We start from the raw sequence: 400,625 nt of genomic DNA, 5'->3' as shown, positions 1-400,625 counted from the left end.
GCGAGGAAGCGTTCCTCGGTCAGGTCCGGACGCTTGAGGTAACCGCGAGCGACGCCGACACCGCCGATGTACAGCTCACCGATGCTGCCGATGGGCAGCGGTTGCATGTTCTCGTCGAGGATGTACAGGCGCAGGTTGGCGATGGGTTTGCCGATGGGCACGATTACGTCGTCCACCGAGCAGCGCCAGACCGACACGTCGATGGCCGCTTCGGTCGGGCCGTACAGGTTGACCAGTGCCGCCGGGTGTTGGCCCATGAAACGCCGCACCAGATCCACCGGCAGCGCTTCGCCGCTGGCAAACACCTGGCGCAGGCTGCGGCAGTCGACCAGGCTCGGCTCCTCGACAAAGGCGCGGAGCATCGACGGTACGAAGTGCAACGTCGTGACCTGTTCCTGCTGGATCAGTTGGCTGAGGTATGCCGGATCGCGATGACCATCCGGACGGGCCACCACCAGGGTGGCGCCGGTGATCAGCGGCCAGAAGAACTCCCACACCGAGACGTCGAAGCTGTACGGGGTTTTCTGCAGCACGCGGTCGTTCGGACCAATCGGGAACGCGTCCTGCATCCAGTACAGGCGGTTCATCAAGGCGCCGTGTTCGTTCATCACGCCTTTCGGTTGGCCGGTGGAGCCGGAGGTGTAGAGCACGTAGGCCAGGTCGCTGGCAGCGACGCTGATCGGGTCGAAGGCCGGGGCCTGGGGCAGGCTGTCGAGAGTCCAGGCCTGATGGCCGGCAGGCAGGCGCGACAGCCACCGGGCTTGGGTCAGGCTGACCTTGGCGTCGGCGTCTTCGATCAGGAAGGCCATGCGCCCGGCGGGCAGCTCCGGATCCAGCGGCAGCCAGGCGGCGCCGGCATGGACGATACCGAGCAGGGCGACGACCATGTCTACCGAGCGTTCCATGCACACCGGCACGATGTCATCGGTGCCGATGCCGACCGCACGCAAGGCACGGGCGACGGCTTGAGCCCTGTTATCCAGCTCGGCGTAGCTCAGGCGCTGGCCTTCGAACACCAGCGCCGGGGCGTTGGGGCTGAGGGCGGCTTGTTGGCTCAGGGCGGTGTGCAGATCGGTGGGGCCACTGTAGTGACGCTCGGTGGCGTTCCACTCGACCAGTTGGCGCCGACGCTCTGTCACCGCTAATGGCGACCAGTCCGCGAGGCGGGTCTGTGGTGCATCGAGCATGGCTTCAAGCAATTGCTGCCATTGCTCCAGCCAGCGTCGGGCGGTGGTTTCGCTGAACAGCGCGGCGCGGTATTCCAGCAACACCGACAGCACCTCGCCGTCATACACTTCCCAGTTCAAGTCGTACTTGGTGGCCTGGGCGCTCACGGCACGTTCGCTGACCTGCAACGATGGCCATTGCGGGCAGGACGAGTCCGCGTTCTGCATGGCGAACAGCACTTGGAACAACGGCGTCTGGCCGAGACTGCGGGCCGGCTTGAGGTGCTCGACAACCTGGTCGAACGGCACGTCCTGATGCTGCTGGGCGTCCAGTACGCGGTTGCGAACCTGATTCAGCAGACCTTCGAAATTCAGGCTCGGATCGAGATCGGCGCGCATGACCACGGTATTGACGAAGCAACCGATCAGCGGCTGCAGCTCGGCGAACGGACGTTGGGCCACCGGGCTGCCGACCCGCACGTCGCGCTGGTTGGCGTAGCGACCCAGCAGCAATTGCGCGGCGCTGAGCATCAGCATATACAGGGTGGCGCCGCGTTGCTGGGCGAACTGTCGCAGGCGTCCCACCAGCGCAGGCGGCAGCTGCAATTGCACCGCACCGGCTGCCGGGGCGAGTAGGTTGGGGCGGCCCTGTTCGGTGGGCAGGTCCAGCAGGTAGTCGCCGTCCTCCAGTTGCCCACGCCAGTATTCCAACTGGCTGCTGAACGCGGTCTGTTGCCCCGGCTCGCGCTGCCAGAGGGCGTAGTCGGGGTATTGCAGCACCAGTTCCGGCAGCGCGGCTGCCGTGCCCTGGCAATGGGCGCTGTAGCAGCGGCCCAGTTCATCCAGCAGGTTCTGACTGGAGGCATCGTCGGTGGCGCAGTGGTGCACGGTGAGCAGCAGCAAGGTCTGGGCGTGGCCGCAGCGTTGCAGCAGGGTGGCGCGGATCGGCACTTGGCTGGCGAGGTCGAAACGGCGTCCGGTTTCTGCGTGGATGGCGTCGTCGGTCAATTGCTGCCAGTGCGCGTCGCTGGTCGCTTCCAAGGCTGTCGACTGCAAGGCGATGTCGACCTGCGGTTCGATGATCAGCGCCAACTCGCCGTCGCTCTCGCGCACGATGCGGCTGCGCAGGATTTCGTGACGTTGGACCACGTTGTTCAGGGCCGCTTGCAGGGCCCTGGTGTCGAGCTCACCGTCCAATTGCACGGCGCTGACCACGTTGTATTCGCCACCTCCGGCGCTCAGTTGTTCCAGGAACCACAGGCGTTGTTGTTCAAACGACAACGGCAAGCGCGCCGGGCGTGGCGCCGGAACGAATGTCGCTGCGGGCGCTTGCAGCGGGGCGCCCAGCAGCGCGGCCAGGGCCTCCAGGGTCGGGTGTTCGAACACGGCCCGCAGCGGCGGCACTGTGGCGAACTGTTGGCGCAGACGGGCAAACAACACCGCAGCCAACAGCGAATGACCGCCGAGGTGGAAGAAATGGCTGTCGCGACCGATCTGCGTCGACGGCACTTTCAGCAACTCCGACCACAACATGGCGACTTGTCGTTCGGTGCTGCTGCGTGGCGGATCCAGGGTGTCCGGCGCAGCCTGTTGTTCAAACAGTTGGGCGAAGGTCAGGTGCGTGGCTACCGCCATCTCGGTGCGGTTCCTCTCCATCGCCGTACGCTGCCACTCCGCGTCCATCAACAGCGGCAGGGCGGCCACTGGGCGTTGCGGATCGGCGAGCATTTGCTCGAGCAAGTGCTCCAGGCTGGCCAGGGTCTGGCGGGCGCTGTCGGCGACGAACAGGTCCAGGGCAAACATCAGCTCCAGTTGGATCGGTGCATGGGCCGGGCACAACACGTGCAGATCCAGGTCGCATTCTGAATGCCGCAGCGGGGTGTCCAGCGCTTCGATTTCCAGCCCGGGGAAGCGCAAGCGCGACTCCATGGCCAATTGCTGAGCCACCATCACTTGGTACAGCGGTGCGTGGCTGAGGCTGCGGGGCAGTTGCAGGCTGTCCACCAGTTGCTCGAAGGGCAGGTCCTGATGCTGCAAGCCGCTGCGCAGGCGTTCGGCGACCTGTTGCACCAGGGCGGTGAAATCCGCTTGTGGCACAAAGTCGGTGCGGATCGCCAGGTTGTTCAGCAGGATGCCGAGCAGGCCTTCGGTGCCCGGTTGTTCGCGATGGGTCACCGGGGTGCCGACCAGCACGGTGGTATCGCCGCTCAAGCGGTGCATCAACACGGCGAAACCGGCGAACAGCACCGTGAACGGCGTGGTGCCGAGGCGGCTGGCGAAGGCTTGTACCCGGCCACTGAGGTCGGCACTGAGTTCGCGCTGGACGATCCCGGCGCGGTAGCTCTGCATTGACGGCCGTGGATGGTCGGTGGGCAGCGCCAGCAACGGGCTGCCGTCGCTGTCGCGGCGGTCCAGGGTGCTGGTCCAGTAATCGAGCTGGCGCTTGAGTTCGGCGCCTTGCAGGTGTTCGCGCTGCCAGAGGGCGAAGTCGGCGTATTGCACCGGCAGGGCCGGCAGCTCGGCGGCGGCGCCGTTGCAGCGGGCTTCATAACCCAGGGCCAGTTCCCGCAGGGCGATGGTGGCCGACCAGGCGTCCGATACCAGGTGATGCAGGGCGATGCCGAGCACGTGCTCTCCCGGCGCGAGGCGCAACAGACGGACACGTAGCAGTGGTGGGCAGGTCAGGTCGAACGGCTGCTCGAACGTGTCTTGCAGGGCAATGAATTGCGCACCTTCGCGAGCGGTGGCGGTCAGGCCGGACAGGTCTTCGAAAGGCAGCACGATGTCCAGTGATTCGCTGATGCGTTGGCAGGGCAGGCCATCGGTGCTGTGGATGCCGGTACGCAGGATTTCGTGGCGCGCCAGCAGATCGTTCAGGCTGGCGTGCAACGCCTCGACATTGAGTTCGCCCTTGAGGTGCAGGGCGAACGGGATGTTGAACAGCGTCGTGCCCGGCGTCAGTTGCTCGATGAACCACAGGCGTTGTTGCGAGAACGACAGCGGCAACAGGGCCGGGCGCGGCTGGGCTTTCGGTGCCTTGAGGGCGACGGCTTGTGGCGCGGCGGCGTCGGCCTGGCGAGCGGCGATGTTCACGGCCAGCAAGGCCACGGTGGGCTGTTCGAACAGCGTGCGCAGCGGCAGGTCGAGTTTGAAATGGTTGCGCAGTCGCGCAACGATCTGGGTCGCCAGCAACGAGTGGCCACCGAGGGTGAAGAAGTTGTCTTCCACGCCAATGGTGTCGCGCCCCAGGACCTCGGCCCAGATGGCCGCCACGGCGGTTTCCAGTGGATTGCGCGGGGCAATGCTTCGCCGGGTATCGGCCTGCCAGTCCAGTACCCGGGCGGCCAGGGCCTTGCGATCGACCTTGCCGTTGTTGTTCAGCGGCAGTTTGTCCAGGCAGACGAAGGCGGCCGGCACCATGTACGGCGGCAGTTGTGCCCGCAGGTGCTCGCCCAGGCCGTCGCTGCCCAGGGTGTCGTCATGGGCCGACCAGTACGCCACCAGCCAGGCTTCACCGACGCTGTTTTCCCGCAGCAGCACGGCGGCTTCGCGCACGTTCGGGTGCTGCGCGAGGCGGTGTTCGATTTCGGTCAGTTCTATCCGGTGGCCGCGCAGTTTCACCTGCTGGTCGCGGCGGCCGAGGTATTCGATCACCCCGTCTGCGCGCCAGCGTCCCAGGTCACCGGTGCGATACACGCGACCTTCAAGTTGCGGATGTTCGATGAACGCTTCGGCGGTGCGTTGCGGATCGTGCAGGTAGCCACGGCCGACGCCGACGCCACCGACACAGATTTCCCCGGCGACACCCACAGGCAGCGGACGCAGGGCTTCGTCCAGCACATACAGGCGGTTGTTGGCGGTCGGCTGGCCGATGGGCATGTGGCTGATGTGAGCGGCCGGGGCTGCGAAGATCGGCTGGAACGCTACGTCGTCGGCGCATTCGGCCGGCCCGTAGGCATTCATCAAGGCAATGTCGGGGAAGCGCGCGAACCAGTCCCGGGCCACGGTCGGCGGCAGGGCTTCGCCGGTGGGCAGCACCCAGCGCAGGTCCGGCAGTTGCAGGTCACACGGGCACAGGGCGAGCAGGGTGCGCATCAGGCTCGGGACGATTTCCAGCACGCTCAGGCGTTCGCTGGCGAGTACCTGCAGCAGGCGCTGCGGGTCGTGGGCGACTTCGTCCGGGAGGATGTGCACGGTGGCGCCGAGCACTGGCGCGGCGAGGAACTGCCACACGGAAATGTCGAATGCCACCGAAGCGGTCTGCGGGATCCGGTCCTCGGTGCCGAGCCCCAGGGCCGGGACCTTGCCGAAGATGTTGTTGAGCATGCCCCGTTGTTCGATCATCACGCCCTTCGGCGTACCGGTCGAACCCGAGGTGAAAAGGACGTAGGCGAGGCTGTCCGGGCGGCCGAGAGCAGGCAGCGGCGCGTCGTTGCCAGTCTTCCAGCAGGCTTCGGCGAACAGCGCCACGGGGGCCTGATCGAGACCGCTGAGCAACGGGTCGAGCAGCGCGCTGCAATCTTCGCTGGCGACCAACAACGGCGCGCGGGACAGGCTGAGGATCTCCCGCAGGCGCTCGGGCGGATGATTGACTTCCAGGGGCAGCATGGCCGCGCCGGTCTTGAACACGGCAATCATCATGGTCAACAGCGCCAGGCCGCGAGGGGCGGCCAGGGCGATCAGTTGATCCTCGTCGGCACCGGCCTTGCGCAAGGCATGGGCCAGTCGTGTGGAGCGCTGGTCCAGCTCGGTGTAGGTCAGGGACTCGCCGTCACAGAGGGCGGCGACCTGTCCGCCGCGTTGGGCGACCTGGTGGGCAAACAACTGCGCGTAGCTCTGATCCAGCGGGAAATCATGAGGATTGACCGCCCAATTGCCCAACAGTTGTTGGCGTTCTTCGGCGGCCAGCAATTCGAAACTGCCCAGCGGCGCATCTGGTGCCGCCAGCATGCCCGCCACGAGGCTGGCGATATGGCCCAGCAGGCGCTCGACGGTGGCGGCTTCGAAGCGTTCGCGGTCATAGGACACGCGGATGCCCAGTTGCTCACCGGGCAGGATCACCACGGTCAAGCCGTAGTGGGTGTGCACGCTGTGGTCCATGCCTTCGAGGCTGAACTGGAAACCGCCTTCGAGGATCTGTTCGTCGATGGGCGCGTTCTCGAACACCAGGATGCTGTCAAACAGGGTTTCGCCCCGGGGGAAGTCGCTCCAGCCCTGGATGTCCGTCAGGGGCGTGTGCTCAAAGTCGCGCATGTCGACGTTGAGCCCTTGCAGGTCATTCAGCCAATTGCCGAGGGGCGCATCCGGGTCCACCGACACCCGCAGCGGCAAGGTATTGATGAACAGCCCGATCATTTCCGCGACGCCGGTCAGGTCCGCCGGACGACCGGCCACCGTGACGCCGAAGACCACGTCCCTTTGGCCGCTGTAGCGCGACAGCAACAATGACCAGACGCCCTGGAAGAAGGTGTTCGGGGTGATCCGACGGCTACGGCAGAACGCCGCCAGCGCCTGGGTTTGCTGTTCGCTCAGGTGAATCAGCTGATCGTCCACCAGCACCGCGTCGGTGTAGCGATCATGGGCCACGCCGTTGTCCACGGTCAGCGGCGTCGGCGCATTGAGGCCTTGCAGTTGGCCGCGCCAGAATTGCTCGGCCTTGCCCGCATCCTGGCGTTGCAGCCATTGGATGTAGTCGCGAAACGGCCGTGGGCTTTTCAGCTCCGGGGTCCGGTCGTTGCACAGTGCCTCGTAGACCTTGAGGAAGTCCACCGTCACCAGGGAGATGCACCAGGCATCCATCAGGATGTGATGGAAGCTGCGAATGAATTCGTAGGATTCATCGGCCAGGCGCACCAGCCGGAAGCGGATCAGCGGTGGCTTCGACAGGTTGAAGCCGACTTTCTGTTCGTCTTCCAGCAGGCTGCGGATGCGCGCCTCCTGCTCGTGGGCGGCAAGTCCGCGCAGGTCGAGGGTGTCCAGCGGTACCTTGACCTCGCGGTGGATCACCTGCACCGGTTGCTTCTGGCTTTTCCATTGGAAACTGGCGCGCAGGGAAGGGTGCAGCGCCACCACCTGGCGCCATGACTCCAGGAAGGCCACTTCATCGATGGCCCCGCCGATGCGGTAGCGGTCCTGCATCAGATAGACACCGGAGTCTTCGTGGAGCAGGGAGTGGAAGAGCATCCCTTGCTGCAACGGCGACAGCGGATAAACGTCTTCGATTGGATTGCCGGTGGTTTTTTCGGTGGTCATTGAAAGCGTCCTGCGTAAAAGGGGGCAACGGTGATGGCCTGGCGACGGGAGGAGCGACTCACAGGTCGGCCTCGTCCAGTTCGGCCATCAGCGCTTGCATTTCGTCGTCGGACAGGCCCGAGGCGCTGAACTCGGCACTGTCTGCCAGCGGGTCGGCGGCGGATTCGGCCAGTGGTTGCGCGACCTCGGCCATGGCGGCGATGGTCTGGCGTTCGAAGACTTGTTTGGCCGAGAGCGCGATCCCTTGCTCATGGGCCTGGGCCACCACTTGCAGGCTCAGGATCGAGTCACCGCCGATGGCGAAGAAGTTGTCGGTGACGCTCACGTTCGCCAGCTTCAGGACCTTGGCGACGATGGCTTGCAAAGTGGTTTCCATGGCGTTGCGCGGCGCGACGTGGGTGCTTTCGTCGAACTGGTCCGGGTCGGGCAACTGACGGGTGTCGAGTTTGCCGTTGGGGGTGCGTGGGAACGTCGCCAGGGTCAGCACCTGGGCCGGGACCATGTACGACGGCAGGCGCTCACCGAGGAAACGCTTGATCGCCTCCGAGTCCGGTGCATAGCCATGTGCGGCCAGGACGTAGGCGAGCAGACGCTTGCCGGCCGCGTGCTCCTGCACGATCACCGCGGCTTCGCGCACGTCGCTGTGGCTGCACAGTTGCCGTTCGATTTCCCCGAGTTCGATGCGATAGCCGCGCACTTTGACCTGGTGGTCCTTGCGTCCGAGGAACGCCAGGCGTCCGTCGGCCAGCCAGCAGGCCAGGTCTCCGGTACGGTAGGCACGAGTGCCGTCGGCCAGGGTGACAAAGGCCTTGGCGGTTTCTTCCGGTTTGTTGCGGTAGCCCCGCGCCAGGGTCGGGCCGGCGAGGACGATCTCACCCGGTTCACCGATGCCGCAGGCCTGGTCGAACTCGTTCAGCAGGCGCAGGTCCATGCCGGCAATCGGACGGCCGATGCTGACGCTGCGGCTCGGCTCCAGTACCTCATGACTGGCCCAGACCGTGGCCTCGGTAGGGCCGTATTCGTTCACCAGGCGGGCGTGTGGCAGGGTCTTGCCGTGTTGGGCGACCAGGGCCGGTGGGCAAGCTTCACCGGCGACGATCCAGCATTCGAGGCTGTCGGCGCTGGCGGTGCGCTGCAATTGGTCGAGCAGGGCCTGATACAGCGACGGCAACGACAGGCCGTGACTGACCTTGTGCTGGGCAACCAGCTGCGCCAGGCGCGCCATCTCCAGCTCTTCCCCAGGCGCCGGCAGTACCAGCCGGCCACCTTGGGCCAGGGTCCAGAAGATCCCGGCGACCGAGCTGTCGAAGGCAAACGACGACAACAGCAGGTAGGCGCGCACGGGCGTTTCATAGGCAGCCATGCGCACCTGGGTCGAGAAGCTCAGGGCGCCATGGCTGATTTCCACGGCTTTCGGTGCGCCGGTGGAGCCCGAGGTGTAGATCAGGTAGGCGAGGGCGTTCGCGTCAGGCAGGGGCAGCGGCGGCAGGTCGCTCGTGTCGTGTCCGCTCAAGTCATTCAGCACGAAACGTTGCAGGGTCGCCGGCAGGCTGTCGGCCAATTCGGCACTGACCACAATGTGGCCGATGCCGCTGTCGGCCAGCATGTAGGCGCGACGATCGGCCGGGTAGGTCGGGTCGATCGGCACATAGGCGCCACCGGCTTTCAACACCGCGAGCATGGCGACGATGGCGGCGTTGCTGCGCGGGAACAGAATGCCGACGGGCACGTCGCGGCCGATGCCGGCGGCTACCAGTTGATGGGCCAGACGGGTGGCGCAGGCGTCGAGGCGGGCGTAGCTCAGGTCGCCGCCGGTGTCGCTGAGGGCGATGGCGTCCGGTTGCTGACGAACCTGACGGGCAATCAGGTCCACCAGGGTCAGCGGCTCGATGGATGGAGAACTCGGCGTGTTAGCGATAATCGCTGATTGCAACGGTCCGCCGAGGGGCAGGTGGGACCAGGCCTGTTGCGGTTCGGCCAGGGCGCCTTGCAGCAATTGCAGCCATTGTTCGCCAAGGCTGCGTGCGGCTTCGGCGCTCAGGGTGTGGCGATCGTAAATCACGCTGGCGTGCAGGCTGTCCGGCAATTGGCGGACATTCAGGCAGGCTTTCACCGGGCCCATCAGCGCCTCGGCATAGCGTTCCCGGGCATCACCCGAACGCCAGGCGAAGGCGTAGCCCGTGGTGAGGTCCCGGGTGTAATAGTCTTGCCAGCCGGTGCTGCGTTCTACCGAGGCAGCCAGTTGTTTGCTCTGCTGGAGCAGGGTGGCCTGGGCATCCAGCTCGATGTTCAGGGGCAGGCACTGTTCGAACACGCCGAGGACGTTGTCCAGTTCGGCGCCACGGCTTTCGTGGATCAGAGTCAGCGGGACCTGCTGCTGACCGGCCAACCGGCCGAGTACCGCCGCCCAGGCGGCGAGCATCAACGCCGAGGTCAGGGCCGGGTGACGGGCGAATTCAGCGGGGAGGGCCAGTGCCTGTCGGGCAGGGGCGAAGCCGGCACCGCTGGGCGCTTCGAGGGACAGTTGCAAGGTGGGCTGCTCGGCCTCGTCCATGACTTTCCAGAAGCTCACGCCTGGATGGCCGGGTTCGTCTTCCACCAGGTTCCAACGCCATTCGGCGTAGTCGGCGTATTGCAGGGCCTCGGACAGGTCCGGCAGGGCATCTTGCAGCAGGGCGTCGGCCAACAGTCTGAGGCTGACGAGGTCGAAATGGCTGCACGCGCCGGCCAGGTCCAGCACCGCTGTTTGATCCGACAGCCGCACCAGGGTCACGGCCAGCGGCGCGGTCCAGTCCCGTGGTTGCGAAACCAGGCGCGCCAGTTCGGCATCCTGATCGGCGCTGTTGTGCTGGCGCAGATCCAGCTGGGCCACCGTCAGTGTGCCGGCCGCGTCGATGACCTGCACCGGATGACGCAGGCCGGGTACCGGTACCAGGCGAGTCCGCAGGATTTCACTGGCGGCCAGTAACGCTTGCAGGCGGCTGTTCAGCGCGTCGACGTCGGTCGGGCCGGACAGCGACCATTGCAAGTGACAACCGAACGGGTGCTCGGCAGCGCCCTTGATGTGGGGATACAGCGCTGCCTGTTGCGGCGAAATACGAAAACCTTGAAGTCCGCTCATGTTCAACTCGACTGGAAAATGGGGTTTGATCTGGGGGAAGCGCCGGCGCCGGGGCTTACGAACTGACCGTCACGCAAGCCGCTGGCGAACGACGGGTGCCGCCGTTGAAAGTCAAAGGGTCACGTCGCTCGACAGCAGGGCTTCGGCCATGCCGGTCATGATTGCGCGCTTGCCGGTAAAGGGTTCGCGACCGTGGACCGCGAGCATGTTGTCGATGAACAACACATCGCCCTGTTGCCAACTGAAGCGCACCAGCGAGTCGAGGTAGGCCGCTCGCAGCGACTCCAGGACCTGCGGTTCGATGGGTTCGCCGTCGCCATAAAAGGTGTTGGTGGGCAGGTCGAGGTCGGTGAAGTTGCTCTGCAGCGAATCGCGGATGTGCGGCGGCAGGGTGCTGATGTGGAAGAAGGTGGCATGGTTGAACCAGACCTCTTCACCCGTGCGCGGATGGCGCACCACGGCGGGTCCACGTTGGCGGGTGCGCAGACGATTGTTGTCTTTCCATTCCACTTCGATGCCAACGCTGGCGCAGTAGCTTTCGACTTCGCTACGGTCTTCGGACTGGAACACGCTCTGCCACGGCAGGCCGAAACCGTCGCCATAGTTGCGCACGTACATCACGCCTTTTTCCCGGAAGCGTGCTTCGATCTCCGGGCTGATGGCGGCCTTGACCCCACGGGTCGAGCCAATCGGGGTTTCGCCACCGGTCTCGGAGGGAAGCTGGCAATAGAAGAACAGTCGCAGGGGGAAGCGCGGCGAATAGGAGTGTTCGTTGTGGGGGAAAATCATCTGGTCGGCCGGGTAGTCGGTCGAGGTGTAGATGTTGCCGCCGACCCGGGTCCGGGGCGAAGCACGGAACATGTATTCCAGGGCGCCCGGGGAGAGGGTGGCGATCACTTGGTCGAACTGTTCGACGGACGTCACGTTGAACCCGCGAAACAGCAGGGCACCGTATTGCAGCAGTTTTTTCTCCAGGGACTCGCGTTCGCCAGCGGCCCAGGCCACCAGATCGACGCCACTCACCGCAGGCTCGATCACCAGCGGCAGGGCGTGGTCGGGGCTGAGCAGGCGTTCGGTGACCAGTTGCTGTTCCGAGACGTTCATGGCTTTGCGGCGCACGGCGCCAAGGGCGCGGGGCGATGGGGGCAGGGTAGACATAACGGCATCCGACTCGGTTAAAGGGACATTGAGCGACGTTTGGCTTGCAGCATCTGGCTGCGACCTGCCAGCGTCCGGGCCTGTTGCCGCTCGCGCTGGAGGGCCTGGTCCCAGGTCGCGATGCGCTCGGCCAGGGCCGGCAGCGACTCGTCCAGCAGGTGGCGCATTTCTTCCAGCAGGTGTGTCCACAGGTGTTGCAGGCGCAAGGCGCGGTCCTGGTCGAAATATTCGCCGCGATACTTGAGGGTCGCGTCGAGCCCTTCGGTGCCATGCACCAGGTCGAGCACCAGGTGGAAATCTCCCGGAGCCTGTGCCACCTCCAGGGTCTGCAGGTGCGCGCCGGCGATGGCGGTCGGTGTGACGCGGGAAGGTTGATAGTTGAGCTTCACCTGGAACAGCGGCGAGTGGCCGGGCAGGCGCTGCGGCGCCAGGGCCGACACCACCAGGTCGAAAGGCAGGCCTTGATGGGCATAGGCCAGGCGCGCCTCATCGCGAACACGCTCCAGGAAACCGGCCAGGGTCGATTCACCCTGCAGGTTGCAGCGCAGCGTCAGCTGGTTGACGAAGAAACCGATGACATCATTGTGTTCCGCCAGTGGACGGCCGCTGACGTCAGTTCCCAACAGGAATCGTTGTTGGCCGCCCAGTTGCTTGAGCACCAGCTGATAGCTGGCCAGCAACAACATGAACAAGGTCATGCCGCGCTCGCGGGCCAACGTTGAAAGCGGCTCGCAGGTGGCCTGGGGCACCTTGAAGTCCAGGTTGTGCTCGCCCGGGGTCTGGCCACTGCCGCCCAGTTCGAGGGTCTGTGGCAGGCCGGCCAGATGCTCACGCCAGAAGTCCTGCTCGGTGGCGATTCGCTGTTCGCTCCAGTGCGCCGCTTCCCACTGGGCGAAATCGAGGTACTGCACCGGCCATTCAGCGCCTGCCGAGCCGGCCAGTTCCGCCAGCAGCACTTGCGCCGAGCGACCGTCAAAGGCGATGTGGTGCACGGTCAGCAGTAGATCGTGTTGCTGCTCATCTCGACTCAGCAACTGCGCCCGCAGCAGGGGACCGTTGACCAGATCCACCGGCGTGGTGTGTTCGCTCGCCAGGCAGTCGTGCAGCGCTTGCTGTTCGGTCTGTCCGTGCCAGTTCAACGGCACAGGCGTGGCGGGCAGAACCTGTTGCTGCGGGCCGTCGACACCGTCGCGATAGACCGTGCGCAGCACGCTGTGGCGATTGACGAGGCTGTTCAAGCGCTCGGCCAACCCCTCGACGTCCAATGGACCTTGCAGGCGCAGGTGCAGCACCAGATTGTGGCGGGTGTCGTCCGGGTTCATCTGGCGCAGGAACCACAGCCGGCGTTGGGCGAAGGACTGGCGAGTTTCGCTGACGTCCGTACGTTCGGCCGACGGAGTGAGCGCCGCTGATGGTGTTCTGAGGAATGCCAGCAGATCCTGTGCCCATTGCGCCAGGGTCTGCTCACCGAACAGGCGCTGGGTGTCGAGGCTCCAGCCCAGGTCCCGGTGCAGGCGAGCGGCGAAATCGGCGACGCCGATGGAGTCCAGGCCTTGGCCGATCAGACTCCGTTCGAAGTCTGGAAGCAGATACGGGTTCACCCCGTGCAGGGTCTGTTCGAGCCACTGCCGGCAAGCGGCCTGGGCGTCTTGCGCCGAAGCCTGGACAAGATTCTTGAGTGGGTCGAGGCCAAGGGTTTCGCCGCTGGAAGCGAGCTGCCCGCCGCTCTGGGCGATGATGCTCAGCGTCCCCGCCGCCAGTTGCTTGCGCGCACCTTGGCGGGCGATCTTGCCGCTGGTGGTCATCGGGATGGTGCCGGCTTCCACCAGCACAATCTGGTCGATGCCGCAGTCGGCGGCTTCGCGCACGGCGTTCTGCATCGAGGCAAACAGCGCCGGGTGCCGCGCCGGGTCGACGAACTTGCGCTGGGGCTCGGCGACGATCACCAGCTTCTCCCGACCCAGGGCCGGGTCCATTTCCGAGAACGCGGCGATGCGCCCGGTGCGGATGCCCGGCTCGGCATCGGTGATGGCGAATTCGATGTCGTGGGGGTACAGGTTGCGTCCGTTGAGGATCAACAAGTCTTTGAGTCGCCCGCAGATCACCACCTGGCCTTCGTGCATGAAGCCCAGGTCGCCGGAGCGCAGGTAATGCTCGGTCGAGCCGACAATGCGCGCTTCAAAGGCTTCGCGGGTGGCCTCGGGGTTTTTCCAATAGGACTCGGCGTTGCTCGGCCCCTTCAGCCACACCTCACCGATGCGGTCGGCAGCGCAGCGTTCGTGGGTTTGCGGGTCGACGATGGCAATGCTGTGCAAAGCCTGGGGGAAGCCACAGGCAACGAATTCGACGGCGGCGACATCGGCGGCCGCCAGGGCCACGCGACCGGTTTCCAGCACTGCTTTGTCCAGGCGCAGCGTCACCGGCAATGCATCTTCCGGCGTAGCGCTGACACACAGAGTCGCTTCGGCCTGGCCGTAACCGGGGCTGATTGCCAATGGGTTGAGGCCACAGGCGGCAAAGCGCTGGGCGAAGGTTTCCAGGGTGCCGGGGTGGATCGGCTCGGCGCCGTTGATGGCGTGTTTCCAGGCGCTCAGGTCCAGCTGGGCGATCAGGTTGTCGCTGACTACCCGGTTGCACAGGGCGTAGGCGAAATTTGGCGCGAAGCTGACGGTGCCACGGTAGCGGCTCAGCGCCTGCAGCCAGGTCGACGGCGCGTTGACGAAGGTTTGCGAAGTCATCAGGTAGCAGGGCATGCCGCTGTAGATCGGCGCCAGCAGGCCACCGATCAGGCCCATGTCGTGGTACAGCGGCAGCCAGTTGACCATGGCGCCGTGCTCATCGAAACCATAGGCCTGGCGCATCAGCTCGACGTTGGCGATCAGGTTGCGCTGACGCACCTCGACGCCTTTGGGCGAACCGGTGGAGCCGGAGGTGTATTGCAGGAAGGCCACGGTCGAGCCGTCGATGGTCGGGCGCTGCCATTGACTGGCCGGTGGCGTGCCCAGGTGCTGGACGGTGAGCACGTCGACACGGCCCTCCACCAGCTCCAGCAAACCTTCGCAATGATCCGCCGGAGCGAGAATCAGTGCCGGCTCGGCGTCCACCACCACATTGCGCACGCGTTCGAGGTGCCGCGGTTTGCGCGACGGCGGCGGAAACAATGGCACGGCGATCATGCCGGCATACAGGCAGGCGCAGAAAGCACGGGCGTAGTCGAGGCTGCTGGGCAGCATCAGCAACACGCGATCACCCGGCGCATAGCGCGATTGCAATGCGGCCGCCAGGGACCGGGACTGCTCGTGCAACTGGGCGAAGGTCAGGGTTTCGCCGATCGTGACACCGTCCGGCAAAAAGTGCAGGGCGGCACGTTCCGGAAAGCGCCGGGCATTGGTTTCCAGCACTTCGATCCATTGTTTGAATGAAGACATTTTGCAATTCACGCCATGGCCACGATGACCTTGCGGTCACCGGTGTAAGGATTGCGACCGTGTGCGACCAGTCGGTTGTCGAGCATCAGCACGTCGCCGGGCTGCCAGGGGAAGCTGACGGCGGTCTGGCGGTAGACTTCGCGCACGCGGTCGAGCATCTCGTCGGGGATGGCCGAGCCGTCGCCGAAATACACATGGCGCGGCAGGTTCTCTTCACCCACGGCGGCCAGGAGGCTGGCGCGTACGTTCGGTTCGATGGCCGACACATGGAACAGATGGGCCTGGTTGAACCAGACCCACTCGCCAGTCTCGGGATGCTGCTGCACCGCCGCGCAACGTTGACGGGTGCACAGGTCGCCGTCGGCTTTCCATTCCCACTCGATGTCGTTGTCCTGGCAGTAGCGTTCGACCTGGGCCCGATCCTCGGTGTTGAAGACTTTCTGCCAGGGCAGGTCCAGGGCGCCGCTGTAGTTGCGCACGTAAAGCAGCTCGCGGCTGGCGAACAGCTCGCGGATCTCGGTGGGCATGCGCTGGTAGATCAGGCGACTGTCGGCAATCGGCGTCTCGCCGCCGGATTCACTGGCCTTGATGCAGTGGAACCAGATGCGCGAAGGCCAGGGCCGGGTATAGGCCTGCTCGTTATGCAGGGGAATGAACTGATGGGCCGGGTATTCCGTGGAGCTGTACACCCCGGCGAAGACTTTGCTGCGTGGCGTGGAGCCGAATTCATAGCTGGCCAGCGGAGCGCCGAAGCTGGCGGCGAAGCGCTTGAAATCGATAGGGGTCGCTACGTTGAAACCGCGAAACAAGACCCCGCCCACGGTGCTGAGCAGGTGGGGAAGACTGTCGCGCAGCGATGCGTCCAGATCGTGAATCGACTGCCCAGGCGCCGCCTGCACCAACACGGGCAATGAGTGCTCACCGCCGTCCGTGGAAGTCATTGAAAAAGGCTCGGAACGCCTGTCCAGGTGTTCGATTGAGGTCATCCTTGCACATCCTCTTCTATCTTTTTCGACCCGTTACAAGGCCTGGAGATGGCGCACCAGGCGTATCTGTAGGACTCGTCTGTAGTGTTTTGGATCTAATACAAGACGACATACTAGGTACAAATGAGAGAGATTATCAATACTATTTATTTAATTTTTTTTTTGGATTAGACTCCGGTCCGCTGGCGCCAAACAGCGTTCGGCCAGCTCAAAAAAACCAAAATATCTGTCGCAGGGGTGCGGGGCTTGAATTTCAAAAAGAATACAATTGCGTTGGCTGTGGGGTCGGCAATCGGCCTCGGCAACTGTGCATGGGCAGCGGAAGAATCCACTGCCGTGGAGATCGCTCCGATCACTGTGACGGGTGAGAAAATCAACCGTACGCTGGAGCAGACCCAGTCCAGTGTGGTGGTCGTTACTGAAGAGAAGCTGCGCGAGCATAATGACAAGAATCTGGTGGATCTGTTCGCTCGTACACCAGGTGTCTATGGCCAGGCCGATAATGAAACCTGGGGGATTCGTGGCGTGCCGGTGTCCGGTTTCGATGACCAGGGGCCGGCAGCCCTCAACGGTGCGGTCTCTGTGTATGTCGACGGTGCCGTGCAGCCGAACCGTGCGTTGACCTTGAGTCCGGTTCCGCTCTGGGACGCCGAGCAGGTCGAAGTCTTCCTCGGCCCGCAATCCACTACCCAGGGCCGTAACTCCCTGGCCGGTGCAGTGGTGATCGAGACCAAGAAACCGACGTTCCAGCCCAGCTTCTCGGCACAGACCAGTATGGGGAACTATGGTGAGCATGGGGCGGCCGTCGCCGGTGGTGGCGCCATCGTCGATGAGAAGATCGCCGGCCGGATTGCCGTGGACTATACCGACGGTGACGGCTACATCCGCAACACCGCGCTCGATAAGGACGCCAATCCGCATCGCACCAGCAACACCCGCGGCAAATTGCTGATCCTGCCCAATGACGACACTGACGTTCTGTTGACCTACGTTCATAGCGAACACCGCCAGGGTGACCGCTCGACGATGCGAGGCGCCGATGGCAAGCCCAGCTATTACGACATCTCGTCCAATACCGAGGCCTTCGACAACCTCAAACAGGACACCCTCAGCGCTAAGGTGGATCACCGCCTGAACGATGCCTGGTCGCTGACCAGCATGACCGCCAATACCAGCTCGGACTACAGCAATCGTCTGGACTTTGACCAGACTGCCGTGGACAACGAGGTCGTCCTGCGTAAGCAAGACGGCAATCTGTTCAGTCAGGAGTTGCGCCTGAACTACGACTCGGACACGGTGAAGAGCTTCGTCGGTGCCTACTACGGCCACAACACCAACAAATTCCATGATCGCTTGTTGTTCGATAATGTCCTGGTTCGCACCGTCAAGGGTGATACCAAGATTGATAACAAGGCGGTGTTCGGTGAAGTCAACTGGACATTCGCGCCACGCTGGACATTGATCACCGGTCTGCGTTACGACCACGAAACAAACGACACCGATATCGACCAGGATGGTTCCTTCGCTCCGGCGACCGTCAAGAAATCGTTCGACGCCGTGCTGCCGAAGCTCGGTATCGACTACGAACTGGCAACGGATCAGTACCTCGGTTTCATGGTGCAAAAGGGCTATCGCGGTGGTGGCGTCAACCTGCGCTCCGGTAGCGGACACCAGGCCTACGATCCGGAATACACCACCAACTACGAGTTGTCCTATCGTGGTTCGTTCTTCGAAAAAACTTTGCGCGCTCGCGCCAACCTCTACTACACCGACTGGAAAGACCAGCAAGTCAGTGTGCGGCAGAGCGGAAGCACCGTCATCGATGTCTTCAACGCCGGTCGCAGCGACATCAAGGGCCTGGAGGTCTTTGTCGAAAAAGATGTCAATGAACAATTGACGCTGACAGCGGGTGGCGCTGTGACCGATGGCAAGTACAAGGACTTTGTCACCGGCTCCGGCCAGGACATGAGCGGCGAATCGTTCCTTTCATCGCCCAAGTACAAGATGTCGGTGGGCGCTATCTATCACTATGACGACCGCCTGATGTTCGGCACGGACGTGACCTATCAAAGCACTGCGCCTTCGGAATACGAATTCGATTCCAACGGCAAGGTCACCGGTGAACGTCGGAGCGACAACTACGTATTGGTCAACTTCAACACCGAGTACAAGCTCACCAAGAACGTCGCCGTGTCCGCCTACGTCAAGAACGCGTTCGACAAGGAATATGTCACCAACAACCGCAGCGACGACATTATCGACGTCGGCGCACCACGCACGTTGGGCATGATCCTGCGCTACGACATGTAAGCCCAGGGGCGCGGGAAGGCAATCTTTCCGCGCCCGGTTTGCCGTGTCACGGATGTTTGTTTTCAGGCTGTTGTTCCCTTCCAAACCCAGCCTCCATGGAGGAAATCATGAACGCTTTTTCAAATGCCACGACAGGTGGCGCGCCACAGCTACGCCTGTTGCACACCGGTCTGTCGAACCCTTACTGCCTGGACCCAACGCCGCTGCTGGAGCGCCAGCAACAGCAGGAATCCAATGCCCGCAGCTATCCAAGGCGCATTCCCCTGGTGCTCGAGCGGGCCCATGGCATTTACGTGCAGGACAGCCGGGGGCAAGTCTTCGTCGATTGCCTGGCGGGCGCCGGCACCCTGGCCCTGGGTCATAACCACCCGGTGATCATCGAAGCCATCACCCAGGTCATGGCGGCTGGCGTACCCATGCACACCCTCGACCTCATGACCCCGGTCAAGGACGCCTTCGTCCAGGAAATTTTCGCGTGCCTGCCCAGCGAGTTCGCGCGCAATGCCCGCATCCAGTTCTGCGGCCCAAGCGGAGCCGATGCGGTCGAAGCCGCGCTCAAGCTCACCCGCACCGCCACCGGCCGCCACTCGGTGCTGGCCTTCGAAGGTGCTTATCACGGCATGACCCTGGGCACGCTGGCGATCAGCGGCAACCTGTCGCCGAAAAATGCCCTCGGCGCACTGACGCCGGGAGTGCAGCGCTTGCCGTATCCGCACGATTTCCGTTGTCCGTTCGGCGTGGCCGGGGAGCAGGGCGTGACCTTGAACGTGCGTTATCTGGAGCACCTGCTCAATGACCCGGAAAGCGGCGTGACTGCCCCGGCGGCCATGATCCTGGAGCCGATCCAGGGCGAGGGCGGGGTGATTGCCGCGCCGGACCGCTGGCTCCAGGAACTGCGCCGCCTGACCCAGGCCCATGGCATCCCGCTGATCGTCGACGAGATCCAGTGCGGCATCGCTCGCAGTGGTCGGATGTTCGGCTTCGAGCAGTCGGGCATCACCCCGGATGTCATCACCTTGTCCAAGGCCATCGGCGGTGGCCTGCCGCTGGCGGTGATGGTCTACAACGATTCGCTGGACACCTGGCAACCGGGCGCCCACGCCGGCACGTTCCGCGGCAATCAACTGGCCATGGCGGCCGGCACCGCGACCTTGCGCTTCATTCGCGATGAAGGCCTGGTCAAGCATGCCGAAACCGTGGGCGCTCACCTGCGCAAACAGCTACAGGCGCTGCAAAGCGAGTTCGCCTGGATTGGCGACGTGCGCGGGCGCGGGCTGATGTTGGGCATGGAAATCGTTGACCCACAGGGCACCCCCGACGTGCAGGGCCATGCACCGACGGATACCACCCGGGCCAAGGCTTTCCAGCAGGCCTGCCTGAAGCATGGCTTGATCGTCGAACTGGGCGGGCGCCATGGCGCGACGGTGCGCTTCTTGCCACCGCTGATCATCACCGACCAGGAAATCGATTTCGTCGCGCAAATCCTGTTCCAAGCGGCCAGCACGATCAACGAGCGTCCCGTTCGCTAAAGGACTCCCAAGGGGCTTGCCGACAGGGACGGCAAGCCTGTTGGTTGGGGAGAGGTCACCAGACTTTTGATACCCGTACATTTTGAAAAGGACTATTCGCATGTACAGACATTCCGTATCCGCGTCTCCCGCTACACATATACAAGGCGAGACAGCGGCCACTCGACAACCCCCCGAAGACGACCGCCACAGCATCCGTGAGTTGCTGCGACATTACGGACTGCGCACCAGCCTGATCCGCCTCAAGGTCATCGATGCCTTGCTCGTTGCCGCCAGGGATGGGCGTTCCATCAACGTACGCGGAGTGCACCACTACCTGGGGCTGTTTGCTGCCGAGTTGTCGCTCATCAGTGTCCGTGAAGTACTCAGGCGGCTGTGTGACGAGGGTCTCATCCTTTATCAGCCTGATAAAAGCTACCGCTTTACCTGCGAGGCCAGCGCAATAATGGAACAGTGCTCGAGCCGCTGACTGGACTGGATCGTTAGGGTCCTTGCGATTCTTTATTGACGTCAAGACATAATTTTGTTACGCGGTATCAAGCCCCCGATTTCTGAGTCGATAGCCCTACGAGGTCCGACAGATTTGTAGTTTCGTCGAGGGGTACGTCATGTTTAATACAACGCTAAAAAATGAACTGATGGCCAGGACAGCCGAGTTGGCAACATACAAGGGATTGGTCGGTGCCTTGGAACGGTCGATGGCCGTTGTCGAGTTCAGTCCCGATGGCAAGGTGCTTCGGGCCAATGAAAATTTTCTCAAGACGATGGGCTACCGTGCAGACCAGTTGGCCGGTCTGTCCCATCGTGATTTCTGTACCCCCGCGCTGGCGGGCAGCGCCGAGTACCGCGAATTCTGGAACCAGCTGCGTGCCGGTCAATTCGTTTCCGGCACCTTTCAACGTGTCAGCGGACAAGGCCAGCACATCTGGCTGGAAGCCAGTTATAACCCTGTGCTGGATGAAAATGGCCGCGTAGCGAAGGTGGTCAAGTACGCGCTGGACGTGACTGCCAAAGTCGCGAGCGAGGCCGAAACCCGCGGCAGGCTGGCGGCACTTGACCGGGCCATGGCGGTGATCGAGTTCGACCTGGGTGGCAACATCCTGACGGCAAACGATAACTTCCTCCAGGTCATGAATTACTCGCTGGCCGAACTCAAGGGCAAGCACCACCGGATGTTTTGTGAACCGGAACTGGTCAGCCGTTCCGAGTACAGCGATTTCTGGCGCCGTCTCAATGCCGGTGAGTTTTTCAGCGGCCAGTTCAAGCGTATCGGCAAGCACGGCAAGGTGGTCTGGCTGGAGGCGAGCTACAACCCGGTCTACGACGCTGAAGGCAAGTTGAGCAAGATCGTCAAGTTCGCCACCGACATCACCGAACGGGTGGAGAAGTTCGAGGAAGATTCACGGGGCGCTTCCCGCGCCTACCACATCTCCGCCGAGACCGAGAGGGTCGCCGAGCAGGGCGCCCAGGTGATCCATCAGACGGCCAAGGAAATGCGCGAGATCGCTGACAACATCGGTGCCTCCGCGCGCCTGGTCGGGCAACTGGGGGCTCGTTCGGAAGAGATCACGGCAATCGTCAATACCATTCGCGGCATTGCCGAGCAGACCAACCTGCTGGCCCTGAACGCCGCCATCGAGGCGGCGCGCGCCGGTGATCAGGGACGGGGGTTCGCGGTGGTGGCCGACGAAGTCAGGCAACTGGCCGGGCGCACCAGTCGCTCGACGTCGGAGATCGCGGAAATGATCAACATGATCCTGTCCGAAACCCGCGAAGCGGTCGCCAGCATGAGCGTGACCCATGAGGGCGCGTTGCGCGGGGTGACACTGGCGGACCAGGCCGGATCGGTCATCGTGCAGATCAGGGCCGGCACCACGGACGCACTCGAAGCGGTGAGCATGTTTGCATCCAAGCTCGATGAGTCCGATGTCATTCCCAAGACGGCAGTCGGCTGGGTGGGTTGAGACGAGCCGGATCTCCAGGGCGAACGCGGCCGCGGTCCTCAGTAGCGAATCATCACTGATTTGAGTTCGGTGTAGTCATCGATGAAGGCACCACCGAACTCCCGGCCGATCCCCGAGGCTTTGCTGCCACCGAACGGCACGGCCGGGTCGAGCAGGGTGTGCATGTTCACCCAGACGGTGCCGGCTTCGATGGCCGGTACCATGCGCAGGGCCTTGCTCAAGTCCTGTGTCCAGAGGCTGGCGCTCAGGCCGTAAGGGCTGTCGTTCATCAGGTCCAGCAGTTCTTCTTCGCTGTCGTAGGGGAAGAACGTCGCGATGGGGCCGAACGTTTCTTCGTGGAGCAACGTGTCGTCACGATGGTTGGCGAGGATGATGGTCGGCTCGACATAGCAGCCTGGCCCCTCGATCAGTCTGCCGCCATGGACGATGGTGTTGTTCTGCGCCCGGGCCTTGGCGAAGCATTCGCCGAGTTTGCGTTGGTGCGGGCGGTTGCTGACCGGGCCGAACTGGGTGCCTTCATCCAGGGGGGAGCCGATGGTGAGCTGGCCCAGGCGCCGGGCCAGTTTGTCCATGATCGGCTCGATCTGCGAGCGGTGGACGAAGAAACGTTCCGCTGCGGCGCAGATTTGCCCTGAGTGCAGGAAACCGGCCTCGATAATCCCGTTGACCGCCACGTCCGGATCCACATCCGGCAGGAACCCTGCCGCGTTCTTGCCGCCCAGCTCCAGGGTGGCACGGGTCAGTCCCGCACCCATCGCTGTCTGGCCCACCGCGATGCCGGTCGGCACGGAGCCGGTGAACGAAACCTTGTTGGTGCCCGGGTGCTCGATCAAGCCTTTACCCACCTGACCCCCACCGGTGACCACGTTCAGGGCGCCCGCCGGCAGGCCGGCCTGCATGGCCAGTTCGGCGATGCGCAGGATGGTCAGCGGCGTGAATTCGCTGGGCTTGATGATGACGCTGCAGCCGGTCACCAGCGCCGAGGCTAGTTTCCAGATGGCGATCATGGTGGAGAAATTCCACGGCACGATGCCCACCACCACGCCGACGGGTTCGCGCAGGGTGAACGCGGTGTAGCGCTCACCGGCGAAGGAGGGCAGCGACGGAGTGATGGTCTGGCCGCCGATCTTGGTGGCCCAGCCGGCGTAGTAGCGCAGGAAGTGAGCGGCCTGGTCGACTTCGAAGGCGCGGGAAATGTGAATGATCTTGCCCGACTGACAGGTTTCGATCTGCGCCAGTTCTTCGCGGTTCTGCTCCAGCAGGTCAGCCAGTTTTAGCAACACATGACCCCGGACCGCGGGTGCCGCCTGGGACCACTCCTTGAAGCCCCGCCGGGACGATTCCACCGCCGCGTCGATATCGGCGCCAATGGCGTCACTGACCTGGGCAATGACTTGGCCGGTGGCGGGGTTGATGACGTCCAGGGTCTGGCCGCCTTGGCTTTCGACGTAGCGGCCGTCGATGAACAGGGCGTGACGCCGACCGAGAAAGGCGTCGACCTGAGGCAGCAGGGCAATATCGCTCATGGGAGTTTCCTGATCGCGAACAAGAGAAAACCCGAGGTTAATCGCTGGCGGACGGCCCGGCTTGACTGTGCCTGCCGTGACGTATGTCTGTGCCTGCCAGGGAGGCGTTGGCAGCCACGAGCAAAACCCCTTGCAGCCAGGAACAAGCCAGCGTCGCCGGTTTGCGGTCAGATCAACGTTTCGACTTGATGGGTAAAGGGGCGGGCAATGTTTCTCCAGACCAACAGACAGAAGCTGGCGTTGAGTACCCAGGTGCAACGGGCGCTGGCCGGTGAAACCGACGACACACCCGTGCTCGACGCGTATCCGCAGCTGCGGGCCTGCCTGGCCCGGTACGCTCGACAGATGACGGATGCCACCGAGCGCTGTCGTCAGGTCGAAGAACAGTTGGACGAACAAGCCGCGCGGGGACAGCGAGGCGAACGCGAACAGGAGACGGTGCGCCAGCAACTGGCCCAAGCGGAGTTGCGCGAACGCGAACTGCAGATGCAGTTGGATGAATACCGCCAGCAGTTGCAGCAGCAACGCCAGGAAGCGCAGATCTGGGAGTTGCTGCAATCGACCCTGACCGAAGGCTGCTGGGACATCACGGTGGTCAATGGCGATCTTCAGCACTCGGCCAGCGGCATGCGATTCTCCAGTCAGTTTCGCTTGCTGCTGGGCTATGGGCCAGACGAGCTACCCGATGGTTGGGATACCCAGGTGGGTATTACCCACCCGGACGACCTGCCGAAGATCATGGCGATTTTCGACCGGGAGATCCTGGGTTCCCAGGGCAGTGGCGAATACGTCTTCGAGTATCGCATGCGCCACAAGAGCCGGGATTACATCTGGTGCCGTGAACGCGGGCGTGCGGTACGGGATGCCCAGGGGCGACTGGTGCGGGTCATTGGCGCGGTGCGTGATATCAGCGATGAGCGTTCGGCCCAATCCACCCACCAGCGCATGCTGGAGCAGAACCAGGTCACCTACGCCCAGATCGCCACGGTGGTGGGGGTGATCAAGGGGATTGCCGACCAGACCAACCTGTTGGCCTTGAACGCGGCGATCGAGGCCGCCAGGGCGGGGGAGGTCGGACGGGGCTTCTCCGTGGTAGCCGATGAGGTGCGCAAGCTGGCGGAGAGTACCCGCCAGGCGACGCATCAGATCCAGACGATGCTGCATCAGCATAAACAGTAAGCGGATCGGGAGCCGCCGTCCTGGCCGCTCCCGATGCGTTCAGAACGGCACTGCCACCACCAGTTGGCTGTAGACGTTGGTGCCGTTGCCGCCCACCTGATTGCCACCGTTGCTCTCGTCCTTTTCCGGCTTGTACAGGCCCACCAGCGGCGTGACGATCAGGTGCTCGTTCAGCGCCCATTCCACATACAGGTCCAGCTCTCGGCCGTCGAGGTTCAATGCCTGGCGGGTGTGCAGGGTCTTGTAGTCGAAGAGCAGCGCGCCGAGGGTCACGGTTTCCGTCGGCTTGAGCTTGAGACCAACGTGCTGGATGGCGGTATTGCTGTTGAACGGGCCGGAATAGTTGCCGGCCACTTCGCCCTGGAACCAGGTCCCGTAGCCACGGCTCAGGCCGTTGAACATCGAGTCCCAGTTCTGCGAGTAGCGGCTGTAGCGATAGGTCAGGTCCGGCGTCCAGGGCAGGTCGGTGAAGGTATAGCCGGCCTCGGTGTACCAGGCTTTTTCCGGGCCGGCGTCCTTGTCCTGCCAAGCGTATTCGAAGGCGAAGTGAGCGTTTTCGATGCCGGCGTTGCCGCTGCCGCGCAGGCTGTAGATGTCCATGCCTTCGCGCTGCTTCTGGAAGTCGCTGGCGTAGTGATCATCGACGTCGATGCCATGGATGTAGGTCAAGCCCAGGGTGCCGGGCGCGCGGGTGTATTCCAGGGTACCGGCGGCCATTTCGGTGTTGGCCTGGGCGCGGTTATCGGACTTGATCCACATCAGGCTGCCATGCACGCCTTCCTTGCCGCCCAGGCGCAGCACGGCGGTCTTGTCGAAGGCGTGACGGGCCGCCAGGTAATAAGCGCCGCCCCGATTGAACTCGCCATCCGCTGGGCCTTTGCCCAGGTTCAAGCCGTCGTCGTTGATGATGAAACCATCGCCCAGGGTGATCACCTGCCGACCATAGGACAGGTCGACGCCATCCTTGCCCAGCACCGGAAACAGATCCCCCGAGCGCCAGCCGGCGAAGGCTTCATCGAACTGGGTGGTGCGTTCGGAACCGTCGCTCAGGCCGGCCGGATCGCCGTCGCCCCAGGTGCCGGAGCTGACCAGATTGGTCGTGCCGTAGACACTGCCCATGCCTGCGAGTGTCTGCTCGATACTCAGGCCATACTTGATGAAACCTTCCCGCCAGCTCGAACCGCCGGCGGTGCCGTCGTAGTTCTTGCGGCTGTTGAACATCCCGTAGACCGCCAGGAAGTTACCGGTGACGGTGGTGTCTTCGTCGGCGTATAGCTCATAGGCCTGGGCCGACGGCCCGGCGACCAGCAAGGCGATGCCCAGGCCTATGGCGCGGCGCAGCGGTGGTGTGTGGCGTGTGTGCTCCATGGTGTATCCCCAGTGTGGTTGGATGGCAGAGCACGCATTAAGGAGAACGGGGGGCAGGGAAGTCTTTCACCTGGCTGCCATGGAATTGACCCAGACCGCCAGGTGGCGGACGCTGGCAGGCAGCAACAAAACCGGCGGCAGACATGGGCAAGACGCCCGGGACGGCGTGGCGCAAAGTGAGGCTGCACGCAACGCCGTTTCGATCAGGGACTGGCTGGGGGGCTCGAATGCCGGCTCCTGGACGGCGGTGGCATCCATACTAAAAATCCGCTTCTCGAGGATCTGCATCATGTCGATCAATGACCGGCTTACCGCGCACTTGAACCGGGGTACGGTGGGCTTTCCCACCGCCCTGGCCAGCACCATTGGCCTGATCATGGCCAGCCCGGTGATTCTCACCGCGACCATGGGCTTCGGTATCGGCGGCAGTGCGTTTGCCGTGGCCATGCTGATCGCCGTAGTGATGATGCTGGCCCAGGCGACCACGTTTGCCGAGGCTGCATCGATCCTGCCCACCACCGGATCGGTCTATGACTACATCAACTGTGGCATGGGGCGCTTCTTTGCGATCACCGGCACGCTGTCGGCCTATCTGATCGTGCACGTGTTTGCCGGCACCGCCGAGACCATTCTTTCCGGGGTCATGGCGCTGGTGAACTTCGAACACCTGAACACCCTGGCCGAATCCGCCGGTGGCTCCTGGCTGCTTGGGGTCGGGTTTGTCATCGTCTTCGGGATCCTCAATGCCTTCGGTGTCAGCGCGTTCGGCAGGGCCGAGATCATCCTGACCTTCGGCATGTGGACCACGTTGATGGTGTTCGGCGTGCTGGGCCTGATCGCCGCGCCAGCGGTGCAACTGGAGGGCTGGTTCGGCGTCTCGCTGGTGGGCACTGACCTGATCACTATATTGTCGCTGGTGGGCATGGCAATGTTCATGTTTGTCGGTTGCGAGTTCGTGACGCCATTGGCGCCGGACCTGCGCAACTCGGCCAAGGTCATGCCCAAGGCGATGGTCCTGGGCTTGTTGAGTGTCGCCTCATGCATGTTCATCTACGGCGCAGCCATGAAGCGTCAGGTGGAAAACGTGCTGCTGGATGCCGCCAGTGGTGTGCATCTGCTGGACACGCCCATGGCGATTCCGCGCTTCGCCGAACAGGTCATGGGCGACATCGGCCCGATATGGCTGGGGATCGGCTTTCTGTTTGCCGGTGCGGCGACCATCAACACCCTGATGGCCGGCGTGCCGAGGATTCTTTATGGGATGGCGGTGGACGGTGCTCTGCCGAAGGTCTTTACCTACCTGCACCCGCGCTTCAAGACGCCGCTGTTGTGCATCCTGGTGGCGGTGCTGATTCCTTGCCTGCACGCGCTGTGGCTTGGCGGCAACACCGACAACATCATGCACCTGGTATTGGCGGCGGTGTGTGCCTGGAGTTTCGCCTATTTGCTGGTGACCGTGTCGGTGGTCAGCCTGCGGATCCGTCGTCCCGACCTGCCACGGGCCTATCGCTCGCCGTTTTTCCCGTTGCCACAGATCCTGTCCAGCGCCGGCATCGTGTTGGGCATGTGGTTTATCACGCCTCCCGGCATGAACCCGGCGGACATCTACATCCCGTTCGCGGTGATGCTCGGTGGCACCGCGGCCTATGCGTTGTTCTGGACCCTGGTGGTGCAGAAGGTCAATCCATTCACGCCGGCGTCGGTGGAAGACGTGCTGGCCAAGGAGTTTTCCCATGAGCCAGGGCAACCTGTCGACGCGTTTGACGAGCGTGCTGCAAAAACTGTCTGAGCTGTTCAGCGCCAGGCGGGCCCCGGCCGGTTATCGGCCTGGGGTAACCCTGGAGCATGTGCGGCGCAACCTCGGGTTGGCGCGATTCGAGTTATCGGGACCGACGTCGGCGACGCTGGTCATCGACGACGGCAGGCTTCATCTGGAGGTCGTCGAACGCACCGAGTCGCAGCTCCTGATGCACCTGGTGATGACTGAGTTCGTGCTGCGCGTGCCGGCATCGATAGAGGGCATGGCACGTCTGGAACTGCACCATGGAGGGGCCATTCGCCGCAATGGCATTCGCTGCCGGCAGCGGGACGGGGACACGGCGTTGGTGGCCCGGTTGCAGGCGGCAGTGGAGCAAGACCCGGTGTTGTATCAGGCGCTCATGCCACTGGACTTCAAGCGCTTGCGCATCGAGCTGCACGGGCGCGAATGGCGTGTGTGCCTGGAACACATGGGCGGCAGCGAAGTGGTCAACCGCATGCCGGCCTTTCGTCGTTACATTCCTATCGGACCCGAGCAGCGCATGGCGTTGCTGGCGGTCTTGAGCGGCTTGCAACGGGTCTTGAGCAACCTTTGATTCTGTTGTGATGCCCTGGCATCAATCCTGCTACTGCTCTGGCGATCAGGTACTTGTTGCGTGCATATAGATAACATGTTAACTATTGCCCTACAAAAACAATAAGCCACTGCGGAGAGCGCCATGAGCATGCAACAGGTTGGGCAAGACGGGCTGGAGTCCTGGAACCGGGATCTGCGTGCCACTTGCGGTCACTTCGAGACGGAGTTGGCGTTTAATCGTGCTTTGTTTATCGGTCAGGTATCGAATTTCTGCCGTGGCGGCCTATCCCTTTCCAACCTGCGCACCAACGCCGGCTCCATCAAGCGCCATTCGCCCAATCCGGATCACGACGATGATCAGGATTGCTTGCTGGTCAGCCAGCGCAGTGGCTATTGCCGTATCACCCAGAATGGCCTGAGCATCCAGTTGGCCCCGGGTGAGCTGCTGTTGATGGATTCGGCCGGCTCGCTTGAGATCAGCCCGTTCGGCTTGATCGAGCACGCCGTGCTGTCCTTGTCTCGCCAGGATGTGTCGAGACAACTGGGCGCAGAGACAAAGACCTTCGGCAAGATCTCTTCGAGCAAGGCCTGCGGGCGGATGCTGCATGTGCTGATGGACCAGTTGTGCAAGGACACCCCGGACGGCGAGGGCGTGGCGGGTGAGGGGGAAGCCTTGCAGAATGCGTTTGTCTCGCTGCTGGGATCAGCGCTGGAACACACCACCGATGCCCGCGATGACGCGGCGTCCCTCCAGGGCAGCCATCTGCGCAGCTATGTGCAGAAGGTCATCGACGAATCCTTGACCCAGCCCGGTCTGAGCCCGGTCGGGTTGGCCAATCGCCTGAACATCTCGGTGCGGCACCTGTACCGTTTGTTCGAAGAGCAGGATGACAGCGTCTGCCGCTACATCCAGCGGGCACGGCTCAAGCGCAGTGCCGATGACCTGAGCAACCCGTTCCTGCGGGACGAATCCATTACCTCGATCGCCTACAAATGGGGCTTTACCGACTCGGCCCACTTCAGCCGTTCGTTCAAGAAGCAGTTCGAACAGTCACCCAAGGATTTTCGCTCCAGCCACCTGCAGCAGGCCTTGGGGATGGTTTGAGGCGGGATGGTTGTTGGCCGAACTACCGCCATCGCGAGCAGGCTCGCTCCCACAGGGGAGTTGTGGTGTGTGCGGTATTGGGGACACTGCTGAACCTGTGGGAGCCGGGCTTGCCCGCGATGACGGCGTTCCATTCAACATCTCTGTGGCAGATACACCGCTTTCGCGAGCAGGCTCCCACAGGGGAGTTGTGGTGTGTGCGGTATTGGGGACACTGCTGAACCTGTGGGAGCCGGGCTTGCCCGCGATGACGGCGGCATATTCAACATCTCTGTGACAGATACACCGCTTTCGCGAGCAAGCCCGCTCCCACAGGGGAGTTGTGGTGTGTGCGGCATTGGGGACACTGCTGAACCTGTGGGAGCCGGGCTTGCCCGCGATGACGGCGTTCCATTCAACATCTCTGTGGCAGATACACTGCTTTCGTGAGCAGGCTCCCACAGGGGAGTTGTGGTGTGTGCGAAATAGGAGGGGACACTGCTGAACCTGTGGGAGCCGGGCTTGTCCGCGATGACGGCGTTCCATTCAACATCTCTGTGGCAGATACACCGCTTTCGCGAGCAAGCCCGCTCCCACAAAGGGATTGTGGTGCTGTGCGATTGCGGTGTTACCGGGAATACATGTGGGAGCGAGCCTGCTCGCGATGGCGGTGGATTTGTCGCCACCATCGCGAGCCGAACCCGCTTCAAACCTCCGGCAAGGTCGAGCCGCCGTCGACCACCAGAGTCTGGCCAGTCACGTAGCTGGCCAGGTCCGAGGCCAGGAACAGCATGGCGCCGGCGATGTCGGCCGGTTTGCCCAAGCGCCCCAGAGGGACCCGCCGGGCGATGTCCTGGTTGAGGTCATCGTCACCGAGGTTGGCCATCGCCGGTGTCGCAATCATGCCGGGTTCGACGCCGTTGACCCTGACATTCTCAGTCGCCAGCTCCAGTGCCGCGTTGCGAATGAAACCATTGACCCCGGCCTTGGACGCGGCGTAATGGCTGAGCCCCGGATACGCCACCCGTGGGCCGGTGACCGATGAAGTCACTAGCACACAGCCTTGGCCCTGCCGCCGGAACATCGGCAGCGCCGCCTGCGTCAGCCAGAACAGCGCCGACAGGTTCACCGCCAGCGTCCGTTCCAGTACCGCTGGCGTAATCTGCTCGAAAGCCGTCAGTGGAAAGTACCCGGCGTTGTGCACCAGTACATCCAGCCGCCCCAGGCGCTGCTCCAGCCCGGCCATCATGGCACCAATCGCCGTGGCGTCAGCCAGATCAACGCCCACGGCTTCCACCTGGCAGCCTTCGGCAGTCAATTCACCGGCGAGCGCTTCGGCCCGCGCCAGGCCCAGGTCGGCGATCACCACGCGGGCTCCGCGCCAGGCGAAGCCTTCGACAATGGCCCGGCCAATGCCTTGGGCGCCGCCAGTCACCAACACTGCTTTGCCACTGAAATCCAGATCATTCGGCATGGGGTGTCTCCATCTGACTAAAGGCCAGTGTCGGCACGTCGACGATGCTGGAACCGCCATCGGCCACCAGCGCCGCGCCGGTGATGATCGACGCGTCTCTGGAGGCCAGGAAGCGACAGACATGGGCGATTTCCTCGGCGCTGGCTGGCCGCCGCAACGGCACGTCCGCGCAGACCCGGTCGTAGGCCTGTTGCAGCGTTTCGCCATGGAACTGCATCAGCACCTGCATTTCCTCATCGGCCATCGGCGTGCGCACCCAGCCTGGGCAGACGGCGTTGACCCGCACGCCTTTGGGGCCGTAATCCCGCGCCAGGGAGCGGTTCAGACCCAATAGCGCATGCTTGGCGGTGGTGTAGCCGCAAACCTGCGGCCCTGCCGCCAATGACGCAATGGAGGCCACCAGCACAATGTTGCCGGCGCTTTCCTGTAGCAGTGGCAAGCAAGCCCGTGCGCTGTAGAACGCGCTGTCGAGATTGCTGCGCATGGCCGCGTCCCAGGCCTGTGGGCTGGTCTCGGTGGCGCTGCCCTGGCCCATTCCACCGGCGCAGGCCAGCAACACATGAAGTCGGCCGAAGCGCTGGCGAATCTGCGCGACGAAACCGTCCCAGGTTGCCGGGCAAGCCGCATCGCCCACCAGCACCATGCCGCCAATTTCAGCTGCCAGTTGCTCCAGGGGCTCGCGGCGTCGGCCAATCAACACCAGGTTGGCGCCTTCGGCCGCGTGCAAACGGGCACAAGCGGCGCCGATCCCGGTGCCGGCGCCGGTAATCACCACGGTGCGAGATTCAGGCATCGGGATACTCCGTGTGGTTGAGGACCTGGCAGTAGGAACTGACCGGGAAGTTGGAGAACTCATCGAACGACGCCCCGGCGTAACCGAAGATCTTGCCGTCGCTGCGATGTTGTTGCAGGTCGATCAGCACCAGGCCGAGGGTCGGGATGATCTTTTCCCGCCAGACAAACAGGTACAACTCGTCGCTGATCTTGTAGGTGTCGCAACGATCGGTGTCGCACAGGCCTTGCTCCACGCCCTTGAGGCACTGCCAGGAATAGAACCGGTCGTTGAGGTAGATGTGTTCGTAGACTTCACTCGGGCTGTAGCGATACAGGTTGCGCAAACCCACCAGTTCAGTGCTCGGGGCATGCGGGCAGAGGCCTGGCTGCCAAGGGCGATCAAGGCTGCCATGGAGAAATTCGACACCGACAGCCGTCAGTGGCTGGCCCGCCAATGCACGCCCGTACAGACCTTCGCGGGTTTGTGCCTGTTCGGGCATGCGGCCGATCACCGCAGTGAACGCCGCGTTGGCGGTATCGAGCACCAGGCTGACCGACAGAGTTTGCGCGCCTTCGCCCTTGAGAAAGTCCACCAGGTACAACCCCGGGCGCACCGACGTGGCCCGATACGGTGCCGTGCCGCTGGAGTGCCCATCGGCCGCGTGCCACGACAACATTTCCTGCTCGAATCGATGCTCGATCTGCCAGCCATTGGCGAAATTCAGGGTGAAGGTCTTGCCGCTCAGGTCCGCCAGGTTTGGCAGGATGAAGGCTTCTGGGGCAAAGCCATCGGCCAGGGCGCCGACGGTGATCCAGTCTGTAGATGTGCTCATTGCAAGGCTCCGGTTGGATGAAGTGTCCACCCGGATCATGTAGGCCTGAGCGCCCGCGGACTATCAACCGAATGGTTGAACCGCGTCAGAGAAACAGTGTGCTGACCAACTCGGTGCGGCTGCTTACACCGACCTTGCGAAACAGGTTGATCAGATGAGTCTTGATGGTTGGCAAGCCCACATCCAGCTCCCGGGCCAGGTACTTGTTGCTGACGCCTTGGCGCAGCAGCAAGGCGATCTGGCGCTCCTTGGGCGTCAAGTTGCCCAGGGTATCTCCATGGGCGGGGAGGTGGGCGACGGCCAGTTGCAGAAGGGCCTGCAAGGCGTTGAGTTGGGTTAACTGCTGGCTGGTGAATACACCTTGTTCGGCGGTGCGCAGCAACGAGATGGCGGCGTGCGGCTGACCATCCCGACGGGCGAAGACTTCCACCACATCCACAATACCGTGGCGCTGCAAGAAGCTGCGGTAACGTTGGTTGTTTCGTACCGGCTGGCGGGTCATCGCCAGGCCCAGCGGCACCACCGCCTGCTCGCTGGACACGCAGTTGCGCGGTTGCAGCGGATCGAACTGGTGGTAATTGTCCAAGTAATCGCGGTGCATCTCGCCGCTCATGCCGTGCAGGCTGAAATCATGGGCCTGCAAGTGCCGGTCGACGCAGTAGAAGGCCGCCCGGCTGGCGGGAATCAACTGGGTGAACGCTTGCAGGCAGTGGCCGGCGATGTCCTGGGTGGGGATGACGTTCATGGGCGCAACCTTCGTCATACGGGCCGCCGGTGATTCCGGCGGCCCTGTCCGGTCAGGCTACCGCGAAGTAGTGCTTGACGAAACTCTCACTGACCACTTCCCACAGCACCGGCGTGCCCTTGGTCACGAACCAGCTGTCGCCGGCCTTGTAGCGGGTGCTCTGGCCGGTGGCTTCATCGGTGAGCACCACTTCGCCGGTGACCACGGTGGCTTGTTCGGCGAATGGGTACACCATCCGGAACTTGCCCTGGGTGGTGCCGAAGTAGGCACTGCTGATGGCGTCGGTCGGGGCGCCGAAAGTCATCTTGCCGAAGGCTTTGACTTCGCCTTCGAGGATTTGCGAACCCAGGTCGGCAACGGTGCCCCAGGCGTCCAGTTCGGACAGCTGGATGTCTTTCTTGAGAGTGGTGAGGGACATGGCAGTGACTCCTGATGATTGAGACGGATGTGGTTTTGTGGCGAGGGGATTTATCCCCGTTGGGCTGCGCAGCAGCCCCATGGGCACTCAGATATGGATTCAGGCCCACTACACGTCAGCGACGGCCATTCCAGTAACCCGACAACTGGTGCCAGGACTTGCCGGCGGTCAGCAGCAGCGGGCGGATGGCGTCTTTGCCGATGATGGTCGGGCGCTTGATGGAGCTGACCAGGTCGTAGCGCGCCGAGCCTTCGCTCATGCCTTCGGCCAGCACCTTGCAGATGATGTGGCTCGGCGTGACACCAAAGCCGGAATAACCCTGGACAAAAAAAGCGTTGCGGCGGCCGGGCAGGGTGCCGATCTGCGGGAACAGGTTCGGGCTGCAGGCCATCGGACCGCCCCAGGCCAGGTCGATTTTCACGTCCTTGAGGTACGGGAAAATTTTCAGCATCAGATGCCGGTTCCAGGCCTTGAGGTCCTGGGGAATATGTTCCACCAGCGGCGTGGCGGCACCGAACAGCAAACGGTTTTCATTGGTGACGCGGTAGTAGTCGATCACCGGGCGAATGTCGCTGTAGGCTCCGCGGATCGGGCTGATGCGCTGGATCAACTCGTCCGACAACGGCTCGGTCATCATCTGAAAGGCGTAGGTGTTGATGGTCGAACGATGCAGCTCCGGCTCCAGCTTGTTGAGGAAGCTGTCGCAGGCCCACAGCAGCTTGCTGGCCTTGACCGAGCCACGTCCGGTGCGCACGGTGATGCGCTCGCCGTAGCTGACTTCCAGGGCCGGGCTGTTCTCGAAGATTCGTACGCCGTGGCCGGCCAGGGCCTTGGCTTCACCCAGCAGCAGATTCAGCGAATGCACATGCCCACCGCCCATGTGCAGCAAGGCGCTGCCGTAGGCCTTGGAGCCGATGATCTGCTGGACGTCGGAGCCGCCAAGAAAGCGGATCTCATGCTTGCTGTTGATCGACTTGAAGTCTTTTTCCCAGGCCCGCAGGGTTTTCTCCTGGCGGGCGTTGAAACCCATATAGCCATAGCCGTGGCAGAAGTCGGCATCGATGGCGTATTTGGCGATGCGGTCCTTGATGATGTCCGCACCCAGGTCGCTGATCTCGAAGACCTGGCGCAGGCCGTCTTCGCCCACGTCTTTCTTGATCTTTTCCAGGTCATGCCCGATCCCGGCCATGATCTGCCCGCCGTTGCGCCCGGTGCCGCCGAAGCCCAGGTAACGCGCCTCGAGCACCACGATATTGGTGATGCCTTTTTCAGCGAGCTCCAGCGCGGTGTTGATGCCGGAGAAGCCGCCGCCAATCACTACGACATCGGCTTCCACGTCTTGCTCCAGGGTGGGGAAGCTGAGGTTGTACTTCTTGGTGGCGGTGTAATAGGTGGGCGTTTCGATATTGATCATGACGCAACCTGACAAAGTGAAAGGAAACTCCGTGCAGAGCCCTGCACGCGATGTCTCTATTAAGGGCCCGGAGCGGGGCGCTTGTCTTGATCATCCGTGCCGCGGGACTTGATCGAGCGCGCCATCGCTCGGTTCTTTCGCCATGAAAAGTACAATCTTGGATCTGGAAGGTGCATTTTTCGGCTGCCCTTGAATGCCCATACTGGACCGGCCTTAATCATTTGATCCCGCCGTTTTCTGCACCACGAGCCTGCCGTGAGGTGCAAGGCCAGGCGGGATCGGCAAACGCCAATAATAAAAGAGCCTGTCCATGAAAAAGCCAAATCCGCTTCTCGAAGACCTCAAACCCGTTCTGCCGGTCATTGCCGCCAATGCCTTCCAGGCGGAACAGGACCGTAGCGTTCCGGCCGAGAATATCGCCTTGCTCAAGGGCATCGGCATGCACCGGGCCTTCCTGCCGAAGAAATACGGCGGCATGGAGATTTCCCTGCCGCAGTTTGCCGATTGCATCGCGTTGCTGGCCGGTGCCTGTGCCAGCACGGCCTGGGCCATGAGCCTGTTATGTACCCACAGCCATCAGTTGGCGATGTTCCCAGCCAAGACCCAGGAAGAAATCTGGGGCGACGATCCTGATGCCACCGCCAGCAGCAGCATCGCACCGTTTGGCCGCACCGAGGAAGTCGAGGGCGGCGTGATGTTCAGCGGTGAAATGGGCTGGAGCAGCGGTTGCGACCACGCCGAGTGGGCGATCGTCGGGTTTCGCCGCAAGAACGCCGAAGGTACCCAGGACTATTGCTTCGCGGTACTGCCTCGAAGCGATTATGAAATTCGTGATGACTGGTTCGCGGTTGGCATGCGCGGCAGCGGCAGCAAGACGTTGATCATCGACAATACGTTCGTGCCGGAACACCGGATCCAGAAAGCCAAGGACATGATGGAGGGCAAGTCCGGTGGCTTCGGTCTGTACCCCGACAGCAAGATCTTTTACTCGCCGTATCGGCCGTACTTTGCCAGTGGCTTTTCCACCGTCAGCCTGGGCGTGGCCGAACGCATGCTCGAGGTGTTCCGCGAGAAAACCCGCAACCGCGTGCGCGCCTACACCGGTGCGGCAGTGGGGGCGGCTACCCCGGCGCTGATGCGCCTGGCCGAGTCCACCCACCAGGTGGCAGCGGCCCGGGCCTTCCTCGAAAAAACCTGGCAGGAGCACGCCGAGCACAGCGAGCGTCACGAATACCCGAGCCGGGAAACCCTGGCGTTCTGGCGGACCAACCAGGGCTATGCGACCAAGATGTGCATCCAGGCGGTGGATCGGCTGATGGAAGCGGCCGGCGGTGGTGCCTGGTTCGAAACCAACGAACTGCAACGGCTGTTCCGCGATGCGCACCTCACGGGCGCCCATGCCTACACCGACTACGACGTCTGCGCACAGATTCTCGGACGCGAGCTGATGGGCCTGGAGCCCGACCCCACCATGGTGTGACCACCGGCTCGTCGAGCCCGCTCATAAAACAATAAATCGAGGCCGTCACCTGAGGCGGCCGGGAGTCTTGCATGTCCAGTATTTCCGATAGCGCTTTCGATACCCGTGCGTTCCGCCGGGCCCTGGGTAACTTTGCCACCGGTGTGACCGTGGTCACCGCCGCGGCTGAAGATGGCCGCAAGGTCGGCGTGACGGCCAACAGTTTCAACTCTGTGTCCCTGGACCCGCCGCTGATTCTCTGGAGCATCGACAAACGCTCCAGCAGCCACGGCGTGTTCGAAGCCGCCAGCCACTTTGCCGTGAACGTGTTGGCCGCCGATCAGATCGACCTGTCGAACAACTTCGCCCGGCCCAAGGAAGATCGCTTCGCTGACATCGAGTTCGACAGCGGCGTCGGTGGGGCCCCGGTGTTTGCCGATTGCGCCGCGCGTTTTCACTGTGAAAAATTCCAACAGGTCGACGGCGGCGATCACTGGATCATGATCGGCAAGGTCGTGGCCTTCGACGATTTCGGACGTTCGCCGTTGCTCTATCACCAGGGCTCCTACTCGATGGTCCTGCCCCACACGCGCATGACCCGACGCGAAGAAGGGCAGCCACCCAGCAGTCACTTCCAGGGTCGCTTGAGCCACAATCTTTACTACCTGATGACCCAGGCACTGCGGGCATACCAGGCCAGTTACCAGCCACGGCAATTGTCCACCGGGTTGCGCACCAGCGAGGCGCGGATGTTGATGGTGCTGGAAAATGACGCCGGGCTGAACCTGGCTGACCTGCAACGGGAAGTGGCGATGCCGGTGCGCGAGATCGAAGAGGCCGTGGCCAACCTCAAGCGCAAGGGCCTGGTGAGCGATGACGGCGACCGGGTGCGCCTGACCGTCAAGGGCATCGATGAGACCGAAGGGCTCTGGGCCATTGCCAGGGAACAGCAGGACAAGGTGTTCGGCCAGTTTGGCGACGCCCAGGTGGAGCATTTCAAGACGGTGCTCAAAGGGGTGATCAAGGGCGCATAGAGCAGATCTGTGGGAGCAAGCTTTGCTCCCACAGGCTGGCCCCACAGTCCATCTGCACTCCGATGATGCTAAGATTTAGTTAACTCATTAACTAAGTCCTCTGGCGAACATTCTCCATGCCCAAACCGCGCCAATCCTTGACCCTGACCCTGCTACAGGCCCGTGAAGCGGCCATGGGGTTTTTCCGTCCTTCCCTCAATCAACATGGCCTGACCGAGCAGCAATGGCGGGTCATTCGTATCCTCAGCCAACACGACGAACTGGAAATCAATCGCCTGGCCGAGCTGGCCTGCATCCTCAAGCCCAGCATGACCGGCGTGCTGGTGCGCATGGAAGCAGCGGGCATGGTGGTGCGGCGCAAGGCCGAGCAGGATCAGCGACGGGTGCTGGTGCGCCTGGCACCCCAGGGGCAGGCGTGCTTCGACTCGATGAGCCAGAGCATGGAGGCCAATTACCAGCGATTGCAGGAGAAGTTGGGGGAGGAGAAGTTGCAGACGTTGTTGGGGTTGCTGAATGAACTGAAGGCGGTCAGGCGCTGAGCTTCCTGTTGCGACTTCTAAGGAGAGAAAGAATAGCTGTGGGAGCAAGGCTTGCCCGCGATGAAGCCATCTCGGTCTCATGGTGAACCGCATCAGCTTTATCGCGGGCAAGCCTTGCTCTCACAGGGGCGTCTGACTTGGGTCAGTAAACGCCACCCGTCGCAGGCTTCGGCGCATCCTTGAACGTCGCCGCCAGAGTCTGAAGGCCGCGCATCAACACCGTCGTATCCACCCCCACCGCAACGAACGCCGCGCCCAGCTCGATGTAGCGCCGGGCCAGTTTCTCATCGGCACTGAGGATCCCGGCTGCCTTGCCGGCCTGGCGAATGCGGGCGATGGCGTCCTCGATGGCGGCTTGCACGTCCGGATGGCCCGGATTGCCGCGAAAACCCATGGAGGCGCTCAGGTCCGCCGGCCCGATGAACACACCGTCGACACCTTCCACGGCGGCAATGGCGTCGAGGTTGGCCAGGCCCTCGCGGCTCTCGATCTGCACCAGCAGGCACATCTGTTCATCGGCCTTGTCGAGGTAACCGGGGATGCTGTTCCAGCGCGACGCCCGGGCCAGCGCGCTGCCGACGCCTCGGATGCCGCTGGGCGGGTAGTGCATGGCGCGTACCAGCTCGCGAGCCTGCCCGGCGCTTTCCACCATGGGCACCAGCAGGGTTTGTGCGCCGAGGTCGAGCACTTGCTTGATCAGCGCGGTGTCACCGATTACCGGGCGGATCACCGGCTGGCCGGGGTAGGGCGCCACGGCCTGAAGCTGGCCGAGCAGGGTGCGCACGTCGTTGGGGGCGTGTTCACCGTCGATCAGCAGCCAGTCGAAACCGGCATTGGCCGCCAGTTCGGCGCAGTAGGCGTCGGCCAGTCCGAGCCACAGTCCAATTTGCGCCTGGCCGCTTTTCAGTCGTTGTTTGAATGTGTTGATCGGCATGTCCATGAAGCGGTCCTCGGGAGTCAGACGAAACGGCAGGCGATGGAACCGAGCATGTCGTAGTCGACATGGAAGGTATCGCCCGGGTTGGCCGCCACCGGGCGGGTGAAGGAACCGCCGAGAATGACCTGACCCGGTTGCAGGGTGACGTCATAGGCCGCCAGCTTGTTCGCCAACCAGGCCACGCCTTTGGCCGGGTGATTGAGCACCGCCGCCGAGACGCCGGACTCTTCGATCACGCCGTTGCGGTAGAGCACCGCCGGCACTTTGCGCAGGTCGATCTCGGTGGGACGCACCGCACGACCGCCCATGACCACGCCAGCGTTGGCCGCGTTGTCGGAGATGGTGTCGAAGACCTTGCGGGTTGCCTTGGTCTGCGGGTCGACCTGCTGGATGCGCGCATCGATGATTTCCAGCGCCGGGATCACCCATTCGGTTGCATCCAGCACGTCGAACACCGTCACGTTCGGGCCTTTCAACGGCTTGCCGAGGATGAACGCCAGCTCCACTTCCACCCGTGGGACGATGAAGCGTTCGAAGGGAATGTCGGTGCCTTCATCGAAGAACATGTCGTCCAGCAGCGCGCCGTAGTCCGGTTCGGTGATGTTCGAAGAGACTTGCATGGCCCGGGAGGTCAGGCCGATCTTGTGGCCGACCAGCTTGCGGCCATCCTTGATTTTCTGTGCTACCCAGGCGCGCTGGATGGCATAGGCGTCATCGAGGGTGATCTGCGGGTGATCGAGGGAAAACTGCCGCACCTGTTCCCGTGAGCGCTCGGCATGGTCGAGGCGGGCGGCGGCTTGTTGGATGAGGCTTTGATCGAGCATGACAAGGTCCCTACTGAGGATTGACGACGGCGGCCCGGGTGCGCAGCACCAGCAGGCCGCCCAGGGTGATGAACAACGCCAGGACGTAAAGAGCCAGGCTGGCGCTCTGGGTGGTGTCCCGCATCCAGCCGATCAGGTAGGGCGCGAAGAATGAGGCGATGCTGCCGAAGGAGCTGATCAGGGCAATTCCGGCGGCCTGGGTACCGTTGGAGAGGAAGGCGGGCGGCAATTGCCAGAACATCGGCAACGCCGCGCTGGCACCCATGCCGGCGACAATCAGGCCTCCGAGCACCAGCGTTGGGTTGCCGGGAGAGAGCCCGGCGATGGCAATGCCGGCTGCCGCCATCAGCAGCGGTACGCAAAGGTGCCAACGGCGTTCGCGATTGCGATCGGAAGACCGGCCACAGCCGATCATGAAAAAACAGCCCGCCAGGTATGGCACTGCACTGAGCAAGCCGACCTTGCCATCGCTGCCGATGCCGGCGCCGTGGATCAGGGTGGGCATCCAGAAAGCCAGGGTGTTCACCGCCAGCATCACGGCGAAGTACACTGCCACCAGCAACCAGACCTGCGGGTTGTTGAGGATCGCCGAGAACGAAGTGATGGATTTTCGCTGCTCCTCGACACTCATTTGTTCACGCAGTTGCTGCTTGGCGTGAGGCGTGAGCCAGCCGACCGTCTCGAAACTGTCCGGCAGACACTTGAGCACCACCAGGCCCAGCAGGATCACCGGAAGCCCCTCGAGGACGAACATCCACTGCCAACCGCGCAGGCCGCCGACATCATGGAAGTGTTCGAGGATCCCACCGGACAACGGCCCGCCGATGACTCCCGCCATCGGCACGGCGATGGCGAACAGCGCGGTCACCTGGGCCCGACGTCGCGCCGGGTACCAGCGGTTGAGAAGTACCAGGATGCCCGGGAAGAAACCGGCTTCGGCCACTCCCAACAGAAAGCGCAACAGGTAAAAACCGGTGGCACTTTCAATGAGGAACATGCTGGTGGACAAGGCCCCCCAGACCACCATCAGCGTGGCGATCCAGCGGCGCGGGCCGACCCGGTCCAGGGCCATGTTGCTCGGTACGCCAAACAACGCGTAGGCGATGAAAAACAGGCCGGCGCCGAAGCCGTAGACCGTGTCGCTGAACTGCAGGTCGGCACTCATCTGCATCTTGGCGAAGCCGATGTTGATGCGGTCCAGATGGGCAAACAGGTAGCAGACCAGCAGCAACGGCATCAGCCGCCAGGTGATCGTGGCATGGGTGCGGTCGTGCGCGACGGAGCTGGCAGTGCCAGCGGGGTTGGCTGTGCTCATGATCTTGTACTTTTTGTCAGAGGGGCCGATGGGCAACTGTCAGGTGCGCTTAGCTCGTCTGGGCCTTGAGAAAGGCGTGGACGTTGTTGGCCTTGAAGTTGAGTTGCTCGTGCAATTCGATCATCTCGAACGACAGGGCCAGCAGACGCTGGGCCTGGAGTTCGGCGAAGTGCGCGGTGATCACCTCGAAGAGTTTCTCCGCGACTTTCTGGCGGGCGGCGAGATCGCGGCCATGGCCAACTTTCAGTGTCATGTGCACGAAGGCATAGTCGTGCTTGCCGTCGGCCATTCGCCAAGTGTCCAGGCGCATCCCACGACTGCGGATGCCGCCGAGGGGAAACACGCCGCTGTCGCCCAGCAAGGCATGGACTTTTTCAAACAGGCCGGGCAAGTCGGCCTGTTGTTCGATGTTGTCGGTGTACTCTGCGATGAAATGCGGCATCGTCGGATCTCCTGTGCAGGCTGGTCAAACCGGAAAAATGGCATTGATCTGGCCGGTGCCGGAGCTGCCGAAGGGTTCGGTGATGATTTCGGCGGGTTTGTCGTAGTCCGGTCCGCCCAGCAACCCCAGGAGCATCGCCGTGTCATGCATCTTGCCTTCGCCGAAGCAGTGCTCGGCATAGTCCGGGAGCATGGCGCAGAATTCCTTCCAGCGACCCTCGCGCCACATCTGGACGACATGCAGGTCGACCTGCTTGTCGAATTCCCGGGTCCAGTTATGGATGTTGGCTTCGGCGTTGCGATCATCGGAGAACCGGTGGGACAGCGAACCGGACGCCAGCACCAGCACCTTGCGGTCGCTTTTTTCGATGGCCCGGCGCACGGCGGCGCCGAAAGTGAAGCTGTCTTGCAGACGATGCCAGGCACACCAGGCGGCAATCGAGACGACATTGAGTTTCTGTTCCGGCGGGACATCCATGTGCATGTAGCGCATGGGCACCAGCGTGCCGTATTCCAGTTCAAGGCTGGGGATGTTGTGGGCCAGGGTGCGGACATCGGCGGCATTGGCTTCTGCGGCAATCAACTCGCCCAGTTCCGGGGCGCCCGAGTACTCGTACTCCATGTTCTTGATGAAGTGTGGCAGCTCGTTGCTGGTGTAGATGCCCTTGAAATGTTCGCCACTGTTGACGTGATAGGCGCTGTTGACCAGCCAGTGCACATCGAATACCACAGCGGTGTCGGCACCCAGCTCACGGGCGCGGCGGCCGATTTCCTTGTGCCCGGCGATCGCCGCTGCGCGGCAGCCATGGTGCTTGCCGGGCAGCTCGGACAGGTACATCGAGGGAACGTGGCAGATCTTCGCAGCCAGGACGACTTCGCCCATGATGATTCTCCTGAAAAATTGTTCTTGTTGGGTCTTGGGTAATCGGTGAATCACAACCTGTTTCAAGTGGACCGCAGCGCCTGTGGCGAGGGGATAAATCCCCTCGCCACAGGAGTTCATCGCCGTTTTAGATACCCCACCTTGGAATGTGATGCCCACCCATCGAAATGCAAACGTTCTTGATCTCGGCAAACACCTCGAAGCTGTACTGTCCACCTTCACGCCCGGTTCCGGAACCCTTTACCCCACCGAAAGGCTGGCGCAGGTCGCGTACGTTCTGGCTGTTGATGAACACCATGCCGGCCTCGATGCCATGGGCCAGGCGATGGGCCTTGCCGATGTCCTGGGTCCAGATGTACGACGCCAGGCCATATTCGGTGTCGTTGGCCAGTTGCAAGGCTTCGGCTTCATCCTTGAACGGGATCAGGCAGACCACCGGGCCGAAGATTTCCTCCTGGGCGATGCGCATCTTGTTGTTCACGTCGGCGAACACCGTCGGCTGGATGAACTGACCGCGACTCAGGTGCGCCGGCAGATTGGCCGGACGTTCCAGGCCACCGGCCAGCAGGGTGGCGCCTTCTTCGAGGCCGATCCTGATGTAGCCGGTGACTTTGTCGTAGTGGGCCTGGGTGATCATCGAGCCGACCTGGGTCTTGGGATCCTGTGGATCGCCCACGATCAGGCGCTTGGCACGGGCGGCGAATTCGGCGACGAACTGTGGGTAGACACTTTCCTGGATGAAAATCCGGCTGCCGGCGGTGCAACGTTCGCCGTTGAGCGAGAAGATCGTGAACAGCGCCGCGTCGAGAGCTCGTTCCAGGTCCGCGTCTTCGAAAATCAACACCGGCGACTTGCCGCCGAGCTCCATGGAATACTTCTTCAACCCGGCGGTCTGCATGATTTTCTTGCCGGTGGCAGTGCCTCCGGTAAAGGAAATCGCTCGCACATCGGGGTGCCGCACCAGCGCGTCGCCAGCGGTCGCGCCATAACCCTGGATGACGTTCAACACGCCGTTGGGAATTCCCGCTTCCACGGCCAGGCGCCCCAGTTCGTTGGCGGTGAGGGGCGACAGCTCCGACATCTTCAGCACGGCGGTGTTGCCCAGGGCCAGACACGGCGCGGTCTTCCAGGTCGCGGTCATGAACGGCACGTTCCACGGCGACACCAGGCCGCAGACGCCCACCGGCTGGTACAGGGTGTAGTTGAGCATCTGGTCGTCGACCGGGTAGGTGTGACCGTCCATGCGGGTGCAGACTTCGGCAAAGAAGTCGAAGTTGTGAGAGGCCCGGGGAATCAGCACATTGCGGGTCTGGTGGATGGGCAGGCCGGTGTCGAGGGTTTCCAGCTCGGCCAGTTTCGGCACGTCGCGGTCGATCAACTCACCCAGCTTGCGCATCAGCCGGGCGCGTTCCTTGGCGGGGGTGTTGGCCCACTTCGGAAAGGCCTCCTTGGCCGCGGCCACGGCCTGGGCGACTTCCTCGGCACCGCCGCTGGCGACTTCGCCAATGGCTTCGCCGGTGGCCGGGTTGTAGTTGATGAAGACGTCTTTGCTTTCGACCTCACGGCCGTTGATCCAGTGTTTGATCATGTTGCTCAAGCCTCTTTACGGGATGCGAAGAACGCCGCTTCGCTGACAATTCGATTGACCAGGCGACCGACGCCTTCCACTTCCACCACCACTTCATCACCGGGCACCACGTCCGCCAGGCCTTCCGGCGTGCCGGTGGCGATCATGTCGCCGGGTTGCAGGGTCATGAAGCTGGACAGGTACTCGATCAGGTAGGGGATGTCGAAAATCATGTCCTTGGTGCTGCCTTCCTGGCGCAGTTCACCGTTGATCCAGGTACGCAGCTTCAGGTTGGCCGGATCCGGCACATCGGCGACATCGACGATCCACGGGCCGACGGGGGTCGTGGCGTCGCGGTTCTTCACCCGCAGGTTGGGGCGGTAGTAGTTTTCCAGGTAATCGCGGATCGCATAGTCGTTGCACACCGTGTAACCGGCCAGATAGTCCAGGGCGTCCTCGCGCTTGACGTTGCGCGCGGTCTTGCCGATGACCGCCACCAGTTCGCACTCGTAGTGCATGTAGGCGACGTTGTCGGGACGCCAGGTCTGCTGGTTATGGCCGGTATAGGTGCCGGGGGACTTTATGAATGCCAGAGGCTCGGTGGGCGGTTTGAAGGCCAGTTCGGCGGCGTGGTCGGCGTAGTTCAGGCCCAGGGCGAACATGCTGCCGGTGGCCGGTGGCAGCCACTCGACCTGGTCTTCGGCCAGCAGGCGACCGTCGGCCAGGCGCACGGCGTTGCCAGCTTCAACGGTGACGTGATGGATCTGTTCCTCAAAACGAATGCGCGCGTGTTTCATGAACGTGCTCCCGGTTGCTCGGCCACGACGGTATTGATGAGACGGCCCAGGCCGCCGATGTCCACTTCGACGCGATCACCGGGGACCACATCGACCCGGCCCTCAGGCGTGCCGGTGATCAGCACGTCGCCGGCGTGCAAAGTCATGAATTCGCTGATCTCGGCAATCAGTTGGGGAATGTTGCGAACGAGGTTGGCCGTGCTGTTCTGCTGGCGCACCTCGCCGTTGACGTACAGCGTGATTGTCAGGCTATGGGGATCGGCCACGTTGGCGCTTGGCACCAGTTCCGGCCCGATGGCACAGAAGCCGTCCCGGCACTTGGCCTTGACGGCAGGGCGGTAGTAGCTGTCTTCCGGCAGGCTGAATTCGTTGACGACGGTATAGCCGGCCACGTAGCCCAGGGCCTCGGCGGCGCTGACGCGGCTGGCCGACTTGCCCATCACCACACCCAGGGCCGGGCCCGGTTGCAGGCGTTCGCCGTGGCCGGGATGAACCACATCGGCGTCGTGCCGGTTGCGGGTGTTGGGGGTCTTGATGAACAGCACCGGCTTGACCGGCGGCTTCTGGTAGGGCGGTTGCTCGAACTCGGCGAGGCGCTGCTTCAGCAGCCCCTGGTAGTTCAGCGCGACCCCGAACAGGGTGCCGGTTGCGACGTCATGCAGGGCACGGCTCATGCTTGTCTCCTGGCAGTGCAGAGGGATGAGGGCTCTGCGATATTGTTAATGTATTAACAGTTATAATTAAGATGTTAACTATCGTCAAGCGTGAGAGAATGAGCGGCACTGGTTGCCTTCCCGGATTCGGTGCAGGATGAGCCTCGGGCGTTGCCTGAATCAGAATAAAAACGAGTACTGCGTGATGACCGATCGTCAGCCGATCCCGAACATCAACATTGGTCAGGTGTACGACCAGCGCTACAGCGACGCCGAGGTGCATTACGACCGGCTCGCCAACCTGGCGGGCTTTTTTGGCCGGAACATGCCGGTGCACCGCCACGACCGGTTCTTCCAGGTGCACTACGTCAAGAGCGGCACCGTGCGGGTGTATCTGGACGATCAGCAGTACGTCGAATCCGGGCCGATGTTCTTCCTCACGCCGCCGACCATCCCCCATTCCTTCGTGACCGAGGCCGACAGTGACGGGCATGTGCTGACGGTGCGCCAGCAGTTGGTCTGGCAATTGATCGACGCCGATCCCGGGCTCGCGCCGGCCGGTGTGCAGTTGCCGGCTGCCTGTGTGGCGCTGACGCAACTGGGGCCGGAGCAGGCCGGGGAAGTGCGCCGGCTGGAATACTTGTTCGAGGAACTGAGCGAGGAGGTGGCGGCCGCTCGGCCGGGGCGCAGCGTGGCGCTGGACGGCTTGACGCGGCTGATCATGATCAGCCTGTTGCGACTCTGCTCCAACTCCCTGGAAGCGAGGCCGGCGCGGCATGAGGACTTGAAGATCTTTCACCGCTTCAACGAGCTGATCGAAGCGCACTACCTGCAACACTGGCCGCTGTCGCGCTATGCCGAGGGCGTCGGGGTGACCGAGGCGCGTCTCAACGACGTGTGCCGGCGCATTGCCGACCTGCCTTCCAAACGACTGATCATGGAGCGGTTGATGCAAGAGGCCAAGCGCCTGCTGCTGTTCACCGGCAGCTCGGCCAACGAAATCTGCTACCAGCTCGGGTTCAAGGACCCGGCCTATTTCAGTCGGTTTTTCCAGCGCTATGCTCAACTCACCCCAGGGGAATATCGCCAGCGGCAGTCGGGATTGCGCTGAAATTTATCCTCGATGGAGCACTAGCTTTTGTGGCGAGGGGATTCAGCGAACCGTCGCACCGCCCCGCTGGGCTGCGAAGCAGACCTCAAACCAAACACCTCGGTGTGTCTGTTTGACCGAGCGAGCTGATTTGGGGCCGCTCCGCAGCCCAGCGGGGATGAATCCCCTCGCCACAAACCCGTGGCAAATTTGAGCAAGCGGCTTGCTCTTGCAGCTAATTATTTGCGCCACTAAGCTGCCCACTCGTCCATCCAGGCAGTCCGAACATGGCCACCCCCAGACCTTCACTGACGCTGACCCTGCTGCAGGCCCGCGAAGCGGCCATGGCGTTTTTCCGCCCGGCGTTGAACCAGCACGACCTCACCGAGCAGCAATGGCGGGTGATCCGCATCCTGCATCAGCAAGGTGAACTGGAAAGCCACCAGCTCGCCCATCAGGCCTGCATCCTCAAACCCAGCATGACCGGCGTGCTCAGCCGCCTGGAGCGCGATGGCCTGGTGCGCCGGCAGAAATCCAGTCAGGACCAGCGTCGGGTGTTCGTTGGCCTGACCGAACGCGGCCAGCAGTGCTTCGTGTCCATGAGCGAGGGGATGGAAGGCAACTATCGACGGATCGAAGAGCAGTTCGGCGAGGAAAAGATGCAGCAGCTGCTGGCGTTGCTCAACGAGTTGAAGAACATCAAGCCTTGATGCCACGAAGCACCTTTGTCTGCCTCGGTACTGCATCCCGCACTCCTGACGCCAACGAATCACCTTTGTGGCAGCTGCCCTCAACACTGTGAACCTTCCGCCAATACAGCGCTCACTTGTTAGGCAAGTGCTCGTGCTGTTCCATTGCCGATAAGGATTTCGCATGTTTCAAACCTCGTCATCGATGCCCCTCCATGCCCCGGTCGAACGGGAACTCAGTGTGCGCGCGGTCAGTACCGGCATCGTGATCGGTATCCTCTTGACGCCTTCCAATGTCTACGCCGGATTGAAGATCGGCTGGTCCTTCAACATGTCGATCATTGCCTTGCTGATCGGCTATGGCATCTGGCAAGGCCTGGCCAGGCGTTCAGCCGCGCGATTGCCCTGGACGTTGCACGAAAGCAACATCAACCAGACGGTCGCGTCTGCGGCGGCCTCGATCATTTCCGGCGGGCTGGTAGCGCCGATTCCGGCCTACACCTTGTTGACCGGTCAGCAGCTGGATGCCATTCCCATGGTCGCCTGGGTATTTTCGGTGAGCTTCCTGGGGGTGTGGATCGCTTGGTATTTACGCCCGTCGCTGCTCAACGACAAGGCGTTGAAATTCCCCGAGGGCATGGCGACCCTGGAAACCCTGCTGCATATCTATAACCAAGGCCATGAAGCGGCGACGCGCTTGAAGGTATTGCTCAGTGCCGCGTTGCTGTCCGGATTGGTCAAGTGGGTGGACACCTTCATGTGGGCTTTCCCGCGCTGGTCGCCGACAGCCCAGCTGGAACGCCTGACATTCACCGCCGATCCTTCGCTGCTGTTGGTCGGTTTTGGCGGGATCATCGGTATTCGCGTTGGCTTGACCCTGTTGCTCGGTGCTTTGCTGGCCTGGGGCGGGCTGGCGCCTTGGCTGTTGGAACACGGCCTGGTGCAGTTGCCACAGGGCAGCAGTGGCCCGCAGTTCGCTGCGCTGGTGGAATGGTTGCTGTGGCCAGGTGTGAGCCTGATGGTCTGTTCAACGTTGGCGTCCCTGGCGACTCGCTTATGGGCTTTGCACAACACCACCCGGGCTGGCGGTGGGGCGATCTGGGTAGTGCCCAAGGCTGGACCCGCCGCCGGGTTCGGGATGGCCATTGTCTTGGTGGTGAGCTTGCAGGCCTTGCTGTTCGGCATCAATCCATGGATGGCGCTGTTGACCATTCCTCTGGCGATCTGCCTGGCCGCGGTGGCCGCCCGGGTGGTCGGCGCCACGGGGATTCCGCCTATCGGCGCTATCGGCCAGTTGTCCCAGCTGAGCTTCGGCATCGTTGCGCCAGGACAGGTGCCGATCAATCTGATGAGCGCCAATACCGCCGGTGGTTCGGCGGGGCAGTGCACGGATCTGATGAACGATTTCAAGGTGGGCCGGGCCATTGGTGCGACACCGCGCAAGCAGTTGGTCGCCCAGACCCTGGGCATTTTCGTGGGTAGCATCGTTGGCGTATTGGCCTATCTGGCACTGATCCCGGATCCTCAAGCCATGCTGCTTACCGAAGAATGGCCGGCCCCGGCAGTTGCCACCTGGAAAGCCGTGGCGCAGACCCTGACCCAGGGCTTGGAGTCGTTATCGACGAGCATCCGCTGGGCGATCTTCCTCGGAGGCCTGGCCGGCTTGCTGCTGGGAGTACTCGACAGCCTGTTACCCGAACATCGCGCCCGGTACCTGCCGAGCACCGCGGCACTGGGCCTGGCCTTCGTGCTGCCGGCCTCGGTGTCGCTGATGATGGCCCTCGGTGCGGTACTTACCTGGGTAGTGAGCAGGCGCTGGCCGAGCCTCACGGAGCGCTTCGCAATCACCGCTGCGGCGGGGTTGATTGCCGGGGAGAGCATGACCGGGGTGGGCGCGTCGTTGTGGCAGATGCTCGGGAATGGGTGATTCACCGAGCATTGCATACGCGGAGAATCAGCGCACCCGCTCGCGACTTTCCACCGCCAGATCCAATGCCTTCTGCATGTCCAACCGCGCCGAACTCCCCACGTCCTTGTCATTGAGCCGGTAGTGGCGCTCCGACGGCAGGATGGGCGCGGTGAGGTCTTCCGCGTCCATCCGTTCGAAGTCGTGGTTGTCGCCGATGGTCAGGGCGCTGCGGCGCAGCAGCGTGCGCAATTGCTCGGGTAGCAGTTGCGGGTTGATGGACAGCATTGTCGCCAACAGGCCTGCGACCATGGGCGTGGCGTAGGAGGTGCCGCAATGCACCGCACCGTCCTGGCCTGCGCCGGGCGTCGAGGCGTGGGCACAAGCGGCAGCGGCGATGTCGACGCGCATGTCGATGTTCGAGGAACTGCGCTTGACCGCATAGGCTGGATCGTCGACGGCGACCCCGGCACGCTCGCTGCGCTGGTGACCGCCGACCACCAGCAATTGCTCGGTGATGAAGGAGGAGGGCAAGCGGTATTCATCGCTGCCCGAGAACGAGGAGCCGTTGCCGGCAGCGTTCACCACGATCACGTCGGGGTGCTCCTTGCGCAGCCAGAGAAAAAATTCTTCCAGCAGTTCCTCGTAGCCGCTCATGGCGATGCCCGAGCGCAGCAGGGAGTCCACATTGTCCCCCTTGATGTCTTTGGCACCTACCCGGTGGATGCCCCAGATCCAGTTGAGCACGCGTACGCCATCTTCCACGAGGTTGACCGAGGCGGCGATATTGGCGGTAATCCCGGCGTCGGAATTACGTTCGACGATGACCTCGAAGCCACCACTGGCCTTATCCAGGCCGCTTAGAAAACCGGTGTTGCCGCCGTCGTTCCAGCGCGCGGCGAGAAGGCCTGCGACGGTGGTGCCGTGGCCGTCCGGGGCGACGGCATCGCGGGCGTAGACACAGATGCGTGGAGCCGAACAGGCACCGAGGTAGTCGGCAAAATCCGCCGTGTCGAAATCCACGTCGCGCTCGATCAGGCCGATGCGCACGGGCTGCGGCTGGATGGGTGCCTGCCGCCCGGGGATGCGCCGCTGGTAGTAGTGCACCGCGTCGAGAAAGCGGTTCGCGGCCCATTCGTCGGAGTCCTGCGCCGGTTTCTTCGGCTCGTCAGGCCGAGCCGTGGACTGTTCGGTTTCTTGCGCCGCGGCCTCCTCGATCACCACCGCGTCACACTGGTTTCACTGCCCTGGCGCAGCAGCAGTGCGTCACGCTGTACCAGATGCGGCACGCCATCGTCCAACCCGCGCACCGTCAGGCACCAGTCCTGGCGCTGGTTTTCCAAAAGGTCACCGCAAGTTTCAGATTTTCCAGGCGTAGCGGTTCCTGGGCATCGGCTGCTGTGCCAGTCGCCAGGGTGAACAGCGCAGCGAGGACGGCTGATCGTAAGGGCATGGGACGATTTCTTTGCCAAGGGCCTGATTGCTCCGACTGTCTTTGCCATCGTTACGTTCCAAGGATGACCGGCCCTGGCCGGACCGAAACTCCTCGGCGTGTTCAGGTGTCCATTGATCACCCCACAGCCCGCGGGCAATATCTCAAGACCTGGCATCCTGGTCGCATGTCCCTGGGGTGCATTCATCGAGAGGTTGGGTTGGAGATGATGGACGCCGCTGGCAAAACCAAAGTCGCACAGATATTCGATCAGCTCCTGGCTCTGCGCGAAAGCGTGAATGCGCTTCAGGAAAAGGAGCTGCGCAGGGTGATAGCGCTTCGCGGACAGCAGACCGTAGACGTCGACGAAGCAGTCCATCAATCTTTTGTAGACCTTCAGAATCACATTGCCGGAATGGAGGAGGTTTTGGCGACGATTGCCGAGGCCACCGGGATTATCCCAAAGCTCTGATGCTCTCCGGAACACTTGTGGAGTCTGCTCGCGATAGCGGAGTGTCTGTTACGCAAATGTTGAACGTGCCGACGCTATCGCGGGCAAGCCCGGCTCCCACAGGGGCTGGTGATGTATGCAAAAACTGCGTACATCATCGAATCCAGTGTGCGAGCCTGCTCGCGATAGCGGTGGCGCTGCTTGCATCCCTGTCGAATATGCCGTCATATCGCCAACGCCCCAGCACATTTCTGTTACTCGAAAGGAGATCTCCAAATGGAATTACGCTGTACATCGATCGAAGAAGTCCGCCAGCACATAGACCAGATCGACCGTGAGGTCGTTGCGCTCCTGGCCCGGCGCGGCAACTTCGTCACGCAGGCCGCAGCCTTCAAAAAAACCACCGATGATGTGCGCGCGCCGGCGCGGGTCGAGCAGGTCATCACCAAAGTGCGCGGACTTGCGAATGAGGCCGGCGCCTCGCCTGATGTCGTGGAGCGTGTCTACCGGGCCATGATCGCTGCGTTCATCGACGAGGAATTGAAAACCCACTCCGCCCTGACAGCCCAGTCCTAACGCCTTCCGCCTTCATCGTGAGCTGGTTCTGCGAGGCTGGAATCCCGGCTTCGCGATGCCAAGACCTGCGTGCCTGACTCACCTGTACGGCACGCAACTATTGTTAGAAGTAATAGTGACCATCATTAAACGCATGTTCTGCTTTGCCGCCAGTCGTTGGACAATTGCACCCATCGAACAGGTGGCTCAAGACATGACGCAACAGCGATCCATCGTCCTTCTAGCCTGACCCTCTTTATTTTCGGGATGAAACTGATGCGCTTTTTATTCGTGCCTGTCATGGCGCTCGCCTCTTTGCTGCTCGCCGGTTGTGCTTCCGCGCCAAATGATCCGACGCTGACCCTGCAGACCCAAAAGACCCCGGCCGAGTATGCCGAGTGCGTCATACCGAAACTGCAGGACAGTCAGTTGAACCCGCTGGTCTCACAGACCCAGCGCAGCTACCGGATCGTCGTGCCGAGCAAAATCTCCGCGGACAACGTGCTGGAGGCCTATAAGGCCGGGAATGGCGGCAAGGTGTTCATCTATGAGCGGCACCTGCTGGCCTCGAACCTGCTGCCTTCGAGTTTTGAGCGTGCCGCAGAGGATTGCATCTGATCCCGGCGGGTAGACGCTTTTCACAGAGCTCCTTTGGTTGGCCGCAACCAACCAAATCCTTGCCCCGTGACCCATCTGGTTACGGGGTTTTTTTATGTCCGCGATAACTGCGGACTGTCAGATCTGTTCCAGCAACCAGCCACGAAACGCCCGCAAAGACGGCAGCATTTCGTTGCGCGGCGGGTAGGTGAGGTAGTAACTGCGCCGGCTGGCGAACGGCAGGTCAAGGCCGATCAGCTCGCCATTGGCCAACTCGTCGGCTACCAGGATGCGGGGCACCAGGCCAATGCCGATATCCGCACGCACCGCCTGGATCAAGTGCGAGGTAAGTTCGAAGCTGGGCCCCAGGCGCATCCTGGCGTGGGGCAGGGTGTAGTGACTGAACCAGTCGCCCCAGACGTTGGGATTGTTCGCCACATTGAGCAGCATCTGTTCGCTGATCCGTTCCGGCGTCCACGTCTCATGGGCCTTGGCCGCTTGAGCCGAGATGATCACGATCAGTTCTTCAGCGTGCAGGCGGTGGCTGATCAGGCCCGGCAGGCCGGAAGTACCGACGACGATGGCGGCATCGATGTCGCTGGTGTCGAAGTCAAAGGCGTCGATCCGGGAGCTGATGTGCACCAGGATACCGGGGTGGGTCTTGTAGAACTCATGCAGGCGCGGCAGCAGCCATTTCGAACCGAAGGTCGGTAACGTCGCCAGGCGCAGGGTACCGCTGCCGGATTGATACGCCATGGCCTGCAGGGTCGCGCTACGGATGCGTCCGAGCGCCTCGCTCATCTCCCGTTGGTAGAGGCGACCGACATCGGTCAGCCGGACCTGCCGGCCTTCGCGACGAAACAGCGTCAGCCCCAGTTGCTCTTCCAACGCCTGGACTTGTCGGCTGACGGCACTTTGCGTCAGTGAGAGTTCGACCGCGGCCCGGGTGTAGCTTTGATGTCGAGCGGCGGCTTCAAATGCCAGCAGCAGTGACATGGATGGCGTGAGGTGACGGTAATTCATTCACAAAAGTCATCGATAGCGGCAGGATTATCTGGTTGTCTGCGCCGGGAACCTGAAGGAACATTGGCGCAGGTCGTTCCGAGCCTGACCTATTCATGCGCCGACGACAAGTATTTACGTGATTAGCCCCCTAAGAGGCCGTTAATGATTGCCCAACTGCCCGTGGTTGCCCCCGCGGCCCACTACCCGGAATTTATCGAGGCCCTGCGCGCCAGCGGCTTTCGTGGTCACCTGAGCGCTGACTACGGCACCCGTACCGTGTTGGCGACCGACAACTCGATTTACCAGCGTCTGCCGCAGGCAGCGGTCTTTCCCCGGGACGCCGAGGACGTTGCGCGCATTGCCACGCTGATGGCCGAACCACGGTTTCGCCAGATCAAGCTGACGCCACGGGGCGGGGGCACCGGGACCAACGGTCAATCGCTGACCGACGGCATCGTGGTCGATCTGTCGCGGCACATGAACACTATCCTCGAAATCAACGTGGCCGAGCGTTGGGTCCGGGTGCAGGCCGGTGTGGTCAAGGACCAGCTCAATGCCGCGCTCAAGCCCCACGGGTTGTTCTTCGCGCCAGAGCTGTCGACCTCCAACCGCGCCACCGTGGGCGGCATGATCAACACCGATGCCAGCGGCCAGGGCAGTTGCACCTACGGCAAGACCCGCGACCATGTGCTGGAGCTGCACAGCGTGCTGCTCGGCGGTGAGCACTTGCACACCCAGCCACTGTCCGACGCCGAGTTGGAAACAGCGTGCGCCGATACCGGCCGTATCGGCGAGGTATACCGCACCGCCCGGCAGATCCAGGAAACCCAGGCCGAGCTGATCGAGTCGGTGTTCCCCAAGCTCAACCGTTGCCTGACCGGTTACGACCTGGCGCACCTGCGCGATGACCACGGTCGCTTCAACCTCAACAGCGTGCTGTGTGGCGCCGAGGGTTCGCTGGGGTTCGTGGTCGAGGCCAAGCTCAACGTGTTGCCGATTCCCAAGTATTCGGTGTTGGTGAACGTGCGCTATGGCAGCTTCATGGATGCCTTGCGCGATGCGAACGCATTGCTGGCCCATAAACCGCTGTCCATCGAAACGGTGGACTCCAGGGTATTGATGCTGGCGATGAAAGACATCGTCTGGCACAGCGTCGCCGAGTATTTCCCGGCTGACGCCGAGCGCCCGACCCTGGGCATCAATCTGGTGGAGTTCAGCGGCGACGACGTTGCGCAAGTGAACGCCAATGTAGCGGCCTTCGTGGTGCATCTGCAGCGCGATACCACCATCGAGCGCCTGGGCCATACGCTGGCGGAAGGGGCCGAGGCGGTGAACCGCGTCTATACCATGCGCAAGCGCTCGGTCGGGTTGTTGGGCAACGTCGAAGGCGAGGTCCGTCCGCAGCCGTTCGTGGAGGACACCGCGGTGCCACCGGAGCGGCTGGCCGACTACATCGCCGAGTTTCGCGCTCTGCTGGACGGCCACGGCTTGAGCTACGGCATGTTCGGTCATGTCGACGCCGGTGTGTTGCACGTGCGTCCGGCACTGGACATGAAAGACCCGGCCCAGGCCGCGCTGGTCAAGCCGATTTCCGATGCCGTGGCCGAACTCACCCAGCGTTACGGCGGCTTGCTCTGGGGGGAACACGGCAAGGGTCTGCGTTCGGAGTACGTGCCGGCGTTCTTTGGCGACTTGTACCCGGCGCTGCAATCGCTCAAGGGCGCGTTCGATCCCCATAACCAGCTCAACCCTGGCAAGATCTGCACACCGCCGGACGCCGCCGAAGGCCTGCTCAAGGTCAACGAGGTGACACTGCGGGGTGACCTGGATCGGCAGATCGACGAGCGTGTCTGGCAAAGTTACGGCACTGCCGTGCACTGCAACGGCAATGGCGCCTGCTACAACTTTGACCCCGACGACGCCATGTGCCCGTCCTGGAAAGCCACCCGCGAACGCCAGCATTCCCCCAAGGGGCGGGCATCGCTGATGCGTGAATGGTTGCGTCTGCAGGGCGCGGCCAATGTCGATGTGCTGGAAGCGGCGCGGGGCGGTGCGTCGTGGTTGAAGGCGTTGCCGGCGCGGCTGCGCAACAGTCTGGCGCGCTCACGGGGCGAGGCGGATTTCTCCCACGAAGTCTATGACGCCATGGCCGGCTGCCTGGCCTGCAAATCCTGCGCGGGACAATGCCCGATCAAGGTCAATGTGCCGGAGTTCCGCTCGCGTTTCCTGCAGCTCTACCATGGCCGCTATCAACGGCCGCTGCGTGACTACCTGATCGGCTCGCTGGAATTCACCATTCCCTACATGGCCTACGCGCCGGGCCTCTACAACGCGGTGATGGGCTCGACATGGTTGAGCCGACTGTTGGCGAACCAGGTAGGCATGGTCGACAGCCCGCTGATCAGTCGCTACAACTTCCAGGCCACCTTGAGCCGCTGCAAGGTCGCGGTCGCCAGCGTACCGGCCCTGCGTGAGCTCACGCCGGCGCAACGGGAGCGCAGTGTGGTACTGGTGCAGGACGCCTTCACCCGCTACTTCGAAACGCCGTTGCTGGCCTCTTTTATCGAGCTGGCGCATCAGTTGGGCTACCGGGTCTTCCTGGCGCCGTACAGCGCCAATGGCAAGCCATTGCATGTGCAGGGCTTCCTCGGTGCCTTCAACAAGGCGGCGATCCGCAATGCTACCCAGCTCCAGGCACTCGCCGACTGCTCGGTGCCCCTGGTGGGCCTCGACCCGGCCATGACTCTGGTCTACCGCCAGGAATATCAGAAAGTGCCAGGGCTCAAGGCTTGCCCGAAAGTCCTGTTGCCTCAGGAATGGCTGATCGATGCGGTTCCGCAGCAGCCAACTCCTGTTGCCCGGACGTTCCGCCTGCTGGCGCACTGCACCGAAAAGACCAACGTGCCCGCCAGCACCTCCCAGTGGCAAACCGTGTTCACCAAGTTGGGGCTCAAGCTGGCGATCGAGGCGACGGGCTGCTGCGGCATGTCCGGCACCTATGGCCATGAACTGCGCAACCAGGACACCTCGCGAACCATTTTCGAACAGTCCTGGGCCGGCAAGCTGGACAAGGAAGGGGAGGCATTGGCGACGGGGTACTCGTGCCGCAGCCAGGTGAAACGGTTGGCGGACAAGCAACTGCGGCATCCGCTGGAGGTGGTGTTGGAGCAGGTGTTGGTTGGGCGGCGCGGCTGACGAAAAGAAAGGGACCGACTGATGCCGGTCCCTGAAGTTCTCGAGTCGTCCACGCCAGTCAAGCCCACCCCCAGGTCCTCTGTGGGAGCGGGCTTGCTCGCGAAAGCGGTGGGTCAGCATGCATCCATGTTGAATGTGCCACCGTCATCGCGAGCAGGCTCGCTCCCACATGGGTTGTCCGAATTGCCCACAGAACTCATGCCCACCCCAAATCCCCTGTGGGAGCGAGCCTGCTCGCGATAGCGGTGGGTCAGCTTGCAGTGATGTTGAATGTGCCGTCGCCATCGCGAGCAGGCTCGCTCCCACATGGGTTGTCCGAGTTGCCCACAGAAATCATGCCCACCCCAAATCCCCTGTGGGAGCGAGCCTGCTCGCGATAGCGGTGGGTCAGCTTGCAGTGATGTTGAATGTGCCACCCTTCGCGAGCAAGCCCGCTCCCACAGTTCCGTGGCTTAGCTCCAATGTATCTCTGTGTATCCCACCCCCCTGTCGATACGGACTGTTTCTTTACGAGCCGTTGCTGACACATCCGCGATACCTGTCCGTCCTTAAATGACCCACGTCGAGACAGCACACGAAACCGCGCACGTCATACCTAGGTATCGACCGACACCATGGTGCAATCCTCCATGGGGCATCGCGATGGTTTGATCGAGCTGCTTGAGCCGATTAGTCAAAAGGAGAACCACCATGCAAGCAGCTTCTTCCGCTTTTACCTGGCAACGCTGTCTGGCGTCATCCGCCCTCGTCAGCGTGGTCGGTCTTGCCCTGTTTGCCGGCAGTGGCGTCACACTGGCTGCTGACAACCCCACCGCCAGTGCCGCACCGGCCGGGTCGGAGGCTATTCGCCCGTACCGCATTCACGTCGATGAAGCGCAGTTGACCGAATTGCGCAAACGCATCGCGGCCACCCGCTGGCCCGACAAGGAAACCGTCAACGACGTCTCCCAGGGCGTGCAACTGGCCCAGGTCCAGGCGCTGGTGAACTACTGGGGCGATGGTTATGACTGGCGCAAGGCCGAGGCCAAGCTCAATGCCTTGCCGGAGTTCATCACCACCATCGATGGCGTCGACATTCAGTTCATCCACGTGCGTTCGCGCCACCCCAACGCCATGCCGCTGATCCTCACTCACGGTTGGCCGGGTTCCCAGTTCGAATTCCTCAAGACCATCGGCCCGCTCACCGACCCAACCGCTTACGGTGGCCGTGCGGAAGATGCTTTCGATGTGATCATCCCGTCGATTCCCGGCCATGGCTTTTCCGGCAAGCCGACCGAATTGGGTTGGGGCCCCGACCGGGTGGCGAAGGCCTGGGACGTGCTGATGAAGCGCCTGGGCTACAGCCATTACGTGTCCCAGGGCGGCGATCATGGCTCGGTGATTTCCGATGCGCTGGGCCGTCTGGCGCCGCCCGGGTTGCTGGGCATCCACCTGAACATGCCGGCCACCGTGCCGCCGGAGCTGGTGAAGCCGATCAACAGCGGTGATCCGGCACCCGCCGGGCTGACCGATCCGGAACGCCGGGCCTACACCTCCCTGAGTACGTTCTTCGGTCGTCACGCGGCCTACGGCGCGATGATGGTGACCCGGCCGCAGACCCTCGGCTACCTGCTGGCCGACTCGCCCACCGGCACGGCGGCGTGGATGTACGAGAAATTCGCGGCCTGGACCGACAGTGACGGCAAGCCTGAACGCGTGCTCAGCCGCGATGAAATGCTCGATGACATCAGTCTCTATTGGCTGACCGACACCGGCGCGTCGTCCTCCCGTTTCTATTGGGAGAACAACAACAATAACTTCAGCGCGGCCGCGCAGAAGACCACGGATATCAAGGTGCCGGTGGCGATCACCGTGTTCCCGCACGAAATCTATCAGGCGCCCAAGACCTGGGCACAGCGCGCCTATCCGTCGCTGTCCTACTTCAACGAAGTCAGCAAGGGCGGCCACTTCGCCGCCTGGGAGCAGCCTCAGCTATTCAGCGAAGAACTGCGTGAAGCATTCCGGCCACTGCGTGCAGTGGCGAAATAATCCGGCACCGCCGTACGTCCGGCAGACACTTTCGATTTCACAACTCGCAACCGCCGAGCGGCGGTTCGCAAGGGAGACTCACCATGACTACGACCCTGTTGAACCACACCTCCAAACCACGGCGCCGGCGTCTGCTCGCGCCGGCTCTCCTGGCGGTCGCCATGATGCAATTGGGCGCCCTGGCCGTGACCTCGTCACAGGCCAGCGCTGCCGAGGTGCCGGCCGGTACTATCGGTGCCATTACGCCGGGAACCAACACTTCGTTCGGCCCGTTGAAGCACGTCAAGGCAGGTTTGCTGGACGTTTCCTACGCTGAAGTCGGCCCCGCCGATGGGCCGGTGGTCATCCTGCTGCACGGTTGGCCCTACGACATCCATAGCTACACCGATGTGGCGCCAGCGCTGGCCCAGAAGGGCTATCGCGTGCTGATTCCCTATGCACGGGGTTATGGCGATACCCGTTTCCTGTCGGCCAAGACCGTGCGTAACGGCCAGCCTGCGGCGCTGGCCAGCGACTTGATCGACTTCATGGACGCGCTGCACATCAAGCAGGCCGTTCTCGGCGGCTATGACTGGGGCGCTCGCACTGCCGACATCGTCGCGGCGTTGTGGCCGGAGCGGGTGAAGGCATTGGTGGCGGTGAGTGGCTACCTGATCGGCAGCCAGGAGGCCGGCAAGACACCGTTGCCGCCGGCCGCCGAGTTGCAGTGGTGGTACCAGTTCTACTTTGCGACCGAGCGTGGTCGCCTGGGCTATGAAAAGAACACCCATGACTTCGCCAAGCTGATCTGGAAACTCGCCTCGCCGAAGTGGGACTTCGACGACGCGACCTATGACCGCAGCGCAGCCGCCTTGCAGAACCCCGATCACGTCCCGGTATCGATCTTCAACTACCGCTGGCGCCTGGGCCTGATCAAGGGCGAGGCCAAGTACGACGCGCTGGAGAAGAAACTGGCGGCGTTCCCGTCCATTGGCGTGCCGACGATCACCCTTGAAGGCGATGCCAATGGTGCGCCGCACCCACCTGCCGAGGCCTATGCCAAGCGTTTCACCGGCAAGTACGAGTATCGGCTGATCAGTGGCGGTGTCGGTCACAACTTGCCACAGGAGGCCCCGCAAGCCTTCGCCCAAGCCGTGATCGATGCCGATCATCTCTGACTCGGCACGAGGGAAAACAACAATGAAACTCAAACATCTGGCGGCATCCGCCGCTGTTGCGTCGGCGGCGTTGATCACCACCGGTCTCGCCTTGGGTGATACCGGCAGCGGTGAGGTTTCACCGATCTATGGGGTGAAGCTTCCCGATGGCTATCGCCAGTGGGCGCTGATCGCGCCGGCGCAAGAAGCCGAGCCACTGAACGAGCTTCGAGCGGTGCTGGGCAATGACCGGGCCATCAAGGCTTACCAGGATTCGACCCTGCCGTTCCCCGAGGGGACGGTCCTGGTGAAGATGGCCTGGAAGCACGTGCAGTCACCGGAGTTCGAGCCGGCCTCGATTCCTGGAGCGGCCACCACCGTCCAGGTGATGGTCAAGGACTCGAAGAAATATGCGTCAACCGGCGGCTGGGGGTTCGGTCGCTTTATCAACGGCAAGCCCGCCGACGAGGCCCAGCACCAGACCTGCTTCGCCTGCCACCAGGCGCGGGTGCAGAACCACGATTTTGTCTTTACGCGTCTCGCTCCATAAACCAGGTATCCAAGGAGTTCTCCATGAAAAAAGTCATTGCTGCACTGGCCTGCACGGCGGCCCTGCTCATCGGTGCCAGCGCCTCGGCGCAGACTGTAAAACCTACCGTCGTTCTCGTGCACGGCGCGTTTGCCGACGCGTCGAGCTGGAATGGTGTGGTAAAGATCCTCGAGAAGGATGGCTACACGGTGGTGTCCGCTGCCAACCCTTTGCGCAGTGTGAAGGGTGATGGCGCTGCGGTTTCGGCGCTGTTGGGCAGTATTCAGACGCCGGTGGTGCTGGTCGGCCACTCCTATGGCGGCAACGTCATCAGTGAAGCGGCCAACGACCACGCCAACGTAAAGGCACTGGTCTACGTCAGCGCCTTCGCGCCCGAGGCGGGCGAAACCGTCGCCGGGCTGGCCGGGAAGTTCCCCGGCAGCACCCTCGGCCCGACCCTGGCGGTGCCTGTCCCATTGGCCGATGGCGGCAAGGACCTGTACATCCAGCAGGGCAAGTTCCATGACCAGTTCGCCGCCGACGTTCCTGCCGCACAGGCCGCGTTGATGGCGGCAAACCAGCGTCCGGTGACCGAGGCGGCATTGAATGAGCAGGCGGGCACACCGGCCTGGAAACACATTCCGTCCTGGTACATCTACGGCGACAAGGACAAGAACATTCCACCGCAAGCCATGGCGTTCATGGCCAAGCGCGCCGATGCGAGGGATGTGAAGGTGGTCAAGGGGGCTTCCCATGTGGTGATGGTGTCCCACCCGGAACCGGTGGCCCGGTTGATCGAGGAAGCGGCTACGGCGAAGTGATTCCTGTGTCTTGAGGGGCGCCGCTCACGCATCGAATCCCGATGCGTGGGGGGCTTTCGATCAAGCCATCCATTGCCCATAGGGCCGATGGCGTATGCAAATGCCGCGTACCCCCTAATCCAATGTGGGATCGAGCTTGCTCGCGATGGCGGTAGGTCAGCTTGCATTGATGTTGATTGTGCCTCCGTCATCGCGAGCAGGCTCGCTCCCACAGGGACTGGGGGCATTTCCCCGATGTTGTGAGCAGACCGAGATCAGAGTGGGAGCGGGCCTTGCTCGCGAAAGCGGTGGGGCAACTTGCATTGATGTTGACTGTACTGCCGTCTTCGCGGGCAAGCCCGGCTCCCACAGGGTTGGGCGGCGTATGCAGATGCTGCGTACCCCGAAACCAGGGTGGGAGCGAGCCTGCTCGCGATAGCGGTGGGTCAGCTTGCGGGGATGTCGGCTGTGCCGCCGTCATCGCGAGCAGGCTCGCACACAACTCTTCCGCGTCACCTCGTAGATCCTGCTACCACAATGTTCCCGAGTCGTTAAAGCTGTACCCGCCGAAGCCTGCCGCTGAGCGGGACGACATGGCCGTCGGGCGTGGGCAGTCGACGTCCGGTCAGGCCCATGCCTTCGCTCACCAGAACGGCATCTTCCACTACACACAGGTTGGACGGGGTATCCAGGCCTTGGGCGAGCACGGTGACCTGGGCGGTCTGCAGGTTGCAGCTCAACAGTCGACCGGTGAACCGGGTGAAGCCGCCATGCAGCGGTTCGCCGTTCCAGTCCGGCAGCAGGGGCTGTTGCAGGCGGTCGCAGAGCTCCAGCACCAGCACGTTTCCAGCCGGGCACAGCGCCAGGCCTGTCGGCAGTTGCAGCCCATCGATCAGTCGCTCGATCTGCCTGCTACCGGGATGGACCCGGATCACCTGACCTGCCTTGTCGACGAAGTCGATGCCTTTGCGCGCGGGGTCGCCTTGCCGTTCGCCGGAGAACAGGCTGATCAGCACAGCGTCTGTCGCCGGTTCATACACCAACGTCACGGGCACGGCTTCCTGGCCCTGGTCCAGCTCAGGCAACTGGACCAATACCCGCTCGTCCTGGCCGTCGACGAACTCCACCAACTGATTGGTATCAGGTTTGACCGCCAGCCAACTGCGGCGAGAGGGGTGGTAACACAGGGCATTGAGATTGCCACGGCTGCGAAACACCGGTTCGGGCGGTGTGAATTGCAGGTCCAGCAGCTTGGAGCCTTCGACGTAATCGGTCTGACTCACCAGATAACGGCCATCTCCGCAGGCCACGTCCGACAGCCCCATGATTTCATCACGCAGCATACGTACCTGCATGTTCATGGCGCGAAACCCATCCGCCAGGGTTTCACGGGGCAGGTAGGCGCCGGGCCGGTGGGGATCGGGTCGCAGGCGACTGATGCGACCGCTGAAGGTCTGTTCCGGCAGGCCGGAGCCGGCCTCCACCAGCAGCAGGCTGCCATCGGCCCGCACGCAGACGCCGCGAGGGTTCAACAGGTCTTCGGCAATGATCGTACTCGGGCGCAGGCTTTCGCTCGGTCGCGCAGGAATATGAATAGGCATGAAGCTTCTCTCCGTCATGAAGGATGGGGACGATCACTGCGGCGGTTGCCACGGCTCACCGGTGAGGTAGGCCCGCAGCAGCGCCCGCTGGCAGGGCGACATCGAGCGCACCACGGGCATGAACAAGGTGGTGCCTTTGTAGGCATCCGACGTCCGCGCCAGGATGGGATTCTTGGCGCCCATGATCGCGTCGGGCTGGTTCAGCGGGATGTAGCGCGACATGGCGGGGAAGGCCAGGTAGTGAAAGCGCAGGACGTTGGGGTACATCAGCGGCCAGGTGATGGTGGTGCCCTGGGGGATGCCGAAATCGGTCTGGGCGTATTTGCGGAAGTTGCTGAAGTAGGCGCTGCTGTCCACGCCATTGACGGTGCAGGTCAGCGTGACGAAACCCGCCTGGGCGGCACTGGCCTGCTTGACGGTGACGGGGAAGCTGACGGCAAGCTGGCCGGCGTTGACAGTCAGCGAGTCGGGGAAATCAAGGAAATCCCAGTATTTTGGCAGAACATAGGCCGCGGTCGCCGACGCCTTCACGCCGATTTCCGTGGCGCTGGGCACCGGCCCGCCCAGGTACCGGATCTGCAGGGTAATCGACAGGCCATTGGGGTAGTCCTCCAGGTAGACGTTGCGCTGGTCGGCATACAGACGATAGGTCGATTCAGTGGCCTGCAAGGTGGTGTCGGCGACTGTGCCGGGGGCGTTGATCGCCAGGGCGCTGGTCTGCACCGCTTGTATCTGGCTGGCGGTCATGGGCAGGTCGACGATGCCGCCGTATACGTAGTAGTTCACTAACGGACTGCTGGTCGGGTCCAGGGTGGCCAGGGTGGTGGTGCCGGCACTGATGGTGACGGGGCCGTAATTGGCGTTGGGCCCGATGGGGCTGGTGATGTCGTCCCTGACGGCGCGGAAGGTTTCCTTCGGAATGACATTCACCATGTCGATGCTCAGGTAACCGTTGCCATTGCCCAGGTCGGCATAGCCGGCATTCCCCGTGTCCTGGTTGACCAGTTGCCGGCCCGGCTGGCAGCTCAGTGGCTCGTCGGCGAAGGCTGGGGCCAGCGTGCCAATGACCCGGCCGATGCTCGGGTTGGGGGTGTATCGGCCGGCTGCGTAGTCGGCGTCCAGTTGCTCGGTGGTCATCGTCGGGCACATTTCGAACATGACGAAACGCAGGACGATCCCCGTTGCCCCCGGCGCCTGGATGATCGCGCGCAGGCCGGCGCTGTTCGTGTTCCAGCTGACGATGCTGCTCAGGGGAAAGGTCAATTGGAACGTGCCGCTGGCGTGAAAGGAGCCTGGTGAATCCATCTTTTTCGGCAGTAACACACGCCCGGCCACGTCAAAGCTGCTGCACACGGTATTGCTGTGAATCAACAGCTGGATGTCGCTGTTGCCGCCGATTTGCAGACCACCGACGAAGATCTGTGTGGTCGTGGTGCCGGTGGGGTCCAGGTCCACCATCATCGGGCCGGAGACGGGCGCCTGGCCCGTTACCGGATCCACCGAGCCAAGCAGGTAGACCGGCTGGCCCACCAGGTCGCCGGTGGTGCTGATGCCGCCCGGTATCCCTTGGGAGCTGATCAAGGCGTTCTGCATGTCGACGACGTGCTGCCCGTAGTGATTCCAGCCGCCGGCGGTGTAGTAGTCACCGTTGGGGGCGTTGATCATGTCGTTCAACTGGTCATCGGTGTAGGACTGCGCACCCGGTGCCAGGGTTGAAGTGGTCAGGTCGAAGAGCGGCCAGTTGTCGTTGCCATCGTAAGGGATGGTGGGGGAGTTGTTCGGCAGGCTGACGTCGGTGCGGATGCCGCCCCAGAAATTCAGTCGAGGTCCGTTCAGGATACTCATGATTTATTCCTCGTCCTTGATGGATTTGATGACCGGCGAATTGGCGAATTTGAACAGGTAGGAAAAATCGGACTTGTAGGGGCTCTTGACCGGCGTCGCCATGGAGTGGCAGTTCATGCAACTGCTGTTGGGCTGGATGTAGCTTTCCATGGTCACGTTGGCCGAGAGCGACGGGGTTGGCTGGCCCAGGGGGTTACTGGGGTTGTCCGGCATCAGCGGGCGTTGGGTGGTGATGAGTTGGTAGTACTTCAACACGCTTTTCTGCAGGTCGGGGTTGCTGCGGTAATCAGCGTTTACCTTGTCGGTGACCTCGGCAATCGGCGTGACCCGGTTCAATGGGTTGGGGGTCTGGAACGTGGTCCCGGACTTGGGCACGCAGACCAGGTGTGCGCCTTGGGTCTGCCAATCACAGGGCGACTGGTTGAGGTTGGCGGCGGGTGCGTTGGCGTTGAAGTAGGAATAGGCCATGCCCGATGCCGGTTGGTCGACCCACTGACCGTGCACCAGCGCCTTGGGCGGCACGTTGTCGATCTGCTCGAAGGTCGACCATATCCACTGCGGATAGCCGTTCACCTTGGTGATGATGTGCAGGCCCACCAGGCCCAGGTAGGCCTCGGTGATGCCGGTGCGTTGGCCTTGGTCATCGAACGTGGCGACACGGGCGAGCTGGGTCAGGTAGCGGCTGGCATTGTCGCTGGTGGTCAGGATGCGCCAGCTCGACTTGATCTCGATGACGCCGTTGGGAAAGCTGATGTTGTTGGCTTTGGAGACGACATCGGCGTTGTAGTACTGGTTGTTGACGATGTAGTCGTAAGAGTTTTCGTTGGCCGAAATATCGTAGTAGGTCGGGTTGCCAGCCTGGTCGATCAGCCAACCGCCGACGGCCTGGTCGACGGCGTTCACCTGGCTGCTGTTCTTCAATGCCGCAATGTTGATGATGCCCAGGCTCTTGGCTTTCTGCGGGGTATTCCAGGGGCCCGGATTCGCCCCCTGCGGCAGGAAGATTTCCTCCACGGTCTTGTAGGTTTGCCAGACGGTGTAGCCGGCGTCGCCTGGCTGTTTGCTGCAGTCGGGATCACCGCGCTGCCCGTGCTGGGCGGGCCAGTTCATGGCGATGAACATCTGCCAGCTGTACTGATCGAACAGGTCCTGGCTGGCGTTGGCGGCGGGCGCCGTGGTGGGGGGCTGACAATTCAGGGTGCTGGCCTGTGTCGGTGTGCTCTGGTCGCGGGTCTGGTTCAAAGCCAGGGCCGGCAGACTGGCGATCCCCAGCAATATCAGGATGAACGTTTTCATGGCAATCCTTCGTCTTGAGTCGATTCACTGGCGGCGAGGAAGTTTGTTGTGGCAAGGGAGCAAGCGCCCTCGCCACAGTCTCCTTGCCGCATACCCCTTGCATATCCTTGTGAGTTTTCAGGGCCTGCGCTGCATCAGCCTGTTCCACTGCGCCTTCTGGCCGTTGCTCTGCGAAGCCGGGGGCTCGAACAACTGGCAGGGCGGCGGATTCGATGGGCACATGGCAGCCACCTGTGCCCAGGTCTGGGCCGGGTCGGGCTTGGCGATGCGGAAGTTGGTGTAGTTCTGGCTGACGATGGGCGCATTGGCGACGCTGGCGTCACCGGAAAAATAGAACGACTGCGGATGCCGGTAGGGCGGTTGTCCCGACATCTGCTTGTAAAAGGCGTAGCCGAACAGGATCGGCCCCTGCGGTGAGTCGAGGTCCAGGGCATAGGCCTGCACGCTGCCATTGAGGTTCTGGCTGCGCGCGGCGCTGTAGGGCAGGTGCTGGATGAAATCCTGCCGCGGCGGATGGTTCATCGGCGAGAACATGCAGCAGGCTGGCATGTCCTTGGGGCGATCCTGCGGATAGGTCAGGAAGTACGCCTTGTTGCCCAGGGACACGAAGGAGCAGGTGTAGTTGTTGTTCTTGATCGGGAAGATCGGCAGGCAGTATTTCTCGTAGTGCTCCATCATCGCGCCGAAGCCGTCACCATCCGGCGGGATGTAAGTAGTGTCGTAGTAGCTGGTGCCCCGGGAGACGGTGTAGTCCGCCGGAACGAGGGTGGTGGGTGGGTTGCTATAGGGCGGCGGGTTCTTCTCGTAGTTGTGCATCACTCGGTACATGGTCCAGTCGCTGATCCAGAACGCCGGGAAAAACGGATCGGAAGGGTCGCCCGGTGCGCGTTTGGCGATGCAGTTGCCGTTCTGTTCGTTACAGCCTTCGGTGTTATGCACCCCCATGGTGAAGTAAACCGCACCGCTGTCCTGGGCAAAAAGCCCCGGACTGAACAACAGGATCAGTAGCAACAGTCGGCTCAAAATGCTGGCTTTCATATCGACACTCCTGTGAAGTGCCGGGTGGCGGGCTTGCCACCCGGTGATCCTGGGTGAAATTGTCAAAGGCCGTTGTAGTCACTCATGCTGAGAGTCTTGGGCGGAAAGTTGAGCTTCACCAGGCGTTTGGCCCACAGCTCCAGTACGGCGCGGCGGCTTTGTGACAGGTCGCGGGTGATGGGCATCGCCAGGGTGCTCTCATCCTGGTTCTCCTTGCTGATCAATATGATCAACTGATCGACGGCGCCCTCTACGCGCGTGCGGGAATCGAGCGGCATGTACTTGTTCATGATGGGGTACAGGTAATAGAAGGTTTGCAGGACCTTTGGAAAGATGAACGTGTTCCATATCTTTTCCGGGGCGTCCGTGGAGGTACACATGCCATTCCAGGCGCTGATGAAGTCCTCTTGCAACTTCATGTCCACGGGCAGGACCCGTATCGGCGCAAGGAAGTCGACGAAGGTCTGGGTGATCGGGAAGCTGAAGGGAATGACCGGATTTTTGCCGTTCTCCTGCACGAAGAAGCGCAGGGTGGGGAAGCCCGGCGCCACTGCCCGGTAGCCTATCTGGGCGATGCCTTGGGCGTTGGTGGTGATGACGGCGTAGGAGTAACTGATGCTGCTGGCCTTTTTGTCCTGCAGTGTACCGGTGCCAGTGCGACCCTTATCGAGAACCAGGCAGGGGCGCAGGTCGACGGCGACCGGTGTGCCGGAATGTTTGAGGAAGTCTTGATACAAGACCGGGCAGCCCACGGGGTCGGACACGTCTTGCAGATCGGTCAGCCGACGACCGCTGCCGGTGCTGCGATAGAGGTCGACCGTAGCCGCATCGGTGAACTGCGGCAGATTGGCCGTGTTCTTGCTGCGGTCCGTCGGGTTGTCGTAGAACAGGGTGAAGTCGGCTGCGTTGCTGAATGCCAGGTAATAGTTGCTGCTGGTGACCATGAAGGGATTGCCATACTCCGCTACATACAACGTGGTGTTGGCGGCTGGCTGACCATTTTTCTGCACCATGATGCTCATTATCTTGCGCTCACCGACGTCGATGAAGCTGCCGCTCTCGATCACTTCGGCGGTCCACTGTTGCTGATGGGCGGCCATTATCGAAGGGGTTGGGGCCGCGTTGCGCTGTTGCAGGAGTAGGGGGCCGGATTGCAGTACTCCCTTGGCATTGGAGCTGAGGACGAGGTCGAGGATGCCCGAACGTTTTTCGAAGGCCGATTGCTGGTATTGCTCGAAACCGAAGCCGGCCGCTGCGGTGAATCGCCCTTGCTGGCGGACGCCCAGCAGGTAGCTGCCGGAGTTGAATTTCTCTGGAACGAGGATGTCGGCGTCGGGGTTCACCGGATAGCATGGAAACGTGTTGCTCAGGTCCAGTGACAGGACGTTGCCGGTGAACTGCGCCGAGATCACCCCCAAACTCGCACTTTGATCATCCTGCCCCGGTTGAGTCATCGTCACTGGCTGGTTGGGCACCAGGCGCAGCCCGGCGGGGGCGGTGGGGTATTCGTTGGCGAACCACAGGCCCAGCACCGCCGAGGTGCGGCTGTAGGCGGGGTTGAAGAAAATCTGGTTGACGTTGTCCAAGCCCTTCTTGTACAGCTCGCGCACATGCGCCATGACTTCCGGGTTGTTGGAACGGGTGTTGAGGCGCTGCGGGTAATCGTTGAATATCCCGTTCTTGTCGTAGCAGGTCAGGTAGGCGGAAAACCGGAACATCAGGCCCTGCGCCCCTTGCTGCTTCATCTGCTGCTGGAGGTTGTTCAGCAGGGATGAGTTGCCGATCAGCCATTCCAGATTCTCCTTGGGGAAGCAGGTCTGCCAGGTGGTGCTGACATTCACCAGCCCACCCAGGGCGCCCCAACTGAAGTTCAGGAAGCGGTCCATCATCCGGTACTTGCGGTTCAGCGTCAGGCCGCAGGACCCGTCCCCCAGCACCAGTTTGTCGAAATACAACGCCGTGAACGTGTTCTGCCATGGACTGATGTCCACGAAGCGCGCCGGAGTCGGGGCAGAGCTGCCCAGGGGGCTGCCGAGCAGTTGGTATGGCTTGCCGACCAGCGAATCATGGTCGATGTAGGTATTGGCCTGCAATTCGCCGCCGATGACGGTCGAGGTGGTTTTCCCGTAGTTCACCAGGCCGCAACCGTTGTCGCCGAACAGATCCCATTCGGCGGGCATGTAGGGGTCATGCTTTGGATTGATATTGCCGGGCACCTGCTGCACATAGGTCGGCATGTTAGCCATGTGCTGCGTCGAGAGGGTCCATGGCATCAGTGTGTCGGGGGCGTTGTTGTTGTCGATGCCGAAGTGCTGCATGAACGGCCAGTTGATGTCCATGTTTACTGCGTCATACAGCGGGAACATATCGTTGTTGTTGGCCGTCGGCGGATTCCAGAACATCTCGCCGTTGAGGTAGATGCGGGGGAAATTCAATACGCTCATGTCGTGCTCTCCTTAGCGTTTCCACTGGGCGCGTTTCAGCGACCAGACAAAATCCAGCTTGTTGTAGCCGTTGAAGGCTTTGTCCGGCAGCGGTGCAGTGGGGTAGGTGAGGCCCCCTGAGCTCGGGATGGCGAAATTGAAGTAGCCGTCGTTCTTCGAGTAGGCGGCGGTGCTGTGGCAGGCCAGGCAGGACGATGAGTCCTGGAATGCCGATTCCAGCTGCGAGTTCGCCAGGACCTGGGTAATCGGTTGGAATTCCACGCCGATCAGCTCGTACTTCGACAGCGCCGGGTTACTGGCCTGGAACCGGGCATTGACCGGTATGGCATCCGGTGTCGGCCCGGTGAGGTTTGTCATCGGCTTGGGTGGCTTGCCCTTGGTCACGGTGTACTTGTGGTTATTGATGTTTTCGAAGGTGGTCCAGACCCAGTTGGCGTCCAGCTTGTTGACGACATGCAAACCACTCAACGCCGCATAACCGACCTGATAACTGGAGCCCACGGCGTAGTAGGCCTGGGCCACGTAGTAGCCATCTTTTTCCAGCTGCGTCTTGTAGTTCGCGTCCGTGCCGATCCACAGCCAGGAGGCTTTCAACTCCCAGGCCGTGGCCGGAAAGTTCAGGTTGCTCGTCAGGGCCGCTTGACCATCCACGTTGTAGACGTTGTTTTTGACGATGTAGTCGTAGGTGTCCTGGCCCATCAGCAGTTGAAAGCGCACGACGTGACCTTTTTGTGCCTCAGGCACGGCTTTGCCACCCATTTCCAGGCTCAGGCCGTCGACCTGCTGCACGGCGTTGAGGTTATGCAGCAGACGATTCGAGTTCAGCCCCAGGGCTCGGGCTTGCCTGATCACCTCATCCGGTAGTTTCATGCGGCTGTAATACGAGCCGGGGTTGGCGCCATTGGCCAGATAGACCTGATCGGAAGGTTTGAACAACTCCCACTGACGGTTGTAGCCGTTGGCGTCGGACTGGTTCAAACAGACGAACCAGTTCCAGGCCATGTTTTCGGGACTGGTGTTGAACGCGGATCGGGTCTGGTCGACGTTCGTTCCGAACTGCAGGAATTTGTCGCAGTTGAAGGGGCCGGTGTTCTCGGCCTGGGCCAAACCGGCCAGGGCACTCAGAACTGTGATGGAAATGGCTCGCCGCATGGAAGCTCCTTGGCATTGGCCGTGTCGGTGTGAGGGCGCCCCAGGAAGTGTTCCAGGAGCAGTTGTTTCACCGCCGTGGCCGCAAGCTGCTGGGGCAATGGCAGATCACAATTGGTGATGAGCAGCGGGCCGTTGAGCTCGCTGTCGGGCAGGCGTCCATGGCTGCCGCGAACCAGTCCGGTGTCCAGTGGAATCAGGTCCATGTAGTAGCGAAAACCGAGCTTCTTCTGCAGCAGGCGCCGCGCCACTTTCAGTTTTGGGAAACGAATGGCCGGGTCGATGAACAGCTCCAGCGGGTCGTAGCCCGGCTTGCGGTGGATGTCCACGGTGCGGGCAAAGTCAGGCGCCTTGCGGTCGTCGAACCAGTAGTAATAATCGAACCAATGCCCCGGCTCGGCCACGACCACCAGCTCACCGCTGCGCGGATGGTCCAGATGCCAGGCCCGTTGTTCGGCTTTATCCAGCACCTGCTCGATGCCGGGTTGGCGCAGCAGCAGCGCCTTGACCCGAGGAATGTCCTGCGCCTGTTTCACATAGACATGGGCGATCTGATGATCGGCGACGGCGAACGCGGCACTGGCGCCGGGGTCGAGCAGTTCCCAGCTCAGGGATTGCCGGACCTGCAATAACCCTTCCGAGCGCAACAAGCGGTTGATGGACACCGATTGGCGGACAGCCTCGATGCCGTATTCGGAGAGCAACATCACCGCTGCGCCTTGCGCCTGGGCAAAGTCCAGCAGACGACCCACCTCACTGTCGATGGCACGCACTTCCCCGGCAATCGACGGATGATCAGGGCCCAGGCGTTGCAGGCTGTAGTCCAGGTGAGGCAGGTAGATCAACTGCAGGTCGGGACGGTTGATGGCGAATTCGGCGATGGCACAGTCGACGATCCAGCGGCTCGACGCGATGCCGGCGGCCGGTCCCCAGAAGGCTGGGAAGGGGAACTCGCCGATCTGCTGTTCGATACGTTCATGCAACGTGGGCGGTGCCGAATACAGGCCGAACATCTTGCGACCATCGGCGGGATAGTGCGGGCGCGGGGTGATGGCGGCGTCCACGTCCGCGTACATGTTGTACCACCAGAACAACTGGCTGCAGCGAAACCCCGGCAGCCGGCGCTTGAGCGCGTGCCAGACCTTTTCACCCTGGATCAGGGCGTTGGGCTGCAGCCAGAAACGTACTTCGGCCTGGTCGCGAAAATACCAGCCGTTGCCGACAATGCCGTGTTCAGAGGGTGCAAGCCCGGTGAGGATCGAGGCTTGCACCGACGAGGTGACGGCCGGGAACACCGGTTGCAGGGTCGCCATCTTGGCCGTCTTCAGCAGGGCATTGATGTGTGGCGTCGACGCGCCCAGCAGCGCCGGGGTCAGCCCTACCACGTTGATCAGCAGCAGCGGTTGGCGCGGGCGCTCAGCGGGCATTGGCATACGCCTCCGGCGCTTGGGGTTGCAGCAGTTGCCGTTGGCGCAGTTGCTCTTCGACCCAGCGCAGTTCCCTGGCGATACCCTGGAGCTGGGCATGGGCGGTGGTGGGTCGCATCTGCTCGGGCAGGACGCCCCAGCTGTAGGTTTCCACTTCCAGTACCGGACGGAAATCCTCGTGGCCGGCGAGAAAATCGAAGGTCTGTGCCAGGGCGATCTGGCTGCCGCTGAGTTCAGGCAGCAGCAAGTGCTCGCTGAACAGCGGAACGTGGAAATGGATCCGCAACTCGGGGTGTTGCCCGGGGTTCCTCGCGCATTCGTCGAGGGCGGCGGGGAGGTCTGCCCAGGCCGATAGACGATCCTGCCCGTCGCGGGCTTTCACCTGATGCAGGTAGGTGGCTTCGGCAAAATCGCCCAGGGTCTTGAGGACCTGTTCGCGGCGCTCGACATCCTGGGGCAGTTGGCAGATCAAGGCGTTGGACAGCTGGATCTTGCCCACGGGCACCCGCGCCTGGCGCAGCTTATCCAGTGACTGATAACAGTCCTCGAAGACCACGGCCTGGTGGCACACGTCAAAACACAGCGCCAGATGATCATGGTGCGGATCGCTGGCCTGCAGGCGGTGGAAGAAGGCGATGGCCTGGTCGGTGTGTTCCAGCACACAGTCCGGTTCCATCTCCAGGCAGAACACGATCTTCTTGCCGGTCTCCTGATGCAGCCTGTGCAGCGAGGCCGTGAGTTGGCGCAACTGATGCTCGGCGCGCCGGTGCAAGATTGCGTTCCAGTGGGCGGTGTACCCCAGTGGCACGGTGGAAATTACCCCCTGGCAGCAGTCCGCCGGCAAGGCTTCGGCAAGGATCCTCGCCAGGTTCAGGCTGTACACCAGCCGCTTCGGGTCGGCCCAATTGGGCAGGTAGACCTCGGCCTTCACCGCGGCGTGATGAAACTGGCCATAGGGAAAACCGTTGAGCGAGGTCAGGCGCAGCCCGCTGCATCGCAGCAGGTTCAGAAAGTCCATGCGCGCCGACGCTTGTTGCAGTTCGGCGGCGGCGAGAGCGCTGATCCACAGGCCGCTGTCCTGTTCGTCGAGCCTGCGCAACGTGCGCACACCCTTGAAATGCTGCTCGATGGAAGACCGCAGCCCGGCCAGGTCCCGGGTCGGGTGCACGTTGCTGCAATAGCCGACCTGCGCGGGCTGCCAACCGGTGTCGGCGTTCATTTGATCACCGGTTCCTGGCCGCGCAGAGCGGAGTTTTCCTGCCACTGCCGACGCTGGTCGATGGGCAACGGGGTGCTGACCAGGGCCTTGTCCAATTGGCCGCTCTGGGCAAAGAAGTCCACCGGGTTGTGGAACAGCACCTGCTCGACTTGCGTTTCACTGAAGCCGGCCGCCAACATGGCCTGGCCGGTTTTCGGCACCTTCAGCGGGTCGCTGATGCCCCAGTCGGCGGCGCTGTTGACCACCATTTTCTCGGTGCCGTACTGCTGCAGCAGGGCGACCATGCGTTGTTCCGACATCTTGGTATTGGGGTAGATGGAATGGCCGCGCCAGCAGTCGGTATCCAGCACCAGGGGCAGGGTCAACTCGTTGAGGTGGTCGATGATCACCAGGTGCTCGGCAATCCCGACTTCACGAATGACAGCCAGGGTTCGCTTGGTACCACCGATCTTGTCGCGATGCGGGGTGTGCACCAGTACCGGCAGATTGAGCTGGCGGGCCAGTTCCAGTTGTGCGGCGAGGAAGCGATCCTCTTCCGGCGTGATGTCGTCATAGCCGATTTCACCGACCGCGACCACGCCGTCTTTCATCAGGTAGCGCGGCAGGATCTCCAGCACTTCGTTGGCGATCGACAGGTCATTGGCTTCCTTGGGATTGAGGCCGATGGTGCAGAAGTGGTGGATGCCGAACATGCTGGCGCGAAAGCGTTCCCAGCCCAGCAGGGTGTCGAAGTAGTCGATGAAACTGCCGACACTGGTCCTGGCCTGGCCCTGCCAGAAGGCCGGCTCGATGACCCCGGTGATGCCGGCGGCCGCCATGTTCTGGTAGTCATCGGTGGTGCGGCTGACCATATGAATGTGCGGATCGAAGTACTTGGGCATGGTGAGTCCTCGTCAAGAATGCAGGGAACCGTTGAGCATCAGTTCAGTGAGATGTGGGCCAGGTCGTCGTGCCACTCCGGTGGCAGGCGTTGCTGCTGGCCCAGGCCGACCAGGCGCTGGCGTTGCGCCGGGCTGAGCAGGTCGAAGTCGATGATGCGGGGCATCCCGGCGGACACCGTCCGCTCGGCGGCAAGCTGTTCGGCCAGCAGGTCGAGGGCCAATTGGTTGAGACTGACGTTGCGCCGTTGTGTCAGGCCGAGCAGGCGCCGCACATCGAGTCCCATGCCCAGCGCCTTCAACACCAGTTGATGGAAGGCTCGGTCGTCGTAGTGACGTGACGGATAGAAGGTGTCCAGGGCGAGAGCGGCAAACACCTGGCTGTTACTGGTGCGCCCGGCTTGCAAGGCAAGTTCTACGCATGCCCCCTGGCTGTCGAGCCAATCGAGGGCTTTCAAGAGCGCGATCTTTTCCTGGTCGTCGCCCCACAGGAACAACTGGCGGAGCAAGGGCGACTGCTCGGCGGCGCACTGTTGCTCCAGCACCTGGGCCAGCAGCAAAGCCCGGGTGAGCTGCACGGTGCTCCAGTCGGCCTTGCCGGGCAGTGCATGTTCCTTGAGATGACGCTTGCACTGGCTGCTCAACAGCGCCGTGGTCGTCGCGTCCGGGCGTTGGGCAAGCTGCTCCTGCGCCTGATTCCACCATTGTCGTGCGGCATCGTCGAGTTGCTGAGTGAGCAACTGGCGATGTTCAGCGAGGCAATCTTGACGCATTTCAAGGGCCGTCGATGCCGGCGCGGTAACGTCCGTGTTCATGTCGGTTTGATCCAGCGTTGGAAGTGTGGGAGCAGGAAAAACACCAGGACACAGGCCAGGCTGCCCAATGGCTGGTCAGCCACGGCCAGCACCAGGGCATCGAACAATGGAAGGGCCGCCAGACCGGCGCCGATAAACGCACGTACCTGCCGTTGCCGTGGGTTCGCCAGATGACGCCAGTAATTGCGGCCCAGCCATCCCAGCCAGAGCAGCATGACCGGCCAGAACCAGAGGCTATTGGAGTAGAACGCCAGCACCAACGGGCTTAGCATCAGCAGCAAGGGCAAGCGGCTGAGCAATTGATTACGGTGTTCCTGGCGGGCCAGATAGGTCAGGCCGCTGATGTAGACGCCGAGCAGAATCGCGCACAGCCAGATCGGCCCCGGCGGAATCGCCAGGCTGGCCGCCGCCGTGAGGTAGAGCGCCGAGCGGCAGGCGCCCATCAGCCAGACGCTGTGGGCGTACTTCTTGTGCAGTACGTTGTAGCCCAGGATGCAGCCCACCAGCAGGATGGCGCTGCCCAGCATCCAGTGCGGTTGATCAATCAACCGACTCAGCCCCAGCAGTGCCGCGGCAGCCAGCATCAGCAGCAATGCAGTAGCCCACCGCACCTGCTGGCGGCTGACCAGACCCAGGGTGATGGGGCGGGGGTTATGGTGTTGTTGGTCCCAGTCGGCGTCCAGCAGGTCATTCAACAACATGCCGGCCAGGTACAGCAGCGACAGGGCGGCCAGCAGCAGGAGCCACACCAGGGACGACGGCGGCGCCAGGGCTCCGGCGCTGCTGGCGAGCAGGGCGGCGGCCAGGGTGTTGGTCCACACCGTGGGCAGGTTGGAGACCCGGCCCAGGGTCATCCAGGTCTTGATATTCAGCGGTGCCTGGCTCATTGCGCGCAGCCTTCGCTAAGGGTAAGCGCCGGATCATCAAGGGCAGACAACCGCTGCAATGCCTGCTCCATTCGAGCGGCATCGATCTCGTGCAGGTCCAGGGATTCGCCGATCCGATTGAGCATGGGGATAGAGAGTTGCCCGCCCAAGTGCTGGCGGAACTCTTCCAGGCCGAGCAACACTCGCGAACGACCCTGTGCATCCTTGAGGTTCAATTCCGCGGGGTTGAGGCTGAAGCCGAGCTTGAGCAGCAGGCGCAGAATGCGCTCGCTGTCGGCATCGCTCAACAGTCCCAAGGTGTTGGCATACAGGCTGTCCAAGGCGATGCCTACCGCCACCGCTTCACCATGGCGCAGCCGGTGTTGGCTGAGATTTTCCAGCTTGTGCGCCGCCCAGTGGCCGTAGTCCAACGGGCGACCGTTGCCGCGCTCGAACGGGTCGCCGGCCCCGGTAATGTGCGCCAGGTGCAGCTCGGCGCAGCGGCGGATGGCATAGCGGCTGGCGGCATGATCGAAGCGGGCGAGGGCGTCGGCCTGTTGCTCCATCCATTGGAAAAAGGCCTGGTCCTTGATCAGCGCTACTTTCACCGCTTCGGCCAGTCCGGCGATCTGGTCGCGTCGGCTGAGGCTGATCAGCAGCTGGAAATCGTTGATCACCGCCGTGGCAGGGTAGAACGCGCCAAGGAGGTTCTTCTGGCCGAAGGCGTTGATGCCGTTCTTCACGCCGATGCCCGCGTCGTTCTGGGCCAGCACCGTGCTCGGAATGCGGATCAGGCGCATGCCGCGGTGGAAGGTGGCGCAGGCATAACCCACCGCATCCAGCACCGCACCACCGCCCAGGGCCAGCACATAGCAATGGCGGTCCAGGCCATGCAGCAGCATGTCGCTGTAGAGCTGCTGCAACACCTGGGAGTCCTTGCTCAGTTCGCCAGCCGGTACCGCAATCGGTGGCGCCTGCAGATGCAGGTCGACAGGGTAGGCGGCGAAATAGGCATCGATCTGTTCCCGCAACGATGGGACGCTATGCAGCAGTTGTTCATCGGCGAACACCAGGACCGTCACCGGACCTCGTTGTCGGGTGGTGAGTTGGCGGTGAAGGCAGGGATTGAGCGGGTCGAACAGATGATCGGTGAATATCACCGGGTAGTCGTAACTGACCTCGAAACGTCCGCGCAGGGGGTGTTCGGTGTCGCGATCGCGCAGGGTCTTGAACAGGCTGTAGCCGGCAATGAACAACCCGGGCAAGACCATGCTGGCGAGTAGGGTCACCAGCAATGCATTCTGCTCGACGAGAAAGCTGCCAATGGCGCTATAGGCCAGCGCCAGGCCGGCATTGGCCAGGACAATCACCGGCACGAACGCACGCAGGGGATAGCGTTGCATCCCGGCGGCCACCACCGAGGTTTCTGCCAACACCGGTACGCCCCGCAGGCAGATCAACGACAGCGTGCCCAACCGATACGCCAGTTGTCCCGGCTGCCGCTGATGCAGACCCAAGCGGCCGGACAGCAAGCGGAAATATCCGGCTCCCAAGGCATAGCCCAACCCGGCCCCCAGGCACAGCCCGAGGAAAATGACCAGGTAGCCACCGATGGAGCCAAGCATCGCCACGGCCAGCAGCGCGACCATGCTCGACGGCACCGGCAACACCACATCCAGTGCCAGCAGGGTGATCAGCAGCAGCGCCAGGTTGAGTTTCTGGGACGGCGTCGTAGGCAGGTACAGATTGAGATGGGTCAGGAAGTCCTGGATCTGCTGTTCGAACAGCAGGAAGCTGGCGATCACCAGGCCTGAGAAGCAGATCAGTGACAGCCAGAAAGGCGTGGCTGGACCTTTTTGTGAGAGTGCACGAAACCACCGGCTACGCTTCATCAAAGCATCCCTCTTTTATATTTTTGACTCGTTCCGTGTCAGTAATCTAAAAGCAGCGTCTGGCGGTTTTCAGGTCGATAGAGGCTCTCGTTTGAGGGGCTGGCCCAAGTGCGTTGGGTTGCGCTTGTGAAGACAGTTTTGAATCTAGACGGGCATTGTCTTTTTGCAAGGCGATTTGATGGCAAAGTGATTTTCCACCGACATGTGCCGCCGCCATCGCGGGCAAGCCTGGCTCCCACAGGGACCGGTGGCGTACGCAAATACCGCGCACACCCAAGTCCCAGGTGGGAGCGAGCCTGCTCGCGATAGCGATGGCTCATCCGACGGCGATGTCAGCAGTGTCGCTCCACTCAACCGTTCAGCAACGTCATCGTCCGGGCATCGTATCGCTCGCCCGCCACCGCCTGGTTGGCGCCGAAAATCTCATCCAGCTGGGCGAGTTCATCGGCACTCAAGACCACCTCGGCAGCCGCCACATTGCTCTCCAGGTATTTGCGCTGTTTGGTCCCTGGGATCGGGATGATGTGGTCGCCTTGAGCCAACACCCACGCCAGGGCCAGTTGTGAAGCACTGATGTGTTTGTCCACGGCCAGTGCCTTGACCTTGTCCACCAGCATCAGGTTTCGGTTGAAATTGTCTGCCTGGAAGCGCGGGCTGAAGCGGCGATAATCATCGGGGGCGAAGTCCTCCGGTGTTTTCAGTTCGCCGGTCAGAAAACCCCGACCCAACGGGCTGTAGGCAACAAACGCGATGCCCAGGCGACGGCAAGTCTCGAGCACCTCATTGTGTTCGGGCTCGCGTGACCACAACGAGTATTCGCTTTGCACCGCTGCCAGTGGATGCACTGCGTGCGCCCTTCGGATGGTGTCGGCGCTGGCCTCGGAAATACCGATCTGTCGGACCTTGCCGGCCTTGACCAGCTCGGCCATGGTCCCGATGGTGTCTTCAATCGGCACCTGAGGGTCGATGCGGTGTTGGTAATAGAGATCGATGTAATCGGTGTCCAGACGCTTGAGGCTGCCATCGACGGATTGCCTGACGTATTCGGGACGGCCATTGACACCTCGGGCATGGGGGTCGCTGCTGCGCACCAGGCCGAACTTGGTGGCCAGGTAGAGGCTGTCGCGCTTGCCTTTCAAGGCCCGACCGAGGAGTTCCTCATTGGTGTGGGGGCCATACATATCGGCAGTGTCGAACATCGTCACCCCCAGCTCCAGCGCTCGATGCAGCGTGGCAATCGACTCCCGTTCGTCGACGCCGGTGGTATAGAAATCCGACATGCCCATGCAGCCCAGACCGATGGCCGAAACGTGGGGACCTTGGTGGCCCAGTTGGCGGGTTTTCATGGTTTTGCTCCTGCAGATGAATGACACGCTCAGTTTCCGGTAAACGAATACATGGATAAATCTGCAAATGTTGGTTTAACTATTCGTAATTTCTGAATAATGAGGCGATCCAATGGACCGTTTACAGGCCATGAAGGTATTCAGGCGCATTGTCGAACTGGGCGGATTCGGCAAGGCCGCCGATGACCTTGAACTGCCCCGAGCCACCGTCAGCCTGCTGATTCAGCAGCTCGAAGCACACCTGGGCGTGCAACTGCTGCAGCGCACCACGCGACAGGTGCGCGCCACGCTCGATGGCGAAGCCTATTACCAGCGTTGCGGCCAACTGCTGGACGATCTCGATGACCTTGAGGGGTCACTGTCGGCCCAACGGAGCCAGCCGCGCGGCACCTTGCGGGTGGACATGCCCATCGCCTTCGGTTGCCACTGGATCCTGCCGCGTCTGGCGGATTTTTATCGGCGCTATCCGGCGCTGCAACTGGACATCGGCTTTCACGACCGGCAAGTGCATCTGCAGCGCGAAGGCGTGGATTGCGCAATCCGCGCCGGCAACATCACCGACCAAGCATTGGTGGCACGGCCCATCGTGCGGCTGCATCAGCTGACCTGCGCCAGCCCCGACTACCTGGCCCGCTGGGGCACGCCTCGACAATTGGAGGATCTGGCGACGCACCGCGCCATCAGCTTCGCGTCCGGCAATGGTCGATATTTCCCTTTCGAATTCGAGGTGGCAGGGCAGGTGCGCGAGTGGCAAATGCCGGGCGAGTTGACCGTCAACAATGCCGATGCCTACGTCAGCGCTTGCGGGGCGGGATTCGGCTTGATCCAGGTACCGCGTTACCACGTTCAGCGGCAGTTGGCCGAGGGACGCCTGGTTCAGGTCCTGAGCGAATACGTGGTGCCGCTTTGGCCGATTTCAGCGGTGTATCCACCCCATCGACAGCTGTCGCCACGGGTGCGGGTGTTCATCGACTGGGTGATTGAGGTGTTACACGGGGAGGCAGACAGGCGGGGAGAGTTGATGGTCAGAATCTAGTGCGGGCATGACGAGTCCGACGCTGACAGCTCCTGGCGCCACTACCGGAGTAGTTGCGCCAGGGCATGGCGGACTCGCTATTTCGCCGTCGGCATCACGAATTCGGCACCCTTGTCGATGCTTTCGGGCCAGCGCTGCATGATCGACTTCTGCTTGGTGTAGAAACGCACGCCTTCTTCGCCATACGCATGCATGTCGCCGAACAGGCTGCGCTTCCAGCCGCCGAAACCGTGCCACGCCATGGGCACCGGGATCGGGACGTTGATACCCACCATCCCGACCTGGATGCGCCGGCTGAACTCCCGTGCCACGTTGCCGTCGCGGGTGAAGCAGGCCACGCCGTTGCCGAATTCGTGGGCGTTGATCAGGTCGACGGCTTCCTTCAGATCGTTGACCCGCAGGCAACCCAATACGGGACCGAAGATCTCGTCCTTGTAGATGCTCATGTGCGGCGTGACGTGGTCGAAGAGCGTGCCGCCCAGCCAGAAACCCTCCTCGCACCCTTCGCCGGCTTCGGCGCCGCGGAAATCGCGACCGTCGACCAACATCTCGGCGCCTTCGGCAATGCCCTGTTCGATGTAGCCGGTGATGCGTTGGTGCGCCGCTTTCGACACGATCGGGCCCAGTTCGGCCGTCAGGTCCATGCCGTTGAGGATTTTCAGCGCCCGGGTGCGCTCCACCAGTTTCGGCATGACTTTGTCGGCGACATCACCGACAAACACTGCCACCGAGATCGCCATGCAACGTTCGCCGGCAGAGCCGAAAGCCGCGCCGATCAGCGCGTCGACCACCTGGTCGATGTCGGCGTCTGGCATCACCACCATGTGGTTTTTCGCGCCGCCCAGGGCTTGCACGCGCTTGCCCTGGCGCGCGCCGGTTTCGTAGATGTAGTTGGCGATCGGTGTCGAGCCGACAAAGCTCACGGCCTTGACTTCAGGGTGATCGAGCAGTGCATCGACCGCTTCCTTGTCGCCTTGCACGACGTTGAACACGCCGTCCGGCAATCCGGCTTCCTTGAACAGATCGGCGATGAACAACGACGGTGACGGATCGGTCGGGCTTGGCTTGAGCACGAAGGTATTGCCCGCCGCGATAGCCACCGGGAACATCCACATGGGCACCATCACCGGGAAGTTGAACGGCGTGATACCGGCCACGACGCCCAGCGGTTGGCGCAGGGTCCAGTTGTCCATTCCGGTGGACACTTGCTCGGTGAAATCGCCTTTCAACAGCTGCGGCATGCCACAGGCAAATTCGACGATATCGATACCCCGGGAGACTTCGCCCTGGGCATCGGTGAACACTTTGCCGTGCTCCGCCGTGATCAGCCGGGCGAGTTCGTCGCGGTGTTGGTTCAGCAACTCGAGAAACTTGAACATGACGCGGGCCCGCCGTATTGGCGGCGTGTCGGCCCACTTGGGAAATGCCTCGGCGGCCGACTGCACGGCAGCATTGACCTGATCGACACCGGCCAGGCCCGCACGGCCGGTGACCCTGCCAGTGGCTGGGTTGAACACGTCCTGCGAACGCCCGGAGGTATTCGGGACGTGGCGACCATGGATGTAGTGATCGATTGGGGAAACAGGGCCAGTCATGCAATCTCTCCGATGAGGGGGTAGGGGACCGTCGAGAGTGTAGGAAGGGTGCGCTGGCGCGCCTAGCCGTCTAAGATTGAACTCATTGTTCACATCGGCAAACAATCACCCTATGAAAAAGTCACCTCTCGACATTCCCTGGAACCAACTCCATTGGCTCACCGTGTTGTCGGAGCAGGGGAGTTTTACCGCGGCGGCACGCCGTCTGGGGGTCAGCAAGGCAGCGATGAGTCAGCACATCGCCGAGCTGGAACGGCAAGCCGGGATTGCCCTGGTGCAGCGGACCACGCGCAGCGTGCGCCTCACCGATGCCGGCCGTGGCCTGGTAGAGGAAACCCGCACGGCCTTCGGTGCAATCGCCCATAGTTTTGCCAGTGTCCAGGACCTTGCACAAACGCCTCGGGGATTGCTTCGGATCACGGCCCCTGTCGCATTGGCCCGGCAGCAATTGATGCCGAGGCTGGCGACCTTCTTTCAGGCCTATCCGGAGGTTCGCGTCGAGCTGTCCATGTTGAACAACATCAGCGCTCTGGCCACGGAAGGATTCGACCTCGCCATCCGCCATACACAGACTCCACCTGATACCCATGTTGCCTTGCCGCTTTGCCGAACACGCACGCTGCTGGTTGCCAGTCGCGAGTATCTGGAGCGTCGAGGAACACCTACGGAGCCCCACATGCTGGTGGATCAGGATTGTCTTTACTATCTGCGCCAGGGTCAGCCGGTCTGGCATTTCGTGCCAAGGAACGCGGCGCCCGATCACCCTCGTACGACGGTGCCGGTCGTCGGCGTTTTTTCCGCCAACAACAGCGAAGCGTTGCGCGAGGCGGCACTCTGCGGATTAGGCATCACCTTGCTGCCGGACTTCAGCGCACAAGCCGCTTTGCGTGACGGCACGCTCGTCGAGGTGATGCCCGACTGGGAGTCGACCGGGGCTTTTGCTTCCCACTTGTACGCTATTCGTCCTTACTCTGCCCATGTGCCACGGGCGGTGAGTGTGTTTACAGCCTGGCTGCGGGAGACGTTTGCAGAGGGTTTTGTGGCGGACTGATTATGTGTCGATGCAAAACACTTGTGGGAGCCGAGCTTGCTCGCGATAGCGGCGGATCAGTTGAAGGTTGTCAACTGACACACCGCTATCGCGAGCAAGCTCGGCTCCCACAGGTTGGGTCGGGTGCGTCAGAACAATTTGGTCAACAGCCAGTAGAGGCTACCCGACAGCAGAATCGCCGCCGGCAACGTCAATACCCAAGCCATCAGCAGGTTACGGATCGTGCGCATCTGCAAGCCCGAACCATTGGCGACCATGGTCCCGGCCACCCCCGAAGACAACACATGGGTGGTGGACACCGGCAAGCCGAACATGTCGGCAGCGCCGATGGTCAGCATCGCGACGGTTTCCGCCGAGGCGCCCTGGGCGTAGGTCAGGTGGCTCTTGCCAATCTTTTCGCCCACCGTCACCACGATCCGTTTCCAGCCCACCATGGTGCCCAAGCCCAAGGCGATGGCCACGGCGATCTTCACCCACAGCGGAATGAACCGTGTGGAATTGTCGATCTGCTGCTTGAACAATTGCAGCTTGCCGCTGGTGTCCGCATCGAATTTGGCGACTTTGTTCTTGTCCATCAGGCGGATGGTTTCGCTGGTCAGGTACATGTCGTTACGCACGTTACCCACGGCTTCGGCGGGCACCCTGGCCAACGAGCCGTAACCCTTGACCTGCGCCCCGATGGCGCCGGTGAGGGCGGCGAGGGCCGGCACCAATTGCGGCGAGGCTTCCTTGCTGCGCACGAAATCGGAGAGGACCGCCCGGGGATCTGCCGGTGCCGGTTGCGGTGCGCTTTTTACCAGGGCCTGCTGGGTGACTTCGGCCACGGCAGCGAACTGCAAGGCTTGATCGGCTGGCATGGTGCGGTTCAACGCATACGCCATCGGCAGAGTGCCCACCAGAATCAACATGATCAGCCCCATGCCTTTCTGGCCGTCGTTGGAGCCATGGGCAAACGACACGCCGGTGCAGGTGGCGATCAGCATGCCGCGAATCCACCACGGTGGCGGCTCATGGCCTTGCGGTGCCTTGTACAGAGCGCGGTTCTTGACGAAAGCTCGCAACGCCAGCAACAGCAACGCGGCACAGCCGAAACCCACCAGGGGCGAGAGCAACAGGGCGTAACCGACCTTGGCCGCCTGGGTCCAGTCCACCCCGCTGGTGCCGTCACGGCCGTGCATCAGGGCATTGGCCACGCCGACGCCGATGATCGAGCCGATCAAGGTGTGCGAGGAGGACGCCGGCAGGCCCAGCCACCAGGTGCCGAGGTTCCACAGGATCGCGGCGATCAGCAGGGCGAAGATCATCGCGAAACCAGCCGATGAACCGACTTGCAGAATCAACTCTACCGGCAACAGGGCGATGATGCCGAAGGCCACCGCGCCGCTGGACAACAGCACTCCGAGAAAATTGAAGAACCCCGACCAGGCCACCGCGAAATTCGGCGCCATGGAGTTCGTATAGATCACCGTCGCCACAGCGTTGGCGGTGTCGTGGAAACCGTTGACGAACTCGAAGCCCAGGGCAATCAGCAGCGCCACGCCCAGCAGCAGGAACGGCGTCCAGGTGGTCACCACGGTGCCGAATTCGCCCATGTCACGCACCAGGCTGTAGGCCGTGAACAGCAGCCCGCTGGCCAACACTGCGAAAAATACGATCAGGGTCAGCATGCTCGGCTTGCGGTTGAGCTGCGGTCTTGAGATGGGGCTTATGGAATCTGAGACGAAGGTCGGGGTGGTCATGATGACATCCGGTTCATGGAGGAAACGCCAGTTCCGGCGCTCTTTGCCGCTGCAACCAAGCGGCTTGTGGTGTGCGAGTACCAATGAAAATGCTATCCACAATTTGTTACGGGATAGAGACCAGCGTTAGCGAGTCGGCTGATTCAGGTATTCACAAAGCTCGCGTGCATCGCAACCTCCTGTGGGAGCGAGCCTGCTCGCGATAGCGGTGGGTCAGCTTGCATCGATGCTGGATGGACCTCCCTCATCGCGAGCAGGCTCGCTCCCACAGGTCTCGATGTGTTCGCCTGAGTTCCCCCGTGGGAGTGGGCTTGCTCGCGAAGGCGGTCTTCCTCTCAACCTTTGGTTTTCCGACGAAACCTCTCCCTTCTGGTAATTCAAAAGTTGACGTCAAAATGATGGCTCTTTACCATCGCGCCACTATTTTGATGGCACTTCTGCGCCCCCCGCAACGAGACCTGATCATGGACGACCGCCAATACGCCTTGCTGGCCCGCCAACCTTCTGCTGCCCTGCAAAACCGCGAACGGTTCTGCGGCATGCCCAAGCGCGGCCTGGCATTCCTGCTGGCCAACGTCATGTTCTGGCAGCCGATGTGGGCCCAGGCGGGCGGCATTGTCGTCAGTGGGTCGGGCACCAGCCTCGGCCAGGCGGGCAACGGCGTGCCCATCGTCAACATCGCCAAGCCCAACGGCAGCGGCCTGTCCCATAACCAGTTCAAGGACTACAACGTCGGCAGCAACGGCGTGATCCTCAACAACGCCACGTCGCGGACCCAGTCCACTCAACTGGGCGGGATCGTCCTCGGCAACCCGAACCTCAACGGCGCGGCCGCCACCACCATCCTCAACGAAGTCAACGGCGGCAGCCCGAGCCAGTTGCGCGGCTACACCGAAGTGGCGGGGCAGTCGGCCCACGTCATCGTCGCCAACCCCTACGGGATTACCTGCAACGGCTGCGGTTTCATCAACACCCCCCAGGCAACTTTGACCACCGGCAAACCGGTGGTGGAAAACGGCCAGTTGACGCGCTACCAGGTCGACCAGGGCAGCGTCACCGTCGAAGGTGCGGGCCTCAACGCGACCAACGTCGACCGCTTCGAAATCATCACCCGCAGCGCCAAGATCAACGCCGAGATCCAGGCCAGGAACCTGACCATCGTCGCCGGCCGCAACGATGTCGATGCCACCAGCCTCGATGCCACCGCCCGCGCTGACGACGGCAGCACCAAACCGCAACTCGCCATCGACTCCTCGGCCCTGGGAGGCATGTATGCCGGGGCGATCAAGTTGGTGGGCACCGAGGCCGGTGTCGGCGTGAAGCTGGACGGCAAGATGATCGCCAGCGGTGGAGACATCCAGCTCGACGCCAACGGTCATCTGAGCCTGGCCGACACCTCGGCCACCGGCGCGGTCAACGTCAAGGCCGCCAGCGCCGACGTGCAAGGCGCGGTCTACGCTGCCAGCGTCAACGTGCAAACCAGCGGCGCGCTGGACGTGCAGCAGAGCATTGCCGCCCGCGACCAGATCAGCTTGAGCAGCGGCGGGCAGTTGACCAACAACGGCGTCATCGAAGCCGGGGTCAATGCCGACATCACCCGTAACGTCACAGGCGATGTCAGCCTCACCGCGCAGAATCTCAACAACAGCGGCAAGAGCGTGATCGCCAGCCGCAACCTGACGACCCACGTCACGCAGACCCTGAACAACCAGGGCGGGACCTTGAGCGCCGGACAGGCCAGCACGGTCAAAGCCGGAACCCTGGACAACCAGAACACGGGCCGGGTACTGAGCAGCAAAACGCTGACCGTCACCGCCGACACCCTGCTCAACACCCAGGGCGTCGTCAGCAGCGATGGTCACCTCACGGTCAATGTCGGGCAGTTGAACAACCACGCCGGCCAGATCCAGTCCGCCCAAGACATGCAACTGACTGTCGAGGCCCTGGACAATAGCCAACAAGGCCTGCTGAGCAGTCAGGCCGGGCTGCGGGTGGATGGCGCGCAACTGAATAACGCGGCTGGCCTGCTCACTGCGGTGGGCCCGGTGCACCTGGAAACCAGCGAAGTCGATAACACTGGCGGGCGCATCTCCAGCAAGAGCGACCTCAGCGCAAACGTCGCCGAACTGACCAACCAGGGCGGCGAGCTGGTTGCCCAGGGCCCGTTGACCGTCAACGGCCAGGGCCTGGATAACCGCAACGGCGGCCTGGTCGGCGCGACAGGCGCGCTGACCCTCAACGTCGACGCCGTGGACAACCGTGGCGGGGAGATTTCCAGTTCGCTGGGGATCGACATCGACGGTCTGCGCCTGAACAACAGCGACAACGGCAAGGTCCTGGCCGGCACTGACCTGGGTCTGAAAGTCGCGGAAATCATCAACCAGACCAAGGGCCTTCTGTTCAGCACCGGCACCAGCACCGTCACCGGACAAAGCCTGGACAACAGCGGCGGCAGCCTCGTCGCCCGCCAAGGCCTGGATATTCGCCTCGACAACGCCCTGAGCAACGTCGCTGGCCTGATCAGCAGCGAAGGTACCCTGATCGCGAATGCCGGCAGCCTCACCAACACCCTGGGCAGCGTCTCCAGTGCCGGCGCCCTGGGACTCAAGCTCGACAATGCCTTGCTCAACCAGGGCGGCGAGCTCGTCACCGACGCCGGCCTCACCGTCAAAAGCGCCAGCCTCGACAACCGCAACAACGGCACCATCAGCGGCAAGCAAGCGGTGCTGGTCGAGACCGGTGCGTTCGACAACAGCCAGTCCGGCCGCCTGAGCAGCGCTACCAGCCTCGACCTGAGCACGCAGAAACTGACCAACCAGGACGGTGGCCGCATCGCCAGCAACGGCGCACTCACCGCCAGCGTCACCGGTCTTGACCAGCAGGGCGGCCAACTCTTCAGCAACACCGCCCTGACCCTGGACCTCAACCAGGGCCAGCTCAACAACCAGGGCGGCCTGATCAACGCACCGCTGCTGATGCTCAAGCACCTTAAGAGCGTCAACAACGACGGCGGCGAAATCTCCAGCGCCCAGGCGTTCACCCTGGCTGCGCAAAGCCTGAACAACGACAACGGCAAACTGCTGAGCAACCAGGCCCTGACCCTGCGCGTCGATAACGCCCTGACCAACCTCAAGGGCCTGATCGCCGCCGCGGCACTGGACGTCGAAGCCGCAAGCCTGAACAACAACGGCGGCACCCTGACCAGCCGCGCCAACCTCGACCTGGCCCTCAGCGGCCAGCTGGACAACCAGGGCAACGGGCTGATCAGCGCCGCCGATGCCTTGACCGTCACCACCAGCGGCCTGAACAACCAGCAAGGCTCGTTGCTCGGCAGTGCCATCGCCGTCGACTTCGGCGCCACCACCGGCGACCTCAACAACAGCGCGGGCCTCATCACCACCGCCGGTGTTCTCAGCCTCAAGCACCTGCGGGACCTGAACAACCAGAACGGCGAAATCTCCAGCAGCCAGAGCCTGGACCTGAACACCCGCGACCTGGACAACAGCGCCGGCCAACTCATCAGCAACGGCGTACTGACCCTGGGCGCCCGCGACGTCATCAACCAAGGTGGTTTGCTGTCCGGCTTCAAGGGCCTGGGCCTGACCGCTGCAAGCCTGGACAACCGCAACAGCGGCACCCTGTCGAGCCGCGACGAAGACCTCAGCGCCACCCTCAGCGGGGCGCTGCTCAACGGCAATGCCGGCGCACTGGTCGGCAAAAAACAACTGACCGTCAGCGCCGCCAGCCTGGACAACGGCGGTGGCATCCTCTCCAGCGGTGGCGACCAGACCCTGACCGTCAACGGCGGTCTGCTGAGCAACGCCCAGGGCGGCTTGATCGACAGCGGCAATGCCCTGGTCATCAACGCCATGACCCTCGGCAACGCCGGCGGCACCGTCAACGCCCAGAATGCCCTGAGCTTCACCGGCACCGCCCTGGACAACACCGGCGGCCAGATGATCGGCAACGCCGCCGTGACCCTCGACCTGCTCGGCGCCCTGACCAACACCAACGGCAAACTCGCCAGCGTCGGCCCGCTGCGGCTCGACCGCGCCACGCAGATCACCAACCAGGGCGGCCAGATCGCCAGCCAGGGCCTGCTGACCCTGCTCACCGCCGGCCTGGACAACCGCAACCGCGGCACCGTCGCCGCCAATGACCAACTCATCCTGACCAGCACCGGCACCGTGCAGAACGACGCCGATGGCCTGATCTACAGCCAGAACGGCGCCGTGCAGATCGACGCCGCCAGCCTCACCAATGGCAAGGGCACCGTGCAGAGCCAGGGCGCCATGACCCTGACCGTCACCAACGACCTCGACAACCAGAGCGGTCACCTCCAGGCCAAGACCGGCGACCTGATGGTCGTTGCCCGCAACCTGGACAACCGCGGCGGCGTGCTCGCTAGCCTGCAAGGGCTACTCACCACCCAACTGAGCGGCGTGCTGAAAAACGGCTACGACCTGAACAATAACCGCCAGGGCGGCATCACCCAAGCCCAGCGCCTGAACCTGATCGCCCTGGGCGGCCTCGACAACTACGGCGGACGCCTCTCGGCGCAGACCGGCGATGCCAGCGTCACCACCCGCAACTTCGACAACCGCAATGGCGGCCTGTATGCCAAGGGCAAGGTCAGCGTTATCGCCAACGATTTCGACAACAGCGGCGACAACGACGGGCAGATTGCCGGTAGCCAGATCGATCTGGATCTGACCGGGGCGTTGAACAACCGGTTGGGCATTATCGAGAGTGACAGCACCCTGGCGATCAAGGCGGCGAGCCTGGATAACCAGACGGGGCAGTTGCGGGCGTTGGGGGTCGGGGGCAAGACCAACTTCCAGATCGGCGGGCTGTTCGACAACCGCAACGGCATCTTGGAAACCGCCAACGCTGATCTGAGCCTGGGTGTTGGCAGTCTGCTCAATACGGGCGGCAGCGTCCTGCATATCGGCAGCGGCAATTTCGGCATTGCTACCAACAACGTCATCAATGCGGGCGGCAGCTTTGTCACCCGTGGTGCGATGACGCTCAACGCAGACAGCTGGACCAACAGCAGCGTACTGCAAGCCGGTACGTTGAATATCAACGTCAATGACTTTACCCAGACCGCGAGTGGGCAATTGCTGGCTTCCAGCAGCCTGATCGGCACGGGCGGCAATTGGACCAATGACGGTGTGATCGCCAGCGATGGTGGCCAGGACTTGCAACTCACGGGTAGATACAGCGGCAATGGCCGGATCACCAGCCTGGGTGACATGACGGTGGATGCCGCTGCGATCGACTTGAGCAATGCGGCAAGTATTACCGGTGGTGGAGCCACGACGATTGGTGGGCGCGGTGGCCTGGGTAGCCTGAACAATAACGGGCGGCTTACATCGGCCGGCGCGTTGAACATCGATGCTGGCACCGTCAATAACTACGGAACCATCGCCGGCGCGGATGGATTGAAACTGACGGCTTCTACATTGCTGAACGATCAAGGTGGTTTTTTGTTCAGCGGTGCGGATATGAAATTGCGGGTGGGGAGTTTGACCAACCGCAAGTCCGATGTTTATGCACTGGGTGATATTGATATCGCGCTGAATGACCAAGGTGGGCGCTCGGCGTTGATGGAAAATGATTCAGGCACGATGGAGAGTGGTCGGGATTTTTCTATTAATGCGGATTCGATTATTAATAAGAGAGGGGATTTTAAAGCTGAGGTGGAGATCTCCTCGTCTGCCCTGGGAGTTCGTTGTTATAGCTGCGATTCCATTCCAAGTAGCTGGAGCGTACGGCAGCCATCTTTGTATTTGGTCTACCAACAGCAGTATCGGACATTCATTTCTGGAGATGCTACAGCTAAAGCGGCCTCATTGAGTGCGGGAGAGAACCTAGCCATAAAAGGTAGCTCTTTCTTGAATTCGAATTCGTCTATTACGGCCAGTGGTAACATCGCAGTGGTAGTGAGCGATTTTGAGAATTCAGGCGTCGCATTGGGAGATTATACTAGTTATCAATATTTTGCCGATAATAATATTGCTCTGAGCGAAATGAGAGAAATCGTAAGGTTTAATACTTACAATGACTCGGATTATGATAAAAACTTGCGCTTTTGGAATGGTGCGGGAGTTGAGTCTAAAGTATATTCTGATGTCCTGCTCGCTGGTTCGAAAAATCCAGACAAGGAAACTTATCAAGTTATAGGTCCGTTGGTATACTTGCTCGCATCAGCTTGGAATGCCTCCTCGGCAATTGTATTTGAATCATCAAAGTATTCGACAGGGGTTCGCGCTGAGCTGCCAGCCTTTATAAAAAACCTCAGCCCATTCAAACAGGACGTATTTTCTTCAACCTCATCAGACAATTTTGTTCCCGCCATCATCCAAGCCGGTGGCAACGTCTCCATCACCGCAACAAACAAAATCTCCAACGGTGTCGAGCGACCATTCTCTGCCGGCATCTCGGCTTCACCCCGTACCGCCACCACCACCGCGTCAGGATCAGGCAAAACCACCGTCATCACCCTCAACAGCCAACTCCCACCGGACCTGGCCCAGCAACAAATAAACCCCCTGACACTCCCGGGTTTCACTCTTCCGACCGGCCAAAATGGCCTGTTCCGGTTGAGCGAGCAGGGAGCTGGCGACACGTCATCCCAGGCTCCGAACGCGGCCCAGAACTGGACCATCGGCAGCGCCAGCATCACCCCGGTCCAGAGTCAGCATGCACTGCCCACCGGCCAGGCAAGCACCTTCGACACCAGTACTTCTGACGCCACAGGTGCGGGTACCTTGCCCGCCCGTACCACCGATTTCACGCTCAACCGCGTCCAAGGTCTGCCCACCCGCACCGTGGCGGCCAACCCACACAAATACCTCATCGAAACCAACCCGGCGCTCACCGAGCTCAAGTCATTCATGAGTTCGGATTACCTGCTGCAGAACCTCGGCTACGACCCGGACCAAAGCGCCAAGCGCCTGGGCGACGGGCTGTTCGAGCAGCGTTTGATCCAGCAAGCGGTCGCCGCCCGTACCGGCCAGCGCTTCATCGACGGCCAGACCTCCGACGACGCGATGTTCAAGTACCTGATGAACAACGCGATCGCCAGCAAGGACGCCCTCAACCTGTCAATGGGCGTGACCCTCACCGCACAGCAAGTCGCTGCGCTGACCCATGACATCGTCTGGCTCGAAGAGCACGAAGTGAACGGGGAGAAAGTCCTGGTACCGGTGCTGTACCTCGCCCAGGCCAACAACCGCCTGGCACCTGATGGCGCGTTGATTGCCGGTCAGAACGTTACCTTGATTGCCGGCAAAGACCTGGAGAACGCCGGCACGCTACGGGCCACTCAAAACCTGTCCGCGACCGCTGGCCAGAACATCGCCAACCGCGGGCTGATCGAAGCAGGCAATCGTCTCGACATGCTGGCGGGCAATGACATCGTCAATAAATCCGGCGGAATCATCGCCGGCCGCGACATCAGCATGAATGCGGTCACAGGGGATGTGACCAACGAGCGCACCATGACCACCGCAACGGTCAGCAACAGAGGTTACAACCAGCGACAGGACTACGCAGACAATGCCGCACGTATAGAGGCTGCCAACGACCTGACCATGGGGATCGGCCAGGACCTCAACAACATTGGCGGCGTCATGGTCAGCGGTCGTGACACCCGGATCGATGCTGGTCGGGACGCCAATATTGTCTCGGCGCAACAGCAGAGCTCCTATTCCGGTGGCAGGCGCAGAAGCTCTATCACCCAGCTTGGGTCTGATGTGGACGCCGGGCGCGATGTCATCGTGAACGCCGGGCAGGATTTCAACGCTGTCGCCAGCAAGATCAACGCTGATCGTAATGTTGCGCTGGATGCGGTGGGGAACATGACTGTCTCCTCCGGGGCCAACGAAAGCCACTCCTATTACAAGTCGAAGAAGGTTACGGCTCAGGAAGACCACGTCAAACAGGTCGGTAGCACGATCAGCGCCGGTGGTGATGTGGCGATGAGTGCTGGGAAGGACATGGCCCTTGTCTCGAGTCAGGTCAGTGCGGGTGATGAAGCTTATCTGGTGGCGGGTGAGCATCTTGGTGTGCTGGCTGCGCAGAACAGTGATTACTCGCTGTACGACAAAAAGAAGAAGGGCAGTTGGGGGAAAAAGCAGACCAAGCATGATGAGGTCACCAAGGTCACTAACGTGGGCAGTCAGATCACCACGGGTGGAGATCTGACGCTGGTGAGTGGAGATGACCAGCGTTACCAGGCCGCCAGGTTGGAGAGTGGTAATGACCTGATGTTGCAGAGCGGTGGGGCGATTGCTTTTGAGGGTGTGAAAGATCTGAGCCAGGAAAGTCACACGAAAAGCAACACCAGCCTCACCTGGAACTCGATGAAAGGTAAAGGCCACACTGACGAAACCTTGATCCAAAGCCAACTGGTGGCTCAAGGAAACTTAGTCATTAAAGCTGTCGATGGCTTGAACATCGACATCAAGAATATCAACCAGAAAACAGTTAGCCAGACCATTGATGCCATGGTCAAAGCGGATCCGAAGTTGGCTTGGCTCAAGGAAGCTGAGCAGCGTGGTGACGTGGATTGGAGGTTGGTGAAAGAAACTCATGAGTCCTTCAAGTACAGCAGTTCGAGCCTTGGGCAAGGCGCGATGCTGGCGATCATTATTATCGTTACCGTTCTGACGGCCGGTGCCGCGAGTGCGGCGGTGGGAAGCGCAGCCACAGCGACGGCCGGTTCAGGTACTGCCATGGCAGCGGCTGGTACTGCATCCGCCTCGGCGGTGGCCAGTGGAGCTGCAGTAGGTTCAACGGTAGCGGCAGGGTGGGGCAACATCGCGCTTACTTCCGTTATCACGTCAGCCGCTAGCGGTGCAGCGATCAGCACGATCAACAACAAGGGTAATCTTGGTGCGGTTGTTAAAGATGTGACGTCTAGCGATAGCCTTAAAAATTATGCCGTTGCAGGTGTCAGTGGAGGGCTTGGAGGCGCAAACATAGGTGCGCGTCTGGCGGCAAATGCGGCTCTGAAGACAGTTGTCAATGGTGGGAAGTTTAAGGACAACCTAGGTCAAGCCGCCGTTGGGTTGGCCGCCGACATGTTGGCTGGTGCGATCTACTCACGAGTGGGGGATAGCTTGGTAGGTAGCGGTTTCCCTACCAAAGTAGCGGTGCATGCAATTGTTGGGGGATTGATTGGAGAAGCGGCGGGTGGGGACTTCCGCACGGCCGCTCTTGCAGCAGGTGCTAACGAAGCTTTCGTAAACTTGATAGGAGAGAAAGTTTTTCCCGGCCCTGTACACGACCAAGTGTTGGCGATGACCTCACAATTATTGGGTATGACTATCGCAGCAGCAGCAGGAGGTAACGATAAAGATCAAGAGGTTGCTGGCTGGATAACGGCTCTAGCTACTGCAAATAACTATTTAGGTCACGTCGAAGTCGAGAAACTAGAAGGCGAATTGATAGGCTGTCGCTACAACTCTGATCCAGCAGCTTGTCGAGTAAGTGTAAAAAATAAATTTCAGGTTATTAGTGACAGTAAAACGGGCTCGTCACTCTATGATTGTAAAAAAGGTGGTGAGGTAACATGTGCAAATCAACTGGCGGACGCTGAGTCTGGCTCCGCTTCTTTGGATTGGTTGCTTGGGACCGCGAAATTAAGTTCTGAAGAGCGGGAAATCATTGAGCATTTCCAAGATATAAATCACGCAGATGAGCGTGTGGCCTATGATCCTTGGAAACAATCGTTTTGGCAGGAGTCCGGTGCCGCAGGTGGTGTACTGGGTGGGGTGTCGGGAGGGATAGGTGCAGCAGATAGGGCCGCAGCAGCCTATGCTTATGCGGAAGCAAAGCTTTCAGTTGAGCTGATAAACTCCACCACGCAGCCATTCAAGGCTGGACAAATTATTTCCAATGGAGGTCGGGCGGTAACAAAGCATCCTGAGTATTTTGGTTTTGAAAATACGGAAGCATTGCGAAAGGTATACAGGAGCGACGCTCAATTGAACGAGCTTGCAGAAAATTCAATCAGAGATATTCTGCGCGGCGGTGTCAAAACCACGGGCATGAGCGGTAGGTATCCAGACGGATGGATGACATATACGTTACCTAACGGCAAGGCGGCGAGTTGGGGACTGGACGGGAAATTTATTGGTTTTCGCGGAGTAAATTAATGGAACAGCTTGAGTTTGAAAAAGTAGGTGATATAAATAGTTGCTTTCCTTATTTGTGTGTTTATTTTAAGGGTGAAAAGGAATCATTTATGGAGGTTGGGATATCGGCGGCGGGTGCAATCGAGTTTATTTTTTACCCTAATAAGAAAAAGGTTGTGCTAAATATTTCGCAGTGGAATGAGATATCTGCTCGTGCTCAGACTTTTCTTGAGGCTGAATTGCAGAATAAAGAATTCGAATGATTGAAAAATAAGAGGGAAATAAGGGGCAGATTTGGAGAAAAGGGGACACCCATTAACCGGTCTCAAGTCAAGGCTAAAAGCCAACTCGCCCTGCAGCCTTTTGCAAAAAAAGGGGACAGATTCTGAGAAAATAAAAAAAGGGGACAGATTTATTTTTTTAATCCTCTGCTACTCTGAGAGCTTCCACGGATGGAGGATTCAGATATGCCCAGAATGGGACGTATTGTGTTACCGAATTACCCGCACCATGTCGTACAGCGCGGCCATAACCGCCAGGTGGTATTTGCGGTGGCTGAGGATTATCAGCGCTATCTCGCGGATCTGCGGGAGCTAAAGGATGCATTCGGCGTGAAGGTCTACGCCTATTGCCTGATGACGAATCATGTCCATCTATTGCTAGCTCCGGGGGAGTCGATCACTGGGCTAGGGCTGTTAATGAAAGCCCTAGCGGCGCGTGCGACACGCTATCGCAATCGATTGGAGGGGCGTTCAGGTACCCTATGGGAAAGCCGTTACAAGTCCAGTGTGGTGCAGTCGGATGCCTACTTGCTTGCCTGTTGTCGTTACATTGAATTGAATCCTGTACGTGCTCGTATGGTTGCTGATGTCGCAGACTATCCGTGGTCGAGCTATCGAAGCCGGACGGGTGATGAGCCTGATAGCTGCTGGTTGGATGCTGATCCATGCTTCGCTGCTTTGGGTGATACCGCGATGGAGCGGCGTCATCGGTACGAGGCGTTTGTACGGCAAGCGATTCCGGCTGATCAGATTCAATTGATCCGCGATGCTTTGCAGCGGGGTCAGCTGACGGGTACAAGTCGATTCGTCGATGAGGTAGAGCGGATCGTTGGAGTGCGGGTAGAACAGCGAGGGCAGGGCCGCCCAAGGACAGCGTCGGGAAAATAAATCTGTCCCCTTTTTCTTAGCGAATAAGCTAAATAGTGTGGACTCTGGATGGGTTGGTAATGCTGTGGATTCGTCTAGTTTTAATGCTCTCAATAAAACAGGATCTTGGAGCGCGATGATGTGGGACTCTGGTAATAGGGTGGGACATTGGGTTGTCGTTAATGGCGTAGATGATGCAGGGCGAGTGAATATTAAAGATCCATTTAACGGTACTCAATATAAGATGGAAGTTGAGCAGTTTAAGGAGGCTTGGAATGGCCACTCCGTTTATAAGCAGTAGCGTTCTCGTTTGGTCCATGGTTTACTCGGAAGTTACCTGTGAAATGACCTATGTTTTTCTAGTTGATGGTGTTGAGTTTAGTCTAGTAGGAAGGCTGCATGAGAGTGGAGGTATAAGGGGGATTGAATGTAGTGATGAGTTGGAGGGTTTTTTAATGTCGCTTATGCCGTTTGATCATGGAGTGTCTAAAAAGCTGTCTGCGATATCTTGGAACTACGTCGATGGTGGTAGTGTTGAGCTTCCCATTTCTCTAGTTGCCTTGTAGAACGGAGGGTGTCAGAAATTTTGTGTTCGGGCATAACATGAGTAAGAGGTGCATGTATGCCAACCAAAAAGAAATCGCTTCGAGAATTACCGAAAGTCCCGAAAGAGCTTCTTGAGCAGTTTTCTGCCGCCCCGCTGATGACCGCGGAGGCCATCGAAGAGGCCTCTGCGGCGTTCAAGAAGGCGCTGATCGAGCGTGCCCTGAGCGCTGAGTTGGGCCATCACCTGGGCTATCCTCCGGGCGCGCAGCGTCCAGAGGATGAAACCAACCAGCGCAATGGCAAGAGCGGCAAGACGGTGCTGACCGGTGATGGCCCGCTCCGGCTGGATATCCCGCGTGATCGAGAGGGCAGTTTTTCGCCCATTCTTATTCCCAAGCATGAGCGCCGTTACACCGGTTTCGACGACAAGATCATCGCCATGTATGCCCGTGGGTGCGGATTCCACGGCCATCCGGCCACCTATTCCATGAACATCCGGCCACTAATTCCACGGTGATCCGGCCACCCGTTCCACGCTCATCCGGCCACCCTTAAGGCAGGCAGCAACGCAGGATTAATTCACTACCATCGACCTCTTTTATCGAAGCAGAGAGGTCGTCGTGGAGCGGTTATCCATGCGTAAGATTCGAGAAGTGCTACGTCTCAAATTCGAGGTCGGCCTATCTGCCCGCCAGATCGCTGTCAGCTTGCAAGTGGGTCGAGCCAGCGTCGGTGAGTACCTCAATCGCTTTGCTGCCAGCGGCCTGACTTGGCCTTCTGCGCTGACTGACGCCGAGTTGCAACGGCATCTTTTTCCGCCGCCGCCTGCCGTTCCCAGCGATCAACGTCCGATGCCCGACTGGGCTCATGTTCAAACCGAGTTACGCCGCCCCGGTGTGACGTTGGCCTTGCTCTGGCAAGAGTATCGACTCAGCCATCCGCAAGGCTTCCAGTACAGCTGGTTCTGCGAGCACTATCGCCTTTGGGCCGCCAAGGTCGATGTGGTCATGCGCCAGGAGCATCGAGCCGGAGAAAAGCTGTTCGTCGACTACGCAGGCCAGACCGTGCCGGTCATTGACCGGCGAACCGGCGAAATCCGCCAAACGCAGATCTTCGTTGCCGTGCTTGGAGCGTCGAGCTACACCTTTGCAGAAGCCACTTGGTCGCAGAAACTGCCTGACTGGCTGGGCTCGCATGCTCGCTGTTTTGCTTTTTTCGGCGGCACATCGCAGATCCTGGTACCGGACAATCTGCGCAGCGGCGTCACCAAAGCGCACCGTTACGAGCCCGATATCAACCCCAGTTACCGCGACCTGGCCGAGCATTACGGCGTGGCCGTGTTGCCTGCCAGATCTCGTAAGCCTCGGGACAAAGCCAAGGTCGAAGTCGGCGTGCAAGTGGTCGAGCGCTGGATCCTCGCGGCCCTGCGCAACCGCCAGTTCTTCTCGCTCGGCGAACTCAACACGGCAATCAGCGTGCTGCTCGAACGTCTTAACCAAAGGCCCTTCAAAAAGCTGCCCGGCTCACGCCGCTCAGCCTTCGAAACCATCGACCAGCCCGCACTGCAACCGCTGCCGGAGCATCCTTACGTCTACGCCGAATGGAAAAAGGTGCGAGTGCACATCGACTACCACGTCGAAGTCGACGGCCACTACTACTCGGTGCCGTACCAACTGGTGAAGCACCAACTCGAAGTACGCCTGACCGCGCAGACGGTGGAATGCTTCCACGCCAACCAACGTGTGGCCAGCCACCTGCGCTCGCAGCACAAAGGCCGCCACACTACCCAAACCGAGCACATGCCCAAGAGCCACCGCGAACATGCCGAATGGACACCACAACGGCTGATCCGCTGGGCGGAGCAGACCGGCCCGAACACCGCTGGCGTCATCGCCTACATCCTCGAACGCCGAATCCACCCGCAGCACGGCTTCCGTGCCTGCCTGGGCATCCTGCGCCTGAGTAAACAGCACGGCGAAGAGCGGCTGGAAGCCGCTTGCCAGCGTGCGCTGGCACTGGGCGCATGCAGCTACAAAGGCCTCGAATCGATCCTGCGCCAAGGTCTGGAGCGCCTGCCGCTGGCCCAGCAAAACCTGCCGCTGTTGCCCGACGAGCACATCAATCTGCGCGGCCCCGGCTACTACCACTGACCTGAAAAAGGAGCTTCGAAATGCTACCCAACCCAACCCTGGACAAGCTGCAAACCCTACGACTGCACGGGATGATCAAGGCGCTGAGCGAGCAACACTCAACGCCCGACATCCACGACCTGAGCTTCGATGAACGTCTTGGCTTGATGGTCGACCGCGAGCTGACGGAGCGTGAAGATGCTCGCCTGACCACTCGCCTCAAAGCCGCTCGACTGCGCCACAACGCCTGCCTGGAAGACATCGACTACCGCAGCCCGCGCGGCCTGGACAAGGCGTTGATCCTGCAACTTGGCAGCGGCCAGTGGCTGCGCGACGGCCTGAACCTGATCATCGGCGGCCCGACTGGCGTAGGAAAACCTGGCTCGCCTGCGCGCTGGCCCACAAGGCCTGTCGCGACGGATACAGCGTGCGCTACCTGCGCCTGCCGCGCTTGATGGAAGAACTGGGTCTGGCCCACGGCGACGGCCGCTTCGCGAAACTGATGGCAGGGTATGCCAAGACTGACCTGCTGATCCTGGATGACTGGGGCTTGGCACCGTTTACCGCTGCGCAGCGGCGCGACATGCTTGAGCTGCTGGACGACCGCTACGGCAACCGCTCGACGCTGGTCACCAGCCAGATGCCGGTGGACAAATGGCATGCGCTGATCGGCGATCCGACCTTGGGCGACGCGATCCTCGACCGACTGGTGCACAACGCTTATCGGATCGAACTGAAAGGCGAATCGATGCGCAGGCGCGCAACGAAATTGACGGCAACACAGACTTCAGACTAACAATGCAAACCTGCGTCGCTGCGCTCCGACTGCCTGGCCGGATGACCGTGGAATAGGTGGCCGGATGTTGGTGGGCTGGGTGGCCGGATGGCGTGGAATGCGCACCCGTGGGATGACGGTCAGAGAGATCCGGGCGTTTCTTTCCGAGCAGTACGGGACGGATGTTTCGCCTGACTTCATCAGCTCCGTGACCGACGAGGTGATGGAAGAGATTGGCGCGTGGCAACAGCGTCCCCTAGAGCCGATGTATCCGGTCATTTTCTTTGATGCTCTGCGGGTCAAAATTCGCGAAGAAGGTCTGGTTCGCAACAAGGCGATTTACTTGGCGCTGGGCGTTTTACCCGACGGGACACGCGACATCCTGGGTATCTGGATCGAGAACACCGAAGGGGCAAAGTTCTGGATGAAGGTATTCAACGACCTCAAGACACGCGGCGTCGAGGACGTGCTGATTGCCGTAACCGATGGCCTAAAAGGCATGCCAGAGGCCCTCAGCGCGGTGTTTCCGGAAACAACATTGCAGACCTGCATCGTGCATCTGATCCGCAACAGCTTGATTATGCGGCCTGGGACAAGCGTCGAGAACTGGCCAAGGCCCTCAAACCGATCTATCAGGCCATCAATGCACAAGCGGCGGAACAGGCTCTGGATGAGTTTGAGCGCGGGCCCTGGGGCAAGCAATATCCAACGGTTGTGGCGGCCTGGCGACGGTCGTGGGATCGAGTGATTCCATTTTTTGTTTTCCCACCCGCGATCCGCAAGGTTATTTACACCACCAATGCCATCGAGAGCATCAACGCTCAGTTACGCAAGATCATCAAGACCCGTGGCCACTTTCCGAGCGACGACGCCGCGACCAAACTGATCTGGCTGGGCTGCGCAATATCACAGCCAATTGGGGCTCGGCGGCGCATGATTGGAAAAGCGCGATGAATCAATTTGCGATTCTGTACGGAGATCGGTTCATCAGGCCGACCTGGTGAAATCAAGGCCTGCCTGGCGGCAGGCCGCTACCGGCCCGAACACAAAAAATCTGACAGTCCCAGCAACGGATATGTACCCAGCCCAGTAAGGCCGTCATCGCGAGCAGGCTCGCTCCCACAATTGGATCAGCGTACTGCCTCAGCCTTCAGTACCCCTCAGCCCCATAATCAACTACAAATTCAAACCCCACCACCCGCTCAACCCCCGTCTCCAACCGCCCATCCGGCAGGAGCCGCAACCACCGATACCCCGGCGCCTGCTCACCCACCGCAAAATCCACAGAACCAGGCACAAACTGAATACAGGTCGAAGGCGAAGCCAACAGACGCACCCCCTCACGCACCTGATCGATCTCCTGGTGCACATGACCCCAAAGCACCGCACGCACCTGCGCAAACCGATCCAGCACCGCAAACAGCGCATCTGGATTGCGCAACCCGATGGGCGCCATCCACTCACAGCCGATCGACACCGGGTGATGATGCAGACACACCAGATGATGCCGCTCCGGCGCCTCGCTCAAGGCATTGGCCAACAGGATCAACTGCTCCTCCGCCAGAAACCCGGGCACCGAACCCGGCACCGCAGAATCCAGCAAAGTGATGCGCCAGTTTCCAATGTCCACCACCGGGTCGAGCAATGGGCTCTGGACCGCCGCCTGGAGCATGACTTGCGGCTCATCATGATTACCCGGAATCCAACGCGCCGGCGCCTGGATCCGCTCGCTCATGTGCCGGAACGCTTCATAGGACTCCAGCGTCCCGTCCTGGGACAGGTCCCCGGTGGCAAGCATCAGGTCAACGTTCGGCTGCTGCTTCAGGACCAGGTCAATGACCGCCCGCAGGCTGTCGCGGGTGTTCATGCCCAGCAACGAGGCGTCGGCCCCGGCGAACAGGTGGCTGTCGGACAGTTGGACCAGCAACACCGGATCGGCGGTGGTCAGGGTGGATACGCTCGGCAAATCGCTCTCTCCCAGGCGCGATCACGCCATTGGATGAAGTCGCAATTATGCTGGGGATGATCGAAAGGGGAAACCCGTGAACCGGAACCGGTTCACAGACAGCGCACCATACTAGCGAACCACTTCGAACTCGTGACCCAGCGCCAGGCAATGACTCAGCCACTCGCCCAGGAACAGATTCAACTGGGCCTTTTCGTCCGGCTGGTGCATCGAGGCATTGGGGTAAGGATAGATGCCACGAAAGCGTCTAGCATGTTCGGCGCTCACCACTTCGGCCATGCGTGCATCGTGATAGACCTGAACCTCCAACTGCGGCACTGGCAACCAGGGAAGGCTGTGCTCCTGACGCACTTGCAAGGTGGTGGTATACGGACAGGTCTGCAGCACTTCGAGCGCCAGCACCCCGAGCATCTGGTCGCCGTGGGTCACGGCGATGCGGCGCGGCGCCGGGTCGTTGCGCATGTCCGGCAACAAGCGCATCAGACGGGCATAGTTGGCCTCGCAGGCTGCCTGTAGCCCAACCAGATCGACGCGATAGCGATCGCGCAGCTTGCTTAAGACCATAGCCCCCTCACTTCATCGCGATTCAAGGCCAGCCATTGCAAGGCAATGATGCTGGCCGCGTTGCAGATCCGCCCGTCGCGCACAGCCTGCAAGGCATCCTCGAAAGCCCAGGTCTTCACGCGAATGTCTTCGGCTTCCTCTAGTAGCCCGTGCAGGCCGCCCGCCCCCGTGCTGTCGCAACGCCCCAGGTAAAGATGCACAAATTCATTGCTGCCGCCCGGCGATGGAAAATATTTGGTCATCGGCCAAAGCGCAGCGAAGTCCAGCCCAGCTTCCTCCTGCGCTTCACGATGAGCAACTTCTTCCGGTTGCTCGTCCTTATCGATCAGGCCCGCTACCAGCTCGACCAGCCAAGGGTTGGGGGTCTTGCCCATGGCGCCGACACGAAACTGCTCGATCAACACCACCTCATCACGTTGCGGGTCGTAGGGCAAGACGCACACCGCATCATGGCGCACGAACAACTCACGGCTGATTTCACGGCTCATGCCGCCGGCGAACAATTCATGGCGCAGTTGGACGCGCTCGAGCTTGTAGAAACCCTGATAGCAGCTGTCGCGTGTGACAATGTCCACGGTAGTCGGCGTGGCGTTGGCGAAATCAGTCATGGCAGTCCTCGTCTGGAGCAATCGATGCGAGGTTCCTACCTCGGCTTCGCGCCATCCTAACGCGCCCGTCCCCTTTGATGCAGCCCCTTTCCTCTCATCGGGATGGACGGCTGAAGGTGAAAGAATTCTAATGAGTCTAGTGGCGAACTGATTGCCTTGCTGACAGTCGAAGCGGGTAACTTTTTGCTTTTCCCTGTTTCATGAAGGACGCCCATGTCGCTTTTCAGAGTTGCTTCGCTGGCTGCCATTGCCCTGACACTGGGTGCTTGCCAAAGCCTGTTCCAACCCAACTACCGCACTCCGCTGGAAACCACCCGCGATGCCTCGGAGCAATTGCAGCAAGGTTGCGCCAGCGCCGACTGCCCGTTGGTGAACATCGACACTGTGCACTTTCCTGCCGAGCCGGCCCTGGACGGTATCGTCGAAAAACGTCTGCTGCAAATGACCCGCACCACACCCGATACCCCGGTGGCGCCAACGCTGGCAGCCTATCGCGAGCAGTTCTTGCGCAGCGCCGCGCCGCGCACCAGCAGCTACTTGCAGGCCAAGGTACGTGAGCAACATGACGGCCTGGTGATCATCGAGTTGTCCAGTTACCTGGACACCGGTGGCGCCCATGGCACTCCGGGGCGCGGTTTCATCAATTATTCGCGCCAGCAGCACAAGGTACTGGCGTTGTCGGACATGCTGCTGCCGGGCCAGGAAGAAGCCTTCTGGAAAGCCGTCCAAGTGGCTCATAACAGCTGGCTGATCAGCACCAAGCTGGATCAGGAGCCGGAGTTCCTGAAGCAGTGGCACTTTCAGAAAACCCAAAACGTGGCGCTGACCTACGGCGGGGTGATCCTCAAGTACGAAACCAGCACCATTGCGCCTTACGCCCTGGGCCACATCGAACTGAAGATCGCTTACCCGCGCCTCAATGGCATTCTCAAGCCCGAGCTGTTTCCCGGCCGTAGCTGAAAGCCCGGCCCAGCAACAGTTGCAGCAGCCCTGCCAGAACCAGTGACGGCAGGGTTGCGCCGATATCCGGGTAGAAATTGGCCAGCAAGTGATAAGTGCTCACCCCGCCCAACCAGGCCAACAGTGCCGGCCAGCGCAACGAAGCTGAGACCACCTGGCTGCTGCGTTTGCGCAGGATGAAGTGATCCACCAGCACCACGCCGAACAGCGGCGCGAACACCGAGCCGATCAGCAAAAGAAAGTTCTGGTACTGCGCCAACGGCGCAAAGCAGGCGATCAGGGTGCAGATGACGCCAATCGCCAACGCCAGGTGCTCGACCTTCAATCCCGATAACATGCCGCTGGATACTGCCGCCGAATGGATATCGGCGAAAGCATTCTCCGACTCGTCCAACAGAATCAACAGCAGCGGGATGCCCAATCCCGCGCCCGCCAGGGCCAGCAACAGCGCATTGACTTCACCGCTCGGTGCGAACGCCAGGGTGTAGGCCACGCCCAGGCTCATCAGCCAGAAGTTACCGATGAAGAACCCCAACGCCGTGCCGCCAAAGACACTGCTGGCGCGCTTGCCGAAGCGCGAGTAATCGGCGATCAGCGGGAGCCAGGACAACGGCATGGCAATCGCAATATCAAAGCCCACGGCCAAGGGCATCGAACCGTCACCGGCCTGGGCCCACAGTACTGCCAGATCGGCCTTGGCGAACAGGTTCCAGGTCAGCCAGGTGCACGCCGCCAGCAGCAGCCAGATACCCCACTTGCGCAACACTTTGCGCACGAAGGTCAGCGGCCCGCTCACCGCGAGCAAGGTGGCCAGAGCACCGAAGAACAAGGTCCACAACAGCGGATTTGCCCCGAGGCTGCCTTCGCTGAAGGCCCGGGCGCCCAGTAGGCTGGCGGCATCGCGCATGACGATGATTTCGAACGAGCCCCAGCCGATCAACTGCAGCAGGTTCAATATCGCCGGCACGCTCGCGCCCTTGCTGCCCAGGCTGAGCTTGAGGGCAGCCATGGCCGACAGCCCGGTGTCGCTGCCGATGACCCCGACTGCCGCCAGCAGCAGGACGCCCGCCAGTGTGCCGAGGAAAATCGCCAGCAATGAGCCGCTCAGGCCCAGGCCAGGTGCCAGCAAGGCACCGACCTGCAAGACCATCAGGCCGATGCCGAGGGAGAACCACAGGGAGAAGAGATCCCGTGCGCCGAAGACGCGTTTGTCCGTGGGGACGGCGATGTCGGGGGAGTAGGTGCTGGGTTGGATGTTCAAGGGTGTTGTCTCAGAGGATATCTGTTGTTTTAGCGACCGCTATCGCGAGCAGGCTCGCTCCCACAAGGGGCCGGTGGCAGACACAGGGTTCGTGCACACCGCGATCCATTGTGGGAGCGAGCCTGCTCGCGATGGTGGCGGTGAAGACACCGCCACCATCAGCTCGGATCACACTTTCTTGTAAAGCTGACTACCTTCCTGCTTGAACCGCTCAGCCTGCTCCGCCATCCCCTGGGCGACGTCCACATCCACCGCTTCGATGCGCTGGTTGGCCGCATACTCGCGGACTTCCTGGGTAATCTTCATCGAGCAGAACTTCGGCCCGCACATCGAGCAGAAATGCGCGACCTTGGCCGAGTCCTTCGGCAGGGTTTCATCGTGGTACGAGCGAGCGGTGTCCGGGTCCAGGCCGAGGTTGAACTGGTCTTCCCAGCGGAACTCGAAGCGCGCCTTGCTCAAGGCATTGTCGCGGATCTGCGCCCCCGGGTGGCCTTTGGCAAGATCGGCCGCGTGGGCGGCGATCTTGTAGGTGATGATCCCGGTCTTCACGTCATCCTTGTTCGGCAACCCCAGGTGTTCTTTCGGGGTCACGTAGCAGAGCATGGCGCAACCGAACCAGCCGATCATCGCCGCACCGATGCCGGAGGTGATGTGGTCGTAGCCCGGCGCGATGTCGGTGGTCAGTGGGCCGAGGGTGTAGAACGGCGCCTCGTCGCAGCACTCCAGCTGCTTGTCCATGTTCTCCTTGATCAACTGCATCGGCACGTGGCCAGGGCCTTCGATCATGCACTGCACGTCGTGCTTCCAGGCGATCTTGGTCAGCTCGCCGAGGGTTTCCAGCTCACCGAACTGCGCTTCGTCGTTGGCGTCGGCAATCGAGCCCGGACGCAAGCCATCGCCCAGCGAGAAGCTGACGTCGTAGGCCTTCATGATTTCGCAAATGTCTTCGAAGTGGGTGTAGAGGAAGTTTTCCTTATGGTGCGCCAGGCACCACTTGGCCATGATCGAACCGCCACGACTGACGATGCCGGTAACGCGCTTGGCGGTCATGGGCACATAGCGCAACAGCACGCCAGCGTGGATGGTGAAGTAGTCGACGCCCTGCTCGGCCTGTTCGATCAGCGTGTCGCGGAACAACTCCCAGGTGAGGTCTTCGGCCACGCCGCCGACTTTTTCCAGGGCCTGGTAGATCGGCACGGTACCAATCGGCACTGGCGAGTTGCGGATGATCCACTCGCGGGTTTCGTGGATGTGCTTGCCGGTAGACAGGTCCATCACCGTGTCCGAACCCCAGCGAATGCCCCAGGTCAGCTTCGCCACTTCTTCTTCGATGGACGAACCCAGTGCGCTGTTGCCGATGTTGCCGTTGATCTTCACCAGGAAGTTACGGCCGATGATCATCGGTTCCAGTTCGGTGTGGTTGATGTTGGCCGGGATGATCGCGCGGCCCCGAGCGATTTCGTCACGGACGAATTCCGGCGTGATGATTTTCGGTACGCTGGCGCCGAAGCTGTGACCAGCGTGTTGCTGATCCAGCAGACCGGCGGCGCGGGCCACTTCCAGCTTCATGTTTTCGCGGATGGCGACGTATTCCATCTCGGCAGTGATGATGCCTTTGCGTGCGTAGTGCATCTGGCTGACGTTGGCACCAGGCTTGGCGCGACGCGGATTGTTCACGTGGGCGAAGCGCAGCTTGGTCAGCTCGGGGTCGGCCAGGCGCTCCTGGCCGAAGTTGGAACTCAGGCCAGCCAGGCGCTCGGTGTCGCCACGGGCTTCGATCCACGGCGAACGCACGTCGGCCAGGCCTTTGCGCACGTCGATGATCACGTTCGGGTCAGTGTACGGGCCCGAGGTGTCATACACCGTCACCGGCGCATTGATCTCGCCACCGAAGTCGGTCGGTGTAACGTCGAGACTGATCTCGCGCATTGGCACGCGGATATCCGGGCGGCTGCCCTGGACATAGATTTTTTGCGAGCGGGTAAAGGGCTGAACCGATTGCTGATCGACCTGGGCCGAATCACTGAGGTTGATCGCGTTTTTTGATTTTGTCGTCATCACGGGTTCTCCAGACACACATCCAGGCAGTGGATTTTTGTCGGAGCGAACCTGTAGCGAATGGACGCAATCCTGCACGACGGTGCGGATGCTGTGCTTGATGCACGAGTGTGTTCGACGGTCGAACAACATCCCGGACGAAGCACAAGAGGACTCGCCGGGTGACGAGAAATCTTGTTCCCTACGCAGGCGCTAACCTGATCAGGTTCAACGGGATCCGAAATTATTCGATCTCAGCCTCATAGCAAGGCACCCCGACAAGAACCTGGCCAGTCTAGACACAACCACCGCAGAACGCCATCACCGCAGCAAAAGGCGTGATGAATGGCGCATATACAGGATTGTTGCCGTGCCCGTGCGCAACTACACTCGCTACGCCGCGCCTCTTGTGCGCAATCATTTGAGAAGTAGGGATCGCCTCATGCTGCGCAAACTCTCACTGGCCCTTGCCGTGTCTTGTGCGTCCAATGGAATGGCCTGGGCTGCCGAAGCGCCCTTATCCACCCGGACCGATCTGGTGAGCGTGTACCAGGAAGCGGTGGATAACAACGCCGACCTGGCCGCTGCCCGCGCCCAGTACGGTGCCCAGAAAGAAGTGGTGCCCCAGGCCCGCGCCGGGTTGTTGCCCAACCTGTCGGCCGGTGCCGACCTCAACAACACCCGTACCGAGCTCGACCAGCCGGCGCTGACTGCCACCCGCAGCGCCACGGTTTACCAGGCCACGCTGTCCCAGCCCCTTTTCCGGGCCGACCGCTGGTTCCAGTTGCAGGCGGCAAAATCCGTCAACGAACAAGCGTCGCTGCAATTGTCGGCCACCGAGCAGAACATGATCCTGCAAAGCGCCGAGAGCTATTTCAACGTGCTGCGCAGCCAGGACAATCTGGCCTCGACCAAAGCCGAGGAAGCAGCTTTCAAGCGTCAACTCGACCAGTCCAACGAACGCTTCGACGTGGGCCTTTCGGACAAGACCGACGTGCTGCAGTCCCAGGCCAGCTATGACACGGCCCGAGCCAACCGGATCATTGCCCAGCGTCAGGTCGAGGATGCATTTGAAGCACTGATCACCCTGACCAACCGCCGGTATAACTCGATCCAGGGGATTGTCCACACGCTGCCGATACTGCCGCCGGTCCCGAATGATGCCAAGGCCTGGGTCGACACCGCGGCCAGGCAGAACCTCAACCTGCTGGCCAGCAACTACGCCGTCGACGCCGCTGAAGACACCCTGCGTCAACGCAAGGCCGGTCATGCGCCCACGCTCGACGCGATAGCCCAGTACAAGAAAGGCGACAACGACGGCCTCGGCTTTACCAACCCGAGCCCGACCGGCCAGCGTTACGGTGGCGATGCCGAGCAGCGCACCATTGGCCTGCAGTTGAGTATCCCGATCTACAGCGGCGGGCTGACCAGTTCCCAGGTTCGGGAGTCCTACTCGCAACTCACCCAGACCGAACAGCAACGCGAAGGCTTGCGCCGGCAGGTGGTGGAAAACACCCGCAACCTGCATCGCGCGGTGAACACCGACGTGGAACAGGTCCAGGCGCGGCGCCAGTCGATCATCTCCAACCAGAGCGCGGTGGAGGCCACGGAGATCGGTTATCAGGTGGGGACTCGCAACATCGTTGACGTACTCGATGCCCAGCGCCAGCTGTACACTTCGGTGCGCAACTACAACAACGCCCGCTACGACTACATCCTCGACAACCTGCGCCTCAAGCAGGCTGCCGGCACCCTGAGTCCGGCCGACCTGCAGGACCTGTCACGCTACCTCAAGCCGGACTACAACCCGGACAAGGACTTCCTGCCGCCAGACCTGGCACAAGCAGCAGAGCAGCAGTTGCGCTCAAGGCCGGGGCAGTAATCCAGCGGCACGTCTGTGGCGAGGGGATTTATCCCCGCTGGGCTGCGCAGCAGCCCCAAAACCTGATAGTGCGGTGTGTCAGGTAGTTTGAAGGGGGGCGCTTCGCACCCCAGCGGGGATAAATCCCCTCGCCACAAGAGCAATGATCACCGGCCGGAAATCAATCGCCCCAACCCCTCCAGCAACCGCTGCAACGCGCCCTGATTGGTGCGCATCACCTTCAATCCCGCCTCGGCCATGCGCTGTGCATCCCGGGGCAGTTCGAACAGCCGTTGTATCGCCAAGGCCAGGCTTTCGGCATCTTCGACCTCCTGCAAGGCCCCGGCGCTGCGCAGTTGCGCGGCGATTTCGAGGAAGTTGAACAGGTGCGGCCCGCTGAGCACCGGTTTCGACAGCGCAGCCGGTTCCAGCAGGTTGTGGCCGCCGTTGGGCACCAGGCTGCCGCCTACGAACGCGCTATCGGCCAATGCATAGAGAAACAGCAACTCGCCCATGGTGTCGCCCAGCAGCACCGAGACTTGTGCGGTAACGGGTTGTGCGCTGGAACGCCGGACCGTGGCAAGACCTTCGCTTTCACACAACTGGTGCACGGCGTCGAAGCGCTCGGGATGACGCGGCACCAGGATCAGCAATGCATCGGGGTAACTGTCGAGCAGCCGACGGTGCGCGGCCAACACCACCTCATCCTCGCCCTCATGGGTGCTCGCGGCGATCCAGACCGGGCGATCCGACGCCTGCCATTGGTTGCGCAGGGCACTGGCGTTTTCGAGCAGTTGCGGGTCGATGGTCAGGTCGAACTTGATCGAGCCGGTGACCTCGACAGTGTCCGCACGGGCGCCCAACTGGCGGAAACGTTCGGCCTCTGCTTCGGTCTGGACGGCAAACAGGCTCATCTCGGCAAGCATCGGCCGGGTGAGTTTGGGGAAGCGGGCATAGCCCCGGGCCGAACGCTCCGACAAACGCGCATTCGCCAAGGCCACGGGAATACCGCGCTTGGCGCATTGATGGATGTGGTTGGGCCACAGCTCGGTTTCCATGATCACCGCCAGCGTCGGCCGCACCCGATTGAGAAAACGCCTGGCAGCACAAGGCAAGTCGTAAGGCAAATAACAATGCTGAATGCGCGGCTCATTGGCGAATAACGCCTGGATCCGCTCCGAGCCCGTGGGCGTCATGCAGGTCACCGTGATCGGCAACTGTGGATAACGTTGCAACAGGGCGCGAATCATCGGCGCGGCGGCGATGCTTTCGCCCACCGACACTGCATGGACCCAGATGCCTCCCTGTGTCATGACCGGCAAGCCCCAGGAGAACCGCTCGCCGATGCGCCGGGCATACGCCGGCGCCTTGCGCGCCCGTAGCCACAGCCGAATCGCTACCAGTGGCAGCCCCAGGTAAAACAATGCGCTATAGAGAATTCTGTTCATGGCGGCGGAGTTTATCGGTTTTTCAGCCGATCGCCTGCAACTGCACGGCAAAACGTTCCGCCAGCCAGCGCGCAGCCGGGCCCAGGGGCTCGTCGCGGCGCCAGACCAGCTCAACCACCAGCGCTGGCGGGGTCCATTCACTGTTGAGTTCGACCATGTCGCCCAGGTACGCCGGATACTGCACCACGTGCCGCGGCAGCCAGGCCCAGCCCAGGCCACTTCTCAGCCATTCGGCCAGGACGTAGAAACTGTCGGCGCGCCAGACCTGCGGGCTGGCCTGCTCGCTGCCGGGGTAGACGCTGGACTGGGTCGCCATCAGCAACTGCCGGTGCCGGGCCATTTCCCGGCAGGACACGTAGTCGTGGTTGGCCAGCGGATGCCCTTTGCTACACACCGTGACCATCTCGACGCTGCCCAACACTCGGCGCTCCAGCGCTTCGGGGATCTGGTCGTGGTAGAACAACAAGCCCAGGTCAGCGCGACGCTCCACCAGTTTGCGCGCCACATCGCCCTGGGCGGCACTGGCCAGTTGCACCTCAAGGGTGGGGAATTGCTCGGCCAACGCCGCCAGACTGTCGATGACCGGTTGATAGGGCATGGCCTCGTCCTGGGCCAGGCGCAGCGACGCTTCCTGCCCGCGCATCAAGGCCAAGGCCCGGCCATTGAGCCGTTCGCACTGGCGCAACACTTCCCGCGCTTCTTCCAGCAATGCCTCTCCAGCATCGGTGAGCTTCGGTTGGCGGCCGCTGCTGCGCTCGAACAGGCTGACACCTAAATCGGCTTCCAGAAAGGCAATCGCGCTGCTGACAGCCGATTGGGCCTTGCGTTGATCCCGGGCCACGGCAGAGAACGAACGCTGTTCGGCGACGCCCACGAACAGTCGCAATTGCTCAAGATTCCACTCAACGTTCATGACCCAACCTATCTCATTAACAGATAGGTAATGACTTTACCGCATCTAGCCACGCACTAGAATGGCGACATCGAAAGACGCAACAGTCAAAGAGGTCTCGCCCATGAATGCCTACTACTACCTCGCTATCGCCATCTGCGCCGAAGTGATCGCCACCGTTTCGATGAAAGCGGTGAAAGGCCTGAGCACGCCCCTGCCTCTGGTGCTGGTGATCGCGGGCTACGGCATCGCTTTCTGGATGTTGACCCTGGTGGTGCGCAGCGTCCCGGTGGGCGTTGCGTATGCGGTCTGGGCCGGGATGGGCATCGTCATGGTCAGCGTCGCGGCGCTGTTCATCTACGGGCAGAAGCTGGACGTGCCGGCGATGCTGGGAATGGCGCTGATTGTGCTGGGGGTTGTAGTGATTCAACTGTTCTCCAAGACCGCCGGACATTAAGGAACACGAAACACCTCTGCATGGAATACGTTGTGGCGAGGGGATTCATCCCCGCTGGGCTGCGCAGCAGCCCCAACCTGACAGCGCCGGGTTGTAAAATCGCATGAACAGGGGCGCTTCGCACCCCAGCGGGCGATGCGACGTTTCGCTAAATCCCCTCGCCACAGGAGATCTTCCTCGCCACAGTTTTGGCGGCTGCCCCTGAATGGGTGGCCAAACTCAGTTCATCGAGTCTGTATACTGCGCCTTCGTCTTGAACACTGAGGTCGCTGCATGCCATCCGTTATTTCCACCGACGTGCTGATTGTCGGCGCCGGAGTCGCCGGCCTCTGGCTCAATGCACGCCTGCGTCGCCTGGGCTATTCGACCGTGCTGGTGGAAAGTGCCAGCCTCGGCGGTGGGCAGAGCGTCAAATCCCAGGGCATCATCCATGGCGGCGCCAAATATGCGCTGCATGGTGCCCTGACGGGCGCCTCGGAAGCCATCGCTGACATGCCGCGCCGTTGGCGCGAAGCGCTCGGTGGCGACGGCGAGCTGGACCTGTCCGGCGTGCGCCTGCTGTCCGAAGCCCATTACCTATGGTCTCCCGGCACCCTGGCCGGCAATCTCACCAGTTTTTTCGCCAGCAAGGCCGTGCGCGGGCGGGTCGACCAGGTCAAGGGCGAGCAACTGCCACCGGCCCTGCAGGACAAGCGTTTCAAAGGCAAGGTCTATCGCCTGGCTGAACTGGTGGTGGATGTTCCCAGCCTGATCGCACGCCTGGCGGAACTGGCTGGTGACAGCCTGCTCGCTGGCCAGCACATCGAGCCGCTGCGCGAAGCCGGCGAACTGGTGGGCCTGAAGGTTGACGATCGCGAGATCCGTGCCCAGCGCATTGTCCTCAGTGCCGGAGCCGGTACCGCCGACCTGCTCGCGGCCTTGGGCCTGGACCAGCCAGCCATGCAGCGCCGTCCGCTGCACATGGTGCTGGTCAAGGGCCCCAGCCTCAAGCCGCTGTATGCCCATTGCCTGGGAGGCGGGCCGAAGCCGCGCATCACCGTCACCACTCACCCGGCCGCAGATGGCCAATGGGTCTGGTACCTGGGCGGTGACATCGCCGAAGCCGAGGGCGTAGCCCGCGAGCCCGCCGCGCAAATCGCCACCGCGCAAAAGGAACTCGGACAATTGCTGCCCTGGGTCGACCTCACCACCGCACAATGGGCCACCTTGCGGGTCGATCGCGCCGAACCCCTGCAATCGGGTCTGACCCGCCCGGACAACGCCTTCCTCGCCGAGCAGGATCGCCTGTTGGTAGGCTGGCCGACCAAGCTGGCCCTGGCCCCGGACTTTTCCGACCGGGTGATTGCCGCACTGCAACAAAGCGGTATCACCCCCAGCCATCCGGCCCCGCTACCGGACCTGCCGAAACCGCCCATGGGCGTGCCGGCGTGGGAGCAGTTGCTGCCATGAGCCAGCCGACCCTGCACGATTTCTATCGCTCCCTGGGCACCCACGGCCCGAAGGTTTCTCCCCTGGGCCTGGGCACCGTCAAGCTTGGTCGCGACCAGGGGGTCAAGTATCCCAGCGGTTTCCGCATTCCCGATGACTACGAAGCACGCATGCTACTCAAGCTGGCGCGTGACCTGGGCATCAACCTCATCGACACAGCGCCGGCTTATGGCCGCAGTGAAGAACGCCTCGGCCCGCTGTTGCGCGGTCAACGCCAGGACTGGGTGATTGTCAGCAAGGTTGGCGAAGAATTCAGCGATGGGCAGTCGCGCCACGACTTCAGTGTCGCCCATACCCGACTCTCCGTGGAGCGCAGCCTCAAGCGCCTGGAGACCGACTATATCGACCTGGTACTGGTGCACTCCGACGGTAATGACCTGGCAATACTCAACGACAGCGAGGTCTACCCGACCCTGGCGACGCTCAAGCGCGAGGGCAAGATCGGTGGCTTCGGCTTCTCCGGCAAGACCGTCGAGGGTGGCCTCAAAGCCCTCGAACAGGGCGATTGCGCCATGGTTACCTACAATCTGAACGAACGAAGCGAAACCGCTGTCATTGACTACGCTACCGAGCACGGCAAAGCCATCCTGGTGAAGAAGGCCCTCGCCAGCGGTCACGTCTGCCTGAGCCCCGGGGTTGATCCGGTCCAGGCCAGCTTCGAACTGTTGTTTGAGCATCCAGGGATCGCCAGTGCTATTGTCGGCACCATCAATCCGCTGCACCTCGCCCATAACGTCGCGACCGTAGCCAAGGTCCTACGTAAAAACTGACGCCGCTTCACGCGGTTTTTAGCAGGAGCCGATATGCCGCGCACGCTCATCAGGAAGAACCCGAGCAACTTCAAGACACTGCCGCTGTTCGTCGAAGCGACGCCGGAAGGCCTGACCTACCAAAGCGTCGGGATGCCGCTGAACTTCGCCCAGACCTTGCAACGCCGTCGCCCCGTGACGGTGGCCGATGCAGAACGTTTTTCCCTGGAGCTGGCAAACCTGGGGGTCTCGGTGCGCCTGACCCTGCAGTGGCAGAACCGCGACTATTGGGTGTTGGTGCGCCAGCGTCGGCAGGATCGCGGAGATGTGGTACTCAAGCTGATTTCCGGCTATGTCCCCGCCCACGAACTGAACCTGCCTCTGCACACCGCCACCCAGGAAATTGCCGAAGAATGCCTGCTGGAAACTCCCGAAGGCTGGCTGGGTGGGCGTTTCAACGAAACCTGGCTGCCGGCCCCCTACGCTGCAGCGCTGCATTATCGCGAAGCCTTGCCGTTTCGCCTGACGCCGCTGTCGGGCTCGGCCCGTCCGGTGCGTAGCGCCAACCTGCAATTGATCGAGCGGCCACGGGCTTATGTGCACCTGCCGACAGCGTCGCTGCAGCTGATCTACGATTTGCGCCTGGAAGTGCCCAAGGAAGCCAAGTCCCTGAGCCTGTTTCACGTCGATGAACGCCTGGAGGGCGACCAGCTAGTGGCACGCCTGGACCGCAAGCGTCCCGATCTCTACCTGATGCCGCTGCACGACGGCCAACCCTTGCCAGAGCTGTATACCCTGAAAAAGGATCAGCTGTACCCCGCCAGCACCCGCGGGCTGTATCTGGCCGAGAGTTTCGCCAGGCAGGATGGCTGGCTGGTGCGAGACGAACGGATTCGCTGGAAAGACTGGCTGCGCCAGCAAGGGATGACACCACCGGGCAAGGAGTCAGGCCTCACCCGCTTGAGGGGCAAGGCCAGGCAATTGCTGAAGAAAATCGTACCCCGCAAGGTGGCTCGCTAGAACAGGCATAGCGATGTACCGGTGAATGAGGGGGTACTTCGCCCCCCCAACAAGGATAGTCCTCTCGCCACAAAGCTAGCTGCGGAGTACTTCAGTTACTGCGGATCTTTTCCACAATCGCAGTCGTCGAGCTGTTTTCCACCAGGCCCAAGACCTTCACGGTACCGCCGTATGCAGTGACGATGTCCGCGCCTACAACCTGGTCGATCCCGTAGTCGCCGCCCTTGACCAGCACATCCGGCCTGACCTGACGCAACAGGTTCTCCGGCGTGCCTTCGCTGAAGCTGATCACCCAATCCACCGCGCCCAGACCGGCCAGGACCGCCATGCGCCGATCAACGCTGTTGATCGGGCGGCCTGGGCCTTTGAGACGACTTACCGACGCATCGTCATTGACCGCGACGATCAGCCGATCGCCCTGGGCACGAGCCTGTTCCAGGTACGTCACATGACCCGCGTGCAGAATGTCGAAACAGCCATTGGTGAAGACGATTCTTTCGTTGTGGGCACGGGCATCGTCGACGGCAAGCAGCAGTTGTTCCAGACCCAGCACGCCGCGCTCGGAGCCTTCTTCGCGCTGGATGGCGCGACGCAGTTCCGGCGCACTGATGGCCGCCGTACCGAGCTTGCCGACGACAATACCCGCCGCCAGGTTCGCCAGGGCCACGGCATGGGGCAAGTCCTCGCCAGCCGCAATCGCCGCGGCCAGTGTGGAAATCACGGTATCGCCGGCACCCGTCACATCGAACACTTCACGGGCACGCGCAGGCAAGTGCAACGCCGGGTGATCGGGACGCAGCAGAGTCATGCCATGTTCGCCACGGGTCACCAGCAAGGCACCGAGGTCGAGGTCGCGCATCAACTGTGCGCCTTTGCTCACCAGCTCATGCTCGTCGGCGCAACCGCCGACGATGGTTTCGAACTCGCTGAGGTTCGGCGTGATCAGGCTCGCGCCCCGGTAAATGGAAAAATCCTTGCCCTTGGGGTCGGCCACCACCGGAATGCCACGGGCACGGGCGGCCTGGATCAGCGACTGGTTGTTTTTCAACGCGCCTTTGCCGTAGTCCGACAGCACCAGCACCTTGACGCCCTCAAGCAATTGATCGACCTCGGCACCGAGGGCCAGAGGATCAGTGGCAAAAGGCTCTTCGAAGTCGATCCGCAGCAGTTGCTGGTGACGACTCATGACACGCAGCTTGACGATAGTCGGCTGATGCGCAATACGCTGAAAAATCGCCCGCACCCCAGCACCCTTGAGGCTGTTGCTCAGGGTTTCTGCGGCCTCATCGTCGCCGGTCACGCCCACCAGGGAGGCCGGTGCACCGAGGGCAGCAATGTTCAGGGCGACGTTGGCGGCGCCGCCAGGGCGATCCTCGATGTGCTCGACCTTGACCACCGGAACCGGCGCCTCAGGGGAAATCCGTGAGGTACCGCCATGCCAATAGCGGTCGAGCATGACATCGCCGACCACCAGAACAGGGGCTTGATCGAATCGCGGCATGGACAACTTCATGGAGCATCCCACATACAAAATGAACAGGGGCGCGATATTAGCACAGGGTGGGCCAAGGCTCGTCCATGGCAACCAGGTGCTGCGCCTTTATTCCTTTTGCAGCAATGCCAGAAGCCGGTCACAAGCCTGGGACAGCTCAACCTCGCTGGTATTGATTTCGCATTCGGCCGCCAGGGGCGCTTCGTAGGGGCTGTCGAGCCCGGTGAAATTCCTGATCCGCCCGGCGCATGCTTCACGGTACAGCCCCTTTGGATCGCGCTCGGCACAAATCTCGAAAGGCGTGCTCACATACACCTCCACGAAGGTGCCTTCGCAGAACAGCCGGCGGGCCGCATCACGATCAGCGCGAAACGGAGAAATCGCCGCGACGATGACAATCAGGCCGGCCTCGACCATCAAGCGCGCCACCTCGGCAATCCGTCGGACATTTTCCTTGCGAGCCTCGTCATCCATCCCCAGGCCACGGCACAGCCCCTGGCGCAGATTGTCGCCGTCAAGCAGGCAGGTGTGGAAACCCTGCTCATGAAGCTGCGTCTCGAGAGCATTGGCCAGCGTCGATTTGCCGGCTCCCGACAGTCCGGTCAGCCAGATACAACGCGGCCGCTGGGATTTCAGCGCAGCCCGCTCAGCAGGCGTAACGGCCAGCGTGTAGGGACGGATCTGCGTCTGTTGCGTCACAAGCTTTGACCTCTCATTCATAACCGAGCATCTCGTAATCACGCTGGTACACCCGTCGTACCAGCCGTCGGGTACGTACCGAACATATTTCCCGGACCGGCAGCGATGCACGTTGCTGGGTGCGGTTCACATGGGGCAACGTCATGGGCAGTCCCAGATGCTCGCACACCCACCGATAATCACGATCCAGATACTCCTGATAACCGATGAAATCCATCGCCAGGTGGCCGAGGGAATCGGTGAGAAAATCCGTCTGGGCGGCGAAATGCAACTGCCGCGTGATGTTCTCCGGATGCAGCCAACGGGCAACGAAATCATCGAAGTCACGATACTGGCTGACCAGCCTCTGCGCGGCATGATCACGTTGCCCCAATTTATTACCTCGCAGGAAAGCATAGGCCGAATACGTACGCTCCAGCGGATCACGAACAAAAGCGAACTTGAAGCTGGCGGCATACTGCGCAGGAAATTGCTCTTCGTACCAATACAGCGGCAGATGTCCGGGGCTGTAGCCATTGAACATGCCGATGCAGACACTACTACCGGCACACTTGGGCACATGGACAAACAGACAGCCACGTTGGGTGAAGGCTTCGGGGAAACGGCAATTGGCCGACATCGACTTGTTGACCACCTGTCTATCGACAATCGACAAGCGACTCAACAGGAATGAGCGCTGCGACTTGGGCAGCAGCTTCCATAGATAACGTTGCAGCATTCGAGTACCCGCGCGAAATGGATGGCCCTTACGATCAATGAAGCTCGTTCAGGGAAAGTCCTGTAGCCAGAACCTTACCAAGCACGGCACGCGGGTTTATTTCGAATTGGTTGTTACTGGTAACAACTTCCATACAAACCCCTGTGAGCGTCGACTTGCCCTCACAGGGGATCTATACAGAACTCAGGCAATATTCTCGGCGGGAGCATCCAGCCCCATGGCGTGGAGACGTGCGTAGTAACCGTTCTGCGCCAGCAGTTCGCCATGAGTGCCGCGCTCGACGATACGGCCTTGATCCATCACCAGAATCAGATCAGCCTTCTCGATAGTCGACAGCCGGTGGGCAATGACCAGGGTCGTGCGACCTTTCATCACTTGATCCAGCGCTGCCTGGATATGCCGCTCGGACTCGGTGTCCAGCGCCGAAGTGGCTTCGTCAAGAATCAATAGCGGAGCGTTCTTCAACAATGCCCTGGCAATGGCCAGGCGCTGGCGCTGGCCGCCGGACAACAACACCCCGTTCTCTCCAACCTCGGTGTCCAGGCCCTGGGGCAGTTGTTCGATGAAGTCCATGGCGTAGGCGTCCCGGGCGGCCTTTTCAATGTCTGCCCGTGGCGCACCGGCCAGGTCGCCGTAGGCGATGTTGTTGGCCACCGTATCGTTGAACAGCGTGACGTGCTGGGTCACTTGGGCGACATGACGGCGCAGGTTACGCAGTCGATAGTCCTCGATTTCAACGTCATCGAGCAGGATCTCGCCAATATCATGGTGGTAGAAACGTGGAATGAGGCTCGCCAGGGTCGATTTTCCGCTGCCTGAACGTCCTACCAGTGCAACCATCTGCCCGGGTGTGGCCGTGAAACTGATGTCCTTGAGCACCTCCCGACCGGCGCCGGGGTAGGTGAAACTAAGGTTTCGCACGTCGAGACGACCGCTGATGCGCTCCTGCTCGACCGTGCCGTTGTCGACCTCCGGCTCGACGTCCAATTGCTCAAAAATACTTTCGGCACCGGCCACGCCTTTCTGGATGGTCGAGCTGACTTCCGAGAGCTGGCGAATCGGCTTGGGCAACAGGCCGGCGGCCGTGATGTAGGCCACCAGGTCACCGGCCGTCGCGTCACCGCGCAGGAACAGCACCAGGAACATAAGGGCAGCCATGGCGGTGTAGATCACTAGTTGTAACATCGGCGTATAGACAGCGCCTGTGCGGGTCATGCGCAACTGTTTATCGGTATTACCCTGGCTGGCGCGGGCAAAGCGCTCCTCTTCGTAGGACTCGCCGCCAAAGCTTCGCACTACCCGGTAGCCCTGGATGGTCTCGGACGCTACGTGGGTCACGTCGCCCATGGCGACCTGGATCTTCTTGCTCTGCTTGCGGAATTTCTTGCTGGTATTGCTGACCATCATTGCGATCAACGGCAGGATCGCCAGCATTACCAGAGTCAACTGCCAGTTCATCCATATCAGGTAAGCGAAGAGGAACACCACGGTGAGCCCTTCACGGATGACCACCTTGATAGCATCGGTGGCCGCCCCGGTGACCATGGTCACGTTAAACGTGATGCGGGAAATCAGATGCCCGGAATTGTGCGTATCGAAGTAGCGGTTGGGCAGCACCAGCAACTTGTTGAACAGCTCAATCCGCAGGTCGTGTACCAGCCCCAATGAGACCTTGGCCAGGTAGTAGTTACCCAGGAACGAACCCAGACCCTGCCAGGCGGCGATCAGGATGATCAGCAGCGGGACCGCCATCAGCAGCTTCAGGTCCTTGAGGTATGGCACGTTGGGAAAGAGCACCGCGTCGGGATTGCTCAAGCCATCGACGAAATATTTGAGGATCCCGGCCAGCATGGGCTGGGTGGAAGCAAATATCACGAAGCCCACGATACTCAGCAGGAAGATGCCCACGTAGGGTTTGACGTATCCCAGCAGCCGAAAATAGATCTTCAGGCTGGAATCCTGTTCCGCGTTAGGCGGTGCGTCACTCATCGTAGGGCTCACTGGTTAGGAAGAACGCGGAATTTTATCACAGCCTTCAGACTTGACCTGCGCCCAGGTCAAAACGCTGGCCAGGCCAATCGGCAACCAACTGATGAACCATTCGGCGCGCGGGGTGCCGGTCAGGCTCGCAGCGTCGAACTGCATCGCCAGGAACGAAAATATCCACATGCCGAGTACGCCCCGCCCCAGCAGGCTGTCACGGGCTCGCCAGGCTTCACGCAGCACAGCGAACCAGACAATGCACCACAACGCCAGTCCCGGCAACCCGAGCAGAATGGCGACATGGCTGAACAGATTGTGCGCGTGGTCGAAAGGGCGGCCGAGAGCCATTACCTTGTAGTCACTCGCCAATCCGAGACCACCCCACGGACGTTCGGCGATCATGTGCAGGCTCGACATGAAGATCTCGGGTCGGTAAGAGGATCCACGCGCCATTACCAGCGGCTCGAGCAGCCAGAAAGTCAACATCGCCAACACCAGCGCCGTGGCGGCAATGACGCGGGAACGCGGGTCCCGACAGTAGATCGGCATGGCCAGGACGCTGAGCAACAAAGCCAGTGCTGCGCCACGACTCTGGCTCATCACGACAAATATTCCCAACAGTGCCAGGGCCACCGCCCAAAGGACTTGCAGCCCAATGGAACGCGGCATCCAATGCAGCATCCAGACCGCCGCCAACCCGATCACATAACCACCAAGAATCGGGTGGGATAACTCACCCAGGCCTTCCAGGCGCGCAACCAGGGGTTTGTGCTCAATGCCATAGAAATGAATGATCGCCATCAGGGCCGTCAGGGAAAGCCCCACGCCGCCCCATTGCATGATCCGAATCACTCGCTCAGGCTGGCCGTCGGCAAGGATCGGAAAAAACAACAGAAACACCAGGATGTAGAGCAGTCGCTTGGCTTCATGTGCGGGCTTTGGTGCCTCGGCCCAGACCAGAGTGATCAGCGCCCAGACCGCCAGCGCCAGCAATGCCGTACATATCAGGCGTTGGGCACGCCACAGCTCTACTAGCCGAGGACGCGACGACCAGGCGAATACGAGCGCCGGCAGCCAGACGAACAGAACCAGCCCCTGCTGATAAATCTTGTTGCTCGGTGCCAGGGCTATCGCCAGCAGAAACCATAACAAGCCAAAAACCATCCATCCCTTCGCCCATCGTGCTGCGTGCATCTTTGCTCCTAAACGATTCACCTGCCAAACCGGCATGGTTAAAACAAAAACTTTTGGGCATCATGGCCCGCCTCGGCACCGGTTCTTTCAACAAGGTTTCTCTACGATGCAATCCTCACGGCTTCCCCAAGCCGCTTTGAATCAATTGATTGAAGGCGCCAGTATTCTGGAGGCCGACAGCTACGGCCCAAAAGTGTATCTGTTGCAGGATGGCAATATCCTCAAACTGTTTCGCCGCAAGCGGCTTATTTCTTCGGCTCTTCTAAGGCCTTATTCGGCGCGATTTATCCATAATGCAGCCCGCTTGCACGAACTGGGTGTACCGACCCTCGAGGTACTGGCGTTCTATAAATTGCAGACGCCCGGCATGACCGCCGTACTGTATCGGCCGCTTCCTGGAAAAACCCTGCGTCAAATATCGAATCAAGAGAACTTCAGCTGGTCGCAGATGCTTCCAGCGCTGGTCGAGTTGATCCGCAGCCTGCATGCCAGTGGCATCTACTTCCGCTCGTTGCACCTGGGCAACATCGTCATCACCCCCGAAAACAGACTCGGGCTGATCGATGTGGCCGACATGCGCTTCCTGCGCTCTCCACTCCCGCGCCACCTGGCGCGCCGCAATCTGCAGCATTTTGCTCGTTATATTGCCCGGGAAAACCTGAACGGGAGCTTTCCAATGCAGGCATTGGAAAATGCCCTATTATCCGCCTGAAATCAGTTGCCGAGCGGTCTGGCTGAAGCTTAGCCAGGCCTCGTCGGGCGCCAGAGCCTGATGCTGGGCTGCTGCAACCTCTTCGGCCGACGTCCGTGAAATCCGTACGAGTGCTTCGCTCCAGGCCTGAACGTCATTGACCTGGGCATACCACCCCGTGTCGCCCAACTGCTCGCGGAATACCGCCAGTTCACTGGCCAACACCGGCACGCCAGCCATGACTGCCTCTTGCAGAATCAGTCCCAGCCCCTCGCTGATGGATGGGATCAGCACCCAGTCGAAGGCCCTATAAAGCACCGCTATATCGTAGAGATGGCCCGTCAACAATACCTTGCCCAGCAGGTCCGACTGGGCAATCCGTTCCTGCAACGCCTCTCGCCGCGGCCCTTCACCAACGATGACCAGCCGCCAGTCGGGCTGGTTTTTTGCGGCCAGGGCAAATGCCTCCAGCAAGCAGGCGAACCCCTTGTCATCCACCAATCGCCCTATGGCACCAAACACCCGCAGCTCGGCTGCCAGGCCCAGCCGGGCGCGGGCTTGCGTACAAGGCACGAGTGCGGACCGGAAGGCAACCGGATCGAGTGCACTGCGCAATGCAGTGACCGGAAGTTCCAGATCGTCTTGAAGAGAGGCTGCCAGGGTCCGGGAAACCGCCGCCAGCGCCAGCCGTGAAGCCGGGAATCTGCGCAGCAGTTCACAGCTTTCGGCATTGAGTCGCGTCGAGCCATGGAATATCACTACCACGCGAATCTGCGACAGGGTCTCAAGGACAGGCAACAGGGTGCGGGCGACACCGAGGCCATCGAGCAGCACGACACGGGCATTGCTGTCGAGCAACGCCTGGCGGAAGCGTTTACGCATCAAGGGTTTGAACAGCCGCCAGACGTGTCGGCCCTTGAGCCGGGCGGAAGAAAGACGCCACTCCTGCGCCTGCCCTACATTGACCTGGCAGCTAGCCCCCGAGCCCTGTAATAGCCACGTCTTGACCGGCATCGAGGGTTCCATCCGCGACAGTATCTGGTGATGAACCTTGTGTACCGAAGCGAAGGGCGAACCACCCGCCCACATGACATTAATAATGCTCATTGAGCAGCAAACCTTTCATCGCGTGCCAGGGTTCGTGCTTCGAGGCATTCAGAAACTGATAAGCCAGCCAATGCAGACTCCGAGCAAAAGTACCAGGGATAACTTGACCTGCTCGCGACGCCTGCGGCGCGCCTTGCGCTGACGCTCCACGGGTACTTCCACGTGAACCCCGAACCCAGTGTGCAGAACAGCATCCCCTTCCAGCGTTACCGCCGTCAAGTTCAGTTGCGCATAGCGAAGCGACAGGGCCTTCTCGCCACCAAAGCCGGCAAACGGGGCACATAGTTGATATTCCTTGAGCCGCCGTAGTCCAGGATTAAGAGAGAAACTCTGCCATTCGGGCTTGTTGGAAATCAGGGGGTAACAGGCCACGCCACTGATGACTTCACGCTCGCCCAAGTGGATGTAAGGGCTGTGCACACACAAGTCGTAAACATAGTTGCGCAGCCACACCTGGAGGATATCGGGCCGTTTCTCCAGAATTGCCCGGGAGTCTTCCACGAAAGCCGGACGATAGAACTCCCAGTCATCTTCGCAGTGAAAGATATAAGGCGTCTTGACGTGCCCGTAGGCCAGGTCGATCGAGGCCAACTGTCCCAGCTTCGGCTGATTGACGAACACTGTACAGTGATCTTTCCAGTGAGCAGGGATCACCGCATGCACACCCTCATCACCCGCATCTTCGGTTATGAAGACTTCTCGGATCGGCGCAGTATTGAAACGGTCAAAGCTCTCCAAGGTCCGCCTGAGCAGATCGAGCCGGCCGCAACTGGTTACCACCAGGGTAATGTCACTCTCGTCGGAAAACTGCACCTGAAATACCATTTAGTTTAAACGTCATCGAAACATCCGATGAACGAACGGTTCCTGTCAAACGCCCAGCGTCAGGCGCAATCTTTCCAGCAAGGCAAGCGGTGCGCGGGGCCGTAGCGGGGGCTCCAGCGCTTCAACGATCTTCTGTCCTATGCGTGCGAAGCTGAATTGCTCCAGGGCCAGCTTCTGTCCGTTGCGCGCAATACTGTGTGCCAATTCGGGCTCGGCACGCAGGCGACCGAGTTTTTCCTGGAGCTGTGCAATGTCGCGATACAGCACCACGTTCTGCATGTCCTGCAAACCCAGGGCGCGAGCCTCGTCGGCCCCCTGATCGAATGCCAGCAACACACAACCGCAGGCCATGGCCTCAAAATTCTTGATCATGAACTCGCCCATACCCACATCGGCACTGACGAAAAAGCGGATGCGATTGAGGGTCTGGCAATATTCCTCGCCTGACTTGGTACGGGTGACGACCAGCGGTTCAACGCGCCCCAACTCATCCAACAGGGCTTTGCGACCACTATAGGCGACACTGTTGGTGCTGCCGACAAAGGCCAGTTCGATATCCCGTTCGCGGCCCTGATCCGCCAGCAAGGACTGATCGTAACCCTTGGGCACGAACACCGCATCGAAACCTTCGGCGCGCAGACGTTCACTGACCATGAAACCGGAACTGATGACGCGTACCCATGGCAGGCGGCGGTAGTGCGCACTGAACTTCCCGGTGTATTTGCACGGAATGTAATTCTGATAGGCATCGTGTTCAAGGATCACCAGGTTCGGGATCGTACGGATGAACCCGGCCTGCCGGATCTCCTGCTTGAAACGCAGGAAAAACACGATCCGGTCGTAACGCGATATGTCCACGTGACGTTGGAAATAGCCACGCAGATTGCGTTGTTCCTCGCTGTCGAGCCAACGCAGGTCGCACTCGCAATGGGCAGCCACACCTTCATAGAGTCGGTCCAGGATGGCCCGCTGTTCTTTCTGCACCAGAAATAGAACTCTCATTGTTTTCCTTGCAGCACCATCGCCTGGATGAATGATAAGTAGTAGCTAGGGTCTTGTTGATGTCCCACCATGAACCCCTACAGCCGCCAAAACAGTTCATGGCGGCGCACAGCCTTGCGAAAAAACTCATTCTCGCCATACGAAGAGCTCCTACGCCCGGCCAGCAGCCGCTGAATACCACGACGCAGGCGACGCTTGAACGGCGCAGGCGGTTGCAGATCATGCATCATGGCCAGCGCCATGGCCTTGTCATGCTGCACGGCCAGCCCCAACGGCAGACTGATGGGACACATCGCTCGAGCCGGGTCGAAATAGGGCGGCAAGGCAACGCCCGCACCCGTGTCGCCCATCGGCCAGCGATCATTGTCGTGGAGGTGATTGGCATAGCCCAACAGCGTCGTGGGCTGCCATTCCAAGCCCTCGAGTGCCTGCATGACGGCGTTGTGTGCACAAAGATGATCGGGGTGCGGATCAAGGACCGGGTGCGGCAACACAATAATTTCCGGGCGCGCCATCAAGATCAGCTCGCGCAAGTCTGCCAGCAGATTGTTCCAGGTCGCTGCACCGTCGGCGTCGCCGGGCAAGGTAAGCGGATTCATCTGACGGAACAGTCGGGTATCGCTCAGGTCCGCTTCGCGTGAACTTTGGGGCTGGCCGGGCGCGGCCTGCATGGCCGCCAGTTGCAAGCAGAAGTATCCCAGTTGCACACAATGACTTTCAGGTACCCCGGCCCAGCGCGGCACGGCAATACTGTCCCAGGCGCGTAAGCGACCCTTGAGCCGTGCCGCCTCAACGCCGTCCAGGCCCATCTGTTGATAATGTTCGGCTTCGATTTCGCCGGCGGTCAGCGTCACGATCCAGGCTTCGCCGGCCTGGCTGTACAACCCGAACGCCGCCAACTCCGCATCGTCGGCGTGTGGCGCGATGACCATCACCCGCTGACGCAGCACATCCTCTGCCGGGAAAGACCACAGGGTCGGCTCACCCAGCAAACGGCAAAAACGACCGTGCAGACGCAGCTCGCCTCGGGACAGAGTACTTCCCTGCTCGCTGAGATTGAGGTAGCGCAGGCCATTGGCTCCTCGCTCGAAGACCTGTCGATCCAGATGCTCACCGCCCGACAATTCGACCAGCGGGTCGATGAAACGCCCCAGCCAGGTGCTTCTGACCCGCAGCGCCAGGATCAGCGTGGCGCCGTCGTCCAGCATCACGCCCTCATCCAACCGCAGCCGACCGGCGTCAAGATGCACCTTCGGCTGCTGGGTGAATGGCGCAAAGCTGTACTGGTAATCGTCCCTGGGCGAATAAAACAGGTGATCGGCGAACCACGCTTCATGAGCGATCCACGCCAATACCGCCAGCACCAACGGCAGCCACCAGGCGACCAGTATACCCAGCAAGACCAGCATCATGAGCGCCAGCAACAAACCCACGCGCTTGTTGCGACGATGGCGTTTGAGCAATTGCTGTTTGCGGCTGACGGGTGGATTCATACGGTAAACACCGGCACAGGGTTGCACCAGCGGTCCTTGTACTCCCGGTCCGCCCGGCCGAACGAAAAACGCAACGGCTTGCCGGCGGCGCGGGCATGTTCCCAGGCGTTTTGGGTGTTGAGGAAGCTCAGCACGCTACCGGGGCTGAATTCGCGCGTCTGCGGGTCCACGCCGCCGTTGATGTACTCGACGCTGATCCACTCCGGCGCTTCCACCCGATACACCAGTTGAATGGCAATCGGCGCATCGTTGAGAAAAATCACCGAGCCGATCAGCAGTTCGCGCAACAGCTCGATCACCTCACCCATGCGCTCGGCGCCGGTCGCCGCAAACCCCCAACGACGCTGGAACAGGTCGCAGTAGATCGACGCCAGTTCCGCGCTGGAGAACTCATTGACCGAACGCACCACCCCACCAGCCTCTTCCAGCAAACGCAGCTCGCGGCGCTGGTTGTAGCGAAACTTCTTGGACAGCTCTTCCGGCGTACGCGCCATGGCCAACTGCTCCTGCTGTACCTTCAGGCCACTGAAACGTCCCTCGTTGAGGGCCGAGAGATAACGTCCGCGATGACGCAACGGCGCCTGGGTTTCGGGCGCCGCCGGTAGGATAAGCTCGGCATTGCCCAGATCGAACAGGCCCTTCTTGCCGCTACGCTTGAGCACCTCCTTGGACAGCGCCAAATCCCGGCCCCAGGTCGCAATTGCCGCCTTCAACTCACCCTGGTGTTCGTATGCCAGGTAACGCACAGGAATGCCGGCCAGGGCTGCCAGGCGTTCGACCACCAGGGGATGGGTCGCCACACTGCCACCGAAACGCTGCCAGACCTGGGTATAAACCGGTGCATCTACGGCTGTCCAGCCGCGCTCACGCCAGCCTTGGAATCGGTTCAGCATCAGACCCTCGGCGCCAGTTCGGTGACTTGAGGCAAACGCCAGAATGCCTCGCGTACCGCACGATCCGAGAAACGTTCACGTAGGCGATCAAGCATCAGCTCGGCGCATTGACGACGCTGCAGATCGTCCATGACCGCCAGGTGTTGCAGCCCCTGGGCCAGGTGCTCGGCGTCGCCCAGGGGAAACAGAATACCCACGCCTTCGACCACTTCCTTCGCCCCGCCACAGGCCGTGGCCAACAATGGCACGCCAGCGGCCATGGCTTCGAGCAACACCATGCCGAACGGTTCGTGATCGGAACTCAGGGCAAACACGTCGAAAGCCCGGAAGTAACGGCGCGCCTCAGGCACCTGGCCGAGAAACAGCACGCGGTCGGCGATTCCCAGTTCAAGCGCCAGGTCCCGAAGATTCTGCTCCAGGCGCCCCTTGCCGAGAATGGCCAGCTGACTATGGCCGGGCAGATACGCAAGTGCCGCGGCAAAACCTCGCAACAACGTGGCCTGATCCTTGTCCGGATGCAGGCGGCCGACGTTGCCGACGACCCAGGCGTTTGCTTCCAGCCCCAAGGTATGCCGCGCCTCGTCCCGGGACACCAAGCCAGCCCGCGCAGCCTCCAGGTCGATGCGGTTGTAGAGGGTCTGGATTCGACCCGCCGGCCAATTCGGCAGGCAGCGGCGCATGTCGTCACGCACCGCATCGGAAACCCCGAGCAAGCTCAGGCGCTTGCGAAAAACATGCGCGAACAGCCGGCGAGTACGCCGCTGGTAGTCGCCAAAGGCATGGTGCACGCCAATCACCGGCAACCCGGTACCGAGCAGGGCGATGTAGATAGGCTTGAAACGGTGGGCAATGCAGAAACTGAAATTGCGCGAAGCGGCGATCTTGCGCAGATCGCCAATGGCGCCCAGCTTCAGGCCTCTCACGGCACTGGAGCTGTACTCCATGAACAGCACCTCGTCCGAGGCGCAACCAGCAGCGACCTCGGCATCGGCGACCCCGGTGAGAAAAACCGTGGTCACGCGATAGCCAGTGCCCGCGAACAGACTGGCGTACTGACGGGCGCAGTCGAGAAACGGCCCGTCATAACCGTGACAGAACTGCAGCACATGTCGCTCAGCCGAGCGTGTCATAAGCGTCCACGCCGTCTTTGACCACCAGAATGTCTTCCATGATCAGGTATTGCAGGTCCGAGCCATAGAACATGTTCAGCGCGTCGGTCGGCGAGCAGATCATCGGTTCGCCGCGGCGGTTGAGCGAGGTGTTCAGGGACACGCCGTTGCCCGTCAGGACTTCCAGGGCCTTCATCATGTCGTAGTAGCGCGGGTTGTATTCGCGCTTGAGCACCTGGGCCCGGGAAGTACCGTCTTCATGGACGACTTCCGGCACGCGGCTTTTCCACTCCTCGGCCACTTCGAACGTGAAAGTCATGAAGGGGGCGGGATGATCGACCTTGATCATCTGCGGCGCGACGGTATCGAGCATCGACGGGCAGAAAGGCCTCCAGCGCTCGCGGAACTTGATCTGTTCGTTGATGCGATCCGCCACGCCGCTGGCGCTCGGGCAACCGATGATCGAGCGACCACCCAGGGCACGCGGACCAAACTCCATACGCCCCTGGAACCAGGCCACGGGGTTGCCATCGACCATGATTTTGGCAATGCGTTCAGGGGTGTTGTCGATCTTGCGCCACGCCGGCTTGCTCGGATGACGGGCGCATGCGGCGATCACGTCTTCGTTGCTGTAGGCCGGGCCGAGGTAGACGTGTTCCATCTTCTCCACCGGCACGCCACGGGCATGGGATACATAAGCCGCCGCGCCCACCGCGGTACCGGCGTCGCCGGAAGCCGGTTGCACGAACAGCTCCTTGACGTCGTCACGGGCGATGATCTTCTGGTTCAGCTTGACGTTCAACGCGCAACCGCCGGCGAAAGCCAGCTTGCCGGTTTCCTTGAGCACGTCGCCCAGGTAGTGGTCGATCATCTGCAGCGCAAGTTTCTCGAACAGCGCCTGCATGCTGGCCGCGTAATGGATGTATGGCTCGTCGGCGATGTCGCCTTCGCGCTTGGGACCGAGCCATTCGATCAGCTTCGGCGAGAAGTAGAAGCCCTTGCCCTTCTCTTTATAGCGGCGCAGGCCGATCACGTTGGCGTAGTCGGTGTTGATCACCAACTGGCCGTTCTCGAACGAGGCCAGGCGCGAGAAATCGTACTTGCTGGCATCGCCATAGGGCGCCATGCCCATGACCTTGAATTCGCCGTCGAGCATTTCAAAGCCGAGGAACTCGGTGATCGCACCGTACAAGCCGCCCAGGGAGTCCGGGTCGAAAAACTCCTTGATCTTGTGGATCTTGCCGTTTTCGCCATAGCCAAAGAAGGTCGTGGCGTACTCGCCCTTGCCGTCGATACCCAGGATTGCGGTTTTTTCCTGGAAACCCGAGCAGTGATACGCGCTGGAAGCGTGGGCCAGGTGATGCTCGACCGGCTCGATCTTGATCTTTTTCGGATCAAAGCCCAGTTGTTCCAGGCACCAGACGATCTTGCGACGATAGCGCTTGTAGCGACGGTTACCCATCAGGATCGCGTCGAGAGCACGGTCCGGGGCGTACCAGTAGCGCTTGGCGTAGTGCCAGCGCGCCTCGCCGAACAGGCTGATCGGCGCGAACGGAATTGCTACCACGTCGACGTCGGACGGTTTGATGCCGGCCTGCTCCAGACAGAACTTCGCCGACTCATAGGGCATGCGGTTCTTGGCATGTTTATCGCGTACGAAGCGCTCTTCCTCGGCCGCCGCGATCAGCTTGCCGTCTATGTACAGCGCTGCGGAAGGATCATGGCTAAGGGCGCCGGACAGGCCAAGAATCGTCAATGCCACAGGGGTCTAGCCTCTTTTGTCTGCATACGGGCGACAAGCGCCGCAAAAAATTGATGTGCCGCGCGCCGGGGCGTTGGGCAGCTAAAGGGCGGGATTATAGCGTAAAAGCGGCGATAAGCCGCTAGCGGTGAGTGGCGAGCGCTTGGTGCCCGTAAAACCTGGGCGGCCCTGAATGCTCAGGTGCCTGGCACTCCGTCTTCGCGAGCAGGCTCGCTCCCACATTGGATCAAGTACGCTGCCGACCAATTGTGGGAGCGAGCCTGCTCGCGATAGGGCCGCAGGCCCGAGTCATGACTCGCCGGTAATGTCCTTGGGCACCCGCTGATCGATCACCCGATACAACGCGCTGTCCTCAGGCCAATTGCGCATGAATCGCGCCCGATCCCGGGCATAGGCTGGGGCGAAGCTGGCGTGGGTGCGGTGCTGACACATGGAGTCCAGATCGATCAGCGCCCAGCGGTCGTGCTGCCAGAACAGGTTGTGGCCCTTGAGGTCGCCGTGGCTGATGCGCTCGCGGATCAGGTCGGCGAACAATCGATCCAGCGCCAGCAACTCGGACTCGGGCGCCTCCCCGCTTTCCACGCAAGGGGCAAAACGCTCGATGATATCGGGCCCCGACAGATGCTCGGTCACCAGGTAGGCACCACGACGCAGCCACAGGAAACGCTTTTCCAGCAAGGCCAGTGGTTTGGGGGTGGCGATGCCGAGAAACGTCAGCCGATGCCCTTCGCGCCAGGAGTGCCAGGCACGACTGGGACGCCAGAAGCGCTTGAGCCAATGGACGAAGCTCTTGATGTTGTAGCGTTTGATAACCAGGGTGCGGCCGTCCACCTCGACTTTGCCGACACTCGCCGCGCCCCCGGTCTTGTACAAGTGGCCCTGGTCCAGCAAGGCATCTGCTCGCTCCAGCACCGGTATCATGGCCGCTTCTTCATCACGCCGGATCGCCCGCAGGCCGAATGCTCCACGCTGCACGCTGAACAGGCTGCATTCGCGCCCGACCTTTTCCAGGAAGTCCTTCAGTCGCCAGGCCTGAACCTTGTCGATCTGCTTTTGCAGCGCCTCCATGGGTAACGCGTGCTCGGCGTTGCCCAGCAGGTAGTGCACCAACAGCTCTTCATTGAACGGTTCGAGGGATTTAGGCAACTGAGCGAAAAACACCCCCAGGTTCTCCAGCACTTTTTGCCGAGACAACGCTTTTCCCGGTGTTTCAGCACGAATGCCAGCGCCATCGATCAGGTAGAGCTTGCCGTCGTGGCGTAGCAGATTGTCCAGATGCAGGTCTTCCTGCCAGAGTCCTTTGCCGTGCAGTTGCGCAATCGCGCCAAGGGCTTCGGCCAATACCGCCGCTTGCTCGTCGGCCAGCAAGGGCAACTGTTCGACCTGCTTCCAGGCGTCCCCCAGGCTTTCAGCGCCTTCGAGGAACTCGAACAACAACCAACCGCCCTCGCCGTCTTTCAGGCCGTCGGCCAGCAACACCGGCGTCGTCAAACCCTGTTCCGCCAGCAGGCGCACGCCTTGCAGTTCGCGCTGGAAATGCCGGGCCGCCTTGCTGCCGACCAGCAATTTGGCCAGCACCGGCCGGCCGCGCCAGACGCCGGCACCGACATAACGCTGCCCCGGCAGCACCCGCAACAGCGACAGCAACTGCAATTGCGCCGGGCCGGCGGCATCGGCCAGCTCCACGCTCAGGGGCAGGCCGGGACTGCGACCGGCGCTTTTCAATTCGGACAAATGCATCAACGGGCTTCCTTGTGGCTGCGCCGGGCGGTCAGGCGGGTCAACCAGCGATCGACCAGAGCGGCGTCCGCTGGCTGATCCAGATAGGCAGCCAACAACTGACGAACCTCGCCTTCATTCCAGACTGACGCACGACGCAGCAAAGGCTCAAGATCCTTGACCCTGTCGCGCTGACCGAACAGTAGCGGGCGGGTCTTCTCCAGGTCGATCAATTGCGCCTGATAGCCATCGGCAGTCGCTTGCAGAAAGATGTGCTTGGGGTAAAAGCAACCATGAACCTGATGCATGCCATGCAGCCGCCGCGCCAGGTGACCGCAGGCTTTCAGGACGGTCGAACGTTGCGCCGCCGTCAGCGCCGGCCAGTCCTGCAACAGCGAATCCAGATCATCCCAGCCATCCAGGGCCCGCGTCAGCAGGATCGCTCGCACCTCGCCGTCGATCTTGCGCTGGCCGTAGAACACAGCTTGCAAGGCCGGGATACCCAACTGGCGATAACGGCTGATGTTGCGAAATTCCCGGGAAAAGCTCGGCTCACCGAAGGGGTGGGACAAGGTCCGCGTCAAGTAATTGCTCTGGCGCTTGAGGTAATAGCCCCGCCCTTCCAGCTCCAGCCGAAACACACTGCTCCAACCATCGCCCGACGTATTGGGCTCGTCCACCGCCTCCAGTTGCCGTGCCCATAAGGCGTCGAAACTGTCCAGACCATGGCGTTCCAGCAATGGCCGGTCTTCAGCGGCCAGGAAATCAGTCATTCACGCCCCTCGAAAAATCTCACCACGTGACGGATGCGCTTCTTGTCGCACGTATCGAGTCGATCGCGTTGGCGGTATTGCAGGTAGAAACGCAGGCGCTGGGTGGCCGACAAGTGATACTTGGCGACTTTGTCCAGGCACGCCAGGTCCTTGGTGATGCGGTACTTGAGCCAGAATCCCCGCCAGAAATCACCGTTCGGGCAGTCGATCAAAAACAGCCGTGACCGGTCGTCGATCAACAGATTGCGCCACTTCAGGTCGTTATGGGTGAAACGATGCTCGTGCATGGTCCGGGTATAACCGGCCAGTTGCCGGCTCACTCCATCAACCCAGGCACGATCAGCCAGCCGCAGGTCGTGTCGCTCGGCCAGAGCCGAGAGGTCTTCGGTGCAGGGCAGTTCGCGGGTGATCATCGCCCCCCGGGCATAGGCGGCGCCGTTGCGCTCCAGGCCCCATGCCACGATCTCGGCCGTAGGAATGCCCCACTTGGCGAAGCGCTTGAGGTTCTGCCATTCGGACTTGACCCGCGGCTTGCCCAGGTAACGGCGCAAACCCTTGCCTGCCCCGACGTAGCGCTTGACGTAATAGTTCACGCCATCGCGCTGTACGCGGATCACCTCCGACAGCGGGTCGCGGGTCAAGCGCTCCCCTTGCAGGGCGAATACCGCATCGAGGCTGCCGAAATCCTGCGCCAGCTCGGCGTACGCCGGCTCCAGTTTCCAACCCGACATCAGAGCGCATCCCCGTACCGCTGTTTGCGGGCATAGAGTTTGTTGGCCTTGGCTTCGAGCCTGCTCAACAGTGCGGCCTCTTGCGCCAGGATCCGGCGCAACGGCTGCTGAAAGTAGCCCTTCAAAAAGCGCAGCTTGTCACGACGGGTCAGTCCGATGTCCAGCGCCGAGAAATACAGCGCAGCCAAGTCCTTGTTGCGCCAACGAGTGGTAATGGCCGGCCGGGTCTGGGCGCGATGCAGGTCAATCACCGAGAGCTTGAAATCCCGCGGGGTCACCGGCTTGTCGGTGTGCAGCAGAAAATGGCAGATGTAGCAGTCGCGATGGTTGACCCCGGCACGGTGCATCATGCCGGTCATGCGCGCCACTTCGGCGATCAGGGCCCGCTTGAGCGCCGGTTGCGGCGGATGCTTGACCCAGTCGATGCTGAAGTCTTCGAGACTGATGGTCGGCGCCAGCTCTTCGGTGACGATGAAGGAGTGCTGGTCCGCCGGGTTCTGGCCCTTTTCGCCATACGCAACGGCGGTCATGGTCGGCACGCCGACTTCCTGCAGGCGCTGGATGGCTTTCCACTCCTGCCCCGCACCGAGGACCGGCAGCTTGGCGGTGACCAGGTTCTTGACGATCTCGCCCCAACCGATGCCACGGTGGATCTTCACGAAAAAGCCGCGACCGTCCACCTCGGTGCGCAAGGTGCGCCGGGCTTCCAGTTCACGATAGACCTCGCCCTTGAGCGCCTCGACTTCGACGAACGCATCGCGCCCGGCCCAAAGGCTCTTGAACGGTTCGGCCAGCATCAATTTCATTACGGGTGCTCCGCCAATATCACATCGGCCGCGTGCTGCGGCATGCTGTAGAGGTCGGCCGTTTCCGCGAAGGCCAGACCATTGCGGCTCCAGGCCGCCCGCGCATCGGCATCACCCAGCATCCGTTCCAGGTATTCGGTGAGCTGCGCCTGTTCGAACGGCTCGTCCAGCACCAGCCCACTGTCGGCCTCGGCGATGTAATGGGCGTACCCGCACACCGCACTGACCAGCACCGGCAACCCGGCCACCAGCGCTTCGAGCAGCACAGTGCCAGTGTTTTCGTTGTACGCCGGATGAATCAACAGGTCGGCGCCCAGGAGGAAACGCGGGATATCGCTGCGCCCCTTGAGGAATCGCACATTGTCACCGAGCCCCAACGTGGCGCTCTGCAATTGGAATACTTTGGGGTCGTCCTGGCCGATTACAAACAGCCGGGTACGTTTTTTCAGTTCGGCAGGCAGAGCGGCGAGCGCCTTGAGACTGCGATCCACGCCCTTGGTCTTGAACCCGGACCCGATTTGCACCAATAGCAGATCGTCATCGGCCAGTTCGAACTCAGCACGGAACGCGGCACGAATCGCGTCAGCATCGGCGGGTCGGCGGCGGTCCTGGGCGATGCCCGGCGGCAATAAGTGGAAGCGCTCCAGTGGCGTGCCGTAATGCTTGATGAACAGCGGCTGCTGGACTTCGGAAATCATCAGCACGTCTGTCTTGGCGTCCCTGGCGAACACCGCTCGCTCGTACTCGGCAAAATGCCGGTAGCGACCCCAGCGTCGATACAAGGAATTGCGCAGGGTCTGCGCCTTGTCTTCAAAACAGCCGTCGGCGGCGTAATACACGTCCAGGCCAGGCATCTTGTTGAAGCCGATCAAACGGTCTACCGGGCGCCTGGCCAGGTCGGCTTCCATCCACGCACTGAGCTTCTCGTTGCGACGATGGTTGAACAGTGCCTTGACTGGTGCCACCAACACTTCGAAACCCGGCGGGACGTCACCTTCCCAGATCAGCGTGTAGACACGGATCTGATGACCACGCCGCTGGCATTCCAGGGCGATGCGCATGAAGTCACGCTGCAGGCCGCCGAAGGGAAAGTATTTATAAAGGACAAAAGCCAATTGCATCAGCGCGGCTCCTCAGCCAATAACGTGCTCAGGTGGCTGGCAACACGCTCGGGGTTCAGTCGCGTAAAGCACAAGGGCTGCTCGCGCTTCAGGTCAAACCGACGGGCATCTTCGGCGGTCGGCGGATAAGTGCATTGTTTCTGCATGCAAGGGGCACAGGGGAAATCGCTGGCAAGATGGATCTGGCCCTTGCCATAGGCGCCAGTCAGCACCGGGTTGGTGGGGCCGAGCAGTGAGATGGTCGGCACGTCCAGGGCGGCGGCCAGGTGACCCAGGCCAGTGTCTACCGCCACACAAGCCTGGGCGCCGGCCAGTACCTTGCCCATCCCACCCAGGTTCAGTTTCGGCAGCACCAGGGCGTTACGCAGCCCATTGGCGATACGTTCGGCCCGGGCTTTTTCCAGCGGATTGCCCCACGGCAACTTCACCACCACGCCGAACTGGCCCATGCGCTCGGTGAGCTGGCGCCAATACAGCTCCGGCCAGTGCTTGGATTCCCATGTCGTGCCGTGCAGGAACACCACATAAGGGTACGCGCGCGGAAGTTCCACCAAACGATCGACGCTCAGGCCGTAGTTGCCCAGGCTCTGGGGCAGGTCATAGCCCAGCGCCACGGCGAACAACTGCCGCACACGCTCTACCGCGTGCTGACCGCGTGCCACCGCCAGGCGACGGGAATAGAAACGCGCAGCCAGGGGTTCACGGGCCGAATCCTTATCCAGGCCGGCCACAGGAGCCTTGACGTAGCGAGTCAGCCAGGCACTTTTGAGCAGGCCCTGGGCATCGATCACCAGGTCATACCGTTCAGCGCGCATGCTCTGCTTGAAGCGTCGCCACTCGCCGCTCTTGATGGTTTGCCAGAGGTTCTTGCGCCAGCGGCGGATCGCCACCGGAATGACCTTACCCACGGCCGGGTGCCAGGTCGGAATCTCGGCGAAACCCTCTTCCACCACCCAATCGAACCGGATGCCGGGAATCGCCCGCGCCGCGTCGGTCAACGCCGGCAGCGTGTGGACCACATCACCCAGCGAAGAGGTCTTGATCAACAGTACCCGCAAGTTACTGGACCTCCACGGGGATGCCCTGCAAACGTGCCAGAGCATCATTCACCGACGGAGGCATGAGCTGACGCAGACAATTGTAATGACCGAAGCGGCAGGTACGGTCGAAGCACGGGCTGCATTCAATGCCCAGGCGCACCACTTCGACCTTGTCGGCCAGTGGTGGCGTAAAACCCGGCGAGGTAGAGCCGTAAACGGCCACCAATGGGCGGTTCAGGGCGGCGGCCACGTGCATCAGCCCGGAATCGTTGGACACCACCGAATCGGCGCAGGACAACAGGTCAATGGCTTCCGCCAGGGACGTGTCACCACTGAGGTTTACCGCCTCTTCCCGCAGGCCCGGAATCAGCCGCGAACGGATGTCCTCGCCCACCGAGTGATCGTTTTTCGAACCGAAGAGCCAGACTTGCCAACCTTCGCGGATCTTCGCTTCGGCCACCTGGGCGTAATGATCCGCCGGCCAACGCTTGGATTCGCCGAACTCGGCACCGGGGCACAACGCCAACACCGGGCGGTCCAGGCTCAGGCCGAACTTGGCCAGCGCCGCTTCGCGGGTCACTGGATCGATCTGCAGATCAGGACGCGGGTAGGGCTTGGGCAACTCGGCACCCGGCGCATAGGCCAGGGCCATGAAACGCTCGATCATCAGCGGATAGCGATCTTTGTCCAGCGTGCGCACATCGTTGAGCAGGCCATAGCGGAACTCGCCGCGCCAGCCGGTACGCTTGGGGATCCCGGCGAAGAACGGCACCAATGCCGACTTCAACGAGTTGGGTAACAGGATTGCCTGGTCATATTGACTGGCCAGGGACTTGCCGATGCGTCTGCGGGTCGCCAGCTCCAGCACACCGTGACCGAGCGGAAAGCTCAAGGCCTTGCGTACTTGCGGCATGCGTTCCAGGATCGGTCGGCTCCACTCGGGGGCCAGGACGTCGATCTCGCATTGCGGGTGGAGCTGTTTCAGGCACTGGAACAGTGTCTGCGCCATCACCATGTCACCGACCCAACTGGGCCCAACGATCAAAATATTCATGTGCGTTCCAAAAACGATACGGGGAGGCCTACGCCTCCCCGCCTCGAGAATCACTGTGGCCCAGGTCGTTGCCTTCTGCCTTCAATCTACAACACATCACACTTCCATTGTGGGAGCGGGCTCGCTCGCGATGAGGTCGGCACAGCCAACATCAACATCGCCCGATACACCGCCTTCGCGAGCAGGCTCGCTCCCACAGGGGGTCTTCATCTACCCCAAATACATCAAACACCACAAATCCATTGTGGGAGCGAGCCTGCTCGCGATGAGGCCGGCACCGTCAACATCAATGCCGCCTGACACTCCGCCTTCGCGGGCAGGCTCGCTCCCACAGGGGGTCTTCATCTACCCCAAATACATCAAACACCACAAATCCATTGTGGGAGCGAGCCTGCTCGCGATGAGGCCGGCACAGTCAACATCAATGCCGCCTGATACTCCGCCTTCGCGAGCAGGCTCGCTCCCACAGGGGGTCTTCATCTACCCCAAATACATCAAACACCACAAATCCATTGTGGGAGCGAGCCTGCTCGCGATGAGGCCGGCACAGTCAATCAATGCCGCCTGACACTCCGCTTTCGCGAGCAGGCTCGCTCCCACATTCAATACTCAGCTCAGTCCCAGCTCGCGCCAGATCCGCAGCACCTGTCTGCGCTCATCCACAAACTGGTCGCCGGTGATCACCCCGGCCTCTTTCTGCAAGGCCTGGCGGTGGGCGGCGGAGCGGTAGGCTTTATAGGCCTCGCGCAGCAGGGCGGCATCTTCGGGCGGCATCAGGCCGACCTCTTGCAACCCTTCCAGGATGCGGATGTTATCGGTGTAGCGCGCCAGCGATGGGTGTTCCTCGGACCACGCCAGGGCCGCGTATTGCACCATAAATTCAATATCGACGATACCTCCGGCGTCCTGCTTGATATCGAAGGGCGCTGCCGCCTCGAAAGCATTTGGCGCGGTGCCGGCGGCAGTGGCCTTGCTACCCAGGTTATCGCGCATCTTGGCGCGCATCTCGCTGACCTCCTGGCGCAACGTAGGCAGATCGCGTTTGCGCCCAAGCACCTGAGCCCGGACTTTCTCGAAGGCCTGGCCCACATCCTGACTGCCCACCAATACCCGGGCCCGCACCAGTGCCTGGTGCTCCCAGGTCCAGGCTTCATTCTCCTGATAACGGGCAAATGCCCCAAGGGAACTGACCAGCAACCCCGACGCCCCGGACGGCCGCAGGCGCATATCCACTTCATATAACTGTCCGGAGTTGGTCTGAGCCGTCAGCAAATGGATGATCCGTTGGCCAAGCCGGGTGAAGAACTGTGCTCCGTCGATGGGTTTAGGCCCGTCGGTTTCCGCCTGGGGATCGCCGTCGTGGATAAACACCAAGTCCAGATCGGAACCATGCCCCAATTCCAGGCCGCCGACTTTCCCGTAACCGACAATAATGAAGCCCGGATCGCACAAACTGCCGTCCGTGCGCAACGGTACGCCATGCTTGGCCGCCGTCTGGCGCCAGGCCAGGGCCAGGACTTGCTCGAGAATTGCCTCGGCCAGCCAGGTCAGGTAATCGCTGACCTTCATAAGCGGCAGGCTGCCGGCGATTTCCGACGCGGCCACCCGCAGCCGGTGTGCCAGTTTGAAATGCCGCAGGGCTTCCATCTGCTGCTCCAGGTCATCCTCGGGAATCCGCGTCAGGCGTTCGCGCAACTCCGCCGCCAGCTCCGGTGCCAAGGGCGGCTTGAACAGACGACCTTCATTGAGCAACTCATCCAACAGCAAGGGGAAACGGGTGATCTGCTCGGCGATCCACGGGCTCGCCGCGCACAGCGTCAGCAAGCGCCGCAGGGCGCCGGGGTTTTCCGTCAGCAGCACCAGATAGGCCGAACGACGGGCCACTGCCTCCACCAATGGCAATACCCGTTCAAGCACCAGGTCTGGATCGGCATGTTCCACCGCCTGGGCCAGCAGGCGAGGAATGAATGCATCCAGACGTTCACGCCCCAGGCGCTGCATGGCGCGCAATTGCGGACTGGTGCGCAGGACGGCCAGGGCCTTCAGCGCCTTGGGTGCATTGACGAAACCACCCTCCTCCAACTGCCGGCACGCGGCCTCTTCGTCCTGGCTGTCTTCCCATAACGGCAACCACTCACCGCCCACCACCACCTCGCTTTCGCTGCCCTCTTCTTCATCCGGATCAGCGATGACCTGACCAAAATGCCAGGCCACGCGCCCACGCCAATACATTAATTGCTCGTGGAACGCCGCCCAGTCGGCAAAGCCCAGCATGAATGCGATGCGCGCCTGATCCTGGGGGCTGTCCGGCAGCATCTGGGTCTGGCGGTCGGCGATGGCCTGGATCGCATGCTCGGTGTATCGCAGGAATTCATAGCCCTGACGCAGCTCGTCGATCACTTCGGCAGGCAGATAACCTTGGCCTTCCAGGGTGCCCAGCACTTTCAGCAACGGGCGCTGTTGCAGGCTCAGGTCGCGCCCGCCGTGGATCAACTGGAACGCCTGGGCGATGAACTCCACTTCACGGATACCGCCCGACCCCAGCTTGATATTGTCGGCCATGCCTTTGCGCCGCACTTCCTGCTGGATCAGTTGCTTCATGGTGCGCAGCGCTTCGATGGCGGAAAAATCCAGGTAACGGCGATAAACGAACGGGCGCAGCATGTCGAGCAACTGCGCACCCGCCACCTGGTCGCCCGCCACCACCCGCGCCTTGATCATCGCGTAGCGTTCCCAGTCGCGCCCCTGATCCTGGTAATACTGCTCCAGGGCGTTGAAGCTCAGCACCAGCGCACCGGCCGAGCCGTAGGGGCGCAAACGCATGTCGACGCGGAACACGAAACCGTCGACGGTTATCAGGTCCAGGGCCTTGATCAGGCGCTGGCCAACGCGGATGAAGAATTCCTGGTTATCCAGCGGCCGCTTCACACCAACGGTTTCGCCGCCCTCGGGGTAGGCGAAGATCAGGTCGATGTCCGACGACAGGTTCAACTCCACCGCACCCAGCTTGCCCATGCCCAGGATCACCATGTGCTGTGCAGCACCACTGCGTCGACCGGTGGGCGTGCCGAATTGCTGGCAGAGTCGCTGGTACAACCACTGGTAGGCCTGGTCGATGCAGGTATCGGCCATGTCCGACAGATCGCGGCAGGTCTGGACGAGGTCGGCCTTGCGGTTCAGGTCGCGCCAGATGATCCGCACCTGCTGGCGCGTACGCTGGCGGCGCAGGACACGCCCCAGTTCATCTTCGCTCTCGGCGGCCTGCACCGCCGCGCCTATCTGCGCGCACATTTCGCCGGCGGCCAGGCTGCGGTCCAGTTCGCCACTGCGCACCAGTTCCAGTAGCATCAAAGGTTCGCGGACACTCTGCTCGATGACAAAATCACTGGCGGCCGCGACGCGATGGAACTCCTTCCAGCGCTCCGGCGTCCAGGTAGACAGCTCGGGGTCATTGTCCAGCAGGGCAACCGCCGCACGGAACGACTGCTCGGCACGGCTGACCAATGACTGGAGAATTGCCGGTATTTCGGCACGCAGGGGCAGGCTCATGGTCTATCCTTGATCGGCGCGGGAAAGGCTGGATGTAGTGTTTTTTCCAAAGCCACTACCTGATTGACTGTCGAACAAAGATGATAAATAGCTAAAAATCTGATTTTATTGGCAGCCGACATCAAGTTTTTACCTGTTCGAGTCAGCAAAAGACCAACAGTAACGATTATTCTCACAACGGAACGAGGGGCCAAAAGCCTTTCATGTGTAGTTTTACTACTCGTCTATACATTCGAGAGGCTGAAACAGCCGGCGATTTGTAGTAAAACTACACGCCGCCGAAACAACCTTCGGCAATCCAAGAATTTTATACCGTCTGCCCACAAGGCCAGTCGCAAACTCAGGCAACCGATTCTGGTAGCCTTTCCGCCCTGGAGCAAGCCATGCAAGACCTCGATCCCGTCGAAACCCAGGAATGGCTGGACGCCCTGGAATCGGTTCTCGACAAAGAAGGCGAAGACCGTGCTCATTATCTGATGACCCGTATGGGCGAACTCGCAACCCGCAGCGGTTCGCAACTGCCCTACGCCATCACCACGCCATACCGCAACACGATCCCCGTTACCCACGAAGCACGCATGCCTGGCGACCTGTTCATGGAACGCCGCATTCGCTCGCTGGTGCGCTGGAACGCGTTGGCCATGGTCATGCGCACCAACCTGAAAGATTCTGACCTGGGCGGTCACATCTCCAGCTTCGCTTCCAGCGCGACGCTGTATGACATCGGCTTCAACTACTTCTTCCAGGCCCCGACCGACGAACACGGCGGCGACCTGATCTACTTCCAGGGTCACGCATCGCCAGGCGTCTATGCCCGTGCGTTCATGGAAGGTCGTATCTCCGAAGACCAGATGAACAACTTCCGCCAGGAAGTGGACGGCAACGGCCTGTCCTCGTACCCGCACCCTTGGCTGATGCCTGACTTCTGGCAGTTCCCGACCGTTTCGATGGGGCTGGGCCCGATCCAGGCGATCTACCAGGCGCGCTTCATGAAGTACCTGGAAGCCCGCGGCTTCATCCAGCCGGGCAAGCAGAAAGTCTGGTGCTTCATGGGTGACGGCGAGTGCGACGAGCCGGAATCCCTGGGGGCGATCTCCCTGGCCGGCCGCGAGAAGCTGGACAACCTGATCTTCGTCATCAACTGCAACCTGCAGCGCCTCGACGGCCCGGTTCGCGGCAATGGCAAGATCATCCAGGAACTCGAAGGCGTATTCCGTGGCGCCCAGTGGAACGTCAACAAGGTCATCTGGGGCCGTTTCTGGGACCCACTGCTGGCAAAGGACGTCGACGGCATCCTGCAACGTCGCATGGACGAAGTCATCGACGGCGAGTACCAGAACTACAAGGCCAAGGACGGCGCGTTCGTCCGCGAGCACTTCTTCAACACGCCTGAACTCAAGGCCATGGTTGCCGACCTGTCCGACGACGAGATCTGGAAGCTCAACCGTGGCGGCCACGACCCGTACAAGGTCTACGCAGCGTACCACCAGGCGGTCAACCACAAGGAACAGCCAACCGTCATCCTGGCCAAGACCATCAAGGGTTATGGCACCGGTGCCGGCGAAGCGAAGAACACCGCGCACAACACCAAGAAAGTCGATGTCGACAGCTTGAAGCTGTTCCGCGATCGCTTCGACATTCCGGTCAAGGACAGCGACCTGGAAAACCTGCCGTTCTTCAAACCCGAGGAAGGCAGTGCCGAGGCCCGTTACCTGGCCGAGCGCCGCGCCGCACTGGGCGGTTTCGTACCGCAGCGTCGCGCCAAGAGCTTCAGCGTCCCGACCCCGCCACTGGAAACCCTCAAGGCGATCCTGGACGGCTCGGGCGACCGCGAAATCTCCACCACCATGGCTTTCGTGCGGATCCTCGCGCAATTGGTCAAGGACAAGGAAATCGGCTCGCGTATCGTTCCGATCATTCCGGACGAAGCCCGTACCTTCGGTATGGAAGGCATGTTCCGCCAACTGGGCATCTACTCGTCCGTCGGCCAGCTCTACGAGCCCGTCGATAAAGACCAGGTGATGTTCTACCGCGAAGACAAGAAAGGCCAGATCCTCGAGGAAGGCATCAACGAAGCGGGCGCCATGAGCTCCTTCATTGCCGCCGGTACTTCGTACTCCAGCCACAACCAGCCGATGCTGCCGTTCTACATCTTCTACTCGATGTTCGGCTTCCAGCGTATCGGCGACCTGGCCTGGGCCGCTGGCGACAGCCGCACCCGTGGCTTCCTGATCGGCGGTACCGCCGGCCGGACCACCCTTAACGGTGAAGGCCTGCAGCACGAAGACGGCCATAGCCACATGCTGGCCGGGACCATCCCGAACTGCCGCACCTATGATCCGACCTACGGCTACGAGCTGGCGGTGATCATTCAGGACGGCATGAAGAAGATGACCGAAGAGCAACAGGACGTCTTCTACTACATCACCGTGATGAACGAGTCCTACCAGCAGCCAGCCATGCCGGCCGGCGTGGAAGCGGGCATCGTCAAGGGCATGTACCTGCTCGAGGAAGACACCCGCGAAGCGGCCCACCACGTCCAATTGATGGGCTCCGGCACCATCCTGCGCGAAGTGCGTGAAGCGGCGAAGATTCTGCGTGAAGAGTTCAACATCGGCGCCGACGTCTGGAGCGTTACCAGCTTCAACGAACTGCGTCGCGACGGCCTGGCCGTGGAGCGCAGCAATCGCCTGCATCCTGGCCAAAAGCCGAAACTGAGCTATGTCGAAGAGTGCCTGAACGGCCGCAAAGGTCCGGTCATCGCATCCACCGACTACATGAAGCTATTCGCCGAGCAAATCCGCCAGTGGGTTCCATCCAAGGAATTCAAGGTGCTGGGCACCGACGGTTTCGGCCGTAGCGACAGCCGCAAGAAGCTGCGTCACTTCTTCGAAGTCGACCGTAAGTTCGTTGTGTTGGCAGCCCTGGAAGCCCTGGCTGACCGTGGCGATATCGAACCAAAAGTGGTGGCCGAAGCCATCGCCAAGTTCGGCATCGATCCGGAAAAACGCAACCCACTGGACTGCTGAGGAGAATTTCCGTGAGCGAACTCATTCGCGTACCTGACATCGGCAGCGGTGAAGGTGAAGTAATTGAACTGTTTGTGAAGGTCGGCGACCGCATCGAAGCCGACCAGAGCATCCTGACACTTGAATCGGACAAGGCCAGCATGGAAGTGCCTGCGCCGAAGGCCGGGGTCATCAAGAGTCTGAAAGTGAAGCTGGGCGATCGCCTGAAAGAAGGCGACGAACTGCTGGAGCTGGAAGTCGAAGGCGCCGCTGCGGCGCCTGAAGCAGCGGCCCCTGCACCTGCCCCGGCGCCGGCTGAAAAGCCTGCTGCCGCCCCGGCTGCCGAAGCCGCGCCGGCTCCAGCCGCTGCGCCTGCCGCCGCCACTGTCCAGGACATCCATGTCCCGGACATCGGTTCGTCGGGCAAGGCCAAGATCATCGAAGTACTGGTCAAGGCCGGCGACACCGTCGAAGCCGACCAGTCGCTGATCACCCTGGAGTCCGACAAGGCCAGCATGGAAATCCCCTCGCCGGCCGCCGGCGTGGTGGAGAGCGTCGAGATCAAGCTGGAAGACGAAGTCGGCACCGGTGACCTGATCCTTAAACTGAAAGTGGCTGGCGCCGCCGCGCCTGCCGCTCCAGCGCCTGCACCTGCTGCACCGGCCAAGGCTGAAACCGCGCCGGCGCCGGCTGCCGCGCCTGCCGCCAAGGCCGAGGCCGCGCCAGCCCCTGCCGCAGCGCCTGCGCCAAGCGGTGCCAAGGTGCACGCCGGCCCCGCAGTACGTCAGTTGGCCCGCGAGTTCGGTGTCGAGCTGTCCGCCGTCGGCCCGAGCGGCCCACACGGCCGCGTGCTGAAGGAAGACGTGCAGGCCTACGTCAAGGCCATGATGCAGAAAGCCAAGAATGCACCGGCCGAAGGCGCCACAGGCGGCGCAGGCATCCCGCCGATCCCGGCAGTGGACTTCAGCCGCTTCGGCGAAACCGAAGAAGTTGCAATGACCCGCCTGATGCAGATCGGCGCGTCGAGCCTGCACCGCAGCTGGCTGAATATCCCCCACGTGACTCAGTTCGACCAGGCTGACATCACCGAACTGGAAGCCTTCCGCGTCGCGCAGAAAGCCGTGGCTGAAAAGGCCGGCGTGAAGCTGACCGTACTGCCGCTGCTACTCAAGGCCTGCGCACACCTGCTCAAGGAGCTGCCGGACTTCAACAGCTCCCTGGCGCCAAGCGGCAAGGCTGTGATCCGCAAGAAATACGTACACATCGGCTTTGCCGTCGATACCCCGGAAGGCCTGCTGGTACCGGTCATCCGCAACGTCGACCAGAAGAGCCTGCTACAACTGGCTGGCGAAGCGGCTGCCCTGGCCGAAAAGGCCCGGAACAAGAAGCTCACCGCCGACGACATGCAGGGCGCCTGCTTCACGATCTCCAGCCTCGGGCACATTGGCGGCACCGGCTTCACGCCGATCGTCAACGCGCCGGAAGTGGCGATCCTGGGTGTATCCAAGGCCACCATCCAGCCTGTCTGGGACGGTAAAGCCTTCCAGCCGAAGCTGATGCTGCCGCTGTCGCTGTCCTACGATCACCGTGTGATCAACGGCGCCGCCGCTGCACGCTTCACCAAACGTCTGAGCGACCTGCTGGGCGACATCCGCACCATCCTGCTGTAACCCGAATGGCCCTCCCCACGGGGGGCCATCCGAACGCTGTTTTCCGAGCGCCACGCTCGTACCTCAACCCCGCCGACGGCGGGGCTTTTTTTGCCTGCTATAAACGCACCAGAACCTGTGGGAGCAAAGCTTGCTCGCGATATCGGTGGATCAGCCAATATCGTTCTCGACTGAGCTCGCCCTGATCGCGAGCAAGCTTTGCTCCCACAGGGTTACCTGCCTTGACTGACAAGCATCAGGCCGTTTGCCGGCGACCTTTCCTATGTCATCTATCAGTCATTACCCACAACTTGCGTCCCCTTCCCTATCAGTATTTATTCAGCGTCGAGCTTTAGCATCGGCACGCAGCGACAACTTTTTGCTCGCACAAGTACTTTTAAAATGCTGCCTTTCGAATGGACTCGAACATGTTCAGACCCACCGTCGGACCGATTGTCGGCCACACCACGACCGACCACGCACGAATATTCCTGCGCGGCGACAAAGACCCCAAGCTTCCGGTATTCGCAGGACTTCGTTACAGACGCCAGGGCGATACGAGATGGACGAATGAACATTTCATTCAATTGCACGCCTATCGCGATATGACCGATGTGATCGTTTTGAGGAACCTGCAAGACGGCACCGTCTATGAATACCAGGCCGGGTGGTTTACCGCGCCTCACAAAGACGCCACGCAAGCGTCTCGACAATGGCCCGAGGACATCCATCGGTTACGCACGCCGACGGCGGATACCGGCATTCCACACGCTTATATCGTGGGTTCTTGCCGTTATCTGCGCATCACCGCCGGCGCTCCCTCAGCCCCCGAACTCGGGGACCGCACGTTCGCCGGCATCCAGCGTATCGTGGACCAGGCCAATCCACCAATCAGCGGCGTATTGATGGCGGGGGACCAGGTTTATCTCGACGATTTGAACATTGTGGCCCCGGACCGGACCTACAAAGACATCCTGTTCAAATACCGCACTGTCTTTTCTCAACCCAACATCAGCAAGTTGATGTCCGCCGTACCGACTTACATGATCCTCGACGACCATGAAATCGAAGACAACTGGCCCGCCAACAGACAAGTCGATGACGACATTCTCTACGCCAACGCCATGAGCGCCTATGGCCTCTATCAAGCCAGCCATAGCCCGGCCCACGCACTATCAAGCGACGGCAAATTGAACAGGTCGCTGCCGCACTACTGGTATCAGTTCGCTCACGGCGATATCGAATGGTTCGTCACCGACAGCCGGACACGACGCAACTTGTCGATGGCCGACCGACGCATACTGGATATCGAGCAGGAGCGGTCGTTGCTCGACTGGCTCATGAACAGCACCGCCCGGGTCAAATTCATCGTCACCAGCGTCATGTTCTACCCCGACCGCATACTCAATGATGGCGACGCCTGGCAGGCGTTCCCGCAACAGCGTCTGCGATTGCTGGAGTGCATTCGTCGCCATGGGATAAGAAACGTAATCATCGTGTCCGGCGACGTCCACGGCTCCATGACCAGCCGCCTGTGTCACAGCGAGGATGCCGATTTCGAGCTGCACACCATCGTTGCCTCGCCGTTTTGCAACAGTGAGCTGCTGCCTTACGCCGCCACTTCGGATTTTATTTTCAAGCCACCCATGACCCGGACCGAAAACGGTAACTATCAGTATGAGCTGACCAGCACAGTGGTCAGCCAGGACAACTTCGCGCACCTGCATGTCTCGACCCAGAGCCTTCACGTGACCTTTCACGACCGTGACGGCTACCCTTTGCAGCGAGTCGATATCCCGTTGCGCTGACGAACGGTATTCCCTTGCAGGCCCTCTGATCGGCTGACGACTGGAGAAATCCGCTTATTGGCCGATAAGGTTTATAGCACTTAGCCTTCATCTCTCTTGTCAGCCAGTGTCGCAATGATGCAACCTTGCGGCAATCCTTGATAACGAGGGGCGTCAGCCCGGCGCGATCAGCATTCTCGAAGCGAGTTTCCCCATGAAAAGCCAACCCGATGCCGCCAGCCGTATGGCGGCCGAGGTAGTGACGCAGTTACCGGTGCCCTCGCGGCTCGGTATGCTGCGTTTCGAGCGGCTGAATGAAGCGAGCTGGGCACTGCTGTTCCTCGACCCCAATTGCGAACGTTACTTCGGCCTGCCGGCGGTAGAGCTTTGCTCACTGGTCAGCTCGCCCTATGCCAGCCTGATGGAGCCTGAAGCGCGCTACCAGCTGCATGATGCCATTCAAGAACAACTGGCCCAGGCCCCGCATTACCTGATCCGCTATACGCTTCACACCTCCAAGGGCCCCATGAACCTGCTGGAAATGGGTGAAGCGTACAAACAGCACAATCGCCACCTGCTGCGCGGCTACCTGATGGCGGTGGACAACCTGCTGCAAAACGAGCCATCGATGCCGGCCCTGGATCTGGAAACCCAGAACTCGCGCCTGCAGATAGCCCTGGAGCTGAACCAGCGCGCCCAGCAAGAGCAACTTCAGCATCTGGACCGCGTGCGCGCCCAGCAGGACCTCATCCTGCTGCTGACCCGCCAGCGCTACAGCGCCAATAATTCCTTGCTCGAAGCCGCCGAACTCATCACCCGCAGCGCCTGCGACATCTACCAGATCGATTGCGCCAGCATCTGGAACCTGGAGGACGACAAGCTGGTGCCGATCTCCGCCTACAACCGTGCTTCCCAGGAATACTTTCGGCCGGACGTGATCGACGCCAATGAGTACCCTGACTACATGGAAGCGCTGCAGACCTGCCGCGCCATTGATGCCCATAACGCGACACGCGACCCACGCACCCGGGAAATGGCTGAAAACCTGCGCGCCCGCAACGTCAACGCCATGCTCGATGCCAGCGTGCGGATCGATGGTCAGGTGGTGGGCGTGCTGTGCCTGGAACAGGTGGGCGCCACCCGTGCCTGGCAGTCGGACGAGATCGCCTTTGCCGGTGAACTGGCGGACCAGTTCGCCCAGGTCATCAACAACCACAACCGACGCATCGCCACCAGTGCCCTGCACTTGTTCCAGCGAGCAGTGGAACAAAGCGCCAACGCGTTCCTGCTGGTCAACTGCGATGGCGTGGTGGAGTACGTCAACCCGAGCTTCACCGCCATCACTCAATACACCACCGAGGAAGTCCACGGCCAACGCCTGTCCGAACTGCCGGCCCTGGAAAACCTCAGCGAGCTGCTGTTCGACGCTCCCTCGGCCCTGGCCCAGAGCAATAGCTGGCAAGGCGAGTTCAAGAGTCGACGCAAGAATCTGGAACCCTACTGGGGCCAACTGTCGATTTCCAAGGTCTACGGCGACAACCGCGAGCTGACCCACTATATCGGCATCTACGAAGACGTTACCCAGACCAAGCTGGCGCAGCAGCGCATCGAGCGCCTGGCCTACACAGACAACCTGACCAACCTGGGCAATCGACCGGCGTTCATTCGCAATCTCGATGAACGCTTCGCCCGGGACAGTGACTCGCCCATCAGCCTGCTGCTGGTGGACATCGACAACTTCAAGCGAATCAATGACAGCCTCGGCCACCAGACCGGTGACAAACTGCTGATCAGCCTGGCCCGGCGCTTGCGCAACAGCCTGAGCCCCAGCGGCAGCCTGGCACGCTTCGCCAGCAACGAATTCGCCGTGCTGCTGGATGACACCGACCTGGAGGTTGGCCAACAGGTCGCCAGCCAGTTGCTGATGACGCTCGACAAGCCGATGTTCGTCGATAATCAGTTGATCAGCGTGACCGGCTCCGTGGGCCTGGCCTGTGCCCCGCTGCATGGCCGTGACCCCCAGACCCTGATGCGCAACGCCGGACTCGCCCTGCACAAGGCCAAGGCCAACGGCAAGCATCAGGTCCAGGTCTTCACCGAAGCACTGAACGCCGAGGCCAGCTACAAGCTGTTCGTGGAAAACAACCTGCGCCGCGCCCTGACCCAGAACGAGCTCGACGTGTTCTACCAGCCCAAGCTGTGCCTGCGCAGCGGCCGCCTGCTGGGCATGGAAGCGCTGCTGCGTTGGAACCATCCGGAAAAAGGCATGATCCGACCGGACCAGTTCATCAGCGTGGCCGAAGAAACCGGCCTGATCATCCCCATCGGCAAATGGATCGCCCGCCAGGCCTGCCGCATGAGCAAGCAGTTGACCGCCGCCGGCCTGGGCAACCTGCAGGTGGCGATCAACCTGTCGCCCAAGCAGTTCTCCGACCCGGACCTGGTTGCCTCGATTGCCAGCATCCTGAAGGAAGAACAACTGCCCTCACGGCTGCTGGAACTGGAGCTGACCGAAGGCCTGCTGCTGGAAGCCACCGAAGACACCCACTTGCAACTTGACCAGCTCAAGCGCCTGGGCCTGACCCTGGCCATGGACGACTTCGGTACCGGCTATTCGTCCCTGAGCTACCTGAAGAAATTCCCGATCGACATCATCAAGATCGATCGCAGCTTCATCCATGAGATCCCGGACAACCAGGACGACATGGAAATCACTTCCGCGGTGATCGCCATGGCCCACAACCTGAAACTCAAGGTGGTGGCCGAGGGAATCGAAACCGCCCAGCAACTGGCCTTCCTGCGTCGCCATCGCTGCGATGTCGGCCAGGGCTACCTGTTCGACCGGCCAATCCCCGGTGCGGAGCTGATCGAGAAGCTCAAGCGCTACCCGCGCGGCCCAATTGACTGACAGCGCTGTAACACTCGGGCACACTGACAGTCTTATTGCTTGAACTCGCTCAACTCAATCTGACTGAGAGGACTGATGATGGTCTTGCGCTCGGAAATTCTGGTGAACAAAAACGTGCTCCCTACTCAAGAACAAGCTCTGCCTGGCCGTGAAACCCCGATCAAGGTTCCGGGTCAACACTTCGTCAACGGCAATCCACTGCTCGGCCCGTTTCCGGGCAATGTAGAGTTCGCGATTTTCGGCCTGGGCTGTTTCTGGGGCGCGGAACGTCGTTTCTGGCAACGTGAGGGGGTCTACAGCACCTCGGTGGGCTACGCCGGCGGCTTCACCCCCAACCCGACCTACGAAGAGGTCTGCTCGGGCCTGACCGGCCACAGCGAAGTGGTGCTGGTGGTCTACGAACCGGAAAAGGTCAGCTACGAAGAACTGCTGGCAATGTTCTGGGAATTGCACAACCCGACCCAGGGCATGCGCCAGGGTAACGATATCGGCACTCAGTATCGCTCGGTGATCTATTGCACCAAGCCTGAACAACTGGAAGCGGCGAAGAAGAGCAAGGCGGTGTTCCAGGCTGAACTGACCAAGGCCAGCCTCGGGGAAATCACCACCGAGATCGATGAAGCGCCGACGTTCTACTATGCCGAGGCTTACCATCAACAGTACCTGGCGAAGAACCCCGAGGGCTATTGCGGGATTGGCGGGACAGGCGTGACCTGCCCCATCTGACTTTCGAGCCTCGAAAAGCTTCGCGAGCAAGCCCGCTCCCACCCTGGTCCGGGGTGAACACAACATCCATGTTCACCACCAACCCCCTGTGGGAGCGAGCCTGCTCGCGATAGCGGTGGGTCAGCTTGCATGGATGTTGAATGTACCGCCGCCTTCGCGAGCAGGCTCGCTCCCACCCTGGTCCGGGGTGGACACAACATCCATGTTCACCACCAACCCCCTGTGGGAGCGGGCTTGCTCGCGATGGCGGTGAGTCAGCTTGCTTGGGTGTCGAATGTACCGCTGCCTTCGCGAGCAGGCTCGCTCCCACCCTGGTCCGGGGTGAACACAACATCCATGTTCACCACCAACCCCCTGTGGGAGCGGGCTTGCTCGCGATAGCGTCCTGCCAGACAGCATCAAACTCGCGGATCAGCGCTCGGCAATCAACCAATCCATCTGCCATCCACCCTGGGTCTGCCCGAGCTTTTTCGACAGCCAAGGCAGCAATTCACGCAATTCCTCTTCCAGCCCCCACGGCGGGTTGGCAATCGCCAGGCCGGAGCCGTTCAGGCTGTCGGGAGTGGCGAGCGGATGCACCAGCAGTTCCACTCGCAACAGCTTTGGCGCGCCCGTGCCGGCCAGATCCTGATAGAAGCGACGCAGCATCCGCTGATCCTTCACCGGGTACCAGATCGCCGCCACCGTCTGACGCATCCGGCCGATGGCCTCCTTGAGGGAGGCGGCACAGCGCTGCATTTCATCAAGCTTCTCGAAGGGCGGATCGATCAGCATCAAGCCGCGTTTTTCTGCCACCGGCAGCAAGGCACGGGGGACGTGCCAGCCCTCACCCAGATGCACCGCCACGCGACGATCACCCTTCATGTTGTCCTTGAGCAGCACACCGTCTTCAGGGTGCTTTTCATTGAGCAAGACCCTATCCTGCGAGCGCGTCAGACGCCGCGCCAGCTCCGGTGAGCCCGGGTAATAGCGCAACTGTCCGTCCGGGTTCATCTCGTGCAGCACTTTCATGTAGTCGGCGGTCAGCGGCGGTAAATCGTCCTGTCCCCATAAGCGCGCGATGCCTTCCAGGTATTCACCGGTACGATTGGCCTGGTCGCCCTGCAGGTCATACAACCCGATGCCCGCATGGGTATCGAGGTAGGCGAAGGGCTGCTCCTTGCGCGCCATCAGTGCGATAAGGCGGGTCAAGGTCAGGTGTTTGAACACATCGGCGTGATTGCCGGCGTGGAAGGCGTGGCGATAGTTCATGGCGGCTCCTGCGAAGGGCGACGAGTTTACCTCGAAGCAGGTCGAACGTCAGGGTTTCACAGCTGAGCGGGCACAGGTATCCGCTCAGCCGACCTCTTGCATCAAGTACCCATGCAATTGCGCTTTTGACCCAGGGGCCGGCCCATGCACCTCCAGAAAATGCGCGATCTTGCGCCGCAGTATGCGCTCATCGACCCGCTCGGACAGGGAGGGATGCTCCTCGTCCAACCACCTGAGCAGGTTATCCAGCAGGCAGTCCATCGGGCCGCCGGCCAATTCTTTCAACAGCTCGGCCGGCACCTCCCACCAGGGGAACGTTCGGGGCGGCCGCTGAGCATTTCCCACTATCTCCAAGGCCCGACCATTGATCAGACAACGACTGATCGCCGGCAGTAGCTGTCCGGCATCGACTTTGTCGGACTGCAGGATAGGTTGCACGAAACGCCCATCCCAAAAACGGAAAAAAGTCGATTGGCGGCCAGGCAACAGAACCTGGGTGAGCCCACGCAAATGTTCAGCGAGGCCCTCCTGCCCCACCGAAGACACTGCCAACCAACCCCAATCGAGCGAGTCGGTCGTCTCGATCCATTGAAGAAATTCACTGTCTGCGGCGACTGCGCCTACATAGGGCATGACAGGCTCCCAGTCAGCGTAAGCCGTACCCGCCCAGATCGGACTGGGCACCAATGCCATCGAGCGTGCCCAGGCCGCCAATGGCTTGGCACTGCTGGCGTTGCTAAAGATGGCGAAGAGCTGCTCGGATGCTTGCAACGGCCGCTGTCGAAGCCAAGCGTGGGGCGACTGACCCGTACTCATGGACGCTCCTGAATATCAGCGGGCCTGGAAAACGCGGGCAACGGTGCGCAGACGCCGTCCTTGCACCGCTCACACTCTGCGCAAAACGGCGCCTGGCCTTGCAGGCTGAGGATTTGCGCCCACGACAGTGGAGCGGCCACGGCCGCGACAAGCCTCTCGGGATGTCCCGGCGCACCCGGCGCCGCTCTTGTAGCCGCCATCGGCCCACCCCCGACCCCGATGGGCACGCTGCTGGTAATCCCTCCCGCACCGATGTTGATCCAGTGGCCACCGGCCTGAATGGTCGCACTGGCACCGCCGTCCAGCACGATCTGCTGGCCAGCACTGACATGGAAATGCTGACTGGCAGTGAACGCCTGGCTGGTCACTCGAACGTGCCGTTCGCCAGTCACCACCAAGTGATCGTCCTGCCGGACTTCGACCTGGCGCCGCCCATGGGTGACACGCAACTCTTCGGCCTTGAGTTCATGCCGCGCCGTGCCGGAGACGACAACGCTGCGCTCATGATCGACCTGCACGCGCTGGTCATGGAGCACATGCTGGGTCCAGTTTCGCTGGGCCCGCAGGTAGATCTCCTCGGCACCCTTGCGATCCTCGATGCGCAGCTCGTTGTAACCACCGCCGCCAGGGCTGCTCTGGCTGCGCAATATGCTGCGGGTCTTATCCGCCGGCAGATCCAGCGGTAACGGGTTGGCACCGTTGGGCAAGCAACCCACCACCAGCGGCCTGTCCACATCACCGTCCATGAAACCCACCAGGACTTCCATGCCGACCCGGGGAATCATCACACTGCCATATCGATCATGGGCCCAGCCGGTGGCCACCCGCAGCCAGCAACTGGAATGTTCGTCACGCTTGCCGTCACGGTCCCAGATCATTTGCACCTTGACCCGACCGAACTCGTCGCAATGAATTTCGCTATCGACAGGCCCGCTCACCACCGCTGGCTGATAACCGTGGGCTGGAGGTTTCTCATGATGCAGCGGCGGACGAAAGAACACGTCCCACGGCGTCGCAAGAAAGGTATTGCTGTAGCCCTGGAATTCATCCGCGCCTTCCGTAACCGTATCCTCCAACACTTGCGGCTGGCGACCGCGGTGGGTGATCTGCGTCAGCAGCCACAGGTCGTTCCACTGCTCGCGCGGGTGTCCATCGATTGGCATGAAATGCCCACTGACGAGAGCACTTTGGTCGCTGCGCCCTTCGGCCAGGCGCAAATCCGCGCCATGACGCTCCAACGCACGCCGGGTCAGGTGCCGGCCATGTTCGCGGTCTGAAAAATGACCGGGGTAGCGATAGTCCTCCAGCACGGGTTGCTGCCGGCTGTCCAGGCTGGTTTGCAAGGACAGGCCAGGGTTGCGGAAATCGTAGTCGCACAGCGTCACCGCACTGGTCCGGGTCTGGAGTCGAACAGCCAGCCGCTTGATCGACGGCGCCCCGGCGGCCATGCCACTGCCCGGCAGATACAGCGTCGATTCGGGCAAACGGGGGAACACTGTCTGGTCGTCACCGAAAACCAGCAGATGGCCTTCAGGACTGTGACGGAAGTGGTAATGAATACCAGCCTCGGCACCGATGCGCTCGATGAATGCCAGATCACTTTCAGCGAATTGCACACAGTATTCCCGCTCGGGGTATTGCCCGCTGAGGCTGAACTGAAACGCATCGCCATGGATGCCATGGTCCTTCAAGACCCGCGCAATGATCGACGGCACGCTCAAATGCTGGAAAATCCGCCGGTTGATACGGTGACGCAGGTACGCCAGGCGCGGCACCAGACTGACCTGGTAACGGGTCAGGCGCTTGCCCGAATCGCCCTGGGCCACGCTGTAGACCTGACCGTGAATGCCACGCCCCTGATGATCGAAGGTCAGGTAGGCCTGGCGATGCAGCAGCGCTTCCAGTTCCAGGTCCGGTCGCTCACTTACCAGTTCCAGGTCAAAGCGATAGGGCTGGCTGATGGTTTCCCGGCCCGTGAACTCAAGTACCTTGAGTTCATTCAGCCCACTGTCGAGCGTCAGGGTGAAACGCGGTTGGTTGGCAGGCGCGAACATCCGATGTATCTCAGCAGAATGAAAGATGGGGGATTCTGCATGAGTCGCACGGAGAGTTGACGGGACGTCATGAAAAACAGATTTGCCTTACAAACAGGGAGATTACAGTCGCAAAAGCGCGGCGTATTTTCCGATAGACACGTTCTGCGTCGTGGCCGGCCGTCATACGAATGGCTCAGCAATTTCTTACACCATGACGGCCCTCGGTACTGCACGCGGGCGTGATAACGTGCCTTTGTCGCAAAAAGCAAAGGACGCCCCCATGACGGCTCGTTACGCAAAAATCGCAATGACCCTGGCACTCGCCGCATTCGCCTTCCTGACCGTGTTCAACAACGTCACGGACTACCGCTCCAATTTCAACTTCGTCCAGCACGTGCTGAGCATGGACACCACCTTCCCGGACAACGCCGCCCGTTACCGCGCCATCGCCCAGCCATGGATGTGGCATGGAGCCTACTGGCTGATCATTCTCGGCGAAGCGATCACGGCAGGGTTGTTGAGCTATGGCGCGCTGGAGTTGTGGCTGGCACGCAGAGCTGATAGCAAGGTTTTCACGCAGGCCAAACGCTGGGTCATCGCCGGCCTGACAATGGGCTTCTTCGTCTGGTTTTTTGGCTTCATGGTCGTCGGCGGCGAATGGTTTCTGATGTGGCAATCGGAAATCTGGAATGGCCAGGATGCCGCGTTCAGGTTCTACATGGCGATACTGGGTGTTTTGATCTTTCTCAATCAACCCGATGCCAGTCCAGACTGAGACCCAATAAAAAACGGCCCGTCTCCATTGGCGACGGGCCGTTTCTCGATACAGCTTTCAGCGAGCCATCGAGGCCTCGCCAAACAGGCTTACTGGTTCAGGCGGAAATCTTTTTCGGCCGCTTCGAAGCGCTGCAGCATGCCGGAGGTAGGCGTACCCATCTTGCTGACGAAATAGATGGCCAGGCTGGCGAAGATAAAGCCCGGAATGATTTCGTACAGGCCCAGCAGCTCGAAGTGCTTCCAGACGATAACGGTAATCGCACCCACCAGGATGCCGGCCAGTGCGCCGTTACGGGTCATGTTTTTCCAGATCACGGAGATCAGGACCACAGGACCGAATGCGGCACCGAAACCGGCCCAGGCGTAGCTCACCAGACCCAGTACACGGTTGCTCGGATTGGCCGCCAGGGCAATGGCGACCAGCGCCACCAGCAGCACCATGGCACGGCCGACCCAGACCAGTTCCACCTGGGATGCGCTCTTGCGCAGGAAAGTCTTGTAGAAGTCTTCGGTCAGGGCGCTGGAACACACCAGCAGTTGGCAGCTAAGAGTGCTCATCACCGCCGCCAGGATGGCCGACAGCAGGACACCGGCAACCCATGGGTTGAAGAGAATCTTCGCCAACTCGATGAACACGCGCTCAGGGTTTTCGGTCACGGCACCGGCAACTTCAGGGTGTGCCGAGAAGTACGCGATACCGAAGAAGCCAACGGCCACGGTACCGCCCAGGCACAGGATCATCCAGGTCATGGAGATGCGACGGGCCTTGGTGATGGACTTGACCGAGTCAGCCGCCATGAAGCGCGCCAGGATGTGCGGCTGGCCAAAATACCCCAGGCCCCAGCCCATCAGCGAGATGATGCCGATGAAGGTGGTGTTCTTCAGCATGTCGAACGACGTCGGGTCTTTCGCCTCGATGGCCAGGAACGTGGTGTCCACGCCGCCGGTGGCCAGCAACACGATGATCGGCGTCAGAATCAGCGCGAAGATCATCAGGGTGGCTTGTACCGTGTCAGTCCAGCTCACGGCCAGGAACCCACCCACGAAGGTATAGGCGATGGTCGCCGCTGCACCGGCCCACAGCGCGGTCTCGTAGGACATGCCGAAGGTGCTTTCGAACAGGCGGGCACCGGCCACGATGCCGGAAGCACAGTAGATGGTGAAGAACACCAGAATGACCACCGCAGAGATGATACGAAGCACACCGCTCTTGTCTTCGAAACGGCTGGCAAAGTAGTCCGGCAGCGTCAGAGCGTCGCCGTTATGCTCGGTCTGCACCCGCAGGCGACCAGCCACGAACAGCCAGTTCAGGTAGGCACCGATGATCAGGCCGATGGCGATCCAGCCTTCCGACAGGCCGGACATATAGATGGCACCGGGCAAGCCCATCAACAACCAGCCACTCATATCCGAGGCACCGGCGGATAATGCCGTCACGACGCTGCCCAGGCTGCGGCCGCCCAGGATGTAATCGGAAAGGTTGTTGGTGGAGCGATAAGCCATCAGACCGATCAGGACCATGGCTGCGATATAGATCACGAAGGTGATCAGGGTGGGATTACTAACACTCATGAGTTACGCCCTGGCTTTGTTTTTATGTAGCGGTGGCAGAGAAAGCGTCGACAACGCAGACGCGTGGCGACGATTTGCAGACCCGCGAATATATGACTGATGTTTCCCCAGGAAAGCCATCAGCCGATGCCCCTCGGCTTGGAACCGGTTGCACCTTGGCTGTGAATGCTATTCAACAAACGAAATAAGGTGCAACCAGTTTCGTTCAAATCAGTTGCACCTGATCGGTTTTCTTGAAAAAACCGGCTTTTTTGCTCCCTTTTAGTGCAGTCGATCAGGTCCGGCTAGAAGCCAAAGCACTAAGGCAGTGCGAGATAGACCTGCCACGTTTTTATTCCTGACGGACTGCCTGATATTTCGTCAAAAAAAGGGTTGCACCCGGTTGCACCTCAATCAGCTCGCAGCTAATCTTGCGCCAGCTGATGCCACGCCGTACGTGGTAAACATGAGGATAAAAATATGGCTACCACCACCCTTGGGGTCAAACTCGATGACCCGACCCGCGAACGCCTCAAGGCGGCCGCTACCTCGATTGATCGCACGCCTCACTGGCTGATCAAGCAGGCAATCTTCAATTACCTGGAGAAACTCGAGGGTGGTGCAACCCTGACCGAGCTGAACGGCTCGGTCCGCGCAGACGGCGACGACGCTGGCGATGTCCAGGTCGACCACGCCCACCAGTGCTTCCTGGAATTTGCCGAAAGCATCCTGCCGCAATCGGTGCTGCGCGCCTCCATCACCGCCGCCTACCGCCGCCCCGAGCCGGAAGTGGTGCCGATGCTGATCGAACAGGCTCGCCTGCCGGCCGAAATGGCTGAAGCCACCAACAAGCTGGCGGCGTCGATTGCAGAGAAACTGCGCAACCAGAAGAGTGCCGGCGGCCGTGCCGGTATTGTTCAGGGCCTGTTGCAGGAGTTCTCCCTGTCATCCCAGGAAGGCGTGGCGCTGATGTGCCTGGCCGAAGCACTGCTGCGTATCCCGGACAAAGGCACACGTGACGCGCTGATCCGCGACAAGATCAGCACCGGCAACTGGCAACCGCACCTGGGCAATAGCCCGTCGCTGTTCGTCAATGCCGCGACCTGGGGCCTGCTGCTGACCGGCAAGCTGGTCGCCACCCACAACGAAGCCGGCCTGACTTCCTCCCTGAGCCGTATCATTGGCAAAAGCGGCGAGCCGATGATCCGCAAGGGTGTCGACATGGCCATGCGCTTGATGGGCGAACAGTTCGTCACCGGCGAGACCATCGCCGAAGCCCTGGCCAACGCCAGCAAATTCGAGTCCAAGGGTTTCCGTTATTCCTACGACATGCTGGGTGAAGCCGCACTCACCGAGCATGACGCTCAGAAATACCTGGCCTCGTACGAACAAGCCATCCATTCCATCGGCAAAGCCTCCCATGGCCGTGGGATCTATGAAGGTCCAGGCATTTCCATCAAGCTTTCGGCCCTGCATCCGCGTTACAGCCGCGCCCAGTACGAACGCGTCATGGACGAGTTGTACCCGCGCCTGCTGTCGCTGACCCTGCTGGCCAAGCAATACGACATCGGCCTGAACATCGACGCCGAAGAAGCCGACCGTCTCGAGCTGTCCCTGGATCTGTTGGAGCGCCTGTGCTTCGAGCCGAAGCTGACCGGCTGGAACGGCATTGGCTTCGTGATCCAGGCGTACCAGAAGCGCTGCCCGTATGTGATCGACTATGTCATCGACCTGGCTCGCCGCAGCCGTCATCGCCTGATGATTCGCCTGGTAAAAGGCGCCTACTGGGACAGCGAGATCAAGCGCGCCCAGGTCGAGGGCCTGGAAGGCTATCCGGTGTATACCCGCAAGGTGTACACCGACGTTTCCTACATCGCTTGCGCACGCAAACTGCTGTCGGTGCCAGAAGTCATCTACCCGCAGTTCGCCACACACAACGCCCATACGCTGTCGGCCATCTATCACATCGCCGGTCAGAACTACTACCCGGGTCAGTATGAGTTCCAGTGCCTGCACGGCATGGGTGAACCGCTGTACGAACAGGTTGTAGGAAAGGTCTCCGAAGGCAAGCTGAACCGTCCGTGCCGCGTGTACGCCCCGGTCGGTACCCACGAAACGCTGCTGGCCTACCTGGTTCGTCGCTTGCTGGAAAACGGCGCCAACACCTCGTTCGTCAACCGCATCGCCGACCAGTCGATTTCCATTCAGGAACTGGTGGCCGACCCGGTTGCCAGCATCGAACAGATGGCGACCCTGGAAGGCGGTTTCGGCCTGCCGCACCCACGCATTCCACTGCCGCGCGACCTGTACGGCAGCGAACGCGCCAACTCCAGCGGCATCGACATGGCCAACGAACATCGCCTGGCCTCGCTGTCCTGCGCCCTGCTGGCAACAGCCCATAACGAATGGAAAGCCGCACCGATCCTCGGTTGCGCCGCCAGCGAAGAAACCCCGGCACCGGTGCTGAATCCATCCGACCACCGCGACGTGGTCGGCCACGTGCAGGAAGCCACGGTTGCAGACGTCGACAACGCCATCCAGTGCGCCCTCAACGCCGCACCGATCTGGCAAGCCACACCACCGGCAGAGCGCGCTGCGATTCTCGAGCGTGCCGCCGATCTGATGGAAGGCGAGATCCAGCCACTGATGGGCCTGCTGGCCCGTGAAGCCGGCAAAACCTTCGCCAATGCCATCGCCGAGGTCCGTGAGGCGGTGGACTTCCTGCGCTACTACGCGGTGCAGGCGCGCAACGACTTCACCAACGATGCCCACCGCCCGCTGGGCCCTGTGGTCTGCATCAGCCCGTGGAACTTCCCCTTGGCAATCTTCAGCGGCCAGGTCGCCGCCGCGCTGGCCGCCGGCAACCCGGTACTGGCCAAGCCGGCTGAACAAACGCCGCTGGTTGCCGCCCAAGCCGTACGCCTGATGATCGAGGCCGGCATTCCGGAAGGTGTGCTGCAGCTGCTGCCGGGCCGTGGCGAAACCGTCGGTGCCCGATTGGTGGGCGACGAGCGGGTCAAAGGCGTGATGTTCACCGGTTCCACCGAAGTCGCCCGACTGCTGCAACGCAACATCGCCGGTCGCCTGGACAACCAGGGTCGCCCGATCCCGCTGATCGCGGAAACCGGCGGCCAGAACGCCATGATCGTTGACTCCTCGGCCCTGACCGAACAAGTGGTGATCGACGTAGTGTCGTCGGCCTTCGACAGCGCCGGTCAGCGTTGCTCGGCCTTGCGGGTCCTGTGCTTGCAGGAAGATTCCGCGGACCGTGTCATCGAAATGCTCAAGGGCGCCATGGCCGAATCGCGCCTGGGCAATCCTGAGCGCCTCTCCGTCGACATCGGCCCAGTAATCGATGCCGAAGCCAAGGCCGGCATCGAGAAGCACATCCAGGCCATGCGCGACAAAGGTCGCACCGTGTACCAGATGGCAATCGCCGACAGCGACGAGTGCAAGCGCGGCACGTTCGTGATGCCGACCCTCATCGAACTGGAAAGCTTCGATGAGTTGCAACGCGAAATCTTTGGTCCGGTGCTGCACGTGGTGCGCTACAAGCGCAAAGAGCTCGACCAGTTGATCAACCAGATCAACGCCTCCGGCTATGGCTTGACTCTGGGTGTGCATACCCGCATCGACGAGACTATCGCCAAGGTGATCGACAACGTCCATGCCGGCAACGTCTACGTGAACCGCAACATTGTCGGTGCCGTGGTCGGTGTACAGCCATTCGGTGGCGAAGGCCTGTCGGGCACCGGTCCGAAGGCCGGTGGTCCGCTGTACCTGTACCGTTTACTGTCGACACGTCCTACCGATGCGATCCAGCAATCCTTCGTCCGTAGCGACGCCGCCAGCGCACCGGACGTGCGCTTGCGCGAAGCCATGAGCAAACCGCTGACCGCCCTGCAAGCCTGGGCCGACAGCCAGAAGCTCGCCGAACTGAGCACCCTGTGCGTGCAGTTCGCGGCCCAGTCCCAGAGTGGTATCACCCGCCAGTTGACCGGCCCGACCGGCGAACGTAACAGCTACGCCATCCTGCCACGCGAACATGTACTGTGCCTGGCCGACGTGGAAGGCGATCTGTTGACGCAACTGGCCGCCGTACTGGCCGTGGGTGGCTCGGCCGTATGGCCGGAAACCGACACGAGCAAGGCCTTGTTCGTCCGTTTGCCGAAGGATATTCAGTCACGCATCCAGCGGGTTTCCGACTGGACCAAGGACGATGTGGTGTACGACGCGGTCCTGCATCACGGCGACTCGGATCAACTGCGCAGCGTTTGCCAGCAAGTGGCCAAGCGTGCCGGCGCCATCGTCGGGGTCCATGGCTTGTCCCAGGGCGAAACCGGCATTGCGCTGGAACGCCTGGTGATCGAGCGGGCATTGAGCGTCAACACCGCTGCGGCGGGTGGTAACGCCAGCCTGATGACCATCGGTTAACGCCTTAGGCTGGGCAGCCGCAATGGTTGCCCAGCCTGCACAGCCTTGTGTGGGAGCCTGCTCGCGATAGCGTAGTCACATCAAAAACAGATGTGACTGACAAACCGTCATCGCGAGCAGGCTCCCACATTGATTAGCGTCGGCCTCACCTCTCCATCACTGCCATCAATCATCCTGTTCAGCCTCTATTCCCGGTTCTAGACTCGGCCCCATTCCAAAGAAAGGTAGGCCGCCATGTCCGAGACGTTGCTCAGTTCCCGTAATCTGGCTTTCGAGCTGTATGAAGTCCTCGATGCCGAGGGCCTGACCCAGCGCGAGCGGTTCGCCGAGCACAATCGCGAAACCTTCGATGCGGCCATCGGCACGGCCCGCAGCATCGCCGAGAGATACTTCGCGCCGCACAACCGCAAGAATGATGAAAACGAACCACGCTACGAAGACGGCCAGGCCATCCTCATTCCAGAAGTGAAACCGGCCGTGGACGCCTTCCTCGAGGCTGGCTTTCTCAACGCCGCGCGCAGTTTCGAGGCGGGAGGCATGCAACTGCCCACGTTGCTGTCCCAGGCCTGCTTCGCACATTTTCAATCCGCCAACGCCGCTTCGACTTCCTACCCATTCCTGACCATGGGCGCCGCGAACCTGATCGAGAGCTTCGGCGACGAAGAGCAGAAACGCCGCTTCCTGCAGCCGATGATCGAGGGTCGCTTCTTCGGCACCATGGCTCTGACCGAACCCCATGCGGGCTCTTCGCTATCGGATATTCGTACACGCGCAGAGCCGGCGTCCGACGGCACCTATCGACTCAAGGGCAACAAAATCTTCATTTCCGGAGGCGATCATCCACTGTCGGAAAACATCGTGCACATGGTCCTGGCGAAACTGCCGGACGCACCGCCCGGCGTTAAGGGCATCTCACTGTTTATCGTGCCCAAGTTCCTGGTCAACGATGACGGCAGCCTCGGCCAACGTAACGACGTGCTCCTGGCCGGGCTGTTCCACAAGATGGGCTGGCGCGGAACCACCTCCACGGCGCTGAACTTTGGTGACAATGGTGAGTGTGTCGGTTACCTCGTAGGAAAACCGCACCACGGGTTGAGCTACATGTTCCAGATGATGAACGAGGCTCGGATCGGCGTCGGCATGGGCGCGGTGATGCTGGGTTACGCCGGCTATCTGTATTCCCTCGACTATGCCCGTGAACGCCCACAGGGGCGGGTTCCCGACAGCAAGGACCCGACCACAGCTCCCGTGGCGATCATCCAGCACGCCGACGTGCGCCGCATGCTGCTGACCCAGAAAGCCTACGTTGAAGGCTCGTTCGACCTGGGCCTGTATGCGGCGCGGCTGTTCGACGACACCACCACCCTTGAAAGCGAAGCCGAGCGTCGACGGGCCCATGAACTGCTGGACTTGCTGACCCCGATCGTCAAATCCTGGCCCTCGGAGTTCTGCCTGAAGGCCAACGAACTGGCGATCCAGATTCTCGGCGGCCATGGTTACACCCGCGAGTACCCGGTCGAGCAGTATTACCGCGACAATCGCCTGAACCCGATCCACGAAGGCACCCACGGCATCCAGTCCCTGGACCTGTTGGGACGCAAACTGGCGCAGAACGGCGGCGCCGGGCTCAAGCAACTGATCCGCCTGGTAGCCGACACCACCGAACGCGCCCAGGCGCATGCATCATTGACGCCCTTGCGTCAGCCACTGGAAGCCCTGGTGGCGCGCCTGCAATCGGTCACCCTCGGCCTGCTGACGGACCTGGCCCAAGGCAAAGTCAACAGCAGCCTCGCCAATTCGGCGCTGTACCTCAAGGTGTTCGGTCATATGGTGATCGGCTGGCGCTGGCTGGAGCAGGCCATCCGTGCCGAGGAAGGCCTCGCCAGGGGCAATGCAGCCGATAGCGACTTCTATAACGGCAAGTTGCAGGCGGCGCGGTATTTTCTGACGTGGGAAGTGCCCGGTTGTCATCATGAGCTCGCGCTGCTGGAGGCACGGGATGACACGTGCCTGGAGATGCGGGACGAGTGGTTCTGAGCCGGATCGGTCTATCTCTTGCGGCTATACCCAGCCCCTCTGTGGGAGCGAGCCTGCTCGCGATGGCAGCCTTACAGCCGACCTACATCTGTGGGAATGGTCGGACAACCCTGCCGAATATTCCGACGACCCTAGGCGGTTGTCGGGAGGGAAGGGTTCTCGCTAATCTTTTTCCGTCGTTGTAATTGGATCGGCTTACATGAAAGGCAGGGGCGGTTGTCAGGACGCCTTCGCGAGCAGGCCCGCTCCCACATAGGCATCTGCGTGCCTCCTCTCAGCTCAACTTGAAGCCTCCCATCTGCCGAGCCAAATCATCCGCCAGGCGCTGCAAGGTCTGGCAATCCTCGCGACAAGCCCTGACTTCCCCAGCCGTAGCCCGAGCCAGATCAGAAATCCCCTGTACATTGCGGTTGATCTCCTCAGTCACCGCCGACTGCTCCTCAGTAGCCGTCGCCACCTGATGATTCATGTCGCTGATGCGCTCGACCTGCCCAGTGATCGCCGTCAGCGAAACACCGGTGCGCTGGCTCGACTCCACCCCGGTCCCCGTAGCCGCTTGCCCGATGTGCATGGACGACACCGCATTTTCCGCCCCTTGCTTGAGGCTACCGATGATCTGCTGGATTTCGTCAGTGGAAGTCTGGGTCCGTCGCGCCAGGGTACGGACTTCATCGGCCACTACGGCAAAGCCTCGTCCCATGTCACCGGCGCGGGCGGCTTCGATGGCGGCGTTCAGTGCCAGCAGGTTGGTCTGCTCAGAAATACCGCGAATCACCGCCAGCACCTGATCAATGGACGCCACCTGATCCGCCAGCTCGCCCACGGCCGCTGCCGCAACGCCTATTTCATCGGACATGCTCTCAATATGCCGAATCGAACCACCTACCACCTCCCGGGCCTGCTGTGCTTCATCCCGGGCGGTTTGAGACGCAACAGCGGCGTTGCCCGCATTCTGGGCGATTTCCTGCACTGTCAGGCCCATTTCGTGGACGGCAGTAGCAACCATGTCCGTCATCTCCTGCTGCCGACCGGAGCGCTGGGCAGTGTTGTCCACCACAAGGGCTACCTGGCCGACAGCGGTACGCAGGCGCTCGCTGGTGGTGAGCACTTCGCCGATCATGTCTCGCTGGCGTTCCAGGAAGCGATTGAAGCCTCGCGCCAGGTCACCCAGCTCATCGACGCGACTGGAATCTAACCGGTGAGTCAAATCTCCACCACCGCTACCGATAGCAACCAGCGCCGCTGTTACTTGGCGAATCGGGCGGATCAATCCGCGAGCCAGCAGCACCACCAGGAGCAGGCATATAAACGCCACGCCCAGACCGATAAAACAGCTCATCCACATGGCACGACGGGCCTCGGCATAGATCTGCGACTGGGGCACTTCGGCCACCAGGGTCCAGCCCAGGTCACGCAGCGGCAGACTCAGGGCGAGAAACTCTTCGCCGTCGCGCACGAATGCGCTGCTGGAAAGACCCTTCTGCCCCATGACGGCTTGGGCAGCGGGGGCACCGATCTGTTCGGCCAACTGACGCTTGCCACTGAACCGTGCTTCGGGATGTACCTGGATCAGGCCGTCGGATCGCACCAGATAGACTTTTCCGCGCTCGCCAAAGCTGAAATCGTGGATCAACTGCGACAGCTCCTTGAGCCGCAGACCAAGCCCGGCAATGCCGACGACCTTGCCGGCCTGTTCGACCTTGAGGTCGATAAACAACGTCAACTCGCCCGTGGCGGTGTCATTGTCGATATTGAGGGTTCGCGCTTGATTGCCATCCAGGAAGGAATAGAACCACGCATCGGAAGGGTTGCTGCGGGTGAGGGTCCGATCCAGGCCTTTTTCCGTGTAATAGCGACCGGAATCGGCACCTGCAATCAACGCAGTAAAGGCGTTATGCCCCGCGCGGATGCCCTCCAGGTAACGCACGAAGCCGGCAGTGGCCGCGCTGTCTTCGCCCCCAGCCAGCCACTCCTTCACCATGCTGTTGCTGGCGATGTCCTTGGCGGCCGTCAGCGGCTGGACCAGAATTCGCTCGATGTCATTGCGCGTCGCTTCGATGCTCGACGGCAATGCCTGCTCCACGAGGTACTGCTGGGCAAGGCGATTGACCACGAGGGTATAAACGCCAACCACGATGAGAATACTCACCAGCAGGGCGGTGCCCATGCCCAGAATCAACTGCCACTGAATACTGCGTCGCCAGAACCACATGAAGCACCCCCAGGGAATTAAGATGCTGAAAACGCTGCAACAGCCGTGCCGATTGTATACAACCCTATCGACAATCTATTTCCTGGGTGTACTCACATTATTTTTCAGGCTTGCTGGATAGTCCTGGAAATGACGTCGACCGTGGCGCTGACCTGCTCCTGATATCGGTCGAGCTCTGCCTGGTGCTGCTTCTGCATTTCCATCTGCTGGGAGCAAAGGTTCATTGCCGCCAACACCAGCAGACGATCGCCGATCAGCGTCGGGTATTTTCTCTTGGTATCGGCCAAGGCAGCCTTGAGCATTGCAGCGGCGTCCAGCAGGGCCTGTTCCTGCCCGGCCGGCGCTTTGATCGAATAGTCCTCTCCCAGGATCGAAACGACCGTCACCCCGTCAGCGCCGTGCTTCATGCGCTGACAGGACCGGTGCTGGCCCGCTCGATCAATACCTGGATACGAGCGGCGGTAGCACCATGGAGTTCTTCCTGTTCCATCAGGCTCAGTTGCAGGCTTTCATTTTCATCCTTGGCCCTGGCAAGTTCCGCGCTCAGGGTTTCGGTCAGGCCGGTGAGGTGGCGATTCTGTTGCACCAGGTCATTGACCAGTTGCTCCAGCTGGCTGAGGGATGTTTCCAACATATTGATTTCCAGGCTTTTTCAAGGGGCGCGTACGATAAAGAAAAGTCACCGCCGATGCCATGGCTAGCAGGGCGACGATGCTTCGCTGGCGAGCTGTAGAGACTGCGGATGGGCAATCTGGTTCCTGCCCTTCGTCGCCCGGTAATGTCGCTTTGCGTCAAAAGCATGCAGCCGCCTCAAGACTTCAGTCCCATGACCGATAAGTCATTGGTCATCAGTCAAAGCCCGCACGGACGCGCCTCTTCCCGGAACCTTCCATGTCCCTACGTAATATGAATATCGCGCCGCGGGCGTTCCTGGGGTTTGCCCTGATCGGCGCCCTGATGCTGGCGCTTGGGGTGTTCGCCCTGACCCAGATGAGCAAAATCCGCAGCTCCGGCGAAAACATCGTCGAGAACAGCGTGCCCAGCATCCAGGCCCTGGATGAATTCACCCAGCTTACCCTGCGCCTGCGCGTATTGTCTTATCGCTTGCTGGTTAATCGCGAGCCGGATATCCAACAGAAAACCTTCGAGCTGTTCGAACAACGCAACCAGCAGATCCGCGCGGCCCAGGCCGCCTACGAAAAACTCATCAGCGCCCCTGAAGAGCGGGCCGCTTATGACCAATATGTGCAGCTGCTGGGGCAGTACCGACAGCTCGAAGAGCGGATGAAGACGCTGTCACGCAACAATCAAGTCGATGAATTGCGCACACTGCTCAACACTGAGCTACTGAGTAATTCCGACGCCATCAACGTAGTCATCAACCGGCTGATGGAGATCAACAATCAGCAAGCCGAAGCGCTCAACCAAGGTGCGACGCAACAGTACTCGACCGCTTTCAACTGGGTCGTCGCCCTGCTGGTCATCGCTACCGGCCTGACCCTGCTCTTCGCCTGGCTGCTGACCAACAGCATCACCCAACCCATTGGCAGCGCCCTGAACGCCGCCGAGGAAATTGCCAAGGGCAACCTGACCCGACCGATCACCGTGGATGGCAACGACGAAGCCGGTCGCCTGCTGCGGGCGATGGCGACCATGCAGGAAAAACTGCGCGACACCTTGCAGCGGATTTCCGGCTCAGCCACCCAATTGGCTTCCGCCGCCGAAGAACTCAACAGCGTCACCGACGAAAGCGCTCGTGGCCTGACCCAGCAGAACAACGAAATCGAACAGGCCGCCACCGCGGTCAACGAAATGACCAGTGCCGTGGAAGAAGTGGCGCGCAATGCGGTCAGCACGTCCGAAGCGTCGAAACACGCCACCACGTCCGTGGGCGATGGACGGGACCTTGTGCAGGAAACCGTCAGTGCCATCGAGCGCATGAGCGCTGATGTGCAAGGCACCGCCACGCTGATCGGCAACCTGGCCGACGAGTCCCGCGACATCGGCAAAGTGCTGGACGTGATCCGCGGCCTGGCGGACCAGACCAACCTGCTGGCCCTGAACGCCGCCATCGAAGCCGCCCGTGCCGGTGAAGCCGGTCGCGGCTTTGCGGTGGTAGCGGATGAAGTGCGCGCCCTGGCACATCGCACTCAGCAGTCGACCAGCGAGATCGAGCGCATGATCGGCAGCATCCAGAGCGGCACCGAACAGGCCGTGGACTCGATGCGCCACAGCACCGAACGTGCCGAGTCGACGCTGAACATCGCCCGCGGCGCCGGCATGTCCCTGGACACCATCAACACCGCCGTCGTCGAAATCAACGAACGCAACCTGGTGATCGCCAGCGCCGCCGAAGAACAGGCCCAGGTGGCTCGTGAAGTGGACCGCAACCTGGTGAACATCCGCGACCTGTCGGTGCAATCGGCCACCGGCGCCAACCAGACCAGCGCCGCCAGTGCCGAACTGTCGCGCCTGGCGGTGGACTTGAACAGCATGGTGGGGCGCTTCAGCCTCTGACATGTTCGCGTTGCGGGCTTTGCTCTCTTCTGTGGGAGCAAGGCTTGCCCGCGATGAAGGCACCACGCTTCCTGGGCCCTGCTTCGGCCTCATCGCGGGCAAGCCTTGCTCCCACCGCAGCGAAAAATCTCCGCCCCCTGAAGGCAAGCCAAACCTTTTTTGACAGCATCACATTTCAACAGGTTAGAATCGCTGGCACGCAGACTGCATGGTCAGTCCGTGCCCGTCTTTCAGTTTTTCCGGAGTACTGCCTTTGACTGCGACGACCATCAACAGCCTGTTCTTGATCGGCGCGTTGCTGGTGGGTGCGAGCATCCTGGTCAGTTCTCTTTCGTCCCGCCTGGGCATCCCGATCCTGGTGATCATCCTGGCCGTGGGCATGGCCGCCGGTGTCGATGGTGCCGGTATTCTTTTCGACAACTACGCCACGGCCTATCTGGTCGGTAACCTCGCGCTGGCCGTCATTCTGTTGGACGGTGGCTTGCGTACCCGGGTTTCGAGTTTCCGGGTGGCCCTGTGGCCGGCGCTGTCGCTGGCAACGGTCGGGGTGCTGATCACCACCGGGTTGACCGGCCTGGCGGCGGCGTGGCTGTTCAATCTGAACCTGATCCAGGGTCTGTTGATCGGCGCCATTGTCGGCTCGACCGATGCCGCGGCAGTGTTCTCGCTGCTAGGCGGCAAAGGCCTGAACGAGCGGGTCAGCGCCAGCCTCGAGATCGAGTCCGGCAGCAACGACCCCATGGCGGTGTTCCTGACCGTGACCTTGATCGGCATGCTCGCCAGCGGCCAGACCGACCTGGAATGGAACCTGGTGGGGCATCTGGTGCGTGAGTTCGGCAGCGGTGCCGTGCTCGGCCTGGGCGGTGGCTGGCTGATGTTGCAACTGGTCAACCGGATCAACCTGGCCAACGGCCTCTACCCCATTCTCGTCATCAGCGGCGGCCTGGCCGTGTTCGCTCTCACTAATGCATTGCACGGCAGCGGTTTCCTGGCGGTGTATCTGTGCGGCCTGGTCATCGGCAATCGCCCGGTGCGCAGTCGCCACGGCATCCTGCACATGCTCGATGGCATGGCCTGGCTGGCGCAGATCGGCATGTTCCTGGTGCTGGGCCTGCTGGTGACGCCCCATGACCTGTTGCCGATCGCCCTGCCCGCCCTGGGCCTCGCGTTGTGGATGATCCTGTTCGCACGGCCGCTGTCGGTCATCGTCGGCCTGCTGCCCTTCAAGGCCTTCCATGGTCGCGAGAAGGCCTTCATCTCCTGGGTCGGCCTGCGTGGCGCGGTGCCGATCATCCTGGCGGTGTTCCCGCTGATGGCCGGCCTGCCCCACGCCCAGCTCTATTTCAACCTGGCGTTCTTCATCGTGCTGGTGTCGTTGCTGGTCCAGGGCACGAGCCTGCCCTGGGTTGCCAAGCTGCTGCACGTCACCGTCCCGCCGGAGCCCTTGCCGATTTCCCGGGCAGCGCTGGAGGTTCATGTCACCAGCGAGTGGGAGCTGTTCATTTATCGCCTCGGAGCGGAAAAATGGTGCATCGGTTCGCCCCTGCGAGACCTGAAAATGCCCGATGGCACCCGTATCGCGGCGCTGTTTCGTGGCCAGCAACTGCTCCATCCGTCGGGTAGTACGGTGCTGGAAACCGATGATCTGCTCTGCGTGATCGGCCATGAACATGACCTGCCGGCCCTTGGAAAACTCTTCAGCCAGGCGCCGCAACGGGGCCTGGATCTGCGCTTCTTCGGTGACTTCGTACTCGAAGGAGACGCCCAACTGGCCGCGGTTGCCGCCCTGTACGGCCTGCAACTGGACGGCATCGATCCGGACATGTCCCTGGGCCGCTTCATTGCCCAGAAAGTCGGTGGCGCACCGGTGGTCGGCGACCAGGTGGACTGGAACAACACCTTGTGGACCGTCGCGGTCATGGACGGGAACAAGATCGGCAAAGTGGGCGTCAGATTCCCCGAAGGAAGTCGCCCGGGTCCCGGCTTGTTCCTCTAAACTGCTCCCATTCTTTAATTTGCTCGTCCGGTCTCTATGCCTACCCTGCGCTCCCTCTTCGCCATCGCCCTGCTGGGCCTGAGTCTTTCCGTCTGCACGCTGCAGGCTGCTGAACCGCCTACCAGCGACTCGGTGCAGGCCAGCCTGGACAAGATTGCCGACCGCAAACTGCCGGAAGCCGACCAGAAAGCCTTGCAAGCCGTGTTGCAGGATACCTTGGCCCAGCTCGCCAGCAAGGCCGACTACGAACGCAAGCTCCTCGCCCTCAAGCAACAGTTGGCCAGCGCGCCGAAACAGAACATCGAAAACCAGCGGGAGCTGGCAAAGCTCAAGAACACCGCCGTGGTACCCGTGGCGCAGCGCTATGCCAACCTGCCGATTTCCCAGCTCGAGCAAATGCTGACGGAACGCTCTACCCAACAGAGCGACCTGCAAAAAGCCCTCGCCGACGCCAATAGCCTGATCATCACCGCCCAGACCCGCCCCGAGCGGGCCCAGGCCGAAATCGCCAGCAGCCAGACCCGCATCCAGCAGATCAACTCCATCCTCAAGGCAGGCAGGGACGCCGGCAAACCCCTGAGCGCCGAACAGCGCGACCAGCTCAACGCCGAACTGGCAGCCCTGAACGCGTTGATCCCGTTGCGCCGCCAGGAACTGGCCGGCAACAGTCAACTGCAGGACCTGGGCAACGGCCAGCACGACTTGTTGATGGAAAAAATTTCCCGCATGGAGCAGGAAATCCAGGACCTGCAGAACCTGATCAACCAGAAACGCCTGGCCCAATCCCAGGAGACGGTGACCCAGCAGTCCATCGAAGTCCAGAAGGCCGGCGGCAGCAGCCTGCTGGCAACCGAAAGCGCGACCAACCTGAAGCTCTCCGACTACCTGCTCAAAAGTACCGACCGCCTCAACGAGGTGACCCAGCAGAACCTGCAGACCAAGCAGCTGCTGGACAGCGTCACCCAGACCGACGCAGCCCTGGATGAACAGATCAGTGTGCTCAAAGGCAGCCTGTTGCTCTCCAAGATCCTCTATAAGCAGCGCCAGACCCTGCCGCGCCTGAAGCTGGACCAGAACCTCGCAGACCAGATCGCGGACATCCGCCTGTACCAGTTCGAAGTCAGCCAGCAACGGGAGCTGCTGAACAATCCGAGCGCCTATGTGGACAGCCTGTTGGCGTCCCAGCCGTCGGAGCAGGTCACGCCGCAGCTGCGCAAGACCTTGCTGGACCTGGCCCTGACCCGCGTCGACCTGCTGGAACGCCTGAGCCGCGAGTTGAGCGCGGTGCTCAACGAATCCATCACCCTGCAACTCAATCAGAAACAATTGCTCAGCACTGCGCAAAACCTGCGGGCGACACTCGAAGAGCAGATGTTCTGGATCCCCAGCAACAAACCGCTGGATTTCGAATGGATGCGAGGTGTGCCGGCTCGCCTGGAAAAGCAGGTCGACTCGTTGCCCTGGACCTCGAGCCTCAGTGAACTGGCCGACGGCCTGACACAGCGGCCGCTGCTGTTCCTGCCCCTGGCTCTGCTGATCGGTGCATTGCTGTGGCGGCGCAAGCATCTCTATGCACGGTTGAGCAAAGTTCACCAGGACGTGGGCCACTTCAAGCGCGACAGCCAGTGGCACACACCCCAGGCGATCCTGATCAACATCCTGTTGGCGATGCCGGTTGCCCTGGCACTGGCCCTGTGTGGTTTTGCCTTGCAAATCGATGCCCGCGGCCAGAACGCCAACCTCGGCGCGGCGCTGTTGCAGATCGGCCAAGCCTGGCTGGTGTTCTATACCGCCTATCGCATTCTGGCTCCCGGCGGCGTGGCTGAGTTGCATTTCCGCTGGGAAAAACCGCAAGTCGAGTTCCTTCAGGGCTGGATCCGTCGGCTCGGGCTGGTGGTACTGGCGCTGGTAGCCGTGGTGGCGGTGGCCGAGTTGCAGCCTTCGACACTGGCCGACGACGTGTTGGGCATGCCAGTGGTACTGACCTGTTATGCCTTGATGGCCTGGCTGCTCAGCCGCCTGTTGCTCAGCAGCCCGACCCACCGCAATGCCTCCCTGTTCCGCAAGGCCGTCGGGGTTATTTTCACCGCACTGCCCATCGCGCTGTTCGTGGCGGTGTGCTTCGGCTACTACTACACCGCGCTGAAGCTCAGCGACCGGCTGATCAATACCCTGTACCTGCTGATGTTCTGGCTGGTGATCGAGGCCACCTTCGTTCGCGGCCTGTCGGTCGCGGCCCGGCGCCTGGCCTACCAGCGCGCCCTGGCCAAGCGCCAGGCGGCCAAGGAAGCCGGCGATGGTGAAGCCGTGGTCGAGGAGCCGACCCTGGATATCGAGAAGGTCAACGAGCAGTCCCTGCGCCTGATCCGCCTGGCCCTGCTGGGCGGCTTCATCGCCGCGCTTTACTGGGTCTGGTCGGACCTGATCAGCGTATTCTCGTACCTGGACAACATCACCCTCTACGAATACACCAGCGGCACCGGCGTCAACATGAGCATGGTGCCCATCAGCATCGGCGACTTGCTCGGTGCGCTGATCATCATCGGCATCACCTTCGCCCTGGCGCGCAACCTGCCAGGCCTCCTGGAAGTGTTCGTCCTGTCGAAACTGAACCTGGCCCAGGGCAGCGCCTATGCCACCACCACGCTGCTGTCCTACGTGATCGCCGGCGTCGGCTTCGTCACCACCCTATCCACCCTGGGCGTGAGTTGGGACAAGTTGCAGTGGTTGGTGGCCGCGCTATCGGTGGGCCTGGGCTTCGGCATGCAGGAAATCTTCGCCAACTTCATTTCCGGGATCATGATCCTGTTCGAGCGCCCGGTACGGATCGGCGACACCATTACCATCGGCAACCTGTCGGGCACCGTCAGCAAGATCCGCATCCGCGCGACCACCATCACCGACTTCGACCGCAAGGACATCATCGTCCCGAACAAAACCTTCATCACCGGGCAGTTGATCAACTGGTCGTTGACCGACACCGTCACCCGGGTAACCCTGAAACTCGGCGTGGACTACGGCTCGGACCTGGATCGGGTGCGGGAGCTGCTGCTCAAGGCCGCCCGCGACAACCCACGGGTGCTGAAGGAACCGGAACCGATCGTGTATTTCCTGAACTTCGGGGAAAGCACCCTGGATCACGAGTTGCGCATGCATGTGCGCGATCTCGGCGACCGCAACCCGGTGCTGGACGAGATCAACCGCTTCATCAACCGTGAGTTCAAGAAGGAGCACATCAACATCGCCTTCCGGCAGTTGGAAGTCCACCTGAAGAACGTCAACGACCAGGAATACAAGCTGGTGCCCGCCGAACCCGACAAGAAAAACATCGCGCCCGTACCCTCGACCGCAGCCAGCATCAAGCCGGTGCCAGAGCCGCCGCAAGACACACTCGACTGATGCGCGGTGCCCCGGGCATCGCGCCGGAGACGGCCATGAAAACGCTGGAAACCTTGTCATTCGATAACCGCTTCGCCCGCCTGGGTGACGGTTTTTCGGCCCATGTGTTGCCCGAACCCATCGACAACCCACGGCTGGTGGTCGCCAGCCCGGCCGCGATGGCGCTGTTGGACCTGGAGCCGGCCGAAGCCCAGGCACCGCTGTTCGCCGAGCTGTTCGGCGGACATAAGTTGTGGGCCGAAACCGAGCCTCGGGCGATGGTGTATTCCGGACATCAATTCGGCCACTACAACCCGCAACTCGGTGATGGCCGAGGCTTGCTGTTGGGCGAGGTGTACAACGAAGCCGGCGAACACTGGGACCTTCACCTCAAGGGAGCGGGCCAGACGCCGTTCTCACGCATGGGCGACGGACGGGCCGTGTTGCGCTCCTCGATCCGCGAGTTCCTGGCATCCGAAGCGCTTCACGCCTTGGGGATCCCCACCACCCGTGCCTTGTGCGTGATCGGTTCGGACACCCCGGTGTGGCGCGAAAAGCAGGAGCGCGCCGCCATGGTGCTCCGCATGGCACCGAGCCATGTGCGTTTCGGTCATTTCGAGTATTTCTATTACACCAAGAAACCCGAGCTGCATGCCGCGCTCGCCGAGCACGTACTGAACCTGCATTTCGCCGAATGCCGTGAACAGCCGGAACCGTATCTGGCGATGTTCCGCGAAATCGTCGAGCGCAACGCCGAACTCATTGCTAAATGGCAGGCCTATGGCTTCTGCCATGGCGTGATGAACACCGACAACATGTCGATTCTGGGCATCACCTTCGATTTCGGGCCGTTTGCCTTCCTCGATGACTTCGACGCCAACTTCATCTGCAACCACTCCGATGACCAGGGTCGCTATTCCTTCAGCAACCAGGTGCCCATCGGGCAGTGGAACCTCAGTGCCCTGGCCCAGGCCCTGACGCCGTTCATCAGCGTAGAAGCCCTGCGCGAGACATTGGGCTTGTACCTGCCGCTTTACCAGGCCCATTACCTGGACCTGATGCGCCGTCGCCTCGGCCTGACCACAGCGGAGGACGATGACCAGAAACTGGTGGAGCGCCTGCTGCAACTGATGCAGAACAGCGGCGTCGACTACAGTCTGTTCTTCCGCCGGTTGGGTGATCAGTCGCCTGAACAAGCCGTCGCCAGGCTGCGGGACGACTTTGTCGACCTCATGGGTTTCGACGCCTGGGGCGCGCTCTATATCGCTCGCGTCGGCCGTGAAGGCAGCGTCGATCAAGAGCAGCGCCGGATCCGTATGCACGCGGTGAACCCCTTGTACGTACTGCGCAACTATCTGGCACAGAACGCCATCGATGCCGCCGAATCAGGCGACTACGAAGAGGTCCGCCGCCTGCACAAGGTGCTGAGCCGTCCGTTCGAGGAGCAACCGGGCATGGACAGCTATGCGCAACGGCCGCCGGAGTGGGGCAAGCATCTGGAGATCAGTTGCTCGTCGTGACCCAGCTCAATAGCTGGAATCGGCTTTCAGCCAAACGCTCCTTTGTGCCGAGGGGATTTATCCCCTCGTCACAAAAGCTGTCTCACCCGACCTTATCGTTCCCCTGCTCAGGCGTCTCGATTCCCGGCTCTGCCTCGGTGGCATCCTTGTCAGTTGGCTTGGCCGGCGTTTTTTTCTCGGGATAGCCGGGCAGGCCGCGGGCGTCTTCGGGGGTCAGTTCGTCTCGTTCGTGACGGCGATCAATGGCATAGGCGGGAGCGGCGTTCGGGTCTTCGTCGCGACCGGCGGTGCCGAGCACCCAGCCGTCGTCATTGGGGTTGTCCTGCGGTGCGTGCGTGACAGGTTCTCGAGGATGGCTCATGGGACCTCCTTGGGTTGCGAACAGATGCGTTGTGGTCTTTTTGAGGCCATCGAAGGGCGTCAGTGCGGCGCATCTGATGAATGGCAACCTTGATAAACCGCCTCGGCGACACCAGATCAACATCATGACCGACTTATGGAGCTCACCATGTCTGACCCGATGCTGATCCCCTGCCCTCATTGCAACGGGCTCAATCGCATACCTGCCGAACGTCTGGCCGACCAGCCCAAGTGTGGGCGCTGCAAAGCTCCGGTGTTATTGGGCAAGCCGTTCGAACTCAAACAGGCCGACTATTCCAGCCAGGTCAAGGGCGACCTGCCGTTGCTGGTGGATGTGTGGGCGGACTGGTGCGGCCCCTGCAAATCCTTTGCGCCGGTGTTCGAACAGGCCGCCGCACAACTGACCGGCAAATGCCGACTGGCCAAACTCGACAGCGAAGCCAATCCGCAACTGTCGGCGCAATTGGGAATTCGTTCGATCCCCAGCCTGATCCTGTTCAAGAATGGCAAGGAAATCGCGCGGCAAAGCGGAGCGTTACCCTTGCCGCAGCTGATGAGCTGGTTGCGCAGCCAGGGGATCTGACGCTACTCCATTGTGGGAGCGAGCCTGCTCGCGATGCGCAGACACATTCAACATCGATGTGCCTGTCAGTCCGCTATCGCGAGCAGGCTCGCTCCCACATGGCGGCAGAGGTGGATCAGGCGTTTTCCAACAACCCATGCAACTCCACGAACTGCTGGGTCAGCTTGTGCCGTGCATCCAGATGAATCAGCGGCAGGCTGGCCTGGTGGGATTCACGCATGCGCACCGAGCTGCTCAGGTACACCGGCAGTACCGGCAAGCCCTCGGCGATCAGTTCGTCGAGCATCTGCTGCGGCAGGCTGGCCCGGGCCTGGAACTGGTTGACCACGATGCCTTCGATCTCCAGGCCCTCATTGTGGTCTTCCTTGAGCTCTTCTATTTCCGCCAGCAGGCCATACAACGCCTGGCGGGAAAAACTGTCGCAATCGAAGGGGATCAATACCCGATCAGCCGCAATCAGCGCTGAAACCGCATAGAAATTCAGGGCTGGTGGCGTATCCAGGTAGATCCGGTCGTAATCCTCGTCCAATTCTTCGAGCAATTTGCGCAGCTTGTTGATCTTGTGCTTGGCCTCAAGCTTGGGCTGCAGATCCGTCAGCTCGGCAGTGGCGGTGATGACATGCAGGTTATCGAACGGCGTTTCGTAGATATCGACCTTGTTCTTCTTCGAAAAGGGCCCGGACGACAGGGTTTGCTTGAAGAAGTCGGCAATGCCCATAGGGATGTCGTCGCCGGTGAGACCGGTCAGGTATTGAGTGGAATTGGCCTGTGCGTCCAGGTCCACCAACAACGTGCGATACCCTTCGCTGGCGCTGACCGCCGCCAGGTTGCAGGCGATGCTGGACTTGCCCACGCCACCTTTCTGATTGAATACCACGCGCCGCATGTCAAAACCTCCGTGTATCAAAGATTCCCGAGTGTAGTAGGCGATGACACCGCTTCGCTACCTTCGGCATGGATGGACTACAGCGTTAGTGGCTTTTTCCGGCAAAGAAGCGTCAATTCGCGCGAAGGATGACGGAAGCAGCCGACAGACAGGTTCGTCACGATCTCGATAATGAGCTGGCCGAGCCGGGACGAACCCACCGTCAGGTTTTCCCGTTTTAATGTAACCATTGTTTGCTACAAGCCAACGGCACCGGGATAATGCGCGCCATTTGGGTCGCAAGGCCATGCTGGGTTGGACGCGGGTCAAACCACTGAACCGTGACAATAAAAAGCCCGCAGGGGTGGGATGAATTTTTTGATCAATTTCAATATCGCCCAATGGCGCGCATGGGCCCCTGGGCTCGAAAGCGTGGACGACTGGCAGGCCTGGAGCCAACAGCCGGTGATATTGCCCGCCAACGACGCCGCCCCTGATGTCTCGTTCCTGCCGGCCATGCAGCGCCGCCGCCTCAGTCGCCTGGCGCGGATGGCCTTCAGTGTCGGCTGGCCCCTGGCCGAAGGCCGGCCGAACCTGCCGTTGGTCTTTATTTCCCGCCACGGTGAAACCCCGCGCACATTTGAGATTCTCAAGGACCTGGCAGCCGACCAACCGTTGTCGCCCACCCAGTTCAGCCTGTCGGTGCACAACGCAGTGATCGGCCTGTGGTCGATCATGCGCAACGAAACCAGCGAAATGACGGCCCTGGCCGCCACGGGCGACGGGTTGGAGCATGGTGTCCTGGAAGCCGCCGCGCTGTTGAATGAAGGTGCACCGGCGGTGCTGCTGGTCATCACCGAAGAACAACCGCCCCAGGTCTATGCACCTTGGGTTGACGACGTGCCGTTTCCCTATGCGATGGGGCTGCTGCTGACCCGGGGCGGTGACTGGCAACTGGCCTTGTCCACCCAGCCGGTCCAACCGTCCGGCAGCGACTGGCCCCATGCCCTGAATCTGCTGCGTACGCTGTTGAACAACGAAACCACCTGCCAACATACCTGGAAGAATCGTGTATGGACCTGGCAACGCAACCAGTGACGGGCAAGCATCGCGACGCCTATTACTGGCGGCTGCTCGCGACCGCTGCAAGCTTCGCCCTGTTCGGGCTGGGCGGGCTGTGCCTGCGACTGCTGGTGTTTCCGCTGCTGGCCTGGTGGCCCGGCGATGCCCAGGTCCATCGGCAACGGGCCCGACGCACGGTTGGACGGCTGTTCTGGTTCTTCATCCGGTTCATGGCCCGCACCGGCGTGCTCACTTATCAGATCGACGGCGCAGAAAAGCTCGGCCGGCCCGGGCAGATGATCATCGCCAATCATCCGTCACTGATCGACGTGGTGTTTCTGATCGGGCTGGTGCGCGATGCCAACTGCGTGGTCAAGCAAAGCCTCTGGGAGAACCCTTTCACCCGTGGACCATTGCGTTCGACCCAATACATCAGCAACGACGGCAGCATGGACATGCTTGACGCCGCCAGCGACGCCCTGAAGGACGGCCAGACCCTGATCGTGTTCCCCGAGGGCACGCGCAGCCAGCCCGGCCAGGCGCCAGCCTTTCATCGGGGCGCCGCGGCTATCGCCCTGCGAGGTGCGAAAATCCTCACACCCGTGACCATCAAGGTCAACCCGACCACCCTGACCAAGGCCGAACCCTGGTATCGCATTCCCCAACGCCGCGTGCACTTCAGTTTTCACGTGGGGGCCGATATAGATCCACAAGCGTTCGCCACGCTCGGCCCCCCGCCCCTTGCTTCACGCAGGCTCAACGATTTTTTGCATCACTATTTCATCAAGGAGCTCGCCGAAGATGAGCGATCTGCACCGTGACATCAAACAGCTGATCATCGACGCCCTCGGCCTGGAGGACATCGAGGTCGACGATATCGGTGATCACCAGACCCTGTTCGGTGAAGGCCTGGGCCTGGACTCTGTGGATGCCCTGGAGCTTGGCCTGGCGATCCAGAAACAGTACGGCATCAAGATAGATGCCGACGCCAAGGACACCCGCAACCATTTCAGCAACGTGGCAAGCCTTGCGGCCTTCGTCACTGCAAAACGCGCTTGAGACCGGACCATGCAAACTCGTGACGACATTTTCAACACCCTGCGCGATGCCCTGGTGGAGCTTTTCGAACTGGACCCTGAGCGCGTGACGCTGGAATCAAACCTGTATCAGGACCTGGAAATCGACAGCATCGATGCAGTCGATCTGATCGACCACATCAAGCGCCAGACCGGCAAGAAAATCGCTGCTGAAGAATTCAAGACAGTACGCACCGTCAACGACGTGGTCGAGGCGGTCTATCGACTGGTCCAACCGGCCGCATGAGCCGGCTGATTGGCCTTGGCCTGCTATTGGCGGGCCTGCTGTACCCCTTTGCGGTGTATTTCGGCATGGAACACTTCGCCCCCTGGCAGTTCGGCCTGCTGCTGGGTAGCCTTTGGCTGGCCCGGGCATTGCTCGTCAACCGAGGGCTCGGCAAAGGCGGGGCCGGCAACCTCTGGATGGCAGTCACGGCGATCGTATTCTGCGGGTTGCTCGCGCTGTTCGATAACCCGCTCCTGCTGCGTTGGTATCCGGTACTGATCAGTGCCTTCATGCTCGGGATGTTCGCCCTGAGCCTGAAATACGGCCCGCCGATGATCGAACGCATAGCCCGCCTGCGTGAACCGCAGCTCCCGGCAAAAGCGGTGGTTTATACGCGCCAGGTCACGGTGGCCTGGAGTGTGTTTTTCCTGTGTAACGGTTTGCTCGCCGCTGCCCTGACCCTCTGGGCACCGCTGAGTTGGTGGATGTTGTACACCGGCCTGATTTCCTACGGATTGATGGGGCTGCTGTTTGCCATTGAATGGCTCATACGACAAAGGGTAAGAGGCCGCCCATGAATTGGATAACACTTGAGCAGATGTTGCTCAAGGCTCAGCCGGAGCGCGCAGTTGCTGTCGATCCGGCGCTCAGTCATTCGCAACTGCGGGACGAGGCGCTGTGCCTGGCCGCTGGCCTGCGTGCCCGCGGTGTACAGCGTATGGCGGTGCACCTGGAAGACGCCGCCGAACTGGCCGTCGCCCTGCTCGGAGCCTGGCGTGCCGGAGTGCGCGTCCTGCTCCCTGCCGACCTGCAGGCCCAGACCCGCCAGCGCTGGTCGGCCGAGGTCGACCTGTGGCTGACCGACCAACCTGGCGACACCCATCCTGGCGACCTGCGACAGGCTCCATTGGAGCCTGTCGAACTGGACCTCGACCAATGCTGGTTGAGTCTGTGCACCTCCGGCTCCAGCGGCGAGCCCAAGCGCATCGAGAAAAACCTGCGCCAGTTGAACAATGAAGTCCAGGCCCTGGAGCAGTTGTGGGGCGCCGAGCTGGGTCCGGCCTGCATGATTGGCAGCGTCGCCGCCCAGCACATCTACGGCCTGCTGTTCCGGGTGCTGTGGCCGCTGTGCGCCGGGCGACCCTTCGTGCGCCGGCAATTGGCGTTTCCGGAAGACCTGCAACGCGCCAGCCGCGAGCACCCGGTCTTCGCCTGGGTCGCCAGCCCGGCACTACTTAAGCGCATGGGCGACAACCTCGACTGGACGGCCTTGAGCAGCGTGCGCCGGGTGTTCTCCTCCGGCGGCGCCTTGCCGGCCGAGGCCGCCCGAAGCCTGCAGCAGCGCCTGGGCCAATGGCCGACGGAAATATTCGGCAGTTCGGAAACCGGCGGCATCGCCTGGCGCCAGAGTGATGAACGGTGGCAGCCCTTTGCCGGTGTCGAACTGAGCCAGGACAGCGACGGCGCCTTGCTGGTCGCTTCGTCTTATCTGCCTCCCGCCCATGTGGAACATACCGCCGACGCGGCGCGAATTGACGCCGATGGGCGCTTCGAACTGCTCGGACGCCTGGACCGCATCGTCAAGCTCGAAGAAAAGCGCATCTCCCTGCCAATGCTGGAACAGGCACTGATGGTCCACGACTGGGTGAGCGAAGCGCGGCTGGGCGTGGTACGGGAAAATCGTGCCTCCCTTGGCGCCCTGCTGGTCCTGAGCGAAACCGGCCTCCTTGCATTGCGCAACCAGGGTCGGCGTGCCGTGACCGAAGCGTTGCGTCGCCACCTGAGTGGGCATTGCGAAACACTGGCCCTGCCACGGCGCTGGCGCTGGCTGCGCCAGTTGCCCCTCAATGCCCAGGGCAAGCTGCCCCAGGCCGAGGTCGAAGCCCTGCTGATAGCTCCGCGTCCTAAGACGCCCGACGTGCTGGAGCAGGTCGAGACCGACGGCGAGTGGAGCCTGCAACTGGTCGTGCCGCCGGACCTGGCGTATTTCAGTGGCCACTTTCCCACCGCCCCGGTCTTGCCCGGCGTGGTGCAGGTCGACTGGGCCTTGAGCCTGGGCCGGCTACTGCTGGACCTGCCGCCGCGCTTCGTCGGGATGGAAGTGCTGAAGTTCCAGCAACTGGTACGCCCCGGCGATGAAGTCCAGTTGCACCTGCGCTTCGACCGCGAGCGCGGCAAGCTGTACTTCGCCTACCGCAACGATACGGCAGCGTGCTCCAGTGGGCGGATTGTGTTGGGGGCGGCCCATGACTGATGCTCACTCCGTCCTGTGGCGAGGGGATTTATCCCCGCTCGAGTGCGAAGCACTCGCCAACGAATTGTGGTGCTGCACAGGACTTGGGGTCGCTGCGCAACCCAGCGGGGCGGTGCGACGCTTCGCTAAATCCCCTCGCCACAAGGGCTCGGTGGAAGGCAAAAGACATGCATAACCCCTGCGCCGTCATCCCCGTCTACAACCACGAAACCGCCATTTCGGCAGTGGTCCAGACATTGCTCGCCAATGGCTTGCCCTGTGTATTGGTCGACGACGCCAGCAGCCCGGCCTGCGCGGCGGTGCTGGAGCGGCTGGCCGTCGATGAGCGGGTTCACCTGGTCAGGCTGGCGGTCAACCAGGGCAAGGGTGGCGCCGTCATGACCGGCCTGCGGGAAGCCGCGCGCCTGGGCTTCAGCCATGCCTTGCAGGTGGACGCCGATGGACAGCACGACCTCGACGACGTGAAAACCTTCATCGAGCAGTCCCGCGCCCACCCGGACGCGGTGATCTGCGGCTACCCGCAATACGACGCCAGCGTGCCGAAAGGTCGCCTGTACGCTCGCTACCTGACCCACGTCATGGTCTGGATCAACAGCCTGTCCTTGCAGATCCGCGACTCCATGTGCGGTTTTCGGGTCTACCCCCTGCCAGCGACCCTGGCGCTGATCAACTCGGCGAACATTGGCAAGCGCATGGATTTCGATTCGGACATCCTGGTGCGGCTGGCCTGGCGCAACCAGCCGATGTGCTGGCTGCGCACCCGAGTCCACTATCCCCAGGACGGGGTTTCGCACTTCCGTCTGTTCCACGACAACGTACTGATTTCCAGCATGCACACCCGTTTGTTCTTCGCCATGCTGGTACGTTTCCCCCTGATTCTCTGGCGACGGTGGCGGACATGAGTCTTCAGGCTGACAAACAGCATTGGGCCGATCGCCAGGAGCGCGGCAGTTTCTGGCTGATGAAACTCACGGCGTTCGCTGCCAAGGTGTTGGGCCGTCGCCTGCTGAGCCCGGTGCTGTACGGCATCGTCCTGTACTTCTTCATTTTCGGTCGCAGCGCTCGCCGGGCGGCCTGGCAATATCAGCAGCGCCTGGCCGACTGGAGCAGCCGCTCCGAGCTGCGCCCTACCCACCGGAAAGTCTTCGGGCAGTTCATGGCGTTTGCCGACTCGCTGCTGGACAAACTCGACGTGTGGAACGGCAAGCTGAGCATCGACCAGATCGAAATCGTCGATACGGCACTGCTGCGCAATCACTTGCGTGGCGCTCGCGGGCAGATGCTGGTGGGGGCGCACCTGGGCAACCTGGAAATGTGCCGGGCCCTGGCCGAACTGGGCGAAAAGGTCACCATGAATGTGCTGGTGCATACCAAGCATGCAGAGCAATTCAATCGCCTGCTGGGCGAAGCCGGTGCCACGCATCTGCGACTGATCCAGGTCAGCGAGCTGGATCCGGCGGTGATGCTGCAACTGAGCGAGCGCCTGGAGCGCGGCGAGTGGCTGGCGATTGCCGGCGACCGCGTGCCGCTGCACGGCGGACGCAGCGTGACCGTGGACTTCATGGGCCACCCGGCCGCGTTTCCCCAGGGACCCTGGCTGATGGCCGGCCTGTTGAAATGCCCGGTCAACCTGCTGATGTGCCTCAAGCACGAGGGGCGCTATCGCGTCACCCTCGAGCCCTTCGCCGACGCGGTGGTGTGGAAACGCACCGAACGCGAGCAAGTGATCGCCCACTGGGCCGGTCGCTATGCCGAGCGCCTGGCGCAGTACTGCCTCCAGGGGCCCCAACAGTGGTTCAACTTTTACCCTTTCTGGAAGATCGATGACGATGCCCACTCTTGAGCCGGTAACCTTCGGCGAACGCCCCCTGCGCATCGAGGACGTGCTGGCCCTGGCCAACCGTCAGGCGCCGACGCAACTGCAGGATGATCCGGCGTTCCGCCAGCGCATTGCCAAGGGTGCGCAATTTCTCGACTCCCTGCTGGACAAGGAAGGGGTGATCTACGGCGTGACCACCGGTTACGGCGATTCCTGCGTGGTGGCCGTGCCGCTGCACCACGTCGAGGCCCTGCCGCGCCACTTGTATACGTTCCACGGCTGCGGCCTGGGCAAGCTGCTGGATGCCCAGGCCACCCGCTCGGTGCTGGCAGCGCGCTTGCAGTCGTTGTGCCACGGCGTCTCCGGGGTAAGGGTTGAATTGCTGGAACGCCTCCAGGCCTTTCTCGAACACGACATCCTGCCGCTGATTCCGGAAGAAGGTTCGGTGGGCGCCAGCGGCGACCTGACGCCGTTGTCCTATGTGGCCGCGACGCTCTCCGGCGAGCGCGAGGTGATGTTCCGTGGCGAACGTCGGCTGGCCGCCGACGTACACCGCGAACTGGGCTGGACCCCACTGGTGCTGCGCCCCAAGGAAGCTCTGGCCCTGATGAACGGCACCGCCGTGATGACCGGCCTCGCCTGCCTGGCCTTTGCCCGGGCCGACTACCTGCTGCAACTGGCAACCCGCATCACCGCGCTGAACGTCGTCGCCCTGCAAGGCAACCCCGAGCACTTCGACGAGCGCCTGTTCGCCGCCAAGCCACATCCGGGGCAGATGCAGGTCGCCGCGTGGCTGCGCAAGGACCTGGCGATCGACGCACCGACCGCGCCGCTGCATCGCCTGCAGGACCGCTATTCCCTGCGCTGCGCGCCTCATGTGCTCGGCGTGCTGGCCGACAGTCTGAACTGGTTGCGCGCGTTCATCGAAACCGAACTCAACAGCGCCAACGACAATCCGATCATCGATGCCGAAGCCGAGCGGGTGCTGCACGGTGGGCATTTCTATGGCGGACATATCGCCTTCGCCATGGACAGCCTGAAGAACCTGGTGGCCAACGTCGCCGATCTGCTCGACCGCCAACTCGCCCTGCTGGTGGACGAGCGCTACAACCATGGCCTGCCGAGCAACCTGTCCGGCGCCAGCGCTGACCGGGCGATGCTCAACCATGGTTTCAAGGCCGTGCAGATCGGCGCCAGCGCCTGGACCGCCGAAGCCCTGAAAAACACGATGCCAGCCAGCGTGTTCTCGCGCTCCACCGAGTGCCACAACCAGGACAAGGTCAGCATGGGCACCATCGCCGCCCGGGATGCGATCCGCGTGCTGGAGCTGACCGAACAAGTCGCCGCCGCGACGCTGCTGGCGGCCAACCAGGGCGTGTGGCTACGCAGCCGTGCCGAGGACGCTCGAGCGCTACCGCCGGCCCTGGCTGCCATGCACGAACAACTGGCCGGGGATTTCCCGCCAGTCATCGAAGACCGCGCCCTGGAAGCCGAACTGCGCCTGTGCCTGCAACGCATCGCCGAGCAACACTGGAGGCTGCATGCGTAGCCAGGGCGTGCTGCATGTCGAGACGCAGATTGTCGTGCCGTTTTTCGATGTCGATTCGATGCACGTGGTCTGGCACGGCCATTACGTCAAATACCTGGAAATGGCCCGCTGCGCCTTGCTCGATCAGATCGGCCACAACTACAACGATATGCTCGCCGCCGGGTACGCGTGGCCCGTGATCGACCTGCAACTGCGTTACGTGCGCAGCGCGGTGTTCGGCCAGGCCCTGACCGTGCGTGCCAGCCTGGTCGAGTGGGAGAACCGGTTGAAGATCAATTACCTGATCAGCGACGCGCTCACCGGCGAACGCCTGACCCGCGCCTGCTCGGTGCAGGTGGCCGTGGACATCTCGACCAGGGAGATGCTGCTGGCCTCGCCCCGAGTGTTTGTCGACGCCGTCGAAAGGAAACTGTCATGAAACGCCTGCTCCTCTGGTTGTTACTGTTGTGCCTGTCGCCCCTGGCCCAGGCCTTCGACTTGCAGCAACTGAGCGAACAGCTGGGCCGCCCGGATGTCATTCACGGTCAATTCATCCAGGAAAAGCACCTGCGTGCCCTGCCCCAACCGCTCGTCAGCAAGGGCCATTTCGTCTTGGCGAAGAAACAAGGTCTGCTGTGGCTGCTGCAGACGCCGCTGCAACAGGACTACCGCATAACCGCCCAAGGCATCGCCCGACGGGACGGCAGCGTTTGGCAAATGCTGCCGAACAAGAGCGCCGGTGCCGAGCAGAACCGGCTGTTCCTGGCCGTCTTGCAGGGCGACAGCACTGGCCTGCTAGGGGATTTCGAGCTCAGCCTTTCGGGCGAACCGCAGCAGTGGAAGTTGACCCTTACCCCGCGCTCGGTGCTGCTCAAACAAGTGTTCAACCAGATCAACATTGACGGCGGCGAACTGGTGCAGCGCATCGAACTGCTGGAAACCCAGGGCGACAGCACAGTGCTGCGCATGCAGGACAGCGTCGCCACACAACCCTTGAGCGAAGCGGAGCAACATGACTTTGCCGAGTGAACGCAGGCTGCCGCGGCTATTCCTGGCACTGCTGCTGGCAGTGCTGGCGCTGGCCGGTTGGCAATGGCGCAACGGCGCGCCACTGACGGTCAACCTCATGGAGTTGGTGCCGGGCACGTCCCCCGATGCCCTGGAGCTTGTCGCTGAGCAGCGCATGCAGGAGCCGCTGAATCGCGAGGTGTTGGTGCTGGTCGGTCACGCCGACCGCCAGCACGCCATCGCCCTGGCGCAGACCCTCGGCGAGCAATGGCAGGCCAGCGGCCTGTTCGATAAGGTCCAGTGGACGCTGCAAGCCGATTTGCCGGCGCTGCGCACGCAACTACTGAACGGACGACTGGCGATGCTCTCGGCCGCGGACCGTCAGCAATTGATCGAACAACCCCAGGCGTTCATCCAGCAGCGGGTGCAGGCCCTGTTCGACCCATTCAGCGGCTTCAGCCTGGTGCCAACCCAGGATGACTGGCTGGGCCTGACCGGCCGCATCCAGAACAGCCAGCCCCAACGCGGCGCAATACAACTGGACGTGGGCAGCGGGGCATTGATCGCCGATGCCGACGGCAAAAGCTGGGTGATGCTACGGGCCCGCACCCAAGGCAACGCCTTCGACATGAACCTGCCGCTGCAAGTGGCCGATCTGCTGCAACGCAGCCGCGACCAGGCAGGCCAGGCCCAGGGGCAACTACTGGCGGCCAGCGGCTTGCTGTACGCCGCCAGCGGTCAGCAACAGGCCTCAAAGGAGATCACCTGGGTCGGCGGTGGCGCGACCGTCGGCATTCTGTTGCTGCTGTTGCTGGCTTTCCGACGCCTGCGGGTATGGCTGGCGTTCATGCCGGTACTGATCGGCATGCTGTTCGGCGCAGTGGCCTGCGTGACGCTGTTCGGACGCATGCATGTCATGACCCTGGTGCTGGGCTCGAGCCTGATCGGCGTGGCGGTGGACTATCCGCTGCACTATCTGTCCAAGAGCTGGAGTCTCAAGCCGTGGCGCAGTTGGCCGGCCCTGCGCCTGACCCTGCCGGGGCTGAGCCTGAGCCTGGCGACCACCTGCATCGGCTATTTGGCCCTGGCCTGGACCCCCTTTCCGGCCCTGACCCAGATCGCGGTATTTTCCGCCGCCGGGCTGGTTGGCGCCTACCTGACGGCGGTTTGCTTGCTGCCAGCGCTACTCAAGAGCACGGACCTGCGTCCCGCCCAGTGGCCGCTGCGGGTCTGCGAACAGCTGCTCAAGATCCGTGAAGCGCTGCTGGCTCGGGTTCCCACGCCGATCCTGCTGGCGCTGCTGCTGATCTTCTGCGCCGGTGGGCTTTGGCATCTGAGCACGAAAAATGACATCCGCCAGTGGATCGGCACGCCCCAACACCTGACCGACGAGGCCCGTGAGGTCGCCCGCATCACCGGTTTCCAGCCCACCAGCCAGTTCTTCCTGATTCGTGCCGATAGTCAACCCCAGTTGCTGGAGCGCCAGACCGCTCTCAACGAGCGATTGGAACAATTGATCGGTCTGGAAAAACTCCAGGGCTACCTGTCGCTGAACCAACTGGTCAGCCCGCCAACTGAACAGCAGAAAGTACGCGAAGCCCTGGCCCGACTCCCGGCGTTCTGGCAACCGCTGCTGGAGCTGGGCGTACCGGTCGCGGCCTTACAGGCAGAGCTGGCCCAATTGCAGGCCTTGCCGGTGGAAGACATCGATGCCGCGCTTTCCGGTCCGCTGGCCGAGCCGTACCGCCCCCTCTGGCTCGGCCCGACAGCGCAAGGCGTGGCCGCGATGGTCAGCTTGCAAGGTTTGAACGACGCCGCGCTGCTGCGCTTGCAGGCGGTGGATCTGCCTGGCGTGCAATTGGTGGATCGCCTGGGCGATCTGAACCGGGTGTTCGCCGCCACCCAGATCAGCGCTGCCGAGCTGAAGTTGGCGTCCTGCGTGCTGATCGTGCTGGTGTTGATCTGGCCGTTCGGCATCGGCGCAGCCCTGCGCATCGTCGCCCTGCCGCTACTGGCCGCGCTGTGCAGCCTGGCAAGCCTGGGTTGGCTTGGGCAGCCGCTGACACTGTTCAGTCTGTTCGGTCTGTTGCTGGTGACGGCCATCGGCGTCGATTACGCGATCCTGATGCGCGAGCAGATCGGCGGCGCCGCCGTGAGCCTGCTGGGCACCCTGCTCGCGGCGATCACCACTTGGCTGTCGTTCGGCCTGCTGGCGCTGTCCAGTACGCCGGCGGTGAGCAACTTCGGCCTGGCGGTGAGCCTGGGGCTGGCGTTCAGCTTCCTGCTGGCGCCGTGGGCCGGACGCCAGGCGCATGCAGAGCCAGTGCTGGAGCCCGCCCAGTGACGATTACGCACCACTCTCACTCGAACATCGCAACCTCGGCAAGGAGTCCAAATGCCTGCAACTGAAATGGAACGTCGCCAGGTCGTTATCATCGGCGCGGGACCGTCCGGCGCCATCGCAGCCGCGTTGCTCAAGCGCAAGGGCCACGATGTGCTGATCATCGAACGCCAGCATTTCCCCCGGTTCTCCATCGGCGAAAGCCTGCTGTCCCATTGCCTGGACTTCGTCGAAGAGGCCGGCATGCTCGACGCGGTAAATAGCGCAGGTTTCCAGCGCAAGAACGGCGCAGCTTTCGCCTGGGGCGAGCGCTACAGCGCCTTCGATTTCGGCGACACCTTCAGCGAAGGCAAACCCACCACCTTCCAGGTACAGCGCGCCGACTTCGACAAGCTGCTGGCCGACCAAGCCGCATTGCAGGGGGTTGAGATCCGCTATGGCGAAGCCATCGCCAGCGTCGACTTCAATCTCGCCAAACCACAACTGGGCGTGCAGCGCGAAGACGGCAGCGAGTACCGGATCGAGAGCGATTTCGTCCTCGATGCCAGCGGCTATGGTCGAGTGCTGCCGCGCCTGCTGGACCTTGAGGCACCGTCGAACTTCCCGGTGCGCCGAGCGGTATTCACCCATGTCGAGGACCGCATCGATACGCCGGCCTTCGACCGGGAGAAAATCCTCATCACCACCCACCCGACCCAACGTGATATCTGGTTCTGGACCATTCCGTTCAGTGGCGGGCGCTGCTCGGTTGGCGTGGTCGCGGCGGCGGAGCATTTTGCCGGCCGCACCGAAGACCTCGACGCCTGCCTGCGGGGTTTCATCGACGAGACTCCAAGCCTCGCCCGAGTGCTGGACAATGCAGTGTGGGACACCCCGGCACGGACCATCGGCGGCTACTCGGCCAATGTCAAAACCCTGCATGGCCAAGGCTTCGCTCTCCTGGGAAATGCCGCAGAGTTCCTCGATCCGGTGTTTTCCTCCGGCGTGACCATCGCCATGCGCTCGGCGAGCATGGCGGCCGACGTGTTGCATCGTCAGTTGCAAGGTGAAAGCGTGGACTGGCAAGACGAGTTTGCCGTCCCCCTCAAGCGCGGCGTCGATACCTTCCGCTGCTACGTCGAGGGCTGGTACGCCGGCACTTTCCAGGATGTGATCTTTTATACCGAAGGTTCTTCCGACATCCGCCGCATGATCAGCTCGATTCTGGCCGGTTATGCCTGGGATCAACGCAACCCGTTCGTCAGCGAACCCAAGCGTCGTCTGCGCATGCTCTCGGAAATCTGTGCGAGCCCGGCCCATGAGTGAGATGAACTACCTGAGTGACAACTACGTCGAAGAAACCCGCTTCGGCTTCTGGTTCCTGCGCAGCCACACCTGGCAGCACCATGTGCTGCGCGTGGCGATCAATGACCTGCGCAGCCTGTTCAGCACACCATTGCCGGCCGCCCCGGTGCTGCTGGACGCCGGTTGCGGCCAGGGCAAGTCGTTCCAGTACCTGCGCCAGGTGTTCGCGCCACAACGACTGATCGGGGTCGATGCCGATCCCCACAGCCTGGCGCTGAGCGCCGAAGAAGCCGCCCGCCAGGGCATGGCTGTGGAACTGATCGGCAGCGACTGCGCAACCTTGGCGGTACCGGATGCCAGCGTCGACCTGTTGTTCTGTCACCAGACCTTCCATCATCTGGTGGAACAGGAAAAGGCCCTGGCCGAGTTCTATCGCGTGCTCAAGCCCGGCGGTTACCTGATGTTCGCCGAATCCACCGAAGCCTATATTGATACCTGGGTCATCCGCTGGCTGTTCCGTCATCCCATGCATGTACAGAAAAGTGCCGCGCAGTACCTGGAGATGATCCACCAGCAAGGGTTTCGCTTCGAAGCCGGTAACGTGTCCTATCCCTACCTGTGGTGGAGCCGCGCCAGGGATTTCGGCCTGCTGGAGCGTTTTGGCCTGCGCCGCCCCCGGTTGTTCGGCGAGCGGGAAGAAACCCTGGTCAACGTCGTGGCCCGCAAGCCCGTCGAAGGGGTTGAGAAATGATCCGCACCTGCCTCAGCGGCCTGCTGATCGGCTGTCTGTTGCTGCTCAGTGCCTGCGCCAGTCACGCGCCACTGCCCGAGCGCACGCCGACCCTGGCGCTGCCTCTGCAATTGCACATCGAGCGACAGTTGGCCGGGCAGCGCCAGGACTGGTTGCTGGTGATCCAGCGCGAAGACTCCGGCATTCGCTGGTCGATGATGGACCCACTGGGTATTCCCCTGGCCCGTCAGCGCTTGGTCGACAGCCAGTGGCAAGCCGACGGCCTGCTGCCGCCCAACGCCGAAGCCCGGGAGCTGTTCGCCGCGCTGCTGTTCGCACTGACACCTGAAACCGAGCTGTCCGGCAATTATCCGACCGCCCGGCAACAGGCTGCGCAACGAACCCTGGATTCCCGCTGGCAGGTGCGCTACAAGCAGTCGCTGGATTTTCAACTGAGCCTGCCCCGAGGCCCCCATTACCGCATCACACCGTTGACCGAGAGCGCTCCATGACCGCCTACTTGAATGCCCTCGGCGTGATCTGCGCCCTGGGCCGCGATAAACATGAAGTGGCGGGCAACCTGTTCGCCGGCGACTGCTCGGGCCTGCGTGTCGAATCCGGATGGGTGGCCGAGCGCGCCTTGCCGGTTGCCTCGGTGACAGGTGCTCTGGCCCCCATCCCCGATACGCTGGCCGCCCATTGCACCCGCAACAATCAGTTGCTGCTGGAAGCCGGGTTGCAGATCCGTCCCGAGATCGACCGGGCCATCCAGACCTACGGTCGTACGCGCATCGGCATTGTCCTGGGCACCAGCACCTCGGGTATCGACGAGGCCAGCCAGGGCATTGCCCATTACCTGCGCGAGCAGCGCTTCCCGGACGGTTACGACTACCAGCAGCAGGAACTCAGCGCGCCGGCCAACTTTCTCTCCGACTGGCTCGGCCTGAGCGGCCCGTCCTATGTGATTTCCACCGCCTGCACCTCCAGCGCCCGCGCCTTGATGAGCGCCCGGCGCCTGCTCGACCTGGGACTGTGCGATGCGGTCCTCTGTGGCGGGGTGGACAGCCTGTGCAAGCTCACCCTCAACGGGTTCTCGGCGCTGGAAGCGGTGTCGAACGAACGCTGCAATCCGTTTTCGGTAAACCGCAACGGCATCAACATCGGCGAGGCGGCCGTGCTGTTTCTGATGAGCAAGGCGCCGGGAACTGGAACGCCGATTGCTTTGCTCGGCGACGGCGCCAGCTCCGATGCCCACCATATTTCCGCCCCGGAGCCCAGCGGCCGCGGCGCTCGCCAGGCCATGGAAAAAGCCTTGCTCAGCGCTGGCCTTGAGGCCAGCCAGATCGACTACCTGAACCTGCATGGCACCGCCACGCAACACAACGACGCCATGGAAAGCCAAGCGGTGGCCGGGCTGTTCCCACAGGGCGTGCCTTGTTCCTCTACCAAACCCATGACCGGCCACACCCTGGGCGCGGCCGGAGCGTTGGAAGCGGCCTTCTGCTGGTTGAGCCTGAGCGTCGAAAACCCCACCGGGGCCCTGCCGCCTCATATCTGGGACGGTCAGGCCGATCCTGAACTGCCGGCCCTGGCCTGGACCCGCGTCGACAGCCGCCTGAACCCGACTGCCCCCCGTCGCTTGATGAGCAATTCGTTTGCCTTCGGCGGCAACAACGTCAGCCTGATTATCGGAGATGCCCCATGATTGACTGGCCACTCGCCGAACTGCTGCCCCACGCAGGCGACATGATCCTCATCGACCGCGTCGTGGCATTCGATGACGAGCAGATCCATACCCACGCTGTCGTCAAACCCGGGGGCCTGTTCAACCAAGCCGACGTTGGCTTGCCGGCCTGGGTCGGCATCGAACTGATGGCCCAGAGCGTCGCCGCTTTTGCCGGTTGCCACGCGCGCCAACGTGGCGACGCCGTCGAGCTGGGCTTCCTGCTCGGCACCCGCAAGTTCGAATGCAACGTCGACTGTTTTCCGGTCGGTACCAAGCTGGACATCCGCGGTGTGCGCTCGCTGGAAGACGACAATGGCATGGGTGTATTCGAGTGCCATATCGAAGCACCCGGCATCCATGCCACCGCCCGGTTGAACGTGTTCCGTCCGCCCAAATCTGCCCATTACCTCCATGAACCGTCCGCAACAGGAAACCAGCCATGACTGAATCCGTATTGGTCACCGGCTCCAGCCGTGGCATCGGCCGTGCCATCGCCCTGCGCCTGGCCCAGGCCGGGCATGACATCGTGCTGCACTGCCGCAGCGGCCGTGCCGAGGCCGAAGCTGTCCAGGCCGAGATCCAGGCCCTCGGCCGCCAGGCCCGCGTCCTGCAATTCGACGTGTCCGAGCGTGCCGCCTGCAAAGCCATTCTCGAGGCCGACGTCGAAAGCCACGGCGCTTACTATGGCGTGGTGCTCAATGCAGGCCTGACCCGTGACGGTGCATTTCCAGCCCTGAGTGAAGAAGACTGGGACGCGGTGATGCGCACCAATCTCGACGGTTTCTACAACGTGCTGCATCCGGTGATGATGCCGATGATCCGTCGTCGCGCCGCCGGACGGATCGTCTGCATCACCTCGGTTTCGGGGTTGATCGGCAACCGTGGCCAAGTCAACTACAGCGCGTCGAAGGCCGGACTGATCGGTGCGGCCAAGGCGTTGGCAATCGAACTCGGCAAGCGCAAGATCACCGTCAACTGCGTCGCTCCAGGGCTGATCGACACCGCCATGCTCGATGAAAACGTACCCGTGGAAGAATTGATGAAAATGATTCCCGCCCAACGCATGGGCACTCCGGAAGAAGTGGCCGGCGCGGTGAACTTCCTGATGTCCGCCGAAGCCGGCTACATCACCCGCCAGGTCCTGGCCGTCAACGGAGGCTTGTGCTGATGAAGCGTGTCGTCGTCACCGGCATGGCCGGCATCACCTCCGTGGGCAGCGATTGGGAAACCATCGCCGCCAACTTCGCCGCCAACCGCAGCGGCATCCGGCGCATGGACGAGTGGGACCGTTTCACGGAACTGAACACCCGCCTGGCCGGCCCCATCGATGATTTCAAGGTCCCGGCCCACTGGACACGCAAGCAACTGCGCAGCATGGGCCGGGTCTCGCGGCTGGCGGTCGCCGCGGCGGAACAAGCCCTGGCCGACGCCGGCCTGTTGGGCGACGAGTCGATCAAGGACGGACGCATGGGCGTATCCTGCGGCTCGTCGACCGGCAGCACCGACGAGGTCAAGGCGTTCGGCAACATGCTGCTCAACAGCGTGGCCGAAGGCCTGAACGCCAACTCCTATGTGCGGATGATGCCCCATACCACGGCGGCCAATATCAGCATTTTCTTCGGGCTTACCGGGCGGATGATCCCCACCTCCAGCGCTTGCACCAGTGGCAGCCATGGCATCGGCTACGCGTACGAGGCGATCAAATTCGGGCGCCTGCCTTTGATGATTGCCGGTGGCGCGGAGGAACTGTGTCCGACCGAAGCGATGGTCTTCGATGCGCTCTACGCCACCAGCCTGAAAAACGATGCGCCGCAGACCAGCCCGCGCCCTTACGACAAGGGCCGCGATGGCCTGGTGATCGGCGAAGGCGCAGGCATGCTGGTCCTTGAAGAACTGGAACATGCCCTGGCCCGCGGTGCGCGAATCCACGCCGAAATCGTCGGCTTCGGCAGCAACGCCGACGGCCAGCACGCCACCCGTCCCGAGCTGGTCACCATGCGCCGGGCCATGGAGCTGGCCCTGGAAGATGCGGGTCTCGAACCCTCCGCCATCGGCTACGTCAACGGGCACGGCACCGCCACCGAACAGGGCGACATTGCCGAGACCCTGGCCACCAGCAGCCTGTTCGGTGAACGCATGCCCATCAGTTCGCAGAAAAGCTTCCTGGGCCATACCTTGGGCGCCTGCGGGGCATTGGAATCCTGGTTCAGCATCGAGATGATGAACCGTGACCGATATGTGCATACCTGCAATCTCGACGAGGTCGACCCTCAATGCGGCCAGCTCGATTACCTGCGCAACGAGTTCCGGTCAATGAGCAACGAGTATGTGATGAACAACAACTTCGCCTTTGGCGGGGTCAACACTTCGTTGATCTTTCGTCGCTGGCACTGACTCCCGTTCCCTCTGGTCAAGGAGACCATGATGTCGCTGAAGAAAATCGCCGTTACCGCCGCCCTGTTGCTCAGCACCCTGCCGACTCTCAGCCAGGCCCGTGATACCGCGCTGTACCTGCCTTTCGACAAGGTCGTCGCCGAAGCCATCCGCACCGGCAAGATCGACGGCAGCGTGAAATTCTACCTGGCGGGCAACAAACCGGCCGGTAACGTCACCGTGGTCAGCCCCGGTGCGGTGACCAACAAGAAAACCAACGCCTTCAACAAATCCGACGAAGTAGCCTGCGAATGGGTGCTGCAATCGGCGCTGATCAGCCTGCACCAGGCAGCCAAGAATGCAGGCGCCAACGCCGTGACCAACATCGTCAGCTTCTACAAGAGCAACGAGCGCAAAGACCCTGCAACCTATGAATGCCATGCCGGCGCGATCATGGCAGGCGTTGCATTGAAAGGGGATCTGTCGAAGGTGCAATAAGCCCTCGGGCATTGATGTCGACTGACCTGCCGCCATCGCGAGCGGGCTCGCTCCCACAGTGGATTCTCAGTGAGCCAAACGCCTGCGCCTGGTACAGCCCCCTTGTGGGAGCGAGCCTGCTCGCGATGGCAGCAGGTCAGTCGACAGCGATGCCAACGGATCCACCGCTATCGCGAGCAAGCTCGGCTCCCACAAGGGATATGTATCCGGTACAGGTTTCTTGAAGGGCCACTGTCCCTCCTACCCCGCCCGACACCGCCACGTGCGGTATCTATCTACCACCCAGTCATCGTCCATCTTCAATAGGTTGTTCTTCCGAAAACTCTCTCAGGAAGAGCACATGTTGGAAAACACCCCCTCACGGACTGATAGCCCGACAAACCCGGGTTCCGCGCGGATAAACCTGCTGGAAACCTCGCAGCAACGGATGATCCGCCTGAACGACGCCGTCCCACGTGCCTCGAAGGTGCTGGAGGAGTATCTGGATAACTGGTTCAACAGAACCTTCCCCGCCCTGCCTGGCAACGTCACAGCCAAGGAAATATTCGTGTACAGGCGAAAGGAAGAGACCACGACCCGCCTCGACACGCTTTTCTGGCAAGCGATTGCGGGTAGGTTGAATGTCCGCGAGTTCCTCGACGAACCAGGCAACATTGACCTCGTCATCCATCAGAATTACGCCAAGGATATGCCCACGGCCCTGAACAGCAGTGACGCCAAGCAAGAACTCAAGCAGCTGCTGAGCATCACGCCCGACTCGGGCACACAATTGTTGACCCAGGCATTGGACGACTTCTGGGCCGAACCCACCGATTTCAGTCAGAGCCGTAGCGTCAGCACTTGGCTGGCCGATGAATGGGCCGTACAGCTCAAGGCCCAGGCGGACCTCCACAAGCTGGACGGCACGCTGCGCCCGGCGATGCACAAGGCCTTGGTGGAGCGCGCCTTGTTGGCGCCAGACGCGGCGTCTCGTGGGCAATTCCCGGAATACCAGCGGCCCGGCGTCCATAGCCTGAGCCTGATCCCGCCAGGGTGGGCTGTCAGCGTGCCGGTCCCCATGGCCGTGGTGCTGACCCAACACGACAATGCCAGCGAGTCGGGTGGCGCGGTGTTGTATCGCCCGGGCGAACCGCTGCACATTCACGAGGACCTTGCAGCACTCAAGGCCAGCCTGCTGGAAGACGGCGAACCCGGAGGCGAGATCGAAACGGCACCGATTGCCGAGCACTTTCTCGTCCGCCTGGTCAGCGAACTGCGGACGGCGCAAAGGAACGCCGTCGGCAACGTTTTTCTCAATGGCCCCGCAGCAGCGGAGGAGATCGACGCCTGGATGAGCAGGCTGGATGCAATGGCGGAATTGGGCAATCGACTGGATCTGGCTGCCGCCCTGGATGAACGTGAACTGCGGCTGAGCCTGAAAAAACTCGATGACTGGTTGCACGCCAACCCCCACGTCACCGGTGGCGACCGTCTGGCGTGGTGGGAGGCGACCCAGGCGGTGCAGACAACCCTGGTGGAAACGGTCCCGGCACCAGACCCCGTGACGCTGGCCACCCCGGATGCCCTGCATGCCCGGGCCCGCACCTTGTTGGCCGGTGTCATCCGCGAGAAATACCCGCCGGTCGATCCTGAAGACGTGTCACTGAGCATCAGGAAGCAATTGGTCGATCCACATGCCCCCACGGGCGGGTCACCGTTTGGGTCCGGGATATCCCAAGGCAGCGTCAGAGGGATCATCGACGACCGCCGCTCCCTGACAGAGTGGGCGATGTCCAACCTGACCCTGGATGAACGCAATGCTCCTCGGCCCGCCATAGAAGGGCCGCTGAGTTTCGCGCAGATTGTCGAGGTCATCGAAAGGGCCAATGTCGGCGCCCGGTTGCCGACCGAGCTGCAAGTTGTAGCCCGGCAAACCCAGGCGCAATGGATGGCCTTTAAAGCACAACAGATGCGAGCCCAGGTGTGGGCGGCCCACATCTCCGGCGACCTGCGGCATGACCGCGACAATACCGGGCTGAAGCTGGTGACCGCGGCGTTGGACAGCCCCACGGCGACAGGTCGCGGCAAGGTCAGCGGGCACGAGGTGGTGGTCCGTCAGCTGCATTGGGGCGATAGCGTGCTTAAAGAAATACTGGCGTTCGGGGTCAAGACTCTCGCGAGCCGTCCATCGCTGACGCTGTACACGCCAGGGGCACCGGACGGCAAGACGTTCCGGGACGTGGATGCGGCCAGCAGCCGAACCCTGGAAACCGCCCTGGTACAGACGCTTACCTCCACACCGCAGATGACTCGCTGGCTCATTTCGCACCTGCCACTACTGGAGCAGGCCGAGCAGCTTGCCAGCCTGGTGCCGATGTCGGAGGACCTGACGTTCGAGGAGAAGATCAGGAAGGTCACGCGTTCCGTCTTCGCCTGGACCAAGGACCGGGCACAAAATGACTTCGCAAAGAAAATCGCCTCGCCGGTGGTGGAAGCGGACCTGTTCAAGGTGCTGCACGAAACGCAGATCACCCACGGGATGAAAACCGCGGAAATGCTCACGGTGTCCAATGCCGAGCGCGAAAGCGCGTCCGCACAGGAAGGGCGCCGAAACGCCGTCATGCTGCTAACGGGCGCCATGTCCATGTTCCCGGTGGGCCGGTTGGGCGGCATATTGGGCCGCGCGATCCTGCCGACCATGGCGGGCGGTGCCGCGGTATCAGCGATCGATGATGAGGGCGGCAGCGTCCGTCAATGGGCCACTGATTTCATCGGCGGGTTGGGAGAGGTCATCGCCGAAGCCGGGCAGGACCTGATCATGGCCCGCGCGGGACGCCGTCGGAAACAGGCACGCCCGGCCCTGTCCTCCCTCCCCCGCATGCCGGATCCAGAGCTGGAACACTATCGGCTCAAAGGCTTCAACGGGCATGGGTTGATCGCCGAGGGACGCCACCGGTACAGGGGCGCCGACGGGCAGGGTTACCTGAAGCTTGGGAACGGCTATTACAAAACGGCGATCCAGGCCGGCGAACGGATCATCTACGCGCCGGACAACCGCTCGAACCAGCGAACGGTCACGTGGGAAAATGACCGTTGGCGCATTGAGGAGCGACATCGGTTGCACGGAGGTGGCGCGCTCCAGAGCCTGTTCAGTCGCCCCCCGGAAACCCCACGACAACGCACCTGCGATGCCTTGGTGGAGGGCGTTCTGGTGATGAACCGCTACCCCTCCCATGAGGCGATCAGCACCGCAAAAGCCATCTTCGACTCCATGCCTGAAGCGCTGTCCGAACGCATACTGCGCGAGAGCATGGTGGATGTCGGTGCGGCCGACATCAACGCTTACCGCGCACGAATAGATGACTTGACCTGGGGGCGGGGCGACCTGTCCAGGCGCAAAGCCATTCAGATGCAACTATTGGACAAGATGAATACATGGAGCATCGTCCTCCTCAGTAGTCGAGACATCGAAGCAAACGTGTCCAACATTGACCTGAGCGAGACCCAGAAAATAAAAATATACGACACGATACTCGCGCACAGAAACGTGTTCTTTACCGAAGACCGGATCAAGGTCAACACAACGGTTATAACGGACAACATTACCGGCGCGGTATTCATGGCCTTCACCTTCCCAGGCGGGAGGAAGAAGGCGGCCATGAACAAAATAGCCAAGGACACCCGGGACATGTTGGATGCCGTGGAAGCCAGACTGGATGCCAAGACGCAGGCGCGATTCCCCGGAAATGATCCGGAAACAAAGGCAGCCCGGGAAAAATACACGGCCTCGGAGGAATACTATAACGAGTTGATTACAGCCCTGCGGGAAGAGAAGCTGCGCAGGCACAAACCCGGACTGCTGACGGAAATCAGAAACAATCGAGTGCCCTATATCATTGCCAACAAAGGGCGGACACAACGCAACGTCATGCTGCTCACTGGGGAAGACATCACGGACTTCAGCCGTACACTGGCCAACTACGAACCGTTCGATATCGAGATCGTGACCCAGGCTCGAACCCACAAAGTGGAAGGTACACCGTCCACCGTCACCCCTGCGGTTCTACCCACTCCATCGCCGGCACCGGACAGGTTCACCGTCACCACCAGCCCATTGGCCGAAGCCCAGATGTCCTACGCCAGCTTCTCAGAGGCGGCGAAAACCAGGGTCCGAGTCATCACCGAAGATATTCGCGCGGGAAGGGTAACCACCAAGAAGAGCAACCGATATTACTGGTACACCATGGCCCAACTGACCCCGGGCGGTGGCAAAGGCGCATGGCGCGCCGCGTTTGAACGCGAGGGCGATAGCTGGATACTCCGAGGGTTCTACGACTACCACGCCAATGGCCCTGCGACGGTTTGGGAAGGCTAAGAAAAAGGGCGCCGAGACGCGTAATGCCAGTCAGTTAAGGATCAAACGGCACAAAACCTGTGGGAGCAGCTTTGCTCCCACAGGTTTGTGGCTTAACTGATCGGCATTAGCCCAAAGGCGGCCTTTTTCAAGCCGTCCTTTCAGAACCGGAAATACCGGTATTTTTAGCCAATAACTCCACAAACGCCTTCGCCATCGGCGAACGCTGGTCCTTACGCTGCACCAACCACACCGCCGACACCGCCGCCGGATCGAGCAATGGCCGGTAGACCACGCCATCGACCCGTATCCGTTGGTAAGACGCCGGCAATACCGAAACCCCCAGCCCTGCCGCCACCAGGCCAATGATGGTCATGGCTTCGCCGGCTTCCTGGGCAAAGTGGGGGCTGAAGCCGGCGTCACGGGCCAGGCTCAGCAGTTGTGCATAGAGGCCGCTGCCGTAACTGCGGGGGAAGAACACGAACGGCTCCTGGGCCAGTGCCGAAAGAAACAGTCCCTCGTCACTGCTCTGGGCCAGCGGATGCTTGGCACTGAGCACCGCCACCAGCGGTTCGCGGCTGAGTTCGATTTCGCTCAAGGCATCGGGCAGCGGCAGGGGCCGCATGATGCCGATCTCGATCGTTTCATCCAGCAACGCATCGGCCACCTGGGTACTGCTCATTTCCCGCAGATTCAAGTGCACGGCAGGGAACCGCTGGCGAAACGAAAAAATCGCCTGGGGAATGGTGGAGTTGAATGGCGCCGAAGAGGTGAAACCGATCTTCAACTCACCCAGTTCTCCCAGCTGGGCACGCCGAGCCACGTCGGCGGCCTTGTCAACCTGGGCCAGCACCCGCCGTGCTTCTTCGAGGAACAGCCGCCCGGCTTCGCTCAACTCGACCCGACGATTGGTGCGTTCGAACAAGCGCGCGCCGATCTCCTGCTCCAGCGCCTGGATCTGCTGGCTCAGGGGCGGCTGGGAAATACCCAAAGCCAGCGCGGCGCGGCCGAAATGCAGCTCCTCGGCCACGGCGATGAAGTAACGCAAGTGACGCAGTTCCATGGGCCATCCAATAGGTCGCTAAACGTCTTAAACAGGTCGAACAATATATTGGATAGAAACGTTAGTCAGCTATATGCTTTTTTCATTGCCTGCCTGATCGTGCTCTTGCGAGGTCCATCGTGAAAACTGCTGTCGCGCCACTGGCCCCTGAAATCCCCTCCCGCGTGCAGGACGCCGTCGTTACCGAATTGAAGGACATCTACATAGAAAAAGGCACGCCGATGTTCATGCGCACGGTACTGGCGCTGTTCTGCGGTGGCTTCGCAACCTTTGCCCTGTTGTATTGCGTGCAGCCGATGATGCCGTTGCTGTCCAGGGAGTTTTCCGTCAACGCGGCGCAAAGCAGCCTGATCCTGTCGGTGGCGACCGGCCTGCTCGCCGTCGGCCTGTTGATCACCGGGCCGATTTCCGACCGCATCGGCCGCAAGTCGGTGATGGTCACCGCATTGTTCGCCGCCGCACTGTGTACCGTGGCCAGCGCCATGATGCCGACCTGGCATGGCGTACTTCTGCTGCGGGCCTTGGTGGGGCTGTCGTTGAGCGGATTGGCCGCCGTTGCGATGACGTACCTGAGTGAAGAGATCCATCCCAAGCACATCGGCCTGGCGATGGGGCTGTACATCGCCGGCAACGCCATCGGTGGCATGTGCGGACGCCTGATCACGGGCGTGCTGATCGACTTTGTGAGCTGGCACACCGCGATGCTGGTGATCGGCAGCCTCGCCCTGATCGCCGCGGCGGTGTTCTGGAGAATCCTGCCCGAGTCGCGCAACTTCCGTCCACGCTCGCTGCATCCACGCAGCTTGCTGGACGGCTTCACCCGGCACTTTCGTGATGCCGGCCTGCCGTTGCTGTTTCTCGAAGCCTTCGTGCTGATGGGCGCCTTCGTAACGCTGTTCAACTACATCGGCTACCGCCTGCTGGCCGAGCCCTATCATCTGGACCAGGCCTTCGTTGGTCTACTGTCGCTGGTGTACCTGTCGGGCATCTACAGCTCGGCCAAAGTCGGCGCACTGGCTGACCGGCTCGGCCGACGCAAAATGCTCTGGGCCACCATCGCACTGATGCTCGCCGGTCTCGCCCTGACCATGACGACGCCCCTGGCGCTGGTGATCCCAGGCATGCTGGTCTTCACGTTCGGCTTCTTTGGCGCCCACTCGGTCGCCAGCAGTTGGATCGGCCGCCGTGCCCTCACCGCCAAGGGCCAGGCATCGTCGCTTTATCTGTTCAGCTATTACGCCGGTTCGAGCGTGGCCGGCACCGCCGGCGGCGTGGCCTGGCACCTGGGTGGATGGAACGGAGTCGGTCTGTTCATCGGTGCGTTGCTGCTGGTGGCGTTGTCGGTGGCGGTAAAACTGGCGAAATTGCCGGTGCTGCCAGGAAACATGCCGGTCTGAACACCACCTGTGGGAGTAAAGTTTGCTCGCGATTGCGGTAAGTCAGCCAGCAACAAAGTCGGCTGGTCTGCCCCATCGCGAGCAAGCTTCGCTCCCACAGGGTTTGCGCCGTTTGATTTCTAACTGACTGGCATCAGGCACATGTCCAGCCAATCACTGACGCAACACCACCCGCGCCTCCAACATGCCATTGCGTGCTTCCAAGGCCAACGACCGCACGGCCGCACCGTCCCGTTCGTGACGATCCAACCAATGCAGCAGCGGATTGGCATCGCCAGTGACGGTGAGCCGTAACGAATCGCCCTCGATCTCCATTTCGGCTATGTCCAATCCCGCCGCTGTCGCACCGTCGTTGACTCGTACCGATAACGGACGCAGAGCGGCGCTCGCGCCCCGGTCGGGCTCGGCGCGCTGGATCCGTGCAGTCAGTTTCGCCTGTTGGCGATACTGGCGCTCGGCAATCTCCAGGCGTTGGCGGGTGGGTTGCCAGATCGACGTATAACCCACCCCCATCAGGACCACCCCGGCGAGGCCCAGCAACAACCGTTGCTCGCGGCCAGACATGCTTGCCCAGGCCTGCTTCAGGCGCGTCCATCCACTGAGACTCATCAACTGTCCTCCAGGGTGAGGGTCGCCTGTACCCGGTTGTTCTGCTTGCTGGCGCTGCCCAAGGTAATGGACAGACCGTTTTGCTGCCCGCGTTCACGCAGTTGCTCAAGCTCGATGAAGCTGTTGGCGGTCAGCCGGATTTTCCAGCCTTCGTGCTCTCGGTACTCGATCTGCTGCACCTCGACATGACTGGCGCCAAGCACCTGTCCAGTCAGGCGGGCCAGCCGACTGACCTGGGTGACCTGGTTTTGACCGCGACGCTGCTGCAATGCCTGGAACTGCGCCGCCAGGTCAACGCTGGGATCCTGCCCGGGATAGAGCGACCTGAATTGCTGCTCGCCTTGCGCATACAGGCGTCGGGTTTCATTGTGCAGAAAACCGATGCGGGCTTCATCGAACGCCCAGGTCAGCGCAAACATGCCCAGCACGGCCATCGCCGAACTGCGCCAGGGTAGACGCTGACGCCGCCGCCGGAATTCACCCTGCAACAGGTTGATGGGATGTCCCTCGGTGCTCAGCAACCACTCGTCGATGCCGGGGCGGTCAGTCGCCTCGTCCAGCCAGTGGATGTCCCCGGACAGACTCGGCTTGAGCGTTGCCAAGGCTTGGACCGACAGCGCCATCCGCGCCGGTAGCGCTCCACCCAGCAGCCAGCGACCGAACCAGCGCACCCCGAAAGCCTTGTCCTCAGCGATCAGCTCAGCATCGACATGGATCGCCCGGGCATCAATGCCATGGGCGTCGAGCAACGCCAGCAGTGCCTGGAACCGGGCCCGCTGGATCACCAGCAGCGGATAGCGCTGCTGACGGTCCCGTAGACCAACGCCAATGTGCAGCGCCTCTAGGTTCTCGCTCAGTTGCTCTTCGATGGCGAATGCCAGGGCCTGGGGTCGGGGTTGGCGTCGAGAGGGCCAGGGATCGCTACGCATCCAGCTGCACATTTCCATCGGCAACAGCACATCGACGACCCGCCCGCTCAACTCGCGAGCGGCTTCGTGCAAAGGCAGGCAGCGGCGTTCACCCGAGGGCGACCACACACAGCAACGCCAATTGGCGCACGGGGCACCCATGCCTTCGGCGGTCAGGTAAAGCCAGGTTTTCATCAAGGAAGCTCACTGGGGCTGATGGGTAAGAAACGGCGCTGGCGAACACTCCAGAGGCCAGTCACCGGATCACGCTCGATGTCCGAGGCCAGGCGCAGGTGGCGGTTCGCTTGAGTCACGTTCACGGTGATCCGGAACCAGCGGCTGCTCACGCCCAAGCCATGGCTGCTCAGGCCCAGGCCGGACAACAATGGGTCGCCAGTGAACGCCTGGACACTGGCGTAGGGGGTGTCGGCACGCCGCGCGATCACGGCGTTTGCAGCGCCGACGTCCATGCCGTCCAAGGCCATCAGGACACGCTGCGGTGCGGTATTGATATTCAGTTGCGCGTCCATGGGCAGCACTGCCACCCACGGTTCCAGGCGTTGCAGGGTCTGACCGTCGATACCGGGTAACAAACGCAGCTGACTCAACTCCTGGACGGCTCCGACCTGGGGCAACGACAGCGCCGGTAAATCCAGCAGGGTGAGCAACCGGGCCCACCGTCCCAAGGTCACTTGATCGATCTGCCCGCGGGCCAACAATGGATTGAGGTTCAGACGCCCGGACAGGTCTTCGATATCAACGTCGATTCCGGTGTCATCCAGCGCCAGGGAAAGCGCCAGCCGGGCCCAGTCCTGGCTCAGGTCGACGGGCCCGGCCTGGGTGTCCACGCTGTCTTCCAGCACGGCGCGCGCCCAGGCCTCGGCGGCCAGGCCCAATTGGCGCAATTGGACCTGTTGCAGCTGCTGCGCGCTGCTGTGCAACAACAGGCGATGGCTGCGCAACATTCCACCGACCAGCAACAACGCCAGGCTCAACACCAGCAGCATACTGATCAATGCCACCCCGCGTTGATGCGTCATGGCAACGCTCCCGGCAACAGCAGGACCCGACGGATCTGTTCGAAGCGCCCCGTCGACACGTTCAGTTCCAATGCCAGCGGCCAGCCGTCGCCCGCGGCTTCGCCGTGCCAACCCCGTTGCGAATCAAACAGGCGCCAACTCAGGCTGCGGACATCATCGAGCAGTTTCTGCCGCTGCAGGGTGGCCGTTCCCTCGCCAAAGCTGTCGCGCCACAACGCTGCACCTTCGAGCCGATAACTCACCGTCTGTCGTTCGCTGCGGGGCTGGTCCAGTGGATTGCGCCAGTGGCTGCGCTGCAATTGCAGGTGCCCCGGCGCGAGCACGACAGACCCGGCCACGGCCTGCCATGCATCGCGCTCGATCACGCCCACGGCGCGCTGCAAGGCCCTGATTTCGCGCTCATGCTGACCGGCCCCTTGCTGAGTACGCACGACGGCGTCGAACAAACGCCAACCGGCGAGGCCGAGCAACGCAAAAAGGGCGATGACGATGACCAGTTCCAACAAGGTGAACCCTGACTGTCTATTCATGACGGTTGCGGATCCACCCGGTCACTTGGTGTAGGGCGGACGAGCCGTCGGCGCGGCTGACCTGGATCTCGACTTGAAGCAGACGCGGGTCGCGGGCCGCGGCGATACGCTGTTGCAAGGTCCAGTCGCGACGATCCATGGATCGGGTCAGGTGCTGGCGGCCCGGCGCAGCGGCGGCTTGCAGGCGCAGCTCGCTCAACTGGTTGTCGGCCAGCCAGGCGCCGAACAGGCGTTCCTCGAGCACGACACTTTGCCTGAGCACAAACTGGCTGGCCGACAGCGCCGCCGCTGCCACCGTCGCAAAAATCGTCAGGGCGATCATGACCTCCAGCAAGGTAAATCCCTTGCAAGCGGCCGGTCCGCGAAACTCACTCATCAATAGACAGCTCCGCCAGACCATCGCTCGACACCCGCGCGATACGCTGGCCGGCGACTTTCACCAGCAACCTGAACGGGCTGATCTCATCGCTGCTGAGCATCAGCAATTGCGGTGCGCCTGGCGTCTCGTCAAGGACCCAGACATGACCGTCCTGCTCCAGCCCCAGCGTCATGCCTTCAGGTAACCGCTGCATGGGCGCCACCGCGGTCCAATCGCGAACGTCGAGTCGCACGGCCTGATAGCCGCGAGGCTGTACCCGCACACCGTATTCCAACCCATCCAGCACCGCTCGCTCGCGCAACTGCTGCACCACACGGACGAAGTCCTGGGCTTGCTGTCGGGCCTCACGCGCCGGGCTCGGCCCGATGGCGAGGCTGACCATACCCACCAAGACCCCAATCAAGATAATCACGACCATCAGCTCAAGCAACGTGAACCCCCTGCAGCGACGGCCCATGCTCATTCGCCCCAATTGCCGATGTCGGCCGCCGCGCCGTCACCGCCCGGCTCGCCATCGGCACCCAGCGAGTACAGGTCGTAGCTGCCATCGGCGGTCTTGAGACCAGGGTTGAGATATCGGTAGGGCGTGCCCCAGGGATCGATCGGCAGGCTTTTCAGATAGCCCTGTGGGTTCCAGTTTCTTGCCGCAGGCGTGCCGGACGGACGTTTACTCAGTGCATCGAGGCCTTGCCGGGTCGAGGGGTAATGGAAATTGTCGAGCCGGTACATTTCCAGCGCCGTGGAAATCGCCTGGATATCGGTGCGGGCGGCCGTGATCTTGGCTTGATCGGGGCGGCTCATGAACTGCGGCACCACCATGGCGCCCAGCACGCCGATGATGACTACCACCACCATGATTTCGATCAGCGTAAAGCCGCGTTGCAGGCGTGCGGGCCGGTTGTTTTGAAGTTTCATCGATCAATTCACCAATTGGTTGAGGCTCAAGATAGGCAGGAGAATGGCCATGACGATCAGCAGCACAACGCCGCCCATCACCACCAACATGGCCGGTTCGAAAAGGCTCACCACCAGCGCAATCCGCGCCGCGAGGCTGGCCTCCTGCTGTTCGGCGGCACGGGCCAACATGCGATCCAGTTCGCCGACGCGTTCACCGCTGGCGATCATGTGCAACATCAGCGGCGGAATATCGCCGCCGAGTTCCAGGCCTCGGGTCAGGGTTCCGCCCTCGCGCACCGAACGGGCAACATCGGCCATGCGGGCACGGATGGTCAGGTTGCCGATGACCTGCGCGGCGATGTGCAGGGCCTCGACCAGGGGCACGGCGCTTTGGCTCAGAATCGCCAGGGTGCTGGCGAATCGGGCGGCTTCCATCGCCCGCAAAATGTCGCCCAATAGCGGCAGCCTGAGCAGCAGGCGATGCCAGCGCAGGCGCCACAGCGGCTGGCGCAGGCTCCAGCGCCACAGCCCGAGCCCGCCGGCCAGGACCACGAGCATCAGCGCCCCATAGCGGCGCACCCCATCGCTCACCGCGATCAGCGCCTGGGTGAGCCAGGGCAACCGCTGGCCACTGTCGATGAAAATCTTCACCACATCCGGCACCACATAGCCCAGCAGGAAAGCGACAATCGCAACGCAGGCCAGCAGCAGGATCAGCGGGTACACCAGCGCCAATTGAATGCGTTGGCGAGACGCCTGACGCGCCTGGGTGTAAGTCGCCAGTTGCTCCAGCACCTGGCCAAGGTGACCGGACTGTTCGCCCGCCGCGACGGTGGCGCAGAACAGTTCGGGGAATGCCTGGGGAAACGCTTTCAGGGCCGTGGCCAGTGCGTGACCTTCCATTACCCGAGTGCGCACCGCCGACAGCAGGTGGACGACGCGACGCTTCTGGCTCTGTTGCGCCACGGCCCGCAGGGATTCTTCGAGGGGGAGCCCAGCCTGGATCAGCGTGGAGAGCTGCAACGTCAACAACGCCAGGTCGGCCGGACTCAGGCGCCCCCCGACGAAGCGGGCACCCAGGGTGGCTTGCGCCTCGCCCTCGCGCAGCTCCCAAGGCAGCAATCCGCGTTCGCGCAATAACTGCCGGGCATGACGGGCGCTGTCGGCCTCCACGCGCCCCTTGCAGCGCCGCCCTTGGGCGTCTTCGGCCCGATAGTCGAAAGTCGGCATCGCACTAATCTTCCTGGGTGATGTGCAGCAATTCATCGACACTGGTCAGGCCTTCCAGGACCCGCTGACGCCCGTCCTGGAACAGACTGCGGGAGGTCTTGCGCGCCTCGAACGCCAGCGCCTGTTCAGTAGCCCCCTGATGAATCAGTTGCGACAGCGGGCTGCTGACACTGACCAGCTCATAAATGCCGAAGCGCCCGCGGTAACCTGCCTGGCATTCATCGCACCCCCGGGCCCTGAACAGCCGGGGCCCGACATCGGCCTCGAGCCCGAGCCGCCGACAGGTGGCGGCGTCGGCTACATAGGACGTCTTGCAGTAGGGACACAGGGCCCGCAACAACCTTTGCGCGACGATGCCGGCCAGGGACGAGGCCAGCAGATAGGCATCCACGCCCATGTCCACCAGCCGCGTGATCGCGCCGACGGCGCTGTTGGTATGCAGGGTCGACAACACCAGGTGACCGGTCAGGGAGGCCTGGACTGCGATTTCAGCCGTCTCGCGATCACGGATCTCGCCCACCATCACCACGTCCGGGTCCTGGCGCAAAATGGCTCGCAAGCCACGGGCGAAGGTCATGTCGACCTTCGGGTTGACCGGCATCTGGCCGATGCCCGGCAAGTGATATTCGATCGGGTCTTCGACGGTGAGGATGTTGCGGCTCTGGTCGTTGAGGCTGCTGAGCGCCGCGTACAGGCTGGTGGTTTTCCCCGAGCCCGTGGGGCCGGTTACCAACACGATACCGTGGGGTTTGGCGAGCAACCGACGCAGGCTCGCCAGGGTGTCATCCGGCAAGCCAAGGCGCGGCAGTTCCAGGCGCCCGGCCTGCTTGTCGAGCAAGCGCAACACCACTCGCTCGCCATGGGCCGACGGCAGGGTCGAGACCCGTACATCGACCTCATGCCCGGCCAGCCGCAACGCCATCCGACCGTCTTGGGGGATTCGTTTTTCAGCGATATCCAGGTGTGCCATGACCTTGATCCGCGATACCAGCAGGCTGGCCAGCTCACGGCGTGGACGCAGCATTTCCCGCAGCTGGCCGTCGATTCGCATGCGGACCGACAGGTATTGCTCGTACGTTTCCAGGTGCACGTCCGACGCTTGTTCGCGGACCGCTTCGCTGAGCAGCGCGTTGATCAAGCGGATAATCGGCGCATCGCCCTGCTGCTCCAGCAAGTCGGCGGTCTGTGGCAGTTGATCGGCCAGGCTGAGCAAGTCCAGCTCCTCGTCCAACCCCTGAGCCACCTGTTCGGCCGCGCTCTGGCCCTGGCGATAGACACAGGCCAGACGCGTCGCGAATTGCGCCGGCTCCAGCACCTGGATCGGCAGTTCCCGACCACATCGGCGACGAACCTCCGCCAGCGCAGTCAGCGGCGCATCGCAACGCATCACCAGGCTCACGGCAGCCCCTTCGCCGTCCAGCAGCACGCCGTGGCGTCGGGCAAAACCGAAGGGCAACGGGGCCAGGGACTCGCTCACAGGTCACCTCGATTCTGCGGCAACGGATCTGCCGAAGACGCCTCCAGGGAAGGCTCGAACAACTGGCGAGCGTCTCTGGGCAGCAACAGCGAATTATTCTGCCGCGAGCCCGGCTTGCTCAGCTCCCGGAGCGCGTCGTAGCGCTGGCGACTGACATCCGCCAGGTCTTCCTTGCCGCGCACGATGGTGGGCCGCAGGAACACCATCAGGTTGCTCTTGGTCTGGGTGTCGCGGGTCCAGCGAAACAGTGCGCCCAGGTACGGAATGCTGCGCAACAGCGGCACGCCGCTTTCCTGGGAACGGACATCGTCGCGGATCAGGCCACCGATCACGATGATCTCGCCGTCGTCCGCCAGGATCGTGCTCTTCAGGGCACGCTTGTTGGTGATCAGGTCCGAGGAATCCACGCCGGCAACAGACGGGGCAATGTCCGAGACTTCCTGCTGGACCTCAAGGCGCAAGGAGGAACCCTGGTTGATGTAGGGCTTGATCTTGAGGCTGATGCCGACGTCCTTGCGCTCCACCGTAGTAAAGGGATTGTCCGCGCCGCTGCTGTTGGTGGCGTAGGAACCGGTCTTGAACGGCACGTTCTTGCCGACAATGATCTCCGCTTCCTGGTTATCCAGGGTCAGCAGGCTGGGCGTGGAGAGCAGGTTGCTGCGGGTATTGCTCGCCAGGGCCGATATCAGTGCACTGAAGCGATCGCCGCCCAACCGCAGGAGCACGCCATCGACGTCCTTGGGGTTCAGCTCGCCGATGATCGGCGTGTTGGTTCCCGAAAAACTGATGACCCCGTCCGCACTGCCACTCTTGATCCCCCACTGCACCCCCAGCGCTTCGGCAATGTCTCCGGAAATTTCCACGATGGCGGCGTGGATGAGCACCTGGGCCCGAGGTTGGTCCAGCTCCCGGACGATATTCTCAATGGTGCGGACCTGGGCCGGTTCGGCGATCAACACCAGGGCATTCTGGCTTTCGTCGGCCTTGATCATGAACGCGTTGGCGGAAACGCTTTCCCGCAGGCCGGCCTGGGCCGGTGCGGACTTCTTGTCTTGCACGACGCCTTCCAGCACTTCGGCCAGTTGCTTGGCATCGCTATGGCGCAAGCGGATGACCCGCGCATTGTCCTCGGCCGCGGAAGCTGGAACGTCCAGGGTCCGAGCCAGTTCGGCCAAGCGTTGACGCACCCGCGGTGCGCCGATGATCACCAGGCGATTGCCCCGCGTGTCGGCGATCACCGAGCCTGCGGTGTCGCCCTCGCGCTTGCTGCCGGATGCTTCCAGGATCGACGCGATATCCCCGGCCCTGGCATGACGCAACTGCACCACCCCATGATTGCGGTTGTGTCCCGAGTCCAGCTGTTGCGCGACTCGAGTGATGCGCTGCACATTGGCGGCCGTGTCAGTCAACACCAGCGCGTTGGAGGAAACCGAAGGCCCGATGTAGCCACCACTCGATACCAGGGGGCGAATCAGTCCGGCAACGTCAGCAGCAATGCTCGACTGCAAGTCGATGACCCGGGTGACGAACTGCGATGGCGCTGGGTCCTTGGTCTCGCCGGCGCCGGCCCGGGTCCTGGCATCGGCGACCGGGGTGATCAGGATCCGCTCGCCTTCATCGATTACGGTGAAGTTGTGGGCATCGAGTACCGAATAGAACAACCGACGCACGCCTTCACGATCCAACGCCTCGCGGGACATGACGGAAATGCGCCCCGACACCCTGGGATCGAGCACCACGGTCTTGCCCAGGATCGCGGATATCTCTTCGACCACGTCACGCAATTCGGCATTGTTCATCGCCAGTTGCCAACGCGCCTCCTCGGCCCGTGCCACGTCGGTAAATATCAGTGGGCAGGACACGGCAAGACAGAGCAAGGCGTGGGAGACACGGCTGCGGATAACGCTGTTCATGAATTCGATCACTCTGAATGCCCGGCCGCCGGGCGTATGTATTGCGAGGAATGGGCTGTTGCAGGGCGCTCATCTTCGCGCCCCACCCGGCGCAGCCAAGGCTTTGCCTCTTGCTTCAGGGCCAGGCGTTCTTCACGCCCGTTGCGCCACAACGTCACATGATCGGCTTCCACCCGGCGCAGCAGGCTGCCACTGGGCAAGCGCTCGCCCACCCGGTAGAGGCGCGCACCCGCAGCGTCAGCCAGCAACGCCCGCGACAGGCCCTGGGCGACGACAAAACTGGCTTGCAAGGTCATCGGCTCGGCGCTTAACGCCTGGGCGCCAGCGGGTGTGAGGCCGAGCACGGTCGCCACGGCTTGGACGTTGGGTGAGCGGTCAACCGGAACAGTCGGCGACTCGGCAACCACCGGCACTTCACGGCCCAATGCCTGGCGAAAACGCCACTCCTGCCCGGCCAGAAATACGCCATGCAGCAGCGGCACGAGCCACACCACGTGCCGTGCGAAGGAATAGTTTGAATGCATCACCGCGCTCTCGCTTGAAGACGCCGGGCAACCCCTACGGATTGCCTGGCGCCGTCCTCTCAGGACTTACAACTTGTCCCAGGCGCTTTGCCAGGAAGCACCGACACCGGGCTCGAAGCCATTCGCCGTCGGGCTGTATTGCTTGCAATAACCGGACGCGGGGAACGGCTTGCACTCGAAGACCTCGTTGGTCTTGGGCTGCAACACCTTCGTACCGGCGGTGTATTCACCGAGGTTTTCAGGGAACACGAAATCGTATTCCACGTCTGCGCCCTCACCGGTCAGGGTGACACCGCGAGTGTCCTGGCGAGTGGTGCGCCCGTCCTCTGTGGTGCCTACCAGCGTCAGGGTGTGGGCGCCCGGGGCACTGCGCACGTCCATGCTCAGCCCGATATTGCCTTCACCTGCGGATTGGCTCACGACACCGACCGGCTTGTTCTTCTCATCGAGCAACGTGGCTTCAAGGTTCATCCGGCGGTTGGTCTGCGCCGCGAACGTCATGTTGACGCGGCCCTTGTCGAGTACATATTCCGGCTGCAGGGAAGCAATCGTCATGCTGGCGCCAGCGTCTTCCAGCATCTCCAGTTGCACTTCATACCGGATCACGCCGCTTTCTTTCTGGGCATACAGGTTGTTGGTACCTCGAACCGGCGTGATATTGCCTTCATCGTCGCGAATACCTGCACGAATCAGGGGGTGGGCCAGGTTGATGGCTTCGGCCAGCTTGAACGACCAGTTCTCAGGCCGGCCTTCCTCAGCGGCGTCAATGCCGATAGCCACGCTGTAGGGGGGATTTTCGCCAGTGGCGGAGAACGCTCGTGCCTTGACCTTGTCACCCACCAGCAACGGAGTGGACGATGCAATGCTGCCCACCGGCGACCAGCCCCCCGGTAGCGCGGCTTCAGCGAGGATGTTCACGTCTGCCGGATCGTAGAACGCATTGTCGGTGTCACCCACCGTCCAGACCGCCAGGATCACATGATGTCCCGACTTGCTGTCGGGTATGACGCAGTTGTGCCTGGCCCCCGGTTTCGGAGTCTGGTTGCCGCCATCCACGCTGCAGAACGGCGTAGTGTCGAACGAGGCACGCTTGAGTGCCTCGTTCGGGTTCCAGCCATCGCGGGTAATGAAGTACTCATGCCGGGTCGCCGGATGCACAGCGGTGTATTGCCACTGGAAGGCGATGTTGCGGTCGCGGATCTCGGTCTGGTGCCAGCGCGTGGCCGACTGCGCATCAAGGGCGGAAAACAGCGGGTGGCCACCACTGGCTATCTTTCCGTCAATGGGTCCTTGCAGGGGCGCACCACCTGCCCCATTCGGAAAACCCTTGAAGGTTTCACCCGTGCTCTGGGGCTCGTATTGCGCGCCACCGCAGTTCTTGTTTTCACCTTTCTGACACAACAGAGCACGTGAAGGCGGTACTTCCAGAAAACCATGGGCAAGCGCCCCCTGCGATACCACCAAGGTCGACAAGAGAACCAAGGAGCAAGCAGATCCCATCAATACCGAGCTCTTGTTGAAGTTGTTTTTCATATAAGTTCCAGGCTAATCATTCGAGATCGGGAAGACGTATCACCGTCATCTTGAAAGGCACGCAGGAGTGCTCAGCGCCGCACCTCTCAAGCGCCGAACCTTATAGAAAACTCAATATTTGCTATGTAGGGTAAATCTCTCTAGATAGAAGGAAGTATCTTTGAATCACTTTCTCTTACATGACGAAAGAAATTTCTTACACATAAGACGCTAGCTGACATAAACACAAACACGCCGAACCAAACAACTGACTAGTTAGCGTTGAACAGGTAAAAGACGCCCATAAAAAAACCTGTCCGACACGGGGTCGGACAGGCTGCTTTAGTGGGGTGAGGCTATGCGGTTAATTCGAGTGTACGAATTAGCCGCCACTAGGCGTGATATTGCGCCGACAGCTCATGCACAGCCCGCAGGAATGCACCGGCATGTTCCGGATCGACTTCCGGGGTAATGCCATGGCCGAGGTTGAACACATGGCCGCTGCCCTTGCCGTAGCTGGCGAGGATACGCCCGACTTCAGTACGGATGGCTTCGGGTTTGGCGTAGAGCACGGTCGGGTCCATGTTGCCTTGCAGCGCGACCTTATGACCGACCCGTTCGCGGGCGTTGCCAATGTCGCAGGTCCAGTCCAGGCCCAGGGCGTCGGCACCGGCATCGGCGATGCTTTCCAGCCACAGGCCGCCGTTCTTGGTGAACAGAATCACCGGGACCTGGCGCCCGTCATGTTCACGGATCAGGCCGCTGACAATCTTGCGCATGTAGGCAAGGGAAAACTCCTGGTACGCCGCCGCCGACAGGTTGCCGCCCCAGGTATCGAAGATCTGCACCGCTTGCGCACCGGCCATGATCTGGCCGTTGAGGTAGGCCGTCACCGACTGCGCCAGCTTGTCCAGCAACAGGTGCATGGCTTGGGGGTTGTCGTAGAGCATGGCCTTGGTCTTGCGGAAATCTTTCGACGAACCACCTTCGACCATGTAGGTGGCCAGGGTCCACGGGCTGCCGGAGAAGCCGATCAGCGGCACACGGCCGTTGAGTTCGCGACGGATGGTGCTGACCGCGTCCATGACGTAGCCCAGGTCTTTCTGCGGATCGGGAATCGGCAGCGCTTCGATATCGGCCAGGGAACTGACGACTTTCTTGAAGCGCGGGCCTTCGCCAGTCTCGAAGTACAGACCCTGACCCATGGCATCGGGAATGGTGAGGATGTCGGAGAACAGGATGGCCGCGTCCAGCTGCGGGTAGCGATCCAGCGGCTGCATCGTCACTTCGCAGGCAAACTGGGGGTTCATGCACAGGCTCATGAAGTCGCCGGCCTTGGCGCGACTGGCGCGGTACTCCGGCAGATAGCGGCCGGCCTGGCGCATCATCCACACCGGGGTGACGTCTACGGGTTGCTTGAGCAGGGCGCGGAGGAAACGGTCGTTCTTCAGGGCAGTCATGTCGGCATCCGGAAAAAAAGTGCGGGCATTTTCTCAGAGCGCGACGCAAAAGGCACGGCAAGAGCCGTGCCTTTTATCTATCGGGGCAATTTGTCGCGGTGCCGCATAAATCCAGCAACGCGACAAAACAACTGTGGAAGCGGCTTTTGTGGGAGCAAGGCTTGCCCGCGATGAGAACACCGCGGTCTCTTGAGTACGCGGCGTCTGGATCGCGAGCAAGCTTTGCTCCCACAAAAGCTTGCTCCCACAGGGTTGTGTGTCGCCTGGTCAGACTTGCAGGTAATCCAGAATCCCCTCAGCCGCATTGCGGCCTTCGAAGATCGCTGTCACCACCAGGTCGGAACCACGGACCATGTCGCCACCGGCGAAGATCTTCGGGTTGCTGGTCTGGTGCTTGTACTGGCCTTGTTCCGGGGCCACGACGCGGCCCTGGCTGTCGGTCTGGATGCTGAACTGCTCGAACCAGGGCGCCGGGCTTGGACGGAAGCCGAAGGCGATGACCACGGCGTCGGCCGGGATGATCTCTTCGGAGCCTGGAATCGGCTCGGGGCTGCGGCGGCCACGGGCGTCCGGCTCGCCGAGACGCGTCTCGACCACTTTCACGCCTTCGACCTTGTCTTCGCCCACGATGGCTATCGGCTGGCGGTTGTAGAGGAACTTCACACCTTCTTCCTTGGCGTTCTTCACCTCTTTACGCGAACCAGGCATGTTGGCTTCGTCACGACGGTAGGCACAGGTCACCGACTTGGCACCCTGGCGGATCGAGGTGCGGTTGCAGTCCATCGCCGTGTCACCACCGCCGAGCACCACCACCTTCTTGCCTTTCATGTCGACGAAATCTTCCGGCGACTTTTCAAAGCCCAGGTTGCGATTGACGTTGGCAATCAGGAAGTCCAGGGCGTCGTATACACCCGGCAGATCCTCGCCGGCAAAACCGCCCTTCATGTAGGTGTAGGTGCCCATGCCCATGAATACTGCATCGTATTCTTCGAGCAGTTGCTCCATGGTCACGTCCCTGCCCACCTCGGTGTTCAGGCGGAACTCGATACCCATGCCGGTGAAGACTTCGCGACGATTGCTCAGCACGGTCTTTTCCAACTTGAACTCGGGGATGCCGAAGGTCAGCAGGCCACCGATCTCCGGGTTCTTGTCGAACACCACCGGGGTCACGCCGCCGCGCACCAGAACGTCGGCGCAGCCCAGGCCCGCAGGGCCGGCACCGATGATGGCAACCCGCTTGCCGGTCGGCTTGACCTTGGACATGTCCGGGCGCCAGCCCATGGCGAACGCGGTGTCGGTGATGTACTTCTCCACCGAACCGATGGTCACCGCGCCAAAGCCGTCGTTCAAGGTGCAGGCGCCTTCGCACAGGCGATCCTGCGGGCAGACCCGGCCACAGACTTCCGGCAGGGTATTGGTCTGGTGGGACAGCTCGGCGGCCTGGAGGATGTTGCCCTCGGCCACCAGCTTGAGCCAGTTGGGAATGAAGTTGTGCACCGGGCACTTCCATTCGCAGTACGGGTTACCGCAGCCCAGACAACGGTGGGCCTGGTCGGCCGACTGCTGGGGCTTGAACGGTTCGTAGATCTCGACGAACTCTTTCTTGCGTTGACGCAACAGTTTCTTCTTCGGATCCTTGCGCCCGACATCGATGAACTGGAAGTCGTTATTCAGACGTTCAGCCATTGTTAAAACCTCATCAAACTCTTCAGGCGCATATCACTGCGGGTTGGCACGGGTGCTGGAAAGCAACGACTTCAGGTTGGCAGCCTTCGGCTTGACCAGCCAGAAACGACGCACGTAGTCATCGAGATTTTCCGCGAGTTCACGACCCCACTCGCTGTCGGTTTCCTCGACGTACTCATTCAGCACGCGTTGCAGGTGGCTGCGGTAGGCTTCCATCGCCTCGCCGCTGATCCGCTGGATTTCCACCAGTTCGTGGTTGACCCGGTCAACGAAGCTGTTGTCCTGGTCGAGCACGTAGGCGAAACCACCGGTCATGCCAGAGCCGAAGTTGTAACCGGTCTTGCCCAGAACACAGACGAAACCACCGGTCATGTACTCGCAGCAGTGATCCCCGGTGCCTTCCACTACGGTATGGGCCCCGGAGTTACGCACAGCGAAGCGCTCGCCCGCGGTGCCAGCGGCGAACAGCTTGCCGCCGGTGGCACCGTACAGGCAGGTATTGCCGATGATGGCACTGTCCTGGGTCCTGTAGACGCTGCCCTTGGGCGGAACGATGACCAGTTTGCCGCCGGTCATGCCTTTGCCCACGTAGTCGTTGGCATCGCCCTCCAGGTACATGTTCAGGCCGCCAGCGTTCCAGACGCCGAAGCTCTGGCCGGCAGTCCCCTTGAAGCGGAACGTGATCGGCGCCTGGGCCATGCCCTGGTTGCCGTGCTTGCGGGCGATTTCGCCGGAGACCCGCGCACCGATGGAACGGTCGCAGTTGCAGATATCCAGGCTGAAATCGGCCCCGCTCAGGTCGTTGATCGCCGAAGCGGCCATGTCGACCATCTTCTCGGCCAGCTCGCCCTTGTCGAACGGCGGGTTGCGGTCGACCTGGCAGAATTGCGGCTTGTCCGCCGGGATCAGATCGCTGCCCAGCAACGGGGTCAGATCCAGGTGATGCTGCTTGGCGGTCTGCCCTTCGATCACATCCAGCAGATCGGTGCGGCCGATCAGCTCTTCGAGCGAGCGCACGCCCAGCTTGGCCAGCCACTCGCGGGTTTCTTCGGCCACGTAGGTGAAGAAATTCACCACCATGTCGACGGTGCCGATGTAATGGTCCTTGCGCAGCTTCTCGTTCTGGGTGGCCACGCCGGTGGCGCAGTTGTTCAGGTGGCAGATGCGCAGGTATTTGCAACCCAGGGCGATCATCGGTGCGGTGCCGAAGCCGAAGCTCTCGGCGCCGAGAATGGCCGCCTTGATCACATCGAGGCCGGTTTTCAGGCCACCGTCGGTCTGTACCCGGACCTTGCCGCGCAAGTCGTTGCCGCGCAGGGTCTGGTGGGTTTCAGCCAGGCCCAGTTCCCATGGCGCACCGGCGTACTTGATCGAAGTCAGCGGCGATGCACCGGTACCGCCGTCGTAGCCTGAGATAGTGATCAGGTCGGCATAGGCCTTGGCCACACCGGCGGCGATGGTGCCGACGCCCGCTTCCGCCACCAGCTTCACCGAAACCAGTGCCTGCGGGTTCACCTGCTTGAGGTCGAAGATCAGTTGCGACAAGTCTTCGATCGAGTAGATGTCGTGATGGGGCGGCGGCGAAATCAGGGTCACACCGGGCACCGCGTAACGCAGCTTGGCGATCAGGCCATTGACCTTGCCACCGGGCAACTGGCCGCCTTCACCGGGCTTGGCGCCTTGGGCAACCTTGATCTGCAACACCTCGGCGTTGACCAGGTACTCCGGCGTCACACCGAAGCGGCCGGTGGCAACCTGCTTGATTTTCGAACTCTTGATGGTGCCGTAGCGTGCCGGATCTTCACCGCCTTCACCGGAGTTGGAACGCGCACCGAGGCGGTTCATGGCTTCGGCCAGGGCTTCGTGGGCTTCCGGGGACAGGGCGCCAAGGGAAATGCCGGCGGAGTCGAAGCGCTTGAGCACCGATTCCAGGGGTTCCACTTCGCTGATGTCCAGCGGCGTGTCCAGGGTCTTGACCTTGAGCAGGTCACGGATCATCGACACCGGGCGGTTGTCCACCAGCGCCGTATATTCCTTGAACTTGCCGTAGTCACCCTGCTGCACGGCGGCTTGCAGGGTGTTCACCACATCCGGGTTGTAGGCGTGGTATTCGCCGCCATGGACGAACTTCAGCAAGCCACCTTGCTGGATCGGCTTGCGCGGACTCCAGGCTTCCGCGGCCAGGGCTTTCTGCTCGGCTTCGATGTCGACGAAACGCGCGCCCTTGATGCGGCTCGGCACGCCACGGAAGCTCAGCTCGCAGACTTCTTCGGACAGGCCGATGGCCTCGAACAGTTGCGCACCACGGTACGAGGCGATGGTCGAGATGCCCATCTTCGAGAGGATCTTGAGCAGCCCCTTGGTGATACCCCGGCGGTAGTTCTTGAACACCTCGTAGAGATCGCCCAGCACTTCACCGGTACGGATCAGGTCGCCAAGCACTTCGTAGGCCAGGAACGGATAGACCGCCGAGGCACCGAAACCGATCAGCACCGCGAAATGATGCGGATCGCGGGCGGTGGCGGTTTCGACAAGGATGTTGGAATCGCAGCGCAGACCCTTTTCGGTCAGGCGATGGTGCACCGCACCGGTGGCCAGGGATGCGTGAATCGGCAACTTGCCCGGCGCGATGTGACGGTCGCTGAGCACGATCTGGGTACGACCGGCGCGAGCGGCTTCTTCGGCCTGATCGGCCACATTGCGGATGGCCGCTTCGAGGCCGACGCTTTCGTCGTAGTTCAGGTCGATGACCTGACGGGCGAAGCCCGGACGGTCGAGGTTGGTCAGCGAGCGCCACTTGGCAGGGGAAATGACCGGCGAGCTGAGGATCACCCGCGAGGCGTGCTCCGGCGACTCCTGGAAAATGTTGCGCTCGGCCCCCAGGCAGATTTCCAACGACATCACGATCGCTTCGCGCAGCGGGTCGATCGGCGGGTTGGTCACCTGGGCGAACTGCTGGCGGAAATAGTCGTAAGGGGTGCGCACACGCTGCGACAGCACGGCCATCGGCGTGTCATCGCCCATGGAGCCGACCGCTTCGTAACCCTGCTCGCCCAGAGGACGCAGCACTTGGTCACGCTCTTCGAACGTGACCTGGTACATCTTCATGTACTGCTTGAGTTGATCGACATCGTAGAAAGCCGAGCCGTGGTCGTTGTCTTCCATGGTTGCCTGAATGCGCAGGGCGTTCTTGCGCAGCCATTGCTTGTATGGATGACGGGACTTGAGACGGTTGTCGATGGCGTCGGTGTCAAGGATCTGGCCGGTTTCAGTATCCACGGCAAATATCTGGCCCGGACCTACGCGACCCTTGGCGATGACGTCTTCGGGCTGGTAGTTCCAGACGCCGATTTCCGAAGCCAGGGTGATGAAACCGTTGGTGGTGGTGACCCAGCGCGCCGGGCGCAGACCGTTACGGTCCAACAGGCACACGGCATAGCGGCCGTCGGTCATGACGATACCGGCCGGGCCGTCCCACGGTTCCATGTGCATGGAGTTGTATTCGTAGAAGGCTCGCAGGTCCGGATCCATGGTCTCGACGTTCTGCCACGCCGGTGGAACCAGCATGCGCACGCCACGGAACAGGTCAATGCCGCCGGTCACCATCAGTTCGAGCATGTTGTCCATGCTCGAGGAGTCCGAGCCCACGCGGTTGACCAGCGGGCCGAGCTCTTCGAGGTCCGGCATCAGGTCATTGGCGAACTTGGTGCGACGGGCCAAGGCCCAGTTGCGGTTGCCGGTGATGGTATTGATCTCGCCGTTGTGGGCAAGGAAGCGGAATGGCTGGGCCAGCGGCCACTTCGGCAGGGTGTTGGTGGAGAAGCGCTGGTGGAACACGCAGATCGCGGTTTTCAGGCGCTCGTCGCTCAGGTCCGGATAGAAGGCGGTCAGGTCCGCCGGCATCATCAGGCCTTTATAGATGATGGTCTTGTTGGAAAAACTGCAGATGTAGTGGTCGGTGTCCGCGGCGTTGGCCACGGACGAGCGACGACGGGAGCTGAACAGCTTGATCGCCATTTCCTGGTCGCTCAGGCCTTCGCCGGCGATGAACACCTGTTCTATCTGCGGCAGGCGCGCCAGGGCCAGGCTACCGAGGACACTGGTGTCGATCGGCACTTTGCGCCAGCCGACCAGTTGCAGGCCGGCGGCCAGGATCTCGCGGTTCATGTTCTCGCGAGCTGCCTGAGCCTTCACCGGGTCCTGGTTGAAGAACACCATGCCCACGGCGTACTGCTTGGGCAGGGTGACGCCAAACGTTTCCTGGGCAATGGCACGCAGGAACTCATCCGGCTTTTGAATCAGCAAGCCACAACCGTCACCGGTCTTGCCGTCGGCGTTGATCCCACCACGGTGGGTCATGCAGGTCAGGGCCTCAATGGCCGTTTGCAAAAGGGTATGACTGGGCTCGCCCTGCATATGGGCTATCAGGCCAAAACCACAGTTATCCTTGAATTCATCTGGTTGGTACAGACCTGCTTTCATAGACACTTTCTCACCAGGCTGCCTCTTATCGAGACAAATTTCTTTTCAATTCAGCCAGTTGCATGTCGCGCCGAACGTACGCCGGCTTTGCGGGGGCAAAAGGGAGGTCATTGTACATGCCGACACAGACACCCACAAATTTGACGACGAAACGCCGCAAATTCATGTCGCATTTGTGAAAGGTTTAAAGCTATACGCTGTGCTAGTCAAAACTTTTTTGGGTTCGACCGCTACGACTCAAACGCTACTGTGACGCAGACACCACAAGGCGCGCGGCCTGGAAGGTCGCTCGCTCTTGCAGAAATGTTGAGGTTGCCGGGAGAGGCGGCCTGGGTAAGGCCGCCGAATCTTCAGCGAGTTGCAGCCAGTTCCTGTTGGACGCTGGCGACAGTGCGAGGCCAAGGTTTACCAGCCTGGACCTTCGCTGGCAAGGCCTTGATGGCGGAAACGGCTGCATCACGGTTGGCAAAGCTGCCGTAAGTGATGACATACAGCGGCTTGCCGTTGAGGACTTTCTTGAAATAACGATACTCGCCGCCCTGCTCCTTGATGAAGTTCTGCGCGGAGGCCTCGGAGCTGGTGCCGAGAATCTGTACGACGTAGTTGCCCGGTGCCTGACCGGCGTACCAGTTGCCGCCCGCGGCCTTGGCCGGTGCAGCAGGCTTGGACGCCGGGGAAGGCGTCGGCTTGGCAGCCGGAGCCGGGGCAGGCTTGGCCGTCGCCACCTGGGCCGGGGCCGGGGTCGGCTTGGCGGCCGGGGCTGGTGTAGGTGCCGGACCAGCAGGTACGCCCACAGGCGGTGCCGTGGTGGTCACAGTCGGCGGCGTGTCGCTGTCGTCGATCGGCGGCGCCGCGCCATCATCGCCTTCGGTGATTCCGCCGGCAGCTTCGGCCAGTGGCTCGCGCATGACCGGTTGCGACTGGCCGACCAGCGGCAACGGCATCGGCTGGGTGCTGCCGGCAAATTCCACCGCCGGTGCGCCGCCATTGGATTTCGGCGCCCCCTGGCCGAGGGGCAGTTGTGCCTGTTCGTTGGCAGGCGCGCCTGTCGTCGGCGCCTTGTTGCGACCCGGCATCAGCCAGGCAGCGACGACCGCGACCACGACGACGGCGGAAATCGCCAATACGTGTTTCTTCGGCATGTTGAACCCCATAGTTGGACGCTTAACCGCTGAGCGGCTGGCAATCATGACTTCGATCAAGGCATCACGGGCGACCTGGTTGATGTTCCCAGGCCAACCGCCGGAGCCTTCGTGAATCTCAGAGATCTGATCGGCGGTAAAAAGTTCGACGCCCCGGCCCGCGCCTTCAAGACGCTGATCCAGATATTCACGCGTTTCTTCTTCGGTGTAGGGTGCCAGCTCGATGATATGAAAACGCTCTTCGTCGAGTTCCAACTGGTCCAGATCAGCGATCAACGACGACTCACCAAACAGGAATACATGGGGGCGTCCCTCTGGCGCACCGGCCGCCAGCGCCAGCAACGCTTCCAGGGCGGACTCGTCGAGCTGCTCGGCATCATCCACCAGCAGATAGACTTCCTGCCCGGTCAACGCCAATTGGACGATCTGGTCGAGAATCGCGCCCACTTCAGCCTGGGCCAGGTTCAGCGCCTGGGCGACCTGGCGCAACACACCGGCGGCATCACCGGCGCCACGGGCCGAAACCACCACGCTTTGCACCGACTGCTTGTTGGTGCTGGCCACCAGGGCCTGGCGCAGCAAGGTCTTGCCACTGCCCTGGGGGCCGGTGACTACCAGCAGCAATTGGCTGTAGCGCGCCAGGTGATGCAACTGCCCCAGCACCGGTTTGCGCTGGGCCGGGAAGAACTTGAAGCCGGGAACCCGTGGAGCAAAGGGGTCATGACTCAACTGGAAATGGCCGAGGAAAGCCTCGTCGGCATGCAAACTAGTCATCGGAATCTTATTAACCTTTAAGCTGAGCCAGGGCGTGGTAATCCGCGCCCAGCGTGGCCTGTAGAACCTCTTTCGGATAATCGTCGGTCACCACCGCTTCGCCCATGTGGCGCAGCAGCACCAGACGCAGACGACCATCGATCACTTTCTTGTCGATTGCCATGTGTTCGAGAAAGTCGGCCTCGGTCATTTCCTCGGGAGGCACCACCGGTAGCCCGGCGCGCTGGAAGAGACGAATGCCGCGATCACGCTCCTGCTCACTGATCCAGCCCAGGCGCGCGGACATCTCCAGAGCCATGACCGTACCGGCTGCCACCGCCTCGCCATGCAGCCAGACACCATACCCCATGTGGGTCTCGATGGCGTGTCCGAAGGTGTGGCCCAGGTTGAGCGTGGCCCGCACACCAGACTCACGCTCATCGGCGCCGACCACTGCGGCCTTGGCTGCGCAGGAGCGCTCGATGGCGTAGGTCAGGGCAGCCTGGTCCAGCGCCCGCAGGCGATCGACGTTCCCTTCAAGCCAGCCCAGGAACGGCTCGTCGCAGATCAGCCCGTACTTGATAACTTCCGCCAGCCCTGCGGACAGCTCACGAGCCGGCAAGGTGTTGAGGGTAGCGGTATCGATCAGCACCACGTTGGGCTGATAGAAAGCGCCGACCATGTTCTTTCCCAGCGGATGGTTGATTCCAGTCTTGCCGCCTACTGACGAGTCGACCTGGGACAGCAACGTGGTCGGGATCTGGATGAAATCGACGCCGCGCTGGTAGCAGGCCGCGGCAAAACCGGCCATGTCGCCAATCACCCCACCGCCCAGTGCCACCACCGTGGTGCGACGGTCATGCCGCGCGGTCAGCAGGCCGTCGAAGATCAGCTGCAGGGTTTCCCAGTTCTTGAACGCCTCGCCATCGGGCAACACCACGGAAATGACCGAAAAGGCTGACAGACTGCGGGTCAGGCGTTCCAGATACAAAGGGGCGACGGTTTCGTTGGAGATGATCGCCACTTGCCGCCCGGCGATATGCGGTACCAACAGCTGCGGCTGGTCCAGCAAGCCTTCGCCAATGTGAATCGGGTAGCTGCGCTCGCCCAGGTCGACCTTTAGTGTCTGCATGTGTCCCCACGGTAAAGATGGAATCAGGCGTCCTGCCTGCATTTAACGGAAAGTCCACGGTGTCTGTTGTGACGCCACTCGACAGCCATCTGCCATGCCCCGACGGATCACGGCGAGACGCCGAGGATAGCGCATTTCCCGCGGTGCATTAACGGGGAGGCAGTTGCTGCAAACGTTCGAGAATGTCCAGCACCACCATCCGCGGAGGCCGTTCGTCGGTTTCCACGACCAGATCAGCGATCTCCCGGTACAGCGGATCACGCAGCTCCAGCAAGTCCCGCAGGGTCTTGGCCGGATCGGCGGTACGCAACAGCGGACGGTTGCGGTCCCGTGCGGTACGGCCGACCTGCTGTTCGACGGAAGCGTGTAGATAGACCACCCGTCCGCCGGCATGCAGCGCCCGACGATTGGCTTCGCGCATCACCGCACCGCCACCGGTGGCCAGCACCACACCGTCGAATGCGCACAGTTCGGCAATCATCGCCTGCTCGCGATCACGGAAGCCTGGCTCGCCTTCCTTGTCGAAGATCCACGGGATATTGGCGCCCGTGCGCAATTCAATTTCCTTGTCGGAATCTTTGAACGGCAGGCGCAGCTCTTTGGCCAGCAAACGGCCGATGGTGCTTTTTCCAGCGCCCATCGGCCCAACAAGAATCAAATTTCGCACAGAATCAACGACTCACAGCAATCGCCTGGTTATTCATGATACGCGGAGTGAGGAATACCAGCAGCTCGGATTTTTTCTCCGAAACCAGATCACGCCGGAAAAGGCGGCCAAGATACGGCACATCGCCAAGAAATGGCACCTTATCTACAACCTTGCTCTGAGTATTTGAGAAAACCCCGCCAATCACAATGGTCTCGCCGTCATTGACCAGCACCTTCGCGTTGACTTCGTTCTTCTTGATCGGTGGCACATCCTGCACCTTGTTCAGGTAGTCCGGCTCATCCTTGGTGACCTTGACCTCCATGATGATGCGGTTGTCCGGCGTGATCTGCGGGGTTACCTCCAGCGACAGCGAGGCTTCCTTGAACGACACCGAGGTCGCGCCACTGGAACTGGCTTCCTGGTAGGGAATTTCTGTGCCCTTGAGGATTTTCGCGGTCTCCTTGTCCGAAGTCACCACCTTGGGCTGGGAGACGATTTCCCCGTTGCCGGTTTTCTCCATGGCCGTCAGCTCCAGATCCAGCAGCACATTGTCAGTGATGAACGCAATGCCAATACCCGAGGTATTGCCCGACGCGCCCATGTCGACGAATGGCTGGTTGGTGCTGGTGCTGCCCGGTGTGCCGATGGTGGTGGAACTGCCATTGGTCACACCCGAGGAGTTCCAGTTGCCCTGGTTCTGCACCGAGCCGCCCCAACGCACACCCAGGCTTTTGTCGTAATCGACGTTGGCCTCGACGATCCTGGCCTCGATCATCACCTGACGCACCGGGATATCCAGCTGGGCCACGATCCGGCGCAATTCGTCGAGCCGGTCCTGAGTCTGGTAGGCAATGATGTTGTTGGTTCGCTCATCCACCGTGATCGTGCCGCGCTCATCGGCCTTTGCCTCGGCGCTGGTCACCGATTGGAACAGCTTGGCGATATCCGCCGCCTTCGCATAGTTGACCTGCAACAACTCTCGCCGCAGCGGCGCCAGGTCGGCAATCTGTTTCTGGGATTCCAGCTCCTGGCGCTCGCGAGCCGCAATCTCATCGGCAGGGGCTACCAGCAACACGTTGCCGACCTTGCGCTTGTCCAGTCCCTTGGTCTTCAGCACCAGATCCAGCGCCTGATCCCATGGAACATTCTGCAGCCGCAAGGTAATACCGCCCTGCACCGTGTCGCTTGCCACCAGGTTCAGGTTGGTGAAATCGGCAATCAGTTGCAGGACCGAGCGCACTTCGATGTCCTGGAAATTCAGGGACAGCTTTTCACCTTTGTAGGCGGCACGGTCAGTGTCGCGCTTGCGCAAGTCTTCGACCGTCATGGGTCGGACGCTGACGGTCAGTTTATTGTCGGTCTGGTAGGTCGAGTAATCGAAGGTACCGCCAGGCTCGATGCTGATAGTGGCCCGGTCGGAGCCGGCACTGGCATTGACGAACTGCACCGGGGTAGCGAAGTCCTTGACGTCCAGGCGTACCCGCAGTGGTTCAGGCAATTGGGTCCTGGCGAAGTTGAGGATGATCTTGCCTTCCCGCTCCTGGATGTCCGGCGCGATGGAAGGGTCCGACAGGTCGATCACTACGTTGCCTTCGCCCTGGGTCCCGCGCTGGAAATCCACGCCACGAATGGCCCGGCCCGCCGGCGCCTTGCTTCTGGCAGGCATCACGCCGGCAGCCGCCGGACGCGGGACTTGCGCGGCAGTCCCGGGCTCCGCGCCCTTGCCGACTACCACGAACAGGTTATTACCCTCGATCCGAGTGTTGTACGGCACCAACTGAGTGAGGCCGATGATCAGCCGGGTGCGGTCCCCCGCCTCGACCACCGTGGCGCTGCGCGCATTGCCGCTGCCAAGGTCCTGGGTCTTGCGCGGCAGCTGGTTGGTCACCCCAGGCAGGTCCAGGGCAATGCGCGCCGGTTGTTCGGTGGTGTAGCCATGGGGGGCGGGTGGTGGCCCGTCGAAAGTCAGCTTCAACTCGACACGATCCCCTGGCAAAGCCGCGACATCCAGCGTCTTCAGGCTTGCCCCAAGAACCATCGGTGACATCAGCGCTATCCATAGCGAAACACCGAGGGCAGTAAAAATCCTGTTCATTGTTCGAGTTCCACTATGAGTGCTCTTTCAAAGGAATGGTCCGGGGTCGCTCCAGCCAGCCACCTTCGCCGTCGGGAACAATTTCGACCACATCGACCTGGGTGGCACTGATGGCGACGATTCGCCCGTCGTTGCGCCCCAGGTAGTCACCGACCTTGAGTCGATGCACCCCGCCCGCACCGCGCAGCAGCGCATAGGAGCCACTGGCATTGGCGATCGTGCCGACCATTTCAAACTGTTCGATGTTGAAGCCTTCGAGATACTGCTTGACCCGGTTCGGATCGGGCCGGACATTGCGCGAACCTTTTTGCCGCTCGGCCTGGTCCACCCGGACCTGCCGTGAAAACGGGCTGCGCAGGTCAGCCGCGCTGTAGGTGAAGGTTTCGTTTGGCTTGAAGGTTGGTGTCGGCTCGATCTTGCCGGGCGGACGCAACCGCACTTCATTCATGTAGGCGTCCAGATCAGCGAAGCCACTGTCGTTGTTACAACCGGCCAGCACCGCCAGCCCCGCCAGCAGGCCAATGCAGCGGAGAGGCTTCATGGCTGCGCCTCCTGCTCATTGTAGCGGTAGGTCTTGGCCTGAATACTCATGCGCAGCTTCGATCCCCCTTCGGGGTCCGCGGGAGCGATTTCAAAATCGTGCAGCGTGACTATGCGAGGCAGCCCGGCGACACCGCTGACGAATGTCGCCAGGTCATGGTAGCCACCCGTCACGGTGATCTGGATCGGCAGTTCGATGTAGAACGGCTGAGTCACTTCAGGCAGCAGCTTGATCTCTTCGAACTCCAGGCCGCTGCCCAGGCCGGTGCGGGTAATGTCTTCCAGCAGGCCAGGCACTTCAGTGTCGCTGGGCAATTGCCGCAACAGCACGCCAAAGGAAGTTTCCATCTGCTTCATCTGCTCGGTGTAGCGTTCCAGGTTCGCGGCCATGTGTGCCTTGCCCGCGAATTGCGCCTTGAGGGTATTTTCTTCCTCGCGCACCTGCTGCAACTGATTCTCAAGGTCGCTCACGGCAAAGTTGTAGCCCAACCCCAGGACCAGGACCACCAGCAGGATACCGGCCAACCATTTGACCGGCATCGGCCAGGAGCCGACGTTGTTGGTGTCCAGGTCGCTGAAGTCGATCTTGCGTAGCGCGTCGAACCACTCTCCCGGCTTCATTGGGCGTCCTCCGCGTCGACCGGCCGGGTCTGGCGGACCGTCAGCTGGAACACGTTCGCCTGGTCGACTTGCCCAGCCGTCGCGGCCTTGACTTCCGTCAGGCTGGGCGCATCGAACAGATCCGACGCGTCCAGGTTGCGCATCAGGTCCGAGACCCGGTTGTTGGACTCCGCTACACCTTTGATGGAGAGCGTTCTGTCTTCCATTTTCACTTCGGTGAAATACACCCCGTCCGGCAACGTTCGCACCAATTGGTCGAAGATGCGTCCGCTGACCGGGCGATTTCCCTGCAGGTCCTGAATGATGCGCATGCGCTCCAGCAGTTGTTGGCGACGGGACTTCAGTTCACTGATTTGCTTGATGCGCTCGTCGAGCACCGCTATCTGCTCGGAAATGTGCCCGTTACGCGCCTGTTGGTGATTGATGGCACTGTTCAGGGACTGAACCCCGATCAAGGTAACCCCCACCGCACCGACCAGCGCCCCCACCAATGCCAGCAGAAAACGCTTGCGGCGTTCTTCGCGCAGCTCTTCGCGCCAGGGAAGAAGGTTGATCCGCGCCATCAGTCGAAACTCCTGAGGGCCAGCCCGCAGGCGATCATCAACGCCGGCGCATCGCTGGCCAGGGCACCGGCGTTGACCTTGCTGCCCAGGGCCATGTTGGAGAACGGGTTGGCCACCTGGGTCGGCGTGCCCAGGCGTTGCTCGATCAGCCGGTCAAGCCCGGCGACTGACGCCGTACCACCGGCCAGCAGGATATGGTCCACCGCGCTGTACTGGCCCGAAGCGAAGAAAAACTGCAGGGACCGCGAAACCTGCTGCACCAATGCCTCGCGAAAGGGCTGCAGCACCTCGCTGAGATAATCGTCCGGCAAGCCTCCCTGCTTCTTTGCCAGGCCGGCCTGTTCGAGGGTCAGGCCGTAGCGCCGCTGGATTTCCTCGGTGAGCTGGCGGCCGCCGAACAATTGCTCGCGGGTATAGATGATGCGTCCGTTGTGCAGCACGCTCAGGGTGGTCATGGTGGCGCCGATATCGATCACCGCAACGGTCAAACGCTCCTGGGACGCGGCCAGTTGCGTGGCAAGCAGGCCGAAGGCGCGCTCCAACGCGTAGGCTTCCACGTCGACTACCCGGGCCGTCAGCCCCGCCAGCGCCAGCGCAGCCTCGCGAACCTCGACGTTTTCCTTGCGACAGGCCGCCAGCAGCACCTCCACCCGCTCGCTGTTGCGCGGCGACGCCCCCAGAACCTCGAAATCGATGGCGACTTCATCCAGTGGATAAGGAATGTACTGGTCCGCCTCGATCTTGAGCTGGTTCTCCATCTCGTCGTCGGAAAGCCCGGCATCCATCTCGATGGTCTTGGTGATCACCGCCGAACCCGCCACGGCCACCGCCACGCTGCGCGAGGACGTCCTGGCCTTGACCATAACCCGGGATAACGCCTGCCCGACCCCCTCGAGCTCGGCGATGTTCTTCTCGATCACGGCGTTGGCCGGCAACGGTTCGACCGCGTAGGACTCGACACGGTAACGGTCACCCTGGCGGCTCAACTCGAGCAGCTTCACCGATGTGGAGCTGATGTCGATGCCCAGAAGCGTATGGGCTTTTTTATTGAAGAGTCGTAGCACTACCAATTCCCTATGACTATCCGTGAGTTACGGACTCTCTAATACGCATTGCGTTCAATCCCCCCAGCCCGACGGACGTCCGAATGGCGTTTTCGACGGAAAAAAATGCTTATAATGCGCAGCGTTTTTTTCGCTTTGCTGCAAGCACGGGTTCTTCCCTGCACCTGACGCCTTTTCATTCTTTGCCTGGATATCCAAAAGCCTTGATTCGTCTGCTGAAATTTTTCGGATGGTCCATCATCGCCGTTTTCTGCGGACTGCTCTTGGGTCTGAGTGGCGCGTTTCTTTACCTTAGTCCGGGATTGCCATCCGTGGAGGCACTGAGAAGTATTCAGTTGCAGATTCCTTTGCGGGTGTACAGCAGCGACAACAAGCTGATCGCCGAGTTTGGCGAAATGCGCCGTACGCCGATCCGTTTCGCCGACATTCCTCCCAATTTCATCAATGCGTTACTCAGTGCCGAAGATGACAACTTCGCCAACCACTATGGCGTCGATCCGGGCAGCCTGATGCGTGCCGCCAGCCAGCTGGTCAAGAGCGGGCACATCCAGTCCGGCGGCAGCACCATTACCATGCAGGTAGCCAAGAACTTCTTCCTGAGCAGCGAACGCAGCTTCTCGCGCAAGACCACCGAAATCCTCCTGGCCTTGCAGATCGAACGGCAGTTGACCAAGGATGAGATCCTCGAGCTGTACGTGAACAAGATCTACCTGGGCAACCGCGCCTATGGCATCGAGGCGGCCGCACAGGTGTACTACGGCAAGTCGATCCGTGACGTGAGCCTGGCACAGATGGCAATGATCGCCGGCCTGCCCAAGGCGCCGTCGCGCTTCAACCCGCTGGCCAACCCGGCGCGCAGCAAGGAACGTCGCGACTGGATCCTGGGGCGCATGTACAAGCTCGGCAAGATCAGCGAGGCCGACTACACCGCCGCGATCAACGAGCCATTGAACGCCAGCTATCACGTGCCAACGCCGGAAGTGAACGCTCCTTACATTGCCGAGATGGCGCGGGCCGAGATGGTTGGACGCTACGGCAGCGATGCCTACACCGAAGGGTTCCGCGTCACCACCACGGTGCCGAGCAACCTGCAGGAAATGGCCAACACCGCGCTGCACGAAGGCCTGATGACCTACGATCAGCGCCACGGCTACCGCGGCCCCGAATCGCGCCTGCCGGGCAAGACCAAGGAGGCCTGGGCGCTGGAGCTGACCAAGCAGCGCACCATCAGTGGCTTGGAACCGGCGATTGTCACGCAGGTGGACAAGGACGGTATCAAGGTCCTGACGCGCAACGGCGAGCTGGAAGAACATGTGGCATGGGACACCATGAAGTGGGCCCGTCCGTTTCTCAATACCAACAGCATGGGGGCCGTTCCCCGCCAGCCGTCGGACGTGGCCCAGGTCGGCGATCTGATCCGGGTTCAGCGCCAGCCCGACAATGCCCTCAAGTTCAGCCAGATCCCGGCCGTCCAGGGTGCACTGGTGTCCCTCGATCCGCAGAACGGCGCAATCCGCTCCCTGGTGGGCGGCTTCGCCTTCGAACAGAGCAACTACAACCGCGCATTGCAGGCCAAGCGCCAGCCGGGCTCGAGCTTCAAGCCGTTCGTCTACAGTGCCGCACTGGATAACGGCTATACCCCCGCCAGCCTGGTGAACGACGCACCGATCGTGTTCGTCGACGAGTACCTGGACAAGGTCTGGCGACCGAAGAACGACACCAACACCTTCCTCGGTCCGATCCGTCTGCGCGAGGCGCTGTACAAGTCGCGCAACCTGGTGTCGATCCGCCTGTTGCAGGCGCTGGGAGTGGATCGCACCATCGATTACATCACCCGGTTCGGTTTCAACAAACAGGATCTGCCACGCAACCTGTCACTGGCCCTGGGCACCGCGACCCTGACCCCGATGGAAATCGCCACGGGTTGGAGCACATTCGCCAATGGCGGGTACAAGATCAGCCCTTACATCATCGACACGATCGAAAGCCGCAACGGCGAGACACTGTTCAAGGCCAACCCGCCACGGGTACCGGGCGGTGAGCAGGCCAGCGATGGCATCGCCGCACCGTCCGCCGAAACGTTCACGGTGAACCCGACTCCGGGCGAAGCCACCTCCGCCACTCCAGCGACCCAGGCGCCCGCTGTCGCCGAACGCATCGTTGACGGACGCACCACCTACATTCTCAACAGCATGCTGGAAGACGTGATCAAGCTCGGCACCGGCCGTCGCGCACTGGCCCTGGGTCGTACCGATCTGGCGGGCAAGACCGGTACCACCAACGAATCCAAGGACGCCTGGTTCTCCGGCTACAACGGCGACTACGTGACCACCGTCTGGACCGGCTTCGACCAACCCGAAAGCCTGGGTCGCCGCGAGTTCGGCGGCACCGTGGCGCTGCCTATCTGGATGAGCTACATGGGCGCCGCCCTCAAGGACAAACCGCCTCACACCCAGCCAGAACCGGAAGGCATCCTCAGCCTGAGGGTCGACCCGGTCAGCGGCCGCGCGGCCACACCAAGCACTCCGGGCGCCTACTTCGAACTGTTCAAGAGCGAGGACACCCCGCCGTCGGTCAACGAGCTGGGCAATGGCGTTGCGCCAGGCAGCCCGCTGCCGGCGGATGAAGCGGCACCGATCGATCTGTTCTGATATTGCATCGCGAGCAGGCTCGCTCCCACAGGGGTATGTATTCCAAATGTGGGAGCGAGCCTGCTCGCGATGGCGCCCTCAAGGTGTGATCGTTCCCACGCTCCTGCGTGGGAACGCCTCTACGGACGCTCCGCGTTCGGCTCTTGATGGAACGCGGAGCGTCCCAGGCTACATTCCCACGCAGAGCGTGGGAACGATCAATAAAAAACCCCGGCTCACAGGAGCCGGGGTTTTTTATTGAGACGTTACAACGGCTTAGCCGTTGAACACATCATCCACGCTCTTGAGCGGGTAGTTTTTCGGGTACGGCAGGGTTGCCACGCCAGTCTCGATCGCAGCCTTGGCCACGGCGTCGGAGATGAGGGTGATCAAGCGGGCGTCCATTGGCTTCGGAATGATGTACTCACGACCGAATTCCAGTTTGATGCCGCCGTACGCGTCGCAGACTTCCTGAGGCACCGGCAGCTTGGCCAGTTCGCGCAAGGCATTGGCGGCCGCGACTTTCATCTCTTCGTTGATGCGCTTGGCGCGAACGTCCAGGGCACCGCGGAAGATGAATGGGAAGCCCAGTACGTTGTTGACCTGGTTCGGATAGTCCGAACGGCCGGTCGCCATGATCACGTCGTTGCGAGTGGCGTGAGCCAGTTCCGGGGCAATTTCCGGGTCCGGGTTCGAGCAGGCGAACACGATCGGGTTCGGCGCCATGCGCAGCAGGTTTTCCGGGCTCAACAGGTTCGGACCCGACAGGCCGACGAATACGTCGGCGCCGTCCAATGCGTCCGCTAGGGTGCGCTTGTCAGTTGCGTGGGCAAAGACGGCCTTGTACTGGTTCAGATCACTGCGACCGGAATGGATCACGCCGGTACGGTCAACCATGAAGATGTTTTCGATCTTGGCCCCCATGCTCACCAGCAACTTCATGCAGGAGATGGCCGCAGCGCCGGCGCCCAGGCAAACGATCTTGGCTTCAGGCAAGGTCTTACCAGCGATTTCCAGGGCGTTGATCATGCCGGCCGCAGTCACGATAGCGGTACCGTGCTGGTCATCGTGGAATACCGGAATGTCGCACTGTTCGATCAGGGCGCGTTCGATCTCAAAGCACTCAGGCGCCTTGATGTCTTCCAGGTTGATGCCGCCGAAGGTGATGGAGATGCGCTTGACGGTGTCGATGAAGGCTTGCGGACTTTCGGAGTCGACTTCGATATCGAACACGTCGATACCGGCGAAACGCTTGAACAGCACACCCTTGCCTTCCATGACCGGCTTGGAGGCCAATGGACCCAGGTCACCCAGGCCGAGAATCGCGGTGCCATCAGAAATGACTGCAACCAGGTTGCCCTTGCCGGTGTATCTGTAGGCCAGTTCAGGGTCGCGAGCGATTTCGCGAACTGGTTCGGCCACGCCGGGGCTGTAGGCCAGCGACAGATCGCGGGCAGTAGCGGTGGCCTTGGTGAGCTCGACACTCAGCTTCCCTGGACGAGGATTAGCGTGATATTCGAGAGCGGCAGTTTTCAGATCAGACATGTGGGCATTCCGCTTTTTACTGTGTTGGACAGACGGACCGCCGAGGATACGCGCCTCGCAAAGTCCCTACAAGACTGACCGGTCACCGCTGTCAAGCGCCCTGCCCTACGACTTTGGGCCAAGAGCCGCGAAACACAAGGGCTCAATGAATACAATCAACAATAAAAATGTCTACAATTTTTCATCCAGGCATCCGGCTCAGCATCGCCGGATCGGTCAACGGCAGCAGCCATCGCCCTTGCCCCGGCTCAGCGCTCCTGCGCCGCGACCGGTCCACCACCCAGCCACGAGCCTCGACCTGCCTGCCGACAAGACGCTCTAGCGAAGCCAAGTCGAAGCGGTCCAGCAGATTGGGCGCAATGCGCAATACAACCGAATCCTCCAATTGCAGCCAAACGCCGCCGCGATTGCGCCTGACTGCATTGACACGCCCACTCAGTACAGCAAAACCTGATGCCTTGATCTGCCCGGTCTTGAGCACGGGTGAACGCCCCCATAGTCCGAGACGCGCCTCACGCGCTTGACGTTCGGCCGCCCGATGGCAGTCCGCCAAGCCGACATTCGGTGCCACAGCCACCTGGAAACCCAGGCCTTCGGCAAGCATTTGCGCCTCGAGATTGCGGCCACCGACACCGTAGGCATGAGCGAGCGACCGGCCGTAGCGATCCTTGCTGTCCCTGCCGGGAACCAGCGCTACACGCCCGTCATTGGCACCCACCAAGGCTTCCAGGCGACGTCGGGCCGCAACGGCAAAGGGCTCGTCGGAACGACCCTGCCGGCCCAGCTCAGGTGTATTGAGCCCAATCAAGCGCACGCTGCGGCCATCTGCCAGGCGCAGAGTATCGCCATCCACCACCCGCCGGACTACCACCTCGGTTGCGCCCGTGGGCGCAGGACAGAAGGCCTGGGCGCTGGCCAGCCAAATCGCGGACACAAAAAAGGCGCCCACAAGGGACGCCTTTTTCATCACTTCGCAGCCGTCGAAACGACCCGCCAAAATGATCAGTCTCAGGCCTTTTTGGCGCCGAAAGCACCGAAACGGTCGGCGAACTTCTGAACGCGACCACCGGTATCCAGAGTCTTTTGCTTACCGGTGTAGAACGGGTGGCATTCGTTGCAAACGTCGATCGCCAGGGCTTTGCCGTAGGTCGAACGGGTTTCGAACTTGTTGCCGCAGCTGCAGGTTACAGCAATGGCTGGGTATTCCGGATGGATATCGGCTTTCATGGTGTTTTCCTCAGGCTAGCGTGCCGCCACCCAACACTATTGTTGAATACCGCACGTAATTAGGGCGCGGATTCTACCAGACATCGACGATGACGCAAGCTATGCCTTGTACCAACCGTCTGCTAGGCTCCCGGCCTCAACTGTGGGAGCGAGCCTGCTCCGGGCGGCGATCCGACGATGGCGACTTGTCAGTACTGTACAAGTTGCTGATCCACCGCTATCGCGAGCAGGCTCGCTCCCACAGGCTGTATCCAGCCCTTCTGTTACAGAGATCCCCGCGTGCCCGACGCCATCCTGCGCCTCGCCCTGCCTTCGCCCCTGCGCCGCCTGTTCGACTATCGCGCCCCGGCCGGAGTCCCGCGTGCCCGGTTGCAACCGGGCATGCGCTTGCGGGTGCCGTTCGGTCGGCGGGAGATGATCGGCATCCTGGTGGAAGTCACCGACCACAGCGAGGTCCCGGCCGACAAGCTCAAGCCGGCCCTGGCGTTGCTCGATGCCACGCCGCCGCTGCCAGCCTCGCTGTTCAAGCTGTGCCTGTGGACGGCCCAGTACTACCAGCACAGCCTCGGCGATACCCTGAGCTGGGCGTTGCCGGTGATGTTGCGCCAGGGCGAACCAGCCGAAGCACGCCAGGAGCGGTTCTGGTCGGTAGCGCCAGGGGCTTCGCTGGATGACCCGCGCATCGCCCGCGCCCCGCGCCAACGCGAAGCCCTGGCGACGCTTGCCCAGCATCCCCACGGCGTGGCGCATCAGTTGCTGAGCAAGCTGATGCTCAGCAAGGACAGTCTCGACCTGCTGCTGGCCAAGGACCTGGTCCAGATGGAGATCCGCCGGCATGCTCCGGGCGCGCGTCACGAGCATTGGCTGGCCCAGCCGGAACTGCCGCTCAATGCCGAACAACGAGCGGCTTGCGAAGCGATCCGCGCAGGCTTCGACAGTTATCACGCCTTTCTGCTGGCGGGCGTCACCGGCAGCGGCAAGACCGAAGTCTACCTTCAGCTCATCCGCCAGACCCTGGAAGCGGGCAAGCAAGCCCTGGTGCTGATTCCGGAAATCAACCTTGGCCCGCAGACCCTTGCGCGCTTCGAACAGCGTTTCAACGCCCGGATCGCCCTGGTGCACTCGGCGGTCAATGACCGCGAGCGACTGGAAGCGTGGCTCGCCGCCCGGGACGGCGAGGCCGACATCATCATCGGCACCCGCTCGGCCTTGTTCACACCAATGAAGAATCCCGGCCTGATCATCATCGACGAAGAACATGATGGCTCGTATAAGCAGCAGGAAGGCCTGCGCTACCACGCCCGCGACCTGGCCCTGGTGCGGGCCCGCCAGGAAGACATCCCCATCGTACTCGGCTCGGCGACGCCATCGCTGGAGAGCCTGCACAACGCCTACACCGGTCGCTACGGACTCCTGCGCCTGAACGAACGGGCCGGCGGCGCCAAGCAGCCGCGGTTCCTGCGCCTGGACGTGAAAAGCCGTCCACTGGACAGCGGCATTTCCGGACCGATGCAGCAAGCCATCGGCCAGACATTGGCCGCCGGCCAGCAGGTCCTGGTGTTTCTCAACCGTCGCGGGTTCGCCCCGACCCTGCTGTGCCATGACTGCGGCTGGATGTCCGGCTGCGAACGCTGCGACGCGCGAATGACCGTCCATCAACGCTATGGCGAGCTGCGTTGCCACCACTGCGGCCACACCGAGCGGGTACCGAGGCATTGCCCGCAGTGCGGCAAAGTGGACTTGCGCCCGGTGGGCGCCGGCACCGAGCGCGCCGAAGAACGGCTGGGCATTCTTTTTCCCGATTACCCGGTGCTGCGGGTGGATCGCGACAGTACCTCGCGCAAGGACGCGATGAACCAGCTGTTCGCCACGATCCAGAAAGGCCAGCCCTGCATCCTGGTGGGCACGCAGATGCTCGCCAAAGGACACCACTTCCCGCGGGTCACGCTGGTGTCGATCCTGGACGCCGACGGCGGGCTGTTCTCCGGGGACTTCCGCGCCAGCGAGCGCATGGCGCAACTGATCGTCCAGGTCGCCGGCCGTGCCGGGCGGGCCGAAGAGCCGGGCAAGGTGATTATCCAGACCCACCTGGCGGACCATCCACTGCTGATACAACTGACCGAGCAAGGCTACTTCGCCTTCGCCGAGCAGGCCTTGAGCGAACGCCGCAGCGCCGGCCTGCCGCCGTTCGCTCATCTGGCGCTGCTGCGTGCCGAGGCCCACAAGCCGGGACAGGCCGAAGGCTTCCTGGACGACGCCTGCAGCGAGGCCGAACGCCTGCTGATCGAGCAGAATCTGAGCGGAATCGAATTGCTGGGGCCGGTGCCGGCTCCGATGGAGCGGCGCGCGGGGCGGTATCGGGCGCAACTTTTGTTACAAGCCAATGCCCGGGCACCGTTGCATCGGCTGCTCAGCGCTTGGCTGCTGGTACTGGAACAGATGCCCAGCGGACGAGCGGTACGCTGGTCGCTGGATGTGGACCCGGTGGATTTGTACTGATCCCCCACAATGGAAACTGGGTATGGCCACAAGGGTCAGATCTCCTGGAAAACAAGCACACGCTACCCAACCGACCCGCTACAGTTGGCAAGCCCGTCTTCCCCACGGATAATGCCCAGTTTTTCCACCAGCGCATCGAAGCGCCGCCGCGCCTGCGGTTGAAAGAGAAGACCATGAAAGAAACCATTCGCCAGCTCATCCAGCAAGCCATCACCCAACTCGTCACTGAAGGTGTGTTGCCAGAAGGCCTGTCGCCGGCGATTCAGGTCGAAAACACCCGCGACAAGACCCACGGCGACTTCGCCAGCAACATCGCGATGATGTTGGCCAAGCCGGCCGGCATGAAACCACGGGACCTGGCCGAGAAAATCATCGCCGCCCTGCCGGCTGACGAAAACGTCACCAAGGCAGACATCGCCGGCCCCGGGTTCATCAACTTTTTCCAGAACACCCAGGCCCTGGCCTCGCGCCTGGACGCCGCCCTGTCCGACGAACGCCTCGGCGTGCGCAAGGCCGGCCCGTTGCAGCGCACCGTGGTCGACCTGTCCGCGCCGAACCTCGCCAAGGAAATGCACGTCGGCCACCTGCGCTCGACCATCATCGGCGATGGCGTGGCCCGGGTCCTGGAGTTCCTGGGCGACACCGTGATCCGGCAGAACCACGTCGGCGACTGGGGCACCCAGTTCGGCATGCTGATGGCCTATCTGCAGGAAAACCCAATCACGAGCGACGAACTGTCGGACCTGGAGAACTTCTACCGCGCCGCCAAGCAACGCTTCGACGAGTCGCCGGAGTTCGCCGACCGTGCCCGTGGCCTGGTGGTCAAGTTGCAGGCCGGCGATGCCGAGTGCCTGGCCCTGTGGAGCAAGTTCAAGGACATCTCCCTGTCCCACTGCCAGAAAATCTACGAACTGCTGAACGTCAAATTGACCATGGCCGACGTGATGGGCGAAAGCGCCTACAACGACGACCTGATCAATGTGGTCAACGACCTTCGGGCCAAGGGCTTGCTGGTAGAGAGCAACGGCGCCCAGTGCGTGTTCCTCGACCAGTTCAAGACCGCCGACGGCGAGCCTCTGCCGGTGATCATCGTCAAGGCCGACGGCGGCTACCTCTACGCCACCACTGACCTGGCGGCCGTGCGCTATCGCAACAGCGTGCTGAAGGCTGACCGGGTCCTGTACTTCGTCGACCAGCGTCAGGCTTTGCACTTCCAGCAAGTGTTCGAAGTGGCCCGCCTGGCCGGCTTCGTGACCCATCCGATGGACATGGAACACATGGGCTTCGGCACCATGAACGGCGCCGATGGCCGCCCGTTCAAGACCCGGGACGGTGGCACGGTGAAGCTGATCGACCTGCTGACCGAAGCCCAGGAGCGCGCCTACTCCCTGGTCAAGGGCAAGAACCCGGACCTGGCCGAGGACGAACTGCGCCAGATCGCCAAAGTCGTTGGTATCGACGCGGTGAAGTACGCCGACCTGTCCAAGCACCGCACCAGCGACTACAGCTTCAACTTCGACCTGATGCTCAATTTCGAAGGCAACACCGCGCCGTACCTGCTGTATGCCTACACCCGCGTGGCCGGCGTATTCCGCAAGCTCGGCAAAAGCTTCGATGAAGTGGAGGGCCGGATTGTGCTGGAGGCCGCTCACGAACAGGAGCTGGCAGCGAGGCTGGCGCAGTTCGGCGAAGTGCTGAACAACGTCGCTGACAAGGGCACGCCTCACACCCTGTGCGCGTACCTGTATGACGTGGCCGGTCTGTTCTCCAGCTTCTACGAGAACTGCCCGATCCTCAGCGCCGACACCCCGGAGCAAATGCAGAGCCGCCTGCGCCTCGCCGCGCTGACCGGACGCACCCTCAAGCAAGGCCTGGAACTGCTGGGCCTGGAAACGCTGGAGCGCATGTAAGTTGGCTGCCAAGAAAAAACCTGCACCCAAACGCGGCGCCAGTCGTTACCAGGCCCCGGCCAAGAAGCCGATTCCGGGCTGGTTGTGGATGGCGATAGGCCTGAGCGTCGGCGCCTTCATTGTGTTCCTGATGAAACTGGAGCCGGGCCAGGGCGATGACGTCAAGCGCGTCCGCCAGGAGCAGCAGAAAGCCACGCGCATCACCGAGGCCAACAAGACCCCGCCGAGCCCGACGCAACCGGTGAAGCCGAAATACGACTTCTACACCCTGCTGCCGGAATCGGAAGTCATCGTGCCGCCCGAAGCGGTACCGGAAAAGACCCTGCCGACCCCACAAGTGCCCGCCACGCCGGTCACCCCGGCCGAAGCCGCGAAGATCGACACCGCCCGCGCCCAGGCGGCCCTGGCTGGCATCACGCCGCCACCGGCGCCACCCGTGCAGAAAGCCGCGCCGGTGACGAAGTTCTTCCTGCAAGCCGGTTCGTTCCGCAAGGAAGCCGATGCCGACAAGGTCCGGGCGCAGATCATCCTGCAGGGCCAATCCGTGTCGGTGGAGTCCGGGACCGTGAAGGACGAAACCTGGTACCGGGTCATGGTCGGCCCGTTCAGCAACCGTGAGGAACTGACCAAGGCGCAGAAACAATTGGCCAGCAGCGGCTTCAGCAACTTGTTGTTACAACAACGCCAGAGCCGCTGAACATACAGGCAACCTATCTCTGTGGGAGCAAGGCTTGCCCGCGATGCGCCGCCTCCGACCTCAGGGCAAGCTGCGTTGACTTTATCGCGGGCAAGCCTTGCTCCCACAGGTAGGGCGAACCGCTTGTCACCACTCCCACGCCGCAGTTGAAAAACCCCACGTCACCCCCATATGAGTTTTCATCCGGGCATTTTCGCCCCGCTGCGTGGAGACTCTTCCCTTGACCACCATCGTTTCAGTCCGCCGTCATGGCAAAGTCGTCATGGGCGGCGACGGCCAGGTTTCACTGGGCAACACCGTGATGAAAGGCAATGCGAAGAAAGTCCGCCGCCTGTATCACGGCCAGGTCATTGCCGGCTTCGCCGGGGCCACTGCCGACGCTTTTACCTTGTTCGAGCGCTTCGAAGGCCAGCTGGAAAAACACCAGGGCCATCTGGTCAGGGCCGCCGTTGAGCTGGCCAAGGAGTGGCGCACCGACCGTTCCCTCAGCCGCCTCGAAGCCATGCTGGCGGTCGCCAACAAGGACGCCTCGCTGATCATCACCGGCAACGGCGATGTGGTTGAGCCCGAAGACGGCCTGATCGCCATGGGTTCCGGGGGCGCCTACGCCCAGGCCGCCGCCAGTGCGCTGCTGAAAAAGACCGACCTGTCGGCCCGTGAAATCGTCGAGACCGCCCTGGGCATTGCCGGCGACATCTGTGTCTTCACCAACCACACCCAAACCATTGAGGAGCAGGATCTCGCGGAATGAAGCCCGTACCCCGGCTCATTCTTGCTTGAGGACCGTCAACTACTATGTCCATGACTCCCCGCGAAATCGTCCACGAACTCAACCGCCACATCATCGGCCAGGACGATGCCAAGCGCGCCGTCGCCATCGCCCTGCGTAATCGCTGGCGGCGGATGCAGCTGCCCGAAGAGCTGCGCGTCGAAGTGACCCCCAAGAACATCCTGATGATCGGCCCGACCGGTGTCGGTAAAACCGAGATCGCCCGTCGCCTGGCGAAACTCGCCAATGCGCCGTTCATCAAGGTGGAAGCTACCAAGTTCACCGAAGTCGGCTATGTCGGCCGTGACGTCGAGTCGATCATCCGCGACCTGGCCGACGCCGCCATCAAGCTGCTGCGCGAACAGGAAATCACCAAGGTCCGCCACCGCGCCGAAGACGCGGCCGAAGAACGCATCCTCGATGCCCTGCTGCCGCCGGCGCGCATGGGTTTCAATGCCGACTCCGCTGCGACCCAGGACTCCAACACCCGCCAGCTGTTCCGCAAGCGCCTGCGTGAAGGCCAGCTGGACGACAAGGAAATCGAGATCGAAGTGGCCGAAATGGCCGGCGTCGACATTTCCGCGCCGCCAGGCATGGAAGAGATGACCAACCAGTTGCAAAGCCTGTTCGCCAACATGGGCAAGGGCAAGAAGAAAAGCCGCAAGCTCAAGGTCAAGGAAGCGCTGAAACTGGTGCGCGATGAAGAAGCCAGCCGTCTGGTCAACGAAGAAGAACTGAAGGCCAAGGCGTTGGAAGCCGTCGAACAACACGGCATCGTGTTCATCGACGAAATCGACAAGGTTGCCAAGCGCGGTAATGTCGGCGGTGCCGATGTCTCCCGTGAGGGCGTGCAACGCGACCTGCTGCCGCTGATCGAAGGTTGTACGGTCAACACCAAGCTGGGCATGGTCAAGACCGACCATATCCTGTTCATCGCCTCCGGCGCTTTCCACCTGAGCAAGCCAAGTGACCTGGTGCCGGAACTGCAGGGCCGCCTGCCGATCCGTGTGGAGCTCAAGGCGCTGTCGCCGGAAGACTTCGAACGCATCCTGAGCGAACCCCATGCCTCCCTGACCGAACAGTACTGCGCGCTGCTCAAGACCGAAGGCCTGAACATCGAGTTCACGCCGGAAGGCATCAAGCGCCTGGCGCAGATCGCCTGGCAGGTCAACGAGAAGACCGAAAACATCGGTGCTCGCCGCCTGCACACGCTGCTTGAGCGCCTGCTCGAGGAAGTGTCGTTCAGCGCCGGTGACCTGGCGAGCAAACATGACGAAGCGCCTATCCTCATCGACGCCGAGTACGTCAACAGCCACCTGGGTGAATTGGCGCAGAACGAAGACCTGTCGCGGTATATCCTGTAACCCATCACTACAGGCATGCGCAGTTCCGTGTGGGAGCGAGCCTGCTCGCGAAAGCGGGGTATCAGTCACATCATTGTTGGCTGACACTGCGCCTTCGCGAGCAGGCTCGCTCCCACATCTGACGGTGTCGCTGCGTAGATCAGGGTTCTTTCAGCTACGGACCACAGGCCATGACCAAACTCCCCACCGCCATCAATCTGCACAAAGCTTCGAAGACCCTGACGCTGAAATACGCGCCGGACGAGGAGTACCATCTGCCCGCCGAATTCCTGCGGGTGCATTCGCCTTCCGCCGAGGTCCAGGGCCACGGCAAACCCATTCTGCAATATGGCAAGCTCAACGTTGGCTTGTCCAAGATCGAACCCGCCGGCCAGTACGCACTGAAATTGACCTTCGACGACGGTCATGACAGCGGACTGTTCACCTGGGAGTACCTGTACCAGTTGGCAGTGCGCCAGGACGACTTGTGGAGCGATTATCTTGCCGAGCTCAAGGCCGCCGGAAAAACCCGCGACCCCAGCGAGTCCGTCGTCAAGCTGATGCTCTAGCTCAAGGGCTGGCGCTTTAGGGCGAATTTTCTAGAGTCATCTGCTTGAATGTCTACCCGGCAAGGTCAATGACTGGCCTGCTTGCGAAAAAAATTAAACTCGGGTAACCAATGGAGCTGGCAAGTTCCCTGCAAAGGAACCTGCGAGTTCCCTTGCACATGTTTCCTCATTGGCCACGATGCGGAATTAACGGTCACCCGAGCAGCGTACCTGGTATTGGCTGTGTGGCTTTGCGGCACGGTCCCGGTACTCGTCTGACAATGGAGCGTCGTAGATGAGCAACAAGAACAACGATGACCTGAAGTACCAGGCCTCGGAAAATACCCTGGGGTTGAATCCTGTCGTCGGCTTGCGCAGAAAAGACCTGCTGGCCTCTGCTCGCATGGTGCTGGCCCAGACTCTCAAGCAACCGCTGCACAGCGCCAGGCATGTCGCCCATTTCGGTGCCGAGCTCAAGAATGTCCTGTTTGGCAAGTCAGAGCTGCAGCCTGCCGCCGATGACCGCCGCTTCAACGACCCGGCATGGAGCCAGAACCCGCTCTACAAACGCTACATGCAGACCTACCTGGCATGGCGCAAGGAGCTGCACGCCTGGATCGATGACAGCAACCTGACGCCCCAGGACATCAGCCGCGGGCATTTCGTGATCAACCTGATGACCGAAGCCATGTCGCCGACCAACTCGGCGGCCAACCCGGCAGCGGTCAAGCGTTTCTTCGAAACCGGCGGCAAGAGCCTGCTGGACGGCTTGTCACACCTGGCCAAGGACCTGGTGAACAATGGCGGGATGCCGAGCCAGGTGGACATGGGCGCATTCGAAGTCGGCAAGAGCCTGGGAGTGACCGAAGGCGCGGTGGTGTTTCGCAATGACGTGCTGGAGCTGATCCAGTACCGCCCCATCACCGAGCAGGTCCACGAACGACCGCTGCTGGTGGTCCCGCCGCAGATCAACAAATTCTATGTTTTCGACCTGAGCCCGGATAAGAGCCTGGCGCGCTTCTGCCTGCGCAGCAATGTACAGACCTTCATCGTCAGCTGGCGCAACCCCACCAAGGAACAGCGCGAATGGGGCCTGTCGACCTACATCGAGGCGCTGAAGGAAGCGGTGGATGTCGTCACGGCCATCACCGGCAGCAAGGACGTGAACATGCTGGGAGCCTGTTCGGGTGGCATCACCTGCACCGCGCTGCTGGGCCATTACGCCGCTCTCGGCGAGAAGAAAGTCAACGCCCTGACCCTGCTGGTGAGCGTGCTCGACACCACCCTGGACACCGATGTGGCGCTGTTCGTCGACGAGCAGACCCTCGAAACCGCCAAGCGCCACTCCTACCAGGCGGGTGTGCTCGAAGGCCGCGACATGGCGAAGGTCTTCGCCTGGATGCGCCCCAACGACCTGATCTGGAACTACTGGGTCAACAACTACCTGCTGGGCAACGAGCCGCCGGTATTCGACATCCTCTTCTGGAACAACGACACCACGAGGCTTCCGGCGGCATTCCACGGCGACCTGATCGAAATGTTCAAGACCAACCCGTTGACCCGGCCCAATGCACTGGAAGTGTGCGGCACGCCGATCGATCTCAAGCAGGTCACCGCCGACATCTTTGCCCTTGCGGGCACCAACGACCACATCACGCCGTGGAAGTCCTGCTACAAGTCGGCGCAACTGTTCGGCGGCAAAGTGGATTTCGTGCTGTCGAGCAGCGGTCATATCCAGAGCATCCTCAACCCGCCGGGCAACCCCAAGTCGCGCTACATGACCAGTGAAGACATGCCCGCCAAGGCCGAGGACTGGCAGGAAAACTCCACCAAGCATACCGATTCATGGTGGCTGCACTGGCAGGCCTGGCAGGCCGAGCGCTCGGGCAAACTGAAAAAGGCACCCACCGTCCTGGGCAACAAGACCTACGTGGCGGGTGAAGCGGCGCCTGGCACGTACGTGCATGAGCGGTAACGGATGCGACTGGCCTGCCGATATCCTGATGTGAGGCAGGGCTCGCTCGCTGCGAACCCAATCCCATACCCGCAGCAAATCCCCTGTGGGAGCGAGCCTGCTCGCGATAGCGCCAGATCAGTCAAATCCATACCGACTGACCCGACGCCATCGCGAGCAGGCTCGCTCCCACAAAGACTCGGGGAAAAATGAAAGATAGCGACATAACCCACAGGGCTTGAAGCATGCCGCAACCGTACATCTTCCGTACCGTCGATCTGGATGGCCAGACCTTGCGCACCGCGGTACGCCCCGGCAAGCCTCACTTGACGCCCCTGCTGATTTTCAACGGCATCGGCGCCAACCTGGAGCTGGTGTTCCCGTTCATCGAGGCCCTGGACCCGGACCTGGAAGTCATTGCCTTCGATGTGCCCGGTGTCGGCGGTTCATCGACACCCAGCCGGCCCTATCGCTTTCCCGGCCTGGCAAAGCTGGCCGCGCGTATGCTCGATTACCTCGATTACGGTCAGGTCAGCGTGGTCGGTGTGTCTTGGGGCGGTGCCCTGGCCCAGCAGTTCGCACACGACTACCCGGAGCGCTGCAAGAAACTGATCCTGGCGGCCACGGCCGCCGGAGCGGTGATGGTGCCGGGCAAGCCGAAGGTACTGTGGATGATGGCCAGCCCCAGGCGCTACGTTCAGCCCTCCCATGTGCTGCGCATCGCGCCGCTGATCTACGGCGGCTCGTTCCGCCGCGACCCGAACCTGGCAACCAGCCACGCGGCCAGGGTCCGCTCGGCGGGCAAGCTCGGTTATTACTGGCAACTGTTCGCCGGCCTGGGCTGGACCAGTATCCACTGGCTGCACAAGATCCATCAGCCGACCCTGATCCTGGCCGGGGACGACGATCCGCTGATTCCATTGATCAACATGCGCATACTGGCCTGGCGCATCCCCAACTCACAGTTGCACATCATCGATGACGGCCACCTCTTCCTGATCACCCGGGCCGAGGCCGTGGCGCCCATCATCATGAAATTCCTGGAAGAAGAACGTCAGCGTGCGGTCATGCATCCGCATCCCACACCACAGGGTGGTGGCTGACGACCCCATCGCGCCTGGCAGGAAGCCGGAACGCGCAACTTCCGAAACAGCGACTATGTTGTCTGGTTCGGTGTGTTTGTTTTTAGCCTGATGATGAAGGAGTTGACTCATGCGCGACAAACCGGCGAAGAATTCCACCCCCGCCCCTGCCAGCTTCATCAATGCGCAAAGTGCGGTCACCGGCCTACGCGGCAAGGACCTGTTGTCCACCCTGCGCGACGTCGCCGCCTACGGCTTGCGCAACCCGATGCACAGCGCCCGGCACGCGTTGAAGCTGGGCGGTCAGTTGGGCCGTGTGTTGCTGGGGGAAACCCTGCACCCCACCAATCCCAAGGACAAGCGCTTCGCCGATCCCACCTGGGAGCTCAACCCTTTTTACCGTCGCAGCCTGCAGGCCTACCTGAGCTGGCAGAAACAGGTCAGGAGCTGGATCGACGATTGCGACATGACGCCTGATGATCATGCACGCGCGCACTTCGCCTTTTCCTTGCTCAACGACGCCGTAGCGCCCTCGAACACCTTGCTCAACCCGCTGGCGGTCAAGGAGTTTTTCAATTCCGGCGGCACCAGCCTGATCCGCGGCATCAGCCACCTGGTCGACGACCTGCTGCACAACGATGGGATGCCACGGCAGGTCACGCCCCATGCCTTCGAGGTCGGCAAGACCCTGGCAATCACGACCGGTGCGGTGGTGTTTCGCAATGAAATGCTGGAGCTGATCCAATACCGGCCCATGAGCGAAAAGCAATACGCCAAGCCGTTGCTGATCGTGCCGCCGCAGATCAACAAGTTCTACATTTTCGACCTGACCCCTTCCAACAGCGTCGTCCAGTACGCTCTGAAGAATGGCCTGCAGGTGTTCATTATCAGTTGGCGCAACCCGGACGTGCGCCACCGCGAGTGGGGTCTTTCCAGTTATGTGGAGGCGACCGAAGAAGCCATGAACGTCTGCCGGGCGATCACCGGTGCCCGTGAGGTCAACCTGATGGGGGCCTGCGCCGGCGGCACGACCATCGCCGCCCTGCAGGGCCATCTGCAAGCCAAGCGCCAACTGCGCCGGGTCGCCAGCGCGACGTACCTGGTAAGCCTGCTGGACTGCGAGATCGACAGCGCGGCCACCCTGTTCCTCGACGAGCAGGCCCTCGAAGCCGCCAAACGCCGCTCCTACCAGAAAGGCATCCTCGATGGCCGTGACATGGCCCGGGTATTCGCCTGGATGCGGCCCAACGACCTGGTATGGAATTACTTCATCAATAATTACCTGCTGGGCAAGGAGCCGCCGGCCTTCGACATCCTCTACTGGAACAACGACTCCACCCGCCTGCCGGCGGCCTATCACGGCGATCTGCTGGACCTCTTCAAGCACAACCCACTGACCCGTCCCGGGGCGCTGGAAGTGTGCGGCACGCCGATCGACCTGCAAAAGGTGACAGTGGACAGTTTCAGCGTGGCCGGTATAAACGACCACATCACCCCATGGGACGCGGTATATCGTTCGACCCTGCTGTTGGGAGGCGAGCGACGCTTCGTGCTCTCCAACAGCGGTCACATCCAGAGCATCATCAATCCGCCGGGCAATCCCAAGGCCAATTACGTCGAGAACCCGCAGTTGAGTGGCGATCCACGGGCATGGTACTACGATGGCAAACACGTCGATGGCAGCTGGTGGCCTCAATGGCTGGACTGGATTCAGGCGCGCTCCGGTGCCCGCCGTGAAACCCGGATGACCTTGGGCAATGCAAAATACCCACCACTGGAGGCGGCACCCGGAACCTATGTACGCGTGCGCTGAATGCCTCACTCCACGGTCGAGCTATCGGCCGTGGCACGACTCCACCACTAAGAAAACCGGATGAAAACCCGCGACCGTATTCTTGAGTGCGCCCTGCATCTGTTCAACGAAAAGGGCGAACCGAACGTATCCACACTGGAGATCGCCAACGAAATGGGCATCAGCCCCGGCAATCTCTATTACCACTTCCATGGCAAGGAGCCCCTTATCCTGGGGCTGTTCGAGCATTTCCAGGTAGAACTGTCACCGCTGCTGGATCCCCCCGCCGATGCACAACTGGCGCCGGAAGATTACTGGCTGTTCCTGCACCTGATCGTCGAACGCCTGGCTCAGTACCGGTTCCTGTTCCAGGACTTATCGAACCTGGCCGGACGCCTGCCGAAACTGGCCAAGGGTATCCGTCAGTTGCTCAATGCCCTGAAACGGACCCTCGCATCCCTGCTGGCACAACTCAAGGCCCAAGGACTCCTGGTCAGCGGCACCCAGGCCCTGGGGCAACTGGTGGAGCAGATCACCCTGACGTTGCTGTTCTCGCTGGACTACCAGCGGATTCTTGATCGCGAAGGGGAGGTCCGACTGGTGGTCTATCAGATCATGATGCTGGTGGCCCCGCACCTGCTGCCCGCGGCCAAGGCGACGACCGAGCGGTTGGCGTTGAGGTATCTGGAAGACCACGAATAACAAACTGTGGGAGCGGGCTTGCTCGCGAAGGCGGTATCTCAGCCGACATCATAGTGACTGGAACACCGCCTTCGCGAGCAAGCCCGCTCCCACAAGGGTCTTTTGCTACCCATCAAAAAACGCCCGACCTTCGCAGGCCGGGCGTTTTGTGTGTGCCCTGAAAATCAGGACTGACTGGTAGGCGTCGATGGAGCCGGCGCTGGAGTCGGGGTGGCAACCGGAGTCGGAGCCGAGACGGAATTTGCCGTGCTCGTCGGGGTCGCCGGTTTTGCGACGGCTGCCGGTGCCTTGGGTGCCGCTGCTTTTGGCGCGGTCGCTTTCTTCACGGCAGGCTTTTTCGCGGCGGCAGGTTTGGCTGCTGCTTTTACCGCGGGCTTGGCCGCCGGTTTCGCAGCAGGTTTCGCCGCCGCGGTTTTTGCCGCAGGCTTCGCCGCTGGTTTGGCCGCTGCAGGCTTGGCTGCCGCTTTGGCCGCTACCGGTTTGGCTGCTGCTTTGACAGCAGGCTTGGCCGCAGCGGTTTTTGCAGCTGGCTTGGCCGCAGCTTTTACTGCAGGTTTGGCAACGGTTTTTGCCGCTGCTTTAACCAATGGTTTGGCTGCTGTTTTGGTAGCCGGCTTGGCCGCTGCAGTCTTGGCTGCCACCGGCGCGACTTTCGCCCCGGTGAGTTTTTCGATCTGCTTGGTCAGCGTGTCGACCTTACTGTGCAATGCCTTGACTTCATTGCGGCTTGGCACGCCCAGGCGAGAGATCGCGCTGTTCAGGCGCTTGTCGAAAGCACCTTCCAGTTCGTCCCATTTGCCCAGCGCACGATCCTTCACGCCGCTCATTCGCGACTTGGCGGACTCGGCAGAGCCCTTGGCGGCATCGACTTGTTTGCCGACCGCCGTCTTGGTGAGTTTTTCGGCCTTTTCACCGTCCTTAACCAGGGACTCGAAGAGTTTGCTGCCGTCAGTGTCGATCTTCGAGTACACGCCTAAACCAGCAAGCCAGATTTTGCGGGAGTATTTTTCAATCTTCCCGGCCCACGAGCTGCTTTCTTTTTCGGTTGTTTTTTTGCCAGCCATCCCGTTCTCCTTAATGTTTACGCGTCACACGTTCGAGCAGTGCCGTCAGCTCATCGAGCTTGGCAGAGAGTGCCTCAACGTCATGTTTAGACGGAATGCCGATACGATTCAAGGCACTTGCAACACGGGCATCGAATACCTTCTCGACTTTATCGAGTTGTACTTCAACCCGGGCCTTGAAAGTATTGACGTCGGCCTTGGCTTCAATCAGTTCGCTGTTGGCCGCTTCAAGTTTTCCGGCAATGTTCTTTTTACCTTTGGTTTCAACAACTTCGCCAGCCTTGACCAACTCCTGGAAGTACTCGCTGCCTTCCTGGCCGACCTTGGTGTAGGCGCCCAGGCCAGCCAGCCAGATCTTGCGCGCATACGTTTTCACGTCGCTGAGCGTGGAAGATTCAACGTCGGTTTTTTTCTTCAGAATAACTTTGGCCATGGTGCACCTCACTGGAAAACAGGTTGGAGGAACTGCCCGCATGCGGACGGGCTCAGGCACAAAGTAGGGAGAATAATTAGAAACGGCACCCTAACAACTCACACAAATTGAAAGCACTGACTTTCTCTGTGGGAGAGAGCCTGCTCGCGAAGGCGGTGTCACAGTCACAACATCATCATTGAATGACCCACCGCCATCGCGAGCAGGCTCGCTCCCACAGGAGGAAGTGCCAGGCATGCGTACGGTGTCAGGCCAACGCCTTATCCAGCGCCTTTTCAATCTCCGTCTTGATCATCCCGCTCATGGCCGACATCAACAGGCCCAGCTTCACGTCGACGCGGATCAGGTCCTCGCCGACCTCCACCGCGCCCTCGACTCCGGAACCCTTGAACTCCAGCGTGTCGCCAACCCACTGCGGCTTCAGGCCATAGCTGTCGGATAATTTCTGCGCCAACTGGTCGGCCTTCGCGCGGGCCGCTTCCTTGCCCAGGTCATGGGTACGCTCAACACTGATTTTGGCCATTTGCTGACTCCTGTTATATCGGCAATTGCCCGGACTGCGTCAAAACGTCCCGGCGGTGGTTCATCTTACCTTCAGCCTTGCCAAGACAAAGCCCTCCACCGGGATTAGAATGTCCCGCATTCTTTTTTGGTGACAGCGATATGACTGATCAGCGCAAAGGCAGCGATGCCGAACCCACCACTCACTTCGGCTTCAAGAACGTGCCGGAAAGCCAGAAGGCGGAAAAAGTCGCTGAGGTTTTCCACTCGGTAGCCGCCAAATATGACTTGATGAACGATCTGCTCTCGGGCGGCATGCACCGCCTGTGGAAGCGCTTCGCGATCGAGCTGTCGGGCGTGCGTAGCGGCAATCGCGTGCTGGATATCGCCGGCGGTACGGGAGACCTCACGAAAAAATTCTCCCACATCGTTGGGCCGACCGGCCACGTGGTGCTCGCCGACATCAACGAATCCATGCTCAAGGTCGGTCGCGACCGTCTGCTGGACCTGGGGGTGGCTGGAAATGTCGAGTTCGTCCAGGCCGACGCCGAGAAACTGCCCTTCCCGGACAACCACTTCGATTGCGTGACCATCGCCTTCGGCCTGCGCAACGTCACCCACAAGGAAGACGCCCTGCGCTCGATGCTGCGGGTGCTCAAACCCGGTGGCCGCCTGCTGGTGCTGGAATTCTCCAAACCCACCAACGCGCTGATGTCCAAGGCCTACGACGCCTACTCGTTTGCCTTCATGCCACTGATGGGCAAACTGATCACCAACGATGCGGAAAGCTATCGCTACCTGGCCGAATCGATCCGCATGCACCCGGATCAGGAAACCCTGAAGTCGATGATGGTCGAGGCGGGCTTCGACCGCGTGACCTACCACAACATGACCTCGGGTATCGTGGCCCTGCACCGCGGTATCAAGCCCTGATGCTGCTCGCCGGCCTGCTCGCCAGCGTCGAACTCGGCATCAACCGGATATTGCGCCTGGACAGCACGGCGCTGGCGCGCCTGGCGAATCTGGGCGGCAAGGTGATTGCCGTCGACTGCCGCAGCCCGGCGTTGCAGTTGTTTATCCTGCCCAGCGACGAAGGCCTGATGCTCGCCACCCACTGGGAGGCCGAGGCGGATTGCACCCTGCGCGCCCCGGCCTCGAGCCTGCTGAACCTGGCCCTGAGCAAGGACAAGACTGCGGTGTTGCACAGCCCCGACGTCGAACTTGAAGGCGACAGCGGCGCGCTGCTGGACCTGGCGGCCATCCTGCAGGACCTGGAGCTGGACTGGGAATACGAGCTGTTCCGCTGGCTCGGCCCGGTTGCCACCCAGTTGATCAGCGGCCATTTGCGCAGCCGCACGCGCTGGTATCGACAGGGGTTCGCCAGCCTGGGGCAGAATCTGAGTGAATACCTGGCCGAAGAATCGCGTACGCTCGTAGGAAAACGCGAGGCCGAAGCCCGTTTTAGTGAACTGGACCGGATCAAACTTGATCTGGAACGTCTCGAGGCGCGTTTCGAGCGCCTTTCCCGATCCCTTGAAACCAAGCGATAACGCATGAAGCTGCTTGCCGTCCGCCGTTTGTTGCGCATCCAGCGCGTCGTGATCCGTTACCGCCTCGATGACCTGCTGTTCGCCCTGCCTCTGCCCTGGTTTCTGCTGGCACTGCGATTCGCACTGCCGTGGCGCTGGTTCCCCCGCCGAACGCTGGACCTGAGTCGCGGTGCCCGCCTGCGCCTGGCCTTGCAGGACCTGGGACCGATCTTCATCAAGTTCGGGCAGATCCTCTCGACCCGCCGCGACCTGTTGCCCGAAGACATCGCCGATGAGCTGATGCTGCTGCAAGACCGCGTGCCACCGTTTGACTCCAAACTGTCGGTGACACTGATCGAGGAGCAACTGGGCAAGAAGATCAGCGAAGTCTTCAGCCGTTTCGATGTCGAACCCCTGGCTTCGGCTTCCGTGGCCCAGGTTCACGCCGCGCAGCTCAAGAGCGGCGAAGAAGTGGTGGTCAAGGTCATCCGCCCGGGCCTCAAGCCGGTCATCGCCCAAGACCTCGCGTGGCTGTTCATCCTTGCCCGCGCCGCCGAGCGACTGTCCGCCGATGCGCGCCTGCTGCACCCGGTTGATGTAGTGCTGGATTACGAGAAAACCATCTACGACGAACTCGACCTGCTGCGCGAGGCCGCCAACGCCAGTCAGTTGCGCCGCAACTTCGAAGGCTCGCCGCTGCTGTATGTACCGCAGGTCTATTGGGACTGGTGCCGCCCCAAAGTCCTGGTGATGGAGCGTATCTACGGTATTCAGGTTACCGACCTGGCAACCCTGGCCGACCAGCGCACCGACATGAAAATGCTCGCCGAACGTGGCGTGGAAATCTTCTTCACCCAGGTGTTCCGCGACAGCTTCTTCCACGCCGACATGCACCCCGGCAACATCTTTGTCAGCACCGTGCAGCCTTGGAGCCCGCAATACATAGCCATCGACTGCGGCATCGTCGGCAGCCTGACGCCCGAGGACCAGGATTACCTGGCCCGCAACCTGTTCGCGTTCTTCAAGCGCGACTACCGTCGCGTCGCGCAGCTGCACATCGATTCAGGCTGGGTACCGGCCGAGACCAAGCTCAACGAATTCGAAGCGGCGATCCGCACCGTGTGTGAGCCGATCTTCGAAAAACCGTTAAAAGATATTTCCTTCGGCCAGGTGCTGATGCGTCTGTTCCAGACCGCACGACGCTTCAACATGGAGGTCCAGCCGCAACTGGTGTTGTTGCAAAAGACCCTGCTGAACATCGAGGGCCTCGGTCGCCAGCTGTACCCGGACCTGGATCTGTGGAACACCGCACAGCCCTTCCTCGAACGCTGGATGCGCGAGCGCGTCAGCCCCAAGGCCCTGCTGGGCAACGTGCAGAGCCAGCTTGAGCAGATTCCGCACCTTGCCAACATGACCCGCGACCTGCTCGAACGCATGTCCCAGCCACACGCCCAGGACCCCGCTCCGCCATGGAAACGCCGCAAGGACGACTGGTTGCTGCGCCTGCTCGGCGCTGCACACCTGGGTGGCGGCGCGGTACTGGCGGCTGGTGGACCGTTGACCCAGGTGGGGCATTGGCCTGCCGCCGTGATGGTAATCGTTGGTTTGTATCTGGTCGTTCGGCGATAGCACGAATCAGCGGCAAGCTTTAAGCTGCAAGCCACAAGCTCACAGGTTGGCCCGTCAACCCAAGGTACAACCACAGATCCGCTTTCACCTGCAGCTTGAACCTTGCAGCTGCCGTCAGGACTACCGATGAAAAACTGGCAGGACGAAATCAAATGGGACGCTGACGGCCTGGTGCCGGCCATCGCCCAGGATCACAAGACCGGACGCGTGCTGATGATGGCCTGGATGAACCGCGAAGCCCTGGCCCTGACCGCCAGCGAAAACCGCGCCATCTACTGGTCACGTTCCCGTGGCAAGCTGTGGCGCAAGGGCGAAGAGTCCGGCCACGTGCAGCATCTGCATGAGATGCGCCTGGACTGCGACGGCGACGTCATCATCCTGATGGTCGAACAGGTCGGTGAAATTGCCTGTCACACCGGCCGACAAAGCTGCTTCTATCGCGTCTTCGAGAACGGCGACTGGAAAACCGTCGATCCGGTGCTCAAGGACCCGCATGCCATTTATTCAGGACATACCCATGAGTGATACCCTGACCCGCCTGGCCCAGGTGCTGGAAGAGCGCAAAGGCGCAGCGGCCGACAGTTCCTATGTCGCGAGTCTGTACCACAAGGGCCTGAACAAGATTCTGGAGAAAGTCGGCGAGGAATCGGTCGAGACCATCATCGCCGCCAAAGACGCCGCTATCAGCGGCGACTGCAGCGACGTGATCTACGAGACCGCCGATCTGTGGTTCCACAGCCTGGTCATGCTGGCTCAATTGGGGCAGCATCCGCAGGCTGTACTGGATGAACTGGACCGTCGCTTCGGTCTGTCCGGGCACGTCGAAAAAGCCTCGCGCCCGTCCGCCTGATCAATTATCGAGAGGAATAGCCACATGGGTATTTTTGACTGGAAACACTGGATCGTCATCCTGGTTGTCGTGGTACTGGTGTTCGGGACCAAGAAGCTGAAGAACCTGGGTACCGATGTCGGCGAATCGATCAAGGGCTTTCGCAAAGCCATGAACGACGACGAGAAACCGGCCGATCCGGCGGCAACCCCTGCCCAGCCCGTGCAACCGGCCCAACCGGTGCCGCCTCAAGCAGCACAGCCTGTGAATGCGCCGCACACCATCGATGTGCAGGCACAGAAAGTCGAAGAGCCGACCCGCAAAGACTCGTGAGCACTGACTAATGTTTGGGATCAGCTTCACTGAACTGCTGCTCGTCGGCCTCGTCGCCCTGCTGGTGCTGGGCCCCGAGCGCCTGCCGGGTGCTGCGCGCACCGCCGGTCTCTGGATCGGGCGCCTGAAGCGCAGCTTCAATGCGATCAAACAGGAAGTTGAGCGTGAAATCGGTGCCGACGAGATCCGTCGGCAACTTCACAACGAGCACATCCTGTCCCTGGAGCAGGAGGCGCGCAAGATCCTCGCGCCGACCCAGCAGGAGCCGACGCCGGTCCCGCCCGCGGCCGAACAGGCAACGGCGACCCAGGTGCCGGTGGCTGAACCCGCAGCGGTGCCAACTGAGCCAGTCGCGTCAGTAGAAACAGCCCCAACGGCGCCGAGACCGGCTCCCAACGACCCCACACAGCCGCCGCGAGCATCATGAGCAATATCCCAGAGAACGATCAGCCGATGCCGCTGGTATCGCACCTCACCGAGTTGCGCACCCGCCTGCTGCGTTGCGTGGCGGCGATTTTCATCATCTTCGCCGGGCTGTTCGCCTTCACCCAGCAGATCTACACCTTCGTCTCCACGCCGCTGCGCCAGTATTTGCCGGCAGGCGCGACCATGATCGCCACCGACGTGTCGTCGCCGTTCCTGACACCGCTGAAGCTGACGATGATGGTCTCGCTGTTCCTGGCGATCCCGGTGATCCTGCATCAGATCTGGGGCTTCATTGCACCGGGCCTGTACAAGCATGAGAAACGCGTTGCCGTGCCGTTGCTGGTTTCCAGCATCCTGCTGTTCTATACCGGCATGGCCTTCGCCTATTTCCTGGTGTTCCCGCTGATCTTCAAGTTCTTCGCCGCGGCCACCCCGGCCGGCGTAGAGATGATGACCGACATCACCAGTTACCTGGATTTCGTCATGACGCTGTTCTTCGCCTTCGGCGTGGCGTTCGAAATTCCCGTCGCGGTGGTGTTGCTGGTGTGGATTGGCGTAGTCGACGTCAGGTACCTGAAGAAGATCCGTCCATATGTGATCATCGGTTGCTTCGTGGTCGGCATGATCCTGACCCCACCGGACATTTTCTCCCAGACTTTGCTCGCGGTACCGATGTGGTTGCTGTTCGAGATCGGCGTGCTGTTCGGCGGCCTCGTGCGCAAGCGCAGCGAGCAGGCGGATGAGCAACCCGTCGACGACCACAACGACCAGCCGCCAGCGACCCAAGCGTGAACCTGCTGCTGCTCGAGGAGGCCGATTTCGTCGGTCCTGACCGGGTCGTCCTGAACGATCGTCGGTTGACCCACATGCAGGAAGTCCACCGCAGCGCCGTCGGCGACAGCCTGCGGGTTGGGCGGGTCGGCGGGTTGATGGGCAAGGCTCAGGTGTTGCGCCTTGAAGCCTGCGAGGCAGAGTTGCAAGTCACCCTCGATCAACCGCCGCCGGCCAAGCTACCACTGACTCTGGTACTGGCTCTGCCGCGTCCGAAGATGCTCCGGCGGGTGTTCCAGACCATTGCCACCATGGGCGTGCCGCGCGTCGTGCTGATCAACAGCTATCGCGTCGAGAAAAGCTTCTGGCAGACGCCCTTCCTCGAACCCGCGGCCATTCGCGAACAACTGATCCTCGGCCTGGAACAGGCCCGGGACAGTGTGCTGCCGGACATCATCATCGAAAAACGCTTCAAGCCCTTCGTCGAAGATCGCCTGCCTGCCATCGCCAATGGCACCCTGGGCCTGGTGGGTCATCCTGGCGACCACCCGCCCTGCCCCCGGGCATTGACGGAACCGGTCACGCTGGCGATTGGCCCCGAAGGCGGCTGGATTCCTTACGAGATCGACCTGCTGGGCAGGGCCGGCCTGCAACCGGTGCAGCTTGGCGAGCGAATCCTGCGGGTCGAGACCGCCGTTACGGCATTGCTCGCACGGCTGTTCTGATCTCCTCAGCGCAAAATCCCGGCAAATTTCTACAGATCCCGCTCAAGCCGCCGATATACCTCCCCATAAAACCAATTGGTCGCTCAAGGGAGTATCAGCATGTTCCGGTGGTTTGCTCAGAGTCTGGGAAACGTAAGCGTCAATCGCAAACTCGGCTTCGGCTTCGGCCTGGTACTGTTTCTCACCTTGATGATCGCCTTCACCGGTTGGTCCGGCTTGGGCAACGTCACCAGCCGGGGCGACAAACTGGGATTCATTGCCAGCCTGAACGACTTGAGCAAGGACTTGAGCCTGGCCAGCATTGATTACAACACCACGCGGGGCGAGAAAGGGCCGCAGCACGTCAACGACCTGCTGGACAAACTAGAGGCCGGGCTGAAGACCGCTCGCCAGTTGCTCGAACAGCCGGCCGATGTGGCCATGATCGATAAACAACTGGCCGCCGTGGCCGAGTACAAAAGCGCCTTTGCCGAAATGACCCGCGCCACCGTCGACCGCGAAGATGCCCGCAGCAAACTCGGCGCCAGTGCCGACAACGCTGTGGCCCGCATCGCCGAAGTGGAAAAATCGCTGTTGCAAGGCGGCGACATCACCCAGTTCAACAGCGTGGTGATCTTGAGCAAAGCGGTCCAGCAAGCGCGTTACCAGGTTCGCGGCTACACCTACAGCGGCAAGAGCGAAGCCCAGCAGCCGGCCCTCGAAGCCATCAGTGCCGTGCTCAAGCTGCTGGCGCGCCTGCCGGACCAACTGCCCCAGGAGCACGCCGCCAACCTGCAACAGGCCAACGATTCGTTCAATCTGTACCGCACGGCGGTCGCGCAGTTCCGTGACTCGCAGATCGAGAACGGTGCCGCCCTTCAGCGCATGGCCGAGCAAGGCCAAGTGCTGATCGACTCCAGCCAGAAGCTGACCGTGACCCAGACAGCCAAGCGTGACCACGACGTCGCCCAGGCCAAGACCGTCCTGATCGCCGCTGCCGCGCTGGCCCTGCTGTTCGGTGTCATTGCCGCCCTGCTCATCACCCGGCAGATCGTCGTCCCGCTCGGCCAGACCCTGCAGGTCGCCGAACGGGTAGCCGCGGGCGATCTGAGCCACAACCTGATCTCCGGGCGTCGCGACGAAATGGGCCAACTGCAACGCGCCATGCAAAGCATGACCGTGAGCCTGCGGCAGTTGATCGGAGGCATCAGCGAAGGCGTCACCCAGATCGCCAGCGCCGCCGAACAGCTTTCCGCCGTGACCGAGCAGACCAGCGCCGGGGTCAACAGCCAGAAGGTCGAGACCGATCAGGTCGCCACCGCCATGCACGAAATGACCGCCACGGTGCAGGAAGTCGCACGCAACGCCGAAGAAGCCTCCGAAGCTGCCGTCGCCGCGGATCAGCAGGCTCGCGAGGGCGAAAAAGTGGTCGGCGAAGCCATCGCCCAGATCGAGCGCCTGGCCGAGGAAGTGGGCCACTCCACCAACGCCATGAGCGATCTGAAGCGCGAGAGCGACAAAATCGGCAGCGTCCTGGACGTGATCAAATCTGTCGCCCAACAGACCAACCTGCTGGCCCTCAACGCCGCCATCGAGGCCGCCCGTGCCGGTGAAGCCGGGCGTGGGTTCGCCGTGGTCGCCGACGAAGTCCGCAGCCTGGCCCAGCGCACCCAGAAATCCACCGAAGAAATCGAGGAACTGATCGTCGGCCTGCAAAACGGCACCGAACAGGTCGCCACCATCATGGACAACAGCCGCAGCTTGACCGACAGCAGCGTCGATCTGACCCGCCGGGCCGGCGGTTCGCTGGAAAACATCACCCGCACGGTCTCGGCCATCCAGTCGATGAACCAGCAGATCGCCGCCGCGGCCGAACAACAGAGCGCCACGGCCGAGGAGATCAACCGCAGTGTATTGAACGTGCGCGACGTCTCCGAACAAACCTCCGCCGCCAGCGAAGAGACCGCCAGCTCCAGTGCCGAGCTGGCGCGACTCGGCATTCATTTACAGACGCTGGTGGGGCGGTTCAAGGTCTAGAGATACACAATCCTTCCCCTGTGGGAGCTGAGCTTGCTCGCGATGAAGGCGGCGCGGTCCTTCTGCAAGATCGCGTTATCGTTCATCGCGAGCAGGCTCGCTCCCACAGGATTGGGTGCTGTTGTCGGGAGTTGAGCCTGAGCAAGCTGCCCCCACGGTGGACGGATTTGCGACTGATTCTTAACCGAACAAGAGCACGCCCCCTCCCATCCAATCCCCCACCTATTTCCTACAGATCTGCATTGCATGGTCGATACTCTCCTCATAAGGCCTACAAAAAGCTCCGAAGGAGTATCGGCATGTTCAGTTGGCTAACCGAAAAGCTGGGAAACGTAAGTGTCAATCGCAAGTTGGGCGTCGGTTTCGGCCTGGTCTTGCTCATGACGGTCCTTAGTACTTTTGCAGGCTGGGACAGCCTGAGCAGCGTGATCAGTCGGGCGGACAAACAGGCCGCCATCGCCCATCTCAACGAGACGGCCAAGGACTTGCGAGTCGCTCGCCTCGAATACGAAATGCGCCGCGGTGAGCAAGGCCCCGCCGCCGTCAACGATCTCCTGGGCAAGCTCCAGGAGGGCTTGCAAGCCGCTCTCAAACAATTTGTACGAGCCGTTGACCAGCAGATGTTCAACCAGCAGCTGGCGATCCTCGATGAGTACAAACGCGCCTTTAACGACCTGACCCAAGCGACAGATAACCGCGAATCGGCCCGGTCCAAGCTCGGTGCCACCGCCGACAACGCCGTGGCCAAGGTCGCGGAAGTTGAAAAGTCACTGCTGCAAGGCGACAGCATCGCGCAATTCAACAGCGTGATCGAGCTGAGCAAATTGATCCAGCAGGCCCGTTTCCAGGTTCGAGGCTACACCTACAGTGGCAAGACCGAAGCCGAACAACCGGCACTGGAAGCAATTGACGACGCTTTGAAAAATCTCGCAAGCCTGCCGAGCAGACTGCCGGAACAACATATCGCCAACCTGCAACAAGCCACCGAATCACTCAAGGGTTATCGCGCCGCCGTCAGCCTTTTTCGTGATTCGCAAGTTGCCAGCGCCGCCGCACTCAAAAGAATGATGGATCAAGACGCCCTCCTGAAGGAGCTGAACAACGAGCTGACCATCTCGCAAGTTGAAAAACGCGACCAGGAGACGGCTCAAGCGAAAAACACCTTGATCATTGTCGCCCTCCTGGCCTTGGCATTCGGGCTGCTTGCCGCATGGTTGATCACGCGGCAGATCGTCGCTCCGCTGCAGCAGACGCTGATCGCTGTCGAACGTGTCGCCTCGGGCGACCTGAGTCAAAACCTTGAGGTCAGCCGTCGCGACGAGATGGGCCAGCTGCAAGGCAGCTTGCAACGGATGGTCGTCAGTCTGCGGGAATTGATCGGCGGTATCAGAGACGGTGTGACGCAGATCGCCAGCGCCGCCGAACAGCTTTCGGCCGTGACAGAACAAACCAGCGCCGGAGTCAACAGCCAGAAGGTCGAGACCGATCAGGTCGCCACCGCCATGCACGAAATGACCGCCACGGTGCAGGACGTGGCGCGCAACGCCGAGGAAGCCTCCGAAGCCGCCGTCGCCGCCGACCAGCAAGCCCGCGAGGGCGAGCGGGTGGTCGGCGAAGCCATCGCCCAGATCGAGCGCTTGGCCAACGAGGTCGGCAACTCCACCGAAGCGATGAGCCATCTCAAACACGAGAGCGACAAGATCGGCAGCGTGCTGGACGTCATCAAGTCCGTAGCCCAGCAAACCAACCTGCTGGCGCTCAATGCCGCCATCGAAGCCGCTCGCGCCGGTGAGGCGGGGCGTGGTTTCGCAGTGGTCGCCGACGAAGTCCGCAGCCTGGCCCAACGCACTCAGAAATCCACCGAAGAGATCGAAGAACTCATCCTCGGGCTGCAAAGCGGAACCGAAAAGGTTGCGAGCATCATGGACAACAGCCGCGGCCTGACCGACAGCAGCGTCGAACTCACCCGCCGAGCCGGTGGCTCCCTGGAAAACATCACCCGCACGGTCTCGGCCATCCAGTCGATGAACCAGCAGATCGCCGCTGCGGCCGAACAGCAGAGCGCCACGGCCGAAGAGATCAACCGCAGCGTGCTGAACGTGCGCGACGTCTCCGAACAAACCTCCGCCGCCAGCGAAGAAACCGCCGCCTCCAGCGCCGAACTGGCACGCCTCGGCGTTCATCTGCAGACGTTGGTGGGGCGGTTCAAGGTCTAGACAATACCCCCTCCCCGGTGGGAGCAGAGCTTGCTCGCGATGAAAGCGCCGCGGTTCTTCTGCAAGATCGCGTTATCGTTCATCGCGGGCAAGCCTTGCTCCCACTGACGACACCGTCCCCTGTGGGAGCGAGCCTGCTCGCGATGAAAGCGCCGCGCTTCTTCTGTCAGACCGCGTTATCGTTCATCGCGAGCAGGCTCGCTCCCACAGGATTGGGTGCTGTTGTCGGGAGTTGAGCAGGGCTACATCGTCTTGCGCCATTGCCTACAACTGCGCCAGAATCCGCCGGCTTGTGCGCTTGGGGTCTGGGTCCTATTGTTTGCGGGTCGCTGTCGGTTCAGCGATCGGGTTTAGCAGCTCGGACAATCCTAGACGTACAGTTCTCCACATTCGTGTTCAGACTTCAGTGTCTACACGTCTATGTCATGGCGGTTGTGCGTGGGAGACCTCAGGGTCTGCCGGGTTCTAGGGGCCGGTCTGCTAACCCGCGTACAGTCGCCACCTTTTTTGTTTAGCAGCGAATTCTGGCGGCTCCATTACCCTAGGAGCATCACCATGTTCAAGATCACACCCAATCCTCCGGAAACGGACCCAGCCTCTTCCTATACCGGCCTCGACCCCGAAAAACTCCAGGAAGCCACCGAGCGGGCATTGGATTTCTACCTGAAACCGAAACAGGCGGAACCCGAGAAGGTGCCGCCCCCTGGCCAGCTCTTCACCATTGTGGACGATATCGACACCGAGTGTCTGCTGGCCAACCTCAGCGAGACCCTGGCTTCGGCCAATGTCATGGCCAGCGACCTGGCGTTCGAGCTGGATGGCTCGCGACGGCATTTTGCCTTGGGTCTTCAGCAGTTGATTGAGTTGAGCAATCTGCTGGCGAATCGGGCACTGGATCGGGTCGATCCACGAGCTGAAGCCGAGTGATGTTGTGGCGAGGGGATTTATCCCCTCGCCACAGGGGTGGTGCTCACAAGACACCCAACAAAAAGCCCCGCTTCCTTTTGGGAAGCGGGGCTTTTGCGCATCAGGCCACTTGAGTCTGTGCGCTCACCGGCCGAAGCGGTAGCAGCGGTGCATGGGGATCGGCCTTGACCGATGCCCGCCATGCCGCCAGCCATTCGGAGTGGCCTTCACTCCAGACCTGCTCATGCAGTCGGGACAGGACCACCGGATCGCTCAGCAGCGCCAGGCGCTCGCCGTTATTGAGCCCGGCCGGGCCGACCTTCAAGGCATGACGAACGCGTTCGACCCGCAGCCATTCGATCGGCTCGGCCTGGCCGTGCCGGGACGTCGCCAACGCATACGCCAGGGCGTTTTGCTGTGGGTCGACCACCGCACGAATGAAGCCGTCGTTCAATGCATGCCAACGGTTCTCGTGAGTGTACTGGTCTGTCGACAGCAGCTCCTGTGGGGGCGCGTATTCCTCAGGGATCAGGAACAGGCTTTCATCACGGGACTTCAAGCCCAGGCCTACACGGCTGGAGATCACCGACACCGGGATCGACAGCATCAACGAACCGACGATAGGCACCAACCACCACAGGAAGCTCGGGTTCAACCAGATCACCAGCAGCGCCCAGAAGAAGCCCAGCAGGGTCTGCGGACCGTGGCGCTTGACCGCTTCGCTCCAAGGCGTCGAGTCATCGTCACGTTGCGGCGAGTTCCAGGTGGCGGCCCAGCCCAGGAACGCGGCGAGCACGAAACGGGTGTGGAAGATCATCCGCACCGGCGCCAGCAACATGGAGAACAACATCTCCAGCAGCATCGACACCGTCACCTTGAACTTGCCACCGAACTCCTTCGCACCCTTGGCCCAGATCAGAACGATGCTCAACAGCTTGGGCAGGAACAGCAGCACGATCGTGGTGGAGAACAGGGCGATGGCCTTCTCTGGATGCCATTGCGGCCAGAGCGGATACAGCTGGCGTGGCTCGAGGAAGTATTGCGGCTCCATCAGTGTGTTCACCGCCAGCAGCGCAGTGGACAGCACCAGGAAGAAGAACCACAAAGGCGCCGACAGGTAGGACATCACCCCGGTCAGGAACACCGCACGGTGCACCGGGTGCATGCCCTTGACCAGGAACAGCCGGAAGTTCATCAGGTTGCCGTGGCACCAGCGACGGTCACGCTTGAGCTCGTCCAGCAGGTTCGGCGGCAACTCTTCGTAGCTGCCTGGCAGATCATAGGCAATCCACACGCCCCAGCCGGCACGGCGCATCAGCGCGGCTTCGACGAAGTCGTGGGACAGGATCGCACCGGCGAACGCGCCTTTGCCCGGCAGCGGCGCCAGGGCGCAGTGCTCGATGAACGGCTTCATGCGGATGATCGCGTTGTGGCCCCAGTAGTGGGATTCCCCCAACTGCCAGAAGTGCAGCCCGGCGGTGAACAGCGGACCGTAAACCCGCGTAGCGAACTGCTGCATGCGTGCATACAGCGTGTCCATGCCCGAGGCTTTGGGCGCGGTCTGGATGATGCCCGCATCCGGCGTGGCTTCCATCAAGCGCACCAGGCTGGTCAGGCACTCGCCACTCATGACGCTGTCGGCGTCGAGCACGACCATGTACTTGTAGTCGCTGCCCCAACGACGGCAGAAGTCATCGAGGTTGCCGCTCTTGCGCTTCACGCGACGACGGCGGCGGCGATAGAAAATCTTGCCCAGACCGCCGGCTTCGCGACAGACATCCAGCCAGGCCTGCTGTTCGGCGACGCAGATATCGGTCTCGTTACTGTCGCTGAGCACGAAGAAGTCGAAACGATCCAGATCACCCGTGGCCTTCACCGACTCGAAGGTCGCGCGCAAGCCGGCAAACACACGGGGTACGTCTTCGTTGCAGATCGGCATCACCAGTGCGGTGCGGGCGTCCTTGGGAATCGGCTCGTTGCCGGCACTGGCGCCGGAAATGCGGTACTTGTCGTGACCGGTGAGCAACTCCAGGAAGCCCATCAGCGCCGTCCAGAAACCGGCCGATACCCAGCAGAACAGAATCCCGAACAGGATCAGGATGCTGGTTTGCAGGGCATACGGCAGCACTTGCGTGGCCGTCTGCAGCAGTGGCTGGTGCAGGACTTCGTCCAGGTCCACGAACGACCAGCCTTGATACGGCATGATGCCTTTCATGTACCAGCCGGCAACGATGGTCTGGCCGAGCATGAGAATCAGCAGAATGTAACGGCGGATCGAGCCCACGGTTCGCCAACGGGCATGGGGCAGCACCCGCTCATCCTTGGGCGGCTTCGGCGGGTTGGTGCGACCGGTCATCCGGCGCCAGCCGCGCACCAGGATGTTGGTGCGCCAGGGTTCCGGCACGACTTTGGTCCGACGAATCGGCGGCGTGGCTTTCAGGCACACGCGACCGCTGGCGTCGAGCCCCAGCATCTCTGCATCCTCGAGCTCTTCGGCAGTGCTCAGGACCAGGCGACGCCCCACCGACGCTTGCGCCGCCTCGATGGGTGCGTCGAAGGTCGAAGACGAAAGACGTTCATGCAATTCGCTGAAAGACTTGCAGCCCGCCAACTCGGCGCGCTGCTGGTCAGTCATTGGCAAATGAGCCAGATATTCGCTGAGCGTCTCTGGCGGTACTGGCGTATTACTCATCGGCAGGCAACTGATAGCTCCAGGTCTCGGTCAGGACTTGTTCAGTCGGTTCCGGTTCCTGCGGGGTTGGGGTGGCCTCGGCGGCGTCGGATGCCTTGACGGCCTTGGCTTCTTCTTTGGCTTGTTCTTTGGCTTTTTCCGCTTCTTTCTCGCCTTGTTGCTTGGCGATCTTGTCGGCCTTGGCAAGGGTGGCGGTCACGGAATGCGAAGCGGCTGGCGCTTCGACAGGCGTCAATGGACGGACCAGTGCCGCGCGCATTTCAGTGGCCTGCTTCGCATCCTTGATCTTCAAGCGCAAAGTCAGGCGCCAGCCCTTGGTTTCAGGGTTGTAGCGCACACTGTTCTCGACGACTTCGGCGTTATTGCCAACGCTGACCTGGCTACGCACCTCGGCGTCTTCCGGCAGTGCCTGCAGGGAAGGACCTTCGAAATCCACCAGATAGGCCACGCTGCCGTCCGGCTGGCGAATCAGGTTGGATTGCTTCACATCGCCGGTGGAACGCAGGGTCTGCTTGACCCAGGCGCTGTCCGGCGAGTGCAGGCTGGCTTCGTCGAGGGTCCAGTGCAGGCGGTAGCTGAAGTCCAGCGGCTGGCCTGGCTCAGGCAGTTTTTCCGGGCTCCAGAAAGCAACGATGTTGTCGTTGGTTTCATCGGCGGTCGGGATTTCCACCAGATCGACAGAACCCTTGCCCCAGTCGCCTTTCGGTTCGATCCAGGCACTTGGACGCTTGTCGTAGCGGTCGTCCAGGTCTTCGTAGTGGCTGAAGTCACGACCACGTTGCAACAGGCCGAAACCACGCGGGTTTTCCACCGAGAAGTTGCTCACGGCCAGGTGTTTCGGGTTGTTCAGCGGACGCCAGATCCACTCGCCGTTGCCGGCATGGATCGACAGGCCGCTGGAATCGTGCAACTCGCGGCGGTAGTTCAGCACCTTGGACGGCTGGTTGGCGCCGAACAGGAACATGCTGGTCAGCGGGGCGACGCCCAGCTTGTTGACGCGGTCGCGCAGGAACATGCGTGCCTTCACGTCAACCACGGTGTCGGTACCCGGGCGCAGGATCAGGCGGTAGGCGCCGGTAGCCCGAGGCGAATCCAGCAGGGCGAAGATCACCAAGTGCTTGTCGGTAGGTCTCGGGCGCTGGATCCAGAACTCGCGAAAACGCGGGAACTCTTCACCGGACGGCAGCGCGGTATCGATTGCCATGCCGCGGGCGGACAAGCCGTAGGTCTGGCCCTTGCCGATGACGCGGAAATAGCTCGCGCCCAGCATGGTCATGATTTCGTCCTGCTTGTCTGCCTTGTTGATCGGGTACAACACGCGGAAACCCGCATAGCCCAATTGCTCGGTGGACTTTGGATCGAACTGGACGTCGCCGAAATCGAAGCGCGTCGGGTCGTATTTGATTTCTTCGACAGTGGTGGCGGTGATTTCGTTGATTTTCACCGGCGTATCGAAGTGCATGCCCTGGTGATAGAACGACAGCCTGAACGGCGTCTTCTGGTCGGCCCATTCGGCTTTTTCGGTACGGAAACGGATTTTTTGATAGTCGCCGAATTTCATGTCACGAAATTCGTTCGGCAGGTTGCTGCGCGGGGCTTCGAATTTTTGCCCGGCCAGTTCTTGAGCCTTCGCCGATACATCATCCAGGCTGAATGCCCACAGCTGACCCGCACCGAGCAGGCACAACAGCGCCGAGCCCGCTACCAGAGCGCTTCTAAACCGTTTGGCAGACATCTTTGGTGCATTACAGGGACTAACAATCACGAGCAACCCTCGCCGAAAACAGATCAAAAAACCAACGGCCAGATAAAGTATCCACTTGGTAACGGCATTGAAAAACCGACCGTGCGGAGCACCCTTGCCAAGTTGGCGAGCATTGTTCCGACTCCGATGGGGCAAAATGATTCCCCAAACGGCTCAGGACAAATCTCTACCTAAGTCAAATGGACCAGCGAACACTGATCCCCCGTAGCGCGCGATTATCTAGCAGGCCGCGTGACAACGCATCAGGGGCAACGAAGTATTTATCGAGAAAACGCCCTGTTTAACCTCGAAACAGGGCCGAAAAGGTGTTTCAAACGCTTTCAGACCTGTAACAGGAAGGTTACCGGGCCATCATTGACCAAATGCACCTGCATGTCGGCGCCGAATCTACCTGATGCCACAGTGCCATGCACCTCCTTCGCCCGACTGACCAGATAGGTGAACAGCTCCTCACCCAACCCCGGAGGCGCGGCCGTCGAAAAACCGGGGCGCAGCCCGCTTCTGGTGTCCGCCGCCAGGGTGAATTGTGACACCAGCAACAGACCGCCCCCGACGTCTGCCAGGGACAGGTTCATCTTGCCGTCGACATCACTGAACACCCTGTAGTTAAGCAGCTTGTGCAAGAGTTTGTCGGCGCTGGCCCGGGTATCCTCGGGTTCGACCGCTACCAGGACCAGCAACCCCTGGTCCACGGCCCCCACGATGTCGCCCGCGACCTCGACCCGAGCGCCACGGACCCTTTGCAACAGCCCTTTCATGCTTCTTCGGGCGGCAGGTCGAGCAAGCGCCGGGCCATTTGCCCGGCAGCGCGCAACAACGCGTCGGTAATACCCGGCTCGGAAGCCGCGTGCCCCGCATCTCGGATCACCTGCAGTTCGCTGTTGGGCCAGTTCTGATGCAGCTCCCAGGCATTGTCCAGCGGGCAGATCACGTCATAGCGACCATGCACGATGACGCCCGGCAAATGGGCGATCTTGCCCATGTCGCGAATCAGCTGGTTGGGTTCGAGGAAGGCGTTGTTGGTGAAGTAATGGCATTCGATCCGGGCGATCGACAGCGCACGCTGCGGCTCGGAGAAGCGGTCGACCACCAGGGGGTTCGGACGCAAGGTCGCCGTACGCCCCTCCCAGATGGACCAGGCCTTGGCCGCGTGCATCTGGGCGATCTGGTCATTGCCGGTCAGGCGTTTGTGGAAGGCGCCGAGCAGGTCGTCGCGCTCGTCCAGGGGAATGGGCGCAATGTAATCCTGCCAGTAGTCGGGAAACAGGCGACTGGCGCCGGCCTGATAGAACCACTCGATCTCCTGGGGGCGGCAGAGAAAGATGCCGCGCAGGATCAGGCCATGGACCCGCTCCGGATGGGTCTGTGCGTAGGCCAGGGCCAGGGTAGAGCCCCAGGAGCCGCCGAACAGCACCCATTTCTCGATGCCCAGGTGCTTGCGGATGCGCTCCAGGTCTTCGACCAGATCCCAGGTGGTGTTGTTTTCCAGGCTGGCATGGGGCGTGGAACGACCACAGCCGCGCTGATCGAAAGTGACAATGCGGTACAGGTTCGGATCGAAGTAGCGACGGCTTTGCGCATCGCAACCCGCCCCCGGACCGCCATGAATGAACACCACCGGCAGGCCTTCCGGAGAGCCGCTTTCATCGACATAGAGCGTATGGGTGTCATCGACAGCCAGATCGTGCCGGGCATAGGGTTTGATCTGCGGGTACAAAGTCTGCATTGGGCGCTCCGTAAGGGTCGAGTCATCCCTGTAGGGACTCTATTTAATCTGCCGTCCGGCATCATAAACCCGAATTACCTTAATGAGCATGCCCCCGCCCAAACAATACAGAACCCTGTGGCGAGGGGATTCATCCCCGCTGGGTCGCGCAGCGGCCCCAACAGCGAGCGAGCCGCGCCGACCGTCTGGGACTGCTGCGCAGTCCAGCGGGGATGAACCCTCTCGCCACAAGGGTTTTGCAATGACTTCTACCTACCGTACTTTGTCTGCCCCCAGGCCACCAGGCCTTCAAGCAGCTCCCGGAGAACAACCCGGGTCGGCGCCGCCCGGTCTTCTCGATAGTTGAACGGTTCGAACTCTTCCATGTAGGTGCTCTGGCACAGTTCCAGTTGCACCGCATGGATGTGTTCGGCCGGGTTGCCGTACTGCCGGGTGATGTGTCCGCCCTTGAAACGCCCGTTGAGCACATGGGTGAACGCGCCGTGACGGGCACAGATGGCTTCGAGCTGGCTCGCCAGCACCGGGTCGCAGCTGGCGCCGTTGAAGGTGCCGAGGTTGAAGTCCGGCAGCTTGCCGTCGAACAGGTGCGGGATCACCGAACGGATCGAATGGGCGTCGAACAGCAAGGCGTAGCCGAACTCGGCCTTGAGCCGCGCCAGCTCCTGTTGCAGGGCCTGGTGATACGGCATCCAGATCTGCTGCAGGTACGTGGCCCGTTCCTCGGCAGAGGGTGTCAGCCCTTCACGAAACAGCGGCACGCCATCGAACAACGTCGCCGGGTACAGGCCGGTGGTGGCGCCAACATACATCGGCGTGTCGTCGGAGGGCCGGTTCAGGTCGACGACGAACCGTGAGTACTCGGCGGACAGGGTACTGGCGCCCAGCTCAGCGGCAAAATCGTAGAGCTTGGGGATGTGCCAGTCGGTGTCCGGCAGGCTCTGGGCTTCGTCGATCAACCCGGTCTTCACTGCCGGGGTCAGGCGCAGACCGGCGTGGGGCATGCTGATCAACAACGGCACGCGCCCCTGGGTGAAATTCAGGACTTTCTCCACAAGCATTCTCCTCAAGCGATTTCAACGCCGTGACGCACGACGCGTTTTTCCAGTTCACCGCCCAGCCAGTACGAAAGGTCGGCCGGACGGTCGATGTGCCAGGCGACAAAATCCGCCACCTTGCCGACTTCCAACGAACCATGGGAGCGGGCCATGCCCAAGGCTTGGGCGGCATGAATCGTTGCGCCGGCCAAGGCTTCCTCCGGAGTCATCCGGAAGCAGGTGCAGGCCATGTTCAACATCAGGCGCACCGACAGCGCCGGCGAGGTGCCGGGATTGAGGTCGCTGGCCACGGCAATCTTCACACCATGCTTGCGCAGGGCGTCCATCGGCGGCAGCTGGGTTTCCCGGAGGAAGTAAAACGCCCCTGGCAACAACACTGCCACAGTGCCGGATTCAGCCATGGCGATGGCATCGTCCTCGGTCATGAACTCCAGGTGATCCGCCGACAGCGCCTGGTAACGGGCCGCCAGACTCGAACCGTGCAACGACGACAATTGTTCGGCATGCAGCTTCACCGGCAGGCCCAACTGCTGCGCGGTGACGAATACCCGCTCGACCTGCGCCGGGGAAAACGCCAGGTACTCGCAGAAGGCGTCCACCGCGTCTACCAGCTCCTCGGCAGCCAGGGCCGGGAGCATTTCGGCGCAGATGTGCTCGATGTAGTCGTCGGCGCGGTCGGCGTATTCCGGCGGCAAGGCGTGGGCGGCCAGGCAAGTGCTGCGCACGCTGACCGGCAGTTCTGCAGCGAGACGGCGGGCGACTCGCAGCATCTTGCGTTCGTTGGCCAGATCCAGGCCGTAGCCGGACTTGATTTCCACTGTGGTCACACCGTCGCGCATCAGGCTTTTCAGGCGCTTGGCAGCGCTGCTGAACAGTTCCTCCTCACTGGCGGCACGGGTGGCGCGCACGGTGCTGGCGATGCCGCCACCCGCCGCGGCAATCTCGGCGTAGCTGACGCCTTGCAGGCGCTGTTCGAACTCACCGCTGCGGTTACCGCCGAACACCGCGTGGGTGTGGCAGTCGATCAGGCCCGGGGTGACCCAGGTGCCCTTGAGGTCGTTGACCACCGGATACTCACCGGCCGGCAGTTCGGAGCGCGGGCCGATCCAGTGGATGTGTTCGTCCTGGGTAACGATGGCGGCGCCTTCGATGATCGAGTAGACGCCCTGGGCCATGGTGGCGGCGTGGCAGTTTTGCCAGAGGGTTTTCATAGACGTCCTCCGTCAGGATCGTTCCCACGCTCTGCGTGGGAATGCAGTCCGGGACGCTCCGCGTCCCTTGTCGAGCGGGACGCAAAGCGTCCCATGAAGCATTCCCACGCAGAGCGTGGGAACGATCGGGTCAGCCCTGCAAACTCGGCAGCAGGTTCGCCATGACCAGCTCGTTCAGGCAGCGGCTGGCCAACAGCTCACTGGCGGCATTGATGTCCGGCGCAAAGAAGCGGTCCTTCTCATAGAACGGCACTTCGGCGCGCAGGAAGCTACGAGCCTGTTCCAGCTTCGAGGAAGTCTTCAAACCTCCGCGCAAGTCCAGGCCCTGGCAAGCCGCCAGCCATTCCACCGCCAGGATGCCACGGGTGTTCTCGGCCATTTCCCACAGGCGCTTGCCGGCGGCCGGAGCCATGGACACGTGGTCTTCCTGGTTGGCGGAGGTCGGCAGGCTGTCCACCGAGTGAGGATGGGACAGCGCCTTGTTCTCACTCGCCAGGGCAGCGGCGGTGACCTGGGCGATCATGAAGCCGGAGTTCACCCCGCCATTGCCCACCAGGAACGGTGGCAACTGCGACATGTGCTTGTCCATCATCAGGGAAATGCGCCGCTCGCTCAGGGAGCCGATTTCGGCAATCGCCAGGGCCATGTTGTCAGCAGCCATCGCCACGGGTTCGGCGTGGAAGTTGCCCCCGGAGATCACATCACCTTCGGCGGCGAACACCAATGGGTTATCCGAGACGGCGTTGGCCTCGATCACCAGCACTTCGGCCGCCTGGCGGAACTGGGTCAGGCAGGCGCCCATCACTTGCGGCTGGCAACGCAGGGAATATGGATCCTGGACCTTGTCGCAGTTCTGGTGCGATGCGGACACTTCACTGCGCTCGCCCAGCAGGTCGCGGTACGCGGCGGCGGCATCGATCTGGCCTCTCTGGCCACGGGCGGCATGGATACGCGCGTCGAATGGAGAACGGGAGCCGAGTACGGCTTCCACCGTGAGGCTGCCCAGGGCCAGGGCACCGGCAAACAGGTCTTCACCCTCGAACAGGCCGCGCAGAGCAAATGCAGTAGACACCTGGGTGCCATTGAGCAGCGCCAAGCCCTCTTTGGCGGCCAGGGTCAGCGGCACGAGGCCGGCGACTTTCAACGCGTCGACCGCCGGCAGCCATTCACCTTTGTAGCGTGCCTTGCCTTCGCCCAGCAGCACCAGGGACATATGGGCCAACGGTGCCAGGTCGCCGGAAGCACCGACCGAGCCCTTGAGCGGGATGTGCGGATAGACCTCGGCATTGACCAGCGCGATCAGCGCATCGATCACTTGCCGGCGAATGCCGGAAAAACCCCGGCTCAGGCTGTTGACCTTGAGCACCATGATCAAGCGCACCAGCGCATCGCTGATCGGCTCGCCCACGCCAGCGGCATGGGACAGCACCAGGGAGCGCTGCAGGTTTTCCAGGTCTTCGCTGGCGATACGGGTCGAGGCCAGCAGACCGAAACCGGTGTTGATGCCGTAGGCGGTGCGGTTCTCGGCGAGGATCTGCTCCACGCACGCCACGCTGGCTTCGATTTGTGCCGAAGCGCTGGCGTCGAGGCTCAGGGTCACCGGTTGCTGATAGATGTCGCGCAATTGAGCCAGGCTCAATTGACCGGGAATCAGGTTTAAGGCAGTCATTTATTGCTCCTTTTGAGAGTTTTGTTTTTTACCCGCCAGTCGCTCCGGAATGTTCCGTTATCCGTCACCCTCGCCTTTTGAGCGATGCTTTTTGGGCAAGGGGTGCCTTGGCACGCTGGCGCTTTTTTTCGATCAATTCAAATTCGGTAACACGCTGTGCAACAGGTTCGGGTCTTTAAGGAGCCCGGCGGTGCTGGCTATGTCCGGCGCCAGCCAGCGGTCCTGGTCATAGGCAGCCACGTGTTCGCGCAGCAGTTTCCAGGCATGCCCGGTACCGGCGCCAAAGCGCTGCGACTTGAGGAATTCAAAGGCCTGGGCCGCCAGCAGGTATTCGATGGCGAGAATCTGCGTGCAGTTTTCCAACACCCTGTGCAGCTTCAGGGCCGCGTTGGTGCCCAGGCTCAAGTGATCTTCCTGCAAGCCCGAGGTCACGTAATTATCCAGCACCGCCGGTTGCGCCAACTGGCGATTCTCCGCGCACAAGGAGGCGGCGACGTACTGCACGATCATCATCCCCGAGTTCACGCCGGGGTTGGCCACCAGAAAGGCCGGCAGCCCGCTGACATGCGGGTTGATCAATCGGTCGAGACGGCGCTCGGCGATGGAGCCGATCTCCGCCATGGCAATCGCCAGCAGATCCGCCGCCAAAGCCACCGACTGGCCGTGGGGGTTGGCCTGGGACATGACCCGGAAGCTATCCGGCGTCCCCAGCAACAGCGGGTTGTCGGTGGCGGCATTGAGTTCGGTTTCGATCTGCTGACGCGCGTGCGCCAACTGATCACGAGCGGCGCCATGGACCTGGGGAATAGAACGGATGCTCAAGGCATCCTGGGTGCGAATGCCCAGACTCGAGGCAATGACTTCGCTGCCATCGAGCAAGGCGCGCAGGTTGGCCCCGACCTGTTGCATGCCCGGGTGCGGTTTGAGAGCGATGATCTCGGCGTCGAACGCGGCGATCTGTCCACGCTGGCCCTCGAAGCTCATGGCACCGATCACGTCCGCCCATTGCACCAGCCGCGTCGCATCCGCCAGGGCCAGGCAACTGAGGCCGGTCATGCATGGCGTGCCGTTGACCAGGCATAGGCCGTCCTTTGCCCCCAATTGAACCGGTTGCAAGCCTTCTGCGGCCATGGCCTGTTGCGCCGCTACGATCTGGCCGCGATAGCTGACCTGGCCGACACCCAGCAGCGCAATGCTGATGTGAGCCATGTGGGTCAGGTAACCCACCGACCCCTGAGACGGCACTTGTGGGGTGATGCCGCGATTGAGCAGCGCCAGCAAGGCTTCGACCACCCGACGATGAATGCCGGACTTGCCCTGGCTGTAGTTGAGGATGGCGGCGCAGAGAATCGCCCGGGTCTGTTCATCCGCCAGCGGCGCCCCCACGCCACAGGCGTGGCTGAGCAGGGTGTTGCGCGACAACTGACTGAGTTGTTCATCCTTGAGCGACACATTGCACAAGGCCCCCAGGCCAGTGTTGACGCCATAGGCGCGCTCGCCGCTTTCGACGATGCGCTGCACGATGGCCTGGGCATTGTCGATCCGCGCCCAGGCCTGGGCCGAAAGCTCGAGCTCGGCACCGAAGCGGGCGACGGCGACCACGTCCTGCCAACGCAGGGGGGCGTCGGCGATGATGATTTTTTCAGCCTGGGACATCTAAAGCCTCATACACATATTAAGTTGCCAATACCCTTGAGCCGCAGCGGGATTATCCGTGGGAGCAAGGCTTGCCCGCGATGAATCCAATGCGCTCTCTCTGGAACCGAGGTGCCTGTATCGCGAGCAAGCTTTGCTCCCACAGATTTTGTGACCGGTCCGCCCTACACCACCGCCGCCCGCCGCTGCACGAACCGATCGACATACTCATCGGCCGGCGAATGCAGGATCTCCCGGGGCGTGCCGACCTGGATCAGCTTGCCGTCCTTGAGAATCGCGATGCGGTTGCCGATGCGCACGGCCTCGTCGAGGTCGTGGGTGATGAAGACGATGGTCTTGTGCAGGGTCTTCTGCAGTTCCAGCAACTGGTCCTGCATTTCTGCGCGGATCAGCGGGTCGAGGGCACTGAAGGCCTCGTCCATCAGGATGATGTCGGTATCCGCCGCCAAGGCACGGGCCAGGCCCACACGCTGGCGCATGCCGCCGGAAAGCTGGTGCGGGTATTTGTTTTCGTAGCCCTTCAGGCCCACGGTGTTGATCCAGTGCAACGCGCGCTCGGTGCACACCTGCTTGCTCTCGCCGCGGACCTTCAAGCCGTAGGCGACGTTGTCCAGCACGCTCTTGTGGGGCAGCAGGCCGAAGCTCTGGAACACCATGCTGATCTTGTGCCGGCGGAATTCACGCAGGGCGTCCATGTCCAGTTGCAGGATGTCTTCGCCGTCCACCAGGATCGCGCCGCTGGTGGGGTCGATCAGGCGGTTGAAATGCCGCACCAGGGTGGATTTGCCGGAACCGGACAGCCCCATGATCACGAATATCTCGCCGGTACCGATGCTCAGCGACAGGTCATTCACACCGACCACGCAACCGGTTTCGGCCAGCACCTGGTCCTTGGTCTTGTTCTGGCGGATCAGGTCCAGGGCATCCTTGGACCGATTGCCGAAAATCTTGAAGACGTTCTTGACTTCGATTTTGCTGATAGCTGCGTTGCTCATTTGCTCACCTCATGCCGAGGACGACCATAGGCCTGGGTAATGCGGTCGATGACCACGGCGAGAATCACGATCGCCAGCCCGGCTTCCAGGCCGCGTCCGACGTTGAGGGTCTGGATACCCACCAGCACGTCCTCACCCAAGCCACGGGCGCCGATCATCGAGGCGATGACTACCATCGACAGGGCCATCATGGTGGTCTGGTTGATCCCGGCCATGATGCTTGGCAGGGCCAGGGGCAGTTGCACGCCGAACAGCTGCTGCCAGCGGTTGGCACCAAAGGCATTGATGGCTTCCATCACTTCGCCGTCTACCTGGCGGATGCCCAGATCGGTCAGGCGAATCAGCGGCGGCGCGGCATAGATCACAGTGGCGAAGATCGCCGGGACCTTGCCCAGGCCGAACAGCATCAACACCGGAATCAGGTACACGAAGCTCGGCATGGTCTGCATGATGTCCAGCAACGGCATCAGCACCGAACGCAGGCGATTGCTGCGTGCCGAGAGAATACCCAGCGGGATGCCGATCAATACCGATATCAGCGTTGCTACCAGCATGAGTGCGAGGGTCTGCATCAGTTTGTCCCACAGGCCCACCGCGCCCACCAGAAACAGCAGACCGACGATCACCGCCGTGGCCATGACCTTGCGGGTGGCGTGCCAGGCGACGCCGCCGACGATGGCCAGCATCAGCCACCAGGGCGCCATGCGCAGCAGGCTTTCGAGGTTGACGATGGCCCACAGCAACGTATCGGAGATGTGCCGGAACACATCGCCATAGTTGGTCACCAGGGAGTCGACCCAACCGTTGACCCAGTCGGCGATGGAAAAGGTAAAGCTTTCGGGAAACATAAGGGACTCTCGATCAGGGGGATGCGGTGAATGTCCCGGCCAACCCTACGGCTGACCGGGAAGTATTCGACCTACAGAGCCGCGTCGATTTTCTTGGCAGCGTCTGCGCTTACCCAGGCGTGCCAGACTTCAGGATGTTCCTTCAGGAAGATCTTCGCCAGTTTCGGCGACTCGATCCGCTCTTTGGCCATGCGCCCGAGGTTCTGGTTCAGGATATCGATAGGCAGGTTGACCTTTTCCAGCACCGCCACCAGCTCCGGGGCCTCGTCGTGGAAGGTCTTGGACAGGCCGACCTTGATGCTCACGCTTTTATCCACGCCCGGTTTTTCTTCCAGTTTTACCAGGTCCACCTGGCCCATCAACGGGGTTGGCGACCAGTAGTAGAACAGGATCGGCTCGCCACGCTTGTAGCTCGACAACACTGCTGCATCCAGCGCCGGGCCGGTACCTGGGCGGAAGTTGGTGTAGGTCTTTTCCAGGCCATAGCTTTTCAGCATCTCGCTGTTGTCCAACTCACAGGTCCAACCGGCCGGGCAGTTGTAGAAACGACCCTTGGACGGTTCCTCCGGATCCTTGAAGACGGCAGCGTACTGACCCAGGTCGGCGATGTTCTTCAAGCCCGGGGCCTTGGCTTCCAGCTTGCGCTTGGCGTCACCTTCGATCACGTAGCGCGGCACGTACCAGCCTTCGATGGCCCCGACCACCGGAGCACCGACGCCGACCACTTTTCCGGCCTTCTCGGCCTTGTTCCAGACCTCGCTGCGGCCGACCCACTCTTCGGCAAACACCTGGATGTCGTTGCTGCTCAGGGCGTTTTCCATGGTGATGGAGTTGCCCGGCAGGCTATCGGTCTTGCAGTCGTAGCCTTTTTCCAGCACCACTTGCAGGACGTCGGTCAGCAGCATGGCGCTTTCCCAGTTCAGGCCGGCGAATTTCACCGGTTTGCCCGACTCGCACCAACCCGCCGCCTGGGTGGCGCCGGCGCTGGCCAGCAGGCCCATGGAAAGCAACGTGGTCAGCAGGGTCTTGTTCGATTTCATTGTGTGACGCTCCTAATCAGTGAATTGGCTTACGGCAGTCAAGAGGCATCCAGCCCTGTCAACGTCCTATCAGACCGCTTGGATGCGGCCCGCCCTGCTCGGTTGTGCGTCAACCGCGTCCTGCTCGACTGGCAGGATCAATTGATCGGGTACAGCGCTGTGCCACTTCTTCGCCGCGACGTAATACAACGCCGCCGGTACCACCAGGCCGATGATCCACGAGATATCCACATCCCCCATCGCTGCCACCAGCGGCCCGGTATAGAACTTGGTGGAAATGAACGGCAATTGAACCAGTACACCCAGCGTATAGATGCTGATACCCAGGGCGTTCCAACGACCGTAGCGACCGTTCGGATCAGCCAGTGCCGGCACGTCGTAGCGCTCGCGAGTGATGCAGTAGTAGTCCACCAGGTTGATCGCGCTCCAAGGCGTAAAGAACGCCAGCAGGAACAGGATGAAAGACTTGAACGCACCGAGGAACGAGTGCTGGCCGAGCAGCGCGATCAGCGTCGCGGCGCCAACAATGACCAGCACGAAGAGCAGACGCTGCAAGCGCGTTACGTTCAACTGGCCACGGAAACCGCTGATGATGGTGGCAATGCACATGAAGCTGCCGTAGGAGTTCAGCGTGGAAATGGTGACCTTGCCGAACGCGATGCTGAAATACAGCAGCGCAGCGGTGGCGCCAGTGCCCCCCAGGCCAACGATGTAGGCCACTTCGTGACCCGCGAACTGCCCGTTGGCCGAGGCGGCGGCAAACACGCCAAGGATCATCGCCACCTGGGCGCCAATGACCGAACCGGCACCTGCGGCAAAGAAGGTTTTCACCGAGGACGTCTTGCTCGGCAGGTAGCGCGAATAGTCAGCCACGTAGGGGCCGAAGGCGATCTGCCAGGATGCCGCGAGCGACACCGCAAGCAGGAAGCTGCTCCAGCTGAAGTGGCGGATTTGCAGGAGTGCGCCAACGTCCGTCTGGCTGATCAGGCGAGCGAACAGGTAAACAAAGGCAATCACACCAATAATGCTGGCGACGCGGCCAATGAAGTGAATCACCCGATACCCGAGCACCGTGACCAGCACGATGACACTGGCGAAAATGAGGATGCCGACACTGTCGCTGACGCCAAACAACTGGCCCAGCGCCTGACCGGAAAGCACGGTGCCCGTCGCGGTGAAACCCAGGTACATCAGGCACACCAGCACGATCGGGATGGCCGCGCCATAAACACCGAACTGCACCCGGCTGGAAATCATCTGCGGCAGGCCAAGCTTGGGTCCTTGCGCGGCATGCAACGCCATGACACCACCGCCGAGCAGTTGGCCGATCAGCAGACCGATCAACGACCAGAACACATCACCGCCCAGCACCACCGCCAATGCACCGGTGACAATGGCAGTGATTTGCAGGTTGGCCCCCATCCAGAGGGTGAACTGGCTCAACAATCGACCGTGTCTCTCAGCTTCCGGGATGTAGTCGATCGAGCGTCTCTCGATCAACGGCTTACTGCTTGCACGTGTGCTACTGACGGCCATGGTTCAACCTCTGTGGATTGTTCTGGTGGTGACTCTGGTGTTGCTTTTCTGTGGGAGCGAGCCTGCTCCGGGCGGCGATCCGACGATAGTGGTCTGCCAGTCGATGCATGTGTCGAATGTGCCGACGCCATCGCGAGCAGGCTCGCTCCCACAAGGGGTCCTGCGTTACTTGCCGGTAATCATCGGCAAGTTCAGGCCCTGTTCCTTGGCGCAGTCGATCGCAATCTGGTAACCGGCATCGGCATGACGCATCACCCCGGTGCCCGGGTCGTTGTGCAGTACGCGAGCGATTCGCTCGGCCGCCTCATCGGTACCATCGCAGACAATGACCATGCCCGAGTGCTGGGAGAAGCCCATGCCGACGCCGCCACCGTGGTGCAGAGACACCCAGGTCGCGCCGCTGGCGGTGTTGAGCAAGGCGTTGAGCAACGGCCAGTCGGAGACCGCGTCGGAACCGTCCTGCATGGATTCGGTTTCACGGTTGGGGCTGGACACGGAACCGGAGTCCAGGTGATCGCGGCCAATCACGATCGGTGCCGACAGCTCTCCGCTGCGCACCATTTCGTTGAACGCCAGGCCCAGCTTGGCACGTTGGCCCAGGCCGACCCAGCAGATGCGTGCCGGCAGACCCTGGAAGCTGATGCGCTCGCGAGCCATGTCCAGCCAGTTGTGCAGGTGGGCGTCGTCTGGGATCAGTTCCTTGACCTTGGCGTCGGTCTTGTAGATGTCCTGCGGGTCACCCGACAGCGCGGCCCAGCGGAACGGACCGATGCCGCGGCAAAACAGCGGACGGATATACGCCGGCACGAAGCCTGGGAAGTCGAAGGCATTCTCGACGCCTTCTTCCTGGGCCATCTGACGGATGTTGTTGCCGTAGTCGAAGGTCGGCACGCCCATTTTCTGGAAGGCCAGCATGGCTTTCACGTGCACCGCCATCGATTGCTTGGCGGCTTTCACCACGGCGGCGGGTTCGGTCTTGGCGCGGGCACGGTACTCGTCCCAGGTCCAGCCAGCCGGCAGGTAACCGTTGAGCGGGTCGTGGGCGCTGGTCTGGTCGGTGACCATGTCCGGACGCACACCGCGACGGACCATTTCCGGCAGGATTTCAGCGGCGTTCCCGCACAGTGCAATGGAGATTGCCTTGCCTTCGGCGGTGTATTTCTCGATACGGGCCAGGGCGTCATCCAGGTCGGTGGCCTGCTCGTCGACGTAACGGGTCTTGAGACGGAAATCGATACTGACCTGCTGGCATTCGATGTTCAGCGAGCAGGCGCCGGCCAGTGTGGCAGCCAACGGTTGTGCGCCACCCATGCCGCCCAGGCCAGCGGTCAGGACCCAGCGGCCCTTGAGGTTGGAGTCGTAATGCTGGCGACCGGCTTCGACGAAGGTTTCATAGGTACCCTGCACGATGCCCTGGCTGCCGATGTAGATCCAGCTGCCGGCGGTCATCTGGCCATACATCGCCAGGCCCTTGGCATCGAGCTCGTTGAAGTGCTCCCAACTGGCCCAGTGAGGTACCAGGTTGGAGTTGGCGATCAGTACGCGTGGGGCATTTGTGTGGGTCTTGAACACGCCCACCGGCTTGCCGGATTGCACCAGCAGGGTTTCGTCGTCGTTCAGGTTCGTGAGGCTTTCGACGATCTTGTCATAGCACTCCCAGTTGCGCGCCGCGCGACCGATGCCACCGTAGACCACCAGCTCCTTGGGATTCTCGGCCACTTGTGGGTCGAGATTGTTCATCAGCATGCGCAGCGGTGCTTCAGTCAGCCAGCTCTTGGCGGTCAGCGTATTACCGCGAGGGGCGCGAATTTCAACGTCACGGTATTTTTCGGGTTTGCGGGTTGCGTCGGTCACAGCAAAAACTCCTCAGCGATCAATCCAGACCAGCCCGGGCAGTGGGCAGCGATTTAACGAACGTTGCGTTGAACATAGGCAACTCATACGCATACGTCTTTACTTGTATGTACAAGCATATGCAATCAAGCGGCCAACTTGTTGAAGGCGTGCGCAGGAATCTTTCTGGAAATGGCTGTAACGTGCGGAATTGAAGGGTTTTCGAGGGGATTAATTTTTCGGAGGGGGATTTTCAGATGCAGACAAGAGAAGGACAGAAAGCGTGGCGTTGCGCCACACTGGGGCATTCGGTAACAAGTTGGTGCGCGAAACGGGAACAACCTACAGGCTTTTTGTGGCGAGGGGATTTATCCCCGCTGGCTGCGAAGCAGCCCTATTGGGGGCCTTCCCATAACTCGGGTGCAATTGATTTAGGGCCGCTTCGCGGCCCAGCGGGGATAAATCCCCTCGTCACAAGGAAGTGCTACAGCTGAAACTAGTGAGCAGTCAGCTCGATCACGCAACATTGGCCGTGGCTGGCAACTTCCAGCAGTTGAGTGTTACCGCCCAGTTGCAGGCAGTCATAGAGGCCCAGCGTGGCAGTAAAGTCGCCAACCCTGACACTCAATTCCGGGTCGGCACTGAACACCAGCACCGTCCCCGCCTCACTGAAAAACCGCTGCTCGCCCGCCAGCCACTGTAACCGTGCCCGGTAACGCTGGGGCGAATAGATCAGGTTGAAGTCACGAATCGGTCCGCCCAGCAACGTGCAATGAACGTGGCTCTCACCACTGAACGCGAAAGGGTCCAGGGGATGCAACGGCCGCGTGACCTGACCATCGACGGTCAGGCTCATGCCATCGCCCTGCAAGACGCTGATGACGCGCTCGTAACCGGCAAAGGTGGAAAAACCGCCTGACTCACCGATATCGGCAATCGACAGCCGCCAGCCGAAACCTTCCAGGCCGGTGCCGGCGTCGCGGGTGATTTCCTCGGTGCTGCCACCGCCGTTTTTCCATGGCATGCGCGGGTAATCCACCGCACGTAGAACTTTCAAGTCACTCACTTATGAAATCGCCCTTCCAGACTATGACGGGAACCCGGATGAATCAGCCGCGCGGCGGTGACAGGCTGACGCCCGGACCAGGTACGACGGCGGATCAGCAGGCACGGTTCGCCCTTTTCGATCTGCAACAACTTGCATTCATTCGGCTCGGCGAGGATCGCTTCCACCACATGCTCGCCTTCGGTCAGCGGCGCGACCTGGTTCAGATAGGCGTAGGGCGTCTGCAGGGTGAAGTCCTGCTTGAGATAGTCGGGCGCCACCAAGGCGTTGACGAAGCGGTCCTCGATCTGCACCGGAATGTCGTTTTCGAAATGCACGATCAGCGAGTGGAACACCTTCTGGCCTTCACGCATGTCCAGGGCCAGGGCGCGCTCGGAGCCTGCGGCCTCTTCTTCCAGGGTGATGACCTTGCAGGTGTGGCGATGGCCGCGAGAGGCGATCTCGTCGGCAATGTTGTGTACTTCGAACAGCGCGGACTGGCTCTTGGGTTCGGCGACGAACGTGCCGACGCCCTGCATGCGCACCAACAGGCCGTCGGCGGTCATTTCCCGCAGGGCACGGTTGATGGTCATGCGGCTGAAGCCCAACTGATTGACCAGCTCGCTTTCCGACGGCACGCGGTAATGCGGCGGCCAGTTTCCACTGTCGATCTGCTGGGTGATCATCTGTTTGACGCGGGCATACAAGGGTGCCGGACTGTCACCCAGGTTTGAGACCAGCGGCGGTTTGGCAGGCGGAGTCGGCACGGCGGTTCCCTGTTCTGCGGATAAGGTTGCTAGCTTGCCGGAGTTTACCGGCCAGGCAAACGTCTGTATATGTATATACAAATTACGCACGATGAGGTTGAACCATGTCCGCCTTCTTTGCCGAACGCGCGCTGTTGCCTAGTGGATGGGCCAATGATGTACGTCTTGAAGTCGACGCCCAAGGTGTCCTGACCCATATCCAGGCCGGCTCCCACGCAGACGGCGCCGAGCGGCTGGACGGTCCGCTGTTGCCGGGTATGCCGAACCTGCATTCCCACGCGTTCCAGCGGGCCATGGCCGGCCTGGCGGAAGTGGCGGGCAATCCCAACGACAGTTTCTGGACCTGGCGCGACCTGATGTACCGCCTGGTCGGAAAAATCAGCCCCGACCAACTCGGCATCATTGCCCGACAGCTGTACATCGAAATGCTCAAGGCCGGTTACACCTCGGTCGCCGAATTCCATTACGTACACCACGACACCGACGGTACACCTTACGCCAACCCGGCGGAGCTGGCCTTGTGCGTCAGCCACGCCGCCAGCACTGCCGGCATCGGGCTGACACTGCTGCCGGTGCTCTACAGCCATTCAGGTTTTGGCGGCCAGGCGCCCAATGACGGGCAGCGTCGGTTCATCAATAGCACCGAGAACTACTTGAAGCTTCAGTCACGGCTGCAACCGATCCTGGCCGGTCAACCGCTGCAGGCGCTGGGGTTGTGTTTCCACTCCCTGCGCGCCGTCACGCCCGGACAGATCCAGGAGGTACTGGCCGCCAGCGACGCTCACTGCCCGGTGCATATCCACATCGCCGAGCAGCAGAAGGAAGTCGACGATTGCCTGAGCTGGAGCGGTGCCCGTCCGCTGCAATGGTTGTATGAAAACACCGAGGTGGATCAGCGCTGGTGCCTGGTCCACGCCACCCACGCCAATGCCCATGAAGTCAGCCTCATGGCCAGGAGCCAGGCGATTGCCGGCCTGTGCCTGACCACCGAAGCCAACCTGGGTGACGGTATTTTCCCGGCAGTGGATTACCTCGCCCAAGGCGGGCGCCTGGGTATCGGTTCCGACAGCCATGTGTCATTGAGCGTGGTGGAAGAACTGCGTTGGCTGGAATACGGCCAGCGTCTGCGGGATCAACGGCGTAACCGTCTGTATCGGGCAGATCAGCCGATGGTCGGGCGCACGCTGTTCGATGCGGCGCTGGACGGTGGCGCCCAGGCATTGGGGCAACCCATCGGCGCCCTAGAAATCGGCAAGCGTGCCGACTGGCTGGTACTCGACGGTAACGACCCTTACCTGGCCACGGCCCAGGGCGACGGCATCCTCAATCGCTGGCTGTTTGCCGGCGGTGATCGCCAGGTGCGGGATGTCATGGTGGGCGGCAAGTGGGTGGTGCGTAACGGGCATCACGCCGCAGAAGAGCAAAGCGCCCGGGCGTTCACCCAGGTATTGCGCGATCTTCTAGGCTGACCGCAACTCCCCTTGTGGGAGCGAGCCTGCTCGCGATGAAGCCTTTACATTCAACAGAGATGTTGATGAAAGTCCGTCATCGCGAGCAGGCTCGCTCCACAGGGTCATTCCCTGGCCGTCAATCCGACGTCTTGGCCATCTGCCGATCCGACGCACGCCAGATCAGCCGTGTCGTGTCATAGCCCTGCTGGCGCGCCTTGCTCAGCAATTCTTCGCGTACCACACCATTGACGGTCGGCGTACGGGACAACAGCCACATGTAGCGCCGACTCGGGTCGCCAACGATGGCAGTCTTGTAGTCATCGCTGACGTACAACACCCAATACTGTCCCTTCGACACACCCGGCAGGATCCGAGAGAACCAGGTGTCGAATTCGACCCAGAGTTTGTCAGTCTTGCCCGGTACCTGGGGCGTGGCGGTGCCCTTGGCTTCTTCCCACTTCCAGTCAGAGGTCAGGCAGCGATTGAACACACCCATGTTGCCGTCAGGCTTGAGGGTGTAATGGGCTTCCGATTGCGCGCAGTTGCGCTGGAAATACATTGGCAGGCGGGCCAACTCGTACCAGGTCCCTTGGTAACGCTTGAGATTGACGCTGTTGGCGGTCTTGGGCGCCAACGGGTCTTCGCCAGAAGTGGCACAGCCGGCCAATACCAGGCCGGCTAAAAGCACTAACAATAACCGCATCATTATTTTTCTCCCGTGGGCACGTGGCCCCGGTCTACTTCAGGCCTTGGCCGGAAAACATCAACACTTTCTCACCGGCATACTGCACGCTGATAAAGCTTTTCTGGTCGCCCCAGGTGCAACTGGACATGCCGAGCGCGCCCGAACAGTCGGTTGGTTTTCCCAGTAACGTCTCGACTTCGGCCTTGGACATGCCGGCCGACAGCTTCGAATAGTTTTCCTGGTTGACCTTGCTGCATGCGGTCAACAAGACGCACAAAGACAACAACGCGATGGATCGCAGGGACATCGTGAAACTCCTGGAGCGGAAGGAAGGTGGCAGGGTGCCAACCTGAAGCTTAGAAGAGAAAACCCCTATCTGGTTCCCCGGAGACCCCAGTATTTATTGGGGTAAAAACAGGTAGTTCGTCGGTAAATCAACCGTTTTTTGATGGCGTCATGCATTTCGTCGGGTTTGTGCCTCTGACGCCTGAATCCTGGCGCTTGCGCACCGATAAAAAGAACAGCGCGATGCCTTGCCTTATGGCAAATTGACGCCCCTTCCTGACCAGCTCCTGTGCGGTAGCGTTCTTAATGACCAGAAACATGAAATTCAGCCACAAAATCCTGCTGGCGGCAGCCCTTGTGGTAGCCGTTGCATTCGCCTGTTTCATCTTGTTCAACGACTACCGTCAGCGCCAGAGCCTGCATAACAGCACCGAAACGTCCATGCAGGAGCTCGGCAGCCTGACCAGCCGCAACATCCAGACGTGGGTCGAAGGTCGCACCCAACTGCTGCAATCGATGGCCCAACAGATTGCCGTGGACGGCAGCAGCGCCACCAGTCTCAAGCGTGCTGTCGATCTGCCCGCCTATACCGGCAACTTCCAGCTCAGCTACTTCGGTGGCGTCGACGGCGTGATGTTCTCGGTGCCGGCCGGCAATCGCGCCGCCGACTACGATCCTCGCGCGCGAGGCTGGTACAAGGCCGCCAACAGCGCACAGCAGACCGTCGTCACCGAACCCTACATTGCCGCCTCGTCGGGCAAACTGGTGATTACCGTCGCTGCCCCGGTACAGCATCAGAACCAGATGATCGGCGTGGCGGGTGCGGACATCGACTTGTCGAGCGTCAGCGCCATCATCAACTCGCTGAACTTCGGCGGTCACGGCTATGCGTTCATCGTCAGCGCCGATGGCAAGATCCTGATCCACCCTGACAGCAAACGCATCCTCAAGACCCTGGCCGAGGCTTACCCCAACGGTGCGCCGCAGGTCAGCCCAGGCATGAAGGAAGTCGAACTCGACGGTAAGACCCAGTTCATCTCTTTCACCCGCGTCAACGGCGTGCCGGGAGCCGACTGGTACGTGGCACTGGTGCTCGACAAGGACACGGCGCTGGCCATGCTCAGCGAGTTCCGCACCTCGGCGCTGATCGCCATGGCCATCGCCGTGGTGTTCATCATCGCGCTGCTCGGCATGCTGATCCGCGTGCTGATGCAACCGCTGCTGACCATGGGCCGTGCGATGCATGACATTGCCGAAGGTGAAGGTGACCTGACCCGACGCCTGACCATTCATGGCCAGGATGAATTCGGTGCCCTGGGGACCTCCTTCAACCGTTTCGTCGAGCGTATCCACACCTCGATCCGTGAAGTGGCGTCGGCCACCGGCCAAGTCAACGAAGTGGCGCTGCGTGTGGTCAGCGCCTCCAACTCGTCGATGTTCAATTCCGACCAGCAAGCCTCGCGCACCAGCAGCGTGGCGGCGGCCATCAACCAGCTCGGTGCCGCGGCCCAGGAGATCGCCCAGAACGCTGCCCTCGCCTCGCAACATTCCAGCGACGCCCGCAACCTGGCAGAAGACGGTCAGCAGGTGGTAGATAAAACCATCGCCGCCATGCAGCAGCTGTCGGCAAAGATCAGCGATTCGTGCGGCAACATCGAAACCCTGAACAGCAGCACGGTGAACATCGGCCAGATCCTCGAAGTCATCACCAGCATTTCCCAGCAGACCAACCTGCTCGCACTCAACGCGGCCATTGAAGCGGCCCGCGCGGGTGAAGCCGGACGCGGTTTCGCCGTGGTGGCCGATGAGGTGCGCAACCTGGCCCACCGCACCCAGGATTCGGCGCAGCAAGTACAGAAGATGATTGAAGAGTTGCAAGTCGGCGCAAGGGAAGCGGTGCTGACCATGACCGACAGCCAGCGCCAGAGCGAAAGCAGCGTCGGCATCGCCAACCAGGCCGGCGAGCGCCTCGGCAGCGTGACCCAGCGCATCGGCGAGATCGACGGCATGAACCAGTCCGTGGCCACCGCCACCGAAGAGCAGACCGCCGTGGTAGAGTCGATTAACGTCGACATTACCGAGATCAACACACTGAACCAGGAAGGTGTGGAAAACCTGCAAGCCACGTTGCGGGCTTGTACCGACCTTGAACAGCAGGCGGCGCGGTTGAAGCAGTTGGTGGGCAGCTTCCGGATCTAACGCTCTTTCGGGCCCCTTCGCGGGCAAGCCCGCTCCCACAGTCGATTGAGTTTCTTCCGACGGAACTCGGTCAACTGTGGGAGCGGGCTTGCCCGCGAAGACGGCACCCGCCTCACCGCGAAATCAGAATTTAGACCCCGGCCCCTTCAAGAACTCCACTTCCTCAGCCGTAGACGCCCGCCCCAACACTGCGTTGCGATGGGGAAACCGTCCAAACCGGGCAATGATTTTCTGATGCCGTTCGGCATAGTCCAGATTGCTTTCGAACACCGTTCGATCCGCTTCCGGCTGCTCTCGAACCAACTCGATAAACCGCGACACAGCCTCATTCTGCACGGCGAGGTTTTCGCAGTGCTCGAGCACCAGGTAGATGAATACGCGCTGGATGGGTTTGAGTTGCCGGTCGAAACCTGCTGCCAGCCCCTGGGCCACCAACGCCTGGGCACGAAGATCGCCGGAGAAGGCCTTGGGGGTTTCGCGAAAGATCATCCGCGGGAATTGGTCGAGCAGCAGCACCAGGGCCAGCCAACCTTCCGGGCGTTGCGCCCAGTCGGTCAATCCGCCGGCCAGTGCCTGATCGACCTGATCGCCAAAACGCTCGCGCGCCTGGCGATCATGGTGTTTACCGAACCACAGCTTGTTCTTTTCAGCCGCTATTTCGTCCGGCGTGTCGGCTGAACCAAACCACCAATCGAGTAACGGCTGCCAAGGCTCGGCCATGATTTATTCCTTGTGGTAGGCCGTGGCGCGGGCCACTTCTTCCTTCGAACCGAGGAACACCGCCACGCGCTGGTGCAGGCCTTCAGGCTTGATGTCGAGAATGCGCTGGTGACCATCGGTGGAAGCGCCGCCGGCCTGTTCCACCAGGAACGACATCGGATTGGCTTCGTACATCAAGCGCAGTTTGCCTGGCTTGGTCGGCTCACGACTGTCGCGGGGGTACATGAACAGGCCACCGCGGTTCAGGATGCGGTGTACGTCGGCAACCATCGCGGCCACCCAGCGCATGTTGTAGTTCTTTTTCAACGGACCTTCTTCACCGGCCAGCAATTCGCCGACGTAGCGCTGTACCGGGGCTTCCCAGTGGCGCTGGTTGGACATGTTGATAGCGAATTCCTGGGTGGTTTCGGGAATGGTGATGTTCTCGTGGGTCAACACGAAGCTGCCCATTTCCCGGTCCAGGGTGAAGCCCTTGACGCCGTCGCCCAGGGTCAGCACCAGCATGGTCTGCGGACCGTAGATGGCATAACCGGCGGCCACTTGCTGGGTGCCTGGCTGCAGGAAGGCCTTTTCGTTCAAGGCTTCGTTCTGGCTCAGGTATTCGTTCGGGCAACGCAATACCGAGAAGATGGTGCCGACCGGCGCGTTGATGTCGATGTTCGACGAACCGTCCAGCGGGTCGAATACCAACAGGTAGGCACCCTTGGGGTATTTGCCCGGGATCTGGTAGGCATTGTCCATTTCCTCGGACGCCATGCCGGCCAGGTGACCGCCCCATTCGTTGGCTTCGAGCAGGATCTCGTTGGAAATCACGTCGAGTTTCTTCTGCACTTCGCCTTGCACGTTTTCGGTGCCCATGCTGCCCAGGACCCCACCCAGCGCGCCTTTGGATACGGCGTGGCTGATCTCCTTGCAGGCACGCGCCACCACTTCGATCAAAAAGCGCAGATCGGCAGGAGTATTGTTGCTGCGGGTCTGCTCAATCAAATAGCGACTCAAGGTAACGCGAGACATGGACGGCTCCGAAGAATAGGGGGCGGAAAAACCAGCGCAGTTTAGCGCGTGTCGGGACTTAATTCCTCCTATGAGACGGGGAATGGAGGATTGAGTTCACAGAGTGGCGTCATCGCGAGCAGGCTCGCTCCCACATTGGATTGTGTTTCCCCTGACAGAATCCGATCAAGTGTGGGAGCGAGCCTGCTCGCGATGGGTGCGAAGCACCCGCTTTCAGGATTTGACCGGCGGCTTGCGCAGCAGGCTGAAGGCCATCGAGCCGAGGAACAGCACGCTCAGCACCAGCACCGCCCACAGGCCGATTTTCTTCCAGTTGGTCCCGACGACGGCCGGCGCCGTTTCAGCCGCCGGTGCAGAGGTCGTGGGCCCATTCACCGTCGCCGCACCCAGGGTCGCCAGGCGCGAAGGACGGTAATCGGGCACCAGTGTCGTCAGTGGCAGGCTGGCCGCCTTCACCGTCGCGCTGCCCAGCGCCAGGCTGTAGGGGCCTTCGCCACGGGCGAGGAACACCACCTGGGTCGGGCGCACGGCAAAGCGCAGGGCCGGCGCTTCGGTACCGAGACCACCGCCGCGCTCGTCCACCGTCAGCTTTAATTGCTGGACGGTCTGGCCGGACAACTGCAGTTGGTTCTGCACCACGTCCTGGCCGTTCTGGGTCAGCCGGTACAGCAAACCACTGCCCATCGGCTGCCACGGATGACTGCTCTCACGGCGCCCGGCCAGGGTCACCGGCGCCAGGCTGTTGGCCTGGCTCAGCTCGACCTGCACCTCCTCGATATTCAGCCCCATGGGCAATTGCCAGGTGTATTCACCGGCTTTCACGGTGCTGCCGGCCAACGGCTGCGACCAGGCCAGTGGCAACGGCAGGTTCTCGCGACTGGCGCTCTGCAACTGCGCCGACGTCAGCACCGGCGCGGAAGACGGCGAATCCCACAACAGCCGCAGGTAACGCGCCGACTGCCCCGGCAGGTTAACTTCATGCTGCTCGACCCGCTCATCGGCGAAGGCCAGGCGCGCCACCTGGCCTTCACCCCATGCCTGCCAGTTCTGCAAGTCGTCGCTGGCCTCGATGGTAAACCGCTGAAAGCCGTCGCGTTCGCTGGTCCAGTCGAGAATCAACTGCTGCAAGGGTGCCTTGATTGCACTGGCATCCAGCAACCAGCCGCGCAACTCCTCCTCCCCCGCCTCGAGCCGACTCGCCGGCTGGACTTCCACCAGCGTGCCGTTGGCGTTCGACTGCACCCGTACACTGGGGGCACGCTCGTTGTCATCGGCAGCGTTGTACAGCGGGAACCACTTCACGTCGGTGACGGTACGCTCTTCCCGGCTCTGCGCGGTCTCGCGGACCAGCGCATACGCCTGGGGCTGCCCGGCCGCATTGAAGACCCGTACGTCGCTCAGGTCGGTCTGCCGGGCCTGCAACTGGACCTCCAACGGCAACGGCAAGCGATACCACGGCCCTTCGCCACTCAAGGTCAACGGCACCTGATGGGCGAAGTCCGCCGGTTTTTCCTGGGCCGTAGCCGACAATGCCACCCACAACCCGACCACACCCAGGCCGATCCGACTCAACTTGCGACTCAAGATGACACTCCCTCACTGACAGGCATTGGCGGCTCGGCCTCTGGAACCGTTTCCGGCCGTTTGGGCGGCAGCGGTGCGAAGTAACCCACCACCAGCAGCAATACACCCACGCCGATAAACGACACAATCCGCGCCAGACCACCACGGTTACTCAATTCGACAAAGAACAACTTGGCCACCACCACGGCAATCAGCGCCGCACCGATCAGCCACACCTCGCGGCGATGCCTCAGATGCCCGCCGATCATCAGGCCCAGGGCGATCAGGGTCCAGACCAGAGACAACCCGGCCTGCACGAACATGGATTCGAGCAATGCGTCCAGTTCGAACGGCACATCCAGCCAATGGTGGGCGCTGCGCATTACCAGGGCGGTGAAGAACGCGAACAGTGAGACCCCGGCGATCAACTGGGCGACGTGTTCGGCATGGGCCCAACGGATCGCCAACTGCGCCAGCGCGCTACGGGCCCATACGTAGACACCGAACAGGGCGAACAACAGGCCCAGCTCCAATGGGTTGAGCAGCGGCACATACGGCAACGGCTCGGCGATGCCATCGCTGAAGGTGTTGGCCAGCCAGAACCACCCCAGCATCAACAGGGCCAGAGGCGCCGCCGCGTAGACGCGATACTCCCGCGGTTGAGCCGATATCGGCCATGGCCAGGCCCGCGGCGCGGCCATCAGCACCAGGTACAGGCTCGGCAGGATCGCCCAACCCAGCCAACGCCAGGCGTTGTATTGCTCGGACAACAGCAACAGGCCATAACGCAGCTCCAGGGCCAACACGCCGATCAGCAACCAGCAACCGAGTACATGGGCGGTGCTGCGAACCGCGTCCGGGAGCATCGAGGCCAGGCGCTTGAGCGACAGCAAATGCACACCGAACAGGATCAACCAGGCCAGCCAGCCGAAATCCGCCGCCGGGTGGTAACGGCTGTGCCAGGTCGCGACCAACACACAGCCCGCCGCAGGAATCAGCAAGGTGCACAGCAACCCCAGCGCCGGCCACTGCAAGCGCAGCGCCAGAATCGCCCACACCGCGACACTGAGCGCCGCGACAATCAGCAGCAAGCTGCCTTGCAAATGGACCGGGGCAAAGCGCAGCACTTCGCTGATCCACGTCAGCGACCACCAACCGGCGCCCCAGATCAACAGCAACTCGGACAACCGCTGCAAACTCAAGACATCGAACACCGCGGCCGGATGGCCCCGTTGCAGTCGCCAAGCCCCCACCAGCGCCGCCAGTCCCAGCACCATCGGCGTCCAGAAGCCACTGTGGGCCAGGGGCCGCAGCCCCTCGCTGTCGAGCGGTCCGAGCAAGGCCGGCCCCGCCACCAGGAACGCCGCACCGCCCAACACTTGCAGGAGCAGGCCGAACACGAAGCTCACGCGTTGTTTCAGGTACAGGCTCAACCAGATGATCAACAGGCCACTGGCGGCCCACACGCCGCTCGCCGTTTGCCAGGGCAGGACGAACAGCACAGCGAGGTTGATCAAAGCCAGCCCCGCCAGCAACACCACCGACAAGCCACGCAGCAACCGAATGTCGTTGCGCACCATTTCGTCGCGGGCGGCCAGCAACATGCCGCCAATCAAGGCCAGGCCGATCAACGAGGCGCTGAGCAAGCCGCTCCAGCCGGCGGCGAACACTGCTGCCGAATCCCCTTCGGCGCCGCGCAAACGCATCAGGAACAGTGCGCCCCCCAGCAGCTGTACGCCAAACGCCATGAACAGGAAGCTACGCGCTTGCAGGCGCAGGCCGACAAACAGCGTCGCCAGACCGGCCAGCGCCCAGGTGATGGCGGTGCCGTGGGTGAAGAAAAACAGCGGCGCCAGCAGATAGAGCGAGCCCAGCCCCAACACAGCCAGCACCGGCTGCACCTGGCGCTCCCAACTCGCGGTGTGCCCCGGCGCCGCCTTGCGCAATTGATAGAAGCTGAACAGCAACGCGGCGCCCAGCATCAACGCTCCCAATGGAGCGCCTTGGAGCAGACTGCCCTGGCCGATCTGCAATTCACCGAAGAAAGCCCGCGCCGCGCCCAACTGCAGCAGCAAGGCAAACGCACGCGCCAGTGGTCGCTGCTGACGCAGGCCCAGCCAGAAAATCCCCGCGCCTTCCACCGCCCACGCTGCCGTGGTCCAACGGGCATCGAGGCCCAGGGGAATCGCCAGGCTGGTAAAAATCACCCCGAGTGCCAGGCAGGTTTCGGCCAGCAACAGGGCGCGTCCCCTCATCAACACCCGGGCCAGGCCCATGTAAATCATGCCCAGGACGAGGGCACTGAACGCTGCGGCCAGATCCAGGAACATCACCAGCGTGAGCTGCAAGCCGAAGCCCACCAGCGGCGGGCCGAACAGCATTGTGCCGTCCACATAATCGCCCTTGCGCGCCGACCAGCGCAGCAGCGCTTCACGGCTGTCATCCTCGGGACCGTCGCTCATCTCCAGCAGTTTGCGCCGGGTGAACAGCAAGCCAATCGCCAGGTACATGAGGAAAAAAATGATCAGGAACGGTTCGGTGCTGAAGAACAGTGCCGGCGTATACGAACGCAAGCCCCAGGCGATACCGATGCCGAAGGTCCCGACAAAACCGATCAGGTTGAGCAGGCGCCAGGCCTTGAACCAGGCAATCGCGAGAATGCCGGCATTGAGCAGGATGAAGTAGCTGAACAGCGCGACATGGTTACCGCTGCCGGTGGAGGTCAGGATTGGCGCGGCAAAGCCGCCCAGCGCGGCGGCAGCGGCCAGCCCCAGAGCGTTCTGGGTCATTGCCAGGATCGCCGAGAACACCGTGACCGCCACCAGCAGCCCCAACGCGGCCTTGGAATCGAGCAGTGGATGCAGGCGCATGGCGGCGAACACCGTCAGGTACAACACAGCGATGCCGGTACCCTGGAGCATCAGCGCATAACTGTTGTTGCGCTGGCGCAGCCACCAGCCCAGACCCAGCAAGCCCAACGCACTGGCCGCGACACCGGCATAGCGCAGTTCGATCGGCACCACCATGCCTTCAGTGGCATAGCGCAATAGAAACGCCAGGCCGAGGAACAACAGCAGCACGCCAACCCGCAGTACGGTATTGCCACCGAACAGCCAGTTGCGCGCACCGGCCACGGCACGCTCGATGAAACCGGGGCCGCGAGGGACAGGCGGCGTGACGATCGGGTCCATAGGCTCGGCGCCGTGAACTTCATGCTGAGCAGTGACCGGTGCTGGGGTCCAAATGTCGTCGGGCAGCGGTTGGCTGGCTTGTGTCACCATCGCGGGGGCCGGCGCCAGGTCAGGCGGAAGCTCCCAGACCAGTTCCGTCTCTGCTTCTGCCTCGTGCCGAGCTTCAGGTTTCGGAGCCTGGGCCACGACGATCTCAGGTGCAGGTGCGCTTGGCGCAGATACAGTGCCGCGCTCAAGCACGGCAAGACGTGCTTCCAGCGTCAGCAGGTTTTGTTGGGTCGCTTCCAGCAGACGCTGTTGTTTATCGGTCTGGGCCCCGAGGCGTCGCAGCCGCAAGACCAGAGCGATGCCGAGCCCCGACAATGCACCTATCAGCGCATCGGCGAACGACTCATCCACCACCCAGCCGATTGCCAGGCCCAACAGCGTCAAAATCCATTGCATGGTTGATATCCCTGAGCGGCCCCTTGCGGGCATGACCGGGTGATGCGGTGCCTGGCTCAGTCTAGTGGAAACCACACACAACCTGTGGGAGCGAGCCCTGTGGGACCGAGCTTGCTCGCGATGGAGTCGACACGGTTTAACTGCAAACCGCGTCATCGTTCATCGCGAGCAAGCTGGGCTCCCACAGGGCTCGCTCCCACAGGGGTCATGAGGGCTTCCTGTCCTGAATCCGGCCACACAGCCCGGCGAAACTGGCGCTCAGTATATCGACGAAGCCCACTTGCCGTTGGGCTTCGCTCACATTTCTTACAGATGCTATTCCAGGGCCTTCCAGATGTCGGTGGCGTATTCGCGGATGGTCCGATCGGAGGAGAACCAGCCCATGCGCGCCGTGTTGAGCACCGCCGAGCGCCACCACTGCTTGGAATCGTGCCAACGCTCTTCGACCTTGGCCTGGGCGTTCCAGTAGGCGTCGAAATCAGCGCAGACCAGGAAGCGGTCATGGTCCACCAGCGAATCCACCAGGCCGGTGTAGCGCATCGGGTCGTCGGGCGAGAACACCCCGCCACGAATCGCCTGCAACACATCGCTGAGGCGATGGGACGCGGCAATGTCCGGCGCAGCGCTGAATTCACCGTTGCGCTTGCGCGCTTCCACCTGCTCGGCCGTCAGGCCGAAAATGAACATGTGCTCACCCCCCACCCGCTCATGCATTTCCACGTTGGCGCCATCCATGGTGCCGATGGTCAGTGCGCCGTTGAGGCCGAACTTCATGTTACTGGTGCCCGACGCTTCGAAACCGGCCGTGGAGATCTGCTCCGACAGGTCTGCAGCCGGGATGATGCTTTCGGCCAGGCTGACGTTGTAGTTGGGCAAGAACACCACTTTGAGCAGGCCGCGCACAGTCGGGTCGTTGTTCACCACCCGGGCGATGTCGTTGGTCAACTTGATGATCAGCTTGGCCTGGTGGTAGCTGGCGGCGGCCTTGCCGGCGAAGATTTTCACCCGTGGTACCCAATCCACCTCCGGCTCGGCGCGAATCGCCTGGTACAGCGCCACGGTGTGCATCAGGTTGAGCAGTTGGCGCTTGTATTCGTGAATCCGCTTGACCTGCACGTCGAACATCGCCGCCGGGTTCACGGCAATGCCCAAGCGTTCGTGGATCAGGTACGCCAGGGCCTTCTTGCTGTGCAGGCGCTGTTCGGCGAACAGTTTGCGGAAGGCCTGCTTGTCGGCGAACGGCTCCAGCTCGATCAGGCGCTCCTCAGGGTTATCGAGCACGCTCGGGCCGAGGGCATCGACCATCATCGAGGTCAGTTCGGCGTTGGCCTGGAACAACCAGCGGCGGAACGTGACTCCGTTGGTCTTGTTATTGATCCGCTCCGGGTAGAGCTTGTGCAGCTCCGAAAATACTGTGCTGCGCATCAATTGCGTGTGCAACCCGGACACGCCGTTGACGCTGTGGGAGCCGAGAAACGCGAGATTGCCCATGCGTACCCGGCGGCCGTTGTCTTCTTCGATCAGCGACACTGAGCGCAGCACGTCGAAATCGTGCACCCCCTTGGCCCGCAGCGAATCGATATGCTGGGCGTTGATCAGGTAGATGATCTGCATATGTCGCGGCAGCATGCGCTCCATCAACCCGACCGGCCAGGTTTCCAGGGCTTCGGGCAGCAGCGTGTGGTTGGTGTACGACAGCGTGTCCTGGGTGATCTGCCAGGCCGCGTCCCAGGCCACGTCGTAGACGTCCACCAACTGGCGCATCAGCTCGGCCACGGCGATGGACGGGTGGGTGTCGTTGAGCTGGATCGCCGCGTGATCTCCCAGGGTCAGTACCGAGGTGTGCATGTTGCGGTGACGGCGCAGCAGGTCCTGTAACGAGGCGGCAACGAAGAAATACTCCTGGCGCAGCCGCAGTTCCTGGCCGGCCTCGGTGCTGTCGGCCGGGTAGAGCACGCGGGAGATACTTTCGGCCCGGGCGACCTCAGCCACGGCACCAAGGTGGTCGCCGGCATTGAAGCGCTCCAGGTGCAGGTCTTCCACGGCCCGGGCGCGCCACAGGCGCAGGGTGTTCACGCTCGCCCCCCGCCAGCCCACCACCGGGGTGTCATAGGCAATGGCCCGTACGGTTTCACCTGGAGACCAGACCTGCCGGGTCTTGCCGGTCTCGTCGGTGACGGTCTCGACGCTACCGCCGAACCCGATCGGGTAGACCACTTCCGGCCGTTCGAACTCCCAGGGGTTGCCGAAATCCAGCCAATGCTCGGTCTGCTCCTGCTGCCAACCATCGACGATCGCCTGGCGAAACAGGCCGTGCTCGTAACGAATACCGTAGCCATGGCCGGCGATGCCCAGGGTCGACATGCTTTCCATGAAGCACGCCGCCAACCGGCCGAGGCCGCCGTTGCCCAACGCCGCATCGGGCTCGAGCAAGCGGATGCGCTCCAGGTCCACCCCCAGCTCGGTCAGAGCTTCGCGGGCAGTGTCCAGCAGGCCGAGGTTGCTCAGGCTGTCGTAGAGCAGGCGTCCGATGAGGAACTCCAGAGAAAGGTAGTAGACCCGCTTCTGGCCCTTGCGATAGATCTGTCGCGTGTGATCCATCCAGTGTTCGACCATGTGGTCGCGGGCGGCAAGGGCAATGGCTTCGAACCAATCGTGATCAAAGGCATGATCCGGGTCCTTGCCGACGGCATAAGTGAGTTTGGTCAACACAGCGTCGCGAAATGCGGCCACTTCTGCTTCGCGAACAAGTGGTTCTTGAGTCATGAATAAGACCTCGAACGAGCATGGAATTGTCTGAGCCTAGACGGTCTGACAGACGGCACAGGCTCTTGGTTCGGTGGCTTTTTCCCCGAATGCCGGAGAATTGCCGCCAGGAAATTGCCGATGGACGAATGAATGCAGGGGCCATGCCGCCAAGGGAGGATTCTGCCGGGCAAGAAAAAAAACCGGCGGATGGTCGTTCAAAATTTCATCAGTCCCGGTATGATCGCGCGCCCTGATGCATGCTGGTATACCTAGATGATGAAGCCCAACCTGATCGCCGCCGCGGAGATCGACCGACTCGATACCTGGGCCAAGTATTCCGCCCCGATGTGCGGTTCCTGCGTGTCGAGCTGCTGCACGCTCCCGGTCGAGGTCAAGATCAAGGACCTGATCAGGATCGGCATCGTCGACGAATTCGAACTGGGCGACCCACCGAAAAACATTGCCAAGCGCCTGCAAAAGGAAGGGATCGTCGAGCGTTACAACCAGAAGTCGGAGATCTTCACGCTCCAGCGCATGAGCAACAACGATTGCCTTTATCTGGACCGCAAGAGCCGCCTGTGCACCATTTACGAGAAACGCCCGGACACCTGCCGCAATCATCCGCGGGTCGGCCCACGGCCGGGGTATTGCGCGTACAAGCCCAAGGAAGTGGAGCACGAGCGCAATCCGCGGACGCTGGATCGGTTTTGATCCACTGATGTTTCAGCGGCGCCTGGTCTGGCGCTATCGCGAGCAGGCTCGCTCCCACATGGACGGTGCTGAACCTGTGGGAGCGAGCCCGCTCGCGATGAGGCCCGAATAGTCACTACAAAAATCCCAGGCATAAAAAAAACGCCCCCGGTCTCACGACCGGGGGCGTTTTTCATTCAGCCGAAGCTAAACGATCAAGCCTTGGCTTTCTTGGCAGCGCGGGTACGCTCGCCTTCATCCAGGATCTTCTTGCGAAGACGGATGGACTTAGGCGTCACTTCACACAGCTCGTCATCCTGGATGAATTCCAGTGCCTGTTCCAGGGTGAAGCGAACAGGTGGAACCAGGGCGATGGTTTCGTCTTTACCCGAAGCACGCATGTTGTCGAGCTTCTTGCCCTTGGTAGGGTTGACGCCCAGGTCGTTGTCACGGCTGTTCAGACCTACGATCTGGCCGTTGTAGATTTCCTGGCCGTGCTCGACGAACAGCTTGCCACGCGCCTGGAGGGTTTCCAGGGAGTAGGTCAGCGCCTTGCCGGTTTCCACCGATACCAGGACGCCGTTCTGACGGCCGGACATGTGACCGGACTTCATGGTGTCGTAGCGATCGAAGATCGAGGTCAGGATGCCAGCACCGTTGGTCAGAGTCAGGAACTGGTTACGGAAACCGATCAGGCCACGAGCCGGGATGTTGTACTCCAGGCGCACACGCCCTTTGCCATCCGGGGACATGTTGGTCAGGTCGCCTTTACGCAGGCCCATTTCTTCCATGACCTTGCCCTGGGATTCCTCAGGGATGTCGATGGTGACGTTCTCGAACGGTTCCTGCTTATTGCCATCGACGACGCGGATGATCACTTCAGGACGGCCTACGGCCATTTCGAAGCCTTCGCGACGCATGGTTTCGATCAGTACCGAGAGGTGCAGCTCACCACGGCCGGAAACCTTGAACTTGTCGGCCGAGTCGCCTTCTTCAACGCGCAGTGCAACGTTGTACAGCAGCTCCTTGTCCAGACGTTCCTTGATGTTACGGGAAGTCACGAACTTGCCTTCCTTACCGCAGAATGGCGAGTCGTTGACCTGGAAGGTCATGGAAACAGTCGGCTCGTCGACGGTCAGCGGCTTCATCGCCTCGACAACGGTCGGGTCGCACAGGGTGTCGGAGATGAACAGCTCTTCGAAGCCGCTGATGCAGACGATGTCGCCGGCAGCCGCTTCTTCGACGTCCACACGGTGCAGACCGTGGTGACCCATCAGCTTCAGGATACGGCCGTTGCGTTTCTTGCCGTCGACGTCGATGGCGACAACCGGGGTGTTCGGCTTGACGCGACCACGGGCGATACGGCCAACGCCGATCACACCCAGGAAGCTGTTGTAGTCCAGGGCCGAGATCTGCATCTGGAACGGACCGTCACGGTCAACGGCTGGCGCTGGTACGTTGTCGACGATCGACTGGTACAGCGGGGTCATGTCTTCAGCCATGGCGGTGTGGTCCAGACCGGCAATGCCGTTCAGGGCCGAGGCGTAGACGACCTGGAAGTCCAGTTGTTCGTCGGTGGCACCGAGGTTGTCGAACAGGTCGAAGATCTGGTCCAGAACCCAGTCAGGACGCGCGCCCGGACGGTCGACCTTGTTGATCACCACGATCGGCTTGAGGCCGGCTTCGAACGCTTTCTTGGTCACGAAGCGGGTTTGCGGCATAGGGCCGTCCTGGGCGTCGACCAGCAGCAGCACGGAGTCGACCATCGACATCACGCGCTCTACTTCACCACCGAAGTCGGCGTGGCCCGGGGTGTCCACGATGTTGATGTGGTAGCCGTTCCAGTTGATGGCGGTGTTTTTCGCCAGGATGGTGATACCACGCTCTTTTTCCTGGTCGTTGGAGTCCATCACGCGCTCGTCGTTGAGCTCGTTGCGTTCCAGGGTGCCGGATTGACGCAAGAGTTTGTCTACCAGGGTGGTCTTACCATGGTCAACGTGGGCAATGATGGCGATGTTGCGTAGATTTTCGATCACTTGTGTATCTCGATCAGAGGATTCGGTGTGCTGACAGGTCGTGGCAGCGATTTACGTTGAGTCCGACAAAGCCGCTACAGCTTGTCGGCGGCGTCGGGGGGCCGGTGACGCAGGCCACAGGCAAACAGCCCCGGGCACTTAGCTCGGTCGATAAACGCGCACATTGGCATGCCCCTCACTGAGCAAATGGTGGGCATGCAGGCGACTCATCACGCCTTTGTCGCAATACAGCAGGTACTGGCGAGTAGGGTCCAGTTCCTTGAAACGCGCGTTCACTGCATAGAACGGCATCGTTTGTACCTCGATACCGGCGACGCTCAACGGGTCGTCTTCAGCGTCGTCCGGATGACGGATGTCGATGATGATCTGACCAGCCAGCGCTTCGCCGACTTCTTCAATCTTGATGTCCTGACCCAATTCGTCGATCACTCGATCGATTGGCACCAGCCTGGCGTTTTCGAGCGCACGCTCGAGCACCGCCATGTCGAATTCTTTCTCTTCATGCTCCACGCGTCCGCGCTTGGCGGCCGTCTTCGGATTGACCGAGATGACCCCGCAGTACTCCGGCATGTGCCGGGCAAATTCAGCGGTGCCAATCGCGTTGGCCGTGTCGATGATGTCCTGCTTGTGGCTGGCGATCAGCGGGCGCAGTACAAGCTTTTCGGTCACGCAGTCGATAACCGACAGGTTCGGCAGCGTCTGGCTCGATACCTGGGAAATCGCCTCGCCGGTGACCAGCGCATCGATGTGCAGGCGATCGGCGATGCTGGACGCGGCACGCAACATCATACGCTTCAAAATGACGCCCATATGACTGTCGTCGACTTTGCCGAGGATTTCCCCCAGAACTTCTTCGAACGGCACACTCACAAATAACACGCGCTGGGAGCTGCCGTACTTCTTCCAGATGAAGTGCGCCACTTCCATCACACCCAGCTCATGGGCACGCCCGCCGAGGTTGAAGAAGCAGAAATGGCTCATCAGTCCGCGTCGCATGATCTGATAGGCCGCAACCGTGGAGTCGAAGCCGCCCGACATCAGCACCAGCGTCTGCTCCAGGGCACCCAGCGGATACCCGCCGATGCTGTTGTGCTGGCTGTGGATGACGAACAACCGTTGGTCGCGAATTTCGATGCGTACTTCAACCTGCGGGTTTTTCAACGAGATACCAGCGGCGCCGCATTGCTGGCGCAGTTGGCTGCCGACGTACCGGTCCACGTCCATCGAGCTGAACGGGTGCTTGCCCGCGCGCTTGCAACGTACCGAGAAAATCTTGCCGGCCAACGCATTGCCATAATGCAGCTTGCATTTGGCGACGATGTCGTCGAAATCCCCCAGCGGATATTCATCCACCTGCAGAAAGTGCGCGATGCCCGGCATGCAGGTCAGCCGCTCGGTCATTTCCTTCAGGATCCTGGGATCGCTGACGCGGGTTTCCAGTTCGAGATTGTCCCACACGCCATTCACCACCACGACCGGGTCCAGATCACGGAGCACGGCACGGATGTTCTTCGCCAACTGCCGGATGAAACGCGTCCGGACCGGGCGGCTCTTGATGGTGATTTCGGGAAAGACTTTTACGATTAGTTTCATGAAAACAGCGCGCGAACGGCCAGCCGAAAAAGGGGGGCGCGGATTATAGCGGAAATTGCTCAAGGTTTGACCAATTAATGTGTGCCCCGTTTTGAGCGCACCAAAACAGGTCATCCGCCTTCCATTGCGCTACATTACAGTGCGCAATTGTCTGACAATCTGCCGTTCAAGCCCTGGAAAGGCGTGGGTTTGGTGCAAAAAACCCAAGCTGGGGCACTGGCATGCAATTTGCTCCCTTGTGAGGCAGGTTGCCTTGGCAGAGTATTCGCGCCGGCATCACTCATATCTACGGGCATACCATTACCCGCCCGAAGCCACCCGGAGGACATATGTCGAAGTCGGTTCAACTCATCAAAGATCATGACGTCAAGTGGATTGATCTGCGCTTCACTGACACCAAAGGCACTCAACATCACGTGACCATGCCGGCCCGTGATGCCCTGGATGACGATTTCTTCGAAATCGGCAAGATGTTCGACGGTTCCTCCATCTCTGGCTGGAAGGGCATCGAAGCGTCCGACATGATCCTGATGCCGGACGACGAAACCGCCGTTCTGGATCCGTTCACCGAAGAGCCGACCCTGATCCTGGTCTGCGACATCATCGAACCTTCGACCATGCAAGGCTATGACCGCGACCCACGCGCCATTGCCCACCGTGCCGAGGAATACCTGAAGTCCACCGGTATCGGCGACACCGCTTTCTTCGGTCCCGAGCCTGAGTTCTTCATCTTCGACTCGGTCAAGTTCAAGTCCGACATCTCCGGCTCCATGTTCAAGATCTTCTCCGAACAAGGTTCGTGGATGTCCGACCAGGACGTGGAAGGCGGCAACAAAGGCCACCGTCCAGGCGTGAAAGGCGGCTACTTCCCAGTACCACCGTTCGATTTCGACCACGAAATCCGTACCTCCATGTGCAACGCACTGGAAGAAATGGGCCAGACCGTCGAAGTTCACCACCACGAAGTGGCGACTGCCGGCCAGAACGAAATCGGCGTGAAGTTCAACACGCTGGTCAAGAAGGCTGACGAAGTCCAGACCCTGAAATATGTCGTGCACAACGTTGCCGACGCCTATGGCCGCACCGCGACCTTCATGCCGAAGCCACTGTATGGCGACAACGGTTCGGGCATGCACGTTCACGTGTCGATCTCCAAGGACGGCAAGAACACTTTCGCAGGCGAAGGCTATGCCGGTCTGTCGGACACCGCCCTGTACTTCATCGGCGGTATCATCAAGCACGGTAAGGCCCTGAATGGCTTCACCAACCCGTCGACCAACTCCTACAAGCGTCTGGTACCAGGCTTCGAAGCGCCGGTAATGCTGGCCTACTCGGCTCGCAACCGCTCCGCTTCGATCCGTATTCCGTACGTGAACAGCCCTAAAGCCCGCCGTATCGAAGCCCGCTTCCCGGATCCGGCTGCCAACCCATACCTGGCCTTCGCCGCACTGATGATGGCCGGTCTGGACGGTATCCAGAACAAGATCCACCCTGGCGATGCCGCCGACAAGAACCTGTATGACCTGCCGCCTGAAGAGGCCAAGGAAATCCCACAGGTTTGCGGCAGCCTGAAAGAAGCCCTGGAAGAGCTGGACAAGGGCCGTGCGTTCCTGACCAAGGGCGGCGTATTCAGCGATGACTTCATCGACGCTTACATCGCACTGAAAAGCGAAGAAGAAATCAAGGTTCGCACCTTCGTACACCCACTGGAATATGAGCTGTACTACAGCTGCTGATCCGGTAGCGCTCGCATACGCGGCGTGAAACAAGAGAGGCCTCCTTCGGGAGGCCTTTTTCATGGGCGCAGGTTACGTGCATGATGACCGTCGCCCCTCCCCTTGGAAGAGATTGCCCATGAACTTGCGCTTCACACTTGGCCTCGCCCTTTCCACCGCGCTGCTGGCAAGCACAGCCGAAGCCAAGCCCGCTCCCGACGCCCTGACCCCTTTGCTGAACGCCATCGGCGAACGCATAGCCATCGCCGATCAAGTGGCGCTGAGCAAATGGGACAGTCATAAACCGGTAGAAGACCGCCAGCGCGAGCGTGAAGTCATTGCCGCCGCGGTCGCCCAGGCGCCGACCTACAAGCTGTCCGGGGAAACCGTGGAAGCGTTTTTCACCGCCCAGATAGAAGCCAACAAACTGGTGCAGTACATCGACCTGTCCGACTGGACCCTGGAAGGCAAGGCGCCGGACCTCCCGCGTCCGGACCTGGTGGGGCAAATCCGCCCGCAACTCGATCGACTGCAAAAACGCCTGCTGCAACAACTGGCCGATTTCGCCCCCTACCGTACCGATCCGCAGTGCCCGCAATGGCTGGCCCGGGCCACCCACCACGACAAACAGCACCCGGTGCACCGACTTGCCCTGATACGGGCGACTGCTGAACTGTGCCTAGCCAAAAGCTGAAGCAACACACATTCCCCTGTGGGAGCGAGCCTGCTCGCGATGGCGATCGATCAGCAACATTGCTGTTGCCTGACACATCGCCATCACGAGCAGGCTCCCACAAAGGGGTTTCAGTGTTGAACTCTTTGGGTTGGGCCGACCGGCTCCTTGTCCTATGCTGCATGCAACACTTTCAGTTTCCGGTTGATTTTATGGGTCGCGTTTTTCCAGGAATGCTATCGCTGCTACTGGCACTGCCCGCAGCAGCCCAGATCTACAAATACACCGACGCCAATGGCAACACGGCCTATAGCAACCAACCACCCCAAGGCGTTCCGACCCAGACGGTGGAGTTGCCTCCGCTCAACAGCATCGAACATCAGCCGCCAACCGGCCCGGACACGCCGCCAGTTCCGGCCAGTAGAGAATCGCCGCGCAAGGCCTACGAAACACTCGAGCTGACGGACATCCCCACCGAGCAAGCCCTGCGCGCCAACAACGGCACTTTCACCGTCGGCGTCCGGGCGCAACCACGCCTGCAAAGTCCTCATCAGTTCCGACTGTTGCTGGATGACCAACCCTACGGCCTGCCCTCCAACGTGCCGCGTCTGCAACTGGTGAACATCGATCGGGGCGAGCACCGGTTGGCGGTCCAGGTCATCGATGGGGAAAACCTTGTGCAGCAGAGCGAAACCGTCACTTTTACCGTGCAGCGGGTGCACCAGCCATGATTCGCTTGGCGCTGGCCCTGTACCTGTCCCTGACTGCCTTGCCAGGGATGGCGCAGGTCTATACCTATGTCGACGCTCAGGGTAATCGTGTCTTCACCGATCAACCGCGTCCCGGCAATGCGAAGAAAGTCCAACTGCCACCCGGCAACCGGATGCCCGCGCAGCCTCCTGCTGCAACCTCGGCGTCAACCGAAGTCCAGTCAGAACCCTTGTTTCATTACGAGATGCTCCGGTTGCTGATCCCGGAGCCCGACGCCACGATACGCAGCACAGCGGGGGAACTGATCGTCACCGCCACCAGTGAACCAGGGCTGAAAAAGGGCCATCACTACCGCCTGCTGCTCGACGGCCGGCCCACTGGGGAACCAGGACCAAGCCCAGTGTTTGCCTTGAGTAACATTGATCGAGGGACTCACCAGCTGGCGGTGGAAATCCTCGATGAGCAAGACCGCATCGTCGAACGCACCGCCAACCAACCCTTCCACATGCAACGCACGTCGCTGGCGCAGAAACGCCGCATCAAGCCTTGCACCACCGCCGATTATGGTCAGCGCCCCGAATGCCCCCTCGCCGATAAGCCGGAAGAAGAGAGCAGCATCCTGCCGTTCTTCTAACACCCTCCATGTCAGCGCACTATATTGGTGCGAATCGTTGCGCCACTACCCAGGCTTCAACCCATTTTGGTTCGAAAGTACCCGGAAAAACTGGCAGAACGCCACGCAATCGGGCGAAAAATACCCTTTTCAGGCTCTAAACGCTTCTTTTCGGAGCCTTGGTTTGGTTTTTGCATTTTCCTTCCATCAGCGCGTTTATCGCGCGCGCAATTTAGGACCGGCCCTGAATTGCCACGCTTCAAAAGAGGTCCCGATGACCATTAGCGATGCCCTACACCGCTTGCTACTCGATAACCTCACCACCGCGACCATTCTGCTCGACGCTGAACTGCGCCTCGAGTACATGAACCCGGCGGCGGAGATGCTCCTGGCTGTCAGCGGCCAGCGCAGCCATGGCCAGTTCATCAGCGAGCTGTTCACCGAATCCGCCGAGGCGCTCAACTCGTTGCGCCAGGCCGTGGAGCAGGCTCACCCGTTCACCAAGCGTGAAGCGATGCTCACCGCCCTGACCGGTCAGACGCTGACGGTCGACTATGCGGTAACGCCGATCCTGAGTAACGGTGCCACCCTGTTGCTGCTGGAAGTCCACCCCCGTGATCGCTTGCTGCGCATCACCAAGGAAGAGGCACAGTTGTCCAAGCAGGAAACCAGCAAGATGCTGGTGCGTGGCTTGGCTCATGAAATCAAGAACCCCCTCGGTGGCATTCGTGGCGCTGCGCAATTGCTCGCCCGGGAACTGCCTGAAGAAAGCCTCAAGGACTACACCAACGTCATCATCGAGGAAGCCGACCGCCTGCGAAATCTTGTGGACCGCATGCTCGGCTCCAACAAGCTGCCGTCCCTGGCCCTGTGCAATGTCCACGAAGTGCTGGAGCGCGTCGGCAGCCTCGTGGAAGCCGAAAGCCAGGGTTGCATCACATTGGTGCGCGACTACGACCCAAGCATTCCCGATGTCTTGATCGATCGTGAACAGATGATCCAGGCCGTGTTGAATATCGTGCGCAACGCGATGCAGGCCATCGGCAGCCAGAACGAGCTGCGCCTTGGCCGCATCAGCTTGCGCACCCGCGCCCTGCGCCAGTTCACCATCGGTCATGTGCGCCATCGCCTGGTGACCAAGATCGAAATCATCGACAACGGCCCGGGCATCCCCATGGAGTTGCAGGAAACCATCTTCTTTCCCATGGTCAGCGGCCGTCCGGACGGTACCGGGCTGGGCCTGGCCATTACCCAGAACATCATCAGTCAGCATCAGGGCCTGATCGAGTGTGAGAGCCACCCGGGCCACACCACCTTCTCGATCTTCCTGCCACTGGAACAAGGAGCCACATCGACATGAGCCGTAGTGAAACCGTGTGGATCGTCGATGACGACCGTTCTATCCGCTGGGTCCTGGAAAAAGCCTTGCAACAGGAAGGCATGACCACCCAGAGCTTTGACAGCGCCGATGGCGTGATGAGTCGCCTGGCCCGTCAGCAACCGGACGTCATCATCTCCGACATTCGCATGCCCGGCGCCAGCGGCCTGGACTTGCTGGCGCGAATTCGCGAGGAGCATCCACGGCTGCCGGTGATCATCATGACCGCCCACTCCGACCTGGACAGCGCCGTAGCGTCCTACCAGGGCGGAGCCTTCGAATACCTGCCCAAGCCGTTCGATGTCGATGAAGCAGTGTCGCTGGTCAAGCGCGCCAACCAGCACGCCCAGGAACAGCAAGGCCTGGAAGAAGTGCCGGCCCTGGCCCGCACACCGGAAATCATCGGCGAAGCGCCGGCGATGCAGGAAGTGTTTCGCGCGATCGGACGCCTGAGCCACTCCAACATCACCGTGCTGATCAATGGCGAATCCGGTACCGGTAAAGAACTGGTGGCCCATGCCCTGCACCGCCACAGTCCACGGGCGGCATCGCCGTTCATCGCGCTGAACATGGCTGCGATTCCCAAGGACCTGATGGAGTCCGAGCTGTTCGGTCACGAAAAAGGCGCATTCACCGGCGCGGCCAACCTGCGACGCGGGCGCTTCGAACAGGCCGACGGCGGCACGTTGTTCCTCGACGAGATCGGCGACATGCCGGCCGACACCCAGACCCGTCTGTTGCGCGTGCTGGCGGACGGCGAGTTCTATCGGGTAGGCGGCCATACACCGGTCAAGGTCGATGTACGCATCATCGCCGCGACCCACCAGAACCTGGAAACCCTGGTTCACGCCGGCAAATTCCGTGAAGACCTGTTCCATCGCCTGAACGTGATCCGCATTCATATCCCGCGCCTGGCGGATCGTCGCGAGGACATCCCGACCCTGGCCAGGCATTTCCTCAGCCGCGCCGCCCAGGAGCTGGCGGTAGAGCCCAAGCTGCTCAAGAGCGAGACCGAGGAATACCTCAAGAACCTGCCGTGGCCCGGCAACGTGCGCCAGCTGGAGAACACCTGTCGCTGGATCACCGTCATGGCCTCGGGACGTGAGGTGCATATCGGCGACCTGCCACCGGAACTGCTGAGCCTGCCACAGGACTCGGCCCCGGTGACCAACTGGGAACAGGCCCTGCGCCAGTGGGCCGATCAGGCCTTGGCCCGAGGCCAGTCGAGCCTGCTGGACAGTGCCGTGCCGAGTTTCGAACGAATCATGATCGAAACCGCCCTCAAGCACACCGCCGGCCGCCGCCGCGACGCCGCCGTATTGCTGGGCTGGGGTCGCAATACCTTGACCCGCAAGATCAAGGAATTGGGGATGAAGGTCGATGGCGGGGATGATGATGAAAGCGAAGAGGGCTGAGCCTCCGTCGGCTTTTCGCTGAATCTGAAGGCCAATCGCGAGCAGGCTCGCTCCCACATCGGGTTGTCGGTGTGCGCGCGTGTCGTGGCGCCGCTCCCCCTGTGTGCGAGCCTGCTCGCGATGCTTTTGAAAGCTTCGTGCACCACACCAATGCACCACGAACCGCAACTGCGCGCTTCATACGAGCCCTGACTGATCGAGTCACCTCGGGGAAACCTGCCTCAACAAAAGCCAAAGCCCCGGAATACGGGGCTTTGCGCAACATCGTAAGGTTTTCTGTGACAAGCCATTTAAAACTGGCACGCCCCCTGCAATAACCCAATCACTACCCAGTTTCGGGGACCTTGGTACAGGCAGGCCGGGGATTCCCCATTTTATTCGGGCTCATCGAGCTCATCGTTTTGGGGGCCTTGATACAGGCAGGTCAAGGTTTCCCTTCTTTACACCAGGGCTGGATCTTTGCGATCGCCCTCCCGTTTTGGGGACCTTGGTACAGGCAGGCCGGGGATTCCCCTCTTTTATTGCTCCTGGAGACGGACCTCGAGCCGCCAGCGATCATCCACCTCGCTGCCGGTCCACTCGCCCCGCAACGGACGCGCCGCCACCAGCGTCAGCAACAAGCCCTTGTCACTCAAGCGCACGCGCCAGTTCACGTCCTTGCCATTGAGCTTCAGTTGCCCCTTCTGTGCCGGACCTTCGGCTTCGAACAACAGCGCCACGGAGCCATCGATGATTTCTCCGTGCAGCTTGGGTTCGTCATTGAACCAGGCCACCAGCACCCCATCGCTCACCTCGATCTGTTGCAACACGCTCGGTTCGGGATTGGTCAGGCGGCCGATCATCAGTCCAATCATCAACCCGAAGATTGCCAGGGAGCCCATGACCCGCGGGAATAGCTTCGAACGCTCATCGGTTTGCAGCGTAGAATGCGCGTCATCTTTGTTATCGGAGCCGTGCATGTTTCACGTCATCCTTTTTCAACCGGAAATTCCGCCGAACACCGGCAATGTCATCAGGCTCTGCGCCAACAGCGGCTGCCATCTGCATTTGATCGAACCGCTGGGCTTCGAGATGGACGACAAGCGCCTGCGTCGCGCGGGCCTCGACTACCATGAGTATGCCACCTTGCAGCGTCATGCAGACCTCGCCAGTTGTCTGGAAAGCCTCGGCCACCCGCGCCTGTTCGCTTTCACCACAAAGGGTTCGCGGCCCTTCCATGATGCCAGTTTCGTTGCCGGCGATGCGTTCCTGTTCGGGCCTGAAAGCCGAGGCCTGCCGGCCGACGTGCTGGACGCGCTACCGGCAGAGCAGCGCTTGCGCCTGCCGATGCGTGAAGGCTGCCGCAGCCTGAACCTGTCCAACACGGTGGCGGTGGCTGTTTACGAGGCGTGGCGGCAGAACGGTTTCGCCTGAACCCATAACGCCAGAAACTCCTGTGGGAGCAGAGCCTGTGGGAGCAGAGCTTGCTCGCGATGGAGTCGACACGGTTCAACTTTAAACCGCGTCATCGTTCATCGCGAGCAAGCTCGACTCCCACAGGCTCGGCTCCCACAGGGCTCGCTCCCACAGGTTTTGTAGCCGGCTGTCGGACGCTTATTGAACCGTCGCGCTGCCTTCTTCCTGCATGCGTTGCAGCTCCTGGGCGTACAGCGCATCGAAATTCACCGGGGCCAGCATCAGGGCCGGGAACGAGCCGCGAGTCACCAGGCTGTCCAGCGCTTCACGGGCGTACGGGAACAGGATGTTCGGGCAGAACGCGCCCAGTGTATGGCTCATCGAAGCGGCATCGAGGTTCTTGATCAGGAAGATCCCGGCCTGCTGGACTTCAGCGATGAACGCCACTTCGTCACCGTTCTTCACGGTGACCGACAGGGTCAGCACCACTTCGTGGAAGTCTTCTTCCAGGGCTTTCTGGCGGGTGTTGAGGTCCAGGCCTACGCTCGGCTCCCACTGCTGGCGAAAGATCGCCGGGCTTTTCGGGGCTTCGAACGACAGGTCTCGCACATAAATGCGCTGCAAGGAGAATTGCGGTGCGGCTTCTTCTTCGCTGGCAGCTGTGTTCTGTTGGTCAGTCATCGCAGATCCTTCTCACTTTCAGGTTCTTCAGGGGATTCAGGCCTTGAGCATCGCGTCGAGCTTGCCGGCGCGCTCCAGGGCAAACAGGTCGTCGCAACCGCCCACGTGGGTGTTGCCGATCCAGATCTGAGGCACGGATGTACGTCCGGCCTTCTGGGTCATCTCGGCGCGCAGTTGCGGCTTGCCATCGACCTTGATCTCTTCGAAAGCCACGCCCTTGTTCTGGAGCAGAAACTTGGCTCTGGAACAATAGGGGCAGTAATCGCTGGAATAGACAACGACGTGGGTCATCTCACTTCACCAGGGGCAGGTTGTCGGCTTTCCAGGTCGCCACGCCACCGGACAGCTTGGCGGCAGTGAAACCGGACTTCATCAGTTCGCGGGCGTGGGTACCGGCCGTCTGGCCCATGGCATCGACCAGGATAATGGTCTTGGCCTTGTGCTTTTCCAGTTCGCCGATACGTGCGGCCAATTTGTCCTGGGGGATGTTCAACGCGCCGACAATGTGACCGGCGGCGAATTCCTTGCCGGGACGAATGTCCACCACCACGCCGGCGTCCTTGTTGACCAGCGCGGTCAGTTCGGCGGTGCTCAGGCTGCGACCGCCGCCCTGCATCGTGTGGACGAGCAGCAATGCCAGCAGTACGACGAAGATACCGACGAGAATGTAGTGGTTAGTGGCAAATTCAATCAGGTGAGCAACCATCGAAGGAGGTTCCAGGGCGTTAAAATGTCGGCCAGTATACACAGCACTCAAGGTCGGCCAAACCCCGCCCGGCGGTGACGGCACCGGAACTTACCTTTAAACTGCCCGTCCCTTTTCCATCGTCTTCCTTTAACCAGCCACGAGTGGATTCCATGACTACCACGCCTAAACCTTTGGTCCTGATGATTCTCGACGGCTTCGGTCACAGTGACAGCCACGAATCCAACGCTGTGTATTCGGCCAACAAGCCTGTACTGGACCGCCTGTGGGCCACCGTGCCGAACGGCCTGATCTCCGGCAGCGGCATGGACGTCGGCCTGCCGGACGGGCAGATGGGCAACTCCGAAGTCGGCCACATGAACCTCGGCGCCGGCCGCGTGGTTTACCAGGACTTCACCCGCGTCACCAAAGCGATCCGCGACGGCGAGTTCTTCGAGAACCCGACCATCTGCGCCGCCGTGGATAAAGCCGTGGCTGCCGGCAAGGCCGTGCATTTCATGGGTCTGCTGTCCGACGGCGGCGTGCACAGCCACCAGGACCACCTGATTGCCATGGCCGAACTGGCCTTCAAACGCGGCGCCGAGAAAATCTACCTGCACGCCTTCCTCGATGGCCGCGACACCCCGCCGAAGAGTGCCGCCTCTTCCATCGAGCTGCTGGACACCACATTCCAGGCGCTGGGCAAGGGCCGCATCGCCAGCATCGTCGGCCGTTACTACGCCATGGATCGCGACAACCGTTGGGACCGCGTAGCCCAGGCCTACAATCTGATCGTCGATGGCAACGCCGAATTCAGCGCCGCCACCGCCCAGGAAGGCCTGCAAGCCGCCTACGAGCGCGGCGAAAGCGACGAATTCGTCAAGGCCACCACCATCGGCGAGCCGGTCAAAGTCGAGGATGGCGACGCCGTGGTGTTCATGAACTTCCGCGCCGACCGCGCCCGCGAACTGACCCGGGTCTTCGTCGAAGACGATTTCAAGGAGTTCGAACGCCCTCGCCAGCCAAAGCTGGCCGGTTTCGTAATGCTGACCCAGTACGCCGCCAGCATCCCGGCACCTTCGGCTTTCGCCGCCGGCAGCCTGGAAAACGTGCTGGGCGATTACCTGGCGAAGAATGGCAAGACTCAGTTGCGCATCGCCGAAACAGAAAAATATGCCCACGTGACGTTCTTTTTCTCCGGCGGCCGCGAAGAACCGTTCCCGGGCGAAGAACGCATCCTGATCCCATCGCCGAAAGTCGCCACCTACGACCTGCAACCGGAGATGAGCGCCCCGGAAGTCACAGACCGGATCGTCGACGCCATTGAAAACCAGCGTTACGACGTCATCGTGGTCAACTATGCCAACGGCGACATGGTCGGTCACAGCGGTGTATTCGAGGCAGCGGTCAAGGCCGTGGAGTGCCTGGACACCTGCGTTGGCCGCATCGTCGAGGCGCTGGAAAAGGTCGGAGGCGAAGCGCTGATCACAGCCGACCATGGCAATGTCGAGCAGATGTCCGACGAATCCACCGGCCAGGCCCACACTGCCCATACCACCGAGCCGGTGCCATTTATCTACGTTGGCAAGCGCGACTTCAAGGTCCGCGACGGCGGTGTGCTGGCCGACGTGGCGCCGACCATGCTGATGCTGCTGGGCATGGAAAAGCCTGCGGAAATGACCGGGACTTCGATTCTGGTCTGATCAACCCCCCCATGTGGGAGCAAAGCTTGCTCGCGATAGCGATCGAACGGTCAGCACTTTTGTTGAATGTGCTGACATCATCGCGAGTAAGCTTTGCTCCCACAGAGGTTTGGCGGTGATTTGGCGCCTGACACCAGCCCAGTTGTCACACAGCCCCAAATGGGCGTTTTTTTTGCGGCGTGGGGCGGGCATACTAGGCCGTCCCTTTCCCTGGTATCGCCCGCCTCTATGCTTCGCGTCCTGATAGCCCTCGCTCTGACCTGCCTGCTCCAACCGGCCTTCGCTGACGAGCGCGCGCAAACCCAACAGCAGTTGGAAGCCACGCGCCAGGACATTGCCGAGCTGAAGAAGCTGCTGGGCAAGCTGCAGGAAGAGAAAGCCGGCGTGCAGAAAGACTTGCGCGGCACCGAGACCGAGATGGGCAACCTGGAGAAACAGGTCGACGCCCTGCAAAAAGAGCTGAAGAAAAGCGAATCCGAGCTGCAGCGGCTCGATGGAGAGAAAAAAAAACTCCAGAGCGCGCGCGCTGAACAGCAGCATCTGATCGCCATCCAGGCCCGCGCGGCCTATCAGAGCGGCCGTCAGGAGTATCTCAAGCTGTTGCTCAACCAGCAGAACCCCGAGAAGTTCGCCCGCACCCTCACCTACTATGACTATCTGAGCCAGGCACGCCTGGAACAACTCAAGAAATTCAACGAAACCCTGCGGCAGCTGGCCAACGTCGAAAAAGACATCGAACTGCAGCAAGCCCAGTTGCTGGTGCAGAAAAGCAGCCTCGATACCCAGCGCGAAGAACTCGAGAAAGTGCGCAAGGAACGCGCAGAAGCCCTGGCCAAGCTCAATGATGATATGAAGGCGCGGGACAGCAAGCTCAAGGCTCGCGAGCAGGACCAGGCCGAATTGGCGAAAGTCTTGAAAACCATCGAGGAAACCCTGGCCCGCCAGGCGCGAGAGGCAGAGGAAGCGCGGCAGAAAGCGCTGATCGCCCAGCAGGAAGCCGAAAAAAAGCGTTTGCGTGAAGCCCAGGCCGATGCGGACTCGGACGATGCGCCCCGCAAAACGACAAAATCCAGCCCCGGCGCGCTGGTTTCCAGCGATGGCGAAACTTTCGGCGGCGCCTTTGCTTCCGCCCGGGGCAAACTTCCATGGCCAGTCAATGGTCGATTGCTTGCGCGCTTTGGTGAAACCCGCGGCGACGACACCCGTACCAAGTGGGACGGCGTGATGATCAGCGCATCCGCCGGCAGCCAGGTGCACGCCGTTCATGGCGGGCGCGTGGTGTTCGCCGACTGGCTGCGTGGCGCCGGCCTGCTGGTGATCCTCGATCACGGCAACGGTTACCTGAGTCTGTATGGCCACAACCAGACGCTGCTCAAGTCGGCGGGGGATGTGGTCAAGGCCGGTGAGTCCATCTCCACGGTCGGCAACAGTGGCGGGCAGGATACGCCTGCACTGTATTTCGCTATTCGTCAGCAGGGTCGCCCCAGTGACCCGGCCCAATGGTGTCGTGCGCAAGGATAAGCGCGCCCATCCAATTAAGGAGTTCGTTCGACATGCTGCATTTGTCCCGCCTTACCTCGCTGGCCCTGACGATCGCCCTCGTGATCGGTGCGCCCCTGGCTTTCGCCGCCGGACCGGCCCCGTCGGCGCCTGCCGCCGCCGCGACCACGAAGGCCCCGTTGCCGCTGGATGAACTGCGCACCTTTGCCGAAGTCATGGACCGGATCAAAGCCGCCTACGTCGAACCGGTGGATGACAAGATGCTGCTGGAGAACGCCATCAAGGGCATGCTCAGCAACCTCGACCCGCACTCGGCCTACCTGGGACCGGAAGACTTTGCCGAATTGCAGGAAAGCACCAGCGGCGAGTTCGGCGGCCTGGGCATCGAAGTCGGCAGCGAAGACGGCTTTATCAAGGTGGTCTCGCCGATCGACGACACGCCGGCCTCCAAGGCCGGAATCCAGGCCGGTGACTTCATCGTCAAGATCAACGGCCAGCCGACACGCGGCCAGAGCATGACCGAAGCCGTGGACAAGATGCGCGGCAAGATCGGCCAGAAGATCACCCTGACCCTGGTGCGCGATGGCGGCACGCCGTTCGACGTGACCCTCACGCGGGCGGTCATCCAGGTCAAGAGCGTGAAGAGCCAACTGCTGGAGTCGGGCTACGGCTACATCCGCATCACCCAGTTCCAGGTCAAGACCGGCGAAGAAGTTGCCAAGGCCCTGGCCAAGCTGCGCAAGGACAATGGCAAGAAACTCAACGGTCTGGTCCTGGACCTGCGCAACAACCCTGGCGGCGTGCTGCAGTCGGCGGTGGAAGTGGTCGATCACTTCATCACCAAGGGCCTTATCGTCTACACCAAGGGGCGTATCGCCAACTCCGAGCTGCGCTTCTCGGCCACCGGCAACGACCTGAGCGAAGCTGTGCCACTGGTGGTGTTGATCAACGGTGGCAGCGCCTCGGCCTCGGAAATCGTCGCCGGTGCCCTGCAGGACCAGAAGCGCGGCGTCGTCATGGGCACCACCAGTTTCGGCAAAGGCTCGGTGCAGACCGTGCTGCCACTGAACAATGATCGCGCCCTGAAGATAACTACCGCGCTGTACTTCACGCCCAACGGCCGCTCCATCCAGGCCCAGGGCATCGTCCCGGACATCGAGGTGCGCAAGGCCAAGATCACCAGCGAGCAGGACAGCGAATACTTCAAGGAAGCCGACCTGCAAGGTCACCTGGGCAATGGCAACGGCGGCGCCGACAAGCCGAGCGGTTCTGGCGCCAAGGCCAAGCCGATGCCGCAGGATGACGATTACCAGTTGGCCCAGGCCCTGAGCCTGCTCAAAGGACTGAACATCACCTCCGGCCGCTGAGATGGACCGGCGTTTCATCCTCGGTCTGTTGTGCTGCCTGGCGAGCGCTGCTTTTGCGGCGCCCGACACGCCTGCGCCTTCACCGCACAAGGCTTACCTGAGCCTGATCATCGACGACCTGGGACAGAATCTGCCCCGGGATCGCCGGGTGCTCGCACTCCCCGGTCCGGTCGCCACCGCGATCATGCCCGACACGCCCCACGCCGCCGAATTCGCTCGCGAGGCTCACCGCGCTGGCAAAATCGTCATGCTGCACATGCCCATGGATCCGGCGACCGGACCGTTCGCCTGGCATCCCGAACTACCGATTGAGGAGCTGGGAAAGCGTCTCGACGCCGCGTTCGCCGCCGTGCCCTATACCAGCGGGGTCAACAACCACATGGGCAGCCGCATGACCGCCCAGCCCCAGGCCATGGCATGGCTGATGGCGGACTTGCAACAGCGGCACAAGTTCTTCGTTGACAGCCGCACCAGCGCCCAGACCGTCGCAGCCGCCGAAGCCCAGAAGATTGGCCTCGCCAGTGTGTCGCGGGATGTATTCCTCGACGACGAGCGCACCGAAGCCGCCATCGGCCACCAGCTCCAGAGCGCCATCGACCTGGCCCGCCGCCAGGGCTCGGCCGTGATGATCGGTCATCCCTACCCGCAAACGCTGGCGGTACTCGAACGCGAACTGCCCAGGCTAAAGGCCCAGGGTATCGAATGGGTCGACATCCAGTCGATGATCAGCCTGCGCAGCAATCGGGCGATGGCGGGGCATGGGAAAAATGGGGTTTATCGATAACCGCGTCGCTGCTATCGCGAGCAGGCTCGCACACATTGATTCGCGACTGAGCTTCATCCTGTGGGGGCTTGCTCGCGAAGCGCCTGACCGACCGGTAAATTTCTTCAAAGATACCGCGCCATGATTGCGTCCACCGCACCTTCCCTGCGCAGTTCATCCAGGGCTTTTTGAAGCCGTGCGACCACATCGTCGGGCACGTCCCTGTTCAGCGCCAGGTACAACTCGGCACTGTTGAATCGCAACACGGTCTTGAGATCGCTCACACCCTCCTGACGAGCCAGGTAGCGGCCGGCCGGGTCGCCAGTGGCCCACAGATCGATTTGACCGTTGACCAGTTTCCTGGCGTTGTCCTGATCGCGCAGCACGACAATTGGATTCAGCCCTTGCTTGCCCAGTGTTTCGGCAATCGCATCACCCTTGTAGGCGCCGATCCTGTATTGGCGCGCCTGCTCCAACGAGTCGAGGACAATCTTGCTGTCCGCCCTGGCAAGCATGATCCAGTCGTCCGGACCAATAGGACCAACCCATTTGAACAGCGCTTCACGCTCCGGCAGCCGCGCCATGACAAACACACCGTAGCCGGGATTTTCCAGGGCGAGTTTGTAGATGCGTTCCCAGGGAAAACGCAGTGTCAGGTTGTAGGTGATATCGGCGCGCTTGAAGATCTCGCGGACGATGTCCACGGCAATGCCATGGATGTTCTCGTCCTGGGCGAAGTTCTTGCCGTTCTTGGCCATGTTGTACGGAGGGAAGTTTTCCGTCAGCAGCACCAGTGATGTCTCGGCAGCGCGGGCGGACCCTGCGAGCAGCAACGTGGCGCCAGCAAAGGCAAGAACGAGGCGTTTGAGCATGTCGGGCTACCGCAATCCATGGTGTGCCCAAGAGTGCCTTGGGCTCGCCATGGTGTCCAGCAATCAACGAACGCAGATACCGCGCTGTGCCATGTAGGCCTTGGCTTCCGGCACGGTGTATTCGCCAAAATGGAAGATGCTCGCCGCCAGCACTGCACTGGCGTGGCCTTCGAGAATGCCATCGGCCAGGTGTTGCAGGTTGCCGACACCGCCGGAGGCAATCACCGGGATCCCCAGTGCATCGCTGATGGCGCGGGTGACGCCCAGGTCGAAACCGTTCTTCATGCCATCCTGATCCATGCTGGTCAGCAGGATCTCACCGGCGCCCAGGCCCTCCATCTTCTTCGCCCACTCGACGGCGTCGAGGCCGGTTGGCTTGCGGCCGCCGTGGGTGAAGATTTCCCAGCGCGGGGGTTCGCCCGGGCCGGACACCTTCTTCGCATCGATCGCCACGACAATGCACTGCGAGCCGAAACGCTCGGCGGCCTCGCCGACGAACTCAGGATTGAAGACGGCGGCGGTGTTGATCGACACCTTGTCCGCACCGGCGTTGAGCAGGTTGCGGATGTCCTGCACGGTGCGCACGCCACCGCCCACGGTCAGCGGAATGAATACCTGGCTGGCCATGCGCTCGACGGTATGCAACGTGGTATCGCGACCATCGACGCTGGCCGTGATGTCCAGGAAGGTGATTTCGTCCGCGCCCTGCTCGTCGTAGCGACGGGCGATTTCCACCGGGTCGCCGGCGTCACGGATGTTCTCGAACTTGACGCCCTTGACCACCCGGCCGTTATCCACGTCCAGGCAAGGGATGATGCGTTTGGCCAGCGCCATGATGAGTCCTCAGCCTGTGTAGGCATCGCAGAAGGCCTGGGCCTCGGCGACGTCCAGGGTACCTTCATAAATCGCGCGACCGGTGATCGCACCGATGATGCCCGGCGCCTTGGCGTCGAGCAGCGTCTTGATATCGCCCAGGTTGTGGATACCGCCGGAGGCGATGACCGGAATCTTCGTAGCGGTGGCCAGGGCGGCGGTGAACGGGACATTGCAGCCTTGCATCATGCCGTCTTTGGCGATGTCGGTGTAGACGATGGCAGACACGCCGTCAGCCTCGAAGCGCTTGGCCAGGTCGATCACCTGCACGGTGCTGACTTCGGCCCAGCCGTCAGTGGCGACGAAACCGTCCTTGGCGTCCAGGCCAACGATGACCTTGCCCGGGAAGGCGCGGCAGGCTTCGGCAACGAACTCAGGCTCCTTGACCGCCTTGGTGCCGATGATCACATAGCTGACGCCGGCCTTGACGTAGTGCTCGATGGTTTCCAGCGAACGGATACCACCACCAATCTGGATCGGCAGGTTCGGGTAGCGCCTGGCGATGGCGGTGACCACCTCACCGTTCACCGGCTGCCCTTCGAAGGCGCCGTTCAGGTCGACCAGATGCAGGCGACGGCAACCACCTTCCACCCACTTGGCGGCCATGCTCACCGGATCATCGGAAAATACCGTGGAGTCTTCCATCCGGCCCTGACGCAGACGTACGCAAGCGCCGTCCTTGAGATCGATAGCGGGGATAATCAGCATCTGGCAAACCTTCAAATACGAATGTTCAGCTTGGCTCGGGAATCAGTTTTTCTCGAGCGCCCACAGGTCGCTTTCGATGCTTTCGAACCTTTCCTTAAGGTGCGCCTGCACGTCGAAAATCGCCCTGTTGTAATAGTGCGGAGCAATTTCGCGGGTAAACAGGTCAAGAATTTCCGCCGCCTCGAACGACCCCAGGTCCAGTTCGAAACGATCCTCCATGAACCGCTGAATCTTGCGGTTCGCCTCACTTTCCTGTTCCGGGGTGAGGGTGAGGATTGGCGGTTTCTTGCGTGCCATTACCAGCGGCCGTCCCACGCGGCGAAATTCTGCAACAGCTGCAGGCCATGGGTGTGGCTCTTCTCCGGGTGGAACTGCACGGCAAATCGTGACCCATCGGCCAGGGCCGCTGCGAAATCGACGCCATAGTGACCACTGCCCACCACCTGCCGTGCATTGCCGGCGGCGATGTAGTAACTGTGTACGAAGTAGAAGCGCGCCAGGTCCGGAATGTTGTGCCACAGCGGGTGATCCACCACCTGCTTCACTTCGTTCCAACCCATGTGCGGGACTTTCAGGTGTTCGGCGTCTTCATGCAGGTCCCTGCCAAAGAACTTCACCTGACCCGGGAACATGCCGATGCAATCGACACCGGCGTTCTCTTCGCTGCGCTCGAGCAAAGCCTGCATGCCCACGCAGATGCCAAGGAACGGACGGTCCTGGCTGACTTCCTGGACCAGCGAATCGAAGCCCAGGCGACGGATCTCGGCCATGCAATCGCGAATCGCACCGACACCGGGGAATACCACTCGGTCGGCTTCGCGAATCACGTCGGCATCGCTGGTGATCAGCACCTTGCCGGCCCCCACATGCTCGAGGGCCTTGGCCACCGAGTGCAGGTTGCCCATACCGTAGTCGATGACTGCAACCGTCTGCATTACAGGACGCCCTTGGTGGAGGGCATCTGCCCGGCCATGCGGTCATCGAGTTCGACGGCCATGCGCAGGGCACGGCCGAAAGCCTTGAACACGGTTTCGATCTGGTGATGGGTGTTGTGCCCGCGCAGGTTGTCGATGTGCAGGGTCACATTGGCGTGATTGACGAAGCCCTGGAAGAATTCCTGGAACAGATCGACGTCGAAGCCGCCGACGGTAGCGCGGGTGTATGGCACATGCATCTGCAAGCCAGGACGACCGGAGAAGTCGATGACCACCCGCGACAGTGCTTCATCGAGCGGCACATAGGCGTGGCCGTAGCGACGGATGCCCTTCTTGTCGCCGATGGCCTGGGTGAAGGCCTGCCCCAGGGTGATACCGACGTCTTCCACTGTGTGGTGGTCGTCGATATGCAGGTCGCCCTTGCTGACGATGTCCAGGTCGATCAGCCCGTGACGGGCGATCTGGTCCAGCATGTGCTCAAGAAAAGGCACGCCGATATCAAACCGGGCCTTTCCGGTGCCATCCAGGTTGATCGAGGCTTTGATCTGGGTTTCCAGAGTGTCGCGCTCGACAGACGCCTTACGTTCGGCCATCACCAGCTCCGCAAAATCATTGGGCGAAAAAGGCAGCCATTATAGGGGCGCGAGCGACAAACAGAAACACGGGAGACGATATCACTGACGGGCTGAATCCCGCGCAGCCGGCGATAGACATGTCCATACAAGTGAGGGATGCAGTTTTTGGCCATCAACCAGAAACAATTGTGGGAGCGAGCCTGCTCGCGATAGCGCTGGATCAGTCAACAATGACTCGACTGACACGCCTCATCGCGAGCAGGCTCGCTCCCACAGGGTTCACCCGGAACCAATGGCTCCGGGATCACCTCGATATTGCTTAGTGGAACAACACCGCCGTCTTCTGCAGGGTCACCCACACGCCCCACGCCAGCGGAATGCCCACCACCAGCCAGGCAGCGACCGCCAGGGGCTTGGTGCCCGGTGCGGCCTTCCATTCCAGCGAAGTGGTGCTATCGGCGCCTTTGTCATGGCCCAGCGCCTGTTCGGCGGCCAGTTCGGCGTCGGTCATGAAGTATTTGTCGGCGACCGGGCGAACCATCAGGTTGCAGAGGAAGCCCAGCACCAGCAGGCCGGCGAGGATGTACAGGGTGATGTCATAGGCCGCGGCGCGTTCAACGCCGATGCTCAACTGATATTCACGCAGGTAGTTCACCAGTACCGGACCCAGCACGCCGGCGGCAGCCCAGGCGGTCAACAGACGACCGTGGATCGCGCCGACCATTTGCGTACCGAACAAGTCCGCCAGGTAGGCCGGAACAGTGGCGAAACCGCCGCCGTACATCGACAGGATGATGCAGAACGCCGCCACGAACAGGGCGATGCTGCCCAGGTGACCGAGGTTCGGGATCAGCGAGTACAGCGCAACCCCCAAGGCAAAGAACACAAAGTAGGTGTTCTTGCGACCCAGGTAATCCGAGAAGGATGCCCAGAAAAACCGCCCACCGATGTTGAACAGGCTCAGCAGGCCAGTGAAGCCGGCCGCAATGGCCGCGATCTGGCCCAGTTGGGTAGCGTCCAGTTGGCCGAAAGGCAGGTCGTTGCCGAGCAGCTTGCCGCCGAACACTTCCTGCAACAGCGGCGAGGCCATACCGATAATGCCGATGCCAGCGGACACATTCAGACACAGTACCAGCCACACCAAAACGAACTGCGGTGTTTTCCAGGCTACGTTCACGTGAACGTGGCGATGGGTGATCATCGAGTTAGCGGTTTTCTTCGGCGCAGGAGTCCAGCCCTCAGGCTTCCAACCGGTCGGAGGTACGCGGTACGACAACGCACCACCGATCATGAACACGAAATAGATCGCGGCCATGACCAGGAAGCTCTGCCAGACGCCTACGCTGGTCGGCGAGGCGAAATGGCTCATCAGCGCCGCGGCCAGCGGAGCACCGACCATCGCCCCGCCACCAAAGCCCATGATCGCCATGCCGGTCGCCATGCCGCGCTTATCCGGGAACCATTTGATGAGGGTGGAAACCGGGGAGATATAGCCCAGACCCAGGCCGATGCCGCCGATCACGCCCGACCCGAGCCACATCAACCAGATCTGGTGGGTATAGATACCCAGCGCGGAAATCACCAGACCACCGCACCAGCACAAGGCCGACACGACACCAGCCTTGCGTGGCCCGGCGTGTTCCAGCCAGCCACCCCAAATGGCTGCCGAGCAACCGAGGAAGATGAAGAACAGAGTGTAGATCCAGCCGAGCATCGAGATCGGCCAGTCGCACTGGGACGAAAAGACTTGCGAGATGAAGCTCATGTCCGGTGCACAAGCCACCGGCTTGGTAATACCCAAGGCCTTGGACAGAGGCAACCAGAATACCGAGAAGCCGTAGGCCATGCCGATGCAGAGGTGAATGGCCAGGGCGGCCGGTGGAACCAGCCACCGGTTGAAACCTGATTTGGCGATGATACGCTCCTTGGAGAGGAACGCAGGCTGGTCGGCAACGCCGCCCGCCGTGATACTCGTGCTCATTGTGTATCCCCCAATTGTTAGAATGGTTCGCCAGCCACGCATCACCCTCAGCCTTATTTGCACGCAGGCGCGGCTGTATTTTCTGGTGAAGCTCCCTGTTGGTGTGACATCAAGTCGCAGAAGGACGGGCGAACGGGTAAAGGTTACCATTTGCTCGTGACAGAAAAACCAAAGTGATATCACCTTTTTCACGTCATCTGTCTTATCGCGCCCCTGGTTGCATTCTGTAGGGCAAAAGTCATTTATTTTTCAGGAACTTCCATGCCCATTGTTGTTGAGCACCTGATTGAAGCTACCGGCCAGGATCGGCAGGACCTGCATAAAATCTACCTGGACGCCCCGCCCTGGCTGCTCGAGCCGTTCAGCGATGCCACTCAGCTGGTCCAGGATTACTTGCACGATAGCTCATTCATTGCGGCTCGCTTCAATGATCGACTGCTCGGCGCCGCACGCCTGCAACGGCACCGGAACGTCTGGCATTTGTCTCAGATGTGCGTACGAAGCGTGACCCGTCGCCGTGGCGTAGCGGAGCGATTGGTCAGCGAAGCACAGCGGATGGCTCGGCGAGAGGGCGCCGAACTGCGGCTGCTGGCCCCTGCCGGACACTTGATGGCCCAGGCCCTGGCAGCCAAATTGAAGTTGGCGCTGGACGAAAGTTGAGCGCCACGAAAACGATCACCCCAACGCACCAGCAATCCACAGCGTTATACTCGCAGGCTAAATTCTGAACTCAACCTACAAGGACTCGCCCATGAAAGCGTTCGGCAAAATCCTGGGTCTGGTACTTCTCGGGCTGTTGCTGATCATTGTGGCCTTGGGCTTTGCCCTGACCCACCTCTTCGATCCCAACGACTATAAGGAAGAGATCCGCCAGATAGCCCGCGACAAGGCCCACATTGAGTTGACCCTCAATGGAGACATCGGCTGGAGTCTGTTCCCATGGTTGGGCCTGGAACTGCACGAAGCCAGCGTTGCGACGCTGGCCAACCCGACACAACCTTTCGCTGACCTGCAGATGCTCGGTCTTTCGGTGCGGGTCATGCCGCTGCTGCGCCGGGAAGTTCAGATGAGCGACGTTCGGGTCGAAGGCCTGAACCTGCGCCTCAACCGTGACAAGAACGGTCACGGTAACTGGGAAGACATCGGCAAGGCCCCTGCGTCCCCAACAACTGCGGGCGCTCCGGCACCGGCCGATCAACCTGCTCCGCCCGCCAGCACCCCGGCGGAAAAACCGGCCCAGCCAACCCGCCTGGACATCGACAGCCTGACCGTGAACAACGCCCGGATCGAATACACCGACGAGCAGACCGGCAAGCAGTTCAGCGCCGAAAGCATCCAACTGAGCACCGGCCCGGTCCACGACTCCACCAACATCCCGGTCACACTGACCGCCTTCCTGTCCAGCAACCAGCCGGCCGTGCGCGTACGGACCGAGGTCACTGGCGAACTGCGCTTCGAGCGGGCCGTGCAACGCTACAAGTTCGAAGACCTGAAACTGTCCGGCGAGGTCACCGGAGACCCTCTACAGGGCAAGATCCTGAATTTCAACGCCCAGGGTCAGCTATCCCTGGACAGGGCCGCGAACGTTGCCGAATGGACCGGCATCAAGCTGTCCCTGAACCAGTTGCGCGCTCTGGGCGAACTGAAGGTCAACGACCTCGACAAAACGCCACAGTTGAGTGGCGGCATATCAATCGCCCAGTTCGACCTGGCGAACTTCGTCGACAGCATCGGCCAGAAACTGCCAGCCATGGGCGAAGGCAGCCTGACCAAGGTCGAACTGGCCAGCCGCATCGCCGGCACCCCCACCAGCGTCGAACTCAACAACATCAATCTGAAGCTCGACGACAGCAGCTTCAGCGGTCGTATCGCCGTGGAAGACTTCGCCAAGCAGTCACTGCGCGCGCAACTCAAGGCCGACATGTTCAATGTTGATCGCTATCTGCCGCCAAAGTCTGCAGAGACCAACAGCGCCAAGGCCGCCCGCGAGGAGGAAGTCAGCAACACCGAGGCCAGTGCCATGGCTGGCGCCGGCACCACACCGTTGCCGAACGCTCCGACTCAGGGCGCCTGGAGCAACGACCGGCTCTTTCCGGTGGAACGCCTGAGCAAACTGGACCTTGATGCCGACCTGACTTTCGGCCAACTGATCCTCGACAAACTGCCGATCCAGGACGCGGCCCTCAAGGCCACCGGCCAGGGCGGCCTGCTGACCCTGCAGAACCTGCGGGGCGATCTGTTCAACGGCAACTTCGAAGCCAAAGGCACGCTGGATGTTCGCCAGACCACGCCACAGTTGAGCCTGCAAACCCGGATCAACCGGGTGCCGGTCGAGAAAATCATCGAGAGCCAGGGCAAGAATCCGCCGGTCAAAGGACTGGTGACACTCAACAGCGCCGTGACCGCCAGCGGCAACAGCCAGAAAGCCTTGATCGAAAGCCTCAACGGCAACGCCGGATTCGTCATCAACGATGGTGTCCTGCTCAACGCCAACCTAGAACAGCAGCTGTGCAAGGGCATCGCCCTGCTGAACCGCAAGAGCCTCAGCGGCGAACCTCGGGGCAAGGACACGCCGTTCCGGCAACTCGACGGCAACCTGACCTTCCACAATGGCGTAGCCAGCAACCCGGACCTGAAAGTCCGCATCCCCGGCATGACCGTCAACGGCAACGGCGACATCGACCTGCGCGTGCTTGGCATGGATTACCGCGTCGGCGTCATCGTTGAAGGCGACAAGAGCGACATGCCCGATCCTGCCTGCCAGGTCAACGAACGCTACGTCGATGTCGAATGGCCGCTGCGCTGTCGTGGCCCGCTGGAACTTGGCGCCAAGGCATGCCGCCTGGACAAGGATGGACTGGGCAAGGTCGCGGCAAAACTGGCTGGCGACCGTCTCAGCGACAAGATCGACGAGAAGCTGGGCGACAAGGTCAGCCCCGAGTTGAAAGACGCGCTCAAGGGATTGTTCAAGCGATGAGAGCCGAGCAGTTTTCCAGCGCCGTCCTGGACTGGTTCGACCGCCACGGGCGTCACGACTTGCCTTGGCAACAAGACATCACTCCGTACCGGGTGTGGGTCTCCGAGATCATGTTGCAGCAGACCCAGGTCAGCACCGTGCTCAACTACTTCGACCGGTTCATGGCCTCGCTGCCCACCGTCCAGGCCCTGGCCGCCGCACCGGAAGACGAAGTACTGCACCTGTGGACCGGTCTGGGCTATTACACCCGTGCGCGCAACCTGCAAAAGAGCGCGAAGATCGTCGTCGACCAGTACGGCGGCGAATTCCCCCGGGACGTGGAAAAACTCACCGAACTGCCGGGGATCGGCCTGTCTACCGCCGGCGCCATCGCCAGCATCAGCATGGGCCTGCGGGCGCCAATCCTCGATGGCAACGTCAAGCGGGTGCTGGCCCGCTTCACGGCCCAGGAAGGCTACCCCGGCGAACCCAGGGTTGCCAAACAGCTGTGGGCCACCGCCGAGCGCTTCACCCCCCAGGACCGGGTCAACGCCTACACCCAGGCGATGATGGACCTGGGAGCCACGCTCTGCACCCGCAGCAAGCCCAGCTGCCTGCTGTGCCCCCTGAAGTCAGGTTGCGAAGCCCACATGCTGGGCCTGGAAACCCGCTACCCGATCCCCAAGCCACGCAAGGAAGTCCCCAGGAAACGCACGCTGATGCCAATGCTGGCCAACCGTGAAGGCGCCATCCTGCTTTACCGTCGCCCTTCCACCGGCCTGTGGGGCGGATTGTGGAGCCTGCCGGAACTCGACGACCTCGACGACCTGCAACACCTGGCCCTGCAGCACGCCCTGGAGCTGGGCAAGCACCAGGAAATGCCCGGCCTGGTACACACCTTCAGTCACTTCCAGTTGGCAATCGAACCCTGGCTGGTCCAGGTTCGGGAAAGCGGCCATCACGTGGCCGAGGCCGACTGGCTCTGGTATAACCTCGCCACCCCGCCGCGCCTGGGCCTCGCCGCCCCGGTCAAGACCTTGCTCGAGCGCGCGGCCGCCGTATTGAACGCAGGAGAGCCGTCATGACCCGCACCATCATGTGCCGTAAGTACAAAGAAGAACTGCCCGCCCTGGAACGAGCCCCCTTCCCGGGCTCCATAGGCCAGGATATCTACGACAACGTCTCGGCCAAGGCCTGGGGCGACTGGCAGAAACACCAGACCCTGCTGATCAACGAAAAACGCCTGAACATGATGAACGCCGACGACCGCAAATACCTCCAGGGCGAGATGGCGAAGTTCTTTTCCGGCGAAGAATACGCCAAGGCCGAAGGCTACGTGCCGCCGTCCGAATAAGCTGTCCGGACCGGGGGCGAATCGTAAGCGACGGTAATAATTAAATATTTTTTGAAAACTTGCTTGACGCCCCCCTGAAAAACCCGTTTAATGCGCCCCGTTGCCCAGATAGCTCAGTCGGTAGAGCAGGGGATTGAAAATCCCCGTGTCGGCGGTTCGATTCCGTCTCTGGGCACCAAATACCGAAAACCCCGATCAAGCAATTGATCGGGGTTTTTTATTGCCTGGGTTTATTCCACCGTCTCGCCGACTCAGTTACATTCGCCCCTCGTTGCTCTCCCTTCCCTAACAAACGAGTCGTCATGGACATCACCGGCATCCCCTTCGGCACCACCGACTGGTCAACCATCGAACCGACCGAACACAAAGGCGTCACCGGAACGGCATATTGGCGGACCCGGCAGTTCGGGAATATCCGGGTGCGGATGGTGGAATACACGGCGGGATACCTCGCCGACCACTGGTGCATCAAAGGGCACATCCTGTTTTGCCTGAAAGGTGAGCTGAACACCGAGCTGGAGGATGGACGGCACTTCGTGCTCAAGGCTGGCATGAGCTACCAGGTGGCCGACCAGGCCGAGCCCCATCGTTCTTCGACTTCCCAGGGTGCCACCTTGTTCGTGGTGGATTGAGGTTCGAAGCATTGGCCTTGAGGCTGTAGGATATACAGCTTCAATTCACGTCAGGAATCCGGCCCATGGCATCGGCGAACAAACAGCAGAAACGTAACCAGCGCGCCAAAGCGAAAGCCAAGCAGAACCGCGTTCAACGTGCCGCTGCGCCGAACGACTTCCTGGACCCGAACGATGAGCGCATCGATCTGGAAACGGTGGACCTGTCCGATCTGTTCAACCAGATGCGCACGGCTGAAAAAGTCAGTCAGCAGGCCATGTGCGCCGCCTTCCTAGGGCATCCACTGCTGGCGCTGGTGCTGGAACAGGAAGGTGAGGAAGAAGCCACGGACTTCATCTTTACCGCCTTGATCGAATACCGTCGCCTGACCACGGGAGTTGACGAGCAAACTGCACTGGACTGGGTCGAAAGCCCCCAGTTCCAGGCCGATTACGTCGCAGCATCCCGGCAACTGACGCAAGCGTCTGATTAACTTCGGTGACTACGAGGCTGCCCGGTCAAACTGGGTAGCCTGCGTCAGAACTTTCCGCACACCGACACTTTCTTCGGACAGCGCCTACAGGTTCTGACGCAACAGACATAACGCTGCCTCAAACCGATCCTGCATGTATCTGTCGCTTTTCATCCAGGTCAATCAGCCTCGTCCGGCATCATCGAAATACCGATTGAAGCATCCTTTTCTGGACCGCCCACCACTTCGGCTGATATTCGATGAGTCCACTTTTATCCCAAGACGATCCAAAGCTTGCGCCACTGATCAACGAACTCGGTGAACTGATCCAGCAGGCACGTCGTAAAGTGCTGCGCGCCGTTGATACCCTTCAAGTACAGACCTGCTGGCAGATCGGCCGGCATATCGTTGAATTCGAGCAGCGAGGAGCTGAGCGGGCGGCTTATGGGAAACAACTGCTGCCAATTCTGGCAAGAACACTTACGGCGAAGTTTGGAAAAGGGTTCGATGCCTCGAATCTGCGTTATATGCGGCTTTTTTATCAGGCATTTCCAAAGTGTGACGCACTGCGTCACGAATTGAGCTGGACCCACTACCGCACGCTTCTCCGGGTGGAGAACGACAACGCCCGGCATTGGTACATGAACGAAACCGCCACACAGAACTGGTCCACCCGCGCCCTGGAACGGCAAATCGGAACCTTCTACTACGAGCGCCTGCTGGCAAGCCGCGACCGGCCAAAGGTGAAGCAAGAGGCCTCGGACAACCTGAAAGCTTTCGATCTCGGCCCAAGGGATATCGTCAGGGACCCGGTCGTCCTGGAGTTTCTCGGACTGCCCAATGCCGGCCTCCTGCTGGAAACCGACCTGGAACAGGCCCTGATCGACCAACTGCAGGGATTCCTCCTCGAACTGGGCAAGGGCTTTGCCTTCGTTGCCCGTCAGCAGCGCATCAGCACCGAGAGCAAGGACTTCTACGTCGACCTCGTGTTCTACAACTATCTGCTCAAATGCTTTGTGATCGTCGACCTCAAGCGCGGCGAACTCAGCCACCAGGACATCGGCCAGATGGACATGTACGTCCGCCTCTACGACGACCTGAGACGCGGCCCGGATGACAAACCCACCGTCGGCATCATTCTCTGTGCGCAGAAGGACGAGTCGGTGGTGCGCTACTCAGTGCTGCAAGGCAACGAACAGCTCTTCGCCAGTCAGTACCAACTTGTACTCCCGACAGAAGAAGAACTGCGCAATGAGTTGGATCGTGAGCGAGCCCGGCTTGAAGAGCGACCATCGGGTACACCTGCAGAAGGCCACTGACACCCTTGCGCCGATCCGCAGATGCGTTCCAAGGGGGCATTATCCGAGTCCGAAGCGGTAAACTACCCGCCTAACAGACCACCGACCGTGCCGAAATGGCTTGAGCCGGGCACTGCCACCTGACGAATTGGAAACCGAAGCCCAATGGCCTCATTGAACAAGCAGCAGAAACGCGCCAAGCGTGCCAAAGACAAAGCGAAGCAGATCCGCATGACCGGGCGTAAGTCCATTCCAATGTACGGCGACCCAGCCCATGCCACCGCGCAGCCGCCCGTCTATGTGCTGGAGCTGTTCGCCAAGCTACGTGAAGCCGAAGCTGTCAGCCGAAGCGAATTGCTCGACACGCTGCTGTCTTCCCTGAGCGTGATGATCAGCGAACGTCCAGGCCTGCTGGACCTGAAGAACGCCGAGAACGAAAGCATGGCAGCAACCAATCTGGCCGCCGACATGCTGGTGGATTACCGCATGTGGGCCGACGACATGGACCGCGAAACGGCACAACGCTGGCTCAGCACCCCTGAATTCATCAAGGACTTCGGCGAAGCGCTGGACCGTTATCGCCAATCGATGGAAGAGCCCGCCGGCGAGTAAGCCGATTGGCTATTCGTCACCGTTCCAATGGAACACCAGATTGCGTGCGGCCCCGCTGCCTATGTCGGCGGTGTCGCGACGCTCCTCGCCATTGCGTGTCGCCATCACGGTGTATTTGCCCGGCGGCAGCTGCACATAAACCAGCGGTCCCGCGTCATCCAGCGTCAGCAGTGTTTGCCCCGACGCGTTGTGAATCGTGACGTGCACATCCGGGATGTATTTGTTTTCAGGCCCGACCGCAAAAGTCATATGCAGGTTGTACCCGTGCGCCTGCCCGATGGCCCGGGCTTCGTCTTCGCCGATACCACCGGACAGGTAGGTGATGCCGTTTTGCTGCAGCGGCTGAACCTGCACGCCGGCGCTGTCTATTGGAGCGAGGTTGGTGGCGTTGAGCATGATGGAAAAAAGTAATACCCCTAAGCTCGTGAAGGGCAACAAAAAGCAACGAAAAAGCTTCATGGCGATAACTCCCACGGTTCGCCCATACAGGTTCCCTTTTGATTCGGGTCGCAGTCGTAGGTTTAGATCGATTGGAAGCATCCGCGCCACCGGCAGCCGTCAGAATCGTATATCCCATCGCCATATCCCAGTGGTAGCCTACGCTTGGATTTTTGGATTCGTGGAGGACTCCTGATGGAACAAACCACCCTTTTCATGAGCAACCGCAGCCAAGCGGTCCGGCTTCCCAAAGCAGTGGCGATGCCAAGCGACGTGAAGCGCGTAGATGTAATCGCCGTCGGCAGAGCCCGAATCATTACCCCGGCCGGAGAAGCATGGGACAGCTGGTTCGATGGAGATACCGTGACAGCTGACTTTATGACAGACCGCGATCAGCCCGCCGATCAGGAGCGTGAACCCTTCTAAATGATCAAATTCATGCTGGATACCAACATCTGTATTTTCACCATCAAGAACAAACCCCAGATGGTCAGAGAAGCTTTCAATCTGCATCACGGCCAGCTTTGCATTAGTGCCGTTACGCTGATGGAGCTGATCTACGGCGCAGAAAAGTCTTGCGCCCCAGAAAGAAATCTCGCCGTCATCGAAGGCTTCTGTGCTCGCCTTGAGGTTCTACCATTTGGTTATGAAGCTGCCGCACATACCGGAATGATTCGAGCCGAACTGGCGAAGGCAGGCAAGCCAATCGGCCCTTACGACCAAATGATTGCCGGCCATGCCCGTTCTCTCGGGCTGATCGTGATAACCAACAATCTGAAGGAGTTTGAAAGAGTTCCGGGACTGCGCACCGAAGATTGGACCGTTGCGAAAGGGCCAGAGTAACGCTCATCCGGTTAACCCTTCCAACCCCCGCCCAAAGCTGGCACCATCGCGCCTTTTTTTACGCGACTCCCGGGGATTTTCACCGGCAAACACGGTTCAAACAGCCGTTCGGTTGTTGATGGCGCGACAGTCTGCTGTACCGATGCGACAAACTGCCGCACATCACCGGTTTACCATCCGTAGCGCTGTTGGCGGCCATTCGGACGCATGCTAGCTTGGCCGCCTCGCCAAGGAAGGCCACCAACAGCAAGGGAGCACACACCATGAGGACCGCACATGGCCCAGGCCACGCCCGCGCTTGAAATCCGCAACCTGCACAAACGCTACGGACAGCTGGAGGTGCTCAAAGGCGTCTCGCTGACCGCCCGCGACGGCGATGTGATCTCGATCCTGGGCTCCTCCGGCTCTGGCAAGTCCACGTTCCTGCGTTGCATCAACCTGCTGGAGAATCCCAATCAGGGCGAGATCCTGGTGGCCGGTGAAGCGCTCAAGCTCAAGGCTGCGAAAAACGGTGAACTGGTGGCCGCCGACGGCAAACAGATCAATCGCATGCGCAGTGAGATTGGCTTTGTGTTTCAAAACTTTAACCTCTGGCCACACATGAGCGTGCTCGACAACATCACCGAAGCCCCACGCCGGGTGCTCGGCCAGAGTAAGGCCGAAGCGGTTGAAGTAGCCGAAGCCTTGCTGGCCAAGGTCGGCATCGCCGACAAGCGCCATGCCTATCCCGCCGAGCTGTCAGGCGGCCAGCAGCAACGCGCCGCCATCGCTCGCACCCTGGCGATGCAACCCAAAGTGATCCTGTTCGACGAGCCCACCTCCGCCCTTGACCCGGAAATGGTCCAGGAAGTACTTAATGTGATCCGCGCTCTGGCCGAAGAAGGTCGCACCATGCTGTTGGTGACCCACGAAATGGGGTTCGCCCGTCAGGTCTCCAGCGAAGTGGTGTTCCTGCATCAGGGCCTGGTCGAAGAACAAGGATCGCCACAGCAGGTCTTCGAAAACCCGCTTTCGGCACGCTGTAAACAATTCATGTCCAGCAACCGCTAACGGAGCAGTGCATATGCAGAATTACAAGAAGTTCCTTTTGGCCGCAGCCGCCACCCTGGTGTTTTCGGCCAATGCCATGGCAGCCGAAAAGCTGAAGATGGGCATCGAAGCGGCCTATCCGCCGTTCAACAACAAGGACGCCAGCGGCCAGGTCGTGGGCTTCGACAAGGACATCGGCGACGCCCTGTGCGCCAAGATGAAAGTCGAATGCGAAGTGGTCACCTCCGACTGGGACGGCATCATCCCTGCCTTGAACGCCAAGAAATTCGACTTCCTGATCTCCTCTTTGTCGATCACTGAAGAGCGTAAGCAGGCCGTGGACTTCACCGACCCGTACTACTCCAACAAACTGCAATTCATCGCGCCGAAGAATGTCGAGTTCAAGACCGATAAAGATTCGCTCAAAGGCAAGGTCATCGGTGCTCAACGCGCGACCCTCGCCGGTACCTGGCTGGAAGACGAACTGGGCAGCGACATCACCGCCAAGCTCTACGACACCCAGGAAAACGCCTACCTGGACCTGACCTCCGGCCGCGTCGACGCGATCCTGGCGGACAAATACGTGAACTACGACTGGCTGAAAACCGACGCCGGCCGCGCTTACGAATTCAAGGGCGACCCGGTGGTGGAAAGTGACAAGATCGGCATCGCCGTACGCAAGGGTGACGACGACCTGCGCAACAAGCTGAACGCCGCGCTGAAAGAAATCGTTGCCGACGGTACCTATAAAAAGATCAACGACAAGTACTTCCCGTTCAACATCTACTGATGCGAACGTGCCTGGCCGGCGCTGCAGCACCGCAGCGCCGGCACTTAGCAAAGCCTGCCGTGATATGAACACATACCCATGATGATCGACCTCTACGGATTCGGCCCGGCGCTTGCCGCCGGTGCACTGATGACCGTCAAACTGGCGCTCTCGGCCCTGTGCCTGGGCCTTGTGCTCGGCCTGCTGGGCGCCCTGGCCAAGACATCTGCCCACAAGCCGCTGCAATGGCTGGGCGGCACCTATTCGACACTGGTCCGCGGCGTCCCGGAATTGCTCTGGGTTCTGCTGATCTACTTCGGCACCATCAATCTGCTGGGGGCGTTGGGTAAGTACTTCGGCAATCCGGACCTGGCCCTCGACCCCTTCTCCGCTGGCGTCATCGCCTTGGGCCTGTGCTTTGGCGCCTACGCCACGGAAGTGTTTCGTGGCGCGATCCTGGCAATCCCCAAAGGTCACCGCGAAGCCGGCGTGGCCCTGGGTCTGTCGAAATGGCGGATCTTCACCAAATTGATCATGCCGCAGATGTGGCGCATTGCTCTGCCCGGCCTGGGCAACCTGTTCATGATCCTGATGAAGGACACCGCGTTGGTCTCGGTGATCGGCCTGGAAGAGATCATGCGCCACGCACAGATCGGCGTGACCGTGTCCAAGCAACCCTTCACCTTCTACATGGTGGCCGCGTTCATGTACCTGGGTCTGACCGTCCTCGCCATGACCGGCATGCATCTGCTGGAACGACGCGCCGCCCGCGGCTTTGCCAGGAGTACCCAATGAACTGGGAAGTCATCATCAAGTGGATGCCGAGGCTGGCCCAGGGAGCGACCCTGACCCTGGAGTTGGTCGCCATAGCCGTGATCGCCGGCCTGCTGCTGGCGATTCCGCTGGGCATCGCCCGTTCCTCGCGCCTGTGGTACGTAAGGGCATTGCCGTACGCCTACATTTTCTTTTTCCGTGGCACGCCGCTGCTGGTCCAACTGTTTCTGGTCTATTACGGCCTGGCGCAATTCGATGCCGTACGCAGCAGTGCGTTATGGCCATACCTGCGGGATCCGTTCTGGTGCGCCACCGCCACCATGACCTTGCACACCGCCGCCTACATCGCCGAGATCCTGCGCGGCGCGATCCAGGCCATCCCCAAAGGCGAGATCGAAGCCGCGCGAGCCCTGGGCATGTCGCGGCCCAAGGCGCTGTTCTACATCATGCTGCCGCGGGCCGCGCGCATCGGACTACCGGCCTATAGCAACGAAGTGATCCTGATGCTCAAGGCCAGCGCCCTGGCGAGCACCGTGACCCTGCTGGAACTCACCGGCATGGCCCGTACCATCATTGCCCGGACCTACCTGCCCGTGGAGATTTTTTTCGCAGCCGGCTTGTTCTACCTGGTGATAGCGTTCCTGCTGGTGCAAGGCTTCAAACAGCTGGAACGGTGGTTACGCGTCGATGCCTGCCAGGGGCGCTGAAACCGAGGTGTTGACGGGCGCAGCGCTGCTCGCCCGTTTCATCGAGCTGGACGGATTTCTCACGGCACACCAGAGGCTGTGGAAACCACGCCCGTTTACCCACTTGCAACTGCCTTGGGAAGCGTCCCATCCGGAACTCGCCCAGTGGCTACGCAGGCGCTCGCTGGAAGACGCAGAGAACGACCATCACCAGCCCTGGCTGATTGAACAGGCGCCAGCGCCGTTTCCGGAGCTGGCGATGCTTTCCCACGCATTGAGCACCGTCGCAGCATTACCCGGCAAACAGCTCGAAACACCGACCCAGCGCCTCAACGTCGACGTGCCCGGTCGCAAGTGGCAGCAGATTGAAGCCTTCGCCAGCCGCCTGCAATTCTCCACCGAACCGACCCATTGGCTCGACTAGTGCGCCGGCAAAGGCCACCTCGGCAGACGCTTGCTGCACGGCGATCAACAGCTGACGTGCCTGGAATACGATCCCGCATTGGTCGTCAACGGCCAGCAACTGAGCCAGCGTCACCACCTGGCCGCCACGCATCTGCAACAAGACGTATTGGCACCGGAGGCCGCCCAGGCGATCCAGGCCGAGCACACGCCAGTAGCCCTGCACGCCTGTGGCGACCTGCACGTCCGGCTGATGCAACTGGCCAGCGCCGTCGGTTGCGCCCAGCTGGCGATTGCACCCTGCTGTTATAACCGCATCAGCGCTGACTGTTATCAGGCACTGTCCGACGCCGCCCGAGGCTCTGCCCTACAGCTGTCCGTCGACGATCTCGGCTTGCCACTGACCGAAACCGTTACCGCCGGAGCCCGTGTGCGCAGACAACGGGATCAGTCCATGGCCTGGCGCCTGGGTTTCGACCTGCTGCAACGACAAATCCGAGGCCGCAACGACTACCTCCCCACCCCCTCGCTCCCCACCGCGTGGCTGGATAAATCCTTCGCCCAGTACTGCATCGATCTGGCAGCCCTGAAAAACCTCTCCATCATCGGCACGCCAGATTGGGCCGCCGTAGAAGCAGCGGGTCATCAACGCTTGGTCGAGGTGCGTAACCTGGAACTGGTGCGCGGACTTTTCCGACGGCCACTGGAGCTTTGGCTGGCGTTGGATCGAGCACTTTTCCTTACTGAAAAAGGCTACGACGTTCACCTTGGCACTTTCTGCGACACACCCATTACGCCACGAAACCTGATGTTGCTGGCAGAGCGTTGCCAAGGTGAGACAGCCTGTGGATAACTCTGTTGATGGAATATGCCGGGATCCAATAAATCCGCGTTTTGTTGAGCAAATCATGACTGGTCATTTTTTGTTCATCAGAATAAAAAACCATTAAAACAGTCATTTGCATGCGAATGAGAAGGCTGTCACAAAATCGCAAGACGCCACCCGTCCAGTCGGGTCCGTTGTGCATAAGCGCTCAAGCAAATCGGCATAACGGTCGAAATCAGGGCTGGAAATGCACCAGCATCTACATCCCTACCAGCGCCAAACAGGTCGAAGCCCGCTACAGGACATCCCGAACAACCGCACCTGCCAGGCCCTGTACAAACCACGAAAGCTTCCGGTTCCCACCCGACCTACGCCCCCGGCAAAAATAGTCAGAATTCAGGGGTTTACAGAAATCACTCAATCGCTATAATCGTCGCCCACACGCCGGTATAGCTCAGATGGTAGAGCAACTGACTTGTAATCAGTAGGTCCCGGGTTCGATTCCTGGTGCCGGCACCATACAAGACGAAGCCCTCGCAGAAATGCGAGGGCTTTGTTGTTTCTGGAGGTTGAACCTTCCTAGGAGCTAGATAAGACCGATATCGCCTTATCGGCATCCACAGACCGAACCTTGCCTGCGCTCCTACCCGTTACAATTTCACGTCAGGACAATGTTGACGGTCTCTTACACCGACCTATAATGCACCCCAACACACCCGCCAAGCCTAGGTTGACCCAGTCAGCAAGCTCAAATCGTGCGGGTTTTTTTTGCCCGGAGAAAACTACATGAGGCCCTTCGACAAACCGGCTCTCAGCGTAGAACAACAATTGGAACTGCTAAAGCAACGAGGTTTGCACATCGCCAACGATGATCGGGCCATGCGTTTTCTCGAAGTGGTCACGCTGTTTCGCCTGAGTCCCTATATGCGCCCCTTTCAGGAGTCAGATCCTGAACATACTTTCAAGCCCGGCAGCAAACTGAAGGCAATCGTCGATATCTACCGCTTCGATGGTTCGTTACGGCGCATCACCATGGATGCCATCGAACGTGTCGAAGTCGCCATACGAGCGACTATCAGCAATCATATGTGCCCCAAGTACGGGCCTGACTGGATAGCTGACGCGTCAGTCTTCTCCTCTTCATACTCACACCCCGATCTGTTGCGTCCGTTGCGGGAGCAATTGAATAAGGAACGCAACAAACTCAGACGAGATATCGACCGCATCAAAAAGGGCCGGCAAGCCGATGGGCTCCAACAACAGCGGATAGAAAACCGCATGCGTGACAACTACTTCCGATATTACGCTGCAACCTATGCCTCCCCTGAGCTGCCACCCGCCTGGGCGGTCCTGGAAGAACTCAGCCTTGGGACGGTATCTACCCTCTTCAATGCCATAGGCAAAAGCGCCGACAAGAAAGCTATCGCCACCAGATTCAGCCTACCCTTCGAAGTACTGGCCTCCTGGCTACACACGCTGACCTTCATTCGCAACTGCTGTGCCCACCACTCACGACTATGGAACCGAGAGCTCTCGATTCGACCGTCCTTACCTAAAGAATGGGCCATTCCCACTGCCCCCGCCGACCAGCCTCAGCCCAAACAGCGGCTATACGTCGTATTTACGATGCTGGCCTACCTAACCGACTTGATCAGCCCAGACAGCCAGTGGAAGCTTCGCCTGGCCGAAATCATGGATCAGCAGGAACTGGATTACTTGAAGCTCATGGGATTTCCAAATGATTGGAAAGATCAACAGCAATGGCGCCTAGCGTAGAGAAACTGGAAACAGATTGCGGTAAATTCCCTGCTTCACTGCTGACTGACACCTCTATCCTGAGAAGGGCAGTTGCCTTCAAAAAATAGCGGAGGCAGCCGCAAAAAAGCTAAGCTGACAAGCCACGGCTGAATGTGGCCAACGTAGGGAAACGATGCATGAGAACTGACGAACCGAGCAAAGGACGCATCGCTAAATCAGCGCGAGATGAGTTCAGTTCTACTACGAAAAGCATGCTTGCACTGCGCGTTGCCTACCGTTGCTCATTTAGAAACTGCGACAAGACAACCATCGGCCCAAGCGATTCCGCCATTACCAAAACCATAAGCATCGGTGAGGCTGCCCATATCACCGCTGCTGCACCGGGAGGCGCGCGGTACGATCCCACCCTGACCCCAGAGCAGAGGACTAGCATCAGCAACGGGATATGGATGTGTAAAATTCACGCTCGGCTCATCGATGTTGATCCCTCTATCTACCCCGCACACTTACTCCGCACAATGAAAGCCGAGCACGAAGCGCGCATAAATCTTGAAATTTCCGGTTTAAACCCTGGACGAAACGCTTTTGACTTCATAGCCATCGGCCCGTCGATAGTTTTTGTCGGTGATTTAGTAGCTGCAGAGCAGAGCAAGTGGAGCTATCGCGTAGAGCACTTCGTAATAGGAAATCTTTCTGAACTGTTGAGATACATAGACCAGTTCGAAAGCGCAGATCCTTATGATAAATACGTGCTCGTCAATGAACTTGGTGACGGCCGCGAACTGTTGGCCGCGCCGTCATGGTCGAAAACCGGCAATGACTGCGTGATCACAACTCTGGTTAAGCCCAGTTTTCCGAAGATCGATGTCCATCAGCTTCCAATGACGATGGCACTGGGTGACGACCATGACTTTCAAATACTCAACGGAAGTCTCGCTCGTATAAGAGGCTTGGAGGCGCTCCCTCAACAAGTCAAAACGTGTCTTTCAATGAGCCGTGGGGAGTCCTACTTCGCTCCCAGCTACGGCACGCGAATTCGTGAGTATTCCGTCGGTTTCTTTGGCTCGCCCTGGCTTCCACGTCTAATCAAGCTGGAGGCGATTAGGATGGCCGCAATTCCATACGTAGACAGCCACGGCATAACACCGCCGACGACGCCGTTGCGCTGTGTTCGGAAGGTTATTTCGATTGAGCAAATCGACACTGTCGGTGAGGGTGGCTGGTATCGATTCCGTGTCGATCTCGATATTGAGGGGTTAGGCGAATGGTCACGCGAAATGCCAATCCTCATATCCGAGAATCTCTGAGTGCCTATCCGCCACGTAACAGGCGAGCCAAAGCCCGCGGAACATAAGGGTTTTGGCGTGTCCGCACGTAACAAGGAACCACTTAACTCATTGTTTTATAAGTCTTAAGCACCTTCCTTTTAATCAGTAGGTCCCGGGTTCGACTCCTGGTGCCGGCACCATACAAGACGAAGCCCTCGCAGAAATGCGGGGGCTTTGTTGTTTCTGGGTGTTCACTTTTCCTCCACACCCTGAAAAAACCCGTGGGAGCGAGCCTGCTCGCGATGAGGCCATCAAACCCACCGACAGTCCTTCGGCCAAGACAGGACAGCCTTCTCAGAACACCACGACCGAGCATCCTCAACCAAACAGCATCTTTTGCCAGTGATCCTCTCCCACAATAGCAATTGAAGCACCCGCCTCCCGCAGCTCCACTGCCTTCATGATCTTCGTTCCATAGGTACTGTGCCGCCACTGCTCATTACCCACGCTGCCGACCACCAGGTAATGCACCTTCTTACTCACCCCGCCCCCAATCAAACCGCCACGCTCCTCCACCAATGCCTGGCAATCTTTACGCGGCCCAAAAGCCATGACGCCTGTAAATACAAACATTCGGCCATCCCACACCAAATCAGGGGCCGGAGAATTGAAGGGCAAGTCCGTCGGAGCAACGACAACAATCCCGCCAACCTTCGAGTTCTCAACATCCACGCCAGAAAAACTACGCAGCACGTTAAGCAGCTCAAGAGACTCGTCCGGGTCCAGAGCATCGTCCTGAAGCATGGATGCCAAACGCGAGTACAGCAGATTGATCACTGGGTCACTCAGATGGACGAGGTTGCTCTCCAACCATCGCTTGAGAAAAATCGCTTCGCTGGTGTTCACGACACCGTCCGCCGTGATCCCAGCCGCCAGCCCCAACAAGGCATCGGCAGCGCGCCGATCGATGCGTGTGTGGTTGAAGAATTTGCTGTTTTCGAACTCGCTGTGTAGGTCCATTACGGGGTCTCCTTTGGGTGCGCGTCTTGGCTCGATACGTAAGCAATACTGGCTGAGGGGATGTTGTATTGAAACGTAGCATTCCTGTGCACGATTCCCTCATTTTCTGATCAAGAAAATAAATCCGCCCCCTTTTTCGGGAGCGCTGGCAACGCGACAATCCATGGACTTGGCAGAGGAAACACCTTGAGTGGTTTTTGAATCACCAGCTAAACCAGCACACTGAATCGACGCGCTATTACTATTTGCTGACCATGCAATTACTCACTCATCGCTTAGGAAAATCCCCCTCGATCCACCGTGCGGGGGCGTCTCCCCTGTTAGTCGCTGCTAGCTGCCGGATTGCGTGCCATGACGATCCACGCCGCGCCGTCGATCATCACCGACCGCTCGCCGGGGAGGCCCGCAAAGGCGGCACGAACCGCGGCCCAGGCGTGGGCGCGGATGTCGTCGGGCTGATCCGCGAGCACAAGCGACAGCGGGCCGCCCTCGAAGGCCATCTTCACCGCATCGTCGATCGCCGCGTCCCGCGTCCCGCCCTCGCCGAACGGGATGGAAGCATCGAAGGGCGCGATAGCGATATCGGTAAATCCGGCCGCCGTCAGGATGCGCGTCACTCGTCCCCGGTCGCCGAACGAGAACGGGCCGGGCGCTTCTGGACCGGGCGGCGCGGGTAGCGGGACGATGTCCTTGATCGCGCCCATCGGCAGGCGCAGCCAATCGTTCTCGGCCACGCCGCGCCAGCAGACGAAAGCGACCCGCCCGCCCGGCCGCAGCGCACGCCGCATATGGGCAAACGCCCCAGTCGGATCGTCGAAGAACATCACCCCGAAACGCGAGAACAGGATGTCGAACGCTCCCTCGGGCAACTCGGTGCTGCTGGCGTCGGCCACCCGGAACAGGACCGGCGTATCCTTTGGTGCAAACGCACGCGCTCGGCCGATCAACGGTTCGGATATGTCCACGCCTAGCACATGGCCGCCCGCGCCGACCCGAGCGGCCAGAGCCAGACTCGAGGCACCCGCGCCGCAGCCGACGTCCAGCACGCGTTCGCCCGTCGCAGGCGCGGCGGCTTCTATCGCGGCCTGGCCGAACACCGCGAACATGGCGTCGAGCCGGGCCTGGTTGGCGGCCCAGTACTCTCCACTTTGGCCATTCCAGTCGGCTACCTGATAGGCATTTTGCTCTGTCATGACATCTCCTCGTTTTGATTCGCCTTAACTAGGCCGTGCAAAAGCCGGGAACGGCGACCTTCTGGAACAGGTGCGGGCTGCCTACGACGGATGACGGATAGGCCGAAAGCTTCGCGACGAACTCGGGATGGGTGAGGCCGGCGCGGACCGTCTCGGTGGATTCCCACACCACATAGTTCAGATAAGTCGGGCTATCGCCGATCGCTCGATGCAGTTGCATGGAAATGAAGCCCGGTAGCTTGGTTATGATCTCGGCGGCCGCCTTGAAAGCGTCCAGGAAGCCCGCTTCGTCGGCGTAATCGAGCGTGAAGAGGTTGATTAGCACGACTGGCGCGGCCGCGATGCCGAGTTGGCGCTCAAGCGGGAATTTATCGTCCAGCGGTTTGAATTTACGGTCTTGCGGCTTCAGGTCGGCCATGGTGATGCTCCCGTCTACTGCGAAATTGAAAATGGCATGATCGATGCTGCTTGGAAGCAGCCTTTTAGTAGCCTGCGACAACCGAAGAAGGGTATCTGTGCTCTCAAACCAGCATCGACTGCTGGGCGAAGACTCCCGCCATCGCACCTTGCCATGATGCCGTGGTGACCGAAGACATGAGGGGATTGGCGAGGTCGCCCGCGGCGTAAACGCCGGGCATGCTGGTTTCGCGGCGCTCGTCGACTTTGAGGGCGATGCCCTGGGGCGTATTGACCGTGGCGAGGCCCAGCGATTCATGCAGGCGCGCGGATGGCTTGTTGCGCGGATGCGCGAACAGAATGTCGACCGCGACAGAGGGGCCGGCGTCGAGCCTGACGATGGCGCTATGGCTCTCGTCATGGTCGATTTCAGTGATTCTGCCATCGACGACAGGGGTATGGCGGAGTGCCAGATCGGCCCGGATATTGGCTGGAATGTCGTGACCATCCGCGAAGACCGTCAGCGTTTCGGTCCAGTCGTGGTACAGCCTGACGTAGTTGTGCGACGGCGGGCCGGACCAGACGAGGCCCCAATGCCGACCAGCAACCTCAAAGCCGTCGCAATAGGGACAAGGCACGATGGAGCTGCCCCAGCCTTCGGCAAAGCCGGGAACTTCAGGCATCTGGTCGGCGACGCCATAGCTCAGGATCAGGCGGCGCGCCCTGAGGCTTTCGCCATCGCCAGTAAGGACAGAGAAATCGTCGATAGCGCCGCAGACGCTCTCGGCACAGGCAGTGACCAGCCTGACCGTGGGATAACGCGCCAGCTGCTGCCGTGCCTCGACCAGGATCTCCAGCGGTGGCTTGTGGTCGTGGCCGAGCAGGCCATGCGAGTGGTCGGCGAAGCGATTGCGCGGCAGGCCGGTGTCGAGAACGATGACCTTGCGCCGGGCACGGCCGAGCTGCAAGGCGGCGGCAAGACCTGCAAAACTGCCGCCGATGATGATGACGTCATTCATGGTGATGGGCTCCGCGCTGTGGATTAAGGGGGATCGGCTTGCATACTTAAGATACTTCAGAGTACCCTAATTTAAGAATTAGAATACTGTCAAGTACTGGAATTTTTTATGAGCGAAAACAGCCAGAGCCGGCGCGGCCGGCCGGCCAACGAGGCGCTTGGCCAAACGATAGCCGACGCCGCGTGCGAACTTTTTGTGGAGTTGGGTTTTCAAGCGACGACCATGGATAAGGTCGCCAAGCGGGCGAAGATATCCAAGCTAAGCATCTATCGGCACTTCGAGAATAAGGAGGCGCTGTTCAGCGCAGCCATTGCGGCCCACTGCCAGCAGTTTGCACCACAAGCTCTTTTTGAAGGCGTCGGCGGTTCGGCCGAAGATCAGCTAATGGCGGTGGGATCAACCCTGCTTCGCACGCTGTTGAGCCCGGACGTGCGGAGTGTCGAAGCCATGATCATGGCCGACAAGACGAATCAAAAATCGTTAAGCAAGCGCCAATACGAAGCCGGCCCCGCCTATGTCATCGCCCAAATCGAGGCCCTGTTGCGTCAGTTGCACGCGAAGGCGGTTCTGAACGTGCCCGATCCTCTCCAGTCCGCCCGCTTGTTTGCCGCGCTTTTCAAAGGATCCGATCTCCTGATTATCGCGCGCTTCGATGAGGCGAAAGCAGAGGACGACGACGAAATCGAATCCTATTGCCGGTCGGCCGTCGCCATGTTCATCGCCGCGCACGGTCGCACCGACCACGCGGGCGAATAGTAACTTAATTGTTCCGGGTAGCTTGGCCGGGTACTTCGTCATATTGGACTGGCGCGCGCCAATATGGCGACAGTATCGAAACGCTGCGTTGGTGGATCACCTTCAGCATTTCACGAACTGGCAACTCCGTGACTGGGGTCGAGTGCTCTGTCTCTGAATGCGGCTCTAAATTACTTACAGACAGACAGCGTACTTACATCTCAAATATCCCGAGCTTGATTCCACCGAACGCCATACCTAGCTGATTTATTTATAGTTACTAGTTGGGGTACGCCGAGTTTTCCAGCGAAATCCAGGCGCCCGGAAAACCTGGCTCAGTCGAAAGATACCGTCCGTCTGGTGCCGGCACCATACAAGACGAAGCCCTCGCAGAAATGCGGGGGCTTTGTTTTTCCCTTACGTAAATAAATGACGTAACAAGCGTCAGCCTACGTTCTGAGCTTCCCTTTCCTTTCGCCCACGTCGCTGCACTGTGGCGTCATCGATACTCGTCATTGACGATCTTGCAGAAAATCCAGAATTGCCTGGGCGGTAGCCTGCGCCTTTTCTTCCAGTACCCAATGACCCGTGTTCTGTAAAATCAGTGAATGCGGTCGGTAACTGATATGGCTTACCTGCTCGGCCAACGTCTTGCCTCTTGAATGATCTCCGCCGATGGTGAGTACTGGTACGGCCAATTTGTTCTGAGCAAACGCCTGATTGTCATCTGCATCACTTTCCACCCAAGCTGAATAGAGTTTGAATGCCGCTTCCATTCGCCCAGGCCGGGAGTAATCCATTACCAATGCGTTGCGCACCTCATCATCAACTTTAGGATTGCCTGGATATACGAACTCATCAAAAAACATGTCCAGATAAGTTTTTTCCTGCCCTCGAATCATTTTCAACGCTGTTTCGCCGAAGAAACGAAAATGCCATTTGCTGGCAGTGCCATTCGCCGGATTGCCGTTATAAGGGATTTCCCAGCCTGGGAGTCCCGGGACGAATCCATCCATCAAAATGATGTGCTTGGTTTCCTGCGGATAGAGTGCGCCATAGGCGTAGGCGATAATCAGCCCCATGTCGTGACCGACAATATCCAGTCGCCCCAGTTTCAGGACGGCGACCAATTCATGGAGGTCGAGTGCCATGTTCCTTTTATCGTATCCATCCTTCGAGATATCCGTTTCTCCAGCGCCACGATAATCTGGAACGATAGGGGTATAGCCCGCGCGCAGGAGCCTTCCCATCAGGGATTTCCAATTTCTCCAGCTTCCTGGAAACCCGTGAATCAACAAGACCGGCTGCTCACCATCACCGCTCACCAAATAGTGCATGCGAATGCCGTTTACGTTCGCGTACTCACTTCTGAATGTCGCACAGTCAACGACAATATTTGCTCCATCTGACGAGGCGGATATTACGCCTGGATGAATAAGCCGATTCATTCTGACACCTTACTTAAGCCGGACGACCCGGAGCATCACGCCGAACCTTGATTCCCGAGACTAAACAGGCGGATCAAGCATTAGTAACGGGCCTGAAAAAACCGAATGTCTTTCAGCGTCAGCGTGAAGGATTCCTCGGTCCGCTGGCACTGTCAGGAATGACAGTTCCGACAAACGGCGGGGGCATGGCTACTCCCTTTAGCGCTCTCAAGACTATTCAAATAGAGGTAAGCGATCCGCACATCGGAATTCAGGGCAGTGAATGCCCACCCCCTCGCCGCAAGGCGCTATGCGGCACTCATTTAACTTCTCCCTTGCCGATACCCCAATAGACGCATCACTGCCCCAAGCCCTCACAGGCGCTCGACTACACTTGCCCAGAAATCGCCGCTCCAGGAGCAATCGACAATGAAGATCCGCACCAAGATCATCGCTTCGGGGTTGGTCAGTCTTTTCTTTGCTCTTCTACTCGGCGGTATCGGGTTGTGGGGGCATACCTCCATGACCGCGTCCCTAGCGGAGAACGAGACCAGTATTTCAGCCATGCGCAAGCACATGGAGGCGGACATGATGCACGATGCCATTCGTGCCGATGTCTTGGCTGCGCTGGTGGCAACGCCCGGTGATGTTCAGGAGGCCAAGGAAGTGCAGGAGGCTTTTGACGAGCATTCGCAACGGATGCGCAAGGTGATTGCCGAGAACGCCGAGGCTAAGTTGCCGGCGGAAGTCGCCAAGGCCATCGTCGAATTGAAACCACAGGCCGATACCTACATTGATAAAGCCAAGCAGGTAATCGGCAAAGTGCTGGGTGGCGCCAAGGATACACAAGCGCTGCGGACGGAATTCAACGCAGCGTTTTCGGCATTGGAAGAGCGTAATGAAGCCGTGAGCGAGCTGATCGAGAATCAGGCCCAGGCTTCTCGCGAGCATCAGGATGAGAGCATCCAATCTTCGGGGCGCTGGCTGATCGGGACGTTATTGGCCACCTGTGTGGCACTGATACTGTCGTCCTGGAGCTTGGTCAACGCTGTGCTCACACCGTTGAATAAAATCATCCTCAATACCCAGGCGATTTCCCAAGGCGATTTGCAGCGGTCCATGGGGGCGCACGGCAAGGATGAACTGGGCCAATTGCAGAGCGTCATTGAACAGATGCAAGCCAACCTGCGGCAGATGATCGCCACGATCCGCAGCCAGAGTGATGAGCTGCACGGCACGTCCCGCACCTTGGGCGACACTGCCAGGCAAATCGTCTCTAGCGCCGATCAACAGGCCCAGAGCGCAACCAGCATGGCGGCGAGCATGGAGCAGATGATGGCGAACATCAGCCAGATCCATCAGCATGCCGATAGCGCGCGGACGATCTCAGCGCAGTCGGAACAATTGGCGAGCAGCGGCGGCCAAGTGATTCTTGGAGTGGTGGAAGGTATGAGCCGCATCGCCGAGGTGGTCAATCAGTCCTCCTCCAAGATTACGGCGCTGGACGCTTCGTCCGAAGACATTCATTCCATCATCCAGGTGATCAAGAGCATCGCCGAGCAAACCAACCTGCTGGCGCTCAACGCCGCCATCGAGGCCGCCCGTGCCGGGGAGGCAGGTCGGGGTTTTGCCGTGGTCGCCGATGAAGTGCGCAACCTGGCGGCGCGTACCACCCAGTCCACCCAGGAAATCACTGCGATGATCGAGCGCATCCAGACCAGTGCCCGGGATGCCGTGTCAAACATGCAGGCCTGCGTCAGTCGCGTGGACGAAGGAGTGAACCTGGCCCAGCAGGCCGGGGTGTCCATCAGCGAAATCCGAACCGGCGCCCGTCATGCCGCCGAAGTGGTCGAGGAAATTTCCCAGACGATTGCCGAGCAATCGAAGGCCAGTGATGAGATGGCTCAGCGGGTGGAATCGATTGCCGCCCAGTCACGGGAAAACACACTCTCTATTCATCACCTGCAGCAAACCGCCAATCAACTGAACACTGCGGCGGGGTCGATGCAGTCTTCGGTGCAGCAGTTCAAGATCTGATCGCTCAATCTATTTTTTGGCGACGGAGTGCGCTCCCTCGCCACAAAGCTGATTCTGTTAGAGCTTTTATTATTTTCGAATCACACCTGACTCACCTCAAACACAAACGAAATTTCCCGCTTCTGGGCGCTCCAGACATACCGGATATGCTTGCCCTGCACCGGAATCGAAACCGCTGGTGGGCGAAATGCGGCGACGCATTCGTGGCCGGGCAGACGGACACTGTTATAGAGCAGGCCCCAGGATAATGTTTCACGCAGTTGCCGGGCGAATACCTGGGACGGGCCGTAGGCGGTGGGGTCCGGGTCGTGGAGGTGGGGGTAATCGTGGCGGATGTCGTGCAAGGGCTTGATGACCTGGTTGACGTAGGTGCGCATGGTCAACTCAAGGTCCGGCTCATTGGTTGCCCCGAGAAAGCGCGCCTGGTGATAGCAGGTCTCGGCAATAGCGGCTTCCTGGCTGCTGGCGGCATAGTAGACGCCGAAGGTGCCATCGCTGAAGCGGCTGCTTTTGCCAATATGAGTGAACGCCGCCATCACTGGCGAGGAACCGGGCCCGGAAACCCGGTCCTCGGGACGGACCCGCGACAGCATGCCGGCCTCTTCCATCAATCGATCGTTGGTCAGCGCTTCCAGAGCATAGGCCGTGGGCAAATCCTCGGGGTCGAGTACGTCCTCGAATAGAGTGATCGGCGGGAAGCTGCTATTGACGATCCGATAGGCACCCTTCCATTGCGGGTCCGTCAGAAGTGGCGTCATCAACCGCGTACTCCGTCGAGGTAGCGCCGCACATCAGCGATATCCACCACCCGCCCGGCCAGCATGTAGGACAGCGCCGACTGGCCGTTGAACGGCGCAGCGGCGTTGGGACTGCTGACCCATTGATAGGCCCGGTCCCGGCTGTTGCTGAAGATGATGCTCAGCGCCTTGTGTATACCCATGAGATAGGAAATACGCTCCAAGGTGTCGCGGGGCAACCTGACGTTGGCGGGTAGTTGTTTGTATTTGTAGAAGGTCGTGTTCCCAACCTTGCCCAGCAAGATGCGCTGTTGCTCGACGCTGCAGCCCCACAATTCCATGAGGTTGAAGAAAAACTTCAACGCGATTCGACCCGCGTCCGGGGAATCCAGTTGTTGCTGTGCGGTGAGGTTGATGGAGGAAGTAGCCATGGGATTTGGGCCCCTTTGTTACCGGATGATGCCTACAGGATAGTACACATACGGATATAAATTGATATTTAATTCGCAAATGAATTAAACAAAACCGAAATCCTGCGAATGTCCTTCAGCTGAAATCAAGCCTGGCTCCACTGGTTTGCCAAGGGTTGTCTGGCACTGGCCCAGACAAGAAGAATTACAAGCCAACAAGCGTCAAACCAGCGAAAAGCCAAAGTCCCACATAAGCTCCAACCATTATTTCCCGGAGCTTTTCACCACAAAACCGCGACAACCGTGGCAAGCTGCACGATGATAGGCGCATGCACTGCCTTACCCGGGCCAGGTGCACAACAATAGCGAGCCCACTTAAGCAGAGGGCATTACCTCATGGATAGCAGAACCCTACGCAACCTCATGCGCATTGTGCAGACCGGCTCGTTGTCGGCGGCGGCGGAACATTCGTGTCTCACGGTGCAGGCATTGGCGGCGCAGTTGAACAAGGTCGAGGAGCAATTCGGCTTCCGGTTGTTCAGGCGTTCGAACAAGGGCCTGACGTTGACGAGCCAAGGTTCGGAACTGACCCCTTTCATGGATCAGGTGCTGGTGGCCACACGGCAGCTCGAAGAAAAAGTCACGGCGCTCAAGAGGCCCCGGCAACGCACACTGAAAATGGCGCTCAATACCACCCTGCCGGCGGAGTTCAACCGCCGGATGATTGATCGGTTGATCGCCGTTTTCCCCCAGTACCAGTTGGAATTCAGTTACGCCGAATCAATGGAGAACCTGAGCAAACTCAAGAATGAAGATTTTGACCTGGCCATCCTGATCGGCGCGCAACTGAGCGGTTTTTCCAGCATTACGATGCCTGATGTGCAGGTGCGGGTGGTGGGCGCTCATTGTGGCAATGAGGGCGATTCCCTCGGTTTGCTCGGAGACAGGTTTCAGGTACGTCCCGCGGAAGAGTGCCCGTACTCCCAAAGTTTCCTCCGTTTTCTCGATGCAGGGCTGAGCGAATACGACTCAAGTCAGCGGATGGTGTACTCCTGCAGTGAAACGCTGACGCTGTCGTTGATCACCCAACTCGATGGCCTGGGGCTGGTATCCCGGGATGCGGCACTGCGCAACGGCCTGACGATTTTCCCGGACTTCGAGGACTCTCTCGAGGTACGTCTGGTGGTGAACAATCCTGAATTGTCAGGTCAGGCACTGCACGATGTCGTGGACCTGGCGCTACAGGAACGAACCGAGCGCGATATACGCCGCCGTGCCCAGCGCCACACTGAGAAACAGGTTACGGCTGAAATACGCACATAGCAGCGTGGGAATCGCGGCGTAGAACTCCGGGCGGTCGAGTTGTATCTGCTGATCCTTGATCAACAACGGGGTGAGGCTGATGGCAGCGACGATCGCCACCGGCAGGTATTCCAGGGCACGGGCAACGAAAGGTGGCCAGTGTTCCGTGTTGATCTGCAACGGCAAGGCACGGGGCAGGAAAGTCACGACCATCATCAGGACCACCACCATGATCAGGAACGTTTGGTCAGGCATACGCCCACCCCGCAGCCAACGAACGTGGCGATAAAAACGTTGAATGGCGACGTGCCCAACAGGCTCAACACGCCCATGCACACGACGGCCGCCAGGGCAGCAATCAGCTTGTTACGGGTATTGCACAGCGAAACCAGCACGTAGAGCATCATCGCGGTCAAGGCATAGTCGAGCTGATACTTGATCAAATGCGCCGCGTATTGCGCGCACACGGCGCCCAACAAGCCGCCGAGCACCCAGGAGGTATGGCAGAACAAGTTGAAGCCGATGAGATAGCGCACACTCACCGGCGCCCCGCTACCCAGCTTGACGCTGTGGAAAGCGAACGACTCGTCCGTAAGACCTGACGCATAGCACCAACGCTCGAAACGACTGAGCCCCAACGCACGCAAGGCCTTGGCCATGTAGACCGACATCAGCATATGTCGCGCATTGATCAGGAATGTAGTGAGCACGATGGTGGTCAGCGACGCCCCGCTGGAAATCAACGCCAGCGCCGCGAACTGCGAAGCGCCCGCGTAGACGAACAGGCACATCGCTACCGGCAACCACAAGGGGAGCCCGGCGTTGACCGCCATCAGACCGAACACAAACGAAACCGTAAAATAACCCGCTACCACCGGACTGGCTTCGGCGAAGGTACGCGAGGCTTGTGGTTCGACCACCAGCGGCTGGCTGGAAGTCTTGCTCATAGATCTCTCTCGAAAGTGATTTCACCCCGAGGTTCGCAGAACCCCTGGGCTGCCCAGAAACGCTTGCCGGCCAGGTTAGCATCATCGACGAAGAGGAACATGCGCAGCACGCCCACACGCTTCATGTCGGCGGAAGCCGCTTCCACCAGACGCTGGCCCAGGCCGCGGGTGCGATGCCTTGGGCTGACCGCCAGGTGGTTGATGGTGCCACGGGTACCGAGCATGCCGCCAATCACCGCACCCACCACGCAGCCACTGGCATCGATGGCCAGGTATGCCGTGGTGGTTTCCTGCAACAACACGCCCCGCAAGAACCGGGCATCCTGCCATTCGCAGAACGACACTTCGTCGAAACCGCGAAAGAACTGCTCCATTCGCTCGGCATCCCTGACCATCGCCCGGCGCAGCAGCACCTGAGGCTCCGGATCGTCCATGGGTACCAGCTGTTCAGCGAACAATGTCAAAAGCGGTCCCGGGCCGCGAGAAGGAAATCGCCAGGATCTGCCTGAACGCCATTTCATGGCTGTGGACGTTGCGGGCCGGGGTCACGTAATGACGCATGTCGCGATCGAGGAAGAACGTCGTATCGAGGATGTCCTCGTAGGTAACCGCCGCCAGCTGTTCTTCCTGGGCGGTATACAACCGGCTCTCCGCACCCGCCACATTGTGACGGCCCCAGAAGTGCACACCGCTGAACGGATACCCGTCGCAGTGAATTCCTTCAGGCGTGATTTCCAGTTGTTTGCCCGGCTTGATCTCGATGCGGATCTGATGGATCTGACATTGCCAGATTTCATCATGCAGTTCCTGCGGCAGGACGTTCTTGTATACCTCGAAGTCCGTGTCGATCAGGCTGCGCACCACCGGGGAATTGATCACTTCGTTGGAGAAATCCTGGAAGTGCCGTTCCAGTCCGCCGACGTAGCTGTTGTTGGCCTTGGACTGGATATAGGCCCGATGTTCGAGCTGCTTGAGCTCGCGGGTCTGGGGGTTGTATTCGAAGTCGCTGTAGCGGCGAAACCGCATGCCTGACTCGGCCTGGCCGTAATAACTGTCGGGCTCCATGTTATCCCAGCTCTTGGTCAGCCGGACAAAGTCGCCGAAATGACCGTAGAGATTGAAGTCTCCACCACGGACGTTAACGTATTTGTCACGTCGTAGCGCTTCGCCCACTTCCCTGTTCAGAACGATCATTTTTATTAGGTCTCCACTGCATTGAGCGGCCTAATCTAGTAGGTGCAGAATTTCCGTCCATGAAAAAGAATTTGAGTCATTTCAAGGCACGCTTGAAACGAAGCAGAAAGGCCATTAGTACGACTTTTTATCGGGAAAACAATCGATTACGGCAATATTTATGCCGCTAAAAGCCAGAAACCCCCGAATTCGAATTCGAGGGTTTCTGGCTCAGATAACGCGATCAGACATCAGAAGACATTGATCGGGTAATCCACGAATACTCGCAGCTCGTTGCCGCTGACGTTGTACTCGCTGGATTTCTGCGAAACACGCAGGACCGAACTGCGCAGCCTCACGCTGAGATCCTTGGCCGGACCGTTCTGGACCACGTACTTGAGCTGGTTGAAGATCTCGCGCTCGGTGCCACCTTCGCTGGTGGAGGTAGTGATGTTATCGCCACGCACGTAAGCGACGTTATAGGTCAAACCAGGAACGCCGAACGTGGTGAAGTCCAGGCCGTAGCCCAGTTGCCAGCTGCGTTCGTCTTCCGCGTTGAAGTCGGACCAGTAGGAGTTGGCCAGGTAGATTGTGTTACCGCCGTCCCCCACCCGATTCTGTTCACGCTGATAGCCACCGTAGGCATAGCCCAGGTTGCTGTCGCCGGTGCTGCGCTGATGAGCGAGCGTGAAACTGTGCGGCCCGGTGGCGAAGGTGGCGGCCAGGCTCCAGATTTTGTTGTCGTCGCCCGTGACGCTGTTCTCACGAACGTAGTCGTTGTCCAGTTTGGTGCGGTAGCCGTTGAAGTCCAGCGTCAAGGACTGATCCTTGGCCAACGGGAACACATAGTTGGCGTTGACATACTGTTTCTTCAGCACATCCTCGACATCCGAGGCGTAGAGCGAAGCCTTGAACTGTTCGGTGAACTGATAGCTGCCGCCCAATACGTTGATCGACTTCAGTCCACCGCTATCGCGACCTTCGGCGCTCTTGCGCGATTCGGCGGTGAAACGGCCGGCGTTCAGTTCCAGGCCCTTGATCTCTTTGGAGGTGATCAGGGTGCCGGTATAGCTTTCCGGCAACAAACGCGAGTTGTCGTAACTCAACACTGGCAAGGCCGGCATCTGGTCACCGTAGGCCAGCACTGTATTGGAGACGCGGAATTTCACCGCTGCGCCGAACCTGGACAGGTCATCCGCCGCATTACCGCTATCGCCTTGCTTGAAGAAGTCGATGCCGCCCGCACCGCTGCGGCCTTTGCCACCGTCCAGACGCAATGCGTACAGGCCGAAGGCGTCCACTCCCACACCGACGGTGCCTTGGGTGAAGCCGGACGAGAATGTACCGATGGCCGCCTGGCCCCATTCGGCCTTGTCCTGGTTGCCATCCTTGTAGTCACGGTTGATATAAGCGTTGCGCAACAGCACTTTCAGACTGCTGTCTTCAACGAAGCCCTTGGACTCGGATTGGTCGCTGGCCATGGCGTGTGTCGTGCTCAAAATCCCCAGTGCGATCAAACCGATGCGCGTGTTCAACATGATTGTTTTCCTTGTATGAATTGATACGCACTGCGACCGGCAGCCGAAATGGCGCTTTTTCTGCGCTCTTTTTCGGACTCTTGCTCCTGAAATAATGAAAAGGCCCGCCCACGAGTGATCGTGTCGGGCCCTTTTATTATTTAAGAGTCATGGCTGTTAGCCACAGGCGTAGGCCGAATCCTAGCCGTGCCTTCAAGAATGTGTCAATTTCGTGAATCGTCTTTGATTAGGCAAAAAACGTCTAAGAACCCGAACATCCATCCAGACTACAGACCGGTGTAGGGGAAGAGACCTGTACCGGTAAAGACAGATTCAACCATTCGGCGAATGCCTCGGGCTTACCCAGCCAGGGGCCAATATCGACCCGCGAGAACAGACCCTCGTGCTCCAGCGCCAGGGTTGGAAAGCCTTGGCCACCGATTTTGGCCAGCAAGGCACGACTGGCCTTGATATGGGTTTCTACATCAACACCGGTGAACGCCAATTGGAATGCCTCGGCTTCAAGCCCGATGGTGCCGGCCAGTTCCAACAGCACCGTTTCATCGGCAATTCTCCGGCCTTCAACGTAGTGTGCGGTTTGCAAGCGCCCCAACAGGTCCAGCCCTTGGCCACCCAACTGTTCGGCAACGAGAATCGCCGCAATGGGTGGCGCCGAGTCGAACACCGCGTGCTCGTCCCGCAGCAGGCCCTCGAAATAGGCCTCACCAAACGGCTGGCCGGTATGTTCGGCGATCCGCCGGTCATGGGGCATCACGTAATTACGCAACTGGGGTGAGACCGGTTGGCGATTGGCACCGGTCATCATGCCGCCGCCATGGGCGATCACCGGCAGCACCGCACGGGCGGCCTGCACCAGTGGTTTGGCGCCGTAGCACCAACCGCAGAGCGGATCATAGATGTAATGAAGAGTGGTCATGGAAACTCCGCTAGCCGTCAGAACCGGATAACGGCAGCGTAGCCCCGAGAACCTCGCGGAAAAACATCGGAATGGCTTTCAGTTTGTTTCGTGAATCGGTCAAGTGCCGAGCCACCTGTGGGAGTGAGCCTGCTCGCTCCCACAGAGGCCTGCTTCAGCTTATAGCCTTCGCACACAAAAAAGCGCTGCCATCCCGGCCAGCGCTTTTATCAATCCGTCGAATTCTTATCCTTGCATGACATCCCACAACGCTTCCAGCTCCGCCTCGCTGAACAGCCCAGCGGGGTAGCGCTCCATGATCAGCCGACGCGGATCAGGCTCTCTGATCTGACGCGTTCCGTTGGACTTCAACCACTGCGCCAGGGCTTGAAGCGACTCACCATTAACGGCCAAGGGATGGGATGTGCGCTCGCTTATCATATTCATTCCAGCGCCTTCTCCTGGTTGATGAGCGGCCAATTTATCCAAGGTTTATTACAAAACAACTCAGCCCGTCTCTTTGGAACTGCCGGGATGCAGATACAAGAGCTATGCCAATGTATCCGGCACCGCCAATAAACAGGCGTAAAAATGCCCGCATCCCAATCGGGCTGCGGGCTCGCTTGAATGGATCCAAAAACGCCCATGCGGAACTGGCGTAGTCGATATCACTGGGCTGTTACGTCACCACTCATTTTGTGTACGGCGCCGGTTGCTGTTGAGTAAGACAATGGATATTCCCGCCCCCCAGTAACAGTTCGCGACCCGGAACCATGACCACTTCGTGCTGTGGGAACAGGTTCTGCAGAACTTCCCTGGCTGTGGCATCCAGCGGATCGTCGAAGCTTGGCGCAATGATGCCGCCGTTGACGATCAGGAAGTTGACGTAGGACCCGGCCAGTCGCACGCCCGGACTGCGCTCCTGAGAACCCTCCACGGCATCCACGCCCGCGCATTCCGCCTCGGTGGCATACAGCGGCCCCGGAATCGGCATTTTGTGCACCATGAACGCGCGCCCCTTGGCGTCGGTGCTGTTTTGCAACACATCCATCGCGGCGTGGCAGCGTGCGTAGTTCGGGTCCTGTGGATCGTCGGTCCAGGCAAGCAGAACTTCGCCAGGACGCACGTAGCAGCAGAAGTTATCCACATGGCCGTCGGTTTCATCGTTGAACAAACCGTCCGGCAGCCAGATGATCTTGTCCACCGCCAATTGGGCGCTGAGCACGGCCTCGATGTCCTCGCGACCCAAGTGCGGGTTACGGTTGCGATTGAGCAGGCATTCTTCGGTAGTGATCACGGTGCCTTCGCCATCGACGTGGATGGAACCGCCCTCAAGCACGAAGCCGTCAGTGCGATAACGCGAACTGCGTTCGATCTCAAGGATCTTGCTGGCCACTTGCGAATCCCGGTTCCATGGGGAGTACAGGCCGCCATCAAAACCGCCCCAGGCGTTGAAGTCCCAGTCGACCCCACGTACTTCGCCATTGTCATTGATGACGAACGTCGGGCCGGTGTCCCGGACCCAGGCGTCGTCGCTGGACATTTCCACCAGGCGGATATTCGGTACGTCGAGGCGCGCCCGGGCGTTCTCATATTGAGCAGCTGAAACCGCCACGGTCACTGGTTCGAAACGAGCTATGGCCTTGGCGACCGCTGCGTGGGCAGCCTGCGCGGGCTTGCCACCCAGGCGCCAGTTATCCGGGCGCTCGGGCCAGATCATCCAGACCTGGGTCTGGGTTGCCCACTCGGCAGGCATGTAAAAGCCATCCGCGCGGGGGGTGCTGTGCAACGTTGTCATGAATCAGGACTCCAGTGAGCCATCAAGGGTTTTGATCGGTCCGTAAAGGTTCGGACGGCGATCCCGAAAAATGCCCCAGGCACTGCGAATGCGCTCCAACTCGTCGAGATCGAAGCTGTGTACCAATACACCTTCTTCGGTTTCGTTCAGCTCCTGGACTTTTTCGCCAAACTGATTGGCGATGAACGATGAGCCGTAAAAGGTGATGTCGTAACCGTCCTGCTCCTCGTTGCCAATGCGGTTGCTGGCCACCAGCGGCATCAGGTTGGCGCCGGCATGGCCTTGTTGCACGCGTTGCCAGTGGTCACGGGACGCAATGCTCTTGTCGTGGGGCTCGCTGCCGATGGCGGTCGGATAGAACAGTATTTCCGCACCCTGCAACGCCATGCTGCGGGCACATTCGGGAAACCACTGGTCCCAGCAGATGCCCACGCCAATCTTCGCATAACGGGTATTCCAGACCTTGAAGCCGGTATCCCCCGGGTTGAAGTAATACTTCTCATGGTAGCCGGGACCGTCCGGAATGTGACTCTTGCGGTACACACCCAGGTTCCGTCCATCGGCGTCGATGATTGCAATGCTGTTGAAACGCGCACGTCCGGCCAGTTCGAAGAAGCTGATCGGCAGCACAACCTGCAGCTCTTTCGCCAGCTTCTGGAAATGCTTGATGGCTACGTTTTCTTCAACCGGGGTCGCCAGCAGCAGATAGTCCGGGTTCGTCTTCTGGCAAAAATACGGGGTCTCGAACAGTTCCTGGATCAGGATGATCTGGGCGCCCTTGGCTGCTGCTTCGCGAACCCGATTTTCAGCGGTCTCGATGTTGGCTTCAAGGTCCCAGGAACAGGCCATCTGGGTGGCGGCGACGGTAACGATACGGCTCATGAATCATCTCCGGGCGATGTGCAGCGGATGACAAAGAGGATAACGGCGGACAGGAAGCGACCATGGCTTCGGCACGAAGACTTTATAGCCGATAAAAATCGAACTTAAAAGCTAAGAAAATATAAAGACGAAAAAAAAATCGCGATTATCGCCGATAAAAATCGGAAAATACTCGCGATCAGTCTGGAGGAGCTAGCCTGCTTGCGATGCGACTTTCCATCCGGCATCGCGAGCAGGCTCCTGCTTTGGAGCATCAGCCTCGGTTCAGAGTCCTTCGTCCAGGACCTTCTCCAACATATCGACAAAGAAATCCACACTCTGACGGGTCGTGACCATCGGTGGCTTGATCTTGAGGATGTTCAGGTAGTCACCGGTGGGTTGCATGAAGATACCCAGCTCCCGAAGGCGATTGCACAGCGTCGCGGTTTCTTCGGTCGCGGGCTCCAGGGTTTCGCGGTTGCGGATCAGTTCCAGGCCCAGATAGAACCCCGAACCATGCACTGCGCCAACCAATGGGTACCGGTCTGTCAGGGCTTGCAGACGAGCCTTGAAGTGACCGCCCACCACCCTGGCGTTCTCCCAAAGCCCTTCTTCCTCCATGACATCGAGGACGGCTATGCCGATCTGGCAACTGACAGGGCTGCCGCCGGACGACGAAAAGAAATAACCCTCGGCTTCCAACGCCTCGGCGATTTCCCGACGAGTGATGACCGCGCCCAGCGGCTGGCCATTTCCCATGCCCTTGGCCATGGTAATGATATCCGGCACCACGCCCTGCTCTTCGAACCCCCAGAAAAACTCGCCCATGCGTCCATAGCCGACCTGCACTTCATCGGCGATGCACACGCCGCCCCGTTCGCGCACCAGCCCATAGACCTGTTTCAAATAGCCAGGTGGCAGCGCGATACCGCCGGCATTGCCGTACACCGGTTCGCAGATGAAACCGGCGAGTTGGCGTTTTTGCTCGGCAATTTTTGCCAGGTTGTGTTCGACACTGCGCACGTAGTCCGGCGCACTGTCGGGGCCACGGAACTCACCACGATAGGTATTGGGAGCGGTTACCGGGTGCACCCAGTCCGGACGACTGCTCAGGGCCTTGGGGTTGTCGGCGATGGACGTCGAGACCGCATCCGCCGCCACCGACCAGCCATGGTAGGCCTCCAGCACGCTGAGCATGTCCCGTCCGCCGCTGTAGGCCCAGGCCAGGCGGATCGCCAGGTCGTTGGCCTCGGTGCCGCTGTTGACCAGAAACACCCGATCCATGTTTGACGGTGCCAGTGACAACAACCGTTCGGAAAATTCGGCAATCGCCGCGTAGTGGAAACGGGAGTTGGTATTGAGCAGCGACCACTGCCGGGCGGCCACAGCCGCCATGCGTGGATGACCATGCCCTAACACCGCGACATTATTGAGCATGTCGAGGTAGGAACGCCCCTGCATGTCGATCAGGTGGTTGCGCCAGCCACGCTCGATGCGCGGCGGGTCAACGTAGTAGTGTTTCTGGGTGCGGGCGAAGCTAGCATCGCGGCGGGCCAGCAATGCCTTGGCGTCCACTTCCTCCTCTGCATCGCAAGCCAGCCCGAGCAATACCGCCGGTGAAGGGCACAACGCCTGCCAAGCCGGAGCTGCGGACGGTGTGCAGAACAACGGTGGGTTCAAATGCGCGCCCCGACATAACTGAACCCGCAATGGGCCAGCCACTTCGCCCAATACCTGTCCCTTGACCAGCGCGGCCCCGGCATGCAGCGGCGACGACACCCCCCACAGGCGTATGCTCAACTGCGAACTGTCCAGTTGCAGCACGCCGTCGGCGGTCGTGTGCAACACCCCGGCGAACGGCGACTCGAGCGGCGTGCCATGAGGTACATGCAGCTCCACGTGCAACGGGCAGGTATCAGGCTCCACGGCACTGTCCGGTCGGGTGCGCGACAACCGGTACTGGCCGTAACGGCTGGCGGCCAATCCGTGAACGGTGGCGGCTTCGCTCAACAGCCGCTGATCAATACCCGGCTGCTCCCAATTGCCAGCCTCGAAATGCGGACTCAGGACACCCAGGTCAATCAGTGCGAACTCACGGCCCACCAGGGTCGGCAACAGGGGTACAAAACCTTCACTGACAATCGGTGGCAGACTCTGGCCAACGGCGCTCAGGATTGCCGCCTCCATCAGTTCGAACGGCACCGAGTGGGCAACCCGGAAAATTTCCCATTCATGCTCCAGATTGGCGCGGCTGTAAGCGTTGTCCGGGTCGATTGAAGCCTGTTGTTCGCCACTGAGCACCAGCACGGCGGCACGCGTCACAATCAGCGGCCAGAGCGCCAGCAGTTCTTCACGTTGCAACGGGTTTGTCGCGTGATAAGCCTGGACCGCCGGCAGGATGAAAAGCGGATCGCCATTGGCGTGATGCAACAACGCCGCGCAAGTCACCGACAGCTCGGTGATGCGCCAGGTGCGAACCAGGTCACCAAAGTCGATGACGCCTTGCAACTGCCATTGGCGCTGGGCATCACGCTGCCAGACAACATTGTCGTCCGTCAGGTCCATGTGGATCGCTTGCACCGGCAGGTTGGCCTTGAGCGGATGCAGGCGTCGCTCGGCCTGTTGCGCAACCTCGGCAATCAGGTCGCGCCGTTGATCGTCCTGAATAACCGGCAGCAAATGGTCGATCAGCGCATTGGCATGGCGGGCATCCCATTGCAGGGTGCGCTCCAGACCCGGATGGTCGAACCCGGCCAAGGCCAGATCGACTTCGGCACACAAGCGTCCCAGACCGCTCACCAGCTCCAGCCCCAGATGCTTGAGTTGGGTCAGGGGCTGGCCGTCGATGTACTCCAACAGCCGGACGTGAACCACCTGTCCGCCGACGTCGAGCGTCAACAGGTCTTGGCCGTTATCGGCCACGATCACCCGCGGCACTTTTACCGTGCCGTGAAGGGCCAGTTGCCTGAGGGCAGCATGTTGGGCCTGGAGCTCCTGGACAGCGTAGTCACCATGGCAAATTTTCAACACAAATCGCCCGCGCTCACTGTCGACGCGGTAGTTGAGATCCTGCTGGCTGCCAAGGGGTCGCAGATCACCGCTGAGTCCGTAGTTCAAGCGCAGCAGCACCAACGCCTGCTCGGCGCTGATCTGTGGGCTTGGCAAACTGGCACGGTGAACCAACGTAGCGAGCGGCATACAACGACCCCTGATGTGGTTTTTATTGAACACCTATCACGCCACTGAGTCGGAGAATAAGCAACCCCTCTTTGTTGGAAGAGGGGGCCCCGCATGTCTTCTTGCAGACTGACGGATGCTTTTGACCTCCAGATTCGGGGACACCGCCCAAAATATCCCACTTGCACCACCATCCGCATGTCGACAATCTATGCTCCATGCTTTGTCGTCTCATGGAAAAAGGCTTAACCGGATGCGCATTCTCATCACTGGCGGCGCCGGCTTCATCGGCTCGGCCCTCGTACGGCATTTGATCCTTGATACCGAACACCAGATCCTGAACCTCGATAAGCTGACATACGCTGGCAATCTCGAATCGCTGAGCAGCGTCGATCACAACAGTCGTTATGAGTTCGTACAGGCCGATATCGTCGATCAACCCACGGTCAGCGCGGTGCTGGCGCGGTTCAAGCCCGATGCGATCATGCATCTGGCAGCGGAGTCCCATGTGGACCGTTCCATTGATGGCCCGGCTGACTTTATCCAGACCAATATCGTGGGCACCTACAGCCTTCTGGAAGCTACCCGCGCCTATTGGCAGGCCCTGCCTGAAACCCAGAAACAGGCGTTTCGTTTCCACCATATCTCCACCGACGAAGTATACGGTGACCTGCACGGCGCAGATGACCTGTTCACTGAAACCACCCCGTATGCACCCAGCTCCCCTTATTCCGCCAGCAAGGCTGCGTCAGACCATCTGGTCCGTGCCTGGCAGCGCACTTACGGCTTACCCGTGCTGCTGACCAACTGCTCAAACAACTATGGACCGTTCCACTTCCCTGAAAAGCTGATTCCGCTGGTGATCCTCAACGCCTTGGGCGGGAAGCCATTGCCGGTCTACGGCGACGGGCAACAAGTGCGGGACTGGCTGTATGTCGAAGACCATGCCCGGGCGCTGCTGAAAGTCGTCACCGAAGGCGTGGTCGGCGAGACCTACAATATTGGCGGCCACAATGAGCAGAAGAACATCGACGTCGTACGCAGTATCTGCGCGCTGCTCGAAGAACTGGCACCCGGCAAGCCCGAAGGGATCGTGCGCTATGTCGACCTGATCACCTTCGTCAGGGACCGCCCCGGCCATGACCTGCGCTACGCCATCGATGCCGGCAAGATCGAACGGGAACTTGGCTGGACGCCCAGGGAAACCTTCGACACGGGCCTGCGCAAAACCGTGCAATGGTACCTTGAGAACCTCCCATGGTGCCGGCGTGTCCAGGACGGCAGCTATCAGGGCGAACGCCTCGGCTCGCTCGACGAAAAGGAATCGATTGCATGATCAAAGGCATTGTTCTGGCCGGTGGCTCCGGCACGCGGCTGCACCCGATTACCCTCGGGGTTTCCAAGCAACTGCTGCCGATTTACGACAAACCGATGATCTACTACCCGATCTCGGTACTGATGCTTGCGGGCATCAAGGATATCCTGGTGATCTCCACCCCACAGGATCTACCGCAATATCGCAACCTGCTGGGCAGCGGCAGCCAATTCGGAGTTCAGATCAGTTACGCCGAACAGCCCTCACCCGATGGCCTGGCCCAGGCATTCCTGATCGGCGAACAGTTCATTGGCAGCGATCCGGTGTGCCTGATCCTGGGTGACAACATCTTCCATGGACAGCACTTCGGCGAACAATTGCAGACCGCTGTCAATCGGCAGCAAGGTGCGACCGTATTCGGCTACTGGGTCAAGGATCCGGAGCGTTTTGGCGTGATCGACTTCGACGCTGAAGGCCACGCCCTTTCCATTGAAGAAAAACCCGCCGAGCCCAAATCCAGCTATGCGGTCACTGGCTTGTATTTCTACGATAACGACGTCATCCAGATCGCCAAGGCGATAAAGCCCTCCAAACGCGGCGAACTGGAAATCACCGACGTCAACAACGCCTATCTGCGACGCGGCGACCTGCATGTCGAGCGATTCGGTCGTGGCTTTGCCTGGCTGGACACCGGCACTCACGACAGCCTGCTGGAAGCTTCGCAATATGTGCAGACCATCGAACATCGCCAAGGCCTGAAAGTGGCATGCCTGGAAGAAATTGCGTACCAACAGGGCTGGGTCAGCCGCGAGCACATTCTTGAGCGCGCCGAGTACTTCGGCAAGACCGGCTACGGACAGTATCTGTTCAAGGTCGCCGGAGAATCACGTTGAACGTCATCGCTACCCGATTGCCGGACGTCCTTGTCATCGAGCCGAAAGTCTTCGGTGACGACCGCGGCTTTTTCTACGAAAGTTTCAATGCCCGGGCGTTCGCCAAGGCCACTGGCTGCGACCTGCAGTTCGTCCAGGACAACCATTCACGCTCGACCAAGGGTGTGCTGCGCGGCCTGCATTATCAGATCGAGCAGGCCCAGGGAAAGCTCGTGCGTGTCATCGCCGGCGAAGTCCTGGACGTTGCTGTGGACATTCGCCGCAGCTCGCCCACTTTCGGTCAGTGGACGAGCGCGCATCTGTCGGCGCAAAACCAGCGGCAGCTGTGGATTCCGCCAGGCTTCGCCCACGGTTTTATGGTACTGAGCGAGTCAGCGGATTTTCTCTACAAAACCACGGACTACTATGCGCCTTCGGCCGAACGCTGCATCCGCTGGGACGATCCGGACCTGGCTATCGACTGGGAGCTGGAGGGTGCACCCACCCTGTCGCCCAAGGACCAGAACGGCAAGTTTTTGTGTGAGGCCGATCTGTTCCCATGAGTGAGTCCTTGCGAATCCTGATCATCGGCAAGAACGGCCAGGTGTCCCGGGCACTCCAATCGCGACTGGCCGACACCGGCGAGCTGATTGTGCGCGGCAGCGATCAGTTGGACCTGGCATATCCGGATCAACTACGCCCTCGCATTGTCGCCCTGCAGCCCGACCTGATCATCAACGCCGCCGCCCACACCGCCGTCGACCAGGCCGAGAGCGAGCCGGAACTGGCCTTTGCCATCAACGCCACCGCACCGGGGATCCTGGCCCTCGCAGCAAACGAGTTGGGCGCCCCACTGATCCACTACTCCACCGATTATGTCTTCGATGGCCGCAAACCGGCGCCCTACACCGAGGACGACATACCCAACCCGCTAAGCGTCTATGGACGCAGCAAACTGGCTGGCGAGGATGCCATTCGCCAGGCGGGTGGCCAGCACCTGATATTGCGCACCAGTTGGGTGTACTCGACCGAGGGCCGCAACTTTCTCCTGACCATGCAGCGTCTGCTCCAGGAAAAACCACACCTGCGAGTGGTAGCCGACCAGATCGGAGCACCGACCTGGGCTGGAACCATCGCCGACAGTACCGCCAGGCTCATCGAGCATTGGCAGGCCGGTCGTTGCGGCACCTGGGGCACCTATCACCTGACGGCTCAGGGCGAGACATCCTGGTTCGGTTTTGCCCAGGCCATCGGTGAACGGTTGATCGAACAGCACAAGCCTTGTTCGATGCTCGAAGCCATCCCCTCCAGCGCTTACCCGACGCCGGCCCCGCGGCCGCTGAACTCGCGCCTGGATTGCACACGTCTGCTGCTGGAATGGGGAGTGAGCCAGCCAGACTGGCGAAGCGCGTTACAGCAGTGTCTTGCCGAGCGACACTAGTGTCCGGTCTCGGAAATAAGCTGTTCATTTTTGGCGGCGTCTTGGGTGCCCGGCCGGCGGTGCCACTCCTCGCCATAGCCCTGCTATGACTCGTCGCGGCGCCTTGGCCGAACACCCAAGCCACTCGCCAAAAAAGAACGTATTTCCGAGACAGGACACTAGGCATAATGCGCTTGTTCCTACAGGCGCACGTTCATGAACTCCACCCTTCCTCGCAGACCCCGTTGGCGCAGCCTGGCCTTGCTTGCACTGTGCCTGGCTCCGTTGCTATGGCCGCTGGAGCATCTGGCCGAACGCTATTACCGCAGCGAACTGGCCGGGCAGAATCGTCAGACCCTCGACCTTTACGTCGCCAACCTGCTGGGCACCCTGCACCGCTATGAGGTCATGCCGCAGATTCTCGGCGATCTGCCAGCCCTGCGTGCGGTGTTGTCTGCCCCGGACGATGAGTTCACCCAAGGCAACGCCAACCAGCTACTGAAGAACATCAGCACCCAGACCGGCGCCGAGGTGATGTACCTGATGGACGCCACCGGTAAGACCCTGGCGGCCTCGAACTGGGATAAGCACGACAGTTTCGTCGGACGCAACTTCGCCTTCCGGCCCTATTACATCGAAGCCATGGCCGGGCGCCTGGGGCGTTTCTTCGGCCTGGGCACTACGTCGGCCAAGCGTGGCTATTTCTTCGCCGCCGCCGTGCGTGAGCGTGACCGTGTCATCGGTGTGCTGGTGGTCAAGGTCGACCTGGACCACACCGAAAGCCTTTGGGGCAAAACCCCGGAGCAGTTGCTGGTGACCGATCACAACGGGGTGGTCATCCTGACTTCACGGCAGGAATGGCGATTCCGCTCGACCCGCCCGCTAAGCGACGAAGAACATAGCGCAATCAGCGCCGTGCAACCCTACCCGACCCGCGATCCGAAACCGCTGAAACTGGATCCACAGGCCTGGCTGACCCAGACCCAGACCATCGAAGAAACGGGATGGAGCGTGAGCATCCTCGCTCCACGAACCCTGATCGACCGTCCCGTGCGAACCGTCGTCGCCATCGGCGGTGCCGCCCTGCTGGTCTTGATGTTGTTGCTCGGCTTGATGATGCAACGCAGGCGACATTACCTGGACCGGATCGCCTTCGAAGGCAAGGCGCGTCAAGAACTGGAGGGCCGGGTGGCCGAGCGCACCAGCGATCTGGAAGGACTGAACCGGCGGCTGAAGCAGGAAGTCCTGGAGCGCGAGCAGGCGCAGCAGGAGCTTGTCCGCGCCCAGGATGACTTGGTGCAGGCCGGCAAGCTGTCGGCATTGGGCACCATGTCGGCCAGTATCAGCCATGAACTCAACCAGCCGCTGGCAGCGATTCGCAGCTATGCGGAAAACGCCGAGATATTGCTCGACCATCAGCGTACCGAGGACGCCAGGGGCAACCTCAAGCTGATCAATGAACTGACCGGGCGCATGGCGTCGATCATTGCTCACCTGCGGGCCTTTGCCCGCCGCGACCGCCATGCGCCGGAAAGCGTTGCCCTGCAACCGGCCCTGGACGATGCCCTGGCGCTGCTCGCCAAACGCCGGCGCAGCATGGAAGTGGAGCTGATCCGCGACCTGCCGGCTGCCACGCTGTGGGTCGAAGCTGGAGAAACTCGCTTGCGCCAGGTGCTCGGCAATCTGCTGGCCAATGCCCTCGACGCCCTGACCGAAAAAGGTCCTCCGCGCAAACTCTGGCTCAGTGCCCAGGCCACCGAAACCGGCGTCAACCTGTACATCCGCGATAACGGCCCGGGCTTTTGCATGGAAGCCCTGGGTCGTGCCGGCGAACCCTTCTATACCACCAAGACCCGTACCCAGGGCTTGGGCTTGGGGCTGGCGATCTGCGACACCCTGATGCGCGCCTTCGGTGGCGAACTGTCGTTCGCCAACCACAAGGAGGGCGGCGCCCTGATCACCCTCAAACTGCGCGCCGGCGCGCCTGGGGTAAGCTTGCAACCGTCCGAGGACCGTAGCGTATGACCATCGATAACCGCATTGAGGTGGTGCTGATCGATGACGATCCCCACCTGCGCCAGGCCCTGAGCCAGACCCTCGACCTGGCCGGCCTGAACATCCTGTCCCTGGCCGAGGCCAAAGGCCTTGCCGGGCAATTGCCCCGTGACTGGCCGGGCGTGGTGGTCAGCGACATCCGCATGCCGGGCATTGACGGCATCGAACTGCTGAATCAACTCCACGCCCAGGACCCGGAACTGCCGGTGCTGCTGATCACCGGTCACGGCGATGTGCCGCTGGCGGTCCAGGCCATGCGCGCCGGAGCCTATGACTTTCTGGAAAAACCCTTCCCCAGCGATCACCTGCTCGACAGCGTACGCCGGGCCCTGGCCCTGCGCCGCCTGGTGCTGGACAACCGCAGCCTGCGCCTGGCCCTCAGCGACCGTCATGAACTCAGCGCCCGCCTGGTCGGCCAGTCCGCACCTATGCTGCGTTTGCGCGAGCAGATCGGCGCATTGGCGGCGACCCGTGCCGACGTGCTGATCCTCGGTGAAACCGGCGCCGGCAAGGAAGTGGTAGCCCGTGCACTGCATGATCTTTCCGGGCGGCGCAACGGCCCGTTCGTCGCGATCAACGCCGGGGCCCTGGCCGAATCGGTGGTGGAAAGCGAACTGTTCGGCCACGAACCGGGGGCCTTCACCGGCGCGCAGAAACGTCGCATCGGCAAGTTCGAGTTCGCCAATGGCGGCACGCTGTTCCTCGATGAAATCGAAAGCATGAGTCTGGATGTCCAGGTCAAGCTGCTGCGACTGTTGCAAGAGCGCGTGGTGGAGCGCCTGGGGGGCAATCAGCAGATCCCGCTGGACATCCGCGTCATCGCCGCGACCAAGGAAGACCTGCGCCAGGCCGCCGACCAGGGACGCTTTCGCGCCGACCTGTACTACCGCCTGAACGTGGCACCGTTGCGTATACCGCCGTTGCGCGAGCGGGGTGAGGATGCATTGATGCTGTTCCAGCACTTCGCTGACGAAGCCAGTATGCGCCATGGCCTGCCCCCCCATGAACTGCAGCCGGCGCAACGGGCGCTGCTGCTGCGCCACAGTTGGCCGGGCAACGTTCGGGAATTGCAGAACGCCGCCGAGCGCTTTGCCTTGGGCCTTGAACTGGCCCTGGACAACAGCGTGCCGGATGGCACGCCCGGCACACCGGCGGAAATGATCAGCGGCGGGTTGAGCGAACAGGTCGAGAATTTCGAGAGAACCCTTATCGCCGCCGAGTTGGCCCGTCCCCACAGTTCGGTACGCAGCCTCGCCGAGGCCTTGGGCATTCCGCGCAAGACCCTGCACGACAAGTTGCGCAAGCATGGGCTGACCTTCGGCGACAGCAGCTCTGGCGCAGCCGATGAGTCCGATTGAGTTATCGTGTCTTCCCTTACAAGCAAGAGGCCCGGCGATGAACCGCGACAGCCGTTACCTGGAATCGATCCTGCACCACGACATCCCGTTGACCCGCGACATGGGCCTCAAGGTGCTCGATTGGAAGGCACGGCAACTGCGCCTGTTCCTGCCGTTGGAGGCCAACGTCAATCACAAGAGCACCATGTTCGGCGGCAGCCTGTATTGCGGCGCCGTGCTCGGCGGCTGGGGCTGGCTGCACCTGGCCCTGCGCGAGGAAGGCATTGAGGACGGGCATATCGTGATCCAGGAAGGGCAGATCAGCTATCCGTTACCGGTGACCCGAGACGCGGCAGTCATCTGCGACGCGCCCGAGGAGAAGGTATGGAAGCGTTTCCTGGCCACCTACCAGCGTTACGGACGGGCGCGGTTGTCCCTGCAGACGCGAGTGGTGAATGACGGCAGTGAAGAAGCGGCGGTGCGGTTTGAGGGGCAGTACGTGTTGCACCGCTGACAGGGCTGTCACAACCCTCTGTGGCGAGGGGATCTCTGTGGGAGCAAGGCTTGCCCGCGATAGGAACGATGCGCTCTTTCGGACATCGGGGCGTTCGTTTCGCGAGCAAGCTTTGCTCCCATAGACTCAGGAACGGGCGAGCGCCAGCAATTGCTCACGCCACGCCGCTTTCGCCGGCAATGCCAGGAAAGACGTATTCAGCAACGACTCCCGTGGCGGATAACAGAACCGCTCGCCGCTCAAGTCCAATACCTCGCCGCCCGCGCCTTCCAGTACACCCTGGGCCGCGGCGGTGTCCCACTGGGAAGTCGGCGCCAGCCGTGGATAGCAATCCGCCGCGCCTTCGGCCACCAGGCAGAACTTCAATGAACTGCCGATGCTGGTGAGCTGCAACTCCCCCAGGCTCTGGCTCAATCCGCTCAAAAGACGCTCCTGCTCCGGACTGGTATGACGGCGACTCGCAACCACGGTGAACGCCTCGCCAGGCGCCAGCACGTTACGCACCCCTACCGACTCAGGCTCGGCGCCCTTGTCGCCACGCCAGGCGCCCAGCCCCGCGCCGCCGACGTAGAAGCGGTCGTTGGTGGGCATCGATACCACGCCAAATACCACGCGCCCCCGCTCGATCAGCGCAATGTTGACGGTAAACTCCTCGCTACCGGAAATGAACTCCTTGGTCCCATCCAGCGGATCCACCAACCACCAGCGCTGCCAGCCGGCGCGTACATCCTGGGCAATATTGGCGTCCTCTTCGGAGAGGATCGGGATATCCGGGGCCAAGGCCGTCAACCCGGCCACGATGACATCGTGAGCGGCCATATCCGCAGCAGTAACCGGAGACTCGTCGGCCTTGTGGACAACCTGCACGTTGGCTCGCCAGAAAGGCAGGATCGCCTCGCCTGCCTTGAGCGCCAGTTCGACCACCGGGGCCATCATGGGATGAGGGTATTTCATGCCAGGAACGCTCCACGCAAAGTCAGCAGGTCGCGGGCCAGGTACAACGCCGCCAAGGCGCGGCCCTCGGTGAATTGTGGGTTTTGCGCCAGGGACGACAATTCCCGCAGGTTGATCCTGTCCACGCGCATCGGTTCAGGCTCGTCACCTTCCAGGCGTTCTTCGTACAGATCCGTCGCCAGCACCACCTGGATTTTCTGGCTCATATAGCCGGGAGACAACGATAGCTCAGTCAGGTGTTCCAACTGACGCGCGCCAAAACCGGCCTCTTCCTTGAGCTCGCGCTCGGCCGCCGCCAGCACGTCCTCACCCGGCTCAATCAGGCCCTTGGGCAGCGACAGCTCGTAAGCGTCGGTGCCGCCGCAATACTCTTCCACCAACACTGCGTGGTCGGCATCGAGCATCGCCACGATCATCACCGCGCCGTAACCCGTGCCCTTGCTCGCCAAACGCTCGTAGGTGCGCTCCACGCCATTGGAAAAACGCAGCTTCAGTTCCTCCACGCAAAACAATCGGCTGGTGGCGACGATCCGTCGATCGAGTATGGTGGGTTTCTGGCGCATAAACGGCTCCCTGGGCGATAGCAGGCTACTATACCCGGCCTATTCTGAATGTTTGTGGCGGATATCCGATTACCGCTGGAGAAGTTTTATGGCCTTGCTGCCCTGGCACAAGATCGACACGGTGCTGCTGGACATGGACGGCACCTTGCTGGACCTGCATTACGACAACCATTTCTGGATGGAACACCTGCCTCAGCGCTACGCCGAACTGCATGGCGTGAGCCGGGCCATGGCCGAACTTGAACTGCAACCACTGTTCGAACGCAACGCCGGCCAGTTGCAATGGTACTGCCTGGATTTCTGGAGCACTGAGCTGAATCTGCCAGTGCGCGAGCTGAAACTGGAAACCGCGCACCTGATCGCCCTGCGCCCGGATGCCGACACATTCCTGGCGGCGATCCAACGAGCCGGCAAGCGCGTGGTGATGATCACCAATGCCCACCGTGACTCGTTGTCCCTGAAGCTGGAGCGCATTGAGCTTGCCCCTTATTTCGAGCGCTTGATCAGCTCCCATGACTACGGCTTCCCCAAGGAGAACCCGCAATTCTGGGATGCATTGAAAGCCGACCTGAACTTCGACCCGGCTCGTAGCCTGTTCATCGACGACACCTTGCCGGTATTGCGCAGTGCTCGGGATTTCGGCGTAGCCCATCTGCTGGCCGTCAGCGAACCGGATAGCCGCAAGGGGCCGAAGGACACGGGGGAGTTCGAGGCGCTGAGGGACTATCGGGACCTGATTGCAGGGCTTTGAATCCCATGCCGCCACCGCGAGCAGGCTCGCACGAGGGATCTTCGGTTTCCAGCGATCCCTGTGTGAGCGAGCCTGCTCGCGATAGGGGCTATGCGGTCCCGAGCCTACTCAGGGATGCGCAAGGACTGCCCCGGGTAGATCCTGTCCGGATTTTTGAGCATCGGTTTGTTAGCCTCGAAGATTTTCTGGTATTTGTTCGCATCGCCATAGACACGCTTGGCAATCGCACTCAAGGTGTCACCTTTTTCGACCGTGACGAATCTGGCCTCCTTCGCGACCGGACCGGTCACAGTGATCTGGTCATCGACACTGCTGATACCTGCCACATTACCCAACGCCAACAGGATTTTTTCCTTCTCTTCCTGGCTCGCGGCTTCACCCGTGGCTACGACTTTTTCGCCCTCGACTTTCACCTGGATTTTCGAAGTATCAATGCCTGTCAGCGCGCTCTGCACGTGCCGGGTCAGCGCCTCGCCATTGGCCTGCGCCTTGTCGGGTGTCAACGCATCAAGAATTTTCTCACCGGCATCTTTCAAGAAACTGAAAAGGCTCATCGTATTTTCTCCCTGGGTTTGAATGTCCAGACGTAACAGCCTAGACCCGAACGAGACGAGCCTCGTTCCCGAGCGACCAATGACCGCGCCACACGCAGGCGCTAGAATTCGAATCTCCCCGCGCCCTGGAGCGAAGATGGACATCAAGCAGCTGAAATTTCTCATCGCGCTGGACGAAACCCGCCACTTCGGCCAGGCCGCCGCACGCTGTCACATCACCCAACCGACCTTGTCGATGCGCCTGCGCAGCCTTGAAGAGGAGCTTGATCTGCCACTGGTCAATCGCGGCCAGCGATTCGAAGGCTTCACCGCGCCGGGAGAGCGGGTGCTGGCCTGGGCACGCACGGTGCTGGCGGCTTATGACGGTCTGCAGGCCGAAGCGGCAGCCTGCCGTGGCAATCTGGCCGGTACCCTGCGCCTGGGTGTGGTGCCCCTGTCCGACTTCGACCCGTTGTCGATGATGCAAAGGCTGCACGCCGAGCACCCTGATCTGCACTTCGAGCTGTCGTCCCTGAGTTCCGAGCAGATCCTCGAACAACTGGCAAGCAACCGCATCGACCTGGGGGTGTCCTACCTTGAGCGCCTGGACAACGAGCGCTTCGAATCGCTGCCGTTCAGCCCCACTCGCATGGGCCTGCTGTACGACCAGCGCTTTTTTTTCTTCGGAGAACAACCACTGACCTGGCAAGCGCTGATCGAGCTCCCCCTGGGCATGCTCACCAGCGGCATGCACTTCCGACAGTCCATTGATCACAACTTCCACAGCCGCAGCCTCGCGCCTCGCCCACTGTTGCAGACCGACGCGGTGCATCAGCTCCTGCAAGCCGTCCATGGTGGACTGTGTTGCGCGGTGATGCCGTTGAACAGCGGCCTGGATGTCTTGACCGAAGACCTGCGCATGCAGCCCATCGTCGACGCTCAAACATTGGTCCCCCTGGGGCTCATCATGCGCCGCGGTGCCCCGCGCTCGGCGTTGGCGGAGGCCTGTTTTGCCCTATATCAGAAATCAACAGTAACATCTTGATCGACATCATCTATCGACAGATCGGTAATAGCGATTAGACGCGGCAGATTGCCGCATTTAGTCTTGTCACTATTCGAACCGTCGGTGATGCCATGAAAGCCAAGCCTCCGGCCTGTCCGGCGCCCACCGCGCAAACACCTGCGCCCAGCGCCAGCCAGAGCTACTACTACAGCAACCTGGACCACGCCCAAATGGAGAGCACGGAGCTCGCCGAGGAAGTGGCGTTGGCGATCGCCTATAACGGCATCAGCCAGGCCGTCATGCTGGTCACCCCAACCGATCTCGAGGATTTCATCGTCGGTTTCAGCCTGGGCAGCGGCATCATCGAAGACCCGTCGGACATCTATGACCTGCAACTGAGCGGCACCGGCTCTGCACAGTATGCCCAGGTGACCATCGCCAACCGCGCCTTCTGGAACCTCAAGCAACAGCGCCGGCAACTGGCCGGCACCAGTGGCTGCGGGCTCTGCGGCGTGGAAGCCGTGGAACAGGCACTGCCAGACCTGAAAGTGCTGCCCGGCGCACCGCTGCCACCCGCGCAATGGCTCGATGGCCTGCGCCAGCGCATCAGCCAGTTCCAACCCCTGGGCCAGCACTGTGGCGCGGTACACGCGGCGCTGTTCATGAATGGCCAGGGTGAACTGTTGCTGGGCCGCGAAGACATCGGTCGACACAACGCCCTCGACAAGCTGATCGGCGCATTGGTCCGGCAACAGATTCCAGTGGCCAATGGCGTGGCGATCGTGACCAGTCGCTGCAGCCTCGAACTGATCCAGAAGGTGTTGCGGGCCGGCATCCAGACGTTGGTCAGCCTGTCATCTCCCACCGGCCTGGCCGTGCAGTGGGCCCGTAAACACAACCTCAATCTTATCCACCTGCCGCAAAAAAGTGAGCCGCGGGTCTACAGCCCTGCGATGGAGAAACACGCGTGAGCAAGCCTCAACAAGCCGACCGCAAGCCCGTACCCCGCTATAAGCCCTACAAGGGCCCGGCCGGTGGTTGGGGTGCGCTGATCAGTGTCACCCAGGCCTGGTTGACCAGTGATAACGCGCTGAAGAATCTGCGCATGATGCTCAAGACCAACCAGAACGGCGGCTTCGACTGCCCGGGCTGTGCCTGGGGGGATTCGCCGGAAAGCGGCATGGTGAAGTTCTGCGAAAACGGCGCCAAGGCGGTGAACTGGGAAGCGACCAAACGCCGTGTCGATGGAGCATTTTTCGCCAGGCACAGTGTCAGTTCATTGCTGGAGCAAAGCGATTACTGGCTCGAATACCAGGGTCGCCTGACCGAGCCGATGAGTTATGACGCCGAAACCGATCGCTACAAGCCCATCAGTTGGGAAGCGGCGTTTGCTCTGATCGGAAAACACCTGAAAGGGCTGTCCAGCCCGAACCAGGCCGAGTTCTATACTTCCGGCCGTGCCAGCAATGAAGTGGCGTATCTGTACCAATTGTTCGTGCGCGCTTTCGGCACCAACAACTTCCCCGACTGCTCGAACATGTGCCACGAAGCCAGCGGTGTGGCGCTGTCCCAGAGTGTCGGTGTGGGCAAGGGCACGGTGACATTCGACGATTTCGAGCACTCCGACTCAATTTTCGTCTGGGGCCAGAACCCGGGAACCAACCACCCAAGGATGCTCGAGCCGCTGCGCGAAGCAGTGAAGCGCGGCGCACATGTGGTGTGCATCAATCCACTCAAGGAACGTGGCCTGGAGCGCTTCCAGCACCCCCAGAACCCGTTCGAGATGCTCACCAACGGCAACAAACCCACCAACACCGCTTTTTTCCGCCCGGCCCTGGGCGGCGACATGGCCATCTTGCGCGGGATGGCGAAGTTCCTGCTGCAATGGGAACGTGAGGCGCAACTAAGCGGCGCCCCCGCCGTGTTCGACCACGCATTTCTCAACGAGCACAGTGCCAACGTTCTGGAATACCTGGCCGTGGTCGACGACACCTCGTGGGAGCAGATTGTCGAGCAATCGGGCCTGGCCCTGGTGGAGATCGAACAGGCTGCGCGCATGTATGCCAACAGCAAGAACGTGATCATGTGCTGGGCGATGGGCATCACCCAACATCGTCACTCGGTGGCGACCATCCAGGAAATCGCCAACCTGATGATGCTGCGCGGCAACATCGGCCGGCCAGGTGCAGGCCTGTGTCCGGTTCGTGGCCACAGCAACGTGCAGGGCGACCGGACCATGGGGATCAACGAGCGCCCACCTGCAGCGTTCCTCGACACATTGGAGCGGCGCTTCCAATTCAAGGTACCGCGGGAGAACGGCCACAACGTCGTCGAGGCGATCCACGCCATGGCAGCCGGCCAGGCGAAAGTGTTTATCGGTCTGGGTGGCAACTTCGCCCAGGCCACCCCGGACAGTCACCGGACTTTCCAGGCCCTGAGCAATTGCGACCTGACTGTACAGATCAGCACCAAGCTCAACCGCAGCCACCTGGCCCACGGGAAGGAAGCGTTGATCCTGCCATGCCTGGGTCGCACCGACATCGACCGGCAAGCCGCCGGCTCGCAAGCGGTCACTGTCGAAGACTCTTTCAGCATGGTCCATGCTTCCAATGGACAATTGGAACCCTTGTCGGACCAGATGCGTTCCGAGCCCTGGATCATTGCCGGCATGGCTGCTGCCACCCTGGGTGATCGTCCGGTGGATTGGAGCTGGCTGGTGGCCGACTACGGTCGCATCCGCGACCTGATCGCCGATACCATTCCCGGTTTCAAGGACTTCAACGAGAAACTGCACAACCCTGGCGGCTTCTACCTGGGCAACAGCGCCAGCACACGTCGTTGGAGTACCCCGTCGGGCCGCGCCAACTTCAAGGCCAATCGATTGCCCGCTGATCTGGTGCATGAGCGCACCCGGGCCACCGGTCGGTTGCCAGACCTGATCCTGCAGTCCATGCGCTCCCACGACCAGTACAACACCACTATCTACGGCCTCAATGACCGTTATCGTGGCGTGAAAGGTCAGCGTGACGTGCTGTTCGTCAATGAAGCCGACATCATTCGCCTGGGCTTCAAGCCAGGACAGAAGGCCGATATCGTCTCGCTCTGGGATGACGGGCGCGAGCGGCGGGTCAAGGGGTTTACCCTGCTGGCTTTCGACATCCCTGCAGGGCAGGCTGCCGCCTACTACCCAGAGGTGAATCCATTGGTTCCGCTGGAAAGCACTGGCGAGGAGAGCGACACGCCAACCTCCAAGTTCGTGGCGATTCGCCTGGAGGCGGCGAGCGAGAATGGGTTGATCCTGGCCCAGTCTGCCTGACCGGCTCTTTTCGCCCGCCCACAAAAAAGGCCGTTTCCCATGGAAAACGGCCTGTCCGAAGTAGCTAAAGACCGGCACAAAAGCATTAAGTTCCGCCGTAAAAACAATAACTTAGAGAATTGTGCACAAATCGTGCTACTCGTCGGATTTCGATTGTCACCAAGCGAAGCCAGCCTCAGGATCGCGCCGTCATCCCTTTGAGGCTCCTCTATGAAGTTCTCCTCCATTCTCTTGTTGTCCCTTGGCCTGATCAGTGGCGTCGCGTCTGCCGGCGGCACCGCCGAAGCAGGTGTGGGCGGCGCATTGGGCGGGGTTTTGGGTTCGGTCGTCGGCCAGTCCCTGGGCGGCAATACCGGTTCTACCATCGGCGCGGCCCTTGGCGGCGCGGGCGGTAGTGCCGTCGGTGCAGATAAACACAGCCGCGGCGAAGCGGCGATCGGCGGCGCACTGGGCGCAGCCGGCGGTAACGTGGTCGGGCGTAGCGTCGGTGGCAGCACCGGCAGCTTGATCGGTGCAGCGGCAGGCGGTGGCGCCGGCGGTGCACTGGGTAACTACATGGGCAAGGATGATGATAACGATCGTCGTTATTATGACGGTCGCCGCGGTGACCGCCGCTACTACCGTGACCGCCATCCGGGTCGTGGCCACGCCTACGGGCATCGCAAGCATCACCGCTACTACCGCGACTGATTGCTGACTGACAGCGGCCGCTGAATATCGCAGCCTACCGCTTGCCGGAGGCTGCGATTTTTCGTTTCAAACGACCAACTGCTCCAGGGCCGTACGCAGTCGATCCGGAATCGCCACCGGCCGATTCGACGCCCGATCCACGAACACATGCACGAAGCGCCCCGCCGCGCAGGCCTCCTCCTCACCGGCCTTGAACACAGCCAGTTCGTATTGCACCGAACTACTGCCCAACTTCCCGACCCGCAAGCCCACTTCAATTCGCTCGGGGAATGCGATGGACGCAAAGTAGTCGCAAGCTGAACTCACCACAAACGCCACGACCTCCCCATCCTGGATATCCAGGCCGCCGACCTCGATCAGATAGGTGTTCACCGCCGTATCGAAGAAGCTGTAGTAGGTGACGTTGTTGACGTGACCGTACACGTCATTGTCATGCCAGCGCGTGGTGATGGCTTGCATGTAAGGATATTCGGCACGTTGGGGCATCAGTTGTCCTTTTCGATCGTCAGTGGTCGTTGCGCAAAATGGTTACCGCTGGGCGAATCCCTTGCCCTGTGCCGCAAGCTCCCCAATCAGACGCGCAGGCCTCCACTGGTCCCCCTGCTTCGTTTCGAGCTCCAGCAGTCGCGCGTGGATATTCTCCTGCCCCTGCTGGTCAGCCCAGGCCATCGGACCACCTTTGTCCGCCGGAAACCCGTAACCGTTGAGGTACACCAGGTCGATGTCGTGGGCCGACCCGGCAATGCCTTCTTGCAGGATCTTTGCCCCCTCGTTGACCAATGCCAGCAGGCAGCGCTCGAGAATTTCCCCGCTGCCGACTTCCCGACGTTGAAAACCCAGTTCTTCACTGACCCGCTGAACCAGTGCATCGACTTCTACGTCGTGCTCGGCCTGTCGGCTGCCGGCCTCGTAGTGGTAATACCCGTTGCCGCTTTTCTGACCGAACCGCCCGAGCTCGCACAGGCGGTTATCCACCTGCACCTCGGGCGCATCCTGGCCTTTGCCCGCCAGTTCCCGTGCACGCCACTCCAGATCGATCCCGACCACGTCGTACATCCGGAACGGCCCCATGGCAAAGCCGAAGCCCTGCAACGCCGCATCGATCTGATGGGGAAACGCGCCCTCTAGCAACATCTTGCGAGCTTCCAGCACATAAGGGTGAAGCATCCGGTTGCCGATGAACCCGTGACAATTGCCCGAGATCACACTGACCTTGCCCATGCGGCTGCCCAGCTCCAGCGCTGCATCCAGCACCGCTTTGGAGGTCTGCGCGCCGCGAACGATTTCCAGCAGTTTCATGATGTGCGCCGGGCTGAAGAAATGCAGGCCCAGAACCTGGCCTGGCCGGCGCGTGACGGCGGCGATGGCGTCGATGTCCAGGGCCGATGTGTTGCTCGCCAGAATGGCCTCGGGCTTGAGCAGGCCATCCAGCTCGCCGAAGATCTGTTGTTTGAGTTCGAGGTTCTCATAAACAGCTTCGATCACCAGATCCACATCACGGATCGCCGCATAGTCGCCTGCCCTGCTCACCCTGGCGATCCGGGCATCGGCTTCACTTTGGTCGATACGACCCTGGCGCACGCCATGGGCATAGGTCTCAGCCACGGCTGCGAGCGCCTGCTCGAGCATCTGCGGATTGTTGTCGACCCACCGCACCATCACTCCGGCATTGGCCAGGCACATCACGATGCCTCGCCCCATGGTCCCTGCACCGATCACGGCGGCGTGCTCAATAATCTGGCTCATGTCTGTTCTCTCGTCGGCGATCCAAAGACAGACTTCACCTTAGTCAGCCACTGGCTGTTTTTGAAATTTATTCGTGTGATGAGCGGCATTCAGCGAATGGATGCAGCCACGGCTGCCTTCCTTCTTGCCACGAGGTGATACAAAACCGGGCACTTTGATGCCTCGTTCCGGCGTTGCTTGCGGGTTAAGGTGCACCGTCAATTCACGCGCTACATCGGGCCAGGAGGCCCGGTGATCAAGAGCCCTGTTCAAGGACTGAACCATGCCACACCTGTTTTCCGCACTACGCGCCCTGGCCATCACGTCAGCGTCATTGCTGGCCGGCTGCCTGACCCTTGCTGAACGATCCGGCGTGGAACCCGCCGTGTTCGAAACCCCGGAGTATCTCGCGCAACAAGGCCTGTCCGTCGTAAAAGCATCGGCCTTGTATGCACGTGGCGGCACCGGCCAGGAAGTAACCGTGGCGCTGGTCGACTCCGGGCTCAACGCCCACCTGCAGGAGTTCGAAGGCAGACTGAATGATCCGGGATACGACTATGTCGAGGGTCGTCCTGGCACGGTTGACCGAGTCGGCCACGGCACCCAGATGGCGGGTATCCTCGCCGCCAACAAGGATAATCAGGGCATGCATGGGATCGCCTTCAACGCCCGGCTGATCCCCTTTCGCTTTGGCGACGACAACGAGCCGTTTTTCTTCGACAGCGAAATCGCCCAATCCTGGCAAAGTGGCTTCGACAAGGGCGCCCGCCTGTTCAACAACTCCTGGGCCAACGCCATCCCCGCAACCGAAATCAACGAATCACGTTACAACCAGGTAATGCCTGACTCATTGGCCGTCGCCCGAAAGCTGGTATCGGAAGGAGCCGTGTTTGTCTTTCCGACCGGCAATGAACTCAGGCGCGAACCCTTGGCCGAACCGGGGTTGCCAGTGGCATTGCCGGAGCTGGAAAAGGGCTGGATCGCGGTCGTTGCACTGAAGAACGACGGCAGCGCCATCAATGGTAAATCCAATTATTGCGGGGTCGCCGCAGCTTGGTGCATCGCCGTTCCCGGTGGGGACGCAGGCGCTCAGGCGGGCCTGCTCACTGTCGCCAAGGATGGACGTTACGTACACACCGCTGGCACCTCTCCGGCTGCGGCCTTGGTCACCGGCGCATTGGCTGCGCTGCAAAGCCGCTATCCACAACTCAAGCCGCAGCAGATACGCGAACACCTGCTGGCGACCAGCAACCGCACGGGCATCTATGCCAACAGCGACGCCTACGGCCGAGGGTTGATGGACCTTGAAGCAGCTTCTCGACGCACTCCTGCCTCAATGGTTGATTGATCAACTTTCAAAGGGAAAATCCATGTCGCACAAACTGACCCTCCTCTTCGTCATCACCACATCCCTGCTGTTGGGCGGATGCATGAAACTCCCAGAAATACCGCCATTGCTTGCCCACTGCAAAGCCCCGACCATAACGCCTGCGACTTCATTGCCTGGCTGACCCTGGACAACGACACGTTTCGCTCAGCAAGTGTCTGATAGGGGCGTGATCTATTACGGCCCTATCAGAAGCAACCTACCGCCTCTTGGGCAAGTCCTACGGTGCTTGTGTAGGAACTAACTGAGAGGTACGCGGAAAAGGGGGCAGCCGGCAACCATCAAGAATGAAGCGCTCATCGAGCGTCAGACGCCGGCAAAAATCCTACGCAACCTGTCCCCCCAGGCCATATTGCGGACGCCGAATAGAGCTCTCTATAGTCCACGGCGCGATTCAAAAGTCGTACTGAAGAGGCTCAAATGCAAATATCCAACCCGCCTGTCGAGCAATACCAACGGCTCAACAGCACACCTGTCCTGGTCATCGACACCGAGGCAGATCTCCAGCACCTCTGCGACGCCGCCGTCCAACGAATCCAAGCCTCCAGCAACCTGCTCGAAACCCTGCATTGCCTTTGTTTCGAGCATGCCGATGTAAAGGACATCCCCAGCATCGTCCATGCGCTTTATCTATTGGTTCAGGACGGCAGCGAACTGCTGGAGGTGGTACGGCAGCGATTGCGCTAGGCATCAGGGCCTGCGGGATCGTTAGAGGACTAAGTAGCAATCTTCTGGCTGTTCAGGTGGAATGATTCCAGTCCTCAGCCAAAGCGGACGTGCGTGAGGGATGGACACGAATAACCGATCAAAAAAAACCGCCCCGAAGGGCGGTTTTCTATTCGCGGACCAAACCTTACAACTGCGGACCCGCAGCCTTGATCGCGTCGCTCACTTCGAACTTCTTGAAGTTTTCGGTGAACAGGCCAGCCAAAGCCTTGGCGGCTTCATCGTAGGCAGCCTTGTCGGCCCAGGTATTGCGTGGGTTCAACAGGCCGGTCTCGACACCTGGAACGGCCAGCGGCACGTCCAGATTGATGATATCCAGGTGTTCGGTTTCAGCACCAATCAGCGCACCGCTCTGGATCGCCGCGATCACCGCACGGGTGGTCGGGATATTGAAGCGTTTGCCGACACCGTAGCCACCGCCGGTCCAGCCGGTGTTGACCAGGTAGACCTTGGAGCCGAAGCCACGGATACGCTTGATCAGCAGTTCCGCGTATTCACCGGCCGGGCGCGGGAAGAACGGAGCGCCGAAGCAGGTGGAGAAGGTCGACTTGATACCGCTGCCCGAACCCATTTCGGTCGAGCCCACCAATGCGGTGTAACCCGACAGGAAATGGTAGGCGGCTTGTTCTTCGCTGAGGATCGACACTGGTGGCAACACACCGGTCAGGTCACAGGTCAGGAAGATCACGGCGTTAGGCTCACCACCGAGGTTCTTCGGTGCGCGTTTCTCGATCAGTTCACGCGGGTAGGCGGCGCGGCTGTTCTGGGTCAGGCTGTCGTCGGCGTAATCCGCTCTCTTGGTGACCGGGTCCAGGACGACGTTTTCCAGTACGGCGCCGTGCTGGATGGCTTTCCAGATCACCGGCTCGTTCTTCTCGGACAGGTCGATGCACTTGGCATAGCAACCGCCTTCGATGTTGAAAACCACACCCACGCCCCAGCCGTGCTCGTCGTCACCGATCAGGTAGCGGCTTTCGTCGGCAGACAGGGTAGTCTTGCCGGTGCCAGACAAACCGAAGAACAGGGTCACATCGCCCTCTTCGCCCATGTTCGCGGCGCAGTGCATCGGCAGTACGTCAACAGCCGGCAGCAGGAAGTTCTGGACGGAGAACAAGGCCTTCTTCATCTCACCGGCGTAGCGCATGCCGGCGATGAGGACTTTCTTGGCCGCGAAGTTGATGATCACGGTACCGTCGGAGTTGGTACCGTCACGCTCAGGCTCGCAGACGAAGTCCGGCGCGTTGAGGATCTGCCATTCATCCTTGCCACCGGCATTGTACTGCTCGGGGTTGATGAACAGGCAACGACCGAACAGGTTGTGCCAGGCTGTCTCGGTGGTCATCTTGACCGGGAGGTAGTGCGCAGGATCGGAACCTACATGCACGTGGGACACAAAACGCTCGCGCTCGGCCAGGTAGGCTTCAACGCGGTCCCACAGGGCATCGAACTTGTCGGCCGGGAACTTGCGGTTGATCGGGCCCCAGGCAATGGCGTTCTGGGTGGTCGGTTCTTCTACGATGAAACGGTCGGCAGGCGAGCGACCGGTACGATGACCGGTACGAACCACCAGCGCGCCAGTATCGGCAAGCTCGCCTTCACCGCGATTCAGGGCTTCTTTGACCAGATCATCGACACTCAGATCGGTGTACACGGCGTTATTGGCTTGCGTCATGTGGTTCCCCATCGGCCCTTGGCCGAGTGCTCCAAACGTTTTGTAGTAGGAAGTCGCGCACTACTACCCGAAAAAAGTGGGCCGGATTATGCCAGAAAAGCCCAAAAAAAGTAGGGCCCTCCCGTCAGTACGGCGTAAATCCGGCGTTTGTCAGGAGATTTACCTGCACTGAACCGATTCAGTGACGAGTATCTGACGGTGCCTCGACACCCGCTCCAGCGAACAATTGAGCAACGTCTGCTCCATCGAACAGATAGCGCTCATTGCAAAACTGACAATCGATTTCGATGGCACCACCATGCTCGATGACCAGTTGCTGCGCATCTTCCAGACCCAGACTGACCAGCGCATTACCGGATCGTTCACGAGAGCAACTGCACTGGAAGCGCAGCGGCAGCTCGTCGAACAAGCGCACGACTTCTTCGTGGTAGAGACGATGCAGTACCGTTTCATTGTCCAGACTCAGCAACTCGTCGGCGTTCAAGGTGCTCGCCAGAGCGGTAATATGCTGCCAGCTGGCCTCACGTTCTTCTGGATCGCGGATGCGGTCGACAGGCAACTGTTGCAGCAACAGGCCACGGGCGCGCCGCCCGTCGGCATAGAGCCAGAATCTGGTATTGGTTTGCTGGGACATTACGAAGTAATTGGTAAAACATTCAGCCAGGGACGCGCCGTCGAGATCGACAATGCCCTGGTAGCGCTTGCCATGGGTCGGATCGACCGTCAGGGCCAGCACACCATCGGGCATCAGGTCGGCCAGCGTCGCGCCAGGTGCGATCTGATCGGCATGATAGCGGGCCAGGCCTCGAATCTCGCGCTCACTGGAACATTCGATCATCAGCATCGGCACCGGGCCTTCGGAGCGAGCCTGGAGGATCAGCAAGCCATCGAATTTCAACGTACCGATCAACAGCGACGCCGCCGCCATCAACTCACCGAGCAGTTGCGCGACCAGCTCCGGATAGGGATGTTTGGCAAGGACCTCGGCGTAGCTGCGCTCCAACGCCACCAACTCGCCACGGGCGTCGATGTCATCAAAGATGAAACGTTGGGTGCAGTCGTTATCCGGTAAATCAGTCATAAGGATGGGTATCTGAGGTGATGGCAAAGGATGCCGGACATTTTATGGGCATTCAGAGGTGGTTCCAAGCAAGGGAGGGAATGGGGCTGGACAGCCACACCATTTCGTTGCATCCAACACCAACCTGTGGCGAGGGGATTTATCCCCGCTTGGGCACGCAGCGGCCCTGTCTTTTTGGGGCCGCTACGCAGCCCAGCGGGGATAAATCCCCTCGCCACAGATGGATCCCCTCAGACAATGCGGTTCTGGGAGCATTTTTATTCGCTGTTGCTACCACGAAACTTGAACAGATCCCGGCGCTGTTTCTTGCTCGGCTTGCCATCGGTACTGACCCCCAGGGCACCGGCCTTGCGTTGGGCAGCGGCGGCTTCGCGCCTGGCGATGCTGGCCTCGGTTTCGCGATACAGGGTCTGCGCTTCAGGCGCTCCACGCCGCACGATCGACAACGCCTCGACCACCACGGTCTTTTCATCGAACCCGGCGCGAATGACATACTCGTCCCCAATGCGGGGTTCCTTGCCTGGCTTGCAACGCTCGCCCCGATGGTGGACCTTGCCGCTTTCAATGGCAGCCTTGGCGAGCGCACGTGTTTTATAGAATCGTGCCGCCCACAACCATTTATCGAGACGGACCTTGTCGTCCTCTTCCTGTTTTTGTGCCACTGCAATTCCTCTTTCTGCCAATAACCAGAACTGTACTACCGTTTTTGTCGGGCGCACGAATCCACGCCGACAGATAGAATGCCGACCGAACCGGCCTCACCGGCAAATCCTGGCATTGGAGTCGAGTGCACGAATTAGCCACGCAGGCCACTGGATAACTGTCGTCATTTTGTGATTATTCTGTGCACATGCCGCAACTCGCGGGCTCTCTGATCCGAAGTACCGATCACAGGTTGTTTTTATTGAAGACATTTGACCATTTGACCGTTGTCGGTCTGCGCGAGTGGGTGGCGCTCCCGGATCTGGGAGTCGCGGGCCTACGGGCAAAAATAGACACCGGTGCCAGTACCTCCAGCCTGCACGCCACCGACATCGAGCTATTCGAGCGTGACGGTGAACAGTGGGTACGCTTCACCGCGCACCTGGGTACGGTGGTGCAATTGCGTCATCGTCGCTGCGAAGCCCCGCTGGTGGCGCGCAAGACAATCAAGAGTTCCAACGGTCATGCCCAGGTCCGCTACGTGATCAGCACCACGCTAGCCCTCGGGGATCGAATCTGGCGGGTCGAGTTCACCCTGGCTTGCCGCAAGTCCATGCGCTATCGCCTGCTGTTGGGCTCCAAGGCCTTGATCGACGGGCAGTTGGTGGTCAATCCAGGCATCAAATACGTTCAAGACAAGCCGGCATTCCCGGTGTCCACTACCTCTGCCACAGGTGTTGCATGAAGATCGCTGTGCTGTCGCGTAATCCGCGTCTGTATTCCACTCGTCGTCTGGTTGAAGCCGGGACAGAGCGTGGCCATGAAATGGTGGTGGTCGACACCCTGCGCGCCTATATGAACATCGCCAGCCACAAGCCGCAGATCCACTACAGGGGCCAGCCGCTGGAAGGGTTCGACGCGGTGATACCGCGCATTGGCGCATCCGTGACCTTCTATGGCTGCGCCGTGTTGCGCCAGTTCGAAATGATGGGGGTGTTTCCTCTCAACGAATCCGTGGCCATCGCCCGCGCCCGGGACAAGCTGCGCTCGCTGCAACTGCTGTCGCGGCGCGGTATCGGCCTGCCGGTCACCGGCTTTGCCCATTCGCCCGACGACATTCCCGACCTGATCGCGATGGTCAATGGTGCTCCGCTGGTTATCAAGGTTCTGGAAGGCACCCAGGGTATCGGCGTGGTTCTTTGCGAAACCGCGACGGCGGCAGAATCAGTGATTGAAGCATTCATGGGCCTCAAGCAGAACATCATGGTCCAGGAATACATCAAGGAAGCTGGCGGCGCCGACATCCGCTGCTTTGTGGTCGGCGACAAGGTCATCGCTTCGATGAAGCGTCAGGCCCGGCCTGGGGAGTTTCGCTCCAACCTGCATCGCGGTGGCAGCGCCAGCCTTATCAAGATCACCCCCGAAGAACGCATGACCGCCCTGCGCGCCGCAAAAGTCATGGGCCTGGCCGTGGCAGGTGTCGACATCCTGCGCTCCAATCACGGCCCGCTGGTGATGGAGGTCAATTCTTCGCCTGGCCTGGAAGGCATCGAGACCACCACGAGCAAGAACGTGGCGGGAATCATCATCGAGCATCTGGAAAAGAACGGCGGGCCGAACATGACCCGCACCAAGGGCAAGGGTTAAGGCAGCCCTCTTGTAGGAGCGAGCCTTTGTGGGAGCTGAGCTTGCTCGCGATAAACGATAACGCGGTTTTCAGGTAAACCGCGGCGCCTTCATCGCGAGCAAGCTCACTCCCACAGGGCTCGCTTGCAAAAGTTTGCTATACCGCATCCCTGGGCAACATCAACCCCAGCGGCAACCGCACCCGCGCTTCGAGTCCGCCACCGACGCGGTTGCGCAGCTCGACGTTGCCACCGTGCATCGAGGCAATACGCTTGACGATTGCCAGGCCCAATCCCGTGCCCTTTCCGCCCCGGGCACGGTCGCCACGGGTGAAGGGATTGAAAATGGCTTCCAGCTCCGACGGATCAATGCCAGCGCCGCGGTCCATGACGCTCAGTACCACATAGGGCGCGTTGGTGTCGCCAGAGACATAGGCCGCTACCTCGACGCCAGTCCCGGCGTGGTTCAGGGCATTGCCGATCAGGTTGTTCAGCAACCGCTTCATCGACACCCGGCGCAACGGGAACGGCTGGATCGGCTCCAGCTGCAGGTGCACTTTTTCCTCACCCTGGTTATAGGGCGCGACCACTTCCCGTACCAGTTCGCTGAGGTCCACTTCCTCCACCGACTCATCACGTCCGTCGCGAATGAACGCCAGGAACTGGTCAAGAATCGCATCCATGTCTTCGATGTCACGCACCATTTCACGGGTCAGGTCAGTGCGCTCGCCCATCAATTCCAGCGACAGCCGCAACCGGGTCAGCGGTGTGCGCAGGTCGTGGGAGACCCCGGCGAGCATCAGTTCACGCTCGCGCCCGGCCTGTTCGACGTCCTCGGCCATCTGATTGAAGGCTCGGTACACCTCGGTCATTTCACTGGGGGTGTCACTGATGGGCAGCCGCACGCTGCGCCCCTGGCCCAACTGTCGGGCTGCGTAGACCAGGCGTTTCAACGGTTGGTTGAGCTGGCTGACGAAGATCCACGCCGACGCTGTCGACAATAGACCGATAGCCAGGAACCAGCCCAGCACGTTCCAGATTTTCTGGCCACGCAGGGGGTGCGGATACAGCGGCACCTTCAGCCAGCCATCTCCCAGGCTTGGGGCTCGCACCCACAGCGCCGGCGGTGAGTGCATACGCAGGCGCACCTCGGTATCGGCGCCCAGTTCGGCCTGCATCTGCCGTTGGTAGATTTCGCTGTAGGGCCAGTGCTGTTCGCCCTCGGGCACACCGGCACCGACCACCCGGATCAGCGTCGCCGCCTCAGCAATCTTCGCCCGATTGGTTTCATCGGCAGCCCAATAGGCCCGCAAGGTCAAGGCAACGCCATGACTGTATTGGCGGTCCACCAGAACGTCTTCGTTCATCAGCAGGTAGACCAACGTCAGTGCCTTGGAAAAGAGCACGACGATCAGCACCAGCCAGAGGGTGCGGGAAAAGAAACTCTGGGGAAACCAAACCGGGGTTTTCATGGATAGCCGCTACACACTTGCAGGAGCGAGCGATGCTCGCACACTGACGGACCGCGAATCGCCTGGAAAAAAGAACTCAATTCTGCCAGGCCACCCGCTCCTACAAATCGCCGATCACTTGCTGGCGGCGCCATCCGGCACGAATACATAGCCCACGCCCCAGACGGTCTGGATATAGCGCGGCTTGGAAGGATCGGGTTCGATCATCCGGCGCAGGCGCGAAATCTGTACGTCGATGGAGCGCTCCAACGCGTCCCACTCGCGACCACGGGCCAGGTTCATCAGTTTGTCCCGGGTCAGCGGCTGGCGGGCGTTCATCACCAGGGCCTTGAGCACGGCGAACTCACCGGTGGTCAGCATGTGGACTTCGTCGCCACGCTTGAGCTCACGGGTTGCCAGGGACAGCTCGTAGTCGCCGAAGGTCACGCTTTCATCTTCGCTGCCCGGGGCGCCAGGCACCGGGGCCGACTGACGACGCAGGACTGCCTTGACCCTGGCCATGAGTTCGTCGGGATTGAACGGCTTGGCCAGGTAATCGTCGGCGCCCAGTTCCAGGCCCTTGATACGGCTCAACTCGTCGCCTTTGGCGGTGAGCATGATGATCGGGATCTGGTTGTTCGCGCCGCGCAGGCGGCGGCAGGCCGTCAAGCCGTCCTCGCCAGGCAGCATCAGATCGAGTACCACCAGGTTGAAGACTTCACGAGCCAGCAGCCGATCCATCTGTTCGGTATTGGATACGGAGCGGGCCCGGTAGCCCTTGCTGACGAAAAAGCGCTCCAGCAGGCTGCTCAGCCCCGGGTCGTCGTCAACGATAAGAATTTTTTCGCCTTCAGCAGTTTGTGCGGTGCTGCTCATAGGAAGCTCCTTTGATCTCGGCGCGCATTATGGCCTAGCTGCCGTTATACGCACCGTGTGCATTGTTAGCAGATTTTTCCTCCATCTCCACCCATACGGGCATCGGACCTACAGACCATGACATCCCCGAAGAACGGAACGCTGGTTATAATGCGCGGCCTTTTGTGCCCGGGAATGTCGGATCGTTACTCCCGACGAGCTTTTTTCCTTTGGCCAGGCAGCACTTTTTGAATTTCGCGGGTCAACAGGCAGCCTCTCTTGACCCAGGCAGCGGCCCACGCCAGGCCGCTCAACCAGTCTCGCCGAGCCTTGTTCCTGCGCCGGCGGGCCTGATTTCATAATTTGTCAGGTGGTTTTATGGACAGCATCAACAGCCGCATCGCCGAGGAACTCGGCGTACGCCCGCGACAGGTCGAAGCGGCCGTCGCGCTACTCGATGAAGGCTCTACGGTGCCTTTTATCGCCCGTTACCGGAAAGAAGTGACCGGCAGCCTCGATGACACTCAATTACGTCATCTGGAAGAGCGCCTGCGCTACCTGCGTGAACTCGACGAACGGCGTATCAGCATCCTGGCCAGCATCCAGGAACAGGGCAAACTGACCCCTGCGCTCGAACGCGACATCAAGTTGGCGGACACCAAGACCCGCCTCGAAGATTTGTACCTGCCCTACAAACAGAAGCGCCGCACCAAGGGCCAGATCGCCCTGGAAGCCGGGCTTGGCGAACTGGCCGATGGACTGTTCAACGACCCGACCCTGGCGCCTGAAACCGAAGCCGCGCGTTTCGTCGATGCCGAAAAAGGCGTGGCAGACGTGAAAGCAGCGCTGGAAGGCGCCAAGTACGTCCTCATGGAGCGCTTCGCCGAAGACGCCAACCTGCTGGAAAAACTGCGTAACTTCCTCAAACAGGAAGCCATCCTCAGCGCCCGGGTTATTGCAGGCAAGGAAGAGGAAGGGGCGAAGTTTCGTGATTACTTCGAACATGACGAACCGCTCAAGAGCATGCCGTCCCATCGCGCCCTGGCTATTTTCCGTGGACGCAACGAAGGGATCCTCAGCTCCGCACTGAAGGTTGGTGATGAGTTGCCTGGCACCATGCACCCCTGCGAAGGCATGATCGGCCAGCAGTTCGGCATACAGAACCAGAACCGTGCCGCCGACAAATGGTTGGCAGAGGTGGTGCGCTGGACCTGGAAGGTCAAGCTCTATACCCACCTGGAAACCGACCTGCTGGGCGAATTGCGCGACAATGCCGAGACCGAGGCAATCAACGTCTTCGCCCACAACCTGCACGACCTTCTGCTGGCAGCACCAGCCGGCCCCCGCGCCACTTTGGGCCTGGACCCGGGCCTGCGGACCGGCTGCAAGGTGGCGGTGGTGGACTCCACCGGCAAGCTGCTGGACCACGCGACGGTCTATCCGCATGTCCCGCACAACAAATGGGATCAGACCCTCGCGGTACTCGCGGCCCTGTGTGCCAAACATTCGGTGGACCTGATCGCCATCGGCAACGGCACCGCCAGCCGCGAAACGGACAAACTGGCCGCCGAGCTGATCAAGAAATACCCGGCCATGAAAATGACCAAGGTCATGGTGTCCGAGGCCGGCGCTTCTGTGTATTCGGCGTCGGAGCTGGCGTCCAAGGAGTTTCCCGACCTGGACGTGTCGATCCGTGGCGCGGTATCGATTGCCCGCCGCCTGCAGGATCCGCTGGCGGAACTGGTGAAGATCGACCCGAAATCCATTGGTGTCGGCCAATACCAGCACGACGTGTCCCAGTTGAAACTGGCACGCGGCCTGGACGCCGTGGTGGAGGACTGCGTAAACGCCGTGGGCGTGGACGTGAACACCGCTTCGGTGGCGCTGTTGGCACGGATCTCGGGCCTCAACGCTACGCTGGCGCAAAACATCGTGACCCACCGCGATGAGCACGGCGCGTTCAAAACCCGCGCCGCGTTGAAGAAAGTCCCGCGCCTGGGGGAAAAAACCTTCGAACAGGCCGCCGGCTTCCTGCGCGTCATGAACGGCGACAACCCCCTGGATTCGTCGGCCGTCCACCCTGAAGCCTATCCGCTGGTGCAACGCATCGCCGCCCAGACCGATCGCGATATCCGTTCGTTGATCGGTGACGCCTCGTTCCTCAAGCGCCTGGATCCGAAGAAGTTCACCGACGAAACCTTCGGTCTGCCTACCGTCACCGACATCCTGCAAGAACTGGAGAAACCGGGCCGCGACCCACGTCCCGAGTTCAAGACCGCCGAGTTCCAGGAAGGCGTCGAAGACCTCAAGGATCTGCAGCCCGGCATGATCCTCGAGGGCGTGGTGACCAACGTCACCAATTTCGGCGCGTTCGTTGACATCGGCGTGCATCAGGACGGCCTGGTGCACATTTCGGCACTGTCGGAGAAGTTCATCAAGGACCCGCGCGAAGCCGTGAAGGCCGGTGACGTGGTGAAAGTGAAGGTCATGGAAGTCGACATTCCGCGCAAACGCGTCGGCCTGTCGATGCGCATGAGCGACACCCCCGGCGAGAAAGTCGACGGCGCCCGTGGCCCTCGTCCAGGCTCGGCGCCGCGCCAGTCGCAGAACACTGCACCGCGCAAGGAAACCGCCACGGCGGCCCCGGCCAACAATGCCATGGCCTCGCTGTTCGCCAACGCCAAACAGTTGAAGAAACGCTGATGGACGCGCCGACCGGGCTGGTGGAAAGCGCCTTCTTCAAGCTGCTCGGCTGCCGACTGCACAACCTGGGGGATGGGGTGGCGCAAGTCGCCCTGGCCCTGGAGCCGCCGTTGCGCAATCGTGGCGGCAAGCTGCACGGCGGCGCGCTATTCAGCCTGGTGGACATCGCCATGGGCCTGGCTTGCTCCAGTGTCCATGGTTTTGACCAACAGAGCGCGACCATCGAATGCAAGATCAACTACATTCGCGCCGTGTCCGAGGGCGAGGTACTGTGCACCGCCCGGGTCCTCCACCCGGGCCGGCGCACGCTGGTGGTCGAGGCTGAGGTGACCCAGGGCGACAAGCTGGTCGCAAAAGCACAAGGCACCTTCGCTGTCCTATAGCTCCCTGTCATCGATTTGAGTTAATTTCGGCGCAACAGAAACAGCGTCGCAACTCCCTGTGGGAGCGAGCCTGCTCGCGATTGCGGTGCGTCAGTCGCCTCGATGCAACTGATGCGCCGCAATCGCGAGCAGGCTCGCTCCCACAAAGGACTGCGGTAATCCGTTCTTGGCCGTACAAAACCAGGCGATAACGCCAGTTTCAACTTCACCCTTGTAGAGCGACTTGCCCACCCCCATATTGGGGCGACTGACGCGTGAAGGAATTCAACTTGAGCGACCTCTTAAACCGCCGCCTGGCCCTGCTCGGCGAGCGCGCCAACCTCTCCCTGCTCGAGCAGTGCCTGCACGGTATCGAACGTGAATGCCTGCGTGTCACGAGCAGCGGGCGCCTGGCCTTGACCCCGCATCCCGAAGCCCTGGGCTCGGCGCTGACCAACGAGCAGATCACCACCGACTATTCCGAGTCGCTGCTGGAGTTCATCACCCCCGCCCTGGCGGACCCGGCCGACACCCTGAGCAGCCTCGACAGGATCCACCGGTTTGTCTACAGCAAACTCGGTGACGAATACCTGTGGAGCCCGTCGATGCCATGCCCGCTGCCGGCGGAAGAAGAGATCCCGATCGCGTATTACGGCACCTCGAACATCGGTCGGCTCAAGTACGTCTATCGCCAGGGCCTGGCCCTGCGCTACGGCAAGACCATGCAATGCATTGCCGGGATCCATTACAACTTCTCTTTGCCGGAAAAACTCTGGCCATTGCTCCGCCAGGCCGAGGCGCCAGATGTCAGCGACCGTGATTTCCAGTCGCAGGCCTACATCGCGCTGATCCGTAATTTCCGTCGCTACAGCTGGCTGCTGATGTACCTGTTCGGTGCCTCGCCGGCCCTGGACGCCGGTTTCCTGCGGGGTCGCCCACACCAGTTGGAACAACTGGACCCGGACACCCTGTACCTGCCCTATGCCACCAGCCTGCGCATGAGCGACCTGGGTTACCAGAGCAACGCCCAGGCCGGCCTGACGCCGTGCTACAACGATCTGGCCAGCTACACCGACAGCCTGCGCAAAGCGGTGGCGACGCCCTATGCGCCGTATGTCGAAGTCGGCACGCACCAGAACGGCGAATGGGTACAGCTCAACACCAATATCCTGCAGATCGAAAACGAGTACTACTCCAACATCCGCCCCAAACGCGTGACCTACACCGGCGAACGTCCGATCCAGGCCTTGATGGCCCGGGGCATCCAGTACGTCGAAGTACGCTGCCTGGATATCAACCCGTTCATGCCACTGGGCATTGACGTCACCGAGTCCCGTTTCCTCGATGCGTTCCTGTTGTATTGCGGCCTCAACGAAAGTCCGTTGTTCGAAAACAGCGAATGCGGAAATGCCACGGACAACTTCCTGACCGTGGTCAAGGAAGGCCGCAAGCCGGGCCTGCAGTTGCTACGCCAGGGGCAATCGGTGGACATGCAAGCCTGGGCCATCGAACTGCTGGAGCAGATCGCACCGTTGGCATCGTTGCTCGACCAGAGCCACGGTGGCGATGCTCACCGCCAAGCCCTGGATGCGCAACTGGCGAAGGTGCGGGACCCATCCTTGACGCCCTCCGCACGGGTGTTGGCGGCCATGGCGGAACATCAGGAAAGCTTCGCCCAGTTCTCCTTGCGCCAGAGCAAGGCCCACGCCGAGTTCTTCCGTGCCGAACCATTGCCGGCCCAGGAACAGGCCGCGTTCGAAGCCTCCGCTCGCGAATCCCTGGCCCAGCAAACTGAGCTGGAGCAGAACGAAGTGGGGGATTTCGACGTGTTCGTTGGTTCTTACCAGGCGAGCATTCTGGCGATCAGTAACTGAAGGGAGCTTGCTTCCGCTCGGCTCTTTGTAGGAGTTGCCAAAGGCTGCGATCCTTTGGCTTTTGATCTTGATCTTTCGCTCGCGACTCAATTGCCTGGGAAAAGATCGCAACCTCGCTTCGCGAGGCAGCTCCTACGGGCATAGCGGGAAGGAGTAAACATCAGACTCCCTCGCCACAGCGTTTGCGTTCAGCTTTGGTGTTACTCCGCCGAAGAAGGCTTCTCCCAGAGATTGATACCGCCCTCTTGGGCAAATCGATCGATCTCCGCCAGTTCCTCGGCACTGAATTCCAGGTTCTTCAGCGCTCCGACGTTCTCAATGATCTGCTCCGGGCGGCTCGCGCCGATCAGGGCAGACGTGACCCGAGGATCGCGCAAGGTCCAGGCCAGGGCCATCTGTGCCAGGCTTTGACCGCGTCGCTGGGCGATCTCGTTGAGGGCGCGCACGTGGGCGATGTTCTCCTCCGACAAGTGCGAAGCCTGCAGCGAGCCGCCACCCGGACGATTGACTCGCGCATCGGACGGGATGCCCTTGAGGTATTTGTCCGTGAGCAGGCCCTGGGCTAGCGGGGTAAAAGCGATCACACCGGTACCCAATTCGTCGGTGGCCTCCAGCAGGTCTTTTTCCACCCAGCGGTTGAGCAGGTTGTAGGCTGGTTGGTGGATCAGCAAGGGGATTTTCCACTCGTTGAGCAACGCGGCCATTTCACGGGTCTTCACCCCGGAATAGGAAGAAATCCCGACGTACAACGCCTTGCCCTGTTGCACTGCCGTGGCCAAGGCGCTGGCGGTTTCTTCCAGCGGGGTATCCGGATCGAAACGGTGGGAATAGAAGATATCCACATAGTCGAGTCCGAGCCGTTGCAAGCTTTGGTCGAGGCTGGCCAGCACATACTTGCGCGACCCGCCGCCCTGGCCATACGGTCCGGGCCACATGTCCCAACCGGCCTTGCTGGAGATGATCAGCTCGTCGCGGTAGTGCTTGAAATCCTCACGCAACAACCGACCGAAATTGATCTCGGCACTGCCATAGGGTGGCCCGTAGTTGTTCGCCAGGTCGAAGTGGTTGATGCCCAGGTCAAACGCCGTGCGCAGCAAGGCACGCTGGGTGTCTATTGGAGTGCTGTCGCCGAAGTTGTGCCACAACCCCAGCGACAACGCCGGCAACACCAGCCCGCTACGACCAACGCGGCGATAGGGAATGGACTCGTAGCGGTTTTCAGCAGCGATGTAGGTCATCGAAGGCTCTCTGTTCGGGGACGGCGCGGATGGCAGAAGCTAACATTTCACAGACGCATCAGTCAGGTCGAAAGTTCGCGTAGTCGCCCGGAAAGAGCATTGCAGCGAGATCAAATGTGGGAGCGAGCCTGCTCGCGATAGCGGCGGAACAGGCAATGATACGTAGGCAGAAAAGGCCTCATCGCGAGCAGGCTCGCTCCCACAGATGGTGCAACGATCACAAGCCCGAAATAAGCGCTAACGCGCCCCGGCAAACACCTCTGTCATCCAATCGACAAACACCCGCACCCGCGGCGAAAGGTGACGGTTGTGGGGGTAGAGCACCGATATCGGCATGGACGGCGGAGGGGTGGCCGTGAGGACTTCCTGGAGCAGGCCCTGCTGGATCTGCGTTTCCATTCGATAGTGCGGGCATTGGATCAGGCCCAGGCCGGCAATAGCCGAAGCGGCGTAGATTTCAGCACCGAACACCGAGAGCGCACCGTCGATAGTCACTTCCTTGAGTTCGCCTTCGACCATGAACTGGAACGGATACTGTTTGGCGCTGGTGCGAGAAACGTAGTTCACCGCCCGATGCCGGCTCAGGTCGTCGAGGTTTTTCGGTTCGCCGTACTGGCGCAGATAGGCGGGGCTGGCGCAGGTGATCTGCCGCAGGTTGGCGACGCGCCGGCCGATCAATGACGAATCCCCCAGCGTGCCGGCCCGCAGCACGCAATCGACCCCTTCGCTGATCAGGTCGACTAAACGATCGGCCTCGCTGATGGACAATTCAATGTCCGGGTATCGGGCCATGAATTGCGGCAGCGCCGGGATCACGAAATGCCGGGCCAGGGTTCCGTGCAAGTCGACCCGCAGCCGTCCCTTGGGCGCCACGCTGCGGAACGCCAGCTCGGCCTCTTCAAGTTCCGCCAGCAGTTGCACACAGCGCGGGTAATAGGCCTCGCCATCCAGTGTCGGTCGTACCTTGCGGGTGCTGCGCTCCAGCAGGCGCACGCCCAACCAGGCTTCAAACTGATTGAGGGTATGAGTCAGCGTGGCCCGGGGCAGGTGCAGGTCTTCGGCGGCCAGGGTAAAACTGCTGCGCTCGTAGATGCGTACAAACACCCTCATCGCCTTGACCTGATCCATTGAATGCCCACGCCCTGATTGTTGGTGATTATTGAACAGTCAAGGCAACTCTCGTGCATTTATCGACGTGAGTAAACATGTGAATCTGGATTCACTCCACTCAACGAAGGACTTCCAGCCATGTCGACTCAAATCTCCAAAGTAGCCATCATCACCGGTGCCTCCCGCGGCATCGGCGCAGAACTCGCCAAGCAACTGGCTCACGACGGCTTTTCTGTCGCCGTCAACTACGCCAGCAGTGCCACCGAAGCCTCGAAGCTGGTGGTGCAGTTGCGCCAGGCCGGTCACCGGGCCATAGCGATCAAGGCCGATGTGTCTTCTGCCGTCGACGTTCGCCGGATGTTCGATGAAACAGAAGCGCAGTTGGGCAAGGTCGATGTTTTGATCAACAACGCCGGCATCCTGCAGGTAGCGCCCCTGGTGCAACACAGCGACGAATTGTTCGATCAGACTTTCGCGATCAACACCCGGGGCACTTTCAATACCATGCGCGAAGCCGCGACCCGTCTGAACGATGGCGGCCGCATCGTAAACTTCTCCAGCAGTACCGTTGGCCTGAACCTGCCCGGCTATTCGGTGTACATCGCCAGCAAGGCAGCGGTGGAATCGCTGACACAGGTATTCGCCAAGGAGCTGCGCGGCCGTCAGATCACCGTCAATGCCATCGCTCCCGGCCCGGTGGCGACCGAACTGTTCATGCACGGCAAAAGCGAAGAGCAGATCCAGCAACACGCCAAGATGCCCCCTCTGGAGCGCCTCGGCCAGCCGGAGGACATCGCCAGCATCCTTTCCTTCCTGGTGAGCCCTGCCGCCGGCTGGGTGAATGGCCAGATCCTGCGGGCCAACGGCGGGCTTGTCTGAGTCACCGCCCGATCAGCGCACCAGATGCAGGAACTGCATGTGCCGTTCGTACTGATCGAGGACGTCGTTGATGACCTGCTCCCGGGTATAACCCACCAGGTCGTAGTCCTGGCTACCCTCGCTCAAATGCACCTCGGCACGATAGTAACGACGGTTGTTGATCTGCTTGGAGCCCATGCCGCCCCGGGCGAAGGATGGCGTGAAGTAGCCGCGCATCTGCACCTGGTAGATGAACGGGTGTTGCTCGCCATGGCCGATCTCCAGGCTGACGCTGTCGTTGGCCGGATCTGGCTGGGTCTCCACCGTCAGCCCCTTCTCGGCGAACACCGCTTTCACTTCCTCGACGGCCGGACGTACCGTGGTGTCGAGGAAGCGATAGACCTCGTCCCGAGACGGGAAATGCACCGCCTGGCTCAAGCGTTGGCGCCAGCCACCCTTGCCTCGCCGCGAGGCCGACACCGGAGCCAGGGAGTGCAACTGCGCGATCTGCTTCTGGGACTCGAGGTGAAACGCCTTGTGCAGGCCCCACATCATCAACAACAGAATCAACGAGAACGGGAGTGAAGTCAGCACAACCGCCGACTTCAACGCATCAATGCTTCCGGAAAACAGCAGCGCGCTGGTCACCAGGGCGGTCATCGCTCCCCAGAACACCCGCAGCCATTTCGGACCGTCTTCATCGGGATTGCCGCCCTTGGCCGAGAGCGTTGAAAGCACCACGGTGCCAGAGTCGGCCGAGGTCACAAAGAACACGAAACTGATGAACACCGTGACTGCGATGACCGTCTTGCTCCACGGGTAGGTTTCCAAGAGCAGGTAAAGACTCATCGACGGATTGTCCAGCGCCGACATGCCCAGGGCGCTCATGCCGTGGTTCAGCACCTGGTCGATGGCGCTATTGCCGAAAATCGACATCCACGCGAGCGTGAAACCCAAGGGAATCAGCAGCACGCCAAACACGAACTCACGGATGGTACGACCACGGGATATCCGTGCGATGAACAGCCCCACGAAGGGCGACCAGGCGATCCACCAGGCCCAATAGAAGACCGTCCAGCCTCCCAGCCAGTCACTGGGCTTGTCGTAGGCATACAGATCGAAACTCTTCATCGGCAGGGCGCCGAGGTAATCACCCACGTTCTGGATCAGGGTATTGAGCAAATGCTGGGTGGGCCCGGCGAACAGCACGAACAGCAGCAGCGCGCAGGCCAGCAACATGTTGATGTCGGACATGACCCGCACGCCCTTATCGACGCCGGCCACCGCCACGATGATCGCCGCTCCCATCATCAGCACGATCAGGCCGACCTGAATCCATTGGGTATGAGGAATGCCCAGCAGGTAGTCGAGACCGGAGTTGAGGTGCAGGACCCCAAACCCCATGTCGGCGCCGAGGCCGAACACGGTCGCGATGATGCCGAAGCCGTCGACGGCATAGCCGATGGGGCCGTTTATGCGTTTGCCGATCAGGGGATACAACGCCGAACGCAGGGCCAGTGGCAGGTTATGCCGATAGGCAAAGTACGCCAGGGCCATGCCGACGAACGCAAACACGCCCCAGCCGTGCAGGCCCCAATGCAGAAACAGTATTTGCATGGCCTGGCGCGCTGCGTCGGCAGTGCCGGCCTCGCCTTGAGGCGGCTGCGCCAGATGGGTCAGCGGTTCGGAGACGCAAAAGAAGAACAGCGTGATGCTGATCCCGGCGGCGAACAACATTCCGGCCCAGGACAGGTAACTGAATTCGGGCTCGTCGTGGTCGACACCAAGCTTGATCTTGCCGTAGCCGGACAAGGCGGTGACCACCACGAAGACCAGATACAGGGCCATCGCCAGCAGGTAATACCAGCCGACCGTATTGGCCGCCCAGTTCTGCGCCGCCAGTAGCCAGGCACCGGCTTGCTCGGGCATGGCAATCACCACCAGGCCGAACAGCAGGATAACCGTCGCCGCGAAGTAGAACACCGGCGGGTTCATGCGGACCAGGCCGCTGGGTGGAAGGGACGAGGCACTCATGAACGAAGCACCCCGAAGTGGGAAACCGTGACAGTGGATAACAGACTCAGCAAAGGCAAGCCTCCTGTTGTGAGCGGGCAGCAAACCAATGGTTTAACTTGAATGAACGTTCAATTTAAACATGAATAGGCAGCTAAGGACTAATCGTCGGGCTCGGCGGTACGTGCTTCACGCTAGCCCAAGGGAAGGTATGACGTTGCTCAGCGTTTTTGTTTCATTCGCGGTAACCACCTACGCTTCCTGTGGGAGCAAGACTGGCCCTAGTGCCAGTCAGTTGAGTCACAAACCTGTGGGAGCAAAGCTTGCTCGCGATAGCGGTAAGCCAGTCAGCAAAGATGTTGGCTGGTCTATCGCTATCGCGAGCAAGCTTTGCTCCCACAGCCAACAGTTCATCTTGCGAACAAGACCAGAGAGCCCCCAGATACGATTGACGGTTGCCCGTGAATATCAGCGTGCCTATAGTCCAGACATTGCCTACAACCAGTACGGACTCATGATCAAACAACAGCTGTCCCGCTTTAACCGCCTCGACCTGCTCGGCCATCCGACACCACTGGAAAAACTCGAACGCCTCTCCTCATGGCTCGGTCGCGACCTTTACATCAAGCGCGACGACCTAACGCCCCTGGCCCTGGGTGGCAATAAACTGCGCAAGCTCGAATACCTCGGCGCCGACGCCTTGGCCCAGGGTGCCGACACGCTGATTACCGCCGGCGCGATCCAGTCCAACCATGTGCGCCAGACTGCCGCACTGGCCGCCAGACTGGGCCTCGGTTGCGTGGCGCTGCTGGAAAACCCCATCGGCACCGAAGACGCCAATTACCTGGGCAATGGCAACCGATTGCTGTTGGAGCTGTTCGATGCCAAGGTCGAACTGGTGGAAAACCTGGATAACGCCGATGAGCAGCTGCAGGCCCTGGCCGCGCGGCTGCGCAACAACGGCAAGAAGCCGTATCTGGTGCCGATTGGTGGCTCAAACGCCCTGGGCGCTTTGGGGTACGTGCGCGCCGGCCTGGAGTTGGCCGAGCAGATCAAGGACACCGGCCTGGACTTCGCCGCCGTGGTGCTGGCCTCGGGCAGTGCCGGCACCCACAGCGGCCTGGCCCTGGCCTTGAGTGAAACACTGCCGCAGCTTCCAGTGATTGGCGTCACGGTATCGCGCAGTGAAGAAGACCAATTGCCGAAGGTCCAGGGGCTTGCCGAGCGCGTCGCCCAGTTGCTTGAGGTAGCCCTTCCAGAGGCCTTCAAGGTGAACCTGTGGGACGAATATTTCGCCCCTCGCTACGGTGAGCCGAACGCCGGTACGCTGGCAGCGGTCAAGCTGCTGGCAAGCCTCGAAGGTCTGCTGCTGGATCCGGTCTACACCGGCAAGGCCATGGCCGGCCTGCTCGACGGCATCGGCCGCGACCGTTTTGACGAGGGTCCGATCATCTTCCTGCACACCGGCGGGGCTCCGGCGCTGTTTGCCTACAACGCCGCGTTCTGAAGTTCGGAGGTCTTGATGTGGGAGCGAGCCTGCTCGCGATGGCGGTGTATCAGTCGAATAGCCGCTGACTGACACGCCGCCATCGCGAGCAGGCTCGCTCCCACAATTAACAACTCCATTTGGAATATGTGGATGATTTAATATTATTTTCCAATCTATGGAAGCCGCCCTATAGTCACGCCCACTGGCCTATTTGCCACGAGACGCACGCACCGCTTTAAGGCAGGATGTGGCAGTCTTCCAGATCACGGCTACACCTTCTAATCCAATACGTCTTCATAAGAAAACACAGGGGCTTGTCATGAATTTTTCTGCATTACGTCGCAACCTGTTGATCGGTTCGCTGGGCCTGGCATTGAGCGCCGGCCTGCTGGGGCAAGCAGTCGCCGGTGAGCAGCTGCAAAAAATCAAGGACGCAGGCGTGATCAACGTCGGCCTGGAAGGCACCTATCCACCGTTCAGCTTCGTCGATGCCGACGGCAAACTGGCCGGTTTCGAAGTAGAGTTTTCCGAAGCCCTGGCCAAGGAGCTGGGTGTAAAGGTGAAGCTGCAAGCCACTAAATGGGATGGCATCCTGGCTGCGCTGGAGTCCAAGCGTCTGGACGCCGTGATCAACCAGGTCACCATTTCCGAAGAGCGCAAGAAGAAGTACGACTTCTCCCAGCCTTACACCGTCTCCGGTATCCAGGCGCTGGTTCTGAAAAAGAACGAAGAAAAACTCAATATCAAGGCCGCCGCCGACCTGGCTGGCAAGAAAGTCGGTGTAGGCCTGGGCACCAACTACGAACAATGGCTCAAGGACAACGTGCCCAAGGCCGACATCCGTACCTACGAGGATGATCCGACCAAGTACCAGGACCTGCGTATCGGCCGTATCGACGCAATTCTGGTGGACCGCCTGGCCGCCTTTGAACTGGCGAAGAAAGCCCCGGACACCGCGGTTGCCGGCGACGCCTTCTCCCGCCAGGAAGCCGGTGTGACCTTGCGCAAAGGCGAACCCGAGCTGCTGGCGGCGGTAAACCAAGCCATTGATAAGCTGCGCGCCGACGGCACCTTGAAGAAGCTGTCCGAGAAATACTTCAACGCTGACGTCACTCAATAATGGAAGCAAAGCTCCAACTCGTCCTCAGTTCCACGCCCTTCTTGCTTCAGGGCGTGTACTTCACGGTCATCCTGAGCCTGGGCGGAATGTTCTTCGGCTTCCTGCTCGGGTTTGGCCTGGCCTTGATGCGCTTGTCACGCTTCAAACTGGTGAACTGGTTCGCCCGGATCTACGTCTCGTTCTTCCGTGGCACGCCATTGCTGGTCCAATTGTTCATGATGTATTACGGCCTGCCCCAGGTGGGCATCGAGCTGGACCCGATACCTGCTGCGCTGATCGGCCTCTCGTTGAACATGGCCGCCTACATCTGTGAAACCCTGCGGGCCGCCATCAGTTCCATCGAGCGCGGCCAGTGGGAGGCGGCGGCCAGTATCGGCATGACCCGCGTGCAGACGCTGCGCCGGGCCATCCTGCCACAAGCCATGCGCACGGCCCTGCCACCCTTGGGAAACAGCTTCACGTCGCTGGTCAAGGACACCTCGCTGGCCGCCACCATCCAGGTACCTGAATTGCTCCGCCAGGCGCAGTTGGTTTCTGCACGGACCTTTGAAATTTTCGCCATGTACCTGTCTGCCGCATTGATCTACTGGATCCTTGTGAGCGCCCTGGCCCATGTGCAAAACCGTTTGGAAGCGCGGGTCAACCGGCATGAGCAGGAGTCTTGAAGCATGATCGTGGTTGAAAAGCTGACCAAACAATTCAAGGGTCAGACGGTACTCAACGGCATCGACCTGCAGGTCGAGGAAGGCGAAGTCATTGCCATCATCGGCCCCAGCGGCTCGGGCAAGACCACCTTCCTGCGCTGCTTGAACTTCCTCGAAGAACCCAGCAGCGGCCGGATCAAGGTCGGTGACATCGAAATCGATGGCAGCCGCCCGTTGAACCAGCAGCAGGGACTGGTGCGTCGTCTGCGCCAGCAGGTGGGTTTTGTGTTCCAGAACTTCAATCTGTTTCCCCATCGCACGGCCCTGGAAAATGTCATTGAGGGGCCGCTGGTGGTGAAGAAGACCCCACGCGCCGACGCTGAAACCCTGGGCCGCAAGCTGTTGGCCAAGGTTGGCCTGGCTGGCAAGGAGGACGCCTATCCACGGCGCCTCTCCGGCGGTCAGCAACAACGGGTGGCGATTGCCCGGGCTTTGGCGATGGAACCACAGGTGATCTTGTTCGACGAACCGACCTCGGCGCTGGACCCGGAACTGGTCGGAGAAGTCCTGGCGACCATTCGCGGCCTGGCCGAAGAAAAACGCACCATGGTCATCGTGACCCACGAAATGAGCTTTGCTCGTGATGTGGCGAACCGCGTGGTGTTTTTCGACAAGGGCGTGATCGTCGAACAAGGTGAAGCCAAGGCAATGTTCGCAGCGCCCAAGGAAGAACGCACCCGACAGTTCCTCAGCAAGTTTCTCTCCGCCGGTCACGGTGCGCAGTAATTCATCGATAGAGGCTTACTTCCAGGGATGGAAGGAGCTGTCGTTTTTAAAACAAACTCAAAGCCTTAAAACCGCCTAGCATCTTGAATTATTTGACGCGCGGTGCAGACATACCCCTCGCAACACTTCCCTTTCGCCAAACTCCCTGCCAGTTCGTGCTCCGCCGACCTTCGACCAGGCTCTCAAGCCGAGGTAAAAGGCTATTCTCGCTGTGTACTTTTAACTTCATCACGTGGGAAATTTCTGAAGAGATACATAGCCCACTAATAAGCAAGCACCTCTATTGACACTGAAACTATCGACCCCGTATCTAGTTGACCAACAGGCGACGCGCATTATTTCAATTGTACGCAGCGAATCGCCGCAGGAACGCATCCAAGACTTCACAATGAAGTAGGGCGCGTATTTCAACGCCTTTGATCTTTCCGAAACGGACTTTGTTTTTCAAGCCTCAAGGAGAACACCATGACATGTACGTCAACCATCCCGGAGCTGGCCGCTCCCTCCCTCGCCAATGCCTGCCGTACCGGTATCAACATCACCGGTGCCGCTCGCCTGGAAGTGCTCATCGCCCCTTATCCCGGCATGGATACCGGCGACCTGATCGAACTGTTCTGGGACAACTGCTACGTCGGCTCCCGCCTGCTGACCGAGGCGGATGTACAAGCCAGCGTCACGCTGCGTGTGCCGGAGAGCTTCATCGTCAACGGCAGCTCGCGCATCCATTATCGTGTGATGCGAATCGGGCGCGGACCAGCGTTGTCGGCAACGCATCGGGTGCAGGTCAAGCTCGATTGCCCAGGCGGCCGGACATCAACCCTGAGTGGCGATGAAAACCAAGGGTTGGCACCGGTGCGTATTCCAGACGCCATCCGTCGTCACGGGGTGAACCCGAGCCAGATCAAACGCGGAGTCCCGTTGACCATTGAGCCCTACCTGAACATGGCCGTCGACGATGCAATCACCTTGCGCTGGGGCGATGTGCGCATGGACTTGCCCCGGATCAAATCAAGCGAAGTGGGCCAACCGGTCAATGTCTGGGTGCCCCCGGAGATCATTCTGGAAGCGGGAGAAGACCTGCGCCTGGAGGTCACCTATTGCATCCTCGATCGAGTGGGCAACAACTCCCACTGGGCGCCACCCAGAACGCTGACGATCGGTTGCGCCAGGTCCTATTCGAGAACGCCACCGAAAGCCCCCCTCATGGCCGCCGAACCGAGACGCATGAAGCCTTGAAGCGAAGCCCCCCGGAGACGCCAACGCTTGTACGAGAAGGGGAGTGTGTTTCTGTCGGGTCGTGACGCCATGCTGTTGCGCTATAGTCCGCCCACGCTCCCCATCCAAGCCAACGACCATGAAACTTACTCCCGAAGACCTGCACGCCATCACCACCACGACCCTGGGTCATTACAACGCCGTCGCCGAGGAGTTTCGCGAAGGCACCCGCGATCACGATGTCAGCCAGAATATCGATGCACTACTGCGCCATATCCAGGGCCAGACACCGCTGCACATTCTGGATTTCGGTTGCGGTCCCGGGCGGGACTTACAGAAATTCACCGCCATGGGCCATGTGGCGGTGGGCCTGGACGGCTCAGCCGAATTCGCCCGGATGGCCCATCACGACAGCGGGTGCGAGGTCTGGCAACAGGATTTCCTGCAACTTGACCTGCCAACCGAACGCTTCGACGGGATCTTCGCCAACGCCGTACTGTTTCATATTCCCGTCCAGGAACTGCCTAGAGTGCTCAGGCAGCTGCATGCCACCCTCAAGCCCGGCGGTGTGCTGTTCAGTTCCAACCCCCGGGGCGAGAACCAGGAGGGCTGGAACGGCCAGCGCTTCGGCGCCTATCACGACCTCGAGGCTTGGCGCACGCTGCTCATCGCAGCCGGTTTTGTCGAACTGGAACACTACTACCGGCCGACGGGGTTGCCCCGGGAGCAACAGCCATGGCTGGCGAGTGTGTGGCGCAAGACGCTTTAACCCTTGAAGACCTCATCGCGAACAGGTTCGTCCCCACAGGTGATGGCATTCCCCGGTGGGAGCGAGCCCGCTCGCGATGACGGCACTACTGTCCAACCGGTTGCTGCTTACCCAACCACTTCTGCGTCAACTGCTCCAACCTCCCATCATCCTTGATACGCGCCAGGGCGTTGTCCACGCTGGCCTTGAACGCCGGGTTGCCCTTCTGGAACGGGATCACCAGACTCGGTGCCGGACCGCGCTTTTCTTCCGGTTGGAAAGACTGCGCCATCATGAGCGGGCGCGGTGCGTCCTCCTTCTTCGCCAACAGCTGCGCATCCGGGTGGCTGTAAGCAGCACTGGTGTCGAAACGTTCCGCCAGTTCCGGGGTCATTGCTATGTGGTTGATGGCGACATCGTACTTGCCACTTTCCACGCCGCTCAGCAGATCCGCGGCATCGGTGACCACAAAGTCGGCGCGCACATCGAGTTCATTGGCCAGCATCTGGCCCAGTTCCACTTCGAAGCCGCTGAGCTTGCCGTCCTCCTTGAAGTTGAAGGGAGCGGCATTGGCTTCGAGGGCGATGCGCAATTCGCCACGATCATTGACGTCATCAATCAGCTCGGCATGGGCCAGGGGACTCAGAAGGGGTAGCAGGCAGATCAGGCCAGGCAGGAAACGCATGGTCACTCCTTTGTATGGGTACAAGCGACGCTCGTTTCAGGCTCGCTTTGCTATGGTTGTTGCAGGCTTCGACAACGATTGGTCATGAAGTTGTCACGACCAACAGGATTTCACGGAAAAACTGGAGAAAAAAATGAAAAGCTTTATGTCACGTGCAGTTTTAGCAGGCCTGTTGCTGGGAACCTCGATGCTGGCGACAGCAACGCCCGCGCCTAAAGACGCAAAGGTATTTTTCGTATCCCCAGAGGATGGCGCCACCGTCCCCCAGGAATTCAAGGTCAAGTTCGGCGTCGAGGGCGTTGCGCTGGCACCGGCGGGTGATACGACAAAGAACACCGGACATCATCACCTGCTGATCGACGTCGACAAACTGCCTGCCGCCGGCGCGGCGATTCCGGCCGACGCCAACCACATGCACTTCGGCAAGGCGCAAACCGAGGCCACCATCAAACTGGCACCAGGCAAGCACACACTGCAGCTGGAGCTGGGCGACTTCAGCCATGTACCGTTCGATCCGCCGATTGTCTCCGAAAAGATCACCGTAAACGTGAAATAAACGTGATTGACTGACAGTAAATACCTCTGTGTGCGAGCCTGCTCGCTCCCACAGGTTTATATCAGGCCATAAAAAACGGGAGTCCATATGGACTCCCGTTTTTTCATTACATGCCACTTGAAGCTAACAGCTCGCCACTGCTCTTTAGAACAACACGCGGGACCGAATGGTGCCCTTGATGTGTTGCAGCTTCTCTTGCGCCAGGTCCGAGTATTCGGCATCGACGTCGATCACGACGTAACCGACCTTCTCGTTGGTCTGCAGGAACTGACCGGAAATGTTGATACCGTTTTCCGCGAAGACCTTGTTGATCTCGCTCATCACACCCGGGATGTTTTCGTGGATGTGCAGCAGGCGGTGTTTGCCAGGGTGCGCCGGCAGGGCCACTTCCGGGAAGTTCACGGACGATACCGAAGTACCGTTGTCGCTGTACTTGACCAGTTTTTCCGCCACTTCCAGACCGATGTTGGCCTGGGCTTCAGCGGTAGAGCCACCGATGTGCGGGGTCAGGATCACGTTGTCCAGGCCACGCAGCGGGCTTTCGAAGATATCGTCGTTGGAGCGCGGCTCCACCGGGAACACG

The 400,625-nt window shown here is 61.1% G+C and carries 327 protein-coding genes, 2 tRNA genes, 10 pseudogenes and 1 riboswitch (1 of these 340 only partly in view); of the genes and pseudogenes, 164 read left to right on the top strand and 175 right to left on the bottom strand.

Annotated features, from left to right (window positions below; genetic code table 11):
* From AD665_RS20180 to AD665_RS20160, 5 genes are all read right to left on the bottom strand, one after another.
* Positions 1-7,418: non-ribosomal peptide synthetase (locus AD665_RS20180; protein WP_155514788.1), on the bottom strand; the 7,418-nt coding region annotated here is incomplete at its 3' end.
* Positions 7,419-7,476: 58 nt separating this feature from the next.
* Positions 7,477-10,539, bottom strand: coding sequence for a non-ribosomal peptide synthetase (locus AD665_RS20175; protein ID WP_053193391.1), 3,063 nt, complete (start codon positions 10,537-10,539; stop codon positions 7,477-7,479).
* A 111-nt stretch (positions 10,540-10,650) separates the two neighbouring features.
* Positions 10,651-11,697 carry a TauD/TfdA family dioxygenase gene (locus AD665_RS20170; RefSeq protein ID WP_053193389.1) on the bottom strand — a complete coding sequence of 349 codons (1,047 nt, stop codon included), beginning with the start codon at positions 11,695-11,697 and terminating at the stop codon, positions 10,651-10,653.
* Positions 11,698-11,714: 17 nt separating this feature from the next.
* Positions 11,715-15,125, bottom strand: coding sequence for a condensation domain-containing protein (locus AD665_RS20165; RefSeq protein WP_053193387.1), 3,411 nt, complete (start codon positions 15,123-15,125; stop codon positions 11,715-11,717).
* Positions 15,126-15,133: 8 nt separating this feature from the next.
* Positions 15,134-16,111, bottom strand: a complete 978-nt coding sequence (locus tag AD665_RS20160; protein WP_053193385.1) for a TauD/TfdA family dioxygenase — start codon at positions 16,109-16,111, stop codon at positions 15,134-15,136.
* Positions 16,112-16,357: 246 nt separating this feature from the next.
* Between AD665_RS20160 and AD665_RS20155 the strand changes: the two genes are divergently transcribed.
* The 5 genes and pseudogenes from AD665_RS20155 to AD665_RS28235 all read left to right on the top strand — a co-directional run bounded on the left by AD665_RS20155 (position 16,358) and on the right by AD665_RS28235 (position 21,914).
* On the top strand, positions 16,358-18,421 hold the full coding sequence (locus AD665_RS20155) for a TonB-dependent receptor (RefSeq protein WP_053193383.1): 2,064 nt from the start codon (positions 16,358-16,360) through the stop codon (positions 18,419-18,421).
* A gap of 107 nt (positions 18,422-18,528) precedes the next feature.
* On the top strand, positions 18,529-19,950 hold the full coding sequence (locus AD665_RS20150; RefSeq protein WP_080996602.1) for a diaminobutyrate--2-oxoglutarate transaminase: 1,422 nt from the start codon (positions 18,529-18,531) through the stop codon (positions 19,948-19,950).
* Positions 19,951-20,050: 100 nt separating this feature from the next.
* Positions 20,051-20,419, top strand: a complete 369-nt coding sequence (locus AD665_RS20145) for a hypothetical protein (protein ID WP_053193381.1) — start codon at positions 20,051-20,053, stop codon at positions 20,417-20,419.
* Between the two features lie 139 nt (positions 20,420-20,558).
* Positions 20,559-21,326: pseudogene (locus AD665_RS28240) on the top strand (PAS domain-containing protein); the annotation flags it as partial.
* 3 nt (positions 21,327-21,329) lie between these two features.
* On the top strand, positions 21,330-21,914 hold the full coding sequence (locus AD665_RS28235) for a methyl-accepting chemotaxis protein (protein WP_392396992.1): 585 nt from the start codon (positions 21,330-21,332) through the stop codon (positions 21,912-21,914).
* A 38-nt stretch (positions 21,915-21,952) separates the two neighbouring features.
* Here the strand turns inward: AD665_RS28235 and AD665_RS20135 are convergent, their stop codons facing one another.
* The gene (locus tag AD665_RS20135; protein WP_024780740.1) at positions 21,953-23,440 is read right to left on the bottom strand and encodes an aldehyde dehydrogenase family protein; all 1,488 of its coding nucleotides are present in this window, start codon (positions 23,438-23,440) and stop codon (positions 21,953-21,955) included.
* A 207-nt stretch (positions 23,441-23,647) separates the two neighbouring features.
* Here AD665_RS20135 and AD665_RS28025 point away from each other — a divergent pair, with 207 nt between their 5' ends.
* Positions 23,648-24,619, top strand: coding sequence for a methyl-accepting chemotaxis protein (locus tag AD665_RS28025; protein ID WP_024780739.1), 972 nt, complete (start codon positions 23,648-23,650; stop codon positions 24,617-24,619).
* A gap of 39 nt (positions 24,620-24,658) precedes the next feature.
* Here AD665_RS28025 and AD665_RS20125 read toward each other — a convergent pair whose 3' ends face one another.
* Both AD665_RS20125 and AD665_RS20120 read right to left on the bottom strand, forming a co-directional pair.
* Positions 24,659-25,987: an alginate export family protein gene (locus AD665_RS20125; RefSeq protein WP_053193373.1), complete on the bottom strand. Its 1,329-nt coding sequence runs from the start codon at positions 25,985-25,987 to the stop codon at positions 24,659-24,661.
* Positions 25,988-26,053: 66 nt separating this feature from the next.
* On the bottom strand, positions 26,054-26,245 hold the full coding sequence (locus tag AD665_RS20120; protein ID WP_147460431.1) for a hypothetical protein: 192 nt from the start codon (positions 26,243-26,245) through the stop codon (positions 26,054-26,056).
* A gap of 31 nt (positions 26,246-26,276) precedes the next feature.
* On the opposite strand from AD665_RS20120, the gene AD665_RS20115 reads away from it, so the two are divergent.
* The 3 genes from AD665_RS20115 (at position 26,277) to feaR (ending at position 29,427) form a co-directional block, all read left to right on the top strand.
* Positions 26,277-27,776 carry an APC family permease gene (locus AD665_RS20115; protein ID WP_053193368.1) on the top strand — a complete coding sequence of 500 codons (1,500 nt, stop codon included), beginning with the start codon at positions 26,277-26,279 and terminating at the stop codon, positions 27,774-27,776.
* Positions 27,721-28,341: a DUF3156 family protein gene (locus tag AD665_RS20110; RefSeq protein WP_050593886.1), complete on the top strand. Its 621-nt coding sequence runs from the start codon at positions 27,721-27,723 to the stop codon at positions 28,339-28,341. Before AD665_RS20115 ends, AD665_RS20110 begins: the two co-directional genes overlap by 56 nt.
* A gap of 123 nt (positions 28,342-28,464) precedes the next feature.
* Positions 28,465-29,427 carry a transcriptional regulator FeaR gene (feaR, locus tag AD665_RS20105; RefSeq protein WP_053193367.1) on the top strand — a complete coding sequence of 321 codons (963 nt, stop codon included), beginning with the start codon at positions 28,465-28,467 and terminating at the stop codon, positions 29,425-29,427.
* Between the two features lie 685 nt (positions 29,428-30,112).
* Here feaR and AD665_RS20100 read toward each other — a convergent pair.
* The 6 genes from AD665_RS20100 to AD665_RS20075 form a co-directional block, all read right to left on the bottom strand.
* Positions 30,113-30,880: an SDR family oxidoreductase gene (locus AD665_RS20100; protein ID WP_053193362.1), complete on the bottom strand. Its 768-nt coding sequence runs from the start codon at positions 30,878-30,880 to the stop codon at positions 30,113-30,115.
* The gene (locus AD665_RS20095; RefSeq protein ID WP_053193361.1) at positions 30,870-31,673 is read right to left on the bottom strand and encodes an SDR family NAD(P)-dependent oxidoreductase; all 804 of its coding nucleotides are present in this window, start codon (positions 31,671-31,673) and stop codon (positions 30,870-30,872) included. The genes AD665_RS20100 and AD665_RS20095 overlap by 11 nt, the downstream gene beginning before the upstream one ends.
* Entirely contained in the window at positions 31,666-32,487 is an 822-nt protein-coding gene (locus AD665_RS20090; protein WP_024779814.1) for a molybdenum cofactor biosynthesis F family protein, read from the bottom strand. Before AD665_RS20090 ends, AD665_RS20095 begins: the two co-directional genes overlap by 8 nt.
* Positions 32,488-32,572: 85 nt before the next feature.
* The gene (locus AD665_RS20085) at positions 32,573-33,232 is read right to left on the bottom strand and encodes a helix-turn-helix transcriptional regulator (protein WP_024779815.1); all 660 of its coding nucleotides are present in this window, start codon (positions 33,230-33,232) and stop codon (positions 32,573-32,575) included.
* Between the two features lie 52 nt (positions 33,233-33,284).
* Entirely contained in the window at positions 33,285-33,650 is a 366-nt protein-coding gene (locus tag AD665_RS20080; RefSeq protein WP_024779816.1) for a cupin domain-containing protein, read from the bottom strand.
* 115 nt (positions 33,651-33,765) lie between these two features.
* The gene (locus AD665_RS20075; protein ID WP_024779817.1) at positions 33,766-35,064 is read right to left on the bottom strand and encodes an NAD(P)/FAD-dependent oxidoreductase; all 1,299 of its coding nucleotides are present in this window, start codon (positions 35,062-35,064) and stop codon (positions 33,766-33,768) included.
* A gap of 310 nt (positions 35,065-35,374) precedes the next feature.
* Between AD665_RS20075 and AD665_RS20070 the strand changes: the two genes are divergently transcribed.
* The 3 genes from AD665_RS20070 (at position 35,375) to hpaR (AD665_RS20060) (ending at position 38,096) form a co-directional block, all read left to right on the top strand.
* A complete protein-coding gene (locus AD665_RS20070) occupies positions 35,375-36,544 on the top strand; it encodes a p-hydroxyphenylacetate 3-hydroxylase oxygenase component (protein ID WP_053193359.1) in 1,170 nt (389 codons plus the stop codon).
* Positions 36,545-36,615: 71 nt separating this feature from the next.
* Positions 36,616-37,557 (top strand): p-hydroxyphenylacetate 3-hydroxylase reductase component, encoded by a 942-nt coding sequence (locus tag AD665_RS20065; RefSeq protein ID WP_053193358.1) that lies wholly within the window; start codon positions 36,616-36,618, stop codon positions 37,555-37,557.
* A gap of 116 nt (positions 37,558-37,673) precedes the next feature.
* Positions 37,674-38,096 carry a homoprotocatechuate degradation operon regulator HpaR gene (gene hpaR, locus AD665_RS20060; protein WP_041020126.1) on the top strand — a complete coding sequence of 141 codons (423 nt, stop codon included), beginning with the start codon at positions 37,674-37,676 and terminating at the stop codon, positions 38,094-38,096.
* Positions 38,097-38,238: 142 nt separating this feature from the next.
* On the opposite strand, the gene hpaI is transcribed toward hpaR (AD665_RS20060), so the two are convergent.
* From hpaI to AD665_RS20020, 8 genes are all read right to left on the bottom strand, one after another.
* The gene (hpaI, locus tag AD665_RS20055; protein ID WP_024779821.1) at positions 38,239-39,036 is read right to left on the bottom strand and encodes a 4-hydroxy-2-oxoheptanedioate aldolase; all 798 of its coding nucleotides are present in this window, start codon (positions 39,034-39,036) and stop codon (positions 38,239-38,241) included.
* A gap of 17 nt (positions 39,037-39,053) precedes the next feature.
* Complete coding sequence (gene hpaH / locus AD665_RS20050) at positions 39,054-39,857, bottom strand: 2-oxo-hept-4-ene-1,7-dioate hydratase (RefSeq protein WP_024779822.1); 804 nt, start codon at positions 39,855-39,857, stop codon at positions 39,054-39,056.
* 10 nt (positions 39,858-39,867) lie between these two features.
* A complete protein-coding gene (locus AD665_RS20045) occupies positions 39,868-41,172 on the bottom strand; it encodes an MFS transporter (RefSeq protein WP_024779823.1) in 1,305 nt (434 codons plus the stop codon).
* A gap of 49 nt (positions 41,173-41,221) precedes the next feature.
* Entirely contained in the window at positions 41,222-41,614 is a 393-nt protein-coding gene (locus AD665_RS20040) for a tautomerase family protein (protein ID WP_053193357.1), read from the bottom strand.
* A gap of 24 nt (positions 41,615-41,638) precedes the next feature.
* Positions 41,639-42,496, bottom strand: coding sequence for a 3,4-dihydroxyphenylacetate 2,3-dioxygenase (gene hpaD / locus AD665_RS20035; RefSeq protein ID WP_024779825.1), 858 nt, complete (start codon positions 42,494-42,496; stop codon positions 41,639-41,641).
* Between the two features lie 127 nt (positions 42,497-42,623).
* A complete protein-coding gene (gene hpaE / locus AD665_RS20030; protein ID WP_024779826.1) occupies positions 42,624-44,084 on the bottom strand; it encodes a 5-carboxymethyl-2-hydroxymuconate semialdehyde dehydrogenase in 1,461 nt (486 codons plus the stop codon).
* Positions 44,085-44,089: 5 nt separating this feature from the next.
* Positions 44,090-44,860 (bottom strand): fumarylacetoacetate hydrolase family protein, encoded by a 771-nt coding sequence (locus tag AD665_RS20025; RefSeq protein WP_024779827.1) that lies wholly within the window; start codon positions 44,858-44,860, stop codon positions 44,090-44,092.
* Positions 44,857-45,534 carry a fumarylacetoacetate hydrolase family protein gene (locus AD665_RS20020; protein ID WP_024779828.1) on the bottom strand — a complete coding sequence of 226 codons (678 nt, stop codon included), beginning with the start codon at positions 45,532-45,534 and terminating at the stop codon, positions 44,857-44,859. The genes AD665_RS20025 and AD665_RS20020 overlap by 4 nt, the downstream gene beginning before the upstream one ends.
* Positions 45,535-45,718: 184 nt before the next feature.
* Here AD665_RS20020 and hpaA point away from each other — a divergent pair, with 184 nt between their 5' ends.
* From hpaA to AD665_RS20005, 3 genes are all read left to right on the top strand, one after another.
* A complete protein-coding gene (hpaA, locus tag AD665_RS20015) occupies positions 45,719-46,624 on the top strand; it encodes a 4-hydroxyphenylacetate catabolism regulatory protein HpaA (RefSeq protein ID WP_024779829.1) in 906 nt (301 codons plus the stop codon).
* A gap of 266 nt (positions 46,625-46,890) precedes the next feature.
* Positions 46,891-47,313, top strand: a complete 423-nt coding sequence (gene hpaR, locus AD665_RS20010; RefSeq protein ID WP_024779830.1) for a homoprotocatechuate degradation operon regulator HpaR — start codon at positions 46,891-46,893, stop codon at positions 47,311-47,313.
* A gap of 163 nt (positions 47,314-47,476) precedes the next feature.
* Positions 47,477-49,219: an OPT family oligopeptide transporter gene (locus tag AD665_RS20005; RefSeq protein WP_053193355.1), complete on the top strand. Its 1,743-nt coding sequence runs from the start codon at positions 47,477-47,479 to the stop codon at positions 49,217-49,219.
* Positions 49,220-49,246: 27 nt separating this feature from the next.
* Here AD665_RS20005 and AD665_RS20000 read toward each other — a convergent pair.
* Positions 49,247-50,651 (bottom strand): annotated as a pseudogene (locus AD665_RS20000) (S8/S53 family peptidase).
* 205 nt (positions 50,652-50,856) lie between these two features.
* On the opposite strand from AD665_RS20000, the gene AD665_RS19995 reads away from it, so the two are divergent.
* The 3 genes from AD665_RS19995 to AD665_RS19985 all read left to right on the top strand — a co-directional run bounded on the left by AD665_RS19995 (position 50,857) and on the right by AD665_RS19985 (position 52,254).
* Positions 50,857-51,102 (top strand): hypothetical protein, encoded by a 246-nt coding sequence (locus AD665_RS19995; protein ID WP_313925176.1) that lies wholly within the window; start codon positions 50,857-50,859, stop codon positions 51,100-51,102.
* Between the two features lie 255 nt (positions 51,103-51,357).
* Positions 51,358-51,657: a chorismate mutase gene (locus tag AD665_RS19990; protein ID WP_024779833.1), complete on the top strand. Its 300-nt coding sequence runs from the start codon at positions 51,358-51,360 to the stop codon at positions 51,655-51,657.
* Between the two features lie 255 nt (positions 51,658-51,912).
* On the top strand, positions 51,913-52,254 hold the full coding sequence (locus tag AD665_RS19985) for a hypothetical protein (protein ID WP_024779834.1): 342 nt from the start codon (positions 51,913-51,915) through the stop codon (positions 52,252-52,254).
* Between the two features lie 117 nt (positions 52,255-52,371).
* Here AD665_RS19985 and AD665_RS19980 read toward each other — a convergent pair whose 3' ends face one another.
* Complete coding sequence (locus tag AD665_RS19980; protein WP_053193353.1) at positions 52,372-53,256, bottom strand: LysR substrate-binding domain-containing protein; 885 nt, start codon at positions 53,254-53,256, stop codon at positions 52,372-52,374.
* A 144-nt stretch (positions 53,257-53,400) separates the two neighbouring features.
* On the opposite strand from AD665_RS19980, the gene ydiJ reads away from it, so the two are divergent.
* The 5 genes from ydiJ (at position 53,401) to AD665_RS19955 (ending at position 60,947) form a co-directional block, all read left to right on the top strand.
* Positions 53,401-56,433 (top strand): D-2-hydroxyglutarate dehydrogenase YdiJ, encoded by a 3,033-nt coding sequence (ydiJ, locus tag AD665_RS19975; RefSeq protein ID WP_053193350.1) that lies wholly within the window; start codon positions 53,401-53,403, stop codon positions 56,431-56,433.
* A gap of 690 nt (positions 56,434-57,123) precedes the next feature.
* Positions 57,124-58,461, top strand: coding sequence for an epoxide hydrolase family protein (locus AD665_RS19970; RefSeq protein WP_053193344.1), 1,338 nt, complete (start codon positions 57,124-57,126; stop codon positions 58,459-58,461).
* Between the two features lie 83 nt (positions 58,462-58,544).
* Positions 58,545-59,618 (top strand): alpha/beta fold hydrolase, encoded by a 1,074-nt coding sequence (locus AD665_RS19965; RefSeq protein ID WP_024779837.1) that lies wholly within the window; start codon positions 58,545-58,547, stop codon positions 59,616-59,618.
* Positions 59,619-59,640: 22 nt separating this feature from the next.
* Entirely contained in the window at positions 59,641-60,147 is a 507-nt protein-coding gene (locus AD665_RS19960) for a cytochrome P460 family protein (RefSeq protein ID WP_053193333.1), read from the top strand.
* Positions 60,148-60,170: 23 nt separating this feature from the next.
* Positions 60,171-60,947, top strand: a complete 777-nt coding sequence (locus AD665_RS19955; protein WP_053193323.1) for an alpha/beta fold hydrolase — start codon at positions 60,171-60,173, stop codon at positions 60,945-60,947.
* A gap of 530 nt (positions 60,948-61,477) precedes the next feature.
* On the opposite strand, the gene AD665_RS19950 is transcribed toward AD665_RS19955, so the two are convergent.
* The 13 genes from AD665_RS19950 to AD665_RS19890 all read right to left on the bottom strand — a co-directional run bounded on the left by AD665_RS19950 (position 61,478) and on the right by AD665_RS19890 (position 78,742).
* On the bottom strand, positions 61,478-62,527 hold the full coding sequence (locus AD665_RS19950; protein ID WP_053193315.1) for a hypothetical protein: 1,050 nt from the start codon (positions 62,525-62,527) through the stop codon (positions 61,478-61,480).
* 33 nt (positions 62,528-62,560) lie between these two features.
* Entirely contained in the window at positions 62,561-64,372 is a 1,812-nt protein-coding gene (locus AD665_RS19945; RefSeq protein WP_024781163.1) for a hypothetical protein, read from the bottom strand.
* A gap of 3 nt (positions 64,373-64,375) precedes the next feature.
* Positions 64,376-65,668, bottom strand: a complete 1,293-nt coding sequence (locus AD665_RS19940) for a hypothetical protein (RefSeq protein ID WP_053193312.1) — start codon at positions 65,666-65,668, stop codon at positions 64,376-64,378.
* Between the two features lie 117 nt (positions 65,669-65,785).
* The gene (locus AD665_RS19935) at positions 65,786-66,706 is read right to left on the bottom strand and encodes a hypothetical protein (RefSeq protein ID WP_053193309.1); all 921 of its coding nucleotides are present in this window, start codon (positions 66,704-66,706) and stop codon (positions 65,786-65,788) included.
* 62 nt (positions 66,707-66,768) lie between these two features.
* Positions 66,769-69,150 carry a hypothetical protein gene (locus AD665_RS19930; RefSeq protein ID WP_053193306.1) on the bottom strand — a complete coding sequence of 794 codons (2,382 nt, stop codon included), beginning with the start codon at positions 69,148-69,150 and terminating at the stop codon, positions 66,769-66,771.
* Between the two features lie 12 nt (positions 69,151-69,162).
* Positions 69,163-70,302 (bottom strand): hypothetical protein, encoded by a 1,140-nt coding sequence (locus AD665_RS19925; RefSeq protein WP_024781159.1) that lies wholly within the window; start codon positions 70,300-70,302, stop codon positions 69,163-69,165.
* Entirely contained in the window at positions 70,272-71,726 is a 1,455-nt protein-coding gene (locus AD665_RS19920; RefSeq protein WP_024781158.1) for an alkaline phosphatase family protein, read from the bottom strand. Before AD665_RS19920 ends, AD665_RS19925 begins: the two co-directional genes overlap by 31 nt.
* Complete coding sequence (gene eboE / locus AD665_RS19915) at positions 71,716-72,945, bottom strand: metabolite traffic protein EboE (protein ID WP_053193303.1); 1,230 nt, start codon at positions 72,943-72,945, stop codon at positions 71,716-71,718. The genes AD665_RS19920 and eboE overlap by 11 nt, the downstream gene beginning before the upstream one ends.
* Positions 72,942-73,826, bottom strand: coding sequence for a TatD family hydrolase (locus tag AD665_RS19910; protein WP_024781156.1), 885 nt, complete (start codon positions 73,824-73,826; stop codon positions 72,942-72,944). Before AD665_RS19910 ends, eboE begins: the two co-directional genes overlap by 4 nt.
* Positions 73,827-73,864: 38 nt before the next feature.
* Complete coding sequence (locus AD665_RS19905; protein WP_053193301.1) at positions 73,865-74,638, bottom strand: EboA domain-containing protein; 774 nt, start codon at positions 74,636-74,638, stop codon at positions 73,865-73,867.
* Positions 74,635-75,525, bottom strand: a complete 891-nt coding sequence (locus AD665_RS19900; protein ID WP_024781154.1) for a UbiA family prenyltransferase — start codon at positions 75,523-75,525, stop codon at positions 74,635-74,637. The genes AD665_RS19905 and AD665_RS19900 overlap by 4 nt, the downstream gene beginning before the upstream one ends.
* A complete protein-coding gene (locus AD665_RS19895) occupies positions 75,522-77,396 on the bottom strand; it encodes a 3-dehydroquinate synthase (protein WP_024781153.1) in 1,875 nt (624 codons plus the stop codon). The genes AD665_RS19900 and AD665_RS19895 overlap by 4 nt, the downstream gene beginning before the upstream one ends.
* Before the next feature lie 350 nt (positions 77,397-77,746).
* Complete coding sequence (locus tag AD665_RS19890) at positions 77,747-78,742, bottom strand: aldo/keto reductase (protein WP_053193299.1); 996 nt, start codon at positions 78,740-78,742, stop codon at positions 77,747-77,749.
* Positions 78,743-78,854: 112 nt separating this feature from the next.
* Here AD665_RS19890 and AD665_RS19885 point away from each other — a divergent pair, with 112 nt between their 5' ends.
* The gene (locus AD665_RS19885) at positions 78,855-79,778 is read left to right on the top strand and encodes a LysR family transcriptional regulator (protein ID WP_053193297.1); all 924 of its coding nucleotides are present in this window, start codon (positions 78,855-78,857) and stop codon (positions 79,776-79,778) included.
* A 77-nt stretch (positions 79,779-79,855) separates the two neighbouring features.
* Here AD665_RS19885 and AD665_RS19880 read toward each other — a convergent pair whose 3' ends face one another.
* Positions 79,856-81,373: a CoA-acylating methylmalonate-semialdehyde dehydrogenase gene (locus tag AD665_RS19880; RefSeq protein WP_053193295.1), complete on the bottom strand. Its 1,518-nt coding sequence runs from the start codon at positions 81,371-81,373 to the stop codon at positions 79,856-79,858.
* A gap of 112 nt (positions 81,374-81,485) precedes the next feature.
* On the opposite strand from AD665_RS19880, the gene AD665_RS19875 reads away from it, so the two are divergent.
* The gene (locus AD665_RS19875) at positions 81,486-82,424 is read left to right on the top strand and encodes a LysR family transcriptional regulator (protein WP_024781453.1); all 939 of its coding nucleotides are present in this window, start codon (positions 81,486-81,488) and stop codon (positions 82,422-82,424) included.
* 128 nt (positions 82,425-82,552) lie between these two features.
* On the opposite strand, the gene AD665_RS19870 is transcribed toward AD665_RS19875, so the two are convergent.
* Complete coding sequence (locus AD665_RS19870; RefSeq protein WP_053193406.1) at positions 82,553-84,163, bottom strand: inorganic phosphate transporter; 1,611 nt, start codon at positions 84,161-84,163, stop codon at positions 82,553-82,555.
* A gap of 464 nt (positions 84,164-84,627) precedes the next feature.
* Here AD665_RS19870 and AD665_RS19865 point away from each other — a divergent pair, with 464 nt between their 5' ends.
* The 9 genes and pseudogenes from AD665_RS19865 to AD665_RS19835 all read left to right on the top strand — a co-directional run.
* Positions 84,628-94,329 carry a two-partner secretion domain-containing protein gene (locus AD665_RS19865; RefSeq protein ID WP_053193291.1) on the top strand — a complete coding sequence of 3,234 codons (9,702 nt, stop codon included), beginning with the start codon at positions 84,628-84,630 and terminating at the stop codon, positions 94,327-94,329.
* A complete protein-coding gene (locus tag AD665_RS27435) occupies positions 94,329-94,571 on the top strand; it encodes a hypothetical protein (RefSeq protein ID WP_081357979.1) in 243 nt (80 codons plus the stop codon). Before AD665_RS19865 ends, AD665_RS27435 begins: the two co-directional genes overlap by 1 nt.
* 204 nt (positions 94,572-94,775) lie before the next feature.
* Positions 94,776-95,477, top strand: a complete 702-nt coding sequence (locus AD665_RS19860; protein ID WP_053193289.1) for a transposase — start codon at positions 94,776-94,778, stop codon at positions 95,475-95,477.
* Between the two features lie 37 nt (positions 95,478-95,514).
* Positions 95,515-95,757, top strand: coding sequence for a cysteine peptidase family C39 domain-containing protein (locus tag AD665_RS28230; RefSeq protein ID WP_080996600.1), 243 nt, complete (start codon positions 95,515-95,517; stop codon positions 95,755-95,757).
* A complete protein-coding gene (locus AD665_RS27525) occupies positions 95,732-96,022 on the top strand; it encodes a hypothetical protein (protein WP_053193287.1) in 291 nt (96 codons plus the stop codon). The genes AD665_RS28230 and AD665_RS27525 overlap by 26 nt, the downstream gene beginning before the upstream one ends.
* Before the next feature lie 56 nt (positions 96,023-96,078).
* Positions 96,079-96,456: pseudogene (locus AD665_RS19850) on the top strand (transposase); the annotation flags it as partial.
* Between the two features lie 181 nt (positions 96,457-96,637).
* Positions 96,638-98,152, top strand: coding sequence for an IS21 family transposase (gene istA, locus AD665_RS19845; protein WP_024776536.1), 1,515 nt, complete (start codon positions 96,638-96,640; stop codon positions 98,150-98,152).
* Positions 98,153-98,172: 20 nt separating this feature from the next.
* Positions 98,173-98,927 (top strand): annotated as a pseudogene (gene istB, locus AD665_RS19840) (IS21-like element ISPsy14 family helper ATPase IstB).
* Between the two features lie 97 nt (positions 98,928-99,024).
* Positions 99,025-99,910, top strand: a pseudogene (locus tag AD665_RS19835) (IS256 family transposase); the annotation flags it as partial.
* Positions 99,911-100,056: 146 nt separating this feature from the next.
* Here the strand turns inward: AD665_RS19835 and cpdA are convergent.
* From cpdA to AD665_RS19820, 3 genes are all read right to left on the bottom strand, one after another.
* Positions 100,057-100,872 carry a 3',5'-cyclic-AMP phosphodiesterase gene (gene cpdA, locus AD665_RS19830; RefSeq protein ID WP_024781419.1) on the bottom strand — a complete coding sequence of 272 codons (816 nt, stop codon included), beginning with the start codon at positions 100,870-100,872 and terminating at the stop codon, positions 100,057-100,059.
* Between the two features lie 111 nt (positions 100,873-100,983).
* A complete protein-coding gene (locus AD665_RS19825) occupies positions 100,984-101,436 on the bottom strand; it encodes a DUF1249 domain-containing protein (protein ID WP_024781420.1) in 453 nt (150 codons plus the stop codon).
* On the bottom strand, positions 101,427-102,044 hold the full coding sequence (locus AD665_RS19820) for an NUDIX domain-containing protein (RefSeq protein WP_024781421.1): 618 nt from the start codon (positions 102,042-102,044) through the stop codon (positions 101,427-101,429). The genes AD665_RS19825 and AD665_RS19820 overlap by 10 nt, the downstream gene beginning before the upstream one ends.
* A gap of 213 nt (positions 102,045-102,257) precedes the next feature.
* Between AD665_RS19820 and AD665_RS19815 the strand changes: the two genes are divergently transcribed.
* The gene (locus AD665_RS19815) at positions 102,258-103,004 is read left to right on the top strand and encodes a DUF3298 domain-containing protein (protein WP_024781422.1); all 747 of its coding nucleotides are present in this window, start codon (positions 102,258-102,260) and stop codon (positions 103,002-103,004) included.
* Here AD665_RS19815 and cytX read toward each other — a convergent pair.
* Together cytX and thiC are read right to left on the bottom strand one after the other, a co-directional pair.
* The gene (cytX, locus tag AD665_RS19810) at positions 102,973-104,265 is read right to left on the bottom strand and encodes a putative hydroxymethylpyrimidine transporter CytX (RefSeq protein ID WP_053193281.1); all 1,293 of its coding nucleotides are present in this window, start codon (positions 104,263-104,265) and stop codon (positions 102,973-102,975) included. The genes AD665_RS19815 and cytX overlap by 32 nt on opposite strands.
* A gap of 168 nt (positions 104,266-104,433) precedes the next feature.
* Complete coding sequence (gene thiC, locus AD665_RS19805) at positions 104,434-106,323, bottom strand: phosphomethylpyrimidine synthase ThiC (protein ID WP_024781424.1); 1,890 nt, start codon at positions 106,321-106,323, stop codon at positions 104,434-104,436.
* A 161-nt stretch (positions 106,324-106,484) separates the two neighbouring features.
* A riboswitch (TPP riboswitch) is annotated at positions 106,485-106,590 on the bottom strand.
* Between the two features lie 154 nt (positions 106,591-106,744).
* Here thiC and AD665_RS19800 point away from each other — a divergent pair.
* Positions 106,745-108,184, top strand: a complete 1,440-nt coding sequence (locus AD665_RS19800; RefSeq protein WP_024781425.1) for a TolC family outer membrane protein — start codon at positions 106,745-106,747, stop codon at positions 108,182-108,184.
* Positions 108,185-108,330: 146 nt separating this feature from the next.
* Here the strand turns inward: AD665_RS19800 and waaA are convergent, their stop codons facing one another.
* Together waaA and AD665_RS19790 are read right to left on the bottom strand one after the other, a co-directional pair.
* On the bottom strand, positions 108,331-109,611 hold the full coding sequence (gene waaA, locus AD665_RS19795; RefSeq protein ID WP_024781426.1) for a lipid IV(A) 3-deoxy-D-manno-octulosonic acid transferase: 1,281 nt from the start codon (positions 109,609-109,611) through the stop codon (positions 108,331-108,333).
* A gap of 22 nt (positions 109,612-109,633) precedes the next feature.
* A complete protein-coding gene (locus AD665_RS19790; RefSeq protein WP_024781427.1) occupies positions 109,634-110,524 on the bottom strand; it encodes a LysR family transcriptional regulator in 891 nt (296 codons plus the stop codon).
* Positions 110,525-110,627: 103 nt separating this feature from the next.
* Between AD665_RS19790 and AD665_RS19785 the strand changes: the two genes are divergently transcribed.
* The 4 genes from AD665_RS19785 to AD665_RS19770 all read left to right on the top strand — a co-directional run bounded on the left by AD665_RS19785 (position 110,628) and on the right by AD665_RS19770 (position 114,217).
* Complete coding sequence (locus AD665_RS19785; protein WP_024781428.1) at positions 110,628-110,960, top strand: DMT family transporter; 333 nt, start codon at positions 110,628-110,630, stop codon at positions 110,958-110,960.
* 273 nt (positions 110,961-111,233) lie between these two features.
* The gene (locus AD665_RS19780; RefSeq protein WP_053193279.1) at positions 111,234-112,409 is read left to right on the top strand and encodes an NAD(P)/FAD-dependent oxidoreductase; all 1,176 of its coding nucleotides are present in this window, start codon (positions 111,234-111,236) and stop codon (positions 112,407-112,409) included.
* On the top strand, positions 112,406-113,218 hold the full coding sequence (locus AD665_RS19775) for an aldo/keto reductase (protein ID WP_053193276.1): 813 nt from the start codon (positions 112,406-112,408) through the stop codon (positions 113,216-113,218). Before AD665_RS19780 ends, AD665_RS19775 begins: the two co-directional genes overlap by 4 nt.
* Positions 113,219-113,251: 33 nt before the next feature.
* Complete coding sequence (locus tag AD665_RS19770) at positions 113,252-114,217, top strand: hypothetical protein (protein ID WP_024781431.1); 966 nt, start codon at positions 113,252-113,254, stop codon at positions 114,215-114,217.
* 91 nt (positions 114,218-114,308) lie between these two features.
* Here AD665_RS19770 and hldE read toward each other — a convergent pair whose 3' ends face one another.
* The 5 genes from hldE to AD665_RS19745 form a co-directional block, all read right to left on the bottom strand.
* Entirely contained in the window at positions 114,309-115,730 is a 1,422-nt protein-coding gene (hldE, locus tag AD665_RS19765) for a bifunctional D-glycero-beta-D-manno-heptose-7-phosphate kinase/D-glycero-beta-D-manno-heptose 1-phosphate adenylyltransferase HldE (RefSeq protein ID WP_024781432.1), read from the bottom strand.
* 87 nt (positions 115,731-115,817) lie between these two features.
* A complete protein-coding gene (gene cysC / locus AD665_RS19760; RefSeq protein WP_024781433.1) occupies positions 115,818-116,429 on the bottom strand; it encodes an adenylyl-sulfate kinase in 612 nt (203 codons plus the stop codon).
* The gene (locus tag AD665_RS19755; protein ID WP_024781434.1) at positions 116,422-117,126 is read right to left on the bottom strand and encodes a sulfotransferase family 2 domain-containing protein; all 705 of its coding nucleotides are present in this window, start codon (positions 117,124-117,126) and stop codon (positions 116,422-116,424) included. Before AD665_RS19755 ends, cysC begins: the two co-directional genes overlap by 8 nt.
* Before the next feature lie 183 nt (positions 117,127-117,309).
* Complete coding sequence (gene msbA, locus AD665_RS19750) at positions 117,310-119,115, bottom strand: lipid A export permease/ATP-binding protein MsbA (RefSeq protein WP_024781435.1); 1,806 nt, start codon at positions 119,113-119,115, stop codon at positions 117,310-117,312.
* A gap of 15 nt (positions 119,116-119,130) precedes the next feature.
* On the bottom strand, positions 119,131-120,303 hold the full coding sequence (locus AD665_RS19745; protein ID WP_053193273.1) for an O-antigen ligase family protein: 1,173 nt from the start codon (positions 120,301-120,303) through the stop codon (positions 119,131-119,133).
* Between the two features lie 106 nt (positions 120,304-120,409).
* Between AD665_RS19745 and AD665_RS19740 the strand changes: the two genes are divergently transcribed.
* Positions 120,410-121,015: a BUD32 family EKC/KEOPS complex subunit gene (locus AD665_RS19740; protein WP_053193270.1), complete on the top strand. Its 606-nt coding sequence runs from the start codon at positions 120,410-120,412 to the stop codon at positions 121,013-121,015.
* On the opposite strand, the gene AD665_RS19735 is transcribed toward AD665_RS19740, so the two are convergent.
* The 15 genes from AD665_RS19735 to glnE form a co-directional block, all read right to left on the bottom strand.
* Positions 121,004-122,101, bottom strand: a complete 1,098-nt coding sequence (locus AD665_RS19735; RefSeq protein WP_053193268.1) for a glycosyltransferase family 4 protein — start codon at positions 122,099-122,101, stop codon at positions 121,004-121,006. The two genes, AD665_RS19740 and AD665_RS19735, sit on opposite strands and share 12 nt — an antisense overlap.
* A gap of 48 nt (positions 122,102-122,149) precedes the next feature.
* Positions 122,150-122,914, bottom strand: coding sequence for a glycosyltransferase family 2 protein (locus AD665_RS19730; RefSeq protein ID WP_024781439.1), 765 nt, complete (start codon positions 122,912-122,914; stop codon positions 122,150-122,152).
* Between the two features lie 57 nt (positions 122,915-122,971).
* Positions 122,972-123,928, bottom strand: a complete 957-nt coding sequence (locus AD665_RS19725; RefSeq protein WP_024781440.1) for a glycosyltransferase family protein — start codon at positions 123,926-123,928, stop codon at positions 122,972-122,974.
* 77 nt (positions 123,929-124,005) lie between these two features.
* Entirely contained in the window at positions 124,006-125,421 is a 1,416-nt protein-coding gene (locus AD665_RS19720; protein WP_053193265.1) for a PIG-L deacetylase family protein, read from the bottom strand.
* Positions 125,418-126,314 carry an antimicrobial resistance protein Mig-14 gene (locus tag AD665_RS19715; protein ID WP_024781442.1) on the bottom strand — a complete coding sequence of 299 codons (897 nt, stop codon included), beginning with the start codon at positions 126,312-126,314 and terminating at the stop codon, positions 125,418-125,420. Before AD665_RS19715 ends, AD665_RS19720 begins: the two co-directional genes overlap by 4 nt.
* Positions 126,314-127,444 carry a glycosyltransferase gene (locus tag AD665_RS19710; RefSeq protein ID WP_024781443.1) on the bottom strand — a complete coding sequence of 377 codons (1,131 nt, stop codon included), beginning with the start codon at positions 127,442-127,444 and terminating at the stop codon, positions 126,314-126,316. Before AD665_RS19710 ends, AD665_RS19715 begins: the two co-directional genes overlap by 1 nt.
* Entirely contained in the window at positions 127,428-129,185 is a 1,758-nt protein-coding gene (locus AD665_RS19705; protein WP_024781444.1) for a carbamoyltransferase family protein, read from the bottom strand. Before AD665_RS19705 ends, AD665_RS19710 begins: the two co-directional genes overlap by 17 nt.
* A gap of 288 nt (positions 129,186-129,473) precedes the next feature.
* Positions 129,474-130,925 (bottom strand): lipopolysaccharide kinase InaA family protein, encoded by a 1,452-nt coding sequence (locus tag AD665_RS19700; RefSeq protein WP_053193263.1) that lies wholly within the window; start codon positions 130,923-130,925, stop codon positions 129,474-129,476.
* The gene (locus AD665_RS19695) at positions 130,925-131,677 is read right to left on the bottom strand and encodes a lipopolysaccharide kinase InaA family protein (RefSeq protein ID WP_024781446.1); all 753 of its coding nucleotides are present in this window, start codon (positions 131,675-131,677) and stop codon (positions 130,925-130,927) included. The genes AD665_RS19700 and AD665_RS19695 overlap by 1 nt, the downstream gene beginning before the upstream one ends.
* Positions 131,674-132,408, bottom strand: a complete 735-nt coding sequence (locus AD665_RS19690) for a lipopolysaccharide kinase InaA family protein (RefSeq protein WP_024781447.1) — start codon at positions 132,406-132,408, stop codon at positions 131,674-131,676. Before AD665_RS19690 ends, AD665_RS19695 begins: the two co-directional genes overlap by 4 nt.
* On the bottom strand, positions 132,408-133,214 hold the full coding sequence (gene rfaP / locus AD665_RS19685; RefSeq protein ID WP_024781448.1) for a lipopolysaccharide core heptose(I) kinase RfaP: 807 nt from the start codon (positions 133,212-133,214) through the stop codon (positions 132,408-132,410). Before rfaP ends, AD665_RS19690 begins: the two co-directional genes overlap by 1 nt.
* On the bottom strand, positions 133,214-134,335 hold the full coding sequence (locus tag AD665_RS19680) for a glycosyltransferase family 4 protein (RefSeq protein WP_053193258.1): 1,122 nt from the start codon (positions 134,333-134,335) through the stop codon (positions 133,214-133,216). The genes rfaP and AD665_RS19680 overlap by 1 nt, the downstream gene beginning before the upstream one ends.
* Positions 134,335-135,393 carry a lipopolysaccharide heptosyltransferase I gene (gene waaC, locus AD665_RS19675; protein WP_024781450.1) on the bottom strand — a complete coding sequence of 353 codons (1,059 nt, stop codon included), beginning with the start codon at positions 135,391-135,393 and terminating at the stop codon, positions 134,335-134,337. The genes AD665_RS19680 and waaC overlap by 1 nt, the downstream gene beginning before the upstream one ends.
* Before the next feature lies 1 nt (position 135,394).
* Entirely contained in the window at positions 135,395-136,429 is a 1,035-nt protein-coding gene (gene waaF, locus AD665_RS19670; protein WP_024781451.1) for a lipopolysaccharide heptosyltransferase II, read from the bottom strand.
* Between the two features lie 609 nt (positions 136,430-137,038).
* A complete protein-coding gene (glnE, locus tag AD665_RS19665; RefSeq protein ID WP_053193256.1) occupies positions 137,039-139,978 on the bottom strand; it encodes a bifunctional [glutamate--ammonia ligase]-adenylyl-L-tyrosine phosphorylase/[glutamate--ammonia-ligase] adenylyltransferase in 2,940 nt (979 codons plus the stop codon).
* 383 nt (positions 139,979-140,361) lie between these two features.
* Here glnE and aceE point away from each other — a divergent pair, with 383 nt between their 5' ends.
* From aceE to msrA, 5 genes are all read left to right on the top strand, one after another.
* Entirely contained in the window at positions 140,362-143,007 is a 2,646-nt protein-coding gene (gene aceE / locus AD665_RS19660; RefSeq protein WP_024779841.1) for a pyruvate dehydrogenase (acetyl-transferring), homodimeric type, read from the top strand.
* Positions 143,008-143,018: 11 nt separating this feature from the next.
* Positions 143,019-144,656 (top strand): dihydrolipoyllysine-residue acetyltransferase, encoded by a 1,638-nt coding sequence (gene aceF, locus AD665_RS19655; RefSeq protein WP_024779842.1) that lies wholly within the window; start codon positions 143,019-143,021, stop codon positions 144,654-144,656.
* 407 nt (positions 144,657-145,063) lie between these two features.
* Complete coding sequence (locus AD665_RS19650) at positions 145,064-146,443, top strand: alkaline phosphatase D family protein (protein WP_053193254.1); 1,380 nt, start codon at positions 145,064-145,066, stop codon at positions 146,441-146,443.
* Between the two features lie 193 nt (positions 146,444-146,636).
* On the top strand, positions 146,637-149,330 hold the full coding sequence (locus tag AD665_RS19645) for a putative bifunctional diguanylate cyclase/phosphodiesterase (protein WP_053193252.1): 2,694 nt from the start codon (positions 146,637-146,639) through the stop codon (positions 149,328-149,330).
* A gap of 78 nt (positions 149,331-149,408) precedes the next feature.
* Complete coding sequence (gene msrA / locus AD665_RS19640) at positions 149,409-150,056, top strand: peptide-methionine (S)-S-oxide reductase MsrA (protein ID WP_053193403.1); 648 nt, start codon at positions 149,409-149,411, stop codon at positions 150,054-150,056.
* A gap of 411 nt (positions 150,057-150,467) precedes the next feature.
* Here msrA and AD665_RS19635 read toward each other — a convergent pair whose 3' ends face one another.
* The 3 genes from AD665_RS19635 to AD665_RS19625 form a co-directional block, all read right to left on the bottom strand.
* The gene (locus AD665_RS19635; protein ID WP_053193251.1) at positions 150,468-151,307 is read right to left on the bottom strand and encodes a 23S rRNA (adenine(2030)-N(6))-methyltransferase RlmJ; all 840 of its coding nucleotides are present in this window, start codon (positions 151,305-151,307) and stop codon (positions 150,468-150,470) included.
* 84 nt (positions 151,308-151,391) lie between these two features.
* Positions 151,392-152,123, bottom strand: coding sequence for a DUF4123 domain-containing protein (locus AD665_RS19630; protein ID WP_053193248.1), 732 nt, complete (start codon positions 152,121-152,123; stop codon positions 151,392-151,394).
* On the bottom strand, positions 152,120-154,177 hold the full coding sequence (locus AD665_RS19625; protein ID WP_053193245.1) for a type VI secretion system Vgr family protein: 2,058 nt from the start codon (positions 154,175-154,177) through the stop codon (positions 152,120-152,122). Before AD665_RS19625 ends, AD665_RS19630 begins: the two co-directional genes overlap by 4 nt.
* Positions 154,178-154,439: 262 nt before the next feature.
* On the opposite strand from AD665_RS19625, the gene AD665_RS19620 reads away from it, so the two are divergent.
* The gene (locus AD665_RS19620; RefSeq protein WP_024779849.1) at positions 154,440-154,934 is read left to right on the top strand and encodes a DUF2165 family protein; all 495 of its coding nucleotides are present in this window, start codon (positions 154,440-154,442) and stop codon (positions 154,932-154,934) included.
* Positions 154,935-155,023: 89 nt separating this feature from the next.
* Here the strand turns inward: AD665_RS19620 and putP are convergent, their stop codons facing one another.
* Entirely contained in the window at positions 155,024-156,508 is a 1,485-nt protein-coding gene (gene putP / locus AD665_RS19615) for a sodium/proline symporter PutP (RefSeq protein ID WP_024779850.1), read from the bottom strand.
* Between the two features lie 459 nt (positions 156,509-156,967).
* Between putP and putA the strand changes: the two genes are divergently transcribed.
* Complete coding sequence (putA, locus tag AD665_RS19610) at positions 156,968-160,921, top strand: trifunctional transcriptional regulator/proline dehydrogenase/L-glutamate gamma-semialdehyde dehydrogenase (RefSeq protein ID WP_024779851.1); 3,954 nt, start codon at positions 156,968-156,970, stop codon at positions 160,919-160,921.
* A 234-nt stretch (positions 160,922-161,155) separates the two neighbouring features.
* Positions 161,156-162,958: an acyl-CoA dehydrogenase gene (locus AD665_RS19605; RefSeq protein ID WP_053193243.1), complete on the top strand. Its 1,803-nt coding sequence runs from the start codon at positions 161,156-161,158 to the stop codon at positions 162,956-162,958.
* A 274-nt stretch (positions 162,959-163,232) separates the two neighbouring features.
* On the opposite strand, the gene AD665_RS28225 is transcribed toward AD665_RS19605, so the two are convergent.
* From AD665_RS28225 to AD665_RS19590, 4 genes and pseudogenes are all read right to left on the bottom strand, one after another.
* Positions 163,233-163,964, bottom strand: coding sequence for a methyl-accepting chemotaxis protein (locus AD665_RS28225; protein WP_425311654.1), 732 nt, complete (start codon positions 163,962-163,964; stop codon positions 163,233-163,235).
* A gap of 129 nt (positions 163,965-164,093) precedes the next feature.
* Positions 164,094-165,125, bottom strand: a pseudogene (locus tag AD665_RS28220) (cache domain-containing sensor histidine kinase); the annotation flags it as partial.
* 149 nt (positions 165,126-165,274) lie between these two features.
* Entirely contained in the window at positions 165,275-165,577 is a 303-nt protein-coding gene (locus AD665_RS19595; protein ID WP_024779854.1) for a cell division protein ZapA, read from the bottom strand.
* A complete protein-coding gene (locus AD665_RS19590; RefSeq protein ID WP_053193238.1) occupies positions 165,574-165,804 on the bottom strand; it encodes a hypothetical protein in 231 nt (76 codons plus the stop codon). The genes AD665_RS19595 and AD665_RS19590 overlap by 4 nt, the downstream gene beginning before the upstream one ends.
* A gap of 257 nt (positions 165,805-166,061) precedes the next feature.
* Here AD665_RS19590 and AD665_RS28215 point away from each other — a divergent pair.
* The 5 genes and pseudogenes from AD665_RS28215 to selO form a co-directional block, all read left to right on the top strand.
* Positions 166,062-166,784: pseudogene (locus AD665_RS28215) on the top strand (MCP four helix bundle domain-containing protein); the annotation flags it as partial.
* A 30-nt stretch (positions 166,785-166,814) separates the two neighbouring features.
* Complete coding sequence (locus AD665_RS28210; protein ID WP_392396950.1) at positions 166,815-167,687, top strand: methyl-accepting chemotaxis protein; 873 nt, start codon at positions 166,815-166,817, stop codon at positions 167,685-167,687.
* Between the two features lie 253 nt (positions 167,688-167,940).
* Positions 167,941-169,683, top strand: coding sequence for a potassium/proton antiporter (locus AD665_RS19580; protein ID WP_024779857.1), 1,743 nt, complete (start codon positions 167,941-167,943; stop codon positions 169,681-169,683).
* Between the two features lie 36 nt (positions 169,684-169,719).
* Complete coding sequence (mscK, locus tag AD665_RS19575) at positions 169,720-173,082, top strand: mechanosensitive channel MscK (protein ID WP_024779858.1); 3,363 nt, start codon at positions 169,720-169,722, stop codon at positions 173,080-173,082.
* A gap of 35 nt (positions 173,083-173,117) precedes the next feature.
* Positions 173,118-174,581, top strand: coding sequence for a protein adenylyltransferase SelO (gene selO / locus AD665_RS19570; RefSeq protein WP_053193400.1), 1,464 nt, complete (start codon positions 173,118-173,120; stop codon positions 174,579-174,581).
* A gap of 82 nt (positions 174,582-174,663) precedes the next feature.
* On the opposite strand, the gene AD665_RS19565 is transcribed toward selO, so the two are convergent.
* Entirely contained in the window at positions 174,664-174,942 is a 279-nt protein-coding gene (locus AD665_RS19565; RefSeq protein WP_024779860.1) for a hypothetical protein, read from the bottom strand.
* A 147-nt stretch (positions 174,943-175,089) separates the two neighbouring features.
* Between AD665_RS19565 and trxC the strand changes: the two genes are divergently transcribed.
* Positions 175,090-175,524, top strand: coding sequence for a thioredoxin TrxC (gene trxC / locus AD665_RS19560; protein WP_053193236.1), 435 nt, complete (start codon positions 175,090-175,092; stop codon positions 175,522-175,524).
* A gap of 115 nt (positions 175,525-175,639) precedes the next feature.
* On the opposite strand, the gene AD665_RS19555 is transcribed toward trxC, so the two are convergent.
* On the bottom strand, positions 175,640-176,410 hold the full coding sequence (locus AD665_RS19555; protein ID WP_053193234.1) for a ParA family protein: 771 nt from the start codon (positions 176,408-176,410) through the stop codon (positions 175,640-175,642).
* A 348-nt stretch (positions 176,411-176,758) separates the two neighbouring features.
* On the opposite strand from AD665_RS19555, the gene AD665_RS19550 reads away from it, so the two are divergent.
* The 21 genes from AD665_RS19550 to AD665_RS19450 all read left to right on the top strand — a co-directional run bounded on the left by AD665_RS19550 (position 176,759) and on the right by AD665_RS19450 (position 198,668).
* Positions 176,759-177,487, top strand: coding sequence for a beta-ketoacyl synthase chain length factor (locus AD665_RS19550; protein ID WP_053193232.1), 729 nt, complete (start codon positions 176,759-176,761; stop codon positions 177,485-177,487).
* The gene (locus AD665_RS19545) at positions 177,463-178,272 is read left to right on the top strand and encodes a lysophospholipid acyltransferase family protein (RefSeq protein WP_024779864.1); all 810 of its coding nucleotides are present in this window, start codon (positions 177,463-177,465) and stop codon (positions 178,270-178,272) included. Before AD665_RS19550 ends, AD665_RS19545 begins: the two co-directional genes overlap by 25 nt.
* Positions 178,253-178,510 (top strand): phosphopantetheine-binding protein, encoded by a 258-nt coding sequence (locus AD665_RS19540; RefSeq protein WP_024779865.1) that lies wholly within the window; start codon positions 178,253-178,255, stop codon positions 178,508-178,510. The genes AD665_RS19545 and AD665_RS19540 overlap by 20 nt, the downstream gene beginning before the upstream one ends.
* Positions 178,511-178,519: 9 nt before the next feature.
* Positions 178,520-178,774: an acyl carrier protein gene (locus tag AD665_RS19535; RefSeq protein ID WP_024779866.1), complete on the top strand. Its 255-nt coding sequence runs from the start codon at positions 178,520-178,522 to the stop codon at positions 178,772-178,774.
* Positions 178,771-179,331 (top strand): COG4648 family protein, encoded by a 561-nt coding sequence (locus tag AD665_RS19530; RefSeq protein ID WP_024779867.1) that lies wholly within the window; start codon positions 178,771-178,773, stop codon positions 179,329-179,331. The genes AD665_RS19535 and AD665_RS19530 overlap by 4 nt, the downstream gene beginning before the upstream one ends.
* Positions 179,328-181,007, top strand: a complete 1,680-nt coding sequence (locus tag AD665_RS19525; RefSeq protein WP_053193229.1) for an acyl-CoA synthetase family protein — start codon at positions 179,328-179,330, stop codon at positions 181,005-181,007. Before AD665_RS19530 ends, AD665_RS19525 begins: the two co-directional genes overlap by 4 nt.
* 167 nt (positions 181,008-181,174) lie before the next feature.
* Positions 181,175-181,909, top strand: coding sequence for a glycosyltransferase family 2 protein (locus AD665_RS19520; RefSeq protein WP_053193226.1), 735 nt, complete (start codon positions 181,175-181,177; stop codon positions 181,907-181,909).
* On the top strand, positions 181,906-182,850 hold the full coding sequence (locus tag AD665_RS19515) for a lysophospholipid acyltransferase family protein (protein ID WP_024779870.1): 945 nt from the start codon (positions 181,906-181,908) through the stop codon (positions 182,848-182,850). Before AD665_RS19520 ends, AD665_RS19515 begins: the two co-directional genes overlap by 4 nt.
* Positions 182,831-184,375 (top strand): HAL/PAL/TAL family ammonia-lyase, encoded by a 1,545-nt coding sequence (locus AD665_RS19510; RefSeq protein WP_053193223.1) that lies wholly within the window; start codon positions 182,831-182,833, stop codon positions 184,373-184,375. Before AD665_RS19515 ends, AD665_RS19510 begins: the two co-directional genes overlap by 20 nt.
* Positions 184,368-184,793: an acyl-CoA thioesterase gene (locus tag AD665_RS19505; protein ID WP_024779872.1), complete on the top strand. Its 426-nt coding sequence runs from the start codon at positions 184,368-184,370 to the stop codon at positions 184,791-184,793. The genes AD665_RS19510 and AD665_RS19505 overlap by 8 nt, the downstream gene beginning before the upstream one ends.
* On the top strand, positions 184,790-185,383 hold the full coding sequence (locus AD665_RS19500; RefSeq protein ID WP_053193219.1) for an outer membrane lipoprotein carrier protein LolA: 594 nt from the start codon (positions 184,790-184,792) through the stop codon (positions 185,381-185,383). Before AD665_RS19505 ends, AD665_RS19500 begins: the two co-directional genes overlap by 4 nt.
* Positions 185,367-187,706, top strand: coding sequence for an MMPL family transporter (locus tag AD665_RS19495; protein WP_053193216.1), 2,340 nt, complete (start codon positions 185,367-185,369; stop codon positions 187,704-187,706). The genes AD665_RS19500 and AD665_RS19495 overlap by 17 nt, the downstream gene beginning before the upstream one ends.
* Before the next feature lie 51 nt (positions 187,707-187,757).
* Positions 187,758-189,008 (top strand): NAD(P)/FAD-dependent oxidoreductase, encoded by a 1,251-nt coding sequence (locus AD665_RS19490; RefSeq protein WP_024779875.1) that lies wholly within the window; start codon positions 187,758-187,760, stop codon positions 189,006-189,008.
* A 1-nt stretch (position 189,009) separates the two neighbouring features.
* A complete protein-coding gene (locus AD665_RS19485; RefSeq protein ID WP_024779876.1) occupies positions 189,010-189,738 on the top strand; it encodes a class I SAM-dependent methyltransferase in 729 nt (242 codons plus the stop codon).
* On the top strand, positions 189,735-190,229 hold the full coding sequence (locus AD665_RS19480; protein WP_053193214.1) for a DUF3261 domain-containing protein: 495 nt from the start codon (positions 189,735-189,737) through the stop codon (positions 190,227-190,229). The genes AD665_RS19485 and AD665_RS19480 overlap by 4 nt, the downstream gene beginning before the upstream one ends.
* The gene (locus tag AD665_RS19475) at positions 190,226-191,422 is read left to right on the top strand and encodes a beta-ketoacyl-[acyl-carrier-protein] synthase family protein (protein ID WP_024779878.1); all 1,197 of its coding nucleotides are present in this window, start codon (positions 190,226-190,228) and stop codon (positions 191,420-191,422) included. The genes AD665_RS19480 and AD665_RS19475 overlap by 4 nt, the downstream gene beginning before the upstream one ends.
* Positions 191,419-191,886: a hotdog family protein gene (locus AD665_RS19470; RefSeq protein WP_053193211.1), complete on the top strand. Its 468-nt coding sequence runs from the start codon at positions 191,419-191,421 to the stop codon at positions 191,884-191,886. The genes AD665_RS19475 and AD665_RS19470 overlap by 4 nt, the downstream gene beginning before the upstream one ends.
* Positions 191,883-192,611, top strand: a complete 729-nt coding sequence (fabG, locus tag AD665_RS19465) for a 3-oxoacyl-ACP reductase FabG (RefSeq protein WP_024779880.1) — start codon at positions 191,883-191,885, stop codon at positions 192,609-192,611. The genes AD665_RS19470 and fabG overlap by 4 nt, the downstream gene beginning before the upstream one ends.
* Positions 192,611-193,837, top strand: coding sequence for a beta-ketoacyl-ACP synthase (locus tag AD665_RS19460; RefSeq protein WP_033034765.1), 1,227 nt, complete (start codon positions 192,611-192,613; stop codon positions 193,835-193,837). The genes fabG and AD665_RS19460 overlap by 1 nt, the downstream gene beginning before the upstream one ends.
* 30 nt (positions 193,838-193,867) lie before the next feature.
* Positions 193,868-194,314: a hypothetical protein gene (locus AD665_RS19455; RefSeq protein ID WP_024779883.1), complete on the top strand. Its 447-nt coding sequence runs from the start codon at positions 193,868-193,870 to the stop codon at positions 194,312-194,314.
* 340 nt (positions 194,315-194,654) lie between these two features.
* Positions 194,655-198,668 (top strand): dermonecrotic toxin domain-containing protein, encoded by a 4,014-nt coding sequence (locus tag AD665_RS19450; protein WP_053193208.1) that lies wholly within the window; start codon positions 194,655-194,657, stop codon positions 198,666-198,668.
* Between the two features lie 127 nt (positions 198,669-198,795).
* Here AD665_RS19450 and AD665_RS19445 read toward each other — a convergent pair whose 3' ends face one another.
* Positions 198,796-199,710 carry a LysR family transcriptional regulator gene (locus AD665_RS19445; protein WP_024779885.1) on the bottom strand — a complete coding sequence of 305 codons (915 nt, stop codon included), beginning with the start codon at positions 199,708-199,710 and terminating at the stop codon, positions 198,796-198,798.
* Positions 199,711-199,829: 119 nt separating this feature from the next.
* Between AD665_RS19445 and AD665_RS19440 the strand changes: the two genes are divergently transcribed.
* Complete coding sequence (locus tag AD665_RS19440) at positions 199,830-201,107, top strand: MFS transporter (RefSeq protein WP_024779886.1); 1,278 nt, start codon at positions 199,830-199,832, stop codon at positions 201,105-201,107.
* A 153-nt stretch (positions 201,108-201,260) separates the two neighbouring features.
* On the opposite strand, the gene gspM is transcribed toward AD665_RS19440, so the two are convergent.
* The 23 genes from gspM to AD665_RS19325 all read right to left on the bottom strand — a co-directional run bounded on the left by gspM (position 201,261) and on the right by AD665_RS19325 (position 228,313).
* The gene (gene gspM, locus AD665_RS19435; protein WP_024779887.1) at positions 201,261-201,716 is read right to left on the bottom strand and encodes a type II secretion system protein GspM; all 456 of its coding nucleotides are present in this window, start codon (positions 201,714-201,716) and stop codon (positions 201,261-201,263) included.
* Positions 201,716-202,819 (bottom strand): type II secretion system protein GspL, encoded by a 1,104-nt coding sequence (gene gspL, locus AD665_RS19430; RefSeq protein ID WP_053193205.1) that lies wholly within the window; start codon positions 202,817-202,819, stop codon positions 201,716-201,718. Before gspL ends, gspM begins: the two co-directional genes overlap by 1 nt.
* Positions 202,819-203,664, bottom strand: coding sequence for a type II secretion system protein GspK (locus AD665_RS19425; protein ID WP_024779889.1), 846 nt, complete (start codon positions 203,662-203,664; stop codon positions 202,819-202,821). The genes gspL and AD665_RS19425 overlap by 1 nt, the downstream gene beginning before the upstream one ends.
* The gene (locus AD665_RS19420; protein ID WP_024779890.1) at positions 203,661-204,194 is read right to left on the bottom strand and encodes a type II secretion system protein GspJ; all 534 of its coding nucleotides are present in this window, start codon (positions 204,192-204,194) and stop codon (positions 203,661-203,663) included. Before AD665_RS19420 ends, AD665_RS19425 begins: the two co-directional genes overlap by 4 nt.
* Positions 204,187-204,570 (bottom strand): type II secretion system minor pseudopilin GspI, encoded by a 384-nt coding sequence (gene gspI, locus AD665_RS19415; RefSeq protein WP_024779891.1) that lies wholly within the window; start codon positions 204,568-204,570, stop codon positions 204,187-204,189. The genes AD665_RS19420 and gspI overlap by 8 nt, the downstream gene beginning before the upstream one ends.
* Complete coding sequence (gene gspH / locus AD665_RS19410; protein ID WP_024779892.1) at positions 204,563-205,030, bottom strand: type II secretion system minor pseudopilin GspH; 468 nt, start codon at positions 205,028-205,030, stop codon at positions 204,563-204,565. The genes gspI and gspH overlap by 8 nt, the downstream gene beginning before the upstream one ends.
* Positions 205,031-205,032: 2 nt before the next feature.
* Entirely contained in the window at positions 205,033-205,488 is a 456-nt protein-coding gene (gene gspG / locus AD665_RS19405) for a type II secretion system major pseudopilin GspG (protein WP_024779893.1), read from the bottom strand.
* A 3-nt stretch (positions 205,489-205,491) separates the two neighbouring features.
* Entirely contained in the window at positions 205,492-206,700 is a 1,209-nt protein-coding gene (gene gspF, locus AD665_RS19400; protein ID WP_024779894.1) for a type II secretion system inner membrane protein GspF, read from the bottom strand.
* 4 nt (positions 206,701-206,704) lie between these two features.
* Positions 206,705-208,177 carry a type II secretion system ATPase GspE gene (gene gspE, locus AD665_RS19395; protein WP_024779895.1) on the bottom strand — a complete coding sequence of 491 codons (1,473 nt, stop codon included), beginning with the start codon at positions 208,175-208,177 and terminating at the stop codon, positions 206,705-206,707.
* Positions 208,174-210,090 carry a type II secretion system secretin GspD gene (gene gspD, locus AD665_RS19390; RefSeq protein ID WP_053193397.1) on the bottom strand — a complete coding sequence of 639 codons (1,917 nt, stop codon included), beginning with the start codon at positions 210,088-210,090 and terminating at the stop codon, positions 208,174-208,176. The genes gspE and gspD overlap by 4 nt, the downstream gene beginning before the upstream one ends.
* 8 nt (positions 210,091-210,098) lie before the next feature.
* The gene (locus tag AD665_RS19385) at positions 210,099-210,614 is read right to left on the bottom strand and encodes a type II secretion system protein N (protein ID WP_024779897.1); all 516 of its coding nucleotides are present in this window, start codon (positions 210,612-210,614) and stop codon (positions 210,099-210,101) included.
* A gap of 66 nt (positions 210,615-210,680) precedes the next feature.
* Positions 210,681-212,147 (bottom strand): N-acetylglucosamine-binding protein GbpA, encoded by a 1,467-nt coding sequence (gene gbpA, locus AD665_RS19380; protein WP_024779898.1) that lies wholly within the window; start codon positions 212,145-212,147, stop codon positions 210,681-210,683.
* Between the two features lie 371 nt (positions 212,148-212,518).
* Complete coding sequence (gene hemE, locus AD665_RS19375; RefSeq protein WP_024779899.1) at positions 212,519-213,586, bottom strand: uroporphyrinogen decarboxylase; 1,068 nt, start codon at positions 213,584-213,586, stop codon at positions 212,519-212,521.
* 267 nt (positions 213,587-213,853) lie between these two features.
* On the bottom strand, positions 213,854-215,272 hold the full coding sequence (locus tag AD665_RS19370) for an FAD-dependent oxidoreductase (RefSeq protein WP_024779900.1): 1,419 nt from the start codon (positions 215,270-215,272) through the stop codon (positions 213,854-213,856).
* A gap of 33 nt (positions 215,273-215,305) precedes the next feature.
* On the bottom strand, positions 215,306-219,754 hold the full coding sequence (gltB, locus tag AD665_RS19365; protein ID WP_024779901.1) for a glutamate synthase large subunit: 4,449 nt from the start codon (positions 219,752-219,754) through the stop codon (positions 215,306-215,308).
* 350 nt (positions 219,755-220,104) lie between these two features.
* On the bottom strand, positions 220,105-221,670 hold the full coding sequence (locus AD665_RS19360) for an AAA family ATPase (protein ID WP_024779902.1): 1,566 nt from the start codon (positions 221,668-221,670) through the stop codon (positions 220,105-220,107).
* Between the two features lie 10 nt (positions 221,671-221,680).
* On the bottom strand, positions 221,681-222,781 hold the full coding sequence (aroB, locus tag AD665_RS19355) for a 3-dehydroquinate synthase (protein WP_053193202.1): 1,101 nt from the start codon (positions 222,779-222,781) through the stop codon (positions 221,681-221,683).
* 148 nt (positions 222,782-222,929) lie between these two features.
* Positions 222,930-223,448: a shikimate kinase AroK gene (gene aroK / locus AD665_RS19350; RefSeq protein ID WP_024779904.1), complete on the bottom strand. Its 519-nt coding sequence runs from the start codon at positions 223,446-223,448 to the stop codon at positions 222,930-222,932.
* A gap of 4 nt (positions 223,449-223,452) precedes the next feature.
* Positions 223,453-225,525: a type IV pilus secretin PilQ gene (locus tag AD665_RS19345; RefSeq protein ID WP_024779905.1), complete on the bottom strand. Its 2,073-nt coding sequence runs from the start codon at positions 225,523-225,525 to the stop codon at positions 223,453-223,455.
* A 13-nt stretch (positions 225,526-225,538) separates the two neighbouring features.
* Positions 225,539-226,066: a pilus assembly protein PilP gene (locus tag AD665_RS19340; protein ID WP_024779906.1), complete on the bottom strand. Its 528-nt coding sequence runs from the start codon at positions 226,064-226,066 to the stop codon at positions 225,539-225,541.
* Positions 226,063-226,686, bottom strand: a complete 624-nt coding sequence (gene pilO / locus AD665_RS19335) for a type 4a pilus biogenesis protein PilO (protein WP_024779907.1) — start codon at positions 226,684-226,686, stop codon at positions 226,063-226,065. Before pilO ends, AD665_RS19340 begins: the two co-directional genes overlap by 4 nt.
* Entirely contained in the window at positions 226,683-227,249 is a 567-nt protein-coding gene (locus AD665_RS19330; protein WP_024779908.1) for a PilN domain-containing protein, read from the bottom strand. Before AD665_RS19330 ends, pilO begins: the two co-directional genes overlap by 4 nt.
* Entirely contained in the window at positions 227,249-228,313 is a 1,065-nt protein-coding gene (locus tag AD665_RS19325) for a pilus assembly protein PilM (RefSeq protein WP_024779909.1), read from the bottom strand. The genes AD665_RS19330 and AD665_RS19325 overlap by 1 nt, the downstream gene beginning before the upstream one ends.
* Positions 228,314-228,519: 206 nt before the next feature.
* Here AD665_RS19325 and AD665_RS19320 point away from each other — a divergent pair, with 206 nt between their 5' ends.
* Positions 228,520-230,964: a penicillin-binding protein 1A gene (locus AD665_RS19320; RefSeq protein ID WP_392396949.1), complete on the top strand. Its 2,445-nt coding sequence runs from the start codon at positions 228,520-228,522 to the stop codon at positions 230,962-230,964.
* Positions 230,965-231,219: 255 nt separating this feature from the next.
* Here AD665_RS19320 and AD665_RS19315 read toward each other — a convergent pair whose 3' ends face one another.
* The 3 genes from AD665_RS19315 to rpmE all read right to left on the bottom strand — a co-directional run bounded on the left by AD665_RS19315 (position 231,220) and on the right by rpmE (position 233,715).
* Positions 231,220-232,488, bottom strand: a complete 1,269-nt coding sequence (locus AD665_RS19315; RefSeq protein WP_024779911.1) for a malic enzyme-like NAD(P)-binding protein — start codon at positions 232,486-232,488, stop codon at positions 231,220-231,222.
* Between the two features lie 181 nt (positions 232,489-232,669).
* Positions 232,670-233,455, bottom strand: coding sequence for a thermonuclease family protein (locus AD665_RS19310; RefSeq protein ID WP_033034770.1), 786 nt, complete (start codon positions 233,453-233,455; stop codon positions 232,670-232,672).
* Between the two features lie 41 nt (positions 233,456-233,496).
* A complete protein-coding gene (gene rpmE / locus AD665_RS19305; RefSeq protein ID WP_024779913.1) occupies positions 233,497-233,715 on the bottom strand; it encodes a 50S ribosomal protein L31 in 219 nt (72 codons plus the stop codon).
* 279 nt (positions 233,716-233,994) lie between these two features.
* Here rpmE and AD665_RS19300 point away from each other — a divergent pair, with 279 nt between their 5' ends.
* From AD665_RS19300 to AD665_RS19255, 10 genes are all read left to right on the top strand, one after another.
* On the top strand, positions 233,995-236,214 hold the full coding sequence (locus tag AD665_RS19300) for a primosomal protein N' (protein WP_024779914.1): 2,220 nt from the start codon (positions 233,995-233,997) through the stop codon (positions 236,212-236,214).
* A 173-nt stretch (positions 236,215-236,387) separates the two neighbouring features.
* Positions 236,388-238,124: an arginine--tRNA ligase gene (argS, locus tag AD665_RS19295; RefSeq protein ID WP_024779915.1), complete on the top strand. Its 1,737-nt coding sequence runs from the start codon at positions 236,388-236,390 to the stop codon at positions 238,122-238,124.
* A gap of 1 nt (position 238,125) precedes the next feature.
* A complete protein-coding gene (locus AD665_RS19290) occupies positions 238,126-238,821 on the top strand; it encodes an SPOR domain-containing protein (protein ID WP_024779916.1) in 696 nt (231 codons plus the stop codon).
* Positions 238,822-239,041: 220 nt separating this feature from the next.
* Positions 239,042-239,572 carry an ATP-dependent protease subunit HslV gene (hslV, locus tag AD665_RS19285; protein ID WP_003186641.1) on the top strand — a complete coding sequence of 177 codons (531 nt, stop codon included), beginning with the start codon at positions 239,042-239,044 and terminating at the stop codon, positions 239,570-239,572.
* A 44-nt stretch (positions 239,573-239,616) separates the two neighbouring features.
* A complete protein-coding gene (hslU, locus tag AD665_RS19280; protein ID WP_024779917.1) occupies positions 239,617-240,954 on the top strand; it encodes an ATP-dependent protease ATPase subunit HslU in 1,338 nt (445 codons plus the stop codon).
* Positions 240,955-241,124: 170 nt separating this feature from the next.
* Complete coding sequence (locus AD665_RS19275; protein ID WP_024779918.1) at positions 241,125-241,502, top strand: gamma-butyrobetaine hydroxylase family protein; 378 nt, start codon at positions 241,125-241,127, stop codon at positions 241,500-241,502.
* Positions 241,503-241,776: 274 nt separating this feature from the next.
* The gene (gene phaC / locus AD665_RS19270) at positions 241,777-243,456 is read left to right on the top strand and encodes a class II poly(R)-hydroxyalkanoic acid synthase (RefSeq protein ID WP_024779919.1); all 1,680 of its coding nucleotides are present in this window, start codon (positions 241,777-241,779) and stop codon (positions 243,454-243,456) included.
* A 224-nt stretch (positions 243,457-243,680) separates the two neighbouring features.
* Positions 243,681-244,538, top strand: coding sequence for a poly(3-hydroxyalkanoate) depolymerase (gene phaZ / locus AD665_RS19265; protein WP_024779920.1), 858 nt, complete (start codon positions 243,681-243,683; stop codon positions 244,536-244,538).
* A gap of 109 nt (positions 244,539-244,647) precedes the next feature.
* Positions 244,648-246,330, top strand: coding sequence for a class II poly(R)-hydroxyalkanoic acid synthase (phaC, locus tag AD665_RS19260; RefSeq protein ID WP_053193201.1), 1,683 nt, complete (start codon positions 244,648-244,650; stop codon positions 246,328-246,330).
* Between the two features lie 60 nt (positions 246,331-246,390).
* Positions 246,391-247,011, top strand: a complete 621-nt coding sequence (locus AD665_RS19255; protein ID WP_024779922.1) for a TetR/AcrR family transcriptional regulator — start codon at positions 246,391-246,393, stop codon at positions 247,009-247,011.
* A 164-nt stretch (positions 247,012-247,175) separates the two neighbouring features.
* Here the strand turns inward: AD665_RS19255 and AD665_RS19250 are convergent, their stop codons facing one another.
* From AD665_RS19250 to AD665_RS19240, 3 genes are all read right to left on the bottom strand, one after another.
* Positions 247,176-248,075 (bottom strand): phasin family protein, encoded by a 900-nt coding sequence (locus tag AD665_RS19250; RefSeq protein WP_024779923.1) that lies wholly within the window; start codon positions 248,073-248,075, stop codon positions 247,176-247,178.
* A 10-nt stretch (positions 248,076-248,085) separates the two neighbouring features.
* Positions 248,086-248,508 (bottom strand): phasin family protein, encoded by a 423-nt coding sequence (locus tag AD665_RS19245; protein WP_024779924.1) that lies wholly within the window; start codon positions 248,506-248,508, stop codon positions 248,086-248,088.
* Positions 248,509-248,755: 247 nt separating this feature from the next.
* Entirely contained in the window at positions 248,756-249,031 is a 276-nt protein-coding gene (locus tag AD665_RS19240; protein ID WP_024779925.1) for a polyhydroxyalkanoic acid system family protein, read from the bottom strand.
* 140 nt (positions 249,032-249,171) lie between these two features.
* Between AD665_RS19240 and ubiE the strand changes: the two genes are divergently transcribed.
* The 13 genes and pseudogenes from ubiE to AD665_RS19180 all read left to right on the top strand — a co-directional run bounded on the left by ubiE (position 249,172) and on the right by AD665_RS19180 (position 260,410).
* Entirely contained in the window at positions 249,172-249,942 is a 771-nt protein-coding gene (gene ubiE / locus AD665_RS19235) for a bifunctional demethylmenaquinone methyltransferase/2-methoxy-6-polyprenyl-1,4-benzoquinol methylase UbiE (RefSeq protein ID WP_024779926.1), read from the top strand.
* Positions 249,942-250,566: pseudogene (locus AD665_RS19230) on the top strand (ubiquinone biosynthesis accessory factor UbiJ). The gene ubiE and the pseudogene AD665_RS19230 overlap by 1 nt, the downstream one beginning before the upstream one ends.
* The gene (gene ubiB / locus AD665_RS19225) at positions 250,563-252,167 is read left to right on the top strand and encodes a ubiquinone biosynthesis regulatory protein kinase UbiB (RefSeq protein ID WP_024779927.1); all 1,605 of its coding nucleotides are present in this window, start codon (positions 250,563-250,565) and stop codon (positions 252,165-252,167) included. The pseudogene AD665_RS19230 and the gene ubiB overlap by 4 nt, the downstream one beginning before the upstream one ends.
* A 126-nt stretch (positions 252,168-252,293) precedes the next feature.
* Positions 252,294-252,692, top strand: coding sequence for a phosphoribosyl-AMP cyclohydrolase (hisI, locus tag AD665_RS19220; RefSeq protein WP_024779928.1), 399 nt, complete (start codon positions 252,294-252,296; stop codon positions 252,690-252,692).
* Complete coding sequence (locus AD665_RS19215; protein ID WP_003186671.1) at positions 252,685-253,017, top strand: phosphoribosyl-ATP diphosphatase; 333 nt, start codon at positions 252,685-252,687, stop codon at positions 253,015-253,017. Before hisI ends, AD665_RS19215 begins: the two co-directional genes overlap by 8 nt.
* Before the next feature lie 24 nt (positions 253,018-253,041).
* A complete protein-coding gene (locus AD665_RS19210; RefSeq protein ID WP_024779929.1) occupies positions 253,042-253,329 on the top strand; it encodes a twin-arginine translocase TatA/TatE family subunit in 288 nt (95 codons plus the stop codon).
* A gap of 10 nt (positions 253,330-253,339) precedes the next feature.
* Positions 253,340-253,756, top strand: a complete 417-nt coding sequence (gene tatB / locus AD665_RS19205) for a Sec-independent protein translocase protein TatB (RefSeq protein WP_024779930.1) — start codon at positions 253,340-253,342, stop codon at positions 253,754-253,756.
* On the top strand, positions 253,753-254,547 hold the full coding sequence (tatC, locus tag AD665_RS19200; RefSeq protein ID WP_024779931.1) for a twin-arginine translocase subunit TatC: 795 nt from the start codon (positions 253,753-253,755) through the stop codon (positions 254,545-254,547). Before tatB ends, tatC begins: the two co-directional genes overlap by 4 nt.
* A complete protein-coding gene (locus tag AD665_RS19195; RefSeq protein WP_053193198.1) occupies positions 254,544-255,251 on the top strand; it encodes a 16S rRNA (uracil(1498)-N(3))-methyltransferase in 708 nt (235 codons plus the stop codon). Before tatC ends, AD665_RS19195 begins: the two co-directional genes overlap by 4 nt.
* 99 nt (positions 255,252-255,350) lie before the next feature.
* Positions 255,351-257,267, top strand: coding sequence for a methyl-accepting chemotaxis protein (locus tag AD665_RS19190; RefSeq protein ID WP_053193195.1), 1,917 nt, complete (start codon positions 255,351-255,353; stop codon positions 257,265-257,267).
* A gap of 299 nt (positions 257,268-257,566) precedes the next feature.
* A pseudogene (locus AD665_RS28205) lies at positions 257,567-258,628 on the top strand (methyl-accepting chemotaxis protein); the annotation flags it as partial.
* Positions 258,620-259,483: a methyl-accepting chemotaxis protein gene (locus AD665_RS28200; protein ID WP_392396948.1), complete on the top strand. Its 864-nt coding sequence runs from the start codon at positions 258,620-258,622 to the stop codon at positions 259,481-259,483. The pseudogene AD665_RS28205 and the gene AD665_RS28200, both read left to right, overlap by 9 nt.
* A gap of 555 nt (positions 259,484-260,038) precedes the next feature.
* Positions 260,039-260,410 carry a DUF6124 family protein gene (locus tag AD665_RS19180; RefSeq protein WP_024778100.1) on the top strand — a complete coding sequence of 124 codons (372 nt, stop codon included), beginning with the start codon at positions 260,039-260,041 and terminating at the stop codon, positions 260,408-260,410.
* Between the two features lie 100 nt (positions 260,411-260,510).
* Here the strand turns inward: AD665_RS19180 and mdoH are convergent, their stop codons facing one another.
* The 15 genes from mdoH to hutC form a co-directional block, all read right to left on the bottom strand.
* Positions 260,511-263,081 (bottom strand): glucans biosynthesis glucosyltransferase MdoH, encoded by a 2,571-nt coding sequence (gene mdoH / locus AD665_RS19175; protein WP_024778099.1) that lies wholly within the window; start codon positions 263,079-263,081, stop codon positions 260,511-260,513.
* Positions 263,074-264,846, bottom strand: a complete 1,773-nt coding sequence (locus AD665_RS19170; RefSeq protein WP_024778098.1) for a glucan biosynthesis protein G — start codon at positions 264,844-264,846, stop codon at positions 263,074-263,076. The genes mdoH and AD665_RS19170 overlap by 8 nt, the downstream gene beginning before the upstream one ends.
* Before the next feature lie 320 nt (positions 264,847-265,166).
* Complete coding sequence (dtd, locus tag AD665_RS19165) at positions 265,167-265,604, bottom strand: D-aminoacyl-tRNA deacylase (RefSeq protein ID WP_024778097.1); 438 nt, start codon at positions 265,602-265,604, stop codon at positions 265,167-265,169.
* Positions 265,601-266,572, bottom strand: coding sequence for a prolyl aminopeptidase (gene pip, locus AD665_RS19160; RefSeq protein ID WP_024778096.1), 972 nt, complete (start codon positions 266,570-266,572; stop codon positions 265,601-265,603). The genes dtd and pip overlap by 4 nt, the downstream gene beginning before the upstream one ends.
* Before the next feature lie 248 nt (positions 266,573-266,820).
* Positions 266,821-267,624, bottom strand: coding sequence for an N-formylglutamate deformylase (hutG, locus tag AD665_RS19155; protein WP_024778095.1), 804 nt, complete (start codon positions 267,622-267,624; stop codon positions 266,821-266,823).
* A gap of 11 nt (positions 267,625-267,635) precedes the next feature.
* Entirely contained in the window at positions 267,636-268,838 is a 1,203-nt protein-coding gene (gene hutI / locus AD665_RS19150) for an imidazolonepropionase (RefSeq protein WP_024778094.1), read from the bottom strand.
* Between the two features lie 130 nt (positions 268,839-268,968).
* On the bottom strand, positions 268,969-270,507 hold the full coding sequence (gene hutH / locus AD665_RS19145; RefSeq protein ID WP_024778093.1) for a histidine ammonia-lyase: 1,539 nt from the start codon (positions 270,505-270,507) through the stop codon (positions 268,969-268,971).
* A gap of 132 nt (positions 270,508-270,639) precedes the next feature.
* Entirely contained in the window at positions 270,640-272,163 is a 1,524-nt protein-coding gene (gene hutH / locus AD665_RS19140; RefSeq protein ID WP_053193187.1) for a histidine ammonia-lyase, read from the bottom strand.
* A gap of 164 nt (positions 272,164-272,327) precedes the next feature.
* Positions 272,328-273,158 carry a quaternary amine ABC transporter ATP-binding protein gene (locus AD665_RS19135; protein ID WP_050593835.1) on the bottom strand — a complete coding sequence of 277 codons (831 nt, stop codon included), beginning with the start codon at positions 273,156-273,158 and terminating at the stop codon, positions 272,328-272,330.
* Entirely contained in the window at positions 273,155-274,006 is an 852-nt protein-coding gene (locus AD665_RS19130; protein WP_024778090.1) for an ABC transporter permease, read from the bottom strand. Before AD665_RS19130 ends, AD665_RS19135 begins: the two co-directional genes overlap by 4 nt.
* A gap of 71 nt (positions 274,007-274,077) precedes the next feature.
* On the bottom strand, positions 274,078-275,046 hold the full coding sequence (locus tag AD665_RS19125; RefSeq protein ID WP_024778089.1) for an ABC transporter substrate-binding protein: 969 nt from the start codon (positions 275,044-275,046) through the stop codon (positions 274,078-274,080).
* A gap of 69 nt (positions 275,047-275,115) precedes the next feature.
* Positions 275,116-276,582, bottom strand: coding sequence for a purine-cytosine permease family protein (locus AD665_RS19120; protein ID WP_053193185.1), 1,467 nt, complete (start codon positions 276,580-276,582; stop codon positions 275,116-275,118).
* A 165-nt stretch (positions 276,583-276,747) separates the two neighbouring features.
* Positions 276,748-278,436, bottom strand: coding sequence for a urocanate hydratase (gene hutU / locus AD665_RS19115; RefSeq protein WP_024778087.1), 1,689 nt, complete (start codon positions 278,434-278,436; stop codon positions 276,748-276,750).
* Between the two features lie 475 nt (positions 278,437-278,911).
* Positions 278,912-279,481, bottom strand: coding sequence for a HutD/Ves family protein (locus AD665_RS19110; protein WP_053193184.1), 570 nt, complete (start codon positions 279,479-279,481; stop codon positions 278,912-278,914).
* Positions 279,478-280,227, bottom strand: coding sequence for a histidine utilization transcriptional repressor HutC (gene hutC, locus AD665_RS19105; RefSeq protein ID WP_053193183.1), 750 nt, complete (start codon positions 280,225-280,227; stop codon positions 279,478-279,480). The genes AD665_RS19110 and hutC overlap by 4 nt, the downstream gene beginning before the upstream one ends.
* Positions 280,228-280,331: 104 nt before the next feature.
* On the opposite strand from hutC, the gene AD665_RS19100 reads away from it, so the two are divergent.
* Positions 280,332-281,696, top strand: coding sequence for a formimidoylglutamate deiminase (locus AD665_RS19100; protein WP_053193182.1), 1,365 nt, complete (start codon positions 280,332-280,334; stop codon positions 281,694-281,696).
* A gap of 118 nt (positions 281,697-281,814) precedes the next feature.
* Here the strand turns inward: AD665_RS19100 and AD665_RS19095 are convergent, their stop codons facing one another.
* The 3 genes from AD665_RS19095 to AD665_RS27430 form a co-directional block, all read right to left on the bottom strand.
* On the bottom strand, positions 281,815-282,384 hold the full coding sequence (locus AD665_RS19095; RefSeq protein ID WP_024778083.1) for a lipocalin family protein: 570 nt from the start codon (positions 282,382-282,384) through the stop codon (positions 281,815-281,817).
* Between the two features lie 31 nt (positions 282,385-282,415).
* Complete coding sequence (locus AD665_RS19090; protein ID WP_024778082.1) at positions 282,416-282,670, bottom strand: outer membrane protein assembly factor BamE domain-containing protein; 255 nt, start codon at positions 282,668-282,670, stop codon at positions 282,416-282,418.
* Between the two features lie 127 nt (positions 282,671-282,797).
* The gene (locus tag AD665_RS27430; RefSeq protein ID WP_155254736.1) at positions 282,798-282,968 is read right to left on the bottom strand and encodes a hypothetical protein; all 171 of its coding nucleotides are present in this window, start codon (positions 282,966-282,968) and stop codon (positions 282,798-282,800) included.
* Between AD665_RS27430 and AD665_RS19085 the strand changes: the two genes are divergently transcribed.
* Positions 282,955-284,847 (top strand): methyl-accepting chemotaxis protein, encoded by a 1,893-nt coding sequence (locus AD665_RS19085; RefSeq protein ID WP_197677812.1) that lies wholly within the window; start codon positions 282,955-282,957, stop codon positions 284,845-284,847. The two genes, AD665_RS27430 and AD665_RS19085, sit on opposite strands and share 14 nt — an antisense overlap.
* Before the next feature lie 123 nt (positions 284,848-284,970).
* Here the strand turns inward: AD665_RS19085 and AD665_RS19080 are convergent, their stop codons facing one another.
* The 5 genes from AD665_RS19080 to AD665_RS19060 all read right to left on the bottom strand — a co-directional run bounded on the left by AD665_RS19080 (position 284,971) and on the right by AD665_RS19060 (position 294,545).
* Complete coding sequence (locus AD665_RS19080) at positions 284,971-285,567, bottom strand: DUF924 family protein (protein WP_024778080.1); 597 nt, start codon at positions 285,565-285,567, stop codon at positions 284,971-284,973.
* A 3-nt stretch (positions 285,568-285,570) separates the two neighbouring features.
* Positions 285,571-286,581, bottom strand: coding sequence for a class 1 fructose-bisphosphatase (locus AD665_RS19075; protein ID WP_024778079.1), 1,011 nt, complete (start codon positions 286,579-286,581; stop codon positions 285,571-285,573).
* Between the two features lie 213 nt (positions 286,582-286,794).
* Entirely contained in the window at positions 286,795-288,165 is a 1,371-nt protein-coding gene (locus tag AD665_RS19070; protein WP_024778078.1) for a DUF3999 domain-containing protein, read from the bottom strand.
* Complete coding sequence (locus tag AD665_RS19065) at positions 288,162-291,779, bottom strand: DUF2339 domain-containing protein (RefSeq protein WP_053193173.1); 3,618 nt, start codon at positions 291,777-291,779, stop codon at positions 288,162-288,164. The genes AD665_RS19070 and AD665_RS19065 overlap by 4 nt, the downstream gene beginning before the upstream one ends.
* Positions 291,780-292,094: 315 nt before the next feature.
* Positions 292,095-294,545, bottom strand: a complete 2,451-nt coding sequence (locus tag AD665_RS19060) for a glycogen/starch/alpha-glucan phosphorylase (protein ID WP_024778076.1) — start codon at positions 294,543-294,545, stop codon at positions 292,095-292,097.
* Between the two features lie 255 nt (positions 294,546-294,800).
* On the opposite strand from AD665_RS19060, the gene AD665_RS19055 reads away from it, so the two are divergent.
* Positions 294,801-295,238 carry a YkgJ family cysteine cluster protein gene (locus AD665_RS19055; RefSeq protein WP_053193171.1) on the top strand — a complete coding sequence of 146 codons (438 nt, stop codon included), beginning with the start codon at positions 294,801-294,803 and terminating at the stop codon, positions 295,236-295,238.
* A gap of 194 nt (positions 295,239-295,432) precedes the next feature.
* On the opposite strand, the gene typA is transcribed toward AD665_RS19055, so the two are convergent.
* Together typA and thiI are read right to left on the bottom strand one after the other, a co-directional pair.
* Positions 295,433-297,253 (bottom strand): translational GTPase TypA, encoded by a 1,821-nt coding sequence (gene typA / locus AD665_RS19050; protein WP_024778074.1) that lies wholly within the window; start codon positions 297,251-297,253, stop codon positions 295,433-295,435.
* A gap of 138 nt (positions 297,254-297,391) precedes the next feature.
* A complete protein-coding gene (gene thiI, locus AD665_RS19045; RefSeq protein ID WP_024778073.1) occupies positions 297,392-298,846 on the bottom strand; it encodes a tRNA uracil 4-sulfurtransferase ThiI in 1,455 nt (484 codons plus the stop codon).
* Positions 298,847-299,175: 329 nt separating this feature from the next.
* On the opposite strand from thiI, the gene glnA reads away from it, so the two are divergent.
* From glnA to ntrC, 6 genes are all read left to right on the top strand, one after another.
* Entirely contained in the window at positions 299,176-300,582 is a 1,407-nt protein-coding gene (gene glnA / locus AD665_RS19040; RefSeq protein ID WP_024778072.1) for a glutamate--ammonia ligase, read from the top strand.
* Between the two features lie 118 nt (positions 300,583-300,700).
* The gene (locus AD665_RS19035) at positions 300,701-301,255 is read left to right on the top strand and encodes a chorismate mutase (protein ID WP_024778071.1); all 555 of its coding nucleotides are present in this window, start codon (positions 300,701-300,703) and stop codon (positions 301,253-301,255) included.
* A gap of 191 nt (positions 301,256-301,446) precedes the next feature.
* Entirely contained in the window at positions 301,447-301,965 is a 519-nt protein-coding gene (locus tag AD665_RS19030) for a DUF4124 domain-containing protein (protein ID WP_024778070.1), read from the top strand.
* Entirely contained in the window at positions 301,962-302,579 is a 618-nt protein-coding gene (locus tag AD665_RS19025) for a DUF4124 domain-containing protein (protein WP_053193169.1), read from the top strand. Before AD665_RS19030 ends, AD665_RS19025 begins: the two co-directional genes overlap by 4 nt.
* Before the next feature lie 253 nt (positions 302,580-302,832).
* A complete protein-coding gene (gene glnL, locus AD665_RS19020) occupies positions 302,833-303,918 on the top strand; it encodes a nitrogen regulation protein NR(II) (protein WP_053193166.1) in 1,086 nt (361 codons plus the stop codon).
* Entirely contained in the window at positions 303,915-305,351 is a 1,437-nt protein-coding gene (gene ntrC / locus AD665_RS19015) for a nitrogen regulation protein NR(I) (protein WP_024778067.1), read from the top strand. Before glnL ends, ntrC begins: the two co-directional genes overlap by 4 nt.
* A gap of 518 nt (positions 305,352-305,869) precedes the next feature.
* On the opposite strand, the gene AD665_RS19010 is transcribed toward ntrC, so the two are convergent.
* Positions 305,870-306,310: a hypothetical protein gene (locus AD665_RS19010; RefSeq protein WP_024778066.1), complete on the bottom strand. Its 441-nt coding sequence runs from the start codon at positions 306,308-306,310 to the stop codon at positions 305,870-305,872.
* On the opposite strand from AD665_RS19010, the gene trmL reads away from it, so the two are divergent.
* Positions 306,309-306,764, top strand: a complete 456-nt coding sequence (trmL, locus tag AD665_RS19005; protein ID WP_024778065.1) for a tRNA (uridine(34)/cytosine(34)/5-carboxymethylaminomethyluridine(34)-2'-O)-methyltransferase TrmL — start codon at positions 306,309-306,311, stop codon at positions 306,762-306,764. The genes AD665_RS19010 and trmL overlap by 2 nt on opposite strands.
* A gap of 180 nt (positions 306,765-306,944) precedes the next feature.
* Here the strand turns inward: trmL and secB are convergent, their stop codons facing one another.
* The 3 genes from secB to AD665_RS18990 are packed head-to-tail and all read right to left on the bottom strand — an operon-like array spanning position 306,945 to position 308,133.
* Positions 306,945-307,427: a protein-export chaperone SecB gene (secB, locus tag AD665_RS19000; RefSeq protein ID WP_024778064.1), complete on the bottom strand. Its 483-nt coding sequence runs from the start codon at positions 307,425-307,427 to the stop codon at positions 306,945-306,947.
* A 36-nt stretch (positions 307,428-307,463) separates the two neighbouring features.
* Positions 307,464-307,718, bottom strand: coding sequence for a glutaredoxin 3 (grxC, locus tag AD665_RS18995; protein WP_024778063.1), 255 nt, complete (start codon positions 307,716-307,718; stop codon positions 307,464-307,466).
* A gap of 1 nt (position 307,719) precedes the next feature.
* A complete protein-coding gene (locus tag AD665_RS18990) occupies positions 307,720-308,133 on the bottom strand; it encodes a rhodanese-like domain-containing protein (RefSeq protein ID WP_024778062.1) in 414 nt (137 codons plus the stop codon).
* A 152-nt stretch (positions 308,134-308,285) separates the two neighbouring features.
* Between AD665_RS18990 and gpmI the strand changes: the two genes are divergently transcribed.
* From gpmI to AD665_RS18970, 4 genes are all read left to right on the top strand, one after another.
* Positions 308,286-309,815: a 2,3-bisphosphoglycerate-independent phosphoglycerate mutase gene (gpmI, locus tag AD665_RS18985; protein WP_024778061.1), complete on the top strand. Its 1,530-nt coding sequence runs from the start codon at positions 308,286-308,288 to the stop codon at positions 309,813-309,815.
* A 228-nt stretch (positions 309,816-310,043) separates the two neighbouring features.
* Positions 310,044-311,336, top strand: a complete 1,293-nt coding sequence (locus AD665_RS18980) for a murein hydrolase activator EnvC family protein (RefSeq protein ID WP_024778060.1) — start codon at positions 310,044-310,046, stop codon at positions 311,334-311,336.
* A 32-nt stretch (positions 311,337-311,368) separates the two neighbouring features.
* The gene (locus AD665_RS18975; RefSeq protein WP_024778059.1) at positions 311,369-312,682 is read left to right on the top strand and encodes a S41 family peptidase; all 1,314 of its coding nucleotides are present in this window, start codon (positions 311,369-311,371) and stop codon (positions 312,680-312,682) included.
* 1 nt (position 312,683) lies between these two features.
* On the top strand, positions 312,684-313,466 hold the full coding sequence (locus AD665_RS18970) for a divergent polysaccharide deacetylase family protein (RefSeq protein ID WP_024778058.1): 783 nt from the start codon (positions 312,684-312,686) through the stop codon (positions 313,464-313,466).
* 104 nt (positions 313,467-313,570) lie between these two features.
* Here AD665_RS18970 and AD665_RS18965 read toward each other — a convergent pair whose 3' ends face one another.
* The 7 genes from AD665_RS18965 to AD665_RS18935 all read right to left on the bottom strand — a co-directional run bounded on the left by AD665_RS18965 (position 313,571) and on the right by AD665_RS18935 (position 319,389).
* Positions 313,571-314,317, bottom strand: coding sequence for a substrate-binding periplasmic protein (locus AD665_RS18965; RefSeq protein WP_024778057.1), 747 nt, complete (start codon positions 314,315-314,317; stop codon positions 313,571-313,573).
* Between the two features lie 63 nt (positions 314,318-314,380).
* Positions 314,381-315,151, bottom strand: coding sequence for an imidazole glycerol phosphate synthase subunit HisF (gene hisF, locus AD665_RS18960; RefSeq protein ID WP_024778056.1), 771 nt, complete (start codon positions 315,149-315,151; stop codon positions 314,381-314,383).
* Between the two features lie 9 nt (positions 315,152-315,160).
* Positions 315,161-315,898, bottom strand: a complete 738-nt coding sequence (gene hisA, locus AD665_RS18955) for a 1-(5-phosphoribosyl)-5-[(5-phosphoribosylamino)methylideneamino]imidazole-4-carboxamide isomerase (RefSeq protein ID WP_024778055.1) — start codon at positions 315,896-315,898, stop codon at positions 315,161-315,163.
* 42 nt (positions 315,899-315,940) lie between these two features.
* Complete coding sequence (locus tag AD665_RS18950) at positions 315,941-316,195, bottom strand: DUF2164 domain-containing protein (protein WP_033034336.1); 255 nt, start codon at positions 316,193-316,195, stop codon at positions 315,941-315,943.
* Entirely contained in the window at positions 316,195-316,833 is a 639-nt protein-coding gene (gene hisH / locus AD665_RS18945; RefSeq protein WP_024778053.1) for an imidazole glycerol phosphate synthase subunit HisH, read from the bottom strand. The genes AD665_RS18950 and hisH overlap by 1 nt, the downstream gene beginning before the upstream one ends.
* Positions 316,833-317,426 (bottom strand): imidazoleglycerol-phosphate dehydratase HisB, encoded by a 594-nt coding sequence (gene hisB, locus AD665_RS18940; protein WP_024778052.1) that lies wholly within the window; start codon positions 317,424-317,426, stop codon positions 316,833-316,835. Before hisB ends, hisH begins: the two co-directional genes overlap by 1 nt.
* A gap of 301 nt (positions 317,427-317,727) precedes the next feature.
* Positions 317,728-319,389 carry an OFA family MFS transporter gene (locus AD665_RS18935; protein ID WP_024778051.1) on the bottom strand — a complete coding sequence of 554 codons (1,662 nt, stop codon included), beginning with the start codon at positions 319,387-319,389 and terminating at the stop codon, positions 317,728-317,730.
* A gap of 261 nt (positions 319,390-319,650) precedes the next feature.
* Here AD665_RS18935 and panM point away from each other — a divergent pair, with 261 nt between their 5' ends.
* The 9 genes from panM to AD665_RS18890 all read left to right on the top strand — a co-directional run bounded on the left by panM (position 319,651) and on the right by AD665_RS18890 (position 326,693).
* Positions 319,651-320,049, top strand: coding sequence for an aspartate 1-decarboxylase autocleavage activator PanM (gene panM / locus AD665_RS18930; RefSeq protein WP_024778050.1), 399 nt, complete (start codon positions 319,651-319,653; stop codon positions 320,047-320,049).
* A gap of 91 nt (positions 320,050-320,140) precedes the next feature.
* Positions 320,141-322,366 (top strand): AsmA family protein, encoded by a 2,226-nt coding sequence (locus AD665_RS18925; RefSeq protein ID WP_024778049.1) that lies wholly within the window; start codon positions 320,141-320,143, stop codon positions 322,364-322,366.
* The gene (mutY, locus tag AD665_RS18920) at positions 322,363-323,430 is read left to right on the top strand and encodes an A/G-specific adenine glycosylase (protein ID WP_024778048.1); all 1,068 of its coding nucleotides are present in this window, start codon (positions 322,363-322,365) and stop codon (positions 323,428-323,430) included. The genes AD665_RS18925 and mutY overlap by 4 nt, the downstream gene beginning before the upstream one ends.
* Positions 323,427-323,699 carry an oxidative damage protection protein gene (locus tag AD665_RS18915; RefSeq protein ID WP_024778047.1) on the top strand — a complete coding sequence of 91 codons (273 nt, stop codon included), beginning with the start codon at positions 323,427-323,429 and terminating at the stop codon, positions 323,697-323,699. The genes mutY and AD665_RS18915 overlap by 4 nt, the downstream gene beginning before the upstream one ends.
* Before the next feature lie 102 nt (positions 323,700-323,801).
* Positions 323,802-323,877, top strand: a tRNA-Phe gene (locus AD665_RS18910).
* Positions 323,878-324,001: 124 nt separating this feature from the next.
* Positions 324,002-324,331, top strand: a complete 330-nt coding sequence (locus tag AD665_RS18905) for a DHCW motif cupin fold protein (RefSeq protein ID WP_024778046.1) — start codon at positions 324,002-324,004, stop codon at positions 324,329-324,331.
* A 65-nt stretch (positions 324,332-324,396) separates the two neighbouring features.
* Complete coding sequence (locus AD665_RS18900) at positions 324,397-324,804, top strand: hypothetical protein (RefSeq protein WP_024778045.1); 408 nt, start codon at positions 324,397-324,399, stop codon at positions 324,802-324,804.
* 239 nt (positions 324,805-325,043) lie between these two features.
* A complete protein-coding gene (locus AD665_RS18895; RefSeq protein ID WP_024778044.1) occupies positions 325,044-326,102 on the top strand; it encodes a PDDEXK nuclease domain-containing protein in 1,059 nt (352 codons plus the stop codon).
* Between the two features lie 144 nt (positions 326,103-326,246).
* On the top strand, positions 326,247-326,693 hold the full coding sequence (locus AD665_RS18890; RefSeq protein WP_024778043.1) for a hypothetical protein: 447 nt from the start codon (positions 326,247-326,249) through the stop codon (positions 326,691-326,693).
* 9 nt (positions 326,694-326,702) lie between these two features.
* Here AD665_RS18890 and AD665_RS18885 read toward each other — a convergent pair whose 3' ends face one another.
* Positions 326,703-327,152, bottom strand: coding sequence for a hypothetical protein (locus AD665_RS18885; protein WP_024778042.1), 450 nt, complete (start codon positions 327,150-327,152; stop codon positions 326,703-326,705).
* A 174-nt stretch (positions 327,153-327,326) separates the two neighbouring features.
* Between AD665_RS18885 and vapB the strand changes: the two genes are divergently transcribed.
* The 10 genes and pseudogenes from vapB (at position 327,327) to AD665_RS18835 (ending at position 335,525) form a co-directional block, all read left to right on the top strand.
* Complete coding sequence (gene vapB / locus AD665_RS18880; RefSeq protein WP_024778041.1) at positions 327,327-327,557, top strand: type II toxin-antitoxin system VapB family antitoxin; 231 nt, start codon at positions 327,327-327,329, stop codon at positions 327,555-327,557.
* Positions 327,558-327,974 carry a type II toxin-antitoxin system tRNA(fMet)-specific endonuclease VapC gene (gene vapC / locus AD665_RS18875; RefSeq protein ID WP_024778040.1) on the top strand — a complete coding sequence of 139 codons (417 nt, stop codon included), beginning with the start codon at positions 327,558-327,560 and terminating at the stop codon, positions 327,972-327,974.
* 276 nt (positions 327,975-328,250) lie between these two features.
* The gene (locus AD665_RS18870; protein WP_024778039.1) at positions 328,251-329,024 is read left to right on the top strand and encodes an ABC transporter ATP-binding protein; all 774 of its coding nucleotides are present in this window, start codon (positions 328,251-328,253) and stop codon (positions 329,022-329,024) included.
* Positions 329,025-329,037: 13 nt separating this feature from the next.
* Positions 329,038-329,793, top strand: a complete 756-nt coding sequence (locus tag AD665_RS18865) for an ABC transporter substrate-binding protein (RefSeq protein WP_024778038.1) — start codon at positions 329,038-329,040, stop codon at positions 329,791-329,793.
* A 78-nt stretch (positions 329,794-329,871) separates the two neighbouring features.
* The gene (locus AD665_RS18860; protein WP_024778037.1) at positions 329,872-330,567 is read left to right on the top strand and encodes an ABC transporter permease; all 696 of its coding nucleotides are present in this window, start codon (positions 329,872-329,874) and stop codon (positions 330,565-330,567) included.
* Positions 330,564-331,253, top strand: a complete 690-nt coding sequence (locus AD665_RS18855; protein ID WP_024778036.1) for an ABC transporter permease — start codon at positions 330,564-330,566, stop codon at positions 331,251-331,253. Before AD665_RS18860 ends, AD665_RS18855 begins: the two co-directional genes overlap by 4 nt.
* A pseudogene (locus AD665_RS18850) lies at positions 331,234-332,487 on the top strand (methyltransferase). The gene AD665_RS18855 and the pseudogene AD665_RS18850 overlap by 20 nt, the downstream one beginning before the upstream one ends.
* 416 nt (positions 332,488-332,903) lie before the next feature.
* Positions 332,904-332,979 (top strand) — tRNA-Thr (locus AD665_RS18845).
* A 267-nt stretch (positions 332,980-333,246) separates the two neighbouring features.
* Positions 333,247-334,236, top strand: coding sequence for an Abi family protein (locus AD665_RS18840; protein WP_053193163.1), 990 nt, complete (start codon positions 333,247-333,249; stop codon positions 334,234-334,236).
* Positions 334,237-334,394: 158 nt separating this feature from the next.
* Positions 334,395-335,525 (top strand): hypothetical protein, encoded by a 1,131-nt coding sequence (locus AD665_RS18835; RefSeq protein ID WP_170167959.1) that lies wholly within the window; start codon positions 334,395-334,397, stop codon positions 335,523-335,525.
* 339 nt (positions 335,526-335,864) lie between these two features.
* Here AD665_RS18835 and AD665_RS18830 read toward each other — a convergent pair whose 3' ends face one another.
* The 4 genes from AD665_RS18830 to AD665_RS18815 all read right to left on the bottom strand — a co-directional run bounded on the left by AD665_RS18830 (position 335,865) and on the right by AD665_RS18815 (position 339,114).
* Positions 335,865-336,506, bottom strand: a complete 642-nt coding sequence (locus tag AD665_RS18830) for a BRCT domain-containing protein (RefSeq protein WP_053193161.1) — start codon at positions 336,504-336,506, stop codon at positions 335,865-335,867.
* A 320-nt stretch (positions 336,507-336,826) separates the two neighbouring features.
* Positions 336,827-337,699, bottom strand: a complete 873-nt coding sequence (locus AD665_RS18825; protein ID WP_053193159.1) for a class I SAM-dependent methyltransferase — start codon at positions 337,697-337,699, stop codon at positions 336,827-336,829.
* Positions 337,700-337,727: 28 nt separating this feature from the next.
* Positions 337,728-338,117, bottom strand: a complete 390-nt coding sequence (locus AD665_RS18820) for an antibiotic biosynthesis monooxygenase family protein (RefSeq protein ID WP_053193157.1) — start codon at positions 338,115-338,117, stop codon at positions 337,728-337,730.
* A 103-nt stretch (positions 338,118-338,220) separates the two neighbouring features.
* Positions 338,221-339,114 carry an NAD(P)/FAD-dependent oxidoreductase gene (locus AD665_RS18815; protein WP_024778021.1) on the bottom strand — a complete coding sequence of 298 codons (894 nt, stop codon included), beginning with the start codon at positions 339,112-339,114 and terminating at the stop codon, positions 338,221-338,223.
* 108 nt (positions 339,115-339,222) lie between these two features.
* On the opposite strand from AD665_RS18815, the gene AD665_RS18810 reads away from it, so the two are divergent.
* On the top strand, positions 339,223-339,870 hold the full coding sequence (locus AD665_RS18810; RefSeq protein ID WP_024778020.1) for a TetR/AcrR family transcriptional regulator: 648 nt from the start codon (positions 339,223-339,225) through the stop codon (positions 339,868-339,870).
* A 491-nt stretch (positions 339,871-340,361) separates the two neighbouring features.
* On the opposite strand, the gene AD665_RS18805 is transcribed toward AD665_RS18810, so the two are convergent.
* A complete protein-coding gene (locus AD665_RS18805) occupies positions 340,362-341,297 on the bottom strand; it encodes an alpha/beta fold hydrolase (RefSeq protein WP_053193156.1) in 936 nt (311 codons plus the stop codon).
* Positions 341,298-341,705: 408 nt separating this feature from the next.
* On the opposite strand from AD665_RS18805, the gene AD665_RS18800 reads away from it, so the two are divergent.
* Positions 341,706-343,313: a methyl-accepting chemotaxis protein gene (locus AD665_RS18800; RefSeq protein WP_024778018.1), complete on the top strand. Its 1,608-nt coding sequence runs from the start codon at positions 341,706-341,708 to the stop codon at positions 343,311-343,313.
* An 80-nt stretch (positions 343,314-343,393) separates the two neighbouring features.
* Here AD665_RS18800 and AD665_RS18795 read toward each other — a convergent pair whose 3' ends face one another.
* The gene (locus AD665_RS18795) at positions 343,394-344,071 is read right to left on the bottom strand and encodes an RES family NAD+ phosphorylase (RefSeq protein WP_024778017.1); all 678 of its coding nucleotides are present in this window, start codon (positions 344,069-344,071) and stop codon (positions 343,394-343,396) included.
* Entirely contained in the window at positions 344,071-344,481 is a 411-nt protein-coding gene (locus AD665_RS18790; protein ID WP_024778016.1) for an MbcA/ParS/Xre antitoxin family protein, read from the bottom strand. Before AD665_RS18790 ends, AD665_RS18795 begins: the two co-directional genes overlap by 1 nt.
* Positions 344,482-344,856: 375 nt before the next feature.
* Here AD665_RS18790 and AD665_RS18785 point away from each other — a divergent pair, with 375 nt between their 5' ends.
* Positions 344,857-345,783 carry a LysR family transcriptional regulator gene (locus AD665_RS18785; protein ID WP_024778015.1) on the top strand — a complete coding sequence of 309 codons (927 nt, stop codon included), beginning with the start codon at positions 344,857-344,859 and terminating at the stop codon, positions 345,781-345,783.
* Here AD665_RS18785 and AD665_RS18780 read toward each other — a convergent pair.
* From AD665_RS18780 to AD665_RS18735, 10 genes are all read right to left on the bottom strand, one after another.
* Positions 345,700-346,017 (bottom strand): AzlD domain-containing protein, encoded by a 318-nt coding sequence (locus AD665_RS18780; protein WP_053193154.1) that lies wholly within the window; start codon positions 346,015-346,017, stop codon positions 345,700-345,702. The genes AD665_RS18785 and AD665_RS18780 overlap by 84 nt on opposite strands.
* Complete coding sequence (locus tag AD665_RS18775; protein WP_024778013.1) at positions 345,996-346,709, bottom strand: AzlC family ABC transporter permease; 714 nt, start codon at positions 346,707-346,709, stop codon at positions 345,996-345,998. Before AD665_RS18775 ends, AD665_RS18780 begins: the two co-directional genes overlap by 22 nt.
* Positions 346,706-347,143: a GNAT family N-acetyltransferase gene (locus AD665_RS18770; protein WP_173668673.1), complete on the bottom strand. Its 438-nt coding sequence runs from the start codon at positions 347,141-347,143 to the stop codon at positions 346,706-346,708. Before AD665_RS18770 ends, AD665_RS18775 begins: the two co-directional genes overlap by 4 nt.
* A gap of 13 nt (positions 347,144-347,156) precedes the next feature.
* Positions 347,157-347,903: a 2OG-Fe dioxygenase family protein gene (locus tag AD665_RS18765; RefSeq protein WP_024778011.1), complete on the bottom strand. Its 747-nt coding sequence runs from the start codon at positions 347,901-347,903 to the stop codon at positions 347,157-347,159.
* 230 nt (positions 347,904-348,133) lie between these two features.
* Positions 348,134-349,420: an OprD family porin gene (locus tag AD665_RS18760; protein WP_053193152.1), complete on the bottom strand. Its 1,287-nt coding sequence runs from the start codon at positions 349,418-349,420 to the stop codon at positions 348,134-348,136.
* 241 nt (positions 349,421-349,661) lie between these two features.
* Entirely contained in the window at positions 349,662-350,336 is a 675-nt protein-coding gene (locus AD665_RS18755; protein ID WP_024778009.1) for a DsbA family protein, read from the bottom strand.
* A gap of 225 nt (positions 350,337-350,561) precedes the next feature.
* A complete protein-coding gene (locus AD665_RS18750; protein ID WP_024778008.1) occupies positions 350,562-350,762 on the bottom strand; it encodes a hypothetical protein in 201 nt (66 codons plus the stop codon).
* Positions 350,763-351,006: 244 nt separating this feature from the next.
* Positions 351,007-352,113 (bottom strand): agmatine deiminase, encoded by a 1,107-nt coding sequence (gene aguA, locus AD665_RS18745; protein ID WP_024778007.1) that lies wholly within the window; start codon positions 352,111-352,113, stop codon positions 351,007-351,009.
* A gap of 3 nt (positions 352,114-352,116) precedes the next feature.
* Positions 352,117-352,995, bottom strand: coding sequence for an N-carbamoylputrescine amidase (aguB, locus tag AD665_RS18740; protein ID WP_024778006.1), 879 nt, complete (start codon positions 352,993-352,995; stop codon positions 352,117-352,119).
* Between the two features lie 264 nt (positions 352,996-353,259).
* Positions 353,260-356,172, bottom strand: a complete 2,913-nt coding sequence (locus AD665_RS18735) for an aminotransferase (protein WP_053193150.1) — start codon at positions 356,170-356,172, stop codon at positions 353,260-353,262.
* A gap of 232 nt (positions 356,173-356,404) precedes the next feature.
* On the opposite strand from AD665_RS18735, the gene rfbB reads away from it, so the two are divergent.
* From rfbB to AD665_RS18700, 7 genes are all read left to right on the top strand, one after another.
* The gene (rfbB, locus tag AD665_RS18730; protein WP_024778004.1) at positions 356,405-357,487 is read left to right on the top strand and encodes a dTDP-glucose 4,6-dehydratase; all 1,083 of its coding nucleotides are present in this window, start codon (positions 356,405-356,407) and stop codon (positions 357,485-357,487) included.
* Positions 357,484-358,359: a glucose-1-phosphate thymidylyltransferase RfbA gene (gene rfbA, locus AD665_RS18725; RefSeq protein ID WP_024778003.1), complete on the top strand. Its 876-nt coding sequence runs from the start codon at positions 357,484-357,486 to the stop codon at positions 358,357-358,359. The genes rfbB and rfbA overlap by 4 nt, the downstream gene beginning before the upstream one ends.
* Positions 358,356-358,901 (top strand): dTDP-4-dehydrorhamnose 3,5-epimerase, encoded by a 546-nt coding sequence (rfbC, locus tag AD665_RS18720; RefSeq protein WP_024778002.1) that lies wholly within the window; start codon positions 358,356-358,358, stop codon positions 358,899-358,901. The genes rfbA and rfbC overlap by 4 nt, the downstream gene beginning before the upstream one ends.
* Positions 358,898-359,779 carry a dTDP-4-dehydrorhamnose reductase gene (rfbD, locus tag AD665_RS18715; RefSeq protein ID WP_053193148.1) on the top strand — a complete coding sequence of 294 codons (882 nt, stop codon included), beginning with the start codon at positions 358,898-358,900 and terminating at the stop codon, positions 359,777-359,779. The genes rfbC and rfbD overlap by 4 nt, the downstream gene beginning before the upstream one ends.
* Positions 359,780-359,974: 195 nt before the next feature.
* A complete protein-coding gene (locus tag AD665_RS18710) occupies positions 359,975-361,783 on the top strand; it encodes a sensor histidine kinase (RefSeq protein WP_024778000.1) in 1,809 nt (602 codons plus the stop codon).
* A complete protein-coding gene (locus AD665_RS18705; protein WP_024777999.1) occupies positions 361,780-363,171 on the top strand; it encodes a sigma-54-dependent transcriptional regulator in 1,392 nt (463 codons plus the stop codon). Before AD665_RS18710 ends, AD665_RS18705 begins: the two co-directional genes overlap by 4 nt.
* A gap of 37 nt (positions 363,172-363,208) precedes the next feature.
* Positions 363,209-363,664 carry a YiiD C-terminal domain-containing protein gene (locus tag AD665_RS18700; protein ID WP_024777998.1) on the top strand — a complete coding sequence of 152 codons (456 nt, stop codon included), beginning with the start codon at positions 363,209-363,211 and terminating at the stop codon, positions 363,662-363,664.
* A gap of 126 nt (positions 363,665-363,790) precedes the next feature.
* Here the strand turns inward: AD665_RS18700 and cysQ are convergent, their stop codons facing one another.
* Entirely contained in the window at positions 363,791-364,618 is an 828-nt protein-coding gene (gene cysQ / locus AD665_RS18695; protein WP_053193146.1) for a 3'(2'),5'-bisphosphate nucleotidase CysQ, read from the bottom strand.
* On the bottom strand, positions 364,615-365,181 hold the full coding sequence (gene nudE, locus AD665_RS18690; RefSeq protein ID WP_053193144.1) for an ADP compounds hydrolase NudE: 567 nt from the start codon (positions 365,179-365,181) through the stop codon (positions 364,615-364,617). The genes cysQ and nudE overlap by 4 nt, the downstream gene beginning before the upstream one ends.
* A gap of 88 nt (positions 365,182-365,269) precedes the next feature.
* Between nudE and yrfG the strand changes: the two genes are divergently transcribed.
* A complete protein-coding gene (yrfG, locus tag AD665_RS18685; RefSeq protein ID WP_024777995.1) occupies positions 365,270-365,932 on the top strand; it encodes a GMP/IMP nucleotidase in 663 nt (220 codons plus the stop codon).
* A gap of 104 nt (positions 365,933-366,036) precedes the next feature.
* Here yrfG and lysM read toward each other — a convergent pair whose 3' ends face one another.
* Positions 366,037-366,486 carry a peptidoglycan-binding protein LysM gene (gene lysM, locus AD665_RS18680; RefSeq protein ID WP_053193142.1) on the bottom strand — a complete coding sequence of 150 codons (450 nt, stop codon included), beginning with the start codon at positions 366,484-366,486 and terminating at the stop codon, positions 366,037-366,039.
* A 136-nt stretch (positions 366,487-366,622) separates the two neighbouring features.
* On the opposite strand from lysM, the gene AD665_RS18675 reads away from it, so the two are divergent.
* The 4 genes from AD665_RS18675 (at position 366,623) to AD665_RS18660 (ending at position 371,477) form a co-directional block, all read left to right on the top strand.
* The gene (locus AD665_RS18675) at positions 366,623-367,510 is read left to right on the top strand and encodes a LysR family transcriptional regulator (protein WP_024777993.1); all 888 of its coding nucleotides are present in this window, start codon (positions 366,623-366,625) and stop codon (positions 367,508-367,510) included.
* A gap of 92 nt (positions 367,511-367,602) precedes the next feature.
* Positions 367,603-368,442 carry a formate dehydrogenase accessory sulfurtransferase FdhD gene (fdhD, locus tag AD665_RS18670; protein WP_053193140.1) on the top strand — a complete coding sequence of 280 codons (840 nt, stop codon included), beginning with the start codon at positions 367,603-367,605 and terminating at the stop codon, positions 368,440-368,442.
* Positions 368,439-370,787, top strand: coding sequence for an FdhF/YdeP family oxidoreductase (locus tag AD665_RS18665; RefSeq protein ID WP_053193137.1), 2,349 nt, complete (start codon positions 368,439-368,441; stop codon positions 370,785-370,787). Before fdhD ends, AD665_RS18665 begins: the two co-directional genes overlap by 4 nt.
* A 210-nt stretch (positions 370,788-370,997) precedes the next feature.
* A complete protein-coding gene (locus AD665_RS18660; protein WP_053193135.1) occupies positions 370,998-371,477 on the top strand; it encodes a glycine zipper domain-containing protein in 480 nt (159 codons plus the stop codon).
* Between the two features lie 66 nt (positions 371,478-371,543).
* Here AD665_RS18660 and AD665_RS18655 read toward each other — a convergent pair whose 3' ends face one another.
* Both AD665_RS18655 and AD665_RS18650 read right to left on the bottom strand, forming a co-directional pair.
* Positions 371,544-371,963 carry an acyl-CoA thioesterase gene (locus AD665_RS18655; protein WP_053193133.1) on the bottom strand — a complete coding sequence of 140 codons (420 nt, stop codon included), beginning with the start codon at positions 371,961-371,963 and terminating at the stop codon, positions 371,544-371,546.
* 42 nt (positions 371,964-372,005) lie between these two features.
* Positions 372,006-373,223: a 3-hydroxyacyl-CoA dehydrogenase gene (locus AD665_RS18650; RefSeq protein ID WP_053193131.1), complete on the bottom strand. Its 1,218-nt coding sequence runs from the start codon at positions 373,221-373,223 to the stop codon at positions 372,006-372,008.
* A 262-nt stretch (positions 373,224-373,485) separates the two neighbouring features.
* Here AD665_RS18650 and AD665_RS18645 point away from each other — a divergent pair, with 262 nt between their 5' ends.
* Both AD665_RS18645 and AD665_RS18640 read left to right on the top strand, forming a co-directional pair.
* On the top strand, positions 373,486-374,550 hold the full coding sequence (locus AD665_RS18645; protein ID WP_053193129.1) for a S8 family peptidase: 1,065 nt from the start codon (positions 373,486-373,488) through the stop codon (positions 374,548-374,550).
* Positions 374,551-375,009: 459 nt separating this feature from the next.
* Positions 375,010-375,276 carry a hypothetical protein gene (locus AD665_RS18640; protein ID WP_053193126.1) on the top strand — a complete coding sequence of 89 codons (267 nt, stop codon included), beginning with the start codon at positions 375,010-375,012 and terminating at the stop codon, positions 375,274-375,276.
* A gap of 166 nt (positions 375,277-375,442) precedes the next feature.
* Here the strand turns inward: AD665_RS18640 and AD665_RS18635 are convergent, their stop codons facing one another.
* From AD665_RS18635 to AD665_RS18625, 3 genes are all read right to left on the bottom strand, one after another.
* A complete protein-coding gene (locus tag AD665_RS18635) occupies positions 375,443-376,987 on the bottom strand; it encodes a phosphoenolpyruvate carboxykinase (RefSeq protein ID WP_053193123.1) in 1,545 nt (514 codons plus the stop codon).
* Between the two features lie 178 nt (positions 376,988-377,165).
* Entirely contained in the window at positions 377,166-378,068 is a 903-nt protein-coding gene (gene hslO, locus AD665_RS18630) for an Hsp33 family molecular chaperone HslO (protein ID WP_053193120.1), read from the bottom strand.
* A gap of 257 nt (positions 378,069-378,325) precedes the next feature.
* Complete coding sequence (locus AD665_RS18625) at positions 378,326-378,730, bottom strand: RNA-binding S4 domain-containing protein (protein WP_024777984.1); 405 nt, start codon at positions 378,728-378,730, stop codon at positions 378,326-378,328.
* A gap of 242 nt (positions 378,731-378,972) precedes the next feature.
* On the opposite strand from AD665_RS18625, the gene rimB reads away from it, so the two are divergent.
* A complete protein-coding gene (gene rimB, locus AD665_RS18620) occupies positions 378,973-379,455 on the top strand; it encodes a retropepsin-like aspartic endopeptidase RimB (RefSeq protein WP_024777983.1) in 483 nt (160 codons plus the stop codon).
* Positions 379,452-380,357: a 30S ribosomal protein S6--L-glutamate ligase gene (gene rimK / locus AD665_RS18615; RefSeq protein ID WP_024777982.1), complete on the top strand. Its 906-nt coding sequence runs from the start codon at positions 379,452-379,454 to the stop codon at positions 380,355-380,357. The genes rimB and rimK overlap by 4 nt, the downstream gene beginning before the upstream one ends.
* 136 nt (positions 380,358-380,493) lie before the next feature.
* Here rimK and AD665_RS18610 read toward each other — a convergent pair whose 3' ends face one another.
* Positions 380,494-381,807 carry an ATP-binding protein gene (locus AD665_RS18610; RefSeq protein WP_024777981.1) on the bottom strand — a complete coding sequence of 438 codons (1,314 nt, stop codon included), beginning with the start codon at positions 381,805-381,807 and terminating at the stop codon, positions 380,494-380,496.
* Between the two features lie 114 nt (positions 381,808-381,921).
* Complete coding sequence (gene ompR / locus AD665_RS18605; RefSeq protein ID WP_024777980.1) at positions 381,922-382,662, bottom strand: osmolarity response regulator transcription factor OmpR; 741 nt, start codon at positions 382,660-382,662, stop codon at positions 381,922-381,924.
* Positions 382,663-383,019: 357 nt separating this feature from the next.
* Here ompR and AD665_RS18600 point away from each other — a divergent pair, with 357 nt between their 5' ends.
* The 3 genes from AD665_RS18600 to gshA all read left to right on the top strand — a co-directional run bounded on the left by AD665_RS18600 (position 383,020) and on the right by gshA (position 387,580).
* Positions 383,020-385,344, top strand: coding sequence for a Tex family protein (locus tag AD665_RS18600; protein WP_053193116.1), 2,325 nt, complete (start codon positions 383,020-383,022; stop codon positions 385,342-385,344).
* Positions 385,344-385,727, top strand: a complete 384-nt coding sequence (locus tag AD665_RS18595; RefSeq protein ID WP_024777978.1) for a PaaI family thioesterase — start codon at positions 385,344-385,346, stop codon at positions 385,725-385,727. Before AD665_RS18600 ends, AD665_RS18595 begins: the two co-directional genes overlap by 1 nt.
* A gap of 269 nt (positions 385,728-385,996) precedes the next feature.
* Complete coding sequence (gene gshA, locus AD665_RS18590) at positions 385,997-387,580, top strand: glutamate--cysteine ligase (protein WP_053193113.1); 1,584 nt, start codon at positions 385,997-385,999, stop codon at positions 387,578-387,580.
* 200 nt (positions 387,581-387,780) lie between these two features.
* Here gshA and mgrA read toward each other — a convergent pair whose 3' ends face one another.
* Both mgrA and AD665_RS18580 read right to left on the bottom strand, forming a co-directional pair.
* Positions 387,781-388,818, bottom strand: coding sequence for an L-glyceraldehyde 3-phosphate reductase (gene mgrA, locus AD665_RS18585; RefSeq protein ID WP_024777976.1), 1,038 nt, complete (start codon positions 388,816-388,818; stop codon positions 387,781-387,783).
* A gap of 237 nt (positions 388,819-389,055) precedes the next feature.
* A complete protein-coding gene (locus AD665_RS18580; RefSeq protein WP_024777975.1) occupies positions 389,056-389,946 on the bottom strand; it encodes a LysR family transcriptional regulator in 891 nt (296 codons plus the stop codon).
* Positions 389,947-390,066: 120 nt separating this feature from the next.
* Between AD665_RS18580 and AD665_RS18575 the strand changes: the two genes are divergently transcribed.
* Positions 390,067-390,807, top strand: a complete 741-nt coding sequence (locus AD665_RS18575; protein WP_024777974.1) for an SDR family oxidoreductase — start codon at positions 390,067-390,069, stop codon at positions 390,805-390,807.
* A 12-nt stretch (positions 390,808-390,819) separates the two neighbouring features.
* On the opposite strand, the gene betT is transcribed toward AD665_RS18575, so the two are convergent.
* Complete coding sequence (gene betT, locus AD665_RS18570) at positions 390,820-392,781, bottom strand: choline transporter BetT (RefSeq protein ID WP_170167960.1); 1,962 nt, start codon at positions 392,779-392,781, stop codon at positions 390,820-390,822.
* Positions 392,782-393,313: 532 nt separating this feature from the next.
* Here betT and AD665_RS18565 point away from each other — a divergent pair.
* The 6 genes from AD665_RS18565 to AD665_RS18540 all read left to right on the top strand — a co-directional run bounded on the left by AD665_RS18565 (position 393,314) and on the right by AD665_RS18540 (position 398,822).
* Positions 393,314-394,306, top strand: a complete 993-nt coding sequence (locus tag AD665_RS18565) for a D-cysteine desulfhydrase (RefSeq protein ID WP_024777972.1) — start codon at positions 393,314-393,316, stop codon at positions 394,304-394,306.
* A 301-nt stretch (positions 394,307-394,607) separates the two neighbouring features.
* Positions 394,608-395,408, top strand: a complete 801-nt coding sequence (gene tcyJ, locus AD665_RS18560) for a cystine ABC transporter substrate-binding protein (RefSeq protein ID WP_024777971.1) — start codon at positions 394,608-394,610, stop codon at positions 395,406-395,408.
* Positions 395,408-396,073, top strand: a complete 666-nt coding sequence (gene tcyL, locus AD665_RS18555; RefSeq protein ID WP_024777970.1) for a cystine ABC transporter permease — start codon at positions 395,408-395,410, stop codon at positions 396,071-396,073. The genes tcyJ and tcyL overlap by 1 nt, the downstream gene beginning before the upstream one ends.
* Before the next feature lie 3 nt (positions 396,074-396,076).
* Entirely contained in the window at positions 396,077-396,838 is a 762-nt protein-coding gene (gene tcyN, locus AD665_RS18550) for an L-cystine ABC transporter ATP-binding protein TcyN (RefSeq protein ID WP_024777969.1), read from the top strand.
* A 465-nt stretch (positions 396,839-397,303) separates the two neighbouring features.
* Positions 397,304-398,074: a hypothetical protein gene (locus AD665_RS18545; protein ID WP_024777968.1), complete on the top strand. Its 771-nt coding sequence runs from the start codon at positions 397,304-397,306 to the stop codon at positions 398,072-398,074.
* A 118-nt stretch (positions 398,075-398,192) separates the two neighbouring features.
* Complete coding sequence (locus AD665_RS18540) at positions 398,193-398,822, top strand: class I SAM-dependent methyltransferase (RefSeq protein ID WP_053193105.1); 630 nt, start codon at positions 398,193-398,195, stop codon at positions 398,820-398,822.
* An 85-nt stretch (positions 398,823-398,907) separates the two neighbouring features.
* Here AD665_RS18540 and AD665_RS18535 read toward each other — a convergent pair whose 3' ends face one another.
* Positions 398,908-399,486, bottom strand: coding sequence for a transporter substrate-binding domain-containing protein (locus AD665_RS18535; RefSeq protein WP_053193102.1), 579 nt, complete (start codon positions 399,484-399,486; stop codon positions 398,908-398,910).
* 133 nt (positions 399,487-399,619) lie between these two features.
* Here AD665_RS18535 and AD665_RS18530 point away from each other — a divergent pair, with 133 nt between their 5' ends.
* On the top strand, positions 399,620-400,042 hold the full coding sequence (locus tag AD665_RS18530; protein ID WP_024777965.1) for a DUF4399 domain-containing protein: 423 nt from the start codon (positions 399,620-399,622) through the stop codon (positions 400,040-400,042).
* A gap of 144 nt (positions 400,043-400,186) precedes the next feature.
* On the opposite strand, the gene serA is transcribed toward AD665_RS18530, so the two are convergent.
* Positions 400,187-400,625, bottom strand: the 3' end of a protein-coding gene (gene serA / locus AD665_RS18525) for a phosphoglycerate dehydrogenase (RefSeq protein ID WP_024777964.1). Its footprint extends 791 nt past the window's final position; the window shows 439 of its 1,230 coding nt (coding positions 792-1,230); the start codon falls outside the window, past its right edge; its stop codon occupies positions 400,187-400,189.

This window comes from Pseudomonas corrugata (assembly GCF_001269905.1).
GTDB classification, from domain to species: Bacteria; Pseudomonadota; Gammaproteobacteria; order Pseudomonadales; family Pseudomonadaceae; genus Aquipseudomonas; species Aquipseudomonas corrugata.
This window is presented reverse-complemented; position numbering and strand designations above follow the sequence as displayed.

What these genes read in the sequence shown, in the direction of transcription:
- AD665_RS19930 (WP_053193306.1), bottom strand. Translation starts at nt 69,150, where the DNA reads ATGAGCGTATTGAATTTCCCCCGCATCTACCTCAACGGCGAGATGTTC.
- AD665_RS27435 (WP_081357979.1), top strand. Translation starts at nt 94,329, where the DNA reads ATGGAACAGCTTGAGTTTGAAAAAGTAGGTGATATAAATAGTTGCTTT.
- AD665_RS28200 (WP_392396948.1), top strand. Translation starts at nt 258,620, where the DNA reads ATGGTCGTCAGTCTGCGGGAATTGATCGGCGGTATCAGAGACGGTGTG.
- AD665_RS19990 (WP_024779833.1), top strand. Translation starts at nt 51,358, where the DNA reads ATGGAATTACGCTGTACATCGATCGAAGAAGTCCGCCAGCACATAGAC.
- AD665_RS19890 (WP_053193299.1), bottom strand. Translation starts at nt 78,742, where the DNA reads ATGAAAACCCGCCAACTGGGCCACCAAGGTCCCCACGTTTCGGCCATC.
- AD665_RS18575 (WP_024777974.1), top strand. Translation starts at nt 390,067, where the DNA reads ATGTCGACTCAAATCTCCAAAGTAGCCATCATCACCGGTGCCTCCCGC.
- AD665_RS19360 (WP_024779902.1), bottom strand. Translation starts at nt 221,670, where the DNA reads ATGACTAGTTTGCATGCCGACGAGGCTTTCCTCGGCCATTTCCAGTTG.
- AD665_RS18855 (WP_024778036.1), top strand. Translation starts at nt 330,564, where the DNA reads ATGAACTGGGAAGTCATCATCAAGTGGATGCCGAGGCTGGCCCAGGGA.
- AD665_RS20150 (WP_080996602.1), top strand. Translation starts at nt 18,529, where the DNA reads ATGAACGCTTTTTCAAATGCCACGACAGGTGGCGCGCCACAGCTACGC.
- AD665_RS28025 (WP_024780739.1), top strand. Translation starts at nt 23,648, where the DNA reads ATGTTTCTCCAGACCAACAGACAGAAGCTGGCGTTGAGTACCCAGGTG.
- cysC (WP_024781433.1), bottom strand. Translation starts at nt 116,429, where the DNA reads ATGAATGAGAGGTCAAAGCTTGTGACGCAACAGACGCAGATCCGTCCC.
- AD665_RS19900 (WP_024781154.1), bottom strand. Translation starts at nt 75,525, where the DNA reads ATGAGCCAGGCACCGCTGAATATCAAGACCTGGATGACCCTGGGCCGG.
- AD665_RS18710 (WP_024778000.1), top strand. Translation starts at nt 359,975, where the DNA reads ATGAACTCCACCCTTCCTCGCAGACCCCGTTGGCGCAGCCTGGCCTTG.
- msrA (WP_053193403.1), top strand. Translation starts at nt 149,409, where the DNA reads ATGGTCTTGCGCTCGGAAATTCTGGTGAACAAAAACGTGCTCCCTACT.
- AD665_RS19790 (WP_024781427.1), bottom strand. Translation starts at nt 110,524, where the DNA reads ATGAACGTTGAGTGGAATCTTGAGCAATTGCGACTGTTCGTGGGCGTC.
- AD665_RS19190 (WP_053193195.1), top strand. Translation starts at nt 255,351, where the DNA reads ATGTTCCGGTGGTTTGCTCAGAGTCTGGGAAACGTAAGCGTCAATCGC.
- aguB (WP_024778006.1), bottom strand. Translation starts at nt 352,995, where the DNA reads ATGAGCCGTATCGTTACCGTCGCCGCCACCCAGATGGCCTGTTCCTGG.
- gspL (WP_053193205.1), bottom strand. Translation starts at nt 202,819, where the DNA reads ATGAAAACCTGGCTTTACCTGACCGCCGAAGGCATGGGTGCCCCGTGC.
- AD665_RS19060 (WP_024778076.1), bottom strand. Translation starts at nt 294,545, where the DNA reads ATGACTCAAGAACCACTTGTTCGCGAAGCAGAAGTGGCCGCATTTCGC.
- msbA (WP_024781435.1), bottom strand. Translation starts at nt 119,115, where the DNA reads ATGAGTGACGCACCGCCTAACGCGGAACAGGATTCCAGCCTGAAGATC.
- AD665_RS19800 (WP_024781425.1), top strand. Translation starts at nt 106,745, where the DNA reads ATGCTGCGCAAACTCTCACTGGCCCTTGCCGTGTCTTGTGCGTCCAAT.
- AD665_RS19710 (WP_024781443.1), bottom strand. Translation starts at nt 127,444, where the DNA reads ATGACACGCTCGGCTGAGCGACATGTGCTGCAGTTCTGTCACGGTTAT.
- AD665_RS28225 (WP_425311654.1), bottom strand. Translation starts at nt 163,964, where the DNA reads ATGGTTGCTACTGCCGTCCACGAAATGGGCCTGACAGTGCAGGAAATC.
- AD665_RS19275 (WP_024779918.1), top strand. Translation starts at nt 241,125, where the DNA reads ATGACCAAACTCCCCACCGCCATCAATCTGCACAAAGCTTCGAAGACC.
- AD665_RS18660 (WP_053193135.1), top strand. Translation starts at nt 370,998, where the DNA reads ATGAAGTTCTCCTCCATTCTCTTGTTGTCCCTTGGCCTGATCAGTGGC.
- rfbB (WP_024778004.1), top strand. Translation starts at nt 356,405, where the DNA reads ATGCGCATTCTCATCACTGGCGGCGCCGGCTTCATCGGCTCGGCCCTC.
- AD665_RS19470 (WP_053193211.1), top strand. Translation starts at nt 191,419, where the DNA reads ATGATTGACTGGCCACTCGCCGAACTGCTGCCCCACGCAGGCGACATG.
- AD665_RS19340 (WP_024779906.1), bottom strand. Translation starts at nt 226,066, where the DNA reads ATGAAGCCTCTCCGCTGCATTGGCCTGCTGGCGGGGCTGGCGGTGCTG.
- AD665_RS27525 (WP_053193287.1), top strand. Translation starts at nt 95,732, where the DNA reads ATGGCCACTCCGTTTATAAGCAGTAGCGTTCTCGTTTGGTCCATGGTT.
- mgrA (WP_024777976.1), bottom strand. Translation starts at nt 388,818, where the DNA reads ATGACCTACATCGCTGCTGAAAACCGCTACGAGTCCATTCCCTATCGC.
- AD665_RS19960 (WP_053193333.1), top strand. Translation starts at nt 59,641, where the DNA reads ATGAAACTCAAACATCTGGCGGCATCCGCCGCTGTTGCGTCGGCGGCG.
- ubiB (WP_024779927.1), top strand. Translation starts at nt 250,563, where the DNA reads ATGAAGCTGCTTGCCGTCCGCCGTTTGTTGCGCATCCAGCGCGTCGTG.
- fdhD (WP_053193140.1), top strand. Translation starts at nt 367,603, where the DNA reads ATGAAAGCCAAGCCTCCGGCCTGTCCGGCGCCCACCGCGCAAACACCT.
- hpaR (WP_024779830.1), top strand. Translation starts at nt 46,891, where the DNA reads ATGGCCACCCCCAGACCTTCACTGACGCTGACCCTGCTGCAGGCCCGC.
- grxC (WP_024778063.1), bottom strand. Translation starts at nt 307,718, where the DNA reads ATGACCCACGTCGTTGTCTATTCCAGCGATTACTGCCCCTATTGTTCC.
- AD665_RS18825 (WP_053193159.1), bottom strand. Translation starts at nt 337,699, where the DNA reads ATGACAGAGCAAAATGCCTATCAGGTAGCCGACTGGAATGGCCAAAGT.
- nudE (WP_053193144.1), bottom strand. Translation starts at nt 365,181, where the DNA reads ATGCGCCAGAAACCCACCATACTCGATCGACGGATCGTCGCCACCAGC.
- AD665_RS20145 (WP_053193381.1), top strand. Translation starts at nt 20,051, where the DNA reads ATGTACAGACATTCCGTATCCGCGTCTCCCGCTACACATATACAAGGC.
- AD665_RS19945 (WP_024781163.1), bottom strand. Translation starts at nt 64,372, where the DNA reads ATGAGTATCCTGAACGGACCTCGACTGAATTTCTGGGGCGGCATCCGC.
- AD665_RS19010 (WP_024778066.1), bottom strand. Translation starts at nt 306,310, where the DNA reads ATGCACGGCTCCGATAACAAAGATGACGCGCATTCTACGCTGCAAACC.
- AD665_RS18650 (WP_053193131.1), bottom strand. Translation starts at nt 373,223, where the DNA reads ATGAGCCAGATTATTGAGCACGCCGCCGTGATCGGTGCAGGGACCATG.
- AD665_RS18870 (WP_024778039.1), top strand. Translation starts at nt 328,251, where the DNA reads ATGGCCCAGGCCACGCCCGCGCTTGAAATCCGCAACCTGCACAAACGC.
- AD665_RS18735 (WP_053193150.1), bottom strand. Translation starts at nt 356,172, where the DNA reads ATGCCGCTCGCTACGTTGGTTCACCGTGCCAGTTTGCCAAGCCCACAG.
- AD665_RS19515 (WP_024779870.1), top strand. Translation starts at nt 181,906, where the DNA reads ATGAGTCTTCAGGCTGACAAACAGCATTGGGCCGATCGCCAGGAGCGC.
- AD665_RS19875 (WP_024781453.1), top strand. Translation starts at nt 81,486, where the DNA reads ATGAAAAAGTCACCTCTCGACATTCCCTGGAACCAACTCCATTGGCTC.
- istA (WP_024776536.1), top strand. Translation starts at nt 96,638, where the DNA reads ATGCGTAAGATTCGAGAAGTGCTACGTCTCAAATTCGAGGTCGGCCTA.
- hpaD (WP_024779825.1), bottom strand. Translation starts at nt 42,496, where the DNA reads ATGGGCGAAGTCGTCCTGGCTGCGAAGATCTGCCACGTTCCCTCGATG.
- AD665_RS19075 (WP_024778079.1), bottom strand. Translation starts at nt 286,581, where the DNA reads ATGTCTCGCGTTACCTTGAGTCGCTATTTGATTGAGCAGACCCGCAGC.
- hslU (WP_024779917.1), top strand. Translation starts at nt 239,617, where the DNA reads ATGTCCATGACTCCCCGCGAAATCGTCCACGAACTCAACCGCCACATC.
- AD665_RS20085 (WP_024779815.1), bottom strand. Translation starts at nt 33,232, where the DNA reads ATGAACGTCATCCCCACCCAGGACATCGCCGGCCACTGCCTGCAAGCG.
- AD665_RS19555 (WP_053193234.1), bottom strand. Translation starts at nt 176,410, where the DNA reads ATGCGGCGCGTGGTATTCAATCAGAAAGGTGGCGTGGGCAAGTCCAGC.
- AD665_RS19940 (WP_053193312.1), bottom strand. Translation starts at nt 65,668, where the DNA reads ATGAAAACGTTCATCCTGATATTGCTGGGGATCGCCAGTCTGCCGGCC.
- AD665_RS20065 (WP_053193358.1), top strand. Translation starts at nt 36,616, where the DNA reads ATGTCCAGTATTTCCGATAGCGCTTTCGATACCCGTGCGTTCCGCCGG.
- tcyL (WP_024777970.1), top strand. Translation starts at nt 395,408, where the DNA reads ATGGAAGCAAAGCTCCAACTCGTCCTCAGTTCCACGCCCTTCTTGCTT.
- AD665_RS19480 (WP_053193214.1), top strand. Translation starts at nt 189,735, where the DNA reads ATGATCCGCACCTGCCTCAGCGGCCTGCTGATCGGCTGTCTGTTGCTG.
- AD665_RS18705 (WP_024777999.1), top strand. Translation starts at nt 361,780, where the DNA reads ATGACCATCGATAACCGCATTGAGGTGGTGCTGATCGATGACGATCCC.
- AD665_RS18895 (WP_024778044.1), top strand. Translation starts at nt 325,044, where the DNA reads ATGAGTCCACTTTTATCCCAAGACGATCCAAAGCTTGCGCCACTGATC.
- hpaI (WP_024779821.1), bottom strand. Translation starts at nt 39,036, where the DNA reads ATGGACATGCCGATCAACACATTCAAACAACGACTGAAAAGCGGCCAG.
- rpmE (WP_024779913.1), bottom strand. Translation starts at nt 233,715, where the DNA reads ATGAAAGCCGATATCCATCCGGAATACCCAGCCATTGCTGTAACCTGC.
- lysM (WP_053193142.1), bottom strand. Translation starts at nt 366,486, where the DNA reads ATGAGCCTTTTCAGTTTCTTGAAAGATGCCGGTGAGAAAATTCTTGAT.
- fabG (WP_024779880.1), top strand. Translation starts at nt 191,883, where the DNA reads ATGACTGAATCCGTATTGGTCACCGGCTCCAGCCGTGGCATCGGCCGT.
- rfaP (WP_024781448.1), bottom strand. Translation starts at nt 133,214, where the DNA reads ATGAAATTGATGCTGGCCGAACCGTTCAAGAGCCTTTGGGCCGGGCGC.
- tatC (WP_024779931.1), top strand. Translation starts at nt 253,753, where the DNA reads ATGAGCAATATCCCAGAGAACGATCAGCCGATGCCGCTGGTATCGCAC.
- gspM (WP_024779887.1), bottom strand. Translation starts at nt 201,716, where the DNA reads ATGAGTCTCAGTGGATGGACGCGCCTGAAGCAGGCCTGGGCAAGCATG.
- hpaE (WP_024779826.1), bottom strand. Translation starts at nt 44,084, where the DNA reads ATGATCAAACACTGGATCAACGGCCGTGAGGTCGAAAGCAAAGACGTC.
- AD665_RS20120 (WP_147460431.1), bottom strand. Translation starts at nt 26,245, where the DNA reads ATGGATGCCACCGCCGTCCAGGAGCCGGCATTCGAGCCCCCCAGCCAG.
- AD665_RS19910 (WP_024781156.1), bottom strand. Translation starts at nt 73,826, where the DNA reads ATGCCCAAGTACTTCGATCCGCACATTCATATGGTCAGCCGCACCACC.
- yrfG (WP_024777995.1), top strand. Translation starts at nt 365,270, where the DNA reads ATGGCCTTGCTGCCCTGGCACAAGATCGACACGGTGCTGCTGGACATG.
- AD665_RS18600 (WP_053193116.1), top strand. Translation starts at nt 383,020, where the DNA reads ATGGACAGCATCAACAGCCGCATCGCCGAGGAACTCGGCGTACGCCCG.
- AD665_RS18755 (WP_024778009.1), bottom strand. Translation starts at nt 350,336, where the DNA reads ATGACCACTCTTCATTACATCTATGATCCGCTCTGCGGTTGGTGCTAC.
- AD665_RS19525 (WP_053193229.1), top strand. Translation starts at nt 179,328, where the DNA reads ATGAATTGGATAACACTTGAGCAGATGTTGCTCAAGGCTCAGCCGGAG.
- AD665_RS19920 (WP_024781158.1), bottom strand. Translation starts at nt 71,726, where the DNA reads ATGCCCGCTGAGCGCCCGCGCCAACCGCTGCTGCTGATCAACGTGGTA.
- AD665_RS19695 (WP_024781446.1), bottom strand. Translation starts at nt 131,677, where the DNA reads ATGACTGATTTCCTGGCCGCTGAAGACCGGCCATTGCTGGAACGCCAT.
- AD665_RS19030 (WP_024778070.1), top strand. Translation starts at nt 301,447, where the DNA reads ATGGGTCGCGTTTTTCCAGGAATGCTATCGCTGCTACTGGCACTGCCC.
- AD665_RS19125 (WP_024778089.1), bottom strand. Translation starts at nt 275,046, where the DNA reads ATGAAATCGAACAAGACCCTGCTGACCACGTTGCTTTCCATGGGCCTG.
- gpmI (WP_024778061.1), top strand. Translation starts at nt 308,286, where the DNA reads ATGACTACCACGCCTAAACCTTTGGTCCTGATGATTCTCGACGGCTTC.
- AD665_RS20100 (WP_053193362.1), bottom strand. Translation starts at nt 30,880, where the DNA reads ATGCCGAATGATCTGGATTTCAGTGGCAAAGCAGTGTTGGTGACTGGC.
- AD665_RS19550 (WP_053193232.1), top strand. Translation starts at nt 176,759, where the DNA reads ATGAATTTTTTGATCAATTTCAATATCGCCCAATGGCGCGCATGGGCC.
- gspH (WP_024779892.1), bottom strand. Translation starts at nt 205,030, where the DNA reads ATGGGCCGTCGCTGCAGGGGGTTCACGTTGCTTGAGCTGATGGTCGTG.
- AD665_RS18965 (WP_024778057.1), bottom strand. Translation starts at nt 314,317, where the DNA reads ATGCTCAAACGCCTCGTTCTTGCCTTTGCTGGCGCCACGTTGCTGCTC.
- secB (WP_024778064.1), bottom strand. Translation starts at nt 307,427, where the DNA reads ATGACTGACCAACAGAACACAGCTGCCAGCGAAGAAGAAGCCGCACCG.
- AD665_RS19240 (WP_024779925.1), bottom strand. Translation starts at nt 249,031, where the DNA reads ATGGCCAAAATCAGTGTTGAGCGTACCCATGACCTGGGCAAGGAAGCG.
- AD665_RS19535 (WP_024779866.1), top strand. Translation starts at nt 178,520, where the DNA reads ATGCAAACTCGTGACGACATTTTCAACACCCTGCGCGATGCCCTGGTG.
- AD665_RS19590 (WP_053193238.1), bottom strand. Translation starts at nt 165,804, where the DNA reads ATGTTGGAAACATCCCTCAGCCAGCTGGAGCAACTGGTCAATGACCTG.
- AD665_RS18990 (WP_024778062.1), bottom strand. Translation starts at nt 308,133, where the DNA reads ATGGTTGCTCACCTGATTGAATTTGCCACTAACCACTACATTCTCGTC.
- rimK (WP_024777982.1), top strand. Translation starts at nt 379,452, where the DNA reads ATGAAGATCGCTGTGCTGTCGCGTAATCCGCGTCTGTATTCCACTCGT.
- aceE (WP_024779841.1), top strand. Translation starts at nt 140,362, where the DNA reads ATGCAAGACCTCGATCCCGTCGAAACCCAGGAATGGCTGGACGCCCTG.
- panM (WP_024778050.1), top strand. Translation starts at nt 319,651, where the DNA reads ATGCCCATTGTTGTTGAGCACCTGATTGAAGCTACCGGCCAGGATCGG.
- AD665_RS19780 (WP_053193279.1), top strand. Translation starts at nt 111,234, where the DNA reads ATGCCATCCGTTATTTCCACCGACGTGCTGATTGTCGGCGCCGGAGTC.
- AD665_RS19135 (WP_050593835.1), bottom strand. Translation starts at nt 273,158, where the DNA reads ATGAGCAACGCAGCTATCAGCAAAATCGAAGTCAAGAACGTCTTCAAG.
- AD665_RS19980 (WP_053193353.1), bottom strand. Translation starts at nt 53,256, where the DNA reads ATGAATTACCGTCACCTCACGCCATCCATGTCACTGCTGCTGGCATTT.
- AD665_RS18785 (WP_024778015.1), top strand. Translation starts at nt 344,857, where the DNA reads ATGGATAGCAGAACCCTACGCAACCTCATGCGCATTGTGCAGACCGGC.
- AD665_RS19210 (WP_024779929.1), top strand. Translation starts at nt 253,042, where the DNA reads ATGGGTATTTTTGACTGGAAACACTGGATCGTCATCCTGGTTGTCGTG.
- ntrC (WP_024778067.1), top strand. Translation starts at nt 303,915, where the DNA reads ATGAGCCGTAGTGAAACCGTGTGGATCGTCGATGACGACCGTTCTATC.
- gbpA (WP_024779898.1), bottom strand. Translation starts at nt 212,147, where the DNA reads ATGAAAAACAACTTCAACAAGAGCTCGGTATTGATGGGATCTGCTTGC.
- dtd (WP_024778097.1), bottom strand. Translation starts at nt 265,604, where the DNA reads ATGAAAGGGCTGTTGCAAAGGGTCCGTGGCGCTCGGGTCGAGGTCGCG.
- hisI (WP_024779928.1), top strand. Translation starts at nt 252,294, where the DNA reads ATGAAAAACTGGCAGGACGAAATCAAATGGGACGCTGACGGCCTGGTG.
- AD665_RS19925 (WP_024781159.1), bottom strand. Translation starts at nt 70,302, where the DNA reads ATGCGGCGAGCCATTTCCATCACAGTTCTGAGTGCCCTGGCCGGTTTG.
- AD665_RS19755 (WP_024781434.1), bottom strand. Translation starts at nt 117,126, where the DNA reads ATGCTGCAACGTTATCTATGGAAGCTGCTGCCCAAGTCGCAGCGCTCA.
- AD665_RS18810 (WP_024778020.1), top strand. Translation starts at nt 339,223, where the DNA reads ATGAGCGAAAACAGCCAGAGCCGGCGCGGCCGGCCGGCCAACGAGGCG.
- AD665_RS18655 (WP_053193133.1), bottom strand. Translation starts at nt 371,963, where the DNA reads ATGCCCCAACGTGCCGAATATCCTTACATGCAAGCCATCACCACGCGC.
- thiI (WP_024778073.1), bottom strand. Translation starts at nt 298,846, where the DNA reads ATGAAACTAATCGTAAAAGTCTTTCCCGAAATCACCATCAAGAGCCGC.
- AD665_RS18865 (WP_024778038.1), top strand. Translation starts at nt 329,038, where the DNA reads ATGCAGAATTACAAGAAGTTCCTTTTGGCCGCAGCCGCCACCCTGGTG.
- argS (WP_024779915.1), top strand. Translation starts at nt 236,388, where the DNA reads ATGAAAGAAACCATTCGCCAGCTCATCCAGCAAGCCATCACCCAACTC.
- tcyN (WP_024777969.1), top strand. Translation starts at nt 396,077, where the DNA reads ATGATCGTGGTTGAAAAGCTGACCAAACAATTCAAGGGTCAGACGGTA.
- AD665_RS19495 (WP_053193216.1), top strand. Translation starts at nt 185,367, where the DNA reads ATGACTTTGCCGAGTGAACGCAGGCTGCCGCGGCTATTCCTGGCACTG.
- AD665_RS19970 (WP_053193344.1), top strand. Translation starts at nt 57,124, where the DNA reads ATGCAAGCAGCTTCTTCCGCTTTTACCTGGCAACGCTGTCTGGCGTCA.
- AD665_RS19905 (WP_053193301.1), bottom strand. Translation starts at nt 74,638, where the DNA reads ATGAACACGGACGTTACCGCGCCGGCATCGACGGCCCTTGAAATGCGT.
- AD665_RS19950 (WP_053193315.1), bottom strand. Translation starts at nt 62,527, where the DNA reads ATGCCTATTCATATTCCTGCGCGACCGAGCGAAAGCCTGCGCCCGAGT.
- AD665_RS19650 (WP_053193254.1), top strand. Translation starts at nt 145,064, where the DNA reads ATGTTCAGACCCACCGTCGGACCGATTGTCGGCCACACCACGACCGAC.
- AD665_RS19315 (WP_024779911.1), bottom strand. Translation starts at nt 232,488, where the DNA reads ATGTCTGATCTGAAAACTGCCGCTCTCGAATATCACGCTAATCCTCGT.
- AD665_RS19740 (WP_053193270.1), top strand. Translation starts at nt 120,410, where the DNA reads ATGCAATCCTCACGGCTTCCCCAAGCCGCTTTGAATCAATTGATTGAA.
- AD665_RS27430 (WP_155254736.1), bottom strand. Translation starts at nt 282,968, where the DNA reads ATGTTTCTGGTCATTAAGAACGCTACCGCACAGGAGCTGGTCAGGAAG.
- AD665_RS19510 (WP_053193223.1), top strand. Translation starts at nt 182,831, where the DNA reads ATGACGATGCCCACTCTTGAGCCGGTAACCTTCGGCGAACGCCCCCTG.
- gltB (WP_024779901.1), bottom strand. Translation starts at nt 219,754, where the DNA reads ATGAAAGCAGGTCTGTACCAACCAGATGAATTCAAGGATAACTGTGGT.
- AD665_RS19540 (WP_024779865.1), top strand. Translation starts at nt 178,253, where the DNA reads ATGAGCGATCTGCACCGTGACATCAAACAGCTGATCATCGACGCCCTC.
- AD665_RS19245 (WP_024779924.1), bottom strand. Translation starts at nt 248,508, where the DNA reads ATGGCCAAAGTTATTCTGAAGAAAAAAACCGACGTTGAATCTTCCACG.
- AD665_RS19420 (WP_024779890.1), bottom strand. Translation starts at nt 204,194, where the DNA reads ATGAATAGACAGTCAGGGTTCACCTTGTTGGAACTGGTCATCGTCATC.
- thiC (WP_024781424.1), bottom strand. Translation starts at nt 106,323, where the DNA reads ATGACGACAAAATCAAAAAACGCGATCAACCTCAGTGATTCGGCCCAG.
- AD665_RS18765 (WP_024778011.1), bottom strand. Translation starts at nt 347,903, where the DNA reads ATGATCGTTCTGAACAGGGAAGTGGGCGAAGCGCTACGACGTGACAAA.
- AD665_RS19720 (WP_053193265.1), bottom strand. Translation starts at nt 125,421, where the DNA reads ATGAATCCACCCGTCAGCCGCAAACAGCAATTGCTCAAACGCCATCGT.
- AD665_RS19865 (WP_053193291.1), top strand. Translation starts at nt 84,628, where the DNA reads ATGGACGACCGCCAATACGCCTTGCTGGCCCGCCAACCTTCTGCTGCC.
- AD665_RS20080 (WP_024779816.1), bottom strand. Translation starts at nt 33,650, where the DNA reads ATGTCCCTCACCACTCTCAAGAAAGACATCCAGCTGTCCGAACTGGAC.
- ydiJ (WP_053193350.1), top strand. Translation starts at nt 53,401, where the DNA reads ATGATTGCCCAACTGCCCGTGGTTGCCCCCGCGGCCCACTACCCGGAA.
- AD665_RS19530 (WP_024779867.1), top strand. Translation starts at nt 178,771, where the DNA reads ATGAGCCGGCTGATTGGCCTTGGCCTGCTATTGGCGGGCCTGCTGTAC.
- AD665_RS18775 (WP_024778013.1), bottom strand. Translation starts at nt 346,709, where the DNA reads ATGAGCAAGACTTCCAGCCAGCCGCTGGTGGTCGAACCACAAGCCTCG.
- AD665_RS18885 (WP_024778042.1), bottom strand. Translation starts at nt 327,152, where the DNA reads ATGAAGCTTTTTCGTTGCTTTTTGTTGCCCTTCACGAGCTTAGGGGTA.
- AD665_RS19995 (WP_313925176.1), top strand. Translation starts at nt 50,857, where the DNA reads ATGATGGACGCCGCTGGCAAAACCAAAGTCGCACAGATATTCGATCAG.
- mutY (WP_024778048.1), top strand. Translation starts at nt 322,363, where the DNA reads ATGAGAGCCGAGCAGTTTTCCAGCGCCGTCCTGGACTGGTTCGACCGC.
- AD665_RS19785 (WP_024781428.1), top strand. Translation starts at nt 110,628, where the DNA reads ATGAATGCCTACTACTACCTCGCTATCGCCATCTGCGCCGAAGTGATC.
- AD665_RS20095 (WP_053193361.1), bottom strand. Translation starts at nt 31,673, where the DNA reads ATGCCTGAATCTCGCACCGTGGTGATTACCGGCGCCGGCACCGGGATC.
- mdoH (WP_024778099.1), bottom strand. Translation starts at nt 263,081, where the DNA reads ATGAGTAATACGCCAGTACCGCCAGAGACGCTCAGCGAATATCTGGCT.
- AD665_RS18770 (WP_173668673.1), bottom strand. Translation starts at nt 347,143, where the DNA reads ATGGACGATCCGGAGCCTCAGGTGCTGCTGCGCCGGGCGATGGTCAGG.
- AD665_RS18545 (WP_024777968.1), top strand. Translation starts at nt 397,304, where the DNA reads ATGACATGTACGTCAACCATCCCGGAGCTGGCCGCTCCCTCCCTCGCC.
- waaF (WP_024781451.1), bottom strand. Translation starts at nt 136,429, where the DNA reads ATGAATATTTTGATCGTTGGGCCCAGTTGGGTCGGTGACATGGTGATG.
- ubiE (WP_024779926.1), top strand. Translation starts at nt 249,172, where the DNA reads ATGACTGATCAGCGCAAAGGCAGCGATGCCGAACCCACCACTCACTTC.
- AD665_RS20070 (WP_053193359.1), top strand. Translation starts at nt 35,375, where the DNA reads ATGAAAAAGCCAAATCCGCTTCTCGAAGACCTCAAACCCGTTCTGCCG.
- hisH (WP_024778053.1), bottom strand. Translation starts at nt 316,833, where the DNA reads ATGCAGACGGTTGCAGTCATCGACTACGGTATGGGCAACCTGCACTCG.
- AD665_RS18610 (WP_024777981.1), bottom strand. Translation starts at nt 381,807, where the DNA reads ATGAAAACCCCGGTTTGGTTTCCCCAGAGTTTCTTTTCCCGCACCCTC.
- AD665_RS20160 (WP_053193385.1), bottom strand. Translation starts at nt 16,111, where the DNA reads ATGACCTCAATCGAACACCTGGACAGGCGTTCCGAGCCTTTTTCAATG.
- AD665_RS19860 (WP_053193289.1), top strand. Translation starts at nt 94,776, where the DNA reads ATGCCCAGAATGGGACGTATTGTGTTACCGAATTACCCGCACCATGTC.
- AD665_RS18565 (WP_024777972.1), top strand. Translation starts at nt 393,314, where the DNA reads ATGATCAAACAACAGCTGTCCCGCTTTAACCGCCTCGACCTGCTCGGC.
- hisA (WP_024778055.1), bottom strand. Translation starts at nt 315,898, where the DNA reads ATGCTGATTATCCCCGCTATCGATCTCAAGGACGGCGCTTGCGTACGT.
- hemE (WP_024779899.1), bottom strand. Translation starts at nt 213,586, where the DNA reads ATGACTGCCCTGAAGAACGACCGTTTCCTCCGCGCCCTGCTCAAGCAA.
- AD665_RS19215 (WP_003186671.1), top strand. Translation starts at nt 252,685, where the DNA reads ATGAGTGATACCCTGACCCGCCTGGCCCAGGTGCTGGAAGAGCGCAAA.
- AD665_RS19250 (WP_024779923.1), bottom strand. Translation starts at nt 248,075, where the DNA reads ATGGCTGGCAAAAAAACAACCGAAAAAGAAAGCAGCTCGTGGGCCGGG.
- AD665_RS18890 (WP_024778043.1), top strand. Translation starts at nt 326,247, where the DNA reads ATGGCCTCATTGAACAAGCAGCAGAAACGCGCCAAGCGTGCCAAAGAC.
- cysQ (WP_053193146.1), bottom strand. Translation starts at nt 364,618, where the DNA reads ATGAAATACCCTCATCCCATGATGGCCCCGGTGGTCGAACTGGCGCTC.
- AD665_RS19635 (WP_053193251.1), bottom strand. Translation starts at nt 151,307, where the DNA reads ATGAACTATCGCCACGCCTTCCACGCCGGCAATCACGCCGATGTGTTC.
- AD665_RS19180 (WP_024778100.1), top strand. Translation starts at nt 260,039, where the DNA reads ATGTTCAAGATCACACCCAATCCTCCGGAAACGGACCCAGCCTCTTCC.
- AD665_RS19310 (WP_033034770.1), bottom strand. Translation starts at nt 233,455, where the DNA reads ATGAAAAAGGCGTCCCTTGTGGGCGCCTTTTTTGTGTCCGCGATTTGG.
- AD665_RS18640 (WP_053193126.1), top strand. Translation starts at nt 375,010, where the DNA reads ATGCAAATATCCAACCCGCCTGTCGAGCAATACCAACGGCTCAACAGC.
- AD665_RS18780 (WP_053193154.1), bottom strand. Translation starts at nt 346,017, where the DNA reads ATGCCTGACCAAACGTTCCTGATCATGGTGGTGGTCCTGATGATGGTC.
- AD665_RS18815 (WP_024778021.1), bottom strand. Translation starts at nt 339,114, where the DNA reads ATGAATGACGTCATCATCATCGGCGGCAGTTTTGCAGGTCTTGCCGCC.
- AD665_RS19815 (WP_024781422.1), top strand. Translation starts at nt 102,258, where the DNA reads ATGTCGCTTTTCAGAGTTGCTTCGCTGGCTGCCATTGCCCTGACACTG.
- AD665_RS19120 (WP_053193185.1), bottom strand. Translation starts at nt 276,582, where the DNA reads ATGGCCGTCAGTAGCACACGTGCAAGCAGTAAGCCGTTGATCGAGAGA.
- AD665_RS19455 (WP_024779883.1), top strand. Translation starts at nt 193,868, where the DNA reads ATGTCGCTGAAGAAAATCGCCGTTACCGCCGCCCTGTTGCTCAGCACC.
- AD665_RS19500 (WP_053193219.1), top strand. Translation starts at nt 184,790, where the DNA reads ATGAAACGCCTGCTCCTCTGGTTGTTACTGTTGTGCCTGTCGCCCCTG.
- mscK (WP_024779858.1), top strand. Translation starts at nt 169,720, where the DNA reads ATGCCTACCCTGCGCTCCCTCTTCGCCATCGCCCTGCTGGGCCTGAGT.
- AD665_RS18580 (WP_024777975.1), bottom strand. Translation starts at nt 389,946, where the DNA reads ATGGATCAGGTCAAGGCGATGAGGGTGTTTGTACGCATCTACGAGCGC.
- AD665_RS19545 (WP_024779864.1), top strand. Translation starts at nt 177,463, where the DNA reads ATGGACCTGGCAACGCAACCAGTGACGGGCAAGCATCGCGACGCCTAT.
- AD665_RS19680 (WP_053193258.1), bottom strand. Translation starts at nt 134,335, where the DNA reads ATGCAATTGGCTTTTGTCCTTTATAAATACTTTCCCTTCGGCGGCCTG.
- AD665_RS19605 (WP_053193243.1), top strand. Translation starts at nt 161,156, where the DNA reads ATGTCCGAGACGTTGCTCAGTTCCCGTAATCTGGCTTTCGAGCTGTAT.
- glnA (WP_024778072.1), top strand. Translation starts at nt 299,176, where the DNA reads ATGTCGAAGTCGGTTCAACTCATCAAAGATCATGACGTCAAGTGGATT.
- AD665_RS19130 (WP_024778090.1), bottom strand. Translation starts at nt 274,006, where the DNA reads ATGTTTCCCGAAAGCTTTACCTTTTCCATCGCCGACTGGGTCAACGGT.
- AD665_RS20165 (WP_053193387.1), bottom strand. Translation starts at nt 15,125, where the DNA reads ATGTCTTCATTCAAACAATGGATCGAAGTGCTGGAAACCAATGCCCGG.
- trxC (WP_053193236.1), top strand. Translation starts at nt 175,090, where the DNA reads ATGTCTGACCCGATGCTGATCCCCTGCCCTCATTGCAACGGGCTCAAT.
- AD665_RS19490 (WP_024779875.1), top strand. Translation starts at nt 187,758, where the DNA reads ATGCCTGCAACTGAAATGGAACGTCGCCAGGTCGTTATCATCGGCGCG.
- AD665_RS18790 (WP_024778016.1), bottom strand. Translation starts at nt 344,481, where the DNA reads ATGGCTACTTCCTCCATCAACCTCACCGCACAGCAACAACTGGATTCC.
- AD665_RS20125 (WP_053193373.1), bottom strand. Translation starts at nt 25,987, where the DNA reads ATGGAGCACACACGCCACACACCACCGCTGCGCCGCGCCATAGGCCTG.
- AD665_RS18595 (WP_024777978.1), top strand. Translation starts at nt 385,344, where the DNA reads ATGGACGCGCCGACCGGGCTGGTGGAAAGCGCCTTCTTCAAGCTGCTC.
- AD665_RS19880 (WP_053193295.1), bottom strand. Translation starts at nt 81,373, where the DNA reads ATGACTGGCCCTGTTTCCCCAATCGATCACTACATCCATGGTCGCCAC.
- AD665_RS19820 (WP_024781421.1), bottom strand. Translation starts at nt 102,044, where the DNA reads ATGACTGATTTCGCCAACGCCACGCCGACTACCGTGGACATTGTCACA.
- gspD (WP_053193397.1), bottom strand. Translation starts at nt 210,090, where the DNA reads ATGAACAGCGTTATCCGCAGCCGTGTCTCCCACGCCTTGCTCTGTCTT.
- AD665_RS19065 (WP_053193173.1), bottom strand. Translation starts at nt 291,779, where the DNA reads ATGCAATGGATTTTGACGCTGTTGGGCCTGGCAATCGGCTGGGTGGTG.
- phaZ (WP_024779920.1), top strand. Translation starts at nt 243,681, where the DNA reads ATGCCGCAACCGTACATCTTCCGTACCGTCGATCTGGATGGCCAGACC.
- AD665_RS18905 (WP_024778046.1), top strand. Translation starts at nt 324,002, where the DNA reads ATGGACATCACCGGCATCCCCTTCGGCACCACCGACTGGTCAACCATC.
- trmL (WP_024778065.1), top strand. Translation starts at nt 306,309, where the DNA reads ATGTTTCACGTCATCCTTTTTCAACCGGAAATTCCGCCGAACACCGGC.
- hisF (WP_024778056.1), bottom strand. Translation starts at nt 315,151, where the DNA reads ATGGCGCTGGCCAAACGCATCATCCCTTGCCTGGACGTGGATAACGGC.
- AD665_RS19735 (WP_053193268.1), bottom strand. Translation starts at nt 122,101, where the DNA reads ATGAGCATTATTAATGTCATGTGGGCGGGTGGTTCGCCCTTCGCTTCG.
- AD665_RS19425 (WP_024779889.1), bottom strand. Translation starts at nt 203,664, where the DNA reads ATGACGCATCAACGCGGGGTGGCATTGATCAGTATGCTGCTGGTGTTG.
- AD665_RS20020 (WP_024779828.1), bottom strand. Translation starts at nt 45,534, where the DNA reads ATGAGCCGTGCCCTGCATGACGTCGCAACCGGCACCCTGTTCGGGGTC.
- AD665_RS18635 (WP_053193123.1), bottom strand. Translation starts at nt 376,987, where the DNA reads ATGACGCAAGCCAATAACGCCGTGTACACCGATCTGAGTGTCGATGAT.
- AD665_RS19935 (WP_053193309.1), bottom strand. Translation starts at nt 66,706, where the DNA reads ATGAAAGCCAGCATTTTGAGCCGACTGTTGCTACTGATCCTGTTGTTC.
- aguA (WP_024778007.1), bottom strand. Translation starts at nt 352,113, where the DNA reads ATGACAACGTTGCACAGCACCCCCCGCGCGGATGGCTTTTACATGCCT.
- rfbD (WP_053193148.1), top strand. Translation starts at nt 358,898, where the DNA reads ATGAGTGAGTCCTTGCGAATCCTGATCATCGGCAAGAACGGCCAGGTG.
- phaC (WP_024779919.1), top strand. Translation starts at nt 241,777, where the DNA reads ATGAGCAACAAGAACAACGATGACCTGAAGTACCAGGCCTCGGAAAAT.
- AD665_RS19100 (WP_053193182.1), top strand. Translation starts at nt 280,332, where the DNA reads ATGTCCGCCTTCTTTGCCGAACGCGCGCTGTTGCCTAGTGGATGGGCC.
- AD665_RS19385 (WP_024779897.1), bottom strand. Translation starts at nt 210,614, where the DNA reads ATGCATTCAAACTATTCCTTCGCACGGCACGTGGTGTGGCTCGTGCCG.
- AD665_RS18535 (WP_053193102.1), bottom strand. Translation starts at nt 399,486, where the DNA reads ATGCGTTTCCTGCCTGGCCTGATCTGCCTGCTACCCCTTCTGAGTCCC.
- AD665_RS18900 (WP_024778045.1), top strand. Translation starts at nt 324,397, where the DNA reads ATGGCATCGGCGAACAAACAGCAGAAACGTAACCAGCGCGCCAAAGCG.
- AD665_RS18950 (WP_033034336.1), bottom strand. Translation starts at nt 316,195, where the DNA reads ATGGCACGCAAGAAACCGCCAATCCTCACCCTCACCCCGGAACAGGAA.
- AD665_RS20175 (WP_053193391.1), bottom strand. Translation starts at nt 10,539, where the DNA reads ATGAGCGGACTTCAAGGTTTTCGTATTTCGCCGCAACAGGCAGCGCTG.
- AD665_RS19330 (WP_024779908.1), bottom strand. Translation starts at nt 227,249, where the DNA reads ATGGCGCGGATCAACCTTCTTCCCTGGCGCGAAGAGCTGCGCGAAGAA.
- AD665_RS18760 (WP_053193152.1), bottom strand. Translation starts at nt 349,420, where the DNA reads ATGTTGAACACGCGCATCGGTTTGATCGCACTGGGGATTTTGAGCACG.
- AD665_RS20005 (WP_053193355.1), top strand. Translation starts at nt 47,477, where the DNA reads ATGTTTCAAACCTCGTCATCGATGCCCCTCCATGCCCCGGTCGAACGG.
- AD665_RS19025 (WP_053193169.1), top strand. Translation starts at nt 301,962, where the DNA reads ATGATTCGCTTGGCGCTGGCCCTGTACCTGTCCCTGACTGCCTTGCCA.
- putP (WP_024779850.1), bottom strand. Translation starts at nt 156,508, where the DNA reads ATGAGTGTTAGTAATCCCACCCTGATCACCTTCGTGATCTATATCGCA.
- AD665_RS19965 (WP_024779837.1), top strand. Translation starts at nt 58,545, where the DNA reads ATGACTACGACCCTGTTGAACCACACCTCCAAACCACGGCGCCGGCGT.
- pilO (WP_024779907.1), bottom strand. Translation starts at nt 226,686, where the DNA reads ATGAAGCCGGGAGAGTGGTTCGACGCGCTACGCAAGATCGACTTCAGC.
- AD665_RS19885 (WP_053193297.1), top strand. Translation starts at nt 78,855, where the DNA reads ATGGACCGTTTACAGGCCATGAAGGTATTCAGGCGCATTGTCGAACTG.
- AD665_RS19645 (WP_053193252.1), top strand. Translation starts at nt 146,637, where the DNA reads ATGAAAAGCCAACCCGATGCCGCCAGCCGTATGGCGGCCGAGGTAGTG.
- AD665_RS18820 (WP_053193157.1), bottom strand. Translation starts at nt 338,117, where the DNA reads ATGGCCGACCTGAAGCCGCAAGACCGTAAATTCAAACCGCTGGACGAT.
- AD665_RS18645 (WP_053193129.1), top strand. Translation starts at nt 373,486, where the DNA reads ATGCCACACCTGTTTTCCGCACTACGCGCCCTGGCCATCACGTCAGCG.
- hutH (WP_024778093.1), bottom strand. Translation starts at nt 270,507, where the DNA reads ATGACTGCCTTAAACCTGATTCCCGGTCAATTGAGCCTGGCTCAATTG.
- eboE (WP_053193303.1), bottom strand. Translation starts at nt 72,945, where the DNA reads ATGAACGCCGACACCGGTTGGCAGCCCGCGCAGGTCGGCTATTGCAGC.
- pip (WP_024778096.1), bottom strand. Translation starts at nt 266,572, where the DNA reads ATGCAGACTTTGTACCCGCAGATCAAACCCTATGCCCGGCACGATCTG.
- glnL (WP_053193166.1), top strand. Translation starts at nt 302,833, where the DNA reads ATGACCATTAGCGATGCCCTACACCGCTTGCTACTCGATAACCTCACC.
- hutI (WP_024778094.1), bottom strand. Translation starts at nt 268,838, where the DNA reads ATGAAAACCCTCTGGCAAAACTGCCACGCCGCCACCATGGCCCAGGGC.
- AD665_RS19985 (WP_024779834.1), top strand. Translation starts at nt 51,913, where the DNA reads ATGCGCTTTTTATTCGTGCCTGTCATGGCGCTCGCCTCTTTGCTGCTC.
- betT (WP_170167960.1), bottom strand. Translation starts at nt 392,781, where the DNA reads ATGAACCCGCCGGTGTTCTACTTCGCGGCGACGGTTATCCTGCTGTTC.
- AD665_RS20135 (WP_024780740.1), bottom strand. Translation starts at nt 23,440, where the DNA reads ATGAGCGATATTGCCCTGCTGCCTCAGGTCGACGCCTTTCTCGGTCGG.
- hldE (WP_024781432.1), bottom strand. Translation starts at nt 115,730, where the DNA reads ATGAAGTTGTCCATGCCGCGATTCGATCAAGCCCCTGTTCTGGTGGTC.
- AD665_RS19255 (WP_024779922.1), top strand. Translation starts at nt 246,391, where the DNA reads ATGAAAACCCGCGACCGTATTCTTGAGTGCGCCCTGCATCTGTTCAAC.
- AD665_RS19955 (WP_053193323.1), top strand. Translation starts at nt 60,171, where the DNA reads ATGAAAAAAGTCATTGCTGCACTGGCCTGCACGGCGGCCCTGCTCATC.
- hpaA (WP_024779829.1), top strand. Translation starts at nt 45,719, where the DNA reads ATGACCGATCGTCAGCCGATCCCGAACATCAACATTGGTCAGGTGTAC.
- AD665_RS20025 (WP_024779827.1), bottom strand. Translation starts at nt 44,860, where the DNA reads ATGAAACACGCGCGCATTCGTTTTGAGGAACAGATCCATCACGTCACC.
- AD665_RS28210 (WP_392396950.1), top strand. Translation starts at nt 166,815, where the DNA reads ATGGCGACCATGCAGGAAAAACTGCGCGACACCTTGCAGCGGATTTCC.
- AD665_RS19825 (WP_024781420.1), bottom strand. Translation starts at nt 101,436, where the DNA reads ATGGTCTTAAGCAAGCTGCGCGATCGCTATCGCGTCGATCTGGTTGGG.
- AD665_RS18700 (WP_024777998.1), top strand. Translation starts at nt 363,209, where the DNA reads ATGAACCGCGACAGCCGTTACCTGGAATCGATCCTGCACCACGACATC.
- gspI (WP_024779891.1), bottom strand. Translation starts at nt 204,570, where the DNA reads ATGAGTGAGTTTCGCGGACCGGCCGCTTGCAAGGGATTTACCTTGCTG.
- hutH (WP_053193187.1), bottom strand. Translation starts at nt 272,163, where the DNA reads ATGTCCCAGGCTGAAAAAATCATCATCGCCGACGCCCCCCTGCGTTGG.
- feaR (WP_053193367.1), top strand. Translation starts at nt 28,465, where the DNA reads ATGAGCATGCAACAGGTTGGGCAAGACGGGCTGGAGTCCTGGAACCGG.
- AD665_RS19565 (WP_024779860.1), bottom strand. Translation starts at nt 174,942, where the DNA reads ATGAGCCATCCTCGAGAACCTGTCACGCACGCACCGCAGGACAACCCC.
- AD665_RS18840 (WP_053193163.1), top strand. Translation starts at nt 333,247, where the DNA reads ATGAGGCCCTTCGACAAACCGGCTCTCAGCGTAGAACAACAATTGGAA.
- phaC (WP_053193201.1), top strand. Translation starts at nt 244,648, where the DNA reads ATGCGCGACAAACCGGCGAAGAATTCCACCCCCGCCCCTGCCAGCTTC.
- AD665_RS19445 (WP_024779885.1), bottom strand. Translation starts at nt 199,710, where the DNA reads ATGGAACTGCGTCACTTGCGTTACTTCATCGCCGTGGCCGAGGAGCTG.
- hslO (WP_053193120.1), bottom strand. Translation starts at nt 378,068, where the DNA reads ATGACTGATTTACCGGATAACGACTGCACCCAACGTTTCATCTTTGAT.
- AD665_RS18860 (WP_024778037.1), top strand. Translation starts at nt 329,872, where the DNA reads ATGATGATCGACCTCTACGGATTCGGCCCGGCGCTTGCCGCCGGTGCA.
- AD665_RS18800 (WP_024778018.1), top strand. Translation starts at nt 341,706, where the DNA reads ATGAAGATCCGCACCAAGATCATCGCTTCGGGGTTGGTCAGTCTTTTC.
- vapC (WP_024778040.1), top strand. Translation starts at nt 327,558, where the DNA reads ATGATCAAATTCATGCTGGATACCAACATCTGTATTTTCACCATCAAG.
- putA (WP_024779851.1), top strand. Translation starts at nt 156,968, where the DNA reads ATGGCTACCACCACCCTTGGGGTCAAACTCGATGACCCGACCCGCGAA.
- AD665_RS19520 (WP_053193226.1), top strand. Translation starts at nt 181,175, where the DNA reads ATGCATAACCCCTGCGCCGTCATCCCCGTCTACAACCACGAAACCGCC.
- AD665_RS19090 (WP_024778082.1), bottom strand. Translation starts at nt 282,670, where the DNA reads ATGTCCCTGCGATCCATCGCGTTGTTGTCTTTGTGCGTCTTGTTGACC.
- AD665_RS20170 (WP_053193389.1), bottom strand. Translation starts at nt 11,697, where the DNA reads ATGTCTACCCTGCCCCCATCGCCCCGCGCCCTTGGCGCCGTGCGCCGC.
- AD665_RS19460 (WP_033034765.1), top strand. Translation starts at nt 192,611, where the DNA reads ATGAAGCGTGTCGTCGTCACCGGCATGGCCGGCATCACCTCCGTGGGC.
- waaA (WP_024781426.1), bottom strand. Translation starts at nt 109,611, where the DNA reads ATGAACAGAATTCTCTATAGCGCATTGTTTTACCTGGGGCTGCCACTG.
- AD665_RS19620 (WP_024779849.1), top strand. Translation starts at nt 154,440, where the DNA reads ATGACGGCTCGTTACGCAAAAATCGCAATGACCCTGGCACTCGCCGCA.
- AD665_RS19775 (WP_053193276.1), top strand. Translation starts at nt 112,406, where the DNA reads ATGAGCCAGCCGACCCTGCACGATTTCTATCGCTCCCTGGGCACCCAC.
- hpaH (WP_024779822.1), bottom strand. Translation starts at nt 39,857, where the DNA reads ATGCTCGATCAAAGCCTCATCCAACAAGCCGCCGCCCGCCTCGACCAT.
- AD665_RS19505 (WP_024779872.1), top strand. Translation starts at nt 184,368, where the DNA reads ATGCGTAGCCAGGGCGTGCTGCATGTCGAGACGCAGATTGTCGTGCCG.
- AD665_RS19690 (WP_024781447.1), bottom strand. Translation starts at nt 132,408, where the DNA reads ATGTCGGGTTGGAAACTGGAGCCGGCGTACGCCGAGCTGGCGCAGGAT.
- AD665_RS18805 (WP_053193156.1), bottom strand. Translation starts at nt 341,297, where the DNA reads ATGAATCGGCTTATTCATCCAGGCGTAATATCCGCCTCGTCAGATGGA.
- AD665_RS19080 (WP_024778080.1), bottom strand. Translation starts at nt 285,567, where the DNA reads ATGGCCGAGCCTTGGCAGCCGTTACTCGATTGGTGGTTTGGTTCAGCC.
- AD665_RS20090 (WP_024779814.1), bottom strand. Translation starts at nt 32,487, where the DNA reads ATGAGCACATCTACAGACTGGATCACCGTCGGCGCCCTGGCCGATGGC.
- AD665_RS18540 (WP_053193105.1), top strand. Translation starts at nt 398,193, where the DNA reads ATGAAACTTACTCCCGAAGACCTGCACGCCATCACCACCACGACCCTG.
- vapB (WP_024778041.1), top strand. Translation starts at nt 327,327, where the DNA reads ATGGAACAAACCACCCTTTTCATGAGCAACCGCAGCCAAGCGGTCCGG.
- AD665_RS19630 (WP_053193248.1), bottom strand. Translation starts at nt 152,123, where the DNA reads ATGAGTACGGGTCAGTCGCCCCACGCTTGGCTTCGACAGCGGCCGTTG.
- AD665_RS19745 (WP_053193273.1), bottom strand. Translation starts at nt 120,303, where the DNA reads ATGCACGCAGCACGATGGGCGAAGGGATGGATGGTTTTTGGCTTGTTA.
- AD665_RS19035 (WP_024778071.1), top strand. Translation starts at nt 300,701, where the DNA reads ATGAACTTGCGCTTCACACTTGGCCTCGCCCTTTCCACCGCGCTGCTG.
- AD665_RS18675 (WP_024777993.1), top strand. Translation starts at nt 366,623, where the DNA reads ATGGACATCAAGCAGCTGAAATTTCTCATCGCGCTGGACGAAACCCGC.
- AD665_RS19870 (WP_053193406.1), bottom strand. Translation starts at nt 84,163, where the DNA reads ATGACCACCCCGACCTTCGTCTCAGATTCCATAAGCCCCATCTCAAGA.
- AD665_RS19095 (WP_024778083.1), bottom strand. Translation starts at nt 282,384, where the DNA reads ATGATGCGGTTATTGTTAGTGCTTTTAGCCGGCCTGGTATTGGCCGGC.
- AD665_RS19715 (WP_024781442.1), bottom strand. Translation starts at nt 126,314, where the DNA reads ATGCTGAACCGATTCCAAGGCTGGCGTGAGCGCGGCTGGACAGCCGTA.
- AD665_RS19450 (WP_053193208.1), top strand. Translation starts at nt 194,655, where the DNA reads ATGTTGGAAAACACCCCCTCACGGACTGATAGCCCGACAAACCCGGGT.
- AD665_RS19085 (WP_197677812.1), top strand. Translation starts at nt 282,955, where the DNA reads ATGACCAGAAACATGAAATTCAGCCACAAAATCCTGCTGGCGGCAGCC.
- glnE (WP_053193256.1), bottom strand. Translation starts at nt 139,978, where the DNA reads ATGAGCCTGCCCCTGCGTGCCGAAATACCGGCAATTCTCCAGTCATTG.
- AD665_RS19895 (WP_024781153.1), bottom strand. Translation starts at nt 77,396, where the DNA reads ATGAAGCGTAGCCGGTGGTTTCGTGCACTCTCACAAAAAGGTCCAGCC.
- AD665_RS20075 (WP_024779817.1), bottom strand. Translation starts at nt 35,064, where the DNA reads ATGATCAATATCGAAACGCCCACCTATTACACCGCCACCAAGAAGTAC.
- AD665_RS18980 (WP_024778060.1), top strand. Translation starts at nt 310,044, where the DNA reads ATGCTTCGCGTCCTGATAGCCCTCGCTCTGACCTGCCTGCTCCAACCG.
- AD665_RS19700 (WP_053193263.1), bottom strand. Translation starts at nt 130,925, where the DNA reads ATGCATTTGTCCGAATTGAAAAGCGCCGGTCGCAGTCCCGGCCTGCCC.
- selO (WP_053193400.1), top strand. Translation starts at nt 173,118, where the DNA reads ATGAAAACGCTGGAAACCTTGTCATTCGATAACCGCTTCGCCCGCCTG.
- AD665_RS18830 (WP_053193161.1), bottom strand. Translation starts at nt 336,506, where the DNA reads ATGGACCTACACAGCGAGTTCGAAAACAGCAAATTCTTCAACCACACA.
- AD665_RS19725 (WP_024781440.1), bottom strand. Translation starts at nt 123,928, where the DNA reads ATGAGAGTTCTATTTCTGGTGCAGAAAGAACAGCGGGCCATCCTGGAC.
- hisB (WP_024778052.1), bottom strand. Translation starts at nt 317,426, where the DNA reads ATGGCCGAACGTAAGGCGTCTGTCGAGCGCGACACTCTGGAAACCCAG.
- AD665_RS19370 (WP_024779900.1), bottom strand. Translation starts at nt 215,272, where the DNA reads ATGGCTGAACGTCTGAATAACGACTTCCAGTTCATCGATGTCGGGCGC.
- AD665_RS19475 (WP_024779878.1), top strand. Translation starts at nt 190,226, where the DNA reads ATGACCGCCTACTTGAATGCCCTCGGCGTGATCTGCGCCCTGGGCCGC.
- AD665_RS18975 (WP_024778059.1), top strand. Translation starts at nt 311,369, where the DNA reads ATGCTGCATTTGTCCCGCCTTACCTCGCTGGCCCTGACGATCGCCCTC.
- AD665_RS18935 (WP_024778051.1), bottom strand. Translation starts at nt 319,389, where the DNA reads ATGAGCACGAGTATCACGGCGGGCGGCGTTGCCGACCAGCCTGCGTTC.
- AD665_RS19055 (WP_053193171.1), top strand. Translation starts at nt 294,801, where the DNA reads ATGATGAAGCCCAACCTGATCGCCGCCGCGGAGATCGACCGACTCGAT.
- AD665_RS18750 (WP_024778008.1), bottom strand. Translation starts at nt 350,762, where the DNA reads ATGAATATGATAAGCGAGCGCACATCCCATCCCTTGGCCGTTAATGGT.
- rfbA (WP_024778003.1), top strand. Translation starts at nt 357,484, where the DNA reads ATGATCAAAGGCATTGTTCTGGCCGGTGGCTCCGGCACGCGGCTGCAC.
- AD665_RS19595 (WP_024779854.1), bottom strand. Translation starts at nt 165,577, where the DNA reads ATGAAGCACGGCGCTGACGGGGTGACGGTCGTTTCGATCCTGGGAGAG.
- ompR (WP_024777980.1), bottom strand. Translation starts at nt 382,662, where the DNA reads ATGAGCAGCACCGCACAAACTGCTGAAGGCGAAAAAATTCTTATCGTT.
- AD665_RS19485 (WP_024779876.1), top strand. Translation starts at nt 189,010, where the DNA reads ATGAACTACCTGAGTGACAACTACGTCGAAGAAACCCGCTTCGGCTTC.
- AD665_RS19625 (WP_053193245.1), bottom strand. Translation starts at nt 154,177, where the DNA reads ATGTTCGCGCCTGCCAACCAACCGCGTTTCACCCTGACGCTCGACAGT.
- AD665_RS19770 (WP_024781431.1), top strand. Translation starts at nt 113,252, where the DNA reads ATGCCGCGCACGCTCATCAGGAAGAACCCGAGCAACTTCAAGACACTG.
- aroB (WP_053193202.1), bottom strand. Translation starts at nt 222,781, where the DNA reads ATGCAGACACTAAAGGTCGACCTGGGCGAGCGCAGCTACCCGATTCAC.
- gspF (WP_024779894.1), bottom strand. Translation starts at nt 206,700, where the DNA reads ATGCCGACTTTCGACTATCGGGCCGAAGACGCCCAAGGGCGGCGCTGC.
- AD665_RS18530 (WP_024777965.1), top strand. Translation starts at nt 399,620, where the DNA reads ATGAAAAGCTTTATGTCACGTGCAGTTTTAGCAGGCCTGTTGCTGGGA.
- AD665_RS19345 (WP_024779905.1), bottom strand. Translation starts at nt 225,525, where the DNA reads ATGAACAGGATTTTTACTGCCCTCGGTGTTTCGCTATGGATAGCGCTG.
- AD665_RS18835 (WP_170167959.1), top strand. Translation starts at nt 334,395, where the DNA reads ATGAGAACTGACGAACCGAGCAAAGGACGCATCGCTAAATCAGCGCGA.
- tatB (WP_024779930.1), top strand. Translation starts at nt 253,340, where the DNA reads ATGTTTGGGATCAGCTTCACTGAACTGCTGCTCGTCGGCCTCGTCGCC.
- gspG (WP_024779893.1), bottom strand. Translation starts at nt 205,488, where the DNA reads ATGAAACTTCAAAACAACCGGCCCGCACGCCTGCAACGCGGCTTTACG.
- tcyJ (WP_024777971.1), top strand. Translation starts at nt 394,608, where the DNA reads ATGAATTTTTCTGCATTACGTCGCAACCTGTTGATCGGTTCGCTGGGC.
- AD665_RS18970 (WP_024778058.1), top strand. Translation starts at nt 312,684, where the DNA reads ATGGACCGGCGTTTCATCCTCGGTCTGTTGTGCTGCCTGGCGAGCGCT.
- AD665_RS20045 (WP_024779823.1), bottom strand. Translation starts at nt 41,172, where the DNA reads ATGAGCACAGCCAACCCCGCTGGCACTGCCAGCTCCGTCGCGCACGAC.
- AD665_RS20040 (WP_053193357.1), bottom strand. Translation starts at nt 41,614, where the DNA reads ATGCCGCATTTCATCGCAGAGTACACCGACAACATCGAACAACAGGCC.
- AD665_RS18795 (WP_024778017.1), bottom strand. Translation starts at nt 344,071, where the DNA reads ATGACGCCACTTCTGACGGACCCGCAATGGAAGGGTGCCTATCGGATC.
- AD665_RS20115 (WP_053193368.1), top strand. Translation starts at nt 26,277, where the DNA reads ATGTCGATCAATGACCGGCTTACCGCGCACTTGAACCGGGGTACGGTG.
- AD665_RS18915 (WP_024778047.1), top strand. Translation starts at nt 323,427, where the DNA reads ATGACCCGCACCATCATGTGCCGTAAGTACAAAGAAGAACTGCCCGCC.
- AD665_RS20110 (WP_050593886.1), top strand. Translation starts at nt 27,721, where the DNA reads ATGAGCCAGGGCAACCTGTCGACGCGTTTGACGAGCGTGCTGCAAAAA.
- hpaR (WP_041020126.1), top strand. Translation starts at nt 37,674, where the DNA reads ATGCCCAAACCGCGCCAATCCTTGACCCTGACCCTGCTACAGGCCCGT.
- AD665_RS18925 (WP_024778049.1), top strand. Translation starts at nt 320,141, where the DNA reads ATGAAAGCGTTCGGCAAAATCCTGGGTCTGGTACTTCTCGGGCTGTTG.